The organism is Dechloromonas denitrificans, from assembly GCF_020510685.1.
Taxonomy (GTDB): domain Bacteria; phylum Pseudomonadota; class Gammaproteobacteria; order Burkholderiales; family Rhodocyclaceae; genus Azonexus; species Azonexus denitrificans_A.
This window is the reverse complement of sequence record NZ_CP075185.1, coordinates 3631407-3980000: the sequence shown is the minus strand read 5'-3', so window position 1 is coordinate 3980000 and position 348594 is coordinate 3631407. Positions and strand designations below refer to the sequence as shown.

310 protein-coding genes, 6 tRNA genes, 3 rRNA genes, 2 other RNA genes and 1 CRISPR repeat array (2 of these 322 running past the window's edge) are annotated in these 348594 nt (G+C 62.1%); of the genes, 158 read left to right on the top strand and 163 right to left on the bottom strand.

Annotation, left to right across the window (positions count from 1 at the left end):
• Nucleotides 1–376, top strand: the end of a protein-coding gene (locus tag KI611_RS18980) for an MBL fold metallo-hydrolase (RefSeq protein WP_413463921.1). It extends 572 nt beyond the left edge of the window; the window shows 376 of its 948 coding nt (coding positions 573–948); the start codon falls outside the window, past its left edge; the stop codon is at nucleotides 374–376.
• Here the strand turns inward: KI611_RS18980 and corA are convergent.
• The 3 genes from corA to KI611_RS18965 are packed head-to-tail and all read right to left on the bottom strand — an operon-like array spanning nucleotide 373 to nucleotide 3301.
• Nucleotides 373–1437, bottom strand: a complete 1065-nt coding sequence (gene corA, locus KI611_RS18975; RefSeq protein ID WP_226417210.1) for a magnesium/cobalt transporter CorA — start codon at nucleotides 1435–1437, stop codon at nucleotides 373–375. The genes KI611_RS18980 and corA overlap by 4 nt on opposite strands.
• Complete coding sequence (tcdA, locus tag KI611_RS18970; protein WP_226417209.1) at nucleotides 1434–2198, bottom strand: tRNA cyclic N6-threonylcarbamoyladenosine(37) synthase TcdA; 765 nt, start codon at nucleotides 2196–2198, stop codon at nucleotides 1434–1436. The genes corA and tcdA overlap by 4 nt, the downstream gene beginning before the upstream one ends.
• Nucleotides 2198–3301: an HD domain-containing phosphohydrolase gene (locus KI611_RS18965; RefSeq protein WP_226417208.1), complete on the bottom strand. Its 1104-nt coding sequence runs from the start codon at nucleotides 3299–3301 to the stop codon at nucleotides 2198–2200. Before KI611_RS18965 ends, tcdA begins: the two co-directional genes overlap by 1 nt.
• A gap of 146 nt (nucleotides 3302–3447) precedes the next feature.
• Between KI611_RS18965 and ispB the strand changes: the two genes are divergently transcribed.
• The 6 genes from ispB (at nucleotide 3448) to KI611_RS18935 (ending at nucleotide 12703) form a co-directional block, all read left to right on the top strand.
• Nucleotides 3448–4416 carry an octaprenyl diphosphate synthase gene (gene ispB, locus KI611_RS18960; RefSeq protein WP_226417207.1) on the top strand — a complete coding sequence of 323 codons (969 nt, stop codon included), beginning with the start codon at nucleotides 3448–3450 and terminating at the stop codon, nucleotides 4414–4416.
• 16 nt (nucleotides 4417–4432) lie between these two features.
• A tRNA-Pro gene (locus KI611_RS18955) sits at nucleotides 4433–4509 on the top strand.
• 225 nt (nucleotides 4510–4734) lie between these two features.
• The gene (locus KI611_RS18950; protein WP_226417206.1) at nucleotides 4735–5631 is read left to right on the top strand and encodes a MerR family transcriptional regulator; all 897 of its coding nucleotides are present in this window, start codon (nucleotides 4735–4737) and stop codon (nucleotides 5629–5631) included.
• 23 nt (nucleotides 5632–5654) lie between these two features.
• Nucleotides 5655–6284 carry a biliverdin-producing heme oxygenase gene (locus tag KI611_RS18945; RefSeq protein ID WP_226417205.1) on the top strand — a complete coding sequence of 210 codons (630 nt, stop codon included), beginning with the start codon at nucleotides 5655–5657 and terminating at the stop codon, nucleotides 6282–6284.
• Nucleotides 6253–10230 (top strand): EAL domain-containing protein, encoded by a 3978-nt coding sequence (locus KI611_RS18940; RefSeq protein WP_226417204.1) that lies wholly within the window; start codon nucleotides 6253–6255, stop codon nucleotides 10228–10230. The genes KI611_RS18945 and KI611_RS18940 overlap by 32 nt, the downstream gene beginning before the upstream one ends.
• 235 nt (nucleotides 10231–10465) lie before the next feature.
• A complete protein-coding gene (locus KI611_RS18935; RefSeq protein ID WP_226417203.1) occupies nucleotides 10466–12703 on the top strand; it encodes an NADP-dependent isocitrate dehydrogenase in 2238 nt (745 codons plus the stop codon).
• 139 nt (nucleotides 12704–12842) lie between these two features.
• Here the strand turns inward: KI611_RS18935 and KI611_RS18930 are convergent, their stop codons facing one another.
• From KI611_RS18930 to KI611_RS18905, 6 genes are read right to left on the bottom strand one after another with little or no spacing between them, the layout of a single operon-like run.
• Nucleotides 12843–14537, bottom strand: coding sequence for a potassium channel family protein (locus tag KI611_RS18930; protein WP_226417202.1), 1695 nt, complete (start codon nucleotides 14535–14537; stop codon nucleotides 12843–12845).
• A 9-nt stretch (nucleotides 14538–14546) separates the two neighbouring features.
• The gene (locus tag KI611_RS18925; RefSeq protein ID WP_226417201.1) at nucleotides 14547–14930 is read right to left on the bottom strand and encodes a DUF6394 family protein; all 384 of its coding nucleotides are present in this window, start codon (nucleotides 14928–14930) and stop codon (nucleotides 14547–14549) included.
• A gap of 54 nt (nucleotides 14931–14984) precedes the next feature.
• Entirely contained in the window at nucleotides 14985–15647 is a 663-nt protein-coding gene (locus KI611_RS18920; RefSeq protein WP_226417200.1) for a BON domain-containing protein, read from the bottom strand.
• Between the two features lie 2 nt (nucleotides 15648–15649).
• Entirely contained in the window at nucleotides 15650–16237 is a 588-nt protein-coding gene (locus tag KI611_RS18915) for a phosphoheptose isomerase (RefSeq protein WP_226417199.1), read from the bottom strand.
• 41 nt (nucleotides 16238–16278) lie between these two features.
• The gene (locus KI611_RS18910) at nucleotides 16279–16644 is read right to left on the bottom strand and encodes an HIRAN domain-containing protein (protein WP_226417198.1); all 366 of its coding nucleotides are present in this window, start codon (nucleotides 16642–16644) and stop codon (nucleotides 16279–16281) included.
• Nucleotides 16622–16984 (bottom strand): YraN family protein, encoded by a 363-nt coding sequence (locus tag KI611_RS18905; protein WP_226417197.1) that lies wholly within the window; start codon nucleotides 16982–16984, stop codon nucleotides 16622–16624. The genes KI611_RS18910 and KI611_RS18905 overlap by 23 nt, the downstream gene beginning before the upstream one ends.
• A 10-nt stretch (nucleotides 16985–16994) precedes the next feature.
• On the opposite strand from KI611_RS18905, the gene rsmI reads away from it, so the two are divergent.
• From rsmI to KI611_RS18885, 4 genes are read left to right on the top strand one after another with little or no spacing between them, the layout of a single operon-like run.
• Nucleotides 16995–17831: a 16S rRNA (cytidine(1402)-2'-O)-methyltransferase gene (gene rsmI, locus KI611_RS18900; RefSeq protein WP_226417196.1), complete on the top strand. Its 837-nt coding sequence runs from the start codon at nucleotides 16995–16997 to the stop codon at nucleotides 17829–17831.
• Between the two features lie 28 nt (nucleotides 17832–17859).
• A complete protein-coding gene (gene pyrC / locus KI611_RS18895; RefSeq protein ID WP_413463920.1) occupies nucleotides 17860–18891 on the top strand; it encodes a dihydroorotase in 1032 nt (343 codons plus the stop codon).
• Between the two features lie 11 nt (nucleotides 18892–18902).
• The gene (locus KI611_RS18890; protein ID WP_226417195.1) at nucleotides 18903–19343 is read left to right on the top strand and encodes a hypothetical protein; all 441 of its coding nucleotides are present in this window, start codon (nucleotides 18903–18905) and stop codon (nucleotides 19341–19343) included.
• Nucleotides 19340–20122 carry a DUF3025 domain-containing protein gene (locus KI611_RS18885; RefSeq protein ID WP_226417194.1) on the top strand — a complete coding sequence of 261 codons (783 nt, stop codon included), beginning with the start codon at nucleotides 19340–19342 and terminating at the stop codon, nucleotides 20120–20122. The genes KI611_RS18890 and KI611_RS18885 overlap by 4 nt, the downstream gene beginning before the upstream one ends.
• On the opposite strand, the gene infA is transcribed toward KI611_RS18885, so the two are convergent.
• From infA to leuA, 3 genes are all read right to left on the bottom strand, one after another.
• A complete protein-coding gene (infA, locus tag KI611_RS18880; RefSeq protein WP_226417193.1) occupies nucleotides 20119–20382 on the bottom strand; it encodes a translation initiation factor IF-1 in 264 nt (87 codons plus the stop codon). The two genes, KI611_RS18885 and infA, sit on opposite strands and share 4 nt — an antisense overlap.
• A gap of 33 nt (nucleotides 20383–20415) precedes the next feature.
• Complete coding sequence (locus KI611_RS18875; RefSeq protein ID WP_226417192.1) at nucleotides 20416–21294, bottom strand: transglutaminase-like domain-containing protein; 879 nt, start codon at nucleotides 21292–21294, stop codon at nucleotides 20416–20418.
• A gap of 284 nt (nucleotides 21295–21578) precedes the next feature.
• Nucleotides 21579–23273, bottom strand: a complete 1695-nt coding sequence (leuA, locus tag KI611_RS18870; RefSeq protein ID WP_226417191.1) for a 2-isopropylmalate synthase — start codon at nucleotides 23271–23273, stop codon at nucleotides 21579–21581.
• Nucleotides 23274–23446: 173 nt separating this feature from the next.
• Between leuA and KI611_RS18865 the strand changes: the two genes are divergently transcribed.
• The 3 genes from KI611_RS18865 (at nucleotide 23447) to rnpB (ending at nucleotide 25546) form a co-directional block, all read left to right on the top strand.
• Nucleotides 23447–23914, top strand: a complete 468-nt coding sequence (locus tag KI611_RS18865; RefSeq protein ID WP_226417190.1) for an Lrp/AsnC family transcriptional regulator — start codon at nucleotides 23447–23449, stop codon at nucleotides 23912–23914.
• 115 nt (nucleotides 23915–24029) lie between these two features.
• The gene (gene adhP, locus KI611_RS18860) at nucleotides 24030–25052 is read left to right on the top strand and encodes an alcohol dehydrogenase AdhP (RefSeq protein ID WP_226417189.1); all 1023 of its coding nucleotides are present in this window, start codon (nucleotides 24030–24032) and stop codon (nucleotides 25050–25052) included.
• 102 nt (nucleotides 25053–25154) lie between these two features.
• Nucleotides 25155–25546: RNase P RNA component class A (gene rnpB, locus KI611_RS18855), an RNA gene on the top strand.
• A gap of 40 nt (nucleotides 25547–25586) precedes the next feature.
• On the opposite strand, the gene KI611_RS18850 is transcribed toward rnpB, so the two are convergent.
• Nucleotides 25587–25958, bottom strand: a complete 372-nt coding sequence (locus KI611_RS18850; RefSeq protein WP_226417188.1) for a diacylglycerol kinase — start codon at nucleotides 25956–25958, stop codon at nucleotides 25587–25589.
• On the bottom strand, nucleotides 25955–28780 hold the full coding sequence (gene uvrA / locus KI611_RS18845) for an excinuclease ABC subunit UvrA (RefSeq protein ID WP_226417187.1): 2826 nt from the start codon (nucleotides 28778–28780) through the stop codon (nucleotides 25955–25957). Before uvrA ends, KI611_RS18850 begins: the two co-directional genes overlap by 4 nt.
• Before the next feature lie 384 nt (nucleotides 28781–29164).
• Between uvrA and KI611_RS18840 the strand changes: the two genes are divergently transcribed.
• From KI611_RS18840 to KI611_RS18785, 12 genes are all read left to right on the top strand, one after another.
• The gene (locus tag KI611_RS18840) at nucleotides 29165–30136 is read left to right on the top strand and encodes a helix-turn-helix transcriptional regulator (RefSeq protein WP_226417186.1); all 972 of its coding nucleotides are present in this window, start codon (nucleotides 29165–29167) and stop codon (nucleotides 30134–30136) included.
• On the top strand, nucleotides 30129–31106 hold the full coding sequence (gene cas1f, locus KI611_RS18835; RefSeq protein WP_226417185.1) for a type I-F CRISPR-associated endonuclease Cas1f: 978 nt from the start codon (nucleotides 30129–30131) through the stop codon (nucleotides 31104–31106). The genes KI611_RS18840 and cas1f overlap by 8 nt, the downstream gene beginning before the upstream one ends.
• Nucleotides 31103–34387, top strand: a complete 3285-nt coding sequence (gene cas3f / locus KI611_RS18830; protein WP_226417184.1) for a type I-F CRISPR-associated helicase Cas3f — start codon at nucleotides 31103–31105, stop codon at nucleotides 34385–34387. Before cas1f ends, cas3f begins: the two co-directional genes overlap by 4 nt.
• Nucleotides 34345–35733, top strand: coding sequence for a type I-F CRISPR-associated protein Csy1 (csy1, locus tag KI611_RS18825; RefSeq protein ID WP_226417183.1), 1389 nt, complete (start codon nucleotides 34345–34347; stop codon nucleotides 35731–35733). Before cas3f ends, csy1 begins: the two co-directional genes overlap by 43 nt.
• Nucleotides 35726–36703, top strand: coding sequence for a type I-F CRISPR-associated protein Csy2 (csy2, locus tag KI611_RS18820; protein ID WP_226417182.1), 978 nt, complete (start codon nucleotides 35726–35728; stop codon nucleotides 36701–36703). The genes csy1 and csy2 overlap by 8 nt, the downstream gene beginning before the upstream one ends.
• On the top strand, nucleotides 36696–37730 hold the full coding sequence (gene csy3, locus KI611_RS18815; RefSeq protein WP_226417181.1) for a type I-F CRISPR-associated protein Csy3: 1035 nt from the start codon (nucleotides 36696–36698) through the stop codon (nucleotides 37728–37730). The genes csy2 and csy3 overlap by 8 nt, the downstream gene beginning before the upstream one ends.
• A 3-nt stretch (nucleotides 37731–37733) precedes the next feature.
• A complete protein-coding gene (gene cas6f / locus KI611_RS18810) occupies nucleotides 37734–38297 on the top strand; it encodes a type I-F CRISPR-associated endoribonuclease Cas6/Csy4 (RefSeq protein WP_226417180.1) in 564 nt (187 codons plus the stop codon).
• A gap of 131 nt (nucleotides 38298–38428) precedes the next feature.
• A CRISPR array of direct repeats spans nucleotides 38429–41636; the repeat unit is 28 nt; unit sequence CGTCACTGCCGGACAGGCAGCTCAGAAA.
• Nucleotides 41637–41876: 240 nt separating this feature from the next.
• On the top strand, nucleotides 41877–42320 hold the full coding sequence (locus KI611_RS18805) for a hypothetical protein (protein WP_226417179.1): 444 nt from the start codon (nucleotides 41877–41879) through the stop codon (nucleotides 42318–42320).
• A gap of 224 nt (nucleotides 42321–42544) precedes the next feature.
• Nucleotides 42545–43732 (top strand): MFS transporter, encoded by a 1188-nt coding sequence (locus tag KI611_RS18800; RefSeq protein ID WP_226417178.1) that lies wholly within the window; start codon nucleotides 42545–42547, stop codon nucleotides 43730–43732.
• A gap of 12 nt (nucleotides 43733–43744) precedes the next feature.
• On the top strand, nucleotides 43745–44212 hold the full coding sequence (ssb, locus tag KI611_RS18795) for a single-stranded DNA-binding protein (protein WP_226417177.1): 468 nt from the start codon (nucleotides 43745–43747) through the stop codon (nucleotides 44210–44212).
• Between the two features lie 92 nt (nucleotides 44213–44304).
• Complete coding sequence (locus tag KI611_RS18790; protein ID WP_226417176.1) at nucleotides 44305–45153, top strand: HDOD domain-containing protein; 849 nt, start codon at nucleotides 44305–44307, stop codon at nucleotides 45151–45153.
• Nucleotides 45154–45238: 85 nt separating this feature from the next.
• Nucleotides 45239–47134, top strand: a complete 1896-nt coding sequence (locus KI611_RS18785) for a potassium transporter Kup (RefSeq protein WP_226417175.1) — start codon at nucleotides 45239–45241, stop codon at nucleotides 47132–47134.
• Nucleotides 47135–47197: 63 nt separating this feature from the next.
• On the opposite strand, the gene KI611_RS18780 is transcribed toward KI611_RS18785, so the two are convergent.
• Together KI611_RS18780 and purT are read right to left on the bottom strand one after the other, a co-directional pair.
• Nucleotides 47198–47686, bottom strand: a complete 489-nt coding sequence (locus KI611_RS18780; RefSeq protein ID WP_226417174.1) for an adenylyltransferase/cytidyltransferase family protein — start codon at nucleotides 47684–47686, stop codon at nucleotides 47198–47200.
• A gap of 89 nt (nucleotides 47687–47775) precedes the next feature.
• On the bottom strand, nucleotides 47776–48975 hold the full coding sequence (gene purT / locus KI611_RS18775) for a formate-dependent phosphoribosylglycinamide formyltransferase (RefSeq protein ID WP_226417173.1): 1200 nt from the start codon (nucleotides 48973–48975) through the stop codon (nucleotides 47776–47778).
• Nucleotides 48976–49110: 135 nt separating this feature from the next.
• On the opposite strand from purT, the gene KI611_RS18770 reads away from it, so the two are divergent.
• The 3 genes from KI611_RS18770 to KI611_RS18760 are packed head-to-tail and all read left to right on the top strand — an operon-like array spanning nucleotide 49111 to nucleotide 51320.
• The gene (locus KI611_RS18770) at nucleotides 49111–49896 is read left to right on the top strand and encodes a UDP-2,3-diacylglucosamine diphosphatase (RefSeq protein WP_226417172.1); all 786 of its coding nucleotides are present in this window, start codon (nucleotides 49111–49113) and stop codon (nucleotides 49894–49896) included.
• Nucleotides 49897–51078, top strand: a complete 1182-nt coding sequence (locus KI611_RS18765) for a glycosyltransferase (RefSeq protein ID WP_226417171.1) — start codon at nucleotides 49897–49899, stop codon at nucleotides 51076–51078.
• Between the two features lie 20 nt (nucleotides 51079–51098).
• Nucleotides 51099–51320 (top strand): hypothetical protein, encoded by a 222-nt coding sequence (locus KI611_RS18760; RefSeq protein ID WP_226417170.1) that lies wholly within the window; start codon nucleotides 51099–51101, stop codon nucleotides 51318–51320.
• Here KI611_RS18760 and KI611_RS18755 read toward each other — a convergent pair.
• Together KI611_RS18755 and KI611_RS18750 are read right to left on the bottom strand one after the other, a co-directional pair.
• Nucleotides 51290–51664 carry a Crp/Fnr family transcriptional regulator gene (locus KI611_RS18755; RefSeq protein ID WP_226417169.1) on the bottom strand — a complete coding sequence of 125 codons (375 nt, stop codon included), beginning with the start codon at nucleotides 51662–51664 and terminating at the stop codon, nucleotides 51290–51292. The two genes, KI611_RS18760 and KI611_RS18755, sit on opposite strands and share 31 nt — an antisense overlap.
• A gap of 134 nt (nucleotides 51665–51798) precedes the next feature.
• Nucleotides 51799–53112, bottom strand: a complete 1314-nt coding sequence (locus KI611_RS18750) for a carbohydrate porin (RefSeq protein ID WP_226417168.1) — start codon at nucleotides 53110–53112, stop codon at nucleotides 51799–51801.
• Between the two features lie 177 nt (nucleotides 53113–53289).
• Between KI611_RS18750 and KI611_RS18745 the strand changes: the two genes are divergently transcribed.
• On the top strand, nucleotides 53290–53706 hold the full coding sequence (locus KI611_RS18745; RefSeq protein ID WP_319002310.1) for a diacylglycerol kinase: 417 nt from the start codon (nucleotides 53290–53292) through the stop codon (nucleotides 53704–53706).
• The gene (locus KI611_RS18740; protein WP_413463982.1) at nucleotides 53676–54830 is read left to right on the top strand and encodes a glycosyltransferase family 4 protein; all 1155 of its coding nucleotides are present in this window, start codon (nucleotides 53676–53678) and stop codon (nucleotides 54828–54830) included. Before KI611_RS18745 ends, KI611_RS18740 begins: the two co-directional genes overlap by 31 nt.
• A 1-nt stretch (nucleotide 54831) precedes the next feature.
• Here KI611_RS18740 and KI611_RS18735 read toward each other — a convergent pair whose 3' ends face one another.
• The 4 genes from KI611_RS18735 to KI611_RS18720 all read right to left on the bottom strand — a co-directional run bounded on the left by KI611_RS18735 (nucleotide 54832) and on the right by KI611_RS18720 (nucleotide 61584).
• A complete protein-coding gene (locus KI611_RS18735; RefSeq protein ID WP_226417167.1) occupies nucleotides 54832–58254 on the bottom strand; it encodes a PAS domain S-box protein in 3423 nt (1140 codons plus the stop codon).
• An 11-nt stretch (nucleotides 58255–58265) separates the two neighbouring features.
• Nucleotides 58266–59054, bottom strand: coding sequence for an ABC transporter substrate-binding protein (locus tag KI611_RS18730; RefSeq protein ID WP_226417166.1), 789 nt, complete (start codon nucleotides 59052–59054; stop codon nucleotides 58266–58268).
• A gap of 117 nt (nucleotides 59055–59171) precedes the next feature.
• A complete protein-coding gene (locus KI611_RS18725; RefSeq protein WP_226417165.1) occupies nucleotides 59172–60284 on the bottom strand; it encodes a phosphoserine transaminase in 1113 nt (370 codons plus the stop codon).
• A 13-nt stretch (nucleotides 60285–60297) separates the two neighbouring features.
• Complete coding sequence (locus KI611_RS18720) at nucleotides 60298–61584, bottom strand: ATP-grasp domain-containing protein (RefSeq protein WP_226417164.1); 1287 nt, start codon at nucleotides 61582–61584, stop codon at nucleotides 60298–60300.
• Between the two features lie 359 nt (nucleotides 61585–61943).
• Between KI611_RS18720 and KI611_RS18715 the strand changes: the two genes are divergently transcribed.
• On the top strand, nucleotides 61944–62147 hold the full coding sequence (locus tag KI611_RS18715; protein ID WP_226417163.1) for a cold-shock protein: 204 nt from the start codon (nucleotides 61944–61946) through the stop codon (nucleotides 62145–62147).
• Nucleotides 62148–62219: 72 nt separating this feature from the next.
• Nucleotides 62220–63836 carry a B12-binding domain-containing radical SAM protein gene (locus KI611_RS18710; RefSeq protein WP_226417162.1) on the top strand — a complete coding sequence of 539 codons (1617 nt, stop codon included), beginning with the start codon at nucleotides 62220–62222 and terminating at the stop codon, nucleotides 63834–63836.
• A gap of 22 nt (nucleotides 63837–63858) precedes the next feature.
• Here the strand turns inward: KI611_RS18710 and KI611_RS18705 are convergent, their stop codons facing one another.
• The 7 genes from KI611_RS18705 to glyQ all read right to left on the bottom strand — a co-directional run bounded on the left by KI611_RS18705 (nucleotide 63859) and on the right by glyQ (nucleotide 69763).
• The gene (locus KI611_RS18705) at nucleotides 63859–64185 is read right to left on the bottom strand and encodes a FlxA-like family protein (RefSeq protein WP_226417161.1); all 327 of its coding nucleotides are present in this window, start codon (nucleotides 64183–64185) and stop codon (nucleotides 63859–63861) included.
• Between the two features lie 142 nt (nucleotides 64186–64327).
• The gene (gloA, locus tag KI611_RS18700) at nucleotides 64328–64714 is read right to left on the bottom strand and encodes a lactoylglutathione lyase (RefSeq protein WP_226417160.1); all 387 of its coding nucleotides are present in this window, start codon (nucleotides 64712–64714) and stop codon (nucleotides 64328–64330) included.
• A gap of 18 nt (nucleotides 64715–64732) precedes the next feature.
• Nucleotides 64733–65452, bottom strand: coding sequence for a M48 family metallopeptidase (locus KI611_RS18695; protein WP_226417159.1), 720 nt, complete (start codon nucleotides 65450–65452; stop codon nucleotides 64733–64735).
• On the bottom strand, nucleotides 65430–66182 hold the full coding sequence (locus tag KI611_RS18690) for a lysophospholipid acyltransferase family protein (protein ID WP_226417158.1): 753 nt from the start codon (nucleotides 66180–66182) through the stop codon (nucleotides 65430–65432). The genes KI611_RS18695 and KI611_RS18690 overlap by 23 nt, the downstream gene beginning before the upstream one ends.
• Entirely contained in the window at nucleotides 66179–66724 is a 546-nt protein-coding gene (gene gmhB, locus KI611_RS18685; protein WP_226417157.1) for a D-glycero-beta-D-manno-heptose 1,7-bisphosphate 7-phosphatase, read from the bottom strand. The genes KI611_RS18690 and gmhB overlap by 4 nt, the downstream gene beginning before the upstream one ends.
• On the bottom strand, nucleotides 66721–68829 hold the full coding sequence (gene glyS, locus KI611_RS18680) for a glycine--tRNA ligase subunit beta (protein WP_226417156.1): 2109 nt from the start codon (nucleotides 68827–68829) through the stop codon (nucleotides 66721–66723). The genes gmhB and glyS overlap by 4 nt, the downstream gene beginning before the upstream one ends.
• 1 nt (nucleotide 68830) lies before the next feature.
• Nucleotides 68831–69763: a glycine--tRNA ligase subunit alpha gene (glyQ, locus tag KI611_RS18675; protein ID WP_226417155.1), complete on the bottom strand. Its 933-nt coding sequence runs from the start codon at nucleotides 69761–69763 to the stop codon at nucleotides 68831–68833.
• Nucleotides 69764–70145: 382 nt separating this feature from the next.
• Here glyQ and KI611_RS18670 point away from each other — a divergent pair, with 382 nt between their 5' ends.
• Entirely contained in the window at nucleotides 70146–70835 is a 690-nt protein-coding gene (locus KI611_RS18670; RefSeq protein WP_226417154.1) for a transglycosylase SLT domain-containing protein, read from the top strand.
• Here KI611_RS18670 and lnt read toward each other — a convergent pair.
• Genes lnt through miaB form a run of 5 tightly spaced genes read right to left on the bottom strand, consistent with a single transcriptional unit; the run spans nucleotide 70828 to nucleotide 75875 of the window.
• Nucleotides 70828–72303, bottom strand: coding sequence for an apolipoprotein N-acyltransferase (lnt, locus tag KI611_RS18665; RefSeq protein WP_226417153.1), 1476 nt, complete (start codon nucleotides 72301–72303; stop codon nucleotides 70828–70830). The two genes, KI611_RS18670 and lnt, sit on opposite strands and share 8 nt — an antisense overlap.
• Nucleotides 72287–73135 (bottom strand): HlyC/CorC family transporter, encoded by an 849-nt coding sequence (locus KI611_RS18660; RefSeq protein ID WP_226417152.1) that lies wholly within the window; start codon nucleotides 73133–73135, stop codon nucleotides 72287–72289. The genes lnt and KI611_RS18660 overlap by 17 nt, the downstream gene beginning before the upstream one ends.
• Before the next feature lie 5 nt (nucleotides 73136–73140).
• The gene (gene ybeY, locus KI611_RS18655; protein WP_226417151.1) at nucleotides 73141–73590 is read right to left on the bottom strand and encodes an rRNA maturation RNase YbeY; all 450 of its coding nucleotides are present in this window, start codon (nucleotides 73588–73590) and stop codon (nucleotides 73141–73143) included.
• The gene (locus KI611_RS18650; protein WP_226417150.1) at nucleotides 73562–74515 is read right to left on the bottom strand and encodes a PhoH family protein; all 954 of its coding nucleotides are present in this window, start codon (nucleotides 74513–74515) and stop codon (nucleotides 73562–73564) included. The genes ybeY and KI611_RS18650 overlap by 29 nt, the downstream gene beginning before the upstream one ends.
• A 22-nt stretch (nucleotides 74516–74537) precedes the next feature.
• The gene (miaB, locus tag KI611_RS18645) at nucleotides 74538–75875 is read right to left on the bottom strand and encodes a tRNA (N6-isopentenyl adenosine(37)-C2)-methylthiotransferase MiaB (RefSeq protein WP_226417149.1); all 1338 of its coding nucleotides are present in this window, start codon (nucleotides 75873–75875) and stop codon (nucleotides 74538–74540) included.
• A gap of 130 nt (nucleotides 75876–76005) precedes the next feature.
• On the opposite strand from miaB, the gene KI611_RS18640 reads away from it, so the two are divergent.
• A tRNA-Met gene (locus KI611_RS18640) sits at nucleotides 76006–76082 on the top strand.
• A 109-nt stretch (nucleotides 76083–76191) separates the two neighbouring features.
• On the opposite strand, the gene KI611_RS22215 is transcribed toward KI611_RS18640, so the two are convergent.
• The gene (locus KI611_RS22215) at nucleotides 76192–76491 is read right to left on the bottom strand and encodes an SOS response-associated peptidase family protein (protein WP_226417148.1); all 300 of its coding nucleotides are present in this window, start codon (nucleotides 76489–76491) and stop codon (nucleotides 76192–76194) included.
• A 177-nt stretch (nucleotides 76492–76668) separates the two neighbouring features.
• Between KI611_RS22215 and KI611_RS18630 the strand changes: the two genes are divergently transcribed.
• The 3 genes from KI611_RS18630 (at nucleotide 76669) to KI611_RS18620 (ending at nucleotide 78681) form a co-directional block, all read left to right on the top strand.
• Complete coding sequence (locus tag KI611_RS18630) at nucleotides 76669–76956, top strand: hypothetical protein (protein WP_226417147.1); 288 nt, start codon at nucleotides 76669–76671, stop codon at nucleotides 76954–76956.
• A gap of 19 nt (nucleotides 76957–76975) precedes the next feature.
• On the top strand, nucleotides 76976–77731 hold the full coding sequence (locus KI611_RS18625) for a restriction endonuclease (protein WP_226417146.1): 756 nt from the start codon (nucleotides 76976–76978) through the stop codon (nucleotides 77729–77731).
• 182 nt (nucleotides 77732–77913) lie between these two features.
• Nucleotides 77914–78681 carry a toll/interleukin-1 receptor domain-containing protein gene (locus KI611_RS18620; protein WP_226417145.1) on the top strand — a complete coding sequence of 256 codons (768 nt, stop codon included), beginning with the start codon at nucleotides 77914–77916 and terminating at the stop codon, nucleotides 78679–78681.
• 186 nt (nucleotides 78682–78867) lie between these two features.
• Here KI611_RS18620 and KI611_RS18615 read toward each other — a convergent pair whose 3' ends face one another.
• Both KI611_RS18615 and plsY read right to left on the bottom strand, forming a co-directional pair.
• The gene (locus tag KI611_RS18615) at nucleotides 78868–80310 is read right to left on the bottom strand and encodes a catalase (RefSeq protein WP_226417144.1); all 1443 of its coding nucleotides are present in this window, start codon (nucleotides 80308–80310) and stop codon (nucleotides 78868–78870) included.
• 257 nt (nucleotides 80311–80567) lie between these two features.
• On the bottom strand, nucleotides 80568–81164 hold the full coding sequence (gene plsY, locus KI611_RS18610) for a glycerol-3-phosphate 1-O-acyltransferase PlsY (RefSeq protein WP_226417143.1): 597 nt from the start codon (nucleotides 81162–81164) through the stop codon (nucleotides 80568–80570).
• A 66-nt stretch (nucleotides 81165–81230) separates the two neighbouring features.
• Between plsY and KI611_RS18605 the strand changes: the two genes are divergently transcribed.
• Nucleotides 81231–81581: a dihydroneopterin aldolase gene (locus KI611_RS18605; RefSeq protein ID WP_226417142.1), complete on the top strand. Its 351-nt coding sequence runs from the start codon at nucleotides 81231–81233 to the stop codon at nucleotides 81579–81581.
• A 44-nt stretch (nucleotides 81582–81625) separates the two neighbouring features.
• Here the strand turns inward: KI611_RS18605 and KI611_RS18600 are convergent, their stop codons facing one another.
• The 7 genes from KI611_RS18600 to KI611_RS18570 all read right to left on the bottom strand — a co-directional run bounded on the left by KI611_RS18600 (nucleotide 81626) and on the right by KI611_RS18570 (nucleotide 89312).
• On the bottom strand, nucleotides 81626–82501 hold the full coding sequence (locus tag KI611_RS18600; RefSeq protein ID WP_226417141.1) for a ZIP family metal transporter: 876 nt from the start codon (nucleotides 82499–82501) through the stop codon (nucleotides 81626–81628).
• Between the two features lie 101 nt (nucleotides 82502–82602).
• On the bottom strand, nucleotides 82603–83094 hold the full coding sequence (gene ybaK, locus KI611_RS18595; protein ID WP_226417140.1) for a Cys-tRNA(Pro) deacylase: 492 nt from the start codon (nucleotides 83092–83094) through the stop codon (nucleotides 82603–82605).
• Nucleotides 83091–85892, bottom strand: coding sequence for an EAL domain-containing protein (locus tag KI611_RS18590; RefSeq protein ID WP_226417139.1), 2802 nt, complete (start codon nucleotides 85890–85892; stop codon nucleotides 83091–83093). Before KI611_RS18590 ends, ybaK begins: the two co-directional genes overlap by 4 nt.
• A 153-nt stretch (nucleotides 85893–86045) precedes the next feature.
• Complete coding sequence (gene xerD / locus KI611_RS18585) at nucleotides 86046–86954, bottom strand: site-specific tyrosine recombinase XerD (RefSeq protein WP_226417138.1); 909 nt, start codon at nucleotides 86952–86954, stop codon at nucleotides 86046–86048.
• Complete coding sequence (locus KI611_RS18580; protein ID WP_226417137.1) at nucleotides 86932–87411, bottom strand: methylated-DNA--[protein]-cysteine S-methyltransferase; 480 nt, start codon at nucleotides 87409–87411, stop codon at nucleotides 86932–86934. The genes xerD and KI611_RS18580 overlap by 23 nt, the downstream gene beginning before the upstream one ends.
• 83 nt (nucleotides 87412–87494) lie before the next feature.
• The gene (locus KI611_RS18575) at nucleotides 87495–87950 is read right to left on the bottom strand and encodes a bacteriohemerythrin (protein ID WP_226417136.1); all 456 of its coding nucleotides are present in this window, start codon (nucleotides 87948–87950) and stop codon (nucleotides 87495–87497) included.
• Nucleotides 87951–88055: 105 nt separating this feature from the next.
• The gene (locus KI611_RS18570) at nucleotides 88056–89312 is read right to left on the bottom strand and encodes a glutamate-5-semialdehyde dehydrogenase (RefSeq protein ID WP_226417135.1); all 1257 of its coding nucleotides are present in this window, start codon (nucleotides 89310–89312) and stop codon (nucleotides 88056–88058) included.
• A 114-nt stretch (nucleotides 89313–89426) separates the two neighbouring features.
• Here KI611_RS18570 and KI611_RS18565 point away from each other — a divergent pair, with 114 nt between their 5' ends.
• Entirely contained in the window at nucleotides 89427–89669 is a 243-nt protein-coding gene (locus tag KI611_RS18565; RefSeq protein ID WP_226417134.1) for a hypothetical protein, read from the top strand.
• A gap of 27 nt (nucleotides 89670–89696) precedes the next feature.
• Here KI611_RS18565 and KI611_RS18560 read toward each other — a convergent pair whose 3' ends face one another.
• The 9 genes from KI611_RS18560 to KI611_RS18520 form a co-directional block, all read right to left on the bottom strand.
• Nucleotides 89697–90608, bottom strand: coding sequence for a diguanylate cyclase (locus tag KI611_RS18560; RefSeq protein ID WP_226417133.1), 912 nt, complete (start codon nucleotides 90606–90608; stop codon nucleotides 89697–89699).
• Nucleotides 90605–93232, bottom strand: coding sequence for an ATP-binding protein (locus tag KI611_RS18555; RefSeq protein WP_226417132.1), 2628 nt, complete (start codon nucleotides 93230–93232; stop codon nucleotides 90605–90607). The genes KI611_RS18560 and KI611_RS18555 overlap by 4 nt, the downstream gene beginning before the upstream one ends.
• Nucleotides 93229–93768 (bottom strand): YfiR family protein, encoded by a 540-nt coding sequence (locus KI611_RS18550; RefSeq protein ID WP_226417131.1) that lies wholly within the window; start codon nucleotides 93766–93768, stop codon nucleotides 93229–93231. Before KI611_RS18550 ends, KI611_RS18555 begins: the two co-directional genes overlap by 4 nt.
• A 9-nt stretch (nucleotides 93769–93777) precedes the next feature.
• A complete protein-coding gene (locus tag KI611_RS18545) occupies nucleotides 93778–95988 on the bottom strand; it encodes a TonB-dependent receptor plug domain-containing protein (protein WP_226417130.1) in 2211 nt (736 codons plus the stop codon).
• A 30-nt stretch (nucleotides 95989–96018) separates the two neighbouring features.
• Complete coding sequence (gene holA / locus KI611_RS18540; RefSeq protein WP_226417129.1) at nucleotides 96019–97050, bottom strand: DNA polymerase III subunit delta; 1032 nt, start codon at nucleotides 97048–97050, stop codon at nucleotides 96019–96021.
• Nucleotides 97050–97577 (bottom strand): LPS assembly lipoprotein LptE, encoded by a 528-nt coding sequence (lptE, locus tag KI611_RS18535; RefSeq protein ID WP_226417128.1) that lies wholly within the window; start codon nucleotides 97575–97577, stop codon nucleotides 97050–97052. Before lptE ends, holA begins: the two co-directional genes overlap by 1 nt.
• A 12-nt stretch (nucleotides 97578–97589) precedes the next feature.
• Nucleotides 97590–100202, bottom strand: coding sequence for a leucine--tRNA ligase (gene leuS / locus KI611_RS18530; protein ID WP_226417127.1), 2613 nt, complete (start codon nucleotides 100200–100202; stop codon nucleotides 97590–97592).
• Nucleotides 100203–100490: 288 nt separating this feature from the next.
• Nucleotides 100491–100847 carry a hypothetical protein gene (locus KI611_RS18525; protein WP_226417126.1) on the bottom strand — a complete coding sequence of 119 codons (357 nt, stop codon included), beginning with the start codon at nucleotides 100845–100847 and terminating at the stop codon, nucleotides 100491–100493.
• Entirely contained in the window at nucleotides 100829–101056 is a 228-nt protein-coding gene (locus KI611_RS18520; RefSeq protein ID WP_226417125.1) for a hypothetical protein, read from the bottom strand. The genes KI611_RS18525 and KI611_RS18520 overlap by 19 nt, the downstream gene beginning before the upstream one ends.
• Before the next feature lie 37 nt (nucleotides 101057–101093).
• Between KI611_RS18520 and KI611_RS18515 the strand changes: the two genes are divergently transcribed.
• The gene (locus KI611_RS18515; RefSeq protein ID WP_226417124.1) at nucleotides 101094–103235 is read left to right on the top strand and encodes a UvrD-helicase domain-containing protein; all 2142 of its coding nucleotides are present in this window, start codon (nucleotides 101094–101096) and stop codon (nucleotides 103233–103235) included.
• 193 nt (nucleotides 103236–103428) lie between these two features.
• Here the strand turns inward: KI611_RS18515 and KI611_RS18510 are convergent, their stop codons facing one another.
• The gene (locus KI611_RS18510) at nucleotides 103429–104784 is read right to left on the bottom strand and encodes a DUF2314 domain-containing protein (protein ID WP_226417123.1); all 1356 of its coding nucleotides are present in this window, start codon (nucleotides 104782–104784) and stop codon (nucleotides 103429–103431) included.
• Between the two features lie 441 nt (nucleotides 104785–105225).
• Here KI611_RS18510 and KI611_RS18505 point away from each other — a divergent pair, with 441 nt between their 5' ends.
• From KI611_RS18505 to KI611_RS18495, 3 genes are read left to right on the top strand one after another with little or no spacing between them, the layout of a single operon-like run.
• Complete coding sequence (locus KI611_RS18505; protein WP_226417122.1) at nucleotides 105226–106200, top strand: quinone oxidoreductase family protein; 975 nt, start codon at nucleotides 105226–105228, stop codon at nucleotides 106198–106200.
• Entirely contained in the window at nucleotides 106197–107522 is a 1326-nt protein-coding gene (locus KI611_RS18500; protein ID WP_226417121.1) for a TAXI family TRAP transporter solute-binding subunit, read from the top strand. The genes KI611_RS18505 and KI611_RS18500 overlap by 4 nt, the downstream gene beginning before the upstream one ends.
• The gene (locus tag KI611_RS18495; RefSeq protein ID WP_226417120.1) at nucleotides 107519–108160 is read left to right on the top strand and encodes a ParA family protein; all 642 of its coding nucleotides are present in this window, start codon (nucleotides 107519–107521) and stop codon (nucleotides 108158–108160) included. Before KI611_RS18500 ends, KI611_RS18495 begins: the two co-directional genes overlap by 4 nt.
• Before the next feature lie 9 nt (nucleotides 108161–108169).
• Here KI611_RS18495 and KI611_RS18490 read toward each other — a convergent pair whose 3' ends face one another.
• The 3 genes from KI611_RS18490 to KI611_RS18480 form a co-directional block, all read right to left on the bottom strand.
• On the bottom strand, nucleotides 108170–109351 hold the full coding sequence (locus KI611_RS18490; RefSeq protein ID WP_226417119.1) for an acyl-CoA dehydrogenase: 1182 nt from the start codon (nucleotides 109349–109351) through the stop codon (nucleotides 108170–108172).
• A 48-nt stretch (nucleotides 109352–109399) separates the two neighbouring features.
• On the bottom strand, nucleotides 109400–109996 hold the full coding sequence (locus tag KI611_RS18485) for a DUF1415 domain-containing protein (RefSeq protein ID WP_226417118.1): 597 nt from the start codon (nucleotides 109994–109996) through the stop codon (nucleotides 109400–109402).
• Between the two features lie 91 nt (nucleotides 109997–110087).
• Nucleotides 110088–110996 carry a LysR substrate-binding domain-containing protein gene (locus tag KI611_RS18480; protein ID WP_226417117.1) on the bottom strand — a complete coding sequence of 303 codons (909 nt, stop codon included), beginning with the start codon at nucleotides 110994–110996 and terminating at the stop codon, nucleotides 110088–110090.
• 104 nt (nucleotides 110997–111100) lie between these two features.
• Between KI611_RS18480 and KI611_RS18475 the strand changes: the two genes are divergently transcribed.
• The 3 genes from KI611_RS18475 to KI611_RS18465 all read left to right on the top strand — a co-directional run bounded on the left by KI611_RS18475 (nucleotide 111101) and on the right by KI611_RS18465 (nucleotide 113303).
• Nucleotides 111101–111817 carry a pirin family protein gene (locus tag KI611_RS18475; protein ID WP_226417116.1) on the top strand — a complete coding sequence of 239 codons (717 nt, stop codon included), beginning with the start codon at nucleotides 111101–111103 and terminating at the stop codon, nucleotides 111815–111817.
• 42 nt (nucleotides 111818–111859) lie between these two features.
• Nucleotides 111860–112414: a flavodoxin family protein gene (locus KI611_RS18470; protein WP_226417115.1), complete on the top strand. Its 555-nt coding sequence runs from the start codon at nucleotides 111860–111862 to the stop codon at nucleotides 112412–112414.
• Between the two features lie 85 nt (nucleotides 112415–112499).
• Entirely contained in the window at nucleotides 112500–113303 is an 804-nt protein-coding gene (locus tag KI611_RS18465; RefSeq protein ID WP_226417114.1) for a response regulator, read from the top strand.
• On the opposite strand, the gene KI611_RS18460 is transcribed toward KI611_RS18465, so the two are convergent.
• From KI611_RS18460 to KI611_RS18445, 4 genes are all read right to left on the bottom strand, one after another.
• Nucleotides 113281–113829 carry a hypothetical protein gene (locus KI611_RS18460; RefSeq protein WP_226417113.1) on the bottom strand — a complete coding sequence of 183 codons (549 nt, stop codon included), beginning with the start codon at nucleotides 113827–113829 and terminating at the stop codon, nucleotides 113281–113283. The genes KI611_RS18465 and KI611_RS18460 overlap by 23 nt on opposite strands.
• A complete protein-coding gene (locus KI611_RS18455; RefSeq protein ID WP_226417112.1) occupies nucleotides 113826–114959 on the bottom strand; it encodes a sialidase family protein in 1134 nt (377 codons plus the stop codon). Before KI611_RS18455 ends, KI611_RS18460 begins: the two co-directional genes overlap by 4 nt.
• Nucleotides 114956–116563 carry an ArnT family glycosyltransferase gene (locus KI611_RS18450; protein WP_226417111.1) on the bottom strand — a complete coding sequence of 536 codons (1608 nt, stop codon included), beginning with the start codon at nucleotides 116561–116563 and terminating at the stop codon, nucleotides 114956–114958. Before KI611_RS18450 ends, KI611_RS18455 begins: the two co-directional genes overlap by 4 nt.
• A 113-nt stretch (nucleotides 116564–116676) precedes the next feature.
• Nucleotides 116677–117465, bottom strand: coding sequence for an enoyl-CoA hydratase (locus tag KI611_RS18445; protein ID WP_226417110.1), 789 nt, complete (start codon nucleotides 117463–117465; stop codon nucleotides 116677–116679).
• Nucleotides 117466–117562: 97 nt separating this feature from the next.
• On the opposite strand from KI611_RS18445, the gene dnaE reads away from it, so the two are divergent.
• On the top strand, nucleotides 117563–121027 hold the full coding sequence (gene dnaE, locus KI611_RS18440) for a DNA polymerase III subunit alpha (protein ID WP_226417109.1): 3465 nt from the start codon (nucleotides 117563–117565) through the stop codon (nucleotides 121025–121027).
• 66 nt (nucleotides 121028–121093) lie between these two features.
• On the opposite strand, the gene KI611_RS18435 is transcribed toward dnaE, so the two are convergent.
• From KI611_RS18435 to KI611_RS18425, 3 genes are all read right to left on the bottom strand, one after another.
• The gene (locus KI611_RS18435; protein WP_226417108.1) at nucleotides 121094–122623 is read right to left on the bottom strand and encodes a methyl-accepting chemotaxis protein; all 1530 of its coding nucleotides are present in this window, start codon (nucleotides 122621–122623) and stop codon (nucleotides 121094–121096) included.
• A 129-nt stretch (nucleotides 122624–122752) separates the two neighbouring features.
• On the bottom strand, nucleotides 122753–123340 hold the full coding sequence (locus KI611_RS18430) for a response regulator (protein ID WP_226417107.1): 588 nt from the start codon (nucleotides 123338–123340) through the stop codon (nucleotides 122753–122755).
• 143 nt (nucleotides 123341–123483) lie between these two features.
• A complete protein-coding gene (locus KI611_RS18425) occupies nucleotides 123484–124083 on the bottom strand; it encodes a peroxiredoxin (RefSeq protein WP_226417106.1) in 600 nt (199 codons plus the stop codon).
• A gap of 197 nt (nucleotides 124084–124280) precedes the next feature.
• On the opposite strand from KI611_RS18425, the gene KI611_RS18420 reads away from it, so the two are divergent.
• From KI611_RS18420 to KI611_RS18400, 5 genes are read left to right on the top strand one after another with little or no spacing between them, the layout of a single operon-like run.
• Entirely contained in the window at nucleotides 124281–125726 is a 1446-nt protein-coding gene (locus tag KI611_RS18420; RefSeq protein WP_226417105.1) for a complex I subunit 4 family protein, read from the top strand.
• A 1-nt stretch (nucleotide 125727) separates the two neighbouring features.
• Entirely contained in the window at nucleotides 125728–128766 is a 3039-nt protein-coding gene (locus KI611_RS18415) for a DUF2309 domain-containing protein (RefSeq protein ID WP_226417104.1), read from the top strand.
• Complete coding sequence (locus tag KI611_RS18410) at nucleotides 128763–130289, top strand: proton-conducting transporter membrane subunit (RefSeq protein ID WP_226417103.1); 1527 nt, start codon at nucleotides 128763–128765, stop codon at nucleotides 130287–130289. Before KI611_RS18415 ends, KI611_RS18410 begins: the two co-directional genes overlap by 4 nt.
• Nucleotides 130286–131788: a complex I subunit 4 family protein gene (locus tag KI611_RS18405; protein ID WP_226417102.1), complete on the top strand. Its 1503-nt coding sequence runs from the start codon at nucleotides 130286–130288 to the stop codon at nucleotides 131786–131788. The genes KI611_RS18410 and KI611_RS18405 overlap by 4 nt, the downstream gene beginning before the upstream one ends.
• The gene (locus KI611_RS18400) at nucleotides 131785–133242 is read left to right on the top strand and encodes a complex I subunit 4 family protein (RefSeq protein ID WP_226417101.1); all 1458 of its coding nucleotides are present in this window, start codon (nucleotides 131785–131787) and stop codon (nucleotides 133240–133242) included. The genes KI611_RS18405 and KI611_RS18400 overlap by 4 nt, the downstream gene beginning before the upstream one ends.
• 44 nt (nucleotides 133243–133286) lie before the next feature.
• On the opposite strand, the gene KI611_RS18395 is transcribed toward KI611_RS18400, so the two are convergent.
• Both KI611_RS18395 and KI611_RS18390 read right to left on the bottom strand, forming a co-directional pair.
• Nucleotides 133287–133628, bottom strand: a complete 342-nt coding sequence (locus KI611_RS18395) for a zinc ribbon domain-containing protein YjdM (RefSeq protein ID WP_226417100.1) — start codon at nucleotides 133626–133628, stop codon at nucleotides 133287–133289.
• A 12-nt stretch (nucleotides 133629–133640) separates the two neighbouring features.
• Entirely contained in the window at nucleotides 133641–135332 is a 1692-nt protein-coding gene (locus KI611_RS18390) for a SulP family inorganic anion transporter (protein WP_226417099.1), read from the bottom strand.
• Nucleotides 135333–135435: 103 nt separating this feature from the next.
• On the opposite strand from KI611_RS18390, the gene KI611_RS18385 reads away from it, so the two are divergent.
• Nucleotides 135436–135630 carry a CopG family transcriptional regulator gene (locus KI611_RS18385; RefSeq protein WP_226417098.1) on the top strand — a complete coding sequence of 65 codons (195 nt, stop codon included), beginning with the start codon at nucleotides 135436–135438 and terminating at the stop codon, nucleotides 135628–135630.
• A 1-nt stretch (nucleotide 135631) separates the two neighbouring features.
• On the opposite strand, the gene KI611_RS18380 is transcribed toward KI611_RS18385, so the two are convergent.
• Together KI611_RS18380 and metG are read right to left on the bottom strand one after the other, a co-directional pair.
• Nucleotides 135632–135964 carry a hypothetical protein gene (locus KI611_RS18380; RefSeq protein WP_226417097.1) on the bottom strand — a complete coding sequence of 111 codons (333 nt, stop codon included), beginning with the start codon at nucleotides 135962–135964 and terminating at the stop codon, nucleotides 135632–135634.
• A 455-nt stretch (nucleotides 135965–136419) separates the two neighbouring features.
• Nucleotides 136420–138510, bottom strand: coding sequence for a methionine--tRNA ligase (metG, locus tag KI611_RS18375; RefSeq protein ID WP_226417096.1), 2091 nt, complete (start codon nucleotides 138508–138510; stop codon nucleotides 136420–136422).
• Between the two features lie 152 nt (nucleotides 138511–138662).
• On the opposite strand from metG, the gene apbC reads away from it, so the two are divergent.
• The 3 genes from apbC to KI611_RS18360 all read left to right on the top strand — a co-directional run bounded on the left by apbC (nucleotide 138663) and on the right by KI611_RS18360 (nucleotide 142691).
• Nucleotides 138663–139754, top strand: coding sequence for an iron-sulfur cluster carrier protein ApbC (gene apbC, locus KI611_RS18370; protein WP_226417095.1), 1092 nt, complete (start codon nucleotides 138663–138665; stop codon nucleotides 139752–139754).
• Nucleotides 139755–139826: 72 nt separating this feature from the next.
• Entirely contained in the window at nucleotides 139827–140393 is a 567-nt protein-coding gene (gene dcd, locus KI611_RS18365; protein WP_226417094.1) for a dCTP deaminase, read from the top strand.
• A 72-nt stretch (nucleotides 140394–140465) separates the two neighbouring features.
• Complete coding sequence (locus KI611_RS18360; RefSeq protein WP_226417093.1) at nucleotides 140466–142691, top strand: arginine/lysine/ornithine decarboxylase; 2226 nt, start codon at nucleotides 140466–140468, stop codon at nucleotides 142689–142691.
• A gap of 169 nt (nucleotides 142692–142860) precedes the next feature.
• Here the strand turns inward: KI611_RS18360 and KI611_RS18355 are convergent, their stop codons facing one another.
• From KI611_RS18355 to glgC, 9 genes are all read right to left on the bottom strand, one after another.
• Nucleotides 142861–143397, bottom strand: a complete 537-nt coding sequence (locus tag KI611_RS18355) for a hypothetical protein (RefSeq protein ID WP_226417092.1) — start codon at nucleotides 143395–143397, stop codon at nucleotides 142861–142863.
• A gap of 184 nt (nucleotides 143398–143581) precedes the next feature.
• Nucleotides 143582–144289, bottom strand: a complete 708-nt coding sequence (locus KI611_RS18350; RefSeq protein WP_226417091.1) for a hypothetical protein — start codon at nucleotides 144287–144289, stop codon at nucleotides 143582–143584.
• 219 nt (nucleotides 144290–144508) lie between these two features.
• Complete coding sequence (locus tag KI611_RS18345; protein WP_226417090.1) at nucleotides 144509–145000, bottom strand: dihydrofolate reductase; 492 nt, start codon at nucleotides 144998–145000, stop codon at nucleotides 144509–144511.
• Nucleotides 145001–145011: 11 nt separating this feature from the next.
• Nucleotides 145012–146469, bottom strand: coding sequence for a glycogen synthase GlgA (glgA, locus tag KI611_RS18340; RefSeq protein ID WP_226417089.1), 1458 nt, complete (start codon nucleotides 146467–146469; stop codon nucleotides 145012–145014).
• A complete protein-coding gene (pgi, locus tag KI611_RS18335) occupies nucleotides 146466–148049 on the bottom strand; it encodes a glucose-6-phosphate isomerase (RefSeq protein WP_226417088.1) in 1584 nt (527 codons plus the stop codon). The genes glgA and pgi overlap by 4 nt, the downstream gene beginning before the upstream one ends.
• Nucleotides 148046–150613: an alpha-glucan family phosphorylase gene (glgP, locus tag KI611_RS18330; protein ID WP_226417087.1), complete on the bottom strand. Its 2568-nt coding sequence runs from the start codon at nucleotides 150611–150613 to the stop codon at nucleotides 148046–148048. Before glgP ends, pgi begins: the two co-directional genes overlap by 4 nt.
• Entirely contained in the window at nucleotides 150610–152589 is a 1980-nt protein-coding gene (locus KI611_RS18325) for an alpha-amylase/4-alpha-glucanotransferase domain-containing protein (RefSeq protein WP_226417086.1), read from the bottom strand. The genes glgP and KI611_RS18325 overlap by 4 nt, the downstream gene beginning before the upstream one ends.
• Before the next feature lie 12 nt (nucleotides 152590–152601).
• The gene (locus tag KI611_RS18320) at nucleotides 152602–154257 is read right to left on the bottom strand and encodes a glycoside hydrolase family 57 protein (protein WP_226417085.1); all 1656 of its coding nucleotides are present in this window, start codon (nucleotides 154255–154257) and stop codon (nucleotides 152602–152604) included.
• Complete coding sequence (gene glgC, locus KI611_RS18315) at nucleotides 154257–155516, bottom strand: glucose-1-phosphate adenylyltransferase (protein WP_226417084.1); 1260 nt, start codon at nucleotides 155514–155516, stop codon at nucleotides 154257–154259. Before glgC ends, KI611_RS18320 begins: the two co-directional genes overlap by 1 nt.
• A 114-nt stretch (nucleotides 155517–155630) precedes the next feature.
• On the opposite strand from glgC, the gene glgB reads away from it, so the two are divergent.
• Entirely contained in the window at nucleotides 155631–157496 is a 1866-nt protein-coding gene (gene glgB, locus KI611_RS18310; RefSeq protein WP_226417083.1) for a 1,4-alpha-glucan branching protein GlgB, read from the top strand.
• 31 nt (nucleotides 157497–157527) lie between these two features.
• Here glgB and KI611_RS18305 read toward each other — a convergent pair whose 3' ends face one another.
• From KI611_RS18305 to KI611_RS18290, 4 genes are all read right to left on the bottom strand, one after another.
• Entirely contained in the window at nucleotides 157528–159756 is a 2229-nt protein-coding gene (locus KI611_RS18305) for an ATP-binding protein (protein ID WP_226417082.1), read from the bottom strand.
• A 14-nt stretch (nucleotides 159757–159770) separates the two neighbouring features.
• Nucleotides 159771–160556: a substrate-binding domain-containing protein gene (locus KI611_RS18300; protein ID WP_226417081.1), complete on the bottom strand. Its 786-nt coding sequence runs from the start codon at nucleotides 160554–160556 to the stop codon at nucleotides 159771–159773.
• 205 nt (nucleotides 160557–160761) lie between these two features.
• Nucleotides 160762–161691 carry a glucokinase gene (gene glk, locus KI611_RS18295; RefSeq protein ID WP_226417080.1) on the bottom strand — a complete coding sequence of 310 codons (930 nt, stop codon included), beginning with the start codon at nucleotides 161689–161691 and terminating at the stop codon, nucleotides 160762–160764.
• Nucleotides 161692–161694: 3 nt separating this feature from the next.
• A complete protein-coding gene (locus tag KI611_RS18290) occupies nucleotides 161695–162489 on the bottom strand; it encodes a thymidylate synthase (RefSeq protein WP_226417079.1) in 795 nt (264 codons plus the stop codon).
• Nucleotides 162490–162636: 147 nt separating this feature from the next.
• Here KI611_RS18290 and KI611_RS18285 point away from each other — a divergent pair, with 147 nt between their 5' ends.
• The gene (locus KI611_RS18285) at nucleotides 162637–164181 is read left to right on the top strand and encodes a hypothetical protein (RefSeq protein WP_226417078.1); all 1545 of its coding nucleotides are present in this window, start codon (nucleotides 162637–162639) and stop codon (nucleotides 164179–164181) included.
• 15 nt (nucleotides 164182–164196) lie between these two features.
• On the opposite strand, the gene mog is transcribed toward KI611_RS18285, so the two are convergent.
• Nucleotides 164197–164787, bottom strand: coding sequence for a molybdopterin adenylyltransferase (gene mog, locus KI611_RS18280; RefSeq protein ID WP_226417077.1), 591 nt, complete (start codon nucleotides 164785–164787; stop codon nucleotides 164197–164199).
• Entirely contained in the window at nucleotides 164774–165298 is a 525-nt protein-coding gene (gene yjgA / locus KI611_RS18275; protein ID WP_226417076.1) for a ribosome biogenesis factor YjgA, read from the bottom strand. The genes mog and yjgA overlap by 14 nt, the downstream gene beginning before the upstream one ends.
• A gap of 69 nt (nucleotides 165299–165367) precedes the next feature.
• Here yjgA and pmbA point away from each other — a divergent pair, with 69 nt between their 5' ends.
• The gene (gene pmbA, locus KI611_RS18270; protein ID WP_226417075.1) at nucleotides 165368–166711 is read left to right on the top strand and encodes a metalloprotease PmbA; all 1344 of its coding nucleotides are present in this window, start codon (nucleotides 165368–165370) and stop codon (nucleotides 166709–166711) included.
• A gap of 128 nt (nucleotides 166712–166839) precedes the next feature.
• Nucleotides 166840–167928: a TRAP transporter substrate-binding protein gene (locus KI611_RS18265; RefSeq protein WP_226417074.1), complete on the top strand. Its 1089-nt coding sequence runs from the start codon at nucleotides 166840–166842 to the stop codon at nucleotides 167926–167928.
• A gap of 69 nt (nucleotides 167929–167997) precedes the next feature.
• Here the strand turns inward: KI611_RS18265 and KI611_RS18260 are convergent, their stop codons facing one another.
• From KI611_RS18260 to KI611_RS18250, 3 genes are all read right to left on the bottom strand, one after another.
• Nucleotides 167998–168462: a Dps family protein gene (locus tag KI611_RS18260; RefSeq protein WP_226417073.1), complete on the bottom strand. Its 465-nt coding sequence runs from the start codon at nucleotides 168460–168462 to the stop codon at nucleotides 167998–168000.
• 189 nt (nucleotides 168463–168651) lie between these two features.
• A complete protein-coding gene (locus KI611_RS18255) occupies nucleotides 168652–170151 on the bottom strand; it encodes a TRAP transporter large permease (RefSeq protein ID WP_226419945.1) in 1500 nt (499 codons plus the stop codon).
• Nucleotides 170148–170741 carry a TRAP transporter small permease subunit gene (locus KI611_RS18250; protein WP_226417072.1) on the bottom strand — a complete coding sequence of 198 codons (594 nt, stop codon included), beginning with the start codon at nucleotides 170739–170741 and terminating at the stop codon, nucleotides 170148–170150. The genes KI611_RS18255 and KI611_RS18250 overlap by 4 nt, the downstream gene beginning before the upstream one ends.
• Before the next feature lie 103 nt (nucleotides 170742–170844).
• Between KI611_RS18250 and KI611_RS18245 the strand changes: the two genes are divergently transcribed.
• From KI611_RS18245 to ribD, 4 genes are read left to right on the top strand one after another with little or no spacing between them, the layout of a single operon-like run.
• On the top strand, nucleotides 170845–171501 hold the full coding sequence (locus KI611_RS18245; protein ID WP_226417071.1) for a histidine phosphatase family protein: 657 nt from the start codon (nucleotides 170845–170847) through the stop codon (nucleotides 171499–171501).
• A 39-nt stretch (nucleotides 171502–171540) separates the two neighbouring features.
• Nucleotides 171541–172791, top strand: coding sequence for a serine hydroxymethyltransferase (glyA, locus tag KI611_RS18240; protein ID WP_226417070.1), 1251 nt, complete (start codon nucleotides 171541–171543; stop codon nucleotides 172789–172791).
• A gap of 6 nt (nucleotides 172792–172797) precedes the next feature.
• A complete protein-coding gene (gene nrdR, locus KI611_RS18235) occupies nucleotides 172798–173262 on the top strand; it encodes a transcriptional regulator NrdR (protein WP_226417069.1) in 465 nt (154 codons plus the stop codon).
• Complete coding sequence (gene ribD, locus KI611_RS18230; protein WP_226417068.1) at nucleotides 173259–174347, top strand: bifunctional diaminohydroxyphosphoribosylaminopyrimidine deaminase/5-amino-6-(5-phosphoribosylamino)uracil reductase RibD; 1089 nt, start codon at nucleotides 173259–173261, stop codon at nucleotides 174345–174347. Before nrdR ends, ribD begins: the two co-directional genes overlap by 4 nt.
• Here the strand turns inward: ribD and KI611_RS18225 are convergent.
• The 4 genes from KI611_RS18225 to KI611_RS18210 are packed head-to-tail and all read right to left on the bottom strand — an operon-like array spanning nucleotide 174262 to nucleotide 178377.
• Nucleotides 174262–175089: a HesA/MoeB/ThiF family protein gene (locus tag KI611_RS18225; protein WP_226417067.1), complete on the bottom strand. Its 828-nt coding sequence runs from the start codon at nucleotides 175087–175089 to the stop codon at nucleotides 174262–174264. The genes ribD and KI611_RS18225 overlap by 86 nt on opposite strands.
• Nucleotides 175086–175487, bottom strand: coding sequence for a hypothetical protein (locus tag KI611_RS18220; RefSeq protein WP_226417066.1), 402 nt, complete (start codon nucleotides 175485–175487; stop codon nucleotides 175086–175088). The genes KI611_RS18225 and KI611_RS18220 overlap by 4 nt, the downstream gene beginning before the upstream one ends.
• Before the next feature lie 20 nt (nucleotides 175488–175507).
• Nucleotides 175508–176950 (bottom strand): S41 family peptidase, encoded by a 1443-nt coding sequence (locus tag KI611_RS18215; RefSeq protein WP_226417065.1) that lies wholly within the window; start codon nucleotides 176948–176950, stop codon nucleotides 175508–175510.
• Nucleotides 176947–178377, bottom strand: a complete 1431-nt coding sequence (locus KI611_RS18210) for a murein hydrolase activator EnvC family protein (protein ID WP_226417064.1) — start codon at nucleotides 178375–178377, stop codon at nucleotides 176947–176949. Before KI611_RS18210 ends, KI611_RS18215 begins: the two co-directional genes overlap by 4 nt.
• Nucleotides 178378–178458: 81 nt before the next feature.
• Here KI611_RS18210 and KI611_RS18205 point away from each other — a divergent pair, with 81 nt between their 5' ends.
• From KI611_RS18205 to KI611_RS18180, 6 genes are read left to right on the top strand one after another with little or no spacing between them, the layout of a single operon-like run.
• On the top strand, nucleotides 178459–178776 hold the full coding sequence (locus KI611_RS18205; protein WP_226417063.1) for an ArsR/SmtB family transcription factor: 318 nt from the start codon (nucleotides 178459–178461) through the stop codon (nucleotides 178774–178776).
• Nucleotides 178777–178779: 3 nt separating this feature from the next.
• Nucleotides 178780–179205 (top strand): rhodanese-like domain-containing protein, encoded by a 426-nt coding sequence (locus KI611_RS18200; protein ID WP_226417062.1) that lies wholly within the window; start codon nucleotides 178780–178782, stop codon nucleotides 179203–179205.
• Complete coding sequence (gene grxC / locus KI611_RS18195) at nucleotides 179202–179468, top strand: glutaredoxin 3 (RefSeq protein WP_226417061.1); 267 nt, start codon at nucleotides 179202–179204, stop codon at nucleotides 179466–179468. The genes KI611_RS18200 and grxC overlap by 4 nt, the downstream gene beginning before the upstream one ends.
• A gap of 27 nt (nucleotides 179469–179495) precedes the next feature.
• The gene (secB, locus tag KI611_RS18190) at nucleotides 179496–179954 is read left to right on the top strand and encodes a protein-export chaperone SecB (RefSeq protein ID WP_226417060.1); all 459 of its coding nucleotides are present in this window, start codon (nucleotides 179496–179498) and stop codon (nucleotides 179952–179954) included.
• 3 nt (nucleotides 179955–179957) lie between these two features.
• Nucleotides 179958–180404, top strand: a complete 447-nt coding sequence (locus KI611_RS18185) for an SH3 domain-containing protein (RefSeq protein WP_226417059.1) — start codon at nucleotides 179958–179960, stop codon at nucleotides 180402–180404.
• Complete coding sequence (locus tag KI611_RS18180; RefSeq protein ID WP_226417058.1) at nucleotides 180401–181390, top strand: NAD(P)H-dependent glycerol-3-phosphate dehydrogenase; 990 nt, start codon at nucleotides 180401–180403, stop codon at nucleotides 181388–181390. Before KI611_RS18185 ends, KI611_RS18180 begins: the two co-directional genes overlap by 4 nt.
• Here KI611_RS18180 and KI611_RS18175 read toward each other — a convergent pair.
• Both KI611_RS18175 and KI611_RS18170 read right to left on the bottom strand, forming a co-directional pair.
• A complete protein-coding gene (locus KI611_RS18175) occupies nucleotides 181387–181851 on the bottom strand; it encodes a tRNA (cytidine(34)-2'-O)-methyltransferase (protein WP_226417057.1) in 465 nt (154 codons plus the stop codon). The two genes, KI611_RS18180 and KI611_RS18175, sit on opposite strands and share 4 nt — an antisense overlap.
• A 43-nt stretch (nucleotides 181852–181894) precedes the next feature.
• Nucleotides 181895–182590: a ComF family protein gene (locus tag KI611_RS18170; RefSeq protein ID WP_226417056.1), complete on the bottom strand. Its 696-nt coding sequence runs from the start codon at nucleotides 182588–182590 to the stop codon at nucleotides 181895–181897.
• Between the two features lie 106 nt (nucleotides 182591–182696).
• On the opposite strand from KI611_RS18170, the gene bioB reads away from it, so the two are divergent.
• Entirely contained in the window at nucleotides 182697–183680 is a 984-nt protein-coding gene (gene bioB / locus KI611_RS18165) for a biotin synthase BioB (RefSeq protein WP_226417055.1), read from the top strand.
• Entirely contained in the window at nucleotides 183677–184555 is an 879-nt protein-coding gene (locus tag KI611_RS18160) for a methyltransferase domain-containing protein (protein WP_226417054.1), read from the top strand. Before bioB ends, KI611_RS18160 begins: the two co-directional genes overlap by 4 nt.
• Here the strand turns inward: KI611_RS18160 and KI611_RS18155 are convergent, their stop codons facing one another.
• The 4 genes from KI611_RS18155 to KI611_RS18140 form a co-directional block, all read right to left on the bottom strand.
• On the bottom strand, nucleotides 184556–185209 hold the full coding sequence (locus tag KI611_RS18155; protein ID WP_226417053.1) for a sulfite oxidase heme-binding subunit YedZ: 654 nt from the start codon (nucleotides 185207–185209) through the stop codon (nucleotides 184556–184558). It abuts the gene before it with no gap.
• Entirely contained in the window at nucleotides 185206–186051 is an 846-nt protein-coding gene (locus KI611_RS18150) for an HDOD domain-containing protein (protein ID WP_226417052.1), read from the bottom strand. The genes KI611_RS18155 and KI611_RS18150 overlap by 4 nt, the downstream gene beginning before the upstream one ends.
• A 1-nt stretch (nucleotide 186052) precedes the next feature.
• Entirely contained in the window at nucleotides 186053–186484 is a 432-nt protein-coding gene (locus tag KI611_RS18145; RefSeq protein ID WP_226417051.1) for a CBS domain-containing protein, read from the bottom strand.
• Nucleotides 186485–186604: 120 nt separating this feature from the next.
• Complete coding sequence (locus tag KI611_RS18140; protein WP_226417050.1) at nucleotides 186605–187240, bottom strand: c-type cytochrome; 636 nt, start codon at nucleotides 187238–187240, stop codon at nucleotides 186605–186607.
• A 107-nt stretch (nucleotides 187241–187347) separates the two neighbouring features.
• Here KI611_RS18140 and yihA point away from each other — a divergent pair, with 107 nt between their 5' ends.
• Together yihA and hemB are read left to right on the top strand one after the other, a co-directional pair.
• Nucleotides 187348–188010 (top strand): ribosome biogenesis GTP-binding protein YihA/YsxC, encoded by a 663-nt coding sequence (yihA, locus tag KI611_RS18135; RefSeq protein WP_226417049.1) that lies wholly within the window; start codon nucleotides 187348–187350, stop codon nucleotides 188008–188010.
• Between the two features lie 132 nt (nucleotides 188011–188142).
• Nucleotides 188143–189144, top strand: a complete 1002-nt coding sequence (hemB, locus tag KI611_RS18130; protein ID WP_226417048.1) for a porphobilinogen synthase — start codon at nucleotides 188143–188145, stop codon at nucleotides 189142–189144.
• Nucleotides 189145–189198: 54 nt separating this feature from the next.
• On the opposite strand, the gene slmA is transcribed toward hemB, so the two are convergent.
• The 4 genes from slmA to KI611_RS18110 all read right to left on the bottom strand — a co-directional run bounded on the left by slmA (nucleotide 189199) and on the right by KI611_RS18110 (nucleotide 193708).
• On the bottom strand, nucleotides 189199–189810 hold the full coding sequence (slmA, locus tag KI611_RS18125) for a nucleoid occlusion factor SlmA (RefSeq protein ID WP_226417047.1): 612 nt from the start codon (nucleotides 189808–189810) through the stop codon (nucleotides 189199–189201).
• A 38-nt stretch (nucleotides 189811–189848) separates the two neighbouring features.
• On the bottom strand, nucleotides 189849–190493 hold the full coding sequence (locus KI611_RS18120) for a pyrimidine 5'-nucleotidase (RefSeq protein WP_226417046.1): 645 nt from the start codon (nucleotides 190491–190493) through the stop codon (nucleotides 189849–189851).
• Nucleotides 190493–191380, bottom strand: coding sequence for an acetylglutamate kinase (gene argB, locus KI611_RS18115; RefSeq protein ID WP_226417045.1), 888 nt, complete (start codon nucleotides 191378–191380; stop codon nucleotides 190493–190495). The genes KI611_RS18120 and argB overlap by 1 nt, the downstream gene beginning before the upstream one ends.
• Before the next feature lie 747 nt (nucleotides 191381–192127).
• Complete coding sequence (locus KI611_RS18110) at nucleotides 192128–193708, bottom strand: hypothetical protein (protein ID WP_226417044.1); 1581 nt, start codon at nucleotides 193706–193708, stop codon at nucleotides 192128–192130.
• 532 nt (nucleotides 193709–194240) lie between these two features.
• Between KI611_RS18110 and KI611_RS18105 the strand changes: the two genes are divergently transcribed.
• From KI611_RS18105 to KI611_RS18095, 3 genes are all read left to right on the top strand, one after another.
• On the top strand, nucleotides 194241–195710 hold the full coding sequence (locus KI611_RS18105) for a hypothetical protein (protein WP_226417043.1): 1470 nt from the start codon (nucleotides 194241–194243) through the stop codon (nucleotides 195708–195710).
• Between the two features lie 397 nt (nucleotides 195711–196107).
• Entirely contained in the window at nucleotides 196108–196551 is a 444-nt protein-coding gene (locus KI611_RS18100; protein WP_226417042.1) for a hypothetical protein, read from the top strand.
• 3 nt (nucleotides 196552–196554) lie between these two features.
• Entirely contained in the window at nucleotides 196555–197322 is a 768-nt protein-coding gene (locus tag KI611_RS18095) for a hypothetical protein (RefSeq protein WP_226417041.1), read from the top strand.
• Between the two features lie 215 nt (nucleotides 197323–197537).
• Here the strand turns inward: KI611_RS18095 and KI611_RS18090 are convergent, their stop codons facing one another.
• From KI611_RS18090 to KI611_RS18035, 12 genes are all read right to left on the bottom strand, one after another.
• On the bottom strand, nucleotides 197538–197954 hold the full coding sequence (locus tag KI611_RS18090) for an Hsp20/alpha crystallin family protein (RefSeq protein ID WP_226417040.1): 417 nt from the start codon (nucleotides 197952–197954) through the stop codon (nucleotides 197538–197540).
• A 68-nt stretch (nucleotides 197955–198022) separates the two neighbouring features.
• Complete coding sequence (gene nudB, locus KI611_RS18085; protein ID WP_226417039.1) at nucleotides 198023–198475, bottom strand: dihydroneopterin triphosphate diphosphatase; 453 nt, start codon at nucleotides 198473–198475, stop codon at nucleotides 198023–198025.
• Nucleotides 198472–198900 carry a barstar family protein gene (locus KI611_RS18080; RefSeq protein WP_226417038.1) on the bottom strand — a complete coding sequence of 143 codons (429 nt, stop codon included), beginning with the start codon at nucleotides 198898–198900 and terminating at the stop codon, nucleotides 198472–198474. Before KI611_RS18080 ends, nudB begins: the two co-directional genes overlap by 4 nt.
• Nucleotides 198901–198912: 12 nt before the next feature.
• Nucleotides 198913–199275 (bottom strand): ribonuclease domain-containing protein, encoded by a 363-nt coding sequence (locus KI611_RS18075; RefSeq protein ID WP_226417037.1) that lies wholly within the window; start codon nucleotides 199273–199275, stop codon nucleotides 198913–198915.
• Between the two features lie 5 nt (nucleotides 199276–199280).
• A complete protein-coding gene (gene aspS / locus KI611_RS18070) occupies nucleotides 199281–201083 on the bottom strand; it encodes an aspartate--tRNA ligase (RefSeq protein ID WP_226417036.1) in 1803 nt (600 codons plus the stop codon).
• Between the two features lie 17 nt (nucleotides 201084–201100).
• Entirely contained in the window at nucleotides 201101–201715 is a 615-nt protein-coding gene (locus tag KI611_RS18065; RefSeq protein ID WP_226419944.1) for a DUF502 domain-containing protein, read from the bottom strand.
• Nucleotides 201715–201978 (bottom strand): FmdB family zinc ribbon protein, encoded by a 264-nt coding sequence (locus KI611_RS18060; protein WP_226417035.1) that lies wholly within the window; start codon nucleotides 201976–201978, stop codon nucleotides 201715–201717. The genes KI611_RS18065 and KI611_RS18060 overlap by 1 nt, the downstream gene beginning before the upstream one ends.
• A 70-nt stretch (nucleotides 201979–202048) precedes the next feature.
• Complete coding sequence (locus KI611_RS18055) at nucleotides 202049–202897, bottom strand: prepilin peptidase (protein ID WP_226417034.1); 849 nt, start codon at nucleotides 202895–202897, stop codon at nucleotides 202049–202051.
• A complete protein-coding gene (locus KI611_RS18050) occupies nucleotides 202897–204123 on the bottom strand; it encodes a type II secretion system F family protein (RefSeq protein ID WP_226417033.1) in 1227 nt (408 codons plus the stop codon). The genes KI611_RS18055 and KI611_RS18050 overlap by 1 nt, the downstream gene beginning before the upstream one ends.
• A 14-nt stretch (nucleotides 204124–204137) precedes the next feature.
• On the bottom strand, nucleotides 204138–205853 hold the full coding sequence (gene pilB / locus KI611_RS18045) for a type IV-A pilus assembly ATPase PilB (RefSeq protein WP_226417032.1): 1716 nt from the start codon (nucleotides 205851–205853) through the stop codon (nucleotides 204138–204140).
• 76 nt (nucleotides 205854–205929) lie between these two features.
• Nucleotides 205930–207201, bottom strand: coding sequence for an HlyC/CorC family transporter (locus KI611_RS18040; protein WP_226417031.1), 1272 nt, complete (start codon nucleotides 207199–207201; stop codon nucleotides 205930–205932).
• A 3-nt stretch (nucleotides 207202–207204) separates the two neighbouring features.
• Nucleotides 207205–208044, bottom strand: coding sequence for an inner membrane protein YpjD (locus KI611_RS18035; protein WP_226417030.1), 840 nt, complete (start codon nucleotides 208042–208044; stop codon nucleotides 207205–207207).
• 29 nt (nucleotides 208045–208073) lie between these two features.
• Between KI611_RS18035 and ffh the strand changes: the two genes are divergently transcribed.
• The gene (gene ffh / locus KI611_RS18030; RefSeq protein WP_226417029.1) at nucleotides 208074–209432 is read left to right on the top strand and encodes a signal recognition particle protein; all 1359 of its coding nucleotides are present in this window, start codon (nucleotides 208074–208076) and stop codon (nucleotides 209430–209432) included.
• Here the strand turns inward: ffh and KI611_RS18025 are convergent, their stop codons facing one another.
• Together KI611_RS18025 and KI611_RS18020 are read right to left on the bottom strand one after the other, a co-directional pair.
• A complete protein-coding gene (locus KI611_RS18025; RefSeq protein ID WP_226417028.1) occupies nucleotides 209433–210044 on the bottom strand; it encodes a lytic transglycosylase domain-containing protein in 612 nt (203 codons plus the stop codon). It abuts the gene before it with no gap.
• Entirely contained in the window at nucleotides 210032–211762 is a 1731-nt protein-coding gene (locus tag KI611_RS18020; protein WP_226417027.1) for a proline--tRNA ligase, read from the bottom strand. The genes KI611_RS18025 and KI611_RS18020 overlap by 13 nt, the downstream gene beginning before the upstream one ends.
• Nucleotides 211763–211873: 111 nt before the next feature.
• Here KI611_RS18020 and KI611_RS18015 point away from each other — a divergent pair, with 111 nt between their 5' ends.
• Genes KI611_RS18015 through coq7 form a run of 3 tightly spaced genes read left to right on the top strand, consistent with a single transcriptional unit; the run spans nucleotide 211874 to nucleotide 213571 of the window.
• The gene (locus KI611_RS18015) at nucleotides 211874–212419 is read left to right on the top strand and encodes an RNA pyrophosphohydrolase (protein WP_226417026.1); all 546 of its coding nucleotides are present in this window, start codon (nucleotides 211874–211876) and stop codon (nucleotides 212417–212419) included.
• 4 nt (nucleotides 212420–212423) lie between these two features.
• Nucleotides 212424–212942 (top strand): CNP1-like family protein, encoded by a 519-nt coding sequence (locus KI611_RS18010; protein WP_226417025.1) that lies wholly within the window; start codon nucleotides 212424–212426, stop codon nucleotides 212940–212942.
• Nucleotides 212943–212947: 5 nt separating this feature from the next.
• On the top strand, nucleotides 212948–213571 hold the full coding sequence (coq7, locus tag KI611_RS18005; protein WP_226417024.1) for a 2-polyprenyl-3-methyl-6-methoxy-1,4-benzoquinone monooxygenase: 624 nt from the start codon (nucleotides 212948–212950) through the stop codon (nucleotides 213569–213571).
• Between the two features lie 12 nt (nucleotides 213572–213583).
• On the opposite strand, the gene KI611_RS18000 is transcribed toward coq7, so the two are convergent.
• Nucleotides 213584–214012: an OsmC family protein gene (locus KI611_RS18000; RefSeq protein WP_226417023.1), complete on the bottom strand. Its 429-nt coding sequence runs from the start codon at nucleotides 214010–214012 to the stop codon at nucleotides 213584–213586.
• Between the two features lie 503 nt (nucleotides 214013–214515).
• Here KI611_RS18000 and rplM point away from each other — a divergent pair.
• The 5 genes from rplM to erpA all read left to right on the top strand — a co-directional run bounded on the left by rplM (nucleotide 214516) and on the right by erpA (nucleotide 217119).
• Complete coding sequence (gene rplM / locus KI611_RS17995; RefSeq protein ID WP_226417022.1) at nucleotides 214516–214944, top strand: 50S ribosomal protein L13; 429 nt, start codon at nucleotides 214516–214518, stop codon at nucleotides 214942–214944.
• Nucleotides 214945–214953: 9 nt separating this feature from the next.
• The gene (rpsI, locus tag KI611_RS17990) at nucleotides 214954–215346 is read left to right on the top strand and encodes a 30S ribosomal protein S9 (RefSeq protein WP_226417021.1); all 393 of its coding nucleotides are present in this window, start codon (nucleotides 214954–214956) and stop codon (nucleotides 215344–215346) included.
• A gap of 214 nt (nucleotides 215347–215560) precedes the next feature.
• The gene (locus KI611_RS17985; RefSeq protein WP_226417020.1) at nucleotides 215561–216295 is read left to right on the top strand and encodes a DUF6776 family protein; all 735 of its coding nucleotides are present in this window, start codon (nucleotides 215561–215563) and stop codon (nucleotides 216293–216295) included.
• An 8-nt stretch (nucleotides 216296–216303) separates the two neighbouring features.
• A complete protein-coding gene (locus tag KI611_RS17980; RefSeq protein ID WP_226417019.1) occupies nucleotides 216304–216705 on the top strand; it encodes a bactofilin family protein in 402 nt (133 codons plus the stop codon).
• 63 nt (nucleotides 216706–216768) lie between these two features.
• Complete coding sequence (gene erpA, locus KI611_RS17975) at nucleotides 216769–217119, top strand: iron-sulfur cluster insertion protein ErpA (protein ID WP_226417018.1); 351 nt, start codon at nucleotides 216769–216771, stop codon at nucleotides 217117–217119.
• 70 nt (nucleotides 217120–217189) lie between these two features.
• Here erpA and KI611_RS17970 read toward each other — a convergent pair whose 3' ends face one another.
• Nucleotides 217190–218398 carry a M23 family metallopeptidase gene (locus KI611_RS17970; RefSeq protein ID WP_226417017.1) on the bottom strand — a complete coding sequence of 403 codons (1209 nt, stop codon included), beginning with the start codon at nucleotides 218396–218398 and terminating at the stop codon, nucleotides 217190–217192.
• Nucleotides 218399–218583: 185 nt separating this feature from the next.
• On the opposite strand from KI611_RS17970, the gene tyrS reads away from it, so the two are divergent.
• The 21 genes from tyrS (at nucleotide 218584) to KI611_RS17865 (ending at nucleotide 241396) form a co-directional block, all read left to right on the top strand.
• Complete coding sequence (tyrS, locus tag KI611_RS17965; RefSeq protein ID WP_226417016.1) at nucleotides 218584–219783, top strand: tyrosine--tRNA ligase; 1200 nt, start codon at nucleotides 218584–218586, stop codon at nucleotides 219781–219783.
• 388 nt (nucleotides 219784–220171) lie between these two features.
• Nucleotides 220172–221709: ribosomal RNA gene (locus KI611_RS17960) — 16S ribosomal RNA — on the top strand.
• A 64-nt stretch (nucleotides 221710–221773) separates the two neighbouring features.
• A tRNA-Ile gene (locus KI611_RS17955) sits at nucleotides 221774–221850 on the top strand.
• 12 nt (nucleotides 221851–221862) lie between these two features.
• Nucleotides 221863–221938 (top strand) — tRNA-Ala (locus KI611_RS17950).
• A 208-nt stretch (nucleotides 221939–222146) separates the two neighbouring features.
• Nucleotides 222147–225027, top strand: a 23S ribosomal RNA gene (locus KI611_RS17945).
• 105 nt (nucleotides 225028–225132) lie between these two features.
• Nucleotides 225133–225245 (top strand): 5S ribosomal RNA (gene rrf, locus KI611_RS17940).
• The 16S, 23S and 5S rRNA genes sit together here with 2 tRNA genes alongside, the layout of an rRNA operon.
• 117 nt (nucleotides 225246–225362) lie before the next feature.
• Nucleotides 225363–225461, top strand: an RNA gene (gene ffs / locus KI611_RS17935) — signal recognition particle sRNA small type.
• A gap of 27 nt (nucleotides 225462–225488) precedes the next feature.
• The gene (gene dnaX, locus KI611_RS17930; protein WP_226417015.1) at nucleotides 225489–227102 is read left to right on the top strand and encodes a DNA polymerase III subunit gamma/tau; all 1614 of its coding nucleotides are present in this window, start codon (nucleotides 225489–225491) and stop codon (nucleotides 227100–227102) included.
• 13 nt (nucleotides 227103–227115) lie between these two features.
• Nucleotides 227116–227439, top strand: a complete 324-nt coding sequence (locus KI611_RS17925; protein WP_226417014.1) for a YbaB/EbfC family nucleoid-associated protein — start codon at nucleotides 227116–227118, stop codon at nucleotides 227437–227439.
• Nucleotides 227440–228039, top strand: a complete 600-nt coding sequence (recR, locus tag KI611_RS17920; protein WP_226417013.1) for a recombination mediator RecR — start codon at nucleotides 227440–227442, stop codon at nucleotides 228037–228039.
• Between the two features lie 83 nt (nucleotides 228040–228122).
• On the top strand, nucleotides 228123–228719 hold the full coding sequence (gene petA, locus KI611_RS17915) for a ubiquinol-cytochrome c reductase iron-sulfur subunit (protein ID WP_226417012.1): 597 nt from the start codon (nucleotides 228123–228125) through the stop codon (nucleotides 228717–228719).
• A gap of 3 nt (nucleotides 228720–228722) precedes the next feature.
• The gene (locus KI611_RS17910) at nucleotides 228723–230042 is read left to right on the top strand and encodes a cytochrome b (RefSeq protein ID WP_226417011.1); all 1320 of its coding nucleotides are present in this window, start codon (nucleotides 228723–228725) and stop codon (nucleotides 230040–230042) included.
• A gap of 11 nt (nucleotides 230043–230053) precedes the next feature.
• Complete coding sequence (locus KI611_RS17905; RefSeq protein WP_226417010.1) at nucleotides 230054–230764, top strand: cytochrome c1; 711 nt, start codon at nucleotides 230054–230056, stop codon at nucleotides 230762–230764.
• Between the two features lie 83 nt (nucleotides 230765–230847).
• Entirely contained in the window at nucleotides 230848–231444 is a 597-nt protein-coding gene (locus KI611_RS17900) for a glutathione S-transferase N-terminal domain-containing protein (protein WP_226417009.1), read from the top strand.
• A gap of 2 nt (nucleotides 231445–231446) precedes the next feature.
• Nucleotides 231447–231878, top strand: a complete 432-nt coding sequence (locus KI611_RS17895; RefSeq protein WP_226417008.1) for a ClpXP protease specificity-enhancing factor — start codon at nucleotides 231447–231449, stop codon at nucleotides 231876–231878.
• A 127-nt stretch (nucleotides 231879–232005) separates the two neighbouring features.
• Complete coding sequence (locus tag KI611_RS17890) at nucleotides 232006–234729, top strand: nitrate reductase (RefSeq protein WP_226417007.1); 2724 nt, start codon at nucleotides 232006–232008, stop codon at nucleotides 234727–234729.
• An 18-nt stretch (nucleotides 234730–234747) separates the two neighbouring features.
• Nucleotides 234748–235737 (top strand): DNA-binding protein YbiB, encoded by a 990-nt coding sequence (gene ybiB / locus KI611_RS17885; RefSeq protein ID WP_226417006.1) that lies wholly within the window; start codon nucleotides 234748–234750, stop codon nucleotides 235735–235737.
• 228 nt (nucleotides 235738–235965) lie between these two features.
• On the top strand, nucleotides 235966–238410 hold the full coding sequence (nirB, locus tag KI611_RS17880; RefSeq protein ID WP_226417005.1) for a nitrite reductase large subunit NirB: 2445 nt from the start codon (nucleotides 235966–235968) through the stop codon (nucleotides 238408–238410).
• Nucleotides 238411–238433: 23 nt separating this feature from the next.
• Nucleotides 238434–238745: a nitrite reductase small subunit NirD gene (gene nirD, locus KI611_RS17875; RefSeq protein WP_226417004.1), complete on the top strand. Its 312-nt coding sequence runs from the start codon at nucleotides 238434–238436 to the stop codon at nucleotides 238743–238745.
• A gap of 47 nt (nucleotides 238746–238792) precedes the next feature.
• Nucleotides 238793–239605 carry a formate/nitrite transporter family protein gene (locus KI611_RS17870; protein ID WP_226417003.1) on the top strand — a complete coding sequence of 271 codons (813 nt, stop codon included), beginning with the start codon at nucleotides 238793–238795 and terminating at the stop codon, nucleotides 239603–239605.
• A 60-nt stretch (nucleotides 239606–239665) separates the two neighbouring features.
• Nucleotides 239666–241396 (top strand): bifunctional protein-serine/threonine kinase/phosphatase, encoded by a 1731-nt coding sequence (locus KI611_RS17865; RefSeq protein WP_226417002.1) that lies wholly within the window; start codon nucleotides 239666–239668, stop codon nucleotides 241394–241396.
• 3 nt (nucleotides 241397–241399) lie between these two features.
• On the opposite strand, the gene phnX is transcribed toward KI611_RS17865, so the two are convergent.
• The 6 genes from phnX to KI611_RS17835 form a co-directional block, all read right to left on the bottom strand.
• Complete coding sequence (gene phnX, locus KI611_RS17860; protein WP_226417001.1) at nucleotides 241400–242212, bottom strand: phosphonoacetaldehyde hydrolase; 813 nt, start codon at nucleotides 242210–242212, stop codon at nucleotides 241400–241402.
• 39 nt (nucleotides 242213–242251) lie between these two features.
• Nucleotides 242252–243475, bottom strand: a complete 1224-nt coding sequence (locus KI611_RS17855; protein ID WP_226417000.1) for an NAD(P)/FAD-dependent oxidoreductase — start codon at nucleotides 243473–243475, stop codon at nucleotides 242252–242254.
• Between the two features lie 20 nt (nucleotides 243476–243495).
• Nucleotides 243496–244614 (bottom strand): 2-aminoethylphosphonate--pyruvate transaminase, encoded by a 1119-nt coding sequence (locus tag KI611_RS17850; RefSeq protein ID WP_226416999.1) that lies wholly within the window; start codon nucleotides 244612–244614, stop codon nucleotides 243496–243498.
• A 14-nt stretch (nucleotides 244615–244628) separates the two neighbouring features.
• Nucleotides 244629–246317 carry a putative 2-aminoethylphosphonate ABC transporter permease subunit gene (locus KI611_RS17845; RefSeq protein WP_226416998.1) on the bottom strand — a complete coding sequence of 563 codons (1689 nt, stop codon included), beginning with the start codon at nucleotides 246315–246317 and terminating at the stop codon, nucleotides 244629–244631.
• Nucleotides 246314–247381, bottom strand: a complete 1068-nt coding sequence (locus KI611_RS17840; RefSeq protein WP_226416997.1) for a putative 2-aminoethylphosphonate ABC transporter ATP-binding protein — start codon at nucleotides 247379–247381, stop codon at nucleotides 246314–246316. Before KI611_RS17840 ends, KI611_RS17845 begins: the two co-directional genes overlap by 4 nt.
• Nucleotides 247382–247442: 61 nt before the next feature.
• On the bottom strand, nucleotides 247443–248477 hold the full coding sequence (locus tag KI611_RS17835; RefSeq protein WP_226416996.1) for a putative 2-aminoethylphosphonate ABC transporter substrate-binding protein: 1035 nt from the start codon (nucleotides 248475–248477) through the stop codon (nucleotides 247443–247445).
• 221 nt (nucleotides 248478–248698) lie between these two features.
• Between KI611_RS17835 and KI611_RS17830 the strand changes: the two genes are divergently transcribed.
• The 10 genes from KI611_RS17830 to KI611_RS17785 all read left to right on the top strand — a co-directional run bounded on the left by KI611_RS17830 (nucleotide 248699) and on the right by KI611_RS17785 (nucleotide 258832).
• Nucleotides 248699–249388, top strand: coding sequence for an FCD domain-containing protein (locus KI611_RS17830; protein WP_226416995.1), 690 nt, complete (start codon nucleotides 248699–248701; stop codon nucleotides 249386–249388).
• 37 nt (nucleotides 249389–249425) lie between these two features.
• Nucleotides 249426–250775, top strand: coding sequence for an aspartate aminotransferase family protein (locus tag KI611_RS17825; RefSeq protein ID WP_226416994.1), 1350 nt, complete (start codon nucleotides 249426–249428; stop codon nucleotides 250773–250775).
• Nucleotides 250768–251628, top strand: a complete 861-nt coding sequence (locus KI611_RS17820; protein ID WP_226416993.1) for a DMT family transporter — start codon at nucleotides 250768–250770, stop codon at nucleotides 251626–251628. Before KI611_RS17825 ends, KI611_RS17820 begins: the two co-directional genes overlap by 8 nt.
• Before the next feature lie 104 nt (nucleotides 251629–251732).
• A complete protein-coding gene (locus tag KI611_RS17815; RefSeq protein WP_226416992.1) occupies nucleotides 251733–252113 on the top strand; it encodes a sirohydrochlorin chelatase in 381 nt (126 codons plus the stop codon).
• A gap of 8 nt (nucleotides 252114–252121) precedes the next feature.
• Nucleotides 252122–252697, top strand: coding sequence for an ANTAR domain-containing response regulator (locus tag KI611_RS17810; protein ID WP_226416991.1), 576 nt, complete (start codon nucleotides 252122–252124; stop codon nucleotides 252695–252697).
• Between the two features lie 403 nt (nucleotides 252698–253100).
• On the top strand, nucleotides 253101–254282 hold the full coding sequence (locus KI611_RS17805; RefSeq protein WP_226416990.1) for a CmpA/NrtA family ABC transporter substrate-binding protein: 1182 nt from the start codon (nucleotides 253101–253103) through the stop codon (nucleotides 254280–254282).
• A 62-nt stretch (nucleotides 254283–254344) separates the two neighbouring features.
• On the top strand, nucleotides 254345–255256 hold the full coding sequence (gene ntrB / locus KI611_RS17800; RefSeq protein WP_226416989.1) for a nitrate ABC transporter permease: 912 nt from the start codon (nucleotides 254345–254347) through the stop codon (nucleotides 255254–255256).
• Nucleotides 255257–255270: 14 nt separating this feature from the next.
• Nucleotides 255271–256071, top strand: coding sequence for an ABC transporter ATP-binding protein (locus KI611_RS17795; protein ID WP_226416988.1), 801 nt, complete (start codon nucleotides 255271–255273; stop codon nucleotides 256069–256071).
• Nucleotides 256072–256218: 147 nt separating this feature from the next.
• Nucleotides 256219–258153 carry a type IV pili methyl-accepting chemotaxis transducer N-terminal domain-containing protein gene (locus KI611_RS17790; protein WP_226416987.1) on the top strand — a complete coding sequence of 645 codons (1935 nt, stop codon included), beginning with the start codon at nucleotides 256219–256221 and terminating at the stop codon, nucleotides 258151–258153.
• A gap of 1 nt (nucleotide 258154) precedes the next feature.
• A complete protein-coding gene (locus tag KI611_RS17785; protein WP_226416986.1) occupies nucleotides 258155–258832 on the top strand; it encodes a response regulator in 678 nt (225 codons plus the stop codon).
• A gap of 107 nt (nucleotides 258833–258939) precedes the next feature.
• On the opposite strand, the gene KI611_RS17780 is transcribed toward KI611_RS17785, so the two are convergent.
• From KI611_RS17780 to KI611_RS17765, 4 genes are all read right to left on the bottom strand, one after another.
• Nucleotides 258940–259206 carry a hypothetical protein gene (locus tag KI611_RS17780; protein WP_226416985.1) on the bottom strand — a complete coding sequence of 89 codons (267 nt, stop codon included), beginning with the start codon at nucleotides 259204–259206 and terminating at the stop codon, nucleotides 258940–258942.
• A gap of 232 nt (nucleotides 259207–259438) precedes the next feature.
• Complete coding sequence (locus KI611_RS17775) at nucleotides 259439–260215, bottom strand: fused MFS/spermidine synthase (RefSeq protein ID WP_226416984.1); 777 nt, start codon at nucleotides 260213–260215, stop codon at nucleotides 259439–259441.
• Between the two features lie 54 nt (nucleotides 260216–260269).
• Complete coding sequence (locus tag KI611_RS17770; protein WP_226416983.1) at nucleotides 260270–261463, bottom strand: GGDEF domain-containing protein; 1194 nt, start codon at nucleotides 261461–261463, stop codon at nucleotides 260270–260272.
• Between the two features lie 125 nt (nucleotides 261464–261588).
• Nucleotides 261589–261663 (bottom strand) — tRNA-Arg (locus KI611_RS17765).
• Nucleotides 261664–261889: 226 nt separating this feature from the next.
• Between KI611_RS17765 and KI611_RS17760 the strand changes: the two genes are divergently transcribed.
• Nucleotides 261890–263812 (top strand): ATP-binding cassette domain-containing protein, encoded by a 1923-nt coding sequence (locus KI611_RS17760; protein WP_226416982.1) that lies wholly within the window; start codon nucleotides 261890–261892, stop codon nucleotides 263810–263812.
• Between the two features lie 39 nt (nucleotides 263813–263851).
• Here KI611_RS17760 and KI611_RS17755 read toward each other — a convergent pair whose 3' ends face one another.
• Nucleotides 263852–264781 carry an HDOD domain-containing protein gene (locus tag KI611_RS17755; protein WP_226416981.1) on the bottom strand — a complete coding sequence of 310 codons (930 nt, stop codon included), beginning with the start codon at nucleotides 264779–264781 and terminating at the stop codon, nucleotides 263852–263854.
• A 37-nt stretch (nucleotides 264782–264818) separates the two neighbouring features.
• Here KI611_RS17755 and KI611_RS17750 point away from each other — a divergent pair, with 37 nt between their 5' ends.
• Nucleotides 264819–265460 carry an MBL fold metallo-hydrolase gene (locus KI611_RS17750; RefSeq protein ID WP_226416980.1) on the top strand — a complete coding sequence of 214 codons (642 nt, stop codon included), beginning with the start codon at nucleotides 264819–264821 and terminating at the stop codon, nucleotides 265458–265460.
• Here the strand turns inward: KI611_RS17750 and KI611_RS17745 are convergent.
• Nucleotides 265457–266635: an EAL and HDOD domain-containing protein gene (locus KI611_RS17745; RefSeq protein WP_226416979.1), complete on the bottom strand. Its 1179-nt coding sequence runs from the start codon at nucleotides 266633–266635 to the stop codon at nucleotides 265457–265459. The two genes, KI611_RS17750 and KI611_RS17745, sit on opposite strands and share 4 nt — an antisense overlap.
• A 216-nt stretch (nucleotides 266636–266851) precedes the next feature.
• On the opposite strand from KI611_RS17745, the gene KI611_RS17740 reads away from it, so the two are divergent.
• The 5 genes from KI611_RS17740 (at nucleotide 266852) to KI611_RS17720 (ending at nucleotide 271626) form a co-directional block, all read left to right on the top strand.
• A complete protein-coding gene (locus KI611_RS17740) occupies nucleotides 266852–267820 on the top strand; it encodes an acetyl-CoA carboxylase carboxyltransferase subunit alpha (RefSeq protein ID WP_226416978.1) in 969 nt (322 codons plus the stop codon).
• On the top strand, nucleotides 267789–268760 hold the full coding sequence (gene tilS, locus KI611_RS17735) for a tRNA lysidine(34) synthetase TilS (protein WP_226416977.1): 972 nt from the start codon (nucleotides 267789–267791) through the stop codon (nucleotides 268758–268760). The genes KI611_RS17740 and tilS overlap by 32 nt, the downstream gene beginning before the upstream one ends.
• A gap of 80 nt (nucleotides 268761–268840) precedes the next feature.
• The gene (dapA, locus tag KI611_RS17730) at nucleotides 268841–269719 is read left to right on the top strand and encodes a 4-hydroxy-tetrahydrodipicolinate synthase (protein WP_226416976.1); all 879 of its coding nucleotides are present in this window, start codon (nucleotides 268841–268843) and stop codon (nucleotides 269717–269719) included.
• A 15-nt stretch (nucleotides 269720–269734) separates the two neighbouring features.
• Nucleotides 269735–270862, top strand: a complete 1128-nt coding sequence (bamC, locus tag KI611_RS17725) for an outer membrane protein assembly factor BamC (RefSeq protein WP_226416975.1) — start codon at nucleotides 269735–269737, stop codon at nucleotides 270860–270862.
• Nucleotides 270859–271626, top strand: a complete 768-nt coding sequence (locus KI611_RS17720; protein WP_226416974.1) for an MBL fold metallo-hydrolase — start codon at nucleotides 270859–270861, stop codon at nucleotides 271624–271626. Before bamC ends, KI611_RS17720 begins: the two co-directional genes overlap by 4 nt.
• Before the next feature lie 66 nt (nucleotides 271627–271692).
• Here KI611_RS17720 and KI611_RS17715 read toward each other — a convergent pair whose 3' ends face one another.
• Both KI611_RS17715 and KI611_RS17710 read right to left on the bottom strand, forming a co-directional pair.
• Nucleotides 271693–271926: a hypothetical protein gene (locus KI611_RS17715; protein WP_226416973.1), complete on the bottom strand. Its 234-nt coding sequence runs from the start codon at nucleotides 271924–271926 to the stop codon at nucleotides 271693–271695.
• Between the two features lie 136 nt (nucleotides 271927–272062).
• Nucleotides 272063–272539, bottom strand: coding sequence for a hypothetical protein (locus KI611_RS17710; RefSeq protein ID WP_226416972.1), 477 nt, complete (start codon nucleotides 272537–272539; stop codon nucleotides 272063–272065).
• Nucleotides 272540–272590: 51 nt separating this feature from the next.
• Here KI611_RS17710 and rlmD point away from each other — a divergent pair, with 51 nt between their 5' ends.
• Complete coding sequence (gene rlmD, locus KI611_RS17705) at nucleotides 272591–273892, top strand: 23S rRNA (uracil(1939)-C(5))-methyltransferase RlmD (RefSeq protein WP_226416971.1); 1302 nt, start codon at nucleotides 272591–272593, stop codon at nucleotides 273890–273892.
• Between the two features lie 64 nt (nucleotides 273893–273956).
• Here the strand turns inward: rlmD and KI611_RS17700 are convergent, their stop codons facing one another.
• Complete coding sequence (locus tag KI611_RS17700; protein ID WP_226416970.1) at nucleotides 273957–274649, bottom strand: Bax inhibitor-1/YccA family protein; 693 nt, start codon at nucleotides 274647–274649, stop codon at nucleotides 273957–273959.
• A 129-nt stretch (nucleotides 274650–274778) separates the two neighbouring features.
• Between KI611_RS17700 and KI611_RS17695 the strand changes: the two genes are divergently transcribed.
• Nucleotides 274779–274866, top strand: a tRNA-Ser gene (locus KI611_RS17695).
• Nucleotides 274867–275324: 458 nt separating this feature from the next.
• On the opposite strand, the gene KI611_RS17690 is transcribed toward KI611_RS17695, so the two are convergent.
• From KI611_RS17690 to KI611_RS17675, 4 genes are all read right to left on the bottom strand, one after another.
• Nucleotides 275325–277490 (bottom strand): diguanylate cyclase, encoded by a 2166-nt coding sequence (locus tag KI611_RS17690; RefSeq protein ID WP_226416969.1) that lies wholly within the window; start codon nucleotides 277488–277490, stop codon nucleotides 275325–275327.
• 105 nt (nucleotides 277491–277595) lie between these two features.
• Entirely contained in the window at nucleotides 277596–278639 is a 1044-nt protein-coding gene (locus tag KI611_RS17685; RefSeq protein ID WP_226416968.1) for a phospholipase A, read from the bottom strand.
• Nucleotides 278640–278716: 77 nt separating this feature from the next.
• Complete coding sequence (locus KI611_RS17680; RefSeq protein WP_226416967.1) at nucleotides 278717–279226, bottom strand: Spy/CpxP family protein refolding chaperone; 510 nt, start codon at nucleotides 279224–279226, stop codon at nucleotides 278717–278719.
• A gap of 117 nt (nucleotides 279227–279343) precedes the next feature.
• Nucleotides 279344–279541, bottom strand: a complete 198-nt coding sequence (locus KI611_RS17675; protein WP_226416966.1) for a hypothetical protein — start codon at nucleotides 279539–279541, stop codon at nucleotides 279344–279346.
• 410 nt (nucleotides 279542–279951) lie between these two features.
• On the opposite strand from KI611_RS17675, the gene KI611_RS17670 reads away from it, so the two are divergent.
• Nucleotides 279952–280263, top strand: a complete 312-nt coding sequence (locus KI611_RS17670; protein ID WP_226416965.1) for a BON domain-containing protein — start codon at nucleotides 279952–279954, stop codon at nucleotides 280261–280263.
• Nucleotides 280260–281141 (top strand): hypothetical protein, encoded by an 882-nt coding sequence (locus KI611_RS17665; RefSeq protein WP_226416964.1) that lies wholly within the window; start codon nucleotides 280260–280262, stop codon nucleotides 281139–281141. The genes KI611_RS17670 and KI611_RS17665 overlap by 4 nt, the downstream gene beginning before the upstream one ends.
• A 60-nt stretch (nucleotides 281142–281201) precedes the next feature.
• Here KI611_RS17665 and KI611_RS17660 read toward each other — a convergent pair whose 3' ends face one another.
• The 8 genes from KI611_RS17660 to queD all read right to left on the bottom strand — a co-directional run bounded on the left by KI611_RS17660 (nucleotide 281202) and on the right by queD (nucleotide 297074).
• Nucleotides 281202–281903 (bottom strand): VIT family protein, encoded by a 702-nt coding sequence (locus KI611_RS17660; protein WP_226416963.1) that lies wholly within the window; start codon nucleotides 281901–281903, stop codon nucleotides 281202–281204.
• Nucleotides 281904–281956: 53 nt separating this feature from the next.
• Complete coding sequence (locus tag KI611_RS17655) at nucleotides 281957–282106, bottom strand: lmo0937 family membrane protein (protein WP_226416962.1); 150 nt, start codon at nucleotides 282104–282106, stop codon at nucleotides 281957–281959.
• Between the two features lie 15 nt (nucleotides 282107–282121).
• Nucleotides 282122–282439: a hypothetical protein gene (locus KI611_RS17650; RefSeq protein ID WP_226416961.1), complete on the bottom strand. Its 318-nt coding sequence runs from the start codon at nucleotides 282437–282439 to the stop codon at nucleotides 282122–282124.
• A 325-nt stretch (nucleotides 282440–282764) separates the two neighbouring features.
• A complete protein-coding gene (locus KI611_RS17645; protein ID WP_226416960.1) occupies nucleotides 282765–285128 on the bottom strand; it encodes a phosphoketolase in 2364 nt (787 codons plus the stop codon).
• Between the two features lie 2 nt (nucleotides 285129–285130).
• The gene (tal, locus tag KI611_RS17640) at nucleotides 285131–286216 is read right to left on the bottom strand and encodes a transaldolase (RefSeq protein ID WP_226416959.1); all 1086 of its coding nucleotides are present in this window, start codon (nucleotides 286214–286216) and stop codon (nucleotides 285131–285133) included.
• Between the two features lie 40 nt (nucleotides 286217–286256).
• Nucleotides 286257–295037: a GH36-type glycosyl hydrolase domain-containing protein gene (locus tag KI611_RS17635; protein ID WP_319002309.1), complete on the bottom strand. Its 8781-nt coding sequence runs from the start codon at nucleotides 295035–295037 to the stop codon at nucleotides 286257–286259.
• A 298-nt stretch (nucleotides 295038–295335) separates the two neighbouring features.
• The gene (locus tag KI611_RS17630) at nucleotides 295336–296487 is read right to left on the bottom strand and encodes a patatin-like phospholipase family protein (RefSeq protein WP_226416958.1); all 1152 of its coding nucleotides are present in this window, start codon (nucleotides 296485–296487) and stop codon (nucleotides 295336–295338) included.
• Nucleotides 296488–296621: 134 nt separating this feature from the next.
• A complete protein-coding gene (gene queD / locus KI611_RS17625) occupies nucleotides 296622–297074 on the bottom strand; it encodes a 6-carboxytetrahydropterin synthase QueD (RefSeq protein WP_226416957.1) in 453 nt (150 codons plus the stop codon).
• A gap of 44 nt (nucleotides 297075–297118) precedes the next feature.
• Here queD and KI611_RS17620 point away from each other — a divergent pair, with 44 nt between their 5' ends.
• Nucleotides 297119–297955, top strand: coding sequence for a radical SAM protein (locus tag KI611_RS17620; RefSeq protein ID WP_226416956.1), 837 nt, complete (start codon nucleotides 297119–297121; stop codon nucleotides 297953–297955).
• 39 nt (nucleotides 297956–297994) lie between these two features.
• Here the strand turns inward: KI611_RS17620 and KI611_RS17615 are convergent, their stop codons facing one another.
• Nucleotides 297995–298300 carry a helix-turn-helix domain-containing protein gene (locus KI611_RS17615; protein WP_226416955.1) on the bottom strand — a complete coding sequence of 102 codons (306 nt, stop codon included), beginning with the start codon at nucleotides 298298–298300 and terminating at the stop codon, nucleotides 297995–297997.
• Between the two features lie 275 nt (nucleotides 298301–298575).
• Here KI611_RS17615 and KI611_RS17610 point away from each other — a divergent pair, with 275 nt between their 5' ends.
• Nucleotides 298576–299022 carry a CBS domain-containing protein gene (locus tag KI611_RS17610; RefSeq protein WP_226416954.1) on the top strand — a complete coding sequence of 149 codons (447 nt, stop codon included), beginning with the start codon at nucleotides 298576–298578 and terminating at the stop codon, nucleotides 299020–299022.
• A 54-nt stretch (nucleotides 299023–299076) separates the two neighbouring features.
• Here KI611_RS17610 and KI611_RS17605 read toward each other — a convergent pair whose 3' ends face one another.
• Nucleotides 299077–299235, bottom strand: coding sequence for a hypothetical protein (locus KI611_RS17605; protein WP_226416953.1), 159 nt, complete (start codon nucleotides 299233–299235; stop codon nucleotides 299077–299079).
• A 37-nt stretch (nucleotides 299236–299272) separates the two neighbouring features.
• Here KI611_RS17605 and aroC point away from each other — a divergent pair, with 37 nt between their 5' ends.
• The 24 genes from aroC (at nucleotide 299273) to KI611_RS17485 (ending at nucleotide 324118) form a co-directional block, all read left to right on the top strand.
• Nucleotides 299273–300373: a chorismate synthase gene (aroC, locus tag KI611_RS17600; protein WP_226416952.1), complete on the top strand. Its 1101-nt coding sequence runs from the start codon at nucleotides 299273–299275 to the stop codon at nucleotides 300371–300373.
• 51 nt (nucleotides 300374–300424) lie between these two features.
• The gene (locus KI611_RS17595; RefSeq protein WP_226416951.1) at nucleotides 300425–300691 is read left to right on the top strand and encodes a YdcH family protein; all 267 of its coding nucleotides are present in this window, start codon (nucleotides 300425–300427) and stop codon (nucleotides 300689–300691) included.
• 41 nt (nucleotides 300692–300732) lie between these two features.
• Complete coding sequence (locus tag KI611_RS17590) at nucleotides 300733–301893, top strand: MFS transporter (RefSeq protein ID WP_226416950.1); 1161 nt, start codon at nucleotides 300733–300735, stop codon at nucleotides 301891–301893.
• 59 nt (nucleotides 301894–301952) lie between these two features.
• On the top strand, nucleotides 301953–303359 hold the full coding sequence (gene leuC / locus KI611_RS17585; protein ID WP_226416949.1) for a 3-isopropylmalate dehydratase large subunit: 1407 nt from the start codon (nucleotides 301953–301955) through the stop codon (nucleotides 303357–303359).
• A 10-nt stretch (nucleotides 303360–303369) separates the two neighbouring features.
• The gene (locus KI611_RS17580) at nucleotides 303370–303585 is read left to right on the top strand and encodes an entericidin EcnAB (RefSeq protein WP_226416948.1); all 216 of its coding nucleotides are present in this window, start codon (nucleotides 303370–303372) and stop codon (nucleotides 303583–303585) included.
• Nucleotides 303585–304223: a 3-isopropylmalate dehydratase small subunit gene (gene leuD, locus KI611_RS17575; RefSeq protein ID WP_226416947.1), complete on the top strand. Its 639-nt coding sequence runs from the start codon at nucleotides 303585–303587 to the stop codon at nucleotides 304221–304223. The genes KI611_RS17580 and leuD overlap by 1 nt, the downstream gene beginning before the upstream one ends.
• 95 nt (nucleotides 304224–304318) lie before the next feature.
• Nucleotides 304319–305374, top strand: a complete 1056-nt coding sequence (gene leuB, locus KI611_RS17570) for a 3-isopropylmalate dehydrogenase (protein ID WP_226416946.1) — start codon at nucleotides 304319–304321, stop codon at nucleotides 305372–305374.
• A gap of 51 nt (nucleotides 305375–305425) precedes the next feature.
• Nucleotides 305426–306559: an aspartate-semialdehyde dehydrogenase gene (asd, locus tag KI611_RS17565; protein ID WP_226416945.1), complete on the top strand. Its 1134-nt coding sequence runs from the start codon at nucleotides 305426–305428 to the stop codon at nucleotides 306557–306559.
• 275 nt (nucleotides 306560–306834) lie between these two features.
• Nucleotides 306835–309906 (top strand): FimV/HubP family polar landmark protein, encoded by a 3072-nt coding sequence (locus tag KI611_RS17560; RefSeq protein WP_226416944.1) that lies wholly within the window; start codon nucleotides 306835–306837, stop codon nucleotides 309904–309906.
• A gap of 62 nt (nucleotides 309907–309968) precedes the next feature.
• Nucleotides 309969–310562 carry a hypothetical protein gene (locus KI611_RS17555; protein ID WP_226416943.1) on the top strand — a complete coding sequence of 198 codons (594 nt, stop codon included), beginning with the start codon at nucleotides 309969–309971 and terminating at the stop codon, nucleotides 310560–310562.
• A complete protein-coding gene (gene truA, locus KI611_RS17550; protein ID WP_226416942.1) occupies nucleotides 310559–311347 on the top strand; it encodes a tRNA pseudouridine(38-40) synthase TruA in 789 nt (262 codons plus the stop codon). The genes KI611_RS17555 and truA overlap by 4 nt, the downstream gene beginning before the upstream one ends.
• Nucleotides 311344–311979, top strand: a complete 636-nt coding sequence (locus KI611_RS17545) for a phosphoribosylanthranilate isomerase (protein ID WP_226416941.1) — start codon at nucleotides 311344–311346, stop codon at nucleotides 311977–311979. Before truA ends, KI611_RS17545 begins: the two co-directional genes overlap by 4 nt.
• 118 nt (nucleotides 311980–312097) lie before the next feature.
• Complete coding sequence (gene trpB, locus KI611_RS17540; RefSeq protein ID WP_226416940.1) at nucleotides 312098–313303, top strand: tryptophan synthase subunit beta; 1206 nt, start codon at nucleotides 312098–312100, stop codon at nucleotides 313301–313303.
• Complete coding sequence (gene trpA / locus KI611_RS17535) at nucleotides 313303–314109, top strand: tryptophan synthase subunit alpha (RefSeq protein ID WP_226416939.1); 807 nt, start codon at nucleotides 313303–313305, stop codon at nucleotides 314107–314109. The genes trpB and trpA overlap by 1 nt, the downstream gene beginning before the upstream one ends.
• Nucleotides 314106–314975: an acetyl-CoA carboxylase, carboxyltransferase subunit beta gene (gene accD, locus KI611_RS17530; RefSeq protein ID WP_226416938.1), complete on the top strand. Its 870-nt coding sequence runs from the start codon at nucleotides 314106–314108 to the stop codon at nucleotides 314973–314975. Before trpA ends, accD begins: the two co-directional genes overlap by 4 nt.
• A complete protein-coding gene (gene folC, locus KI611_RS17525) occupies nucleotides 314972–316282 on the top strand; it encodes a bifunctional tetrahydrofolate synthase/dihydrofolate synthase (RefSeq protein ID WP_226416937.1) in 1311 nt (436 codons plus the stop codon). Before accD ends, folC begins: the two co-directional genes overlap by 4 nt.
• 3 nt (nucleotides 316283–316285) lie before the next feature.
• Nucleotides 316286–317023: an SPOR domain-containing protein gene (locus KI611_RS17520; RefSeq protein ID WP_226416936.1), complete on the top strand. Its 738-nt coding sequence runs from the start codon at nucleotides 316286–316288 to the stop codon at nucleotides 317021–317023.
• A 17-nt stretch (nucleotides 317024–317040) separates the two neighbouring features.
• On the top strand, nucleotides 317041–317511 hold the full coding sequence (locus KI611_RS17515) for a CvpA family protein (RefSeq protein WP_264180077.1): 471 nt from the start codon (nucleotides 317041–317043) through the stop codon (nucleotides 317509–317511).
• Nucleotides 317512–317525: 14 nt separating this feature from the next.
• A complete protein-coding gene (gene purF, locus KI611_RS17510; RefSeq protein WP_226416934.1) occupies nucleotides 317526–319064 on the top strand; it encodes an amidophosphoribosyltransferase in 1539 nt (512 codons plus the stop codon).
• Nucleotides 319064–320257: an O-succinylhomoserine sulfhydrylase gene (locus KI611_RS17505; RefSeq protein ID WP_226416933.1), complete on the top strand. Its 1194-nt coding sequence runs from the start codon at nucleotides 319064–319066 to the stop codon at nucleotides 320255–320257. Before purF ends, KI611_RS17505 begins: the two co-directional genes overlap by 1 nt.
• A complete protein-coding gene (locus KI611_RS17500) occupies nucleotides 320257–321501 on the top strand; it encodes an HD-GYP domain-containing protein (protein WP_226416932.1) in 1245 nt (414 codons plus the stop codon). The genes KI611_RS17505 and KI611_RS17500 overlap by 1 nt, the downstream gene beginning before the upstream one ends.
• Nucleotides 321502–321549: 48 nt before the next feature.
• Nucleotides 321550–322830 carry a DEAD/DEAH box helicase gene (locus KI611_RS17495; protein ID WP_226416931.1) on the top strand — a complete coding sequence of 427 codons (1281 nt, stop codon included), beginning with the start codon at nucleotides 321550–321552 and terminating at the stop codon, nucleotides 322828–322830.
• Between the two features lie 323 nt (nucleotides 322831–323153).
• Complete coding sequence (locus tag KI611_RS17490) at nucleotides 323154–323630, top strand: ankyrin repeat domain-containing protein (RefSeq protein WP_226416930.1); 477 nt, start codon at nucleotides 323154–323156, stop codon at nucleotides 323628–323630.
• Nucleotides 323624–324118 (top strand): DUF411 domain-containing protein, encoded by a 495-nt coding sequence (locus tag KI611_RS17485; RefSeq protein WP_226416929.1) that lies wholly within the window; start codon nucleotides 323624–323626, stop codon nucleotides 324116–324118. The genes KI611_RS17490 and KI611_RS17485 overlap by 7 nt, the downstream gene beginning before the upstream one ends.
• 6 nt (nucleotides 324119–324124) lie before the next feature.
• On the opposite strand, the gene KI611_RS17480 is transcribed toward KI611_RS17485, so the two are convergent.
• Both KI611_RS17480 and KI611_RS17475 read right to left on the bottom strand, forming a co-directional pair.
• The gene (locus KI611_RS17480; protein WP_226416928.1) at nucleotides 324125–325378 is read right to left on the bottom strand and encodes an FAD-dependent oxidoreductase; all 1254 of its coding nucleotides are present in this window, start codon (nucleotides 325376–325378) and stop codon (nucleotides 324125–324127) included.
• Between the two features lie 86 nt (nucleotides 325379–325464).
• On the bottom strand, nucleotides 325465–326226 hold the full coding sequence (locus tag KI611_RS17475; RefSeq protein WP_226416927.1) for a phospholipid-binding protein MlaC: 762 nt from the start codon (nucleotides 326224–326226) through the stop codon (nucleotides 325465–325467).
• Nucleotides 326227–326618: 392 nt separating this feature from the next.
• On the opposite strand from KI611_RS17475, the gene KI611_RS17470 reads away from it, so the two are divergent.
• Nucleotides 326619–328277, top strand: coding sequence for a fatty acid--CoA ligase (locus KI611_RS17470; protein WP_226416926.1), 1659 nt, complete (start codon nucleotides 326619–326621; stop codon nucleotides 328275–328277).
• Between the two features lie 57 nt (nucleotides 328278–328334).
• On the opposite strand, the gene KI611_RS17465 is transcribed toward KI611_RS17470, so the two are convergent.
• Genes KI611_RS17465 through KI611_RS17435 form a run of 7 tightly spaced genes read right to left on the bottom strand, consistent with a single transcriptional unit; the run spans nucleotide 328335 to nucleotide 335032 of the window.
• On the bottom strand, nucleotides 328335–328952 hold the full coding sequence (locus KI611_RS17465) for a DUF2238 domain-containing protein (protein ID WP_226416925.1): 618 nt from the start codon (nucleotides 328950–328952) through the stop codon (nucleotides 328335–328337).
• A gap of 1 nt (nucleotide 328953) precedes the next feature.
• Nucleotides 328954–330768, bottom strand: a complete 1815-nt coding sequence (gene recQ / locus KI611_RS17460) for a DNA helicase RecQ (RefSeq protein ID WP_226416924.1) — start codon at nucleotides 330766–330768, stop codon at nucleotides 328954–328956.
• A 19-nt stretch (nucleotides 330769–330787) separates the two neighbouring features.
• Entirely contained in the window at nucleotides 330788–331525 is a 738-nt protein-coding gene (locus KI611_RS17455) for a UDP-2,3-diacylglucosamine diphosphatase (protein WP_226416923.1), read from the bottom strand.
• Complete coding sequence (locus KI611_RS17450; RefSeq protein ID WP_226416922.1) at nucleotides 331522–332013, bottom strand: peptidylprolyl isomerase; 492 nt, start codon at nucleotides 332011–332013, stop codon at nucleotides 331522–331524. Before KI611_RS17450 ends, KI611_RS17455 begins: the two co-directional genes overlap by 4 nt.
• A 9-nt stretch (nucleotides 332014–332022) precedes the next feature.
• On the bottom strand, nucleotides 332023–332595 hold the full coding sequence (locus tag KI611_RS17445) for a peptidylprolyl isomerase (RefSeq protein WP_226416921.1): 573 nt from the start codon (nucleotides 332593–332595) through the stop codon (nucleotides 332023–332025).
• Nucleotides 332595–333911 carry a L,D-transpeptidase family protein gene (locus KI611_RS17440; RefSeq protein ID WP_226416920.1) on the bottom strand — a complete coding sequence of 439 codons (1317 nt, stop codon included), beginning with the start codon at nucleotides 333909–333911 and terminating at the stop codon, nucleotides 332595–332597. The genes KI611_RS17445 and KI611_RS17440 overlap by 1 nt, the downstream gene beginning before the upstream one ends.
• Nucleotides 333911–335032: a tetratricopeptide repeat protein gene (locus KI611_RS17435; RefSeq protein ID WP_226416919.1), complete on the bottom strand. Its 1122-nt coding sequence runs from the start codon at nucleotides 335030–335032 to the stop codon at nucleotides 333911–333913. Before KI611_RS17435 ends, KI611_RS17440 begins: the two co-directional genes overlap by 1 nt.
• Nucleotides 335033–335137: 105 nt before the next feature.
• On the opposite strand from KI611_RS17435, the gene cysS reads away from it, so the two are divergent.
• The gene (gene cysS / locus KI611_RS17430; protein WP_226416918.1) at nucleotides 335138–336508 is read left to right on the top strand and encodes a cysteine--tRNA ligase; all 1371 of its coding nucleotides are present in this window, start codon (nucleotides 335138–335140) and stop codon (nucleotides 336506–336508) included.
• 77 nt (nucleotides 336509–336585) lie between these two features.
• Here the strand turns inward: cysS and KI611_RS17425 are convergent, their stop codons facing one another.
• The 4 genes from KI611_RS17425 to grpE form a co-directional block, all read right to left on the bottom strand.
• Nucleotides 336586–337731 (bottom strand): ABC transporter substrate-binding protein, encoded by a 1146-nt coding sequence (locus KI611_RS17425; RefSeq protein WP_226416917.1) that lies wholly within the window; start codon nucleotides 337729–337731, stop codon nucleotides 336586–336588.
• A gap of 235 nt (nucleotides 337732–337966) precedes the next feature.
• Nucleotides 337967–339103, bottom strand: a complete 1137-nt coding sequence (dnaJ, locus tag KI611_RS17420) for a molecular chaperone DnaJ (RefSeq protein WP_226416916.1) — start codon at nucleotides 339101–339103, stop codon at nucleotides 337967–337969.
• Nucleotides 339104–339184: 81 nt separating this feature from the next.
• Entirely contained in the window at nucleotides 339185–341122 is a 1938-nt protein-coding gene (gene dnaK / locus KI611_RS17415; RefSeq protein WP_226416915.1) for a molecular chaperone DnaK, read from the bottom strand.
• Nucleotides 341123–341189: 67 nt separating this feature from the next.
• A complete protein-coding gene (grpE, locus tag KI611_RS17410; RefSeq protein WP_226416914.1) occupies nucleotides 341190–341747 on the bottom strand; it encodes a nucleotide exchange factor GrpE in 558 nt (185 codons plus the stop codon).
• Between the two features lie 151 nt (nucleotides 341748–341898).
• On the opposite strand from grpE, the gene KI611_RS17405 reads away from it, so the two are divergent.
• The gene (locus KI611_RS17405) at nucleotides 341899–343269 is read left to right on the top strand and encodes a protein kinase domain-containing protein (protein WP_226416913.1); all 1371 of its coding nucleotides are present in this window, start codon (nucleotides 341899–341901) and stop codon (nucleotides 343267–343269) included.
• A gap of 44 nt (nucleotides 343270–343313) precedes the next feature.
• Here KI611_RS17405 and KI611_RS17400 read toward each other — a convergent pair whose 3' ends face one another.
• The 5 genes in view from KI611_RS17400 to hrcA are tightly spaced (at most 56 nt apart) and all read right to left on the bottom strand, a layout consistent with a single transcriptional unit that may run on beyond the window.
• On the bottom strand, nucleotides 343314–344933 hold the full coding sequence (locus KI611_RS17400) for a methyl-accepting chemotaxis protein (RefSeq protein ID WP_226416912.1): 1620 nt from the start codon (nucleotides 344931–344933) through the stop codon (nucleotides 343314–343316).
• Nucleotides 344934–344965: 32 nt separating this feature from the next.
• A complete protein-coding gene (locus tag KI611_RS17395; protein WP_226416911.1) occupies nucleotides 344966–346018 on the bottom strand; it encodes a VCBS repeat-containing protein in 1053 nt (350 codons plus the stop codon).
• Nucleotides 346019–346074: 56 nt separating this feature from the next.
• Entirely contained in the window at nucleotides 346075–346518 is a 444-nt protein-coding gene (gene trxC / locus KI611_RS17390; protein WP_226416910.1) for a thioredoxin TrxC, read from the bottom strand.
• 51 nt (nucleotides 346519–346569) lie between these two features.
• Nucleotides 346570–347673: a ferrochelatase gene (gene hemH, locus KI611_RS17385; protein ID WP_226416909.1), complete on the bottom strand. Its 1104-nt coding sequence runs from the start codon at nucleotides 347671–347673 to the stop codon at nucleotides 346570–346572.
• A gap of 2 nt (nucleotides 347674–347675) precedes the next feature.
• A protein-coding gene (hrcA, locus tag KI611_RS17380; protein ID WP_226416908.1) for a heat-inducible transcriptional repressor HrcA crosses the window boundary here: on the bottom strand, nucleotides 347676–348594 show its 3' portion. It continues 107 nt past the right edge of the window; only the last 919 of its 1026 coding nucleotides appear in the window; its start codon lies beyond the right edge, outside the window; its stop codon occupies nucleotides 347676–347678.

The following is a 348594-nucleotide window of genomic DNA, read 5'->3' as shown; positions in this document are numbered from 1 at the left end:
CCGACAGTTCATTTTTCCGACGACGACGCCGACCCAGTTCGAGCCCGAGGAGATGCGTCAGTCGATTCGGCGCCTGCTCTCATTCAGCCCGGATGCGATGTATCTGACCCACTACGGGCAGGTTGTCGATGTGCAGAAAAAAGGGGAAGACCTGTTGCGCCATCTCGATGTTCTGGTCGACCTGGCGATGTCCGAAAAGGATGGTGGCGCAGATCGCCATCAACGCATCAAGCAGGCGATGACCGCCTATCTGTTCGCCCAGATTCGTGCCCACGGTTGTCGGCTATCCGACGCGCAGTTGGGGGAAATATGGGAGACCGATCTCGAGCTGAACGCCCAGGGCTTGGGTGTCTGGCTGGACAGCCTGGCGGTTTAGAGGAAGCGGCGTCGCCAGAACAGCAGCAGCATGATGCTGGCAATCAGCCCCATCAAGCCGAGGGCGTAATAGAAACCGTCGGCATCGGGCAGCCAGGGCATGACGCGGAAATTCATGCCGAAAATGCCGGCGATCAGCGTCGCCGGCATGAAGATGGTGGCCACCACGGTCAACGTCCGGACTTCCAGATTGACCCGGTGGCTTACCGTCGATAGATAGACGTCAAGGAGACCGGTCGCAAGATCGCGCAAGTCTTCAAGCGATTCAAGAATGTGCACCGTGTGGTCATAAACGTCGCGCAAATATAGCTGCAGCTCGGGCCGGAAAAAATCGGCCGCATCGCGATGCAGCGTGCCGAGTACTTCCCGGAGCGGCGTGAGGTTTCGCCGCAGTTGGGAGACGCAACGTTTGAACTGGTGGATGCCTTCCAGTGTGGCGGGGACCGGTCGCCCGAGGATGTCGTTTTCCAGCGATTCGGCGTGGTCGTTGAGTTGCTCGATGACGCCAAAATAGCTGTCCACGACCGAGTCGATCAGCGAGTAGGCCAGCATATCGACCCCGCCTTTGCGCAGACTGGTCTGTTCGGCGCGAAGGCGCTGGCGGACGGGCTCGAATGTCCGTGAAGGTCTTTCCTGAAAACTCAACAGAAAGTCACGGCCAATAACCAGGCTGATCTGGTCCTGGGTGAGTTCAAGCGGGTCTTGTTTCAGATCGTAGCGGTGCAGGACGAGGTAGAGGTAGTTCTCATACGCATCGATCTTCTGCCGCTGGGCGTTGTTGAGAATGTCTTCCTGAACCAGCGGGTGGAGCGCGTAAATCTCGCCAAGCGCCGCCAGGTCGGCCGGGTTGTGCACCCCATAAATGTTGGCCCAGCGCGTCTTGAACTGTCTGGGGCGGTCGCGGAGGTTGGCCGTGTCGGGCAGCCCTGCTTCGGAAAGCCCTTTTTCGTCGAAGTCGATGACCGAGAAACTGGGCGCTTGGGTTTTTATTTCGCCAATATGCATCAGCGTTCCCGGTGCCAAGCCGGCTTTCCGTGAGCGCAGTTTCTTGGTCTTGCTCATTGGCTGGTAATCAGGCTGATGGCGTGCGCGGCTGCCGCCATGCCGAAAACCGAGGTGACGCAGACGGATGAACCAAACCCGGCGCAATTCAGACCGGCCGGACCGCGTTCGGCATCGCAACTGGCGTCCTTGCTCGGGTAGCGCAAGGGTTCTGTCGAAAATACCGCCGGGACGCCGAATTTCTTTTTGCCATCGCGAGAGAACCCATACTCGCGCCGCAGGATAGAGCGTACCTTGGCAAGCAGCGGGTCTTGCACCGTCTGGCTGAGATCGGCAAGGCGAACCTGGGTCGGATCGAATTGCCCGCCAGCCGCGCCAGCCACAACGATAGGCGTTTTTTGCTGGCGGCAGAAAGCAATCATCGCCGCCTTGGCGCGCACCTGATCAATGGCATCGATGACGACGGAAAAGCCATGGCCCAGTATCTGGCTGACGTTTTCCGGCGTCACGAAATCTTCAATGCAACCGACCTCACAGGCCGGGTTGATCGCCCGAATCCGCTCGGCCATCGCGTCAACTTTGGCTTTGCCGTAGATATCCCCGAGGGCGTGGATCTGTCGATTGGTATTCGATTCGGCGACCATGTCGAGGTCGACCACGGTAATCCGGCCAATTCCAGTCCGGGCCAGGGCTTCGACGCTCCATGAGCCGACGCCGCCGATGCCGACGACACAGACATTGGCCAGGCGCAAGCGCTCGGCGCCCTCGGCGCCATAAAGGCGAGCGATGCCGCCAAAGCGGCGTTGATGATCGACTGGCATCAGCTTTCGATGGTCTTGCGGATAACCGCATTGAAAGGAGCGATCCATTCCGGCGCGAATTGCTTGTCGCAGGCGTTGATCTCGGCAATGGCCCGGAGCACCGAGCGATTCTTGCCGCGATGAATATGTTTCAGCATCACCGCCTCGAAGGCATCGACGATCGCCAGAATCTTGGCGCCCGGACAAATCTCCGGGGCAGGCAGTTGGTTCGGATAGCCGCCGCCATCCGGCATCTCGTGGTGCTGTGCGACCATCTCGGCTGCCTCCTCCCAGCCGGGCATGCGTTGCAACAGGCCGGCGACGAACCCCGGGTGGTTGTTCAGTTGGCGCTTGTCTTCCGGCGTCATCTTTCCAACTTTGAGCCAAACGGCTTCCGGCACCAGCATCATTCCGACATCGTGGAGATAAACCGCCGCTTCGAGTTGCACCGGATCAACGGCGTTGCCGCCGGTTTTGTTGGTTTCCAGGGCAAGACGCAGGATGCGCATGGTTCGTCCCTTGAAAAGCGGTGACCGGCTTTCCAGCTGCAGGGCGAGCGAGCGGAAGAACTGCAGGTCGGAGCTGGCATTTTTCTGTTCGCTCTTCGGCGTTGCGACGCGCGGGGCACGACTCGATATTTCCCCGATGACCGATGGAAAACCGGTTACCGTCTCAATCAGTTCGGCGCACCGGGTATCGACATCTTCGTTGCTGGCCAGGGCAAGGGTGTCGAGTCCCTGAACCAGATCGAGCAGACGAAAATTTTCGACGGATTTTCCGGCAAGCACCGCATCGGTCGCCAGTTCAAGGCGGTCGACGGCCAGCAGGATCATTTCGGCGAGCAGATCGGAGAAGGGGATCTCGCCTTCCCGAAAGCGCCCCATCATCGTTTCGATGGGATGGGCGATGGCGACGCCCAGGTCGAACTTGCACAGTGATGCATCGCCCTTGATATTGTGGATGGCGCGAAAAAGATCGGCGATGATCTCGCGGTCGGCCGGACTTTTCTGCAGCCGTGCCACGTCGTGTTCAATCTGGGGCGCGCGGTCGGTCAGGACGTCGGCGAACTCCTCCAGCGCTTCACGGTCCTGAATGACAGGTGCGGTGATCGAGCGAATATCCATGTCGGCCTCCCCCTTTTTTATGGATTTCTAACTTGTCGAGTTTAGCTTAAACACTTGTCAAATCAGAGTGCCCACTTGATCTTTCGGCCTTGACTGCCCTTACCCGGCCCCCTAAGATTCCGCGCTTCAACAGAGAATAGCCTACCGTGACACTGGAACAGCTTTACGCCCTGATCGGGCCCGATATGAAGGCCGTCGATGCAGTTATTCGCGACCGTTTGCACTCCGACGTGGTCCTGGTCCGGCAGGTTGCTGAATACATCGTCAGCAGCGGAGGCAAGCGCATGCGTCCGGCGCTGGTATTGCTGGCGGCCGGGGCAATGGGGTATCAGGGCAGTCGGCATCATGAGATGGCGGCGGTCGTCGAATTCATCCATACCGCTACCCTGCTGCACGACGACGTGGTCGATGAATCGGCCTTGCGGCGCGGGCGTGATACGGCCAATGCGATGTTTGGCAACGCCGCCAGTGTTCTGGTCGGCGATTTCCTTTATTCCCGCGCCTTCCAGATGATGGTCGCGGTCAACGACATGCGGGTAATGCAGGTGCTCTCCGATGCGACCAACATCATCGCCGAGGGCGAAGTCCTGCAATTGATGAACTGCCATGACGCCGACGTCGACGAAGCGCGTTACATGCAGGTCATCCACTACAAGACCGCCAAGCTCTTCGAAGCCGCGGCCCAGCTCGGCGCCATCCTCGGCAAGGCGACGCCCGAGGTCGAACAAGCCATGGCCGCCTATGGCATGCACCTCGGCACAGCCTTCCAGCTGGTTGACGACGTGCTCGACTACTCTGGGCAGGAAGCCGATACCGGCAAGCATATCGGCGACGATCTGGCCGAAGGCAAGCCGACCCTGCCGCTGATTTATGTCATGCAGCACGGCACGCCGGAGCAAGCCGCCTGTGTTCGCAAAGCCATCGAAGAAGGCGGGCGGGATGATTTCCCGGCGGTGCTCGACGCCATCCGGAAAAGTGGGGCGCTCGACCACGCACGCGCTCGTGCCGGGCAAGAAGCCGAATTGGCGAGAGCATCAATTTCGTGTCTGGGGGGTTCAAATTATCAAAAAGCTCTGCTACAATTGACGCTCTTTGCAGTTGAGAGAAACCATTAGGACTCTTAAACAGCATCGGAGTGTAGCTCAGCCTGGTAGAGCACTGCGTTCGGGACGCAGGGGTCGCAAGTTCGAATCCTGTCACTCCGACCAATTGGAACCCCAGTAACTCAACGAGTTACTGGGGTTTTTCCATTTGGCCCGGCATTCTTGTCGGCGGGCCGGACTCCTGTACCCGGTCTTTCTGCGAATAGCTTGCGTGTGACTGATCCCCTGCGTTGTTTTGGTTGGGCGTGAACAACCTTCTAGCGCAAAGCGTTGTCATTGTCCGTGACATAACGGAACGGACATAGGCCTTTAGGCATATACTCCGCCGCTATGAATTATTCTTCGAACGTCCATGCCACGGATCTGGAGCGCGAAACGGGTCTGGGCAAGGATCTGTTGCGCAAATGGCGGTCCCGCTACGGTTTTCCCCAGCCGCTTACCGGTGATACGCCGGGCTACCCGAAGGAGCAGGTAGCCCAGTTGCGGCTGATCAAGCGCCTGCTCGACGCCGGGTTTCGTCCCGCCTTGATCGTCGGCAAGCCCTTGCTCGAACTGGAAAAGCTGGCGCAGGCGATTGGCTGCGCGGATGCCTGTCCGCAATGGCTGGCGTCGACCCAGCGGGCCATCGAACTGTTGAAAGAGGCCGATCTTGCCGGCCTCGATGCGCTGTTGACTGAGGAATCCCGCCGGCAAAGCATTACCGACTTCGTCCTGTTAACGGTGGCACCGCTGACGACGGCGATCGGCGAAGCCTGGATCAGGGGGGAAATCGAGGTTTTCCATGAGCATCTGTGCACCGGGCTGCTTCAGCGTCAGTTGCAAGCAGCGATCGGCGCCGCGATTCGGCAGGAGTGCCGTCCCCGGATCATCTTCGCCACGCCGCCCGACGAGCTGCACAGTCTCGGCCTGTTGATGGCCCAGGCCGTCCTCGCCGATCATGGTGTCGATTGCGTCAATGTCGGGCCGCACATTGGTGCGGAGGATCTGGCCAAGGCTGCGCTGGCATGTCGGGCCGACATCGTTGCGCTGTCCTTCAGCTTTGCCTATCCGCGGCGCCGGGTGCGGCCTTTTCTCCTCCATCTGCGTTCCCTGTTACCCGAGGCGACGGAAGTCTGGGCTGGCGGGGCGGCCACTGCCGATATCGTCTCGCCGCCGCAGGGCATCCATGTTTTTGCCGACTTGCGGCAGGCGGTGGCTTCGCTGTCGACCGGACGCCCGTCCCATTGACCACCCCACTTGATCGCCCCGTCTTGAATAACCAAGCTCCCATCTCGGCCGTCCGCCAGTTCCTGCGCGACAGCACCCATGGCGAACACGTCCGCCTCAATCAGCACCCCATGCTGTCCGGCATCACCCGTCCCGACTATTCGCTGGACAGGTACCAGTTGGTGCTGGTCGCCTACTACCATTTTTACAAAATCATCGAAGGGGCGATCAGCCAGTTTCTGGCGACGCGAATGCTCCCCTTTTCCTACGACCGACGCCGCAAGCTGCAATGGATCGAGGATGACCTGATGCAGTTCGGGATTGACCCGGAGGCGCCGGCCTTTCTGCCGAAGTCGCCGAGCACGGCTGTCGAGCTGCGCGATATCGGGCAGCTGGTTGGGGTGTTGTACACCATCGAAGGGTCGTCGCTGGGTGGCCAGGTCATTTCCAGGCATCTGGAAGCCCATCTGGGATTGACCGCGACGCAGGGCGCCCGTTTCTTCCATGGTTACGGACCGGATATTGCCTCGTACTGGCAGCAGACCGAAGCGTTTATCGATGCCACTCTGACTCACGACGAGATTCGCGACAGTGCTATGTCATCCGCCAAAACCACATTTTCCTTGATGGAATCCCTTCTTGATGACTATCACCTCGCTCACCAGCCGGTCTGAGGCTGAGCAGCAGCTCGATCTCGAAGCTGCGCTCAAGGTCTGCGCCAGCGAACCGATTCACCAGATCGGCAGCATTCAGCCGGTCGGCGTGTTGATTGCGGTCGATGCCGCCCGGTTGATCGTCACGACGGCCAGCGCCAATCTCGAGCTGATCTTCCCGTTCAGTGCGGAGCAGGCGATCGGCAAACCTTTGCACGAATTGATCGGTCGAGAGCAAGTCGCCCATCTCGAGGTCATCAAGGAGCAATTGGCCGTCCCGGGTGCGATGATCTGGTCGCTGGCGCTACCGGTCGGCGACGGTGTCCGGAAATACGACGCCCAGATCTTCCGCGCCGGCGACAATCTGGTCATCGAGGTGGAGCAAGAGCAAGCGCCCGCCGGCGACGTCTTTCACGAACTCTTCATTCCGATTCGCGATGCCCTCTGGAAGCTGGATTCGGAAACCGATCTCGACCGCTATGCCCAGATGGCGGTCGATCAGGTCCGTCTGCTGACCGGTTTCGACCGGGTGATGATGTACCGCTTCGATGCCAATTGGGACGGCGAGGTGATTGCCGAAAACAAGACGGACGAGGCGGATTCCTATCTCGGCAATCGCTTCCCGGCCGGCGATATTCCGCCCCAGGCCCGGGCGCTCTACACCCGGAATCTGGTCCGGATCATCGTCGATGTCGATGCCGAGCGCGTCCCCCTGTTGTCGCTGCCGGACGATGGCGAGCCGCTTGATCTGAGCTACTCCTGGTTGCGCAGTATGTCGCCGGTCCACGTCGAATACCTGCGCAACATGGGCGTTCGTTCGAGCCTGAGCATATCGCTGGTGCAAAACGACCGTCTCTGGGGCCTGATCGCCTGCCATCATTTCACGCCGAAATACGTCACGCTGAAATCGCGGGAACTGGACGAGTTCATCGGCCGGGCGATTTCGCTCAAGCTGATCAATATGGATCAAAGCGATCGCGACGCGCTGAGCCGGCGTATCCGCGACATCCTGTACGAACTGACCGGGCTGATCCGCTCGTCGGATGACCTCGATGCAGTGATTCATCTGATCGGTGACAAGCTGTTGGGTCTCGTCCGCGCCGTCGGGGCGGTCGTCACCATCGACGGCAAGCGCCATCTGCTGGGCGATACGCCGCACGCCGACGAAGTCGATCTGTTGGTCGAGTTGTTGCGGCAGAGGCCGGTCAGTCCAATGCTCCATACTGACGATCTCGGTCACGCCTTTGCCGATCTCGGAGTGCCCCGACAGTCGGCCGCCCGGCATCTGAGCGGCATGATGGTGGCGCCGCTGGACCACGAAATGCGAAATTTCGTCATGTGGTTCCGCCCCGGCGTCCTGCGCACCCTCCGCTGGGCGGGCAATCCGCAAAAAACGGTGGTGAGCAGTCCGGCCGGCGTTCGCATCTCGCCGCGCAAATCCTTCGCAACCTGGATCGAGACTTACCACGACAAATCGCTGCCCTGGTCGCAGGTCGAAACGGATGCCGCCAACTCGCTGACCCTCGCGCTGATCGAGGTGCTCGCCCAGAAAGCCTTGAAGAGCAGTGAGGAAAGTTATCGCCTGCTGGCCGACAATTCGACCGACATGATTGCCCGCCTCGACCTGGGCGGCCAGTTTCATTTCGCCTCGCCGGCGTGTCGGGAACTGCTCGGCCGGGATAGCGGCCAGATCGTCGGCCTGACGCTGGCCGACGTTCTCGAAGACGGGGCCGTCGTGTTCCGGGAATTGCTGGCCGACATCCGGCAATTGGGAGCGACGGCAACCCGGGTGGTTCGCGGCCGGCGTCCCGACGGTCGGGATCTATGGGTCGAAGCGACACTGAAGCACACGCTGGGCGGACTGGGCCAGGGGGAGATTCTGCTGAATGCCCGCGATGTCACGCAGCGCTACAACTATCAGTTGGCGATCGAGAACGTTCATCGCCGCAATGCCCAGATTCTCGAGGCGGCCGGCGAAGGGTTGGTCAGCCTCGATGCCGGGGGGCTTATCATCTACGCCAACGAACTGGCCTCCAAGATACTCCGGCGCAATGACGATGAACTGCTCGGCAGTAATTGTTGCGAGGTGTTCGCTTGGTCGGACGATGTGCGAGGCGACACCTTGGTCGCGACAAACTGCCCATTTCTCGCCACCCTGTCCGATGGCGAAACCCGCCAGGGCAGGCAGCGCCAGCAGGGCAAGCTCGGCTCGCCGGGGCTGTTTCTCGAGTTTGTCTGCACGCCGCTGGTCGATGGCGGCAAGATCGTCGGCGCCGTCGTCGTCTTCAGCCAGGCGCCGCAGCAAGCACAGGTCGGGCGGAATGCCGCCACCGAGGTGATTCTCGACCAGGCGATCGAGGCGGTGATGGTGACCGACCATCTCGGTCGCATCGCCACGGTGAACCGGGCTTTCAGCGAAATAACCGGGTTCTCTTCCGACGAGGCGGTCGGCAAAACTCCGGCCATCCTCAAGTCGGGCGTTCATACCCCGCATTTCTATGAAGAACTCTGGCGCGAGCTGCGGGAAAAGCGGCGCTGGGCCGGCGAAATCTGGAATCGTCGCAAGAACGGCGAAATCTACCCGCAATGGGGCAGCATCTCCTCCATCCTCGAACCCGACGGGCAAGTGCAAAACTATGTCGCGGTCTTCAGCGACATTTCGAAAGCCAAGCAGGCCGAGGAGAATCTCTACCATCTTGCCAATCACGATACGCTGACCGGCCTGCCCAACCGCCTGAACTTCTCCGACAAGCTGGCGCAGACCCTGGAGCGGAGCAAGCGCCACGGCGGGGGCGCCTCGGTCGTCTTCATCGACCTCGATCGTTTCAAGATCATCAATGACACCCTGGGCCATGCGGTTGGCGACCGCTACCTCAAGTCGGTTGCCGAACGGCTGTTGTCGGCGACTCGCAAGAACGACACGCTGGCCCGCTGGGGTGGCGACGAATTCGTTCTGGTGATGGAAGATGTCACCGATCATCAGCAGATCTGCGATGCCATGGACCGGATGCTGAGGCTGCTCGCCGAACCCATTTATCTTGCCGGACACGAGCTGATTCCGACGGCGAGCATCGGGATCAGCATCTATCCGGATGACTGGCAAAAACCGGCCGATCTGATCAAGGCCGCGGATACCGCGATGTACCGCGCCAAGGACCGGGGCCGCAACTGTTTCGAGTTCTACGCCAAGGACATGGCGGAAGACCTCGGCAAGAAACTGACGATGACCAGCGAGTTGCGCCACGCCTTCCAGCAGCAGCAATTTTTCCTGGTCTACCAGCCCCAGGTCGATCCGCGAAACGGTGCGGTCAAGGGCGTCGAAGCCCTGGTCCGCTGGCAGCATCCACTACGCGGCATTTTGGTCCCGGGCGACTTTCTGCCGACCGTCCAGGATGTCGGCCTGATGTCCGATCTCGGCAACTGGGTGCTGGCCGAAGCCTGCCGGCAGATGCAAGACTGGTCGAGCCGCGGCGTCGGCATCCCCAAGGTGGCGGTCAATGTGGCGCCCTCGCAATTGCGCGAATCGTTTGTCGCGGTGGTCGCCGGCATCATCGAAAAATCGGGGATCGCGCCGGATCAGCTTGAACTGGAGATAACCGAGGGGGCGCTCGAAGCTAGCGAACCGGCTCGCAAGATTACCGAGGGGCTGCGCGCTTTGGGCATATTCCTGTCGGTCGACGACTTCGGCACCGGATATTCGTCCCTGGCGCACATCAAGCTCTTCCCGATCACCTGTTTCAAGATCGACAAATCGTTCATCGACGGCATTCCCGGCAATGCCGACGACGTCACCATCGTGCGGACGATCCTCGCGCTCGGCTCGAGTTTCAAAGTCGAGGTCGTGGCGGAGGGAGCCGAAACCTCGGCGCAGGTGGATTTCCTGAAAACCGAGGGTGTCACCAACATTCAGAGCTACTTTTTCGCCAAACCGATGGTGCCGGAGGATCTCGAGGCGTGGCTTGGCTGATCGTGCCCCGCAGCCCGAAACGGCCCTTTCCGCAAGCGCCGGCGGCGCGGCAAATGTTGCTTGCCAATCGGCCGTCGGAATCAGTTGAATAAGCAGCGTTGACTGGGATGCGGCGGGTGAGGATACTTGGCGGCTCGCCGCCGCATCATCAGGCGCTTTTGCCGCTGTAAGCACGGTGAAAGGGGGGGCGTATAAATTCGGCCCCAGTTAGTCAATCAAATTCGAGGGAATGCCAATGGCTGCAGGAAAATCAAAGATCATTTACACACTAACGGATGAGGCGCCCCTGCTGGCGACCTGTTCCTTTCTGCCGATCATTCGCACCTTCACCGCACCGGCCGGTATCGAGATCGTCAAGAGCGACATTTCGGTTTCCGCCCGTGTCCTGGCCGAATTCTCCGATTACCTGACCGACGAACAAAAAGTTCCGAACACGCTGGCTGAACTGAGCCGCCTGACCCAACTGCCGGACACCAACATCATCAAACTGCCGAACATCAGCGCTTCGGTCGGGCAATTGACCGCGGCGATCAAGGAACTGCAGAAGCGCGGCTTCAAGATTCCCGATTTTCCGGAAAATCCGAAGAACGACGAAGAAAAGGCACTCAAGACCCGCTATTCCAAGTGTCTGGGCAGTTCCGTCAATCCGGTCCTGCGCGAAGGCAACTCCGACCGCCGCGCACCGCTGGCCGTCAAGAAATACGCCCGCAAGAACCCCCATTCGATGGGCGAGTGGAGCATGGCTTCCCGCACCCACGTCGCGCACATGAAGCACGGTGACTTCTACCACGGCGAAAAGTCCATGACCCTGGACAAGGCGCGCGACGTCAAGATGGAACTGGTCACCAAGAGCGGCAAAAGCATCGTGTTGAAGCCGAAGCTCTCGTTGCTGGCCGGCGAGATCATCGATTCGATGTTCATGAGCAAGAAGGCGCTGTGCGAGTTCTACGAAGAGCAGCTGGAAGATGCGCGCAAGACCGGCGTGATGTTCTCGCTGCACGTCAAGGCGACGATGATGAAGGTCTCGCACCCGATCGTCTTCGGCCACTGCGTACGGATCTTCTACAAGGAAGCTTTCGCGAAACACGGCAAGCTGTTCGACGAACTCGGCGTCAACGTCAATAACGGCATGATCAATCTGTACGACAAGATCGCCTCCCTGCCGGAATCGAAGCGCGAAGAAATCGAACGCGATCTGCACGCCTGTCACGAGCACCGCCCGGAACTGGCGATGGTCGATTCGGCCAAGGGCATCACCAATTTCCATTCGCCGAACGACATCATCGTCGACGCCTCGATGCCGGCCATGATCCGCATCGGCGGCAAGATGTGGGGTTCGGATGGCAAGCCGAAGGACACCAAGGCAGTCATGCCGGAATCGACCTTCGCCCGCATCTATCAGGAGATGATCAACTTCTGCAAGACCAACGGCAACTTCGATCCGGTGACCATGGGCACCGTCCCGAACGTCGGTCTGATGGCCCAGCAGGCCGAGGAATACGGCTCGCACGACAAGACCTTCGAAATCCTCGAAGACGGCGTCGCCAACATCACCGACCTGGCGACCGGCGAAGTGCTGCTGTCGCAGAACGTCGAAGCCGGCGATATCTGGCGGATGTGCCAGGTCAAGGACGCACCGATCCGCGACTGGGTCAAGCTGGCCGTTACCCGGGCCCGCAATTCCGGCACGCCGGCCGTTTTCTGGCTGGACCCGTACCGTCCGCACGAAGCCGAACTGATCAAGAAGGTCGAAACCTACCTGAAGGATCACGACACCACCGGTCTCGACATCCAGCACATGTCGCAGGTGCGCGCCATGCGGTACACGCTGGAACGCGTCATCCGCGGCATGGATACCATCTCGGTGACCGGCAACATCCTGCGCGACTACCTGACCGACCTGTTCCCGATCATGGAACTCGGCACCAGCGCCAAGATGCTGTCGATCGTCCCGCTGATGGCCGGCGGCGGCATGTACGAAACGGGAGCCGGCGGTTCGGCTCCGAAGCACGTCAAGCAGCTGGTTGAAGAGAACCACCTGCGCTGGGATTCGCTCGGCGAATTCCTGGCCCTGGCCGTTTCTCTCGAGGAGCTGGGCATCAAGACCGGCAACAACAAGGCCAAGGTCCTGGCCAAGACGCTCGACGATGCAACCGGCAAGCTGCTCGACAACAACAAGTCGCCGTCGCCGCGCACCGGTGAGCTGGACAACCGGGGCAGCCAGTTCTACCTGGCCATGTACTGGGCTCAGGAACTGGCCGCGCAGACCGACGACAAGGAACTGCAGGCGCAGTTCGCGCCGCTGGCCAAGGCGCTGACCGAGAACGAGCCGAAGATCGTTGCCGAGTTCAAGGCGGTGCAGGGCAAGCCGGCCGACATCGGCGGCTATTACCTCGCCGATGCCGAAAAGTGCAAGGCCGTGATGCGCCCGAGCGCCACCCTCAACGCCGTGTTGCAAGCGGCGCGCGCCTGATCGGACGGTAGTCCGCATCCCTGCCGACAAACCAGAGCGCCGGTTTGTCGGCAAGGCAGGGCGCCTGGTCGCCCTCCATTCCCGGTTAATCAGGCAGTCCTCGCCTATCCTCCGCCAACTGCCGCCCGGCGAGTCGCGTCTATTGACTCGGCTGCATCCGGCGCAGGCGTTGCCACAGCCAGCTGCCTGACTGTTCCTGACCGGTAAGTACGTAGTTCAGCTCGTTCTCGTTGTGCAGCGTCAACGCCAGATTGCGTCGGGTGTCGAGCGGGCTGGCGAGCAGCAGGTGATCGTCGGCGGCGAGCCGGAAGTTGTCGTCGGGGAGCAGGAAGCATTCACCGCCGCGCTCGACCATTAACGCCACGGCAGCCAGCGGCTGCGTGCGGTCGCGGCCGTCGCGCAGGATTTCGCCCAGCCTGAACGGCGGGCTGTCACTCAAGGCCAGGCAGGCCGCCGGCGCTTCGGAAATATTCAGCCGGATGCCCCAGACCGTTGGCGTCAGGCCATCGCACAATCCTTGCAGGCGGCCGACCAGGTGCAAGCTCCAGTCTTCGCTCTTGTCGCGCAGCCGGGCGAGAAAACGGGCGAGCAGCGGGGTGGTCAGAATGGCGATGCACTCCTGAGCGACGATGTGACTGGGGACCATCGAAAAATCGCCCCGGAATGCCTCGAACAGCGGCGTGTTGGCATTGTGATTCTGCCGCGTCACGACGAACAGTCGCGGATTGAGCTTGGCTGCGGTGACGGCGATGGAGAGGTTGTTAACGTCGTTGTCGCTGCCGGCGATGATGCCCGAGGCGGCTTCGATGCCGGCCTGTTTCAGCGTGGCGGCCTCGGTGCCGTCGCCGACGATGCCCTGGCTGGCTTCCTTGGTGCTCGGATCGATGATGGTCAGCGTCACGCCGGCCGGTTGCAGGCGTTCCGCCACGGCCCGGCCAAAGCGGCCGTAGCCGCACAGGATCCAGTGACCGGCGGGCGGCCGGTGTGGTTCCGGGATTGGCGTTTCCGGCAGGCTGGTCAGCAGTTCGATCAGGCGGAAACGTTCCGGGGCGGCGACGGCCATCGCCAGATGATCGGCAAAGCGCTCGAAAGGGTTGATGATGTGGTCGGTGCCGAACGAGGCCATGTTGGCCTTGACGGCCGGGCTGCGCGAGCGGGCGATGACCGGGATGTCGGGATTGAGCAGGCGGACGGCGATGGCCACGGCGAGATTGCTTTCCTCGTCGTTGGTCACCGCCAGTACGCCGCGGCATTTCGGGTGCTTCAGGCCGGCTAGCAGCAGATTGTCGGGCAGGCGGGCATCGGCGGCGAGGGCCGGGGTGTCGGTCTTGAAGTCCTGCAGGTCGAGTTCCTGAACGCGTAGTTCATTCTTTTCCAGCACGACGAAGGCCTGATTGAGGCGGTCGAAGTTATGGGCAATCAGGCTGCCGGTTTCGCCGCAGCCGCAGATCAGGTAGAACGGCTCTTTCAGGATGCGGACGCGCCGGACAAAGCGGTTGGTCGTCAGCGTGTTCTGGAAACCCTTGTCCTGCAGCAGCGCGATCAGGGTGACCAGCGAATAGGACCAGCCGACCACGGTCAGATAGATGCAGACGATGACCCACAGGCGCTGGGCGTCGGAAAAGGCATTCGGAATCTCCCCGAAGCCGATGGTCGTCGCGGTGTAGCTGATGAAATAGAAGGCGTGGAAGAAACTGAGCGGGGCGGCCGGCTGACCGGCGGCATCGACGCCGGGGACCAGCGTCAGGCCGATCACGGAAATACCGTAGAGGGCGATCAGCAGAATGATCGGCGCCCGCATGCGCCGCAGGACGAGGAAGAAGGCGTTATTCACGCGCGCCTCCTAGCGGCGAAGCATCACGGTTTCAACGATGAGGATGACGACGGAAACGATGTTGGCGACCAGCGCCCCACCCGACAGCGAGACGACGCTGGAGGTGACATGCATGGTCATGCCGGTGCCGGTAATGTGTACGGCGACGCCCCAGGTGATGGCCGCCACGATCAATTGCAGGTCGGCGACCAGGCTGGTCGCCAGGTGGATGGCGCCGATCTGCGTCCGGTCGCCGAACTTCAGGGCGGTGGCGATCAGGCTGACGATCAGCGCGGCGGCCAGTTCATAAACGCTGTGCACCACCGGGTTGGCGATGTCGCCGATGAAGAAGCCGAAATTGAGGGTGGCCGCGAGAACGATGAAAAAACCGAAAATGACCTTTTCCAGATTCATGCTGCAACCCCTGTATGGTTTGCTTCAGCGCGAACTTCGCCGATTCAGCTCTTTCTAGCGCGTTTCGACCGGTGCCGTCTGTGCCGGCACATTGCGGGCGCCGCCGACGGAACTGCTGTCGATGCGGCGGGTATCGGCTTCGGCGACCACTTCCATGATCGAAACTACCCGGCGCACGCCGTCCGTGGTCCGGGCGATGGCAATGGCGACCTTGGCTTCGCGGTCATTGACGATGCCCATCAGGTAAGCCACGCCGTTCTCGGTGACCACCTTGACGTGATTGGCCGACAGCTGGTTGGAGTCGACCAGGCGGGCTTTCAGCTTGGAAGTGATGTAGCTGTCGTTGCTGCGGTTGCCAAGCGCCGATGCCGCGGCGATGTTTACTTCGTTGAAGACTTCCTTGACGCCTTCGACTTGCCGGGTCTGCTCGCCGATGATGTTCTTGGCTTCTTCGCTCGGCACTTCGCCGGTAATCAGCACGCGATGGTTGTAGGAGGTGAAATTGAGGTGGGAGAAGGCCTTGAACTTCTCCGGGACGCGCTGGGCGGCCTTCCATTCAGTGGTTTCGTCGTCGGCCTGGACGCCGGTCGAGCGCCGGTCATGGGCCGACATCACGCCGACTGCGCCGCCGGCGATGATCGCCGGGACGCAGCCCTGCAGCAACGGGAACAGCGTAGCCAGCGCCAGTACGGCGACGGCGAGTTTGGTTTTTTGCATCATTAGACTCCCAGCAGAAGCGCGTCGATGCCATCGCACAGGCAATGGATGACGAGCAAATGGGTTTCCTGAATTCGCGCCGTCCGGTCGGCCGGCACGCAGAGATGGATATCGTCGTCGCGCAGCATTTCGCCGATCTGGCCGCCGCCTTTGCCGGTCAGTGCAACGACCCGCATGTCGGCTTCGTGCGCCGATTTGATCGCCTCGATGACGTTGTTGGAATTGCCCGAGGTCGAGATGGCGAGCAGGACGTCGCCGGCATGGCCGAGGGCGCGTACCTGTTTGGAAAAAATCTGGTTGAACGAATAGTCGTTGCCGACTGCGGTCAGGATCGAGCTGTCGGTAGTCAGCGCAATCGCCGCCAGTTCCTGCCGTTCCGCTTCGAATCGGCCGACCAGTTCGGCGGCGAAATGTTGCGAGTCGCCGGCCGAGCCGCCGTTGCCGCAGGCGAGAATCTTGCCGCCGTTGATCAGGCTGTTGGTCAGTGTTTCGATGGCGGCGGCGATCGGGGCGGCCATCTGGTCGATCGCATTCAGCTTGGTGTTGGCGCTGTCTTCGAAGTGCTGGGCGACGCGGGCAATCAGATCCATATTTTTCAGTAAGTTGGGGCTGGTAATCGAAGCATTCTACATCACAGCTCGATGAAGACCTCGAACTCGACCCGCTGCCACGGGTTGGCATCCTCGCGCAGTTTGGCAATGCGCGCCACCAGCCGTTCGCCCTGATCCATCGCCGCCGCAAGCATCCGGTTTTCGCGGCGCGGCACGTAACCCAACTGGTGGCCGCGCCATTCGACGCGGATGGCGTTGCGGTCATGGCGGTTGTCCGGTTCGCGCACCAGATCGAGGCGGTCGCCGACCCGCATCTGCGACCACTGCTCGCCGACCGCGTAATACTGGCTGCCGGCCAGCGGCGAGCTCTGGATGAGCAGCCGGACGCTCTCCGCCGCGGCCGGCGCCAGCCAGAAAAGCAGGCTAATCGTCAGCAGCAAACGCATTCCGCATCCATTCGAGGCGTTCGCCGTCGATCAGCACGCAATCGAAGCGGCAGTCGCAATCTGCCTTGCCGCTCAGATAGTGCCGGGCGGCCAGGACGATGCGCCGGCGCTTGCTGGCGGTGATGCTGGCGGCGGCACCGCCGAAGTCGCTGCGGCTGCGCTGGCGCACTTCGACAAAGACCAGGGTCTTGCCATCGCGGCAGATCAGGTCGATCTCGCCGCCGCGCACCCGGAAATTGCGCTCCACCACGCGCAGGCCAGCGCATTCGAGATGCCGTGCCGCGCGCGTCTCGGCTTCGCGACCGCGCGTCGTGGTGGTATCGTTGGTCTTTACCTGCATGCCTGAAAAAATGACGGAAGAATCCGCTGCATTGTATGTCGTCCCGACCCCGCTCGGAAACATGACCGATCTGACGCGCCGGGCCGAGGAAATCCTGCGTACCGTGCCCTGGGTCGCCGCCGAAGACACCCGGCACAGCGGGCCGCTGTTGAAACAACTCGGCGCCAAGGCGCGAACCTTGCCGGCACACCAGCACAACGAACACGAAGCCGCCGCCCGCATCGTCGAGCGCCTGTTGGCCGGCGAAGCGGTGGCGCTGATTTCCGATGCCGGCACGCCGGGCATTTCCGATCCCGGCGCCCGCATCGTCGCCGCCGTCCGCGCCGCCGGTTGCCCGGTCATTCCGCTGCCTGGCCCGTGCGCGGTGACTACCGCGCTGTCCGGTTCCGGCCTGCTCGACGAACATTTTCTCTTCTACGGTTTCCTGCCGAGCAAGGGCGGGCAACGTCGGCAGGCCATCGAGGCCTTGCGCGAACACCCGTACGCCCTGGTTTTCTACGAAGCCCCGCACCGCGTGCTGGAAACAGTCGCCGATCTCGCCACGGTTCTTGGCGAACGCACGCTGGTCATCGCCCGCGAACTGACCAAAATGTTCGAGTCGATCCATTCCGGCCCCTTGAGCGAGGCGCTCGACTGGCTGAAGGAAGACAGCAATCGTCAGCGCGGCGAGTTCGTGCTGATGGTCTCCGGCGCGCCGGCCGATGCCGACGATGGCGAAGGCGAGCGGGTGCTCAAGCTGCTGCTGGCGGAAGGCTTGCCGGTCAAGCAGGCGAGCAAGCTGGCATCGGCGATCACCGGCGCGGCGAAAAATGCGCTTTATGAGCGGGCCCTGGCCCTGAAAAGTTAAAATCCGGCAAACCGTACCGAGACCGATCATGCAACTGACCATTACCCGCCCCGACGACTGGCATCTCCACCTGCGCGATGGCGAAGCGCTGGCTTCCGTCCTCGCCCACACCGTCCGCCAGTTCGGCCGGGCCATCGTGATGCCCAACCTGAAACCGCCGGTCACCACCGTCGACCAGGCTGCCGCCTACCAGGCTCGCATCGTCGCCGCCTTGCCGGCCGGCAGCAGCTTCGAGCCGCTGATGACGCTGTACCTGACCGACAACACGCCGGCCAGCGAAATCGCCAGGGCGGCCGCGAGCGGTTTCGTCAAGGCGGTGAAGCTTTACCCGGCCGGGGCGACGACCAATTCCGATGCCGGCCTGACCGATATCGCCAAGGCTTACGACGCGCTGGCCGAAATGGAGCGTCTCGGCCTGCCGTTGCTGGTGCATGGCGAAGTGACCGATCCGGCGATCGACCTGTTCGACCGCGAAAAGGTCTTCATCGACACCGTCTTGCTGCCGCTGGTCCAGCGTTTCCCGAAACTGAAGGTGGTGATGGAGCACATCACCACCAAGGATGCGGCCGAATTCGTGGCCGGTGCGCCGGCTACCGTTGCCGCGACGATCACCGCGCATCACCTGCTCTACAACCGCAACGCCATCTTCCAGGGCGGTGTTCGTCCGCACTGGTACTGCCTGCCGGTGCTGAAGCGCGAAACTCACCGCGCGGCACTGGTTGCCGCAGCGGTGTCCGGCAACCCGAAGTTCTTCCTCGGCACCGACTCGGCGCCGCACGCCAAGGGCGCCAAGGAGGCGGCCTGCGGCTGTGCCGGTTGCTACACCGCCTATGCGGCGCTGGAGTTGTATGCCGAGGCCTTCGAGCAGGCCGGCGCGCTGGGCAAGCTGGAAGCCTTTGCCAGCTTCAACGGCCCGGACTGGTACGGCCTGCCGCGCAACAGCGGCACGGTGACGCTGGTCAAGGAAAGCTGGGAGGTGCCGGCCGATTACCCGTATCTCAGCACCGACCGCATCGTGCCGTTGCGGGCCGGTGAAACACTCTCGTGGAAAATGCTCTGAGGAATCGCATCATGCGTCTGCGCCATCTGATCCTGCCGCTGTTTGCCGCGCCGCTGCTGACCGCCTGCGTCAACGACGCCGCGACCTACGAAATCGACAACACCCGCGAGCATGTGCTGTCGCTGATCCGCGAGCAGCCGTATTTCTGGGACAACAAGGTTGAGCTCTTCCTGGTGGTCTCCAGGATGCCGGCCTGCATGCGCCGGCACAGTCTGGGCACCGGCACGGCGAAGAGCCGGGTCGAGGTTTATCAGGTGCCTTCGGGCGCCTTCATCATCAAGGTCGGCAAGCGGATGTTCGCGACCGAAACGCAAACCTGCGAGAGTTTCGCCAAGATGGACAGCGAGCCGCTGGAAGGCATGGGGCAACTGATGGGGGTCTTCCGGCTGAAGGATGGCGAACTGGTCTTCGCCAAGGAAGCGGCAGGCGGGGCTGGCGACGCCGAAGAGTGAGCGCGGCGCCCGCTTGCGATTCACCGCTGTTCGCGCCGCTGCGGCGCTGGCTCGACCTCCTGCCATCGGCGCCGGAAAGCGGCGCCTTGGCCGAACTGGCCGAGCGCTTTCCGATCCATACGGCAAACGGTTGCCGGGTGCGTTTCGTGCCGCCGCAGCCGGATGGCCGGGTCTATGAGTGCCGCATCTGGGAGCGTGGCGAAGTCGAGACGCGGCGCGACAACTGGCACGATTTCTTCAATGCCCTGGTCTGGCTGACCTTCACCCGGACCAAGCTGGCCGTCAGCGCCAGCCATGTTCGCGCGATGACGCCGAGCGGCGCGGCGCGCGGCACGATCCGCGATGCGCTGACGCATTTCGACGAATGCGGCATCGTCGTCGTCTCAAGCAAGCCGGAACTGCTCGACCTGTTGCGTGGCTTCGAATGGAAAAAGCTGTTCGTCGACCACCGTGCCGAAGTGAAAAGCGCCATGCGCTTCATCATCTTCGGCCATGCCACATACGAACAGCTGCTCAAGCCGTTTCGCGGCCTGACGGCCAAGGCCGTACTCTTCGAGGAGAGTGAAGGGTGGCTGGGGATGTCGCTGGCCGACCAGCTGACTGCGGTCGACACTCGTCTGGCCGCTGATCTGGCCAGCGGTCGCTACCAGCGACCGCGCGACTTTCAACCCCTGCCCTTGCTCGGTATTCCCGGCGTCGTGCCGGAGAATGAAAACCCTGCGTACTACGACGACACGTATCAGTTTCGCCCCGGACGCGGAGCGCGTCGGTCGGCTTAGTAGCGGCGGCGACGCGGCGGTGCGGAGGTGCCGGTGCGGGTTTCGATGTGACGGAAGGTGATGCGGCCCTTGCTCAGATCGTAGGGCGAGAGTTCAAGCGTCACTTTGTCGCCGACCAGGATGCGGATGTGATTCTTCTTCATCTTGCCTGAGGTGTAGGCGATCAGTTCGTGACCGTTTTCCAGCGTGACGCGAAAGCGGGTATCGGGAAGGACGTCGTTCACGACGCCTTGCATTTCAAGTAGTTCTTCTTTTGCCAAGGATAATTCTCCGGTGATAAATGAGTTGGGGGGTTAAATGGCGTTGACTGCTGCGTCGGTCGACAGTGCTTCGCTTCGGTGACGCGGCAGTTCCCAGGGGCGGCCGGCTTCGGTGATGGCGCTGACCGTGATGACCGGCGGCGGAGAAGTGACGCTGCCGAAAATCGTTGCGTAAGAGACGTCGGCCGCATCGCGGCCAGTGCCCATGCGGACGAAACCCATCGGGATCGCCGTGCCGGACGGGTCGAACAAATACCAGCGGTGGTCGAGAAAGACTTCGACGTAGGCATGGAAATCGGTCGGCCCGAGGGCCGGATCGGCACCGTAATCGATGCCGGTGGTAAAGCGCGCCGGGATGTTCAGGGCGCGGCAGATGGCGATCATCAGATGGGCGAAGTCGCGGCAGACGCCGACCCGGTCGGTCAGGGTGTCGAGTGCCGAGGTGTTCGAATTGCTGGTGTTGGAGCGGAAGGTGATCTGCTGACGGACCCAGGTCTGGATCGCTTCGACCCGGCGGTAGCCTTTCGGCAGATGGCCGAATTCCTTGAGCGCCAGCAGGCTGAGGCGGTCGGACTGGCAGTAGCGGCTGGGGTAGATGTAGGTCAGCGCCGACAGCGGCAACTGGGCGACCGGCGTTTCGCCGATGCTGTCCGGTTGGCCGACGTGATGGTCGATATCGACGGTGGACTGGTAATTGACGTGCAGCGGTCCCGGGCCGGCGGTCAGGCGTAGGTAGCGGGCGTAGGTCGTCGGGTTGGTCTGGATCGTCGTCAGGACGGGCTGGCTGATCTGCAGTTGTTCGCTGATCACCAATTGGTTGGCAGTCTGGGCGGCGTGGATGTTGAAGACAAAATCGGTGCCGGGGTAAAGAAGTTCGTAATGGAGATCAATCGCGAACTGAATGCGAACCATGTATTTCCTAAAAATGACGCCGCCTGTTGTCCAGGTGACCACTGAAAACGACGCTGTGCGGCGGGAAATGGCGGGGTCGGCGGGCGGGCAGTTCGCGGAGCGAAGGCGCTGCCGGGGAAAAGGCATTTCCGCGGGGCAAAACGATGATTTGTAAGCCTTTCAGCTTAGCCCGACTATCTTACGCGCCCATACCCGAGGCGGCAAGGTAAATCAAGGGCAATCGTCGGATTCGTTGGCCGCCGCCCTCTCCGCCAGCGGGTAGAGAGGGCGAGGGGCATCGTGCATCAGGCCGCCTGGTGGAGCTCGCCGGCCGTCTGGCTGGCGCCGATCCGGTTGATGCCGCTGAGCAAGGCCTTGATCGAGGCGGTGACGATGTTGCTGTCGAGGCCGATCCCGTAGCGTTCGCCGCCATCCCGGCCGGCAATTTCCATGAAGGCGCAGGCCCGGGCATTGCCGTCTTCGCCGATCGGCGTCATCGAGCGCTCCTCGTAGCTGCGCACCTGGATGGCGAAGCCGGCGCTCTGCAAGGCATGCACCGCGGCGTTGATCGGGCCGTTGCCTTCGCCGCTGAGGATGTGCGGCGTGCCGTCGATCTCGATATTGAGGCGGATGCCCTGGGCCTCGCCGTGCTCGAAGAGATGGTGGCCGAGGTAGCGGACTGGCGAAACGGTATCGAGGTAGGTTTGGGCAAAGAGATTCCAGATATCGTCGGCGCTGACTTCGCCGCCAAAGGCGTCGGTGTGCTGCTGGACGACGCCGGAAAACTCGACCTGGAGGCGGCGCGGCATCACCACGCCGTGCTCGGTTTCCATCAAGTAGGCGATGCCCCCCTTGCCCGACTGGCTATTGACCCGGATCACCGAATCGTAGCTGCGCCCGAGGTCGGCCGGATCGATCGGCAAATAGGGCACGTTCCACGGCTGCTCCGCCTCTTGAGCGGAGAAGCCCTTCTTGATGGCATCCTGGTGGGAGCCGGAGAAGGCCGTGAATACGAGATCGCCAACGTAAGGATGGCGCGGGTGGATGGGCAACTGGTTGCAGTGCTCGACGGTGCGGGCGACGGCATTGATGTCCGAGAAATCGAGGCCGGGATGGACGCCCTGGGTGTACATGTTGAGGGCGACGGTGACGATGTCCACATTGCCGGTCCGCTCGCCGCTGCCGAAAAGGCAGCCCTCGACGCGGTCGGCGCCGGCCATCAAGCCGAGTTCGGCGGCGGCGACGGCGGTGCCGCGGTCGTTGTGCGGGTGGAGGCTGATGATCACGCTGTCGCGCCGGGCAAGATGGCGGTGCATCCACTCGATCTGGTCGGCGTAGATGTTCGGCGTGGCGATCTCCACGGTGGTCGGAAGGTTGAGGATGACCTTGTTGTCCGGCGTCGCGCCCCAGGCGGCGGTCACGGCGTCGCAGACTTCGAGGGCGAAATCGAGTTCGGTGGCGGTGAAGGTTTCCGGGCTGTATTCGAGGGTGATCGCGGTTTCCGGCATCTCGGCGGCAAGCTGCTTGATGAGCTGGACGGCGCTCACCGCCATGGCGACGACCTCCGCCTTGCTCATCGCGAAGACGTTGTCGCGGAACGGCTTGGAGGTAGCGTTATAGACGTGGACGATCGCCTGCCGGGCGCCCTTGAGCGATTCGAAGGTGCGGCGGATAAGGTGTTCACGGGCCTGGGTGAGGACTTCGATGCTGACATCGTCGGGAATGTGCCGGCCGTCGATGAGTTCGCGGACGAAGTCGAATTCGGTCTGCGAGGCGGACGGGAAAGCCACTTCGATTTCCTTGAAGCCGATGGCGCAGAGCGTCTTGAACATCCGCATCTTCTTCTCGCCGTTCATCGGCTCGAACAAAGACTGGTTGCCGTCGCGGAGATCGGTGCTCATCCAGACCGGCGGCTGGGTGATGGTGCGGTTCGGCCATTGGCGGTCGACGAGATTGACCGGGGGAAAGGCGCGGTATTTGCTGTTCGGGTTGGGCAACATGGTGGGCTCCTGGACTCGGCGCTGCATTGATTGGATGAACATCATGTTACGGAAAAACACCCGGCAGGTGCTTGCGTATTGTGGTGTTGTTTCTTGTTGAAACAACATAAACTTGCGCATAAGTAACAAATTTCAGAATAATCGTTCAATACTTAAGATTTCGTGGGAATTACATGCAACTTGATCGCTACGACCGGCAGATCCTCGACATCCTTCAGCAGGATGGGCGGATCAGCAACCAGGATCTGGCCGACCGCATCGGCCTGTCGCCTTCGCCCTGTCTGCGCCGGGTCCGGGCGCTGGAAGAAAACGGCCTGATCACCGGTTATCGCGCCCTGCTCGACGCCAAGAAACTCGGCCTCAGCCTGATGGCGCTGATCGGCATCTCGATGGACCAGCACACGCCGGAACGCTTCGCCAACCTGGAGGCGACGATCGCCGGGATTCCGGAGGTGCTGGAGTGCCTGCTGATCACCGGCCAGCAGTCCGATTACCAGCTGAAGGTCGTCATCCGCGACATGGACGCCTACCAGGATCTGCTGCTCAACAAGATCACCCGCATCCAGGGGGTGACCGGCGTGCATTCCAGTTTTGTGCTGAGGAAAGTGGTCGACCGGACGGCGCTACCTCTCGGCAGCTGAGATCGAGATGGCCGGACGGCCGCGGCTGGACTAGACTGGAGCTGCTGCAGCACATCCCGGAACCGGCCGCTGCTGGTGGCTTGGTCCCGTCTGTAACCCAGTCGAGGAGATTGTCATGGCAGGAAAAATGAAAGCCGCTGTCGTCCACACCTTCGGCCAGCCCCTGGTCATCGAGGAAGTCGATATCCCGGCAGTGCCGCCCGGTCAGGTGCTGGTTCGCATCGTTGCCTCCGGCGTTTGCCATACCGACCTGCACGCCGCCGAAGGCGACTGGCCGGTCAAGCCGTCGCTGCCCTTCATTCCCGGGCACGAAGGCGTCGGTTTCGTCGCCGCGGTCGGCGCCGGCGTCACCTGGGTCAAGGAAGGCGACCGGGTCGGCGTGCCCTGGCTGCACACCGCCTGTGGTCATTGCGAACACTGCATCACCGGCTGGGAAACGCTGTGCGACAGCCAGCAGATGACTGGCTACACGGTGAACGGCGGCTACGCCGAGTACGTGCTGGCCGATCCGTCCTATGTCGGCAAGCTGCCCGACAATCTGGAATTCGCCCCGGCCGCCCCGGTGCTCTGCGCCGGTGTCACCGTCTACAAGGGCCTCAAGCAGCTCGATTGCAAGCCGGGCGACTGGGTGGTGATCTCCGGCATCGGCGGCCTCGGCCACATGGCCGTGCAGTACGCCAAGGCGATGGGCTTCCATGTCATCGCCGTCGATGTCGCCGACGACAAGCTGGCGCTGGCCCGTTCGCTCGGTGCCGACGAAGCGATCAACGCGCTGACCCAGGATCCGGTGCAACTCGTTCAGCAGCAGATTCGCGGCGCCCACGGGGTGCTGGTCACCGCCGTCTCGCGCGCCGCCTTCGGCCAGGCCGTCGGCATGCTGCACAAGCGCGGCACGATGTCGCTGGTCGGCTTGCCGCCGGGCAATTTCGAATTACCGATCTTCGATGTCGTGCTCAACGCCAAGACCGTGCGCGGTTCCATCGTCGGCACCCGCAAAGACCTGCAGGAGGCGCTGGAGTTTGCCGGTGAAGGCAAGGTTGCCACGCACTACAGCATGGACAAGCTCGACAATATCAATGCCATCTTCGGCCGCATGAAGGCCGGCGCCATCGACGGGCGGATCGTCGTCACGATCTGACGCCAGCCTAGGGCCGGGCCCCGGTAGACCACCGGGGCTTTGTTTTTGGCGGCCAACGATAGTCGGCAGTGGCGTCGCCGGGATGCGTATAATCCGCCCCGGAAAGTCGGCCAGGCAATCGCTGGGCGTCGGGGGCAACTTCGATGCCGGGAGGAAAGTCCGGGCTCCATAGGGCAGGATGCCAGTTAACGACTGGGTGCTATACGTCGCAAGACCAAGGCAACGGACAGTGCAACAGAGAATAGACCGCCGATGGCCCCGCAAGGGGATCAGGTAAGGGTGAAACGGCGAGGTAAGAGCTCACCGCGCTGGCGGTAACGTTCAGCGGCACGGTAAACCCCATCCGGAGCAAGACCAAATAGGGAAGCATTAGGCGTGGCCCGCGCTGCTTCCGGGTAGGTTGCTTGAGCCTGTCGGTGACGGCAGGCCTAGAGGAATGATTGCCGAACCCCGCAAGGGGGGAACAGAACCCGGCTTATCGGCCGGCTTTCCACACCATCACCGCCCGGCGCCGGCGCGCCGTGGCATTGCCGCTCAGGGCCAGAGAACGCAGGCCCAGACGGTGGCCGCATTGAGCAGGCTGAAGAGCACTGCGGCGCTGCCCATGTCCTTGGCCCGCTTGGCCAGTTCGTTCTTCTCCGGCGAGGCCTTGTCGACCACCGCTTCGACGGCCGAATTGAGGATTTCGACGATCAGGATCAGGATGATGCTGCCGATCAGCAAGGCGCGTTCAATGCCGCTGTGGCCGAGATAGATCGCCAGCGGGATGGTCACCACAGCGAGCAGGATTTCCTCGCGGAAGGCCGCTTCGTTCTGCCAGGCGGCGACAATGCCGTCACGGGAATAGCCGAGGGCATTCCACAGGCGGGTCAGGCCTTTCTTGCCCTTGAATTCGGCGGCGCTCATTTTCTTTTTTCCAGCAGTGGTTTCAGGAAGCGGCCGGTATGACTGGCCTTGCATTTGGCTACCGTTTCCGGCGTGCCGGCGACGAGGATCCGGCCACCGCCATCGCCGCCTTCCGGGCCGAGATCGACCAGCCAGTCGGCGGTCTTGATGACGTCGAGGTTGTGTTCGATGACGACGATGGTGTTGCCGTGGTCGGCCAGCCGGTGCAGCACGGCGAGCAGCATTTCGATGTCCTGGAAATGCAGGCCGGTGGTCGGTTCGTCGAGGATGTACAGCGTGCGGCCGGTGTCGCGCTTGGACAGTTCGAGGGCCAGCTTGACGCGCTGCGCTTCGCCGCCGGACAGCGTGGTCGCGCTCTGGCCGAGGGTGATGTAGCTGAGACCGACATCGACCAGGGTCTGCAGCTTTCTCGCCACGACCGGCACGGCATCGTAGAACTCGCGCGCCTGCTCGACGGTCATCTCGAGAATCTCGTGGATCGTCTTGCCCTTGTAGTGGATTTCCAGCGTCTCGCGGTTGTAGCGCTTGCCGTGGCAGACGTCGCACGGGACGTAGATGTCGGGCAGGAAGTGCATCTCGACCTTGAGCATGCCGTCGCCCTGGCAGGCCTCGCAGCGGCCGCCCTTGACGTTGAAGCTGAAGCGGCCGGGGCCGTAGCCGCGGGCGCGGGATTCCGGCACCTGGGCGAACAGTTCGCGGATCGGCGTCAATAGGCCGGTGTAGGTGGCCGGGTTGGAGCGCGGCGTGCGGCCGATCGGCGACTGGTCGACATTGATCACCTTGTCGAACTGTTCGAGGCCGACGATTTCCTTGTGCGGCGCCGGTTCGGTGGTCGAACCGTAAAGGTGTTTGGCGGCCGCGGCGTACAGCGTGTCGTTGATCAGCGTCGACTTGCCCGAGCCGGAAACACCGGTGATGCAGGTGAGCAGACCGAGCGGCAGCTCCAGCGTGACATCCTTGAGGTTGTTGCCGTAGGCGCCGACGACCTTGAGTTGCTTGTCGGGATTCGGCGGGCGCCGGGTTTTCGGTCCATTAATCGACTTGCGGCCGGAGAGGTAGGCGCCGGTCATCGACGCCGGGTTGGCGGTGACTTCGGCCGGCGTCCCTTCGGCGACGACGAAACCGCCGTGGATGCCGGCGCCCGGGCCGATGTCGACGACGTAATCGGCGGAGCGGATGGCGTCCTCGTCGTGCTCGACGACGAGCACGGTGTTGCCCATGTCGCGCAGGTTGCGCAGCGTTTCCAGCAGGCGGTCGTTGTCGCGCTGGTGCAGGCCGATCGACGGTTCATCCAGGACGTACATCACCCCGGTCAGCCCCGAGCCGATCTGCGAGGCCAGCCGGATGCGCTGCGCCTCGCCGCCCGACAGCGTTTCGGCCGAGCGTTCTAGGCACAGGTAATCGAGCCCGACGTTGATCAGGAAGGAGAGGCGGGCGGTGATTTCCTTCAATATCTTGTCGGCAACCTGCGCCTTGTTGCCGGTCAGTTCCAGGCAATTGAAGTAGTTGCGCGCCTCGCCGAGCGGCAGGCGGCTGATTTCATGCAGCGTCTTGGCGCCGACCCGGACATGCCGCGCCTCGGTGCGCAGCCGGGTGCCGTTGCAGGTCGGGCAGCTGATGTTGCTGACGTACTTCGACAGCTCTTCGCGTACCGCCTGCGAATCGCTGCCGCGGTAGCGTCGTTCGAGGTTGGGGATGATGCCCTCGAAGGTATGGCTGCGGTCGAAGCGCGTGCCTTTTTCGTTCAGGTAACGGAAGTTGATTTCCGTCCGGCCGGAGCCGTAGAGGACCAGCTGGCGGGCTTCTTCGGTCAGCTGGTTGAACGGCGTGTCGACCGAGAAACCGTAATGGTCGGCCAGCGATTCGATAATCTGGAAATAGAACTGGTTCTTTTTGTCCCAGCCGCGAATCGCCCCGCCGGCCAGCGACAGCGCCGGGTTGGTGACGACCCGCTTGGGGTCGAAGAACTGGATCACCCCGAGGCCGTCGCACTTCGGGCAGGCGCCCATCGGGTTGTTGAAGGAGAACAGTCGTGGTTCCAGCTCCTGCAAGGCATACGAGCAGACCGGGCAGGCGAACTTGGCGGAGAACATGTGCTCCTTGCCGCCCTCCATCTCCAGCGCAATCGCCCGCCCCTCGGCATGGCGCAGCGCCGTCTCGAACGATTCGGCCAGCCGTTGGCGCATGTCGTCACGCACCTTCAGGCGGTCGACCACGACATCGACAGTATGTTTTTGCGCCTTGCTCAGCTTCGGCACGTCGTCGATCTCGTACACCGTGCCGTCGACCCGGACGCGGGCGAAACCCTGGGCGCGCAATTCGGCGAACAGGTCCATCTGCTCGCCCTTGCGGTTGGCCACCACCGGGGCGAGGATCATCAGCTTGGTTTCGGCCGGCAGGGCGAGCACGGTATCGACCATCTGCGACACCGTCTGGGCTTCCAGCGGATGGTTGTGCTCCGGGCAGTAGGGCGTGCCGGCGCGAGCAAAGAGCAGGCGCAGGTAGTCGTGAATCTCGGTCACCGTGCCGACGGTCGACCGCGGGTTGTGCGAAGTCGCCTTCTGCTCGATGGAAATGGCCGGGCTTAGGCCTTCGATCAGATCGACATCCGGCTTCTCCATCAACTGCAGGAACTGCCGGGCATAGGCCGACAGCGATTCGACGTAACGCCGCTGCCCCTCGGCATACAGCGTATCGAAAGCGAGCGACGACTTGCCCGAGCCGGACAGGCCGGTAATCACGATCAGCTGGTTGCGCGGCAGATCGAGATTGATGTTCTTCAGGTTGTGGGTGCGCGCGCCGCGAATGCGGATGGTTTCCATCGCTGTTCTATTCTCGGTTGGGGGAAGGGGAACTATACGCAAAACTGTAGCCGGATGCACGGAAGACTGTATGAAAAAACAGTTTCCGGTCGCGTTGTTCGCTCTGCTTTGCGCTCGGGCACGCCGGTTTGGAACGCGGACCGGCCGGGCAAGGCCCGACCGATTATTTTTCCAGTCTCACGCCCTGAGACTCGGGTGCTTCAAAGTGGCGTAAACCAACCACTGGAAATCGCCATGAACAATACCTATCCACCTGATCGCCTGGTCTTTATCGCCCTCGTTTTTGGCGCGCTAATCGCCAATCTGCCCTGGTAGGTCACCGCCGTTCCGATAGTGCAAAAAAGTACAGGCGGCTATGATGCTGGCACAAATCAAGGGGGGCGTATGACCAAATCCGAACGGTTCGGAATCATCGAACGCATGCTGCTTTCCCGGCGCCGCGTCAGCTTTGCTGATCTGCAAAACCGTCTTGAAGTCTCGCGCGCCACCGTGCACCGCGACATCAAGGATCTGCGCGAACGCATGAACGTACCCATCCTTTGCGACCGCGACACCGGCAGCTACCGCATCGACGCCAGCGTCGAACGTTACGAACTGCCCGGCGTCTGGTTCTCGGCCGGCGAAATCCATGCCCTGCTCAGCATGCAGCAACTGCTCGCCGCCTTCGATGCCGGCGGCCTGCTTGCCGAACACGTTGGCCCGTTGCGCCAGCGTCTGCTCGGCATGCTCGAAAGCGCCACCGATTCTGCCGACGAGATCGCCCGGCGCATCCGCATCCTGAGCGTCGCCGCCCGCCACTACGCGCCGCAACACTTCCAGCACATCGCCGCCGCTCTCATGGAACGGCGCCGGCTCAGCATCGAATACGTCGCCCGCAGCAAGGGCGACACCAGCCAGCGCGAAATCTCGCCGCAACGCCTGACCCACTACCGCGACAACTGGTACCTCGACGCCTGGTGCCACCTGCGCGACGAACTGCGCAGCTTTGCGGTCGACGCCATCAAAACCGTCAAAACCATCGATGCCGTCGCCCAGGAAATCCCCGAAGCCGAACTCGATGCTGCGCTGGGCACCGGCTACGGCATCTTCGCCGGCGCCGAAGTGCAATGGGCGACGCTCCTCTTCACCCCCGAACGCGCCCGCTGGGTCGCCGCCGAACACTGGCACCCGGAGCAGAAAGGCAGCTTTCTCGACGACGGCAGCTACCAACTGCGCCTGCCGTACAGCAACGATCCGGAGCTGATCATGGATATTTTGAAATATGGGCCGGATTGCCAGGTGGTGGGGCCGGCGGGGTTGCGGGAGAAGGTCGGGCAATTACTACTGGCAGCAGCAAGGAGATATGGCAATGGATGATTTCACCCCGTCCGACTTGAAAACCATCCTGCACTCGAAGCGGGCCAATCTCTATTACCTGGAACACTGTCGGGTTCTGGTCAATGGCGGTCGCGTGGAATACGTGACCGACGAGGGATCTCGCTCCATGTACTGGAACATCCCCATCGCCAATACCACGTCGGTCATGCTCGGGACGGGGACGTCGATCACGCAAGCTGCTATGCGGGAGTTGGCCAAGGCTGGCGTGATGGTTGGTTTCTGCGGGGGCGGTGGAACGCCTTTGTTCAGCGCTAACGAAATCGATGTCGAAGTCGCCTGGTTTTCGCCGCAAAGCGAATATCGCCCGACTGAATATTTGCAGGCCTGGGTTCGTTTTTGGTTCGACGATGCCAAGCGTCTGGAAGCGGCAAAAGCCTTTCAGCAGGTCCGCCTCGACTTCATCGCCAAGCAGTGGATCAACAATCGGCAATTGTCCGATGCCGGTTTCCAGATCGACGCCCATGTTTTGCTCAATGCGCTGGCGTCTTCGCGCCAGCATGTCGCCGCCGCCGTGGACAACACGGCCTTGCTGACCGAAGAGGCGCGGCTGACCAAACATCTCTTCAAGCTGGCGGTCAACGCGGTCGGCTACGGCGAATTCACGCGCGCCAAACGCGGTGGCGGCACCGATCCGGCCAATCGTTTCCTCGATCACGGCAACTATCTTGCCTACGGCCTCGGTGCCACGGCAACCTGGGTGCTCGGCCTGCCGCACGGTCTGGCGATCCTGCACGGCAAGACGCGGCGCGGTGGGCTGGTCTTCGACGTAGCCGATCTGATCAAGGACGCGCTGGTCTTGCCGCAAGCCTTTATCTCGGCCATGCGCGGCGACGATGAGCAAACCTTTCGTCAGGGCTGTATCGAACGTTTTGCCCAGACCGAAGCGCTCGATTTCGCCATCGACACGATCAAGGCCGTCGCACTCAAAACGGGGGCGGCCGAGTCATGAACATCATGCTGATTTCCCAGTGCAGCAAGAATGCGCTGGTCGAAACCCGGCGCATCCTCGACCAGTTCGCCGAACGGCGTGGCGAGCGCACCTGGCAGACGGCGATCACGCAGAACGGGCTGGATACCCTGCGCCGTCTGCTGCGCCAGACTGCCCGCAAGAATACGGCGGTGGCCTGCCACTGGATACGCGGCAAGGACCACAGCGAACTGATCTGGATCGTCGGCGATGCCCGGCAATTCAACGAAAGAGGCGCCACGCCGACCAATACCACCAGCCGCGACATCCTGCGCGCCAACGATGAAAACGACTGGCACAGCGCTGAAATCATCCGTTTGCTGGTGAGCATTGCCGCGCTGTTCCACGATTTCGGCAAGGCCAGCGAAGCCTTTCAAAACAAGCTGAAAAGTAGCAAGCCCTTGGCCGATGCCTATCGTCACGAGTGGGTTTCGCTGCGCCTGTTCGAGGCCTTCGTAAATGGCGACGCCGACACCGACTGGTTGGCGCGGATGGCTGATCTCCCGGACAGCGCAGCCAAGGAGGTCGAAACTCGCCTGCTCAAGGATGGCGTTGGAACCAGCGGCGTCAAAACACCGTTTGCCACCTTGCCGCCCCTGGCGCAAGTGGTTGGCTGGCTGATCGTCAGCCATCACCGCATGCCGACGCCGGAAACCCTACATACCAAGGCGCTGGCCTACTTGCCCGCCAATATCGAAGCCAACTGGTGTGGCGCACGCGAAGGCATGAAGCAAACAGAAATCGCCGCCTGCTGGCATTTCCCGAAAGGCTTGCCGCTGACCAGCAAGCATTGGCGCAAGCACGCGGGCAAAGTGGCGTCGGCTCTGTTGCAACAGCTCGGGCGGGAGCCGCGTGACTGGCGCCATGAAGCTTACGTTCTGCACCTTTCCCGCATGGCGCTGATGTTGTCCGATCACTACTATTCCAGCGAGCCCAGCCACGAGCGTTACGGTGACAAGGTCGGCAAGAAGGATGCGGTTTACGCCAATACCGACCGCAAAACCGGCCAGCTCAAACAACGCCTCGACGAACACCTGATTGGCGTCGAGGTGAATGCCAGCCGCGTCGTGCAGGCTTTGCCCCGGCTGGCAGCACAGTTACCACGTCTGGCCCGCCACAAGGGGTTTCGCGAACGCAGCAAGGATGCCTTTGCCTGGCAGAACCGCGCTTTCGACGTGGCCGAAGGCCTGCGCGCCCGTTCCGCAGAACAGGGCTTTTTCGGCATCAACATGGCGTCGACCGGCTGCGGCAAGACGCTGGCAAACGGCCGCATTCTCTATGCGCTGGCCGATTCGGTGCGCGGGGCGCGGTTTACCGTCGCCCTTGGTTTGCGCACGCTGACCTTACAAACCGGCGATGCCTATCGCGATCGCCTGCGTCTCGGGAGCGACGAAATGGCCGTGCTGGTCGGCGGTGCCGCCGTGCGGGCGCTGCATGAGCAGCAACAGGCCGAAGCCCGCCTGCAGGCCAACGGCTCCGAATCCAGCGCCGAACTGCTGCCCGAATACAACCAGGTTTTCTACGACGGCAGCCTGGAGGATGGCCCGCTGAATCGCTGGCTGGGCGAAAATCAGCCGGCCAGCAAATTGCTCAACGCGCCCATCCTGGTGTGCACCATCGATCACCTGATGCCCGCCACCGAAGGCACGCGCGGTGGCCACCAGATTCCGCCCATGCTGCGCCTGATGAGTTCCGATCTGGTGCTCGACGAGCCGGACGATTTCGGTATGGAAGACCTGCCGGCGCTCAGCCGTCTGGTGCATTGGGCCGGCATGCTGGGCAGCCGGGTGTTGCTCTCTTCGGCCACCTTGCCGCCGGCACTGATCGAAGGCCTGTTTCAGGCCTATCTGGCCGGTCGGCAGCAGTTCCAGCAGCACCGAGGCCGGCCCGGCCAGCCGCTCAATGTCTGCTGCGCCTGGTTTGACGAGTTCTCGGCGGTGGCTTCCGAGCACGGCGCTGCCGAAAGCTACCGTGCCGAGCACCAGAATTTTGTACAGAAACGACTGGCTCGCTTGGCGCGCGCCGAAGCGCGGCGGCATGCCGAAATCCTGCCGCTGCCGATTGCCCAGGCCAAGCTCGAAATCGTCTGTGCCGAACTGGCGCAAGCCTTGCGGCCGCAATTGAGCCGCCTGCACCAGTTAAATTGCACGGTCGACCCAGCCAGCGGCAAGAAGATCAGTTTTGGCCTCGTACGCTTCGCCAATATCAATCCGCTGGTTGCCGTGGCGCGGGAGTTGATCCGCCTCGGTGCCGAGCGCGGGCAGCGTATCCACCTTTGTGTTTACCACTCGCGGCACCCGCTGCTGGTGCGCTCGGCCATCGAACATCGACTGGATCGCCTGCTCAACCGTAAGCAGCCGCAAGCCGTCTTTGCCGAGCCGGAAATCCAGCAGGCGATTACCGCCGGCCCCGAAAGCGACCACCTCTTCGTCGTTCTCGCCACTGCCGTCGCCGAAGTCGGGCGGGACCACGATTACGACTGGGCGATTGTCGAACCCTCGTCGATGCGCTCGATCATCCAATTGGCCGGCCGGGTGCGCCGCCATCGGCCGGATGCCTACTCGCCCACCAACTTGTTGCTGCTCGACACCAACATCCAGCACCTGACCACCGGCATGAGCCAGCCGGCCTTCTTGCGCCCCGGCTTCGAGTCGTCCAATCCGGCGGCCAAGAATTTCCGGCTCCTGAGCCATCGGCTTACCGAACTGCTGGCGCCGGAGCAATTGAAAGCCATCGACGCTTCCAGCCGCATTTGCGAGCGCGACGAGCTTTGCCCAACCGGCAACTTGGTCGATCTCGAACATGCCCGTTTGCGCGAACTGATGCAGGCGCCGTCATCCGGACAAACGCCGCTCAGCCTGCCTGTGCCCTTGTGGTGGACGACCGGCGCGCACCTCAGCGGCTACCTGCAGCGCCGCGATCCATTCCGCCAGGACAAGCTGGGCCGACAACGCTACGGCCTGCTCCCGGAGGAGGACGGGAAGATTGGTTTTTGTCGCTTTGGCGACGACGGCAAGCCGGTTGTGGTCGACAACCTCCTGCATCGAATTTCCCTGGAACCAGGCCCCAGCCTTGGCTTCTGGGGCGAGCCGGATTACCCGGCGGCACTGGCCAGTCTGGCCGAGCGTCTGGACATGGAACTCCGCGAGTGCGCGGAGAAATTCGGCGTGCTGGATTTGCCGTTGAAGTCCGTGGAAGACGGGCTGCAAGTTGATGAAGAGTGGGGGTATCACCCCGTATTAGGTTTCAGCAGGTTTCGCTAAGCAGTTTTCAGCAAAGGAGCGTACAGATGACAGAACCAAGTAACTCACTGGCACCACCGGGTTCGGTGGCGTCGATCAAGGCGACGATTCATGCTTTTCTGCAGGAACGCCTCCAGCCCAAGCTGGAAAAGCTCAAGCCGGAAGAGGATGAGCAGCGGCAAACCTTGCTGCAGGATTACCTGCCGGCAAACTGGATTCCCGATGCCGCCCGGCGCGTGGGCCAGATTCAGCAAGTAACCCATGCCCTTAAATTTACCCATCCCGACGCTCGCGGCTCTAGTCTGAGCGTTGCCGGCAATCCGGCGGTCGGTGAAGAAATCGTCGGTACGCATACGGTGGCCCAGCGCTTGGTGCCGGATGTGGTTGGCAATGCGGCGGCGCTGGATGTGTATAAATTTCTCCGCCTTTCGGTGGGCGGAAAAACCATCCTGGACCTTGCCGCAACGGCAGATCCTGCATTGGCTGCAGCGTTTTCCGATGATGCCGATTTGGCGCAAACCTTGATGGCGGCCTTCGCATCGCTGACTGAAGCCAAGGGACAGCCGGCTTCCAACAAGCTCGCCAAGCAGGTGTATTGGCCGATTGAAGGCCAAAGCTACCATCTGCTCGCGCCGCTTTTTCCGACCTCGCTGGTGCATGGCTTGTGGAAGCGAATCCGCGAGGATCGTTTTTCCGACGAGGCCAAGGCGGCGCGGGATGCGAGACGCAACGGGCTTGCCCATCCGCACGGTTATTGCGAATACCCGAATGTGGCGATTCAGAATTTCGGGGGCACCAAGCCGCAGAACATCAGCCAACTGAACAGCGAGCGTTATGGCGAAAACTACCTCCTGCCTTCGCTGCCGCCGAACTGGAAATCCGCCGAGGTTCGCGCGCCGCTGGCGGTCAACAGCGTTTTCGACCGCATTTTCGGCAGCCGTCCTCGGGTACGCGAGCTGGTCCGCATCCTGAAAGAGTTCCTGGTCAGCGTCGAGCATGCCGGGACCAACATCCGCATCCGCGACAAGCGGGCCGAACTGGCCGGCTTGATCCGTGACGAGGCGTTCCAGTACGCCGCCGAACTGCGGCAACTGGAACCTGGCTGGAGTGCGCTACCTGAATGCCTGCTCAATGGCGCCGAGCAATGCTGGCTCGACCCGGAGCGGGCCGAGCAGGACACCGATTTCGCCAGCCTGCGGCAACGTGGCGACTGGCAGGACGAAATTTGCCGGCGCTTCGGCAACTGGCTGAACGCCCGCCTGACCACTCCCTGCACGCCGATGGGCGCGGTTGAAGCGGCGCATTGGCGCGATGTTCTGGACGATGAAATGCGCATGATGCGCGATGAGGTGGCTGACGATGAGTGATGTCTTTGCCTTGGTTCTGTTGCCGCATCTCAAGGTGCAGAACGCCAATGCCATCTCCGGGCCGTTGACCTGGGGTTTTCCTTCGCCGACCGCTTTTGCCGGGTTTGCCCATGCGCTGGAGCGCAAGTTCGCGGCGGAGCTGGATGAAGGCTTTGCCGGTGTGGGCATCATCTGCCACCACTTCGAACCGCAGGTTTTTCAACCGCCGGGGCGTCGTACCCAGGTGTTCCGCTTGACCCGCAATCCGGTCGGCAAGGACGGCGGCACGCTGGCGCTGGTCGAAGAAGGCCGCGCCCACATGGAAGTCAGCCTGGTTATCGCTGTCAGGGATTACAAGTCCGATGGCGACGGCAAAGACCTGGCCGAGCGACTGCACCACGCCGCCCAGGGCATGCGCTTGGCCGGCGGCAGCCTGCTGCACCAGGCGGGGAAACGCTATCAGGCCCAATGGTGGCCGCTGGCCGGCGATGTCGAGGGCGACGCCAGGATATTCCGCCGCCTGCGCCGTCGCCTGTTGCCGGGTTTTGCCCTGGTTCAGCGAGACGACCTGCTGGCCGGCCATCTTGATGAAATGCGGGCGACACAGCCGGATAGCAACGCCCTCGACGCCTTGCTCGATCTTTCGCGCCTCAACATCGAGCCGGTCGTCAGCCAAGCGGACGAGGCCGATGCGCCGGTGAAATGGGAAATCCGCCGCAAGCCCGGTTGGCTGGTGCCGCTGCCCATCGGCTACGGCGGCATTTCGCCGCTTTACGCGCCGGGCGAGGTGGAAAACGCCCGCGACGCCGCTACGCCTTTCCGCTTTGTTGAAAGTCTTTACTCGCTGGGTGAGTGGGTCAGTCCGCATCGGCTCAATGACCTGAGCCAACTGCTGTGGACGCAGGAAACCGACGCCGCCAACGGCATTTATCGCTGCATCAATCGCTATTCCGAATCGCTTGCCAACTTCAAGGAGCAACAAAATGGCTAAAACCGACCTGAAAACCGCTTCCGTCCTCGCTTTTGAACGCAAGCTCGATCCTTCCGACGCACTTTTTAGTGCTGGAAAATGGGCAGAGCGTGGTGCTGGAGAAAAATGGGTGGCCGTCGCTGTGCGCGAGAAATCCGTGCGCGGCACGATCTCCAACCGCCTCTCGACCAAGGACCAGGACCCGGCCAAGCTCGATGCCTCGATCCAGTCGCCGAATTTGCAGACAGTTGATGTCGCAACCCTGCCCAACGACGCCGACACGCTGCGCGTGCGCTTTACCCTGCGCATCCTGGGCGGTGCCGGAACGCCCTCGGCATGCAATAACGCCGACTACCAGATCAAGCTGCAAGGCACGGTGCAGCAATACGCCAAAGAGGTTGGCTTTGCCGAACTGGCCCGGCGCTATGCCAGCAACCTGGCCAACGGCCGTTTCCTGTGGCGCAACCGGATGGGCGCGGAACAGGTCGAAGTCCAGGTTCGCCAACTGGCGCAGGGCGAAGCCGCGCAAAGCTGGACTTTCGACGCACTGGGTTTTTCGCTGCGCGACTTCGCTGCCGATAGCCAGGCTTTGGGCGAGTTGGCGAAGGTGATCGAGCTGGGGCTGGCCGGGCAAGCGCATGCCTTGCTGGAGGTTGTTGCTTACGTGCGGGTGGGCGATGGGCAGGAGGTTTATCCCTCACAGGAGTTGATTCTCGACCGTGGCGACAAGAAGGGCCAAAAGAGCAAGACCCTTTATCACGTCGGCGACGTGGCCGGGATCCACAGCCAGAAAATCGGCAATGCCTTGCGCACCATCGATACCTGGTACCCGGCGGATGAAGAGAACGGGAACATCGGCCCGATTGCGGTGGAGCCGTACGGCTCGGTGACATCGCAAGGCAAGGCTTACCGCCAGCCGAAGCAGAAGGCTGACTTCTACAATCTGCTCGACGATTGGGTGCTGAAAGACAAAGCGCCGGAAGCCGGTAATCAACATTACGTGATGGCAACCCTGATCCGCGGCGGCGTCTTTGGCGAAAAGGACTGAGGCATGGATTCCTATATCGAACTCCAGCTTTTGCCGGACCCGGAGTTTCCCGCCAACATGCTGATGAATGCGCTATTCGCCAAGCTGCACCGAGGTTTGGTAAGCAGCGGGGAAGGGCGGGTCGGGATCAGTTTTCCCGATGTCGGGCAGAAAGGTGTCGGCCTGGGGGTGCGGCTGCGCCTGCATGGGACTGCGGCCGATCTTGAGCATTTGATGTCCGCGAACTGGCTACTGGGGATGCGCGATCATCTTTCCTGTAGTCCTGTCAGTCCGGTTCCTGTGCATGCGGCATATCGAGTAGTGCGACGCGTGCAGGCCAAAAGCAGCCCGGAACGGGAGCGGCGGCGCTTGGTCGCTCGCAAGGGGATTAGCGCTGAAGCGGCAATGCAAGCCATTCCTGATAACACGGCGGAAACGCTGTGTCTTCCTTATTTGCTACTCGCTAGTCAAAGCACGCAGCAGCAATTCCGCTTGTTCGTTGAACATCTTCCTGTGCAAAAAGAAGCGGCAAATGGAAGATTTAGCGCTTATGGGCTGAGTTCTACCGGGACCGTGCCCTGGTTTTAGACCCTTTTTTAGGGGGGTGAAATATCCCCCCTGAAAATCAATGAGTTATTCGGTTGTTTGAGATTTTGGTTTTTACGGTTGGAATGGGGATATTTCTTTAAAAATTAGATTGATAGGTAGAATCCTTTGTACGTCACTGCCGGACAGGCAGCTCAGAAACTTCGTCCGCGGAGTCGACAATGCCAAGGCCTCGTCACTGCCGGACAGGCAGCTCAGAAAAAGTGGTCGGCTGCCATTGGTACGTATAGGACCGTCACTGCCGGACAGGCAGCTCAGAAACAGCTCGCAACGTAGTCGGCCGGCCTGCACGGCGTCACTGCCGGACAGGCAGCTCAGAAAAATTCGGATAAACAATGTGCGGCCCTTGCTTCCGTCACTGCCGGACAGGCAGCTCAGAAAGACTTCGGCGGCGGTGTCGGATCGCCCTGCAGCGTCACTGCCGGACAGGCAGCTCAGAAACACGGCGGCTGTTGATGTGGGCAACGTCACGACGTCACTGCCGGACAGGCAGCTCAGAAAATGTCACCGACCACGACCAGCCTCCGGATGGTCGTCACTGCCGGACAGGCAGCTCAGAAATATTGGAAAGGCAAGTACGGCGGAATCCCGGTCGTCACTGCCGGACAGGCAGCTCAGAAAATCCTCGAAACCGAGGAAAAGACCGCTTTCACCGTCACTGCCGGACAGGCAGCTCAGAAAAGGCGCTGATCGAACCTCAGGTGCGCGACGACCGTCACTGCCGGACAGGCAGCTCAGAAAAGAATGGGCAGCGCGGGCCAGAATGGGCGGCGCGTCACTGCCGGACAGGCAGCTCAGAAAGATAAAAAGCAGTTCGAGCGCGATCTATTGGACGTCACTGCCGGACAGGCAGCTCAGAAATCCAGTTATCACAGTCGTGGTCGGGCCTCCCTCGTCACTGCCGGACAGGCAGCTCAGAAAAAGCACCGGAGCGCTTGGTGGGGGGTATCTCACGTCACTGCCGGACAGGCAGCTCAGAAACAGGGGCCGGTGACGACATCAAGCAGTTTCATCGTCACTGCCGGACAGGCAGCTCAGAAAAGTGGCAATGTCATGTGCCTGCCTTCCGGTACCGTCACTGCCGGACAGGCAGCTCAGAAAGATTGAGGAATGGACAGAGTTACGGCCTGATCCGTCACTGCCGGACAGGCAGCTCAGAAAGAATCAAGATCGAGATCATGCGCCAGGTCGATCGTCACTGCCGGACAGGCAGCTCAGAAATGAAGCGCTTGCATGCTGGGAAAAGGGCGATGCGTCACTGCCGGACAGGCAGCTCAGAAAGCATCGGGCGGCGTGACACCACGCACACTATCCGTCACTGCCGGACAGGCAGCTCAGAAACGGAGCGATAGCCATCGGAGCGCCACGGCGTACGTCACTGCCGGACAGGCAGCTCAGAAAAGGCCGAACGTGTCGCTGAATCCGGCGGGAAGCGTCACTGCCGGACAGGCAGCTCAGAAAAATCGGAACGCCACATCGAGCGGCAGGTTACGCGTCACTGCCGGACAGGCAGCTCAGAAAGTTTCGTGCTGTCCGTCGTCGTCGACGTAAAACGTCACTGCCGGACAGGCAGCTCAGAAATGCCCCATGCCTTGCCCCACGATTTACCCCAGCGTCACTGCCGGACAGGCAGCTCAGAAATACCGCCTCGACGGGGCGCCCTACGTCGAAGACATCACTGCCGGACAGGCAGCTCAGAAAAGCGTGCCGATTGTGGGCGATGCCATCAAGGCCGTCACTGCCGGACAGGCAGCTCAGAAACGAGCCGCAGCCGCCGACCAACGGCGCCATCGCGTCACTGCCGGACAGGCAGCTCAGAAATCCTTGCAAGGAGGTGAGTGATGACCAAATGGCGTCACTGCCGGACAGGCAGCTCAGAAAAGATGGGCAACCAGTTCGCGCAGTCTTTAACGCGTCACTGCCGGACAGGCAGCTCAGAAAGATCCAGTTGGTGTGCGGGTCGAAAACGACAGCGTCACTGCCGGACAGGCAGCTCAGAAAGCCGGAAGCGAGTGGCTTACCCGGAACTATTTCGTCACTGCCGGACAGGCAGCTCAGAAATTCTTGTCGGAACCGTACTTGTTCGAGGTCTTCGTCACTGCCGGACAGGCAGCTCAGAAACATCAGGGCCTTCATCAACGGACGTTCGACAGCGTCACTGCCGGACAGGCAGCTCAGAAAGTACTCAAGCCGTCGCAACTTCGCCACCTTATCGTCACTGCCGGACAGGCAGCTCAGAAAACGATGGCCGCGCTGTTCAATGCGGCTGACGGCGTCACTGCCGGACAGGCAGCTCAGAAAGATCAGCGCAACCACCAAGGAACGCAGCATTGCGTCACTGCCGGACAGGCAGCTCAGAAAACGGAATATTCGCTCGGTACGTCGGAAGTTGCCGTCACTGCCGGACAGGCAGCTCAGAAAAGCGTGCCAAGCTGATTAATGCGATAGCCCGTCGTCACTGCCGGACAGGCAGCTCAGAAAGTTGAGCAGGGGAATCAGCCGGACCCAGCCGGCGTCACTGCCGGACAGGCAGCTCAGAAAGAGTCGCGGGTGCTGGGAACGATCCTTGCCGGCGTCACTGCCGGACAGGCAGCTCAGAAACAGTCGCCAGACACCATACACCAGTATGTAAACGTCACTGCCGGACAGGCAGCTCAGAAATTGCTCGCGTCGGTGTCCATCCCGACCACCCGCGTCACTGCCGGACAGGCAGCTCAGAAATGCTCTGCGATGGTTGCTTGGCCCTCGGCGAGCGTCACTGCCGGACAGGCAGCTCAGAAAAAGATCGATATCAACGACCGCACCCAGATCCCCGTCACTGCCGGACAGGCAGCTCAGAAACATCGCCCGGGCGGGCGGGGCAGATGGAAAGGCGTCACTGCCGGACAGGCAGCTCAGAAAGATTGACCGGGCAGGACGCGGTAGCGGAAACCCGTCACTGCCGGACAGGCAGCTCAGAAAGTCACGTGAATGACGGCATACTGGGCAAGATCCGTCACTGCCGGACAGGCAGCTCAGAAAATGTCAGCGGTGATTTCAACTGGCACCAGGCCCGTCACTGCCGGACAGGCAGCTCAGAAATCGTAGCCGAGCGTTCCATTGACGACGTGCGTCGTCACTGCCGGACAGGCAGCTCAGAAAGGGTTGAAGATCAACAATTTTTTGGACCGCGACGTCACTGCCGGACAGGCAGCTCAGAAATGAGTGAATGAGCCAGTCGAGAATTGGCTGACCGTCACTGCCGGACAGGCAGCTCAGAAACGCATGATTGGGCGCAAGCGTTTGATAAGCATCGTCACTGCCGGATAGGCAGCTTAGTAATTTGGCACCATCAGTTTTCTGTGCATCGGCCTTTGGCAACGAAGGACGTCGATTGAAACCGCGAACGCCGGGATTGCCTGCCGGGCCGAGAGGCGATGAATATTCGGCTTTATGACAGTTGCACGATTGACGCCATCTGTAGCACGATGACATTCTCTGTCTCGTGGCACCGAATACGACATCGGCAAGTGCCGGCCGGTTTTTGTGTCCCGCATCTGGCGGGGCAAGGAAGGATCAACCATGCGCGTTTCTCTTTTGGCCATCATCGTCGGCTCTCTGGCCATGCCGGTCGAGGCCGCATCGTCCGGTTACGAGCTTTATCTGCTGGCGTGCGACGGGCGTTCCGACTGCCAGCGGGTCGCCGACATCGTGCTCGGTGCGGACGGGCAGAAGTCGGAGCACGCGACGCCCGGTGTGGACGTTCGTATCGAGCATCTGTCGGCCCTCGCCGATGGCACCAATATCCGGATGAGCATGAGCCTCAACCCGCTTCAACTGGGGGCGGCCATTCGCGATACCGGCCACGCCGGCGGCAGTCCGGTCAGCATCCAGATCGAATCGGCACCCTTGCGGCACGCTTATTACAGCCCGATTGCCGTGTTTTCCAGCGCCAACAAGATCTATCAGGTCTGGGGGCGGCTGAGTGCCGTGCGAGCCATGGCCAAGGGCATGGTCGTGCGCTGAACGTTGCTGTTGTGCAGCGCGCCATGACTGCTGTTCGCTTGGTCATGGTGGTTCGCGATCGGGACCCTTAGCGAGGGGCTGGTAATCATTGGGGATGATTGCCGGCCCCCGGTGAGGCGGACGGTTGCCGGGCATGAATTAGCGGGCAGGGCAAACCTGCTAATATTCCCGCTTCGCTGCAATGCAACAAATACATAACGACAATGTCCATCCCCGCTGATCGCATGAGCCCCGAAGAACGCCGCGCCGGCGCTTCGCTGGCTGCCATTTTCGCCCTGCGCATGCTGGGCCTGTTCCTGATTCTGCCGGTGTTCTCGGTCTACGCCAAAACCCTGCCGGGTGGCGACAACCTGGCGCTGGTCGGCCTGGCGCTCGGTGCTTACGGGCTGACCCAGGCGTTTTTCCAGATTCCTTACGGCATCGCGTCCGACATCTGGGGGCGCAAGCTGGTCATCGTCATCGGCTTGCTGATTTTTGCGCTCGGCAGCTTTGTCGCTGCCTGGGCGCCAAGCATGAACTGGATCATTGTCGGCCGGGTGCTGCAGGGCGCCGGGGCGATTTCGGCGGCGGTCACGGCGCTGGCCGCCGACCTGACCCGCGAGGAGCACCGGACCAAGGTGATGGCGATGATCGGTTCGTCGATTGGCCTGGTGTTCGCCGTCTCGCTGGTCGGCGCGCCCTTGCTCTACGGCTGGATCGGCATGGGGGGCTTGTTCAGCCTGACCGGCCTCCTGGCGCTGGCCGCCATCGGGCTGTTGATCAAGGCGGTGCCGGCGGCGCCAGCGGCCCATGGCCATGCCAAGCTGCCGTTGCGGCAGGTGGCTTTCGATCCCGATCTGCTGCGCCTGAACCTCGGCATCGGCATTCTGCACATGGTGCAGATGGCGATGTTCGTCGTCCTGCCACATGCCCTGGTCAATCACGGCGGGCTGGCTGCGGCGGCGCACTGGAAGGTCTATCTGCCGGCCGTGCTGGTGTCGTTCGCCATCATGGTCCCGGCGATCATCGCCGCCGAGCGCAAGGACAAGATGCGGCCGATCTTTCGCGCCGCCATTGCCTTGCTGGTCGTCGTGCAACTCGGCCTGCTCTTTTTCGGTCAGAGCTTGTATGCGCTGGCGCTGTGGCTGCTGTTGTTCTTCGTCGCCTTCAATATTCTCGAAGCAACGTTGCCTTCGCTGGTCTCGCGGACCGCACCGCCGGCCGCCAAGGGTGCGGCGCTCGGCGTATACAACACGACGCAGGCGGTTGGGCTGTTCATCGGCGGCGCGGTGGGGGGGTATATCGCGCAGCATTTCGGCGATAATGCGGTTTTTGCTGCCTGCGCCGGGCTTCTTTTGCTCTGGCTGGCGGTGGCAAGCTCGATGAATTTTCCGCAACGGCGCGTCGCCGTCGCTGCGGCTCATACTGTTTAGGAGAGAAGGTTTATGGCATCGGTTAACAAGGCAATCATCCTCGGCAATCTGGGTAAAGACCCGGAAGTCCGTTACACGGCAAGCGGCGAAGCGATGTGCAACATCACGGTAGCGACCAGCGAGAACTGGAAAGACAAGGCGACCGGCGAAAAGAAGGAACTGACCGAATGGCATCGCATTTCCTTCTTCGGCAAGCTGGCCGAAATCTGCGGCCAGTACCTGAAAAAAGGCTCGCAAGTCTATGTCGAGGGCAGCATCCGCACCCGCAAATGGACCGACAAGGATGGCCAGGAACGTTACACCACCGAGATTCGCGGTGACGAAATGAAGATGCTCGGCTCCCGGCAGGGCATGGGCGGCCCGTCTTCCGGCGGCGGTGGTGGCGGTTACGACAACGAGCCGACCGATTACGCGCCGGCTCCGGCCAAGAACAAGCCGAAGCCGTCGTTTGACGATCTTGGCGACGACATTCCGTTCTGACGTGCTCCTGAACTAAAAAGATAAATAATTGACCGGTCCCCGCTACGGCGGGGGCAACGGTTTAATGATCGGTTCCGCAAAGGTTAACCACCATGGCCAGCTCTGTTACTTTCAAGATTCTCGAAGACATTGCCAAGGATTTGTCCGGCAGCGAGATTTCCTTCCCGACCTTTCTCGACATTACCTTCCAGGTCCGGACGGCCTTGAAAGACCCTAATTTGAATGTCGAGCAACTGGCCCAGCTGGTCGGTGCCGAACCGCTGATGAGCACCAAGATCATCCGGATGTCGAATTCGGTGGCGCTCAATTCTTCCGGCCGCGAAATTGCCGATGTGAAGAGCGCGATCGTCCGGGTCGGCATGGAAGCGGTGCGCACGGTGTCATTTGCCGTGGCCATGGAGCAATTGCTCAAATCGAAGCAGATGCACGTCTTCGAGAACATTTCCAAGAAACTCTGGGAACACACCTCGCACGTCGCGGCGCTGTGCCGCGTGCTGGCCCGGAAAATCGCCAAGATCAACGGCGACGAGGCAATGTTCGCCGGCCTAGTGCACGACCTCGGCGTCTTCTACCTGATGTCGCGCGCCGCCAATTTTCCGGAACTGGTCAATGACAAGGCCGAGCTGCATGCGCTGCTCGTCGGCTGGCACGACAGTATCGGCCACGCCCTGCTCTCGGCGCTCGGTTCGCCGGAATCGATCCTGGTCGCGGTGCAGGAGCATGAGACGGACCGCGAGATTACCGAGTTGAAGACCTTGTCCGACGTGCTGTATGTCGCCAACAAGATCGCCAACCGGAGCGCCAGCTGGCGCGACCCGGAACTGGATGCGGCGGTCGATACCTCGATGCTCGACACCTTCTTCGACGCCGAAACGCTGGCTGAAATCATCGAAGAGTCCGAGGAAGAAGTGCAGTCGTTGAAGATGGCGTTGGGCGGTTGATTTTGCATCGCCATCAGGAGGCTGATGGCAGGGTGGGTAAATTGCACAGAGCGGTAACGAAGCCGCCGGCGATTCAGGGGTAAACATGAACAGCACTCTCCATCAGGCCGGGAATTCTTCCGGCAAGCGCCTTGCCGTCCTCGCCTTGTCGGCGCTCGGGGTGGTCTATGGCGACATCGGCACCAGCCCGCTCTATGCGGTCAAGGAAGTTTTTGCCGGCAACCATCCGATCCCGATTACCGAAGCGAATATTTTCGGCAGCCTGTCGCTGTTTTTCTGGGCGCTGGTCATCATCGTTTCGATCAAGTACGTGATGTTCATCATGCGTGCCGACAACCGGGGCGAGGGCGGCATCATGGCGATGATCGCGCTGGCGCTGCACGACGCGCAGGGCAAGCCGCGCCAGATGAGGCTGATCATGATCGTCGGCATTCTCGGGGCGGCGATGTTCTACGGCGACGGCATGGTGACGCCAGCGATGTCGGTGCTCTCGGCGGTCGAAGGCCTTGAGGTGGTGACGCCGGCCTTCCGGCCTTTCGTGATCCCGATCACGATGCTCGTGCTGTTCGGGCTGTTTTTCGTCCAGCGCCACGGCACGGCGATGGTCGGCGCCGCCTTCGGGCCGGTCATGGTGCTCTGGTTCAGCACGCTGGCCATCCTTGGCGTCAGCAACATCATCGATCATCCGGCCATTCTGGCGGCGCTCAACCCGCTCTACGGCCTCGAGTTCCTGTTCTCCAACAAGGCCATGGCGCTGCTGGCGATGGGTAATGTCGTGCTCGCCGTGACCGGCGCCGAGGCGCTCTACGCCGACATGGGCCATTTCGGCGTCAAGCCGATCCGCCGGGCCTGGTTCGCCTTCGTGCTGCCGGCCCTGGTTCTCAATTACTTCGGCCAGGGCGCCTTGATCCTCGGCGATCCCGAGTCGGCGAAGAATCCCTTCTTCAACCTGGCCCCCGAGTGGGCGCTTTTCCCGCTCGTCGGCCTGGCCACGGTGGCGACGGTGATCGCCTCGCAAGCCGTCATTTCCGGCGCCTTTTCGGTGACCCGCCAGGCCATGCAGCTTGGCTTCATGCCGCGCATGGAAGTGCAGCACACCTCCGAGAAGGAAGCTGGCCAGATCTACCTGCCGGCGGTGAACTGGGGCCTAATGCTGGCCGTGATGATCCTGGTGCTCGGCTTCCGCTCATCCAACAATCTGGCGGCGGCTTATGGCATCGCGGTCACCGGCGACATGGTGATCACCTCCATCCTCGCCACGGTGGTCGTCGCACGTTCGTGGAAATGGGGTTGGGGGCGGGCGATTGCGCTGTTCTCCTGCTTCCTCGCCGTCGAACTCGTCTTCCTCGCCGCCAATATCCTGAAGATTCCCGACGGCGGCTGGTTTCCGCTGGTCGCCGGGATGGTCATCTTCATCCTGATGACGACCTGGAAGCGGGGCCGCAAGTTGCTGTCCGAGCGCCTGCAGGGCGAGCGCCTGGAGCTTTCGCTGTTTCTCGATTCGCTGGCCAACTCGATGCCGACCCGGGTTGCCGGTACCTCGGTCTTCCTCAATGCCGACCCGAAGGGTGTGCCGCATGCGCTGCTGCACAACCTGATGCACAACAAGGTGGTGCACGAGCGGGTGATCCTGCTCTCGGTGCAGTTTTTCGACGTGCCGTTCGTGCCCGATATCGACCGCGTCGAAGTCCGTCCGCTGAAGGAAAATTTCTGGACCGTCCTGATTCACTACGGCTTCAAGGATGAGCCCAACGTGCCGGGGGCCCTTGAGCGTTGCGGGGTGTTCGGCCTCGAATTCAATGCGCTGGAAACCTCCTACTTCATCGGCCGCGAGACGCTGATCCCGCGCCTCGGTTCGGAGATGGCCTTCTGGCGCGAAAAGATCTTCGTCGCGATGTTCCGCAATGCCGGCTCGGCAACCGCCTTCTTCCAGATCCCGAGCAACCGGGTGGTCGAGTTGGGCACCCAGGTGGTTCTGTAGTTATTAGTCGGGAGTTGTTAGTCGTTAGCTAAAGACTAGCAACTAATGACTAATGACTCGCCGCTACAAGCGGCGAATCTTGTCGAGCAGGGCCGTCGTCGATTTCTGGTGAATGAACGGAATCGAATGCACCGTGCCGCCCCAGCCGCGGACTTCGCTGCAGCCGACGATCTTGTCCACCGGCCAGTCGCCGCCCTTGACCAGGATTTCCGGCCGGCATTCGAGGATGCGTTGCAGCGGCGTGTCCTCGTCGAACCAGGTGACCAGCGTCACGCAGCCGAGGGCCGCCATCACCGCCAGGCGGTCTTCCAGCCCATTGACTGGGCGGTCGTCGCCCTTGCCGAGTCGCTTGACCGAGGCATCGCTGTTCAGCGCGACGACCATGCCGACGCCCAGCGCGGCGGCCTGTGCCAGGTAGGTGACATGGCCGCGATGCAGGATGTCGAAACAGCCGTTGGTAAAGACCAGCGGACGGGCCAGCTGGGCGGCACGGGCGGCCAACTGGTCGGGCGGGCAGATTTTCGATTCGAAACTCGGGGCGGCGTAGGTCATGGCGGCATCGGGGAGAAGAAACAGGTCGCCATTTTAGTGCGGCCGGCCGCGACTTTCCCGTTTTTCGCCCGGCCGCCCCGGCCGCGCGCCTAGCCGGCCACTGCCTTGACCCGGCCGGCCGCCAGCTTGGCCCGTTCGCGCGCCTGTTCGACGTTGTCGCCATTGGCGACGGCGACGCCCATCCGGCGTTTGGCGAACGACTCCGGTTTGCCGAACAGCCGCAGGTCGCTGCGCGGCACGGCGAGGGCTTCGGCGAGACCGGTGAAGGCGACGCCGCGGGCGTCCATGCCGCCGTAAATGACGGCCGAGGCGCCCGGCTCGCGCAGGCCGGTGTCGACCGGCAGGCCGAGGATGGCGCGGGCGTGTAGTTCGAATTCCGAGAAACGCTGCGAACAGAGCGTGACCAGCCCGGTATCGTGCGGCCGCGGGCTGACTTCCGAGAACCACACCATGTCGCCCTTGATGAACAGCTCGACACCGAACAGGCCGCGCCCACCGAGATTGCCGGTGACGGCGGCGGCGATCTGCTGGGCGCGCTGCAAGGCGGCCCGGCTCATCGCTTGCGGCTGCCAGGATTCGACATAGTCGCCGGCGACCTGGACGTGACCGATCGGTTCGCAGAAATAGGTTTGCACGGCGCCGCCGGCATCGCAGGCGCGTACCGTGAGCAGCGTGATTTCGTAATCGAAGTCGATGAAGCCTTCGACGATGACCCGGCCGGCATTGACCCGGCCGCCGCTCGCCGCGTAATCCCAGGCTTTCTGCACGTCGTCCGGGCCGCGCAGCAGCGACTGGCCCTTGCCGGACGACGACATCACCGGCTTGACGATGCACGGATAGCCAATGCCGCCGTCGATGGCGGCCTGCAGTTCGGCCAGCGAATCGGCGAACCGGTAGGGCGAGGTGGCCAGGCCGAGTTCTTCGGCGGCCAGCCGGCGGATGCCTTCGCGGTTCATCGTCAGTTTGGCGGCGCGGGCGGTCGGGATGACCTCGGCCAATCCCTCGGCCTCGATCTCGACCAGCATGTCGGTGGCGATGGCTTCGATTTCCGGAACGATCAGGTGCGGCTTTTCCAGTTCGACCAGCCGGCGCAGCGCTGCGCCGTCGGTCATCGAAATGACGTGGGCGCGGTGGGCGACCTGCTGGCCGGGGGCGTTCTCGTAGCGGTCGACGGCGATCACTTCGACGCCGAGGCGCTGCAGCGCGATGATCACTTCCTTGCCGAGTTCGCCGGAGCCGAGCAGCATGACGCGCAGAGCGCTGGGGGAAAGCGGGGTGCCGAAATGCATGGGGTTCTCCTTGAGGCGTTGAATTTGGAAGTCGGGCGAATTTAGGCGTGGACGGCAACAGCGTCAAGCGCTGCTGTCATCGTTCGGTCATCTGGCTGTCACCAGCCTTTCATTGGCGGTGCTTATCGTCGTGCCATGCCCAAGGTCAGATCAGTTTTCTTGTCCGACATCCACCTCGGCACGCGGGCGTGCCAGGCGGACCGTCTTCTCGATTTTCTGCGTGAATATCCGGCCGATCAGACTTACCTGATCGGCGACATCATCGACTTCTGGGCGATGAGCCGCAGCATCCACTGGTCGCAGGCCCAGAACACCGTGGTCCAGAAACTGCTGCGCCGGGCCCGCCACGGCGACAAGGTGGTGTTTATCCCCGGCAACCACGACGAGGCGCTGCGCGACTATTGCGGCATCGTCTTCGGCGATGTCGAGGTGGTCGACGAGCTGGTGCACGAAACGGCCGACGGCCGGCGCTTCCTGCTCATCCACGGCGACGTCTTCGATCAGGTGACGCGCCACCACCGCTGGGTGGCGGTCCTTGGCGACAAGGCCTACGACCTGCTGGTCCGGCTCAATCTGCTGCTCTCCTGGGGCCGGCGCAAGCTCGGCATCGCTGGCTACTGGTCGCTGGCCGGCTTTGCCAAGCGCAAGGTCAAGAAAGCCCTCAATTTCATTTTCGATTTCGAGGACTCGGCCATCCACCACGCCCGCGAACGCGGCCTGGACGGGGTGATCTGCGGCCATATCCACTGGGCGACGATCCGCGAAATCGACGGCCTCAGTTACGTCAATTGCGGCGACTGGGTCGATTCCTGCACGGCGATCGTCGAACACTTCGACGGCCGTCTCGAACTGGTCGCCTGGGGCATGCGCAGCGTCGTCCCGACCCTGGCTGCCGCAGCGGTCCAACATGCGGAGGCCTGAATGCGTGTCCTGATGGTATCGGACGTCTATTTTCCCCGGGTCAATGGCGTATCGACCTCGATTGAAACCTTTCGCCGTACGCTGCGCGAGCAGGGCGTCGATGTCCGCCTGGTTGTCCCGCGCTACGGCGACGAAGCCGACGAGGCCGGGGTGATCCGCGTCGCCGGCCGGCCGGTGCCGGGCGACCGCGAAGACCGCATGGTCGGCTGGCGGGCGATGCATCGTGCCGTGCTGGAAGCGGCCCGGGACTGCGACCTGATCCACATCCAGACCCCCTTCATCGCCCACTATGCCGGCCTGAAGGCGGCGCGCACCCTGGGCTTGCCGGTCGTCGCCACCTATCACACGCTGTTCGAGGCCTATCTCGAGTATTACGCGCCGTTCCTGCCGGCCGGCTGGCTGCAGGCCCAGGCGCGAGCCTTTTCCCGCCGTCAGTGCAATGCGCTCGATGCGGTGATCGTGCCGTCCAGCGCGATGCAGCAGCGCCTCGCCACCTACGAAGTCAGCGTACCGCTGCACGTGCTGCCGACCGGCATTCCGACGGCGCAGTTCGCCAGCGGCGACGGCGCCGCCTTCCGTTACCGCCACGGCATCCTGTCGACGCGGCCGGTGGCCCTGTTCGTCGGCCGGGTGGCGCATGAAAAGAACATCGGCTTCCTGCTCGAAGCGCTGGTCCATGCCCGGCGGCTGCGACCGGACATCCTGCTCGTCGTGGCCGGCGAAGGTCCGGCCATGGCCGACCTGAAAGCCCAGGTCAAGACGCTGGGCCTGCGCGAAGCGGTGCAGTTCATCGGCTATCTCGACCGCCGGCAGGAACTGCCGGATTGTTATGCCGCTGCCGATGCCTTCGTCTTCGCCTCGCGCACCGAAACGCAAGGCCTGGTGCTGCTCGAAGCGATGGCAGCCGGTCTGCCGGTCATTGCCCTTTCCGAAATGGGGACGACCGACATTCTGGCGCCCGGCCGTGGTGCAATATCCCCGCCGGCCGAGCCGCAGGCCTTCGGCACGGCGCTCGGCGACTTTCTCAACCGGCCCTCGGCCTGGCGCCATCTGGCCGACGAAGCGCCGGTCTTTGCCGGCGAATGGTCGGATGCGGCGATGGCGGCCCGCCTGGCCTGGCTCTATCGCGAACTGGCAGGCTTGAAAATTGCGTCGGAAAGGCCTTCTCCCGCAGCCGCCTGAGCGCAGCCCAGGCCAATCACATGACTGAACAATTCACGCCGCATTGCGCCCAGTGCCACTATTTCCGCGCCGCCGACGCCAGCAATGGCGCCTGCCATCGTTTTCCGCCGGTTTTTACCGGCGAAAGCTCATCGCGCGAAACGCATCACTGGCGCTTCCCGGCGGTGAACATCCATGCCTGGTGCGGCGAATTTCTGCCGGCCAGGCCGGATCAGGTCGCCTCAGCCGGCGCGACCATCTGATTCAACGCCCGTAGCCGCTCGGCCATCACGCGCATGACCTGGGTGGCGAAGTAGGGCGTCTGCTGGACCAGGAACTGGAAGCGTTTTTCGTCGATCGCGACAAATTCGCAATTGGTCTTGGCGATGACGCTGGCCGAGCGCGGGCCGGCCAGAACGATGCCCAGTTCGCCGACGATACTGCCGTGTTTCAAGGTTTCGACCACCCGGCCATTGACGATGACTTCGGCGCTGCCGGTGGTCAGCACGAACATCAGGTGACCTTCCTCGCCGGCGGTGAATAGCGGCTGGCCGGCTGGCACGCTGATAATCGACGGGTTGTTGGCGAAGAGCTCGAAAAAAACCATGATTGTGGTGTCCGGAAAATTTGGAATAGCACTATTAGCATAGGCCGGGTGTGCTCTATGTTTCAGTACTGTTACAACTGCACGATGTTTGATCTGCCGCAGAGATTCGCCTGGCGGGCGCCCCCGCCGGGCGCTCAGAACTCGGCGTGCATGCGCAGCGAGCCGATGTGGGCGGGGCCGCGGTCGGCGTTGTAAGCCGGATTTTGAATGCGCTGGTAGTCGGCGCTCAGCCACAGGCCGGGCAGCGCTTTCCAGCTGTAATAGGTTTCGACGATGGATTCGGGACGGTAATTCAGCCCGCCGTCGCCGATGAAGAACGAGATACCGCCCTGCGCCAGGTAGTTGCGTCGCTCGTTGGATAGCGTGTTGCGCATCCAGGCCAGGCCAAAGGTGTCATCGGCCCGGCCCCAGGCGCCGCCCTTCAGTGCCAGCCCGGTGGCGAGCGAGGCATCGGCCTCGGTGAAGGCGTAGGTTTCGCTCCGGCCGTCGGCGTGCATCGCCCGGAGAAAAACCCCGAGGTTATTGGTGATCGCCTGCTCGATGTTGATCCCGAAACCATACTTGATCTGCTCGTCGTTGCGGACATTCAGGATGGCCTGCCGGTCTTGGCCCGGATGGCTGTCGAGCCAGGCGCTGGCCTCGGCGTAGGTGGCGAGGGTGGCGCGGTTGCGGAAGGCGAGCAGTCTGACCTTGCCGGGGCGCTCGGCGATCTGATGGCTGTGTTCGATTTCGATCTGATCGCCGTAGTGATGCATGATCCGGTAGTCGACCACCTGCCCGTTCGGCTCCTTGGGGCCGGTCATGCGGCCGAAGCGCAGCACCCAGTCGCCTTGATACCACTCGCCGGCCAGGCCCCAGCCGAAACCGCGGGCGTCGGCGGCGTAGTCGAATGCGGTGTGCGCCATGTTGCTCCAGTTCAGAAACTGGGTGCGCGGGTCCTTGGCGTAGGCGTTGCCGTCGAAAATATCGAGGGCCGAGAAATTCCCGGCGGTAAGCACGAAGCGATCTTGAGCGACGTGGCCGGCCATCTGGTTGAAGGCCGATTCGACAAACTCCGTTTCATCGCCCAGGGCCCAGGTCTGGCGCAGGAACAGGCGCTGCCGGTAGGCTTTCAGCTTGCTGCCGGAAACCCGCGTCGCTTCGCCGTTGCTGAAGCCGCCAAGACCGGTCAGGCCGGACAGCGCGTCGCCTTGTCCGACTTCGACATTGAGATAGAGCTCGCCATTTTTCCAGGGCCGAACCCCGAGATAGGCTGTCGAGGTGAAGGTGTAGCCCCGCTCGTGTTTGGCCGACAGGCTGTTCGGGCCGGAGTAGTCGGCCGGAAAGCCGGGCGATTTCTGCCAGACATAGGTGGCCTGTCCCTTGGCCTGCCAGTTTTCTTCCGTCTCGTCGGCCAGGCAGGGGGTGGCGATTGCGATGCCGAGCAGGAGAGTGGAATGAAGGCGCATGGGGAAACGGTGACAGGGGGCGGCAAGGGCGGCAATTATAAAGGGCGTGGCGGCCGGGGCGGCGCGGAATCCCATGGGGTGCGGCAGGGTAACTGGCGGTTGTGACAGTTTCGTGACATTTGGTGTCATCAAAGCTTAGCGCGGCCCGATTACCGTGGTTGCTTTCACGGAGATGCTATGCCGGAACCTTCCCCGCACGAACTGGGTCTTGACCCGGCCAACGAATCGCCCTTCAAGGGCAAGACCGGTCTGCGCCGGGTCTGGAACGCTCTCAGCTACTCGATGGCCGGCCTCAAGGCGGCCTATCTGTGCGAGGACGCCTTCCGCCAGGAAGTCTGGCTGGCCGCCTTGTTGATCCCGGCCGCTGTGCTGCTGCCGGTGCCGTGGCTCGGGCGCGGCCTGATGATCGCCAGCGTCCTGATGGTGCTGGTCGTCGAATTGCTCAATTCGGCCATCGAAGCGGTGGTCGACCGGGTCAGCCTGGAAAACCATCGGCTGGCCAAGCGGGCCAAGGACATCGGCAGTGCCGCGGTGCTCGTTTCCTTGCTGATGGTGGTCGCGGTGTGGACCTGCGTGCTGCTGGCGGTGGCGTGATGCGTCTGGATATCGCCTTCGTCACCGAAACCTTTCCGCCCGAGGTCAATGGTGTCGCGATGACCGTCGGCCGCCTGGTCGGTGGTCTGCGCGAGCGCGGCCACCGGATCAGCGTCGTTCGGCCGCGCCAGGGCCAGGCCGACCTCGGCGGGGCGCATGAACTGGCGCTGCCCGGCCTGCCCTTGCCCGGCTACCCCGGCCTGCGCTTCGGCCTGCCGGCCGGTCGCCAACTGGCCCGGCACTGGCGGCAGCACCGCCCGGACCTCGTGCACGTCGTGACCGAAGGCCCGCTCGGCTGGTCGGCGGTCAGCGCGGCGCGCCGGCTGGGCATACCGGTGACCTCCGGCTTTCATACCAATTTCGACCGCTACAGTGTGCATTACGGCCTCGGCTGGCTGCGCCCGGCGGTCGCCGCCTATCTGCGCACGCTGCATCGGCGGACGCGCGCCACCATGGTGCCGACCGCCGCGCTGGCCGCCGATCTGGCCGGCGAAGGCATCACCGGCGTGCGAGTGGTCGGGCGTGGCGTCGATACCGCCTTGTTCGACCCGGCCCGTCGTTCGTCAGCGTTGCGCGCCGGCTGGGGCGTGCCCGAGGCCGGGCTGGCCTGCCTCTATGTCGGGCGGATGGCGCCGGAAAAGAACCTGGCGCTGATCGAGAAAAGCTTTGCCGCGATCCGTAGCGCCTGCCCCGAGGCGCGCATGGTCTGGGTCGGCGACGGACCGTCGGCGGCGCGTCTGCGGGCCAGCCATGCCGATCACCATTTCGCCGGCACGCGGCTCGCTGAAGACCTCGCGACCCACTACGCCAGCGCCGATCTCTTCCTCTTCCCCAGTCTCAGCGAAACCTACGGCAATGTCGTGGCCGAGGCGATGGCCAGCGGCCTGCCGGTGCTCGCCTACCGCAGTGCGGCGGCAGCCGAATTGATCTGCGACGGGGCCAATGGCCATCTCGCGGCGCCCGGCGACGAAACCGCCTATGTCGCGGCGGCCATCGCTCTGGCCGGACGGGCCGAGCGCTTGCCAGAACTGGCCAGCGCTGCCCGCGCCGCGATGCTGCCGCGCAACTGGGCGAGTGTCGTCGAACGTTTCGAAAGCGTCGCCCGCGAAGCGATGCTCGCCTGATTCAGCGCAGCTGGCTGGCGCGCTGCAGCGCGGCGATCAGTTCGGCCCGGCTGACCGGCTTGGCCAGATAGTCGTTCATGCCGGCGGCCAGGCATTCCTCCTTGTCGCCCTGCATGGCATTGGCGGTCATCGCGATGATCGGCAAGCGGGCCGCCGCCGCTCCGGCTTCGCCGCGACGCACGCGGCGGGTGGCCTCGAAGCCGTCGATGACCGGCATCTGGCAATCCATCAGCACCACATCGAAACTGCCGGTCGCCAACTGCTCCAGCGCGGCGTGGCCGTCGTCGGCGATGGTCGTCCGGCAGCCGAGTTTGGCAAGCAGCGCCCCGGCCACTTTCTGGTTGATCAGATTGTCCTCGACCAGAAGGATGCGTAGCCCGGACGGCAGTTCGCCAAGAGTTTGCGGGACGGCGGCCGGCGCGGCTTGGCCGGTGTTGAGCACGCTGAAGGGCAGGGCGACGATGAAGGTGCTGCCGGCCCCCGGGGTCGCGTCGACGCTGATCGTGCCGCCCATCAGTTCGACGAGGCGCTTGCAGATCGACAGGCCGAGGCCGGTGCCGCCGAACATCCGGGTCGTCGAAGCGTCGCCCTGCTCGAACGGTGAAAAGAGATTGGCGATGGTTTCCGGGGTCATGCCGATACCGGTGTCGCGGATCGTCAGGCAGAGCCGGATCTGGTCGTCGCGGCCGACGATCGGCCGGCTCTCGAGGCGAACGGTAACGCTGCCGGCCTGGGTGAACTTGATGGCATTGCCGACCAGATTGAGCAGGATCTGGCGCAGCCGGCCGGGGTCGCCGAGCAGTTGGCCGGGGAGTGCCGGATCGAGTTCGGTGGCGAGCGAAATCTGCTTGAGATTGGCCTGGTGGGCGAGCAGCGCCAGGATGTCGTGGAGCAGGGCGGCCGGCGCGAAAGGAATGCTTTCGAGCTGCAGCTTGCCGGCCTCGACCTTGGAAAAGTCGAGGATGTCGTTGATCAGCCCGAGCAGGCCGTCGGCGCTGTGCCGGATGGTTTCGGCGAAATCGCGCTGTTCGGCGGTCAGCGGGCTGCCGAGCAGCAGGTCGGCCATGCCGATGACGCCATTCATCGGAGTGCGAATTTCATGGCTCATGTTGGCCAGGAAGCTGCTCTTGGCCAGGCTGGCCGCTTCGGCGGCGGAGCGCGCTTCTTCCAGCTCGTTGTTGGCCAGCATGCGCTCGATGAAGGCGCCAGCCCAGTTGGCCAGCATCCGGACGAATTCGAGATCGGAGGGGTCGAAGTCGTGTTCGCGGGCGGTGGCCGAGGAGAAGCAGATGGTCCCGTAAACCTTGCCATTGACCGAGATCGGCGCCCCGAGATAAGCCGCCAGGTTGAATTCGCGGAAACAGGGGTGGAGCCGATAGGTCGAATGCGCGGCGTCGGCAATCGCCAGCAACTCGCCGTGCTCGAGGGTCGTGCTGCAATAGGTGATGCCGAGTTCGAGGTGTTGGTTGTCGGCCAGGGTCTGATCGGGCGAAACCTGGACTTCGATGCGGTAGGCGCCGGCTGGCCGGTCGATGTGGCTGACGATGGCGTATTCGAGATGGAGGTGCTTGACGGCAACCTGCAGCGCGGCGCGGATTGTTTCGCGGGGGTCGAGGCCGGTGATGGCGACGATGCCGTTGAGGGCGCGCAAGGCGTCGAGCTGGCGTTGCAGGCGGATGCCTTGCAGGCGCTGTTCGGTGATGTCGAGCTTGATCGCGACGTAATGGGTGATCCGCTCGTTGGCGTCGCGGATCGGCGCGATGATGGCGCGTTCGTAATAGAGCGAAGCGTCCCGCCGCTTGTTGACGAATTCGCCCTCCCAGATCTCGCCGTGGCTCAGCGTCTTCCACATCGCCGCATAGCTCGCTGGCGGGGTCAGGCCGGACTGCAGAAAGCGCGGATTCTGGCCGATGACTTCCTCCGCCGTATAGCCGGTGGTGCGGAAGAATTCCGGATTGACGTACTCGATGGCCGGTTCGAGATTGGTGATGACGATGCTCGTCGGACTCTGTTCGACGGCCTGCGACAGGCGGCGGATCTGGCTGTCGCGCCGGCGCTCCTCGGAGATGTCCTCGAAGACGCCGACGTAGTTGAGCAGCTTGCCGGCCTCGTCGCGCACCACCGAGATGGTCAGCCATTCGTCGATCAGCGTGCCATCCTTACGCCGGTTGACGATCTCGCCGCGCCACACGCCGTTGGTCGTCAATTCGTTCCACATCGCCTGGTAGAAAGCGGCTTCATGGGTGCCCGACGCGAAGCGGCGCGGGTCGTCGCCGATCAGCTCGCCGCTGGTATAGCCGGTGACCTGCTCGAGGTGCGGGTTTACGGCAACGATCCGGCGCTCGGCATCGGTGATGATGACGCCGTTGGTGCTGTGTTCGAAGACCCGGGCAGCCAGTTGCCGTTCTTTCTGCATGCGCCCCTCGGCCCGCAGGCTTTTGCGGACGCGGCTGATGAGCAGACTGGTCAGGGCCAGCAGGACGAGCAGCACGATACCCACCGTGGTCACGGTCTGCCGCGTTTCGGCCTGCCACTTGGCGAGCGCCAGGGTGCGATCGACATGGACCATGACCAGCAGCGGATAGCTGCGCGAGCTGCGGAAGGCGGTCAGCATCGGCCGGTCGGGCTGGTCCTCGCGGTCGTCGGCGATACTGCCGATTTCATCGCCGAGCAGGCGCTGTAATGTCGCCTCCGGGAGGTGCCGGGCGCCGACTGGCCGGTCGTCGCGCGTCGTCACGACGAGGCTTCCGTCGTAGGCGACGATCTCGATCTGGGTGGTTGCCGGATCGATATGGCGGGCGAAGTGGTTGAGAAAATAATCGGGGTTGAGGGCGGCCAGCAATTTCAGACGGCGATCGCCAGAGAGTTCTTCGCGAACGACCGGGACAAAGCTCGCGGCATCGGCCGCTACCGGTTGGGCCGGGGTGGCCGGGGAGCCGTCGGCGAAGTCCCGCCCGGACCAGGGCGCCCCGAGGCGCAGGAAATTGGCCGCCGCCGATCCTGCCGGCCGGGGCTGGAAATTGTCGACGGCCACCCGCCGGCCGATATTCTCCGGATTCGAGCTGGCGATGATCGTCCCGTCGCTATCGGCAACCGACAGCGAGCGCAGGAAGAGCAGCCGACGCTGGATCAGTTCGAGCTGGCTGGTGGCGTGTTCGGCAACGGCCCGGCCCGGTGGCGCGCCGGCCGGCAGGTCGATCGACTGCGGCAGGCTTTGCAGAGTCAGGCTGGCCAGATTCAGCGTCTGGGTCAGTTGGTCCTCGAAGACGCGGGCCTGGGTTTCGGCTTCCTTCAGATGCCGGTCGAGGGTTTCCTGGCGCAGCCGGTAAATATTCGACAGCGTGCCGGCGGCCACCGAAATGACCAGCAGGATCTGCAGGCCGACCAGTAACTTGGTGAACCCTTGGGAAGGTGGGTTGGCCACGCTCAGCCCGCTCAGTCGAGGACGGCGATGGCCAGCAGGCCGTGCCGTTCGGCTGCCGCCTTCAGTTCGCCGCTGCGCTTGACGTCGGCGACGAACTGCTCGACCCGGGTGTGCCAGCGGTCGTCGCCGGGGCGCATGGCGTAGGCGTAGGGGGTGATGTGGTAGGCGCTGTCCGGTTTGATCAGTCGCGCCCAGTCGGTGGTCTTCAGCATGCGCAGGCTATAAGGAAAGTCGGTCATGAAGACGTCGGCCCGGCCGGATTCGACTTCCTGTTCGCGGGCATGCGGCGTATCGAAGACCTTGAGCGTCGCGAATTTCAACTTGCCGGCCATTACCGGTTCGTGCAGCGTGCCCTTGGCGACGGCGACTACGGCGCCCGGCTTGTCGATGTCATTCCAGGTCTTGATCCGGCGGTTGCTCTGGGTGGTGATGGCGTAGATGTCGCTGGCCAGGTGCGGCTTGGTGAAGCGCAGCTTTTCGACGCGCAGCGGGGTGATGCCGATGGCGAACATGGCGATGTCGCAGCGCTCCTCGGTAAGGTCGGCGATCAGCCGGGCGAACGAGCTGTCGATGAATTCGACCCGCACGCCGAGGTCGCGGCCGAGCGCCTTGGCCATGTCGATATCGATGCCGGACAGTTGCTGCGTTTTCGGGTCGCGGTAGCTGATGCCGAAATAGTCCGGCCAGATGCAGACGCGCAGCGTCTTGTTGGCGCTGATGCGATCGACTGCGCTGTCCTCGGCAAAAACCGCCGGGGAGGCCGCCAGCAGCGCGAGAAGCAGCAGAAAGATGCGCACCATGATGTTTTGCTCTATGACTTTGGTGGTAGAAACCATCCGCCAGTGTAACAAAACGGCGCGCTCGAGACACGCGCCAGGCGGGGTTCCGGCGGCGCCCTGCGGCGCCGTGCTGCGGGCTTAGCGGTTACGCGATTTGAATTGGTCCATGAAATCGACCAGCTTTTCGACCGCCGCCAATTGCAGTCCGTTGTACAGCGAGGCGCGGATTCCGCCAATGCTGCGGTGTCCGGCCAGGCCGGAAAAACCGGCGGCGAGCGCGGCGGCGATGAATTTCTGCTCGAGTTCCGGGCTCGGCAAATTGAAGGCGACGTTCATCTTCGAGCGATCTTTGCCGGCCGCTCGCCCGAGGTAAAAGTCATTGTTGTCGTCGAGCGCCTGATAGAGCTGCCGGGATTTTTCGGTATTGCGTTGATCCATCGCGGCCAGGCCGCCAATTTCGTCGCGCAGCCAGCGGCTGACCAGCAAGACGACGTAGATGGCGAAAACCGGCGGCGTGTTGTAAATCGAATGGGCGGCGATCTGCGCCCGGTAGTCGAGAAAGCCCGGCAGCGTGTCGGGGGCGTCCTTGAGCAATGCGTCCTTGACGACGACCACGGTGACGCCGGCCGGCCCGATGTTTTTCTGGGCATGGGCGTAGATCAGCGAAAATCGCTCGAAGTCGCCGGGCGCCGAGAGGAAATCGGAGGACATGTCGCAGATGCGCGGCACGTCGTCGCGGCCGAGGACGCGGTGGAACTGCAGGCCTTCGACGGTTTCGTTCGAGACGTAATGAAGGTAGGGGGCGTCCGCCTGGAAATCCAGTTCGGCGTCATCCGGCAAATGCCGGAAGCCGCCCGGCTGGCCGCTCCAGGCGATGCGCACCGGCCCGACGCGACGCGCCTCGGGCAGCGCCTTGCCGCTCCAGTAGCCGGTGTGCAGGTAGTCGGCCGGGGTGGCTTGGCCGGCCAGCAGCGTCATCGGGAGCATTGAAAACTGCTGCGTCGCGCCGCCCTGCAGGAAAAGAACGTGGTAGTCGGCGGGCAGATTCATCAGGCTGCGGATATTGGCTTCGAGCTCGGCGACGACCGCGGCGAACCAGTCCGAACGATGACTGATCCCAAGGATCGAAAGGCCGACCTCCGGTACCGCCCGGATCGCTTCCTGCACCTGCTGCAAAACGCTTTCCGGCAGGACGCCCGGCCCCCCGGAAAAATTCAGGCTGTTCAGCGGGTTGTTTGGCATTCTGTTCATCGTCGTGGCCCGTTCACAGTGCCAGCGGCTGAGGTGCGCTCAGGCCGAAAAGCAGATTCTCGAACGCCCGGCGGACTTTCAGCATGTGTTCCTGCTTGTAGGGAAAGAGGTCGGCGGGGTCCATGGCGTGCACCACCATGACGTGGTCGATTTCGAAGATCAGCAGCTCGCCGTCCCGCGTTTCGGCGCAGTCGATACACAGGTAGTCGAGCTTGGCGCGCTGATAAATCGCCTTGAGCGCGTCGCCATGGCGTTCGGCGAAGGCGGCAAAATTGTCCATGAAGGCCGCTTCTTCGGCCCGCTTGGCACTGTCTTCGTACATCCCGGCATTGACGTAGTGAATCATCCAGTGCGCCGAGATGCCCATGTGACAGGCAAACGGCTGACCGGCAATCAGTGCGATCCGGTATTTGCGGAAGACGCCATTGGCGTCGGTGTAATCGATGAAGCGCGACAGGTAGAAGCTCGGGTCGGCGACGCCGGCCAGATAGCGCGTGATGCCCGGAAGATCGTCGATCCTGGCCAGGTCGCGGCCGGCCTGGGAGCCGACCGGGCGCAGGATGACCGGAAACTGGCAGTCGGCGAAGACGTCGCTCAACCGGGCATCGCCGCCGGCGATCGCCTGCAGCGCGGCGCGGCTGATCTGCCGGGTGGGCGGCATCAACAAGCCGGGAATCTGCTGGAGCAGCGCGCTGGCGGCACCCCGTTCGGTATTCGGAATGTGCTGGGGGGCGTTGAGCACCGGCTTGGGCCAATCGCGCAGCAAGGCTTCGAGTCCTTGTAGGATCGGGCGGTTGGCCTCGCCATCGGCAATCGCGACGAGCAGGGCGTCGTGGGCCGGCAGGCTGGGCGGCAGCGGGGCGTCGGGGCTGGCGTAATAGAAGATCAGGTCGATATCGCCATTTTCGAGCAGGCAGTCGAGCGGCGTGTTTTCAGCCAGATCGCCGGCCGCCATCAGCATCAGCAGGCGAAAGCGGGCCGGCTGCCGGGGCGCCGGAATCCGGTAGGTGCGCTGCAGCAGCAGCGCCTGTTCCTGTATCGACAAGCCCATCTCTCTTTGGCCGATGGAGAAAAAAGCGGTGGACAGATTCATCCACAGAGCGGCATTGGTCTGCTCGTTGCCGGCTTGCTCCAGCAGGCTCTGGGCGACTTGGCGCAGATCGCCGCCGGCGATGCTCATGCGCAGGAAAGGAGCGAGGCCCAGGAAGGGGGTAGCGGAATGATTGGTCATCTTGCGGTCGGTGTCGGGTGGCGGACTGGTCGGAACGGTTTTAGCGATGGCTTTGGCGGTGGTCGTCAAAAAATCTTCTCGCCATGCGTCCGGCTCTGCCTTTGTGTGTAATTAAGCATATAAGCTTACTTTATATTGCACCGGCCGACCCTGACTTGGCGCAGCGGTCTACCCGGTTGCCAGGGTCGGTATGGCCAATTTGCGGTGAAATAAGGAGTTATTTCAGAATTAACTGCGATTTTCAGCAAATACCATTTGTCCTCAGATCAAATGCAAGGCATAGTGAGGTTCAGCGATTTTCAAGTGCTGCTGTCGTATGTTGGTTTGGTATCCGCTTTATGCGGCGCAATACCCCTTCTGTACCGTGCTGTCTTGATATTCGCCCTACGTAGGGGCTAAGCCCCGTTTAATTTTTGGAGATTCAAGGCATGGCAACAGGTACCGTCAAGTGGTTCAATGATTCAAAGGGTTTTGGTTTTATTACGCCGGACCAGGGTGGTGAAGACCTTTTTGCACATTTTTCAGCAATTGTCTCCAGCGGCTTCAAGACCCTGGCCGAAGGCCAGAAAGTCAGCTTCGACGTGACGACCGGCCCGAAGGGCCTGCAGGCTAGCAACATCAAGCCTGAGTAATACTGCTCACATCGTTTTCTGAACGAAAAAAGCCCGGCGCAAGCCGGGCTTTTTGTTAGCCGAGTTTTTTCCGTGATCAATCCGCCGAGCATTGTCCTGACGACGCTCAACGCCAAGTACATTCATGCCTCCCTGGGCTTGCGCTATCTGCTGGCCAACATGGGCGACCTGAAGCCACGGACCGCGTTGCGCGAATTCACCATCGGCCGCCCGGCTCAGGAAATCGTCGATGAGCTGTTGCTGCTCGTGCCCGGGCTGGCGTCTACGCCGCCGATCATCGGTTTCGGCGTCTATATCTGGAATGTGTTGCAGACGACGGCAGTGCTGCGCTTGCTCAAGGCGGCGCGGCCGGACATCAAGGTGATTCTCGGTGGTCCCGAGGTCAGCCATGAAACGAACGAACAAGAGATCACCCGGCTGGCCGATCATGTCATTACCGGCTGGGGCGATCTGAGCTTTGCCAAGCTGTGCCGGGCTCTGCTGCATGGCCCGCGTCCCTTGAGCAAGGTGATCGCCGGCGAGCAGCCGGCACTCGACCAGTTGGTGCTGCCCTACGCCGAGTATTCTGCTGCCGATCTGGCGCATCGCCTGCTCTACGTTGAGGCTTCGCGCGGTTGTCCGTTCAAGTGCGAGTTCTGTTTGAGCGCTCTCGACAAGACTGCCTGGGCCTTTGATCTCGAGCGCTTCCTGGCCGAGATGGACGGCTTGTATCGGCGCGGTGCGCGCAATTTCAAGTTTGTCGACCGAACCTTCAACCTGAAAATCGATGTTTCCGTCCGTATCCTGCAGTTCTTTCTCGACCGACTGCCTGCCGCCGATGCCACCTCGCCGGCTGACGCACTGTTCGTTCATTTCGAAGTCGTGCCGGACCATCTGCCAGACCGGCTCAAGGCGATGATCGCCCGGTTTCCGTCCGGCGTGCTGCAGTTCGAGGTGGGTATTCAGAGCTTCAACATCGACGTCCAGCAACGCATCTCGCGCCGGCAGGACAACGCCAAGGCTGAAGCCAACCTGCGCTGGCTGGTCGAGGCGTCGCATGCCCACCTGCACACCGATCTGATTTTCGGCTTGCCCGGCGAAACGCTGGATAGCTTTGCCGCCGGGTTCGACCGCCTGTATGACCTGCGGCCGCACGAAATTCAACTGGGCATCTTGAAACGCTTGCGCGGCACCCCGATTACCCGGCACACAGCCGAGTACGGCATGCTCTATGACGAAAACCCGCCGTACTCCGTGTGCCAAACCGGGGCTGTTGATGCCGCCACCGTGCAGCGCTTCGGCCGCTTCGCGCGCTACTGGGACATGCTTGCCAACTCGGGGCGGTTCAAGCAAACCCTGCCGCTGCTGCTCGGTCAGTGGCAACCAGCGTCGGGGGAGGCTGCGGCCCGCACCGAACCTTCACCGTTTCAGGCATTTCTCGATTTTTCCGACTGGCTGTGGCAAAGCACTGGGAAGACGACCGGCCTGACCCCGGAATCGCTGGTCGATCTTCTCTTCGATTATCTGGTAGCCCGCAGCGGCTGGCCGGCGCCAACCGCTCGCTCAGCCCTGTTGGCCGACTATGTCGCGAGTGGCGCGCGGGGTGCGCCGCGCGCCTTGCACGGGCAATTGCCGAAACGGGAACCGCCGCAGCCACGGGTCAAGCCGCTGACTCAACGCCAGGGACACCACCAGGCTGGTCTCAACTAATCCGGCCGCCAGTGAGCCAGCGCTAGACGAAGGTATCGACGTTTGTCCCGACGGCCGAGTCGGATGAGGCGCTGGACGATTTCGCCTCTGGTGTGGCCTCCGTCGTCCCGCTGCTGGTGCCGCTCTCCTTCTGGGCTTTCAGTTGGGCGATCTTCGCCTGCAACTCGGCGATCTGTTGCTGGATGAGTTTGACTTTCTCCGCGCCAGCCTCCGTCGAGGCGTCCTTCTGGGCGCTGGCCAATTGCTTTTGCAGGGCCGCCAACTGCTTTTCCAGTGCGGCTATCTGCGAACTGTTGCCACTGCTGGCGCTGGAAACACTGCTTGAACCCGAACCGATTGCCGCTACCATTTTTATTCCCCTTTCATTTCGTTATCTTCTTGTTCTTGATAACGGTATGGCGAGGCAAAAAAGTGATGGTCGATTCGGTAAAGTTGTGTAAAGACCAAAGCCGGCCACGCCAAGCGGCGGTGACCGGCTGGTTTGGCCTAGCTTACGGCCGCTTTTCGATCAGCTCGATCTTGTAGCCGTCCGGGTCTTCGACGAAGGCGATGACGGTGCTGCCATGCTTCATCGGCCCGGCCGGGCGCACCACCTTGCCGCCGCGTTTGGCGATTTCGCTGCAGGCCGCTGCGGCATCCGGGACGGCCAGTGCCACGTGACCGTAGCCGTTGCCCAGGTCGTACGCCGGCGTATCCCAGTTGTGGGTCAGTTCGAGCACCGCCTCGCTTTCTTCCGGACCGTAGCCGACGAAAGCCAGCGTGAAGCGGCCTTCCGGGTAGTCGTGCCGGCGCAGCAACTGCATGCCGAGGACTTCGGTATAGAAAGCGATGGAGCGGTCGAGATCGCCGACGCGGATCATGGTGTGCAGAATGCGCATGCTGTTTTCCTTGCTGGTTCAGATGGTTGGGATGGTGCGGCCGAGTTGCCGCAGTTCCAGCCGGCGGGCGCGCCAGTCCGGACAAAGTTGTTCCACCACAGACCAGAAGCGTGGGCTGTGGTTCATTTCCTTGAGGTGGGCGAGTTCGTGGTTGACCACGTAATCGATCAGCGCCAGCGGCATGAAGATCAGCCGCCAGTTGAGCGCGATCCCGCCGCGGTGGCTGCAGCTGCCCCAGCGGGTGCGGGCCGAGGAAAGGCGGAGCGGCGGGGGCGGCACGCCGAGCTGCGGCGCGTAATGGGCGAGCCGTTCGGCGAATAGCTGGCGGGCTTTCTCGCGCAGGGCTTTTTCCAGCAACTTGTTGGCGTCGGTGCTTGGCGACGGGCTGAGTTCCACCCGGTCGCCGGCAAGCTGCCAGCGGGCGCGGCTGGCCGGGACGAGAGCGACGGTCAATGGCGCGCCGACGACCGAAATCACCGTGCCGTCGGTCACCGTCAGTTTGCCCGGGGGCGGGCGGTCGCGCCAGGCGGCAAGCTTGTCGAGCACCCATTGGCCGTGCTGGTGGATCAGTGCCTCGATGTCGCCCTGGCGGGCGCGCAGGGGCGCCCCGACGCGCAGGCCGCGATGGTCGATGGCCAGGCCGATGGTCCGGCGCTGGCTGCGCTTCAGGTGATAGGCGACGGCCAGCCCGGCAATGACGATGCGGTGGGTGGGTTCAGGACTGGCCGGTGGCGGCATCGGAATAGCGGTGCGGCGAGATGCGGCGCATTTCCGCTTCGATCCAGGCTTCGGCGCGCTGGTTGACCTGCTGTTCGGACATCCCGGTGGCGTCGAAGGCCGGGCCGATGCTCATCGTGATCTGTCCGGGCTTTTTCAGGAAAGCCTGGCGTGGCCAGAGTTCGCCGGCGTCGTGGGCGATCGGCACGACCTTGCAGCCGACGCGGGCGGCGAGATAGGCGCCGCCTGCCTTGTAGCGCTTGGTCTGGCCGGGGGCGACGCGGGTGCCCTCGGGAAAGATGATGACGTAGAAGCCCTGTTGCAGGCGCTCGCGCCCCTGATTGACCACCTGGTCGAGGGCATCCCGGCCGGCCTTGCGGTCGATCGAAATCATCTTCATGGCGGCCAGGCCCCAGCCGAGCAGCGGAATGCGCAGCAGTTCCTTCTTCAGCACGAAGACGCAGTAGGCGCCGTTCGGCACGTAGTCCTGGATGGTCATCGTTTCCCACGCCGACTGGTGCTTGGCGAGGATGACGCAGGGCTCGGCCGGCATGTTCTCCAGGCCGATTACCCGGGGACGGATGTCGAGCAGGTTCTCGACGCCGGCCTGGATGCCGAGGCGCCACAGCTTGCCGGCGCGATAACCCCAGAGGCCGCGTAGGACGAGGGCGGAAAACATCACCAGCGGAATGGTGGCCAACGACCAGAAGAAGGCGTAGACCATGAACAGCGTCGAGCGGATGGCGATCATGCCTTGCCTTTGCGCAGTATCCAGTCGACCGCCTGGGCGAGGTCGGCGAACTCCAGGGTGCCTTCCGGCAGATTGCCTTCGGCCTTGGTCTTGTCGCCCTTGCCGGTATGCACCAGGATCGGCTGGCAACCCAGCGCGACGCCGGCCTGCAGGTCGCGCAGGGAATCGCCGATGGCCGGTACGCCGTTCAGGTCGATATTCAGGGTCTGCGAAATCCGCTTGAACATGCCGGGCTTCGGCTTGCGGCACTCGCAGTCGGAGTCGGCGGCGTGCGGGCAGTAGAAAATCGCATCGATCCGTCCGCCCAGCGTGTATAGCGCCTTGTGCATCTTTTCATGGATCTGGTTCAGCGTGTCCATGTCGAACAGGCCACGTCCGATGCCGGACTGATTGGTCGCCACGACCACCTTGTAACCGCTCTGGTTGAGCTGGGCGATCGCTTCCAGGCTGCCGGGGATCGGCTTCCATTCGGCCGGGTTCTTGATGAACTGGGCCGAATCGAAGTTGATCACGCCGTCGCGGTCGAGGATGACGAGTTTCATGTCGAGAGCTTCGAAATGTCGGCGACTTGGTTCATCGCCAGATGCAGCTTGGCGAGCAGGCCGAGGCGGTTGGCGCGCAGTGCCAGGTCGTCGGCATTGACCATGACCCCGTCGAAGAAGGCATCGACCGGGGCGCGCAGCGCGGCCAGGGCCTGCAGCGACTCGGTGTAGTCGCCGGTGACGAAGGCGGCGTCGGCTTGCGGCACGACATCGACCAACGCCGCGTGCAGGGCGATTTCGGCGGCTTCCTTGAGCAGTGCGTTATCGACCCACGGATCGACGCTGTCCTCGACCTTTTTCAGGATGTTGCCGACCCGCTTGTTGGCGGCGGCCAGCGCGGCGGCTTCCGGCAGGGCCGAGAAGGCCCGCACCGCGGCCAGGCGCTTCGGAATGTCGCCGAGGCGTTGCGGTCGCTGGCTGACCACGGCATCGACCTCCTGCGCCGTGTAACCTTGTTCGCGCAGGCTGCCGGCCAGGCGGTCGTAGATGAAATCGGCGAGTGCCGCTTCGGCCGGCTTGAAGCCGTCGACCGAGGCAAACACGCCGGCTACGGCGGCCAGCAGCGCGTTGAGCGGCAAATTCAGGTCGCCTTCGCTGAGCATCCGGATGGCGCCCAGCGCGTGCCGGCGCAGCGCGAACGGGTCGCGGTCGCCGGTCGGGATCTGGCCGATACCGAACATGCCGACCAGCGTTTCCAGCTTGTCGGCCAGCGCGACGATTGTGCCGACTTGGCCACGCGGCAGCGTATCGCCGGCAAAACGCGGCTTGTAGTGGTCTTCGATGGCGTCGGCGATGTCGGTGGCGAGACCGTCGTGCAGCGCGTAGTAGCGGCCCATGGTGCCCTGCAGTTCGGGGAACTCGCCGACCATGTCGGTCAGCAGGTCGGCCTTGGCGAGCAACGCGGCCTGTTCGGCCAGCACGGCGACGGTTTCGCCGCCCAGTTGCAGGCCGATCGCCTTGGCGATGGCGCAGACCCGTTGCACGCGCTCGCCCTGGGTGCCCAGCTTGTTGTGATAAACAACCTTGGCCAGCCCGAGGACGCGCGATTCCAGCGTCTTCTTGCGGTCCTGGTCGAAGAAGAACTTGGCATCGGCCAAGCGGGGCCGGACGACGCGCTCGTTGCCGCCGATCACCGCACTCGGGTCGGCCGGGCTGATGTTGCTGACGAGCAGGAACTTGTTGGTCAGCTTGCCGGCCGCATCGAGCAGCGGAAAGTATTTCTGGTTGGCCTTCATGGTCAGGATCAGGCATTCCTGCGGCACGGCGAGGAATTCTTCTTCGAACTGACCGATCAGCACATTCGGGCGCTCGACCAGCGCGGTGACTTCGTCGAGCAGGGCGTCGTCGTCAATCGGCTTGCCGCCGGCCTGGGCGGCCGCAGCAGCGAGCTGGCGGGCGATTTCGGCGCGACGCTCGGCGAACGAGGCGATCACGGCGCCCTCGCTGGCCAGCTTGGTGGCGTATTCGTCGGCGTTGGCGAAGACGACCGGATCGACGCTGGCTTCAAAGCGATGGCCGTGCGTTGCGCGACCCGAGGTCAGGCCGAGGATGGCGAGCGGTACGACATCGGCGCCGTGCAGGGCGACCAGGCCATGGGCCGGGCGGACGAAATTGACGCTGCTCCAGCCGTCCTGCAGTTGATAGGTCATCACCTTGGGAATCGGCAGCGCGGCGAGCGCGGCTTCCAGCGCCTTCTGCAGGCCGTCGGCCAGCGTCGCGCCCTTGGCCAGGCTGTCGTAGAACAGCACGTCGGCCTTGCCGTCGTTTTCGCGGCGCAGTTTCGCCACGACGGAAGCGTCGGCGCCCAGTGCGGCGAGCTTCTTGAGCAGGGCGGGGGTGGCATTGCCGGCGGCATCGAGGCCGACGGCGACCGGCATCAGCTTCTGTGCCACCGGCTTGTCGGCGGCCACGGCGGCGACCTCGGTGACATGGGCGGCCAGCCGGCGCGGCGAGGCATAAGCGGTAACGGCAGCGGTCGAGGCGGCGAGGCCGGCATTCTTCAGCGATTGAGCGAGGGTCTGCGAGAACACCTCGCCCAGTTTCTTCAGCGCCTTGGGCGGCAGTTCCTCGACGAACAGTTCAACGAGCAGGTTCTTGGACGACATATCAGGCAGCTTTCTTTTCAATCTGGGCGAGGACTTCTGCGGCCCATTCCTTCGGCGCCATCGGGAAGCCGAGGCGGGCGCGGCTATCGAGGTAGGCCTGGGCGACGGCGCGCGCCAGGTTGCGGATGCGGCCGATGTAGGCGGCGCGCTCGGTGACCGAAATGGCGCCGCGGGCATCGAGCAGGTTGAAGGTGTGTGCCGCCTTCAACACCTGTTCATAGGCCGGCAGCGGCAGTTGCGCGCCCATCAGGTGCTGCGCCTGCTTCTCGTGGGCGCCGAAGGCGGTGAACAGGAAGTCGGCATCGGAATGCTCGAAGTTGTAGGCCGATTGCTCGACTTCGTTCTGGTGATAGACGTCGCCGTAGGTCAGGCCTTCCGTCCAGGTCAGATCGAAGACGTTTTCGACGCCTTGCAGGTACATCGCCAGACGTTCGATGCCATAGGTGATTTCGCCGGTGATCGGCTTGCAGTCGATGCCGCCGACCTGCTGGAAGTAGGTGAACTGGGTCACTTCCATGCCGTTCATCCACACTTCCCAACCGAGGCCCCAGGCGCCCAGCGTCGGGTTTTCCCAGTCGTCCTCGACGAAACGCACGTCATTCTTCTTCAGGTCGAAACCGAGCGCTTCGAGCGAGCCGAGGTAGAGCTCAAGGATGTTGGCCGGGGCCGGCTTCAACACCACCTGGAACTGGTAGTAATGCTGCATACGGTTCGGGTTCTCGCCGTAGCGGCCGTCCTTGGGGCGGCGCGAGGGCTGGACGTAGGCGGCTTTCCACGGCTCCGGGCCGATGGCGCGGAGGAAGGTGGCGGTGTGGCTGGTGCCGGCGCCGACTTCCATATCGTAAGGTTGCAGCAGGGCGCAGCCTTGCTGGCTCCAGTATTGCTGCAGACGCAGGATGATTTCCTGAAAGGTCGGTTTGTTGCTGGTCGTCATCGGACGCCCTCGAAAAGACGGAAGACCTCGGATTTTACAAGCTTTTGCCATCATCCGGCAGGGCGCCTCGCCGGCCCGGGCGCCCCTGTTTCGGCGGGAACCGAGCCGGTTTTTCGGCCGAGTTCAGGCCGGAAATTTTGGCTGGGGAATTGGTGCGGCGCAATGCCTCTATTCCCCGGCAAAAGGCGGTGACTTGACAAAATTCAATAGAATCAATAGACTGTGAATTATGTTGCGGTGCAACATTGGTCGCGTCGGGTGCCAAGCATGGCGCCGTGCGGGATTCGGGCTGATTCATCACCTTGCCCGCCGATGACGTATCCCCTGTAACCGTTCGCTGCGGGAGAAGTTTTTCCGCAGGGGCAACAGTGAAGGAGGTCGCATGTCTACTACGACTTTTCTCTCCCCCGCGCTTCAGCGGGTTTCCAATGTGGTTTCTACCCTGTTCCAAAAGTTCTTGATGGTGGCTGGTCTGGTTTTCGTCATCGGCCTCATCGGCCTGCAGACCGGCTATCTTGGCCTGACCGACGAGCTGCAGTCGGTGCTCCCCTTGGCGGCCGCTTCGGTCAGCGAAGAGGTGCTTCCCGAGTCGCCGGTCGAAACGGCGGTCGGCTCGCTGAGCCCGCGGATGCGCGGGGCGCTCGATTATGTCTCGCGCCGCTATCGCGTCTCGACCGACGCCCTGCAACCGATTTTTGCGACGGCCCAGGCGGTCGGCCGCGATTTGCATCTCGATCCGCTGTTGATCATCGCCGTGATCGGTGTCGAATCTGGGTTCAATCCCTTCTCCCAGAGCGTTTTCGGGGCGCAGGGCCTGATGCAGGTGGTGCCGCGCTTCCATATGGACAAACTGCCCGAGGAGGCCGACCGTGCCGCCTTCCTCGACCCGCTGGTCAATGTTCAGGTCGGCGCCAAGGTGCTGGATGAGTCGATCCGCCGCTTCGGTGGCCTGGAAGAAGGCTTGCAGCAGTTTGGCGGGGCGACGAACGATCCAGGTCGGCGTTACTCGTCCAAGGTACTGGCCGAAAAGCTGCGTCTGGAACAGGCGGTTCAGCGTCTGCGCACTACCTGAACAGCCTCTGGCGGCGCCTCGGTAACTGGCTGGCCAGCAGGCACAGGCCAGCCAGCACCAGAAACCCGAGGTTGCCGAGCCGGGCGTAGGGCGTCATGCCCTGATACGCCCGGACCTCGGCTTTCAGCACGCCTTGCGTGAAGGCCGGCAAAACGGCCTGGAGCGAACCGTCGGCGGCAATCACCGCCGTCATGCCGGTATTGGTCGCTCGCAACATCGGCCGGCCGGTTTCGCTGGCGCGCATCCGGGCGATCTGCAGATGCTGCGGCTGGGCCAGCGAATGGCCGAACCAGGCAGTGTTCGAGAGGTTGGCGAGAATGCCGGCCTGCGGCAGCGCACGGATGATTTCTTCGCCGAACACGTCTTCGTAACAGATGTTCACCGCTACTTGCTGGCCGGCGACGGCGAGCGGCGGCTGGACGTCCGGGCCGCGCGAAAAGGACGACATCGGGATGCTGGCGATGTCCATGAACCACGAGAAGCCGGCCGGGATGGTTTCGCCGAACGGCACCAGATGAGTCTTGCTGTAAACCTGTAGCGGCGAACTGCCGATGCTGATCGCGCTGTTCCAGTAGCGCTCGCCCTGGCCGGTCAGCGTGCCGAGAATGAGGTCGCCGCCGTTGCCTTGGGCGGCCGCTTTCAAGCTATCGATATAGCTCGGCGGCAATTGGTCGAAAAAGGCGGGCAGCGCGGTTTCCGGCAACAGGGTCAGCTGGGCCGGGTTGCTTTCGACCAGTTCGCGGTAAAGAGTCAGGGTGCGGATGAAGGCTTCCGGGCGGAACTTCATTTCCTGCGGGATGTTGCCCTGGATCAGCGCGACGCTGATCGGCTGGCCGACCGGTGTGGTCCAGGCGACTTGTTGCAGCGCGAAGCCGATGCCGGCGCTCACGGCGATAAACACCAGACCGACCCGCCAGCGCAGCAGCAGGGCGCCGGCCAGGGCGACGAACAGGCTCAGGCCGTGGACGCCGAACAACGGGGCGAAGCCGGCCAGCGGGCTGGGCGGCGCCTGGCTGTAGCCGACGGCCAGCCAGGGGAAGCCGGTGAAAATCCAGCTGCGCAGCCAGTCCGCCGCGGCAATCAGCGCGGCGAAGAAAAGCGCCTGTTGCCAGAAGAGCTCCGGCTGCCAGCGTTTGAAAATGCCGCCGGCCAGCATTGGAAACAGCGCCATCACGCCGCAGAACAGAAAGGCGGCGATGCCGGCCAGCCACCACGGCATGCCGCCGAAGACCGAAAGGCTGACATAGACCCAGGAGACGCCGGTCAGGAAAAAGCCGAGGCCGAAGCCGAGGCCGGTGAGCAGGGCTTCCCTGGGTGACCCGGCGCGGCGGAGCAGGGCAAACAGGCCGCACCAGATGAGCGGCGCCAGCCAGAAAAGACCGGCCGGGGCGAAGCACAGTACGCCCGTTGCGCCGATCAGCGCGGCCAGGCCAAAGCGCTGTAGCGGCCGCTCAGGCAGTTGCAGCATCAGTGCCGGTTGGCTGTTTGTGTTGATCGACCAGCAGCGTGTACAGGCGACGGCTATCGGCGCGCAGGACCTGGAAGCGCACACCGTCGATATCGATGATCTCGTTGCGCTTGGGTACCCGGCCCAGGTGGCGGAGAACCAGGCCGCCGACGGTGTCGAACTCCTCGTCGGAGAAGTCCGTCGCGAAGGCCTTGTTGAAGTCCTCGATCTCGGTCCGCGCCTTGACCCGGTAGCGCCCGGTGGAGTCGAGGCGGATGTTGTCGTGCGTTTCGTCGAAGTCGTATTCGTCCTCGATGTCGCCGACGATCTGTTCGAGTACGTCTTCGATGGTGACCAGGCCGGCGACGCCGCCGTATTCATTGACGACGATGGCCATGTGGTTGCGCGAGACGCGGAACTCGCGGAGCAGGACGTTCAGGCGCTTCGATTCGGGGATGAAGACGGCCGGGCGCAACCAGTCGCGCAGTTCAAAATTTTCTTCGGTTTGCAGGCGCAGCAGATCCTTGGCGAGCAGGATGCCGAGCACGTTGTCGCGGTCGCCGTCGACCACCGGAAAGCGCGAGTGGGCGGCATCGATGACGATGGGGACGATCTCGTTCATCGGGTCGTCGACGTCGATGACGTCCATCTGGGCACGCGGCACCATGACGTCGGTGACGCGGGTTTCGGAGACGGCGAGGGCGCCTTCGATGATGGTCAGCGCATCGGCGTCCATCAGGTTGCGCTCGTAGGCCGAGTGCAAAATTTCTAGCAGCTGCTCGCGGTCTTCGGGTTCGCGCAGCAGCAGGGAAGTCAGTCGTTCAATGAAACTCGGTTTACTGTCACTGTCCATAATGTTTAAACCGCATACGGGTCTGGATAACCCATCGCGGCGAGAATCTCCTTTTCTTCGTTTTCCATGGCTTCGGCATCATTGTCGTTGTCATGATCCCAGCCTTGCAAATGCAGCATACCATGCACCACCAGGTGGGCGTAGTGGGCGGCCAGCGGCTTGTTCTGCTCGGCCGCCTCGGCCGCCACGACCGTCGGACAGATCACCAGATCGCCGCTGACGATCGGTTCGCTGTCATACGGAAATGACAACACGTTGGTCGCGTAGTCCTTGCCGCGATACTCCTTGTTCAGTGCCTGCCCCTCATCGGCTTCGACCAGCCGGATGGCGACTTCGCCACCGCCGACCAGCGCCGCCCGGGCCCAGCGGACGAAATCGGCGCGCAAGGGTAAACCGGCCCGGTTACAGGCATATTGCACCGATAGGTTAAGGCGTTTGCTTGGTTTGGGATTCATAGGCAGCGACGATGCGGGCGACCAGCGGGTGGCGCACCACGTCTTCCTTCAAAAATTCGGTAAAAGCCAGGCCGCGGACGTCCTTCAGGATGTCGCGCGCTTCGCGCAGGCCGCTTTTCTGACCCTTGGGCAGGTCGATCTGGGTCAGGTCGCCGGTGACGACGGCCTTGGCGCCGATGCCGATGCGGGTCAGGAACATCTTCATCTGTTCCGGCGTCGTGTTCTGCGCCTCGTCGAGGATGATGAAGGCGTGGTTCAGCGTCCGGCCGCGCATGAAGGCGAGCGGGGCGATCTCGATAGCGTTCTTTTCGTACAGCTTGCTGACCCGGTCATGACCCATCAGGTCATAGAGCGCGTCGTACAGCGGCCTGAGATACGGGTCGATCTTCTGCGTCAGGTCGCCGGGCAGAAAGCCGAGCCGCTCGCCGGCTTCGACCGCCGGGCGGGTCAGGATGATGCGCTCGACCAGATCGCGTTCCAGTGCATCGACTGCGCTGGCCACGGCGAGATAGGTCTTGCCGGTGCCGGCCGGACCGATGCCGAAGGTGATGTCGTGTTCCTGGATCGCCTTCAGGTAAGCGACCTGGCGCGGCGTGCGGCCATGCAGTTCGGTTTTGCGGGTGATCAATTGCGGCCCGTCAATCGGGCCTTCGGCGCCGCGCGAAATACGGCGGACCGGCGCGTTGAGCAGTTCGATCAGGCCGAGCTGGATTTCATCGACCGAGAGCGGTGCTCGCGCCATGCCGTAAAAGTGGCGGATGGCATCGGCCGTCAGTTGGGCCTGCTCGCCGCGCACCGAGAAGCGCTCGTTGCGGCGCTGGATGGTCACGTCGAAACCGGTTTCGATCTGTCGGATGTTCTCGTCGAGCGGGCCGCACAAGTTGGCCAGCAAAACGTTGTCGACCGGCGCCAGCGAAACTTCCACCGGCCGGCTTTTCGGTGCCGGCTTACTCTTCTCGGATGACAATTTCGCCTCTCAGGCTGTGCGGCAGCGCACTGGTGATGCGGACATCGACGAAAGTATTGATCAGCCGCGGATTGCCGATGAAATTGACGATCCGGTTGTTGTCGGTACGCCCGGCCAGTTCAAGAACATCCTTGCGCGAGGTGCCTTCGACCAGCACCCGCTGAATACCGCCGACCATGGCCTGGCTGATCACCTGCGCCTGCTCCTCGATGCGTTTCTGCAGACGGCTCAGGCGGGCTGATTTGACGTTACCCGGGGTCGAATCTTCCATCTCGACGGCCGGCGTGCCGGGTCGCGGGCTGTAGACGAAGGAGAACGAGTTGTCGAAACCGACCTCGTCGATCAGCTTCATGGTCTTTTCGAAATCCTCGTCCGTCTCGCCGGGGAAGCCGACGATGAAGTCGGAAGACAGCGAAATGTCCGGCCGCGCCGCCCGCAGCTTGCGGATGATCGACTTGTACTCGATCGCCGTGTAGCCGCGCTTCATCGCCGCCAGCACGCGGTCGGCGCCCGACTGGACCGGCAGATGCAGATGCGAGACCAGCTTCGGCACCTTGGCGTAGGTGTCGATCAGGCGCTGCGACATTTCGCGCGGGTGCGAGGTGGTGTAGCGGATGCGCTCGATGCCGGGGATTTCGGCGATGTACTCGATCAGGATGGCGAGGTCGGCAAACTCTTCCGATCCAGCCATCGTGCCGCGGTAGGCATTGACGTTCTGGCCGAGCAGCGTCACTTCGCTGACGCCATTGGCCGCCAGCCCGGCGACTTCGGTCAGCACATCCTCGAACGGCCGCGACACTTCGCCGCCACGGGTGTAGGGCACGATGCAGAAGGTGCAGAATTTGGAGCAGCCTTCCATGATCGAGACGAAGGCAGAGGCGCCTTTGACTTCGGCCGGCGGCATCGAATCGAATTTCTCGATCTCCGGGAAGGACACGTCGACGGCGGCCCGGCCCTTGCTCTTGCGTTCGGCGATCAGCTGCGGCAAGCGATGCAGCGTTTGCGGGCCGAACACGATATCGACGTAAGGGGCGCGGGCAATGATCGCGTCACCTTCCTGGCTGGCCACGCAGCCACCGACGCCGATCACCAGATTCGGGTTCAGCTGCTTCAGGTGGCGGACCCGGCCGAGGTCGTGGAACACCTTCTCCTGCGCCTTTTCGCGCACCGAGCAGGTGTTGAACAGGATGATGTCGGCTTCTTCGGGATTGTCAGTCTTGACGATACCTTCGGAGGCATTGAGCACATCGGCCATCTTGTCCGAATCGTACTCATTCATCTGGCACCCGAAAGTGCGGATGAACAATTTCTTTGGCATGGGTAAACTACTTTGCAAATCAATGTCGCCGGTCGGCAACGGAGCATCGGGAAAGGGGGGCATTATAACCGAGCGCAAATGCCTTGACCGGGTAAAGCCAGGCAAACTATAATCCGCGCCCTCAAGGCGTGGTGATGTAGCTCAGTTGGTTAGAGCGGTGGATTCATAACCCACAGGTCGGCAGTTCAATTCTGCCCATCACCACCAAAAATGCAAAGAGCCGTTGATCCGCAAGGGTCTGCGGCTTTTTTTTGCTGAATGCCCGTCTGGTGAGTCACAAACGTGGGTCACAATGGCAAGCGATTACTTGAAGTCTTCACGGCATGGAACGAATTTCTATTTCAGGCGACGTGTAGCTTTCAACAATCTGGCCTGTTTGCGTACTGAGGGGGTAAAGCCAGGCCCCAGGGGGCGCATCCGCCCGGCGGAATCCCCACCAGATGTTTTTGCCCGTCTCCCAGTTTGGCTCATCGAATGATGTGACCGGGATGATGCAGCGTTGTCCTCCGCACCAAGCGTCTTGAGAGCTGGGTTTGGCCGCGACTTCTTCGGAACGTGCGTTGTTGGTGGAGAATTTGAGGCGAGGCTCCTTGGACCAATGGAGTATCAGGCTCAAGAGGCCGACGACCAACTACAGTGAAGCTGATGAAGACGCACGCAAAAATGGGCCGAAGCCACGGGGGACGACTTCGGCAGTCCTGTGAAAAGCGAACATGGTCCTGACCCCCACCTGGATCGACAATCACGGACAAGTGGCCCCGTGTATTGAATCCGCATCATATAATCGCAAGCCATGAACATGATTATTCGTTTCTTTGCAGCTGTTGCCATCGTGGTGGCAATAGGCCTTTTCTTGCAGCATTCTCTATCTGGGACAGGTGGCAATATGACTCAGAAAGTAATCCAAGATGGCATTGCTGGCCAAGTCCGATACCATCAAGGAACGATCAAGGATGGAGATGCCTGTTCTGACTTCAAGGTTCGCATCGGTACGGTCGCCTCGTCCAAGACAACAGACGAAGCAAGCTCTCAACTTGTTGCACTAAGCAACGAGGCTCGCACCAACGGGTGCTTAAAGTAACCACCACCACTCTTCATAAATGAGCATCAACGAAATTTCTCGCGATGAATTCGACTCTCTCGGGATCGAGCGTCATGGCTTCTTTCCAGAACGTGCTTGGTTTAGAAGCACGGAACTCAATCTGGCGGGAACAGTCATCCTGGACCCGTTCGACAAGGATTGGTCATATGTGCTGGTGGCGAAAGATGAGGATGGAACGTACAGATACATCGAAGGTGAGGTAAGCCTACCTTCTCATCAGGACGCAGAAGAAAAGCTGTTTATGTCGGCGACCCGTATCGAGTTAGCCGGAGCGTTTCAAGAGGAGCTTTACACAGAGCCAGAGTCAGCAGCGCAGGATGAGACTTCGCTCATCATTACGTCGATTGACGATGAAGTTAAGAAGTACCTGAAGAAGCATCCCGAGAGACTCTACGAACTGTCACCGAGAAAGTTTGAAGAGCTTGTGGCAAGCATCCTCAAAGACATGGGGTTTGACGTAGAGCTTACCCAGGCGACTCGTGACGGAGGAAGGGACATCATCGCTCACGTGAGAAACGCTGTCTGCAGCTACCTAACCCACATTGAGTGCAAGCGCTACGCCGCAGACAACAAAGTTGGCGTCGGCATCATCAGAGAGGTGATTGGTGTCCACCACATACGAAAAGCCACCAAGAGCATCATCGTAACCACTAGTTTCTTCTCCAGCGACGCCGTCAAGGAGGCCGCACGTATGGAGAACCAGTTGGACCTGAAAGACTTTACGGACATCAAGGCGTGGCTACAGCGCTACTAGTGAGGTCTCTCAATGCAATCCTCTTAAGTGATTGATTTTAAATGAACGTATCGGAGTGCCTTTCGGGCGATTTGCGGGCCCTGCACGATTACCCCGCTAACATCCCGCTTCAGAGGAACGCTCTGCCCGCAAGCCGGCTTCGCGCCCCTGAGATTACACGTTAAACATAAGAAGGGGGCTCTGTGCAACTTCTAAAAGAGACTCTCGAACGCATTCGGGCAGGTGAAACCAGCTTTGAGCCTGCAAGCGCTTCCGAGAAAGATGTAGAAGATTTTCAGAAGGTGGCGAATCGACTGTTGGAGGCCAAGAATAAGGGGCTCCTGCATGATGTCAAGGTCATGAAGGACAGTTCAAGCGGAAAGCTATATTTCCAACTTGCGTTCGTACGTGGAGGACTAACGTTTCAAGGTGAAAAATTCCTTGAAGAACAGCCCTCCATCACAAGTCAGAAAATAGAAAACGGAGTCACCTTGGATATATTTATCAGCCACAGCACTGCAGACAGTGACGTCGCGAAGAGTTTCATAGCCCTGCTGCGCGCTGCACTCCCAATTGATCCAACCAGAATTCGCTGCACAAGTGTTGAGGGCTTCCGCCTCCCCGCGGGCTCTAGCTTTAATGATCAACTAAGGTCAGAAGTTTTCGAGTCAATTGTTTTAATCGCCTTGCTGAGTCCAGCGAGCCTCAATTCCGTTTACACGTTGTTCGAGCTTGGTGCGCGCTGGGGAGCGCAGAAGTATTTGGCGCCTATTCTGATTCGGGGTACCGAAGCCGGTGCATTGGGGCAACCGCTTGCATCTCTAAACGCAATTGCATCGAGTTCAGAGCCAGATGTTTCGCAGTTGCTAGTGAAAGTTGCAGAACTATTGAAAATACAGGCCTTTCCATACCACTCTTATGCATCGTCACTTCGTTCATTTTGCGACTCTGGAATGAAGCACGAGTGGTGACGCAGAGTCTCAACATTGAAGTTCAATAGTGCCTTTGTTGATTAAGACTTTAGGCTAACGTAGCGATGATGCTGGTGATTCTGCCCATCACCACCAAAGAATCAAGCGAAAGCCCAACCCTCACCGGTTGGGCTTTCTGCTTTGCGGTTGCGAAAAAAAAGCCCGGGTTGCCCCGGGCTGTATTGCCTAGACGGTCAGGCCGAGGGCCTTGGCGACGCCGGCCCCGTAGGCCGGGTCGCACTTGGTGCAGTTGCCGATGTGGCGGCGCTTGACCTCTTCCGGTGCATTGCCCATGGCGCGGGCGGTGTTGTCGAACAGGATCTGCTGTTGGGCCGGGGTCATCAACCGGAACAGGGCGCGTGGCTGGGCGTAGTAGTCGTCATCGTCCTCGCGGAAGTTCCAGTGATCGGCGGCGCCGTTGATCGCCAGCGGCGGCTCGCGGTAATCCGGCTGCTCCTGCCATTCGCTGTAGCCGTTCGGCTCGTAGCCCAGCGTGCTGCCGAAGTTGCCGTCGGTGCGCATGGCACCGTCGCGGTGGTAGCTGTGTACCGGGCACTTCGGCGCATTGACCGGGATATGGCCGTGATTGACCCCGAGGCGATAGCGCTGTGCGTCGCCGTAGGAGAACAGCCGGCCCTGCAGCATCTTGTCCGGCGAGAAGCTGATGCCCGGCGGGACGTTGGCCGGATTGAAGGCGGCCTGTTCGACTTCGGCGAAATAGTTGGCCGGATTGCGGTTCAGTTCCATGACGCCCACCTCGATCGGCGGGTAATCCTTGTGCGGCCAGATCTTGGTCAGGTCGAACGGATGGTAGGGTACTTTTTCGGCATCGGCCTCCGGCATGATCTGGACGTACATCGTCCATTTCGGGAAATTGCCGCCTTCGATGGCGTCGTACAGGTCGCGCTGATGGGTTTCGCGATCTTTGCCGACCAGCGCTTCGGCTTCGGCATCGCTCAGGTTCTTGATGCCCTGCTGGGTCTTCAGGTGGAACTTGACCCAGTAGCGTTCGTTGTTGGCGTTGATGAAGCTGAAGGTGTGCGAACCGAAGCCGTGCATGTGCCGATAGCTGGCCGGAATGCCGCGGTCGGACATGACGATGGTGACCTGGTGCAGCGCTTCCGGCAACAGTGTCCAGAAATCCCAGTTGTTCTGCGCGCTGCGCAGGTTGGTGCGCGGGTCGCGCTTGACGGCGTGGTTGAGGTCGGGGAACTTGAGCGGGTCGCGCAGGAAGAAGACCGGCGTATTGTTGCCGACCAGATCCCAGTTGCCTTCCTCGGTATAGAACTTGATCGCGAAGCCGCGGATGTCACGTTCGGCATCGGCCGCGCCGCGCTCGCCGGCGACGGTCGAGAAACGGACGAAGAGCTCGGTTTTCTTGCCGACTTGGCTGAAGATCTTGGCCCGTGTGTATTGCGTGATGTCGTGGGTGACGGTGAACGTGCCGAAGGCGCCGGAACCCTTGGCGTGCATGCGCCGCTCGGGGATCACCTCGCGGTCGAAATGGGCGAGTTTTTCCAGGAACCAGACGTCCTGTAGCAATTGTGGGCCGCGCGGGCCGGCGGTCATGATGTTCTGGTTGTCGACAACCGGGCAGCCGGCGGCGGTGGTGAGTTTCTTGGTGGTCATGTGCGTTCCTCCAGTTTAGTGGGTGAGAGCGGAATCAGTGGTTGTCAGGGATGCCGGCCAGAATGTCGACATAGCAATCCCAGGCCTGTTCTTCCTGAAAGAAACGCTGAATGAATCGAGCGATCATGGCGGACTCCTGTCACTGAATGCAGATCGAATTGATCTGATGTATGCAGTGTAGGAGTTGCCAATCGATTGGGCTAATCGATTGTGAGTATGTGCTCGGTAGTAAAAAACTATTGCGCGGCGGCTACCGATCAAGCTTTCTTCTTGCTGCCGATCTTGGCTTCCTGGCCGGCCATCAGCCGCTGGATGTTCTGCCAGTGTTTGCCGATCAATGCCATGGCGAGGATGCCGATGAAGATCACCTGGCCGCCGGCACCGTGCATCAGCACCGAGTAGACCGGGGCGAGGCCGGCGGCGAGGACCGCGGCCAGCGACGAGTAGCGGAAGGCGAAGGCGACGAAGAGCCAGGTGCCGAGGACGGCCAGGCCGAGTAGCGGGTCGAGGGCGAGCAGTACGCCGGCGGCGGTGGCCACGCCTTTGCCGCCCTTGAACTTGAGGAAGACGGGGTAGAGGTGGCCGAAGAATACGGCCAGCGCGACGAGGCCGATGACGGTGCTCGAAAAGCCCATCTGCTGGGCGATGAAAACCGCCACCCAACCTTTCAGCGCATCGCCGATCAGCGTGAATAGCGCAGCCTTTTTGTTGCCGCTGCGCAGCACGTTGGTTGCCCCCGGATTGCCCGAGCCATAAGTGCGTGGATCGGCCAGTCCAAAGATCCTCGACGAGAGCATCGCAAAGGGAATGGAACCGAGCAGGTAGGCGGCAACAATGGCGAGGGTGGTTTGCATTAGTGGCAATCGAGGCTGGAGTACAATCGCGCCAAATTTTACACTGCCAAGGCATTCCGACCCCGTATGGACATCATTTTCATCGAAGATCTGCGCGCTGACACGTGGATAGGCATTTATCCGCGTGAAAAGGCAATGCCGCAGACAGTCGAGATTTCCCTGCAAATCGGCGTGTCGACGGCCTCGGCCGGGGCTAGCGACGATATTCGCGATACCGTCGACTACGCCGTGGTCGTCGAGCGCCTGCGCGCCGACCTGTCGGCCAGCCATTTCAACCTGCTGGAAAAGCTCGCCGAGCATGTGGCGACCTGGCTGCTGGAAAACTTCGCCGTGCACTGGGTGCGGGTTTCGATCGCCAAGCTCGGCATGATGCCGGGCGTCAAGCGCGTCGGCGTGATCATCGAGCGCTCGATCTAGTTTTCGCTGCGCCGATCCCCGTGCGGGAATCGGCACAGCCTGCTTCAGAAGGCCGCGGCGAGTACCGTCATCACCGCAAAGCCGGCGGCCAGGCCGGCCGTTCCGGCGGCTTCGCGGCCTGGGCGATGCGAGGCCGGAATCAGTTCATGGCTGACCACCCAGAGCATCGCGCCGGCTGCCGCCGCCAGAGCGAGCGGCAAGGTGGCACCGGCCATCGTGCTGGCGACCACGCCGAACAGGCCGCCGACCGGCTCGACGAGGCCGGTGCCGAGGGCGATCAAGGCCGCCCGGATCGGTGCCGCGCCGAGGGCAAGCATCGCACTGGCGACGATCCAGCCTTCCGGAATGTTCTGCAAGGCAATGCCCAGCGTCATCCCGTGGTCGGCTCCAGAGGCCGCCGCGACACCGACCGCCAGGCCTTCCGGAACGTTGTGCAGGGCAATGGCGGCGACGACGAGCGCGACATGCGGCTGCATCCCCGACGCTTCGAGCTCTTCGACATGGGTGTGCGGCAGGCGGCGATCGATGCGCTGCATCATCGCCACGCCGGCCAGGAAGGCGGCGGCCGTGATGCCGCCGAGGAGCCATGGGGCCGGGCTGGCCGCCACCGTCTGGACGGCCGGGACGAGCAGCGAGAACAGGCTGGCAGCGAGCATCATCCCGCCGGCCAGGCCGAGCATCGGCGCCATCAGACGGGCCGACGGGCGACGGAGAAAGAGGACGGGCAGGGCGCCGAGGCCGGTCGCCAGGCCGGCGAGCAGGCTCGCTTCAAGGCCCTTGGCCGCCATCGGATGGGCGGCCAGCCAGTGGATCGATTGTTCTAGGCCGAAGGCGAGGGCGACAGCGGCCATCGCCATGCCGGTCCACAAGTGACGGCGGGCCGTGGGCTGGGTGTAGTGCTGGACGACGAGTTGGGTCATGGTGGCGCTCCTGTTCCGATGAACGCTACTTTACGCATCGCCGATTGATAGCTCCAATCGATTGCTTAAATGCACTCGATTGGTGTTGGCTATTTTGTGCCTTAGCCCTTCAGTGCCGCCTCGACGGCTTTCGGGTTGAGGCTGCGCATGATGTCGTGCGGGTGCACGCCGACCAGATAGCCGCGCCGGCCGCCGTTGATGTAGATCAGCGGCAGGTCGAGGATGCTTTTCTCGATGTAGATCGGCATCGCTTTCCTGGTGCCGAACGGGCTGGTGCCGCCGACCAGGAAGCCGGTGTGGCGGTTGGCGACTTCCGGCTTGCACGGCTCGACCTTCTTGCAGCCGATCTGGCGCGCCAGTTCCTTGGTTGATACCTTGCAGTCGCCATGCATCAGCACGACCAGCGGCTTGGCGTTTTCATCCTCGAAGATCAGCGTCTTGACCACGGCGTGCTCGTCGACATTCAGCTCGCGGGCCGACACCTTGGTACCGCCATGTTCCTCGTAGGCGTAGAGGTGGCTGGAATAGGCGACCCGGTGCGCCTTGAGGAACTTGGTGGCCGGGGTTTCGGGGGCGTGTTCGATTTTGCTCATCGGCGTTCGAGTAGTGCTTCAAAACTTGTGGCGTCCATCGGTCGTCCCAGCAGATAACCCTGGATGGTGGTGCAGCCCCAATGCTGCAGCAGCTCCAGCTGCCCGGCGGTTTCCACGCCTTCGGCGACGACTTGCAGGCTCAGTTGGCGGGCCAGGCTGATGATAGCCTGGACGATGCAATTACCTTCGCTTCCCCGCTCGAGATCCTCGACGAAGGAGCGGTCGATCTTCAGGCAGTCGATGGGGAAACGCTTGAGATAAGCCAAGCTGGAGAAGCCGGTACCGAAATCGTCGATGACGATACGCAGACCCTGAAGCTTGAGGGCATTCAGTGCCTCTAAGGTCTTGTCTACCGATTGCATGATGGTGCTTTCGGTCAGCTCGATATCCAGCCAGCAGGGGTCGAGATCGGCGCGGGCCAGCGCGGCCCGGACTTTTTCAGGAAAGTCCGGCTGTTCGAACTGGCGGGCCGAGACGTTGACGGCAATCGGAACCGGCTGCCAGCCAGCGTCTATCCAGGCCCGGTTGCGGCGCGCCGCTTCGGCCAGCACCCAGTCGCCGAGCGGCAGAATCAGGCCGCTGTCCTCGGCCACCGGGATGAAGCCGTCGGGTGGCAAGACGCCTTCGGCACCGCGCATGCGGACCAGGGCTTCGGCGCCGGTCAGGCGCCCGGTGATCGCATCGAACTGTGGCTGGTAATCGAGAAAGAACAGGGATTCTTTGAGCGCGTGGCGGATGCGGCTTTCCATGTTCAAGCGTGAGGAAACCCGTTCGTTCATGCTGCGGGTGAAGTAGCAGTAGGCATTGCGCCCGGATTCCTTGGCGCTGTACATCGCGGTGTCGGCATTCTGGATCAGCGAGTCGCTGTCCGCTCCGTCGTCCGGGTAAAGGGCGATGCCGATGCTCGGTGTGATGGTCAGCGTATGCCCCTGGATGGCGATCGGCATGCTCACCTGCTCGAGGATGCGTTCGGCGACCTCGGCCCCGATTTCGGGCGTCGATATGTGATCGAGCAGAATGACGAATTCGTCGCCACCCATCCGGGCGATCACGTCGCCTTCGCGCAGGCAGCCCTGAAGCCGCTTGCTGACGCTCTGCAGGAGAGCGTCGCCGACGAAGTGACCAAGCGAGTCGTTGATGTTCTTGAAGCGGTCGAGGTCGACGAACATCACCCCCAGTCGTTGCCCGGAACGCTTCGCCGCGGCAATTGCCCGGCGCAGTTCCTTGCGCAATTGCAGGCGGTTGGGCAGGCCGGTCAGCGTATCGAAATGGGCCAGACGCGTGATATGCGCCTCGGCCGCTTTCTGCGACGAGATATCGTAGGCAATACCCATATAGCCGACCTGCTTGCCATCCTCGTCAAGCATTACCGAAAGGGAGAGCTTGACCGGAATGGGCTGGCCCGAATGGGGCCAGAAGGTCAGTTCCTGGTCGAAGGACGAACCCGCCGGCAATTCCGCCAGCGGGGCGACGATCGCCCGGAAGTGGGCGCCGTCCTCGTCCGGCTGGCCTTCCTGCTGATGGAAGAAGGAAGGGCGCAAGCGATTGATCACGGCCTTGGCCGGGTAGCCGAGAATTCGCTCGGCAGCAGGGTTGAAGACCTGGATGATGCCTTCATTATTGGTGGCGACGATGGCGTATCCGGCATTGGCGAGAACCGATCGTTGCAGCGCGGAAACCTGGCGCAGGCGATTTTCGGAGCTCATGCGGCGGTCGACTTCCTGGAGCAGCTTGTCGTTGGCCGTTGCCAGATCGGCCGTCCTTTCGTTGACTTGGAGCCGAATGGCCTGGCTGCGGCCGGCCAGGATCTGGACGAGTATCCCCAGCAACAAGCTGAGCGCACTGCCCACGGCGAGCAAACTGAGCGCGCCGCTTTTCGGTGCCAGGCTGAAAGCGTTTTTCACCGGCAGGGCGGTGACCCGCCATTGCCGCCCGCCCGGGATGTCGATCAGTTCCTCGCGGCGCAATTCGGGCAGGGAGGCGGGGAGATTTCCATGCATGGCGAACGTGGCCGGCCCGGTGCAATCCTGCAGCACGAGTTCGACGTCCTTCCCGCCGCGTTCGCTGGCCACGCGCTGCGACCAGAGCAGCATGTCGCTGACCCGGATGACCAGCGTGGCGAAGCCGAAAAAATTTTCCGCGTGGATCCGACCTGTCCGGTAGAGCGGCGAAAAGACGATGACACCGGTTTGACCGGAGGTTTTTTTCAAGGCCAGGGTGAGCGGCGACGTGACGGCGATGGTGTTGCCGTCGGTGGCCGCCCGCATGGCCGTGCGTCGCGGCGACAGCGGAGAGGGGGTGGTTTCGGTGGCGACATCGAAGCCGCTGGCCGGTTTGTTGGCGGCCAACGGCTCGACATAGAGGAAGGGGAAGTACTCGCTGCGCTCTTCGGCCCGGGCAAACGAGCCGGGCTGCAGGGTATCGTTGATCGCGAAGTCGGGCAGTTCGGCTCTGGCCGCTTGTTCAAAGCGGTGGCGCTCGGCCAGCGTAACCCTGGGGTTATAGCCGACGGCCTGCAGGTAGGGGTGCTGGTCGAGCATCGCCTGGGTGTAGTGGCTGAACCCCTTGGCCGTGCCGCCCTGCACCAGTTCCAGATGGGCGGACAGCAAGCGCAGCAGTTCTATGGTCCCCTTGGCCTCGGCGCGCAGGGCATTGATGCGGATCGTCGCGGCCTGCTCGAAATCGAGCCGGGTGTTGGCCCGTTCGGAATCCAGAAAGTTCCGGTAAAGGATGCCGGTGAGCACGATAGCCAGCAAAAAAGTAAGCAGTGCGAAGCGGCTGAGGCGTGGATTGTTCAAGTAGGGAACGCTCTTGCGGGCGGTTTGGCCGGGTTTTGCCGTTGTTTTTTCGGCGAAGGCATCAAGCTATCATTTTTTTGACCACATTTGCATCCGGTACTGTTCCTGCCAGAGGTCGGAGCGGCGCGGATGCGCCGGCGTCGGGCGGCAAAGTCAGCCGCGCGGATGGTGCATGGCGTGCAGCGATTTCAGGCGTTCGCGGGCGACGTGGGTGTAGATCTGGGTGGTCGAAATGTCGGCGTGGCCGAGCAGCAGTTGCACCACCCGCAAATCGGCGCCGTGATTCAGCAGATGGGTTGCGAAGGCGTGGCGCAGGACGTGCGGCGAGAGCTTTTCCGGCGCGATCCCGGCGATCAGCGCATAGCGCTTGATCAACTGCCAGAAGGCCTGGCGGGTCATCGCGCCGCCCCGGGCGGTGACGAACAGGGCGTCGCTCTGCTGGCCCTTGAGGATTTCCGGACGGGCTTCGTTGAGGTAGCGCAGCAGCCAGTCGATGGCCTGTTCGCCGAGCGGCACCAGGCGTTCCTTGCTGCCCTTGCCGAGGGCGCGCAGCACGCCTTCGTTGAAGCCGATTTCGTGCAGCTTCAGATTGACCAGCTCGGAAACCCGCAAGCCGGTGGCGTAGATGGTTTCGAGCATGGCCCGGTCGCGCAGGCCGAGCGGGGTGTCGAGGTCGGGGGCGTTGAGCAGGTTGTCGACCTGCTTTTCCGAGGTCACCTTGGGCAGGCGCGAGGGGCGGGCCGGGTTGACCAGCTTCAGCGTCGGATCGGCGACGATGCGGCCGCGCCCGAGTTGCCAGCGGTAAAAGCGGCGCAGCGTGGACAGGTAACGCGACTGCGAGCTGGCCCGGGTGTGGCGCGAAAGGTGGGCGACGAAGGCGGCCAGGGTCGTTTCGCGAATGTCGAGCAAAGGTTCATGGTTGTTTTCGGCCAGCCACAGGCCGAGGCGGCCAAGATCCGAACGGTAGCTGTCGAGCGTCGCCTTGGCCAGTCCGTCTTCCAGCCAGAGAGCGTCGCAGAACCGGTCGACCTCGGCGAGATCAGCCGGGGAGGCTGTTTTCATGGCTGAGCAGCCAGCGTTTGACGTCGAGCAGGAAGCCGCCGCCCTGCCGGCTGAAACCGCCCAGTCCGCCGCCCGTGGCGACCACCCGATGGCAGGGAACGACGAGCGGGAAGGGATTGGCGCCGCAAGCCTGGCCGACGGCGCGCGGGGCGTTGTTCAGGCGCTTGGCGACCTGTCCGTAGGTCTCGGTTGCGCCGAGCGGGATGGCGGCGATTGCGGCCCAGACGCGGCGCTGAAAGCTCGTGCCGGAGGGACGAAGCGGCAGGCCGAAAGCAAAAGCCGGATCGGCCAGATAGGCCCGCAGCTGGCGCGCGGCTTCGGCGGCGAGCGGCGTTTCCGGGGGCTGTTCGGCCTGGGGCTCGAGAAAGTCGATGCCGGTGATCTCGTCGGCGTCGCATTGCACGCCGAGGGCAAAGCCGGGGGCGGCGACGATGGCCTGGTAGTGCGGCTTGGTCATGTTTTCTCCCAGGGTGTCGTAGCGGTCGCCGCGCTGTACCGGCAACAATCAGCCGGGACGAAAATCCCGGCCTGCCGCGTGATTTACTTGAAGAAGCGCCGGAACCAGCTGACTTCCTTCTTGATTTCCTTGTCCTTGATCACGCTCATCATGTTGGCCTTGACCGCACTGACGTAGTCGGCGTCGTCCCGTTTGATGTGATTGACCAGCCAGCGCGCCAGCATCTGGTGCAACTCCTCCGAGACGTCGTCACCGAGATCAAGGCGTTGCTGATATTCGGAGACCTTGCGGGTAAACAGCTCGTGCACCTTTTTGTGCGGCTTGCAGTATTGATAACCGGATTCTTCCTGCAGGCTTTCTTCGAAGGCGAAATGCGACAGCGTGTAATCGACGCAGTCGTTGATTACCTGTCGGATCTTTTCCTGATCCTTGGTGACCTGGGCGGCTTCCAGGTCGTTGATGAAATCGACGATGCGTCTGTGCTGGTGGTCAATTACATCAATGCCGGTGTTCAGGTCGTTGGTCCAGGTGATGGCCATGGCGTATGTCCAATATAAAAATCAAGCAATCTGCGAGTGTCGGTTTGCGACGGTGTCGTGTCAAGAATGCAGGCGTCTTGTCCCGTCAGAACAATCCGCGGCAGTTCAGGCGCGGACGTGACCGTCGCCGAGAACCACCCATTTCTGGCTGGTCAGTCCTTCCAGGCCAACCGGGCCGCGGGCGTGAATCTTGTCGGTCGAGATGCCGATTTCGGCACCCAGACCGTATTCGAAGCCGTCGGCAAAGCGCGTCGAGGCGTTGATCATGACCGAGGCCGAGTCGACTTCGCGCAGGAAGCGCATCGCCTTCGGATGGTTGTCGGTGACGATAGCCTCGGTGTGGCCCGACGAATACTGGTTGATGTGGGCGATCGCCTCGTCGATGCCGGACACCACTTTGACCGAGATGATCGGCGCCAGGAATTCGGTGTAGTAATCCTCTTCCGTGGCGGCGACGGCGTTCGGTACGATGGCGCAGGTTTCCGGGCAGCCGCGGATCTCGACGCCCTTGCCGGTCAGCATCTGGGCGATCGGCGGCAGCAGCATGGCAGCAACCGAGCGGTCGACAAGCAGCGACTCGGCCGTGTTGCAGGTGCCGTAGCGTTGCGTCTTGGCGTTCTCGACGATCTTCAGCGCCTTGTTCGGGTCGGCTTCCTCTTCGAGATAGACGTGGCAGTTGCCGTCCAGGTGCTGGATCATCGGCACGCGCGCTTCGGCGAGCAGGCGGGCGATCAGGCCCTTGCCGCCGCGCGGCACAATGACGTCGACGAATTCGCGCATGGTGATCAGCTCGCCGACCGCGGCGCGGTCGGTGGTATCGATCACCTGCACGCTGTCGGCTGGCAGGCCGGCGGCCTGCAGTGCTTCATGGACGAGGGCGGCGATGGCGCGGTTGCAGTTGATCGCTTCCGAGCCGCCGCGCAGGATCGCGGCGTTGCCGGATTTCAGGCACAGGGCGGCGGCATCGGCGGTGACGTTGGGGCGGGCTTCGTAGATGATGCCGATGACGCCGAGCGGCACGCGCATCTTGCCGACCTGGATGCCGGAGGGGCGGAACTTGATGTCGCTCATCTCGCCGATCGGATCGGCCAGCGCGGCGACCTGCTCGACGCCTTCGGCCATGCTGTCCACGCCTTTTTCACTGAGCGCCAGGCGGTCGAGCATGGCCGGCTCCAGGCCGGCGGCCCGGGCGGCGCCAAGGTCGAGGGCGTTGGCGGCGATCAGTGCGGTCTTGTCGCGGCGGATGGCGGCGGCAAGATGCAGTAGTGCGGCATTCTTTTCGGCGGTGGTGGCGCCGGCCAGGCGGCGGGAGGCGGTACGGGCACGGCGCCCGATGTCCTGCATGTAGTCCTTGATATCCATGATGTTCCGGGTGCAGAGCAAAAGACCATTATAGCCAGACAAATTACTGGGAACTTCCGGAAGCGGGTAAACTCTTATCCGCTACGACAACAGGGCTTTCCATCGAGGAAACAGATGGCCAAAAAATTGATATTGCCGACCGAGGTCAAGGTCTGCGCAACGTGCAGCTACTGGGATGGGGAACGGCGGGTGGATGCCGATATGAAACTGGTGGTGGTTGCCGAGGAATGCAGTGGTGAATGCCTGGTGCAGGGTAAGGACCGCCCTGGCTTGCACGACGTGCGCAAGGAAACCTCCTGTCTCTGGGAAGATCTCGAACCGGACGACGACATCGGCGGGGCCGACAAGGCTGCCTAATTGGCGGCGCCGGGCGTGCCGGCGCGGTCAACTGGCGCTGTAGCGCCAGAACGTGCGGTTTCTTCCTTCCATCTTGGCGGCATAGAGTGCCGCATCGGCTTCCTGAAAGAATCTTGGATCGACCGTGCCGCCGACCGGCTTGGCGGTCATCCCGCCGAGGCTGATGGTGACATGTGGGCCGACCGACGAATTCGGGTGCGGCTGGCCCAGGGCTTCGATACTCGCCCGGATCTCGTTGCCGATCGTCGCCGCCGAGGTGGCGTCGGTATTCGGCAATAGCAGGACAAACTCCTCGCCACCGTAACGGGCGACCAGATCGCCCGGGCGCAGGGCAAAATTCCTCAGGCAGTTGGCAATCGTCCGTAGCACATTGTCGCCTGCGGCATGCCCCAGGTGGTCGTTATAGGCCTTGAAGTGATCAACGTCGATGATCGCCAGCGACAGCGGGCTATGCGTCCGCGCGCCGCGTCGCCATTCGTTGTCGAGAGCCTTGTCGTAGCGCCGGCGGTTGGCGATTTCGGTCAGGCTGTCGATCATCGCCAGGTGTTCCAGCAAGTGCCGCTGATGCGCCGATTGCAGGTGGTTGCGGACCCGTTTGCGGACGATCGACGGATGAAACGGCTTGGTGATGTAGTCGACCGCGCCGAGATCGAGGCCGCGTTCCTCGTCGGCCGGCGAATCGAGTGCCGAAATGAAAATGACCGGGATCTGCCGTGTCGCGTCGTCGTTCTTCAAGGCCTGAATGACCTGGTGGCCGGACATTTCCGGCATCATCACGTCGAGCAGGATGAGGTCCGGCTTCTGCTCATGGGTCCGTTCCAGCGCCTGGGTGCCATTCCTGGCGAGGATGACGCGGCAATCGTTCTGGAGCAGTTCGGCAAGCAGCGTGCGGTTTTGTTTTTCGTCATCGACGACGAGCACGGTCTGCAATTCGCTCATGGCCGGGCAGCGCTCAGTGTCCGACGCAGCGTCTGCAATTTTTCGCGGGCCGCTTCGTATTCGACATCGTCGATCAATGCGGAAATTTCCCCGAGCAAGGTCGCGCCGTCGGCATCCACTTTCGGATGCCCGCCCAGGGCGTTCTTCAACTGCCCGAATAGCCTCTCGCTACGGGCATCGGCTGCCGTCAGACTCGTTGCTAATTGGTCGAACATCGCTGCGAACTCGTTCCAGTCGGTGATATTTCGGGCAAGGGGTAACGAGATTAGCGGAGGAAGCGCCGCAAGTCCATCGATCACTATTCGAATTTCATGGGCGAATGTCATCAGCAGCGACTCGTTGGTCGCCGCATCGGACGCTCCGCTCAGCGCTTGTTCGAGCTGGCGGGTGGCATCGACGAGCCGGGCGGCACCGAGCGATCCGGCGACCGAACGGAGCGAGTGTGCCAACTGGCGGGCTTCGATGCCGTTGCCGTCAAGCAGCGCCTGGCGAATGCGCTGGTCGATGCCGGCAAAGTCGCGCCGGAAGGCGTGCAGCGATTGTCGGTAGAGTTCCGGCCGGTGCATGTGCAAGGCCAGGCCGGCCGCCTTGTCGATGCCGGGCAGGGGCGGCCATGCCACCGCATTTTCCGCCTCAGCGCTCGGCTCGGCCGGGGCTTGCTCGCCGATCGGCGGCAGCCAGCGACTCAGCGTGTCGTAGAGAAGCTGCGGCGTGATCGGTTTGGTCAGGTGGGCGTTCATGCCTGCTTCCTGCGTCTGCTGCTGGTCCTCGACGGTGGCATGGGCAGTCATCGCGATTACCGGGAGCGTCGCCAGGCGTGGCTCGGCGCGAATCGCCCGGGTCGCCGTCAGACCGTCCATGATCGGCATCTGGATGTCCATCAGGACCAGCCGGAACTCTTCCTTTTCCAGCAGATCGAGCGCTTCCTGGCCGTTGGTGGCGATGCCGACGCTGAGTCCGACGCGTTGCAGCAAGGAAACGGCGATGGTGCGGTTGATCGCGATGTCTTCGACGAGCAGCACGCGTTCGCCCGCCCAGCGCGGCAAATTGCGCTCTTTCGTGCTGTTGGCGGCGGGCGGCGGGCTGCCGGCGATCGCTTCCGCCGGCAGGGCAAAAATCACCGTAAAGCGGAAGGTGCTGCCGTGCTCCGGCGAACTTTCCAGCGAGATCCGGCCGCCCATCAGTTCGACCAGTTGCCGGCAGATCGCCAGCCCCAGGCCGGTACCGCCGAAGCGCCGGGTGATGCTGCTGTCGGCCTGGGTAAACGGGCTGAACAGCGTTTCCTGCTGCTCGGCCGGGATGCCGATGCCGGTATCGCGCACGGCGAATTCCAGGCTGATGCGCTGATCGGGCAACTGCGCGGCGGTCCGCACGCTGACCTCGATTTCGCCCTGCGGCGTAAATTTGATGGCATTGCCGACCAGGTTGATCAGGATCTGGCCCAGGCGCAGCGAGTCGCCGAGCAGAACTGGCGGGATCTCGCCGCTGTGGACAAAGCGCAGGTCCAGGCCGTGCGCCCGCGCCCGGGCGCTGAACAGGCTGCCGGTCGATTGAAAGACCTTGTCGAGCGAGAATGGGCGCGATTCCAGCGTCAGGCCGCCGGCTTCGATTTTCGAGTAATCGAGGACGTCGTTGATGATGCCGAGCAAGGCGTCCGAAGATTCCATTACTTGCCCCAGATACTCGTACTGCTGGGGCTCCAGCGGGCTTTCCAGGACCATCCGGCTGAGTCCGGTGATGGCATTGAGCGGCGTGCGGATTTCGTGACTCATCCGGGCCAGGAACTCCGACTTGGCCCGGTTGGCGCGCCGCGCTTCGGCCATCGCGTCGCGCAGCGCCTGGGTCCGTTCGCTGACTTTCGTTTCCAGCGTATTGCGATAGGCGGCCAATTCGCTGTCGCGGGCCTGCAGGCTGTCCAGCATCTGGTTGAAGCCGCGGCTCAGGCGGCCGATTTCGTCCCGGCTGTTGGTGTTGAGGCGCTGATCGAGCCGGCCGTCGCGCGAGACCTGTTTGACCAGGCGGTCGAGGTTTTCCAGCGGCGCGGTAATCCGCCCGACGACATAACGACTGATCAGCAGCAGGGCGGCGAGCGCGAGCAGCAGCAGCATGACGGTTTCGCCCATGGTCTGGCGCATGGTCTGGTGATATTGCCCGAGCGAGACCAGCAGTTCGATGTACCCGGCCGGCTGGCTTTGCCCGGCGAGCAGGATCGGTTCGCGAACGATCAGGTGTTGGTCGAGGAAGGCGGCGGCTTGTTCGCCGACCGGAAAGCTTTGCGGTGCCTGCGGGTCGCGTTGATAGGTCGCCAGTACCTGGCCATTGGTCAGGATGCCGCGCCCGGCTTCGACGGCCGGATTGATAGCCAGCGAGGAGAGCAGGCGGTCGGCTTCGCGCTGGTCGAGAAAAGCCACTGCCGCCTGCGAATTGGTCGCCAGCAGACGGGCCTGGGCGGCCATCGATTCGGCCCACTGGGTCTGCAACAAGTGCTTTTGTTGGGCATAGACGAGCAGGACAACCAGCCCGACGGTGATCAGCAGAAACGAGAACGACAGCGCCACCAGCTTGTTGCGGATACTCGGCTGGGGCCGGAGCAGGGTCTTCAGGCGTTGGCGCCGGTTGTTCATGGTTCGATGACCCGGGCCAGGCGCAGTAGCTGGGCGTTGAATTCGAAGCCCTTTTTCTGCGCGGTGCGACGGTTGATGACGATGCTCACCCGCTCGCCCTCCACGGGCAATTCGATCATTCCGCCAGCCCGTGCAAAGCCGGCGATGTCGGAGACCGTGACGATCCGCTTTCCGTCGGTCCGGTTCAGCCAGGATTCAAGGTTGCCGGCCTCCGAGCGACTGATGAACAACAGATGGCAGGCCGTCGGATCGCCCGGCGCCAGACGGAGCTCGATGTTGGCGCCATCCTGGCTCAACTGGTTGATCGCCGGGCCGAACGGATTCTTGCCGACGACGCAGAGGATCAGCGGGCTGGGGGCCTTCTCGCCGGCCGGCCAATAAACGAATTGCGACAGGCGGTAAAAGAGCACCGCTTTCATGCCGTATTCGGAGACGACCTGGGCTTGCGCCATGGCCGGTACAGCGGCGAGCAAGCCGAGCCAGAGCAGGAGTGCCCTGGCCAGCCAGTCAGCGGAGAAGCGGTCGAGTCTGCTCACGCGCCGCCGTCAGAAGCGGTATTCGACGGTGCCCATGACGGTGCGCGGCTGCTGCGGCACCTGGATCATGGTCGTGCTCGACGAGCCGTGGGCGGCGTAGTAGCGCTCGTCGAACAGGTTGTAGATATCGACGTAGAGCGACAGGTGTTCGCCGGCCAGCTTGTGGATGCCGAGGTGCAGGCTGGCCAGCGTGTGGGCGTCGGTTTTCAGCCGTTCGCCCGGAGCGAGCGTGTTCTTCACCCCGGTATTGGTTTCGCCGATCCATTGCAGGCGGGGCGTGACGGTCAGCCAGTCCTGATAGCGGAAGGTGGTACCGAGCTTGAGCTTGTGGGTCGCGATGTAGGTCTGGTCCCACTCGATGCCGTTGAGCGAATCCTGTGTCGTGCCCTTGATGTAGCTGTAGCTCCCCCATAGATCGGCGGTCCACGCGCCGGCCAGATGGATCTGCCATTGCGGGATGAGATCGAGGCCGATGTAGTCGTCGCGCCCGCCATTCTGCTTCGCGGATGTCTTGGAAAGGATGGCGCCCGGGATGTACTGGGTCGACACGGCTTCGTTGCTGGTGACGATGACGTCGGTGACCTTGGCGTGATAAAGATTGGTGACCAGGTTGAAATCCTTGCGCGGCCGCCAGTCCCAGGTCAGGGACAGGTTCTTCGATTTCTCCGGTTCGAGCGCGGTATTGGGAACGCGGAAATTGACGCCGATATAGCGGCCGCTGCCATCCTTGGCGCCGGTAAACGAGCCGAAGGCGCTCACCGACTCGTCCGGCGAGGGGGCGCGGAAGGCTTCGCCGTAAAGCAGCTTGAGGTAACTGCCGGGCACCGCCCGCCAGACGATGCCGAGGCGCGGGTTGGTGCTGCTGCCGTAGGTCGAATACCAGTCCTGGCGGACGCCGACCATGGTCGATAGCGTCGGGGTCCATTGCGCCTGCCACTGCACATAGCCCGACCAGCTGTAGTAGCTGGTCTCGAAGCCTTGTACGGGCAAGGTCGTGTTCGGGTAGTTAACTCCCTGCTCGCGCGGCCCTTTCGAGGTGTCGTAAGGGCGCGGCAGGTCGGGCGTTTCCAGTGCGTAGTAGTCGCGATAGGCCAGGCCGGCGAGAACGGCATGCTCGTCGCTGGCCCGCCAGTTGAAATTCTGTTCGATGCCCTGGCGGCGGGCTTTCGAATAATCGTAGCCCTCGTTCTGGAAGTCGGTGAAGATATTGAGATAGCGGCTCTGCGGATCGATTTCGTAGCGCGAATAATCGATCACCGTTTCGCTGGACAGCGAGTTGCTGATATCGAACCGGTATTTGCCGTACCAGGTGTCGATGGTGGTGTCCCAGCGGGCATTATCCAGGTAGAGCGCGCTGGCGGTTGTGTCGCCGGTGCTCGTCAGACTTTTGAAACGGTTGCGGTAGAAGCCGACGGTCAGCCGGTCGCCGGCATCGAGGCGGAAATACTGGCTCTGGCTGCTGATCCCGCCGACATAGTCCTCGCGGGCGGCGGCCGGGATGACGGTGTTGCCGGCAAAGGTCTTGGCATCGACCTTCGGATAGTCCTTGGCGTAGTACTTGTCGAGCTTGGCACGGTCGCTTTGCTGGTAGTGCGCGCCGGCCGTCAGCGAAAAGTTTTCGCCGAGCTTGCCGCTGGTCAGGAAATCGCCTTCGAGCGAGCCGAAACTGCCGAAGCCGGCGCTGACCTTGCCGCTGGCCCCCTCGGCCTTTTCGGTGATGATGTTGATGACGCCGGCGAAGGCGTCGGCACCGTAGAGGGCGGCGGCCGGTCCGTAGAGGACCTCGACCTGCTTGGCGAAGTAGAGCGAGAAGTTCTCGGCAATCGGGATCTTGCCGCCGGCTGGATGGTCGATGCGCACGCCGTCGAGCAGGATCAGCAACTTGTTGTTGCTGACGTGGCCCTGAAAGACGAAGTTGTTGTACTGGGAGGAGCGCGTGCCGCGCTGGAAATCGACGCCCGGCAGATCTTCGAGCAGGTCGGCGAGGCTCTTGTAGCGCCGGTCACGCATCTGCTCGCGGGTGATCACCATGATGTGGGCGGGGGTCTTTTCACGGCCTTCCTGGCGACGGGAGGCAGTGATCACCGGGGTGGCGATCAGGTCTTCAAGCGACAGCGGCAGCAGCTCGCTGACGCTGTCGGTGGCCAGGCCGACGGTTGGCGCGGCGCTCAGCGCCGCCGCCAGGCCGAGCAGGCGCAGACTCGGACAAAAGGTTTTCATGGATCCCCCGGCATAGCGTTTTTGTCTGGTTCAGCGCACGGCGCCGGTCCGTATCGGGCCGCCCGGGCAAAGGCGCAGGCCGAGACGGAGAAATTCTTCCCAGATATTACCCTGACCGATGCCTTTGGCCAGCCGGTCAATTCTGCCGGCATGTTGCAGGGCGGCTTCGAGTACCGTGCTGGTCAGGCGCTGCAATGCCTTTTTCACCGGTATCGCGCGCGGTCCCCAGACCTTGGCGTCCTTGAGCAACTGGTCGACCGCCTTGCCGCTATCGATGCCGGCCCGGATTGTCGTCAGCGCGCGGATTTCCTCGCTCATCGCCCAGAGTACCAGGGGCGGCGCTTCGCCTTCCTGCATCAGCCCGTCGAGCGTCCGGGTCAGGCGGCCGATGTCGCCGGAGAGCAGGGCTTCGCGCAGGCCGTCGATGTCGTAGCGGGCGACGTTGAGCACGGCGTCGCGAATTTGCTCGGCGGTCAACTGGCCGGCCGGGTAGAGCAGGCCGAGTTTCTGGATTTCCTGGTGGGCGGCGAGCAGGTTGCCTTCGACGCGCTCGGCGATGAACTTCAGGCTTTCCTGATCGGCGCTCTGCTGCTGGCGGCGCAGCCGGCCGGCGATCCAGCCCGGCAGTTCGGCGAGCGGTGGCGCCATCAGCTTGATCGCCACCCCGGCGTTGACCAGGGTGGTGAACCAGACCGCCTTTTCCTCGCGCCAGTCGAGTTCCGGCAGCGTGATCAGCAGCAGGTTGTCGGACGACAGGTGCTGGCACCACTGCTGTAGTGCGGCGCCGCCTTCCTTGCCCGGCTTGCCGGTCGGAATGCGCAGATCGATCAGCTTGCGGTCGCCGAACAATGACAGGTTGCCGCCGGCGGCGAGCAGCAGACCCCAGTCGAAAGCCGGCAGCACGGTCAGCACTTCGCGTTCGTTGTAGCCCTGCTGGCGGGCCTTGCTGCGGATGGTGTCGGCGGCTTCGATGACGAGCAGCGGCTCGTCGCCGTACAGCACATACAGGGGGCGCAACTCGCGTTCGAGGTGCGCGGCGAGTTGTTCACCCTTCAGCAGCATTACTCGTCTTCTTCTGGCAGGTCGGGGTTCTTCGGCTTGATGATCGACAGCCGGCGCATGATCTGGTTGACCAGGTCATTGTTCATGTCGCGCCAGAGCAGGCCTTCTTCCAGATCCTTGGCGAGGATGTTGGAGTCGTCGAAGGTGATGTCGCGGCTCAGGTTGACTTCGTTCGGCGGCACCAGCACCTGGCCCTTGGTATTGACGACCTGGAAGCGGTAGGTCAGTTGCAGGCGGTATTCCCGCACGCGACCCTGGGCGTTGACGCTGAGGATGGTCTTCTGGCGGCTGTCGGTGAGTTGCTGGAAGGTGGCATCGGCCAGCTTGGCGTCATCGACGATCTCGGTACTGCCGGCCGCATTGATGTAGCGTTCGAGCCAGATCCGGACATCGGCCGTTTCCGGCAGTGCGATGTACATCGTTTTGTAGGGCAGGTTGCCGCTGAGCGTCCCGCGCAGATGGAACCCACAGCCGGCAATAAAGGCGGCGAAGAGCACTGCGAGCAAAAGCCGGAACGGGAAGCGCATGGCAAATTTTCCTTAGACGACGATATTGACCAGACGGCCGGGCACGACGACGACCTTCTTGGCCGGCTTGCCTTCCATGAACTTGACGGCCCCTTCGCTGGCCAACGCGGCGGCTTCGATGCTCGCCTTGTCGGCCTCGGCGGCAACCCGGATCGAACCGCGCAGCTTGCCGTTGACCTGGACCATCAGCTCGATTTCGTCCTGTTTCAGGGCGGCCGGGTCGGCTTTCGGGAAAGCCTGGACGCCGGCATCCTGGCCCGGCTTCAGCTCGGCAAACAGCGCCTGGCCGATATGCGGCACGATCGGGAAGAGCAGCAGGGCGATGCTTTCCAGCGTTTCCTGGGCCAGCGCCCGGCCGGCGCGGTCGGCCAGATCGGTCTTGTCGAAAGCGTTCAGCAGTTCCATCACGGCGGCAATCGCCGTGTTGAACTGCTTGCGCCGGCCGTAATCGTCGGCCACCTTGCCCATCGTCTGGTGCAGCTTGCGCCGGAGGTCGGCCTGGGCGGAACTCAGGCCGTCATTACTGGTGCTGGCGGCGACCAGGCCGGCCTGGACGTGATCGTAGGTCGTCTTCCACAAACGGCGCAGGAAGCGGTAAGCGCCTTCGACGCCGGCGTCGGACCATTCCAGCGACTGGTCGGGCGGCGAGGCGAACATGATGAACAGACGGGCGGTGTCGGCCCCGTACTGGTCGATCAGCGCCTGCGGATCGACGCCGTTGTTCTTCGACTTCGACATTTTCTCGGTGCCACCGATCACCACCGGCTGGCCGTCGGCCTTCAGCGTCGCGCCCAGCGGACGGCCGCGCTCGTCGGTCTTGACGTCCACGTCGGCCGGGTTGATCCACTGTTTCTTGCCGCCATCGAGATCGCGGTAGAAAGTCGGGGCGACGACCATGCCCTGGGTCAGCAGGTTGGCGAACGGCTCGCCGAGATCGCCGATCAGGCCGACATCGCGCATCAGCTTGGTGAAGAAGCGCGAATACAGCAGGTGAAGGATGGCGTGCTCGATGCCGCCGATGTACTGGTCGATGCCGCCCTTGCACCAGTAGGCGACGCGCTCGTCGACCATCGCCGTGGTGTTGTCCGGGCAGGAGTAGCGCAGGAAGTACCAGGACGACTCGAAGAAAGTGTCCATCGTGTCGGTTTCGCGCCGGGCGTCGCCGCCGCACTTCGGGCACCTGCACTCGTAGAACTCGGGCATCCTGGCCAGCGGCGAACCGGCGCCGGTGATTTCGACGTTTTCCGGCAGCACGACCGGCAGTTGCTCGTCCGGTACCGGCACGTCGCCGCAAGTCTTGCAGTGGATGATCGGGATCGGGCAGCCCCAGTAGCGCTGGCGGGAAATACCCCAGTCGCGCAGGCGGAACTGCACCTTCTTGTCGCCCAGGTCCTTGGCGGCGAGGTCGGCGGCGATGGCGTCGACGGCAGCTTCGTAGCCGAGGCCGTCGTATTTGCCGGAATTGACCAGCTTGCCGCGCTGCTTGTCGGCGTACCACTCGGTCCAGGTTTCATGGCTGAAGGCGGTTTCGCCGTCGACAGCGACGACCTGTTTGATCGGCAGGTTGTACTTCAGGGCGAACGCAAAATCGCGCTCGTCGTGTGCCGGTACGGCCATCACGGCGCCGTCGCCGTAGCTCATCAGCACGTAGTTGCCGACCCAGACTTCGACCTGTTCGCCGGTCAGTGGGTGGCTGACGTAGATGCCGGTCGCCATGCCCTTCTTTTCCATTGTCGCGATGTCGGCTTCGGCGACGCCGCCTTGCTTGCATTCCTCGATGAAGGCGGCGAGTTCCGGATTGTCCTGGGCGGCGCGGGTAGCCAGTGGATGTTCGGCGGCGACGGCGACAAAGGTGACGCCCATGATGGTGTCGGCGCGGGTGGTGAATACCCACAGCTTTTCGTCAGCATTTTCCGCCAGCGGGAAGGCGAAGCGGACGCCGGTGCTCTTGCCGATCCAGTTCTTCTGCATCAGGCGAACCTGTTCCGGCCAGCCCGGCAGGTTGTCCAGTTCGGTCAGCAGCTCGTCGGCGTAAGCGGTGATCTTCATGTAATACATGGGGATCTCGCGCTTCTCGATCAGCGCGCCGGATCGCCAGCCGCGGCCGTCGATGACCTGCTCGTTGGCGAGGACGGTGTGATCGACCGGGTCCCAGTTCACGGTGCCGAGCTTCTTGTACACCAGGCCCTTTTCGTAGAGGCGGGTGAACAGCCACTGTTCCCAGCGGTAGTACTCGGGGGTGCAGGTCGCCAGTTCGCGCTCCCAGTCGATGGCAAAGCCGAGCGACTTGAGCTGCTTCTTCATGTAGGCGATGTTTTCGTAGGTCCACGCGGCCGGCGGCACGTTGTTTTGCAGCGCAGCATTCTCGGCCGGCATGCCGAAGGCGTCCCAGCCCATCGGCTGCATGACGTTGTAGCCCTGCATCTTGTGGAAACGCGAAAGGACGTCGCCGATCGTGTAGTTGCGCACGTGCCCCATGTGCAGCTTGCCCGAGGGGTAGGGGAACATCGACAGGCAGTAGTACTTCGGCTTGCTGTTGTCTTCAATGGCGCGGGCGGCGCCGGTCTGGTCCCAGTGAGTCTGGGCGGCGCGCTCGATGTCGGCCGGGGTGTATTTGTCCTGCATGGGCATTTGCTGAATTCGGTCGCTGAAAAACGTTGAGTAACCGTTGATTATACCGGTTGAAGCCGGGCAGCGAGCCATGCAGGAAAAGCGCCAAAAGCGCTTGGTGTTACGAAGGGAGTGTGTGGTCGGGCCGTTCGCTCAGGCAGGACCATGCTTCAGGCGACGGCCTGCCGGCATCGCGCCATGAAAAACAGCAGACCGGGCGCTTGGCGCCAGTGCTGGCCGGAAGGTTGGGGCGGGACCTGCACGTACCCGCGCCAACCGTTGATCGGTATCAGCGTCGCCCGGTCAGGCGGCTTTTTTTTCCGAGTACATCGTTTCCCAGGTGCTTTGCCAGTAGCGGTAGGCATTTTGCGCCGCCATCAGCGAAAGCAGGGACATCCGGGTTTGGTGATGCCACATCCACGACAGGCGCGGTGCTGGCGTCAGATTGTATTCCGGCGTATCGCCGACTTCGTCTTCGACGATGGCGAGGAAACGTTCGACGGTCAGGCCCCAGTATTCGGAACCTTCGGCCTTGCCGACCAGATATTCGGCTTCCGACAGGGCGCGACGCCAGAGTTTGAGGGCCAGTTCATCGCTGATGCCAGCTTTCCGGGCGATCCAGGGCAGGATCTTCGGAGCGTTCATGCTTTTGTTGTCCATGCTGTTTCTCCTGTTGCTTCGTGGTGGTGACCACTTATTACTTTGTCCGCCTTGTGGGCAAAAAGTTTTGTGCACTGCAATATATTTTTTGCCAAGTATACTTGGCCTGTTTTTGCAGAGCGTGAAAAAGTCCGGTTTAAATTGTTGCGTTGCACAATAACAACAAATTGGTCTGACCATTTTCCAGGTGCTGCTTTTTTGGCGATCATTCTACGCCTTTAGTAATAATTTTTTGTGAATTAATTCATGTCTGATCTACTTGCCAATCTCAATCCTCCCCAGTTGCAGGCCGTCACCCTGCCACCCGTGCATGCGTTGATTCTCGCCGGGGCGGGGAGCGGCAAAACCCGGGTGTTGACGACGCGTATCGCCTGGCTGATGTCGACCGGTCAGGTCGGGCCGCACGGCATTCTGGCCGTGACCTTTACCAACAAGGCGGCCAAGGAAATGACGGCGCGCCTGTCGGCGCTGGTCCCGGTGAACACCCGTGGCATGTGGATCGGCACCTTCCACGGCTTGTGCAACCGGCTGCTCCGTGCCCATTACCGCGAAGCCGGGCTGCCGCAAACTTTCCAGATTCTCGATTCGGCCGACCAGTTGGCGATGGTCAAGCGCCTGCTGAAGAATCTCAACGTCGACGACGAGAAATATCCGCCGCGCGAACTCTGTTCCTTCATCAATTCCCACAAGGAGCAGGGCATCCGTGCCGCCCAGGCCGAGGCCTACGACAATTTCACCCAGAAGCGGGTCGAGCTGTACGCCGAGTACGAAACCCAGTGCAACCGCGAAGGGGTCGTCGACTTCGCCGAATTGCTGTTGCGCTGCTTCGAATTGCTGCAGCGCAACGAACCGCTCCGCACGCATTATCAGCAGCGTTTCCGCTACGTTCTGGTCGATGAGTTCCAGGACACCAACAAGCTGCAGTACGCCTGGCTGCAACTGCTGGCTGGTGGTGGCGCCAAGGTTTTCGCGGTCGGCGACGACGACCAGAGCATCTATGCCTTCCGCGGCGCCGAGGTCGGCAACATGCGCGATTTCGAGCGCGACTACGCCGGCGACAACATCATCCGCCTCGAGCAGAACTACCGCTCGCACGGCAATATCCTGGCCGCCGCCAATGCGCTGATCAAGAACAACCGCGAGCGCCTCGGCAAGAACTTGTGGACCGATGCCGGCGACGGCGAGCCGATCCGTGCTTTCGAAGCCTATTCCGATCTCGACGAAGCGCGTTTCATCGTCGAGGAAATCCGCGAACTGGTGCGTGATGGCGTGTCGCCGACCCAGATCGCGCTGCTCTACCGCTCCAACGCCCAGTCGCGCGTGCTGGAAAACGAGCTGTTCACCAAGAACGTGCCGTACAAGGTCTATGGCGGCCTGCGCTTCTTCGAGCGCCAGGAAATCAAGCACGCGCTGGCTTATCTGCGCCTGCTCGGCAACCCGGACGACGACACGGCCTTCCTGCGCGTCGTCAATTTTCCGACCCGCGGCATCGGCGCCCGCTCGCTGGAAAACCTGCAGGCCACGGCGCACCAGATGAATTCCAGCCTCTACAACGCCGCCGCTTCGCTGACCGGCAAGGCCGGCCAGACGGTCGGCGCCTTCGTCCGGCTGATCGAAAGCCTGCGCCAGGAAACGCAGAACCTGCCGTTGCCCGAGATGGTCGAGCACATCATCGAGAAATCCGGCCTCGCCCAGCATTACCGCCTGGAGAAGGAAGGCCAGGACCGGCTGGAGAATCTTGACGAATTGATCAACGCCGCCGCCACCTTCGTCGACGACGAAGGAGCCATCGGCGAAGGCGGCGCGCTGGTTTCCTTCCTCACCCTGGCCTCGCTGGAATCCGGCGAACATCAGGCCGGCGAAGGCCAGGAAGCGGTCCAGCTGATGTCGGTGCATGCCGCCAAGGGCCTGGAATTCGACGTCGTCTTCATCACCGGCCTGGAACAGGGGCTGTTCCCGCACGAAAACTCGGTGAACCAGGGGCGCGAAGGGTTGGAGGAGGAGCGTCGGCTGATGTATGTCGCGGTCACCCGCGCCCGCCAGCGGCTCTACGTGTCCTGCGCACAGACCCGGATGCTGCACGGCCAGACGCGGTACTGCGTGCCGTCGAGCTTCCTTGAGGAAATTCCGGAAAATCTGCTGCTCAAGCTCAACAAGAAGGCCGAAACCACCTCGGCCGTCCCGGCCTTCGGCTCGTTTGGCGGCGGCTATGCCGAGCCGAGCAGCACCGGCTTGCGCATCGGGCAGGCCGTCGAGCATGCCAAGTTCGGCCTCGGCGTCATCGTGTCGACCGAAGGGCGCGGCGCCGATGCCCGCGTCCAGGTCAATTTCAGCGGCCACGGCATGAAGTGGCTGGCCCTGGAATATGCCAAGCTGACGCCGGTCTGAGAGGCGATTGCCGGATATTTTGAGTGGGTGGTTGGCTACCCGAAGCGAAGATCAGCTGGCTGTTTCAGGCGGTTGCGGGGTAAGGCAGCTTCGTGCCCATTGGAGCCATTTCGATTGCCAATAAGTTAACGACGGCATAGTGAGAATCAGCTGCCATTCAGATTGACTGAGCAAATGGCTTTCGTCTCGCTGACTACTTCAATAGTTTTGATGTCTCATTTCCCTCGGTGCGACCATCCGGAAAGACGCGAAGATAATCAAAAAGCTCTGATTGTTTAGCACCAACCATCTGACCTGCTTTTAGCCCGGGCACATTACGCGGATCACTGCGGAGCATTCCTTTGACCTGATCACCATTCCATTCCGTAACCTCGATCCACATCCATTCCTGACCGCTATCGCGAGTGGTGAAGGGAGCCTTAACAAGCAAATGCTCACCGGGCGCAAATCCGCGCACAAAGGCTTTCTGTAAGCCCGGCAATTGAGCACGCGCATGCGTACTCGCGGCCCGCAGGGCTGCATCATGCTTGGTGTAAACAACTTCATCCGGTTGAGTACCAAAAAGAGCAATAACAAAATTGGTCTGGTGTTCGGTTGCATCACGCCCAGGATAAGAATCGAAGCTCAAGACTGCTAGCGCGTTGTCAGGATCCCCTGCCTCTGCCATGGTCTCCAGCAAAAGCAGCCTTCCCTCACCTTTGCCACCAGATAGGATGCCCTCCGACAGGCTTTTGCGTAGCCCAACATGACGTAAGCCAGCGATTTTCAAATTTAGCGCTCCCTTATCATCGGGTGGGCCTGCCTCGACAAGTTGCTGTGCCAGAGCGTTAATCGCATTGCCTAACGGACGATTGAGAGACCAGACAGTATCGTTGATTACTAGGTCAGGCAGACCAAATCGTGCCATGCCCAAAGAGATTGCACGTGTACGCCCTGCATTGCTGTAGGCATGAATTACGATTTGCTTGGATACATCAGGGATTCCACCTTCCCATGTTCTTAGGCGAGTCTTTTCCCATGCTTCTGGAGTGAACGCTTCACGGGTCTCGTCATCCCATATTATGGCGTCCTCCTGCTTTGCTAGTTCGAGGATGAATTCTTCGGCACGCCGTAACCCTGAGGTTTTCTGTTGTGACGGATGTGCGAAGCCTAGGATTAGTGCCCGAGGTGCCTTTTGAAGCGCCAGCGCCTGTTCTTGGCTAAGCCCCCGCCCAAAGTAGCGCAGAGATTCAATTGACGGTGGCGCATACTCCTTCGTGACGTTGCTGCTGAAATTTGCGCTTAGCAAGGCTTGGCTTTGTGCCGTCTTGTCGAGCTTGTCCACGACCTTCAACGCGAAACGCTTGTCCGCAGCCAAGGTACGAGACGCTTTCACAGGATCAGTCCCTGGCATTTTCAAATAGTACAGGCCGATGGCAAAGCCCACCGCCTTTCGCTGCCAAGCCTCAGCCGGAAAGGGCTGACCAGGCGTTGCGTGGGCCAAATTTAGGAAGAGCAGGCCTACGACAAGAAATTTGACTCGATTGAGTAACATTACGATTCGCAGCATTAGTGTTTCGAACGAAGGGATGTAACTGCCCGATGTTGCCTAAATAGTCTATCAGCATTTTCTTTAAGTCATTCCATAGGGTAAGTACGCACAAATGCGGCACCAAACGGACGTCGGCTTTCAGAGACTAAACCGGCATCGAATTCCTCGGTCTCTGCAATCTTCGAATGACGGCTCCTGGCCGATTCCGGCTTTTTAGCCGGCAATTCGTCTCCAACATTTAACGAGTATCGCTGGCCGAGTTTTCGCTGGAATCAAGGCTTGGGGCGTTGTGGAATGGGTCAGCATTTCCCTGCCGCGAGCTTGTTGCGGTCAACCGCCCCAAAGGGGCAAGAGTCCACATTGCCTGGTGTGTCCGGCGCGCTAGATCGCAGGCCGGCCGAGTGATAACCTCGGCCTTTCGCCGGAACCATCACCAATAACCAGCAAGGAGACTCCCCCATGAACCACGCCATTCGCATCCACCAGACCGGCGGTCCTGAAGTCATGTGCTGGGAAGAGGTGGCAGTTCCCGCCCCGGCCGCCGGCGAGGCGACCGTTCGTCACCATGCCGTCGGCCTCAATTTCATCGATACCTATCACCGCACCGGCCTCTATCCCTTGCCGCTGCCAGCCGGTATCGGCCTGGAGGGGGCCGGTGTGGTCGAGGCGGTCGGTGCCGGCGTCAGCGCGGTCAAGGTCGGCGACCGCGTCGCCTATGCCGGCGGGCCGGTCGGTGCTTATGCCGAGGCGCGCAACATTCCAGCGCATCGCCTGCTCAAGCTGCCGGATGCGATCGGCTTCAATACCGCGGCGGCCATGATGTTGCAGGGGCTGACCGCGGCCTACCTGCTGCGCCGCACCTATCGTGTCCAGCCGGGCGATGCCGTGCTGATCCATGCGGCGGCCGGCGGGGTCGGCCTGATCGCCTGCCAGTGGGCCAAGGCGCTGGGCGCCACGGTGATCGGCACGGTCGGCTCGACGGCCAAGGTCGAACTGGCCAAGGCGCATGGCTGCGACCATGTGATCAATTACAGCAGCGAGAATTTTGCCCAGCGCGTCCGCGAAATTACCGGCGGCGAAGGCGTGCCGGTGGTCTATGACGGCGTCGGCAAGGATACTTTCATCGGTTCGCTCGACAGCCTGCGCCCGCTCGGCATGATGGTCGCCTACGGCAACGCTTCCGGCCCGGTGCCGCCGCTCGATCTGTTGCTGCTGTCGCAAAAGGGCTCGCTGTTCGTCACCCGCCCGACGATCATGAACTACACCGCCCAGCGGGCCGATCTCGAAGCGCTGGGCAACGAGCTGTTCGACGTCGTCGCGGCCGGCCGGGTGCGCATCGAAGTCAATCAGACCTATCGGCTGGCCGACGCGGCCCAGGCGCATCGCGATCTCGAGGCGCGCAAGACGACGGGTTCGACCATTCTGTTGCCATGATGGGGCGGATCAAGGTCGGGCTCCTGTCGCTGCGCGACCTGTTCGCCACTGCCTGGTGGATCTTCCTGATCGTCGGCCTCGGTTTCGTCGTCGCCTATCAGTTCGTCCAGCCGGCGCCGCCGCGCACCATCGTCATCAGCACGGGCGGCGAGAGCGGCGCCTACTACCAGTTCGCCAAGCGCTACGCCGCCATTCTGGCGCGCAGCGGCGTCACGCTGGAGGTCAAGGCGTCGGCCGGTTCGCTGGAAAACATCGCGCGTCTGAAAAGCGACGAAGCGCAGATCGGCTTCGTCCAGGGCGGGGTCATCGAGCCGAAGAACGATCCAGACGAGGCCGACGATTCCGGCCTGCTCTCGCTGGGCAGCGTTTTCTACGAGCCGGTCTGGGTTTTCTATCGCGGCGACAAGCGGCTCGATCGCCTGACCCAGTTGCAGGGTAAGCGCATTGCCATTGGCCAGGAAGGCTCGGGCATTCGCCAGTTGGCGCAGCGCCTGCTCGAGGCCAACGAAATCCGCGCCAACGACAAGCTGTTGCCGCTCTCCGGCCTGGTCGCCGCCGAAGAGCTGCAGCAGGGGCGGATCGACGCCGCCTTCATCATCGCCGCCGAGAGCGCGCCGGTCGTTCAGGTGCTGTTGCGCTCGCCCGGCGTCAAGGTGATGAGCTTTGCCCAGGCCAACGCTTACCAGCGGCACTTTCCTTTCCTCACCCGGCTGACCTTGCCGCAGGGAGCGGCCGATCTGGTGCGCGATTTTCCGCCGGAAGATATCAAGGTCCTGGCGCCGACCGCCAACCTGATTGTTCGCGACGATCTGCATCCGGCATTGCAAACCCTGCTGCTGCAGGCGGTCAGCGAGGTGCACGGGAAGTCCGGCTTCTTCCAGAGCGCCGGCGAGTTTCCGGCTTACATGGACCAGTTGCTGCCGCTGTCGCCCGAGGCGGCGCGCTACTTCCAGTCCGGTTCGCCGTTTCTCCAGCGCTACCTGCCGTTCTGGCTGGCCGTGCTGTTCGACCGGCTGATAGTGCTGCTGGTGCCGATCATTGCCTTGCTGATTCCGCTGCTCAAGGTGGCGCCGGCGCTCTACACCTGGCGCATCCGCTCGAAGATCTTTCGTTCCTACGGCGAACTGAAGTTCCTCGAAGAAGATATCCGCCACCGTTTCGACCCGGCCAAGATGGCCGACTATCGCAGCCGGCTCGACGCCCTCGACGAGGAGGCGAGCCAGCTCCACGTACCGCTTGGCTTCTCCGATCTGGTCTATACCTTGCGCGAGCACGTCAATCTGGTACGCCACATTCTCGACAAGCAGGAAAATCCGACATGAAAGCCTTTCTCGTCGCCAATCCCAAGGGCGGTTCCGGCAAAAGCACGCTGGCGACCAATCTGGCCGGCTACTTCGCTGCCCGGCGGCATGACGTGATGCTCGGCGACATCGACCGCCAGCAATCGTCGCGCGAGTGGCTGGCCATCCGGCCCTTCTCGTTGCCCAGCATCGATACCTGGGATATCGGCCACGACAACATCCTGCGGCCGCCGAAAGGCACCAGCCATGTCGTGCTCGATACGCCGGCCGGGCTGCACGGCAAGCTGCTGGAAAAGGTGCTCAAGCTATCGACGCGGGTCATCGTGCCGGTCCAGCCGTCGATGTTCGACATGCTGGCGACCCGCCATTTCCTCACCGAATTGCTTTCCGAAAAGGCCGTGCGCAAGGGCAAGGCCGACGTCGCGGTGATCGGCATGCGGGTCGATGCCAGGACCCGGGCGGCCGGCGAGCTGGAGCGCTTCTTCGCCACCTTCGACCTGCCGGTCCTGGCCTACCTGCGCGATACGCAGACCTACGTGCAGACCGCCGCCGCCGGCCTGACCATCTTCGATCTGCCGCCGTCGCGCGCCGAGCGCGACCTGGAGCAGTGGCGGGCGATCATCGAATGGGCCGAAGCCGGCGAGGCGGCTGACGCCTAGCCGGGCCGCTCAGTTGGCGAAGGCGGCGATGCCGGTCTGGGCGCGGCCGAGGATCAGCGCATGGACATCGTGCGTGCCTTCGTAGGTGTTCACCACTTCCAGATTGACCAGGTGGCGGATCACGCCGTAGGCATCCGAGATGCCGTTGCCGCCCAGCATGTCGCGCGCCGTGCGGGCAATATCGAGCGACTTGCCGCAGGAGTTGCGCTTCATCATCGAAGTGATCTCCACCGAGGCGCTGCCGTCGTCCTTCATCCGGCCGAGGCGCAGGCAGCCTTGCAGGGCGAGGGTGATCTCCGTCTGCATGTCGACCAGTTTCTTCTGGATCAGCTGGTTGGCCGCCAGCGGACGGCCGAACTGCTGGCGCTCAAGGGTGTATTGGCGGGCCGTGTGCCAGCAGAACTCGGCGGCGCCGAGGGCGCCCCAGGCGATGCCGTAGCGCGCCGAGTCGAGGCAGGTAAATGGCCCTTTCAGGCCGCGCACGCTGGGGAACTCGTTTTCGGTCGGGACGAAGACATCGTCCATGACGATCTCGCCGGTGATCGAGGTGCGCAGGCCGACCTTGCCGGCAATCGCCGGGGCCGAGAGGCCGGGCATACCCTTGTCGAGCACGAAGCCGCGGATCTCGCCGGCATCGTTCTTGGCCCAGACAATGAAAACGTCGGCGATCGGCGCGTTGGTGATCCACATCTTGCTGCCGGACAGCCGGTAGCCGCCAGGTACCGCGCGGGCCCGGGTGATCAGGCTGCCGGGGTCGGAGCCGTGGTCGGGTTCGGTCAGGCCGAAGCAGCCGATCCATTCACCGCTGGCCAGTTTCGGCAGGTATTTCTGCTTCTGTTCCGGCGAGCCGAATTCGAGAATCGGCACCATGACCAGCGAGGACTGGACGCTCATCATCGAGCGGTAGCCTGAATCGACGCGCTCGACTTCGCGGGCGATCAGACCGTAGCTGACATAGTTCAGGCCGGCGCCGCCGTATTCGGGCGGGATGGTCGGGCCGAGCAGGCCGAGGGCACCCATTTCGCGAAAAATCTCGGGGTCGGTCTGTTCATGGCGGAAGGCCTGCTGCACCCGCGGCATCAGCCGATCCTGGCAGTAAGCGCGCGCCGCGTCGCGCAGCTGGCGTTCTTCGGCGGTCAGCTGCGTCTCGAGCAGCAGCGGGTCTTCCCAGCAAAACGGGGTTTTGGCCATCGGTCGTCTCCTTGGTTGTTTGGCCGATTGTAATCAAGCCGGCCGGCTTCAGTCCTGGCTCGGCTCGTCCAGCCACAGGCGCTGCCAGCCGGCGTGGCCGAGCTTCTGCAGGGTTTCGATATTGCGCTCGAAAATATCGGCAGCATCCGGAAAGGCCGCCACGGCGCGGTCGATGCTCGCTTCGCGGAGCAGGTGCAGGGTCGGATAGGGTGCGCGGTTGGAATAATTGTCGATGTCGTCCGGGTGGCTGCCGGCGAACTCGTACTGCGGATGCAGGCTGGCGATCTGGAATACTCCGTCGAAGCCGAGATTGCGGATCAAGGCGTCGGCTTCGGCGAGAAAGAAATGGAAGTCGAGGAAGTCGCCCATCACCGCCGGGTGGATCAGCAGCGTCGTGTCGAGGGCTTCAGGCTCGGTGTCGGCCAGCAGCTGCAGTTCGTGTTCCAGTTCGCCCAGCAGTTCGTCGGCCGTTCGGGCGGCAGTGACGGCGTAGCGGATCTGTTTCTTGACGTGCACCGATTTGGCGAACGGGCAGAGGTTGAGGCCGATCACTGCGCGCTCCAGCCAGTTCTGCGTGGCGGCAAGGATTTCGGCGGTGGCCGTCGGGTCGGTCGGCGGGAGCAAAACGGCGGGCAGGGCGGGCATCGAATTCCTTGGCGGTGGCCTGAGTGGCCGACAAGGATACCGCCTGAGGCCGCTATCCGGGCCAACGGCGTTTCGCCGGGCGGCGGAATGCTTACAAGCCGGCGGTCAGCGCGGCGATCTCGTCGTCTTTCGCCAGCTCCGCGAGAAACCACTGCAGTGCCTTGCCGGTATGCCGCGTCCGCCAGGCCAGGTAGTAGGGCATTGCCGGGCGCGGTTCGCTGAGTTCCTTTTCGAGCAGCCGGCCGGCGGCGGCTTCCTGCTCGGCCAGCCAGCACGGCAGGTGGCCGACCCCGAGGCCGGCGGCCTGGGCGGCCGCCTTGGCCGGCATGTCGGGGACGCGCAGGACGTCCTGGCCTTCGAGCAGGCCGGAGGTGCGGGCGGTCAGTTCGCGCGAGGTATCGGCGATGGCAATCGCCCGGTGGCGAATCAGCTGGCGCGGCGCAATCGGCTCCGGGCAGGTGGCCAGCGGGTGCTGCGGGGCGACCATGAAGAGCAGCCGGGTGTGGCCGAGCAGGCGGTTGCTGATGCCGCTGCGCGCCGGCAGGTCGCCGGGCGCCCCGATCGCCAGGTCGGCCCGGCCGGTAGCCAGCGCATCCCAGACGCCGCCGAGCACTTCGTAGACCAGGTGGATCTGCGTGCTATGGCCGGCGGCGTAGAAGCGGCCGATCGCCGGGTACAGCCGTTCGGCCGGAATGATCATGTCGACGGCGATGCGCAACTCGCTTTCCCAGCCGGTGGCGATCCGTTGTACCCGGCGTTCCAGTTCGTCGGCGGCGCGCAGCAGGTGGCGACCGTCGTCGAGCAGCGTGCGGCCGGCCGGCGTCAGCGTGGCGCGCCGCCCTTCACGGAGGAACAGCGCCAGGCCGAGTTCGTCCTCCAGCTTGGCGATGGCGTGCGACAGCGCCGAGGGCACGCGGTGCAGGGCGGCCGCCGCGGCGGTGAAACTGCCATGGCGTTCGATGGCGTCGAGCATGTGCAACAGATCGAGCGATATCTTCATATGAATTTAATTGAACGATATGACCAAAACAATTCGCTATTTTATTGCGAACTGTACGCCTACCATGGCAACTAAGCTATATCGCAAATTCACAAGGACTTCCCATGATCACCCTGCGCCCTTCCGGTGAACGCGGTTTCGCCGATCATGGCTGGCTGCTGGCCCGCCACAGCTTTTCCTTTGCCGAATATCACGACCCGGCGGAAATGGGCTGGGGCGCGTTGCGCGTCATCAACGAGGACCGGGTGGCGCCCGGCACCGGTTTCGGCACGCACGGCCACCGCGACATGGAAATCGTCACCTACATTCTTTCCGGCGCCCTCGAGCACCGGGACAGCCTCGGCCATGGCGGCATCATCCGGCGCGGCGAAGTGCAGCGGATGTCGGCCGGCAGCGGCATCCGGCATAGCGAGTTCAATCCCTCGGCGGACGAGGCCACGCATCTGCTGCAGATTTGGATCGAGCCGGCCCGCCGGGCGACGGCACCGAGCTACGAGCAGCAGCCGCTGGCTATCGAGGAGATGCGCGGCCGTTGGCGGCTGGTCGCTTCGCCGGATGGCGCCGAGGGCAGTACGACCATCGGCCAGGATGCCCGGTTGTGGGCCAGCGTGCTGGGCCCCGGCGAGGCAATCGACGCAGTGCTGGCGGCCGGTCGTCTGGCGTATATCCAGATGGTACGTGGCCGGCTGGCACTGAACGGCCAAAACCTGGCCGCCGGCGATGGCGCCAAGATTGCCGACGAGAGCGAACTGCATTTCGTGGCCAGCGAGGAAGCGGAGTTCCTGCTATTCGATCTGCCGCCGGTCTCTGCCGACGACTGATTTTTACCCCCGACTTTGTGTTCTAACCTAAAGGAAATAGAAATGACTCAGGTAGTTGTCGTTTATCACTCCGGCTACGGCCATACCCAGCGCGTTGCCCAGCAGGTCGCCGAAGGCGCCGCCGGCGAACTGCTCGCCATCGATGCCGAAGGCAATCTGCCGGAAGGTGGCTGGGACAAGCTGGCCGCCGCCGATGCCATCGTCTTCGGCTCGCCGACCTACATGGGCGGCCCGAGCTGGCAGTTCAAGAAATTCGCCGATGCCTCGTCCAAGCCGTGGTACTCCCGCCTCTGGCAGGACAAGGTGTTCGCCGGCTTCACCAACAGCGCCAGCCCGGTCGGCGACAAGGGCGCAACGCTGATGGCGCTGCAGACCCTGGCCTCGCAGCACGGCGGCATCTGGGTCAGCCTCGGCCTGCTGCCGAGCAACAAGAAGGAATCGACGCGCAACGACATCAACAGCCTCGGCGGTTCGGTCGGCCTGTTGGTGCAGTCGCCGTCGGATGCCAGCGTCGAGGAAATTCCGCAGGGCGATCTCGATACCGCCAGAAGCTACGGCCAGCGCGTCGCCGAAATCACCCGGCGCCTACGCGGCTAAGACAGTCCGGAGAACCGGCGTAGCGCGCAGCAAGTCCGCGCTACGCTGCTATAGTGCGGTTATTCCCCCGTTTCGGAGTGATCGCATGGCCCTCACCGTTTCCCTCGCCGATATTTCCGTTCTGCTCGTCGAACCGTCGCACATGCAGGCGGGACTGGTCAGCCGGATGCTCGAACACCAGGGGGTGCGGCACATCACCGTGCTCGATTCGGGCGCCGCGGCGCTGGCGGCGATGACCGAGGTGGCGCGCGACGGGCTGGTGGTGATCAGCAGCCTCTACCTGCCGGATATGGCGGGTACCGACCTGGTTTCCGCGATGCGCCTCGACGAGGACCTGGAAGCCGTCCCCTTCATCCTGATTTCCAGCGAAACGCGGCCGCAGGTGCTCGAACCGGTGCGTCAGTCCGGCGCCTGCAGCATCGTCGCCAAACCGTTCACCGAACAGCAGTTGTCGCGCGCCCTGTTCGCCGCCGCCGACTATCTGAATCCGCCGGCCGATCTCGATATCGCCGAAGTCGAAGGGCTGCGCGTGCTGATCGTCGACGACAGCATGGCTTCCCGCCACCATCTCCGGCGCCTGCTCGAAGAACTCGGCATCGAGAAGATCACCGAGGCGGTCGATGGCAAGCAGGCGGTCGAGCTGCTGCTCGATACCATGGTCGATCTGGTGATTACCGACTACAACATGCCGGAAATGGACGGCCGCGAACTGACCGAGTACATCCGCACGCAAAGCTGGCAGAACAGCGTGCCGGTGCTGATGGTGACCAGCGAGCAGAACATGGGCCGCCTGGCGGCGGTCGAGCGGGCCGGTGTCTCGGCGATCTGCGACAAGCCTTTCGAGGCCGGCAGCATCCGCAAGCTGATCAGCGAATCCTTGACGCGATAATCCGGATGACGCCTTGGCGGGCGACGATGCTCAGCGCCAGTAGCGCCAGCAGCGGATCGAACAGGACATCCCACAGGTTGGCGAAAACGCCGGTCGCGTAAGCGGCCAGGTCGACGGCCAGGATGATCAGCCAGCTGTACTGCTGGCGCCACCACAAGGCGGCGGCCAGCGGAATCAGTGCGGCGAGCAAGGCCAGCGGTTGATAGCCGAGGGCATAGGGGTCGAATGCGCCCCAGCCCAGCGCGGCCGGATAAAACAAGGTGACGAAGATGAGCAGCCCGAGGGCTGGCTTGAACGACAAGGGCGACGGGCTGCGCTCGGCCAGTTGCAGCAGCGCCAGTTGCAGCAGGGTAACCGAGGGCGTCCCGAAGGTGCCGTGCATGACCGGGGCGATGCCGCCGATCAGCGCCACGGCGGTGGCGACCAGCGCGGCGCGGGCGCGCAGCGGGCCGAGCGGCAGCAGCGAGATGATGGCCCCGAAGATCAGGCCGTCGGCAAGCAGGCCGTAGGCGGCCAGGGCGTTCATGGTTGTCCTCCGTCCAGCCAGGCTTCGCTGAAGGTGGCGTATTTGATGCTCTGGCGGCGCCAGGTGTAAGCGAGATGGATGTGACCGTCGCGGCCGAGCAGCAGCGCCGGGTAGGAAAATTCGGCGCCACCGTCGTCGGCGGTCTCGACCGTGCGGCTTGCCTGCCAGGTCTTGCCTTCGTCGGCCGACAGCCACAGCAGCAGCGCTTCGCGGCCGTGCGCCGGGTTGCCGGCCAGCAACAGGCGGCCGCTCGGCAAGCGGAGCAGTGCCACCGAGGAGTTCGGGTTGGCGATCGGCAGCGCCGCGCCGGCTTCCCAGGACAGGCCGGCATTGGCGGTGCTGGCTGTCTGCACGTAGCCCTGGCCGGGGCCGGCATCGCGCAGCATTGCCACGCCGCGCTGCGCATCGAGGGCGACGACGGCTGGCTGCAGGGTCTTCCGGGCGTGCGTCAGGCGGACCTTGTCGACAATTTGGCCGGTCGCCGACAGGCGCAGCCATTCGCCGTGCTTGCCGATGAACTCGTGATAGACCGGCAGGCCGAGCCCGCCGTCGGCCAGCGGCAGCGGCGGCATGCGGACCAGCGTGCTGATGTTGAGGAAGGGCGAGGTCTGCAGCTTGCTCGGTTTGCTCCAGGTCTTGCCGCCGTCGGTCGATTGGCTATGGGCGATGGCGCTGCCGGCCCAGCCGCCGATGCCGACCGTGACGTACCACAGGTGCAGCCAGTTCCCCTCGGCGTAGAGCACCGGATTGCCGACCTTGCGGACGTGGGCGAAGGTGCCGCCGGCCGTGCTTTCGCGATTGGCGATCGGCATCGGCTGGTGCCAGCCGTCCGCGCCGAGCGTGCTGAACCAGATCGCCACGTCCCCGGCGCCTTCGCGGCTGCCGGCAAACCAGGCGGCGGCAATCCGGCCGTCCGGCAGTTGGGTCAGGCTGGCGGCATGCGCCGACTCGGCCGTCTTCGGCAGCATGCTGGCCGCGAACCGGGCCGGCAATGTCGAGGCGGTGGCCGCCGGGGGCGGCACGAAGGCCGGGGCCGGCGGCGTCGGGGCGCGCCAGAAAGCGGCGGCCAGGGCGACAACGAAGAGCGGCGGCGAGAGCCAGCGGAGCAACTTTTCCGGGCGGACGATCATGGTTTGTCGATCTCGAACCAGTGCACGGTGGTGAGCAGCGGTGCCAGCGAACGGCTGGTCAGGGCCGCCTGCCAGTCGGCGGACTGGGCGCCGACGCGGGCAAAGCGCAGGCCGGAGCCGTGCGAGGCCAGGGTCTGGTAACTGCCGCGCGGCGTGGCGCGATAGCCGGCGTTGTTCACGGCGGCGTGAAAGGCCGGCAGATCCTTGTCTTCGACGAAGACCGGGGTTTTGCCGGCGCTTATTTCAGCCAGATCGAACTGGTCGAGGCGGGCGTAATGGCGGTGCGTTTGCCGGGAAAGTATCGGCAGCATGGCCGGTTGCGGGCCGTCGAACATGGCGACCGGCTGCGCCCGGCCGAGTTCGACGACGGCTGACGGCACGGCATTCACCCCGATCGCCGGGAAGACGCCCCACAGCACGGCGATCCAGAACAGCACCGGGGCGGCCAGCGTGTGCCCGAGGGCGCGCCGCTGCCACCAGGCCCAGGCCAGATAGGCGGCCGGCAGGATCAGCCAGTACCAGCCACCGAGCTGGAACCAGAAAGCGAAGCCGGCCAGCCCGCCGCCGAGCAGCAGCGCGAGCAGCGCGCCGAGGCGGAAGGGCCAGCGGGTGCGCAGTTGCGGCAGGGCGACGGCGAGGAAAATGGCCAGCGGCACCAGCGAGCCGATCAGGTAGCGGTCGAAGCTCTTGATGAACAGGAAGGGCAGGAAGGAGGCGAGGAACCAGAGCAGCGTGATGCGCGAGGTGCCGTGCTCCTGGCGCAGCTTCCAGGCGCTGACGATGAAGACGAAGGCCCAGGGCAGGGCGATGTTGAGCAGGCCGAGGACGATGCCGGGCGACAGGTTGAAGAACTGGCGCGACTCCAGTTCGTCGGTCAGCACCTGATTGGCCGCCTCCGGGTAGAGCGCCCGGACAATGAAGAACCACGGCAGGGCGAGCAGCGCCCCCAGCAGGCCGTGGCCGAGCAGGAGCAGACCGTGCGGGCGCAGTTCGGCGACGCGCAGCCGGCCGCTGAAGAGCAGCGCCAGGCAGCCGGCGCCAAAGACCAGGGCGACGATCGGCCCCTTGGTCAGGAAGCCGGCGACGAGGAGCAGCGTGGCCAGGGTCAGCCAGCCGCTGCGCCGCCGCTCCAGCCAGACCAGCGCGGCCCAGAAGGCCGCCGCCGACAGTGCGGCGACCGGCATGTCGAGCATGAAACGGCGGCCCTCGGTGGCCATGCCGAGGCAGCCGAGCAGGATGCAGCCGGCGAGCCAGCCGGTTTCGGCCTTGCCGGTCAGGCGGCGGGCGATGCCGGCGGTCGAGACGATGAGCAGGGCGGCGAAGAGGACGCCGACGAGGCGGGCCGTGACCAGCGAGATGCCGAAGGCTTCGAAGCTGGCGCGGCCGAGCCAGTAGAGCAGCGGCGGCTTGCGGATGCGCGGGGCGCCGTCGAGAAAAGGCACCAGCCAGTGATTGCCCTCGATCATTTCCATCGGCGTGCGCAGGCCGAGGAAGAACTCGTCCTTGCCGGTCAATCCGGTCGCTTCCCAGATGCCGGGCAACAACACGGCGAGGGCGAGCAGGAAGAGCAGCAGGGTCTGGCGGGAAGGGGAGAGGGCGGACATGAGGCGGGATTTTACCCGGCTTGCCCGCCAGCTTCGTCAGGGAATGTCACCGGGCGCGCCGCTCGCTCGCCAAAGGCGGCACGCCGGCGGGCTTACACTGCCCGCTCTATGGTTCAGCGGCCCCGGTACTGCGGCGGGCGTTTCTGCATGAAGGCATCAATGCCTTCGCCGGCGTCCTCGCTCATCATGTTGCAGGCCATCACCTCGCCGGCGTAGGCGTAGGCTTCGACCAGGCCCATTTCCAGTTGCTGGTAGAACATCCCCTTGCCGGTACGCACGGCGACGGCGCTCTTGGCAATAATCGCCTGGGCCAGGCGTTCGATTTCGGCATCGAGCGCATCGGCCGGCACGACGCGATTGACCAGGCCTTTGGCCTTGGCTTCCATGGCATCGATGAATTCGCCGGTGAGCAGCATTTCGAGCGCCGCCTTGCGGCCGAGATTGCGCGCCAGGCCGACGGCCGGCGTCGAACAGAAGAGGCCGACGTTGATGCCGGAGACGGCGAATTTGGCGACGTCGGCGGCGACCGCCAGATCGCACATCGACACCAGCTGGCAGCCGGCGGCCGTGGCGATGCCGTGGATGCGGGCGATCACCGGTTGCGGCAGGCGGGTGATCGTCAGCATCAGCTCGCCGCACTGCTTGAACAGCGCCTGCATGAATTCCTTGCTGTGATTGGCGCGCATTTCCTTCAGGTCGTGGCCGGCACAGAAGGCCTTGCCGGCGCCGGCGATGACCACGACGCGCACGGCCGGGTCGGCGGCGATGCCGTCCAGTTCGCCCTGCAGGGCGCTCAGCATGTCCTTGGACAGGGAATTGAACTGGCCGGGCCGGTTCAGGGTCAGGGTGGTCAGGCCGTCGGCGCGGTCGGTGCGCAGGACGAGGGGGGCTTCGAGGATCATGCAGGGTCTCCGTTATTGATTTTTGCAGCCGCTAATCTAGCCGATGGTCGGACAAAATGTAATCGCCTCTTCGGGGGCGTTGGGCTGGCGCGGTAAAATGCCGCCCATGAATCCCCCGCGCTACGTCCACCTCCGCCTCCATTCCGAATACTCTGTGACTGACGGCATCGTCCGCCTCGGCGACGCCGTCAAGCGGGCCGCTGGCGACGGCATGCCGGCGATGGCCCTGACCGATCTCGGCAACCTGTTCGGCCTGGTCAAGTTCTATTCCGGAGCGCGCGGCAAGGGCGTCAAGCCGGTGGCCGGGGCGGATGTCTGGATCGCCAACCCGGAATCGCCCGACGACGCCTATCGCCTGTTGCTACTGGTGCGTAACCGGGCCGGTTACCAGCAATTGTGCGAACTGCTGAGCAAGGCTTACCTGGTCGAGGGGCGGCGGGATCGCGCCGAACTCCGCCGCGAATGGTTCACCGAGCTCGGCTGCGACGGCCTGATCGCGCTGTCCGGGGCGCATCTCGGCGATGTCGGCGAAGCCCTGATCAACGGCAATTTCGATCTGGCCGGCGAGCGTGCCAAGGCCTGGGAAGCGATTTTCCCCGGCGCCTTCTACCTCGAAGTGCAGCGCTACGGCCAGCCGCAGCAGGAAGCCATCGTCCAGCAGACGGCCGATCTGGCCGGCGAGACGGGCATTCCGCTGGTCGCGACGCACCCGATCCAGTTCATGAACCGCGACGACTTCCGGGCGCACGAAGCCCGTGTCTGCATCGCCGAAGGCTATGTGCTGGGCGATACGCGGCGGCCGAAAATCTATACCGAGGAACAGTATTTCAAGACCCAGGACGAAATGGTCGCGCTGTTCGCCGACCTGCCGGAAGCGCTGGAAAACTCGCTGGAAATCGCCAAGCGCTGCAATATCGAACTGACGCTGGGCAAGAACTTCCTGCCCAACTTCCCGATTCCGCCGGGCATGACCATTGACGAATTCCTCATCGATGAAGCGGAGAAGGGCCTGGAAGTCCGTCTGGCGGAGTTGTACCCGGACCCCGAGGAGCGCCTGAAACGCCGGCCGGAATACGACGCGCGGCTGGTCTTCGAGTGCAACACCATCGTCCAGATGGGCTTCCCCGGCTACTTCCTGATCGTGGCCGACTTCATCAAGTGGGCCAAGGCCAACGGCGTGCCGGTCGGGCCGGGCCGGGGTTCCGGGGCCGGTTCGCTGGTCGCCTACAGCCTGCTGATTACCGACCTTGATCCGCTGGCCTACGCGCTGCTCTTCGAACGGTTCCTGAACCCGGAACGGGTCTCGATGCCCGACTTCGACGTCGACTTCTGCCAGGACAACCGCTGGCGCGTCATCGAATACGTCCGCCAGCACTACGGCGAGGACGCGGTCAGCCAGATCGCCACCTTCGGTACGATGTCCTCGAAGGCGGTGATCCGCGACGTCGGCCGGGTGTTCGGCCTGCCTTACTCGATGTGCGACCGCATTTCCAAGCTCATCCCGATCGTTCAGAACAAGCCGGTGTCGCTGGCCGAGGCGCTCGAGCAGGAGCCGCAGCTGCGCGAGATGATGGAAGGCGACGGCGACGGCGAAACCATTCGCGAACTGTTCGACCTGGCCAGCCGGCTGGAGGACTTGACGCGCAATGTCGGCATGCACGCCGGCGGCGTGCTCATTGCACCGGGCAAGATCACCGAGTTCTGCCCGATCTACCAGGCGACCGGCAGCGATGCGTCCACGGTGTCGCAGTTCGACAAGGACGACGTCGAGAAGGTCGGACTGGTCAAGTTCGACTTTCTGGGCCTGCGCAACCTGACGATTATCGAGCTGGCCGTCGAGTACATCCGCCGGATGACCGGCGAAAAGCTCGACCTGATGAGCCTCGGTTTCACCGACCCGGCCGCCTACCAGATCCTGAAAGACGCCAATACGACGGCGATCTTCCAGGTTGAATCGGAGGGCATGAAGAAGCTGTTGAAGAAGCTGGCGCCCGACCGTTTTGAAGACATCATCGCTGTGCTCGCCCTCTACCGGCCGGGCCCACTCGGCTCCGGCATGGTCGACGACTTCATCCTGCGCAAGAAGGGCCAGCAGAAGATCGATTATTTCCACCCCGACCTGACCGCCTGCCTGTCGCCGACCTACGGCGTGATCGTGTACCAGGAACAGGTGATGCAGATTTCGCAGATCATCGGCGGCTACACGCTGGGCGGCGCCGACATGCTGCGTCGGGCGATGGGCAAGAAGAAGCCCGAGGAAATGGCCAAGCACCGCGAGACCATCGCCGCCGGTGCCAAGGAAAAGGGCTACGATCCGGCGCTCGCCGAGCAGTTGTTCGACCTGATGACCAAGTTCGCGGAATACGGCTTCAACAAGTCGCACACCGCCGCCTACGCCGTCGTCACCTATCACACCGCCTGGCTCAAGGCGCACCACTGCGCGGCCTTCATGGCGGCGACCATGTCCTCCGACATGGACAACACCGACTCGGTGAAGATCTTCTATGAAGATGCGGTGGGGTCTGCCAACAAGCTCAAGATGCTCGGGCCGGACGTCAATGCCTCGAATTACCGTTTCGAGCCGGTCGACCGCGCCACCATCCGTTACGGCCTGGGGGCGGTCAAGGGCACCGGCGAGCAGGCGGTCAATGACATCCTGCGGGCGCGCGATGCCGGCGGCCCGTTCAAGGATCTGTTCGATTTCTGCCAGCGCTGCGACAAGCGGATGGTCAATCGCCGCACCACCGAGGCGCTGATCAAGGCCGGTGCCTTTGACTGCATCGATGCCGATCGCCACAAGCTGCTCGCCTCGGTCGGCATCGCCATGGAATTCGCCGATCAGGCCGAGCGCAATGCAATGCAGTCGAGTCTGTTCGATATCGGCAACGTCGCCGAAGATCATGCGCCGCAATATGTCACGGTCAAGCGCTGGGACGAGAAGGAACAGCTGATGCAGGAGAAGACGGCGCTTGGCTTCTTCTTCTCCGGCCACCCCTACAACACTTGCAAGAAGGAGCTGTCGCGCTTCGTCCGCCGGCCGCTCAACCAGTTGCAGCCGGCCAAGGAACTGACGACGCTGGCCGGCGTCGTGGTCGGCGTGCGCACCCAGATGACCCGGCGCGGCAAGATGCTCTTCGTCCAGCTCGATGACGGTACCGGGATGATCGAGGTCACCGTCTTCAACGAACTGTTCGAGGCCGAACGCGCCAAGATCGTCACCGACGAGGTGCTGGTCATCGAAGGCAAGGTCAGGTTCGACGAGTTTTCGGGCAGCAACAGCGTCACCGCCGACAAGCTGATGACGCTGGGCGAGGCGCGCGCCCGTTTTGCCCGCTATCTGCTGCTCAAGATGAACGGCAATTCCGATGCTCGCAGGCTGAAGAGCCTGCTGACGCCTTTCGCGCCGGGGCCGGCGGCAGTGCGGATTCGCTACCGCAACGAGACGGCCGAGTGCGAAATCGTGCTCGGTGAAGCGGCCCGCGTCAGGCTCGACGACGCCTTGCTCGAAGCGCTGAACGGCTGGTTGCAGCCGGAAAATGTCGAGGTTGTGTACAACGTCTAGCGGTCAACGGCCGAGGGGCCATCCGGCCCCTCGCTTTGGTCTGACGGGAAGCTGGCGCAGCAGGCGCTAGCGCTTGTCCTTGACCACCATGTCGCTCTTGAAGCCGATGCGCACGGCGCCCCAGTGACGGCCACCGATGACGATCGGCATCGACAGGTCGTTGAAGATTTCGCCGGTGTCGCGGACATAGGTCTGGAAGAGCGATGATTTCTGGTTCTTCGCCAGTTTCAGGCCGACCGGGTCGTTGAAGATGCGCTTGTGCCGGCATTTGACCAGGTCGATTGCCGGATCGCCGCTCGGCGGATTGGAGAACTGGCCGTTATGGGCCGGCGCGTAACCGCCGTTGTCGACGGCCAGCGAGTAGGCCAGTCCCGGTACGTCGCGCAGCATGTCGTCGTAGAGGCGGGTCAATTCGCCGTCGCACTGAGCGTCGTAGGCGGTGGTGTAGCGCTTCGGATCGGAGCCTTGAATTTCCTTGTAGCTCTGGTCGAAGACATTGATGCCCCGGTCGGCCAGCTTGGCCAGCAGGGCGGCGACCGCATCGCGGAAGCCGGTGCATTTGTCGTGCAGGGTGTCGAACACGCTGTTGCCGGTGCGGAAATCGGCCAGCGTGCATTGCAGGTCTTCGGTCGATTCGCGCAGGGTCTTGGCCGAATCGAGGCATTGCTTCATGCGGCCGGAGATGTCCACCGAGTGATTGCGGATTTCCTCGACTTCCTGATGAATGGTCTGGTTGCTTTCGCGCAGATTGTAGATGGCGCCGGCAATGCTCGACAGCTGTTCGGTCGTCCGCTTGAAATCGCCGACCATGGTTGTCAGGTCGGCGGCCGAGGTTTCGATGTAGCCGTTGGCGCGGGTGACTTCGCCGACGATGGTCTGGGTTTTTTCCGAGGTGTCGGAGACCAGGTTGATCATCGACTGGGTGTTCTGGCCGATCACCTGGGTGGCGGTCTTGACCTTTTCGGCCAGCTTGCGCACTTCGTCGGCGACCACGGCAAAGCCCCGGCCGGCCTCGCCGGCGCGGGCGGCTTCGATGGCTGCGTTGAGTGCCAGCAGATTGGTCTGGTCGGAAATGTCGTTGATCAACTGGACGATTTCGTTGATCTTCATCGAACTGGAATGCAGTTCGCCGACGGTCGATGAGAAGTGCTCGATATGCTCGTTGGTCGAGCGCATCGTCGAGGCGACGGTTTCCATCTGTTCCAGCGAACGCTGGGCGAGATCGAGATTGTTCTGGGTCGAGGCCTGGATGGCGTCGGAGTTCATCGCCACTTCGCCGACCGCGTGATTGACCCGGTTGCTTGATTCAAAGATGTCGCCGGCCAGCTTTTCCTGGCGCCGCACAGCATCGCCGGTCAGTTGCACCAGATGGTTCATCCGGGCGGCATCGGCAGCGATGCTGACGCTGCCTTCCCGGGCATGCCCTATCAGGCCGCGGACCCGGCTGAAAAAACGGTTGATGTTGGCCGATATCCGTCCGGCCGCGTCGTTGCCCGGGGCGCCGACGCTGTGCGAAAGATCCGCCGTGCCCTCGGCGATGTCCGTTATGTCGCGATCAATCTTGGCGAGCGCTGCGCCATTTCCAAAGAAACCCATGTCTCATCTCCACTGCTTTAGTTTTTATCACCCGCCACTAACGGGCGGATGTTGCGGCAGATCATACGCTACCGATTCGCACACTGTCATCGCTGTGTCCGTCCGGCGTCAAAGCAGTTGCCGGCGGCATTATGCCGGGCGTTTACGGGCCGCCAGGCGGCCGAGGATGAAGCCCTTGATTTCGTGGAAAGGAATCGGTTTGCCAAAGATCGTGATGTCTCTGGGCAGGCCTTTTTCCTCAATGTCGGCCCGGTCCATCGCGCTGACGACGATGATGTCCATCCGCGACAAGGCCGGGTTGGTGCGCAAGTGGCGGACCATCTCGAAGCCATCCATGCCGGGCATCATCAGGTCGGCAATCAGAATGTCGGGAACCCGTTCGCCGACCAGCAACAGCCCGTCGAAGCCATTGCCGGCAATGCGCAGCTTGAGCGGCAACTCCCAACTGTCGATGGTCAACTGGTAGAGCATCTGGATCGTCGGGTCGTCCTCGGTGATCAGGATGTCCAGCTGGTTGGCGCTTTCCTGGGTGCTCGGCGTCATGCTCCGCCGGCGGGAGAGCAGGGCCTCGACCGAGGCGACCGGAATGCGGCGGTGTCCGCCGGTCGTCTTCCAGGCCTCAAGGGAGCCGCCTTCGACCATGTTCTGCACGGTGCCAAGGGAAACCCCCAGGCGCATTGCCGCTTGTCGGGTACTTAGGAATTCAGGTTCGGCCATGATGATCTGTGATTTCCGAAATTGCAAATTTACCAAATTCTAGCCGGTAATTGGCGAAAGTTACAGCAGAAAAAACCCCGATGACTGCTGAAGTCGTCGGGGTTTTGCCATCGGCTTTCGCCGGAGTGAAAAATAAGCTTTATTTACAGTTTCTTGGCATTTTTTGCCAGGTAGGCGGCGACCCCTTCGGTGGTCGCCGTCATGCCCGGTTTGCCCTTGTTCCAGCCGGCCGGGCAAACTTCACCGTGCTCTTCGAAAAATTGCAGTGCATCGACCATGCGCAGCATTTCGTCGATGTCGCGACCGAGCGGCAGCATGTTGACCACCTGATGCATCACCACGCCGGTCTTGTCGATCAGGAAAGAGCCGCGCAGCGCCACGCCTTCGCCTTCCAGTTCGACGTCATAGGCACGGCAGATGCTGTGCTTGAGGTCGGCGACCAGCGGGTAGCCGACCTGGCCGATGCCGCCGTCCTTGATGGCGGTGTTCTTCCAGGCCAGGTGGGTGAACGGCGAGTCGATCGAGACGCCGATCACTTCCACGCCGCGCTGTTTGAATTCGGCCAGGCGGTGATCGAAGGCGATCAGTTCGGACGGGCAGACGAAGGTGAAGTCGAGCGGGTAGAAGAACAGGACAACCGGCTTGCCCTTGAAGTCGGACAGCTTCAGTTCCTTGATTTCGTTGTTGCCATAAACGGCAGTCGCGGTGAAGTCCGGGGCTTGCTTGCCTACGAGAACGGCCATGGTGATCTCCTTATGATGATTTGGTCGGGGGTGGGGAAACGTTGAATTTAGTCAAGCCGACGGACCCTGTCAAACGGGCTGGCGCTGCCGCGGTCGCCGCGGGATACCGCTTGCCGTTGTCAAGAAGGCCTGTGGCGCTGGCATAATCGCGCTATGAAAATATACAGGGTGGGGCATTCCGGGGGAGGGGTCGGGGGGTGCTGAAAGTGCTGGTCTTCATGCCCGTTGCCGGGGCGGCCGTGGTCGCCCTGCTGCCGGTGCGCCGGGCCGTCCGCTTGTGGCAGGTGGCGATGCTGTTCGCGCTGGCGGCGCTCGGCTATGCCCTGTGGCTGGCCGGGCGCTTCGATCCGGCCGGGCCGGCTGTCCAGATGTTTGATAGCCGGGCCTGGAATGTCCGGCTGGGTTCCTATTTCGCCCTTGGCGTCGACGGCATTTCCCTGGCCATGGTGTTGTTGAGCGCGCTGCTGACGCTGATCGCCGTGCTCGTCTCGCGGCGCATGGAGGACGGAGCCCGCCTTTACTTCACGCTGGTTCTGCTGCTCGAGTCGGCGATCTTCGGCGTGTTCACCGCCCGCGACTGGTCGCTGTTCTACGTGTTCTGGGAAGCGACGCTGCTCCCGCTGTTCTTCCTGATCGACCGGCTGGGCGGCCCGAATCGCCAGCGCGCGGCGCTCAATTTCTTTCTCTACACGCTGGGCGGTTCGGTGTTCATGCTGGTCGCCCTGCTCTTTCTCTATGACGCGGCGCCCGGCCACAGTTTCGCGATGGCCGACATGGCGGCCGGCGGGCGCGGCCTGCCCTTGTCGATGCAATTGCTGATCTTCGCCGGCTTCTTCATCGGCTTCGGCGTCAAGATGCCGGTCTTTCCGCTGCACGGCTGGCTGCCGCTGGCCCACGTCGAGGCGCCCAGCCCGGTCTCCATCCTGCTTTCCGGGGTGTTGCTGAAAATGGGCGCCTACGGCCTGATCCGCGCCGCCGAAACGCTGCCCGCCGCCTTGCTGGCCGCCCAGGACTGGCTGGCGCTGCTCGCCTTCATCAGCCTGCTCTATGGCGGCATCCTCGCCTGGCGGCAGCAGGACCTGAAAGCGATGGTCGCCTACTCGTCGATATCGCACATGGGCATCGTGCTGCTCGGCATCGCCTCGCTCAATGTCACCGGCCTGACCGGCGCGCTGATGCAGATGGTGGCGCACGGCCTGACCGCCGGCCTGCTGTTCCTGATCGTCGGCCTGCTTTACCAGCGCACGCACAGTCGCGATCTGGCCGATTACGGCTCGCTGCTCGGCCAGGCGCCGCGCTTCGCCTTTTTCACGGCCTTTGCGCTGCTCGCGGCGATCGGCCTGCCGGGCAGCGCCGGCTTCATTGCCGAGCTGCACGCGCTGGTCGGCGGCTACGGCCGCTGGGGCGGCTGGATCCTGTTCGTCTGTCTGGCGATGCTGGTCGGCGCCGCCTACAGCTTGCGCGTCATCGGCCGTTTATGCCTGCCCGGGCCGGCCATGCCGCTGGCCGACATGACGCGTACCGAATCGGCTGCCGCCGGCATCCTCGCCTTGAGCATCCTGGTCCTCGGCATCTGGCCGGCGCCCTTGCTCGAACTGGTCGCCGGCAGTGTCGGTCAGGTCGCCCGTCGGTTCGGGACCTGAGATGAACGCCGCCGACCAACTGCCGATCCGCCAACGCCTGGCCCACTGGGTCGAGCACCTGAGCCACGTGCTGCCGGCCCAGGCGCCGATTCGCGATTTCGTCCATCACAACACGCTGCACGGCTTTCAGCATCTGCCCTTTCCGGAAGCCCTGGCCGCCGCCCAGCGACTGACCGGCGCGACGACTTATTGGCCGGAAGCGCGCTTTCGCGAATGCCATGCGGCCGGCCGGATCGACGATGACGATCTGCTCGCCGCGCTCGTCGAGGCGGGCGTCGCGGAACTCGAGCAGCCGGTGATGCGGGCCCTGAGCCGGCGCGACGTGCTGCTGGCCAGTCTGCTGGCCGCTCCGGAAACGCCGGGCGCTGCCCGCCTCGACTGGCTGACGCGCGAGCAGGGGCTGGCCGACGACCCGGTTTTTGCCCAGTGCCGGGCCTTGACCGCCGGGCTTGCCAGCACGGCCGATACCCACTCCGCCGACTGGGAACCGGCCGCACTGACTGCCTGGGACAGCCTGTGCCAGCGCGTCGGCGTGGACTGGACGCTGCGCAGCCTGCTCGAATACCTGAGCGGTGAAGATGTGCTGGAACAGGTACGCAGCATTCTGCAGCGCCAGCTTGCCGCCCATCTCGATCTGGGCGTCGCCGCCTGGCGCAATCCGCGGCAGGCGCAGGGTTTTTTTGCCGCCTGGCGGGCCTGCGCCGGGCTGGACATGTTCTGGGAGCTGGAGGAGCTGCCCAATGTGCGCGACGAAATCGTCCATCTGGGCGACGACCCGCTCGACGTGCTGATCGAGGAACTGGCCCGGCTGATTCCGGAAGAACATCTCTGGTATGGCTATCTCGAACGTCTCAGTCTGGAGTTGCCCGGCTGGTCCGGGATGTTCCTCTGGCGCGACCGCCACCCGGGGCGCGGCGACGGCACGCCGGTCGCCATGCTCGATTACCTGGCCGTGCGCGTGCTGCTCGAGCGCATGCTCTGTGAAGACCTGATGTGCCGGCTGACCGGCGTCCCGATGAGTTTCGAGGAGCTGCGCGCCTACTATGCCGCCAGCCCGGCCGAGTTTTTCGTTCGCGATGCCCTGCGCCGTCGGGCCTTGCCGGAGCAATTGCAGAACGAGGCGGCGCATCGGGTCCGCGCCGGCAATGCCGGCCGCGAGGAAAGCTGGCGGGCGCTGGCCGAAGCGATTGCCGCCTGCCCCGACGAGGTCGCCGCCACGGCCAACGCCTGGCGGCTGGCCGCGCTGTGCCGCCAGTTGGCGATGACGCCGGCCGATCTGGCGACGCTGAGCTGCGAAGAAGCCGCCGCCGTGCAGGACTGCGCGGCCAGCCTGGACGGTTTGCAACGCGGCCAGATCTGGCTGCTGGCCTATGAGCGCCATTACCGCGAGCAGCTCTTCACCGCGCTGGCCACCAACCATCCCCGGCAAAAAGCGGTGCCGACTCCATCGGCACAGGTGGTGCTGTGCATGGACGACCGTGAGGAGGGCACCCGCCGGCATCTCGAGGAAATCGCCCCGGCCGTGGCGACCTACGGCGCCGCCGGCTTTTTCGGCGTGGTCATGTACTGGCAGGGGGCCGACGACGGGGCGCCCGCGGCCCTCTGTCCGGTGGTCGTGCAGCCGACCCATCTCGTCCGCGAACAGCCGCTGGCCGGCCGCGAGTCGGCCTTTGCCGGCTATACCGCCCGGCGCGACAGCCGGCTGCGCTGGCGCGAACGGCTCTATCAGGCGACCCGCCGCCGGCCGCTCGGCGGTCCGCTGTTGACCGCGCTGGCCGGCCTGCCGGCCTTGCTCACCTTGAGCGCGGCCAGCCTGGCGCCCGGCTGGTTCGGCAAAACCGCCGGCCGCTGGCGCCAGTTGCACGATGGCCGGCCGGCGACCGGCCTGCGACTGACCGCGGCGGAGGCCGGGCCGGCCACGCCGGAACAGCCGCAGCACGGCTTTAGCGACGACGAGCAGGTCGACCGCGTCGAAGCCTTCCTGCAGATGATCGGCCTGACCGGCAATTTCGCGCCGCTGGTCCTGATGTTGGGCCACGGTTCCTCCAGCCTGAACAACCCGCACCGCTCGGCCTACGACTGCGGCGCCTGCTCCGGCCGGCACGGCGGGCCGAATGCGCGGGTCTTCGCGACGATGGCCAACCGCCCGCCGGTGCGCCAGGCGTTGCTTGAACGCGGCATCGCCATTCCGGACAGCACCTGGTTCGTTGCCGCCGAACACAATACCTGCGATGACGGCATCGAGTGGTACGACCTCGAATCGGTGCCGGAGCGCTTCCAGGCGGCGCTCGATGTGTTGCTCGGCCAGGTCAGCGAAGCCTGCCGCGCCCATGCCGCCGAACGCTGCCGCCGGCTGGCCTCGGCGCCGCCGCGTTTGTCGCCGTGGCAGGCCAGCCGGCATGTGGTCGGCCGCGCCAACGACATTTCCCAGGCCCGGCCGGAGCTCGGCCACGCCAACAACGCCGCTGCCCTGATCGGCCGGCGCGAGATCAGCCGCGGCCTGTTTCTCGACCGCCGGACCTTCTTGATTTCCTACGACCCGACGGCCGACTGCGACGGCTACATCGTCGAAGGCATCCTGCTTGCCACCGCACCGGTCGGGGCCGGCATTGCCCTCGAATATTATTTTTCCAGCGTCGATAACGAACGTTTCGGCTGCGGTTCAAAAATCACCCACAACATCACCGGCCTGTTCGGGGTGATGGAAGGGGCCGATTCCGATCTGCGCACCGGTCTGCCCTGGCAGATGGTCGAGATCCACGAGCCGATGCGTCTGCTGGTCGTCGTCGAGCAGACCCCCGAGCGGCTGACCGCCATTCTGCAGCGCCAGCCGCAGTTGCAGGAATTGATCAACAACGCCTGGATCGTTCTCGCCGCCAAGGACCCGCTCTCCGGCGCCATCCATCACTACTGCCCGCGCCGCGGCTGGTTGCCGTGGTCGGGCAAGGCGGTGCTGCCGCAGGTGGCGCGCTCGGTCGACTGGTTCGCCGGGGCGAGCGAGGCGCTGGCGCCGGCCCTGCTGCTCGGAGCCGCCCGATGATGCCGCTGCTCGTTCATCTTCCCGACTGGGTCTGGCTGGTGCCCGGACTGCCGCTGCTCGCCTCGCTCTTGATCGGCCTGCGCGTGCTGCTCGGGCGTGCCGCCGGCGATGCAGCCGAGCCGCTGACCGCCGGGCTGTCGGCAGTGGCCGCGTTCGGCGGCCTGGCGTTGCTGGTCGCCCTCGATGTTCTCGCCGTGCTGCGCGGTCTGCCCGGGCATCGGGTGCTCGCCGTGTGGTTCGGCAGCGGCAGCTGGCAGGGCACCTTCTCTTTCCTGCTCGACGGCCTGTCGCTGACCCTGGCCACCCTGGTCGCCCTGATCGGTTGGCTGGTCGTCCGCTTTTCCGCCAACTATGTGCATCGCGAAGCCGGCTTCCATCGCTACTTCATCGTTCTCAATTTCTTTCTGGCCGGCATCCAGCTCGTGCTGCTCGCCGGCAACGGCTTGCTGGCCTTCGTCGGCTGGGAAATGTGCGGCGTCGCCTCCTTCCTGCTCATCGGCTACGCCTGGCAGCGCCCGGTGGCCACCGGCAATGCGCTGTTCGTCTTCGTCACCAACCGCGGCGGCGACGCCGGCTTCCTGCTCGCCCTCGGTTTCGCCGCGGCCTGGCTGGGCAGCTTCGAGTGGACGGCACTGGCCGGCAGCGGACAGATCGGCGTCGTCAATGCCCGCCTGATCGCCCTCGGCTTCGCGCTGGCGGCCCTCGCCAAGTCGGCGCAACTGCCGTTCACGCCATGGATCAGTCGGGCGCTCGAAGGGCCGACGCCGTCATCGGCCATCTTCTACGGCGCGGTGATGGTGCACGCCGGCGTCTACCTGCTGCTTCGTCTCGAACCGCTGCTCGTCCAGGCGCCCGACGTGCTGGCCGGGCTGGTCGTGCTCGGCGTGTTGACGGCGCTCTACGCCTGGCTGTGCGGGCTGGTCCAGACCGACGTCAAATCGGCGCTGATTTTCGCCACGGTCTTCCAGGTTGCGCTGATGTTCGTCGAAATCGGCCTCGGTTGGTCGACGCTGGCCCTGGCCCATCTCTGCCTGCATGCCGCCTGGCGCGCCTGGCAGTTCCTGCTCGCCCCGTCCTGGCTGGCCGTTACCCGGGAACGGCCGAGCCCGCCGCCGTCCTGGCTGCGCCGCAATCAGCTGTTATATACGCTGGCGCAGCAGCGCCTGTGGCTCGACAAGCTGGCCCAGACGCTGTTCGTCAATCCGACCGAGTCGTTCGCCCGCGATCTGCGCGCCCTCGAGGAGAACTTCATCGACCGCGCCATCGGCGAGCCGGGCCGGGGCAAGCCGATCGATCCGGAACGCCCGCTGATCCTCGTCGATGGCCTGCCCGGCCGGGCGCTGGCGGCAGCGGCCGGCGTGCTGCAGCAGATCGAGAACCGGCTGTTGTTGCGCGGCCGGGGCGGGGCCGCCGAGAAGCTGCTGCATCAGCTCGGCAGCTACCTGCGGACGCTGGAAAACCTGCTTGAGCAGCCGCGTTACCTGATGATGGCGGTGATGGCGACCTTCGTGGTGATCCTGTGAGCGGCTTCTCCGAAATCTTCTGGGCGCAGCAGTCCGGGCTGCCTTTGCTGGTGCTGCTGCAATTGTTGCCGCTGCTCGGCGCGGCGCTGGTTTTCGTCTTCCAGGAGCGGGCGAGCGCCGTCGTCGCCGGCAAGGTCTTTGCGCTGGGCGAACTGGTGCTCGCCATCGTCGCCACCAGCCGCATCGATCCGCTGCAGCCGGCCCTGCAACTGGCCGAACGCTTTGCGCCGCTGGCCTACCATGTCGCGGTCGATGGCCTCAGCCTGATCTTCCTGCTGGTTACGGCGCTGCTCACGCTGCTGCTGATGCTCTACGGCATGAGTCGCGGCATGATTTCGCCGGGCCGCCTGTACGCTGTGCTGCTGATCGCCGAGGCCGGGCTGGTCGGCATGCTGCTGACGCTCAACGTGGCGTGGTTCGCCTTCTATTCGGCCCTCGAATTGTGGGCGGTGGTCTATCTGCTGCGCCGCTGGGCTTCGTCGCGTGCCGAAATCCATGCGCTGTCGCGCTTCATCCAGTACCAATCCTTCGGCTGGCTGCTCTTCGCGGCCGGCTGCCTGGTCCTCGGCTGGGGCCACGCCGAGGCGACCGGCGGGCGGTGGAGCTTCGACCTGTTTGATCTGGTCGGTGCGGTGCCGGTCGGCAAGTTCCAGACGGCGGCGTTCTACCTGCTGTTCTACGGGCTGGCCGTGCGTACGCCGCTCTTCCCGCTGCACGGCTGGTTGCCGAACATGGCGCAGCATGGCCTGATCGCCGTCGCGCCGGCCCTGATGGTCGGCGTCAAGGTCGGCATCTACGGCATGCTGCGTTTCGTGCTGCCGCTGACGCCGGCGGCGGTGCAGTACTGGCAGCCGTACATCGTCGGCTTCGCCATGGCCGGCATTTTCTTTACCGCGGCGCTCGCCTTCCAGCAGACCAACCTGCGCCGGCTGCTCGCCTTCGCCGTGGTCAGCCACACCAGCCTGCTGGTGATCGGTGTCTTCAGCCTGCATGAGTCGGGCATCCAGGGGGCGGTGCTGCTCGCCGCCAACTTCGGGCTGGCGGTGACCGGCATGTGGTTCATCGTCGGCTTCGTCTTCCGCCGCACCGGGACGACCGAACTGCACGAACTGTCCGGCCTGTTCGAGCGCATTCCCTTCCTGGCCATCGCCTTCTTGGTTTTTGGCCTGGCCATCGTCGGCATGCCCGGCACACCGGGTTTCGATGCCGCCCACCTGGTGCTTGAAGCCGCCATCGACAGCTTCGGGGCCTTGTCTACGGTCGCCGCGGCGCTCGGCAACGTGGCAGCCGCCGGCTTCCTGCTCTGGGCCTTCCAGCGTGCCTTCCTGTCGCCGCACAAGGCGGGTCGAGGGCTGGATGTCGACAAGACGCTGCCGATGGAATACCTGGTCTGCGGCATCGCCCTCGCCGCCATGGTCGCCATCGGCGTGTTTACCGAGCCCTGGCTGCGCCTGAGCGAAACGGCCAGCCAGGCGGCGGCCGCGAGGTTCGTCCGATGAGCCTGCCGCTGCTCTCGCTGCTCGTCTTTCTGCCGCTGGCCGGGGCGGCCCTGCTGTGGCTGTTGCCGGTCCGCGCGGCGCGCCACACGGTGGCGCTGGTCATGCTGCTGACGCTGCTGCTGAGCGCCGCCGTGCTGCTCGCCTACGATCCGGCCGGGGCGCGCTTTCAGCTGGTCGAGCGCAGCTTGTGGATCGCCAGCCTGAATGTTCATTACCTGTTGGCGGTGGACGGCCTTTCAGTGCTCTTCCTGCCGGCCACGGCATTGCTTTTCCTCGGCTCGCTGGTGGCCGGCTGGAACAGCGTGCCCGACGCGCCGCGCCTGCATTTCAGCCTGCTGCTGCTGTTTCAGACGGTGACGCTGGGCATCTTCTGTGCGCTCGATACCGTGCTGTTTTTCTTCTTCTGGGAACTGTCGTTGGTTCCGCTCTATTTCCTGCTCGGGCGCTGGGGTGTCACTGCCGGCTGTCGGCAGGCCGCCGCCCGCTATTTCCTGATCATGCTGGCCGGCGGCATTCCCTTGCTGATCGCCTTCGTCATGCTCGGCACCAGCCAGCCGGTGCCGACCTTCGACCTGATCACGCTGCTCGATATACGTTTGCCGCGCTCGACGCAGCTGGCGGTATTCCTGCTCTGCCTGCTCGGTTTCGCCGTCAAGGTGCCGCTCGTCCCGCTGCACACCTGGCTGCCGCGCTTTGCGCTGGCTGCGCCGGGGTCGCTGACGGCGCTGCTGGTCGGCCTGAAACTCGGCGCCTTCGGGCTGATCCGTTTCGCCATTCCGCTCGCTCCTGACGTCGCCCAGGATCTGCACTGGCTGCTCGCCGGACTCGGCACGGTGACGCTGCTCTACGGGGCGGTCGGCGTGCTCGGCCAGACCAATCTGCGCGTCGGCCTGGCCTACGCCAGCATCTGCCATGTCGGCCTCGCCGTGCTCGGTCTGGCGGCCTTGAGCGCCCAGGGCGTGCAGGGCGCCGTGTCATTGCTGCTCAGCTTCTCGGTGGCGACCGGCGGTGGCTTCATCCTGCTCGAATTCCTGCGCCAGCGCACCGGCTCGACCGACATCCATGCGCTGGGCGGAGCGGCCAAAACGATGCCGCTGCTCGCCAGCGGTTTTCTGATCTGTGGTCTGGCCGGCGTCGGCATGCCGGGGACGAGCAGCTTTCCCGGTGAATTCCTGCTCATCTTGGCGGCACTGCAAAGCCATACCGGGGCCGGCATGGCGGCGTTGTTCGGCCTGTCGATCGCCGCTGGCGCCTTCCTGGCGCTTTATCGCCAGGCTTTCTTCGGTCCGGTGCGGCGCCGCGAAGTGGCCGAGGCGCAGGATTTGCGGCCGCGCGAATGGCTGGTGCTGGTCGCCCTGACCGCGATGATCGTCGGGATCGGCATCTACCCGGGGCCGTGGATCGATATCGTCCGCCCGGCGTCCGAGGCGTGGGCGGCCGGCGTCAGGCGTTAGGCGTTAGGCGCGACGTCCGGCCGGTGCTACGACAAAAGGCCGGATCAGACCTTCTTGACGAATTCCGACTTGAGCTGCATCGCGCCGATGCCGTCGATCTTGCAGTCGATGTCGTGATCGCCTTCGATCAGGCGGATGTTCTTGACCTTGGTGCCGACCTTGACGACCGATGACGAGCCCTTGATCTTCAGGTCCTTGATCACCGTCACGGTGTCGCCGTCCTGCAGCAGGTTGCCGTTGGCGTCCTTCCAGACCTTGGCCTGTTCGGCGCTGTCGGCGCCGGCATCCTTGCTCCATTCGTGGGCGCATTCCGGGCAGACGTACATGTTGCCGTCTTCGTAGGTGAATTCGGATTTGCACTGGGGGCAGTTGGGTAGCTTGCTCATGGTTTTTCCTTTTCAGTAATCTTCTTCCGAGCCGCCCATCAGGTTGGGCAGCAGGATGTAGGCGCGCGCCAGGGCGCTAGTCAGGTCGAGGCAGACGTTTTCGTCGCCGAGATGGTCGATGAAGCCGGAGCGATAGAGCAGCGAGCCGGGCTGGGAGTTCAGGCCGCAGACGAGCAGCCGGCAACCGCGCTTGTGCAATTTGTCGAGCAGGCTTTCCAGGCCTTCGAGGCCGGTGGTGTCGAGCTGGATCAGTTGCGTCATGTCGAGAATGACGACTTCCGGATGGCCGGCGGCCGGATCGAGCAGGACTTCCAGCTTGTTCACGGCGCCGAAGAACAGCGAGCCGAACAATTGCCAGGCGGCGACGCGCATCGTGCCGTCCGGGTAGAGAAACTGCGGTTCGCTGGCTTCTTCGCGCAGCGGCCGGCGTTCGACACGGGTCAGTTCCGACATCCGGTAGATGAAGAACAGGCTGGCCAGCACCATGCCGAGTTCGACGGCGATGGTCAGGTCGAAGACGACGGTGACGAAGAAGGTGGCGAGCAGGATCACCCGGTAGTTGTACGAGTAGCGGCGCAGTTCCTTGAATTCGTGCCATTCGCCCATGTTGATGGCGACCACCATGACGATCGCCGACAGCGTGGCGAGCGGCACGTAGGAGGCGAGCGGCGCGGCGAGCAGCACGATGCCGAGCAGCACGAGGGCATGGATGACGCCGGCGATCGGCGTGCGACCGCCGCTTTTGACGTTGGTCGAGGTGCGGGCGATGGCGCCGGTGGCGGCGAAGCCGCCGAACAGCGGGGCGGCGATATTGGCCAGGCCCTGGGCGACCAGTTCCTGGTTGGGGTCGTGGCGGTCGTCGATCATGCTGTCGGCGACGCGGGCCGAGAGCAGCGATTCGATGGCGCCGAGCAGGGCGATGGTGATGGCCGGCGAAATCAGCTTGCCGATATCGTGAATCGACAGGTCGGGCAGGCCGAAGTGCGGCAGTTCCTGCGGGATTCCGCCGAAGCGGCTGCCAATGGTTTCCACCGGCAGATCGAACAGGAAGGAGACCAGCGTGCCGACCAGTAGCACGGCGAGCGGCCCCGGGGCGCGGCGCAGCAAGGCGAAGCGTTGGGCCAGCCAGTTGTAGGAAAGGAGGAAGATGAAACAGGCGGTGGCCAGCGCCAGGGTCGGCAGATCGACGCTATGCGCGTTGGCGGCGAGGACCTTGATGCGCAGGAAAAACTCGGCTGGCAGGTTGTCGATCTTCAAGCCGAAGAAATCCTTGATCTGGGCCAGGAAGATGACCACGGCGATGCCGTTGGTAAAGCCGATGACGACGGTGATCGGGATGAAGCGGATCAGTTGCCCCAGGCGGGCCAGGCCCATGGCCAGCAGGAAGATGCCGGCGAGCATGGTGGCGGCCATCAGGTTGGCGAAACCCTGAATGGCGACAATGCCGTAGATGATCGGAATGAAGGCGCCGGTCGGGCCGCCGATTTGCACGCGCGAGCCGCCGAACAGCGAGGTGATCAGGCCGGCGACGATGGCCGTCCAGATGCCGGCCGATGGCGAGCAACCGGAAGCGATGGCGAAGGCCATGGCCAGTGGCAGAGCGAGCACGCCGACCGTGATGCCCGAGGCGAGATCCTTGCCGAATTGCGCCCGGTTATAGGTCGGCAGGCAATCCAGCAGCTTGGGGTGGAAGGCGATTTTCATGGCGCGCGCTCATGTGGGGAGGTAGGATTATATGAGCACCCTATTATTCGTCAATGTTAATCATATGTTAACATCGCGATCAAGAATTGAAAGAGAGTGGAATATGGAGCAACGCACGGCACGTCTCACCATCCTGATCGATCCCCGGAAGAAGCAGATTTTCGAGGAAATCTGCGCCGCCAACGACCTGACCCCGTCGCAGGTCGTCCGTCGCCTGGTCCGGCAATACATCGTCGACAACGCGGGCAACCGTGAATTGCCCGAGTGGTTGAAGCCGAACGGCAAACTGGCCGAGTAAGTCAGTCCGGCCCGGCCTCGGGCGGCTGGCGGACCTTGTCCGGATGATGTGCGGCAATATAGGCATCGTAGCGAGCCTGCATTTCCGGCGCCTGTTTGGCGATTTCGCGCAGGATGCGCGTTACCGCCCAGATCATCACCACCACACCACCCGCCGTGCATGCTACGGCTTCGGCCGCTGAGCCGGGAAAGTCGGTCAGGATGGCGCCCTTGCCTGCGGCAAACCAGCTGGCGCCGATGCCAACGCAGGACAGCCCGAACACATCGGCCAGCGCATAGAGAAAGATCGGCCCGGTCAGGCGTGGCCGGGGCGGACGAAGCGGATTATTGAGCATGGCAGTCGGCAAAAGGGACGGGCGCCCATTTTGCCGGAAGATGCCGGCTTTCCGCCGCAATCCATGCATTTTCGTTGGGGCGCGCGAGTTGAAAAAAATGCTTGTCAAGACTTGACTTATGCACAGTAAGCAATCGCATTTGCCGCACAAGGCCATTCCGTGCCGGTTTTTCGCGATATTCTTTTGCGTTGTTATATTTGCAATTAAATCAGTTGCTTAGGCGCCAGCTCAAGTTTTGGGCAGGGCAAGGGAATGCCTTATGGGCCGGTCACTTAGCGCACTCATCCCCGATTCATTCACAGACTTATCCACAGGTTTTGTGGATAGTTCGAAAAGCCTAAACCCTGTGGCCTGATTGGGCCTGTTACTTAAAGTATCACTTTAAGTCCGGGGTCGATTTTGCTGCGTTGCAACAAGAAAACGGCCTGTCTGGCAGGCCGTTTTTCCGTTGGTAGTTATTTGACTCGCATGCCCGGTTGCGCTCCCGCGTCCGGCGACAGCAGGAAGATGCCCGGCGTCTTGCCATCCGGGTCGGAGGCGGCCATCACCATGCCTTCCGAGAGGCCGAACTTCATCTTGCGCGGCGCCAGGTTGGCGACCATCACGGTCAGGCGACCGATCAGCTGGGCCGGGTCGTAGGCCGACTTGATGCCGGCGAAAACGTTGCGCGTCTTTTCCTCGCCGATATCCAGCGTCAGCCGCACCAGCTTGTCGGCGCCTTCGACCTGTTCGGCATTGGCGATCAGGGCAATGCGCAGATCGACCTTCATGAAGTCGTCGATGGTGCACAGGCCTTCATTACCGGCATCGGCCTTGATTTCCTTCTGCTGGTGTTCGGCATGGCGCTGCTGCGACTGGGCCTCGGGCGCCGGGGCCAGGGATTCCTTGTTGGCTTCGACCAGCTTTTCGATCAGCTTCGGATCGACGCGCGTCATCAGGTGCTCGTAGGCATTGATGCCGTGGCCGGCGGCGAGCAGGGTCCGGGTGTCGTCCCAGGTCAGCGGCGAGATGTTGAGGAATTTTTCCACCTTGCCGGCGACCACCGGCAGGATCGGCTTGAGCAGCACGGTGAGCAGCCGGAAAAGATTCAGCGCATTGCTGCAGGCGGCGTGCAGTTCGACTTCCTTGCCGGCCTGCTTGGCCAGTTCCCAGGGTTTGACGCTGTCCACGTACTGGTTGGCGGCATCGGTCAGGGCCATGATTTCGCGCATCGCCTTGCCGAATTCGCGGGCTTCATAAAGTTCGGCGATCCGCCCGGCCGCTGCCTGGATGGACTTGATGGCCGGCAGCTCGGCGGCGGCCGGGGCCAGTTGGCCGGCGAAGCGCTTGCTGATGAAGCCGGCCGAACGGCTGGCGATATTGACGTACTTGCCGACCAGGTCGGAATTGACGCGGGCGCCGAAGTCTTCCAGGTTGAGATCGATGTCTTCCATGCTCGCCGACAGCTTGGCGGCGTAGTAGTAGCGCAGCCATTCCGGGTTCAGGCCGCTGTCGAGGTAGCTTTGGGCGGTGATGAAGGTGCCGCGCGATTTCGACATCTTGGCGCCGTCCACCGTCAGGAAACCATGGGCGAAGATCATGGTCGGTGTGCGGTAGCCGGCGTGGGCCAGCTCGGCCGGCCAGAACAGCGCGTGGAAGTAGAGGATGTCCTTGCCGATGAAGTGGTACAGCTCGGTCGTCGAATCGGGTTTGAAATATTCGGCGAAGTCGAGGCCGTTCTTGCTGCACAGGTTCTTGAACGAGCCCATGTAGCCGATCGGCGCGTCGAGCCAGACGTAGAAATACTTGCCCGGGGCATCGGGGATCTCGAAGCCGAAGTACGGCGCATCGCGCGAAATATCCCAGTCGGTCAGCTTGTTGTCGCCCGGCGCGCCCAGCCACTCCTGCATCTTGTTGGCGGCTTCCGGCTGCAAGACGCCGTTGTCGCGGCTGGTGTACTGGCGCAGGAAGGCCTCGCAGCGCGGGTCGGAGAGCTTGAAGAAGTAATGTTCCGATTTGCGCAGTTCCGGCTTGGCACCGGAGATGGCGGAAAACGGCTCGATCAGGTCGGTCGGCGCATAGGCCGCACCGCAGACTTCGCAGTTGTCGCCGTACTGGTCCTTGGCATGGCATTTCGGGCATTCGCCCTTGATGAAGCGGTCGGGCAGGAACAGTTGCTTGAGCGGGTCGTAATACTGCTCGATGGTCCGCGTCTCGATCAGGCCGGCCACCTTCAGCTTGGCGTAGATATCGTTGGCGCATTCGCGGGTTTCCGGCGAATGCGTCGTGTAGAAATTGTCGAAGCCGACATGAAAGCCGGAAAAGTCGCGGTAATGCTCGCCATGCACGCGCTCGATCAGTTGTTCCGGGCTGATGCCCTCCTTCTCGGCGCGCAGCATGATCGGCGTGCCGTGCGTGTCGTCGGCGCAGACGTACCAGCATTCGTTGCCGGCCATTTTCTGGAAACGCACCCAGATGTCGGTTTGGATGTATTCGACCAGGTGACCGAGGTGAATGGCGCCGTTGGCGTAGGGCAGGGCGGAGGTGACGAGGATTTTGCGCGACATGGGAGCGGAAGGCTGGAAAATTAAAGCGTGATTTTACCGCGTGGCGCTACGCCGCGCTGTTTCGGCATGGCTGACCCGACAAACCGGTTTGCGGTATACTGGACAAAATCGCTCGGGTATTACCAACTGTCCCATTCTCCACCGGAGTTTCCATGAGTCTCTCAGAACAGCAAGTCAAGACGGCGCTCTCTGCTGCGGTCGACCCCAATACAGGCAAGGATTTCGTCAGCGGCAAGACGGTCAAGAACATCAAGATCGACGGCGCCGACGTCGCTTTCGACATCGAACTCGGCTACCCGGCGAAGAGCCAGATCGACGCCATCCGCAAGCAGGTGATCGCCGCCGTGCGCACGCTGCCGGGCGTCGGCAACGTCTCGGCCAATGTCTTCAGCAAGATCATTTCCCACTCGGTGCAGCTGGGCGTCAAGCTGCTGCCCGGGGTCAAGAACATCATCGCCATCGCTTCCGGCAAGGGCGGCGTCGGCAAGAGCACGACGGCGGTCAATCTGGCCCTGGCGCTCGCCCAGGAAGGCGCCCGCGTCGGCATTCTCGATGCCGACATCTACGGCCCGTCGCAGCCGCAAATGCTCGGCCTGGCCGGCCAGCAGCCGGAGTCGGCGGACGGCAAGAGCATGGAACCGCTGGAAGCCTACGGTCTGCAGGCGATGTCGATCGGCTTCATGGTCGATGTCGAGACGCCGATGGTCTGGCGCGGCCCGATGGTCGCCCAGGCGCTTGACCAGATGCTCGGCCAGACCAACTGGCACGATCTCGATTACCTGATCGTCGACATGCCGCCGGGCACCGGCGACATCCAGCTGTCGCTGGCCCAGAAGGTGCCGGTGACCGGCGCGGTGATCGTCACCACGCCGCAGGACATCGCGTTGATCGATGCGCGCAAGGGCCTGAAGATGTTCGAGAAGGTGAATATCCCCATCCTCGGCATCGTCGAAAACATGAGCATCCATATCTGCTCGAACTGCGGCCATGAAGAACATATCTTCGGCGAAGGCGGCGGCGAGCGCATGGGCAAGGATTACGACGTCGAATTCCTGGGCAGTCTGCCGCTGGAAATGGCCATCCGCCAAATGGCCGATGGCGGCAAGCCGACCGTGGTCGGCGCGCCGGATTCGCGTACCGCCGAGATCTATCGCGGCATCGCCCGTCGCGTCGCGGTCAAGATCGCCGAGAAGGCCAAGGACATGACTTCCAAGTTCCCGAATATCGTGGTCCAGAATACCTAAATAATTCGGCAAATCCCCAGACAAAGGCGGGTAAAATCCCGCCTTTGTTTTTTGCAGCGCGGACGAGAAGAAATGACCATCAAATCAGACAAATGGATCCGCCGCATGGCGGCAGAGCACGGCATGATCGAGCCGTTTTCACCGGAACTGGTGCGCGAGGCAAATGGCCAGAAGATCGTCTCCTACGGCACCTCGAGCTACGGTTACGACATTCGCTGCGCCCGCGAATTCAAGGTCTTCACCAATATCAACTCGACGGTGGTTGACCCGAAGAATTTCGATCCGAAGTCCTTCGTCGAAATCGAATCCGATTGCTGCATCATCCCGCCCAATTCCTTCGCCCTGGCCCGGACCATGGAGTATTTCCGCATTCCGCGTTCGGTGCTGACCATTTGTCTCGGCAAGAGCACCTACGCGCGCTGCGGCATCATCGTCAATGTGACCCCGTTCGAGCCGGAATGGGAAGGCCACGTCACGCTGGAATTTTCCAACACGACGCCGCTGCCGGCCAAGATCTACGCCGGTGAAGGTTGCGCGCAGGTGCTGTTCTTCGAATCCGACGAAGTGTGCGAAACCTCGTACAAGGACAGAGGCGGCAAGTACCAGGGGCAGGAAGGCGTCACCCTGCCCAAGATCTGACGCCGGGCCGTAACCAAAACGTCTTATTCTGTGACCCGCTGCGGCGGGTCGCCGCTTTTCAAGGACTCAAACATGCGCTTCCACTTCCCCATCATCATCATCGATGAAGACTTTCGCTCGGAGAACACCTCCGGACTCGGCATTCGCGCCCTCGCCGACGCGCTCGAGAAAGAGGGGCTGGAAGTGCTCGGCGTCACCAGTTACGGCGACCTGACTTCGTTCGCCCAGCAGCAATCGCGGGCCAGCGCCTTCATCCTGTCGATCGACGACGAGGAACTGGCGCTCGAGCCGGAGGAAACGCTGGCCGAACTGCGCGCCTTCGTCACCGAAATCCGCAACCGCAACGCCGAAATCCCGATCTTCCTGCACGGCGAAACGCGTACCTCGCGCCATATCCCGAACGACGTGCTGCGCGAACTGCATGGTTTCATCCACATGTTCGAGGACACACCGGAGTTCATCGCCCGCAACGTCAAGCGCGAAGCGCGCGCCTACCTCGACTCGCTGCCGCCGCCGTTCTTCCGCGCGCTGGTCCATTACGCCGCCGACGGTTCGTATTCCTGGCACTGCCCCGGCCACTCGGGCGGCGTCGCATTTTTGAAGAGCCCGGTCGGCCAGATGTTCCACCAGTTCTTCGGCGAGAACATGCTGCGCGCCGACGTCTGCAACGCGGTCGAGGAACTCGGCCAACTGCTCGACCATACCGGGCCGGTCGCCGCGTCCGAACGCAATGCGGCGCGCATCTTCAACGCCGACCACCTGTATTTCGTCACCAACGGCACCTCGACCTCGAACAAGATCGTCTGGCATTCGACGGTGGCGCCGGGTGACGTGGTCGTCGTCGACCGCAACTGCCACAAGTCGATCCTGCACGCCATCATGATGACCGGCGCGATCCCGGTCTTCCTGATGCCGACCCGCAACAACTTCGGCATCATCGGCCCGATCCCGAAGCGCGAATTCCTCTGGGAGAACATCCAGAAGAAGATCGCCGCCAACCCCTTCATCACCGACAAGACGGCCAAGCCGCGCGTCCTGACGATCACCCAGTCGACCTACGACGGCATCCTCTACAACGTCGAGGACATCAAGCAGGAACTGGACGGCAAGATCGACACCCTGCATTTCGACGAAGCCTGGCTGCCGCACGCCGCCTTCCACGATTTCTACGGCGATTACCACGCCATCGGCGCCGACCGGCCGCGCTGCAAGGAGTCGATGATTTTCTCGACGCAATCGACGCACAAGCTGCTGGCCGGCCTCAGCCAGGCCTCGCAAATCCTCGTCCAGGATTGCGAGAACCGCAAGCTCGACCGCGACCTGTTCAACGAAGCCTACCTGATGCACACCTCGACCTCGCCGCAATACTCGATCATCGCCTCGTGCGATGTCGCGGCGGCGATGATGGAAGCGCCGGGCGGTACCGCGCTGGTCGAGGAATCGATCGCCGAAGCCCTCGATTTCCGCCGCGCCATGCGCAAGGTGGACGAAGAGTGGGGCGCCGACTGGTGGTTCAAGGTCTGGGGGCCGGACGACCTGTCGGAAGAAGGCATCGAGGAACGCGACGCCTGGATGTTGAAGCCGGGCGAACGCTGGCACGGCTTCGGCGATCTGGCCGACGGCTTCAACATGCTCGACCCGATCAAGGCGACGATCATTACCCCGGGCCTCAACGTCGACGGCGAATTCGCCGAGCGCGGCATCCCGGCCGCCATCGTCACCAAGTACCTCGCAGAACACGGCGTCATCGTCGAAAAGTGCGGCCTGTACAGCTTCTTCATCATGTTCACCATCGGCATCACCAAGGGCCGCTGGAACACGCTGGTTACCGCGTTGCAGCAGTTCAAGGACGACTACGACAAGAACCAGCCGCTGTGGAAGGTGCTGCCCGAGTTCGTGCAGAAGAACCCGCGCTACGAGCGCATCGGCCTCAAGGATCTGTGCAAGCAGATCCACGCGGTGTACAAGGAAAACGACGTCGCCCGCCTGACCACCGAGATGTACCTGTCGGACATGGTGCCGGCCATGCGTCCGGCCGAAGCCTTCGCCAAGATGGCGCACCGCGAGATCGAACGGGTGCCGGTGGACGAACTGGAAGGCCGCGTGACCGCCGTCCTGCTCACCCCCTATCCGCCGGGCATTCCGCTACTGATCCCGGGCGAGCGCTTCAACCGGACGATCTGTAGCTACCTGAAATTCGCCCGCGAATTCAACGCCGCCTTCCCCGGTTTCGAGACCGATGTGCACGGTCTGGTCAAGGGTGGGGATGGGCGTTATTACGTCGATTGCGTGCTTTAGGGGGTAACCCGGCCCCGGGGTTTCCGGGGCGCGCGAGTTTTATTTTTCGGGTTGCCTAATGCTTGGCAGGGGCGGCAATGTGCCCTAAGCAGACATTCGGCTTCCAGATGGAATATGGCTGCTCTGGTACAGGGACCAGCCCTTTCAACGGTCCGGGTCAGGGGTGCAGTCACCGGGCTTTCGCTTTAACAAATGGTACGTTTTCCAAAGCTGAGGCACAGCTATCGAAAGCTTGTTTAAAGTCTATTTGAGCTGTTTGTCGATTCGGCCTGTTGCCGCGCTTCCAAACACCGTACTCATCCAGTCCAATATTCTCTGACCTGACAGTAATGTATTCCTCACTGAGGAACGTGATCGTCAGGGTGTCCTTTTTTCCATCGGGCGTTTGGGCTGTGTACGTCAACTTTTTGTCTTGACGAGGTTCGAGACGAAATGACTGGGCCATAGGTGCAGGGCTGATCGGAGCAATAATCATTGAATCCCCTTCAAACGTCATAGTCGTAACGCACTGTCGAAGGACGATTGATGGGAGCCATTCTGCATTTCTGGACGGTGGCCCAACTTTATTGAGACGTTGCTCCGTTTGTTTCGCATCTATCACCCATGTACCAATTAGTTCAGTAGGGATTTGCCCTGTGGCAGCAAGTGGAAAAAATCCACAAGCGAAGACTGCGATAAGGCGACGCATAAATACATTATTCTTCATGTTTATTCTCAGAATTACCAACCGACGGTGTTTCTATTTTTTAGCCAGCACCTATCGCTGAACGTCCCCCAACAGTGTTTACACGAACGCTGGGGTCCGTCTGACAATTGATATCGATAACGCAGATCACTCTCTGATTTAATTGTCTTGAACTGGTCTGGTTGGCTTCTGTCTGGAAGCGTTTTTACTTTTCATCTTTAGAAACAACCCCCTGGTTGCAAGCCTCTATCCTATTGTCGCGCTCGCTTAAACTGATACTAGTGATGCAATCTAAATGGTATTTGTTTTCACCAGAAGTTTTGACGACGTCGACAATCGCATAGCCAGGCTGAAGAGCGAATTCGTATCTCGCTGGCAAACCATTATTGCCGTTAATGAAAGCAACCACTATCGGTATCTCTAGCTTTCCCCCATTTTGCTTAACCAAATGATGGGTTCTAACAAACTCTGTCGCCTCTAGTTTCTGTTTCTCTATTTCAGTCTGGTGGTTCGTCTGGCTTATCCAAAAAGTGCCAACGGCAACGCCTAGCGCCAAAACAAATCCTAGAGAGAATCGATTTACAGCCCTTGCTCGGGACGTTTCCCCGTTCTGTTTTGTTACCGTAGCCCCTTTGCTTGCATCCAACGTATGAAACAAACTAATTACGTCAGTTGAAATTGCGCCGAACATTAGTAACCATCCGGAAGCCAGCGCAATTCCATACCCAATCCCACTTGGAATTTTGACGGCGACCAAGAATACAACCCAACCCACCGTCCAAAGAAGCGTAACGACATACCACCAAGTTACCGTTTTCGGTAGCCTTGATGTTAATTTGAAAAGCAGGATTGCCAATCTTGTAACAGGAAACCAGATTGGTGCGGTCGCTAGCGTAATCAGAAAATAGGCCATCACATGAAAGTCAGAGTCGTGCTAACAAGGTTTGCGAAAAAATAGCCTTGTCATGAAATTGGCATAACTGGTGCATTATATCAATTCAAGTGGGGCTAACATAACCAAGGAGACTGAATTGCTCTTATGGCGGCTTTTAAAGTGCGGCAGTCCTTCAGGCGTCCGGTATAGAGCGATGCTGACCGGCTGGTACTGGCCGAACTCCGTCAGATCCCGCCCTTATTTCCGGCGATAGCTGAGGAAGGCGAATCCCGTCCCGCGGGTCGAAGGCAGGGTCGTTTTTTCCGTGAGCTGCCAGTCGGCGGCCGGGATTTCCGGGAACCAGCTGTCGCCTTCCGGGGCGAGGTCTACTTCGGTGATTTCCAGGCGGTCGGCCAGCGCCAGGGCTTGCTGGTAGATGTCGGCGCCGCCGATGATGAAGACGGTTTCGTCGGTGGCGGCAAGGGCCAGCGCGCTTTCCAGCGAATTCGCCAGTTCGGCGCCGGGGGCGGCGTAGGCGGGCTGCCGGCTGACCACGATGTTGCGTCGGCCCGGTAGCGGCCGGAAGCGCGGCGGCAGGGATTCCCAGGTCTTGCGGCCCATCAGCACGGTGTGGCCCTGGGTCAGTGCCTTGAAGTGGGCCATGTCTTCCGGGATGTTCCAGATCAGTTGATTGTCGCGGCCGATCACGCGGTTTTTGGCGACGGCGACGATGATGACGATTTCAGGCATGCGCGGGGCTTTCAGTGCTGGGTGGCGATGGCGTCGCGGTAAAGCTGGATGTATTCGTTGGCGGCGTGCTTCCACGAGAAGTCGCAGCGCATGCCGTTCTGCTGGAGGCGCAGCCACAGCCGTTTGTCGTGCCAGGCGGTGCACACCCGCTCCATGGTCTGCCACAGGGCGTGCGGCGTTTCTTCGGGCAGCACGAAGCCGTTGGCCGTCTTGTCGGCCAGCGTGCGCTCGTCGAGGTCGATGACCGTATCGGCCAGCCCGCCGGTGGCGCGTACGACGGGCGGCGTGCCGTAGCGCAGGCTGTACATCTGGTTGAGGCCGCAGGGCTCGAAACGCGAGGGCATCAGGAAACAGTCGGCCCCGGCTTCGATGCGGTGCGCCAGCTGTTCGTCGAAGCCGAGCTTGACGGCGATCTGCCCGGGGAAGCGTTCGGCCAGTGCCAGGAAGCCGGCTTCCATCGCTTTGTCGCCGCTGCCGAGTACGACCAGCTGGGCGGGCAGCAGGGGTATGCCGTCGCCGACGGTGAGCAGCAGGTCGAGGCCCTTCTGCAGGGTCAGCCGGCTGATCACCGCAAACAGCGGCCGGTCGGCGCTTTCGGTCAAGCCCATTTCGCGTTGCAGGGCGGTCTTGTTGCTGCGTTTGGCGGCCAGCCGGTTGGCCGCGTAGTGCTCGGCCAGGGCCGGGTCGCTGGCCGGGTTCCAGAGGTCCGTATCGACGCCGTTCAGGATGCCGCGCAGGTCGGCGGCGCGGTGGCGGAGCAGGGCAGCCAGGCCGTAGCCGAAATGCTCGTCCTGGATTTCCCGGGCGTAGGTCGGGCTGACCGTCGAGATCAGCGAGGCCAGTTGCAGACCGGCCTTGAGGAAGGAAAGCTGGTCGTGGTACTCGACCCGGTCGAAGCGCCAGGCATCTTCCGGCAGGCCGAGGGCGGCGTGCATCGGCTTGGCGAAACAGCCCTGGAAGGCGATGTTATGGACGGTGACGACACTGGCCGCACCGCCTTCGTAATGCAGGAAGGCCGGCGCCAGCGCGGTTTGCCAGTCGTTGGCGTGGACCACGTCGACCGCCCAGGCCAGGGGCGAATCGGCTTGGCCGAGCCGGGCGGCAACCCGCGACAACAGGCCGAAGCGGCTGGCGTTGTCCGGCCAGTCAAGGCCGTCGGGGCCGAGGTAGGGGTTGCCGGGACGCTCGTAGAGTTCCGGGCAGTCGAGCAGCAGCAACGGCAGGCCATCGGTTTCGGCCGCCAGCAGACGGGCTGCCGGCAGGGCGGGGGCCAGGGCGTGAAACTCGGCGACCACGGTGGCCTGCGGGAAGGCCGTTTTCAGCGCCGGGTAATACGGCAGCAGGACGCGGATGTCGTGGCCGGCCCGGCGCAGCGCGGCCGGCAAGGCTGCGGCGACGTCGCCGAGACCGCCGGTCTTGACCCAGGGGGCCATTTCCGAAGTGGCAAAAAGTATCGACAAGGGTTTCATGGGTTCCTCAGCGCGGCAAGTAGGCCCTGGGTCGAGCCATCGAAGGAGCCAGCCTCGCCGTTGCCTTCGAGCAGCGGCGTCAGCTGGCTGGCCAGTTGTTTGCCCAGTTCGACACCCCACTGGTCAAAGGAATTGATATTCCACAGCACGCCAAGGCAGAACACCTTGTGTTCGTAGAGGGCGAGCAGTTGGCCGAGCGTGTAGGCATCGAGGCGCGGCAGTAGCAGCGTGGTGGAGGGCTGGTTGCCCGGAAAAACCTTGTAGGGCACGAGCTTTTCCGGCACCCCGGCGGCCCGCACCTCGTCCGCGGTCTGCCCGAAGGCGAGCGCTGCCGACTGGGCCAGGCAGTTGGCGAGCAGCGACACATGATGGCCGGGCAGCGGGAAATCGGCCTCGCGCAGGGCGACGAAATTGCAGGGAATGATCCGGCCGCCCTGGTGGAAGAGCTGGTAGAAGGAGTGCTGGCCGTTGGTCCCGGCTTCGCCCCAGAGGATCGGGCTGGTCGGCACGCCGACCGGCTGGCCGTCGCGGTTGACCTGCTTGCCGTTGCTCTCCATTTCCAGTTGCTGCAGATAGGCCGGCAGCAGGGCGAGCGACTGGCTGTAGGGAAGCATCGCCGAAGTGGTGGCGCCGAGGAAGTCGGTATTCCACAGGCTGAGCAGGGCCAGCGTCAGCGGCAGGTTGTCGGCGGCCGGGGCTTCGATGAAGTGCCGGTCCATGGCCCGGGCGCCGGCCAGCAACTGCTCGAACTGCCGCCAGCCGATGGCCAGGGCAAGCGAGAGGCCGACTGCCGACCACAGCGAGAAGCGGCCGCCGACCCAGTCCCAGAATTCAAAGACGTTGTCGGCGGCAATGCCGAATTCGCCGGTCCGGGCGCGATCGGTCGAGATGGCGACGAAATGCCGGGCCACCGCCTCTTCCTGGCCCGCCGTGGCGAGCAGCCAGCTACGGGCGGTGCGGGCGTTGGTCAGCGTTTCCAGCGTGGTGAAGGTCTTGCTGACGATGACGAACAGCGTTGTGCGCGGGTTGAGGCGGGAGAGCAGCGGGGCGATGTCGGCGCCGTCGACGTTGGCGATGAAATGGACATCGATGTCCGGTTGCTGCTGGGCAGCCAGGGCGCGGGCCGCCATGCGCGGGCCGAGGTCGGAGCCGCCGATGCCGATATTGACGATGTCGGTGATCCGCTCGCCGGAATAGCCGCGCCAGTTGCCGTTGTGGATGCTTTCGCAAAACAGCCGCATCCGTTCGAGCACGGCGCCGACTTCGGCCGGCTGTTGGTCGCCGGCCCGCAGGGCGATGTGGCGGACGGCGCGGTTTTCGGTGTGATTGATCGCCTCGCCGGCCAGCATTTTCTGCTTCCAGCTTTCGATATCGGCGGCTTCGGCGAGGTCGATCAGTAGCGCCCGGGTTTGCCGGTCGATGCGCTGTTTCGAGAAGTCGAGCAGCAGCCCGTCGTGGCGGAGCGAAAAATGCGCGAAACGCTCGGCATCGCTGGCGAACAGTTCGCGCAGATGGAGCGGCCGGATGGCCTCGGCATGGGCGCTTAGCGCCTGCCAGCTTGGAGTGTCGATTAGGTTCATAGCCAGACCATCAGGCCCGTTTCAAATTTGTGGATGAGCGCAGGATGCGTCGGGAAAATGCGGATGCGGTATTCCAGCTTGCCGCACAGTTCGGGGGTCAATTCGAGCGTGTACAGCGCTTCGCCGCTGGCCGTGCCGCCCGAACAATGCAGGGGATAGTGGCGAACCCGGCCGATGCTGCCGTGGTGGCCGGGCCGTCCGAACAGCGCTTCGACGGTGACGTCGGCGGCGGCCAGACCGTTCAGTTGGACGGCAACCTCGATGTGCAGCGCGCCGCCGAACTTCAGTCGGCGCTCGGCCGTATCCAGCCGGTGCAGACGGACACCCGGCCAGGCGCCGCGCACCCGGGCCTTCCATTCGGCGACGTCGCGGGCCACGGCGAAATTGTCTTCGGCGTAGCGTCGGCCATGGCTGGCGGCCGGCGCGTAAAACTTCTTCACGTACTCGCCGACCATCCGGCTGACGTTGAAGCGCGGCGCGATCGTCGCGATCGAACATTTGCTCATCGCCACCCATTCCGGCGAGTAGCCCATCGGGCCGGTATGGTAATAGGTCGGGATGACCTGGTCCTGGAGGATCTCATAGAGCGTGCGGGCCTCTTCGGCATCGCGCTCGGCATCGCCGAGATGGCCGGGGGCGGGCTTGATCGCCCAGCCGTTGGCGACCTCGCCGGTCTCGTCGTAACCTTCGCCCCACCAGCCGTCGAGCACCGAAAGGTTGAGGGCGCCGTTCATCGCCGCCTTCATGCCGGAGGTGCCGGAGGCTTCGAGCGGGTAGATCGGATTGTTCAGCCAGACATCGACGCCGGAAACCAGCGAGCGCGACAGGTGCAGGTCGTAGCCTTCGACGAGCAGGATGCGCCCCTCGAATTCCGGCAGCTTGGCCATCTGGGCGATCTTGCGGATGATTTCCTGGCCCGGCAGGTCGGCCGGGTGGGCCTTGCCGGCGAACAGGAAGAGCACCGGCCGGTCGGCCTGGCCGATGATCTCGCGCAGCCAGGTCGGGTCCTGGAAGAGCAGGGCGGCGCGCTTGTAGGTGGCAAAGCGGCGGGCGAAGCCGATGGTCAGGACATTCGGATTGTCCGGGTCGGCATACTTGAGCAGCCGGTCGAGATGGGCCGGCGAGCCCTGGTTGCGCTGGTGCTGCTCGCGGACCCGTTCGCGGACCAGTTTCAGCAGCTTCGACTTCAGTTGCTGGCGGATGCTCCAGAACGTCGCATCGGGAATCAGCTTGATGCCGTCCCAGTTGGCGTGTTCGGTCTGCCGCTCGCGCCAGCCGATGCCGAGGTAGCGCTCGAAGGTTTCGAACCACTCCGGGGCCAGGAAGGTGGATAGATGGACGCCGTTGGTGACGTAGTCCATCGGGTTTTCGTAGGGCTCGATCTGCGGCCACAGGTAGCGGCAGATGTCGGCCGAAACGTCGCCGTGGATGCGCGACACGCCGTTGTGGTGGCGCGAGCCGCGGACCGCCAGCGAGGTCATGTTGAGGTCGGTCTTGCCGGGCTCGGCACCGAGCGCCATCAACTGTTCGCAGGAGATGCCGAGTTCGTGGCACCAGGCGGAAAAGTAGTGGCGGATCATCTCTTCCGGGAAATGATCGTGGCCGGCCGGGACCGGCGTGTGCGTCGTGAACACGCCGTTGGCAGCCACCGCTTCGAGGGCGGCGGCAAAGGGCAGGCCGCTGCCCATCAGGCTGCGCATGCGTTCGAGGATCAGGAAGGCGGCATGCCCTTCGTTGACGTGCCAGACCGTCGGCTTCAGGCCAAGGACGGCGAGGGCGCGGGCGCCGCCGACGCCGAGCAGGATTTCCTGTTCGATGCGCGTCGTCTTGTCGCCGCCATAGAGCCGGTGGGTGATTTCGCGGTCGCGTTCGGAATTTTGCGGCAGCCAGGTATCGAGCAGGATCAGCCGGACATGGCCGACCTTGACCTCCCACAGCTTGGCCTGGATGGTTCGCCCGGGAAAGTCGACGGGGATCAGCACTTCCCGACCCTGCGCATCGAGGACCGGGGAGACCGGCAGGTCGTCGAAGTCCGAGTCGTTGTAGGTGGCGTGCTGCTGGCCATCGGCATTCAACGTCTGCTGGAAATAGCCCTGGCGATAGAGCAGGCCGATGCCGATAAAGGGCAGGCCCATGTCGCTGGCCGCCTTGCAGTGGTCGCCGGCCAGGATGCCGAGACCGCCGGAGTAGATCGGCAGGCTCTCGTGAAAGCCGAACTCGGCGCAGAAGTAGGCGATCAGGTCGTCTTCCTTGAACGGCCGGCCATGCACGTGGGCCATGCTGGGCATCTCGTGATAGCTGTCGTAATTCGAGACGACGCGATTCAGCGCGGCGAGGAACACCGGGTTTTCGGCCGTCGCTTCCAGTCGCTTCTGGTCGGCGCGCTTCAGGAAGGCCTTGGGGTTGTGGTTGCTGGCCTGCCACAGCGGGTGCGACAGGCTGGCGAACAGGCCCTGGGTCGGGCGGTCCCAGCTGTACCAGAGGTTGTTGGCGAGCTCTTCGAGGCGCTCCAGACGTTCCGGTATCTGCGGATTGACTTCGAGTTGGTAGGCGGTTCCGGTCATCTTGGGGTGGGCTCTATGGTCAAGTGCAGTTGCAGGGTGCAGGTATCGCCGGGAACGATCCAGTCCAGCCGGATTTCTGTCGATTGCATGATTTTCTCAAAGCCGGCCTCGGATTGGGAGACTGTCTGCTGCGCTTGCCCGTGAATCTGGGCGGAAATCGAAGTTTGCAGCTGCAGGCGACCGCCGAGGACGCCGTCTTCCAGGCTCAGCCAGGTTGCCCCGGCCAGATCGAGCGCCTGGCCGAAGCCGCCCGGAACGCTGCCGTCGGCCAGCACGTAACGGCCGAGAAAGCCGTCGCAGCTCGGCATCGCGAGATTGAGGCTGGTCGAGAAGCGATGCCCGGCCAAGCCGTTCAATTGCCAGCTCAGGCTGACGGTCGCCCGCTCGATGGCATAGGTCTTGGTCACGCCGGGACGGCTGAACTGCAGGCCGGCCGGACTGGCCGGCGCATAGTCGCTTAGCGTGGCGCCGTCGAGGGCATCGACAAAGAGTGCCCGCGGTAGCGTGTCGGGTGTGATGTCGTCGGCCGTGACCGGATGCTTGAAACGGATCACGTCGTGCGCCGAGGCGATGCCTTCGCCCTGGTGTTCGGTCGGGCCGCTGGCGATCCGGTCGTGGTAATGCTCGTGATAGCGGCGCAGCGTGTCGCCGAAATTGTGGCTGAGCGGGTAGCTGGACAGTTCGTGCGCCGCCGCCAGGCCGTCGTCGCGGACGACGATTTGCACGGCCGGGTTGTGGACGACGATTTCCGTTTTGCCGTCGAAGTCGAGATCGGCCACCGCCATGGCTGGTCGCGGCTGCAGCGCGTCGAGCCTGGCCTCGAGCGCGACGATGTTGTTCCATACGGCGCGCCGCAGGTGGGGCAGGTAGAGGCCGCCGAACAGGCCGTGCCAGTAGGCGTCGTTGGCCTGCGCCCGATACAGCGCCGCGGTCAGTTCCGGCGGCGGCTCGGGCAGGGCGGCGAGGCGGGCCGACAGGCCGAGCATCCGCTTGTGCATCCAGTTGGCTTCGGGATAGCGGGTCAGGAAATTGCGCCAGATGCCGCCGCGCAGGAAGGGGCGGTGCAGATCGCCGCGGCCCGCCGCCTTTTCGCTGGCCAGCAGGGCGGAATAGATGCCGGCGGCCGGCATCGGCAGCGTCCATTCGTTCATCTCGCTGTACGAGGTGGTCGGCAGATAGACGATGCCGCGCGTCGCCTGCCGGGCGTGGAAGTCGGCGTAGGTGGCGGTGCGGATCTTCGGGCTGGCCAGCACGCCTTCGATCAGCGCCTTGAGCCAGCCACGGTTGTACACCCAGTCGTAGGTTTCCGGCCAGATGCCGAATTTCTCGATGTCGTCGAAATAGATCGCGGCCGCCTGGCCCTGGTCGGCCAGTTGTTCGAGATAGCCGATGACTTCGTGGGCCGGCGAAAAAGGCAGGCGGTAGCGCAGGGCTTCGGAAATCGGAAAGAGATCGAGCCGGGTGCCGCCTTCTTCGGTGCTGTAGTAGCTGTCCAGGGCGGCGCTCGATTTGCCGGTGCAGAAGAAATGATAGTCGTCCACCGTCACGTAGCCGATGCCGGTCTCGGCCAGGGCCGCGACCACGGCGGATTCCCAGACCCGCTCGGTGAGCCAGGCGCCGCTCGGCCGGACACCGGTCCACGCGGTCAGCTTGTCGTTCAGGGTTTGCAGCTGGCCGACCCGGTCGCGGTGCGGGATGGCGGCCAGCACCGGCTCGGTATCGCCGGAACTGAACAGTTCGACCTGGCCGCGGCGGACCATTTCAGCCAGCAATTCCATGTCGGCCGGGTAGCGTTCTCGCAGCCAGTCGAGCAGCCAGCCGGAAAAGTGGGCGGCGAAACGAAAGTCGGGATAGGCGTAGAGGGTTTCCAGGAAAGGCTTGTAGCAGCGCAGGTGAGCGTCGGCGATCACCTCCGGGAAATTGCCCACCGGCTGGTGGGCATGCACGCCGAGAAGGAGGGTTACGGCTTGAGTCATCTGAGTCCTCGCCTAGGTGGCGCGGCGCATCGTGCCGCCGCTTTCCGGCTCGCCGCCGCCCTTGCTGATCGGGTGATCGAGGCTGGCCGAGAGCGGTAGCTTGAGCAGGCGATAGAGCGCCTTGAGGTTCTCGCGAAACAGGCTGTCGAAGCCTGCTACCGAGTCGGGTGAGTTGTAGTCGCCGAGCCACCAGAACCAGTCGGAGCTTTCGCAGATGGCCAGGCGGCGGATCACTTCTTGCCGCAGTTCGTCGCTCAGCCGGCCGCTGTCGAGCGCCCGGTCGGCGGACTGTTTGACGTCGCAGAGCATCTCCCAGGCGCGGTTCTTGTCCGGGTGGCCGATCCAGGTCGACAGCGTGCCATAGACCCAGCTGCCGGCCGTCAGGTGCGGCAGGCGCTGGCGCCGCTCACGGTGCTTGGCGGCGGCCTCGGAGAGCGTCACGGTGGCGATGGCGGGGTTTTTCTCCAGGGCGTCGTAGAGGTCGGAGAAGAAATACCAGGCGTTGTAGGGGTAGTACTCCCAGGCATTCTCGCCATCGAGAAAAACCGGGATCAGGTTGGCGGAATCCTGCAGGTGCAGGGCCTTGAGTTCGGTCATGAAGTGCTGCGCAGCATCGCGCCCGTGCCAGTTGGCGTACTCGAAACCGATCAGGTCGGACAGTTGTTCGTTGCGGAAGAACAGCGTGATGTCGCCGGGGATATCTTCCGGCGGCAGCCAGGGGGTGGTGGTGCGGGCGTTCGGGCCGGCCGAATGGCGGAGCACGCCATGGCTGCTCGCCGTCCAGGCAAAGCCGGCCGCGGCGATCTGCTGTAGGAAGGGCGCCGACAATGCCCCTTCGGCCGGCCAAAGCCCCGCCGGCGCTTTGCCGAAGCGCCGGGTATGGCTTTGTTGGGCCATGGCGAGGTGAGCGTCGACCCGCGAGCGGCCGCCCGGGTATTGCGGCGTCGCCGGCAGGGCGCTGTCGGGCAAGGCTTCGCGGGCGGCATGAAAATCGATCAGCAGCGGGGCCAGCGGATGGGTGCCCGGTGTGCAGCTGAGCTCGACCTGGCCGCTATCGGCCAGCGCGCGATAACGCGGAATCAGGCCGCTGACCGCGGCGCCCAGCTCGGCGAGCAGGCTTTGCCGGTCGGCCAGCGAGAAATTGCCGCCCTGGGCCATCAGTTGCGGAATCACCTTGCCGCTCCGGCGCAGGCTTTCGCCGCTCCAGGCCAGCAGATACCAGGTGACGAGATCGGCGAAATAGGCGCCGGACAGATAATTCAGGCCATAGCCATCCTGGCTGCGCACGTAGCTCAGCATGTCGCGCAGGCGCCGGTAGGGGGCGAAAGGTTCGAGCATGGTCGGGGCATGGCAGCGGAAGGCCATGTCGAGCAGCCAGGTCCGGTCGGCCGCCGGCAGGCTGTCGTGCTCCGGCCAGTTGGCGATGCGCAGCAGCGGGTCGCGCCACTGGCCGGTGGCGAACTGCTCGGCGTAATCCTCGATCTGGTCGAGCAGCACCGGAACGAAGTTGACGGTGCAGCGTATCGTCGGGTGGCGCTCCAGGTGCGCCGCCATGTCGGTGTAATCCTTGATGGCGTGCAGCAGAACCCAGGGCAGCAGGAAGTCGCCGCTGTCCGGGTGGCGGTAATCCGGCTGGTGCATGTGCCAGAGGAAGGCGAGATCGGCCATCAGCGCTGCGCCGCGCCCTGGCCGAGCATTTCGGCAGTGACCAGGACGATGCCCTTGGGGCTGACGTGGAAGCGTTGACGGTCGGCAGCCGGATCGACGCCGATCACCATGCCTTCGGGAATCCGGCAGCGCTTGTCGATGACGCAGCGCTTGAGTACCGCATGCCGCCCGACATTGACGCCCGGGAGAATCACCGCATCCTCGACCGTCGCCCAGCTATGCACATGCACGCTGGAGAAGAGCAGCGAACGTTTGACCGTCGCGCCGGAAATGATGCAGCCGCCCGAAATCAGCGAATCGACCGCCGAGCCGCGCCGGTCGTCGTCGTCAAAGACGAACTTGGCGGGCGGCAACTGTTCCTGATGGGTCCAGATCGGCCATTCCCGGTCGTAGAGGTTCAGTTCCGGCGTCACCTTGGTCATTTCCATGTTCGCCTCCCAGTAGGCGTCGATGGTCCCGACGTCGCGCCAATAGGGCTTGAGCTGCTCGCTGCCGACGCATGAATCGGCGAAGCGGTGGGCGAAGACGCGGTGGTTCGGGACGATGTGGGGAATGATGTCCTTGCCGAAGTCGCGGCTCGAACCGGCGGTCCGGGCATCGCGTTCGAGCTGCGCGATGAGGAATTGGGCGTTGAAGATGTACACGCCCATCGAGGCCAGCGCGCGGTCGGGCGCGCCCGGTATCGACGGCGGATTTTGCGGCTTCTCGACGAAATCGATGACCCGATCATCGGCATCGACCCCCATCACTCCGAATTCACGGGCTTCGTCGATCGGCACGTCGATGCAGGCGACGGTCATCTCGGCCTGGTGTTGGACATGGAAGGCCAGCATGCGCCCGTAATCCATCTTGTAGATGTGATCGCCGGCCACCACCAGGATGTGCTCCGGCGCGTAGCGGCGCAGGACGTGCAGGTTCTGGAATACGGCATCGGCCGTGCCCTGGTACCACTGGTTTTCGTCGATCTGTTGCTGGGCCGGCAGGAGCTGGATGAATTCGTCGAAACGGCCGTCGAGAAAGCTCCAGCCGCGCTGGATGTGGCGGATCAGGCTGTGCGCCTTGTACTGGGTGGCCACGCCGATCTTGCGGATGCCCGAATTGACGCAGTTGGATAGCGTGAAGTCGAGAATGCGGAATTTGCCGGCGAAGGGAACGGCCGGCTTCGAGCGAAAATCGGTCAGTTGCATCAGCCGGGTGCCACGCCCGCCGGCCAGGATGATGGCAAAGGTATTGCGCGTCAGTTGACTGATGAAGCGCATGTCGGTTTGTTCCCGTATTTCACAGTACGGTTGGTGGGGGCAGCTTGTGCTGAGGGGCATGGCGGACCTCCCTGGTCACTGTTTTGCCTTATGATACTGCGGTAGGGGGATCAAATGCAGCTATCAGATGCGCTTTACTTATTCAACGAAGGTCGCAACGTTCAGGCCTATCGTTTGCTCGGCGCACACCCTGGCGACGGCGGTACGCTGTTTCGGGTCTGGGCCCCGAATGCCTCACGGGTGGCCGTTCTCGGCGATTTCAACGGATGGCTGGGTGGGGCGCACCCGATGCAGACGCTCGGCGCCTCCGGTATCTGGGAGTTGCTGGTGCCGGAAGCCGCGCCGCACAGCCTTTATCGTTTCGAGATCACCAATCGCGAGAGCGGCGAGGTCCTCGTCAAGTCCGACCCCTATGCCCGTGGCGTCGAGTTGCGCCCCGGTTCGGCGGCCTACGTCGTGCCACCCTCCGGTCATCGCTGGGCCGATGACGCCTGGCTGGAACGCCGGGCCGCGTGGGATTGGCAGCACGCACCGGTCAATATCTACGAAGTCCACGCCGGCTCGTGGATGCGCCATCCCGATGGCCAGCCCTACCTGTGGCGCGAGCTGGCCGCCCGGCTGATTCCCTACGCCGTCGAGCAGGGCTATACCCACCTCGAATTGTTGCCGATTACCGAACATCCGCTCGACGAGTCCTGGGGCTACCAGACCACCGGCTATTTCGCGCCGACCGCCCGCTACGGTTCGCCGGACGACCTGCGTTTCTTCATCGACGCCTGCCATCAGGCCGGGCTGGGCGTGCTGCTCGACTGGGTACCCGGGCATTTTCCGCAGGACCAGTGGGCGCTTGCCCGTTACGACGGCACGGCCCTCTACGAGCATGCCGACCCGCGGCTCGGCCTGCATGCCGACTGGGGCACCCACATCTTCAATTACGGCCGGCACGAGGTGCGCAGCTTCCTGCTCTCCTCGGCCCACTGGTGGCTGTCCGAATTCCATTTCGACGGATTGCGGGTCGATGCCGTCGCCTCGATGCTCTACCTCGACTATTCCCGCCCGGCCGGCGAATGGCTGCCCAACAAGTACGGCGGTCGGGAAAACCTCGAGGCCATCGAGTTTCTCAAGGCCCTCAACGCCATGGTGCACGGCGAGTTCCCCGGCGCCTTGACCATCGCCGAAGAATCCACCGCCTGGCCGATGGTCTCGCGGCCAACCTATGTCGGCGGCCTCGGTTTCTCGATGAAATGGAACATGGGCTGGATGAACGACAGTCTGCGCTATTTCCAGCGCGATCCGATCTACCGGCGCTGGCATCACGACGAACTGACCTTCGGCCAGGTCTATGCCTACAGCGAAAACTACGTGCAGCCCTTCTCGCACGATGAGGTCGTCCATGGCAAAAGTTCGCTGATCGGCAAAATGCCGGGCGATGCCTGGCAACAGCGCGCCAACCTGCGTCTGCTGCTGGCCTGGCAGACCTTCACGCCGGGCAAGAAGCTGATGTTCATGGGCGGCGAATTCGGCCAGTATCGCGAATGGTCGGAAGCCCGCGAACTCGACTGGGGGCTGCTCGGCGAGGCCGATCACCGCGGCCTGCAACGCCTTTCGGCCGATCTCAACCGCCTCTACCGCGATCATCCGGCGCTGCATACCCAGGATTTCGAGAGCTGCGGTTTCGACTGGATCGATTGCCACGACAGCGAACATTCGGTGCTGTCCTGGCTGCGCTGGGGCAATGACGGCAGTTTCGTCGTCGTCGCGCTGAATTTCACCCCAGTGCCGCAAACCGGCTACCGGATCGGTGTGCCCAGGGCCGGCAGCTATGTCGAACTGCTCAACACCGACTCCGCCCTCTACGGCGGCAGCAATCTCGGCAATGGCGGCCGTATCGAAGCCGACGCCGGCGAATGGATGCACCGCCCGGCCAATCTGCTCGTCACCATCCCGCCGCTCGGCGCGGTGGTTTTGCAATTGGCCTGAGAAGCGGCCGGCGCCTGTCGCGCGACCATCGTTACGGCGGCTTGACCAGCCATTTCAACAGCGTGGCGAAGAGCAGTTGCGGGTCGACCGGCTTGGTCAGAAAATCGTTCATGCCCGCCGCCAGGCATTTGGCGCGGTCTTCGGCAAAGGCATTGGCGGTCATCGCGATGATCGGCACGAACGTGTAGCCGGGCAATTGACGAATGGCGATGGACGCTTCCAGGCCATCCATTTTCGGCATCTGCATATCCATCAAAATCGCCGCATAGTTGTGCTGTCCAGCCAGCGCCACTGCCTGCTCGCCGTTGTCGGCGATGTCGACGTAAAAGCCGATGACTTCGTGCAGCAACTCGATAATCACTTCCTGGTTCACCCAGTCATCCTCAGCGACCAGCACCCGCGTTCCATGGAACTCGGCGAACAGGCGCCGCTCCGCTTGGTCGCCCGAAACGCTCGTTGCCGGCGCCGCCTCTTGCCGTTCCTTTGCCTTGTTGAAGCCGATCGAAAAGGCAAAGGTGCTGCCGCTGCCCGGCGTGCTGCTCATCACGATCCCGCCGCCCATCAACTCGACGAAGCGCTGGCTGATCGTCAGCCCGAGGCCGGTGCCGCCGTATTGCCGGGTCGTTGAAGAATCCGCCTGTTCGAAGGGGGCGAAGACCCGTTGTCCCTCTTCCTGCGAAATGCCGATTCCGGTATCGGTCACGGCAAAGCGCAGGACCAGTCGGTCAGCCGTTTCTTCTTCCCGATGAACCGTGATGGTGACGCTGCCCTGCTCGGTGAATTTGATCGCATTGCCCACCAGATTGACCAGAACCTGTCGCAGCCGGAGCGGGTCGCCCAGCAGGTCCTGCTCGAGAAGCTGGTGGTCAAGCTCGAAAAGCAGCTTGATTTTCTTTGCCTCGGCTTTGCCGCTGACCAGTATTTCGAGGTGGCGCATCAGCGCCCCCAGCGTGAAGGGGATCTGCTCGAGGACCATTTGCTCGGCATCCATCTTGGACAGGTCGAGTATGTTGTTGAGCAGTTGCAGCAGATGATCGGCGGCATCACCGATTTTTTCCAGCTTGTCGCGTTGTCCCGGGTCGCTGTTGCCGCGGGCAAGAATGTGGGTCAGGCCGATGATGGCGCTCATCGGCGTGCGCAGTTCATGGCTCATATTGGCGATAAACCGGCTTTTCGCCCGGTTGGCCGCCTGGGCGAGTTCTCCCGCCGCCGCCAATTCGGCATTCCGGCGGGTCAGCCGATCGCTTAGGCCATCGAGAACCTGGACGACGGACCCGATTTCGCTGCTCGACACCGGATCGATCTTGCCGCCGGTCAGTTGCAGCACCGTTTGCTCGGCGCGTTCGCGCAATTTGCGCAGCGGGCGCAAGATCCGGCCGACGAACAGGGTGCCGAGCACGATGCTGAGCAGCGCAATGACCAGCGAACTCAGGGTGGCGCGCCGATCGACCTGTGCCATTTGCAGATGGGCCAAGGAATTGTCGATATCGACCACCAGCACGAAGGCGTTGTCGACCACCATGGTGGGAAAGTGCACCCGCGTCTTGTGGGCGTTTTCGTCATGGCGATAGACCGGGATCTTCTCGGCGAAAGCCTCGTTGATTGCTTGTAAATCGACCTGCTCGACACTGGGGGCACTGGCTGCCAGAACCTTGCCGTCGCGCGACAGCAACGCCAGTTGGGCGCCGAGGTGGCGGCTGATGTCGGCGAGGACCGCGGGCGAGATGAGCAGGCCGACGGTGAGTACGCCAACCGTCTTGCCGTGGTAGCGCAGCGGTTCGATGGCCCGGATGGTCAACCGGTCCTGTTCAATCATGCTGGTGATGATGCTGTGTCCGGCCAGTGCCTCGAAGACGCCCCAGTTTGCCAGGCTGTTTTGCTCACTGCCGGCGGCATCGGTTAGATAAATCGGTTTTTCCCGGCTATCGACCAGATGCATGAAGGCCGCCCCGGAATCAGCCGTCGTGTGATCGAGAATCTCCTTGATCACGGCGGGCGATTCCGGCCGCATTTCGGCAACGTTTTGCGCCAGGTCGTGATGGTCGGTGGCCAGCCTTGCTACTGTTTGGGCCTGCCTGCTCAGCGCCGAAATCTGGTTTTCCAGTGCCAGGCTGATCGCCTGTGCCTTGTCTTCCTCGCGCTTGATCAGCGACTCGTGCCAGAAGCCGTCCATCATCCAGGTGGCTGCCCAATAGGAGAGGCCGACCAGGGCCATGATCAGCAGCACCAGGGAAAGGGTAATCGGGTTCTTGAGGCGCATGGCGACGCGGGTTCCTAATGTCTTTTTGCCAGAACGCCATGCGCGCGCAGTATTTTTTCGCCGTTCGGTGACTGGATGAAGTCGACAAAGGCTTTGCCGGCCGGCGAAAGTCGGCCGGCCTTGTGAATCAGGCCGAACTCCGTCGAGAGCGGATAAGTTCCGTTGGCCAGGTTGTCGATACTCGGCAGTACCCCATCGAGCGCCAATATCACCACTTTGCTCTTGCAAGCTTCGAGGGCCGAGCGGTTCATGATGGCAAAACTGCTCGGGTAACGATCAATCAATTCAATCAGATAAGGATCGAGATGGACGATCTTGACCGATTCGGCATAGGCGAGATCCGGGACTTTGGCGCCTAGCTGGCGACGGATCGAGTCGGTGGCTTCCTTGCCGATCGCCCGGATCGGGGCCGGCTGGCCCCCCAGCTCTCTCCAGTCGGTGATCTTTCCGCCGAAGATCCCTTTCAGTTGCTCGGAGGATATGCCGCGTACCGTGACCGCCGCGCCGGCGACCGCAACCACGGCGTCCCGACCGAGCGGAATATAGATCAAACCCTTGGCCAACTCAGGCTCGGTCAATGGCCGCCCGACCCGGCCCAGCGTGGCAATGCCTTCGCTGACATCGCGCACGGCCCCGGCGTGGCCGGAGGAGGGCGGGACGACGACGTGATGTGCTGATTGGCTGGTATTGAAGGCTTTGGCCAGTTCGCCCAGAACAAACTCCAGGTTGCCGCTGCCAGGAACGACCAGTTCCTCACACAGCGCTGCGCCAGAGGAAAAGCAGGTAACAGCAAGCACCATCGAAAGTCGCGCTAAAAATCGCATTAGTGTATTTGCCATTTTTGTCCCTTTTAAGGAGTTTGGCTGCCGAAAGCCCTATTGTCAATGAATCATTGGTGTAGCGCGGTTCTGATAGTTTTCACCGGCGATCGCTGCTGCGTCGACCTTTCGTTGGCCTGGCCAACGACCGCAGGCATCCGCTGCCGGCCATGGCTTGGCGAAACTTTCAGGCGAGGTCGGCAGCGATCGCCAGCGCGCCGGTCAACCCGAGGTCTTCGCTGGTCACTAGGCGGAGCGGCATATCGGCTATCAAATTCGCGTGTTCATGCTTGTCGAGAAATGCGGCGATGAAGGGGCTGTGGTCGATGTGCGGCAGCAGTTTGCCGGCGATGCCGCCGGCCAGGTAAACGCCGCCATGGGCCAGCCAGTGCATCGCCAGGTCGCCGGCAAAGGCGCCATAGCATTCCAGCCACAGGCGCACGGCCGGGCCGGCCAGCGGCTGGCTGCCGGTCAGGGCGGCGGCGCCGATTTCGGCCGGGAGCAGTGGCGGGCCGCCCAAAAAGGCAAAAATCCGTGTCAGACCGGGGCCGGAGATGACGTGTTCGCTGGTCACGCGGCCATGCTGTTGCCGCAGCCAGTGCCATAGTTCGCCTTGTTGCTCGCTCTGCGGGGAAAAGCCGAAGTGGCCGCCTTCGCCGGGGATGACGCGGTAGCGGCCGGCTTGCCAGACAAGGCCGGCGACGCCGAGTCCGGTGCCGGCGCCGAGGATGACGCGCGGCGCGCTGGCAATCGGCTGGCCGGCCTGCAGCGTCAGGATGTCGGTGGCGGCGACGTGGTCCAGGCCATGGGCGGCGGCGGCGAAATCGTTGACCAGCACGACGCGGTTGATGGCGAAGTTGCTTTCAAGTTCGGCAGCGGCGAGTTGCCAGGGCAGGTAGGTGAGTTTGGCGCGCCGCCCGTCGGTCGGGCCGGCGACGCCGAAGCAGGCGCCGGCGATGGTCGGCTGTCCGGCGAGAAATTCGCCGAGCAGCGCGGCGAAAGTCGGGTAATCCTGGCTGGCGTAACGTTGCTGGCGCACGATGTGCAGCCGGCCATCACGCCGTTCGGCCAGCGCCAGCAGCGTTTTGGTACCGCCGAGGTCGCCGCCGAGGAGCATCGCTTACACCGCCACCGGCGCGGCGATGTGCGGGTGCGGGTCGTAGCCGTCGAGGCGGAAATCCTCGAAGCGGAAGGCGAAGAGATCCTTCACCTCCGGGTTGATCCACAGCGTCGGCAGCGGCCGCAGTTCGCGCGACAGTTGCAGCCGGGCCTGGGCGAAATGGTTCGAGTAGATGTGGGCGTCGCCGAAGGTGTGTACAAAATCGCCGGGCTGGTAGCCGCAGACCTGCGCCAGCATCACGGTAAGCAGCGCGTAGGAGGCGATGTTGAAGGGCACGCCGAGGAAAATGTCGGCGCTGCGCTGGTAGAGCTGGCAGGACAGCTTGCCATCGGCGACGTAGAACTGGAACAGGCAATGGCAGGGCGGCAGGGCCATGCTATCGACGTCGCCCGGGTTCCAGGCGGAGACGATGTGCCGGCGCGAATCCGGATTGTTCTTCAGGCTCTCGACCAGTTGGCTGATCTGGTCGATGACGCGGCCGTCCGGCGTTTCCCAGCGGCGCCACTGCTTGCCGTACACCGGGCCGAGGTCGCCGTTTTCGTCGGCCCATTCGTCCCAGATGCGGACGCCGTTTTCCTTCAGATAGGCGATGTTGGTGTCGCCTTGCAGGAACCACAGCAGTTCGTGAACGATCGATTTCAGGTGCAGTTTCTTGGTGGTTGCCACCGGAAAGCCCCGGCTCAAGTCGAAACGCATCTGCCAGCCGAAAACGGAACGTGTGCCGGTGCCGGTCCGGTCGGATTTGTCGTGGCCGTTTTCCAGCACGTGGCGCATCAAGTCGAGATATTGCTGCATCGGGCGGCCCGCTATTCGTTCAAAGCGGCGATTTTACATGGCTGGCGGGACGAAACATATTTCCTGCGCGGAAGAGGAATATGCCACAGCAAGACGCCCTCTCTCCGGCTAAACTGAGCGATTGCGCGGTGTTTGGCGGAGATGGGGATGCTCAATAAAGTGGGAAGTCTGGGGGGGCTGTTCAGCCAGAAAGCGGAACATCCGCTGGCCGATCCGCGCGAATTGAAGAAAATCATTGGTGCCTTGCCGAAGGACAACGCTTTCAAGTCGCTCGACGAAATCGCCGGCTGGCTGGAATCGCTGCAGGCGGCCGACGATATTCCGGTCGACCGTTTCCACGACGCGGTTCGCCAGCTAGAAGAGGCGGCGCAGCCGTATCTCAAGCGCCTGACCAAGGATTACCTGCATGCGGCGCGGCTGGCTCGGACCGAGGAAAAGCGGTTGTGGTCGATCAATTGCGGCTTCTGGACTCTGCTGGCCGGCGCCTACGAGCGCTGTCTGGCTGAAATGGCCGCCAAGCCACGGGTGGCGGAGCAGCTGAAAGCGGCCTTGCCGGCCATCTGCGCCCACCTGATCGGCGCGCTGGCCGCCATTCTCAAATGGGAGCAATTCCATTACGGGCCATCGGCCGGGCTGCTCTGGCAACGCCTTGGTCGCGCCTTGCTGCGCGCCGAAGAGGCCGGGGTGGCAGGCAAGGCCGTGTCTTTCGGGCAACAGGCAGGCTTGAGTTCGGCACAGCAGGAATACCTGAAGGCCATGGTCTTCCAGGCGGCATCGATGGACAGTCTGCTGCCGCTGGAGATCGAGCTGGCCGAGCGCTTGATCGCCCATTTTCTGCCGCAATTCGTCTTCACCGCCGAAGCCGTCCATGACTGCGTTTATTGGGTCGATCTGACGCTCGCCCAGGCGCCGCAGCGGCTGGCCCGGATGCCCGGGCAGGTCTTGCCGACGCTGCGTTTCTTCAAACCGGGGCCGGCCCACGCGGCGCTCGAAAACCTGCTGACGACCTTGCAACGGGGCGGTGACATTCCGCCCGACATCAATTTTGGTGGACAGTATTACCCGAAGACGGTGATTCCGGTGCTCCGCCATCTCGCTACCTACCTCGCGCCGGTCCCGCCGCAGCGCAAGCATGACCGGCATCGCGTCAAGCACCGGGTGGCGGTGTTGAATGGCCTGGTCAATGCGTTCGTGGCGTTTTCCGGCGAGTTCGGCGGTCGACCGGCCGGTCTGCAAATGGAAAGCTGGGTTGTCGAAAACGTCAGCCGGGGTGGCTTTGGCGCCGTGGTCAGCGACATGCCGGCCGACTGGCTGAAAGTCGGCGCCTTGCTCGCGCTGCAGCCGGAGGGTGGGGATAACTGGCTGGTCGGCATCGTTCGCCGCTACCACCGGGCCACCGAAAGCGATGCCCGGGTTGGTATCGAGACGCTGGCCCGGCAGGCCGTGGCGGTCGAACTGCGGCAGCGGACGGCATCGAGCTACGCCGCGGTCGGCGGGGTGCCGGCGCTGCTGGTGCTCGAAGACAGCGCCCCCGGCGAGGTGCGGGCTGTGCTGCCGCCGATGACTTTCGATCTGCGCGAAAGCCTCGAATACACGGCGGGCGGCAAACGCCATCTGCTGGCGCCGGTTGCCCTGGTCGAGCAGACCGCCGACTTCGAACTGGCGCGCTATCGCCAGGAGCTTATCGGCTAGGCTGGCCGCGCCGGATTACTTGGCGCGGATGGCCGATTTCGGCCGGAAGGCCTTGATCACCGCATCGTTGGTTTCGGCGTAGGGGCCGCCGATCAGGTCGATGCAGTAAGGTACGGCGGCGAAGATGCCGACATGCTTGACCGTGCCATCGGCCTCGCGGACGCCTTCCAGCGTCTCCTTGATCGACTTCGGCTGGCCGGGCAGATTGATGATCAGCGTCTGCTGGCGGATCACCGCAACCTGGCGCGAGAGGATGGCGGTCGGCACGAAATTCAGACTGATCCGGCGCATTTCCTCGCCGAAACCGGGCATTTCCTTGTCGGCCACGGCCAGTGTCGCTTCCGGCGTAACGTCGCGCGCCGCCGGGCCGGTGCCGCCGGTGGTCAGGATCAGATGGCACTTGCTGCGGTCGGCCAACTCGATCAGCGTCGCTTCGATGCTTGGCTGGTCGTCGGCGATCAGCCGCGTTTCGGCGCGCCAGGGCGAAGTCAGCGCACTGCTCAGCCATTCCTGCAGGGCCGGGATGCCCTGGTCCTGATAAACGCCGGTCGACGCCCGATCGCTGATCGAGACCAGACCGATGACCAGTTGTTCACTCGTCGGCATTGGTGGCGGCTTCCTTGTCCAGTTCCTGGAGGATCTGGAAGATGGCGCGGAAATTCTTCGGCGGCTTGTTGTTTTCCTGTTCCTTCAGGGCATTGCGGCGCAACTGGCGGAGATGTTGCAGATCGACGGTGGGCCACAGGGCGGCGATTTCGGAGAGGAAGGATTCATCTTCCAGCAGGCGGGTGCGGAAGCGCTCCAGCCGGTGCAGGCGGGCCGTTTCCTCTGACGACTCGCCGCGGATCAGCGCCAGGCCGGCACGGATCGGTTCGTCGTCGGCCGTCCGCATCAGCTTGCCGAGGTACTGCACCTGCCGGCGGTGAGCGCCATGGGCGGTGATCTTCTGGCATTCGCGCACAGCCTCGTAGATGTTCTCGGGCAGGTTGATGCGTTTCAGCTGGCCGACCGAAAGTTCGACCAGTTCGGCGCCGAGATCCTGCAATTCGTGCATGGCCTCCTTCTTCTTGGTCTTGGAAGGGCGGCTGGTGCTTTCGGTGAAATCTTCTTCATGCATGGGGCGCGATCGGGAACTGGCAATATTGGGCTGCTATGATAGCGATTTTCCCGAGTCGACGCCCCCTCCATGCCCGAAACAGCCGCTTTTTCCTATCCCTTCGCCACCCTGCAGCAACTGGCTGAGGATGTCCTCAAACATGCCCGTGCAAACGGCGCAACTGCTTGCGAGGTCGATGTTTCCGAGGGTTTTGGCCAGTCCGTCGGCGTGCGCTGCAACGAGGTCGAAACGATCGAGTTCAATCGCGACAAGGGCGTCGGGATCACCGTCTACGCCGGCCAGCGCAAGGGTTACGCCAGTACCTCCGATTTTTCGGCACAGGCGCTGCGCGAAACGGTCGAGGCGGCGCTCAACATCGCCCGCTATACGGCCGTGGACGATTGCGCCGGGCTGGCCGAGGCGGCGCTGATGGCCAAGGACTGTCCGGATCTCGATCTGTTTCATCCGTGGGCCCTGTCGGTCGAAGACGCCATCGACACGGCACGCCGCTGCGAGCAGGCGGCTTTCGATGCCAGCCCGCAGGTCAGCAACTCCGAAGGGGCTTCGGTGTCGACCCAGCAGGGCCAGTTCGTGTCGGCCAACAGCCTCGGCTTCATGGGCGGCTACCCGACCTCGCGCCATTACATCTCGTGTTCGGTGATCGCCGGCGAACAGGATGCGATGCAGCGTGACGACTGGTACACGACGCATCGCGATGCGGCGCAACTGGATGACCCGCAACGCGTCGGCCGCATCGCCGCCGAGCGCGCCGTCGCCCGATTGGGTGGGCGCAAGGTCAAGACCGGCGAATTCCCGGTGTTGCTCGAATCGCCGCTCGCCGCCGGGCTGATCGGCAGTCTGGTGCATGCCGCCAGTGGCGGGGCACTGTACCGGAAATCCTCATTTCTTCTCGATCACCTGGGCAAGCGGGTGATGCCCGAGTTCGTGCAGATCAGCGAACGGCCGCATATCAACTGCGGCCTCGGCAGCGCCTCCTTCGACAGTGACGGCGTCGCTACCCGCGACCGCGAAGTGGTCAGCGACGGCATCTTGCAAGGCTATTTCCTCAGCACCTATTCGGCCCGCAAGCTCGGCATGCAGACGACCGGCAACGCCGGCGGCAGCCACAACCTGATCGTCCAGCCCGGTGCGCACGATCTCGACGCGCTGCTCGCCCTGATGGGGCGCGGTCTGTTTGTCACCGAACTGCTTGGCCACGGTATCAATTACGTCACCGGCGATTACTCGCGCGGCGCCGCCGGTTACTGGGTCGAAAACGGCAAGATCGCCTACCCGGTCGAGGAAATCACCATCGCCGGCAATCTCAAGGCGATGCTCGCCGGCATCGTCGCAGTCGGCCGCGATGTGCAGGTGCGCGGCAGCAAGCAGACGGGCTCGATACTGCTCGACCGGATGACCATCGCCGGCGAGTAAGCCTCGGTAATCACGGCATTGTTCGGGTGAGGGTTAGGGTTTTCCACGACTCGCTAAAATTTTTCTTTTGGTGAAGAATGGGTCCAGCCAACAGGCCTGACGTTTTGAATACCCTTGGAGGAGACAATATGCAACGTCGTGATTTTCTTAAAAAAGCATCAATCGGTGCCGCTGCCGGCGCCGCTGCCACGATCGCCGCGCCGGCGATCGCCCAGTCGCTGCCCAATGTCAAATGGCGCCTGACTTCCAGCTTCCCGAAGAGTCTGGACACCATTTATGGCGGTGCTGAAGTGCTGGCCAATCGTCTGCGGGCGATGACCGGCGGCAAGTTCGATATCCGCGTTTTCCCGGGCGGCGAAATCGTTCCCGGCCTGCAGGCCCTGGATGCCGTGCAGCAGGGCACCGTCGAATGCTGCCACACCTGCTCCTATTACTACGTCGGCAAGGACAAGACCTTCGGTTTCGGCACCTCGATCCCGTTCGGCATGACCGCTCGCCAGATGAATGCCTGGATTTACTTCGGTGGCGGCCAGAAGCTGCTCGACGAGTTTTACAGCAACTACAACGTCCTCTCCTTCGCCGGTGGCAATACCGGGACCCAGATGGGTGGCTGGTGGCGCAAGGAAGTGAAAACTGTTGCCGACCTCAAGGGCATCAAGATGCGCATCGCCGGTCTCGGCGGCACCGTCTTCGCGGCACTCGGCGTCGTGCCGCAGCAGATCGCCGGCGGCGACATCTATCCGGCGCTGGAAAAAGGCACCATCGATGCGGCGGAATGGGTTGGTCCGTACGACGACGAAAAGCTCGGCTTCTACAAAGTGGCGAAAAACTACTACTACCCGGGTTGGTGGGAGCCGGGCCCGACCATTCATTTCTTCGTCAACAAGGCCGAATGGGCCAAGCTGCCGAAGGAGTATCAGGAAGCCTTCCAGGCCGCCGCCTACGAAGCCAACGTGACGATGATGGCCGAGTATGACCACAAGAATCCGATGGCATTGGCCAAGCTGATGCAGGCTGGTGTCAAGGTCAGGGAGTTCTCTCCGGAAATCCTCAAGGCAACCCACAAGGCTGCTCTGGAAATGTACGAAGACGAGTCCGGCAAGAATCCGGCCTTCAAGAAGATTTACGTCGAGTACGACAAGTACCGGCGAACGCAGGCCGCGTGGTTCAGCTTGGCCGAACGGCGAATGGATTCCTTCCTGCAGACCGGCAAGTAATCAACGGCCACGGTCTGTAACAAAAAACCCGCGATTTCGCGGGTTTTTTTATTGTCTGCTGATCAGCTTTCAGCTTTCCAGCAGGCTGCGCAGCATCCAGGCGTTTTTTTCGTGAATCTGCAGGCGCTGGGTCAGCAGGTCGGCGGTCGGCTCGTCGCTGGCCTTGTTGACCACTGCGAAAATGCCGCGCGCCGTCTTGATGACGGCTTCCTGTCCTGACACCAGTTGCTTGATCATCTCGGTCGCGCTGGGCACGCCTTCGCTTTCCTTGATGACGGTGAGCTTGACGAATTCGCGGTAGGTGCCGGGGGCGGGGAAGCCGAGGGCGCGGATGCGCTCGGCGATCAGGTCCAGTGAATTCCACAGCTCGGTGTACTGGTCCATGAACATCACATGCAGCGTGTTGAACATCGGGCCGGTGACGTTCCAGTGGAAGTTGTGTGTTTTCAGGTACAGGGTGTAAGAGTCCGCCAGCAGGTGGGACAAGCCATCGGCGATCTGTTCGCGGTCTTTCTTGTTGATTCCAATGTCCATGATGCGCTCCCTTTCTCGGGTTGATCAAAGTGCCAGGTAATGATGCGGCCTGGTTGCTGCTTAGTCTAATCGTTTGTCGTGATGGGGTGGATAGCAAACGGCTATTCACGGAGGTTTGCTGTTTATCCTGTGCGGAAATAAAAAAGGGCGGACCGCAGTCCACCCCTTTGTGAAAGAGCTGCGCTCCTTCTATTTGCTCTCGCTCTGCAGATCCTTCAAGAGGTTGGCGGCCGACTGGTCTTCTTCGGCTTGCGTCGCTTCCTTCTGCTCCGCTTCCTCGGGCGCCTTCATCAAAGTGTCCAGATCGATTGCCGGCGGTGCCTCGCCGGCGCGCTCCAGGCGCTGGGCTTCCTGCTGGGCTTCGTCGCCATAGCTGACGATGCCGGGGAAGATGATGATCAGCGCGACCATGATGATCTGGATGCCGACAAAGGGTATCGCCCCCCAGTAGATATCCGTCGTCTTGACCGAGGCCGGGGCGACAGAGCGCAGGTAGAACAGCGCGAAGCCGAAGGGTGGGTGCATGAACGAGGTCTGCATGTTGACCGCGAGCAGCACGCCGAACCAGACCAGGTCGATGCCCAGTTTGTCCGCCACCGGTGCGAGCAGCGGCACGATGATGAAGGACAGTTCGAAGAAATCGAGGAAGAAGGCGAGGACGAAGACCAGGATGTTGACCACGATCAGGAAGCCGACCTGGCCGCCGGGCAGGCCGAGCAGCAGGTGCTCGACCCACAGGTCGCCATTGACTGCCCGGAAGACCAGGCCGAAGACCGTCGAGCCAACGAGAATGAAGATTACGAAGGAAGACAGCTTGCCGGTGGTTTCCATGGCCTGCTTGAGCAGCTTGAAACTCAGGCGTTTGCGGGCCACTGCCAGAAGCAGCGCGCCGGCCGCGCCCATGGCGCCGCCTTCGGTCGGCGTCGCGATGCCGAGGAAGATCGTGCCGAGGACCAGGAAGATCAGCAGCAGCGGCGGCACCATCGTGGTGACGACACGCAGTGCCAGTTTGAGGCCGCGCAGCGTCCGCGCTTCGGGCGGCAGGGCCGGTGCGGCGGCCGGTTTGATGATGGTGAGCAGCACGACATAGCCGACATAGAGGCCGGTCAGAACCAGGCCGGGAATCATCGCCCCTTCGTACATGTCGCCGACCGATTTACCGAGCTGGTCGGCCATGATGATCAGCACCAGCGACGGCGGGATGATCTGGGCCAGCGTGCCGGAGGCGGCAATGACGCCGGCGGCCAGCCGTTTGTCGTAGCCGTAGCGCAACATGATGGGCAGCGAGATCAGGCCCATCGAGATCACCGAGGCGGCGACCACGCCGGTCGTTGCAGCGAGCAGCGCGCCGACGAAAATGACGGCGAAAGCCAGGCCGCCACGGATCGGGCCGAACAGCTGGCCGATCGTGTCGAGCAGATCTTCGGCCATGCCCGATCGCTCAAGTATCAGCCCCATGAAAGTGAAGAAGGGGATGGCGAGCAGCGTGTCGTTGGCCATGATGCCGAAGATGCGCTCGGGCAGGGCCTGGAACAGCGCCGGCTGGAGCAGGCCGAGTTCGATGCCGAGCAGGCCGAAGACGATGCCGTTGGCGGCCAGGGCGAAGGCCACCGGGTAGCCGAAGAGCAGGAAGAGAACGAGGGCGCCGAACATCAGCGGCGCCATGTTGCCGATGATCCATTCCATTATTTGGCCTCCTTGGCTTTGGCGGCGGCGATTGCCGCGGCCAGTTCTTCTTCGGGCGTCGGGCCTCTTTCCTTATGGTTCGGATCGTCGATCATCCCGGCCAGGAAGGCGATGCGTTTGATCAGTTCGGAAATGCCTTGCAGGGCGAGCAGCGTGAAGCCGATCGGCAGCAGGATCTTGACCGGCCAGCGGATCAGGCCGCCGGCGTTGGAAGACATTTCACTGATCTTGTACGACTCGGCGACCAGCGGCAGGGATAGCCAAAGGACGGTGATGACCATCGGTAGCAGGAAGAACAGGCTGCCGATGATGTCGATTACCGCCAGGCCGCGCGGCGACAGCTTGCCGGCCAGCACGTCGATCCGGACGTGCTCGTTCTTTTGCAGCGTGTATGGCGAGCACAGCAGGAATACCGCAGCGAACAGATACCACTGGATTTCCAGCAGGCCGTTCGAACTGTCATTCAAAACGAAACGATAACTGGCGTTGCCGGCGCAGATGATGGTCATCACCAGCACCAGCCAGAAGGCGCCCCTGGCGACGCGCTCGTTGAGCCAGTCGATCAGCTGCGAGAGCTTGAGCAGTAGGGTCACGAAAAGTCCTCCTCGGTTGATAAAATCCCCGGCTTCTAGAAGTGGCCGGGATTGATGAAAAGTCCCAATTGGCGAAATTTACAGCGAAGGTGATAGGTCGACCATGGTGGAAATCCCTACAACCCGCCCGACGCGCATCTGCCTGGTGCGCCATGGCGAAACCGAGTGGAACGCGGCGCGCCGCATTCAGGGGCAGATCGACATCGGGCTCAACGAAACCGGCCTGAAGCAGGCCGAAGCGGCCGGCCGCTGGCTGAAAGGCGCGGGCATCGCAGCGCTCTACAGCAGCGACCTGAAGCGTGCCTGGACGACGGCCCTAGCCATCGGCGTCGCGCTGGCCCTGACGCCGCGCCCGGTGCCCGAAATGCGCGAGCGGCGCTACGGTGTTTTCGAAGGCTTGACCTACGATGAGGCGAAGGCCAGTCATCCCGACGGCTATGCCGCATTCGAAGGGCGCAACGCCGACTATGACTTCGAAAACGGCGAGAGCCTGAAAGCGATGTTTGCCCGGGTTACCGGCAAGTTGCAGGAAATTGCCGCGGCGCATCCGGGGCAGAACGTGGTAGTCGTTTTGCATGGCGGCGTGCTCGATATCATCAACCGCTTCGTGCGGGGCAATAGTCTGGAAACGCTGCGTGATTTCCTGATCCCGAACGCCGGCATCAACTGGATTTCGATGGCCGACGGCCGCTGGACCCTTGAAAGCTGGGGGGAAACCGGGCATCTGGAAGCCGGCGCCCTTGATGAACTCCCTTCGTGATAAAATTTCCGCCCTTTTCAATGGCTTGAGGCATTCCCCATGTTTTCCGCGAAAGACACCCTGGCAAAAGTTGACCCCGAACTCTGGCAAGCCATGCAGGACGAAGTCCAGCGTCAGGAAGATCACATCGAACTGATCGCGTCCGAAAACTACGTCAGCAAGGCCGTCATGGAAGCCCAAGGCTCCCAGCTCACCAACAAGTACGCCGAAGGCTATCCGGGCAAGCGCTACTACGGCGGTTGCGAATACGTCGACGTGGCTGAGCAGATCGCCATCGACCGCCTGAAGAAGCTGTTCGGCGCCGATGCCGCGAACGTCCAGCCGAATTCCGGTTCGCAGGCCAACCAGGCCGTACTGATGGCCTTCGCCAAGCCGGGCGACACCATCATGGGCATGAGCCTGGCCGAAGGCGGTCACCTGACCCATGGCATGGCGCTCAACATGTCCGGCAAGTGGTTCAACGTCGTCTCATATGGCCTGAACGAGAAGGAAGAGATCGACTACGACAAGATGGAAGCGCTGGCCCGCGAGCACAAGCCGAAGATCATCGTGGCCGGTGCCTCCGCCTACTCCCTGCGCATCGACTGGGAACGCTTTGCCAAGATCGCCAAGGAAGTCGGCGCCATTTTCTGGGTCGACATGGCCCACTACGCCGGCCTGATCGCCGCCGGTTTCTACCCGAACCCGGTACCCTTCGCCGACGTCGTCACCTCGACCACCCACAAGACCCTGCGCGGCCCGCGCGGTGGCGTCATCCTGATGAAGGCCGAGCACGAAAAGGCACTCAATTCCGCCATCTTCCCCGGTCTGCAAGGCGGTCCGCTGGAGCACGTGATCGCCGCCAAGGCCGTCGCCTTCAAGGAAGCCGCGACGCCGGAGTTCCGCAACTATCAGGAACAGGTCATCGCCAACGCCCGCGTCATGGCCCGCGTGCTGGGTGAGGAGCGCGGTCTGCGCATCGTCTCCGGCCGCACCGAAAGCCATGTGTTCCTGGTCGACCTGCGCGCCAAGAACATCACCGGCAAGGAAGCCGAAGCTGCCCTCGGTCGCGCCCACATCACGGTCAACAAGAACGGCATCCCGAATGATCCGCAGAAGCCGTTCGTCACCTCCGGCATCCGTATCGGTTCGCCTGCCATGACGACCCGCGGGTTCACCGAGATCGAGGCGGAAACGGTCGCCCATCTGGTGGCCGACGTGCTGGAAGCGCCGAACGACGAAGCCGTGGCCGCCGCCGTGCGCGCCAAGGTTGCGGCGCTGTGCAAGAAGTTCCCGGTCTACGGAGCCTAAAGGCCCGTGAAATGCCCTTTCTGCGGTGCTGAAGACACGGCGGTAGCCGATACCCGTCTGAACGACGAGGCCGACGTTGTCCGTCGCCGCAGAAAGTGCAATGCCTGCGACAAGCGCTTCACCACCTACGAGCGGGCTGAGATCCAGCTGCCGCAGGTGGTCAAGAAGAATGGCCTGCGTGCCGAGTTCAGTCGCGGCAAATTGCGCGCCAGTCTTGAACTGGCGCTGCGCAAGCGGCCCGTCTCGATCGAGTCGGTCGATGCGGCAGTGGCCGACATCGAGGAAATGCTGCTGTCGGCCGGTGAGCGCGAAGTCACGACGCAGCAACTAGGCGAACTGGTGATGCGCGAGCTAAAGAAGCTCGACAAGGTGGCCTACATCCGCTTCGCCTCGGTCTATCGCAACTTCGAAGACGTCGATGCCTTTTCCCGGGCCATCCGCGAAGTCTCCCCCGCCGCCAAGAAAAAATGAGTTTTACCGCCGTCGACCACGGCATGATGGCGCACGCCCTACAACTGGCCGAGCGTGCTTTGTGGACGACCTCGCCTAATCCTCGCGTCGGTTGCGTCCTCGTCCGGGCCGGCGAAATCGTCGGCGAAGGCTGGCACGAGAAGGCTGGCGAGCCGCATGCCGAAGTCCATGCGCTGCGCGCAGCCGGCGACAAGGCGCGCGGCGCGACGGCCTATGTGACGCTGGAACCGTGCAGTCATCACGGTCGCACGCCGCCCTGCGCCGAAGCCCTGATCGCTGCTGGCGTTACCCGTGTTGTGGCAGCGATGAGCGATCCCAATCCTTTGGTTGCGGGCCAGGGGTTGGCTCTGCTGCAAGCGGCCGGCATCGAGACCGCTTGCGGCCTGCTGGAAGACGAAGCGCGCGAACTGAATATCGGCTTTGTTGCGCGGATGACCCGTGGGCGTCCGTGGCTACGCCTGAAAGCCGCGGCCAGCCTGGATGGCAAGACGGCCTTGAATAATGGTGTCAGCCAGTGGATTACCGGGCCGGAGGCGCGGCGTGACGGCCATCGCTGGCGGGCCCGGGCGTGCGCCATCCTGACCGGTATCGGTACGGTGCGCGACGATGATCCGCAACTCAGTGTGCGCGATGTTGCAACGACTCGTCAGCCCTTGCGGGTGGTGGTCGATAGCCGGCTGGAGACGCCGCTGACCGCCCGCATCCTGCAGGGTGGGCCGGTACTGATTGCCGGGGCGATGGAAAATGCCGAAAAAGAGGCGTTGTTGCGCTCGGCCGGCGCCGAGGTGCTGATTCTGCCGAATGCTGCCGGCAAGGTCGATCTCAAGGATCTGCTCGAGGAGCTCGGCCGGCGTGGCGTCAACGAAGTGCATGCCGAGTCCGGCTTCAAACTGAACGGCTCATTGCTGCGCGAGGGGCTGGTCGATGAACTGCTGCTCTATCTGGCGCCCTGCCTGATCGGCCATCAGGCCAGCGGCCTGTTCAATTTGCCGGAACTGACTACGCTAGCCGGCAAGCGCCTGTTGCAGGTTCGCGATCTGCGCCAGATTGGCGAAGATATTCGCCTGCTCGCCCGCTTCCGTTAGGGCCGCAAACCGCACAGCCGGCGTCCTTCTTGAATCGGACGGTGCGCCATTCCATCGTCAGTGCATCGAGCAGCAGCAGCCGGCCGGTCAGCGATTCGCCGATGCCCGCCGCCAGTTTCAATGCTTCGGCGGCCTGCATGCTGCCGACAATGCCAGTCAGCGGCGCGAAAACCCCCATCACCGCACAGCGCACTTCCTCGACCTCGTCACCTTCGGGGAATAGGCAGTGATAGCACGGTGAATTGTCGCGGCGCAGGTCGTAGACGCTGATCTGGCCGTCAAAACGGATGGCGGCGCCGGATACCAGCGGTTTCTTGTGGTGTACGCAGGCGCGGTTGATGGCGTGCCGCGTCGCGAAATTGTCCGAGCAATCGAGCACGAGGTCGACGCAGGCGACCAGCGTGTCGAGCGCCTCGCCGGAAAGTCGTTGCTGCAGCGGAACGACCTCAATATCCGGATTGATCGCGGCAAGCGCCTGTTTGCCGGAAACTGCCTTGGCCAAGCCGACGCGTGCCTGGGTGTGAAGGATTTGCCGTTGCAGATTGGTGAAGTCGACGGTGTCGTCATCAACCAGCGTGATCTTGCCAACACCGGCCGAGGCCAGATAAAGCGCTGCTGGTGAGCCCAGGCCGCCGGCCCCGATAATCAGGGCGTGTGTGCCAAGGATGCGCTTCTGGCCTTCAATGCCCAGCGCGTCGAGCAGGATGTGGCGGCTATACCTGAGAAGCTGCTCGTCGGTCACTTATATTCGCGCCACTCCGGCGGCGTATCGTCATGGTCGCCATGCGGGCGGTGTTCCCAGGCTTTGACGTAGGCCTCCTGCGAGGAACTCTTGAGCAGTTTTTCCGGGGCGCCGAGGTTGTGCAGTTGGGTGTCCTCGACGTAGTGGATCAGCGCTCTGGTCAGCTTGCTCAGCAGCGTGTTGTCGAGGTGGTAACCCTTGTCCTCAAGATGCGCTTCAAGCTCCTGCAGCGTGTGTTGCTGGAGTTCGTAGTCGACCGCCACGGCGCGCTTGTCGATCTTCGGCGCGACCTCGACTTCCTCCAGGCGTTGCAGATCGTCCGCCGCCTCCGGCACCTGGCCGGGGGGGAACTTGGAGAACAGTATTTCGCGGTGCTTCTTGAGGTCGCTCGAACTCATCACTCCTCCCTTGAGGTGTATTAGTTCTTGGTCTTGTTCTGCATGATCTGCAGACCCTTGAGAAGGTTGACCGCCTGCTGGAACTGGTAGTCCCCCTTGGTGGCGTATTCGAGGCGCTGCGGCATGTCATCCTCGGCTTCGTCCTTGCCATTCTTGTCCTTGCCGGGCTTGGCCGGTGTCTTGGACTGCGGCTTGAGGTCCGGTTTCGGCTCGGGTTTGGCGGGATCTTTCGCGGCATCCTTTTCGCGGTCGTTGATCAGGTGGCGATCGAGATCGGCCTCGCGAATGCGGGCAAAGTTGGCGCCGCCGCTGCCATTGGCCGTTTCTTCGACGACGATGTCGGGGACGATGCCCTTGGCCTGGATTGAGCGGCCGTCCGGCGTGTAGTAACGTGCCGTGGTCAGCTTGATCGCCGTATTGCCGGGCAGCGGGAGGACCGACTGCACGGAACCCTTGCCGAAAGTCTGCGTCCCCATGATGACCGCGCGCTTGTAGTCCTGCAGCGCACCGGCGACGATTTCCGACGCCGAAGCCGAGCCGCTATTGACCAGCACGACCATCGGCACTTTCTTGACGTCGACCGGAAGCGTCCGCAATGGGTCTTCGCGGGTGCCGCGCAGGTAATCGCGCGGCCGGGCAAGGAATTCCTGCTTGGCATCTTCGGTGCGTCCGTCGGTTGAGACGACCTTGACCTCCGGTGGCAGGAACGCCGCCGAGACACCGATCGCGCCGTTGAGCAGGCCGCCCGGATCGTTACGCAGGTCGAGCACGAGGCCGTTCAGATTGCCGTCCTTGTACAGGGTGTTGAGGTGCTTGGCCAGTTCGGCGACGGTGTTGTCCTGGAACTGGGTGACCCGAATCCAGCCGTAGCCGGGTTCGATGAGCTTCGACTTGACGCTCTGCACCTTGATCACTTCGCGGATCAGCGTGATTTCCAGCGGCTTGGCTTCGCCCTTGCGCAGGATGGTCAGCTTGATCGGGGTCTTCGGCTTGCCGCGCATCTTTTTGACGGCATCGTTCAGGGTCAGGCCCTTGACCGGCGTTTCATCCAGCTTGAAGATCAGGTCGCCGGCCTTGACGCCGGCGCGGTAGGCCGGGGTGTCCTCGATCGGCGAGACGACCTTGACCAGACCGTCCTCCATGCCGACTTCGATACCCAGGCCGCCGAACTCGCCCTGCGTGCCAACCTGCAGGTCCTTGAAGGCATCGACGTCGAGGTAGGCGGAGTGAGGATCGAGATTGGACAACATGCCGGAGATGGCATTGGTGATCATCTTCTTGTCTTCGACCGGCTCGACATAGCCCTGTTTGATGGCGCTGTAGACCTCGGCAAAGGTGCGCAGCTCGTCGATCGGCAACCCGGGTTTGACATCCTTGTCGGCCAGGGCCGGGATGTGCAGGCTGATGAGTGCGCCGGCGACGAAGCCGCCTAATGCCAAGCTGATAGTTTTCGTTTTGCTCATTTCAAACTGGACCATTTCATCGGGTCGATCGGTTGCCCCTGGTGGCGGAGCTCAAAGTATAAACCGGAATCCGGATTGCCCCCGCTATTGCCAACAGTGGCTACCGTTTCCCCGCCTTTTACTGCCTGCCCGACCTGCTTGAGCAGTGAATCGTTGTTGCCGTAGATCGTCAAATAGGCATTGCCGTGATCGACGATCAGCAAGTTACCAAACCCCCGCATCCATTCGGCAAATACGACCCGGCCGCTGGCCACAGCCTTGACCTCGCTGCCAGCACCGGCCTTGATGAACAGGCCGCGCCAGGTACCGCCGCCATCGCGCGGCGAGCCGAAACGACCCGATACGGCGCCGCGGACCGGTAGTCGCAGGTTGCCTTTTTGGCGGGCAAAACTGCCATCGCTGGCGACCGGTTCGTAGCGATTTTCGGATTCGACAGGTTTGGTCTGTCGCGGTTCGCTGTCCGGTGGGGTTGGCCGGGCGGCTTGTTTTTCCTCGGGGGCGGGGCGCGGCTTGGCGGCGCGCCGGGCCGCTTCGGCCAGTCGTGCCGCTTCTGCAGCCTTCGCCGCCTCGGCTGCGCGGGCAGCTTGGGCCGCTTGGACGGCGAGAATTCTCGACAAGCGATCGATCAGCTGGGTCATCCGCTTTTCGTTCTGTTGCAGAGTGCCAATTTCCTTGCGCTGGGCATTGACCTTGCTGGATATCTCGGCGAACAAGGCCTGCCGCTCATTTCGTTGTTTTTGCAGTTCAGCGTGGCGTTTCTGTTGTTCGGCTTCGACCTCGGCCAGTTCGGCGTTGCGTTCCTTGGCGTCGTTGGCCAGTGCCTTCTTTTTGGCGAGGGTCGTGTTGATTTCGCCCATCAGCTCGGCGCGCGTTGCGGCGATTGCCGAGAGATAGTGCAGATCGCGCGCCATCTGGTTCGGATCGTCGCCGTTGAGCAGCAGTTGGAGCGAATCCGGTGTGCCGCGCAGATATTGCTTGTAGAGCAGCTTTTCCAGCTGTTTCTGTTGCTGACCGAGGGTGCCGCTCAGTTCGCGGGATTGCTGTTCGAGGTTTTGCAGTGTTTGCTGCAACTTTCCCCGCTGCTCGGAGAAGTCATGGAGTTCGCGCTGCAGGCGGGAAATCTGACGTTCGGATTCGCGCAGGCGGTCGGCGGCGTCGGCCCGGTTCTCCTCGCTGGTGTTGAGATCCTTGCGCAGGGTTTCAATCCGGCCGCGCAATTCGCCGAGGTCAGCCTGTTTCTCGGCGATCTCGGGCGTCGCGGCGACCGCTTTCTGGGTCGCCTGCGGCTTGGCCTCGGCGGCGCCGCTGCCAATGAAAAAGGCGGCAATCAGTGCCGCCGTCTGAAACCTGTTGAACCGATGCCGGCCGGGCTCCCGGCCCCGCCCCAATTTTCCGGGGGCTGCGGAGCGTTCTTTTTGGTGAGCCATGACGGTTTGAGATAGATTAAGGTCGGCGAAACGCAAGGCCTTATTTTATAATGATCCATTCACCGATATTGAGGTTTTATCTTGGAAACGCCACCCTTCAGCCTGATCGACAAGCAGGAGCACATCGAACTGGCTGCCCGCGCCCTCAAGGCTATCGCGCATCCGTTGCGCCTGAAGATCCTTTGCGTGCTTGGTGACCAGGAAGCCTGTGTGCAGGATATCGTCGATGCCGTCGGTACCTCGCAAAGCAATATTTCCCAGCATTTGGCCATCCTTCGCGAAAAGGGCGTACTGCTCACGCGCAAGGATGCCAATCGTGTTTTTTATCGGGTGGGCGACCAGCGCACCCTGCAGCTCGTCAGCATGATGCGCGAAGTTTTTTGTGGCGTGGAGGCCTGATCAATGCCGATGGACTTTATCAACCAGAATATCCTGCTTGTTTCGATTGCCGTAATCAGCGGCCTCGGTCTGCTCTGGCCGTTGTTCGCGCGGCCGGCCGGCAACGGCCTGACGCCGGGCGAGGCGACTTTGCTGATCAACCGGGAAGATGCGCACATCGTCGATGTGCGCGAAGTGGATGAATTTGCTAGCGGCCATCTGCCCGAGGCTAAGAACATTCCGGCCAGCAAACTGGCTGACCGTATCGCCGAACTGGAAAAATTCAAGGACAAGCCGATTCTTCTTTGTTGTGCCTCGGGCATGCGCTCCGGCAAGGCCGGCATTGAATTGAAGAAACAGGGTTTCAGCAAGCTGTACAACCTGGCCGGCGGCGTCGATGCCTGGGTTGGCGCCGGTTATCCGGTCAAAAAGGGAACGCGGAACAAATGAGCGCACCGGTATTGATGTACACCACGGCCGTCTGCCCTTTCTGCATTCGCGCCAAACAGTTGCTTGCCGCACGTGGCGTGACGGCGATCGAGGAAGTCCGGGTCGATCTCGATCCGGAGCGACGCGATGAAATGATGCAGAAAACTAAGCGGCGTACAGTGCCGCAAATCTTCATTGGCGACACCCATGTCGGTGGCTGTGACGATCTATATGCGCTTGACGCGGCCGGCGAATTGAAAGCGCTGCTCGACGGCAACGTCTGAATCCGTTTAACTCTCTGAAAGAAAACCATGGAACAAAACGAACAGCCGGTCTTCGGTATTGAAAAGCTCTACGTCAAGGATTTGTCGGTCGAAGTGCCGAATGCTCCGGAAATTTTTCTCGAGCGCGAAGCGCCGCAAGTCGAGATCCAGCTCAATACCGGTGGTCGTGGGGTTGGCGAAGGCGTTTTCGAAGTCGTGCTGACGGTTACCGTGACCGCCAAGATGGGCGAAAAGACCGTGTTCCTGGTCGAAGTCGGACAAGCCGGTATCTTCCGCATCCAGAATGTGCCGGAAGACCAGATCGAGCCGCTGATCGCCGTTGCCTGCCCGAACATTCTGTTCCCGTATGCCCGCGAAACCGTTTCCGATGCCGTTACCCGGGCTGGCTTCCAGCCCATCGTGCTGCAGCCGGTCAATTTCGAAGCCATGTACATGCAGCGTCTGCAAGCACAGGCTCCGGCTCCTGCCGATACGACCATTCAGTAAATCATGACGATGTGGCGCCGGACTCTGCTTGCCCTGTCGCTGATCGGTGCCGCTGGTGCGGCGCTGGCCATTGACTACCGTTCGGTCGATGTTCCGGCCGCCATTCTCTACGACGCGCCATCGCAGAAGGGCAAGAAGCTCTATCTGATCAAGGCGCAGACGCCGGTTGAGGTGGTTGTCCGCCTCGACGGCTGGCTCAAGGTCCGTGACGCTGAAGGTACGCTGGCCTGGATCGAGGCGCGCTATCTCGCCGAACGTCGGACGCTGGTCGTTACCGCCGCGCAGGGCGAAATCCGCCAAACCGACAAGCCGGAAGCGCCGGTTCTGGCGCAACTCGATAAATGGGTCGCGGTCGATTTTCTTGAGGCGGCATCGCCCGGTTGGGCCAAGGTCCGTCACCGCGACGGTGCGGTCGGCTACATTCGTTCGACGCAGGTCTGGGGTCTATGAAAGTTACTTTGCTTGGCGCCGGTGCCTGGGGTACGGCGCTGTCCATCGCCTTTGCCGGCAAACACCAGGTGACGCTGTGGTCGCGCCAAACCGATGTGGCGCTCGACTTGCGTGAAACCCGGGAAAACCGTCGTTTTTTCCCCGGCCACCGATTGCCGGATGCGGTCGAGATATCGACCGATTTTGCGGCGGCAGTGAGCGGGGCGGAATTGCTGGTCATCGCCACCCCGATCGCCGGCTTGCGCCCGACCGTCGAGCATCTGAAAGCGCTCGATGTCACGCTGCCCCTGCTTTGGGTGTGCAAGGGCTTTGAAGCCGGGACGGGCAAGCTGCCGCATCAGGTGGTTACCGAAGTCCTCGGCCCGCAGGTGATCTGCGGCGCGCTGTCCGGGCCGAGCTTTGCCGAAGAAGTGGCGGCCGGCCAGCCGACGGCGGTTGCCCTGGCCGCCAACAATCCGGTTTTTGCCCGCGAAGCGGCGCGTCAGTTGCACACGACGCGTTTGCGGATCTATGCCAATGACGATCTGGTCGGCGTCGAGGTCGGCGGGGCGGTGAAGAATGTCTTGGCAATAGCCACCGGGGCCTGCGATGGTCTCGGCCTTGGTCTCAATTCCCGGGCGGCCCTGATGACCCGCGGTCTGGCGGAAATTGCCCGGCTTGGCCTGGCGCTGGGCGCCCAGCGCGAAACCTTCATGGGGCTGGCGGGGATGGGCGACCTGATCCTGACGTGCACCGGCGATCTGTCGCGCAATCGGCGGGTCGGCCTGGCGCTGGCGGAAAACAAGTTGCTGCCGCAGATTCTCGAAGAACTCGGTCACGTTGCCGAAGGCGTCTATACGGCCCGCGAGGTCGATCAGCTGGCGCGCAAACTGGCCGTCGACATGCCGATCAGTGCGGCAGTCGCCGCGGTGCTTGATGGTCGCCTGACCGCTGCCCAGGCTTTGGAGCAGTTGATGGCGCGCGACCCGAAAGAAGAGATCGCCTAGAGCGAGCCGGTGAAGCCGGCTTGACGCCAGGCTTCAAAGACCGTGACGGCCGCGGCATTCGATAGGTTCAGGCTGCGCTGACCGGCCTGCATGGGCAGGCGCAGACGTTGCTCGGGGCTGAATTCAGCCAGCACTTTCGGCGGCAGACCGCTGGTTTCCCGGCCGAAGACGAAAACATCATCTGCCTGCAGCGTCGTCGTAAACGGGCTGGCCTGGCCCTTGGTCGTCATGGCAAACAGGCGCCGCCCGGCCAGGGCGACTTTGCAGGCAGCCCAATCTGCGTGACGAACGACGCGGGTGTACTCGTGGTAATCCAGCCCGGCCCGGCGCAAGCCCTTGTCGGTAATGTCGAAACCGAGCGGCTCAACCAGGTGCAGTTCGGCGCCGGTGTTGGCGCACAGGCGAATGATGTTGCCCGTGTTGGGCGGAATTTCAGGCTGATAGAGGACGACGGCGAACACGTTGCTTGCTCTGAATGGCTGGGGTGGCGGATTAGAACACGGTTTAATGCTTCAGTGCGCGGGCGGCAACGACCGCCGTGACGTGCGCGGCGCCATGCAGCTTGAGCACCCGCGCGCATTCGTTGAGCGTCGCCCCGCTGGTCATCACGTCGTCGATCAACAGAACGTTTTTCCCGGTCATGTCTGCCGTGCATTCGAAGGCGCCACGGACATTCTTGCGGCGCTCCTTGAGCGGCAGGTCGGCTTGTCGCGGGGTTGGCCGGTTACGGAAGAGGCTGCAATGATCGACCGGCAGATTAAGCTGCTTTCCCACCCCCCGGGCAATTTCCATCGACTGGTTGAAACCGCGTTCACGCAGACGTTCAGGGTGTAGCGGCAGGGGCACGATCAGTTGTTCTCCGGGTTTGATCAGCGCCGCCAACCGATACCCCAGCCATTTTGCCACGGCCAGTTGATGGCCGTATTTCAGCGCCTGAATGATTCGGTCGACCGGGAAGTCGTAGTGAAAGGCGGCCAGCGTCTGATCGAAGTGTGGCGGATCCGTCAGGCAGGCACCGCAGCGTTCGCCATGCGTGGTTTGTTCGGCACATTGCGGGCAGCAAGCGCTTGGTGGTGCGGGCAGGTCGGCTGCGCACGCTGGGCACAGCAGAGCGTCGGGGCTGTCGCTGCCACAGAGCAAGCAACTCCCGGGAAAGGCATCGTTCAGCCAGCGGCTGACGAGCGACTTCAGCCGATACATAAGGCGCTGGGGTAAAATTGACAGGGTTCCGGGCGTCTTCGATAATCCATAATTACCGATGCGTTCCGCGTCCGATTTCCATTGAATCTTTCAAGCAAGGCCTCTCATGCAAGCTAGCACTCTCGCCGCCGTTCCTGCCGTTTCGCAGACTGCACCCACCCACCGCTGGACGGTCGGCGAGGTTCTCGCCCTCTACGAAATGCCCCTGATGGATCTGATCTGGCGCGCTCAGGGCGTGCATCGCGAAAATTTCGATCCGAACGCCATTCAACGCTCGACGCTGCTTTCGGTCAAGACCGGTGGTTGTTCCGAAGATTGCAGCTATTGTTCGCAGTCGGCCCGCTACGATACGGACACCGAGCGGGAACGCCTGATGCCGTTGGCCGAAGTGGTTGCCGCAGCGAAAGTGGCCAAGGAAAAAGGCGCTTCCCGATTCTGCATGGGCGCCGCCTGGAAAGGCCCGAAGGACGGCGATCTCGACCGGGTGCTCGACATGGTGCGCGAAGTCAAGGCGCTCGGCATGCAGACTTGCGTGACGCTCGGCATGCTCGGCGAAGGCCAGGCCGAAAAGCTCAAGGATGCCGGTCTCGATTACTACAATCACAACCTGGATACCGACAAGGAATTCTACGGTCAGGTCATCAAGACCCATACCCACGATGACCGCCTCGATACGCTGGACCAAGTGCGCGATGCCGGTATCAACGTCTGTTCCGGCGGCATTATCGGCATGGGCGAGTCGCGCAAGAACCGCGCCGGGCTGATCGTCCAGCTGGCCAATCTGCCCCAGCCGCCGGAGTCCGTGCCGATCAACAACCTGGTGCCGATCCCCGGTACGCCGATGGCGAACAATCCGCGTCTCGACCCTTTCGAGTTCGTCCGCACCATTGCCGCCGCCCGCATCACCATGCCGACCTCCTGGGTTCGCTTGTCGGCCGGCCGTCAGGAAATGAGCGACGAGTTGCAGGCCTTGTGTTTCCTGGCCGGCGCCAATTCAATGTTCTATGGCGATCATCTGCTGACTACCGGCAATCCGGATGTCGATCATGATGATCAACTGTTTGCCCGTCTGGGCGTCAAGGCAGTTTGAGCGCTGGGTTTGTCGACCGGCCGCAGGTCGGTCGACGCTTCTCAAAAGTCGCGGCGCGTTACGGCGAGGCCGATTTTTTTGCCCGCGAAGTGGACCGCCGGATGCAGGAGCGGCTGGATTTCGTCAACATTGCGCCAAATCGCATCCTTGATCTTGGGTGCAGCCTGGGTGCCAGTTTTCCCGGACTGGCGGCGCGCTATCCGGCGGCGCAATTGCTCGGGCTCGATGTTTCGCCGGCCATGCTTGACGCCGGTCGGACCCAGCCGCAAGGCTGGCAGCGCTGGCTGGGCTTTGGCAAGAAGTCGGGGCCGCAAAGGCTGGCGGCCGATGCCGCCAAGCTGCCCCTGAAATCGAGGTCGACTTCACTGGTCTGGTCGAATCTGCTGCTGCACTGGTTGGACGATCCGCTACCCGCCCTGGCCGAGGCGCATCGCGTGCTCGACGTCGGTGGTCTGCTGATGTTCTCGACTCTCGGCCCGGATTCGCTGAAGGAGCTGCGGACGGCCTTTGCCGATGGCTACGCCCATACCCAGCGCTTCATCGACATGCACGACCTTGGCGACATGCTGGTCGGTTGCGGCTTTGCCGATCCGGTGATGGATATGGAAGTGATCACGCTGACCTATGACGATCTCGATGCCATGTTCGCCGAATTGCGGGCCGCCGGTTCAGGGTGCGCCATGAAGGCCCGGCGCCACGGGCTGACCGGACGTGGCGCGCTGACAGCGGCGCGGGCGGCCTATGAAGGGATGCGCCGCGCCGACAAGTTGCCGGCGACTTTCGAGGTGGTCTATGGTCACGCGTGGAAGGCAGAAGCCAAGCAGACGGCTGACGGGCGGGCTATCGTCCGCTTCGACCTGACCCAGAAAAAGTAGTCAGTCCGGTTTCTGCTTGAAGAACTTGATCGGCTTGGCGTCCGGGAAACGCGGTACCGGAATGGCCTTACGCCGACGCTCGCGAATGCGCCAGCCCAGCAGAATGCCCAGGGCAAGCGCATAGGCAACCGGCCAGAGCAGCGCTTCAGGCTTGCTTAGCCAGAGGTAATGGATGGCCGCCAGAATTCCCGCCAGATAGATATTGCGGTGCCATTCCTGCCATTGGCGGCCGCCCAGCTTGCGAATGGCCCAGTTGTTGGAGGTGGCGGCGAGCGATGCGAGGAGCAGGAAGGCGGCAAAGCCGACCGTGACGAAAGGCCGCTTGAAAATATCCTTGGCGATGTCGTCGATCACAAAGCGATGATCGAAGCCGATGAAGGATAAAAAATGCAGCGTCGCGTAGAAAAAGCAGAACAGGCCAAGCATGCGACGCAGGCGCAGCAACCAGTGCAGTCGGGTGATCACGCGCAGCGGTGTAATGCATAGCGTCAGTAGCAGCAGATTGAATGTCCAGGAGCCGGTCCAGCGCTGCACAAAGGCTACCGGATCGTTGCCGAAATCGCCCGTTCCGGCCGCCCATAGCAGGCGGGTCAGCGGGAGCAGGCAAACCAGAAAGAGTGCCGCCTTGAGCCAGGCGAGTTGCTGATTGCTCAAACGGTCAGGGCGGCGTGCAACTCACGCACGTCTTCCTCGGCCTCGCTGAGCAGATCGGCATAACGTTCGCGGTCGGCATTCATCAGCGCCAGCTCTTCCGGGGCCAGATCGTAAGCCAGCCAGTCCTGGGGGCCGCCGGCCAGCAGATTGGCAAAATACAGGACATCGCGAACGCTGCACGGCGTCTGGATATTTTTTAGCCGGCCATGTTCGCGCACGGCGTCGACGATGCTGGCGGGAAGGCCGAGGATGTGCAGCAGGCTCTCGCCGATGCTCTCGTGCCATCCCCGCAGCAGTTCGAGCATCGCCGGTTCGTTGTCGCGGTATTCCGGGTATTCGGCCGCCCGGTACAGCAGGTAGAAAATTCCGATGTTGTGGACCAGGCCGCTCAGCATCGCTTCATCGGGATTGATGCGGCCCAGGCGTCGGGCCAGTACGCGGGCAATCGCCGCGACCCGTATCGAGTGTTCCCAGGCCCGACGGGCGATGCCGTCGTAGGCAGCGAGGTTGCGCGATTTCATCATCTGGTCCATGGTTACCGCCAGAGAGGTGGTGCGGACGGCTTCGAAACCCAGGCGGCTGATCGCTCCCGAGAGTTCGGTGATGGCTGTGCCCGATGGATTGAAGACGACCGAGTTGGCCAGGCGCAGCAACTTGCTCGAGATCAGCGGTTCGACGCCAACCACCTGAACGACACGTTCCAGGCTGGCGGACGGATCCTTGAGGGTGTTTCGGACCAGAATGGCGGCATCCATGCACGTCGGAAAGTTAACATCGCCCGACAGGTCGCGGGCGATGTCTTCAAGGATGCGGAAATGAATGCGAGCGTCGGTAGTGTCCATCTCAGCCGGTAATGTAGCGTTCCAGTTCGGTAATCAGGAATTGTTGCGTGCTGATCGTTTCCTTGACCAGGTCGCCAATCGAGATGATGCCGACAACGCTACCATCTTCATTGAGTACCGGCAGGTGACGGAAGCGCTTTTCCGTCATCAATGCCATGCATTCGTCGAGCGTCGTGCCTGGGGTGACGTAGGCGACGCGCTCGCTCATGATGTCGCGAACCAGGGTCTCCTTCGACGTCTTGCCTTGCAGGATGATCTTGCGGGCGTAGTCACGTTCCGAAAAAATGCCAACGAGTTGTTCGCCCTCAAGCACGAGCAAGGCGCCGACGTCGTGCTGAGCCATGATGTTCAGGGCATGAAAAACAGAGTCACTGGGAGCGACTACTGCGAGCGGCCGGTGTTTGTCGGCCAGCATCTGCTTTAGCGTTTTCATCGTAAGACTCCTCCGTTGGATCGAATTGTTGTTCGGGCAGTCTATCCCCGTGAATCCGGGCTGCCAAGTCTTCAGAAACAAAAAAGGCAGCCGCAGCTGCCTTTGTCCTTTTGGCCTTGATTAGCGCAGGCCTGCCGCGTAATCGGCAACCGCTTTTATTTCGGCATCGGAGAGTTTGCCGGCGATGGTGCGCATCATTTTTTCCGGATCGTTGCTGCGTTCTTCGGCGCGGAATGCCTTCAGCTGGGCTTCCGTATATTCCGGGAACTGACCAGCCAGACGCGGGTACTGGGCGGGCAGGCCGGCACCGGCCGGGCCGTGGCAGCCGGCGCAGGCGGGGACGCCCTTCTTGAAGTCGCCCTGGCGCCAGATTTTCTGGCCAAGCGCGATCAGCTTTTCATCCTTGGCGGTCGCCGGCTTCTGTTTCTGGCTGGCAAACCAGGCGGCAACGTTGGCAATTTCTTCATCAGGTACGGCGGCAGCCATGCCGGCCATGATGGCATTGTTGCGGACGGCGGGCTTGCCGTCGACCGACTTGAAGTTGTGCAACTGCTTGGCGAGGTATTCCGGAACCTGACCAGCCAGAATCGGGTTGGCGGATACGGCGCTATTGCCGTCGGCGCCATGACAGGCGACACAGACGGTTTCGGCGATGACTTTGCCCTTGGCAGGATCAGCCTTGCCCTTGGCTGCTTCGGATGCATGAGCGATGAAACTGGTGGCAAGTAGGATTGCCATTGCCGCGGTACGAATCATTTTCGAGCTCCTTGTACGCGTTTGTGGGCGCTTTGGCCGGAACGGAGGTTACAAACCTGCTATTCTATATCAGTTCACCGCCCCTTGGCGGGTCTTCAAGGTTTTTTATGCCTCTGTTCCAGCAGGCGGTTTTCCTTACAACCGTCGCCAATCTTCGTGATTTACCAATGGATTCCGTCTGTGAAGTTGCTTTCGCCGGCCGTTCCAATGCGGGTAAATCTTCCGCAATCAATACGCTGGCCGGCCGGGTTCGGCTGGCCTATGTCAGCAAGACGCCGGGGCGTACACAGCACCTGAATTACTTCACCCTGAGCGAGGGCAAATACTTTGTCGATCTGCCCGGTTATGGCTATGCCAAAGCACCGGAAGCGATCCGTTCGCAATGGGAAGGTCTGATCGGTCCTTACCTGAGCAACCGGGAGCAGTTGGCCGGGTTGGTCGTAATCATGGATATTCGCCGCCCGCTCACCGATCTCGATCTGCGTCTGATCGACTGGTTCCGGCCCCTCGGGAGGCCCATTCATATTTTGCTATCCAAGGCCGACAAGCTGAGTCGTCAGGAGCAGACCAAGGTGCTACGGTCTGTCACGGCAGAGCTGGCTACCTGGGGCGATGCTGATCTTTACTCCGTTCAACTGTTCTCCAGCCTGAAAAAGACCGGTGTCGAAGAAGCGGAGGTCGTGCTCGCCGGTTGGCTGGGTATGGAAAGAAAGGCGCTGGAAAATAAAGGGCCCCCGGATAAGGGGGGTCCGGGGGCCAAAATGCCCTGACGTAGTCAAGGCACCCGCTCAGGGAGGTGAAGCGGGAGATAGCGCGTGCCATCTGCAATCTCTGACGCTGGTCAATGTGCAAAGTTCCTCGCTGGTTGATAATTTTTCTGTCGAATTGATTGAGGTTGAAGCATGAGTTCTACCGGACGTTTTCCCGCAACACGCATGCGCCGGATGCGGCGCGATGATTTCTCCCGTCGTCTGATGCGGGAGTCGGCCTTGACGGTTGATGACTTCATTTATCCCGTTTTTGTTCTCGAAGGCGAAGGGCGAATCGAGAAAGTTGCTTCGATGCCGGGCGTCGAGCGGCAGTCGCTGGATGTCCTGCTGAAGACGGCCGAACGGGCTGTCAAGCTGGGTATTCCCGCGCTGGCGCTATTTCCGGTGATCGATCCGGCGCAGAAGTCGCTCGGAGCGGAAGAGGCCTTCAACGATGCCGGACTGGTGCCGCGCGTGATCAAGGCGCTCAAGCGCGAGTTTCCCGAACTCGGTGTGATTACCGATGGCGCGCTTGATCCTTATACCATTCATGGCCAGGATGGCCTGATCGACGAAACCGGTTACGTGCTGAACGACGAAACGGTCGAGGTGCTGGTCAAACAGGCGCTTTGCCATGCTGCGGCCGGGGTCGATGTGGTTGCCCCGTCGGACATGATGGATGGGCGGATTGGTCGGATTCGCGGTGGACTCGATGCGGCCGGCTTTATCCATACCCGCATCCTGGCTTATTCCGCCAAGTACGCCTCGGCCTTCTACGGCCCCTTCCGCGATGCCGTCGGCTCCGCCGCCAATCTTGGCAAGAGCAACAAATACTCTTATCAGATGGATCCCGGCAACTCCGATGAGGCGCTGAAGGAAGTCGCTCTCGATCTGGAAGAGGGGGCCGACATGGTGATGGTCAAGCCGGGCATGCCTTATCTCGATATCATCCGCCGCGTGAAGGACGAGTTCAAAGTACCGACCTACGTTTACCAGGTCAGCGGCGAGTACGCGATGTTGAAGGCGGCCTTCCTCAACGGCTGGCTGAACGAAGAGGCCTGCGTGCTGGAAAGCCTGCTGGCCTTCAAGCGGGCCGGGGCGGATGGCATTCTGACCTACTTTGCGCTGGATGCGGCGGAGTATCTGAAGCGCTGATTGGCTCGGCAGCAGGGACTTACGACGAGGGCGGCCATGGCCGCCCTTTGTTTTTCAGTCGCTGCCCGGTGTGCCGGACTGCGACAAGCAGGCGAAATACAGCATGGTCCATTGTTGCGGCCATTGGGCCAATGGTTCGCGGCTGAACCCGCTACGGGCATATTGTTCCCAGCGGCCAACGGCATAGCAGCGCAGCAGGTTGGCGAGGGCACCGAAGTCGGCGTCGGCTTTCAGGTTTTCCTGGGTCGCAGCGATGCGCAAGGATTGCTTGAGTGCGGCTTCAACCTTGTCGAGCAGGGCATTGATGCGTGCCTGCAAGCGCTCGTTTTCATTGACCAGCGCATCGCCAATCAAGACCCGGGTCATTCCCCGGTTTTTTTGGGCAAAGCGGAGCAGCAAGGCGACGATTTGCTCGACTTGCTTGAGGCCCTCGTTTTCATCGCTGGTGATCTGGTTGATGACCCCAAACAGGCTTTGCTCAATGAACTCGATCAGCCCGTCGTACATCTGGGCCTTGCTGGCAAAGTGGCGATAGAGAGCGGCTTCCGAGCAGTCGAGCTGCCCGGCCAGGGCTGCCGTCGTGATCTTTTCGCCTTTCGGGGTCTCCAGCATGCTGGCCAGTGTCTGCAGGATTTGCAGGCGCCGCTCGCCCGGTTTGGTCGCCATGATTGCCCCCTCTTGATTATTGGCTTTGTGTCGGGAAATTATAGTCGACCGCAACGCGCCGGTAGTTGCAGCACCGAGCCAACCTTGACGTCAACATAGGGCGAGCCCTGTGAGCCAGTACTTACCCACACGGTCTTCATGCCGAGTTTCTTGGCGGTAATCAGGTTGATCAGGCTGTCCTCAACCATGATGCAGCGCCGGGGGTCGAGACGCTCCGCCTGGAGCAGGGCGCGGTATCCGGAAGCCATCGGTTTCGGGCGGAAACGAGTGCTTTCGACCGAGTAAATCGCGTCGAAGCAGCGCCACAGGCCGGTAATTTCCAGTACGCCTTCCATGTAGTGGCGGGGGGCGTTGGAGAACATGATCTTGCGCCCCGGCAGGCGACGCAGCGTATGCAGGGTCTGGCGCGGAAAAATGACCATGCGGCGCAGGTCGGGGAACTGGTGGGTTTCCTTGAGGAAATGGGCCGGATCGGTGCCATGGTGGCGCATCAGACCGAGTAGCGTGGCGCCGTAACGGTGCCAGTAGCCCTGGCGAATGCGGTTGGCCTCGTCCTCGTCGACGCCGAGATGCCGCTCGATGTATTCGCGCATCGAGCGGTTGATGTGAGGAAAGATGTGCGGACTCGCGTCATGCAGCGTGTTGTCCAGATCGAACAACCAGACGCGATCCGATGCCCCCATCAGTGCGACTTGATCATCGTACCGACCCCGTGGTCGGTGAGGATTTCCAGCAGCAGCGCGTGTTCGACGCGGCCATCGATGATATGCACGCCCTTGACGCCATTGCGGGCGGCATCGAGTGCCGAGCCGATCTTCGGCAGCATGCCGCCGGAGAGGGTGCCATCGTCGACCATTTCATCGATCTGCTTGGGAGTAATGCCGCTGATCAGGTTGCCGGCCTTGTCGAGCACACCCGGCGTGTTGGTCAGCAGTACCAGCTTTTCAGCCTTGAGCACTTCGGCGATCTTGCCGGCCACGACGTCGGCGTTGATGTTATAGGTCTCGCCATCCTTGCCGACCCCGATCGGCGCAATGACCGGGATGAAGGCGCCGCTATCGAGCAGGGCGATCAGCGACGGGTCAATCTGGGTGATGTCGCCGACCTGGCCGACGTCGATCAGGTCGCCCGGAATGTCCTTGTTTTCCAGCATCAGTTTCTTGGCGCGGATGAAACTGCCGTCCTTGCCGGTCAGGCCGACGGCCTTGCCGCCGTGCTGGTTGATCAGGTTGACGATTTCCTTGTTGACCTGGCCGCCGAGGACCATTTCGACGAGGTCCATGGTCTCGGCGTCGGTAACGCGCATCCCCTGGATGAATTCGCCCTTCTTGCCGACCCGTGCGAGCAGGCTTTCAATCTGCGGACCGCCGCCATGCACGACGACAATGTTGAAGCCGACCAGCTTGAGCATCACCACATCGCGAGCAAAACACTGCTTCAGATGTTCCTCGGTCATCGCATTGCCGCCATATTTGACGACGATGGTCTTGCCGTGGAAACGCTTGATGTAGGGCAGGGCTTCGGCCAGAACGGCGGCCTTGAGGCCGGGGGAAAGATTTTCGAGACTCATGGCTTGCTCCGAGTGGAATCGCCGCGGATTGTACAAAGAAAAAGGCCGGAACGGGGTCCGGCCTTGTGCGTTGTAGGTTCTCAGAATTGTTTAAAAAATTCTCAGTACTTTAAAAATCCGAAAGGCTCCGCAAGGAGCCTTTTTCACTTACATGAGTAAATAAAGTCGGTTATCGGAATATTGGTAAGGCTTCAAATCTTCCGCTCTGGCCAGAAATAGTTAGTCGGAAAGGTGATGACCGCCGACCATTCTGCTTTAGGCGCTTGAGTGGGTTAGATTCGTCAGGGAAGCACCTTCGGTCTACGGTTGGGAGCGAAAACCCCCTGCTCAATGCGAGCCGTGACCAAGAGGTCGTCGAATTCCGGGCGTCCCTGCGGTCCACGGTCGAACACGAAGAGACGGATACCGTCCCCATAGCGTTTTTTCAGGACGGGGAGGAGTGCCTCTAAATAACGCCTGGCCAAGGATTCCGAGGATAGGCAGGCTGAATTGGCGAAATCGCAGAGCTTTGTATTCGCAGAAACGAAGCATTCGTCGTCCACTATCAGGCGCCCAATGTCTAAGTTGGTCGCCACTTTTCCCTGCACCCAGACTGTCCAGCTATTGTACAAGTTGAATTCCCCCTTTTGGCATAACGGCGGTCTCGGCTCAACTCAAAGCGACCAGCAAATGTAGAGATCAACGACAAATCGTGTTGTTGGTCTATTTACTTGAGAGCCGTCCTGCTTATTCAGTAGCAACGTCGAACTATTGGATTAGGCCAGCCGACAACCAGATGCCCCGCAGCAAGCCGACCGAATAACTATAGCGCTCGGAGCACATCCGAAGCGCGATAGCGACCGGTTGACGCTCGGCACGGCCATTCTCACCGTAGTGCAGCACATCTTCCCACTGGGTACAGCCACAGGACCGCCACTGGGCGTTGTTGGCCGTTGAAACCGGGCCGTGCTTCCAGTCATGTGTGTTCGGCTTGCGCGGATAGCTGCCGGCCGCTGTGCGCTCAGACGGCGGAGGAATAATGCGTTGCAGGCTCTCCGGGATTTTCCGGAACTTTGCCTGCTCGGCTTCTTGCTCCCGGCGTTGCTCGATCTCCCGATTACGCTCGGAGGCCAGTTGGGTAAGCGTGACTGTCGCTCGCTGGCGTAACAACACCTCGGCGGGATGATAGAGCCAGCGTTTCCCCGCAACTTCATCCACCACGAGTCGGGCATATTCGCCGCGAGATACCTTGCCGCCCAACTGGCGAATGTCGATCTCCAGCGTCGGCAAATTGTTCTGCCGAATCCGCTGCATCCGTTCTTCAGTGATCGCGTTCGTGACCGTCACTTCAATCAGGATCGGCCCTGCCTCCCATGGAAAGGATTCCCGCATCTGGGCGATCACGTCGGGGCGGGTGCGGCCTATGCCTTTCTCCAGCACCACGTCGTCCAGTTGAACCATTGCGCCAAGATAGCTCTTGCTGGCCGTCAAAGATTCGCCATCCTGCAGCGTAGTGCGTGCCATACTGGTCAGGTCAGGCAATCGAATCCGCTTCTCTTCTTCCAGAATCTGCTTGGCGATCAGGTGCAGCAATGTCTCCCGGTCGGCTGCGCCCCAGTCCAATGCTTGCCTGGCCTCATCAACCGCTTTGTCTTCGGCTTCCTTGGCCAGCGCCTTATCATTCCAGTGCGAGCACCACAGGGCATGCTCGGAGATTATCGTGATCCGCTTGCGCAGTTCGTCTGGTGGCATCCCCGCAAGGGCTGGATCGTCGATGGCCATTACGATGGTCGGGATCAGCGAGGTCGCGCCAAAGTCATGTTGCTGGGCAGCAATCGACCCCTCCAGCACGAGCCGGAAGATTCGGCCGTCGTCGAGCGTGATAACTGCGGCGGTCTTGTCCCGAAACTCGAAACGAGCGACACGCACTGTTTCAGCGGGAGCAACGGCCCATGCATTGTGGTACTGCCCTGACAAACCCTGAACGGCTCCTTCGATTCGCCGCACGGGCAATCGGAGATTGCCTTCACGTTGCAGCATTTCCAGCGCAGCGACCCGAGCCGACAGGATCAGGCATTCATCCTTGGCCGCACCAGCTGGGTGCCGAAATGATGGGCGGCGCTTGTAATTCGGATTTCCGGCATTCACTGCCTGCAAGGGCAGCCCGCAGCTATAACACTCACAGTTGCACGCAGCGCCCGTCTGGTGGGCCTTCAGTTCGCCTATGTAGCGCGGCTCTCCAGTGGTGCGATCCCGCGCCCATGCCATCACCAAATCCTCCAGCAGAGGGCGGTGCCGATCCTCTTGGCCTGATTCGACTATCCAGCTGGTGGAGCTGCTCGTATCCATGTTTGTTGACCAAGAGTCGTGTTGGGTATTCTATAGGAATAAATAGACGAACTTGTTGGTGCCGCTATTGACCAATGGGGCACGTTTCGCCAAAAGCAGGGGCAAATCAGGCGATGGAGGCGGTTTGAACACCAGCCGATTGTAATAACGTATACAGCGGAGCAACGGTAGTACGGGTTCCACGTTCGGCTGTAGGCCTCCTCCCGCGTTCAGAGGAAAGATGTGCTCTTCCGTTAGTTCAGCATTCGGGTCTTCGCAAAGAATGCAGCCTGTAATCATGAGATGAACCTCGGGCGAGCGCTTTCAGCCGATTTGCTAGGCAGTTAGTTGCGGATGAAATAAGCACACCATTTGCATGGATGGACAATTCCGTTAAGATAACAGAACGGTTATCCGATACCGGCCAGTGCGCGTCGCAAAAAGCGATAGGGCGAATCAGGATCTCTCTCGCATCATCAGCATCATCTTTTTCCATTGAGCGTCGCTCTGGAGCGCACACCAGAATCAAAGGCGTTCATATCTGGAGAAAATGATGTCAGACAAAATTGCTTCCTTCCCCGAAGGTTCCGGTAACTTCTATACTTTTGGCGCCCGCCGCATTGGTCGATATCTTGCCAAGCATGGCATGTCGGTTCTCGACGAGCAGGCGCTGCACAAAGCACTGCTGGACCGCTTTGAGGGGATCGATCACCTAGCAGCGGAGCGGCTGCTGGAAAAAGAAGGCAGGTCCGACTGGCACACGGTCGTCGCCGGCGAAGTGGACAGCGATCTATCGGCATATTCGGTCCAGGCCGCACGTACCTTCATCGATGCGCTCGCCTCTGTCCTCAGAGTTTGCGACCGCGAGCGAATCTTCCCCTCTGCGGTTGACCGGCTTCCCGATGGAGTCCGATTGCGGGTAAGCGACAAAACGGTTGCCGAAATCCGCCGGATACATTTCGAACCCTACCAGCACAAACATTGCCAGCGGGTCCAAAACGCCTTGAAGGGCATCCGCACCCATGGTGAAAGTGAACGCATGGCAGCCAGGCTCCGTTCTCTGCCGGGATTCGCTTCCATTGAGTTTCATCTCGACCGCGACCATTACCAAGAGCCGGAAGGTTTCCTGCTACTACCATTCCCTGCCAACTGGGCAACGGCAATGATGCAGGCAATGGCATCGCTGGGCGTCCCGGTGAAACGCCATATTGCCCAGGAATTCGTGGCGCAGTTGTTCGGCGCCAGCAACTGGCAGCATCTGGTCGCCCATGATGGCAAGGCACGCGTGGGAACGATCCCGTTTGCGGTGGCTGGGAACTATACGGATACCGCTGCATGGCGCTATTACCGGACTGCGGGCGAGGCAGTCTGGGCTTTCGGGAATATCCTGGAATCCTGGGATGGCGAACCATTGGTGGTCGATAGCTGCGGAAATGCAACGATGTCGGATGGCTTTTGCGTTGCGGCATCTTTCGCCGATGGGCCAAACGACCATGATCGCGAAGGCTTCCCCGTTTGCACACCGGTCGACCTCCTCGAGCAGGCAAATTCCAACGATTACTACACGCTGGCCGAACAAGTCGCGGCAACCCTGGCTGCAGGCGGCGACCCAATGGCGGTACTCGGCTGGAGCGGCGATTTCGGTAGGAAGATGCTTGCGGCGAATGCCCGCCTTGGATCGACTGGCGACAGGACGCTACAACTCGGCGACTGGTGGTTACGCGTATTTGATGCACATCACAGGGCGTATCTTTCGCTTGAGCAATTTGATGCCGGCAGCGCCCGTACGACGGCGGAAAGCATCGCTCTGTACAAGGCAACCCTGCGCCACGACGCGGAAAACAATGAACTCACGGTGACGAGCGACTATGACAGCGAGGATTTAGCAACGATCCAGAACGTCTCGCTGGAGCAGATCGAACGGCTCCGGCGGATAATTGAGGAGCCAGCCGACAACCCTTCGGCGCCGGCTTCCTGGGGGCGGGGCGATATCCGCGGGCAATGGCCGCCGTTATCTCGCTGACACAGTGGTGAGGGGCCCGGGTAGTGTTTCCGGGGCCCTTCTATTTTTCACCCGGAGTTTACGTCTAGGCCGCCATTGAATGTATGCGAGCGGCCCGTTACGATGGCAGGAATTGGAAGGAAAAAATGAAAAGAGCCCCCGTACGCAATCTCGGCAAAGAGGCAAGTGCCATTGCTCAAATGGATGACCGGAAAGCCCGAATGGCGGCCTATCTGGAAAAAACGCGGCCGGCATTTATGCGGGCCTTAGCCAAATCCAGAGGGCTTGGCTCAGCTGCAAATGGTGTTCTCGCTGGGCCGACGGTGCCTGTAGCCAATAGGTGATTTGCCTGTGTGCGATCCAAGCATCGCCTACAGGCATTGAACATCATCATTAACCGAATCTGAGGAACCCTTTTATGACCGCCATTTACAAGAGGCTGGAATTTAGAACACAACTCGAAGCCCGTTGGGCTGCGTTCTTTGATCTGGCTGGGTGGAAGTGGCATAAAAACCCTGTACCGGTAAATAACTGGTGTCCGGATTTCCGGGTTGAGTTTGAATGTGACCATTCCGAGTGCGACGGTTCTCACTCGCTTCTAGTTGCCGTTCTGCCAATATCAAAAATTGAGGAATTTCAATTCCACCCATGCTTGTCTTATGCCTACGGAGTCTCGGTAGCAGATCAGGGGGCAAGTCGCATCACGGAAGATGGCGGCGCGGCATTTGGCACGGGGCCAACTGTAACGCGATGGGAGATTTCTCATGGATCAGGAGGCGGAGTCGAAGACATATATTTCAGAGTTCCGAACGCTGACGAGTTATGGCTGAAAACAGAAAAACTTGTAGCCACACTCCCGTAACTAATGGGTATCTCCCTCAACCGTATGTCAGTCACTGGGCTCTATATGGCCGACCGAGTACGCCACTCGGCTATCCCGTATGTAAAAGCATTTGGCCGGTACGTGATGGAAGATGCTGTGCCCGTCTTCGCAAATTTGTCAGAAAGAGCCGATGCAATCGCTGATCTCGAATTCAAACGTCTTGGCGAACAACCAGCGGGAGAGGACTGGGATGGCGACATGAGCATCGCGGCAGAAGCGGCAGAAGACAAGGGCCAAATCTTCTACGACACCATGGTCGCCATCCGTCAAACTAGCCTGAACCTGTTTGCCGCAGGGCTATTTCATCTGCTTGAACAGCAGTTGGCCGATCTGTGCCGAGACGGCGCTTTCTCGATCGCACCACCACGCGACACAAAACTCGATGAGGTATCGGACTGGTACAGCAATAATTTCAGGCTCGATTTACGCAATCTTTCCGCCTGGCCGAAGATCAACCAGCTTCGCCTACTTGCGAATTCTGTGAAACACGGCGAAGGAAAATCGGCTGTAGAGTTGCGCGCTATCCGCCCAGACCTATTTCAGAATCCACACCTAAGTGGATTTTTTCGAGACTTTCCCAAGATGAATATCGCCCAAGCCGTGCGGCTGCCGTTGGCCGGCGAAGACATCTTCGTTACGACCAAGGTTTTCTCGGAGTTCAGCGAGGCAGCAAATTCCTTGTTTGCCGAGATCGCTGAATATTTCGTGGCCCATAAAGATGCGCACTATCTTGTGGGATCAATAGGCTAGGGGCCTGCTTCTAACCAGGCCTCCTCACAACCTCACCCGGCAGATAGACGAAGCTCTCGAAAGCCCAGCATGGTGGGCCTCCTGCTTAGGATTTTTCAGCGAAATTGAGAAAGGCAGTTGGGGTTAGTCTCAGAATTTTTTGATAAGTATCTGAATGGCTGCGAGTTCATTTTCGTCGAATTTTGAGAACCTACATGCGTCTTGGGCGGTCTCGCCTATTCGATGTTCAGGCGTTTGTTCGGGCTGGCCGTCCGTTTGGGCAAGGCCAATTCGAGTACGCCATCGGTGAATTTTGCCACCGCCTTGGCATCGTCGATTTCCTGCCCGAGTTGGAAAGAGCGGGCAACCCGGCCGAAATAGCGTTCCGAACGAAGCAGGCGCTCACCTTCCCGGGTTTCCTTCTCCTGCTTGACTTCGGCGCTGATCGAAACCTGATTGCCATCGACAACGACGTGGATGTCTTCCTTTTTGACGCCGGGTAATTCGGCATGGATCAGGTAATTCTCGCCTTGTTCCCTGACATCCAGTTTGATCGATGGCGGTTGTTGCGTCTGGCCGTTGAATTCGACGGGGCGAACGAAGAAGCCGCGGAAAAGATCGTCGAGCGGGTCGAGTCGGGTGATGTTTGCCATGGTGGGTCTCCTTTGTGGATCAAATCATTGCAATCCAAATATAGGGTGCCCCGGCGAGCTTTCAAGAGCTAATTTTTGCGTTTGACATGCTCGGGCAACAGCAGGATGGCGTCCCGGTTGCTCCACGAAAAACAGCGTTCGGCGGCGGCTTGCCAAGGCATCCAGGTCCAGTCGCGGTGCTCGTCGGGGGCCGTGGTGATGGCAATACGCTGCGGTAGCTGCAGGCCGAACACGTGCTCGGTGTTCTCGGTGACGCCTGGCCCATAGCGATGGCGCCATTCGGCAAAAATCTCGAAGGTATTGGTGATCTGCCAGTCGTCGACGGGATACTCAACTGTATCGATCCCGGTTTCTTCGCCAACTTCGCGGCGGGCGGTGTCGATCAGGATCTCATCGCCTTCGCGGCTGCCGGTGACCGACTGCCAGAAGCCAGGGTGTGCCGAGCGTTCGAGCAACAACACGTCAAGGGCGGCGGTGTAGATGACCACCAATACCGATACTGGCTGCTTGAACCCGCTCATTTCGTCGGCAGGGCCGTGAGGCCCCGGGCAGGCGTGTCGAGCAAGATCCAGAATGGCGTGCCGGATTCTCGGCGGGCTTCGGTTGCCGCCTGAAAAACCTCGACTAACGTGACGAAGTGTTCGGGATCGGCGAGGCGCAGGCTGTCGAGTCCGTCGATTAACAATACGTGGCCGGCGCCTGGTTGCCAGTCGCTGTCGGTCAGGCAGTCGTAAAGCGCATCCAGGTTGGCACCGTACCAAATCGGGAAGCGCAGGGCATTGCCCAACTGCTGTAAAACCTGGGCCATGGTTCGGCATTCGATCAGGTTGACGGAAAGCGTCTGAAAATGCAGCTTGCCGGCTGTTCTTTCGATGGCTTCACGGCGCGTCGAAGGAAGATGATAAAGGCCTGCCTTGCCGGTATCCTTCAGGAGCTTGTCGCTCATCGTCGCTGTGTCCTATTCCCGTATGCGCCGGAAGGACCGGTAGTGATCGTCGGTGTAGTAATACTCGTCGTCACGCCCGGCAATAATGCGGCGCGGGCCGCGATCGCTCCGCCATGGCGTCTTTACGGTGTATTCGTGGTAATAGCCACGTTGGCGCAGGGGGAGCCGTTTCTCGAAATTGCCGAAGACAATGCCGTCGCGCGGGTAGGGAAACGGCCCGCCAGTCTTGATCAGGGTAAGCGTCTGCCGGGCTTCGCGCGGCAACTCGGACAAGCCAACAGTGTCGACCGTTGGCTGGTCGTGACCGAAGCTAAAACCGTATGCGCTCCCGATCGCCAGCCAGAGGACGATCAGAAAGCGCAGCCAGTTTTTCATCGGGTTCAGGCTGGGCCGACTTCGACCTGGGTGTCGACCTTTTGACGCAAGCGGATGTGCAGTTCGCGTAGTTGCTTCTCGTCGACGCCGGATGGCGCATCGGTGAGCAGGCACTGGGCGCGCTGGGTCTTCGGGAAGGCAATGACATCACGGATCGACTCGGCGCCGGTCATCATCGTGACGATGCGGTCCAGGCCGAAGGCCAGACCGCCGTGCGGCGGTGCGCCGTACTTCAGCGCGTCGAGTAAGAAGCCGAACTTGGCCTGCTGTTCTTCCGGGCCGATGTTGAGCGCCTGGAAGACGGTTTCCTGAACTTCCGAGCGGTGGATACGCACCGAGCCGCCGCCGATTTCCCAGCCGTTCAGCGCCAGGTCGTAGGCCTTGGCCAGGCACTTGCCCGGATCGGTCTTGAGCAGCGCGACGTGTTCGTCCTTCGGGCTGGTGAAGGGGTGGTGACAGGCGGTCCACCGCTTGTCTTCCTCGTCGTACTCGAACATCGGGAAGTCGACGACCCACAGCGGCTCCCAGGCCTTGCCATTGACGAAGCCCTTTTCGTGGCCGATCTTGGTACGCAGGGCGCCGAGTGCGTCATTGACGACCTTGGCCTTGTCGGCGCCAAAGAAGATCAGGTCGCCGGATTGGGCGCCAGTACGCTCGACGATGGTCTTCAGTGCGGCTTCATGCAGGTTCTTGACGATCGGGCTTTGCAGGCCGGTTTCATTTAGTTGCGTGACGTCATTGACCTTGATGTAGGCCAGGCCCTTGGCGCCGTAGATGCCGACAAACTTGGTGTATTCGTCGATTTCGCCGCGCGTCAGGCTGGCGCCGCCGGGAATGCGCATGGCGGCGACACGGCCGTTTTCGCTGTTGGCGACGCCGGCAAAGACCTTGAAGGAGACATCCTTGACGGCATCGGTGACTTCGGTCAGTTCGAGCGTGACGCGCAGGTCCGGCTTGTCGGAGCCGAAGCGCCCCATCGCTTCGGCGTAGGTCATGCGCGGGAAAGGTGCCGGCAGGTCGACGTCGATTGCGTCCTTGAAAACGTAGCGGATCAATTCCTCGATCAGCGCGGTGATGGCGTCCTCGGTCATGAACGAGGTTTCGATATCGACCTGGGTGAATTCCGGCTGGCGGTCGGCGCGCAGATCCTCGTCACGGAAGCATTTGACGATCTGATAGTAGCGGTCGTAGCCGGCGACCATCAGCAATTGCTTGAATAGTTGCGGCGATTGCGGCAGCGCGAAAAACTGTCCAGGGTGGACGCGCGACGGGACGAGATAGTCGCGGGCGCCTTCCGGGGTGGACTTGGTCAGCATCGGGGTTTCGATGTCGATGAAGCCGTGGCCGTCGAGGAAGCGGCGGAAGGCGCGCGCCGTTTTGTAGCGCAGCATCATGTTGTTTTGCATCTGCGGGCGACGCAGGTCGATAACGCGATGTAGCAGGCGGACATTCTCCGAGAGATTGTCTTCGTCGAGTTGGAAGGGGGGCGTTACCGAGGGATTCAGAACTTCGATTTCATGGCAGAGGATTTCGATTTCGCCGGAAGCCAGGTTGGCATTGGTCGTGCCAGCCGGGCGCGGGCGCACTTTGCCGGTGATCTTCAGGCAGAACTCGTTGCGGACCGATTCGGCGATCTGAAAAGAGTCAGCGCGATCCGGGTCGCAAACAATCTGGGCCAGGCCTTCGCGGTCGCGCAGGTCGATAAAGATGACGCCGCCGTGGTCGCGACGGCGATGGGCCCAGCCGCACAGGGTGACGATTTGCCCGTCGAGGGAGGCGTTGAGTTGTCCGCAATAATGGGTACGCATGAAACTTTCCGTTTGATTCAGGTATTGGTAATGACACGCGGGTGCGGCGGCGGCGCCACGACACCCATCGAGATGATGTATTTGAGAGCTTCGTCAACAGACATTTCGAGTTCCACGACCTCGTTGGCCGGCATCATCAGGAAAAAACCCGAGGTCGGATTGGGGGTAGTCGGAACGTAGACGCTGACGTATTCGCCTGGCAGGTGGTTAACGAGATCACCGCCCGGTTGTCCGGTCATGAAAGCAATGGTCCAGCTTCCGTAGCGCGGATATTGAACCAGCAGTGCTTTGCGGAAGGCATTTCCGTTGGGGGCAAACAGCGTGTCGGACACCTGCTTGACGCTCTTGTAGACGGTGTTGACGACGGGAATTCGGGAGAGCAGCTTGTCCCACAAGCCAACCAGTTTCTGGCCGATGAAATTGGCCGCCAGCAATCCGGTGAGCAGGATCATGGCCAGCGTAAGCAGCGCGCCTACGCCGGGAATGGCAAAGCCAACGATGTTTTGCGGATGAATCGCTTCCGGCAACAGGCGTAATGATTGGTCAAGGGTGCTGACGATCAGCGACAGCACCCAGCCGGTGATGACCAAGGGCACCCAGATCAGGAGCCCGGTGATGAAGTAGCGTTTGATCAACTGGCCGCGCACGGAGTACATGCTCCTGAACCGCCCTGGCAAGGCGGCGTACTATCTGCTTTGGGCGCAGGCTTGTTACCACCTTTGAAGTCGGTGGCATACCAGCCATTGCCCTTGAGGTGGAAGCCGGCGGCCGAGAGCAGCTTGGTATAGCTTTCCTTGCCACAGGCGGGGCAGGTCGTAAGCTGCGGGTCGCTCATCTTTTGCAGATGCTCTTTCTGGGAGCCGCAGGAGTCGCAGCGATATTCGTAAATCGGCATGGGAATCCTCCAAAACCTTGAATTATAACCGAGAGTCGGAATTGCTTATATCAGGGCGGGGCGCCTGATTTCAAGCGAGCAAACCGAGATAGCTGCGGGTCAACTGCGGCCCCCAAAACAGGGCAATGCCGCCAGCGGCGGCAAGGTAGGGGCCGAACGGAATCGGTACGTTGCGGCCATGGCGGGCGGCAACGATCAGGCTGATGCCGACAATCGCACCGACCACCGAGGAGAGCAGGATGATGGCAGGCAGCATCGACCAGCCCAGCCAGGCACCGAGCGCAGCCAGCAACTTGAAGTCGCCATAGCCCATGCCTTCCTTTCCGGTCGCCAGCTTGAATAGCCAGAATACCGACCACAGCGCGAGATAGCCAGCCATGGCGCCAATCACGGCAGACTGAAGGTCGACATAGGTGGTGGCAATGTTGAAGGCCAGGCCCAGCCAGAGCATAGGGAGCGTGATGCTGTCGGGGAGCAATTGGGTATCGAGGTCGATAGCGGCAAGGGCAATCAGTGACCAGAGCAGAGCCAGCGCACCGACCGTCTGTATCGTCGGTCCGAAATGCCAAGCCGCGTAAGCCGATAACAGGCCGGTCAGAAGTTCGATCAGGGGGTAACGAAAGGAAATCGCGGCGTTGCAGCCAGAGCATTTGCCGCGCAGCAACAGATAACTTAGGACAGGAATGTTTTCAAATGCTGTAATCGAGTGTCCGCAAGCCGGACAGCGGGAGCGCGGCTTGGCCAGCGACAACGCTGCCGCAGTCGGCGCAGGCTCACCCCGTAAATCGGCGCATTGAGCCTGCCACTCCTGTTCCATCATCTTGGGCAGGCGATGAATGACCACATTGAGAAAACTGCCGACGCACAAACCGAGCAGCCCAGCCATGGCAGCCAAGCCGCCCAGTGATTCAGGAAGCATCAGACGACTGCACCCAGTTTGAAGATCGGCAGGTACATGGCGACGACCATGCCGCCGATCAGCGTGCCGAGGATGACCATGATGATCGGCTCCATCAGGCTGGACATCGCCTCGACGGCATCGTCGACTTCCGCCTCGAAGAAGTCGGCAACCTTGGAAAGCATTGAGTCGAGCGCTCCTGATTCCTCGCCGATGGCAACCATTTGGGTCACCATGTTGGGAAATAGATTTACATTCTGCATCGAGATGGTCAGGCTGGTGCCGGTGGACACTTCGCTCTGTATCTGCTTGGTGGCCACCTTGTAAACGTGGTTGCCCGCCGCGCCACCAACGGAGTCGAGCGACTCGACCAGCGGCACGCCCGCGGCAAACATCGTAGCCAGAGTGCGGGTCCAGCGGGCTATTACCGATTTGCGGATGATGTCGCCAAAAATTGGCATACGAAGAAGTAGGCGATCCATGGTCATTTGAACCTTTTCCGAACGCTTCCAGCTTTCGAAGAGGGCATAAAAACCGCCGCCGATGGCACCAAAAATCGCCCACCAGTAGGCCACGAAAAAATCGGAGATAGCCATGACGATGAGTGTCGGTGCCGGCAAATCCGCCCCGAAACTCTTGAATACTTCCTTGAATGCCGGAATGACGAAAATCATGATCACAGCTGTGATAACGATTGCGACGACGATAATGGCGATTGGGTAGAACAGAGCGGATTTGATCTTGCTTTTGATGGCAATGATCTTTTCCTTGTAAGTGGCCAGGCGGTCAAGCAGGGTGTCGAGAATGCCGGCCTGTTCGCCGGCGGCAACCAGATTGCAATAAAGCGCATCGAATTGCAGGGGGAATTTCCGGAATGCCTGAGAAAGCGAACTGCCCGTCTCGACGTCAGCCTTGATGTCAAGCAGCAGTTTGCCAACTGCCGGATTCGAGTGTCCGCGACCAACGATGTCGAAGGCTTGTAACAGCGGAACCCCCGATTTCATCATGGTCGCCAGTTGGCGGGTAAATAACGAGATGTCCTTGTCGGTGATCTTGCCGCCGCTCTTGAAGCGAACCTTTTTGACCTTGGTGTTGGTTATGCCCTGTCGGCGCAGCGTGGTTTGCACCACCGATTCGCTGGCGGCGCGGATTTCACCCCGTACGGTCTTGCCATCCTTGTTGCGGCCTTCCCAAAGGAAGGCGCTTTCCTTGACTCCCGAGGCTCTCGGTTTTGCGGCGGTAGCCATATGTCTTCCTTCCCCTATACGTTGGTCGTGCTCAATACCTCGTCAAGCGAGGTCACGCCCTGTTTTACTTTAAGCAATCCTGATTCGCGCAAATCCTTGACACCTTCTGCCTTGGCTTGGCGGGCGAGGTCGAGGGAATTGGCGCCGCTCATGATCAAGCGCTGCATGGCTTCGGAGATCGGCATTACCTGATAGATGCCGACCCGTCCCTTGAAGCCGCTGCCCTTGCACCGATCGCAGCCGCCGGGACCATAGAGGGTCCAGGAGCCATCTAGGTCAGCCTCCTTGTAACCAGCGTCAAGCAGGGCCTGGTTCGGTACGGTCATTGGCTTTTTGCAATTGCATAGGCGCCGGGCCAGCCGCTGCGCCGTGATCAACTGGATGCTGGAAGCAATGTTGAAGGTCGGAACCCCCATGTTCATCAAACGGGTCAGCGTCTGCGGGGCGTCGTTGGTGTGTAGGGTGGACAGTACCATGTGGCCGGTCTGGGCGGCCTTGATGGCGATTTCGGCCGTTTCGAGGTCGCGGATTTCGCCGACCATGATGATGTCGGGATCCTGCCGCAGGAATGCCTTGAGTGCGACGGGGAAGGTTAGACCGGCGCGGTCGTCGACGTTGACCTGATTGACGCCAGGCAGATTGATTTCGGCCGGGTCTTCGGCGGTCGAAATGTTAACCCCGTCCTTGTTCAGGATATTCAGGCAGGTGTAAAGCGAAACGGTCTTGCCGGAGCCGGTCGGTCCGGTTACCAGAACCATGCCGTATGGACGGTTGACGGCATCGAGCAGGGCAACTTTCTGTTCCGGCTCGTAGCCGAGGGCTTCGATACCCAAGGTCGCCGAAGTCGGGTCAAGAATACGCAGCACAATTTTCTCGCCCTGCAGCGTGGGCAGTGTGCTGACCCGGAAATCGATCGCCCGTGTCTTGGATAAGACCAGTCGCATCCGACCGTCCTGGGGGACGCGCTTCTCGGCAATATTCAGGCGGGAAATGACCTTGATCCGGGAGGCAACTTTTTCCTTGATTGCCAGCGGAGGTGTGGCGATTTCACGCAAGATGCCATCAACCCGGAAGCGGATACGGTAAAACTTTTCGTAGGGTTCGAAATGGATGTCCGATGCGCCATCGTTGATCGCATCCAGGAGCATTTTCTGAATGAATTTGACTACTGGCGCATCATCGATGTCCTGGCCGGCAGCTTCATCTGCCTTTGCCACTGACTCTTCGTCAAGGAAGTCCAGATTGATGTCGTCGGCACCCAGATTCTTCAGCGTGTCGGCAGCTGATTCCGCGTACTTGGCAACCAGCGGGGTCAGTTTCGGATGCTCGACGACAATTGGGTCGACGGCAAGGCCGGTCTGGAAGCGGATCTCGTCCAGCGCCCGCAGATTGGTCGGGTCGGCAATGGCCACCGACAGCCGGTTGCCGCGTTTGTTGAGTGGAATGACCTTGTGCGTTGAAATCAGCTTGCGGTCGATTGCATTTGCCGGAATGTGCGCTTCATCGAAAGCGGCGAGATCGAGCAGCGGATAACCGAAGGTGTCAGAGACAAAACGTGCAATATCAAGCGCCGATGCTTTCTGGCTGGCGATGATCTGCTCGATCAGCGATGTTTTGGCGCTGTTGGCTTGGGACAGCAACTGTTCGGCCTCTGCCTCCTTGAGTTGCCCGGCCTGGACAAGGGCACGCGCCAGGCCGCTAAGAGGAGGGTTTTGCGGGGTTGCTGCCATTGATTATTGTCAAATGCCGATTAGATCGCCCGATAATGCTACGCAGGCGATGGTTTGTAAAGGCTGGGCCGGTGGCCTAGCTTGTCTCCGGACGGTAAATGCGAACGGTGATCACGCTGCGGTCCTGGGTCTGAAGAACCTCGACAGGTATTCCGTTGAGCTTGAGGCTCAAGCCCGATTCCGGTATGTCCTGAAAATGCTCCAGGATCAAGCCATTCAGTGTTTTCGGGCCGTCGAGCGGAAAGTCCAGGTCGAGCATGCGATTGATGTCGCGCAACGGGCGCGAGCCTTCGACGATGGCATCGTCCTCCGCTGACCATTTGAGCTCATGCCCGAGGCCCGGCAAGGAAGTGGTGAAATCGCCGACAAACTCTTCGATGATGTCCTCCAGTGTCAGCAGGCCGAGAATGTCGCCGTATTCATCGACGACAAAGCCGATCCGCTGGCGGTTTTCCTGGAAAAAAGTCAGTTGCGAGAAAATTGCCGTGCCAGCCGGTATGTAGTACGGGGCTTGCAGTTGCGACATCAGGGCGGCTTCGTCGAATTCCGGGTCGCCAAGGCTGGCGAGCAGGCGCCGTACCGGTAATATGCCGACGAGTTGGTCGAGCGATTCGCGACAGGTCGGCAGGCGGCTGTGATGACTGGTCGCCAGTTGCGTCCGTACTTCGTTCCAGGGAAGATCAAGGTCGAGTATCTCGATGCTGCCGCGCGGCGTCATTACGTCTTCGACGGTGATGTTGTTGAGTTCGAAGAGGCTGGAAAGGATGGCGCGGTGTTTTTGGGGAATGACGTGCGATGATTCGAGAACCAAGCTGCGCAATTCCTCCGGGGATAGCTGGGTTGCTTCGCCCGAGTTGTTTGGGGTCAGGCGAAATAGCTGGAGCAGGCCGCTGACGAACAGATTGATGAACCAGACTGCGGGATAAAACAGCCGGAGGAGCGGGGTGAGCACATGGCCGAGCATCACCGCAAGGCGGTCGGCATACGTCGCACCAATGATTTTCGGGGTGATTTCCGAGAATACTAGGATGGCGAAAGTGACGGCCAACGTCCCGGCCCCCAGCGCCCATTTTTCATCACCGAACAACGCGATAGTAATGACGCTGACCAGGGTTGCGGCAGCGGAATTGACCAAGTTGTTGCCAAGCAGGATAACGCCCAGCATTTTGTCGGTTTGGTTGAGCAGGGCGAGTGCCTTTGCTGCGCCGTGGTGACCTGATTGGGCCTGGTGGCGCAACCGAAAGCGGTTGGAAGCCATCATCGCGGTTTCGCTGAGGGAGAAAAAACCAGACAGGGCGAGCAAAACGACGAGTACTGTCAGCAGTACCGATAGCGGGATTTCATCCACGAATCAGAGGCGACCGAGAATTACTTCAGCAACGAAGCGGCTGCCGATATAGGCGAGAATCAGCAGGGCGAAGCCGGTCAACGTCCAGCGCAGCGCCCGCTTGCCGCGCCAACCCCAGGCATGGCGGCCAATCAGCAGGGTTGCAAAAATTCCCCATGAGGCAAAAGCAAACAGGGTTTTGTGATCAAGGGTGAGTGGCTTGCCGAACAACGCTTCGGAGAAAAATACGCCACTGCCCACCGTCAGGGTGAGCAAGATGAAGCCAAGAAGCAGCATCCTGAACAGCAGTGACTCCATTGTCAGAAGGGGCGGCAGGCTGCTCAGGCTGCGATTCAGCGAACGCTTGTGCAGGGCGCTTTCGGTAAACCCCATAAAAATGGCATGCAGAGCCGATAGCGTCAGCAGGCTGTAGGCCAGCATCGCGGCCAGAAAATGAAGCTTGAAACCGGTGGTGCTGGCATGGGCAACCAGATGGACGTGCGGAAAGACAACCGGCAGAGCGGCGCATAGTGCGGCCAAGGGAAGCACCATGGGTTGCAGGCCTTCCATCCGCGACATGAAACTTTCCAGCCAGTAGATCAGCACTGCAAGCCACATCATCAGCGACAGTGCGAAGCTGAACGAAAAGCGCATGCCACTATCGGCAAACAGTGCGTCGTACAGTCCAAAGGCATGAACAACCAGCGCTACGGCAATGGCGGTACGTTCCCAAGCTTGCATGGGGCAGGCAACGCACTGGTTTTCGTGCTCGCGCCAGCGGGTGTTCCAGAAATGGAAACCGAGAACCCCGTAGATCAGAGCAGCGAGAATGTGCGGCAGAAGCTGAATTACAATGTCGACCATCCTTGAATTCTACTAGAAGCCTATTTGACATGCTCGATAACCTGACTACACGCCTTGCCCGCGTCATGAAGACGCTGAAGGGCGAAGCCCGCCTGACCGAATCGAATATTACCGACGCGCTGCGCGAGGTGCGTATGGCGCTGTTGGAGGCGGACGTCGCGTTGCCGGTGGTCAAGGACTTCATTGCCGCGGTCAAGGAAAAGGCGGTAGGTGAGGCGGTGATCGGCTCGCTCAGCCCCGGCCAGGCGCTGATCGGTGTGGTCCATGCCGAGCTGACCAAAATCATGGGCGATGCCCATGAAGGCATCAACTTCAATACCCAGCCACCGGCCATCGTGCTGATGGCCGGCTTGCAGGGGGCCGGCAAGACGACCACCGTTGGCAAGTTGGGCAAGTTTCTAAAGGAGAACCACAAAAAGAAGGTACTGGTGGTTTCCTGTGACGTCTATCGACCAGCTGCTATCGAACAGTTGAAGTCGGTCGCCGGGCAGGCCGGTGTCGATTTCTTCCCGTCGACCATCGGGGAGAAACCTGAGGCTATCGCCCTGGCCGCGGTAGATTGGGCCAAGCGGCATTATCACGACGTCCTGCTGGTCGACACGGCCGGTCGTTTGGCCATCGACGAAGAAATGATGTCGGAAATCAAGCGCCTGCACGCTGCGGTCAAGCCGATAGAGACGCTTTTCGTGGTCGATGCCATGCTTGGCCAGGATGCGGTCAATACCGCCAAGGCATTCAATGAGGCATTGCCGCTGACCGGTGTCGTGTTGACCAAGCTGGATGGCGATTCACGGGGCGGCGCAGCGTTGTCTGTGCGTCATGTCACCGGCAAGCCGATCAAGTTTGCTGGCGTCGGTGAGAAGCTCAGTGGGTTGGAGGCCTTCCATCCGGAGCGAATGGCATCCCGTATTCTGGGTATGGGCGACGTCCTGTCGCTGATCGAGGACGCCCGCAAGGGCCTGGATGAGGAAAAGGCAGTCGCCTTTGCCAAGAAGCTCAAGTCGGGCAAGGGTTTTGACCTCAACGACTTCAAGGAACAAATGGCCCAGATGCGCAACATGGGCGGTCTGTCGGCGCTGATGGACAAGATGCCGGCGCAGATTGCTCAAGTCGCCGGACAACTGCCGGCCGGGGCCGAAAACAAGATGGTTGGTCGGGTCGAAGGCATCATCAACTCGATGACGCCAACCGAGCGCGCCAAGCCGGAACTGATCAAGGCCAGCCGCAAGCGCCGGATTGCCATGGGGGCGGGCGTTCAGGTGCAGGATGTCAATCGTCTGCTCAATCAGTTCGAGCAGACTCAGAAGATGATGAAGCAGTTTTCCAAGGGCGGCATCGGCAAGTTGATGCGCGGCATGAAAGGCATGTTGCCCGGTATGGGGCGCTGATCACCGTCCGGCTTGGGCGAGCCGGGCCGGATTCTCGTAACCCCACTGATTCAGCCATGCGGCGCGTACCATGTTCGGGTATTCGGGCTTGCCCAGGCTGCCGTTATAACGCCCGAGGGCGCGGTAAAGGTCGCCTTTCTCGATGTCGAGATAGTGCCGCAGAATGGTGCAGCCATAGCGCAGGTTGGTGCGCAGGTCGAACAGGCTGTTTTCCGGTAGGCCAATCAGTTTGACCCAGAACGGCATGACCTGCATGTAGCCGCGGGCGCCGGCCGACGACACGGCATACTTCCGGAAGCCGGATTCGACTTGCATCAGCCCGAGTACCAGTTGCGGATCAAGTCCGGCGCGGGTTGCTTCGTAATGGACACTGCGTAACAGATCAATCCGGTAGTCGCGGTTCGGAATGCGTTTTTCCAGCCGACGCGACATTTCGCCCAGCCAGTCTGCCGCCTCAATCGAGCTCTTGAATGAGCTGACCGAGGGGCGGGAGTCGGAAACGGCCTTGTGCAGGGCGGCCTGAACGCTGGTCGAGAGCTGCTCATATTTCTGTGCGCCGGCATAGGCTGCCGACGCACTGATCAGGCAGATGGCCGCAATCAGGCGGCGCACAACTTTCCTTTGAGGATGTCCACGGCATCGCCTTGGGCAATCATCGTGGCTTCGGCGTCGAGGCGGCCCTTGTATTCGAGCTGACCTTCCTTGAGGCCACGTTCGCCGATCACGATGCGATGCGGAATGCCGATCAGCTCCATGTCGGCAAACATCACACCGGGCCGCTCGTTACGGTCGTCGAGCACGACATCGATAGCGGCAGCCCTGAGTTCGCCGTACAACTGGTCGGCCGCAGCCTTGACGGCCTCGCTCTTGTGATAGCCCATGGGGACGATGCAGACCGCAAAAGGCGCGATGGTGGCCGGGAGAATGATGCCTTTGTCGTCGTTGCCCTGCTCGATGGCGGCGCCAACAATGCGCGAGACGCCAATGCCATAGCAGCCCATTTCCATGATCTGGCTCTTGCCGTTTTCGTCCAGGTAGGCACAGTTCAGCGCCGTCGCGTATTTCTGGCGCAACTGGAAGATATGGCCGACTTCAATGCCGCGCAGGATATCCAGCTTGCCCTTGCCATCAGGCGATGCGTCGCCGGCGACGACATTACGGATATCGGCCACTTCCGGTTCCGGCAAATCGCGGCCAAAATTGACGCCGGTCAGGTGAAAGCCGGCCACGTTGGCGCCACAGATGAAGTCGCTCATTGTCGCCACGGAACGGTCAGCAAAAATTGCCACTTTCTTGGTGTCGACCGCAACCGGTCCGATAAAACCGGGCTTGCAGCCGAGACTCTCGATTACTTCAGCTTCCGTGGCGAATCGGAACGGTGAAAGTGCGGCAATCTTGCTTGCCTTGATTTCATTGAGTTCGTGATCGCCGCGCAGCAACAGCAGGGCAAAGGTCGTGCTGCCATCCTCTTTCTCGCTGACCACGGCAATCGATTTGACGATCTTGTCGAGTCCCGTACCAAGAAATTCAGCAACGTCGGCGCAAGCCATCTTGCCCGGTGTGGCGATTTTTTCCATGGTCATCGCGGCAGCTGCGCGCGGGGTTGTCGGGCTGAGCGCCTCGGCCAGTTCGACGTTGGCGGCGTAGTCGGAATCCGGGCAGTAGGCGATATCGTCCTCGCCCGAGTCAGCCAGGACGTGGAACTCATGCGAGCCGGTGCCGCCGATTGAGCCGGTGTCGGCGGCTACGGCACGGAATTTCAGGCCTAGGCGGGTGAAGATCCTGCTGTAGGTTTCGTACATGTTTTGATATTCGCGCTGCAAGTCAGCAAACGATGCATGGAACGAGTAGCCATCCTTCATCAGGAATTCACGGCCACGCATGACACCAAAGCGGGGACGGATCTCGTCACGGAACTTGGTTTGAATCTGGTACAGATGGATCGGCAGTTGACGATAACTTTTCACATCGCGCCGTACCACATCGGTAATGACCTCTTCGTGCGTCGGGCCAATGACGAATTCGCGCTGATGGCGGTCCTTGAAACGCAGCAGTTCCGGGCCGTATTGCTCCCAGCGGCCGGATTCCTGCCATAGTTCGGCGGGCTGAACGGCGGGCATCAACAATTCCAGGGCGCCGGCGTTGTTCATCTCCTCGCGGACAATGTTTTCTACCTTGCGCAAGACGCGCAGTCCGAGTGGCATCCAGGTGTAAATGCCAGCCGCGGCGCGTTTGATATAACCGGCGCGCAGCATCATTTTCTGACTGATGACTTCGGCGTCGGTCGGAGCTTCTTTGAGAGTGGTGAAAAAGAACTGCGAAGTGCGCATGGGATGCTCTTGAATTCGTTGCGAAAAGGGCATTTTACACGCAGGCTGTGCTTTGCACGCAGGGGGGCTTTGTGAAAGAATTGCGGTAACTTTTAATTTTGCAGGATATTTATGCTCGACCGCGAAGGCTATCGCCCGAACGTCGGCATTATTCTTTGTAACGCCAAGAACGAGGTTTTCTGGGGTAAGCGCATACGGGAGCATTCCTGGCAGTTTCCGCAAGGTGGCATCAAGCGTGGCGAATCGCCCGAAGAAGCCATGTATCGGGAACTGCACGAAGAGGTCGGGCTGTTGCCCGAGCACGTGCGTATTCTCGGGCGAACCAAGGGCTGGTTGCGTTACGAAGTGCCGACACACTGGATCAAGCGGGAATGGCGTGGCTCCTACAAGGGGCAAAAGCAGATCTGGTTTCTGTTGCGCCTTGTCGGGAGAGATAACGACGTCAGCCTGCGGGCTACAAACAAGCCGGAGTTCGACGCCTGGCGCTGGAATGATTACTGGGTTCCGCTCGATGCGGTCATTGAATTCAAGCGTGGTGTGTACGAGCAAGCCTTGAATGAATTGGTACGCTTTATCGATCTTGATCGGCGAGCAAAAAATCGGCGTTCCGGTGTCGCGATTTCGGTCGATGATGCCGTTTTGCCGGATGAGGACTAATCGGATGCCGTTGCTACGCTGGTTTGCTGTTTTGCTCGTTGTGCTCCTCCTTCAAGGAAGGGTGCAAGCGGATTCCGAGGAAGATTACGAAACCAAGCAGTGGCAGGAAATTGACGTGCCATTGCCGGTTGCTCCCGCTGAAGAGAAATTGCAGTCCTTCTACGTCAGTATGGCCACTGACAACAAGTTCTTCATTGACCTGGCGACGTTAAACGTCGGTAGCGACGGTGTCGTGCGCTATGTGCTGGTGATCGTGACGCCGAGCGGGGCTCGGAATGTCACTTTTGAAGGTATGCGTTGTGAGACCCGAGAAAACCGGATTTATGCTTCAGGCCGTCGTGACGGGACGTGGTCCAAATCGCGCAACAGCGAATGGTCGCGAATCAAGGATGTCCACGCCAATCGACATCATGCAGTCTTGTTCCTTGAATATTTCTGCCCGGTTGGCGTGATCGTCCGCGACGCGACAGAAGCCAAAGAGGCTTTGCGGAGTGGCAAGCATCCTGATAACAAAATGTGGTGAGTGCAATGACCGTTGATCAGACGATTATCGAGATTGATCGAGCATTGCGCACAATTCTGGCGCCGGCTCGCAGTGTTCGCGCGGTGCCTGGTAGTAATCAGCCCGATGTCGAACTTGATTTCGCACAAAAGCGTCATGTCGTTGGTTTGATGCGCATCAATCACTGCGGAGAGATTTGTGCCCAGGCGCTTTACCAAGGGCAGGCGCTTACTTCGCGCGATGTAGCGGTGAAGGAGGCTTTGCGTGGCGCGGCTGATGAGGAAACCGAGCATTTGGCTTGGACCGAGCAGCGTATCGAGGAATTGGGAGGGCACAAAAGCCTGCTTAATCCGCTGTGGTATGCCGGCTCCTTGACGATGGGGCTGGTGGCGGGGGCGCTCGGTGATAAGTGGAATTTGGGATTTCTGGCCGAAACCGAACGTCAGGTCGAGGCACATCTCGATGGGCATCTGCTCAATCTGCCCGAAGAGGATGTGCGTTCGCGGGCAATTGTCGAACAAATGCGCCTTGACGAAATTCGTCATGCCGAAACAGCCATTTGTTATGGGGCGGCGGAGCTTCCGCAGCCTATCAAGGCAGTCATGAAAATGGTGGCCAAGGTTATGACCTTGACCGCCTATCACCTATAGCCTCTACGCAGCTCAGGCTTCGTCAATAATCTCGAAATCGTGAGTGATTTCGGCTGTTTTGCCAATCATGATCGAGGCTGAACAGTATTTGTCTTTCGACAGCTCAATGGCGCGTGCTACCGCTTCCGGTTTGAGCTGCTTGCCCTTCACTGTGTAGTGAAAGTGAATATGGGTAAAGATTTTTGGGTCGGTGTCAGCTCGCTCGGCCTTCAGGCTTACGTTGCAGCCACTCACCGCATGACGGCCTTTTTTTAATATCAATACGACATCGAAGGCTGTGCAACCGCCGGTTCCCGCCAGAACCATTTCCATGGGGCGTAATCCGAGGTTTCTGCCGCCAGCCTCGGGGGCGCCGTCCATTACGACCGCGTGGCCGCTGCCGGTTTCGGCGACAAATGACATTCCCGCATCATTTCCCATCCATCTGATAGTGCATTCCATTCAATTCTCCTTGAAAGATCAGCGATTTTAGCGGATATCCCGCCATGTGGATCCTTTGCAGGGTTGGTGCTGCATTGCAGCATTTTTGCCAAAAAAAATGAGTCTATGCATGTGACAAAATTTGGTTTATCAATACGTTATTCTCAACGTGTATATATTTAATATCGTTAATAAACATTTGTTTATTGTAAATAAATTAAATTTATTGATTGATTTGTTGTTCGATTGTGCGTTGCACAAATAGTTCTTGCCGGAAGTTGGCTGTTCGTGGAAAATATGGACTGTACGAACGGTAGTGACTTGGTAGTGACTGGTTCTGCTGTTCAGGTTTGTCTCCTCCACCCTCCTCCTTTGGTGTGGATTTAACGCGGCTCACTGGGCCGCGTTTTTTTTTACTTGTTAATAAGGTGTGTGGCTAAAAACCATTGACACTGGTAACGAGTTTCAACTAGAATCCGCGCCTTTCTCCAATCTGCGCCCAAATTTTTCAGGACGGCACACACATGAAAACGTTTTCCGCCAAGCCACATGAGGTGAAGCGCGAGTGGTTTGTGGTAGACGCCACAGACAAGGTGCTCGGCCGCCTCGCTACCGAAATTGCTCGTCGCCTCCGTGGCAAGCACAAGGCTATCTATACCCCGCACGTTGATACCGGCGATTTTATCGTCGTAACCAATGTCGAAAAGATCACCGTTACCGGTAACAAGGCCGAAGATAAGAAGTACTTCCGCCACTCCGGTTATCCGGGCGGTATCTACGAAACCAACTTCAAGAAGATGCAGCAGCGTTTCCCGGGCCGCGCCCTGGAAACCGCCGTCAAGGGCATGCTGCCGAAGGGGCCGCTGGGTTACGCGATGCTCAAGAAGCTGAAGTGTTACGCTGGCGAACAGCATCCTCACACCGCCCAGCAGCCGAAGGCTCTGGAAATTTAAGGGGTCATCATGGCTGAAAGTTATTTCTACGGTACTGGTCGTCGCAAGAGCGCCATCGCCCGTGTTTTCATGAAGCGCGGTTCCGGTGCGATTGTTGTCAATGGCAAGCCCATTGACCAGTTCTTCTCCCGTGAAACCGGTCGTATGATCGTCCGTCAACCGCTTGAGTTGGTAGCTCAGCTCTCTGGTTTCGATATCAAGGTAAATGTTATCGGCGGTGGTGAATCCGGTCAGGCTGGCGCCGTTCGTCACGGCATCACCCGCGCTTTGATTGAGTACGATGCAGCATTGAAGCCGGCGCTCTCCAAAGCGGGTTTCGTGACGCGCGATGCTCGTGAAGTGGAACGTAAAAAAGTTGGTTTCCACAAGGCACGTCGCCGCAAGCAGTTCTCCAAGCGTTAATGCGCTTCGAGCGTATAGAAAGCCGCCCTTGGGCGGCTTTTTTGTTTTTGGAGTGCGCGCTATCATGCGCTTTCGTTTGAAAGAGGTGGCGTGATTAAAAAGCGTGTTGTTGGAAGGCTCTGTCTTTTGTCCAGCCTCCCAAGGGAGTGCCTTCTGTCCTCCCGGTAATGACTCCATTTATCCAGATGTTTCGCTTGAGGGGCCTGACGGGCGTATGCCAACTCCTGCTGTTTCTTTGAAATTGAAAAAATTTCGACGCCGTTTCGGGATTTCGGCGCCACGCGTCGTCGTGCGTAGCCACATGCCATGGCAGTGGCTTACGTTGCCCGTGTTGTTAATGGTTTTGTTGCTTGGAACAGTGGCCTGGTTGGTATTGCAGCGCAATGAGGCCGGAGAGATGGGGCGCGAGGTGCAAAGTCTTCGTGAGCAACTTTTGAGGCAACGAGCGGAATTGGATTTGCTGCGAGCGACGGCGGGAACTGGGCTAAATGCTGTCAGTATCGAACGGGCGGCCCAGCAAAAATTGCTGACTCGGCTTCAGGGGTTGGAGCAGGAAAATGGTGCGCTGAAAGAAGATATTCGATTGTTTGAACGTTTGATCCCTGTTGTTGGAGAAGAGGCTGTTGTTCGCGTCGAAAACTTTCGCGTTATCCAAGAGGAGGATGGGCGTTATCGCTATCGATTGTTGCTGGCTTTTCAGCCGAGCAGGCAGAGCCCGGAGTTCCGGGGGCGCCTGCAATTAGCGGTGCGGTTTTCGCAGGGGGGGAAAGAGCAGCAACTGTTGCTTCCGGAAAAGGGTGATTCGGCCGGTGACTCTCTGCTTGCACTCAAACACTTTCTTCGCCGCGAGAGTGTTTTTCAGTTGCCTGTAGGGGCTCTTCTTCAGGGGGTTGAGGCGCGTGTGCTGCAGGGTGATACACTCAAGTTAAAGCGGTCGGCTCAACTTTAGGGGGATCCATGTTTGGCAAAAAATCTGAAAACAAACCTCAAGGACGAATTGATAGTTTGATCGGGGCTGGGACTCGAGTTGAGGGCAGTATTTATTTTACCGGCGGGTTGCGCATTGATGGCGAAGTGGTTGGGAGTGTGGAGGCTGTCGAGGGGGCCTCGGCATCTACATTGGTCTTGAGTGAGCACGCCCGTGTCGAGGGTGCTGTACGTGTGGCTCATCTGGTTACGAATGGGACTGTGGTCGGACCTGCTACCGTGACTGAGTCGCTTGAGATGCAGTCGAAGGCGCGTATTGTTGGCGACGTCGACTATGCGCTAATTGAAATGCACCAAGGGGCAGTTATTGAGGGGCGGCTTGTCCATCATGATGAAAAATCGGTGGAACTAAAGCTCGCTGCTTCAAACTAAGATGATTGACCGCGATGGCACGGACTCGCATAATCTCGCACGAATTTTCTCAGGAGCTTTCTCATGAATGCAGTTACCGAAATGACCTCTCCTCTTCTCTTTACCGATAGTGCAGCGACCAAGGTCAAGGAACTCATCGAGGAAGAGGGTAATCCAGGCCTCAAGCTCCGAGTTTTTGTTACGGGCGGCGGCTGCTCTGGTTTTCAATATGGCTTCACGTTCGACGAGGAGGTGAATGAAGACGACACCACTCTCGAAAAAAATGGCGTGACGCTGCTTATCGATCCGATGAGCTATCAGTATCTGGTTGGCGCCGAGATTGACTATTCCGAAGGTCTCGAGGGTTCTCAGTTCGTCATTCGTAATCCGAATGCAACTTCCACCTGCGGTTGCGGATCCTCCTTCGCAGCCTGAGTTATTTTAGTGCATTAAAAAGGGCGGCCTAGGCCGCCCTTTTTGCATGGTTATTTCGGTTTGAAGCAGGTTATTCGACGTATGCAATTTTGCTCTGCCCCAGCAGATCGAGTTGTCCAAGCAAGGGGGCGGTTTCTGCTTTGAAGCGTCCAAGTTGGCTTGACTCAAGGGGGGTGCTAACGGGTAGGCTGGCGGATAGAGGGTTGACCGGTCGGTCATTGACACGAAATTCGTAATGTAGATGCGGCCCGGTTGCCCAGCCGGTTTGTCCGACGCGCCCTATGGTTTCGCCTTGGTTGATCCGCACACCTTTGCGTACATTGTGCTCAATGCTTTGTAAGTGGCCGTAGGCGGTGGAGTGGCTTCTCGCGTGTTTCAGGATGACGATATTTCCGTAACCTTTCTGAAAACCGGCGAAATCAACGATGGCGTCCGCTGTTGCTCTAACCTTGGTACCTTGCGGTGCGCCGTAATCAACCCCTTGGTGGGCGCGCCACTCTTTGAGGATGGGGTGGAACCGCATGCTGAAACTGGAGGTTATTCGGGAGAACTCGAGTGGTGAGCGAAGAAAAGCTTTTTTTAGCGGCTTGCCTTCTGGAGTGTAATAGTTACCCTTGCCTGATTGTTCGAACCAAACCGCCCGGTAAGTTTTTCCATTGTTGACGAATTCGGCACTCAGGATTTTGCCGCTGCGGGTTGCTTGGCCTCTCAAGTAGTCCATTTCATAGGCGATCGAAAAACGATCGCCTATGCGCAGGTCTCGGTGGAAGTCAATGTCGCTCCCAAAGAGTTCTGCCAATTGAATGGCTATCGCATCAGGGATATTTGCTGCATCGGAAGCGGCGAAAAGTGAGCTGGAAATTTCACCGGCCTTACTGACGATGATCTTTTCGAAACGCTCGGCAACCTGCTTGGCGGTTAGCTTGCCGTCGCGATTTTCAATTACCAAGGCGCTTTCTCGGTCATTCAAGGGAAAGTGGAGTTTGATCAGCTCGCCGTTGGCGCTTGCGATAGCGCTAACGATTTTGCCTGGAGCAAGTTGTTCTCCAATGATTCGCGCTTCCGGGTTGGTGAGTACGAAGGTGCTTGTTTCGGTATCCAGGATGTTCAGGCGGGCCAATAGGCTGCTTACGGTGTCGCCCCGCTGTACTCGTTCTTCGATCAGATAACCTGAGTCGCTACTGGCTTGTTCCTTACTGGCTACCAGTTGCAATTGTTCGACGACGCGGGTTGTTGAGATCTGTTCGGTATCGGGGGCAACTGCTATGGCTGCTGCCATTGCCAGGGCCGATATGGCGCCAGTCAGGGCCAGAGGCCATCTGTGTCGGTGCAGGTGTGAAGCTAGGGGGCGCGGGTGCGCTAAAATACGGCTATTTTTCATCGAATAAATGATTTGGTGCGTGAAAATCGAAGCAGTCTAGCAGATATGTCTCGGCCAAAATTTGCGGTGTCCGGAGTTGGGTGATGGTAAATATTGAACATGGTTTGCAACTCATCAAGCGGGGTTGTGATGAGTTGTTGGTGGAGTCGGAGCTGATTGAGCGCCTGAAGGCAGGGCGGCCGTTGCGGGTCAAGGCGGGGTTCGATCCAACGGCCCCTGACCTGCATCTCGGGCACACGGTGCTAATCAACAAACTGCGTCACTTTCAGGAATTGGGGCACCACGTAATGTTCCTGATTGGTGATTTCACCGGGTTGATTGGTGATCCAACCGGCAAGAATGTGACGCGCCCCCCGTTGTCGCGCGAACAGATTGTTGAAAATGCCAAGACCTACAAGGAGCAGGTGTTCAAGATTCTTGATCCGGAAAAGACCGAAATCTGCTTCAACTCAGCCTGGTTCGACAGCCTTGGGGCTGCGGGCATGATCAAGTTGGCTGCGCAGCATACCGTTGCGCGGATGCTGGAGCGTGATGATTTTGCCAAGCGTTACGCTGGTGGCTTGCCCATTGCCATCCACGAATTTCTCTATCCGCTATGTCAAGGCTATGACTCGGTCGCCATGCGCGCGGATGTGGAGCTTGGTGGCACCGATCAGAAGTTCAATCTTCTCGTCGGTCGCGAGTTGCAGAAGCATTACGGTCAATCGCCTCAGTGTGTTCTAACCATGCCTTTGCTTGAGGGCTTGGATGGCGTAAACAAAATGTCGAAATCCTTGGGTAACTATATTGGGATCAATGAGGCGCCGCGTGAAATATTCGGCAAGATCATGTCTGTGTCCGATAACTTGATGTGGCGCTACTTCGAGCTGCTTTCCTTTCGAGGGAGTGCTGAAATCCTCCGCTTCAAGGAGGAGATTGCAGGAGGGAGAAATCCGAGAGATGTAAAAGTGCTCCTGGGGCTGGAGCTCGTTGAGCGTTTCCATTCTCGTCAAGCGGCAGAGGATTCATTGCAGGAGTTTGAGGCGCGATTCCGTCAGGGGGTGCTCCCCGATGATATGCCGGAACTCACTTTGCAGTGTGAGTCCGGAGGGTTTCCGTTGATTCAGGTGCTCAAGCAGGCGGGGTTGACCGCCAGCACCTCCGAGGCTTTACGCATGATTGACCAGGGGGCGGTCCGTGCGAATGGTGACAAAGTTTCCGATAAGGGGAAGGTCGTTAGTGTTGGTGAGACTCTGGTTTTGCAGGTTGGAAAGCGAAAGTTCGCCAAAGTAACTCTTGCCTAATTGGCGTCCCGGGAGTCGTTGTGCAAAGTAATTTGGTTGATTGAGTTGACCTTCGGTTTGAGATCTATATAATGCGCAGCTCTTCTGCAGCGGCGGGTGTTTTCGGCGGTTGGAGAAGAGGAAGCAGAAAGAAGAAGTTGAGCTGAAAAGCTTGACGGGAGTAGAGAAGAGGTTCATAATTCGGCCTCTCTGCTGCAGACGAAGCGAAAGCGACGGCGCAGTGCAGGAAGTGATCTTTAACAATTTGGACAATCGATAGGTGTGGGTGCCTTGATGCGAAAGCGGCGCAAGTCGCAAAAAGTATTAAAGGCAATCACACGGATGGAGAGATCCATCGAGGTAGAAGTCAAATTCTACCGTCAGTGAATTGTGAGTAATTAGTTGGATTGAACTGAAGAGTTTGATCCTGGCTCAGATTGAACGCTGGCGGCATGCCTTACACATGCAAGTCGAACGGCAGCACGGGAGCAATCCTGGTGGCGAGTGGCGAACGGGTGAGTAATGTATCGGAACGTACCTTTCAGTGGGGGATAACGTAGCGAAAGTTACGCTAATACCGCATATTCTCTGAGGAGGAAAGCAGGGGACCTTCGGGCCTTGCGCTGTTAGAGCGGCCGATATCAGATTAGCTAGTTGGTGGGGTAAAAGCTCACCAAGGCGACGATCTGTAGCGGGTCTGAGAGGATGATCCGCCACACTGGAACTGAGACACGGTCCAGACTCCTACGGGAGGCAGCAGTGGGGAATTTTGGACAATGGGCGCAAGCCTGATCCAGCCATGCCGCGTGAGTGAAGAAGGCCTTCGGGTTGTAAAGCTCTTTCGGCCGGGAAGAAATCGCATTGGTTAATACCTGGTGTGGATGACGGTACCGGAATAAGAAGCACCGGCTAACTACGTGCCAGCAGCCGCGGTAATACGTAGGGTGCGAGCGTTAATCGGAATTACTGGGCGTAAAGCGTGCGCAGGCGGTTTTGTAAGACAGGCGTGAAATCCCCGGGCTCAACCTGGGAACTGCGCTTGTGACTGCAAGGCTAGAGTACGGCAGAGGGGGGTGGAATTCCACGTGTAGCAGTGAAATGCGTAGAGATGTGGAGGAACACCAATGGCGAAGGCAGCCCCCTGGGTCGATACTGACGCTCATGCACGAAAGCGTGGGTAGCAAACAGGATTAGATACCCTGGTAGTCCACGCCCTAAACGATGTCAACTAGGTGTTGGGAGGGTAAAACCTTTTAGTACCGGAGCTAACGCGTGAAGTTGACCGCCTGGGGAGTACGGCCGCAAGGTTAAAACTCAAAGGAATTGACGGGGACCCGCACAAGCGGTGGATGATGTGGATTAATTCGATGCAACGCGAAAAACCTTACCTACCCTTGACATGTCAGGAAGTCTTGAGAGATTGAGATGTGCCCGAAAGGGAACCTGAACACAGGTGCTGCATGGCTGTCGTCAGCTCGTGTCGTGAGATGTTGGGTTAAGTCCCGCAACGAGCGCAACCCTTGTCGTTAATTGCCATCATTTAGTTGGGCACTTTAGCGAGACTGCCGGTGACAAACCGGAGGAAGGTGGGGATGACGTCAAGTCCTCATGGCCCTTATGGGTAGGGCTTCACACGTCATACAATGGTCGGTACAAAGGGTCGCCAACCCGCGAGGGGGAGCCAATCCCAGAAAGCCGATCGTAGTCCGGATTGCAGGCTGCAACTCGCCTGCATGAAGTCGGAATCGCTAGTAATCGTGGATCAGCATGTCACGGTGAATACGTTCCCGGGTCTTGTACACACCGCCCGTCACACCATGGGAGCGGGTTCCGCCAGAAGTAGGTAGCCTAACCGCAAGGAGGGCGCTTACCACGGCGGGGTTCGTGACTGGGGTGAAGTCGTAACAAGGTAGCCGTAGGGGAACCTGCGGCTGGATCACCTCCTTTCTAGAGAAAAGCATCAGTGGCACCCACAACCTATCGATTGTTCAAACGTAGCGCAAACAGACGAGGGTCTGTAGCTCAGTCGGTTAGAGCACCGTCTTGATAAGGCGGGGGTCGTTGGTTCGATTCCAACCAGACCCACCAACGTCTTAAAACGGGGGATTAGCTCAGCTGGGAGAGCACCTGCTTTGCAAGCAGGGGGTCAACGGTTCGATCCCGTTATCCTCCACCAGAAACTAAAGATAAACAGGGTTGTTTATCTTTAGCTTTTGAGGAATCAAATGCTGCGCTCTTTAACAAAACGGAAGAAGGTTGTGTCACTTGGGCTGATGAGGCCTGGGTGATGCGTTGTGATTGCATCGATCTTTGTATGGAGTATGAAGATCGCACAAATATGAGTTTGCCTGTAGCCGCTCTCTGACGAGAGCACAAGGTTATAGGATCAAGCGACTAAGTGCATGTGGTGGATGCCTAGGCGATCACAGGCGATGAAGGACGTGCAAGCCTGCGAAAAGCGGGGGGGAGCTGGCAATGAAGCTTTGATCCCCCGATATCCGAATGGGGAAACCCACTCAGCAATGAGTATCTTTATCTGAATACATAGGATATTGAGGCGAACCCGGTGAACTGAAACATCTAAGTAGCCGGAGGAAAATAAATCAACCGAGATTCCCCAAGTAGTGGCGAGCGAACGGGGAGCAGCCTGCTAGTGATAGCGGAATCGTTAATGGAGCGGAATGGAAAGTCCGGCCGTAGTGGGTGATAGCCCCGTACATGAAAACGAATCCGTGGTACTAAGTTAGCGAAAAGTAGGGCGGGGCACGTGAAACCTTGTCTGAACATGGGGGGACCATCCTCCAAGGCTAAATACTCGTGATCGACCGATAGTGAACTAGTACCGTGAGGGAAAGGCGAAAAGAACCCCGGGAGGGGAGTGAAATAGATCCTGAAACCGCATGCATACAAACAGTGGGAGCGGACTTGTTCCGTGACTGCGTACCTTTTGTATAATGGGTCAGCGACTTACGTTGTGTTGCGAGCTTAACCGAATAGGGGAGGCGTAGCGAAAGCGAGTCTGATAAGGGCGTTTAGTAGCACGGCGTAGACCCGAAACCGGATGATCTATCCATGGCCAGGATGAAGGTGCCGTAACAGGTACTGGAGGTCCGAACCCACTAATGTTGAAAAATTAGGGGATGAGCTGTGGATAGGGGTGAAAGGCTAAACAAATCCGGAAATAGCTGGTTCTCCCCGAAAACTATTTAGGTAGTGCCTCAGGTATCACTTGCGGGGGTAAAGCACTGTTATGGCTAGGGGGTCATCGCGACTTACCAAACCATGGCAAACTCTGAATACCGCAAAGTGCAAGCCTGGGAGACAGACAGTGGGTGCTAACGTCCATTGTCAAGAGGGAAACAACCCAGACCGCCAGCTAAGGTCCCCAAGACACAGTTAAGTGGGAAACGAAGTGGGAAGGCATAGACAGCTAGGAAGTTGGCTTAGAAGCAGCCATCCTTTAAAGAAAGCGTAATAGCTCACTAGTCGAGTCGTCCTGCGCGGAAGATGTAACGGGGCTCAAACTGTGCACCGAAGCTGCGGATATCGAAAGATATGGTAGGGGAGCGTTCTGTAGGTCTGTGAAGGTGTCTTGTAAAGGATGCTGGAGATATCAGAAGTGCGAATGCTGACATGAGTAGCGATAAAGGGAGTGAAAAGCTCCCTCGCCGAAAGCCCAAGGTTTCCTACGCAACGTTCATCGGCGTAGGGTGAGTCGGCCCCTAAGGCGAGGCAGAAATGCGTAGTCGATGGGAAACAGGTCAATATTCCTGTACCGATTCTAGATGCGATGTGGGGACGGAGAAGGTTAGGTCAGCCATCTGTTGGAATAGGTGGTTTAAGCGTGTAGGCGTGCCCCTTAGGCAAATCCGGGGGGCTAAGCTGAGGCGTGACGACGAGGCACTACGGTGCTGAAGTGATTGATACCAAGCTTCCAGGAAAAGCCACTAAGCTTCAGTCTAGAATTGACCGTACCGCAAACCGACACAGGTGGGCAGGATGAAAATTCTAAGGCGCTTGAGAGAACTCAGGAGAAGGAACTCGGCAAATTAACACCGTAACTTCGGGAGAAGGTGTGCCCCGGTAGGTTGTAGAGCCTCGCGCTCGAAGGCCGATGGGGTTGCAGTGAAATGGTGGCTGCGACTGTTTAATAAAAACACAGCACTCTGCAAACACGAAAGTGGACGTATAGGGTGTGACGCCTGCCCGGTGCCGGAAGGTTAATTGATGGGGTGCAAGCTCTTGATCGAAGCCCCGGTAAACGGCGGCCGTAACTATAACGGTCCTAAGGTAGCGAAATTCCTTGTCGGGTAAGTTCCGACCTGCACGAATGGCGTAACGATGGCCACACTGTCTCCTCCTGAGACTCAGCGAAGTTGAAATGTTTGTGAAGATGCAATCTCCCCGCGGCAAGACGGAAAGACCCCATGAACCTTTACTGTAGCTTTGCATTGGACTTTGAATCGGTCTGTGTAGGATAGGTGGGAGGCTGTGAAACCGGGACGCTAGTTTCGGTGGAGCCAACCTTGAAATACCACCCTGATTTATTTGAGGTTCTAACCTTGATCCGTGAATCCGGATCGGGGACCGTGCATGGTGGGCAGTTTGACTGGGGCGGTCTCCTCCCAAAAGGTAACGGAGGAGTACGAAGGTACGCTTAGGGCGGTCGGACATCGCCCATAAAGTGCAATGGCAAAAGCGTGCTTGACTGCGAGACCCACAAGTCGAGCAGGTGCGAAAGCAGGTCATAGTGATCCGGTGGTTCTGTATGGAAGGGCCATCGCTCAACGGATAAAAGGTACTCTGGGGATAACAGGCTGATACCGCCCAAGAGTTCATATCGACGGCGGTGTTTGGCACCTCGATGTCGGCTCATCTCATCCTGGGGCTGTAGCCGGTCCCAAGGGTATGGCTGTTCGCCATTTAAAGAGGTACGTGAGCTGGGTTTAAAACGTCGTGAGACAGTTTGGTCCCTATCTGCCGTGGGCGCTGGAAATTTGAAGGGGGCTGCTCCTAGTACGAGAGGACCGGAGTGGACGAACCTCTGGTGTACCGGTTATGACGCCAGTCGTATCGCCGGGTAGCTATGTTCGGAAGAGATAAACGCTGAAAGCATCTAAGCGTGAAACTCGCCTTAAGATAAGATTTCCCGGAGTCTTGAACTCCCTAAAGGGTCGTCGAAGACCACGACGTTGATAGGTCAGGTGTGGAAGCGCAGTAATGCGTTAAGCTAACTGATACTAATTGCCCGTGCGGCTTGATCCTATAACCTTGTAAGACACTGCAGCAACTCATAGCAGTCACAACAACAACCTTCCTCCCCGTTTTGCGTTTGCCGCGCTTCAATACGCGACAAACACACAAGTTACGCTTGGCGGCAATAGCCCTCTGGACCCACCCCTTCCCTTCCCGAACAGGACCGTGAAACAGATGAGCGCCGATGATAGTGAGCTTCCGCTCGCGAAAGTAGGTCACCGCCAGGCTCCCATTCAAAACCCCGTTAGCACAAGCTAACGGGGTTTTTGTCGTCTACAATAAGGCAAAACTAATGGGTCAAATCGCGCAGCGAGGCCTAGGGCGACTATGATAGAATTCGCTTCGGCGGGTCTCCCCGCATTGCAGGATGGTGAATCTGGTCAGGTCCGGAAGGAAGCAGCCACAGCTATTTACTGCAAGTGCCGGGGGTTAGGCTCGCCACTTTCATTTTCTGCTTTGATGTGGGGCGCATGAGTTATCAGGTTCTTGCCCGCAAGTGGCGACCGCGCAATTTTTCTACGCTTGTCGGCCAGGAGCACGTTGTCCGTGCGCTGACTCACGCCCTTTCAGAGCAGCGTCTTCATCACGCATATCTTTTCACCGGTACGCGCGGTGTTGGCAAGACGACCATAGCCAGGATTCTGGCCAAGTCGCTCAATTGCGAAGGTGGCATCACGGCGACTCCGTGCGGCGTCTGTTCGGCCTGCCAGGAGATTGATAGCGGCCGATTCGTTGACCTGTTGGAAGTCGACGCCGCGACCAATACCAAGGTCGATGAAATGCGGCAACTGCTTGAGAACGCTGTTTATGCGCCGACTCGCGGTCGTTTCAAAGTCTATGTGATCGACGAAGTCCACATGCTCTCCAATTCGGCATTCAATGCCATGCTGAAGACGCTAGAAGAGCCGCCGGAGCACGTCAAATTCATTCTGGCGACGACCGATCCGCAGAAGATCCCGGTAACCGTACTCTCCCGTTGCCTCCAGTTCAACTTGAAGCAGATGCCGGCGGGGGCCATATCCGGCCACCTCGCCCATATTCTTCAGGCAGAAGGCATTCCTTTCGACACGCCGGCCTTGGGGCTTATTGCGCGTTCGGCATCAGGCAGCATGCGCGACGGTCTCTCTCTTCTTGACCAGGCGATTGCCCATGGGGCGGGGCGGGTAGAGGAGGCTCAAGTCAGGAGCATGCTGGGAACGGTCGATCAGGACTATCTGTTCGCCTTGCTTGAAGCGGTGAGGGATGGGGATGCATCGGCGCTGTTACGGGTGGCCAGTGATCTGGCTATGCGGAGCCTCTCTTTTTCAGCGGCGCTGCAGGAGCTTGGTGCGCTTCTGACACGGGTGCAGATTGCCCAATGTATTCCGGCGGCAATTGATGAGGATGAGCCTGAGCGTCCGCGGTTATTAGCCCTGGCGGCTGCATTCACGCCGGAGTTCGTGCAATTGGCATACCAGATTTCGGTCGTCGGTCGAAACGAGCTTTCCGTAGCACCCGATGAATACGCCGGATTCGTCATGACTCTTTTGAGGCTGCACACATTCCGCCCAAGTTCGGTGGCCGATGTGGTTGCCGCCGCGACGAATCGTGTCAAAGCGGTTCCATTGGAAAGGCCGCTGGCACCGCAGCCTTCTGCCAAAAACAATCCGCCTCCGGCGACGCCAACCTCGACCACGAGTGCAGCCCCGGCACCGGCTGAGAGCAGTGAACAGGATTGGCATCAGATCGTTTCCACGCTTCCCTTGTCCGGTTTGGCGCGGACCCTGGCTCAGCACTGCGAGTTACGGCGGTTGGGCGAAGGGGATTGCCTCTTGCGGTTGGCGCCAGCCCATTCACACTTGCAGATGAAACCGGCCCCAGACAAATTGCAGCAGGCCCTGAGTGACTATTTCGGACGGCCTCTGCTATTGCGCTTCGAGCTGGCTAGTAACGAAATTGACACCCCGGCCGTTGCTGCCGGGCGCGAAAGGCAGGAGCGCCAGGGGCGCGCGATTGCTTCGATCGAGCAAGATGCCTTTGTGCGGGACGTGATTGAATCATTTGATGCTTCTCTTGTTGAATCATCAATTAAACCAATAGCTTAGCGGAGATGTTACCATGATGAAGGGTGGTCTGGGTGGCCTGATGAAACAGGCGCAGATGATGCAGGAAAACATGAAAAAGGCGCAGGAACAACTGGCCAGTGTTGAAGTCGAGGGTCAGGCTGGAGCTGGTATGGTCAAGGTTCTCATGACCTGCGCGCATGATGTTCGGCGAGTCGCGATAGATCCGTCCGTGATGGATGACCGCGAAATGCTGGAAGATTTGATCGCCGCTGCGGTCAACGATGCCATGCGGCGCAGTGAGACGGTGAGCCAGGAGAAGATGTCCGGGTTCTCGGCTGGCCTCAACTTGCCGCCGGGCTTCAAGTTGCCGTTCTAAGTGACCCCGTCCGGTCTCGAGGCGTTGATTGAAGCCTTGCGCTGTTTGCCCGGGATCGGGCCGAAATCGGCGCAACGCATGGCCTACCACTTGTTGCAGAGCGATCGCCAGGGGGCCCAACGGCTGGGCGATGCGCTTTTGCATGCCTTGCAGGCCATCCGCCATTGCCGGCGATGCAATACCTTGACCGAAAGCGACCTTTGCGAACGATGCGCTTCGCCGCGCCGTGATGCTAGCTTGCTGTGCGTCGTCGAGACGCCGGTCGATATGAACATGATGGAGCAGACCCAAGCCTACAAGGGGCTCTACTATGTTCTGATGGGGCGGATTTCTCCGTTGGATGGTGTCGGGCCCCGGGAGCTCGCTCTCGAGCAACTGATGGCGCGTGCGCTGGATGGCGTGGTTACTGAGGTGATTCTGGCGACCAATTACACCAACGAAGGCGAGGCGACGGCTCATTATGTTGCGACGATGCTCCGGGCCAAAGGAGTTAGCGTCACGAGAATCGCGCGCGGCGTGCCGGTCGGTGGCGAGCTTGAATATGTCGATAGCGGGACGCTGGCGCAAGCGCTGCGGGAGCGAAAGGCGTGTGTCGGGTGACAACGCCTTTTGTCGAAGGTTCGGTTGGCGTATAATTTAGCGTTTATTTTTAATCCCATCCAATTCCTTTAGGGGTCAGCGTAATGAGCAATCAAGGAAAAGTGGACTGCGGCCGGCGACGTTTGGTCGTTGCTACTGCAGCCGTGGGCGGAGCGGGTGCTGTAGCGGCGCTCGTCCCGTTCGTCTCCAGCTTGCTGCCGTCAGAACGCGCCAAGGCAGCTGGCGCTCCGGTTGAAGTCGATATCAGCAAGCTCGAGCCCGGTCAGATGTTGACCGTTGAGTGGCGCGGCAAGCCGGTGTGGATCATCAACCGCACCAAGGAGATGCTGGACACTCTGCCCAAGCTCGCTGATCAGGTTGCCGATCCGAAGTCGGAAAAAGCGCAGCAGCCTACGTACGCCCAGAACGAAACCCGTTCGATCAAGCCGGAAATCATGCTGGTCATCGGTATTTGTACCCATCTTGGCTGTTCTCCTTCGTCCAAGTTCAAGGCTGGAACCGAAGACGGTATGCCTGACGGATGGCTTGGCGGCTTCCTGTGCCCCTGTCACGGTTCAACCTTTGACTTTGCTGGCCGTGTTTTCAAGGCGAAGCCTGCCCCGACCAACCTCGAAGTGCCGCCGCACGTGTATCTGACCGATACCCGTATCCTGATCGGCGAAGACAAGAAGGGAGCATAAGAAATGGCTGCTGGCAATTTCGAAAAGTACAAATCCGACGGGTCTCTGGGTGGCAACTTGCTGGAATGGGTTGATGCCCGTTTCCCGGCGACTGCCATGTTCAAGGGCCACCTTTCCGAGTACTACGCTCCGAAGAACTTCAATTTCTGGTATTTCTTCGGTTCCCTTGCCCTGCTGGTTCTGGTCATCCAGATCGTCACCGGCATTTTCCTGGTCATGCACTACAAGCCGGACGCTGCCCTGAACGCCAATGGCGTGCCGGTGGCCTTCGCTTCCGTCGAGTACATCATGCGTGATGTGCCGGGGGGCTGGCTGATCCGCTACATGCACTCGACCGGTGCTTCCGCCTTTTTCATCGTGGTTTACATGCACATGTTCCGTGGCTTGCTCTACGGTTCATATCGCAAGCCGCGTGAGCTGACCTGGCTGTTCGGTGTCGGCATCTTCCTGGTGCTGATGGGTGAGGCCTTCTTCGGCTATCTGCTGCCATGGGGCCAGATGTCGTTCTGGGGGGCTCAGGTGATTGTTAACCTGTTTGGTGCCATTCCAGTGATCGGTAATGACCTGTCGATCATTATTCGCGGCGACTTCGTCGTTGGCGATGCGACGCTGAACCGTTTCTTCTCCTTCCACGTCATCGCCTTCCCGCTCGTGCTGCTCGGTCTGGTTGCCGCACACGTGCTGGCGCTGCACGAAACGGGTTCGAATAATCCGGATGGCGTCGAAATCAAGGCGCTCAAGGACGAGCACGGCATTCCGCTCGACGGCATTCCGTTCCATCCGTACTACACGGTTAAGGACATTGTCGGCGTCGTGGTCTTCCTGATGGTCTTCTCGGCGGTGATGTTCTTCGCACCGGAAGGCGGCGGCTATTTCCTGGAATACAACAACTTCTTCCCGGCTGATCCGCTGAAGACCCCGCCGCACATCGCGCCGGTCTGGTACTTCACGCCGTATTACTCGGTGCTGCGTGCCATGGTCTGGAATTTCTTCGGTCTCGAAGCCAAGTTCTGGGGCGTGGTTGGCATGGGCGCTTCCGTCGTGGTCTTTGCCTTCCTGCCCTGGCTGGATCGCAGTCCGGTCAAGTCGATCCGTTATCGCGGTCCGATTTACAAGACCATGCTGACCCTGTTCGTGATCGCCTTCGTGATCCTTGGTTTCCTTGGTACCCAACCGCCTTCATACGAATTTTTCGGCATGATTCCGGGTGCTCCGGTGGCGCAGGTTCTGAGCTTCTTCTATTTCGCCTTCTTCCTGACCATGCCTTGGTGGTCGCGTATGGACAAGTTCAAGCCGGTTCCTGACCGCGTGACGATGAAGTGAGGATGCAAAAAATGAAAAAATTCCTGATCGCATTGCTCTTCGTTCCGTTGGCTGCTTTTGCCAGCAGCACGGCACATCTTGATACGTGGCCGGGATCGGTTGGTGACAAGGCCGCTCTGCAAAACGGCGCCAAGGTCTTCGTCAACTACTGCCTGAATTGTCACGGTGCGTCCTACTTCCGCTACAACAAGCTGATGGAACTCGGCCTGAGCGAACAACAGGTTAAGGAAAACCTGTTGTTCACCGCCGAAAAAATCGGCGAGCAGATGCGTGTTGCCGCTCGTAGCGAAGAGCAGAAGCAGTGGTTTGGTGCGGCGCCGCCGGATCTGACCATCATCGCCCGGGCCCGCGCTTCCGAAGTGGGTTCCGGTGCTGACTGGCTCTACACCTACCTGCGTTCCTTCTATCGCGACGAGACCCGTCCGACTGGTTGGAACAATGTCCTGTTCGACAAGGTTGCCATGCCGCATGTCCTCAACGCCATGCAGGGCCAGCAAGTGCTGAATCACGAAACGCACAAGCTGGAACTGGCGGTTCCGGGTGAACTGGCGCCGGCCGCCTACGACAAGACCGTTTCCGACCTGGTCGGCTTCCTGGTCTGGATGGGTGAACCCCAACAGGAATTCCGCCAAAAGCTTGGTTTCTTCGTTCTTGCCTTCCTGGCATTGCTCTTCGTGGTGGCTTACGCACTGAAGAAGGAATACTGGAAAGACATTCACTGATCCATTTTGGATCAGCTAACGGCATCGCGGGTTTGGCTCAGGCCAGCCCCCGGTGCCGAATCTCATTTTGAGGGTTACCACAAATGATGAACCTCTACTCAGGCACTACCTGCCCGTTTAGCCATCGCTGCCGCATCGTCCTGTTTGAAAAAGGCATGGACTTTCAGGTCATCGATGTCGATATGTTCAACAAGCCGGAAGAGATGGCCGCGATCAATCCGCACAACCGTGTGCCGGTTTTGGTCGAGCGCGATCTGGTGCTGTTCGAGCCGAACATCATCAACGAATACATCGACGAGCGCTTCCCGCATCCGCAACTGATGCCGGCCGATCCGATCATGCGCGCCCGGGCCCGCCAGTTGCTGGTCGGCATGGAACGCGAAATCTTCTCGTTCATGGAAGTGATCGAGAAGAACGGCAAGACGGCCGACAAGGCGCGTCAGGAAATTCGCGTTCGTCTGACCGAGATCATCCCGATCTTCAACAAGCAGAAATTCATGCTCGGTGACGAATTCTCGATGCTCGACGTGGCCATTGCGCCGCTGTTGTGGCGCCTCGACCACTACGGTATCGATCTCGGCAAGGCGGCCGCGCCGTTGATGAAGTACGCCGAGCGAATCTTTAGTCGGCAAGGTTTCATCGATGCGCTGACCCCGTCCGAAAAGGCAATGCGCAAGTAAGGATGGAACTTCCGTCTACCAAGCCGTACCTGCTGCGGGCCATCTGGGAGTGGTGCTGCGATAACGGATTCACGCCGTACATCGCCGTCCAGGTCGATGGCCGCACCCGGGTGCCGCGCGAATTCATCAGCGACGGCCAGATCGTGCTCAACATCGGGCCGGATGCCAGCAACAAGTTGCATATCGGTAACGATTTCATCGAGTTCCAGGCCCGCTTCGGCGGCGTCGCCCGGCAGATCTCGGTCCCCGTACAGCAGGTTTCAGCGATTTACTCGCGGGAAAACGGTGCCGGCATGGCTTTCGAAATCGATGCCGAACCCGCCGCAGGCGAGGCAGGAGAAGCCGAGCCGGTGAGCGATGGGACCGATGGTGACGCGCCGCCCGAGCCGCCACGGCCCGAACCGGGGCGTCCCAAGTTGCAGCGCATCAAATAGGGACAGCGACCGCATTCAATGCACCAAAAAGGGGAAATTCCACAATGGGATTTCCCCTTTTTCTTTCCAAGTCCATGATTTTCCGGGGTGGCATGCCTGTTGCTGATGGCATGCCAGAAGGAAAATCATGCAAACTGAAGTCAAATCTACTTGTTGCTACTGCGGCGTCGGCTGCGGCGTTCTCATCAAAACCGAAAACGGGAAGATAGAGGGCGTGCGCGGTGACCCGGAGCATCCCGCCAACCGCGGGCGCCTGTGCACCAAAGGCGCCACCCTGCATCTGACGGCGGATCCGGGTGGTCGCCTGCTCTATCCCGAGTCGCGCGCCGTGCGCGGCCAGGTTGGCGAGCGGGTGGCCTGGGATGGAGCGCTCGACGCGGCGGCTGAGCGCTTTGCCGAAACGATCCGCCGCTATGGTCCGGATTCGGTCGCTTTCTATATCTCCGGCCAATTGATGACCGAAGACTATTACGTCTTCAACAAGCTGGCCAAGGGGCTGATCGGCACCAACAACGTCGACACCAACTCGCGGCTCTGCATGTCGTCCGCCGTCGCCGGTTACAAGCAGACGCTCGGCGTCGATGCGCCGCCGTGCAGCTACGCCGATATCGCGCAGGCAGGGGTGATCTTCATCGCCGGCGCCAATCCGGCCATCGCCCATCCCATCGTCTTTCGCTACATCGAGGATGCCAGGGCGGCGAATCCCGATCTGAAGATAATCGTCGCCGACCCGCGGCGCAGCGAAAGTGCCGAGATCGCCGACCTGCATCTGCCGCTCAAACCGGGCAGCGATATCGCTCTGTTCAACGGCATGCTGCACGTCCTGATCGAAGAGGGGCTGGTCGACCACGCCTATATCGCCGCGCATACCAACGGCTTCGCCGAACTGGCCGAGCGCGTCAGGAACTATTCGCCGACCGTCGTCGCCGATCTCTGCGGCATTCCGGCGGCGGCCATCATTCAGGCGGCCCGCTGGTTCGCCGGACACGGCCCGGTGCTGTCGCTCTATTGCCAAGGGCTCAATCAGTCGGCGCATGGCACGCACAACAACGCCGGGATCATCCACCTGCATCTGGCGACCGGCCAGATCGGCAAAGCGGGCGCCGGACCATTCTCGCTGACCGGCCAACCGAATGCCATGGGCGGCCGCGAAGTCGGCGGCCTGGCCAACCTGCTGTCGGCCCACCGCGACCTCGACAATCCGGAGCACCGGGCCGAGGTGGCGCGTTTGTGGGGCGTCTCGGCGGTTCCGGAAAAACCGGGCAAGTCGGCGGTCGACCTCTTTGCCAGCCTGAAAACCGGCGAGATCAAGGCGGTGTGGATCGCCTGTACCAACCCGGCGCACTCGCTGCCGAATCAGGCCGCCGTGCGCGATGCTCTGCGCACTGCGGAGTACGTCGTGCTGCAGGAGGCTTACGGCAATACCGATACGGCGGAGTTCGCCGATCTGTTGCTGCCGGCCAGTAGCTGGGGTGAAAAACACGGTACGGTGACCAATTCCGAGCGCTGCATCACGCGCGTCCGGTCGGCCGTCGAGGCGCCGGGCGAGGCCCGCCACGACTGGGAAATCGTCGTCGATTTCGCCCGCCGTCTGGGGCGCCAGCTGGACAACAAGGATGTCGAGCGGCTCTTTCCTTATGCCGCCGTCGAAGAAATTTTCAACGAACACCGGGAAACTACCCGCGGCCGCGATCTCGATATCACCGGCCTGAGCTACCCGTTGCTCGAAACGCAAGGCCCGCAACAGTGGCCGTATCCGCAAGGTGCCGCTGGCGGCAAGCTGCGGCTGTACGAGGATGGCCGTTTTCCGACGGCGGACGGTCGGGCGAAGTTCATCGCCATCGACCACCAGACGACGGCCGACCGCCTCGATGCCGACTATCCGATCAGCCTGCTCTCCGGCCGCCTGCGCGATCAATGGCATGGCATGAGCCGGACCGGCACGGTGCCGCGCCTGTTCAACCAGGAAGACGAGCCGCTGCTTGCCATGCATCCCTGCGACATGCGCCACCGCGGCCTGGAAACCGGCGATATCGCGATGGTGAGCAATCGCCGCGGCGAGTTCCGGGTCCGGGTTGCCGAGCGGGGTGGCCTGCAAAAAGGGCGGGTTTGGTTGCCGATGCACTGGGGCAGCCAGTTCATGAATTCGCCCGGGGCCAATGCCGTGGTCAGCGATGCCGTCGATCCCTATTCGCTGCAGCCGGAGTTGAAGCACGCCGCGGTGCAGATCAGAAAACTTGATCTGCCCTATCCGTTGGCTGTCTTGCGTCGCTGCTCCAGCCAGGCCGAAGCGCTGGCGCTGATTCAGCGGGCCCGCCTGAGCCTGAGCGCCTACCCCTACGCGACGGTCGGGCTCTATGGTCGGCAGAACCCGGTCGTCGTCTTCCGGGCGGCCGCCGAGAAGGCCGTCGCCGCCGTGGCGATTGCCGAGCTGGACTGGCTGTTCGGGCTGGATGGCGAGGCGGGCGCGATTGTCTATCTCGACGCCTCGCGCCAGATCGCCAAGAAGGCGATCGCCGAGAATGGCCGCTTGCTCGGCGTCCGTCTGGCCGGCGAGACGCTGGCCCAGGCCTGGCTGAAACAGGCGATGGCGGAAGACGATCTCGATGCGACGATGATCCGCTTCGCCCTGGCGCCGACCGCCAAACCGCCGGTCAGCCTGGCGCCGCGCAATATCGTCTGCAAATGCGCCGATGTCAGCGATGTCCAGATCGCCCGGGAACTGGCCCAGGGCGCCGACCTGGCCAGCCTGCAGGAACGCCTGAAATGCGGCAGTTTCTGTGGCGGGTGCATCCCGGAGATAAAACGCATGGTGGCAGAATACGCCCCACGACAAGCTGCGGCAGCCTGAACGCGGCGGGAGGAGACTATGAACTTCGGACAATACATCAAGGAAATCGGCCGTGGCGCCGAGGGCGCCCGCGACCTGCCGCTCGACGATGCGCGTCAGCTTTACGCGGCGATGCTCGACGGCGGCGTGCCGGATCTTGAACTGGGCGCGCTCATTCTCGGTCTGCGGGTCAAGGGCGAATCGCTCGACGAGATGCTCGGTTTTCTCTCGGCGGTCGATGAGCGCACCAACCGGCTGGAGATGCCGCATGGCCGGGTCCGGCCGATCGTCCTGCCGACCTACAACGGCGGCCGCAAGGAAGCCAACCTGACGCCCTTGCTGGCTCTGCTGTTGCAGCGCTTTGGCGTGCCGGTGCTGGTCCACGGCCTGCTTGAAGGCTTTGGCCGGATCACCTCCGGTCACATCTTCCGCGAACTGGGCATCATGCCGGTGGCGTCGACCAATCAGGCGCAGATTGCGCTCGAGGAAAAAGGCCTGGCCTTCCTGCCGCTGTCGGCCTTGTGTCCGGGCATTCACAACCTGCTCGCCTTGCGCAGCCGGATCGGCGTCCGCAACAGCGCGCACAGTCTGGTCAAGCTGCTCAAGCCATTCGACGGCGATGCGGTGCTGGTCGCGCCGGCCACCCACCCGGATTTCATCGACCTGATGCGCGACATCCTGGTCAATAGCGGCCAGCGCGGATTGTTGCTGCGCGGTACCGAAGGCGAACCGTTCGCCAACCCGAAGCGCCGGCCGCGTCTGGAGTATGTCCAGCAAGGTGGGGTCGAGATCCTGTTCGAGGCCGAGCACGAAAGCCTGCGTACCCTGCCCAGCCTGCCGGAAGCCAACGATGCGGTGAGCACCGCCAAGTGGATAAAGCGTGTTCTCGACAAGCAGATCCCGCTACCCAAGCCGATCGCCAATCAGCTCGCCTGTTGTCTCTACGCCAGCGGCTATGCCGAGGATTTCAATCAGGCCAAGGCGATTGTCGCCGTCGAGGCAACCGGCCTGGCGACCGGCGGCAACTGAAGCCGATTCTGCACCGCGGTGGAGGATGATGCCCTCGTTTGGTGCGGCATCGCCGGGGTGAATTCGTAAAAACTGCAATAAATCAATAGGCTGTAACGCTGGCATACTGATTGCAAGGAGTAGCCCGGTACAGCGAATCAACCGCCAACGGGGGCGGTCTGGTGGCAACGACGTCATGCGCTGAAGTAAATTTTGCACCTTCGGGTGCGCGCAACGTTGGAGTCAACCATGAGCAAACCCCGTCTCGTCCTGATCGGCAACGGCATGGCCGGTGTCCGCACCGTCGAAGAACTGCTGAAGATCAAGCCGGATCACTACGACATCACGATCTTCGGCGCCGAACCCCACCCGAACTACAACCGCATCCTGCTTTCGCCGGTGCTGGCCGGCGAAATGACCATCCAGGAAATCGTTCTCAACGAACTGGACTGGTACCAGGAAAAGGGCATCACGCTGCACACCGGCAAGCAGATCAGCCAGATCGACCGGGTCAGCCGCAAGGTGATCGCCGATGACGGCACGGAAGCGCCCTACGACCGCCTGCTGATCGCCACCGGTTCGACGCCGTTCATGCTGCCGATTCCCGGCAACGACCTGCCCGGCGTGATCGGCTACCGCGACATCAAGGATACCGACGAGATGATCGAAGCCGCCCGCCTGCACAAGCACGCGGTGGTGATCGGCGGCGGCCTGCTCGGTCTGGAAGCGGCGAACGGCCTGAAGCTGCGCGGCATGGACGTCACCGTGGTGCATATCGGGCCATGGTTGCTCGAACGCCAGCTCGACGAAGTGGCCGGCCAGATGCTGCAGAAGTCGCTCGAAGACAAGGGCCTCAAGTTCCTGTTGCAGAAGCAGACCGAAATGCTGGTCCAAGGCGAGAGCGGCCGGGTGGCCGCGGTGCGCTTCAAGGACGGCATGCAGATCCCGGCCGACCTCGTCGTGATGGCCGCCGGCATCCGCCCCAACTACGCGCTGGCCGAAGCCTCCGGCATCTACTGCAACCGCGGCATCGTGGTCAATGACACGATGCAGACCTACGACCCGAAGGTCTATGCCGTCGGCGAATGCGTCAGCCACCGCGGCATCGCCTACGGCCTGGTCGCGCCGCTCTTCGAGCAGGCCAAGGTCGCCGCCAACCATCTGGCCAATTACGGCATCGGCCGCTACACCGGTTCGGTGACCTCGACCAAACTGAAAGTCACCGGCATCGACCTGTTCTCGGCCGGCGACTACATGGGCGGCGAGGGCACCGAGGAAATCGTCCTCAACGACCCCTACGGCGGCGTGTACAAGAAGCTGGTGGTGCGCGACAACAAGCTGGTCGGCGGCGTGATGTACGGCGACACGGCCGACGGCCCGTGGTACTTCCAGTTGCTGAAGGATGGCCGCGACATCCACGACATCCGCGACCAGCTGATTTTCGGCCAGTCGCTGGTCGGCGACGTCGGTCATGCCGGCAACAGCAAGGCGGCCTCGATGGCCGACAGTGCCGAGGTCTGCGGCTGCAACGGCGTGACCAAGGGGAGCATCGTCAAGGCCATCAAGGAAAAGGGCTTGTTCACGCTGGACGAGGTGAAGAAGCACACCAAGGCGGCTTCCTCCTGCGGTTCCTGCGCCGGCCTGGTCGAGCAAATCCTCGCCTCGACCATCGGCGGCGCCTACACCCCGGCCGCCTCCGACAAGAAGCCGGTCTGTGGCTGCACCGAGCAGTCGCACAAGATGGTCCGCGAGGCCATCCGCGACCAGCATCTGACCAGCAAGGAAGCCGTCTTCACGGCACTCGAGTGGAAGACGCCGGACGGCTGCGACAAGTGCCGGCCGGCGGTGAACTACTACCTGATCTCGACCTGGCCGCACGCAGCCAAGGACGATCCGCAGTCGCGCTTCATCAACGAGCGGGCGCACGCCAATATCCAGAAGGACGGCACCTATTCGGTGGTGCCCCGGATGTGGGGCGGCCTGACCAATCCCAAGGAACTGCGCGCCATCGCCGATGCCGCCGAGAAGTACAACGTGCCGACGGTGAAAGTCACCGGTGGTCAGCGCATCGACCTGCTCGGGGTGAAGAAGGAAGACCTGCCGGCCATGTGGGCCGACCTCAACGCCGCCGGCATGGTCTCCGGCCACGCCTACGGCAAGTCGATCCGCACCGTGAAGACCTGCGTCGGCATGGAGCACTGCCGTTTCGGCACGCAGCTGGCGATGTCGATGGGCATCAAGCTGGAAAAGATGCTGTTCGACATGTACGCGCCGCACAAGGTCAAGCTGGCCGTCTCCGGCTGCCCGCGCAACTGCGCCGAAGCCGGCATCAAGGACGTCGGCATCATCGGCGTCGATTCCGGCTACGAGATCTACATCGCCGGCAACGGCGGCATCAAGACCGAGGTCGCCCAGTTCCTGTGCAAGGTCGGTTCGGACGAAGACGTCATGGAATATTCCGGCGCCTTCCTCCAGCTCTATCGCCTGGAGGGCTGGTATCTCGAGCGCACCTGCCATTACCTGGAGCGCGTCGGCATGGACTACGTCAAGGTCAAGATCGTCGAGGATGAAGAAGGCCGCAAGGCCTTGTATGCCGCGCTGCTCGACTCGCTGAAGGATGCCAAGGATCCGTGGGCAACGTCGCGCGAACCGGAAGCGATCAAGCAATTCATCCCAATCACGGTCGTCGCCTGAAAACCGAATACGAGGAGAGAAAAATGAGTAACTGGAAACTGATTTGCCCGCTTGAAGACATTCCGCAGCTCGGCTCGCGCATCGTCCGGCCGGCTACCGGCGGCGATATCGCCATCTTCCGCACCGCCGACGACCAGGTGTTCGCCATGCACGACAAGTGCCCGCACAAGGGCGGGCCGCTGTCTCAGGGCATCGTGCACGGCCGGCGCGTCACCTGCCCGCTGCATGGCTGGAACATCGGCCTCGACGACGGTCAAGCCGTGGCGCCGGATGTCGGTTCGTGCGGCAAGTTCGCCGTCAAGGTCGAAGACGGCCAAGTCCTGCTGGCCCTCTGATGGCCGCTCGCATTGAACAAAAACAACTGATTTAAAAAGGAAATATCATGGCTTACCTAATGCCGTCCGAATTTGTCACGAAGATGGTCGATGCCGGTGAATCGAAGATCTACATGGCCACCCGCGATGCCTTGATCCGCGCCTACATGGCCGGCGCCATCCTCGCGTTGGCCGCCGTGTTCGCTGTCACCGCCTCGGTCCAGACCGGTTCGCCGCTGATCGGCGCGATCCTTTTCCCGGTCGGCTTCTGCATGCTCTACCTGCTCGGTTTCGATCTGCTCACCGGCGTCTTTGTCCTGACGCCGCTGGCCTGGCTGGACAAGCGGCCCGGCGTCACGATCAAGGCCATCCTGAAAAACTGGGGCATCGTGTTCACCGGCAACTTTCTCGGCGCGCTGACGGTGGCGTTCCTGATGGCCTTCATCTTCACCTACGGCTTCTCGACGCCGCCCAATGAAATCGGCACCAAGATCGGCCACATCGGCGAAGCGCGGACGCTCGGCTACGCCAAATACGGCCTGATGGGCTGGTTCACCATTTTCATCCGGGCCATGCTGTGCAACTGGATGGTGTCCACCGGCGTCGTCGGGGCGATGATTTCGACCACCGTCAGCGGCAAGGTGATCGCCATGTGGATGCCGATCATGGTCTTCTTCGCGATGACTTTCGAGCATTCCGTGGTCAACATGTTCCTCTTCCCGTCGGGCCTGATGATGGGCGGCAATTTCTCCATCCTCGACTACCTGATCTGGAACGAGATCCCGGTGGTTCTCGGCAACCTGGTCGGCGGCCTGGCGTTCACCGGCCTGACGCTGTACGCCACGCACATCCGGACGGCGCCGAAGCGCACCTTCGCCTAATTCGGCGGACAATGGCCAAGCCCCAGCCCGCCACCGGGCTGGGGCTTTTTCGGGTTAAAGATGAGCCATCAACTGAAAATCTCCGTCGGACAATATTCCGACAAGGGCCGCAAGGCGAGCAATCAGGATTTCCACGGCATCGCCGTGCCCCGCGAGCCGCAACTCAGCGCCAAGGGCATCGCCGTGGCGCTGGCCGACGGGATCAGCAGCAGCGAAGTCAGCCAGATCGCCAGCCAGTCGGCGGTCACCAGCTTTCTCGAAGACTACTACTGCACCTCGGAAGCCTGGTCGGTGCGGACCGCCGCCGAGCGCGTCCTGGTCGCCACCAACTCCTGGCTGCATTCGCAGACCCAGCAAAGCCAGCACCGCTACGACAAGGACCGCGGCTATGTATGCACCCTGAGCGCCCTGGTTATCAAGTCCACCACGGCGCACCTCTTCCACGTCGGCGATACGCGGATCTACCGGCTGCGCGGCGAGTTGCTCGAGCAACTGACCGAGGACCACCGGGTCTGGGTGTCATCGACGCAAAGCCACCTGGCCCGCGCCCTCGGCATCGACCGCAAGCTCGACATCGATTACCGCTCGCTGCAGATTGTCCCGGGCGATCTCTTCCTGTTGGCCAGCGATGGCGTCTACGAGCATGTTGACGGCGATTTCATCCGGGCCGCGATCAATGACTGCCCCGGCGACCTGGCGCCGGCGGCCGAAGCCATCGTCGGCGAAGCCTACCGGCGTGGCAGCCCCGACAACCTGACCGTCCAGCTGGTCAGAATCGACGAATTGCCCAGCCCGGAAGCCAATGAGATCTATCGCCAGGTTTCCGAGCTGCCGTTCGCGCCGCTGCTTGAGGCGCGGATGAATTTCGACGGCTACCAGATCGTCCGCGAAGTCCGCGGCAGCAGTCGCAGCCATATCTATCTGGCGGTCGATGGCGAAACCGGCGAACGGGTGATCATCAAGACTCCCTCCGTCGACCTGCAGGGCGACCCGGCCTATCTCGAACGCTTCCTGATGGAAGAGTGGATCGCCCGGCGGATCGACAGCGCGCATGTGCTGAAGCCGTGTTGGCAGACGCGCAAGCGCAACTACATCTACGTCGTCAGCGAATTCATCGAAGGCCAGACCCTGGCCCAGTGGATGATCGACAACCCGAAGCCCGATCTGGCCAGCGTGCGCGGCCTGCTTGAACAGATCGCCAGGGGCCTGCAGGCCTTCCATCGCCTGGAAATGGTGCATCAGGACCTGAAGCCGGACAACATCATGATCGACAGCACCGGCACGGTGAAGATCATCGATTTCGGGGCGACGCGGGTGGCCGGCGTGATGGAAATCGCCACGCCGATCGAACAGATCAACCTGCTCGGTTCCGCCACCTACGCCGCGCCGGAATACTTCCTCGGCGAAGCCGGCTCCTCGCGCTCGGACATCTTCTCGCTCGGCGTGATCGCCTACCAGATGCTTTCCGGCCGGCTGCCGTACGGCGTCGAGGTCGCCAAGGCGCGGACCCGGGCGGCGCAACGCAAGCTCGTCTATCAATCGGTCCTCAACGACGAACGCGAGATCCCGGCCTGGCTCGACGACGCCATCCGCAAGGCCGTCGAGCCCGATCCGCAGGCCCGTTACGAGGAGTTATCCGAGTTCATCTACGACCTTCATCACCCGAACCAGGCTTTCCTGAACAAGACCCGGCCGCCGCTGATCGAGCGCAATCCGGTGATTTTCTGGAAGAGCGTTTCCTTCGTCTTGCTGCTCGCTGTCATCGTGCTCGGCGCGGTGCGCCTGGGTTGAGCTTCAGGGCCGTTCGCCGGCCGCGAGGCGCCCGGCAATGGCGTCGACCACCGGCAGCAGGTCGGCGATGCTGTCGATCACATAGTGGGCGCCGGCCGCCAGGAAGGGCGGCGTGACGCGGGCGCGGATGTCGTCCAGCGTGGCCGGCGCGGCGGCGGCGAATTCGGCCTGGGTCAAGCCGCTCGGGCTACCGGACAGGGCCAGCGCCACCGTCCACATGCCGGCGTTGCGGCCTTCTTCGATGCCGGGCAGGGTGTCGTCGACCTTGATGCAGTGGGCGACGCTGCCGACTTTCAGGTCGAGCACGCAGTGCAGCGCCATCCACGGGCCGGGGCGGGCGCCGGCCGCCAGATCGTCGGCGCACACCGTGCAGTCCGGGCGGTAGCCGTTCTCCTCGGCATGGCGCATCAGGGTTTCCATGACGAGGCGCGGATAGCCGGTGGTCGAGCCGATTTTCAGGCCGCGCCGGCGCAATTCGGCGACCGTTTCCAGCGTGCCGGGAATCAGCTCGGCGTGTTGCCCGACGCGTTCGACCTGCAGCGGCAGGAAAGTCTTGTACAGGGTATCGATGTCGTCGACGCCCATCGGTTTGCCGAACTGGGTGCGCCAGCGGGCGTCGATTGCCGGGTCGCGGCCGAGGGCTTCGATATGCTGCCACTTGCCGAGGCCCATCGGGCCGCGTGCTTCGGCCAGTGAAAGTTCAAAGCCATAGGCTTCGCGAAAGGCGTCGACGAAAATCTGGGTCGGGGCGAAAGAACCGAAATCGACGGTGGTGCCGGCCCAGTCGAAAATGACGGCTTCGAGGGTGGTGGTCATGGGTTGTCTCCTGAAATGGGTTGAATGCCGCGGGCTTGCTTAGCCCGAGGTCTTGCGCGAGCGGGCGGCGGCGCAAAGATTGAGAAATTCGGGGGCGAAGGGATCGAAAAGGCCCTGCCGTTCGACCCGGTGCGGGGCGGCGTCGACGAAGCAGGCCTGGTCGGTGATCTGTTCCGCAATCAGCCGGCCGACGCCGCCCGACACGGCAATGCCGGCGCCGTTGCAGCCGGCCGCGACAAACAGCCCGGCGATGCGGTCGACCGCGCCGACGACCAGATTGCCGTCGGGCGTGTAGTTCGACGGGCCGGTGATGTAATGGGCGATGCCCAGGCGATCGATGGCCGGGAAGTAGCGGCGCAGTTGCTCGGCGCCGTCGGCCAGGTTTTCCCAGCCGTCCGGATCGCTCGGGTCGAAAACGAAGCCGCTCAGATCGGCCGGCAGCAGCCGGGGATCGGCCACCGCCGTGCGGCTTTCGCGGATGCCGAAGAGCAGGGCGCCGATTTCCGGCCGGGCGTAGGCACGAATTTCCGGCAGCAGCACGATCGGTCCCTGGCGCGGGAAAATGGCGTCCGGCTCGGTGATCCAGTACTGGCTGCGGACCGGCGCCATCGGCAGGGGCACGCCGAGTTCGGCGCAGAGCAGACCGGCCCAGGCGCCGGCGGCATTGATGACGATGGCGGCCGGCAGGACTTCGCCGGAACGCAGTTCGACCCCGCTGACCCGGTCGTTGGCGCAGCAGATTCGCCGGACATCGGCGGCGAGCCGGATGCGGACGCCGAGGTGGGCCGCCGAACGGCTGTAGGCGGTACTCAGCAAATAGGGTTCGACATAGGCCTCCTGCGGGAACAGCACGGCCGTGTCGAAGGCCGCCGGGTTGAGCCACGGCGAGTGGCGGATCGCCTCGTCCGGCGTCAGCTTTTCGCTGAGGATGCCGAATTCGCCACAACTGGCGGCCAGCCGGTCGAGATCGGCGGCGCCGGCGGTGCTGCTGGCGTACAACGCGCCGACCTGGCGCAGGCCGACATCTTCCGAGAAGTCGGCACGCATCGCCTCGATCGCCCGGCGGGTTTCCTGGACCAGCGGGATGAAATGCGACTTGTCGCGAACCAGCGTGACGAGGGCGGCGGCGCGACTGGTGGCGGCGCCGGCCAGCTGCTGGCGTTCGAGCAGCAGCACGCGCTCGCCGAGGCCGCGCCGGGCCAGCGCATAGGCGATGCTGGCGCCGAAAATGCCGCCGCCGATGATCAGGATGTCACGATTCATGTGGTGCTCCGCGCCGCTGCTCAGCCATTGACCGCAACGCCCATGGCCTGGAGCGTGGCGCCCACCGCAGCGACCACCTTGTGCATGTCCTGGTCGTCGAGCGCGCCGATGCAGCCGATGCGGAAGGTGTCGACCTCGGTTAGCTTGCCCGGATAGAGGATGAAGCCGCGGGCCCGGACGGCCTCGTAAAAGTCCGTGAACCGGTAATTGGCGTCGGCCGGGGCATGGAAGGTGACGATGATCGGCGCCTGGACGGCCGGCGCCAGGAAGGGGCGCAGGCCGAGCCCGGCCATGCCCTCGATCAGCGTCCGGCAGTTGCCGGCGTAGCGGGCGACCCGCGCCGCCAGGCCGCCTTCTTCGGCGTATTGCTCAAGCCCGGCATGCAGCGCGACGACGACGTGGGTCGGCGGCGTGAAGCGCCATTGCGTGGTTTTCTGCATGTAGGTCCACTGGTCGTGCAGGTCCATGGCCAGCGAGTGGCAATTGCCGGCGCTCTGTTCCAGCGCGCTCCGCCGGGCGATGACGAAACCCATGCCGGGCACCCCTTCCAGGCATTTGCCGGACGCGGCGATGACGGCATCGAAGGGCATGTGGCGGGCGTCGATCTCGATGGCGCCAAAGGTGCTCATCGCGTCGACGATCAGCCGGCGGCCCTGGCGGGCGACCGCGGCGGCGATCTCGGGCAGCGGGTTGAGGATGCCGGTGCCGGTTTCGCAATGGACCTGGGCGACGTGGGTGATGGCCGGGTCGGCGATCAGCGCGGCTTCGATGGCCTGCGCCGAAGCCGGCTGGTCTTCGGCGACCGGCATATTGACGGCGGCGCGGCCGAGATAGCCGAGGATTTTCAGGATGCGGGCGCAATAGGCGCCATTGTTCGGCACCAGCACCTTGCCGTCCCTGGGCACCAGCGTGCCCAGCGCGGCTTCCACCGAGAAGGTGCCGGAGCCCTGCAGCGGCACGCAGACGTGGCTTTCTTCGCCGTGGGCGATGGCCAGCAACTGCTCGCACACGGTGCGGGTGATCTGGTTGAAGGCGCTGTCCCATGAGCCCCAGTCGTGCAGCATCGCCTGCTTGGTGCGCAGCGAGGTGGTGAGCGGGCCGGGGGTCAGCAGAAGTGGGTCGCGGTCGATGGCGTACATGGTTTCTCCGGGGGTTAGCGCCTGACGTTGCGCCAGGCCTGGTGGCGTTTGAAGACGAGGTTGGTCAGTAGGCTATAGGCCAGGCTGACGACGGCCGAGGTCAGCACGACCAGCGTCGCCATCGCCGTGGCCGGGCCGATTTCGCCCGCCTCGTCAAGGTTGAGGATGGATACCGAGGCCGGCAGCGTGTGCGGCGAGTAGAGGAAGACGACGGCCGAAACGGTGGTCATCGCATTGATGAACAGATAGCGGGCGATTTCCAGCACGGCGGGCAGGCACAGCGGCAGCGTGACGCGCCAGAAGGTGACGAATTGCGAAACCTTCAGCGATGCGGACACTGCCTCGAATTCGCGGTCGATGTTCTTCAGTGCGGTGAGCGAGGTCAGATGGCAGGAGGTGTAGTAATGCACCACGTTGGCCACGACGATGATGGTCAGCGTGTGATAGAGCCCGTTCAGCGGGTTCTGCGGGTGATTGAAGAAGAGGATGAAGCCGATGCCGAGCACCATGCCCGGCACGCCCATCGGCAGCGTGGCCACGACCTGCACGGCGGAACGCAGCCAGGGCCAGCCGCCGCGGCTTTTCTCCAGCAGGTAGGCGGTGACGAAGATGAACGGCGTGCCGCACAGCGCGGTCAGTCCGGCGATTCGCAGGCTGTTCAGATAGGCGTCGAGGACGCCGGCATCGGCCAGTCCGAACACGTAATGATCGAACGACATCTCGAGGTTGTACGGCCAGAAGCGGACCAGCGAGGTGTAGGCGGTCATCCCGACCACGCCGAGCAGGGCGATGGCGAGCAGGGCGCAATAGACGAACAGCGCGCCATCGCGCCGGCCTTCGCGGCGCGCCACGTAAGGCACGGCGCGCGCCGTCAGGCTGGCCTGTTGCTTGCGCTGGACCCGCCAGTCGATCAGGAAGGCGAGCAGTACCGGCAGCAGTAGGAGCAGGGCGATCACCGCGCCGCGGTTGAAGTTTTGCTGGCCGACGACCTGGATGTAGATTTCGACGGCCAGGATCTGGAAGTTGCCGCCGATCACCTTGGGAATGCCGAAGTCGCTGATCGTGTAGGAAAAGACCACCATGGCGGCGCTGATCAGGCCGTACTTGGCGCCGGGCAGCGTGATGGTGGTGAACTTGCGCCAGCGCGAGGTGCTCAGCGCGTCGGCCGCTTCGTAGAGCCGGCCGTCGGCGGTGCCGAGCGCCACCAGCAGGATCATCAGGGCGTGCGGGAAGGTCGCGTAGACCGCCGACAGCACGATGCCGATCGGGCCATAGACGCTGTATCCGGCCAGCCACGACTTGAGCACGCCCTGCGTGCCGAACCACTGGATGAAGGAAATGGCGCCGACCAGCGACGGGCCGAGCAGCGGCGACATGCCGACCAGCCGGAAGAAGCCGCGCAGCGGCGTGCAACTGCGCTGGATGGCGTAGGCGTAGAAAAAGGCCAGCGGCAAGGTCAGCGCGGTGACCAGGGCGCTGATCCACAGGCTGTTCCAGATTGCCGTCGCGGTGCCGGGGGCGGTGAAGAATTGGCTGAAGCGCTGCAGCGTGTAGCCGCCGCCCTCGGCCTGCACGCTACCGAGCAGGATGGCGCCGAGCGGGGCGAGCAGGAAGAGCGACAAGGCGAGCGCCGCCAGTAACAGCAGCAGCGCCGACAGGCGTTCGTCGAGCGTCTTCTTGAGGCTGACGGTCGGGCCTCTCATTGTTCGTCGGCGACCAGACGGATGGCCGCGGGCGGGATGCCGATGCGCAGCGTGGCGCCGGGCACGATCGGCCAGCCGTTCAGATAATTGGTGGCGAACTGGGCGACCAGCGCCATGCCCGGGCAGTGGTCGGCGGCCAGCGTGACCAGCAGGTAGGAGCCGAGGTATTCGGCCTTGAGGACATGGGCGTAGAAACTGTTCTCGCTACGATCCAGCGTATCGAACAGCTTGATTTCCTCGGGGCGAACATAGAAGCGGGCGGCGATGCCCGGAGCCATGTCGTCGCGATGGCGCAGGCGGAGATTACCGAGTTCGATGTGGCGGTTTTCGCGCGTCGTGCCGCGCAAGACATTGGTGCGGCCGATGAAGTCGGCGACGAAATCGTTGGCCGGTTGGCAATAGACGGTTTGCGGGTCGCCGATCTGCTGAATGCGGCCGTGGTTCATCACGACGATGCGGTCGGCCATGGCCAGCGCTTCTTCCTGGTCGTGGGTGACCATCAGCGTGGTGACACCGAGGCGGGTTTGCAGGCTGCGGATTTCGGAGCGCAGGCGCAGCCGCTCGATGGCGTCGAGCGCCGACAGCGGTTCGTCGAGCAGCAGCAGTTCCGGCGAGGTGGCGAGGGCGCGGGCCAGGGCCACCCGTTGTTGCTGGCCACCGGAGAGCTGGGCCGGGTATTTTTCCTCGCTGCCGGGCAGACCGACCAGGGTCAGCATCTCGCCGACCCGTTGCTTGATCAACTGGCGGTCGGCCTTGCGGTTGCGCAGTCCGTAGGCGACGTTTTCGGCCACCGAAAGATTGGGAAAGAGGGCGTAGGACTGAAAGACGATGCCGTAGTCGCGCTGGGCCGGCGGCAGGCGGGAAATGTCGACGGCGCCCTGCACGATGCTTCCGGCATCCTGCGTTTCGAGGCCGGCAATCGCCCGCAGCAGCGTCGTCTTGCCGCAGCCCGAGGGGCCGAGCAGGACGACGAATTCGCCGCGCTCGATGGTCAGGTCGATCGCGTCGAGGGCAAGGAAATTGCCGAAGCGCTTGACCAGTTGTCGAATGGTTAGCTGAGCCATGATGTTTGTTCCGAACCTCAGAATGGCCGGCGGCAAGGCGCCACCGGCCGGTAGTGCGCGCTTACTTGGCTTTCGGTTCGGACTTGCCGGCGTAGCGCTTCTGCCACTCGGTCAGCACGGCCTCGCGGTTCTTGCCCATCAGGTTGAAGTCGTTCTTGACCAGGCGCTGCTCGTAGTCGGTCGGCACGTGCTTCAGGCGGGTGGCGACGCCGGGCAGGGCGACGACGGCGAAGTTCTTGGCGTACAGCTCGGCGGCTTCCTTGGTCGACGCCCAGTCGGAGAGCTTCTTGGCGGCGGCCAGCTGCGGCGTGCCCTTGACGATGGCGATGGCCTCGATATCCCAGCCGAGACCTTCCTTCGGATAGACGATGTCGATCGGCGCGCCCTGGTTGCGGGTGGCGTTGGCCCGGTATTCGAACGAGATGCCGACCGGGAATTCGCCGGCGCCGGCCATCTTGCAGGGCTTGGAGCCGGAATGGGTGTACACCGCGATGTTGTCGTGCAGTTTGTCCATGTACTCCCAGCCGCCCTTCTCGCCGAAGACGGTCAGCCAGGCGGTGACGTCGAGGTAGCCGGTGCCGGACGAGGCGGGGTTGGGCATGACGATCTTGCCCTTGAATTCCGGCTTGAGCAGATCCTTCCAGGATTCGATCTTGGGCAGGCCCTGTTTCTGCATCTCAACGACGTTGTAGCAGATCGCGGCACCCCAGACATTCATGCCGACCCAGCTCGGCGGATTGGCGGCGGCGCGGTAGCGCGGCGTGATGTTCTTCAGATTGGCCGGCGCGTACGGCTGGAGCATGCCCTGGCGCTCGAAGACGACCATGCTGGAAGCGGCGACGCCCATGATCACGTCGGCCACCGGCTTGGCTTTTTCGGCCAGCAGCTTGGCGGTGACGATGCCGGTCGAGTCGCGCGTCCACTTCAGTTCGATATCCGGATAAACCTTGTTGAAGCCTTCCTGGTAGGCCTTGAGCTGATCCGTTTCGAGTGCGGTATACACATTGAGCACGGTCTTTTCGGCGTGGGCGGGAAGGGCGGCAGCCAGGGCAAGGCCTGCGAAAGTCAGATACTTGGCAATAAGTTTGATGTGCATCGTGCAATCTCCTGCTGGTGAAAGAATCGGGAAGGACCGGCTGGCGGACCTCTCCGGAGTCTGGACGGGGAAAACGACAGATTGATGACGGGACCGCGCTGTAATCTCCGTGACATACCGCGTGGCTAAACTGCGCTCATGGTATTTTTTGTTTATTGCAGTTTGTTGACAATCAACAATAGTCCGAACGATAGAATCAAGGATTTGTGGAACTCATGGCCATGCCCGAAACCCTAGCCGACTCGACCGATTCCGCCCTGGCGCTGGTGCAGCGAACTTCGCTGACGCGGCTCATGGCCGATGCCGTCGAAAACCTGATCCTGACCGGGGAAATGCCGCCCGGCACGAAGCTCAACGAGGCGGCCATCGCCGAGCGTTTCGGCGTGTCGCGCGGCCCGCTGCGCGAGGCCTTGCGGATGCTCGAGGAGAGCGGCCTGATCCGCCAGGAGAAGAACCGCGGCGCCTTCGTCCGCGAGATCGATCTCGACGAGGCGGCGGAAATCTACGACGTTCGGGCCGGCCTCGACGCGACGGCCGGCCGCCTGCTGGCGCCGCGCATCACGCCCGAGCAGGTCACCGCCTTGCGCGCCCTGGCCGACGAAATGCAGGAAGTCGCCGGGCGCAACGACGTGGACCGCTTCCATCGGCTCAACCTGGCTTTTCACGACCGGCTGATCGGCTTTGCCGGTAATCGCAGCCTGAGCGAAATCTATCAACGCCTGGTCAAGCAACTGGCCCTGTTCCGCCGGCGCAACCTGCTGGTGCCGCAGGCGATTCCGCTGTTTGCCGACGAGCACAGCGCGATTGTCGATTGTCTGGCGGCCGGCGATGCCACGGCCAGCGGCGAAGCGCTCTACCGCCACGCCCAGGGCGGCAAAGCGCGGATGCAGCAGCAACGGCCGATCGGCTAGGCCGCTTCCTTTTCAATCTCTGCGCGGAGTAGCAAGCATGCAGAAGCACATCGATAGCGCCGAGGGCGACATCAACCTGGGTGACCGCCGGCAGGCCTGGCAGGCGGAAAACATCGGCCCGGCCAGCCGCCGGTTACTCGATGAAGATGCCCGCTGGTTCCTCCATCAGTCGATGTCCACGCCGTGCCTGAACGGCCTAGCGGGGGCGGGCGGTTCCTGGCTGACCGATGTCGAAGGCCGGCGCATTCTCGATTTTCACGGTAACAGCCTGCACCAGATCGGCCACGGTCATCCGCGGGTGGTCGCGGCGATCAAGCAAACGCTCGATACCCTGCCGTTCAGCCCGCGCCGCTATACCAACCAGCCGGCGGTCGACCTGGCGCGTCGCCTATGCACGGCGGCGCCGGGCGGCGACAACAAGCTGCTGCTGGCGCCCGGCGGCACGGCGGCGATTGGCATGGCCCTGAAACTGGCGCGCTTGGTGACCGGCCGCTTCAAGACGCTGTCGATGTGGGACAGCTTTCACGGGGCTTCGCTGGATGCCATTTCGATCGGCGGCGAGGCGGTCTTCCGCCGCGGCATCGGCCCGCTGCTGCCGGGCAGCGAGCATGTGCCGCCCTGCGATCCAGGTCGCTGCATCTTCGGTTGCGGCGGCCAGTGCGCCCTGCGCTGCGTCGATTACATCGACTATTGCCTGGAAAAGGAGGGCGACGTCGCCGCGGTCATCGTCGAAACCATCCGCTGCACCGATGTCCAGATCCCGCCGCCCGAGTACTATCAACGGCTGCGGGCGGCCTGCGACCGGCACGGCGCGCTGCTCATCCTCGACGAAATTCCGATTGCGCTGGGTCGGACCGGCCACCTGTTCGCCATCGAACGCTACGGCATCGTGCCGGACATGCTGGTTATCGGCAAAGGCCTGGGCGGCGGCGTCTTCCCGCTGGCCGCCTTGATCGCCCGGGCCGAGTTCGATGTCGGCCAGCATATTTCGCTCGGTCACTACACCCATGAAAAGAACCCGGTGGCCTGCGCCGCAGCCTTGGCCACCCTCGACGTGCTGGCCGAGGACAAGCTGATCGAACGCAGCCGCCGGCTCGGAGCCGAGGCGCTCAGTCGCCTGCAGACCATCGCCGCCGGCTGTGGCGCGGTGGCCGAGGTGCGCGGCGCCGGCCTGCTGCTCGCCGTCGAACTGCGCGACCATGCCGGGCGCCGGGCCGGCGATCTGGCCGAGGCGGTGCTCTACCGCTGCCTGTCGGCCGGCCTGTCGTTCAAGGTCGGGCAGGGCAATGTGCTGGTGCTGGCGCCGCCGCTGAATATCGACGAAGCCGATCTGGAGCAGGCTTTCGCCATCCTGGAAAGCGCGCTGCAGGTCGAGTGCGGTGCTTGAGGTCGGCCTCAGTACCGGTGTGGCCGGTGCCGTGCTCGGCGCCGCCCTGCTGCATGCCAGCTGGAATGCGCTGATCCGGGGGGCCGGCAACAAGGCGCATTTCACGCTGTTGCTGTCGGCCGCCAGTTCGCTGCTCAGCGTCGGCGGCGTGCTCTTCTTCGGGCTGCCCAAGGCCGCCGCCTGGCCGTTTCTGCTGGCCTCGGTGGCGCTGCACACGATCTACATCATCTGGATGATCCGGGCCTACGAAGGGGGTGGTCTGGTGCTCAGCTACACCATCATGCGCGGCGTGCCGCCACTGATCGTCGCCCTGGCCTCCGGGCCGCTGCTCGGCGAGCCGCTCAGGGCCGACGACTGGCTGGGCATCGTGCTGATCTGTTGCGGGGTGATCGGCATCGGCTTCGCCTCGGGCAATTCGCTGCGCGCCCTGCTCGGCCAGCCGGCGACGCGGGCCGCCTTGATGAATGCCGGGGCGATCGCCGCCTACACCGTGGTCGATGGCTACGGCGCCCGGCTGTCAGGCGCGCCGCTCAGCTACGCCTTCAGCCTGTTCGTCCTCGAACCGCTGTTCATCCTGGGCCTCAGTTATCGCCGTCAGGGCCGCGCCATGCTCGTCTATTTTCGCGGCAACTGGCGGCTCGGCGTGGTCGGCGCCGTCTGTTCGATGGCCGCCTACGCCACTGTGCTGTGGGCGATGACGCAGGCCCCGATCGCCATGGTCGCCGCGCTACGGGAGACTTCAGTGGTCTTCGCGGTGTTGCTGGGCTGCCTGTGGTTCAAGGAAGGCAAGCTTGGGCCGGCGCTCGCCGCGGCACTGGTCGTCGTGGTCGGGATCTTTTTGCTGCGCTTGTGAGTCCACGTTATATCGCTTCGCCGCTCACCGATTCTTTGCTTTAACATCGCGGCTCGCTCGGGCCGACCTGGCTGCGAGTTTTTCCAACCAACGAGACCTCAGCCATGGCCACAGCCCTGATCCTTTTTGCCCACGGTGCCCGTGACCCGGAATGGGCCAATCCGATGCGCCGCGTGCAGGCGGCGGTCCGCCAGCGGGTCGCCGGGATCCCGGTCGAACTGGCCTTTCTCGAATTCATGGCGCCGACGCTGCCCGACTGCGCCGCCGCGCTGGTCGCCGGCGGGGCGGATAAAGTGGTCGTCATGCCGATGTTCATCGCCCGTGGCGGACATTTGAAGAACGAGGTGCCGGCGATGCTGGCGACCCTGGGCTCGACCTACCCGGCCGTCGAATTCGTGCTCGGCGGGGCGGTCGGCGAGAACGAGATGGTCGTTCAGGCGATGGCCGATGCGGCCCTCGTCTCGGCTGGTATGGAGCTTGCCTGAGCTCCTCCATGCTGACCGTTCTTGTCATTGACGAATCCCGCTCGCGGGCCGGAGAAATCTGCGCCGGGCTGGCGCTCGCCGGTTATCAGGTGGCGGCCATTCTGGCCGGTTCGGAGAACCTGACGGCCGAGGTCGAAAAACTTCAGCCGGATGTGATCCTGATCGATACCGACAGCCCGAGCCGCGACACGCTGGAGCACCTGGCGACCATGCACAAGAACATGCCGCGGCCGGTCGTCATCTTTACCCAGGAAGACGGCCAGGAAGCCATCCGCGATGCGGTCAAGGCGGGCGTCTCGGCGTACATCGTCGATGGCCTCGACCCGAAGCGCATCAAGCCCATCGTCGAGGTGGCGCGCGCCCGTTTCGAGGATACGCAAGCCCTGCGCCGCGAGCTGGAAGAGACTTCGAAGAAGCTGAGCGACCGGAAACTGGTCGACCAGGCCAAAGGCGTGCTGATGAAGGCGCGCGGGCTGGACGAAGATGCGGCCTATCACGCCATGCGCAAGCTGGCGATGGAACGCGGCCAGACGATGGCGAAAGTGGCGCGCGATGTCATCGACATGGCCCGGGTGCTGCTCTAAACCTCCCTGTTATTGTGCGGGCGCCACGCCTGCTGCACTGCAACAGTGCATCGCCGGCGCGCCGTCAGCGCCGCGGCCGGTAAAGAAAATCCCAGTAAAACCATAGGCTTCGCCAGGCTTAGTTCGTTTGAACTAGCCCTGGCACGACCATTGCGATAGCTATTCCAAAACGCACGGTCAAAGGCGGCCGGGCGAGAGTCGAGCGCTTGCCGACTCAAGGGACAAGGGCGTCCATCCGAGCTGCCAACCGGCAGCCAGGATGTGACGCCCATTTTGTTTTTGGATTCTCGCAATCAAGGAGCAAATTATGGAAGACAGCAAACCGGCACTCGCAGGCCCGGCGGAAGCCGCGCCATCCTTCACTCGTCGTGATTTTGTTTCAGCCGCTTTGGGAGCCTCTCTGATGGCCATGGTACCCCCCGGCGTTCGCAGTGGTGCCTGGGCCGCTGGTTCGGACGCCCCCGAAAAGAAGGAAGTCCGTATCGGCTTCATCCCGCTGACCGATTGCGCCTCCGTGGTCATGGCGGCGGTCAACAAGTTCGATGAAAAGTACGGCATCAAGATCATCCCGACCAAGGAAGCCTCCTGGGCCTCGGTCCGCGACAAGCTGGTCAATGGTGAGCTGGACTGCGCCCACGTGCTGTACGGCCTGATCTACGGCGTGCAACTGGGCATCGGCGGGCCGAAGAAGGACATGGCCAACCTGATGACGTTGAACAACAACGGCCAGGCCATCACGCTCTCCAACCAGATGAAGGACAAGGGGGCGATCGACGGCCCCAGCCTGGCCAAGCTGGTCGCCAGGAAAGAGAAGGAATACACCTTCGCCCAGACCTTCCCGACCGGCACCCACGCGATGTGGCTGTACTACTGGCTGGCGGCGCAGGGCATTAACCCGCTCAAGGACGTCAAGACGATCACCGTGCCGCCGCCGCAAATGGTCGCCAACATGCGGGTCGGCAACATGGACGGTTTCTGCGTCGGCGAGCCGTGGAACAACCGCGCGATCATGGACAACATCGGCTTCACCGCGACGACGACCCAGGACATCTGGACCGACCATCCGGAAAAGGTGCTCGGCACCACCGCCGAATGGGTGCAGAAGAACCCGAACACCGCCCGCGCCGTGGTCGCCGCGATCCTCGATGCGAGCAAGTGGATCGATGCCTCGCTGCCCAACAAGCAGAAGACGGCCGAAGTCATCGCGCAAAAGGCCTACGTCAATACCGATACCGAAGTCATCGTCGCCCGCATGCTCGGCCGCTACCAGAACGGTCTCGGCAAGAGCTGGGACGACAAGAACCACATGAAGTTCTTCAACGACGGGGCGGTGAATTTCCCCTACCTCAGCGACGGCATGTGGTTCCTGACCCAGCACAAGCGCTGGGGCTTGCTGAAGAGCCATCCGGATTACCTGGCGATCGCCAAACAGGTCAATCGCATCGACATCTACAAGCAGGGGGCGGCTGCGGCCGGCGTCACCCTGCCGAAGAGCGAGATGCGCAGCCACAAGCTGATCGACGGCGTGGTCTGGGACGGCAAGGACCCGGCCAAGTACGCCGACGGTTTCAAGGTCAAGGCTTAAGCGCGTAACTAATGCCGCTGTCTTCCGGCTGGACCGGGAAGCAGCGGCTCAGGAGAAAAACCATGAGCGCACTGACGATAGACGGTGATTTTTGCCAGGAAAAGCTGGTCGTGGCCGTTGCCGCCGAACCGGCCAAGGAAAAGACAATGGAAAAAACTGCAACGCTGCCCGTCGCCGATGCCGGCACGCCGTTCGCCGACCGGCTGCGCGCCCTTGGCGGCGCCGTGCTGCCGCCGCTGCTCGGCCTGCTGATCCTGCTCGGGGTCTGGTATGTCGCCACCCTCAAGGGCGGCAGCATTCCCGGTCCGGGCAAAACCTGGGACGCGGCCGTTGTGCTGTTCGCCGACCCGTTCTACCAGAACGGACCGAACGACCAGGGCATCGGCTGGAACGTGCTGTCGTCGCTGCAGCGCGTCGGCATCGGCTTCGGCTTTGCCGCGCTGGTCGGCATCCCGCTCGGCTTCATTCTCGGCCGCTCGGCTTTCCTGGCGGCGATGATCAATCCGATCATCAGCCTGTTGCGCCCGGTCTCGCCGCTCGCCTGGCTGCCGATCGGCCTGCTCGTCTTCAAGCGGGCCGACCCGGCGGCGACCTATACGATCTTCATCTGCTCGATCTGGCCGATGATCATGAACACCGCCCAGGGCGTCCAGCGCGTGCCGCAGGACTACCTGAACGTCGCCCGCGTGCTGGCGCTGTCGGAATGGAAGATCGTCACCAAGATCCTCTTCCCGGCCGTACTGCCCTACATGCTGACCGGCATCCGGCTGTCGATCGGCACCGCCTGGCTGGTCATCGTCGCCGCTGAAATGCTCACCGGCGGCGTCGGTATCGGCTTCTGGGTGTGGGACGAGTGGAACAACCTGAAGGTCGAGCACATCATCATCGCCATCTTCGTCATCGGCATCGTCGGCCTGATCCTCGAGCAAAGCCTGATCCTGCTCGCCAGGAAGCTGACCAAAGAATCTGATTGATCCGGGAGAACGTCATGGAAAAATTCGTACAGATCGAATCCGTCGGTCAAACCTTCGATACCAAGAAGGGCAAGTTTGTCGCGCTGCGTAATATCGACCTCGGCATCGACAAGGGCGAGTTCATCGCGCTGATCGGCCACTCCGGTTGCGGCAAATCGACCCTGCTCAACCTGATCGCCGGCCTGACCAAGCCAACCAGCGGCGTGCTCCTGTGCGACGGGCGGGAGATCGCCGGGCCGGGCCCGGAGCGCGCCGTGGTCTTCCAGAACCACAGCCTGCTGCCCTGGCTGACCTGCTTCGAGAACGTCTACCTGGCCGTCGAGCGCGTTTTCGGGGCCAAGGAAGGCAAGGCCAAGCTGAAGGCGCGGACCGCTGCGGCGATCAACCTGGTCGGTCTCGATCACGCCAGCAGCAAGTATCCGCATGAAGTCTCCGGCGGCATGAAGCAGCGCGTCGGCATCGCCCGGGCGCTGTCGATGGAGCCCAAGGTGCTGTTGCTCGACGAGCCGTTCGGCGCGCTCGATGCGCTGACCCGGGCCCGCCTGCAGGACGAGCTGATGAAAATCTGCGAGATGACCAAGGCGACTACCGTCATGGTCACCCACGATGTCGACGAGGCGGTGCTGCTCGCCGACCGTATCGTGATGATGACCAACGGGCCGGCCGCGACCATCGGCGAAATTCTCGAGGTCAAGCTGGGCCGGCCGCGCCAGCGCCTGGTGCTGGCCCACGATCCGGCCTACATCGATTGTCGCGCCAGGGTGCTCGAGTTCCTCTACGAGAAACAGGCGCATGTCGAGAAAGTCGCAGCCTGAACGGGATGTAATCTCTATCGTCGCCGCTCTCAACGCGACATTTGCCCGCCGCTGCAAAGCGGCGGGCATTTTTTATCTTGATCCAGGTCATTGCCTTTTTTTCCGCTGCGGGGCTAAGGTTTGTCCTTTCCTTCGCGTTGGATTTCGATGTTCGCCAAACCGGCCAAACTGTCGCACAAGATCGTCGGCACGCTGATCGTCTTCCTGCTCATCGCCACTGTGGCATGCGGCCTGACCCTGGTCATTTCCTGGCAACTGGAAGGTGTTGCGGCGGCGATCAACGATGCCGGCAGCCAGCGCATGCGCACCTATCGGATGACCCATCTGATGGTGCGCGGCGTGAAAGAGCCAAGCCCGGCGCTGACCACCGCCCTGGGCGCCGAGGTCGAGCGTTTCAACAAGGTGCTGAGCGACCTGCAAGGGGGGGACGCGGCGCGCCCCTTGTCGTCGCCGCGCAATGCGGAGGTCGAGCAGCGACTGCTTGAGGTCGAGCAGGAATGGATGCGCACCCTGCGCCCGCTGGTCGAACAATACCTGGCCGGCAATCCGGACCAGCGGGCTGCCGCGCTCGATCGCCTGGAAAGCGAGCTGGAACCGTTCGTCAGCCGGATCAACGAACTGGTGCTGGCGATGGAGCGCAGCTACACCCAGGAGACCAACCTGTTGCGGACCGTCCAGGGCTTGCTGGTGGTGCTGGCGATGATCGGCACTTTCGTGCTGATCCGTTTCCTGTTCGCCCTGGTCATCCGCCCGGTCGGTGTCCTGCATGACGGCATGCGCCAAATGACTGGTGACGACCTGACGGTGCGCCTGCCGGTGACCAGCGACGATGAACTCGGCGGTCTGGCGCGTGGCTTCAATCAGATGGCCGGCCACCTGCAGTCGGTCTACAGCACGCTGGAGCAGCGGGTGGCGGCGGAAACCCGCAATCTGGCGCAGCGCAACCACGAACTCGGCATCCTCTACGAAGTGACCTCGCTGCTCAGCGAACCGCTGCTTCTCGAAGCGCTCTGCCAGGGCTTTCTCGACCGTATCAAATCGGCGCTCGGGGCGGATGCGGGCGCCGTGCGACTGTACATGCCGGAGTCGCAGAAACTCTACCTAGTGACCCATGAGGGGCTGTCCGAGGCCTTTCTCGAGCGCGAACGCGAGCTGAACTGCGGCGAGTGCCTGTGCGGCGAAGTGATCCAGAGCGGCATGCCGGCGGTGTTCGATACGGTGAATCCGCCCAGGGGCATGAAGCTGGGCAGTTGCATCCGCGAAGGATTCGCCACGGCGACGGCTTTCAATATCATCCATGGCAAGCAGCGCCTCGGGGTGTACAACCTCTACTTCCTGCAGACCCACCCGGTTTCGGCGCAGGAAAGGCATTTGCTCGAAACGCTCGGTCAGCATCTCGGCGTCGCCATCGAAAATCAGCGTCTGAAATCGCGGGAAATGGAGCTGGCCATTTCCGAAGAGCGCAATCTGCTGGCCCAGGAGTTGCACGATTCGATTGCCCAGGGCCTGGCCTTCCTCAATATCCAGGTTCAGCTGCTGCAGGATTCGCTGCGCAAGGGCAAGGCCGATGAGGCGATGCAGACCGCCGGGCAGTTGCGCGAAGGGGTGCAGGAAAGTTACGACGACGTGCGCGAACTACTGGTCCATTTCCGGACACGCGTGCACCAAACCGATCTCGAGACGGCAATCGGCGCGGCCTTGGCCAAATTCGAAGGGCAGACCGGCATCTCGACCGATTTTCAGCAGATCGGCAGCGGCCTGCCGCTGATGTCTACGGATGAGGTCCAGATCATGCACATCATCCAGGAGTCGCTGTCCAACATCCGCAAGCATGCCGGGGCGACCCATGTCCAGGTGACGCTGCGGCGGACGCCCTGGGCTCTCGAAATCGAGGTACGGGACGACGGCAGCGGCTTCGACACGGAGCATGATCCGAACGTCCTGTCCGATCGTCACGTCGGCCTGCAGATCATGAGCGAGCGGGCCGATCGGGTCGGCGGCGAATGTCGGATAACATCGACAATTGGCGAGGGTACGTGCGTTACGCTGAACCTGCCGAGAAAAATCAAAGAGGCTGTCTGAAATGAGCGAAAAAATCCGTGTCCTGTTGGTCGACGATCACACCCTGTTCCGCAGCGGCATCAAGTCCCTGCTCCAGCGCAACGACGATTTCGACGTCGTCGGGGAGGCCGGCGACGGGCTGGAAGGCATCAAGCGCGCCCGTTCGCTGAAGCCCGATGTCGTGTTGCTCGATCTGCACATGGCCGGTATTTCCGGACTGGAAGCGGTCAAGGTGATCGCCGAGGAGATGCCCGATGTCCATGTGCTGATGCTGACCGTTTCCGAGGATGCGCGCGATCTGATGGACGCGTTGCGGGCCGGGGCGAGCGGCTATCTGCTGAAGAATATCGAAACCGATACGCTGATCGACGCCATCCGGCGGGCGGCGCAAGGGGATTCGGTGGTATCGCAGCAGATGACCGCCAAGCTGATCCAGGGCGTCCGGGCCTCGCCCAAGGGGGAGCCGGCGATGCTCGAACGCGATCGTTTTTCGCCGCGCGAACGCGACATCATGGCCAGTCTGGCGCAGGGCGAAAGCAACAAGGAAATCGCCCGCAAGCTCGACCTGGCCGAGAGCACGGTCAAGATCCACGTCCAGAACATCTTCAAGAAGCTGAACATGAGCAGCCGCGTGCAGGTCGCGCTGTACGCCGTCGAACACGGTTTTGGCCAGAACCGGAGTGCCTCGCCCAGCGCCTGATGGCGCTTGCCGGCTTTTTCGTTGGCCAAAAGAAAGGCTCCGGCCGCAAGGGCGGGAGCCTTATGCCGGCTGATGGCCGGCGAGTTCCTCGAGGGCGAGGAATAAACTCAGTGATTCGGGATCGGGTGGGAGCGTTGCAGGTGTTCGTAAGTCTTCGCCAACTCCTGCGCATGCTCGTAATGGCCGGCATCAAGCGCCTGCTGCATGTTGTCGATAATCATCGAATGCAGCCGACAGACGCCATCCGGCGTACAAAGCAGAAACTCGCCCATCTCCGCCGCTACTGTCATCGGTATGTGTTCATGTTCCGCGACAGCTTCTATTTCACCGCGGTCGAGATCGCAGTAATCCATAACATCCTGAAATGAAAGCATAGTCTCCTCTTGGCTTTTGGCAGTTGATAAATGAAGGTCGACAACCCCTGCTAGTTATCGTTGTTCTTGCCGCCTTGTCGTTGTTATCGGTGGAGGACAATTCTATTGTTAGCCCAGCAAGGCCGGAAATCAAGAAGAAACATCGGTGCGAAAAATCGCTCCGATGGCCGAGCAAACCCTGCAACCCAGGGCTGGCGGGACCCGGCACCCGAAAAAATTCCGCCCGGATTTTTTAGATCGCCAGGCGGCTATCCGGGAAAGGGGCGCCCAGTTGCAGGCGGCTGATCGTCGGCAACAAGTCGAGGCCGGAGTCCTGCTTCAGTTTCACCGCGCGCTCGCGCAGTTCGTCGAGCGAGACATCGACCGGCTCGCCGCCGGTGGCGAAGACGATGGTGTTGCCGCTGTCGCAGGAGGGGAAGACCGTCAGCCGGCCATCGAAAGCCGTCCTGATCCGCTCGGCGCTGGCCTGGAAACTCTTGTTGCGGCCGAGCAGATTGGCGCAGAACAGCCCGCGTTCGCTCAGCCTGGCCCGGCAGGCCTGATAAAAAGGCAGGGTGTCGAGCGCGCCGGCCCGCGCTTCCGGGTCGAAACCGTCGGCCAGGATGTAGTCGAACTGACGCTCGCCGCTCAGCATGTAGTCGGCACCGCAACCGATGACGACATCGATGCGGCGTGGATCGTCCGGCAGCTTGAAATACTGGCGGGCGATGAATTCGACCTGCGGATTGATCTCGACGACGGTGATCCGGCAATTCGGCAGATTGCGGTAAATGAACTTGGCCAGCGACCCGGCGCCGAGGCCGATCAGCAGGGCATGGCGCGGCCACTGGCCGGCCGGGCGGAGCAGCAGCCCGGCCATCATTTCGCGGGTATAGGCCAGTTCCAGCGACCATGGGCGGGCGATGCGCATGGCACCCTGGATCCAGTCCGAGCCGAAATGCAGGTTGCGCACGCCAGCCTCTTCGCTGATGTCGACGGAGTGGCGGGGAGTCGTGGCGCTTTTTTTCATGGTTCGGCGGGGCGGTGAGGTGGGGCGGTATTGTAGCCGCCAAGGCTTTCGGACTTAGGTCGTGCTGAAACTTGCTCGATCGATCTCCGGCAAGTGGTCGTCATGCATCACCAGGCGTCCTCGCCCGGCATTTTTCGCTTGATACAAGGCTTGGTCGGAACGTTGCCGCAAATTATCGAGGCTGCGATCGGCTGGCGTCAGGTAGGCCAGCCCCGTGCTGAAGCTGAAGGAAAAGCCGAGTTTCTCTGTTGCCTGGCTATCGAGCAGGCTACGCAAGCGCCGTTCGAAGCCTTGTGCGGCATCTAAGCCGGCCATCGGGAGCATGACACAAAATTCCTCGCCGCCAATCCGGGCAATGATGTCGCCGGTCCGTTGTTGCTCGTGCAGCAATTGCCCGAATAGACGCAAGGCGGCGTCTCCCGCCTCATGCCCGTAGTGGTCGTTGATTTGCTTGAAATGATCGATGTCCATCGAGAGCAGGGAGAGCGGCTGTTGATGGCGTAAAGCCAGCGAGAAAGCGTGCATTCCCCGCTCATCCCAGCCGCGACGATTCAGCAAGGTGGTCAGCGGATCGACTGCTATCAGTTCGCGTAGCTGCAGTTCCGCTTCCTCGCGCCAAGCGACCAGGACCGAGACGTTGCTCAAGATCATCGCCGCATTGGCCACCAGCAACGACATGATATTGATCGGGTGCGGCGTGGCAAAACTCGGATAGAGGTCGCTATGGAAGGTGCCGAGAAAGCCTCGGGCCAACGTCAAGGCGGCCATCGCCGAGAAACAGATGCAGAGCGCAAAGCGCCACGAGCCATGGCGTTTCGACGCTGGATGCAGCGTTGCCTGGGCAAGGATGAGGAGCTGCAAGGCAATCAGAAGATTGGCCCAGCCAACTCGCCAGGCGTAGTTGTCGAATGCAATGGCGTAGCCGATCGGCATCGTTACGGCGAGGATGGCTAACGTCCGCCGGAGCTTGCGTGGTCCCAGCCATTCGCTCAGGGCGCGGTAAAGAAGCCAGTGACTGGCGCTGTAGCAGCCCATCGAGATGGTGGACAAAACGAGATTCGCCCACTGGTTGGTCGTTTGTTCGGAAAGAATGACGGCAATCCAGGCGCCGGCATGCACGATCAATGAGAGGCGTGCCGCTTTGGCGGCTGGACTGAGCCTCCCGCCCATGATCAGCGGCAGCAGTATCGCCAGTGCCAGGAGATTGGTGACGCTTACGATAAAGAGAGTCTGGGGGTCGAGAGACATGCTGGATGAGGTGAGGACTTCTGATGGCACGTCCGAGGAAGCCCGCTTGGTGACGGGGCCGGCGAAGCGTTTTGTCGTCTCGGTGAAAGCTCGGGCTGAAAAGGCTCGCGATTCGAACGGCTTCTTGGTGCCCCCAGGTGGAATCGAACCACCAATTCGCCCTTAGGAGGGGCGTGTTATATCCATTTAACTATGGAGGCGAGCCGCATTTTTCCGGCAGGGGCGCATTGTACCGGTGCGGGAGGCCCTTGTGAAAGATTGGCGCACTATGAAAACGGCAATGGCCAAAGTCACGATCGGCTACCGAATCGACCGCCTTGGGCGGCGGTCTTGCCGAGACAACTTTCGCGCTTTGCCTCGCGAGCGGCTAGAATCCCTTTATTCCCAACGCGGCGCCTTGCGAGGCGCCGCACTCATTTAGCGCCCATGCCCTATCTAAAACTCTCCTCTGCCTGCCTTGCTTACGGCCACGTGCCGCTTCTCGACCACACCGATTTTCTGCTCGATCCGGGTGAGCGTGTCGCGCTGATCGGCCGCAACGGGACCGGTAAATCCTCCTTGCTCGCCGCCTTGGCTGGCGGTTCGGGGCGCGGCAAACTCGACGACGGCGAGGTCTGGGTGCAGCCCGGCATCCGCGTCGGCTATGTGCCGCAGGAGCCGCCGTTCGAGGCCGAGATGACGGTTTTCGAGGCGGTGACTTCCGGCATGGGCGAGGCTTCCAAACTGCTCGCCGCCTATCATGAAGTGACGCACCAGATGGCCGAGCCTGACGTTGACCACGAGGCGCTGCTGGCCCGCATGGAAACCCTGCAGCACGAGATGGAGGCGTGCGGTGCGTGGGCTTACGAGGCGCAGGCCGAGCGCGTTATCGAACGCTTCAGTCTTGACCCCGATGCCTTGGTCGGCAGTCTCTCCGGCGGCCAGAAGAAACGCCTGGCACTGGCCCAGGCGCTGGCCGTGGCGCCGGAGGTCCTGCTCCTCGACGAGCCGACCAATCACCTCGATATCGCGGCTATCGAGTGGCTGGAGAACATGCTGATCGAGACCAATGTCACCTTGTTCTTCATCACCCACGATCGCTCCTTCCTCGACCACGTCTGTACGCGCATCGTCGAACTGGATCGCGGCAAGCTGGTTAGTTTTCCCGGCAGTTTCCAGGAGTATCAGCAGCGCAAGGAAGCATTGCTGCATGAAGAGGGGCTGGCCAATGCCCGCGCCGACAAACTGCTCAAGGAAGAGGAAGTCTGGATCCGCAAGGGAGTCGAGGCGCGGCGCACGCGCGCCGTCTTCCGCGTCCAGCGGCTGGATCAGTTGCGGGCCGAGCGCCAGGCGCGGCGCGAGCGGATGGGCAAGGTCAATCTGCAGCTCGACTCCGGCGACAAGAGCGGCAAGCTGGTCGCCGAACTGGAACATGTGACCAAGCGCTACGGCGGCCGGACCATCGTCGGCGATTTCTCGACCCGCATCCAGCGGGGCGACAAGATCGGCGTGATCGGCCCGAATGGCGCCGGCAAGACGACGCTGCTGCGGATGATCCTCGGCGAACTGCAGCCGGACGAAGGAATCGTCCGCCTCGGCACCAAGATCGATGTGGCCTACTTCGACCAGTTCCGTACCCAGTTGAACCCGGACTCGACGCTGATCGACATCATCTCGCCGGGCTCCGACTTCGTCGAAATCGGTGGTGCCAGGAAACACGTCATCGGCTATCTGGAAGATTTCCTCTTCGCCCCGGAGCGCGCCCGTTCCCCGGTCAGCTCCTTGTCCGGCGGCGAGCGCAACCGGCTGCTGCTGGCCCGCCTGTTCGCCAAGCCGGCCAATGTGCTGGTGCTCGACGAGCCGACCAACGATCTCGATATCGAAACCCTCGAACTGCTCGAAGAACTGTTGGCCAACTACACCGGTACGCTGTTCCTGGTCAGCCACGACCGGACCTTCCTCGACAACGTGGTGACGCAGACCATTGCCGCCGAGGGCGATGGCCGCTGGTCGGAATATGCCGGCGGTTACAGCGACTGGGCGGCCTACAAGGCAAGCGTGGCCAAGGATGCGGCCCGCCAGAAGCAGGAAGCCAAACCGGCCGGCAAGCCGGTTGAGGCGGCCAAGGCCAAGGTCAGCAAGCTGCCCTGGAAGGAGCAGCGCGAACTGGAAACCTTGCCCGGGAAAATCGCCGGGCTGGAAGCTGAACAGCTCGAACTCGGCAAGTTGCTGGCGGATGCGACGCTCTACCAGAGCGATCCGTCCACGGCGCAACAGGCGGCGGCCCGCCTGGCGGCCATTGACGATGAATTGCTGGAATGTCTCGAACGTTGGGAAGTGCTTGAGGCGCGGGCCGCCAGCCTGTCCTGAGGCGACTGCCCGAGCCGGCCGGTTCGTCGTCGGGCCGGGTTAGTCGTCCGCCTCGCGGGCCGGCATCGGCTCCAGGCCGATACGCTGGCGCACCGCTTCCGGCGTGATGTTCAACAGTTGGCCGATGTCGGTGAAATCGTCGGGCAGGGCCGGGTCATCCCAGCCGTGCGATGAGTGCCGGGCGAGACGGACGGCGAGCGCAACATTCTTGACGCGCGGTTGTTCGGCATTGGAATCGTCGATCAGACGGAGCAGCAATTCCGGCAGATGCCAGACCTGGCACAGCGCGACCTGGATATCCTGAAACGTGTGGTCGATGATGTGCTTCTGGGCATCGGTACTGCGCATGGTCGGCTTGGCGATCTGCTGGGCGCGAATCTCCAGGCCGAGTTTGGGCGCGAAGCACCACACGAGAATTTCGGTCAGATCGTGGAGCAGCGCGGCAATGCGTACTTCTTCCATATTCACGTCGTGGCGCCAGATCGCCCAGTCCTGGGCGTAGTCCGCAGCCCGCTGGGCGCGCCGGATGACCTGCAGAACCCCGAGCAGGGCGTGCGGGTCAACGCCCTTCAGCATCCCCTCGATGGTCGGCAGTTCCTCGAAGCGCCGGAAGAACGGCTCCATGCCGGCCATCATCACGGCGCTGGCAATGGTCGTGATGTCGTGCTGTAGCGCCCGGCCGCGCATCGGCTGGATATAGGCCAAGACGCGAACGGTCATGATCGGGTCTTGCAGGATGACATGAGCCAGTTCGCGGGCATCGACACGCTCGAGATCGGCGCGCATTTCGTCGAGGCGGCGCTTGGTGACGCGCAGCACGGGCAGCGTATTGTTGCTGAAGAGCAATACCCAAGCGTCGATATCCGGAAGCGGGTGGTCGAGCATCTTCTTGTCGTCCTTCAATATAAGTGTGCCTGCAACGCCGCCGAGTGTAAGGGGGCGGGCTGCGCCGGGCAAGGGTGCCAGCATGCGATAATGGTCGCGAAATAAACATTTTGGTTGAAAAATGCGCTACGCAATTGTCCCGGTTACCCCTTTCGAGCAGAACTGCACCATTTTCTGGTGCGAAAAAACCCGCCAGGCCGCGGTAATCGACCCCGGCGGCGACATCGATCGCATCCTCGCTACCCTGGCCGGCGAAGGCCTGACGCTCGCCCTGATCCTCGTTACGCACGGCCACATCGACCACGCCGGCGGCGTTGCGGCCTTGGCCGAACGTGCCGGGGTGCCGATCGACGGGCCGCACCGCGATGACGCGTTCTGGATCGATGGCATGGCGCAGCAGAGCAAGATGTTCGGCTTCCCGGACGTCAAGGGCTTCGTGCCAAGCCGCTGGCTGGAGCAGGGCGACAAGGTGCGCTTCGGCGAGGTCGAACTGGATGTCCTGCATTGCCCTGGCCATACCCCGGGCCATATCGTTTTTTATCACCCGCCCAGCCATCTTGCCCAGGTCGGCGATGTCCTGTTCCAGGGCTCAATCGGCCGTACCGATTTCCCCAAGGGGGATCACCAAACGCTGCTTCGCTCGATCAAGGAAAAGCTCTTCCCGCTGGGTGACGAGGTTGAGTTCATCCCCGGTCATGGTCCGATGTCGACCTTCGGCGAGGAGCGGAAACACAACCCCTTTCTGAGCGGTCGCTTCGGTTAGGCGGTCGGACGGATCTTCGCTGCCCAGCTCAAGGCTGCGAGTTGGGCCTTGACGAAGGTCTCGCCATCAATGCCCAGTTCGACGAGAGCCTCGGCCGCTTTCGTCAGGTCGCGCATGTCGGCGCTATCGAGGGCGCGCAACAGTTGGCCGAGCGGGCCGCCATACTCGGCCAGTGCCGTGCGGACGAGATCGGAAAGAGGCAGCTGTTGCAGGATTTCCCGCATCGACATGTTGAGCAGCACGTTGAGCAGCGAGAACGTGCCGATCATGAAGGCGGCGTCTTCGAGGTTTTCGGCCGCCGGGCGCGGCTTCAGGCTGATCGCCAGCAGTTCGAGCAGATGCCCGCGGGCGGCGGCTTTCTGGAGTAGCGGATTGGGGTGCAGGCCATTGTTCGGATCGGCATAGACCAATAGCTGCAGCCAGCGCTGCAGTTGGCGTCGGCCGAGCAGATCGATCGCCTGGGCAAAACCGGTGATCGGGCTGCGCGGTGCGATGGCCGCCGAATTGACCAGGCGGAGCAGGCTGTAGGAGAGCTTCGACTCCTGGCGGAAAATTTCTTCCAGCGCTTCGGTGTCGGCGTCCTGGGCAATCAAGGCGAGCAGTTCCAGCAGGTGGACGCGCGTCATGTCGGCTTTGCCGCCGGCCCCGGCGCGTGACAGCAGGAACTCGCCGCTCGACAGCGAGCAGGCATGCTCGAGGACCCAGTTTCGGTCATTGTGATTGGGCACGTCCGTAGCGACCAGAATGGTGCGGCTGGACAATCCATGCATGGCAAACCGCGGCAGGGTCCGGGCGTGGCTGGTGCTGATCAGCAAGTATTCCCAACTGCCGGTGCCCGGCAATTTTCCATCGGACGAGGCAATCAGGCCGAGTTTGCCGCGTGCTTGCCGCAGGCTGGCCTCGAGTTGCCCGAAGGCTTCGATATCCGCAGCTGCCGGTTGCGCCGGGAAAACGGTGACGGCGCGCGCGCCGAGCGGGCATTTGGCGCTGCCGCCGGGCAGGGCGGGGATGAACCAGGGATGGCGATGATCGAAGTCGTTGAGCAGCGGCGAGGCGCACAGATCGGCGAGGATTTTCGGGTTGGCATCGCCCGCGGCGAATTCGACGCGATAGCCTGACCAGGAGTCGTCCGCGCCAAGCAGCGGGTGTATAAAGATAAGGTCAGCGGGCGACATGTCGGGCTTTCTTGGTTAATTGAGCGATGTTAGCAAACTCGCTCGGGGGCGTCTTGTGTCGGCCGCGATTTCTGGTCGCTATTCGGTCTCGGGCGCGCCGCCCCCATATTCTCCGATGCCTTGTGCCGCAGCGATCCGCAGCCGCTAGAATCGAGAACAGGCGGGCATGCTGAGCTTTGGGGTAAAATGCGCGCCAACTTAAGCAACGAGCCGTCCATGAAAATTAGTTTTCTCGACTTTGAGCAGTCCATCGCCGACCTCGAAGCAAAGATCGAAGAATTGCGCTTTGTGCAGGATGATTCCGCTGTCGATATCTCCGAGGAGATCGAGCGACTGGAGAAAAAAAGCGCGCAGCTGACCAAGGATGTCTACGCCAAGTTGTCGCCGTGGCAGATTTCGCAGGTGGCCAGGCATCCGCAGCGGCCGTATTCGCTGGATTACCTGTCGCTGATCTTTACCGATTTTGAAGAACTCCATGGCGACCGCGCCTTTGCCGACGACCACGCCATCGTCGGCGGTCTGGCCCGCTTCAATGGCCAGCCGGTGATGGTGATCGGCCACCAAAAGGGCCGCGATACCAAGGAAAAAATTTACCGCAACTTCGGCATGCCGCGTCCGGAAGGCTATCGCAAGGCCCTGCGCCTGATGAAGCTGGCCGAGAAATTCGGCATTCCGGTGATGACCTTCGTCGATACGCCGGGTGCTTATCCCGGCATTGATGCGGAAGAGCGCGGCCAGTCCGAAGCCATCGGCCGCAACCTGTACGTGATGGCCGAACTGAAGGTGCCGGTCATCGTCACCATCATCGGCGAGGGCGGTTCCGGCGGTGCGCTGGCCATCGCCGTCGGCGACGTCGTGCAGATGCTGCAATACTCGACCTATTCGGTCATTTCCCCGGAAGGTTGTGCCTCCATTCTCTGGAAAAGCTCGGCCAAGGCGCCCGAAGCGGCCGAAACCATGGGGATCACGGCGCATCGTCTGAAAACCCTGGGCTTGATCGACAAGATCGTCAGCGAGCCGCTGGGCGGCGCACATCGCGACCATGCCGCAATGGCCCATAACCTGAAGAAATCCTTGCAGGACGCCCTCAAGCACCTTTCCGGGCAGTCAACGACGGAACTGCTCGAAACGCGCTACGAGCGCCTGATGAGCTATGGTCGTTTCAAGGAACAGCCTGTCACCTGATCTGCCGGCGCGGGTCGGGGCGGTTCTCGCCGCCCGCCTGCACGCAGACGAACGGCTGTGCGTCGGCCTCTCCGGTGGCTGCGACTCGGTCGTCCTGCTCCATCTTCTGAGCCGGCTTGGCTACGCTGGGCGCCTTGCGGCGATCCATGTCCATCACGGATTGTCGCCCAATGCCGATGCCTGGGCCGAATTCTGCACCCGCTATTGCCATGCCCTTGCGGTGCCGCTGACCATCAGCAAGGTCACGGTCGACCGTCGCGCCGGCCAGGGTCTCGAGGCGGCCGCCCGGCAGGCCCGCTATGCGGCGTTTGCCGAATGTCCGGCCGATTGCCTGCTGCTGGCCCAGCATCGCGGCGATCAGGCCGAAACGATTTTGTTCAATCTGCTGCGCGGCGCCGGGGTGACCGGGGCGGCAGCGATGCCCGTTGAGCGCCAGTTGCCCGGGCAGCGCTTGCTGCGTCCGCTGCTCGATATTTCCCGGACGGAAATTGAAGACTATGCGCGGGCCAATGATCTGGCCTGGGTGGTCGATGAAAGCAATGCCGATACGGCGCTGACCCGGAATTTCATCCGCCATCAGGTGCTGGCCGCGTTGAGTCGCCGGTTTCCTGCGGCCGAGGCCACCCTGGCGCAGGCCGCCGCAAATTTTTCCGAGGCCGCCGGACTGCTTGACGAGCTGGCCGGCATCGACTGGCAAGTGGCGGCTGATGGCGAGGCGGCGCGCCTGTCGGTGCTGCGAACGCTCTCCCCGGCGCGCCTGAAAAATGTGCTGCGTTATCGATTGCGTCAGCTCGGTTGGCGGGTGCCGGTAGCGACCAGGCTCGACGAGTTTGCGCACCAAGTACGTACGGCTGGCCCCGATCGTCACCCGGAATTGCTCTTGCCGGAAGGTACGATGCGTTGCGGCCGTGGTCGTTTGCAGTGGTTGCCGCAAAAATAACAATCTCTTACAGAGCCTGTCTTTCCGCTCTGAATAGCCTTCAGTTACAATCAAGAGATTATCTTTCCTAAAAACAGGCCATGATTACCGGATCCATTGTCGCCATCGTTACGCCCATGCACGAGGATGGCAGCCTCGATTTGAACGCCCTGCGCAAGTTGGTCGATTTCCATGTGCAGGAAGGAACCGACGCCATCGTTATCGTCGGCACGACGGGCGAATCGCCGACCGTCAATGTCGAAGAACACTGCGAGTTGATCCGCGTCACGGTCGACCACGCCGCCGGCCGCATTCCGGTCATCGCCGGCACCGGGGCAAACTCGACGTCGGAAGCGATCGAGCTCACCGAATTCGCCAAAAAGGCCGGTGCCGACATGGCGCTCTCGGTTGTGCCCTATTACAACAAGCCGACCCAGGAAGGCCTCTATCGCCACTTCAAGGCGATCGCCGAAGCGGTCGAGTTGCCGGTTCTGCTCTACAACGTACCGGGCCGTACCGTTGCCGACATGGCCAACGACACCATCCTGCGTCTGGCCGCGGTGCCGGGCATCGTCGGCGTCAAGGACGCGACCGGCAACCTCGACCGTGCCTGCGACCTGATCGCCCGTGCGCCGAAGGGATTCGCGCTGTACAGCGGCGATGACATGACGTGTATCGCATCGATCCTGCTTGGCTTCCACGGCAATATCTCGGTGACCGCCAACGTTGCGCCGCGCCTGATGCATGAGATGTGTGTTGCCGCTGCGGCCGGCAACGTTGCCAAGGCACGCGAGATTCACTTCAAGCTGCTCGGCCTGCATCGCGACCTCTTCTGCGAGGCGAATCCGATTCCGGTCAAGTGGGCTGTCCAGCAACTGGGTCTGATGTCGGGCGGCATTCGCCTTCCGCTGACCACCCTGTCCGAAGCAAACCAGGCGCGCGTACTGGCCGCCATGCGGCAGGCCGGCGTGATCGCCTGACGGAGAATGAAACACATGAATCGTCGGCTTTCCAGTTTTACTCTCTCGCTGCTCGTCATTGCCATGACGGGGTGCAGCATCATTCCCGATTCCCGAAAAATCGAATACAAGTCATCCGGCAAGGCGCCGACACTGGAAGTGCCGCCAGACCTTTCGCAAGTGTCGCGCGATGACCGCTTCCTGGTTCCCGATGCGGCTGGCAAGGGTAGCGCCACCTTTTCTGCCTACAGCGCCGATCGTACGCCGGCCGCTCTGGCGCAGAACTCGGTTGTTCTGCCGAAGGTAGACAAGGTTCGTGTCGAACGCTCCGGCAACCAGCGCTGGCTGGTTGTCGCGCAGCCCGCCGACAAGTTGTGGGATAACGTCAAGGATTTTTGGCAGGAAACCGGCTTCATCGTCAGCCTTGAGCGTCCCGACGCCGGCGTGATGGAAACCGATTGGGCGGAAAACCGCGCCAAGATTCCCGATGACATCATTCGCAACACCATCGGCAAGCTGCTCGATTCGCTTTACTCGACGGGCGAGCGCGACAAGTTCCGCACCCGTTTCGAACCCGGTAGCGAGCCAGGCACGACCGATGTTTTCATCAGTCATCGCGGCATGGAAGAGGTGTATACCTCGACATCCAAGGAAGATACCCGCTGGCAGCCGCGGCCGCCCGATCCCGAGCTTGAGGCTGAAATGCTGCGCCGCCTGATGGTGCGTCTGGGTTCGGATGAAAAACGCGCCGAAGTCTCCGTTGCTGCCGCCAAGGCCGAGCCCCGGGCGAAGCTGGCCAAGTCGGACGATGGTGCCGGTACGCTGGAAGTCTACGAGCGCTTCGACCGCGCTTGGCGCCGTGTCGGTTTGGCGCTGGATCGTGTCGGTTTCACCGTTGAGGATCGCGACCGTTCGCGTGGCCTGTATTTCGTTCGCTATGTCGACCCGGAAGCCGATAACAAGAAGAAGGATGCTGGCTGGATGTCCAAGCTCACCTTCTGGAAGAGCTCGGAATTGCCGACTAGCTCGAAGGTCCAGTATCGCATTCATGTCAGCGATAGCGGTCCGCAGAGTGTCGTGCAGGTGCTTTCCAGCGAAGGCGGCACCGACAAATCCGAAACGGCAAAGAAAATCCTCGGTCTGCTCCTCCAGCAGTTGCAGTGATCCGTTTCGCCTCGCTCGGCAGTGGCAGCGCTGGCAATGCGTTGCTGGTCGAAAGCGGGGCAACCTGTCTGATGCTCGATTGTGGCTTCGGGCTGCGGGAAACCGTAGCCCGGCTACACCGACTGGAGCGTCAGCCGGCCGATCTGGCCGGAATCCTCGTAACGCATGAACATGGCGATCACCTTGGCGGCGTATTTCGGCTGGCCCGAAAATATGCGCTGCCGCTCTGGATGACGCACGGTACCTGGGCAGCCTCGCGGGAAGCCGAAGCCGGACTTGATTTGCGCCTGATCGACAGCCATCGATCCCTGACGATCGGCGAACTTGAGGTGCTGCCGTTTCCCGTCCCCCATGATGCGCGCGAACCGGTGCAGTACGTGTTTTCCAATACGCTGCGCCGCCTCGGTGTGCTGACTGACATTGGCGAAGTCACGCCGCATGTCCGCGACGTCCTGTCAGGTTGTGACGGGTTGGTGCTGGAATGCAACCACGATGCCGGAATGCTTGCCCGGTCCACCTATCCCGCCTCGCTGAAGCGGCGCATTGCCGGGCGTTACGGGCATCTCGAAAATTCCGTTGCGGCAGGACTGCTCCGGCAGATCGACTGTTCGCGTTTACAGCATATCGTCGCAGCCCACCTCAGCGAACGTAATAACCAGCCCGGACTGGCTGTCGGCGCCATCGCGCAGGCCTTGGGATGTGCCGAGAGCTGGGTTGGTGTGGCCACGCCCGATAGTGGTTTTGCCTGGCGCGTACTGCAGTGACCTGAACGAAATGCCGGGGCAATAAAAAACGGGGCCGAAGCCCCGTTTTTATTGAAGCAAGAAGAATTACTTCTTTTCTTCAGCAGGCTTGGCAGCATCAGCAGCCGGAGCCGGAGCGGCTTCAGCAGGCTTGGCGGCATCAGCAGCCGGAGCGGCAGCCGGGGCGGGTTCAGCAGCCGGGGCAGCCGGAGCAACAGCGGCCGGAGCCGGGGCCGGGGCGGCCGGAGCCGGGGCTTCGGTCTTGCCACAAGCAGTCAGAGCAACAGCCAGCAGAGCAGCAACGAGTACAGACTTATTCATTGGGATTTCCTTATCGACAAGAGCCAGTAATAGCTAAATATTTTCTGAGATCAGGTACGACCTAATCAGTCCGTGATTATAGCAATAATTTTATTTATTAGAACCGCATTGGTGCACCGCGGCATTTTCTCCGTTGTTAAAGTCCAAGGGCAGTATTTCTGACTGGTTCGCCGCCTTCCGACCATATTTCGCCAAAACGCAGCAGATAAGGCCTCAATTCCTCGGCTTCATCGATCAACAGCTTGCTGCGCGGTTGGTCCTGCTCGAAGCGGATCAACGCATGCTTGCCATCGATGAGCAGCATGCTGTCCCGCAGATGAGCCAGTTGCGGCGGTGTTTGTTGGGCTGCCGCGAGATGGCTGTAAGTCGTCAACAGCCCGACCAGCAGGGGATTTTGTCGGGACAACGGAACGGCGTTGCGCACGGCAATCTGCAGCGTCTCATTGCGGCCGCCGTGCAGAAGGCGCTTCAGCGCATTCTGGCGATTTTCGGAGTCGAGTCTGAGCTGGGTCAGATCCTCGTCGTAAATGCAGATTTTCTGGCTAGCCATGGCCAGCAGGCGGTCTATTGCCGCCTGATAGTCGTTCCAGGAAGTAATCAGTTCGCGAGACATGGCTATTAGTGTAACCGATTGATAGAATTCGCGCTTTTTGCGGAGTTGTGCGTGCCGATCGGGACTATCGAATCGCTGGACCACGAAGCCAGGGGCATTACCCGACTGGAAGGCAAGACTGTTTTCGTCGACGCAGCCTTGCCGGGGGAGGTCGTTGAGTACGCCAGTTTCCGAAGAAAACCTAGCTACGAGTTGGCGCATCTGGTCGCCGTTCTGAAGCCCTCTACCGCGCGTGTCGAGCCGCGTTGTCCGCATTTCGGCATCTGTGGCGGATGCGCCATGCAGCACATGGACCCGTCGGCGCAGGTCGCCGCCAAGCAGCGGGTGCTTGAAGACAGCCTGTGGCACATCGGTCGCGTTCGTCCCGAAACGATGCTGCCGCCTATCCACGGAGCGCCCTGGGGCTATCGCCACCGGGCCCGGCTGGCCGTGCGCCAGGTCAGCAAAAAAGGCGGGGTGCTGATCGGCTTCCACGAGTGGCGCAGCAGTTATATCGCCGACATGCGTAGTTGCCTGATCTTGCCGCCGCACGTTTCCGCCTTGCTGATGCCGCTGCGTGAGTTGTTCGCTGCGCTATCCATCGCCGAGCGTCTGCCGCAGGTTGAAGTGTCGGTCGGCGAACACTGTACGGTGCTGCTCCTGCGTATTCTCGAACCGTTGAAAGCCAGGGACGAGCAGTTGCTCCGCGATTTTGCCGAGCGCCACGATGTCGTTTTCTATCTGCAGCCGAAAGGCCCGGATTCGGTTTACCGATTCCATCCCTTGCCCGGTCCGCGCCTGTCGTACACCTTGCCCGAGTTCGATCTGGAATTGGACTTTAAACCGACCGATTTCACCCAGGTGAATCATGCGGTCAATCGTGTTCTCGTGCGCCGCACATTGCGTTTGCTCGACCCCTTGCCGGGTGAACGCATTGCCGACATGTTCTGTGGTCTGGGAAATTTCACCTTGCCGATCGCCCGCTCGGGGGCGATGGTGGTTGGGGTCGAGGGCAGCGAAGGGCTGGTTCAGCGCGGGCGCGAGAATGCGACGGCCAATGGTCTGGCTGATCGGGTCGAGTTCGGGGTGGCCAATCTGTTTGAATGTAGCGAAGCATCGTTGGCCGCCTTGGGGCACTTCGACAAGATGCTGATCGATCCGCCGCGCGAAGGGGCGCACGAACTGGTCAAGGTCATCGGGCAGCAGGATGGGCCGCAGCGCATCGTTTATGTTTCGTGCAATCCGGCGACCCTGGCGCGGGATGCGGCGGTACTGGTTGGTAGCAAGGGCTACCGGTTTGTTGCGGCGGGGGCGGTCAACATGTTTCCGCATACCGCGCACGTCGAATCGATAGCCGTTTTCGAGCGTCCCTGAAGCGGCGGCGCGACATGTAAAAAGGGCGGCCATGGCCGCCCTTGTCGTTTCTGCAACGCGTTGATCAGTCGCGTTCGCCGGTCAGGGCCATGATCAGTTGCAGCAGGCTGACGAAGACGTTGTAAATGCTCAGGTAGACCGAAAGGGTCGCGCTGACGTAGTTGGTTTCGCCGCCTTGCACGATGCGGCTGATGTCGTAGAGGATGTAGGCAGAGAAGACCATGACTGCCGCAGCCGAAATGGCCAGGGACAACGCCGGGATCTGGAAGAAGATGTTGGCAGCGGCGGCCAGCAGCACGACGATCATGCCGATGAACAGGAACTTGCCCATGCCGCTGAAGTCCCGCTTGCTGACGGTGGCGATGGTTGCCATCGTGAAGAAGACCGCACCGGTGCCAGCGGCGGCCATGACAATCATCGAGCTACCGTTGGTAAAGCCCAGGGCAACTTGCAGGATGCGGGACAGCATCAGCCCCATGAAGAATGTGAAACCGAGCAGCAGGGCGACACCCAAACCGCTGTCCTTGTTCTTCTCGATGCCGTACATGAAGCCCCAGGCAATACCGAGGAACAGCAAGAAACCAATGAACGGGCTACCGGCCATGAAGCTGAACTGCATCTGGATGCCGACCAGCGCACCAAGTACGGTCGGTACCATGGACAGGGCAAGTAGCATATAGGTGTTACGAAGGACGCGATTCTGCTGCACTGCAAGGCTCGAAGAACCCTGGTTGGCTGTCTGGTAGTGAGTATTCATGCGGGATGCTTCCTTTCTGTGGTTTTCTCAGGCAATAAGACTAACGGAGCCGGGGAAAAGTTTCAATAATAGTCGAGTAAAGCAGTCGGGTAATATCACTGGCCTTTATGCTATCATGCGCGCCTTCTGGGGTCTGTGGCAGAGCGGTTGAATGCACCGGTCTTGAAAACCGGCGTGGGGAAACCCATCGTGAGTTCGAATCTCACCGGACCCGCCAGAAGCGCTGATGGTGCAATGTACAATAACTCTCGCGGAAAGACCGCGATCGAGAATGTTTCCATCAGCTTGACGACCAATTTGCCGTGGTGCATCTTTTCCTGATTGTTCCGAATGTGTGCGAGCACACAGAGCGCGGCCGGACTTGAGCAGACAATTACCGTAACGCCCCTGCTGCAGGGTTGTGTTTGCCGCGCCGGATTTCGTTGAAGGGAGGCTGGCATGGGTATTAAAGCCTGGCAATGGTAAATCCTGTTGCCTCACCGAGTCGTTCCGCGGGGCTTCCTGATACCGCTGATTCGCCGGCCTGCCCGGTTTGCGGGCAACACAAGCTGATCCGCATTCACCGCCGGCCGATCGACCGGTTCTGGAGTATTTTCGGGCACCTGCGACGCTATCGCTGTTACGAGTTCTCCTGCCAGTGGGAGGGCAATCTGAAGGAACCCGTCGGGCGCTGAGTCAGTGGGGCCGCCCCGACCTGTCGTCGGTCAGACCGGCCGCCTTGGCCAGCGTCAGGGCCGCATCGGCCCGATTGAGCACGGCTTCGGCCGTTGGGTCGGCGGCGTCCATCAGCGCAACGCTCAGGCTGACGCTGACCGCCCCTTGGCGTTCGCCGAGGATGATTTTCGGCATGGCGACCGTTTTGCGCAGGCGCTCGGCGAACGATTCGGCGTCTGCGGCGTCGCTACCCGGCATCAGGACGGCAAATTTTTCACCGCTGATCCGGCCGGCGACATCGGTCTTGCGCAATTCGGCGCGCAACAGTCCGGAAACCAGCCGGAGTACCGCATCGCCCGCGGCATGACCGAGATTGCTGTTGATCGACTGGAGATAGTCGATATTGATTTCGAGCACGGCGACCGACTGGTCGGCCCCGCGTTTCAGACTGGCGTGGGCAGCTTCGAGATGCGTCAGGAAATGTTTCAGGGTGAACAGTTCGGTTAACGGATCGGTCGCCGCCAGTCGGCGCAATTCATCTTCCATCAGCTTGCGTTTGGTGATGTCCCGCGAAAAGCCGACCGTGCCGATCCGGTTGCCGTCCATCACGACCGGCGACTTGTAGGTTTCCAGCCAATGCGGCTCGCCGTTGATCTCGATCAGCTCTTCGCCGCTTTTCCGCTCGCCGCTGCTCAGCACGGCCAGATCGTCGGCGCGATAGGTTTCGGCCTGTTCCGGCGGGCTGATGTCGAAATCGGTCTTGCCAACCGGGATATCGACCGAAGACCAGCCGTGGATTTCGGCAAAAGGCGCGTTAACCGCGAGAAACCGGCTTTGCTCGTCCTTCAGCCAGACCATGAACGGAAAATTGTCGAGCAGCGCCCGCTGATATTGCTCACGCAGGTTCACCGCTCGTTCGGCCAGTTTTTCGGCGGTGACATCCATCACCACCATCCGGCATTCACTGGTGCTCTCATCCGGCACCGCCTCGATCCTGACGATCGCCTCGGGCCGCTGGTTGGTCGCGGCAAGCACGATTTCGCAGTTTTTCTTGGCTTTATCGTCGAGAACGTCTTCGACAAAATGCTTGAACGGCAACAGGTATTCCGGCTTGATCGCGGCGGCAAAGCGGTGTCGGCCGATCTGCGAGCGTTTGATGCCGAGCAGGATGGCGCCGGCCAGATTTAGTTGCAGAATGAGGCTGTGCCGATCGATCGTGAAATAGCCGACCGGCGCGAAGTCGTAGATGTCGGCATATTTCTCGCGCAAGGCGTCGGCTTCGCCATAGGCATGGCGCAGCTCCTCGTTATGCATTTCCAGTTCGATCTGGTGCACCTGGAGTTCGTGCACCAGCCGTTCGGTATCCCATGTGGTCGTCGGCATTGTTGGCGGTGTCTGTTGAAATCGAGCCTCGGCACGCTGGCGCAAGGTGGCCGGATTCGGCCTGGTGCGGTTCTTGGGGAGCGTCGCCGGCATCAGTTTGAAGATCCGGTCATATTCGGCGCGGACGACGCCGTAGCATTCGCAAACCCGGGCTTCGAGGCCGGGCCGGTCGGTCACCGTGATGTGCCCGCGGCGGTATTGCATCAGGCCGGCGGTCTGCAGTTTTCCGGCCGCCTCGGTGACGGCTTCGCGGCGGACGCCGAGCATGCTGGCGATCAGTTCCTGGGTCATGTACAGCTCGTTGCCCGGTAGCTGATCAAGGCTTTGCAGCAGCCAACGGCACAGTTGCTGAACCACCGAATGGTGGCGATTGCAGACCACGCTCTGGGCCATCTGCGTCATCAGCGCCTGGGCGTAACACAGACAAAGGCGCTGCAGATAGCCGCCCTGGTCGAGCTCCCAGGTAAATACCTCGGTGCGCAGGCGATAGGCTTCGCCGGCACTTTGCACGACCACCTTGTGGGTTGTCGTTTCGCCGCCGAGGACCAGCGGAATGCCGATCAGGCCGTCATTTCCCGTCATCGCCAGTTCCGACGAGGAGCCGTTCTCGGTGGCGAAAATCAGCGAGACGATGCAGGTCGTCGGGAAGTATACGAAATCCAGACTGTCGCCGGCCTCATAGAGTGTCTGGCCGAGGGGCAGGCTGACGATCTCCAGATCGTCTTCCAGCCGGGTGTACACCGTCATCGGCAGGGCCGAGATGATGCGGTTCTGTCTGGCGTTCTGGATCAATGCAGGAAGCAATGCCCGTCCTTTTTGTATGCGGCTACAGCCTTGCCGATTATCGATTGCTGGTTGTCATTCATCTGCTTAATCTTAGCTCCCGATTCCCCGGTCAGCCTGTTTGGCTCAGAACTGGAACAGGCTCAAGCCGACGCCCAGCCGGGTTTGCCGATGGTTGTAGTCGAGCAGGGTCTCGCCGTAGCCGTTGAAAAACTGGACATACCAGCGAAGACCGGATGGCTTGTCGGGAAAGACCGGGTGGGTCAAATCGAATTGAACGGAGCCGCGTTCGATGCGTTGCAGGTTGGGACGCCAGGTCAGGCCGAGCGTCGAGGGGCCGGGAAACCAGTTCAGCATGACCTCGCCGTGGCCGATGAATTTGGTGAGGTCGGGGTTCTGGTCGTCGCTGGGTTCGGGCAGGCGGTGGTTGGCGCGAACCATCAGGCCGACATCGCCGCGCTCGAATCCGGCGCTGATATAGGTGCGGTTCCAGCTTCTCGACAGCGGGTCGCTTTGACCATTCGACTGGTGGGCCAGACCGAGCTGGATCATCCGCAGGTTCCAGCCGAAGGGGAGGTCGCCCAGCTTCGCCGGGACGGGGATGACGTAGATCGCTTCCGGCTGATAGTCGGTGCTCCGGAACGGCGATGAATCCTGTTGATCCCAAACCTGCCAGAGCGAGCGCTGGGTAAAGGCGAACCACAGATCGGCGCCGGGCAGCAGCAGGTCTTCCGCAACCTTGGCGCGCAACGAGATTTGCAGCTTCGCTTCGATTTTCTTGTAGCTCGGGTGGCTGGCGCCCGGCACCTGGGTTGGGCTGCTCGGTGATTGATTGACGTGGGTGGTGTAATGCAGCGGCAGCAGAAAGTTCGGCAGGTAAGTCCTGACCACGAACGTGCCGCGCTTGTCGTCGGGGCCGAGTTCCCAGGCCTTGGACATGACCGAGGTCGGATGTTCGGCATCGAGCTTAACCGGTACGGCCGGAGCTGGAGGCTTCTCGTTAGCGACGGCGGCGCGGCTGGCCGGCTGCGCCGCCGGGCTGGCCGGTGAAGCGGCGAAAAGTCGGTCGTAGCAGGCCAGCCGGCGCGCATCGTCGGCCTCGCTGGCGCAACTGGCCGGCTCGGCAGCGAGGCACGATCCGGCCAGCAGGGCGGCGGCGACCGGCGCCATGCTGCACCACCGGCGGGGGGCAAAGCGTCGGTGTGACGGGACAATCCGATCTCCGGAGGCCTTCCGGCCGGCTTCAGTCAAGATTGGCCAACTGCGGCTCTGGGCGGGAGCGGCGCCGGTTGCGGGCCGGAGTGTGGGGCCGGTTTGCCGCGCATGCCACGCCGCGGGCCGACGTGGAAATCGTCAAAGATCTTTTTCTGAGCCGGCGTCAGCGTCGCGTAGAACTCCTTGAGCACGACCAGATGCTCGGCCATTGCTGTCTGCTGCGCCGTCATCCGTTCCTGCATCTTTTCGGCTCGCTCCGGCGTGGTGAGCTTGGCCCAGTCCTCCCTCTTTCCCGTTTTCGCCCACGGGCCGGAATGTTCGGAATCAATCAGTTTTTTCCAGCCGGCTTCCTGCTCGGCGCTCAGCTTGAGCTTTTCATGCAGGGTCTTTTGCCGTTGTTCCATCCGCTCGGCGCGGTGCTCGTGGAAATATCCGTGGCCGTCGAGCGGCCCGCAAGACATCTCGGCCAGGGCCGGGATGCTGCACAGGGCGAGGATCGAGGCGACGAACAACGACGGAATCGACGGGCGGAACTGAGGCATGATGGATCTCCTTGGGCGAGTGGACGGGCCTGATGCCAAGCCGGTGAGCGATGAAGCGAAGGCTAGTCCGATTCGCTACCGCTGAATGTGCGGCAGCGTACGCAGCGACCAGGCGACTTATTTCTTCGTGTCCTTGGCCGCGTCCTGGATTTTTTCACCGGCTTTTTCGATCTGCTGCCCGGCGCTCTGCACCGCCTTGTCAACTTCCTGGCCGGCTTTCTCCGCCGGACCGGCCGGTTTTTCGCAGCCCGACAGCGCGAAAACGAGGGCGCTTATCGCCAGTGTGGTAACGACGACTTTGTGGTTCTTGATCATTTGAATCTCCTTGGCGTGCGAACAACGATGAGGCGCCGTTGGTGCCACGGATTCCGCAGCGGCCTTGGCGAGGCCGTTACCCGGTTTTCGGCGCCCGGTGCAGCAAGAGTGGCGGCGCGTTTCAATGCGGTCTGTGCGCTAGCACACATAAAAATGAGGAGCGCCGCCCACGGCCGTGCCTGGGAAGACAATGTGCGCTGACACACGGACGGGGTTCGCTTGTCCAAGCAAGATCGATCCGGCGACTTCAGCGTACCGTTCAAGTGCGCTCTTCTGCTCTTCTCTCCGAGGTAAACATGAAATCATTCCGGTGGACCGCATCGCGGTCGGCAAAACGAAACGTCCCTCCAGTAGCTGGCGGACACTCATTCCGGCGGGCATGCTCGGTTTCCGCATGGGTAATCGGCAGCGTGTTCGCGACAGCGGCCAGCGCCGGCGCCGGGACCGTCGACAATGCCAAGGCCGATGCACGGGAGGCTGTGGCCATGACCAAGCAGGTCGCTTCCGATAGCTGGATCACCACCAAGGTCAAGTCGGAAATCCTCGCCGACAGCGCCAGCAAGGGCTTCGAGGTCAATGTCACGACGACCGACGGCGTCGTCGTTCTGACGGGCGTGCTGGGCAATCCGGAGGCAATCCTCCGGGTCCGGGAAATTGCCGCCAAGGTTGAGGGCGTCAAGGCCGTCGATACGACGGCGCTGCGCGTGCAGGCCAGCAAATGAAAATGCGCTCCCTGCTCGTCGCCCTGTCGCTGGCATTTGGCACGGCCGCCTCGGCCCAGGCCCAGGTCAGCGTCAATATCGGCTTTCCCGGCGTCAATGTCGGCATCAACATGGCCCGCTATCCCGAGTTTGTCCGGATTCCCGGCTTGCCGGCCTACTACGCGCCAAGCGTGCAATCGAACTTCTTCTTTTATGACGGCCTGTTCTGGGTCTACCGCAGCGACATGTGGTATTCGAGCAGCTGGTACAACGGTCCCTGGCAGTCGGTCGAGCCCGAGTATGTGCCGGTCTATGTGCTGCGCATCCCGGTCCGCTATTACAGTCAGCCGCCGCGCTATTTCCGTGGCTGGCGGGCCGATGCGCCGCCGCGCTGGGGGCAGTACTGGGGCAACGACTGGGAACGGCAGAGGCCGGAGTGGAACAGCCGGGATCGCCGTGCCGCTCCCGCTCCCGCCCCATTGCCGACTTACCAGCGGCAGTACCGGGGCGACGCCTATCCACGGGCGGTCGAGCAGCAACATGCGATTCGCGCCGAAAATTACCGCTACCAGCCGCGCGAACGGGTAACCCAGGAGCAATTCCAGTCGCGCGGCAATGGCGACAGCCGCCGCCCGGATGCACCGCACGAAGCGCCGGATCGTTCGGGGCCACCGGCCCGCAATGCCGAGCCGGTCGAGCCACGCCAGCCCTCGCCGATGCAGCAACGTCAGGCGCCACCCGCCGAGCGGACGGAAGCGCCGCGGCGGGCCAGCGAGCCGTCGCCCCGAGCTCCCGAACCGGCCGTCAGGGCGGACGAGCCGGGCCGCGACAATCGGGGCCGGGGCGGCGACAGCCACGGCCGGGAAAACAACAACGAGGAACGCGGTCGCGGCCGCTAAACCTGGCGCCATTTAACGTCCGACTGCCGCGCCAGCGGGGTCGGACCAGGCGCCGTTGATTCAGACCACGGTGCCGAACAAGGCGCCGACGCCGGCGGTGATCGCCATGGCCAGCGCTCCCCAGAAGGTGACGCGCCAGGTGCCCTGGACCAGGCCGGCACCACCGGCGCGGGCGGCCAGGGCGCCGAGCAGGGCGAGAAAGACCAGCGAGCTGGCGGAGACCCAGAGAATAATCCCGGGCGCCGGGGCCAGGGCGGTGCTGAGCAGCGGCAGGGCGGCACCCACCGCGAAACTGGCGGCCGATGCGAGGGCGGCCTGCAGGGGGCGCGCGCCCAGCTCTTTGGAGATGCCGAGTTCGTCGCGGGCATGGGCGCCGAGGGCGTCATGGGCCATCAGTTGGACGGCGACCTGTTTGGCCAGTTCGGGTTCGAGACCGCGGGCGATATAGATACTCTCCAGCTCGCGATGTTCGGCCGCCGGGTCGGTTTCGAGTTCGGCTTTCTCGCGGGCCAGATCGGCATTTTCGGTGTCGGCCTGCGAGTGTACCGAGACATATTCGCCGGCCGCCATCGACATGGCTCCGGCGACCAGGCCGGCAACGCCGACCATCAGGATGTTTTCCGGGGGCGTGCTGGCGGCGGCGACACCGACGATCAGACTGGCGGTGGACACGATGCCGTCGTTGGCCCCGAGCACGGCCGCCCGCAGCCAGCCGATGCGCTCGGTGCGGTGACGTTCGGCGTGGCGGCGAAAAGCTTTCATGGGCTGCTCTGTAGTTTGTTCAGGGCCTACAGTACAGCCGATAGTGCTGCCGCTTACAAGCCCCGGCGTCCGCCGATCACCCGTAGCAGGATGACGACGATGGCGATGACCAGCAGGATGTGCACAAAGCCACCCATGGTGGTCGACGTGATCAGGCCAAGCAGCCAGAGGATCAGCATTACTACTGCAATGGTATAGAGCATTGAATTGTCTCCGTTTTATTCGGTTGGTGGCCGGGCAGCCGGGCGCTGCCTGAGCAGCCAGTTGAGCAGGAAGCCGGCGGCGACGGCGATGCCGATGCTGGTGAATGGCCGCTCGCGTAACTGCCCGCGCAGGTTTTCCGTAAGTCGCGCCTGGCTTTCCCTGATCTGCCGGCCGGTTGCGTTGAGTTTGTCGGCCGCCTGATGGGCGCCGGCGGCAATGTGTTCGATGGCCGGGCGCGTTGCCCCGGAAACCCGGTCGATGGCCTTGTGCGCGTTGCTCGTTACGCTGTCTACCGTGCGAGCGAGTTTGTCGCTCATTTCCTTCGTTTCCATGATTCAGCTCCTTTGCTGGTGTGGATACCAGCCAAGAATGGGCGCTTGCCCGGTGGCGGTCGGTGTGTTGGCGCACAGATGACGCGGTTTTTTCGGTGCGGGCAGCGGCTGGTTGGCGGGCGCGAAAAAAAGCCCGGTAACAGCGTTGCCGCTACCGAGCTGAATGCTACGGGCGCCGATCTGGGGGAGACCAGACGCCGGGATCGACAATATTCCATTCGGCAGATCTCTTCTGTGCGCCATCGCACACAGCGCCCCGGTATTTAGCGAATGAATGAAAAAATGCGGCGCCCGGGCTTTGCGGTGCCCGGGCTGCCGCTCTATGTCAGAACGGCCATTTCCAGTCGCGGATTTCCGGCAGATCCTCGCCATGCGTCGCGATGTACTGCTTGTGCTCGATCAGCTTGTCGCGGATCGCCTGCTTGGCGTAAGCGGCGCGCGGGCCGAGCTGGGCGACGCGGTCGATGACGTCGGCCACCAGATGGAAGCGATCCATGTCGTTCATCACCACCATGTCGAACGGCGTCGAGGTCGTGCCTTCCTCCTTGTAGCCGCGGACGTGCAGGTTCTTGTGGTTGGTCCGGGCATAGGTCAGGCGGTGGATCAGCCAGGGGTAGCCGTGGTAGGCGAAAATGATCGGCTTGTCGCGGGTGAACAGTTCGTCGAAGTCGCGGTCGCTCAGGCCGTGCGGGTGCTCGCTGTGGGGCGGCAGGGTCATCAGGTCGACGACGTTGATGACGCGGACTTTCAGTTCGGGAAAGTGCTGGCGCAGCAAGACCACGGCGGCCAGCGTTTCGAGGGTCGGTACATCGCCGGCGCAGGCCATCACGACATCCGGTTCCTCGCCCCGGTCGCTGCTCGCCCATTCCCAGATACCGATGCCAGCGGTGCAATGCTTGATCGCCGCGTCCATGTCCAGCCACTGCGCTTCCGGCTGCTTGCCGGCAATGATCACGTTGACGTAATTGCGGCTGCGCAGGCAGTGGTCGGTGACCGAGAGCAGGGTATTGGCATCGGGCGGCAGATAGACACGGATGATCTCGGCCTTCTTGTTGATCACGTGGTCGATGAAACCCGGGTCCTGGTGGCTGAAGCCGTTGTGGTCCTGGCGCCAGACGTGCGAGGAGAGCAGGTAGTTCAACGAGGCGATCGGCCGCCGCCAGGGAATCTCGTTGGCCATCTTCAGCCACTTGGCGTGCTGGTTGAACATCGAGTCGATGATGTGGATGAAGGCTTCGTAGGAGGAAAAGAAGCCGTGCCGGCCGGTCAGCAGGTAGCCTTCGAGCCAGCCTTCGCACTGGTGCTCGCTCAATATTTCCATGACCCTGCCGTCCGGCGCGACGTGGTCGTCGATCGCCAGGATTTCCGCCGTCGAGCAGCGGTTGGTCACTTCGAATACGGCGCCCCAGCGGTTCGATGCCGTTTCGTCCGGGCTGAAGATACGGAAGGTGTGCGGGTTGCCCTTGACGACATCGCGGATGAACTCGCCCTGGGCGCGGGTGGCCTCGGCCTTCACGCCGCCCGGTTGCGGGACCTGGATGGCGTAATCGCGGTAGTCGGGCAGGCGCAGGTCGCGCAGCAGCAGGCCGCCATTGGCATGCGGGTTGGCTCCCATGCGCCGGTTGCCCTGCGGCGCCAAGTCGGCCAGTTCGGCGCGCAGCTTGCCGTTCTCGTCGAACAGCTCCTGCGGCCGGTAGCTCTGCAGCCAGTCTTCGAGAATCTGGACATGGCCGGGCTGGCTCATGTCGCCCATCGGCACCTGGTGCGAGCGGAAAGTGTTCTCGGTCGGCTTGCCGTCGACCATTTGCGGGCCGCTCCAGCCCTTGGGCGAACGCAGGATGATCATCGGCCAGGCCGGCCGCTCGGTGAAGCCGTTGCTCCGGGCATCGTGCTGGATGGCCTGGATGTGGGCCACGGCGCGGTCGAGGGTGGCCGCCATCTGCTGGTGCATTTCCAGCGGATCGTCGCCCTCGACGAAATACGGCGTGTAGCCGTAGCCGCGGAACAGCGCTTCCAGTTCGTCGTGCGGAATGCGTGCCAGCACGGTCGGGCCGGCGATCTTGTAGCCGTTCAGATGGAGGATCGGGAGCACGGCACCGTCGTGCACCGGATTGAGAAACTTGTTCGAGTGCCAACTGGTGGCCAGCGGCCCGGTTTCCGCTTCGCCGTCGCCGACGACGCAGGCGACCAGCAGATCGGGATTGTCGAAGGCTGCCCCGTAGGCGTGCGACAGCGCGTAGCCGAGTTCGCCGCCTTCATGGATCGAGCCCGGGGTGTCCGGCGAAACGTGGCTGGGAATGCCGCCGGGAAAGGAGAACTGCTTGAACAGGCGTTTCATGCCGGGCTCGTCCGGCGAGATATTCGGATAGATCTCGCTGTAGGTGCCTTCCAGATAGGTATTGGCAACCAGCCCCGGACCGCCGTGGCCCGGCCCGGTCAGGTAGATGACGTTGAGGTCGTGCGCCTTGATGATCCGGTTGAGGTGCACGTAGATGAAGTTGAGCCCCGGCGTCGTGCCCCAGTGGCCGAGCAGGCGCGGCTTGATGTGGGCGAGTTCGAGCGGCTCCTTGAGCAGCGGATTGTCGTAGAGGTAAATCTGGCCGACCGACAGGTAGTTGGCGGCGCGCCACCAGGCGTTCATTTTCCTCAGCAGATCGGGCGACAGGGTTGGCGTGCTGGCATTGCTCATGATCAGCTCCTTCCGGTGGCGGGCTGGGATTTGGCGTCGATCAGCGCGAGCAGGGCGACCCACGATTGCGTGAAGGCGCGCGCCCCGTCCAGTTGCAGCTGGCTGGCCAGCGCGACGATATCGACGCCGGCCAGGGCAAAGTCGGCGAGCATCGTTTCGGTGTCGCCGCCATCCTCGGCCATCACTCCGTTGATGACGCCCAGTTCGGCGAAGGCGAGCAGGGTCTTTTCCGGCATGGTGTTGATGGTGCCGGGGGCGGCGAGCGCTTCGATGTAATAGCTCGCCTTGATCTGCGGGTCCTTAGTGCCGGTGCTGGCCCACAGCAGGCGCTGCGGCAGGGCGCCGGCGTCGGCCAGTTTGCGCCAGGCCGGGGAGGTCAGGCGCTTGCGGTAGGCCTTGTAGATGCGCTGGCCGATCGCCACGCCCAAGCGGTTGCTCAGGGCGGCCGGCGTCTTGCCGGCGACCGCGGCATCCCAGCGGCTGACGAAGATCGAGGCGACCGAATTGACCCGGGCGTCGAGGCCGGCCTCGATCCGCCGGGCGATGCCGCGCCAGTAGGCGTCGGCCGCCGCGATGTAGTGTTCGCGGGAGAAGAGCAGCGTGACGTTGACCGGCACGCCGGCCAGGATCACTTCTTCGATGGCCCGGACGCCGGCCGGCGTGCCGGGAATCTTGATGAACAGGTTGGGACAGTTGGCCAGGGCGTGCAGGCGCTTGGCCTCGGCGACCGTGCCGGCGGTATCGTCGGCCAGCAGCGGCGAGATTTCCAGCGACACCCAGCCATCCAGTCCGCCGCTGGCCTGGTGGATGGGCCGGAAGAGGGCGGCCGCCTGCTTCAGATCGGCCAGCGCCAGATCGAAAAACAGCGCTTCGCCGGTTTTGCCGGCGCCGGCCGCGGCGGCGATGGCCGCGTCGTAAGCCGCGGTGTTGCGAATGGCCTGCTCGAAGATGGTCGGATTGGAGGTCAGGCCGCTGACCGACAGCTCGTTGCAGTAACGCTGCAAGGTGCCGCTGTTGAGCAGGTCGCGGGTGATGTTGTCGAGCCACAGGCTTTGGCCGAGGGCGTGCAATTGGCGTGTTGGATTCATCGATTTTTCCCCGTTCCGAAATTGACCGAGCGCCGTTTCATCATAGCGCCGCCGGTATTCTGACTTCAACGACATGTTCCTGGCGATCATCGACCAGCGTGATTTCCGGATCCGCCTGCCGGCTGCCGTCGACGCACACCGTCAGTGACTGGTCGGCGCCTGCAGTTTGCACGACGCTGATGACGTACAGTGTTTCGCGGTAGCGATAGCGCAGCGTGAAGCCCGGCCAGTGCGGCGGCAGGCAGGGCACGAAGCGCAGTTTGTCGGCCGCGAGCTGGACGCCGAGCAGCGATTCGAGGATCAGCCGGTAGAGCCAGCCGGCCGAGCCGGTGTACCAGGTCCAGCCGCCGCGGCCGGTGTGCGGGGCGACGGCATAGACGTCGGCAGCGGCGACGTAGGGTTCGACCTTGTAGATGGCGATGGTTTCCGGCGAATCGCCGTGGCGCACCGGGTTGATCATGTCGAACAGTTCCCAGGCGCGCTGGTGGTCGCCCTGCCTGGCGAAGGCCATCGCCGCCCAGATGGCGCCGTGCGTGTATTGGCCGCCGTTTTCCCGGATGCCGGGAACGTAGCCCTTGATGTAGCCGGGGTTCAGTTCGGAGCGGTCGAACGGCGGGTCGAGCAACTGGATCAGCGCCCCGTCGCGGCGGACCAGATGCTGGTCGAGGGCGGCCATCGCGGTACGGGCGCGTAGCGTCTCGCCGGCGCCGGAAAGCACCGACCAGCTCTGGGCAATCGAGTCGATCCGGCATTCCTGATTGCTCGCCGAGCCGAGCGGCGTGCCGTCGTCGAAGTAGGCGCGGCGATACCATTCGCCATCCCAGCCATGTGCCTCGATGTTGTGGCGCAGTTGCTCGGCCTCGCCGTGGCAGCGCTCGGCGAAGGGCGCGTCGTCGTTGTCGCGGGCCAGGTCGGCGAAGCGGAGCAGCGTGTCGTAGAGGAAGAAGCCGAGCCAGACGCTTTCTCCCTTGCCCTGCATGCCGACCAGGTTCATCCCGTCGTTCCAGTCGCCGGAACCGATCAGCGGCAGGCCGTGCGTACCGAAATTCAGGCCATGGACAATGGCCCGCAGGCAATGCTGGTAGAGCGTCGCCGAGCTCTCGGAGCGGAGCGGCAGATCGTAATAGGAGTCGTCTTCCGGGTTGACCGGCCGGCCTTCGAGGAAGGCCACCGATTCGGCCAGGATGCCGCGGTCGCCGGTGCTCTCGACATAGCGGCAGACGGCCTGGGGCAGCCACAGGTAATCGTCCGAACAATGGGTCCGGACGCCGCGGCCGACCGGCGGATGCCACCAGTGCTGGACGTCGCCCTCGACAAACTGGCGCGCCGCACTGCGCAGCAACTGCTCGCGGAGCAGCGCCGGGCGGGCGTGCACCAGGGCCATCGTGTCCTGCAACTGGTCGCGGAAGCCGAACGCGCCGCCCGACTGGTAATAGCCGCTGCGCGCCCACAGCCGGCAGGCGATGGTCTGGTAGAGCAGCCAGCCGTTGGCCAGCACATCGAGCGCCGGATCGGGCGTGGCGACCTGCACCGCGCCGAGCGTCGTCCGCCAGTAGTCGCGGACCGCTTCGAGCGAGTTGCGGGCGGCCTCCGAGCCGCGCAGGCGGCGCTTCAGCTCGTCGGCATCGCTGCCCCGGCGCCCGGTGGTGCCGAGGCGGAAAATGATTTCGCGCTGCTCGCCGTCGGCCAGTTCGAAGGGCACCTGGATCGCCCCGCAAGGGTCGAGCCCGGCGCCGATCTTGTTCGACAGTTTGGCGCGGCCCAGCGCCGCCGGCTTGCGCAGGCTGCCGTTGCGGCCGATAAATTCGCGGCGGTCGCCGCTCAGCGTGACATTTGTCTGGCGGGTCGCTTCATCGGCATCGAAGAAGGCAATCCGGTCGGCGAATTCGGCGCTGTACGGATTGTGCGCGGAGAGCGCGCCGCTCGCCGGATCGATCACCGTGACGACATGCATCGCCGACTTCGGCCGGAGGTCGCCGAGCACCCATTCGACGTAGCCGGTGGCCGACAACTGGCGGGCTCGCCCGGAGTTGTTGCTGATTTTCAATACCGAAAACTTGAGCGCCGCCACGGCATCGATATGCACCGTCAGTTCCGAACGGATGCCGTCCTCCTCATGCTCGAAAATGCTGTAGCCGAAGCCGTGCCGCGTCACATAGGGGGTACTGCCGGGGCAGGGCAGCGGGGTCGGTGACCAGAAATGGCCGCTTTCCTCGTCGCGCAGATAGATCGCTTCGCCGCTGGCATCGCTGACCGGGTCGTTGTGCCAGGGGGTGAAGCGGAATTCGTGGGCGTTTTCGCTCCAGGTGTAGGCGGCGCCGCTTTCCGAAATGACCGTCCCGAAATGGCTATTGGCGATGACATTGACCCAGGGGGTCGGCGTCGTCTGGCCGGGGGCGGTGGTGATGACGTATTCGCGGCCATCCTGGGTGAAGCCGCCGAAACCGTTGAAGAACAACAGATCGTCGCGCGGCAGCAGCGGTGCCGGGCGGCCTTCGGCCTTGCGGCCGCGGCTCGGGATCAGCCGGGGGAGCAGCGCTTCGCGCATGTCGAGGGCGCTGCGCCGACCGAGCTGGTCGACCAGCGGGCCGCGGGTGTCGGAAATGATGGCGCGGGCGACGGTCTGGAAGAGGATGCGGTCCTCGCTCGAGATCTGTTCGGCCACCCGGACGAAGATGCCGCCCGGACGGTCGGTCAGGTTGGCTTCGACGCCGGCGGCGATCAGGCCCATGATCTGTTCCTGCAGCACCTGGCGGTAGCCGGCGTGGTCTTCGTTCCAGATCACCAGGTCGACGGCCAGGCCCTTCAGTCGCCAGTAGGCGTGGGCCTGGACCAGTTGCCGGACGAGTTCGATATTGGCCTGGTCGCCGATCTGCAGCAGCACGATCGGCAGGTCGCCGGAAATGGCGTAGCCCCACAGCCCGGACTGGCCGCGCCGGTTGCTGGCGAGAACGCTGGCCTCGGCGCGGAGCAGCGGATTGGCGTAGATCACCGAGCCGGCCAGCCGGTTGAACAGCTGGGCGTCGGATTCGCTGGCGTTGATCTGCTGCAGATTGACCCAGCTGTGCGTCCAGGCGACTTCGAAGACGCGGTCGGCGAGATTCCGGTCGCGGTATTTGCCGACCAGGCCGAGCGCCGCGTCGCGGCTGTCGGCGATGCCGGAAACGACGTCGAGCGTCGCCGATTGTTCGGGATCTAGGCTGATCCGGTAGCGGATGGCGACGATCGGGTCGAGCACCGAACCCTGGCTGCCCGACAGCGGGCCGGCCTGGCGCAGGGCTTCCGGCGCGGCGAGGCTGCGCGTCCGGCCGATGAAGCGGGCCCGGTCTGTTTCGTAGGACACCGCTTCGCAGGTGGCGCCGTGCACCGCCATCAGGTGGAACATCCAGGGCACCGGGTCGCCGACGGCACGTGGCCGGCGGGTGCACAGGATGGCCTGCTGTTCCGGAACGATCTCGCTCTGCACGAACAGGTTGCTGAAGGCCGGGTGCAGAGCGTCGGCCGCCGGCGAGGCGAGCACCACCTCGGCGTAGCTGGTGATTTCGATGGTCCGCCGGACGCGCGAGCGGTTGGTCAGGCGGATGCGGCGCAGTTCGATGTCGTCTTCCGGCGAGACGACGATTTCGGTATGCGTTTCATAGTCGTGATCGAGGCGCCGGAACTCGGCCCGCGCCTCGGAGAAAATCGCCTCGTAGGTATCGGCCGGCTGGCCGGTCGGCTGGTGGGCGGTCGACCAGCAGGCGCCGGTCGCCACGTCGCGCAGGTAGCAGAAGGTGCCCCAGTTGTCGCTGGTGCCGTCCTCCTGCCAGCGGGTGATGGCGAAATCCTTCCAGCGACTGTAGCCGCCGCCGGCATTGGTGACCATCACGTGGTAACGGCCGTTCGACAGCAGCTGGACTTCCGGACTCGGCGTGTCGGCGCTGCGGATGATGCGCATCGGCATTTCCGGCCCGGCCGAGGTAGTCCGCACCTCGGACAACTCGGCGGCATGGACGTGGAAGGCGGCGACGACCGGCACGCGCTCCTGCAGCAGCAGCGTCGTGGCCTGGAACAGCGGGTCGGCGACAAAGCGTTTCTGCATCGGCTGATCGTGCAGCAGATAGGCGATGGCGAGCAGGCTCATGCCCTGGTGGTGGGCCATGAAGGAGCGCACCACGGCGTTGTTCTGGCCGCGCGGCAGGCGGGCCGGGGTGAAATCGACCGCTTCGTACATGCCGAACTTGCCCTGCAGGCCGTCGGCGGTCAGCCGTTGCAGATTCTCGCAAGCTGCTTCGGGCATCACCATCAGGGCGAGGGCGGAGGCGTAGGGGGCGATGACCAGATCTTCACCGAGGCCGCGTTTCAGGCCCAGGCCGGGCACGCCGAAGGCGCGGTACTGGTAGTTGAGGCGGGCGTCGACCGCGTTGTAGCCGGATTCCGACATCCCCCAGGGCACGCCGCGCTGCTTGCCGTAGGCGATCTGGCGCTGGACGGCGGCCAGGCAGGTCTGGTGCAGCAGGGTGTTCTCGTAGGTCGGCATGACCAGCATCGGCATCAGATACTCGAACATCGAGCCGCTCCACGAGAGCAGGATCGGATCGCCGCCGGCCGTCGTCAGCAGGCGACCGAGGGCGAACCAGCTTTCCTGCGGCACGGCGCCCTGGGCAATGGCGACAAAGCTCGAGAGCCGGGCTTCCGAGGCGAGCAGGTCGTAGCTGCCGGTGTCCTGGCGGCGCTGATCGACGTTGTAGCCGACGGTCAGCAGGTGGCGCAGCTTGTCGTAGAGGAAATCGTAGTCGAGTACCGCCAGTTCGCCGACCTGGCGGGCCAGGTTGTGGCTGGTCAGGATGCGTTCGCTGGCCCGTTGGCTGGCCAGTTCGACCAGCGGCTGCAGCTCGGCCAGCCAGGCGCTTTCGGCCGGCGAGCGGACGCCGCCGGCGCTATTCTCGAAATGGCCGCGCAAGGTATCGGCCAGCCTCGATAGCTGGCGCAAGGTCGGCAGGCTGGTCAGGCCGGGTAGCTCCGCCAGGCTTTCCGGGGCGGCCGGCAGGCGGGCCCAGGGCGCCAGGAAGTTCAGTTCATCGACGGCGTCCTGGCATTGGCGGCACAAGGCCTGCGTCCACCAGATCAGTTCTTCGCTCGTCGTGTCCGACGGGTTGCTGCCCAATTGCTCGGCCAGCAGTTCGCCGGCCGCCGTCAGCTTGTCCAGCCACTGGCCGATCGCCGCGATGCTCGCCGGGCGGGCGTCATAGGCCGACTCGATGGTGCGGCGCAGGCTGCCCAGGGCCGCTGACGGGTTGTTCGCCGCGACTTCCTGCAAGACGCCCATGGTGTCGGCCAGGCCGGCGAAGGTGCGGGCCGGCAGGATGCTCTGGTCGGCCAGGGCGAGCAGGCCGGGGCGCAAGGTCAGCAGGTGGCCGGCCAGGTTGCCGCTGTCCACCGAGGAGACGTAGAGCGGCGACAACGGCGCCAGCGACAGGGTGTCGTACCAGTTGTAGAAATGGCCGCGGTAGCGACCGAGGGCCAGCATGCTCAGCAAGGCATTGTTGGTCCGCTCGAGCAGGGTGCCGAAGCTGATATAGCCGAAGTCGCTGGCCGACAGGTTGGCGAGGAGGGCCAGCCCCATGTTGGTCGGCGAGGTGCGGTGGGCGACCACGGCCACCGGGTGTTCCTGGAAATTGTCGGGCGGCAGCCAGTTGTCGCGGGCGGTGACGAAGGTTTCAAAGAATGCCCAGGTCTTGCGCGCCAGCTGGTGCAGAAACACCCGCTGTTCGGGGGCCAGCGTCGCCGGGCGGCGAGCCAGCGGGCGGCTGATCCACCAGGCGATGGCCGGGGCGATCAGCCACAGGCCGAGGATCGGTAGCGCAGCGGGCAAGGCTTCCGGCCGCAGCGCGGCGAGCGCCAGGGCGGTGGTCGTCGCCAGGGCAGGGGACATCCACATCGTGCCGGTGGTCTGGCGCAGGTCGCCGATGCTGCCGGGGGCAGCTTGGCGACGGCGCTTGTGCTCGGCTTCGCGCTGCAGTTCGCCGGACGGATTCCATTCGAGCAGGCGCCGGCCGGTGAACAGCAGGCGGGCGCCGGTGCGCAGGATGGCATCGAGGCTGAACCAGGCTTCGTAGGGCAGGCAGGCGAGACTCAACGTCGCCTGGGCGAATTGCCGGCTGGTCGCCCGTCCGACGCAGGACAGATGCTGACCGAGGCGAACTTCCGGTTGTTTGCGCACCAGGTCGAGGCTGGAGGTCAGCAGGCTGGGGATGAACAGGATGCCGAGTGCCGCCAGCGTCCACCCGACGAACGCCGGGGCGGCCGCCCAGCCGAGCAGGAACAGCGCCACCAGCGCGGCCGGCACGAGGCTGCGCCGCAGATTGTCGAACAGCTTCCATTGCGACAGTTTCGACAGCGGGTTTTTCCGCCGTTCGCCGCCGACGCCGGGGACGCGCGGCAGCAGCCAGCTGGCGATCTGCCAGTCGCCCCGGATCCAGCGGTAGCGGCGGCTGACATCGGCACTGTAGCGGGCCGGGTAGTCCTCGTAGAGCAGCACGTCGCTGAGCAGGCCGGCCCGGGCGTAGCAGCCTTCGAGCAGGTCGTGGCTGAGAATGCGGTTTTCCGGGAAGCGCTCCTTGAGCGATTGCTCGAAGGCATCGACGTCGTAGATGCCCTTGCCGATGAACGAGCCTTCGGCGAAGAGATCCTGATACACGTCGGAGACCGCCCGGGTGTACGGATCGATGCCCGGTTCGCTGCCGCACAGCTGGGCGTAGCGCGACTGGTTGGTGCTCGGCAGGCTGACCGCCATGCGCGGCTGCAGGATGCCGTAGCCGGCGTCGACGCGTTGCCGGCTGGCGTCATAGCGCGGCTGGTTCAGCGGATGCGCCATGGTCGCGGCGAACTCGCGCGCCGCATCGCGCGGCAGCTGGGTGTCGGTGTCGAGCGTGATGACGTATTTGACCTCGTGGAGGATCGCGGGGTGGCCGACGATCTGCGAGAAGGCTTCGCTGCCGCCGCCGCGCAACAGCGCGTTGAGGTCGCCGAGCTTGCCGCGCTTGCGTTCGTAACCCATCCAGATGCCTTCCTGGACATTCCAGCGGCGCGGCCGGTGAAACAGGAAGAACTGGTTGCTGGTCGCCCGGTCGTACTTCTCGTTCAACGCGGCGATACCGGCGGCGGCTTGTTGCAGCAAGGCCGCGTCGGTCGGCAGATGTTCGGAATCGGCATCGCGGAAATCGGTGAGCAGGCCGAAATGCAGGCACGGATCGCGGTTGGCCAGGAAGCGCACTTCCAGCGCCTCAAGCAGCTCGGCGACGCCCTGCCGGCTGCTCAGCATGGTCGGCACGACGACCAGCGTGCGGGCTGGCGCGGCGATGCCTTTGGCAAAATCCATGCGGGGCAGCGGGTGCGGTACGACCAGCAGGGTGACCAGCCAGTTCACCAGCGTTACCGCCAGTTGGCTGGTGCCGAGCAGGGCCGGCACGACCATCAGGCCGAGCCGCCAGTCGGCCAGCCCGGCGCCATGCGCCGAGACCAGCAGGCCGCCGGCGAAAATGGCGACGAGCAGCCCGACGGCGCCAAGATAGAGCAGCAAGGGCGAGCCGGTGCCCAGCCGGCGCACGACATCGCCGGCCGACGGGCGGACTGCGGCGGCGTGCTCGAGTTGCGTTAGACCGTGGTCGATCAGGTAGTAGCCGACGTGCCGGGTGCGCTGGTCGCCGCCGTCGCCCTGGTGGGCGAGCTGGATGGCTTTGCGCGCCACCTCGCATTCGGAAAGTCGGCTTTGCCGGGCCAGTTTTTCGATGACGTGCCGGTAGCGGTCGCGGCTGGCGAAATCCATCCGGCCATAGACCCCGTCGGGATCCTCGCGCAGTTTCTGGTCGACGGTGCTCATCGTTTCGACAAATTCGCGCCAGTCGATGGCGCCGAGTAGGCGCAGGCTGCCGATGCTGTTGCTGATCGAAACCTGGTTCGCCGCCTGGCTCTGGGTTTCCGACTGGACCAGCTGCTCGATGGTTTGGCCGGATTCGGACAGCCGCTGTTCGATCCAGGTGAGCGGCAGGGCCAGCGCCGAACTGTGGCCCTGCAAGCGGCGCGCCAGTTCGGCGACGAAGGAATTGACCAGCGGCGGATTGGCCCGCGCCATGTCGGCGATGACCAGGATCAGGCTCTTCGGATCGGTCTCGGCCACCTCGATCATCTGGTCGGCCCAGGCATCGGCATTGTTCCGGTCGATCATGCCGGCGGCGACGCGGGCGCCGACCCGGCGCAGATTCTCGATCAGCGCCAGGCGCAACATGATCGGGATCGCCCACAACTCGCCGAGCTTCAGGTCGGCGACCTTCTGGTAGGCGGCGACGAAGCGATAGAGGCTTTCTGGATCGACCCGGCCGTCGCCGTGCGCGATTTCTTCCAGGGCGATGTCGTAAACGCGCGGCAGGCCGCTCGACGGACCGCTGGCGAGCAGCGGCAATTCGCGGCTGTAGCCCTTGGGGAAATGGCGCCGGGCGGTGCGGATCTGTTCTTCGATCAGGTAGAAGTTGTCGAGCAGCCATTCGCCGGCCGGCGTGATCCGGCGCTTTTCCTTGACCGCTTCGCGCAGCAGGTCATAGGTGCCGAGCAGGATACCCTCGTTCTCGCCGAGGCGGGCCAGCAGCAGGTCCGGTCCGTGTGCCGCCTGCAATTTATGCGTGTCGGCCAGCGCCTTGCCATGCCGCTCCATCTGGTCGGCGCTGAACAGCTCGGCACGCAGCGGCGGTTCGGCCGCCGCGAATTTCCGGGCCAGGCCGCCGTCATGCAGGCGTTTGCTGATCCTGAGCAGGGCAGTGCGGATGGACTTGTTGCGTTCTGTCAATTTTCTGATCCCTGTCTGTAGCGCAAGTCCGGACGTACACGGTGGACCCAAAACGCCGTCTGCAACGCTTTAATTCGCATCGGGGGCGGTGCGCCGCGCCTTCGCCGATTACTCGACGCGGGAACGCTGCGGATTGCTTGCCGCTCAGGCGCGCTGGGCGGTGCCAGCCGGCTCGGCGGCAGTGGCCCGACGGGGCTCGCAACAGCAAAGAGATGAGTTTAATCGCCAACGTACTTGACGTATGTGCGCCAGCGCACGGATGGCTGGGCCGATCAGCCGGAGCGGCCGTTGGGCCGCCTCAAAGGTCGAGAAAGTCCCCGACTTCCGTCGACCGCGCCATGGTGTCGGCGTAGCCGAGGTCGATCAGCGCCCGGGTAAAGGGCTTTTCGAACAGCAGGTAGCTGGTCAGCGCGCCGCCATGGCGGTTCATCGCGCCGATGCCGCTGAGCAAGGCCTTGACGCCCCAGGGCAGGGCGCTGGCGTGTTCGGCGGCGATCCGGTCGAGCCGCTCGGAAGGGGCGATGATCAGGGTCTTGATCGGCCGCAACGGAATGCCCGAGTGCTCGCGGATTTCCGGCGGAATCGCCGAGAGCGTCTGGTTGATGCGCTGCATCCGTTCGATATCGACGGCCAGGCCGTCGAGAAAGATGCTGGACAGCGCGTGGCCGGCAATCTGGGCGAGCGACGGATGGGCTTCGACGCGCTGGCGGTCCAGGTGCTCGTTTTTCCGGCTGGCGCCGACCACCACGACGCGCTCGGCGCCGAGATGGATGGCCGGCGAAATCGGCGCCAGCTGGCGCATCGAGCCGTCACCGAAATACTCGCGATGGATGCGGGTGGCTGGAAAAATGAAGGGAATCGCGCTTGAGGCAAGCAGATGATCGACCCCGATCTGCGCCCGGATGCCCAGGCGCTGCACCCGTCGCCAGGGTTGGGCCGAGGAGTGGGCCTGGAAGAAACTGATGCTTTCGCCGGATTCGTAGCCGGAAGCCGAGATGCTGACGGCGTGCAGGGCTCCCCGGGCAATCGAGCGATCGATCCCCTTGAAGTCGAGGTGGCGGGTCAGCAGCTCGCGCAGCGGCGCGTTGTCGAGCAGCGAGCGGGGCGGATTGCGGATCAGCCAGCCGAGCGCCAGCAGGGACATCCAGCGGGCGCCGGAAAGGCCGACGCCCAGCGTGTCGGCCCGGTAGATGTGGCCGGCGTGCATGTTGCGCCAGACGCCGGCGAGGATCGAGATCGCCTTGCCGAAATTGTCGGCCAGGCAGGCGATGCCCGCCGCATTGATGGCGCCGGCCGAGGTGCCGCAGAGAATCGGAAAAGGGTTGTGGCGACGGTTGGTCGACAGTTTGGCGACGGCGAGCAGGAAGCCGACCTGATAGGCGGCGCGAGCTCCGCCGCCGGTCAGGATCAGGGCCGTGCCGGGCGATTTGCCGCGGGTGGTGTCGGCCACGGTCAAACGGCCGTCAGCGGACGTGACGCAAAGCTGCGCCAGCCGGTCGAATCGATCTCATGGTCCCCTCCTGTCAGCCTGGCGGCTGATGTCCTGCCGTTATTCGAACAGTATAAGGAGAAGCGCCGGCCGGCTCAATCCAGCCGGGCGCGCACCGCATCGGCCCAGCAGTTGGGCGTTTCGTAGAGGCGGACCTGTTCGAGCCGGAGGTGATTGCCGTAGGTGTCGCGATAGACCGCGTCGAGCCGCTCGAAAGCGATCCGTGCGAGATTCTCGGCGGTCGGCACGCGATCGAGGATCACCGTCTTGTGGTCGGGCAGCGATGACAGGAAGTCGACAATCGCCGTGTCGCCGGCAAAGGCCAGGAACGCGTGGTCCCAGCCATCGACCAGATGCGTCTTGGCGAGGTCCTTGACCTGCGAAAAATCCATCACCATGCCGTTGGCCGTGTCGCCGGCCTTGTCGATGACGCCGCCGGAGAGGGTGATTTCGATGATGTAGCGGTGCCCGTGCAGGTGGCGGCACTGACTCTTGTGGTCGGGAATGCGGTGCCCGGCATCGAATTCGAGTCGGCGGGTGATAAACATGGGTGTAAGGCTCGACAAGGCGGGCGCGGATTATACAATGCCCCATGCTCACCACAGACGATCACCGCCGGGACAGCGCCGGCCTGCTCTATGTTTATCCGGTCGTGTCGCGCCGCGCCGGCGGCGTGTCGATCGGCATCAATCTGAACACCAACAATGCCTGCAACTGGGCCTGCCTGTATTGCCAGGTCGATAACCTGACGCGCGGCGGCCCGCCGCCGATCGATCTCGACCGCCTGGAGCGCGAACTGGCCGGGTTTCTCGACGACGCGCTGCATGGCGACTTCATGCAGCGCCAGGTGCCGTCGGAAGCGCGATGCCTGATGGACATCGCCTTCTCCGGCAACGGCGAGCCGACCAGCGCCCCGGAGTTTGCCGCAGCGGTCGACCGGGTCGGGGCGCAGCTCGAACATTTCGAGCTGCGCGGCAAGTTGATGCTCCGGCTGATTACCAACGGCAGTCTGCTGCATCGTCCCGAGGTTCAGGCCGGCATCCGGCAATTGGCCGAACTGGGGGGCGAGGTCTGGTTCAAGATCGATCGCGCCGAGACGGCCGATGTCGCCGTGGTCAATGGGGTGCCGCTGCTGCCGGAGAAAATCGCCCGCAATCTCGAACTGTGTGCCGGTCTGGCGCCGACCTGGGTGCAGACCTGCTGGTTCGCGCTCGATGGCGAGTCGCCGGGCGTGGCGGCGCGACAGGCCTATTGCGCGCTGCTGGCCCCGCTGGCCGAGCAACTGCAGGGTGTCCACCTCTATGGCCTGGCCCGGCCGTCGCTGCAACCGGCGGCGCCGCGCCTGAGTCGTCTGTCGGCCGAGGAGCTGGCGGCTTTCGCCAGCGAAATCCATGAAAAAACGGGCATCCGGGTGATGGTTTCCCCGTAATGCCCGTTACTGCGGTCGCCGGCCTTTTCAGGCCGTTTTTCAGGCCGCTTTCTTGCCGCGGCTGCGCGCCGATTTCTTCAGCGACTTGAACAGTTCCGGTTCCTGCGACTTCAGGTAATCCAGCACTTCCCAGTCTTCGCGCTTGATCGACTTGATGTCGATCTGCTCGACGTGCACCAGGCGCAGCAGTTCGCGCACGGGCTTCGGCATGTTGCGGCCGCTTTCGTAGCGTGAGCCACCGCTTTGGGTCACGCCCAGGGTGGACCAGAATTGTTGTTGGTTGAGGCCGAGTTTGCGACGAATTTCACGAGCGTCGACTTTCTCGATAGTTTTGACGGAAGTCATAGTCCAATCTCCACACGCTAGTGTTATCAGCTTACCCAAGCATCCTAGCGATATATGACTTAGGTAATATATGAAGTCTATAACTGGTTATGACGTTATGCAAGTACATATGCCATAAATATTTATGTCCCGACGCTGGAAAATTATCGTGCCCGACCGGCTGTTTTTGCTCTTCGTTCTGCTGGTGAGGGTTTCGGCGATTGGCCTTTGCGAAAGCGGAGTCATGCTCTAAGATCGACCCGATCAATCGAAAAATGCTTGCCCGGGAGACTTCAATGCAGGTGCGTGAAATCATTCAACTCAAGGGCGGAACGCTCTACACGGCAACGCCGCAACAGTCGCTGGCTTCGGCCGCCGATACCATGGCCGAGCTCGATGTCGGTTCGCTGGTCATCATGGACGGCGGCAAGATGGCCGGCATGCTGACCTTTCGCGAAATCATCCTGGCGCTCAAGCAGCACGGCTCGAGCGTCGTTGGCGTAACCGTCGGCGAAGTGATGGTCAAGGATCCGGTGACGGCTTTCCCGGATATGGAAGCCAATGATTTGCGCCGCCTGATGATCGAAAAGCACTCGCGTTATCTGCCGGTGCTCGAGGGCAACATGTTGATGGGCGTCATCTCTTTTCTCGATGTCGCCAAGGCCGTGCTCGAAGAGCAGAGTTTCGAGAACAAGATGCTGAAGAGCTACATCAAGAACTGGCCGGACGAAGCCCAGGCCTGACCGGCTTGCTTCGGCAAAAAGGCAGCTTCGGCTGCCTTTTTTGTTGGTGCCGCCTCAGCGGCTGTCCCAACCGTAACGTTTCGTCCGTTGCCAGCGATTGTCCGGCTGTTGCCGGGCGTTCGCCGTGGCCGGCGAAGTGTCCTTGCGGAGCGGTGGGCGGGTGGTGGCTTTGGCTGTCGCCAGCGGTGCGACGGGGGGCTTTTTGCTTGGCATGGTAGACTCCTGATTCCATTTTAGATCCTTGCTTCCCATGTCCGGCAATACTTTTGGCACTCTGTTTACCGTCACTTCCTTCGGCGAATCGCACGGTCCGGCAATCGGCTGTGTCGTTGATGGCTGCCCGCCGGGCCTGGCCCTGTGTGCGGCCGATATCCAGGGCGAGCTCGATCGCCGCAAGCCGGGCACCTCGCGCCATGTGACGCAACGCCGCGAACCGGATGCCGTCGAGATTCTTTCCGGCGTCTTCGAAGGCAAGACGACCGGCACGCCGATCGCCCTGTTGATCCGCAATCAGGATCAGCGCAGCAAGGATTACGGCAATATCGCCGACACTTTCCGGCCCGGTCATGCTGATTACACCTACACCCACAAGTACGGCTTTCGCGACTATCGCGGCGGCGGCCGCTCCTCGGCGCGGGAGACCGCGGTGCGCGTCGCGGCCGGGGCGATCGCCCGCAAGTGGCTGCATGAACGTTACGGCGTCAGCATTCGCGGCTGGATGAGCGCCCTCGGGCCGATCGAGATCCCTTTCGTGGCGGCCGACGACATCGACGACAACGCTTTCTTCGCCCCGAATGCCGCGATCGTGCCGGAGCTGGAAAACTACATGGACAGCCTGCGCAAATCGCTCGATTCCGTCGGTGCGCGGATCACCGTCACGGCGACCGGCGTGCCGCCCGGTTGGGGCGAGCCGGTCTATGATCGCCTGGATGCCGAAATCGCCTATGCGATGATGGGTATCAACGCCGTCAAGGGCGTCGAGATCGGGGCCGGTTTTGCCTCCGTTGCCCAGAGGGGCAGTGAGCACGGCGACGAAATGACCCCGCAAGGATTCGCCAGCAATCACGCCGGTGGCGTGCTTGGCGGTATTTCGACCGGTCAGGAAATCGTCGTCAACATGGCGATCAAACCGACGTCGTCGATCGCCCAGCCGCGCCGTTCGATCGATATTCACGGCAAGGCCATCGAGGTGGCCACCGAGGGTCGGCACGACCCCTGTGTCGGCATTCGTGCCACGCCGATCGCCGAAGCCATGCTGGCCCTGGTGCTGATTGACCACGCCCTGCGTCATCGGGCACAGTGTGGCGATGTGGCCTGTCAGACGCCGCGTATTCCCGGAGTAATTGGGTAAGAGTTCATCTTTTGCCGCTGTTCGAGCGGAAAGTCTAAATGGGAGACTGCAATGCAAGTTGATCACCACGACCTCCACCAGGAGTTTCCGGACATGAAGGATGCGATCGATGTCCTGAGTGCCGGCAACGCGCATTTCGCCACGCTGTTCGCCAGCTATACCCGGCTGACCGGCAAGGTTGAAGATCTCGAAGAGCAGGACATGCCGGTGGCCGACTTCACGCTCGAGGACATGAAGAAACAGCGCGTCAAGCTGAAGGACGAGCTTTACCACCTGCTGCTCGCTTTTCGCGCCGGCCAGCAGTCTGCCAAGGCCTGATTAGCGCCGGTGCCCGACGCGGCATCCGGTAAAATCGCCGGATGCATGCTTTGCCTTACTGGCGCCTTTCCGGCTATTACTTTTTCTATTTCGCCTTCATTGGCGCGTTTTCGCCCTATTTCGGGCTGTATCTCCAATCCCTGAATTTCTCCGCCTGGGACATCGGCCTGTTGATGTCGCAGATGCAGTTGATGCGCCTGTTCGGTCCCAATCTCTGGGGCTGGCTCGCCGACCGCTTCGGCCGGCGCATGGCCATCATTCGCCTCGCCGGGGTGATCGCCCTGGCCGGATTCACCGCCTTTTTCTGGCTTGATCGACTGCCGACCATGCTGGTCGCCATGGCGGTCCTGGCTTTTTTCTGGAGCGCTGCGCTGCCGTTGGTCGAAACGCTGACTTTCGACCATCTGCGCGAGGAGTGCGGACGCTATAGCCGCATCCGGCTATGGGGGTCGATCGGCTTCATCGTTGCCGTGATGGGAACCGGCGCCTTGCTCGATATGGCGCCGCCGGTTGGCGTGCTCTGGGTATGCTGGGGCATTCTGCTCGGCATCCTGGTCCTTGCCGGCGTTCTGCCGGAAGTGCATGAAGCGCCGCAAGTCCGCGACGGGCAGCCGATTGCCGAAATCCTCCGCCAACCGAAAGTCAGGGCGCTGATGGCGGCCTGTTTCGCGATGTCGGCGGCGCATGGCGCGTTCTACGTTTTTTACTCGATCCATCTGGCCGGCCATGGCTACAGCAAGACCGAGGTGGGCGGCTTGTGGTCGCTCGGCGTGGTCGCCGAGATCGTCGTCTTCATGTTGATGGCGCGGCTGTCCCGGCGCTTTTCGCTGCGCGACATTCTGCTCGCCAGTTTTGCCGTAGCAGTTTTGCGCTTTCTGCTGATGGGCTGGGGGGTCGAATCGATGGCTGTTATGGTCGTCGTGCAGTTGATGCACGGACTGACCTTTGGCGCCTACCATGCCTCGGCCATTGCCGCCGTCAACGAATGGTTTCCCGGGCGGGCACAGGGCCGAGGGCAGGCCTTGTACTCCAGCCTGTCGTTTGGCGCGGGCGGTTTGCTCGGGGCGCTGATCAGCGGCTGGACCTGGGACGACTGGGGGGCGGGGTGGACTTTCGCGCTCAGTTCGGTTTTTGCCCTGATCGGGCTGTTTCTGGTCTGGCGCTGGGTGCGCGAGACTGCCGCGGTCGACGCCGCCGGCTAGGAAAAAGGCGCCCATCCTGTGCCATAATTCAACGCTTTACGGCCAATTTGAAGCGTTCCATGGCGAAGACACTCTACGACAAGCTCTGGGAGAACCATGTGGTCCATCAGGAAGCTGATGGCACGGCCCTCCTCTATATCGATCGTCACCTCGTGCACGAAGTGACCAGTCCGCAGGCCTTCGAGGGCCTGAAACTGGCTGCCCGCAAGCCCTGGCGGATTTCTTCCATCGTCGCGACGGCTGACCACAACACGCCGACCGACCACTGGGAAGAAGGCATCAAGGACCCGGTTTCGCGCCAGCAGGTCGAAACCCTGGATGCCAACATCCGCGAAGTCGGGGCGCTGGCTTATTTCCCGTTCAAGGATCCGAAGCAGGGCATCGTCCATGTCGTCGGCCCCGAAAACGGCGCGACGTTGCCCGGCATGACCGTCGTCTGCGGCGATTCGCATACCTCGACGCACGGCGCTTTCGCCTGTCTGGCGCATGGCATCGGTACTTCCGAGGTCGAGCATGTGCTGGCGACCCAGTGCCTGCTGCAGAAAAAATCGAAAACCATGCTGATCGCCGTCGATGGCAAGCTCGGCAAGGGCGTTACGGCCAAGGACGTGGCGCTGGCCATCATCGGCACCATCGGCACGGCTGGCGGTAACGGTTACGCCATCGAATTCGGCGGTAGCGCCATTCGCGGTCTGTCGATGGAAGGCCGAATGACCTTGTGCAACATGGCCATCGAGGGTGGCGCGCGGATGGGCTTTGTTGCGGTCGACGACACGACGATCGATTATTTGCGCGGCCGCCTCTTCTCGCCCAAGGGCGAGACCTGGGACAAGGCGGTGGCCTACTGGCGCACGCTGCATTCCGATGCCGGCGCCCAGTTCGATCACGTCGTAACCCTGAAGGCTGAAGACATTCGTCCGCAAGTGACCTGGGGTACCTCGCCGGAAATGGTTGTCGCCATCGATGCCGTCGTTCCCGATCCGGCCAAGCAGCCGGACCCGGTCAAGCGCGAAGGCATGGAGCGGGCGCTGCAGTACATGGGCTTGAACCCGAATACGCCGATCAGCCAGATCAGCGTCGACAAGATTTTCATCGGCTCGTGCACCAATTCCCGCATCGAAGACCTGCGTGAAGCGGCATCGGTGCTCAAGGGCCGCCATATCGCCGCCAACATCAAGCTGGCCCTTGCAGTGCCGGGTTCCGGGCTGGTCAAACGCCAGGCCGAGGATGAAGGTCTCGACAAGGTTTTTGTCGCCGCCGGGTTCGAGTGGCGCGAGCCAGGCTGCTCGATGTGTCTGGCGATGAATGCCGACCGTCTGGAGCCGGGCGAACGCTGCGCTTCGACGTCCAACCGCAATTTCGAAGGCCGCCAGGGTCCGGGTGGGCGTACCCATCTGGTCAGTCCGGCGATGGCCGCAGCGGCAGCGATTGCCGGCCGCTTTGCCGATGTGCGGGAAGTTCTGTAAAGGACTCGCCATGCGTAATTTATTGATCGCACTCATGGTTTGCGGGCTGGCAGCCTGCAACACGGCGCAGGGCGTCAAAAAGGACGTCAAGCAAGGTGTCGAGGTGACCGGCGAGGCGCTGCATAAAGGTGGCGAGGCCGTCGGTGGCGCTTTGAACAAAACTGGAGAAGTCGTCGGCGGTGCCCTCAAGAAATCGGGTGAAGCTGTGCAGAAAGTGGTGGAGTAATGGATAAATTTGTTCGTCTGGAAGGTTTGGTGGCCCCCCTCGACCGTAACAACGTCGATACCGATGCGATCATCCCCAAGCAGTTTCTCAAGTCGATCAAGCGTTCCGGCTTCGGTCCGAACGCCTTCGACGAGTGGCGTTACATGGATGTCGGGCAGCCCGGTCAGGATAATTCGGGGCGCCCGAAGAACCCGAATTTCGTGCTCAACCAGCCCCGCTATCAGGGAGCGCAGGTTCTGCTGACCCGTGCCAACTTCGGCTGCGGCAGTTCGCGCGAACATGCGCCGTGGGCACTGCTCGATTTCGGTTTCAAGGCGATCATCGCCGAGTCGTTTGCCGATATTTTCTTCAACAACTGCTACAAGAACGGCATTGTGCCCATCGTGTTGTCGGCCGCCGAGATCGAGACCTTGTTCAAGCAGGTTGAAGCGACGCCCGGCTACAAGCTGGTCGTCGATCTGCAGGCGCAGGTGGTGCTTCGTCCGGACGGCTACGGCATTCCCTTCTCGATCGATGCCTTCCGCAAGGAATGTCTGATCAATGGCTGGGACGATATCGGCCTGACCCTGCGTCACGCCGAAAAAATCCGCGAATTTGAAGAGAAACGTCGTATTAACCAGCCCTGGCTGTTTAGTTAGTCATTAGTTATTAGGGGTTTGAGCTATCAGTCAGCATTACCGACTGGCAAGGCTTCTGGCTCGATCCTAAATCCTAACCACTGGATCCTAAAAATATGAAGATTTGTGTTCTGCCGGGTGACGGCATTGGTCCCGAAATCACTGCCGAGGCAGTGCGTGTGCTGAACTCCCTCGACCTCAAGTTCGAGATGGAAGAGGCTTTGCTCGGCGGCGCAGCGGTCGATGCGGCCGGCGTTCCTTATCCCGAGGCAACCCAGAAGCTGGCCCGCGAAGCCGATGCCGTGCTGCTCGGCGCAGTCGGCGGCCCGCAGTGGGATGCGCTGCCCCGTGAGAAGCGCCCGGAGCGTGGTCTGCTCGGCATCCGCAAGGACCTCAACCTGTTCGCCAACCTGCGGCCGGCCATCCTCTATCCGGAACTGGCCAATGCTTCGACGCTGAAGCCGGAAGTCGTTGCCGGGCTGGATATCTTGATCGTCCGCGAACTGACCGGCGATATCTATTTCGGCCAGCCGCGCGGCATCCGTGAAGAAAACGGCGAGCGCGTCGGTTTCAACACCATGGTCTATAGCGAATCGGAAATCCGCCGCATTGGCCATGTCGCGTTCCAGGCGGCGCAGAAGCGCAACAAGAAGCTGTGTTCGGTCGACAAGATGAATGTGCTCGAATGCACGCAGCTCTGGCGCGACGTGATGATCGAGACCAGCAAGGATTACCCGGATGTCGAACTCAGCCACATGCTGGTGGACAATGCCGCGATGCAGCTGGTCAAGGCGCCGAAGCAGTTCGACGTGATGGTTACCGGCAACATGTTCGGCGACATCCTGTCCGACGAAGCCTCGATGCTCACCGGCTCGATCGGCATGCTGCCGTCCGCCTCGCTGGACGACAAGAACAAGGGCCTCTACGAGCCGTCGCACGGTTCGGCGCCGGACATCGCCGGCAAAGGCATCGCCAATCCGCTGGCCACGATCCTTTCGGCGGCGATGATGCTGCGCTACACCTTCGCTCTGGAAGAGCCGGCACTCCGCATCGAGAATGCGGTCAAAAAAGTATTGGCGCAAGGCTATCGCACCGGCGATATCTACGAACGCGGCACCAACAAGGTTGGGACCAGGGAAATGGGCGACGCCGTGCTGGCGGCGCTGGCGTAATACCAAAAGCGCCCCGGCGCGTTAAACAGGTTTGACTCGGAGAGTGATGACATGAAGAAGGTTGGTCTGGTCGGTTGGCGTGGCATGGTTGGTTCCGTGCTGATGCAGCGCATGGTCGAAGAGGGCGATTTCGCCCATATCGATCCGGTGTATTTCTCCACCTCCGCCGCCGGCGGCAAAGCGCCGGTGTTCGGCGGCAAGGAAGCCTCGCTGCCGTTGCAGGATGCTTCCTCGATTGAGGCGCTGAAAGCCTGCGAAATCGTCATTACCTGTCAGGGCGGCGACTACACCAAGGAGGTCTTCCCCAAGCTGCGTGCGTCCGGCTGGAACGGTCACTGGATCGATGCCGCCTCGTCGCTGCGCATGGCCGACGACGCCGTGATCGTCCTCGACCCGGTCAACATGCCCGTCATCAAGGACGCGCTGGCCAAGGGTGGCAAAAACTGGATCGGCGGCAACTGCACGGTTTCCCTGATGCTGATGGGCCTCGGTGGCCTGTTCCAGAACGACCTGATCGAATGGGCAACCTCGATGACCTATCAGGCCGCTTCCGGCGCCGGCGCGCAGAACATGCGCGAGCTGATCTCCCAGATGGGCGCCATCCATTCGTCCGTCGCCGATCTGCTGGCCGACCCGGCTTCGGCGATTCTCGACATCGACCGCAAGGTCGCCGAAACCATCCGTTCGGATGCCTTCCCGAAAAAGAACTTCCGCAACACGCCGCTCGCCGGTTCGTTGATCCCGTGGATCGATGTGCCCTACGAGAACGGCCAGTCGAAGGAAGAGTGGAAGGGCGGCGCTGAGTGCAACAAGATCCTCGGCAAGCCGGCTTTCCGTACGGCCGGTTCGATCCCGATCGACGGCCTGTGCGTGCGCATCGGTGCCATGCGCTGCCACAGTCAGGCGCTGACCATCAAGCTGAAGAAGGACGTGCCGCTGGATGAAATTTCCGACATGCTCGCCAAGGCCAATCCGTGGGCCAAGGTCGTGCCCAACGAGCGCGAGATATCCGAGCGCGAACTGACGCCGGCTGCTGTTACTGGCACGCTGACGGTGCCGGTCGGTCGTCTGCACAAGATGGCGATGGGCCCGGAGTATCTCGCCGCCTTCACCTGTGGCGACCAACTGCTGTGGGGGGCTGCCGAGCCGTTGCGGCGGATGTTGCGGATTTTGCTCGACGCCTGATTTGCGAAGTTGGCGAAGCGGATCAAAAACCGGGATTGCCATCCCGGTTTTTATTTGTTGGGAATATGCCAAAAGTCGCCTATGAGAAGCAGGTTTAGCTTGCATTGCTAAGTCCATGATGTTAATTTGAAAGTCCCAAAATCGACGCTCAAGGTTTCGCTGTGAACGAAACGAATTGCTCCAAATTCAAAAAGCGGGCGGCTGCACTTGCAGTCGCCTCTTGTTTGTCCTTCGCACCATGGATCGCCGAGGCTGCGGGTCTCGGAAAACTCACTGTGTTGTCCGGTCTGGGCCAGCCCCTGCGGGCCGAGGTCGAGATCGGTGCGAACCGCGACGAACTTTCCGGTATGACGGCGCGTCTGGCGCCACAGGATGCTTTCCGCCAGGCCGGCGTTGACTTCGCTTCGGTGCTGCTCGATCTGCGCTTTGCCATCGAGAAGCGGCCCAATGGGCAGGCGGTGGTCAAGGTGACGTCGTTCAAGCCGGTCAACGAGCCCTTTCTCGACTTTCTGGTCGAACTGAACTGGCCCGCCGGGCGGTTGGTCCGCGAATATACCTTCCTGCTCGATCCGCCCGAAATTGCGGTGAAACAGGCGTCGCGTCCGGTTGCCGAGGCGCGTATTGTCGAGACCGTGCAAGGTGGCGGGGCGATGGTCGAACGGCCGGCACCGGCCAGGACCGGCACCCGACCCGCGCCGGCGCCGAAAGTGGCGAGCGAGCCGCAGAAGGCTGATGCTGCGGGGACGAGAGTCGTCCGTCCGGGCGAGACGTTGCGCAAGATCGCTACCGAAACCAAGCATGACGGTGTTTCGCTCGAACAGATGCTGGTCGGGCTGTTTCAGAAAAATCCCGACGCTTTCATTGGTGATAACGTCAATCGCCTGAAGGCAGGCGCCATCCTCGGCATTCCCGAGCGAGCAGCGGTCGAAGCCGTGTCCGATGCCGAGGCGAAAAAGATTTATGTCGCGCAAGCTGCCGATTGGAATGCCTATCGCCAGAAGCTTGCCGCCACGACTGCCAAGGCATCGGCCAAGGAAGAGTCGGTAAGCCAGTCGAGTTCCGGAAAGATTACTGCCAAGGTCGAAGAGAAGGTTGCGCCGGCCCAGCAGGGCAAGGATCAGCTCAAGGTTTCGCCGACCGAATTGGCGGCAACCAGCGCTGCAGCCAGCAAGGCTGCGGCCGACAGCGAAGCGGACAAGATTGCCAAGGGCAAGGCGCTCAAGGAAGCGCAGGATCGTCTGGCGCTGCTTGAGAAGAATGTCCTCGAGTTGCAGAAACTCGTCGAAATGAAGAATCAGAAGCTGGCGGAATTGCAGCAGCAGACTGCAGCCAAGAAGGAAGAAATTAAGCCGGTCGAACCGCCGAAGCAAGCCGAGCCAGCGAAAGTCGTCGAAGCGGCAAAGCCGCTCGAACAGCCGAAGTTGGCCGAGGTGGCGAAACCGGCCGAACCGGTCGAGCCGCCGAAGGCAGCTGAAGAGGCGAAGCCGGTCGAGACCAAGCGGTCTGAGGCGCCCAAGCCGGTTGAGCCGTCACCGAAAGCGCCTGTGCCGCCGCCAGTACCGGCGCCCGAACCGGAACCGGAGCCGAGCTTCCTCGATTCGCTGCTGGGCGATCCTCTACCGCTGGTCGGCGGTGGCGGCATCCTGGCCTTGCTCGCCGGCTACTTCTTCTACAAGCGTCGGCGCGGCGAGCCTTCGTCTCTCGAAACGACCGCTGCGCCGGGGCCGTCAAGCCTTGGCCCCAACTCCGTCTTCCGGATGACCGGCGGTCAGAGTGTCGATACCGGGAACACCGCGCCGCAAACTGGCGATTTCAGCCAGACGGGGCCGGGGACGATCGATACCGACGAGGTTGATCCGGTAGCCGAAGCCGATGTGTACATGGCCTATGGCCGTGATACCCAGGCCGAAGAAATCTTGCTCGAGGCCTTGCAGAAGGACCCGCAGCGTACGGCCATTCATGCCAAGCTCCTGGAAATCTATGCCAACCGGCGCAGTCTCAAGCAGTTCGAGACGCTGGCCAGCGAGTTGTATGCCCAGACTGGTGGCGTAGGTGCCGATTGGGAAAAAGTTGCTGCGCTGGGTGTCGGCCTTGATCCGGCCAACCCGCTGTATTCCGGTTCGCGCGGGCAGACAGAGTCTTTCGATCCGGATGCCACGATGATCGTTGCGCCGGATAAAACCGGCAAGGCAACGCTGGCCATGCCCGGTGAATTGGCCCAGTTGGCCGCGGTGGCGCCGTTGCCGGAAAATGCCCCGCCGGCCGATGATTTTGAAACAGACACGCTGCTATTGTCGGAGTTGGCTGAGGTCGAGCCGGTTGCAGAAGTTGCTGCCGAACCGGAAACGACCGATCTGACAGCCGATGCCGACCTGATGAGCCTTGATTTCGACCTCGGTTCCCCCGAGTTGGCGCCGGAAGTCAAACTGGATGCCGAAGAGCCGGTCGATACATCGTTGGCGGTGGATGCCAACGATGCGCTGGACTTCGATCTGGGTGTGGAAGCGCCGGCTCCTGCTCCTGAGCCGGAGGAAGCCGACGTATCAGCCAGCGACTTGCAGGTGGCCGATGACTTGAAGGTCGATGACGTCGATTTCGATTTGCCGGTGGCCGAAGAGTTCGCTCTGCCGGAAGTGGCCGGCGAAGATGCTCACGATTTCTCGCCTGAGGGTACGTTGGTCATGCCATCAGGCATCGATGCAGCCAGCACCTATGTTGGTGGCGATACTTCGGCCAGCGCTTTTGCTGCCGAGCCGCCGTATCAGGAAGAGCCGCCGATGGTCGATTTCGACCTGGATATGGACTCCTCGGCGACTGAAACCTCGATCAATCCGATTAGCGCCAATATCGAAAATGACGAAAATTCGGCGACTGAAACGGTGGTTGCCCCGAATTCGCTGGCCGAGGAGGTCGATTTCGACAATCCGCAACTGGCCAGTACGGTGGTTAATACGGGTGTACTCGATGCCGATTCGCTTGAGTTCGACGTCAAGTTGACTGATTCCGTCTTCCTCGGTCAGCCGATGATGCCGACGGACTTCGACATTGGCTCGATCAACCTTGATCTGGCGGCCGAAGCGCCCGTCGAGGTGGTTAGCCAGCCGGCCGAGCCGGCACTAGAGGTGCAACCGGAAGCCGAACCGAAACCGGTTGAGACGTCGCCAGAAGAAGCTCCCGTTCAGGATTCCCAGTGGGAAGAAGTGAACACCAAGCTCGATCTGGCGAAAGCCTACGAGGAAATGGGCGATCTCGAAGGGGCGCGTGAATTGCTTCAGGAGGTGGTGGCTGAGGGGCCGGTCGATCTGGTTGAGCAGGCGCGTGCGATTCTCGGTCGAATAGGCGAGTAAAATCACCGTTTGTGAATGGCACATGGCCCCGCAAGGGGCTGTGTGCATTTTTGGGGTCCGCTTTGCATCCTTCCGTTTCCTTGCTCGCCTGGCTGGCGGCTGTGCTTGCCGTGCAGTTTCTCGGTTATCCCGGGTTGGGCTTGCTGGCGCTGGTCGTCATTCTCTCGGCCCCTGGCGCTGCCCGGCCGTGGCTCGGTTATATTCGGCGCGCCCGCTGGCTGCTGTTGATGCTCTGGCTCATTCTTGCCTACAACACGCCCGGTGAAGCGTTGTGGGATCTGGCCTGGGCGCCGACCTACGAAGGTCTGGGCGAAGCCAATCTGCAGGCGGCTCGCCTGCTGGTCATGCTGGGCAGTCTTGCCTGGCTGTTCAATCGTTTGGGGCGTGACGGTCTGGTTGGCGCGCTTTGGGCGTTGCTGTTGCCGGTTGGGCGACTTGGGCTGGACAGCGAGCGTCTGGTCGTCCGTGTGTCGCTGGTCATGGACAATATCCAGTCACCACCCGAAAAGGGAGCGTGGAAAAAAATGCTCGACGCCGAACCGGATCACGCGCTTGGCCCCAACGTCCTGCATCTCAGCCAGCCAGCTTGGCGCGCGGCCGATACGCGGGCCGTCGTGCTGATCGCCGCAATGTTGCTGGGAGCGTCGTTGCTGTGAGGATTGCGCTGGGGGTCGAGTATTTTGGCAGCGGCTTTCATGGTTGGCAGAGCCAGTTGCAGGGCGGCACGGTGCAGGATGCGCTGGAGGCCGCGCTGCGTGAAATCGCCGGCCTGCCGATCGGCGTGATCTGTGCCGGCCGGACCGACGCCGGCGTACATGCCAGCCATCAGGTCGTGCATTTCGATGCGCCGGTCGAGCGGCCGCTGACTGCCTGGGTACGGGGCGTCAATTCGCATTTGCCGGAGGGGGTCGCAGTGCGCTGGGCGCAAGCCGTCGATCCCGAGTTTCACGCCAGGTTCAGTGCGCGGGGTCGGCGTTATCGCTATCTGCTGCTCAATCGGCCGCAACGTCCGGGCCTCTGGGCCGGCCGGGTTGGCTGGTTCCATGGGCCGCTCGAGTTGGGGCCGATGCAGGAGGCGGCGCGTGGCCTGCTCGGCGAGCACGACTTCTCCGCTTTTCGTGCCGCCGGCTGCCAGGCCAAGACGCCGGTGAAAACGCTGTGGCGGGCCGACGTGCGCCAGCAGGGCAGTCTCTTTGTTTTCGATTTCGAGGCCAGTGCTTTCCTCCATCATATGGTGCGCAATCTGGTTGGTAGTCTGGTTTACATCGGCAAGGGAACGCAGTCGCCGGCCTGGATCGACGAATTATTGCTGGCCAGGGACCGCAAACAGGCGGCACCGACCTTCTCGCCGGATGGTCTCTATTTTCGTGGGCCGATTTATGAGCCACACTGGGGCTTGCCCGATCCGGACGATGATTTTCTCGATGGAGTGCTGAAGTGAAGACGCGAATCAAGATTTGCGGTCTGACCCGCGCCGAAGATGTCGATGCGGCGGTAGCCGCCGGGGCCGATGCGCTCGGCTTCGTCTTCTATCCGCCCAGCCCGCGTTACGTAACGCCGCAGCAGGCGGCTGAGCTGGTCAAGCGGATTCCGCCGTTCGTCGATGTCGTTGGCCTGTTCGTCAATGAAACAGCGGAAACCGTGCGCAGCGTCTGCCGGCAGGTGCCGATCAGCCTGCTGCAGTTTCACGGCGACGAGGATCCCGCCTATTGCCGCCAGTTCGCCCAGCCCTATCTGCGGGCGGCGCGGGTGAGGCCGGGACTCGATCTGGTAGAATTCTCCGGCTCGTTTCCCGAGAGTCGCGGTTTGCTGCTCGACGCCTTCGTCGAAGGTTACGGCGGTGGCGGTCATGTTTTCGACTGGACGCTGATCCCGTCAGGCTTGCCGGGCTTTCTGGTACTCTCCGGCGGGTTGACCGCCGAGAATGTCGGCGATGCCGTGCGGCGTGTGCATCCGGCGGCAGTGGATGTTTCGTCCGGAGTGGAAATGGGCAAGGGCATCAAGGATCACGCGAAAATCGCTGCCTTCGTCGCCGCCGTGCGCGCGGCGGACGTGGCAGTTAACGAAGGGTAGGGAATATGCGGGAATCGGCGGGTGGGCTCACCCGAACCTGTTGGCGGCACCATCTGGCGAATCATCCTTGAAGTCGGACGGTCGTTCTTTTTCGTCCAATTTTCCAAGGAGTTTTGCCATGTCCCATAGCCCGTATAACTTTCCCGACGCCAGTGGCCATTTTGGTCCTTATGGTGGCGTCTTCGTTGCCGAAACCCTGTTCGGCGCGCTTGATGAACTGAAAGCGGCCTATGCCGAGGCGCAGGCCGATCCCGCTTTTCGTGCCGAGTACGAGTACGAACTCAAGCATTTCGTCGGCCGTCCGTCGCCGATCTACCACGCCAAGCGCTGGTCGGAGATGCTCGGCGGCGCGCAGATCTATCTGAAGCGCGAAGACCTCAATCACACCGGTGCCCACAAGGTAAACAACTGTATCGGCCAGGCCATGCTGGCTCGCCGTATGGGCAAGCCGCGGGTCATCGCCGAAACCGGCGCCGGCCAGCATGGTGTCGCGACGGCGACCGTCGCCGCCCGCTACGGCATGGAATGCGTGGTCTATATGGGCAGCGAGGACGTCAAGCGCCAGGCCGCCAACGTCTATCGCATGAAACTGCTCGGTGCGACGGTGGTGCCGGTGGAAAGCGGCTCGAAGACGCTGAAGGATGCGCTGAACGAAGCGATGCGCGACTGGGTGACCAACATCGCCAACACCTTCTACATCATCGGCACGGTGGCCGGCCCGCACCCCTACCCAATGCTGGTCCGCGATTTCCAGAAGATCATCGGCGAGGAATGTCTGACGCAGATGCCGGAAATGGCCGGGCGTCAGCCGGATGCGGTGATTGCCTGCGTCGGTGGCGGCTCCAACGCGATGGGTATTTTCTATCCGTATATTCCCGTCGATGGTGTCCGCCTGATCGGCGTCGAGGCAGCTGGTGAGGGGATCGAAACCGGGCGCCACTCGGCTTCGTTGACCGAGGGAGTGCCTGGCGTGCTGCACGGCAACCGCACCTACCTGCTGCAGGACGAGGATGGTCAGATTATCGAAACCCACTCGATCTCGGCCGGTCTCGACTATCCCGGTGTCGGCCCCGAGCATGCCTGGCTGAAGGATATCCACCGCGCCGAATACGTGACGGTGACCGACAGCGAGGCGCTCGCCGCCTTCCATACCCTGTGCCGCATCGAAGGCATCATCCCGGCGCTCGAATCGAGCCATGCACTGGCCTATGCTGCCAAGCTGGCACCGAGCATGGCCAAGGACAAAATTCTGCTGGTCAACCTCTCCGGTCGGGGTGACAAGGACATGCACACCGTGGCCGAGAAATCCGGGATCACTTTCTGATGTCGCGCATCAAATCCACTTTTGAACGCCTCGCCGGCGAAGGCCGCAAGGCGCTGATTCCCTTCATCACCGCCGGGGATCCCGACGCTGCGCTGACCCTGCCGCTGATGCACACCCTGGTCGACGCCGGCGCCGATGTCATCGAGCTCGGCGTGCCGTTTTCCGACCCGATGGCCGACGGTCCGACCATCCAGCGTGCCTCCGAACGTGCTCTGGCCAAGGGCATGAGCCTGCGCAAGGTGCTCGAACTGGTGGTTGCCTTCCGGGCGACCGATGGCAAGACGCCGGTAGTGCTGATGGGCTATGCCAATCCGATCGAGGCGATGGGCCTGGAAAAATTTGCGGTCAACGCCGCACAGGCCGGCGTCGATGGCGTGCTGGTCGTCGATTACCCGCCGGAAGAGGCGGCCAGCTTCGGCGCGACGATGAAGGCGCACGGCATGGATCCGATTTTCCTGCTCGCCCCGACCTCGACTGCTGCGCGCATCGAGCAGGTCGCCGCCGTGGCCAGTGGTTACGTTTACTACGTCTCGCTGGCCGGGGTGACCGGGGCGGGAAATCTGAATATCGAGGCAGTCGCCGAACGGCTGCCGCTGATTCGGGAAAAGACCGGCCTGCCGGTTGGCGTCGGTTTCGGCATTCGTGACGCGTCGACCGCTGCCCGTATTGCCCGTATTGCCGATGCTGTCGTGGTCGGCAGCCGGATTATTGAAGAAATTGAAAAATCCACCGCCGAAACCGCCTGTGCCAATGTGAAAGCACTGGTCGCGGATATTCGTCGGGGTGTCGATGAGGTGAAACAATGAGTTGGCTGACCAAGCTTCTTCCCCCCAAGATCAAGCGCGAACAGGGCGTTCAGCGCCGCGGTTCGCTGCCCGAAGGCCTGTGGAGCAAATGCCCGTCGTGCGAGGCTGTGTTGTACGCGACCGATCTGGAAAACAATCTCCAGGTCTGTCCCAAGTGCGGCCACCACAATCGCCTGAATGCCCGTCAGCGTCTCGATCTGCTGCTTGATCCGGAAGGCCGTTTCGAGATCGGCGCCGAAGTCGTGCCAGTCGACACCCTGAAGTTCAAGGACTCGAAGCGCTACCCGGATCGTCTGATGGAAGCCAACGAGGCGACCGGCGAGAGCGATTCCCTGGTTTGCCTGCAAGGGGCGATCAAGACCATGCCGGTCGTTGCCGCCGCTTTCGAGTTCCAGTTCATGGGCGGCTCGATGGGTTCCGTGCTCGGCGAGCGCTTCGTGCGTGGCGTCCAGGTCGCGGTCGAGCAGAAAATGCCCTTCATCTGCATTACCGCTTCCGGCGGTGCGCGCATGCAGGAAGGCCTGTTTTCGCTGATGCAGATGGCCAAGACGACGGCCTCGCTGACCAAGCTCTCGCAAGCCGGCCTGCCCTTCATCTCGATCCTGACCGATCCGACCATGGGCGGCGTTTCGGCCTCCTTCGCCTTTGTCGGTGACGTGGTCATCGCCGAACCGAAGGCGCTGATCGGCTTTGCCGGCCCGCGCGTCATCGAGCAGACGGTGCGCGAAACCTTGCCGGAAGGCTTCCAGCGCTCCGAATTCATTATGGAAAAGGGCGCCATCGACATGATTGTCGACCGTCGCGAAATGCGCGATCAGGTGGCGCGCGTTCTGGCACTGTTGCAAAAATTGCCGGCTGCCGCTTGAAGACGCTCGACGACTGGCTGCTCCATCTCGAAGGCCTGCATCCGAAAGGTCAGGCCGGTATCGAGCTGGGTCTGGATCGGATTCGTCTCGTCAAGGCGGCCCTCGGCCAGACCCAGCATTGCCCGGTCATCGTCGTCGGGGGCACCAATGGCAAGGGCTCGACCTGCGCCTATCTGGAAAACATCATCGACCGTGCCGGCTACAAGGTCGGTTGTTATACCTCGCCGCACCTGCTGGCCTACAACGAGCGGGTTCGCCTGAACGGTCGGCCGGTTGCCGATGAGGCGCTGTGTGCCGCCTTCGCTCGCGTCGAAGCGGCGCGCCAGCAAGCCGGCAGTGTCGCGCTGACCTACTTCGAATTCGGGACGCTGGCCGCCTGGGAAGTGTTTGCCGCCGCCGGCGTCGAAGCTGCCATCCTGGAAGTCGGTCTGGGCGGACGACTGGATGCGGTCAATGCCTACGAGCCGGATGTCTCCATCGTCACCACGGTGGCCCTCGATCACACCGACTGGCTGGGGCCGGATCGCGAGCGCATTGGTTTTGAAAAAGCCGGAATCTACCGCTCCGGCAAGCCGGCTTTCTGCGCCGATCCGCAGCCGCCGCACAGCCTGCTTGACCACGCAGCGACGATCGGCGCCGACTTGCGCTTGATCGGCCGCGATTTCGGTTTCGAGCGTCCGCCGGCCGACAGCGGTGAAAACCGCCTGCAATGGCGCTGGTGGTGTCGCTCCGGCGAGCGGTTGCTGAAGCGCTCGCTGGCCTATCCCGGCCTGCGTGGACCGACCCAGCTGTACAACGCGGCAGTAGCGCTGGCCGCGCTCGAAGCGCTGGTCGACCGGTTGCCGGTGACCATGCAGGCGATTCGTCCCGGCCTGATCGAAACCGAACTGACCGGCCGCTTTCAGGTGCTGCCGGGCAAGCCGGCCATCGTCCTCGATGTCGGCCACAACCCGCAGGCGATCAAGGTGCTGGCCGACAATCTGGCGAATATGGGCTTCTTCAATAGCACCCATGCCGTGCTCGGGATGCTCAAGGACAAGGATATCGTCGGGGCTTTGCTGCCTTTGAAGGGCAAGATTGACATCTGGCATCTGGCGACTTTGCCCGGCCCGCGCGGCGCAACAGCCGAAACCCTGGCCGCCGTCATCGTCGATGCCGGTCTGGGCGGTGAGATCGTCTGCCATGCCTCACCCGCTGCGGCAATGCAGGCAGCGAAGGGAGGGGCCGCCGAAAGTGATAGAATCCTGGCCTTTGGTTCGTTCTACACGGTAGCCGGAGCGCTTCAAGCGTTGCGGAAGAAACCCTAGTACATGGCAGACAACGATACCCAGTTGCAACTCAAAAAGCGCGCCCGTCGCCGGCTGGTGGGTGCGGTCGCCTTCGTTTCGGTGGTGGCCATCGTGCTGCCGCTGGTGATGGATAACGAACCGCGGCAGGTCGTGCAGGATGTGGAGATTCGCATTCCCGGCCAGGACGAGAAGCCGTTTGCCCCGAAATTCGCTGTCGCACCCGTCGACACGGCAGCCAAGCCGCCGGCCGAAGTGCCGGAGCCCAAGGCTGCGGTGGCGCCGAGCGCTCGCGTCGTCGAAGTGGTCAAGGAAGCGCCGGCCGACAAGGCTGTTGAGAAGCCCGTCGTCAAGCCCGAGAAGGCTCCCGAGAAGCCGGTTGCCAAGACGCCCGAGAAACCGGTGGACAAACCGGCTGCCAAAGCGGCGGACAAACCCGTCGAAAAGCCGGTGGTCAAGAATGACGATGCCAAGCGAGCCGCGGCGATTCTTGCCGGACAGGGTGCCGAGGCCAAGCCGGCGGCCAAGGGCGGAGAATTTTTAGTGTTGATCGGGGCATTTTCCAACGAAGCGAATGTCAAAAACCTGAAAGCCAAGCTGAGCGAGCAGGGCATCAAGGTCTTCAGCGAGCCGCTCGATACGCCGCAGGGCAAGAAAATCCGCGTCCGGGCCGGGCCTTTTGCCAGTCGGGAAGCGGCTGAGGCGGCGGCGGCGAAGATGCAGCGTATCGGCGTTTCCGGGGTTGTTGCAGCAAAACAATGACGACGTTCGATTATGTCGTGATCGGCATCATCAGCTTGTCGCTGCTCTTCGGGCTGTGGCGCGGCGTGGTTGGCGAGGTGATTGCGCTGGGCGCCTGGGTGCTTGGCGTGTTTGCCGCCGTCGAGTTCGGTAGCCCGGCCGGGCAGACCGTGTTCACCGGCATCGCCGACCCATCGGTGCGGACGCTGGCCGGTTGTGTATTGATTTTTGTCGGCGTGTTGCTGGCGATGGCGCTGGTCCGCTGGGCAGTGAGCAGCATGGTCAAGGCGCTTGGCTTGAGCCTGTCGGACCGTTTGTTGGGAATGATTTTTGGTTTGGTGCGGGGCGTGCTGGTCACCATGGTGCTGGTTGGCCTGGGTGGCATGACCGCCGCTCCGAAGCAGTCATGGTGGCGCGAAGCGACGCTTTCGCCGCCGTTGGAAACAGCGGTTTTGGTGGCCAGACAATGGTTGCCGGACGATTTGGCAAAACGAATTCGATTTAGTTAGGCAGGAAAAAAACTATGTGCGGGATTTTAGGTGTGGTGGCGACATCGCCGGTCAACCAGTTGCTTTACGACGGTCTGATGGTGCTTCAGCATCGCGGACAGGATGCGGCCGGGATTGCTACCGCGGAAGGCAATACCTTCAACCTGCACAAGGGGCCGGGGTTGGTGCGCGACGTTTTTCGCACGCGCAACATGCGGGCTCTGCCCGGCAACTGGGGTATCGGCCACGTCCGCTACCCGACCGCCGGTTCGGCCTACAACTTTGCCGAAGCCCAGCCGTTCTACGTCAATTCGCCGTTCGGCATCGTGCTCGGTCACAACGGCAACCTGACCAATGCCGAGCAGTTGAAGGGCGAGATGTTCCGTCTCGATCGCCGGCACATCAACACCAATTCCGACTCCGAAGTCCTGCTCAATGTGCTGGCGCATGAGCTGCAATCGGCTTCGCACGGCTATGAGCTGGATGTCGACAGCATTTTCCAGGCGGTCGCCGGGGTGCACCGCCGTTGCCGCGGCGCCTACGCCGTGGTCGCCCTGATTGCCGGTTACGGCTTGCTCGCTTTTCGCGACCCGTACGGCATCCGGCCGCTGGTGTATGGTCAGAACCAGACGCCCGAGGGAACGGAGTATCTGATCGCTTCCGAATCGGTGGCCCTGGATACGCTGGGCTTCGAGATGGTCCGCGATATCGAGCCGGGCGAGGCGGTGTTCGTCAGTCTCGATCATCAGCTGTACAGCCGCCAGTGCGCGCAACAGCCGATCTACGCGCCGTGTATTTTCGAATATGTCTATCTGGCCCGGCCGGATTCGGTCATCGACGGCGTTTCCGTTTACGAAGCCCGTCTGGCCATGGGCGAAGCGCTCGCCGAAAAGGTCAAGAAGCACATTCCGGTCGAGGACATCGACGTCGTCATTCCGATTCCCGACTCCAGCCGGCCGTCGGCCATGCAGCTGGCGCAGGCGTTGGGCATCCCGTTCCGCGAAGGGTTCGTCAAGAACCGCTACGTCGGCCGGACCTTCATCATGCCCGGGCAGTCGATGCGCAAGAAATCGGTGCGTCAGAAGCTCAATACCGTGGGCCAGGAATTCAAGGGCAAGCGCGTGCTGCTGGTGGATGATTCCATCGTCCGCGGGACGACCAGCCGGGAAATCGTTGAAATGGCCCGGGCGGCCGGGGCGACCAAGGTTTATTTCGCTTCCGCGGCACCTCCGGTGCGCTTCCCGAATGTTTACGGTATCGACATGCCGACCCGCTCCGAACTGATTGCCACCGGCCGTGATGGCGAGGGCATCGCCCGCGAAATCGGGGCCGATGCGCTGGTCTATCAGGATCTCGACGCGTTGAAGGATTCGGTGACCAAGCTGCGTGCCGACCTGACCTTGTTCGATGCCTCCTGTTTCGATGGTTGCTACATCACCGGCGATATCGACGAGTACTACCTCGATGCCGTCGAAGGCAAGCGCGGCGGCAAGGCGGGCAAGAACGACGATGATGGCGATGGCAATGCCGCCCAGCAACTGGTGCTGCAATTGGCTTCGGAGGCCCAGGACTGATGAGCGCATTCGACCAGGACGCCGCCTATCGCCCGGAAACCCTGGCCGTCCGTGCCGGCCAGGAGCGCAGCCAGTTCGGCGAGCATTCCGAAGCCCTGTACCTGACCTCGAGCTTCGTCTTTAACAGTGCGGCGCATGCCGCCCGGCGCTTTTCCGGCGAGGAAGAGGGCAATGTTTACGCCCGTTTCTCCAACCCGACCGTCACCATGTTCGAGGAGCGCCTCGCCGCGCTGGAAGGCGCCGAGGATTGCGTCGCCACGGCCAGCGGCATGTCGGCGATCATGGCGCTTTGTCTGGCGCACCTCAAGCAGGGCGATCACATCGTTGCCTCGAACAGCCTGTTCGGCGCCACCGTGCAGTTGTTCAACAACATCCTGTCGCGCACCGGGATCACTACGACCTTCGTTGCGCACACCGATCCGGCGGCCTGGGAAGCGGCGATCCGCCCGGAAACCAAGCTGTTCTTCCTCGAAACGCCGTCCAATCCGCTGACCGAAATCGCCGATATCCGGGCCTTGGCCGCCATTGCCCACGGCAAGGGCATTCTGGTCGCGGTCGACAACTGCTTCTGCACGCCGATCCTGCAACGGCCGCTCGAACTGGGCGCCGACCTGGTCGTCCACTCGGCGACCAAGTTTCTCGACGGTCAGGGACGTGTCCTTGGCGGCGCGGTCTGCGGGGCCAAGAAACTCACCGAGGAAGTCTTCAAGTACCTGCGCACGGCTGGCCCGACGCTGTCGGCCTTCAACGCCTGGGTGCTGTTGAAGGGTCTCGAAACACTGAAAATCCGCATCGACGCGCAGGCCGCCAACGCCCTGCGCCTGGCGAGCTGGCTGGAAGCCCACCCCAAGGTAGCCCGGGTGTTCTACCCCGGCCTGCCGTCGCACCCGCAATATGAGTTGGCGAAAATCCAGCAGAAGAGCGGCGGGGCGATTGTTTCCTTCGAAGTGAAGGGGGCGCGCGAGCAGGCCTGGCAGGTCGTCGATAACTGCAAATTGCTGTCGATTACCGCCAACCTCGGCGATACCAAGACCACCATTACCCATCCCGCCTCGACCACGCACGGCCGCATTTCTCCGGAAGCGCGGGCGGCGGCCGGCATCAGCGAAGTGCTGCTGCGCATCGCCGTCGGTCTCGAAGCGGCGGAGGATCTGCAGGCCGATCTCGAGCGCGGCCTGTCGTTGATCGGCTGATGAAGCAAACGGTATCGGTCGATCTCCTGCAGCCCGGCGTTTTCATCTCGATCGACGAGGTGCGGTGGCTCGATCATCCGTTTTTGCTCAACCGTTTTCGCCTGTCCAGTGAAGAACAGATCAAGGTTCTGCGCAGCCTCGGTCTGAAGACGGTGGCGTGGGATCCGGCACGCAGCACCGCCCAGCCGCTGCCGGAGAAGAACAGCCACGAAGGTGAGGAAGTCGATTTCTCGTCGGCCGTGCTCCATTCGATGCTCGATGCCAAACGCGAGCGCACCGAGCGGGTGCGCCAGCAGCGCGAAGGCCTGGCCCGCTGCGAACGCTTGTTCGAGCAGGAAGCGACGGGGATCGGTGAAATTCTGCGCGATCTCGGCGCGCGCCCCAACGAATCCTGTGGGCGTGCCAAGTCGACGGTCGGCCGTCTGGTCGATCACCTGCTCGATGCCGAAAGCGTGGCCGTGCATCTGGTCAACATGAAGGTCAAGGAGACCGGCCCGGCGCATCACGCGATGAACGTTGTCGTGCTCGCCCTGTTGCTCGGCAAGGCGGCCAAGCTGGGCGAGGAGGAGATGCGTTGGCTGGGCCTGGGGGCGATGTTTCACGACATCGGCAAGGCCGACGTGCCGGCCCGGGTGCTGCGCAATTCACGGCGCACGCCGTCCGAAGAACAGTTTTACCAGGCGCATGTCGGCTACGGCATCAAGTATGCGGCGGCGATTCGCGACCTGCCGGTGCCGGTCAGGAATGTCATCGCCTGCCACCACGAACGCTGGGATGGCAACGGTTTTCCCAACCACCTAGTTGGCGCCAAGATTCCCCGGCTGGCGCGTATCGCGGCGATTGCCAACCGCTACGATAACCTGTGCAATCCCTTCGACCTGACAACTGCCAAGACACCGTCCGAAGCGGTCGCCTTCATGTTCAAGCAGGAGAAGGCCAATTTCGATCCGGAACTGCTGCAACTGTTCGTCAAGGAGATCGGGGTTTATCCGCCCGGCTGCTTCGTGACCTTGAGCGATGGCAGTATCGGTTTGGTCGTTGAAACCAACAGCAACGACCTGTTGCACCCGCTGATCATGCTGCACGACCCGAGCGTGCCACGCAACGAGGCTCTGTTGCTCGACCTGAGTGAGGCCGAGTCCACCATCGAGGCGGCGATCAGCCCCGCCAAACTGCCGGTCGAGGTAGTCGAATACTTGGCGCCACGCGGCCGTATCGACTACTACATCGAAGGCATTCACTGATTTTCTTCGCCGCTCATGCGGCGTTCCTCCCATTTTCCGGAGTTTTCCATGCAATTCAACGAACTCGGCCTTAAGGCCGAACTCCTGCGCGCTGTCAGCGAGCAGGGTTACGACACGCCGACCCCGATCCAGCAACAAGCGATTCCCGCCGTGATGGCCGGGCACGACCTGATGGCCTCGGCCCAGACCGGCACCGGCAAGACCGCCGGCTTCACGCTGCCCATCCTGCACCGCCTGACTTCCGGCCCGAACGCCCAGGTGTCCCGCGTTTCCAAGACGCCGCGCGTGCTGGTCCTGACGCCGACCCGCGAACTGGCGATCCAGGTCGAGGAGAGCGTGCGCACCTACGGCAAGCATCTGCCGATCAACTCGCTGGCCGTTTTCGGCGGGGTCGGCATCAATCCGCAGATCGCCAACCTGCGCCGCGGTGTCGATGTGTTGGTGGCGACGCCGGGCCGATTGCTCGACCACGTCCAGCAACGCACCGTCGATCTTTCGAAAGTCGAGATTTTCGTTCTTGACGAAGCCGACCGCATGCTCGACATGGGGTTCATCCGCGACATTCGCAAGCTTATCGCGCTGTTGCCCAAGCAACGCCAGAACCTGATGTTCTCCGCCACCTTCTCGCCGGAAATCCGCGAGCTGGCCAGCGGCCTGCTGCACAATCCGGTCTCGGTCGATGTCGCCGCCCGCAATACGGCGGCGGAAACGGTGACGCAGCGCGTCATCGAAACCAATCGGGAGCAGAAGAAGGAACTGCTGTGCCACCTGTTCGCGACGCGCGGCTGGCATCAGGTGCTGGTCTTCGCCCGGACCAAGCACGGGGCCGATGCGCTGGCCAAGACGCTGGAAAAGTCCGGCATCCGCTCGGCCGCGCTGCACGGTGACAAATCGCAAGGCGCCCGCACCCGGGCCCTGACCGAATTCAAGGAAGGCAAACTGGTTGCGCTGGTTGCCACCGATATCGCGGCGCGCGGTCTCGATATCGATGCGCTGCCTTACGTCATCAATTTCGAGCTGCCCAATATCGCCGAGGATTATGTGCACCGGATCGGCCGGACCGGCCGGGCCGGCATGGAAGGCGAGGCGATTTCGCTGGTCTGTCACGACGAGCGCGGCAGCCTGCGCGATATCGAAAGACTGATCAAGCGCGAGCTGGAGCGTGAAGTCATCGAAGGCTTCGAGCCGTCGGCGCATGCTGCACCGCGTCCGGTACAGCCGCCGCGCGGCGGGCGCAAGCCGCAGCAGCCGGGCGGCCCGCAGGCGAGAAGGCCGGCCCAGAACGCCGGCAGCCCGCCGCAGCATCGCTCGGGCAGTCGCCACCGCTGATTTCCGCCTCCTTCTTCGGCGTTTGGACGGCGAGGAAGGAGAGTCGATCAGGTATGGCTGGCCGACTTGTCGGCCCCAAAAAACGGCTACTGTGCAAACAGTCGCCGTTTTTTCATGTGCCCGGTTTGAATTGGGGGAGGCGGCGTGCAAAAAAGCGATCTTCCGTTCTGGTGTATGCTGCCACGCCCACCCATGTGTCGGAACTTGTTGCCGTTGCCGAGCAACATCTTCGTTATGTTGTTGTCTGATTTTTTACATTTGATCGAAGTTCAGGCAGTCGGCTGATAAACCCCGATAATCTGCCGGCTAATCAGGAGAAGAACATGCGTTCCATATTCATGGCATTCGCCATATTTTGTCTGCTGGCCCCACCGGCCTCGGCCCAGAGCGGCGTGGTCGAGTTGCCGATTCATCAGGCGGCGCGCGAGGGCAGCGGGGCGGAACTTTCCCGTCTGCTGAAGGCCGACCCGAGCCTGCGCGACGTGCGCACGGCGCTCGGCTCGACGCCTCTGCATCTTGCCGCAATGAATCCGGATCTCAGTGCCATGGCCGCTCTGCTCGCCGCCGGTGCCGATCCGAATGCCCGCGATCTCGACGGTTCGACGCCGATCCACATGGCTGCCTATGCCAGCCGCGCACAGCATGCGCTGGCCTTGCTCAATGGCGGCGCCGATCCCTTGCTGAAAAACAACCAGGGGCGCGACGCTACCGCCATGGCGCGCAAGGTCAAGGCCGACGAGGCCGCCGGCGTGATTTCGCTGTGGATGCTCAAGGGCTGCAAGGCGGGCAAGCCATGCTGAAGCGGATGACGTTGATCACCTTGGGCTGGCTGGCCGGCGCCGCATTCGCCGATGCGCCCTTGCCGCCGGTTACCGTGTATGCGCCGACGGTTTGCCTGGCCTGTATCGATTACGCCGAACATCTGCGCAACAACGGCTTTACCGTCAAGCTGGTGCCGAGCGACGACATGGCCGCCGTCAAGCGCCGCTTGAAAGTGCCGAAACATCTGGAGGCCGAACCGACCGCGACGGTCGCCGGCTATTTCGTCGAAGGCCATGTGCCGGCCGACGATATCAAGGAGTTGCTGCGCGAGAAGCGCAAGGCGCGCGGCCTGTCCGTTCCCGGTTTGCCGCTCGGCGCGCCGGGCCGGGAATTCTCCAGCCCGACCTGCGATACCGCCTGCACCGTGCTTGATGGCGACACCGGCCAGGGCCGCGTCCGCCGCGAGCTATACGAGACGCTGCTCGTCAAGCCGGACGGCGATACCTCGATCTACGCCCGCCACTAGCCTGGCTCAGCGCCGGGCCGCCGGGCCGAACAGCTCGCCGTGCCGGGCATCCAGCCAGGCATCGTCTTCGCCCTGCGGGTTGTTCTCGCGGGTCTGGCTGATCGTCTGGGCGACCAGGCCATCGCCGCGCAGGCGGTAGCGGGTGACGATGCGCGTGAAGGCGGCCGGCGCCAGATTGACGTAGGCGAAACAGGTACTTTCCGGCAGTGCCGGGACGGGCGGCTGGCCGGCGATGCGACCGGCGATCTCGGTGGCGACGATCTGCCCCATCCGGCTCGCCAGTTCGCCGGTCTTCGGATAGTGGCCGAAGAGCGACGAAACGGCACCGACACTGTCGCCGATGACGAAGAGCCGCTCATCTCCGCTGACGCCGAAATTTCGCGGATCGACGGCGGCCCATGCCGAATCGGCCGCGACTAGTCCGCTGCGCCGGCAGATGTCGGCGGCCTGCTGCTGCGGCATGATCAGCGCATCGGTAAAGTTGATTTCGTCGATATCCAGCGTCGCGATGCGGCGATATGGGTCGAGCTGGCGCAGCCGGGTATTCGGCAGGTAATTCACCTGGTCGCGATAGACCTCGCTGAACACCCGCTGATAGGCCGGCCACGGCGCGTTCGGCTCGACTAGCGTGAGGCGGGCCTTGAGGCCGCGCGTCTTGATCGCCTGGGCGATGATCACGGCGCGTTCATAGGGCGCCGGCGGGCAGCGATAGGGGGCGAGCGGCAGCGTCATCAGGAATTCGCCGCCGGAAAAACCGGCGAGTTTCTGCTTCAGGACGTCGAGTTCGCGACCGGCCGTATAGGCGCTCGGGAAATGCTCCCGGGTATGCCGGGCGGCGGCCTGGTCGCCGGCAAACAGGGCCGGATCGGCCTCGGCGATGCCAGCGGCGACGATCAGCCAGTCATAGGGAAAGCTGCCGTGGCTGGTGTCGACCCGGCGCGCTCCGCGGTCGATGCCGAGCACTTCGCCCTGCAGGAAACGATAGCCGAGTGCCTGGGCGGCGCCACGGTAATCCTGGCGCAGCCGGCGGCCGTCATCGAGGCCGGCCAGCCAGCGATTGCTCAGCGGCAGCGAGACGAAGTCCGGATTGCGTTCGATCATCAGCACGTCGCATTGGCTCGCCAGCTGCCGGGCGGCAGCCAGTCCGCCCCAGCCTCCACCGACAATGACGACTTTGGGGCGAACCGGTGCCGCCATGACGGTAGACGCACCGAGCAGACAGGCGGTGCCGAGGAGAAACTGCCGACGGGTAACTATCATCCCGCCAGCTTAACGGGAAACCTCCGTGGCACAAATGATCGAGAACAATTTTGCCGGCAGAGTTGCCGGCAGCCTCGGCCAGGCGCTCAGCCGCCGCCGATGAAGCCGCGTTGCGTGGCAATGTGCATCAGGATCAGCGCGGCCGGCAGGTGTTGCCGCGAATCCGCCGCGGGCAATTCGCTGCGCTGGTTCCAGGCGGCCAGCGAGGTCAGCAGCCCATCGATCCCGTCGTCACGCACTAGTTCGGCAAAGGCATCGCGATGGATGGTGATCAGCCGCAGTCCATCCATCTTGATATCGACCACCTTCCAGCCGGCGGGCGTTTTTTCCATGTCGTAATCGATGGTCCACGGCTTGCTGCCGGGCCGCGTGACAAATGAACGAACGGTCACCCCATCGTCGCCGGGCACCGGCGTCAGCTGTTTGAAGGTGATTGCCGGTTGGTGGGCGTTGGCGAGCGCCGAGACGCAGGTCTGGACCAGCAAATGCCCGAACTCGGCGACCAGGGCCTGCTGCTGTTCCGGCGAAGCCTGGCGCCAGCTGCGCCCGAGTACCAGCTTGGTCATCGTATCGATGGCAAACAGCGAGCGGATTCGTGCTTCGACCGCATTGCTGAGGCTGGCGGCTGGCGGCTCAAGGCTCGCCGGATCGTGCTCGGCCCGGTAATGGCTGGCGATCTCCAGCAAATCCCGGGTTGCCGTACTGAGCAATTCCTGCGGCGGAAGCTCGCCGGCCGCCTGCGTCGCGAGGATCTGTAGATTGTCGTGTTGCGCATTCAGGGCCGGCGTAAATGATGGCGGAATTGTTGCGGCCAAAACAACCAAGGCCTTCATGGTCAGGCTGTGCATGATGTCCCTCCCGAATCAATGCTGCGATGCTCTGCACGAGACATCCGCTACGCAATCGCCATGCCTGAAAAATAAATCGCATAAAACCATGGGCTTGCGTTCTTCGAGAAGGCTGCCTGGCAGCCATGTGTAATGCCGGTGATACAGGTCGCATCGTCCGGCAGATGGGCAGATGCCACGGAACCGTGGCGTTATCGGTCATCCGAGCGTCCAGTCTTGGCTGGTTGCCGCCCCGGCAGCGCCACCGCGTTGCACCGGCGACGCTGTATCCCGATTGAAACAGTGCCGGCCACAAGAGTCTGTCTGTCGGCGCACTTAGAGGTCAGGCGACGAGTAAAATCCCCAAGGGCGGTCGTTACGCCAAAAAATAACATTCGTTCAGGGAGAGAAACATGCCGGTCAAACTCGTTCAGTCCACCGCTTCGGCTTACCAGTACCCATTGCTCATCAAGCAATTGCTGTTGACGCCGCTGGTCATCGCGCCGGAGCAGGAGATTACCTATCAGGGCAAGCTGCGCTACAACTACCGAACGCTGAACGAACGCATCGGCCGGCTGGCCAACGGTTTGCAGCAGCTTGGCGTGGCCGCCGGGCAGACGGTGGCGATGATGGATTGGGACAGCCATCGGTACCTGGAGTGTTTCTTTGCCGTGCCGATGATGGGGGCGGTCCTGCAGACGGTGAACGTGCGTCTTAGCCCGGAGCAGATTCTCTATACGCTGAATCACGCCGGGGCCGATGTGCTGCTGGTCAACAGCGAGTTTTTCCCGGTGCTGGCCCAGATCGCGCCGCAGCTGGAGACGGTGAAGACTTTCGTGCTTTTCTCCGACGAGCCGGCGATGCCGGCAGCGCCGGTGCGCATGGCGGCCGAGTACGAAAGCATGCTGGCTGCGGCTTCCAGCGACTACGACTTCCCGGATTTCGACGAAAACGCCCAGGCGACGACCTTCTACACGACGGGCACGACGGGCAATCCGAAAGGCGTCTATTTCAGCCATCGCCAGCTCGTCCTGCACACCCTGGGCTGTGCCGCCGCGATGGGCGGCGCCAACCGGCAGGGGCATATTCATCGCGAAGACGTCTATATGCCGATGACGCCGATGTTCCACGTGCATGCCTGGGGCTTTCCCTATTTGGCGACGATGATGGGCATCAAGCAGGTTTATCCGGGTCGTTATCAGCCGGAGACGATCTGCCGCCTGATCAGCACGGAAGGGGTGAGTTTCTCGCATTGCGTGCCGACCATCCTGCACATGATCCTCAGCCATCCACACGCCAAGACCACCGATTTCAGCGGCTTGAAAATCCTCATCGGCGGCGCGGCGATGCCGGAAGCGATGGCCATTTCGGCCCAGAAGCTCGGCATGGATCTGTTTACCGGCTATGGCATGTCGGAAACCTGCCCGGTGCTGAGCATGGCCCACCTCGAAAGCGTCGATCTCAACCGTTCACTGGAAGAGCAGGCGGTGATTCGGGCGAAGACCGGCCGGCCGCTGCCCTTGGTCGATCTGCGCATCGTCGATCCGGAGATGGCCGATGTCGCCCACGACGGCAAGACGACCGGCGAAGTCGTGGTCCGTGCGCCATGGCTGAGCCAGGGCTATGTCGCCGCGCCGGAGGCTTCCGAAGCGCTGTGGGCGGGCGGCTATTTGCACACGGCGGATATCGGCAACATCAACCCGGCCGGCTACCTGAAGGTCACCGACCGTATCAAGGATGTCATCAAGACCGGCGGCGAATGGACTTCCTCGCTGCAACTGGAAGACATCATCGCCAAGCATGAGGCGGTGCATGAGGTCGCCGTGATCGGCGTACCCGACGACAAGTGGGGCGAGCGGCCGCTGGCGCTGGTCTTGCTCAAGCCGGAGTTCGTCGGCCAGATCACCGAGCACGCGCTGCGCAATTACGCCGCGCACGCCATCGAGACGGCCGGCATTTCACGCTACGGCGTGCTGTTGCAGGTGAGCTTCGTCAAAACCCTGGTCAAAACCAGCGTCGGCAAGATGAACAAGCGGCTGATGCGGGCCGATCCCGGCGCCCTCTGCATCTGATTCGAGTCGGCCGCGGCAGTCCCCTTGCGGGCTGTGGCGGCCGACCCGGCCCATGCCTTACGCAGAGCGCAGCCTGGACAGCTGGCGGTCGTGCCAGCCGGAGAGCAGCGCGATGGCCGTGCTCGAGCCGATCAGCGCCATGAACATGTCGGATTGCGTATCCCAGACATCGCCCTGGGTACCGAGGAATTCGTCGGCGCCCTGGCCCATCCACAGCGCGGCGGCCCATTCGATCAGCTCGTAGCTGGCGCTGATCGCCAGCGCGATGCAGATGCACAGGAAGCCGGCCATCCGGCGGCCATTGACATAGGCGCCGCGCAGCAGGATTTCGCGGGCCACCAGCGCCGGCACGAAGCCCTGCAGCAAATGGCCGAGCTTGTCGTAGGGATTGCGCACGGTACCGAGCAGGTCCTGCAGCCAGAAACCGAACGGGACGCGGGCATAGGTGTAGGCGCCGCCGCCGATCAGGACCAGGGCGTGTACGGCGATCAGCAGATAAAGCAGGGTGGTCAGCGGATAGCTTTTGCGGGTGACCAGCAGCAGCGGCAGGGCGATCAGCACCGGCGCCACTTCCATGAGCCAGGTCAGGCGCTCGTAGGGCGCGATGCCGGAGACGATCAGGGCGGCGCTGACGATGGCCACCAGCATGGCTTTGAGGATATTGCCGTTGTCCATCTCAGCCCTCGTTGCGGATCAGGTTAAGCAGTTCTTCGCCATAGTGCTCGATCTTGGCGCTGCCCATGCCGGTGATGCCGGCCAGCAGGCCATGGCTGACCGGACGGACTTCGGCCAGTTCGCGCAAGGTCTTGTCGTGCAGGATGACGTAGGCCGGTACGCCTTGTTCCCTGGCGGTATCGCTGCGCCATTGGCGCAAGGTCTGGAACAGTGCTTCGTCGGCCGCCGACAGGTCGCTGTGCACAACTGTGCTGCTGCGCGACGGGCTGCTGCTCTTGCGTTTGACCGGCCGGCGCAGTTCGACGCGCTGGCCGCCCTTCAACACCAGGCGGGCGGCGTCGGTCAGTTGCAGGGCGCCGTGCTCGGCCATGTCGACATGGACCAGGCCGGCCGCTGCCAACTGGCGGAAGACGCTTTTCCAGGCATGCTCGTCGAGATCGGCGCCGACGCCGAAGGTCGGCAGCTGATCGTGGTTCCACTGCTTGATCTTGTCGGTCGCTTTGCCGCGCAGGATGTCGGTCAGATGGCTGACGCCGAAACGCATGCCGGTGCGGAAGATGGCCGACAGCGCCTTCTGGGCGGCCAGTGTGCCATCCCACAGTTCCGGCGGGTCCTGGCAGACGTCGCAGTTGTGGCAGGGCGCGCGTTCTTCGCCGAAATAGTTGAGCAGGACCTGGCGCCGGCAGCGGGGGGCTTCGCAATAGGCGAGCAGCGAGGTCAGGCGTTGCGACTCAAGGATTTTCTGGCCCTCGCCGGCGCCCGATTCGGCGATGCGCGAGTGTTGCAGCGCGACGTCCTGCATGCCGTAGGTCATCCAGGCTTCGGCCGGCTCGCCGTCGCGACCGGCCCGGCCGGTTTCCTGGTAATAGGCCTCGATGCTCTTCGGCAGATCGAGGTGGGCGACGAAGCGGACATCCGGCTTGTCGATGCCCATGCCGAAGGCGATGGTGGCGCACATCACCAGCCCTTCTTCGCGCAGGAAGCGGCGCTGGTTGGCGGCCCGCGTCGCGACCGGCAGCCCGGCGTGGTAGGGCAGGGCCGAGTAGCCCTGGGCCGACAACCATTCGGCGGTTTCCTCGACCTTCTTGCGCGACAGGCAATAGACGATGCCGGCCTGGCCTTTGCGGCCGGCCAGGAAAGCGAGCAATTGTTTCTTCGCATTGTCCTTCTCGACCACGGTGTAGCGGATATTCGGGCGGTCGAAACTGGACAGGAAGACGCGCGCTTCGCCGAGGCCGAGGCGGATCAGGATTTCGCTGCGCGTTGCCTGGTCGGCGGTGGCGGTCAGCGCAATGCGCGGCACGTTCGGGTAGCGTTCGTGCAGGGCGGAAAGCTGCAGGTATTCCGGGCGGAAATCGTGGCCCCATTGCGAGACGCAGTGCGCCTCGTCGATGGCAAACAGGGCCAGTTTGCCGGCTTCGTCTAGGGCGTCGAGCATCGACAGCGTGCGGTCGAGCAGCAGGCGTTCGGGGGCGATATAGACGAGGTCGAGATTGCCACTGAAAATGGCCTGCTCGACGGCCTGCGCCTCCCGCCAGTCGAGCGTCGAATTGAGGCAGGCGGCCTTGACGCCGAGCTGGGTCAGCGCATCGACCTGGTCCTGCATCAGCGCGATCAGCGGCGAGACGACGACGGCGCAGCCCGGGCGGAGCAGGGCGGGAATCTGGTAGCACAGGCTTTTGCCGCCACCGGTCGGCATCAGCACCAGTGCATCGCCGCCGCCGCCGATATGGTCGATGATCTCGGCCTGGGCGCCTCGGAAGGCGGGGTAGCCGAAAACGTCGCGCAGGATCTGCAGTGCGGACGACTGGCTCATGGTTGCGGTCGCCACCGGATTACGACCGTTTTTCCGGCAGGATGGCTTCGCGGCGCAGGGCCTCGCCATCCCAGACCAGGCATTCGCCGCGCTCTTCATGCCAGTCGGCGAGTACCCAGCGTTCGACATGAATGCCGTCGACGATATGGTCGTGCATCGCCGGTTGATGGGTGTGGCCGTGAATGAAGGTGGCGTAGCCGTGTTCGCGCAGGAAATCGTCGGTCGCCGCCGGCTGCAAATCGGTGTACGGATTGGCCTTGTCGCGCTGGCTCGATTCGCTGATTTCGCGCATCTGGGCGGCGATGATCCGGCGCTCGGCGAGCGGCTTGGCGAGCAGCGCTGCCTGCCATTCCAGATTGCGCGCCTGGGCGCGGAAGGCCATGTAGGCGGTATCGTCGAGGCAGAGGGCGTCGCCGTGCGAGAGCACGAACTGCCATTCGGCCGTCGACAGGATGTACGGGTCGTTCACCAGCTTGACGCCGCTCGCTGCGGCAAAGCCGGCGCCGAGCAGGAAGTCGCGATTGCCGTGCATGGCGCTGATTTTCAGGCCGCTTTCAGCGGCCGCCCGCAAGCCGGCGACGATCTCGGCATTGAACGGATCGGCCAGGTCGTCATCGCCGATCCAGGCCTCGAACAGGTCGCCGAGAATGTACAGCTCGGTCGCCTGGCGGGCACGCCCGGCAAGAAACTGGCGGAACAAACAAGTCGCCCCGGGTGACCGGGGCGACAGGTGCAGATCGGAAATGAAGAGGATCAAACGATTTCGGCTTTTTCGATGATCACGTCTTCGGCCGGCACGTCCTGATGGAAGCCCTTGTTGCCGGTCTTCACGGCGCGGATCTTGTCGACCACGTCGAGGCCTTCGACGACTTCGCCGAACACGCAGTAACCCCAGCCTTGGCCGGACGGCGACTTGAAGTCGAGGAAATCGTTATCGACGGTATTGATGAAGAACTGGGCGGTCGCCGAGTGCGGATCGTTGGTGCGCGCCATGGCAATGGTTCCACGCTTGTTCTTCAGGCCGTTGGCGGCTTCGTTCTCGATCGGTTCGTTGCATGGCTTCTGGTTCATGCCCGGCTCCATGCCGCCGCCCTGAATCATGAAATTCTTGATGACGCGGTGGAAAACCGTGTTGTCGTAGTGGCCGGCCTCGACGTAGGCGAGGAAGTTGGCGACCGTCTTCGGCGCCTTCTCGGCATTCAGTTCGAGGGTGATGACACCGTGGTTGGTGGTGAGCTTGATCATTGGGTATCCTTATTTTTCCGAGATGATTTTGACGTTCTGGATGACGACTGGCGTCGTCGGTACGTCCTGGTAGTAGCCAGCGCTGCCGGTCGGCACCTTGGCGATCTTGTCGACGACGTCCATGCCCTGGGTCACCTTGCCGAACACGGTGTAACCCCAGCCGCGCGGGTCGGCCGTGGTGCGGTGATTGAGGGCGTCGTTGTCCTTCAGGTTGATGAAGAACTGGACGCGGGCTGAATGCGGGTCCTGGGTGCGGGCCATCGCGATGCTGCCACGTTCGTTAGGCAGGCCGTTCGGGCTTTCGTTCGGCAGCGCCGGGGTGATCACTTTCTTTTCTTCCATGGCGCGGTTAAAGCCGCCGCCCTGGATCATGAAGCCGTTGATCACGCGGTGGAAAATGGTCGCTTCGTAAAAGCCGTGCTTGGCATTGTAGAGGAACATCTCGACTGTCTTCGGCGCCTTCTCCGGATACAGTTCAAGCGTGATCTTGCCCAGCGAGGTGGTCATTTCCAGCGTCGGCGTCGCCCACACGGCGAGGGAGGCCAGCAGGCCGGCGGCCAGGGCGGAGATCTTTTTCAGCATCAGGCAGTTCCTTCGTAAATGATTTTCCACTTGCCGTTTTCGCGCAGCCAGTACTGGCGCTTCTTCATCTGGTTGTTCAGGTTGTTGCTGCGGTAATCCTGATCGAAGGTGACGACGACGACTTCTTCCTTGCCCGGATTGCGGAACACCGAGAGGTTGTCGGTCTTGATCTTGATCCACTCCTTGCTGGCGTTGACCTGCTTCTTCTGCGCCGCGAACTGGTCATAATCCTGATCGCCGGACTTGAAGCGCTTCGAGTAATGGCGCATGTAGCGTTCGCTGTCGCGACTTTCCCAGTCGCTACGCCAGCTGTTGATAGTCTTGTTCAATTCGTCGCGTTCGCGGGCCCAGTCGTCGAGCGACAACCATTCGACGGAGTTGCTGATGATCACCGGAGTCAGGCCGACCTGCAGGTTCTTGGCGATCGCATCGAGATCCTGGTTGGTCAGTACGACGCAGCCATCCGAGGCGCGCGGCGGGCGGGCAAAGGTGTTGGACGGCGTGCCGTGCAGCCAGATGCCGCTGCCTTTGCGGCCCTGCTGCTTGTCCAGTTCGTTCGGGTAATTGATCGGGAAGGCGCCGCTGCCGTACAGGTCCGCCAGTTTTTGCCGGGGCAGGTTGGCGGTGACGTGGTAAACGCCAACCGGGGTCTTCTTGTCGCCTTCGGCCAGTTTCTCGGCGCCCAGCTTGCCGTGGGTGACGTAGTAATCGGCAACGAAGCGCGGCCGGCCGCCATGGGCCTTGTCGTTTTCATAGAGATACAGGCGGGAGCGTTTGGTGTCGACGACGATGGCGTAACGCTGATCCGGTTGCATCTGCAACAGGTAGCGCGGCACGAAGTTGGCCTCCGGCTTTTCACGATAGCCCTTGAGGCGGACGATGGCCTCGGCGCGCAGGTCGGCGACCTTGTCGGCCGGGGCGCCGTTCAGGGCGCCAAAGGTCTGGATCTGCTGCGTCCTGGCGAGCAGCAGATCACCCTTGATCAGATTGGCGAGCCGGTAGTTCGGGTGTTGCCGGAGCAATGCCTCGGTCTGTTGCAGTGCATTGCTCAGATGATTGGCCTCGATTTCCTTGAAAATCGAGGTCAGCTGAGCCTCCGGGCCGGAGTCGGAAACGGTTGCCGGCGACAGCCCGTGCGGGGCGGCCGCTGACCGGCGGGCCGGCGCAGCGGCGTCCGATGCTTCGGCCGGGAACCCGGATTCCACGGACTCCAGCGGCAAGGTCGTTGCCGGATCAGGTGCCGCGAGGCGGTAAATCAGGGCGCCGCCGGACAGGCAGCCGACCAGCCCGAGAATGACAAATTTGCGGCTCAACATCAGCGCGCGTTTTCTTCCTTGATCAGCCACTTGCTACCCGAGCGGACGAGAATCAATGTCTTGCTGGCCGAGCTGCTCAAACTGCCTGCCTTGTAGCTCTGGCGAAACTTCACCGTGGCCTTGTCGCCATTGACCGAAATCTGCGGGTTATCGACGCTGACCGAAATCTTGCCCGACTTGCCGGCGATGCGGTCTTCGCGCTCGGCTTCCCAAGCCTTGCGGGACATTCCCTTGGGCGTGTTGAAGTCGCTGGCGTAAGCGCCGAGGTAGGCCTTCATGTCCTTGCGCGACCAGGCGCTGGCCCAGGCGTTGATGGCCTTGGCGATATCGTCGCTGGCAGGGTCGGCCTTGCTTGGCGCCGGGGCCGGCGGCGGATTGGCGGCGACGGCCGGAGCCGGTTTGGCTTCGACCGGCTTGGCCGGGGTGTTGTTGGCGGCGGCGCCCGGCGTCGCGGTGACGACACTGGCGGTCGGCGCGGAGGCGGGGGGGGCGACCGGGGCGGGTTTGGCGGCGACCGGAGCGGCAGCGACCGGAGCGGCAGCGACCGGGGCCGGCACTGGCGGTTTGACGTTGCCCTTGCCGGAAGTGGTGATCAGGTCGCGAATCAGCGCCAGCTTGTTCTGGGTGGCGGGATTCGAGTTGTCCAGTTGCAGGGCCTTGTCGTAGGCCTGGCTGGCCAGCTTGGCATAGACGTCGCCGAGGTTTTCGTAGGCGATGGCGTAGGAAGGGTGAGTCCTTATGGCCATTTCGAGTGCCGTGCGCGCCTTGTCGTATTGCTTCTGCTGGGCGTAAAGCACGGCCAGGTTGTTATAGGGCTCGGGCAGTTCCGGGTAGTCTTCCGACAGCTTGGTGAAAATGTTGATCGCCTCGGCCGGCTTGTTCATCTCGGTGTAAATCAGGCCTTTCAGGAAGCGGCCCTGGGCGTCCTTGGGGCGGCTGCTCAGGTAGGCGTCGACCTTTTCGAGGGCTTGCGGATACTGACCCTGCTTGATCAGTCGCTGAACTTCCGGCAGGTTGTCGGCAAAAACGGGCGCGGCGAAGCCGATCGCCAGGCCGATAGCCAGTGCACGCAGCGTCTTGAGCTGCTGGAAACGGGGCTTGGGCAGGGATTTGGTGGTCATCGCTATGCTATAATTTTCAAGGTTATACAATCTTCCGATTCTACCAAAAACGCCGATGTTTCCATAGGTTTAAGCGCTCCGGCGGCGCCACGAATTCATCCCGGCATGCTAAAAATCCACAATTCCCTGAAGCGCGAAAAGCAGGTTTTCGTCCCTATTGAACCGAACAAGGTTCGCATGTATGTCTGCGGCATGACGGTCTATGACTACTGTCACCTCGGTCATGCCCGAGTGATGGTTGTTTTCGACCTGGTTTACCGCTGGCTGAAGGCCTCCGGTTACGACGTCACGTATGTTCGGAACATTACCGATATCGACGACAAGATCATCAAACGGGCGGCAGAAAACGGCGAGACGATCCAGCAGCTGACCAATCGTTTCATCGCTTTCATGCATGAAGATGCCGATGCGCTGGGCGTGCAGCGCCCGGACTTCGAGCCGCGGGCGACCGAGTTCGTGCCCGAAATGCTCGACCTGATCGGCAAGCTGGAAGCTGGCGGCCTGGCTTATCAGGCCTCCGATGGCGATGTGAATTACGCGGTGCGCAAGTTTGACGGTTACGGCAAGCTGTCCGGCAAGTCGCTCGACGACCTGCGGGCCGGCGAGCGGGTCGAGGTCGAGTCGGCCAAGCAGGATCCGCTCGATTTCGTGCTGTGGAAACATGCCAAGCCCGGTGAGCCGGCCTGGGAATCGCCGTGGGGCGAGGGCCGGCCGGGGTGGCATATCGAGTGTTCGGCGATGAGCTCGAAACTGCTCGGCGAACATTTCGACATCCATGGCGGCGGGCAGGATCTGCAGTTCCCGCACCATGAAAACGAAATTGCCCAGTCGGAAGGCGCGCATCACTGCACCTTCGTCAATTACTGGATGCACAACGGTTTCGTCCGCGTCGACAACGAGAAAATGTCGAAATCGCTCGGCAACTTCTTCACCATCCGCGAAGTGCTGGCCCGTTACGACGCCGAGGTGGTGCGCTTCTTCATTTTGCGCGCCCACTACCGCAGTCCGCTGAATTACTCGGATGCCCATCTCGATGACGCCAAACGCAGTCTGGACGGCCTCTATTTCGCCCTGCGCGATGTGCCGCCGGCGGCTGTCGAGATCGACTGGAGCCACGATTTCGCTGCCCGTTTTGCCGCTGCGCTGGACGAGGATTTCGATTCGCACGGGGCCGTTGCCGTGCTTTTTGAATTGGCAGGTGAAGTCAATCGTCAGCGCAGTGCCGAATTGTCCGGCTTGCTGAAGGCGCTGGGCGGCGTGATCGGTTTGCTGGAACGTGAGCCGATGGTTTATCTGCGCGGCGATGCGGCGGCCGGCGGACTGGACGAGGTGGCCATCGAGCAACTGATCGCCGAGCGGGCGGCAGCCAAGAAGGCGCGAAATTTTGCCGAGGCGGATCGCGTTCGCGACGTGCTGAAAGCTGCCGGCATCGCGCTGGATGACAGTGCCCAGGGCACCACCTGGCGGCGCGCCTGAAGGTCTGACGGTGAATGTAAAACGGCCCTGGAAAGGGCCGTTTTTACGTGTGAAGCGCTGCGTTTGCGAAGGCTGGACTACTTCAATATCTTGCCGCCCGGGCCGACGACGGTCAATTCAACAAAGCGCGAACCGACACGGCTGTTCGCCGAGTAGCCGATGCGGTAGCCGCCAAAGTCCACGCCGTTCATGCTTTCCAGCGATGTGACCAGTTTGTCGCGGCTCAGATCCTTGCCGGAGCGTTTCAGTCCTTCGACCAGGGTGCGGGCCATCAAGTAGCCTTCCATGCCGTAGTACGAATAATTGCCGGATTTGACGGACAGCTTCTGATAATCGCGGACAACCAGCGTCGCATCATTCCAGGGGTAGGGCACGACTTGGGAAATGCCGATGCCACGGGCTTCCGGCCCGAGTTCCTGAACCAGTTGTTCGGTGCCGACCGGTGACAGGGTCATTAACATCGGGTTCTGCCCGGCTTTTTTCATCCCTTTGACGAAGGCGGCTGTCGGTTTGTACAGCGTGACCATGATCACGGCCTGCGGGTTGGCCTTGGCGATGGCCTCTATTGCCTTGCCGACTTCGGTCGAGTTCCGTTCGACGGTGCCGACGGCGGATGGCGCCAGATTGTGTTTCTTGAGGGCTGTCGTGACGCCTTCCAGTCCGGATTTGCCGAAACCATCGTTCTGGTAGAAAACGGCAATGCTTTTCAGTCCCAGTGAAATCAGCTGATTGACGATGGCGTCGGTTTCATCGGCGTAGCTGGCGCGGACATTGAACATGTAGCGCGAATTCGGATTGGCGCTGATCGGTTCGCGCAGCGTCGAGGCGCCGGAAATGGTGCCGATCAGCGGAACGCCGGCCGGACCGAAGACGTTGTTCATTGCCTCGGTGGTCGGGCTGGAACCGTAATAGGCGAGCAAGGCAAAAGCGTTCTTGTCCTTGACCAGGGCCTTGGTGTTGGCGACCGTTTTCTCGGTTTCGTAGCCGTCATCCAGCGCCACCAGATCGAGCTTGCGGCCGTTGATGCCGCCCATCTTGTTGACCTGCGCAAAATAAGACTGGATGGTCTGGCGCATCTCGAGGCCGTAAGCGCCATTGGGGCCGGAGAACGGGGCGGACATGCCGATGGTGATGGTGGTGTCGGTGACGCCTGGTTCGTTCGCCCAACTAACGGCCGAAAAAACAATTGCGCCAACGCTGGCTAGCCACTTCAGGACTCGCATGTTCAGTCTCCCCCGTTCGTAATCCGTTGATTCTAGCAGTCGAAGCAGCATCCGGGGAACAGGAAAATCTCTTACTTTGGTAATGCTTTGGCCATTCTGCCGGCTAACACTTATCTGAATGAAATATCCCCTGCCGGGCAGGTTTTCTGCTGGGCAGGGGACAGGAACGATAGCGGGTTACGGGCACGCAGCCGCTAGTCCATAAGCATCCTGGACATGGTAACAAGATCAGGAGTCACTCGGCGAAAAAGTCCTTGACCTTGTCCATCCACGATTTGGCGCGAGGGTTGTGTTTGGCATCGTTGTCACGACTCGACTCTTCCAGCTCGCGCAGCAGTTCGCGCTGCCGTTCGGTCAGATTCACCGGTGTTTCAACCACGACATGGCACATCAGGTCGCCGTGCGTATGGCTGCGGACGCCCTTGATGCCTTTGCCGCGCAAGCGGAAGATCCGCCCGGACTGGGTTTCCGCCGGAATCTTGATACCGGCTGCACCATCCAGTGTCGGGATTTCGATTTCGCCACCGAGTGCTGCGGTGGTGAAGGAAATCGGCATTTCGCAATGCAGATCGTTGTGGTCGCGGGTGAATACGGTGTGCTGTTTGAGGTGAATCTGCACGTACAGGTCGCCCGGTGGGCCTCCGTTGACGCCGTGCTCACCTTCGCCGGCCAGCCGTATCCGATCGCCCTCATCAACCCCGGCCGGAATCTTGACGGCCAGTGTCTTGTGCTGCTTGATGCGCCCGGCGCCGCCGCAGCTCTTGCAGGGCTCGGGAATGTAGCGGCCGGTGCCATGGCACTTCGGGCAGGTCTGCTGGATCGAGAAGAAACCTTGTTGCAGGCGAACCTGACCGGAACCGCTGCAGGTCGGACAGGTTTTCGGCTGCGTGCCGGGTTTCGCCCCCGAACCATGACAGGGTTCGCAGACTTCCATGGTTGGAATCCGGATCTTGGTTTCCGTGCCGTGCGCGGCCTGTTCCAGCGAGATTTCCAGGTTGTAGCGAAGATCGGCGCCGCGGTAAATGTTCGAGCGTCCGCCGCCACCACCGCCGCCGCGCCCGCCGAAAATTTCGTCAAAGATGCCGCCGAAGGCATCGGCAAAACCCGCCCCGCCGCCGAAGCCGCCACCGCCCATGCCAGCCTGCGGATCGACACCGGCATGACCGTACTGGTCGTAGGCGGCGCGTTTCTGGCCGTCCGACAGAATTTCGTAAGCTTCCTTGACTTCCTTGAACTTTTCTTCGGCCCCTGGGGCGTCCGGGTTGCGGTCAGGGTGATGCTTCATGGCCAGCTTACGGTAGGCCTTCTTGATTTCTTCTTCACTGGCGTCGCGGTTGACGCCGAGAATTTCGTAAAAGTCGCGTTTTGACATGTTTCCTAGCCGTCAAGTGACAAAGGCGCCGAGCGCCGTCGGAGGTTTTCCGCGGACTCGGCGCCGAACTGTGGACTCAGATTATTTCTTGTCCTTGACCTCGGTGAACTCGGCATCAACCACATCGCCTTCGTCCTTGGGGGCCTGCTGCTGGGCGCCGCCTTCGGCGCCGGCACCGGCTGCCGCACCTTCAGCCTGTTGCTGGGCATACATCTTTTCACCCAGTTTCTGGGCGGCCTGGCTCAGGGCTTCGGTCTTGGCCACGATGGTTTCCTTGTCGCCTTCGCGGAGCACGTCCTCGACATCCTTGATGGCGGCTTCGATGGTGGCCTTTTCAGCCGCATCGAGCTTGTCGCCATATTCGGTCAGCGACTTCTTGACCATGTGCACCATGCCGTCGGCCTGGTTGCGGGCATCGGCCAGTTCGTGCACCTTCTTGTCGTCCTCGGCATGCAGCTCGGCATCCTTGACCATCGCCTGGATTTCGGCTTCGGACAGGCCGGAGTTGGCCTTGATGGTGATCTTGTTTTCCTTGCCGGTCGCCTTGTCCTTGGCGGTGACGTGCATGATGCCGTTGGCGTCGATGTCGAAGATCACTTCGATCTGCGGCGTGCCACGCGGGGCCGGCGGGATGCCTTCCAGATTGAACTGGCCGAGGCTCTTGTTGCCCGAAGCGACTTCGCGCTCGCCCTGCAGGACGTGGATGGTCACGGCGGACTGGCTGTCGTCGGCGGTCGAGAAGACTTGCGAAGCCTTGGTCGGGATCGTCGTGTTCTTCTGGATCAGCTTGGTCATGATGCCGCCCAGGGTTTCGATACCGAGCGACAGCGGGGTGACGTCGAGCAGCAGCACGTCCTTGACTTCGCCCTGCAGCACGCCGCCCTGGATGGCTGCGCCAACGGCAACGGCTTCGTCAGGGTTCACGTCCTTGCGCGGATCCTTGCCGAAGATTTCCTTGACCTTCTCCTGCACCTTGGGCATGCGGGATTGGCCGCCGACCAGGATGATGTCGTCGATGTCGCTGATCTTGCAGCCGGCGTCCTTCAGTGCCGTGACGCACGGAGCAATGGTGCGCTCGACCAGCTCGTCAACCAGCGATTCGAATTTGGCGCGGGTGATCTTCAGCGCCAGGTGCTTCGGACCGGAGGCATCGGCGGTGATGTAGGGCAGATTGATTTCGGTCTGCTGGCTCGAGGACAGCTCGATCTTGGCCTTTTCGGCAGCTTCCTTGAGGCGCTGCAGGGCCAGCACGTCAGACTTCAGGTTGACGCCGGATTCCTTCTTGAACTCGTCGATGATGTAGTCGATCAGGCGCTGGTCGAAGTCTTCGCCGCCGAGGAAGGTGTCGCCGTTGGTGGCCAGCACTTCGAACTGCTTTTCGCCATCAACGTCGGCGATTTCGATGATCGAGATGTCGAAGGTGCCGCCGCCGAGGTCATAGACGGCGATCTTGCGATCCTTGCCCGGGGCCTTGTCCATGCCGAAGGCAAGGGCGGCGGCGGTCGGTTCGTTGATGATGCGCTTGACTTCCAGACCGGCGATGCGGCCGGCGTCCTTGGTCGCCTGGCGCTGGCTGTCGTTGAAGTAGGCCGGCACGGTGATGACGGCTTCGGTGACTTCCTCGCCCAGATAATCTTCGGCGGTCTTCTTCATCTTGCGCAGCACTTCGGCGGAGACCTGCGGCGGGGCGATTTTCTTGTCGCGCACGGCCACCCAGGCGTCGCCGTTGTCGGCCTTGACGATCTTGTAGGGCATCAGCGAGATGTCCTTCTGGACTTCTTTTTCTTCGAAGCGGCGACCGATCAGACGCTTGACGGCGTACAGCGTGTTCATCGGGTTGGTCACGGCCTGGCGTTTGGCCGGGGCGCCGGAGAGGATTTCGCCATCTTCGGCGTAACCGATGACGGACGGCGTCGTACGGGCGCCTTCGGAGTTTTCGATAACCTTCGGCTGGCCGCCTTCCATGATGGCCACGCAGCTGTTGGTGGTGCCGAGGTCAATACCAATAATCTTGCCCATGTTCTATTCCTTTACTGAATACAAATGAATTTGTGATGTTCTGGAGTTGGGGGCGGCGCCCCTGATTTCAAGACTTCGGTTTGGCGACCATGACCAATGCCGGGCGCAGGGTGCGGTCGGCGATCAGGTAGCCCTTTTGCAGTACGGTGACGACGGTGTTGGCTTCCTGCTCGGAATCAACCATGCCGATTGCCTGATGTTTGTGCGGGTCGAACTTCTCGCCGGCCGGATTGACTTCGACCAGGGCGTTCTTTTCGAAGGCAGAGACCAGTTGCTTCAGGGTCAGCTCGACGCCGGACTTGAAGCTGTCAACGGTTTGCTCCTGGACTGCCAGCGCCGCTTCCAGGCTGTCCTTGACGGCCAGCAGTTCGCCGGCGAATTTCTCGACGGCAAATTTGTGGGCTTTTGAAATGTCGTCCTGGGCGCGGCGGCGGATGTTTTCGCCCTCGGCCTTGGCGCGCAGCCAGGCGTCATAGTGCTCGGCCGCCTTCAGTTCCAGCTGGCGAAATTGTTCTTCGACGCTGGGCAGGGTGTCGGTGTGTTCGGCGGCAGCCGGCTCAACGACGGTTTCGATGCTTGGTTCATTACCCAGGATGCTGTCCTGGGCGTTTTCGGGGTTGGACATGTGCATTCTCCAAAAAAGCTGTTGAAACAGATTGGGGTGCCGCGGCGTATTTCAAGAGCTTCGTTTAAAGATTCTTTGCTGTTTCGCAACTGCGCGTCGATGAGCTGCGTGCTACGATAAACTATCAAAATTAATAACTGCAGGGCGTTGCATGGATACGATTGGCAAATATCGCGTTGTCCGCGAACTGGGCAAGGGGGCGACTGCTACGGTCTACCTCTGCGATGACCCGGATTCCGAGCGCCAGGTAGCCGTCAAGGTGATCCGTTTCGGGCAGGATTCCGCAGCGATGTCGCGTCGTATGCGCAAGCTGTTCCAGAACGAGGGAATGGTTTCGCAGCGCCTCGACCATCCGAATATCGTCCATGTTTTCGATGCCGTGGTCGAGGACGAATTTGCCTACCTGGCGATGGAATACATCGACGGCTTCAGTCTCGAAGAGCACATCCGGATCGACAAGCTGCTGCCGATGCACCGGGTCATCGGCATCATCTTCAAGTGCTGCATGGCGCTCGACAGCGCCTATCGGCAGGGCATCATCCACCGCGACATCAAGCCGGCCAATATCATGGTCGCCGCCAACGACGAGGCGAAAATCGCCGATTTCGGCCTGGCCTTGAACATGAACAAGGATCTGGATCGCGACTCGACCTTCATCATGGGCGTCGGTTCGCCGGCCTACATGTCGCCCGAGCAGATCAAGGGCTACCCGCTCAATCAGAAGACCGATCTCTATTCATTGGGGGTCGTGATGTTCCAGCTGCTCACCGGCCGCCTGCCGTTCCGGGCCGCCAATCAGGCGACGCTGATCTACCGCATCATCAATACCGACGCGCCGGCGATCACGGCGCTCAACCCGAATCTGCCGGAAGGCCTCAATGCGATCATGCGGCGGGCGCTGGAAAAGGATTTGTACAGCCGTTACCGGAACGGCGCCGAGTTCGCCAAGGATCTTTCCGCCGTGCGCTACCAGATCCTCGAAGAGGACGAAACGGCGCAGGACACCAAGCATTTCGAAATGCTGCGCCGGCTCGATTTCTTCACCGAATTCGAAAATATCGAACTCTGGGAGGTTCTACGCGTTTCCGTCTGGCGCAATGTTTCGCCCAATGTGGCGATCATTTGCGAAGGCGAGCGCAATAAGATGTTTGGCATCATTCTCACCGGTTGCGTTGAAGTCTCGGTCGAGGGGCGGGCGCTCTGCCGTCTGGGGCCGAGCGAGCCGATCGGCGAGATGGCTTACCTGCACCCGGCCAGCGATCAGCGTCACGCCACGGTCGTCACGCTGGAGCCGACGCTGTTCCTCGAAATCAATGCCGCGGCATTGGCGCTCTCCTCCGAGGAATTGCTCGAGCGGATGCGCAACGTACTGCTGGCGAGGATGATCCGCCGTCTGCGCGAGGTGAACAAGATTGCCGCCGCCCTCGGCCAGCCGGCCATCCCAGCGGGTACCGGGTCGCTCAGCGGACTGACGCGCTCCCGGCCGGGCGGCGGTCTCGATCTGGAACTGACGCCGATGTGAAAACCGCCTCGTTAGAGGCGGTTTTATTTGGGCTGTGTCGTTTCCTACACCTTGAAACGGCCGACCATCGAGGCCAGTCCTTCGGCCAGTTGTTTCAGATCGTGCGCGGCCCCGGCGGTTTGTTCGACCGTACCGTTATTGTCGCGCGCCATGCCGGCAATCGCTTCGATGCTGGCTACGACATCGCCGGAAACGCGGCGTTGGTGATCGGTCGCCGTGGCGATACTGTCGAGACCGTGATCGACTTCGGTGACCGAACCGTTCGATGCCTGCAATACGCTGGAGACTTTGCCGACGGCCGACTGGCTGCTGGCCAGGTGGTCGAGGCTTTCTTCGATGCTGCGGCGGACGGCTACCGACTGGGCGCTCAGGTTGGCGGTGATGGTGTCGATCTCGCTGGCCGACCGTGAGGATTTCTCGGCCAGCTTGCGCACTTCGTCGGCGACCACGGCGAAGCCGCGGCCCTGTTCGCCGGCCCGCGCCGCTTCGATCGCGGCATTGAGCGCCAGCAGATTGGTCTGCTCGGCAATATCTTTGACCTCGCGGGTCATCTGCGTGATCGACTCGGTGTTGTGGACAAAGTCATTGACCGAGGAAGCCATTTCCTTGACCGCGCGTTCGACGACATTCATTTCGTCGAGCAACACGGTGAGCGTCTTGTTGCCTTCGTTGGCGCGTGCCAGACTTTCCTGCGACTGATGCTGAACGTGTTCGGCACTGCTGGCGATGGAGGAAATGCTGGCGACCAGTTGCTCGACCGCGCTGGCAGCTTCGTTGGATTGCTGATTTTGCAGGTGGGAACTTTGCGAGACGCGGTCGGCGCTGTCGGAAAGGTCGGCAACCCGGGCCGAGACCTGGCTGGCCGAGTCGCGCACCTGGCGGACCAACTGGTTGAAGTTCTCCATCATTTCGTTGAAGACGAGCGCCGACTGGCCAACTTCGTCCTTGCCGTTGACCGGCAGGCGGCGGGTCAGGTCACCTTCGCCACTGGCGATGTCACGCAGACCGCTGCGCAGTTGCTCGAGCGGTACCGTGACGAAGTGATTGGTCAGCAGGTAAATGATGACCAGCAATGCGCCGAGCGCACCGACGGCCACACCGGCGATTTTCAGGCGGAAGGCCGAGACTTCGGCTTCGACGGAGTCGAGCGAAACCTTCATGCTGACGATGCCGAGTACCGTGCCCTCGGGAACCTGGTGACAGAGCACGCAGTCCTTGCCGAGGTAGTTCTTCGAGGCCTTGGTCGGATTGATGACGTGCAGGAAGGAACTGCCGCCCGTCGACTCGACGGCGGTGTAAGCCTGGCCACTGGTCATGACCTGCTGTTCGAGCGGTTCGAGCGGCTTGGTGTCCTTGGTGTCCGGGCCGTAGAGCTTGACCACCGCGTCGCCGCGGGCGACCCGCAGGTCCTTGATGATCGACAACTGCTTGATCTGGTCGAGGAAAACCTCGCGCTGGCCGACGGTACCGGTGATCATCATGCCGGTCAGGCCGGCCATGGTCATTTCATGAATGCTCTTCGAAAAATCCTGTGCCTGACGAATGGCGGTGTCGCGGTTGACCTGTGTCGTCCAGACGATGGCCCCTATCCAGATGATGGCCAGTATCAGCCAGATGGCGGCGGTTAACCGTACCCAAATCTTCAAATCGGCAAAGCGCGGCATTTAATGTCCCCTTGTAACTGCCGCCGATTCTATTAGGCGGTCAGGTCTATTTGTTGGATTGTGCCAGCCGCGCCATCTTCCTGCAAAAAAATCCCGGATGTCCGGATCTGGCCGAGAAGTTCATTGGCATTAGTCTTCAGATCAAATGGCGTCGCGATGCGGCTTAGCGCGATGGCGCCGACTCCGGCCGCGGTGAGCGACTGGAGCTCGTCTTTGCCGCTGGCGTCGCGCGTCCAAACCTGCAGTTTGTTGAAAGCGGCATCGTTTTCATCGATCCAGCCGTTTTTGTCGTCGTCGAGTGCGGCCAGTTCGGCAAAGCCGTCGTTGGTCGCCGGCCCGAACAGTTCGCTGCCATTGTTGACCTTGCCGTCCTGGTTGCGATCGAAGGCGAGGAAGCCGCTGCCCGGCGCGACAAAGTTGATTTGCTCGTCGCGACCGTCGCTGTTCAGGTCGAAGGCAAAGCGCTGGTCGGTCAGCTGGGCTGCCGTGCCGGCAAAGTTGAGAACCAGTGGATCGGTCTTGCGTGCCGCGTCGCCGAGGCGAATGCTGACGTCGCTTTCTTCGTAATAGGCACGCGCCATCGAGAGTTCGAGCTGGAAGCTGATCTCCCGGCCATCCGCCGTCTTGACGGTGCCGCTCGCTGCAAAGCTGGTTTGTTCGGCTTCGGTGTACGACTCGTGGCGGTCGTGCTCGACCCCGAAACCGGCTGCGCTCGGTTGACTAGGAGTCGCTGCCTGGCTCGCTTCGCTGCCGACCCGGTCCATGCGCGCCTGCAACTCGGCCGCATCGAAGAGGTGGATTTTGTGGCCGAGCATTTTCTCGAGCATCGAGCGGATCAAGATCATCTTCGGATCATTGTCGACCGCGGCATCCTGCGCATCCTTGGTCGCTTCGGCCGATTGGGCGGCCTTGCCGGCTTCGGACAGGGTCACCGAGTCGAGTTGGGGGCGCCGTCCGGCGGCGCCATCCCCGGCAAAGTCCGGACGGCGCTGGCCGACCCACATTTTCAAAGACTCCTTGACCTCGTGGCGCTGCAGGCTGGTATGCGCTGAAGCCATTTGCAGGTTGGCGCTGGCGATTTTCATGGGGGCCTCCAAAGAACGTGTTTCGACACGTTGTTAACGGCCGGCCGCCCGGAAAGTTAAGTTTTGTAAAGGTGCGGCTCTATCCAGCGTTTCAGCGCGCCAAGGTCGAGTGCGCCGCTCTGCCGGGCGATTTCCCGCCCGCCCTTGAATATGGCCAGGGTGGGAATGCTGCGAATGTTGAAACGGGCAGCCAGTTGCTGCTCGTCTTCAGTGTTGAGCTTGGCCAGGCGGGCGCGGGGTTTGAGATCGACCGCGGCCTGATGGAAATTGGGCGCCATCATCCGGCACGGACCGCACCACGGAGCCCAGAAGTCGACGACGACCGGCAGATCGTTGCGCCCGATGTGGCGATCGAAGGTGGCAGCGTTCAGCTCCAGCGGCTCGCCGTCGAAGAGCGGTTGTTTGCATTGGCCGCAAGTCGGCTGCTGGCTCAAACGGGCGGCGGGAAGGCGGTTGACCGCTGCGCAATGCGGGCAGACGACGTGCAGGCTATCGCTCATGGCAGACTCCAAATATCAGATTGTTCTGATATTTGTCCGGCCGCCGATATTTCAAGTCCGGGCGCCGAACTTGATGGCTTCGCGGGCGCTGATTTCCTGGGCGTGCGGATCGACCGGCGTCTTTGTCGGCCAGCCGGCCAACTGGCGCTCGACCAGGTCGGCCAGCGCCTTGATCCACGCGTCGTCCTCGTTGAGCGCCGGGATGTAGTGATATTCCTTGCCGCCGGCGGCGACGAAGTCGGCGCGACCTTCGAGGGCGATTTCTTCGAGCGTTTCCAGGCAATCGGCGACAAAGCCCGGGCAGATCACATCGACGCGGCGGATCCCCTGCTGCCCCCATGCATGCAGCGTCGGGGCGGTGTAGGGCTGCAGCCACTCGGCCTTGCCGAAGCGCGACTGGAAGCAGATCTGGTATTGCTCGGGCCGCAGGCCAAGGCGTTCGGCGAGCAGGCGACCGGTCTTGTGGCATTCGCAGAAATACGGGTCGCCGAGTTCGAGGCTGCGCCGGGGCAGGCCGTGGAAACTGATGAGCAGGCGATCCTCGGCGCCGAGCGCGCCGCGCTCCTGCCAGTGTCGGCGGACCGATTTCTCGAGCGCCGCGAGGTAGCTTGCGTCGTCGTGGAAGTTGCGGACAAAGCGCATCTCCGGCTGGTTGCGCAACTGCCGCAGCCAGTCGCCGGCTTCGTCGATGACCGTGGCCGTGGTGCTCGCCGAGTATTGCGGATACATCGGGACGAGCAGGATGCGACTGGCGCCCTCGGCTTTCAGGTGGGCGAGGACGCTGCGTATCGACGGCGAGCCATAGCGCATCGCCGAAGTGACCGTCAGATGATGCCCTCGCTCGCCGAGAAAGCCTTTGAGCAGCTTGGCCTGGCGCTCGCTGTGGACGCGCAGCGGCGAGCCCTCCGGCAGCCAGACGCTGGCGTATTTGGCGGCAGATTTTTTCGGCCGGATGTTGAGGATGATGCCGTTCAGGATCAGCCACCAGATCGGCTTCGGAATCTCGACGACGCGCGGATCGGAAAGGAATTCCTTCAGATAGCGTTTGAGCGCCGGAGCGGTCGGCGCGTCCGGCGTGCCCAGATTGACCAGAACGACGGCGGTGGACGCGGCGGTGCCGTGCCGGTGGGGCGGTTCCGGAAGATAACGGGGCATGGTTATTCGTCTTTGTAGGAGAGGGCGCTGGAGAGCAGACGGGCGGTGATGTCGACAATCGGAATGACCCGTTCGTAAGCCATCCGGGTCGGCCCGATGACGCCGACCGAGCCGACGATCCGGCCGTCGACCGCATAAGGCGCGGTGATCACGCTGCACTCGTCGAGCGAGGCGATGCCCGATTCGCCGCCGATGAATATCTGCACGCCTTCGGCGCGGTTCGAGACATCGAGCAGGCGCATCAGGCTGGTGCGTTGCTCGAACAAGTCGAACAACTCGCGCAGCCGTTTCATGTTCGAGGACAGTTCCTCGACGTCGAGCAGGTTTCTTTCGCCGGAAATGACGTAGGGCATCGCATTCTCGGAAAGCGCGGCGTCGCCGGCTTCGAGCGCCTGGGCCATGAGCGGCTTGATGTCTTCGCGGAGTTGCTGGATTTCGGTGGTCAGGCGATGGCGGATCTGCTCGAAATCGAGGCCGGCGAAATTCTGCGTCAGGTAGTTGGCGGCGGTCACCAGCTCCGATGGCGAATAGGCTTTTTCGGTATTCAGGATGCGGTTCTGCACGTCGCCATCGGTGGTGACGATGATCAGCAGGATGCGCTTTTCCGACAGGCTGAGAAATTCGATCTGGCGGATGCGGCTGCTCGCCCGGTTAGGGGCAATCACGACGCCGGCGAAGTGGGTCAGGCTGGAGAGTAGTTGCGAGGCGCTGGCGATAATCTGGTTTGCCGGGCGACCCTGCAGCGCTTCTTCCATGACGCCCATCTGGCGGGCTTCCAGCGTCTGCACGGTAAGCAGGCTGTCCACGAACAGCCGGTAACCGCGGGCCGTTGGCACACGGCCGGCCGAGGTGTGGGGGCTGGCGACAAAGCCGGCTTCTTCGAGGTCGGCCATGACGTTGCGGATGGTGGCCGGCGACAGA

Coding starts and splice junctions, on each gene's coding strand:
- KI611_RS18200 (WP_226417062.1), top strand. CDS start 178,780: ATGCCGATGGACTTTATCAACCAGAATATCCTGCTTGTTTCGATTGCC.
- tal (WP_226416959.1), bottom strand. CDS start 286,216: ATGAATCCAACACGCCAATTGCACGCCCTCGGCCAAAGCCTGTGGCTC.
- KI611_RS18260 (WP_226417073.1), bottom strand. CDS start 168,462: ATGGACATTGGAATCAACAAGAAAGACCGCGAACAGATCGCCGATGGC.
- KI611_RS18505 (WP_226417122.1), top strand. CDS start 105,226: ATGAACCACGCCATTCGCATCCACCAGACCGGCGGTCCTGAAGTCATG.
- KI611_RS17480 (WP_226416928.1), bottom strand. CDS start 325,378: ATGATAGTTACCCGTCGGCAGTTTCTCCTCGGCACCGCCTGTCTGCTC.
- KI611_RS18465 (WP_226417114.1), top strand. CDS start 112,500: ATGGCCCTCACCGTTTCCCTCGCCGATATTTCCGTTCTGCTCGTCGAA.
- lptE (WP_226417128.1), bottom strand. CDS start 97,577: ATGCGCTTCCCGTTCCGGCTTTTGCTCGCAGTGCTCTTCGCCGCCTTT.
- bioB (WP_226417055.1), top strand. CDS start 182,697: ATGCAAGCTAGCACTCTCGCCGCCGTTCCTGCCGTTTCGCAGACTGCA.
- KI611_RS18850 (WP_226417188.1), bottom strand. CDS start 25,958: ATGAGCGCCGCCGAATTCAAGGGCAAGAAAGGCCTGACCCGCCTGTGG.
- ribD (WP_226417068.1), top strand. CDS start 173,259: ATGAGTTTTACCGCCGTCGACCACGGCATGATGGCGCACGCCCTACAA.
- KI611_RS17435 (WP_226416919.1), bottom strand. CDS start 335,032: ATGACCACCAAATCCCTGCCCAAGCCCCGTTTCCAGCAGCTCAAGACG.
- KI611_RS18140 (WP_226417050.1), bottom strand. CDS start 187,240: ATGATTCGTACCGCGGCAATGGCAATCCTACTTGCCACCAGTTTCATC.
- xerD (WP_226417138.1), bottom strand. CDS start 86,954: ATGAAAACAGCCTCCCCGGCTGATCTCGCCGAGGTCGACCGGTTCTGC.
- KI611_RS18905 (WP_226417197.1), bottom strand. CDS start 16,984: ATGCAGGTAAAGACCAACGATACCACCACGACGCGCGGTCGCGAAGCC.
- glgC (WP_226417084.1), bottom strand. CDS start 155,516: ATGCGCTTCATCAGTCAACTGACGCGCAATACCTTTGCCATCATCCTG.
- KI611_RS18745 (WP_319002310.1), top strand. CDS start 53,290: ATGCCGGAACCTTCCCCGCACGAACTGGGTCTTGACCCGGCCAACGAA.
- queD (WP_226416957.1), bottom strand. CDS start 297,074: ATGTTTATCACCCGCCGACTCGAATTCGATGCCGGGCACCGCATTCCC.
- KI611_RS17665 (WP_226416964.1), top strand. CDS start 280,260: ATGAAAATGCGCTCCCTGCTCGTCGCCCTGTCGCTGGCATTTGGCACG.
- KI611_RS18145 (WP_226417051.1), bottom strand. CDS start 186,484: ATGAAAACGCTAAAGCAGATGCTGGCCGACAAACACCGGCCGCTCGCA.
- KI611_RS18500 (WP_226417121.1), top strand. CDS start 106,197: ATGATGGGGCGGATCAAGGTCGGGCTCCTGTCGCTGCGCGACCTGTTC.
- KI611_RS17910 (WP_226417011.1), top strand. CDS start 228,723: ATGGCTGCTGGCAATTTCGAAAAGTACAAATCCGACGGGTCTCTGGGT.
- KI611_RS17970 (WP_226417017.1), bottom strand. CDS start 218,398: ATGGCAGCAGCCATAGCAGTTGCCCCCGATACCGAACAGATCTCAACA.
- corA (WP_226417210.1), bottom strand. CDS start 1,437: ATGAGCAAGACCAAGAAACTGCGCTCACGGAAAGCCGGCTTGGCACCG.
- KI611_RS18020 (WP_226417027.1), bottom strand. CDS start 211,762: ATGCGCACTTCGCAGTTCTTTTTCACCACTCTCAAAGAAGCTCCGACC.
- KI611_RS18265 (WP_226417074.1), top strand. CDS start 166,840: ATGCAACGTCGTGATTTTCTTAAAAAAGCATCAATCGGTGCCGCTGCC.
- KI611_RS17865 (WP_226417002.1), top strand. CDS start 239,666: ATGAGCCATCAACTGAAAATCTCCGTCGGACAATATTCCGACAAGGGC.
- KI611_RS18460 (WP_226417113.1), bottom strand. CDS start 113,829: ATGAACGCCCTGGCCGCCTACGGCCTGCTTGCCGACGGCCTGATCTTC.
- KI611_RS18925 (WP_226417201.1), bottom strand. CDS start 14,930: ATGAATCTGGAAAAGGTCATTTTCGGTTTTTTCATCGTTCTCGCGGCC.
- KI611_RS18015 (WP_226417026.1), top strand. CDS start 211,874: ATGCTCGACCGCGAAGGCTATCGCCCGAACGTCGGCATTATTCTTTGT.
- phnX (WP_226417001.1), bottom strand. CDS start 242,212: ATGACCACCACCCTCGAAGCCGTCATTTTCGACTGGGCCGGCACCACC.
- KI611_RS17780 (WP_226416985.1), bottom strand. CDS start 259,206: ATGCTTTCATTTCAGGATGTTATGGATTACTGCGATCTCGACCGCGGT.
- KI611_RS18890 (WP_226417195.1), top strand. CDS start 18,903: ATGCGTCTGCGCCATCTGATCCTGCCGCTGTTTGCCGCGCCGCTGCTG.
- KI611_RS17855 (WP_226417000.1), bottom strand. CDS start 243,475: ATGAATCGTGACATCCTGATCATCGGCGGCGGCATTTTCGGCGCCAGC.
- uvrA (WP_226417187.1), bottom strand. CDS start 28,780: ATGGAAACCATCCGCATTCGCGGCGCGCGCACCCACAACCTGAAGAAC.
- KI611_RS18785 (WP_226417175.1), top strand. CDS start 45,239: ATGAACAGCACTCTCCATCAGGCCGGGAATTCTTCCGGCAAGCGCCTT.
- KI611_RS18485 (WP_226417118.1), bottom strand. CDS start 109,996: ATGCCCGCCCTGCCCGCCGTTTTGCTCCCGCCGACCGACCCGACGGCC.
- KI611_RS17830 (WP_226416995.1), top strand. CDS start 248,699: ATGCCCGAAACCCTAGCCGACTCGACCGATTCCGCCCTGGCGCTGGTG.
- KI611_RS17675 (WP_226416966.1), bottom strand. CDS start 279,541: ATGATCAAGAACCACAAAGTCGTCGTTACCACACTGGCGATAAGCGCC.
- KI611_RS18875 (WP_226417192.1), bottom strand. CDS start 21,294: ATGGTTCGCATTCAGTTCGCGATTGATCTCCATTACGAACTTCTTTAC.
- KI611_RS17520 (WP_226416936.1), top strand. CDS start 316,286: ATGGCAGACAACGATACCCAGTTGCAACTCAAAAAGCGCGCCCGTCGC.
- KI611_RS18380 (WP_226417097.1), bottom strand. CDS start 135,964: ATGCTCAATAATCCGCTTCGTCCGCCCCGGCCACGCCTGACCGGGCCG.
- KI611_RS17620 (WP_226416956.1), top strand. CDS start 297,119: ATGCTCACCACAGACGATCACCGCCGGGACAGCGCCGGCCTGCTCTAT.
- KI611_RS17400 (WP_226416912.1), bottom strand. CDS start 344,933: ATGCCGCGCTTTGCCGATTTGAAGATTTGGGTACGGTTAACCGCCGCC.
- KI611_RS18580 (WP_226417137.1), bottom strand. CDS start 87,411: ATGACCAAGCCGCACTACCAGGCCATCGTCGCCGCCCCCGGCTTTGCC.
- KI611_RS18350 (WP_226417091.1), bottom strand. CDS start 144,289: ATGGCCTATTTTCTGATTACGCTAGCGACCGCACCAATCTGGTTTCCT.
- KI611_RS18180 (WP_226417058.1), top strand. CDS start 180,401: ATGAAAGTTACTTTGCTTGGCGCCGGTGCCTGGGGTACGGCGCTGTCC.
- KI611_RS18470 (WP_226417115.1), top strand. CDS start 111,860: ATGACTCAGGTAGTTGTCGTTTATCACTCCGGCTACGGCCATACCCAG.
- glgB (WP_226417083.1), top strand. CDS start 155,631: ATGCAGCTATCAGATGCGCTTTACTTATTCAACGAAGGTCGCAACGTT.
- miaB (WP_226417149.1), bottom strand. CDS start 75,875: ATGCCAAAGAAATTGTTCATCCGCACTTTCGGGTGCCAGATGAATGAG.
- KI611_RS18755 (WP_226417169.1), bottom strand. CDS start 51,664: ATGGTTTTTTTCGAGCTCTTCGCCAACAACCCGTCGATTATCAGCGTG.
- nirD (WP_226417004.1), top strand. CDS start 238,434: ATGAGTAACTGGAAACTGATTTGCCCGCTTGAAGACATTCCGCAGCTC.
- KI611_RS18120 (WP_226417046.1), bottom strand. CDS start 190,493: ATGGGGGCATCGGATCGCGTCTGGTTGTTCGATCTGGACAACACGCTG.
- trxC (WP_226416910.1), bottom strand. CDS start 346,518: ATGAGCGATAGCCTGCACGTCGTCTGCCCGCATTGCGCAGCGGTCAAC.
- KI611_RS18915 (WP_226417199.1), bottom strand. CDS start 16,237: ATGGATCTGATTGCCCGCGTCGCCCAGCACTTCGAAGACAGCGCCAAC.
- KI611_RS18780 (WP_226417174.1), bottom strand. CDS start 47,686: ATGACCTACGCCGCCCCGAGTTTCGAATCGAAAATCTGCCCGCCCGAC.
- leuS (WP_226417127.1), bottom strand. CDS start 100,202: ATGCAGGACAAATACACCCCGGCCGACATCGAGCGCGCCGCCCAGACT.
- KI611_RS18445 (WP_226417110.1), bottom strand. CDS start 117,465: ATGATCCTCGAAGCCCCCCTCGTCCTGCGCACCGACCGCGCCGACGGC.
- KI611_RS17770 (WP_226416983.1), bottom strand. CDS start 261,463: ATGTCTCTCGACCCCCAGACTCTCTTTATCGTAAGCGTCACCAATCTC.
- dnaX (WP_226417015.1), top strand. CDS start 225,489: ATGAGTTATCAGGTTCTTGCCCGCAAGTGGCGACCGCGCAATTTTTCT.
- nudB (WP_226417039.1), bottom strand. CDS start 198,475: ATGAGCGGGTTCAAGCAGCCAGTATCGGTATTGGTGGTCATCTACACC.
- KI611_RS18450 (WP_226417111.1), bottom strand. CDS start 116,563: ATGTCCGCCCTCTCCCCTTCCCGCCAGACCCTGCTGCTCTTCCTGCTC.
- KI611_RS17580 (WP_226416948.1), top strand. CDS start 303,370: ATGCGTAATTTATTGATCGCACTCATGGTTTGCGGGCTGGCAGCCTGC.
- KI611_RS17850 (WP_226416999.1), bottom strand. CDS start 244,614: ATGTACGCCATCGACCGCGACCCACTTCTGCTGACCCCCGGCCCGCTC.
- KI611_RS18965 (WP_226417208.1), bottom strand. CDS start 3,301: ATGGATATTCGCTCGATCACCGCACCTGTCATTCAGGACCGTGAAGCG.
- coq7 (WP_226417024.1), top strand. CDS start 212,948: ATGACCGTTGATCAGACGATTATCGAGATTGATCGAGCATTGCGCACA.
- cas3f (WP_226417184.1), top strand. CDS start 31,103: ATGAACATCATGCTGATTTCCCAGTGCAGCAAGAATGCGCTGGTCGAA.
- recQ (WP_226416924.1), bottom strand. CDS start 330,768: ATGAGCCAGTCGTCCGCACTGCAGATCCTGCGCGACGTTTTCGGCTAC.
- KI611_RS17700 (WP_226416970.1), bottom strand. CDS start 274,649: ATGAATACTCACTACCAGACAGCCAACCAGGGTTCTTCGAGCCTTGCA.
- KI611_RS18320 (WP_226417085.1), bottom strand. CDS start 154,257: ATGGCCGATCTCGCCTTCCTCTGGCACATGCACCAGCCGGATTACCGC.
- secB (WP_226417060.1), top strand. CDS start 179,496: ATGGAACAAAACGAACAGCCGGTCTTCGGTATTGAAAAGCTCTACGTC.
- KI611_RS17785 (WP_226416986.1), top strand. CDS start 258,155: ATGAGCGAAAAAATCCGTGTCCTGTTGGTCGACGATCACACCCTGTTC.
- KI611_RS18490 (WP_226417119.1), bottom strand. CDS start 109,351: ATGGCCAAAACCCCGTTTTGCTGGGAAGACCCGCTGCTGCTCGAGACG.
- leuC (WP_226416949.1), top strand. CDS start 301,953: ATGGCGAAGACACTCTACGACAAGCTCTGGGAGAACCATGTGGTCCAT.
- KI611_RS18600 (WP_226417141.1), bottom strand. CDS start 82,501: ATGACCCAACTCGTCGTCCAGCACTACACCCAGCCCACGGCCCGCCGT.
- ssb (WP_226417177.1), top strand. CDS start 43,745: ATGGCATCGGTTAACAAGGCAATCATCCTCGGCAATCTGGGTAAAGAC.
- KI611_RS17740 (WP_226416978.1), top strand. CDS start 266,852: ATGAAAATTAGTTTTCTCGACTTTGAGCAGTCCATCGCCGACCTCGAA.
- bamC (WP_226416975.1), top strand. CDS start 269,735: ATGAATCGTCGGCTTTCCAGTTTTACTCTCTCGCTGCTCGTCATTGCC.
- tilS (WP_226416977.1), top strand. CDS start 267,789: ATGGTCGTTTCAAGGAACAGCCTGTCACCTGATCTGCCGGCGCGGGTC.
- KI611_RS18290 (WP_226417079.1), bottom strand. CDS start 162,489: ATGCAGCAATATCTCGACTTGATGCGCCACGTGCTGGAAAACGGCCAC.
- KI611_RS18765 (WP_226417171.1), top strand. CDS start 49,897: ATGCGTGTCCTGATGGTATCGGACGTCTATTTTCCCCGGGTCAATGGC.
- KI611_RS18560 (WP_226417133.1), bottom strand. CDS start 90,608: ATGAGCGAATTGCAGACCGTGCTCGTCGTCGATGACGAAAAACAAAAC.
- KI611_RS18940 (WP_226417204.1), top strand. CDS start 6,253: ATGACTATCACCTCGCTCACCAGCCGGTCTGAGGCTGAGCAGCAGCTC.
- KI611_RS18210 (WP_226417064.1), bottom strand. CDS start 178,377: ATGGCTCACCAAAAAGAACGCTCCGCAGCCCCCGGAAAATTGGGGCGG.
- KI611_RS17895 (WP_226417008.1), top strand. CDS start 231,447: ATGGAACTTCCGTCTACCAAGCCGTACCTGCTGCGGGCCATCTGGGAG.
- KI611_RS18220 (WP_226417066.1), bottom strand. CDS start 175,487: ATGAGTTCGAGCGACCTCAAGAAGCACCGCGAAATACTGTTCTCCAAG.
- KI611_RS18415 (WP_226417104.1), top strand. CDS start 125,728: ATGAACGCCGCCGACCAACTGCCGATCCGCCAACGCCTGGCCCACTGG.
- KI611_RS18715 (WP_226417163.1), top strand. CDS start 61,944: ATGGCAACAGGTACCGTCAAGTGGTTCAATGATTCAAAGGGTTTTGGT.
- KI611_RS18400 (WP_226417101.1), top strand. CDS start 131,785: ATGAGCCTGCCGCTGCTCTCGCTGCTCGTCTTTCTGCCGCTGGCCGGG.
- KI611_RS17925 (WP_226417014.1), top strand. CDS start 227,116: ATGATGAAGGGTGGTCTGGGTGGCCTGATGAAACAGGCGCAGATGATG.
- KI611_RS18385 (WP_226417098.1), top strand. CDS start 135,436: ATGGAGCAACGCACGGCACGTCTCACCATCCTGATCGATCCCCGGAAG.
- KI611_RS17645 (WP_226416960.1), bottom strand. CDS start 285,128: ATGAGCAATGCCAGCACGCCAACCCTGTCGCCCGATCTGCTGAGGAAA.
- KI611_RS18410 (WP_226417103.1), top strand. CDS start 128,763: ATGATGCCGCTGCTCGTTCATCTTCCCGACTGGGTCTGGCTGGTGCCC.
- KI611_RS17655 (WP_226416962.1), bottom strand. CDS start 282,106: ATGCTCTATACCATTGCAGTAGTAATGCTGATCCTCTGGCTGCTTGGC.
- KI611_RS17595 (WP_226416951.1), top strand. CDS start 300,425: ATGCAAGTTGATCACCACGACCTCCACCAGGAGTTTCCGGACATGAAG.
- KI611_RS18950 (WP_226417206.1), top strand. CDS start 4,735: ATGAATTATTCTTCGAACGTCCATGCCACGGATCTGGAGCGCGAAACG.
- KI611_RS17405 (WP_226416913.1), top strand. CDS start 341,899: ATGGATACGATTGGCAAATATCGCGTTGTCCGCGAACTGGGCAAGGGG.
- KI611_RS17985 (WP_226417020.1), top strand. CDS start 215,561: ATGCCAACTCCTGCTGTTTCTTTGAAATTGAAAAAATTTCGACGCCGT.
- KI611_RS17610 (WP_226416954.1), top strand. CDS start 298,576: ATGCAGGTGCGTGAAATCATTCAACTCAAGGGCGGAACGCTCTACACG.
- aroC (WP_226416952.1), top strand. CDS start 299,273: ATGTCCGGCAATACTTTTGGCACTCTGTTTACCGTCACTTCCTTCGGC.
- KI611_RS18150 (WP_226417052.1), bottom strand. CDS start 186,051: ATGGACACTACCGACGCTCGCATTCATTTCCGCATCCTTGAAGACATC.
- KI611_RS18325 (WP_226417086.1), bottom strand. CDS start 152,589: ATGACTCAAGCCGTAACCCTCCTTCTCGGCGTGCATGCCCACCAGCCG.
- KI611_RS17685 (WP_226416968.1), bottom strand. CDS start 278,639: ATGGCGCCGGTCGCCGCCGCCCTGCTGGCCGGATCGTGCCTCGCTGCC.
- KI611_RS17475 (WP_226416927.1), bottom strand. CDS start 326,226: ATGCACAGCCTGACCATGAAGGCCTTGGTTGTTTTGGCCGCAACAATT.
- glyA (WP_226417070.1), top strand. CDS start 171,541: ATGTTTTCCGCGAAAGACACCCTGGCAAAAGTTGACCCCGAACTCTGG.
- KI611_RS18245 (WP_226417071.1), top strand. CDS start 170,845: ATGGTGGAAATCCCTACAACCCGCCCGACGCGCATCTGCCTGGTGCGC.
- KI611_RS17840 (WP_226416997.1), bottom strand. CDS start 247,381: ATGGCTCAGCTAACCATTCGACAACTGGTCAAGCGCTTCGGCAATTTC.
- KI611_RS18430 (WP_226417107.1), bottom strand. CDS start 123,340: ATGGCCGAACCTGAATTCCTAAGTACCCGACAAGCGGCAATGCGCCTG.
- slmA (WP_226417047.1), bottom strand. CDS start 189,810: ATGGCGACCAAACCGGGCGAGCGGCGCCTGCAAATCCTGCAGACACTG.
- aspS (WP_226417036.1), bottom strand. CDS start 201,083: ATGCGTACCCATTATTGCGGACAACTCAACGCCTCCCTCGACGGGCAA.
- ffh (WP_226417029.1), top strand. CDS start 208,074: ATGCTCGATAACCTGACTACACGCCTTGCCCGCGTCATGAAGACGCTG.
- KI611_RS17680 (WP_226416967.1), bottom strand. CDS start 279,226: ATGCCTCAGTTCCGCCCGTCGATTCCGTCGTTGTTCGTCGCCTCGATC.
- KI611_RS18565 (WP_226417134.1), top strand. CDS start 89,427: ATGGCCAAAAAATTGATATTGCCGACCGAGGTCAAGGTCTGCGCAACG.
- KI611_RS18170 (WP_226417056.1), bottom strand. CDS start 182,590: ATGTATCGGCTGAAGTCGCTCGTCAGCCGCTGGCTGAACGATGCCTTT.
- KI611_RS17825 (WP_226416994.1), top strand. CDS start 249,426: ATGCAGAAGCACATCGATAGCGCCGAGGGCGACATCAACCTGGGTGAC.
- grpE (WP_226416914.1), bottom strand. CDS start 341,747: ATGTCCAACCCCGAAAACGCCCAGGACAGCATCCTGGGTAATGAACCA.
- csy3 (WP_226417181.1), top strand. CDS start 36,696: ATGGCTAAAACCGACCTGAAAACCGCTTCCGTCCTCGCTTTTGAACGC.
- KI611_RS17900 (WP_226417009.1), top strand. CDS start 230,848: ATGATGAACCTCTACTCAGGCACTACCTGCCCGTTTAGCCATCGCTGC.
- KI611_RS18090 (WP_226417040.1), bottom strand. CDS start 197,954: ATGGCAAACATCACCCGACTCGACCCGCTCGACGATCTTTTCCGCGGC.
- KI611_RS18360 (WP_226417093.1), top strand. CDS start 140,466: ATGCGCTTCCACTTCCCCATCATCATCATCGATGAAGACTTTCGCTCG.
- cysS (WP_226416918.1), top strand. CDS start 335,138: ATGCTAAAAATCCACAATTCCCTGAAGCGCGAAAAGCAGGTTTTCGTC.
- KI611_RS18760 (WP_226417170.1), top strand. CDS start 51,099: ATGACTGAACAATTCACGCCGCATTGCGCCCAGTGCCACTATTTCCGC.
- glgA (WP_226417089.1), bottom strand. CDS start 146,469: ATGAAACCCTTGTCGATACTTTTTGCCACTTCGGAAATGGCCCCCTGG.
- KI611_RS18355 (WP_226417092.1), bottom strand. CDS start 143,397: ATGAAGAATAATGTATTTATGCGTCGCCTTATCGCAGTCTTCGCTTGT.
- KI611_RS17750 (WP_226416980.1), top strand. CDS start 264,819: ATGCGCTACGCAATTGTCCCGGTTACCCCTTTCGAGCAGAACTGCACC.
- gmhB (WP_226417157.1), bottom strand. CDS start 66,724: ATGAAACTCGTCATCCTCGACCGCGACGGCGTGATCAACTTCGATTCG.
- KI611_RS17795 (WP_226416988.1), top strand. CDS start 255,271: ATGGAAAAATTCGTACAGATCGAATCCGTCGGTCAAACCTTCGATACC.
- KI611_RS18000 (WP_226417023.1), bottom strand. CDS start 214,012: ATGGAATGCACTATCAGATGGATGGGAAATGATGCGGGAATGTCATTT.
- KI611_RS17605 (WP_226416953.1), bottom strand. CDS start 299,235: ATGCCAAGCAAAAAGCCCCCCGTCGCACCGCTGGCGACAGCCAAAGCC.
- KI611_RS17815 (WP_226416992.1), top strand. CDS start 251,733: ATGGCCACAGCCCTGATCCTTTTTGCCCACGGTGCCCGTGACCCGGAA.
- KI611_RS17775 (WP_226416984.1), bottom strand. CDS start 260,215: ATGAAAAAAAGCGCCACGACTCCCCGCCACTCCGTCGACATCAGCGAA.
- purF (WP_226416934.1), top strand. CDS start 317,526: ATGTGCGGGATTTTAGGTGTGGTGGCGACATCGCCGGTCAACCAGTTG.
- KI611_RS17760 (WP_226416982.1), top strand. CDS start 261,890: ATGCCCTATCTAAAACTCTCCTCTGCCTGCCTTGCTTACGGCCACGTG.
- leuD (WP_226416947.1), top strand. CDS start 303,585: ATGGATAAATTTGTTCGTCTGGAAGGTTTGGTGGCCCCCCTCGACCGT.
- KI611_RS17890 (WP_226417007.1), top strand. CDS start 232,006: ATGCAAACTGAAGTCAAATCTACTTGTTGCTACTGCGGCGTCGGCTGC.
- KI611_RS18575 (WP_226417136.1), bottom strand. CDS start 87,950: ATGGCCATCACCTGGACCAACGACCTGAACACCGGCATTGATGTAATT.
- KI611_RS17615 (WP_226416955.1), bottom strand. CDS start 298,300: ATGACTTCCGTCAAAACTATCGAGAAAGTCGACGCTCGTGAAATTCGT.
- KI611_RS18670 (WP_226417154.1), top strand. CDS start 70,146: ATGTCTACTACGACTTTTCTCTCCCCCGCGCTTCAGCGGGTTTCCAAT.
- KI611_RS18480 (WP_226417117.1), bottom strand. CDS start 110,996: ATGAAGATATCGCTCGATCTGTTGCACATGCTCGACGCCATCGAACGC.
- KI611_RS18080 (WP_226417038.1), bottom strand. CDS start 198,900: ATGAGCGACAAGCTCCTGAAGGATACCGGCAAGGCAGGCCTTTATCAT.
- ntrB (WP_226416989.1), top strand. CDS start 254,345: ATGAGCGCACTGACGATAGACGGTGATTTTTGCCAGGAAAAGCTGGTC.
- KI611_RS18725 (WP_226417165.1), bottom strand. CDS start 60,284: ATGAACAGAATGCCAAACAACCCGCTGAACAGCCTGAATTTTTCCGGG.
- KI611_RS17500 (WP_226416932.1), top strand. CDS start 320,257: ATGAAGCAAACGGTATCGGTCGATCTCCTGCAGCCCGGCGTTTTCATC.
- KI611_RS17440 (WP_226416920.1), bottom strand. CDS start 333,911: ATGTTGAGCCGCAAATTTGTCATTCTCGGGCTGGTCGGCTGCCTGTCC.
- KI611_RS18570 (WP_226417135.1), bottom strand. CDS start 89,312: ATGGATATCAAGGACTACATGCAGGACATCGGGCGCCGTGCCCGTACC.
- pilB (WP_226417032.1), bottom strand. CDS start 205,853: ATGGCAGCAACCCCGCAAAACCCTCCTCTTAGCGGCCTGGCGCGTGCC.
- glyS (WP_226417156.1), bottom strand. CDS start 68,829: ATGTCGTCCAAGAACCTGCTCGTTGAACTGTTCGTCGAGGAACTGCCG.
- KI611_RS18935 (WP_226417203.1), top strand. CDS start 10,466: ATGGCTGCAGGAAAATCAAAGATCATTTACACACTAACGGATGAGGCG.
- KI611_RS17650 (WP_226416961.1), bottom strand. CDS start 282,439: ATGGAAACGAAGGAAATGAGCGACAAACTCGCTCGCACGGTAGACAGC.
- ybaK (WP_226417140.1), bottom strand. CDS start 83,094: ATGAGCAAAATCGAACACGCCCCCGAAACCCCGGCCACCAAGTTCCTC.
- KI611_RS18730 (WP_226417166.1), bottom strand. CDS start 59,054: ATGGTGCGCATCTTTCTGCTGCTTCTCGCGCTGCTGGCGGCCTCCCCG.
- KI611_RS18435 (WP_226417108.1), bottom strand. CDS start 122,623: ATGGGTTTCTTTGGAAATGGCGCAGCGCTCGCCAAGATTGATCGCGAC.
- mog (WP_226417077.1), bottom strand. CDS start 164,787: ATGCCGACGAGTGAACAACTGGTCATCGGTCTGGTCTCGATCAGCGAT.
- KI611_RS17490 (WP_226416930.1), top strand. CDS start 323,154: ATGCGTTCCATATTCATGGCATTCGCCATATTTTGTCTGCTGGCCCCA.
- KI611_RS17790 (WP_226416987.1), top strand. CDS start 256,219: ATGTTCGCCAAACCGGCCAAACTGTCGCACAAGATCGTCGGCACGCTG.
- KI611_RS18110 (WP_226417044.1), bottom strand. CDS start 193,708: ATGGATACGAGCAGCTCCACCAGCTGGATAGTCGAATCAGGCCAAGAG.
- KI611_RS18865 (WP_226417190.1), top strand. CDS start 23,447: ATGCAACTTGATCGCTACGACCGGCAGATCCTCGACATCCTTCAGCAG.
- KI611_RS17715 (WP_226416973.1), bottom strand. CDS start 271,926: ATGAATAAGTCTGTACTCGTTGCTGCTCTGCTGGCTGTTGCTCTGACT.
- pyrC (WP_413463920.1), top strand. CDS start 17,860: ATGCAACTGACCATTACCCGCCCCGACGACTGGCATCTCCACCTGCGC.
- KI611_RS18105 (WP_226417043.1), top strand. CDS start 194,241: ATGTCAGACAAAATTGCTTCCTTCCCCGAAGGTTCCGGTAACTTCTAT.
- KI611_RS18605 (WP_226417142.1), top strand. CDS start 81,231: ATGGACATCATTTTCATCGAAGATCTGCGCGCTGACACGTGGATAGGC.
- holA (WP_226417129.1), bottom strand. CDS start 97,050: ATGCTGCTGAAGGGTGAACAACTCGCCGCGCACCTCGAACGCGAGTTG.
- dnaJ (WP_226416916.1), bottom strand. CDS start 339,103: ATGTCAAAACGCGACTTTTACGAAATTCTCGGCGTCAACCGCGACGCC.
- pmbA (WP_226417075.1), top strand. CDS start 165,368: ATGCCCGAAACAGCCGCTTTTTCCTATCCCTTCGCCACCCTGCAGCAA.
- rplM (WP_226417022.1), top strand. CDS start 214,516: ATGAAAACGTTTTCCGCCAAGCCACATGAGGTGAAGCGCGAGTGGTTT.
- KI611_RS18010 (WP_226417025.1), top strand. CDS start 212,424: ATGCCGTTGCTACGCTGGTTTGCTGTTTTGCTCGTTGTGCTCCTCCTT.
- KI611_RS17425 (WP_226416917.1), bottom strand. CDS start 337,731: ATGCGAGTCCTGAAGTGGCTAGCCAGCGTTGGCGCAATTGTTTTTTCG.
- KI611_RS17470 (WP_226416926.1), top strand. CDS start 326,619: ATGCCGGTCAAACTCGTTCAGTCCACCGCTTCGGCTTACCAGTACCCA.
- KI611_RS17495 (WP_226416931.1), top strand. CDS start 321,550: ATGCAATTCAACGAACTCGGCCTTAAGGCCGAACTCCTGCGCGCTGTC.
- tcdA (WP_226417209.1), bottom strand. CDS start 2,198: ATGCCAGTCGATCATCAACGCCGCTTTGGCGGCATCGCTCGCCTTTAT.
- KI611_RS18215 (WP_226417065.1), bottom strand. CDS start 176,950: ATGAGCAAAACGAAAACTATCAGCTTGGCATTAGGCGGCTTCGTCGCC.
- KI611_RS18660 (WP_226417152.1), bottom strand. CDS start 73,135: ATGGACAGTGACAGTAAACCGAGTTTCATTGAACGACTGACTTCCCTG.
- KI611_RS18300 (WP_226417081.1), bottom strand. CDS start 160,556: ATGGTGCTTGCTGTTACCTGCTTTTCCTCTGGCGCAGCGCTGTGTGAG.
- dnaE (WP_226417109.1), top strand. CDS start 117,563: ATGCCGCCCATGAATCCCCCGCGCTACGTCCACCTCCGCCTCCATTCC.
- KI611_RS17505 (WP_226416933.1), top strand. CDS start 319,064: ATGAGCGCATTCGACCAGGACGCCGCCTATCGCCCGGAAACCCTGGCC.
- apbC (WP_226417095.1), top strand. CDS start 138,663: ATGAGTCTCTCAGAACAGCAAGTCAAGACGGCGCTCTCTGCTGCGGTC.
- KI611_RS18920 (WP_226417200.1), bottom strand. CDS start 15,647: ATGCAAAAAACCAAACTCGCCGTCGCCGTACTGGCGCTGGCTACGCTG.
- KI611_RS18095 (WP_226417041.1), top strand. CDS start 196,555: ATGGGTATCTCCCTCAACCGTATGTCAGTCACTGGGCTCTATATGGCC.
- leuB (WP_226416946.1), top strand. CDS start 304,319: ATGAAGATTTGTGTTCTGCCGGGTGACGGCATTGGTCCCGAAATCACT.
- KI611_RS17450 (WP_226416922.1), bottom strand. CDS start 332,013: ATGATCAAGCTCACCACCAACCACGGTGTCATCACCCTCGAACTGAAT.
- KI611_RS18705 (WP_226417161.1), bottom strand. CDS start 64,185: ATGGTAGCGGCAATCGGTTCGGGTTCAAGCAGTGTTTCCAGCGCCAGC.
- KI611_RS18425 (WP_226417106.1), bottom strand. CDS start 124,083: ATGGCCGTTCTCGTAGGCAAGCAAGCCCCGGACTTCACCGCGACTGCC.
- pgi (WP_226417088.1), bottom strand. CDS start 148,049: ATGAACCTAATCGACACTCCAAGCTGGCAGGCGCTAAGCGCCCATGCC.
- trpB (WP_226416940.1), top strand. CDS start 312,098: ATGTCCCATAGCCCGTATAACTTTCCCGACGCCAGTGGCCATTTTGGT.
- KI611_RS18515 (WP_226417124.1), top strand. CDS start 101,094: ATGTCTGATCTACTTGCCAATCTCAATCCTCCCCAGTTGCAGGCCGTC.
- KI611_RS17845 (WP_226416998.1), bottom strand. CDS start 246,317: ATGAGAGGCCCGACCGTCAGCCTCAAGAAGACGCTCGACGAACGCCTG.
- KI611_RS17660 (WP_226416963.1), bottom strand. CDS start 281,903: ATGAAAGCTTTTCGCCGCCACGCCGAACGTCACCGCACCGAGCGCATC.
- KI611_RS17395 (WP_226416911.1), bottom strand. CDS start 346,018: ATGAAAATCGCCAGCGCCAACCTGCAAATGGCTTCAGCGCATACCAGC.
- KI611_RS18035 (WP_226417030.1), bottom strand. CDS start 208,044: ATGGTCGACATTGTAATTCAGCTTCTGCCGCACATTCTCGCTGCTCTG.
- trpA (WP_226416939.1), top strand. CDS start 313,303: ATGTCGCGCATCAAATCCACTTTTGAACGCCTCGCCGGCGAAGGCCGC.
- dcd (WP_226417094.1), top strand. CDS start 139,827: ATGACCATCAAATCAGACAAATGGATCCGCCGCATGGCGGCAGAGCAC.
- rsmI (WP_226417196.1), top strand. CDS start 16,995: ATGACGGAAGAATCCGCTGCATTGTATGTCGTCCCGACCCCGCTCGGA.
- grxC (WP_226417061.1), top strand. CDS start 179,202: ATGAGCGCACCGGTATTGATGTACACCACGGCCGTCTGCCCTTTCTGC.
- KI611_RS18555 (WP_226417132.1), bottom strand. CDS start 93,232: ATGAACAACCGGCGCCAACGCCTGAAGACCCTGCTCCGGCCCCAGCCG.
- KI611_RS18510 (WP_226417123.1), bottom strand. CDS start 104,784: ATGCTGCGAATCGTAATGTTACTCAATCGAGTCAAATTTCTTGTCGTA.
- KI611_RS18055 (WP_226417034.1), bottom strand. CDS start 202,897: ATGCTTCCTGAATCACTGGGCGGCTTGGCTGCCATGGCTGGGCTGCTC.
- KI611_RS18840 (WP_226417186.1), top strand. CDS start 29,165: ATGACCAAATCCGAACGGTTCGGAATCATCGAACGCATGCTGCTTTCC.
- KI611_RS18345 (WP_226417090.1), bottom strand. CDS start 145,000: ATGCCTGAAATCGTCATCATCGTCGCCGTCGCCAAAAACCGCGTGATC.
- KI611_RS18455 (WP_226417112.1), bottom strand. CDS start 114,959: ATGATCGTCCGCCCGGAAAAGTTGCTCCGCTGGCTCTCGCCGCCGCTC.
- glyQ (WP_226417155.1), bottom strand. CDS start 69,763: ATGACGACCAGCAACAAACCGACCTTTCAGGAAATCATCCTGCGTCTG.
- KI611_RS17805 (WP_226416990.1), top strand. CDS start 253,101: ATGGCCATGGTACCCCCCGGCGTTCGCAGTGGTGCCTGGGCCGCTGGT.
- erpA (WP_226417018.1), top strand. CDS start 216,769: ATGAATGCAGTTACCGAAATGACCTCTCCTCTTCTCTTTACCGATAGT.
- KI611_RS18770 (WP_226417172.1), top strand. CDS start 49,111: ATGCCCAAGGTCAGATCAGTTTTCTTGTCCGACATCCACCTCGGCACG.
- purT (WP_226417173.1), bottom strand. CDS start 48,975: ATGCATTTCGGCACCCCGCTTTCCCCCAGCGCTCTGCGCGTCATGCTG.
- glk (WP_226417080.1), bottom strand. CDS start 161,691: ATGCTCCTCGGCGGCGACCTCGGCGGTACCAAAACGCTGCTGGCGCTG.
- KI611_RS18910 (WP_226417198.1), bottom strand. CDS start 16,644: ATGCGTTTGCTGCTGACGATTAGCCTGCTTTTCTGGCTGGCGCCGGCC.
- KI611_RS17465 (WP_226416925.1), bottom strand. CDS start 328,952: ATGGACAACGGCAATATCCTCAAAGCCATGCTGGTGGCCATCGTCAGC.
- KI611_RS17445 (WP_226416921.1), bottom strand. CDS start 332,595: ATGCTGAAAAAGATCTCCGCCCTGGCCGCCGGCCTGCTGGCCTCCCTC.
- KI611_RS18395 (WP_226417100.1), bottom strand. CDS start 133,628: ATGAGCAAGCTACCCAACTGCCCCCAGTGCAAATCCGAATTCACCTAC.
- KI611_RS18100 (WP_226417042.1), top strand. CDS start 196,108: ATGACCGCCATTTACAAGAGGCTGGAATTTAGAACACAACTCGAAGCC.
- KI611_RS17485 (WP_226416929.1), top strand. CDS start 323,624: ATGCTGAAGCGGATGACGTTGATCACCTTGGGCTGGCTGGCCGGCGCC.
- tyrS (WP_226417016.1), top strand. CDS start 218,584: ATGGTAAATATTGAACATGGTTTGCAACTCATCAAGCGGGGTTGTGAT.
- KI611_RS18625 (WP_226417146.1), top strand. CDS start 76,976: ATGAGCATCAACGAAATTTCTCGCGATGAATTCGACTCTCTCGGGATC.
- KI611_RS18390 (WP_226417099.1), bottom strand. CDS start 135,332: ATGAAAATCGCCTTCCACCCCAAGCTGCTGGATTGCCTGCCGACCTAT.
- lnt (WP_226417153.1), bottom strand. CDS start 72,303: ATGCTGCAACTGCCTGAGCGGCCGCTACAGCGCTTTGGCCTGGCCGCG.
- asd (WP_226416945.1), top strand. CDS start 305,426: ATGAAGAAGGTTGGTCTGGTCGGTTGGCGTGGCATGGTTGGTTCCGTG.
- KI611_RS18520 (WP_226417125.1), bottom strand. CDS start 101,056: ATGATCGCCAAAAAAGCAGCACCTGGAAAATGGTCAGACCAATTTGTT.
- KI611_RS18525 (WP_226417126.1), bottom strand. CDS start 100,847: ATGGACAACAAAAGCATGAACGCTCCGAAGATCCTGCCCTGGATCGCC.
- yjgA (WP_226417076.1), bottom strand. CDS start 165,298: ATGCATGAAGAAGATTTCACCGAAAGCACCAGCCGCCCTTCCAAGACC.
- KI611_RS17755 (WP_226416981.1), bottom strand. CDS start 264,781: ATGCTGGCACCCTTGCCCGGCGCAGCCCGCCCCCTTACACTCGGCGGC.
- dapA (WP_226416976.1), top strand. CDS start 268,841: ATGATTACCGGATCCATTGTCGCCATCGTTACGCCCATGCACGAGGAT.
- KI611_RS18185 (WP_226417059.1), top strand. CDS start 179,958: ATGACGATGTGGCGCCGGACTCTGCTTGCCCTGTCGCTGATCGGTGCC.
- KI611_RS18615 (WP_226417144.1), bottom strand. CDS start 80,310: ATGACCACCAAGAAACTCACCACCGCCGCCGGCTGCCCGGTTGTCGAC.
- glgP (WP_226417087.1), bottom strand. CDS start 150,613: ATGACCGGAACCGCCTACCAACTCGAAGTCAATCCGCAGATACCGGAA.
- KI611_RS18305 (WP_226417082.1), bottom strand. CDS start 159,756: ATGCGCCTCAAGAACCCGATTACCCTTTCCCTGGTGCTGCTGATCATG.
- KI611_RS18545 (WP_226417130.1), bottom strand. CDS start 95,988: ATGAAAACCTTTTGTCCGAGTCTGCGCCTGCTCGGCCTGGCGGCGGCG.
- dnaK (WP_226416915.1), bottom strand. CDS start 341,122: ATGGGCAAGATTATTGGTATTGACCTCGGCACCACCAACAGCTGCGTG.
- KI611_RS18800 (WP_226417178.1), top strand. CDS start 42,545: ATGAGCCCCGAAGAACGCCGCGCCGGCGCTTCGCTGGCTGCCATTTTC.
- KI611_RS18690 (WP_226417158.1), bottom strand. CDS start 66,182: ATGATCGCCATCCGCTCGACGCTGTTCATGGTCTACGCCTTCTTCTGG.
- ybeY (WP_226417151.1), bottom strand. CDS start 73,590: ATGAATCCCAAACCAAGCAAACGCCTTAACCTATCGGTGCAATATGCC.
- KI611_RS18285 (WP_226417078.1), top strand. CDS start 162,637: ATGCTCAATAAAGTGGGAAGTCTGGGGGGGCTGTTCAGCCAGAAAGCG.
- KI611_RS18050 (WP_226417033.1), bottom strand. CDS start 204,123: ATGGCTACCGCCGCAAAACCGAGAGCCTCGGGAGTCAAGGAAAGCGCC.
- KI611_RS18475 (WP_226417116.1), top strand. CDS start 111,101: ATGATCACCCTGCGCCCTTCCGGTGAACGCGGTTTCGCCGATCATGGC.
- KI611_RS17745 (WP_226416979.1), bottom strand. CDS start 266,635: ATGTCGCCCGCTGACCTTATCTTTATACACCCGCTGCTTGGCGCGGAC.
- gloA (WP_226417160.1), bottom strand. CDS start 64,714: ATGCGCATTCTGCACACCATGATCCGCGTCGGCGATCTCGACCGCTCC.
- rpsI (WP_226417021.1), top strand. CDS start 214,954: ATGGCTGAAAGTTATTTCTACGGTACTGGTCGTCGCAAGAGCGCCATC.
- plsY (WP_226417143.1), bottom strand. CDS start 81,164: ATGCAAACCACCCTCGCCATTGTTGCCGCCTACCTGCTCGGTTCCATT.
- KI611_RS17870 (WP_226417003.1), top strand. CDS start 238,793: ATGGCTTACCTAATGCCGTCCGAATTTGTCACGAAGATGGTCGATGCC.
- cas6f (WP_226417180.1), top strand. CDS start 37,734: ATGGATTCCTATATCGAACTCCAGCTTTTGCCGGACCCGGAGTTTCCC.
- accD (WP_226416938.1), top strand. CDS start 314,106: ATGAGTTGGCTGACCAAGCTTCTTCCCCCCAAGATCAAGCGCGAACAG.
- adhP (WP_226417189.1), top strand. CDS start 24,030: ATGGCAGGAAAAATGAAAGCCGCTGTCGTCCACACCTTCGGCCAGCCC.
- hemH (WP_226416909.1), bottom strand. CDS start 347,673: ATGCCCCGTTATCTTCCGGAACCGCCCCACCGGCACGGCACCGCCGCG.
- KI611_RS18790 (WP_226417176.1), top strand. CDS start 44,305: ATGGCCAGCTCTGTTACTTTCAAGATTCTCGAAGACATTGCCAAGGAT.
- KI611_RS18060 (WP_226417035.1), bottom strand. CDS start 201,978: ATGCCGATTTACGAATATCGCTGCGACTCCTGCGGCTCCCAGAAAGAG.
- argB (WP_226417045.1), bottom strand. CDS start 191,380: ATGAGTCTCGAAAATCTTTCCCCCGGCCTCAAGGCCGCCGTTCTGGCC.
- csy2 (WP_226417182.1), top strand. CDS start 35,726: ATGAGTGATGTCTTTGCCTTGGTTCTGTTGCCGCATCTCAAGGTGCAG.
- KI611_RS17980 (WP_226417019.1), top strand. CDS start 216,304: ATGTTTGGCAAAAAATCTGAAAACAAACCTCAAGGACGAATTGATAGT.
- KI611_RS17905 (WP_226417010.1), top strand. CDS start 230,054: ATGAAAAAATTCCTGATCGCATTGCTCTTCGTTCCGTTGGCTGCTTTT.
- KI611_RS18495 (WP_226417120.1), top strand. CDS start 107,519: ATGAAAGCCTTTCTCGTCGCCAATCCCAAGGGCGGTTCCGGCAAAAGC.
- KI611_RS18805 (WP_226417179.1), top strand. CDS start 41,877: ATGCGCGTTTCTCTTTTGGCCATCATCGTCGGCTCTCTGGCCATGCCG.
- leuA (WP_226417191.1), bottom strand. CDS start 23,273: ATGTTGCCCAACCCGAACAGCAAATACCGCGCCTTTCCCCCGGTCAAT.
- yihA (WP_226417049.1), top strand. CDS start 187,348: ATGCCTCTGTTCCAGCAGGCGGTTTTCCTTACAACCGTCGCCAATCTT.
- KI611_RS18630 (WP_226417147.1), top strand. CDS start 76,669: ATGAACATGATTATTCGTTTCTTTGCAGCTGTTGCCATCGTGGTGGCA.
- KI611_RS18075 (WP_226417037.1), bottom strand. CDS start 199,275: ATGAAAAACTGGCTGCGCTTTCTGATCGTCCTCTGGCTGGCGATCGGG.
- hemB (WP_226417048.1), top strand. CDS start 188,143: ATGAGTTCTACCGGACGTTTTCCCGCAACACGCATGCGCCGGATGCGG.
- KI611_RS17590 (WP_226416950.1), top strand. CDS start 300,733: ATGCATGCTTTGCCTTACTGGCGCCTTTCCGGCTATTACTTTTTCTAT.
- KI611_RS17810 (WP_226416991.1), top strand. CDS start 252,122: ATGCTGACCGTTCTTGTCATTGACGAATCCCGCTCGCGGGCCGGAGAA.
- nirB (WP_226417005.1), top strand. CDS start 235,966: ATGAGCAAACCCCGTCTCGTCCTGATCGGCAACGGCATGGCCGGTGTC.
- KI611_RS18695 (WP_226417159.1), bottom strand. CDS start 65,452: ATGCCGCCACCGGCCAGTCCTGAACCCACCCACCGCATCGTCATTGCC.
- metG (WP_226417096.1), bottom strand. CDS start 138,510: ATGTCGCGCAAAATCCTCGTCACCTCCGCCCTGCCCTACGCCAACGGC.
- KI611_RS17835 (WP_226416996.1), bottom strand. CDS start 248,477: ATGCACATCAAACTTATTGCCAAGTATCTGACTTTCGCAGGCCTTGCC.
- KI611_RS17710 (WP_226416972.1), bottom strand. CDS start 272,539: ATGTCTCGCGAACTGATTACTTCCTGGAACGACTATCAGGCGGCAATA.
- KI611_RS18750 (WP_226417168.1), bottom strand. CDS start 53,112: ATGCGCCTTCATTCCACTCTCCTGCTCGGCATCGCAATCGCCACCCCC.
- cas1f (WP_226417185.1), top strand. CDS start 30,129: ATGGATGATTTCACCCCGTCCGACTTGAAAACCATCCTGCACTCGAAG.
- ybiB (WP_226417006.1), top strand. CDS start 234,748: ATGAACTTCGGACAATACATCAAGGAAATCGGCCGTGGCGCCGAGGGC.
- petA (WP_226417012.1), top strand. CDS start 228,123: ATGAGCAATCAAGGAAAAGTGGACTGCGGCCGGCGACGTTTGGTCGTT.